This is a genomic window from Orbaceae bacterium lpD04 (assembly GCA_036251935.1).
GTDB lineage: Bacteria > Pseudomonadota > Gammaproteobacteria > Enterobacterales > Orbaceae > Orbus > Orbus wheelerorum.
This window is the reverse complement of sequence record CP133967.1, coordinates 748,482-1,209,854: the sequence shown is the minus strand read 5'-3', so window position 1 is coordinate 1,209,854 and position 461,373 is coordinate 748,482. Positions and strand designations below refer to the sequence as shown.

The 461,373-nt window shown below is 35.4% G+C and carries 434 protein-coding genes, 7 tRNA genes, 1 other RNA gene, 1 pseudogene, 1 riboswitch and 1 other annotated feature (1 of these 445 cut by a window edge); of the genes and pseudogenes, 150 read left to right on the top strand and 293 right to left on the bottom strand.

From position 1 onward, the window contains the following. The first annotated feature begins 52 nt into the window (after nt 1-52). From RHO14_05605 to RHO14_05595, 3 genes are read left to right on the top strand one after another with little or no spacing between them, the layout of a single operon-like run. Nucleotides 53-994 (top strand): VirK/YbjX family protein, encoded by a 942-nt coding sequence (locus RHO14_05605; protein ID WVD72277.1) that lies wholly within the window; start codon nt 53-55, stop codon nt 992-994. 27 nt (nt 995-1,021) lie between these two features. Further along, nucleotides 1,022-1,930, top strand: a complete 909-nt coding sequence (locus RHO14_05600; GenBank protein WVD72276.1) for a lysine exporter LysO family protein — start codon at nt 1,022-1,024, stop codon at nt 1,928-1,930. 25 nt (nt 1,931-1,955) lie between these two features. Continuing rightward, nucleotides 1,956-2,351, top strand: coding sequence for a YchJ family protein (locus RHO14_05595; protein WVD72275.1), 396 nt, complete (start codon nt 1,956-1,958; stop codon nt 2,349-2,351). Between the two features lie 17 nt (nt 2,352-2,368). Here the strand turns inward: RHO14_05595 and RHO14_05590 are convergent, their stop codons facing one another. From RHO14_05590 to RHO14_05555, 8 genes are all read right to left on the bottom strand, one after another. After that, nucleotides 2,369-3,088, bottom strand: a complete 720-nt coding sequence (locus tag RHO14_05590; GenBank protein WVD72274.1) for a UDP-2,3-diacylglucosamine diphosphatase — start codon at nt 3,086-3,088, stop codon at nt 2,369-2,371. Nucleotides 3,089-3,090: 2 nt separating this feature from the next. Next, a complete protein-coding gene (gene ppiB, locus RHO14_05585) occupies nt 3,091-3,585 on the bottom strand; it encodes a peptidylprolyl isomerase B (protein ID WVD72273.1) in 495 nt (164 codons plus the stop codon). Nucleotides 3,586-3,652: 67 nt separating this feature from the next. Continuing rightward, a complete protein-coding gene (folD, locus tag RHO14_05580; protein ID WVD72272.1) occupies nt 3,653-4,504 on the bottom strand; it encodes a bifunctional methylenetetrahydrofolate dehydrogenase/methenyltetrahydrofolate cyclohydrolase FolD in 852 nt (283 codons plus the stop codon). A 121-nt stretch (nt 4,505-4,625) separates the two neighbouring features. Beyond that, complete coding sequence (locus tag RHO14_05575) at nt 4,626-5,372, bottom strand: hypothetical protein (GenBank protein WVD72271.1); 747 nt, start codon at nt 5,370-5,372, stop codon at nt 4,626-4,628. An 85-nt stretch (nt 5,373-5,457) separates the two neighbouring features. Next, the gene (locus tag RHO14_05570) at nt 5,458-6,150 is read right to left on the bottom strand and encodes a hypothetical protein (protein WVD72270.1); all 693 of its coding nucleotides are present in this window, start codon (nt 6,148-6,150) and stop codon (nt 5,458-5,460) included. 17 nt (nt 6,151-6,167) lie between these two features. Beyond that, the gene (gene creC / locus RHO14_05565; GenBank protein WVD72269.1) at nt 6,168-7,634 is read right to left on the bottom strand and encodes a two-component system sensor histidine kinase CreC; all 1,467 of its coding nucleotides are present in this window, start codon (nt 7,632-7,634) and stop codon (nt 6,168-6,170) included. Nucleotides 7,635-7,647: 13 nt separating this feature from the next. After that, complete coding sequence (locus tag RHO14_05560; GenBank protein WVD72268.1) at nt 7,648-8,115, bottom strand: winged helix-turn-helix domain-containing protein; 468 nt, start codon at nt 8,113-8,115, stop codon at nt 7,648-7,650. 204 nt (nt 8,116-8,319) lie between these two features. Next, nucleotides 8,320-9,687 carry a cation:dicarboxylase symporter family transporter gene (locus tag RHO14_05555; GenBank protein WVD72267.1) on the bottom strand — a complete coding sequence of 456 codons (1,368 nt, stop codon included), beginning with the start codon at nt 9,685-9,687 and terminating at the stop codon, nt 8,320-8,322. 603 nt (nt 9,688-10,290) lie between these two features. Between RHO14_05555 and pssA the strand changes: the two genes are divergently transcribed. From pssA to RHO14_05535, 4 genes are all read left to right on the top strand, one after another. Continuing rightward, on the top strand, nt 10,291-11,646 hold the full coding sequence (pssA, locus tag RHO14_05550) for a CDP-diacylglycerol--serine O-phosphatidyltransferase (GenBank protein ID WVD72266.1): 1,356 nt from the start codon (nt 10,291-10,293) through the stop codon (nt 11,644-11,646). Between the two features lie 406 nt (nt 11,647-12,052). After that, the gene (locus RHO14_05545) at nt 12,053-13,312 is read left to right on the top strand and encodes a Zn-dependent hydrolase (GenBank protein ID WVD72265.1); all 1,260 of its coding nucleotides are present in this window, start codon (nt 12,053-12,055) and stop codon (nt 13,310-13,312) included. After that, nucleotides 13,313-14,113, top strand: coding sequence for a dihydroorotate dehydrogenase electron transfer subunit (locus tag RHO14_05540; GenBank protein WVD72264.1), 801 nt, complete (start codon nt 13,313-13,315; stop codon nt 14,111-14,113). After that, nucleotides 14,110-15,048 (top strand): dihydroorotate dehydrogenase, encoded by a 939-nt coding sequence (locus RHO14_05535; protein WVD72263.1) that lies wholly within the window; start codon nt 14,110-14,112, stop codon nt 15,046-15,048. Before RHO14_05540 ends, RHO14_05535 begins: the two co-directional genes overlap by 4 nt. Nucleotides 15,049-15,102: 54 nt before the next feature. Here the strand turns inward: RHO14_05535 and RHO14_05530 are convergent, their stop codons facing one another. Together RHO14_05530 and RHO14_05525 are read right to left on the bottom strand one after the other, a co-directional pair. Then, nucleotides 15,103-16,497, bottom strand: a complete 1,395-nt coding sequence (locus RHO14_05530) for an NAD-dependent succinate-semialdehyde dehydrogenase (protein WVD72262.1) — start codon at nt 16,495-16,497, stop codon at nt 15,103-15,105. Between the two features lie 259 nt (nt 16,498-16,756). Beyond that, nucleotides 16,757-18,688, bottom strand: coding sequence for a U32 family peptidase (locus RHO14_05525; protein WVD72261.1), 1,932 nt, complete (start codon nt 18,686-18,688; stop codon nt 16,757-16,759). Nucleotides 18,689-18,991: 303 nt separating this feature from the next. Between RHO14_05525 and arsC the strand changes: the two genes are divergently transcribed. Beyond that, nucleotides 18,992-19,345: an arsenate reductase (glutaredoxin) gene (gene arsC, locus RHO14_05520; GenBank protein ID WVD72260.1), complete on the top strand. Its 354-nt coding sequence runs from the start codon at nt 18,992-18,994 to the stop codon at nt 19,343-19,345. Between the two features lie 93 nt (nt 19,346-19,438). Here arsC and rlmKL read toward each other — a convergent pair whose 3' ends face one another. From rlmKL to RHO14_05420, 20 genes are all read right to left on the bottom strand, one after another. Further along, nucleotides 19,439-21,538, bottom strand: coding sequence for a bifunctional 23S rRNA (guanine(2069)-N(7))-methyltransferase RlmK/23S rRNA (guanine(2445)-N(2))-methyltransferase RlmL (gene rlmKL, locus RHO14_05515; protein ID WVD72259.1), 2,100 nt, complete (start codon nt 21,536-21,538; stop codon nt 19,439-19,441). Nucleotides 21,539-21,843: 305 nt separating this feature from the next. Continuing rightward, nucleotides 21,844-23,103: a DUF3396 domain-containing protein gene (locus RHO14_05510; protein WVD72258.1), complete on the bottom strand. Its 1,260-nt coding sequence runs from the start codon at nt 23,101-23,103 to the stop codon at nt 21,844-21,846. 157 nt (nt 23,104-23,260) lie between these two features. Beyond that, complete coding sequence (locus RHO14_05505) at nt 23,261-24,004, bottom strand: Imm52 family immunity protein (GenBank protein ID WVD72257.1); 744 nt, start codon at nt 24,002-24,004, stop codon at nt 23,261-23,263. 42 nt (nt 24,005-24,046) lie between these two features. Beyond that, entirely contained in the window at nt 24,047-24,460 is a 414-nt protein-coding gene (locus tag RHO14_05500; protein WVD72256.1) for a Tox-REase-5 domain-containing protein, read from the bottom strand. Between the two features lie 207 nt (nt 24,461-24,667). Beyond that, nucleotides 24,668-25,525, bottom strand: coding sequence for a putative type VI secretion system effector (locus RHO14_05495; protein ID WVD72255.1), 858 nt, complete (start codon nt 25,523-25,525; stop codon nt 24,668-24,670). Beyond that, nucleotides 25,503-26,375, bottom strand: a complete 873-nt coding sequence (locus RHO14_05490) for a putative type VI secretion system effector (GenBank protein ID WVD72254.1) — start codon at nt 26,373-26,375, stop codon at nt 25,503-25,505. Before RHO14_05490 ends, RHO14_05495 begins: the two co-directional genes overlap by 23 nt. Further along, nucleotides 26,353-27,225, bottom strand: coding sequence for a putative type VI secretion system effector (locus RHO14_05485; protein WVD72253.1), 873 nt, complete (start codon nt 27,223-27,225; stop codon nt 26,353-26,355). The genes RHO14_05490 and RHO14_05485 overlap by 23 nt, the downstream gene beginning before the upstream one ends. Beyond that, nucleotides 27,203-28,084 (bottom strand): putative type VI secretion system effector, encoded by an 882-nt coding sequence (locus RHO14_05480; protein ID WVD72252.1) that lies wholly within the window; start codon nt 28,082-28,084, stop codon nt 27,203-27,205. The genes RHO14_05485 and RHO14_05480 overlap by 23 nt, the downstream gene beginning before the upstream one ends. Continuing rightward, the gene (locus RHO14_05475; protein ID WVD72251.1) at nt 28,062-28,943 is read right to left on the bottom strand and encodes a putative type VI secretion system effector; all 882 of its coding nucleotides are present in this window, start codon (nt 28,941-28,943) and stop codon (nt 28,062-28,064) included. The genes RHO14_05480 and RHO14_05475 overlap by 23 nt, the downstream gene beginning before the upstream one ends. Further along, on the bottom strand, nt 28,921-29,802 hold the full coding sequence (locus RHO14_05470) for a putative type VI secretion system effector (GenBank protein WVD72250.1): 882 nt from the start codon (nt 29,800-29,802) through the stop codon (nt 28,921-28,923). The genes RHO14_05475 and RHO14_05470 overlap by 23 nt, the downstream gene beginning before the upstream one ends. Continuing rightward, on the bottom strand, nt 29,780-30,628 hold the full coding sequence (locus tag RHO14_05465) for a putative type VI secretion system effector (GenBank protein ID WVD72249.1): 849 nt from the start codon (nt 30,626-30,628) through the stop codon (nt 29,780-29,782). Before RHO14_05465 ends, RHO14_05470 begins: the two co-directional genes overlap by 23 nt. A 33-nt stretch (nt 30,629-30,661) precedes the next feature. Continuing rightward, nucleotides 30,662-34,345, bottom strand: coding sequence for a T6SS effector BTH_I2691 family protein (locus tag RHO14_05460; protein WVD72248.1), 3,684 nt, complete (start codon nt 34,343-34,345; stop codon nt 30,662-30,664). Then, complete coding sequence (locus RHO14_05455; protein ID WVD72247.1) at nt 34,342-35,313, bottom strand: DUF4123 domain-containing protein; 972 nt, start codon at nt 35,311-35,313, stop codon at nt 34,342-34,344. Before RHO14_05455 ends, RHO14_05460 begins: the two co-directional genes overlap by 4 nt. 15 nt (nt 35,314-35,328) lie before the next feature. Further along, nucleotides 35,329-37,719 (bottom strand): type VI secretion system tip protein VgrG, encoded by a 2,391-nt coding sequence (vgrG, locus tag RHO14_05450; GenBank protein WVD72246.1) that lies wholly within the window; start codon nt 37,717-37,719, stop codon nt 35,329-35,331. 175 nt (nt 37,720-37,894) lie between these two features. Then, nucleotides 37,895-40,558: a miniconductance mechanosensitive channel MscM gene (mscM, locus tag RHO14_05445; protein ID WVD72245.1), complete on the bottom strand. Its 2,664-nt coding sequence runs from the start codon at nt 40,556-40,558 to the stop codon at nt 37,895-37,897. A 5-nt stretch (nt 40,559-40,563) separates the two neighbouring features. Then, nucleotides 40,564-41,412, bottom strand: coding sequence for an archaetidylserine decarboxylase (asd, locus tag RHO14_05440; protein ID WVD72244.1), 849 nt, complete (start codon nt 41,410-41,412; stop codon nt 40,564-40,566). A 46-nt stretch (nt 41,413-41,458) separates the two neighbouring features. Further along, entirely contained in the window at nt 41,459-42,865 is a 1,407-nt protein-coding gene (gene dnaB / locus RHO14_05435; GenBank protein ID WVD72243.1) for a replicative DNA helicase, read from the bottom strand. A gap of 36 nt (nt 42,866-42,901) precedes the next feature. Beyond that, complete coding sequence (locus RHO14_05430; GenBank protein WVD72242.1) at nt 42,902-43,840, bottom strand: hypothetical protein; 939 nt, start codon at nt 43,838-43,840, stop codon at nt 42,902-42,904. Between the two features lie 15 nt (nt 43,841-43,855). Continuing rightward, nucleotides 43,856-45,391, bottom strand: coding sequence for a murein biosynthesis integral membrane protein MurJ (gene murJ, locus RHO14_05425; protein WVD72241.1), 1,536 nt, complete (start codon nt 45,389-45,391; stop codon nt 43,856-43,858). A 48-nt stretch (nt 45,392-45,439) separates the two neighbouring features. Next, entirely contained in the window at nt 45,440-46,015 is a 576-nt protein-coding gene (locus RHO14_05420; GenBank protein WVD72240.1) for a TIGR00730 family Rossman fold protein, read from the bottom strand. Nucleotides 46,016-46,178: 163 nt separating this feature from the next. On the opposite strand from RHO14_05420, the gene RHO14_05415 reads away from it, so the two are divergent. Both RHO14_05415 and RHO14_05410 read left to right on the top strand, forming a co-directional pair. After that, nucleotides 46,179-46,254, top strand: a tRNA-Asn gene (locus RHO14_05415). Nucleotides 46,255-46,550: 296 nt separating this feature from the next. Next, nucleotides 46,551-47,249, top strand: a complete 699-nt coding sequence (locus tag RHO14_05410; protein ID WVD72239.1) for a 6-phosphogluconolactonase — start codon at nt 46,551-46,553, stop codon at nt 47,247-47,249. 71 nt (nt 47,250-47,320) lie between these two features. On the opposite strand, the gene RHO14_05405 is transcribed toward RHO14_05410, so the two are convergent. The 19 genes from RHO14_05405 to RHO14_05315 form a co-directional block, all read right to left on the bottom strand. Further along, nucleotides 47,321-47,581 carry a zinc ribbon domain-containing protein gene (locus RHO14_05405; protein WVD72238.1) on the bottom strand — a complete coding sequence of 87 codons (261 nt, stop codon included), beginning with the start codon at nt 47,579-47,581 and terminating at the stop codon, nt 47,321-47,323. A 102-nt stretch (nt 47,582-47,683) separates the two neighbouring features. Further along, nucleotides 47,684-48,595, bottom strand: coding sequence for a YafY family protein (locus RHO14_05400; protein ID WVD72237.1), 912 nt, complete (start codon nt 48,593-48,595; stop codon nt 47,684-47,686). A gap of 205 nt (nt 48,596-48,800) precedes the next feature. Then, a complete protein-coding gene (yidD, locus tag RHO14_05395) occupies nt 48,801-49,322 on the bottom strand; it encodes a membrane protein insertion efficiency factor YidD (protein ID WVD72236.1) in 522 nt (173 codons plus the stop codon). 457 nt (nt 49,323-49,779) lie between these two features. Next, nucleotides 49,780-50,841 carry a nucleotidyltransferase domain-containing protein gene (locus RHO14_05390; protein WVD72235.1) on the bottom strand — a complete coding sequence of 354 codons (1,062 nt, stop codon included), beginning with the start codon at nt 50,839-50,841 and terminating at the stop codon, nt 49,780-49,782. Continuing rightward, nucleotides 50,838-51,599 carry a nucleotidyltransferase domain-containing protein gene (locus tag RHO14_05385; GenBank protein WVD72234.1) on the bottom strand — a complete coding sequence of 254 codons (762 nt, stop codon included), beginning with the start codon at nt 51,597-51,599 and terminating at the stop codon, nt 50,838-50,840. The genes RHO14_05390 and RHO14_05385 overlap by 4 nt, the downstream gene beginning before the upstream one ends. 942 nt (nt 51,600-52,541) lie before the next feature. Then, entirely contained in the window at nt 52,542-55,064 is a 2,523-nt protein-coding gene (locus RHO14_05380) for a fimbria/pilus outer membrane usher protein (GenBank protein ID WVD72233.1), read from the bottom strand. A 31-nt stretch (nt 55,065-55,095) separates the two neighbouring features. Further along, nucleotides 55,096-55,803 carry a molecular chaperone gene (locus RHO14_05375; GenBank protein ID WVD72232.1) on the bottom strand — a complete coding sequence of 236 codons (708 nt, stop codon included), beginning with the start codon at nt 55,801-55,803 and terminating at the stop codon, nt 55,096-55,098. A gap of 36 nt (nt 55,804-55,839) precedes the next feature. Beyond that, on the bottom strand, nt 55,840-56,355 hold the full coding sequence (locus RHO14_05370) for a fimbrial protein (protein WVD72231.1): 516 nt from the start codon (nt 56,353-56,355) through the stop codon (nt 55,840-55,842). A 316-nt stretch (nt 56,356-56,671) separates the two neighbouring features. After that, the gene (locus tag RHO14_05365) at nt 56,672-57,634 is read right to left on the bottom strand and encodes a fimbrial protein (protein WVD72230.1); all 963 of its coding nucleotides are present in this window, start codon (nt 57,632-57,634) and stop codon (nt 56,672-56,674) included. A 570-nt stretch (nt 57,635-58,204) separates the two neighbouring features. After that, complete coding sequence (locus tag RHO14_05360) at nt 58,205-59,167, bottom strand: fimbrial protein (protein WVD72229.1); 963 nt, start codon at nt 59,165-59,167, stop codon at nt 58,205-58,207. A gap of 407 nt (nt 59,168-59,574) precedes the next feature. After that, nucleotides 59,575-60,837, bottom strand: a complete 1,263-nt coding sequence (gene agp / locus RHO14_05355; GenBank protein ID WVD72228.1) for a bifunctional glucose-1-phosphatase/inositol phosphatase — start codon at nt 60,835-60,837, stop codon at nt 59,575-59,577. A gap of 123 nt (nt 60,838-60,960) precedes the next feature. Beyond that, complete coding sequence (gene nagA, locus RHO14_05350) at nt 60,961-62,124, bottom strand: N-acetylglucosamine-6-phosphate deacetylase (GenBank protein WVD72227.1); 1,164 nt, start codon at nt 62,122-62,124, stop codon at nt 60,961-60,963. Beyond that, on the bottom strand, nt 62,114-62,551 hold the full coding sequence (gene agaF / locus RHO14_05345) for a PTS galactosamine/N-acetylgalactosamine transporter subunit IIA (GenBank protein WVD72226.1): 438 nt from the start codon (nt 62,549-62,551) through the stop codon (nt 62,114-62,116). The genes nagA and agaF overlap by 11 nt, the downstream gene beginning before the upstream one ends. Before the next feature lie 109 nt (nt 62,552-62,660). Continuing rightward, nucleotides 62,661-63,554 (bottom strand): PTS system mannose/fructose/sorbose family transporter subunit IID, encoded by an 894-nt coding sequence (locus RHO14_05340; protein ID WVD72225.1) that lies wholly within the window; start codon nt 63,552-63,554, stop codon nt 62,661-62,663. Continuing rightward, the gene (agaW, locus tag RHO14_05335) at nt 63,544-64,329 is read right to left on the bottom strand and encodes a PTS N-acetylgalactosamine transporter subunit IIC (protein ID WVD72224.1); all 786 of its coding nucleotides are present in this window, start codon (nt 64,327-64,329) and stop codon (nt 63,544-63,546) included. The genes RHO14_05340 and agaW overlap by 11 nt, the downstream gene beginning before the upstream one ends. 16 nt (nt 64,330-64,345) lie before the next feature. Next, nucleotides 64,346-64,834 carry a PTS N-acetylgalactosamine transporter subunit IIB gene (gene agaV, locus RHO14_05330; GenBank protein WVD72223.1) on the bottom strand — a complete coding sequence of 163 codons (489 nt, stop codon included), beginning with the start codon at nt 64,832-64,834 and terminating at the stop codon, nt 64,346-64,348. Nucleotides 64,835-64,847: 13 nt separating this feature from the next. Then, a complete protein-coding gene (locus RHO14_05325) occupies nt 64,848-66,011 on the bottom strand; it encodes an SIS domain-containing protein (GenBank protein WVD72222.1) in 1,164 nt (387 codons plus the stop codon). Nucleotides 66,012-66,027: 16 nt separating this feature from the next. Further along, nucleotides 66,028-66,861 carry a transcriptional repressor AgaR gene (gene agaR, locus RHO14_05320; protein ID WVD72221.1) on the bottom strand — a complete coding sequence of 278 codons (834 nt, stop codon included), beginning with the start codon at nt 66,859-66,861 and terminating at the stop codon, nt 66,028-66,030. 317 nt (nt 66,862-67,178) lie between these two features. Continuing rightward, nucleotides 67,179-67,565: a hypothetical protein gene (locus RHO14_05315; GenBank protein WVD72220.1), complete on the bottom strand. Its 387-nt coding sequence runs from the start codon at nt 67,563-67,565 to the stop codon at nt 67,179-67,181. A 209-nt stretch (nt 67,566-67,774) separates the two neighbouring features. Here RHO14_05315 and RHO14_05310 point away from each other — a divergent pair, with 209 nt between their 5' ends. After that, complete coding sequence (locus RHO14_05310; GenBank protein WVD72219.1) at nt 67,775-69,706, top strand: Dam family site-specific DNA-(adenine-N6)-methyltransferase; 1,932 nt, start codon at nt 67,775-67,777, stop codon at nt 69,704-69,706. Here RHO14_05310 and RHO14_05305 read toward each other — a convergent pair. The 3 genes from RHO14_05305 to RHO14_05295 all read right to left on the bottom strand — a co-directional run bounded on the left by RHO14_05305 (nt 69,696) and on the right by RHO14_05295 (nt 72,601). Then, nucleotides 69,696-71,450, bottom strand: a complete 1,755-nt coding sequence (locus RHO14_05305) for a restriction endonuclease FokI C-terminal domain-containing protein (GenBank protein WVD72218.1) — start codon at nt 71,448-71,450, stop codon at nt 69,696-69,698. The genes RHO14_05310 and RHO14_05305 overlap by 11 nt on opposite strands. 319 nt (nt 71,451-71,769) lie before the next feature. Further along, complete coding sequence (locus RHO14_05300; GenBank protein WVD72217.1) at nt 71,770-71,928, bottom strand: hypothetical protein; 159 nt, start codon at nt 71,926-71,928, stop codon at nt 71,770-71,772. 28 nt (nt 71,929-71,956) lie between these two features. Next, on the bottom strand, nt 71,957-72,601 hold the full coding sequence (locus RHO14_05295) for a hypothetical protein (GenBank protein WVD72216.1): 645 nt from the start codon (nt 72,599-72,601) through the stop codon (nt 71,957-71,959). Nucleotides 72,602-72,858: 257 nt separating this feature from the next. Here RHO14_05295 and RHO14_05290 point away from each other — a divergent pair, with 257 nt between their 5' ends. Both RHO14_05290 and yidA read left to right on the top strand, forming a co-directional pair. Next, complete coding sequence (locus tag RHO14_05290) at nt 72,859-73,656, top strand: hypothetical protein (GenBank protein WVD72215.1); 798 nt, start codon at nt 72,859-72,861, stop codon at nt 73,654-73,656. 203 nt (nt 73,657-73,859) lie between these two features. After that, nucleotides 73,860-74,669: a sugar-phosphatase gene (gene yidA, locus RHO14_05285; protein WVD72214.1), complete on the top strand. Its 810-nt coding sequence runs from the start codon at nt 73,860-73,862 to the stop codon at nt 74,667-74,669. A gap of 156 nt (nt 74,670-74,825) precedes the next feature. On the opposite strand, the gene RHO14_05280 is transcribed toward yidA, so the two are convergent. Together RHO14_05280 and RHO14_05275 are read right to left on the bottom strand one after the other, a co-directional pair. Next, nucleotides 74,826-75,209 carry a hypothetical protein gene (locus RHO14_05280; protein ID WVD72213.1) on the bottom strand — a complete coding sequence of 128 codons (384 nt, stop codon included), beginning with the start codon at nt 75,207-75,209 and terminating at the stop codon, nt 74,826-74,828. Nucleotides 75,210-75,227: 18 nt separating this feature from the next. Next, nucleotides 75,228-76,778: a hypothetical protein gene (locus RHO14_05275; protein ID WVD72212.1), complete on the bottom strand. Its 1,551-nt coding sequence runs from the start codon at nt 76,776-76,778 to the stop codon at nt 75,228-75,230. A 198-nt stretch (nt 76,779-76,976) separates the two neighbouring features. Here RHO14_05275 and sat point away from each other — a divergent pair, with 198 nt between their 5' ends. The 5 genes from sat (at nt 76,977) to RHO14_05250 (ending at nt 83,818) form a co-directional block, all read left to right on the top strand. Beyond that, the gene (gene sat / locus RHO14_05270) at nt 76,977-78,137 is read left to right on the top strand and encodes a sulfate adenylyltransferase (GenBank protein ID WVD72211.1); all 1,161 of its coding nucleotides are present in this window, start codon (nt 76,977-76,979) and stop codon (nt 78,135-78,137) included. A 49-nt stretch (nt 78,138-78,186) separates the two neighbouring features. Next, entirely contained in the window at nt 78,187-78,822 is a 636-nt protein-coding gene (locus tag RHO14_05265; protein ID WVD72210.1) for a phosphoadenosine phosphosulfate reductase family protein, read from the top strand. A gap of 279 nt (nt 78,823-79,101) precedes the next feature. After that, nucleotides 79,102-80,910: an assimilatory sulfite reductase (NADPH) flavoprotein subunit gene (locus RHO14_05260; GenBank protein WVD72209.1), complete on the top strand. Its 1,809-nt coding sequence runs from the start codon at nt 79,102-79,104 to the stop codon at nt 80,908-80,910. A gap of 24 nt (nt 80,911-80,934) precedes the next feature. Beyond that, nucleotides 80,935-82,680, top strand: a complete 1,746-nt coding sequence (cysI, locus tag RHO14_05255) for an assimilatory sulfite reductase (NADPH) hemoprotein subunit (protein ID WVD72208.1) — start codon at nt 80,935-80,937, stop codon at nt 82,678-82,680. A gap of 184 nt (nt 82,681-82,864) precedes the next feature. Continuing rightward, nucleotides 82,865-83,818: a LysR substrate-binding domain-containing protein gene (locus RHO14_05250; protein ID WVD72207.1), complete on the top strand. Its 954-nt coding sequence runs from the start codon at nt 82,865-82,867 to the stop codon at nt 83,816-83,818. Nucleotides 83,819-83,853: 35 nt separating this feature from the next. Here the strand turns inward: RHO14_05250 and RHO14_05245 are convergent, their stop codons facing one another. From RHO14_05245 to trxA, 18 genes are all read right to left on the bottom strand, one after another. Further along, the gene (locus RHO14_05245) at nt 83,854-84,933 is read right to left on the bottom strand and encodes a sulfate ABC transporter ATP-binding protein (protein ID WVD72206.1); all 1,080 of its coding nucleotides are present in this window, start codon (nt 84,931-84,933) and stop codon (nt 83,854-83,856) included. A gap of 9 nt (nt 84,934-84,942) precedes the next feature. Continuing rightward, nucleotides 84,943-85,803, bottom strand: coding sequence for a sulfate ABC transporter permease subunit CysW (cysW, locus tag RHO14_05240; protein WVD72205.1), 861 nt, complete (start codon nt 85,801-85,803; stop codon nt 84,943-84,945). 11 nt (nt 85,804-85,814) lie between these two features. Continuing rightward, nucleotides 85,815-86,651, bottom strand: a complete 837-nt coding sequence (gene cysT, locus RHO14_05235; protein ID WVD72204.1) for a sulfate ABC transporter permease subunit CysT — start codon at nt 86,649-86,651, stop codon at nt 85,815-85,817. A 13-nt stretch (nt 86,652-86,664) separates the two neighbouring features. Then, on the bottom strand, nt 86,665-87,732 hold the full coding sequence (locus RHO14_05230; protein WVD72203.1) for a sulfate ABC transporter substrate-binding protein: 1,068 nt from the start codon (nt 87,730-87,732) through the stop codon (nt 86,665-86,667). A gap of 205 nt (nt 87,733-87,937) precedes the next feature. Next, complete coding sequence (fruA, locus tag RHO14_05225; GenBank protein ID WVD72202.1) at nt 87,938-89,623, bottom strand: PTS fructose transporter subunit IIBC; 1,686 nt, start codon at nt 89,621-89,623, stop codon at nt 87,938-87,940. An 8-nt stretch (nt 89,624-89,631) separates the two neighbouring features. Further along, complete coding sequence (gene fruK / locus RHO14_05220) at nt 89,632-90,567, bottom strand: 1-phosphofructokinase (protein WVD72201.1); 936 nt, start codon at nt 90,565-90,567, stop codon at nt 89,632-89,634. Continuing rightward, on the bottom strand, nt 90,567-91,769 hold the full coding sequence (gene fruB / locus RHO14_05215) for a fused PTS fructose transporter subunit IIA/HPr protein (protein WVD72200.1): 1,203 nt from the start codon (nt 91,767-91,769) through the stop codon (nt 90,567-90,569). The genes fruK and fruB overlap by 1 nt, the downstream gene beginning before the upstream one ends. 170 nt (nt 91,770-91,939) lie before the next feature. Beyond that, nucleotides 91,940-92,953, bottom strand: coding sequence for a catabolite repressor/activator (cra, locus tag RHO14_05210; GenBank protein WVD72199.1), 1,014 nt, complete (start codon nt 92,951-92,953; stop codon nt 91,940-91,942). A 129-nt stretch (nt 92,954-93,082) separates the two neighbouring features. After that, nucleotides 93,083-93,158 (bottom strand) — tRNA-Lys (locus tag RHO14_05205). 91 nt (nt 93,159-93,249) lie between these two features. Continuing rightward, nucleotides 93,250-93,951, bottom strand: coding sequence for a tol-pal system protein YbgF (gene ybgF / locus RHO14_05200; protein WVD72198.1), 702 nt, complete (start codon nt 93,949-93,951; stop codon nt 93,250-93,252). Nucleotides 93,952-94,070: 119 nt separating this feature from the next. Beyond that, nucleotides 94,071-94,559 carry a peptidoglycan-associated lipoprotein Pal gene (pal, locus tag RHO14_05195; protein ID WVD72197.1) on the bottom strand — a complete coding sequence of 163 codons (489 nt, stop codon included), beginning with the start codon at nt 94,557-94,559 and terminating at the stop codon, nt 94,071-94,073. A gap of 199 nt (nt 94,560-94,758) precedes the next feature. Next, nucleotides 94,759-96,057 (bottom strand): Tol-Pal system beta propeller repeat protein TolB, encoded by a 1,299-nt coding sequence (tolB, locus tag RHO14_05190; protein ID WVD72196.1) that lies wholly within the window; start codon nt 96,055-96,057, stop codon nt 94,759-94,761. Nucleotides 96,058-96,202: 145 nt separating this feature from the next. Continuing rightward, nucleotides 96,203-97,207 carry a cell envelope integrity protein TolA gene (gene tolA, locus RHO14_05185; GenBank protein WVD72195.1) on the bottom strand — a complete coding sequence of 335 codons (1,005 nt, stop codon included), beginning with the start codon at nt 97,205-97,207 and terminating at the stop codon, nt 96,203-96,205. A gap of 86 nt (nt 97,208-97,293) precedes the next feature. Continuing rightward, nucleotides 97,294-97,713 carry a colicin uptake protein TolR gene (gene tolR, locus RHO14_05180; protein ID WVD72194.1) on the bottom strand — a complete coding sequence of 140 codons (420 nt, stop codon included), beginning with the start codon at nt 97,711-97,713 and terminating at the stop codon, nt 97,294-97,296. Between the two features lie 5 nt (nt 97,714-97,718). Continuing rightward, the gene (tolQ, locus tag RHO14_05175) at nt 97,719-98,390 is read right to left on the bottom strand and encodes a protein TolQ (GenBank protein WVD72193.1); all 672 of its coding nucleotides are present in this window, start codon (nt 98,388-98,390) and stop codon (nt 97,719-97,721) included. Further along, complete coding sequence (gene ybgC, locus RHO14_05170) at nt 98,387-98,797, bottom strand: tol-pal system-associated acyl-CoA thioesterase (protein WVD72192.1); 411 nt, start codon at nt 98,795-98,797, stop codon at nt 98,387-98,389. Before ybgC ends, tolQ begins: the two co-directional genes overlap by 4 nt. A gap of 229 nt (nt 98,798-99,026) precedes the next feature. Continuing rightward, the gene (locus tag RHO14_05165; protein ID WVD72191.1) at nt 99,027-99,458 is read right to left on the bottom strand and encodes a universal stress protein; all 432 of its coding nucleotides are present in this window, start codon (nt 99,456-99,458) and stop codon (nt 99,027-99,029) included. A 141-nt stretch (nt 99,459-99,599) separates the two neighbouring features. Then, nucleotides 99,600-99,926, bottom strand: a complete 327-nt coding sequence (trxA, locus tag RHO14_05160) for a thioredoxin TrxA (protein ID WVD72190.1) — start codon at nt 99,924-99,926, stop codon at nt 99,600-99,602. 191 nt (nt 99,927-100,117) lie between these two features. Here trxA and rhlB point away from each other — a divergent pair, with 191 nt between their 5' ends. Further along, nucleotides 100,118-101,362 (top strand): ATP-dependent RNA helicase RhlB, encoded by a 1,245-nt coding sequence (rhlB, locus tag RHO14_05155; GenBank protein ID WVD72189.1) that lies wholly within the window; start codon nt 100,118-100,120, stop codon nt 101,360-101,362. Here rhlB and RHO14_05150 read toward each other — a convergent pair whose 3' ends face one another. Genes RHO14_05150 through RHO14_05135 form a run of 4 tightly spaced genes read right to left on the bottom strand, consistent with a single transcriptional unit; the run spans nt 101,363 to nt 103,160 of the window. Continuing rightward, entirely contained in the window at nt 101,363-101,704 is a 342-nt protein-coding gene (locus tag RHO14_05150; protein ID WVD72188.1) for a prepilin-type N-terminal cleavage/methylation domain-containing protein, read from the bottom strand. Next, nucleotides 101,697-102,143, bottom strand: coding sequence for a DUF2509 family protein (locus tag RHO14_05145; protein WVD72187.1), 447 nt, complete (start codon nt 102,141-102,143; stop codon nt 101,697-101,699). The genes RHO14_05150 and RHO14_05145 overlap by 8 nt, the downstream gene beginning before the upstream one ends. Next, the gene (locus RHO14_05140) at nt 102,121-102,684 is read right to left on the bottom strand and encodes a prepilin peptidase-dependent protein (GenBank protein ID WVD72186.1); all 564 of its coding nucleotides are present in this window, start codon (nt 102,682-102,684) and stop codon (nt 102,121-102,123) included. The genes RHO14_05145 and RHO14_05140 overlap by 23 nt, the downstream gene beginning before the upstream one ends. Then, nucleotides 102,678-103,160: a prepilin-type N-terminal cleavage/methylation domain-containing protein gene (locus RHO14_05135; protein WVD72185.1), complete on the bottom strand. Its 483-nt coding sequence runs from the start codon at nt 103,158-103,160 to the stop codon at nt 102,678-102,680. The genes RHO14_05140 and RHO14_05135 overlap by 7 nt, the downstream gene beginning before the upstream one ends. A gap of 261 nt (nt 103,161-103,421) precedes the next feature. Here RHO14_05135 and epmA point away from each other — a divergent pair, with 261 nt between their 5' ends. The 4 genes from epmA to RHO14_05115 all read left to right on the top strand — a co-directional run bounded on the left by epmA (nt 103,422) and on the right by RHO14_05115 (nt 106,893). Next, nucleotides 103,422-104,408 (top strand): elongation factor P--(R)-beta-lysine ligase, encoded by a 987-nt coding sequence (epmA, locus tag RHO14_05130; protein WVD72184.1) that lies wholly within the window; start codon nt 103,422-103,424, stop codon nt 104,406-104,408. A gap of 2 nt (nt 104,409-104,410) precedes the next feature. After that, nucleotides 104,411-105,754 carry a DNA recombination protein RmuC gene (rmuC, locus tag RHO14_05125; GenBank protein WVD72183.1) on the top strand — a complete coding sequence of 448 codons (1,344 nt, stop codon included), beginning with the start codon at nt 104,411-104,413 and terminating at the stop codon, nt 105,752-105,754. Nucleotides 105,755-105,908: 154 nt separating this feature from the next. Beyond that, nucleotides 105,909-106,373 (top strand): redoxin domain-containing protein, encoded by a 465-nt coding sequence (locus RHO14_05120; protein ID WVD72182.1) that lies wholly within the window; start codon nt 105,909-105,911, stop codon nt 106,371-106,373. A 4-nt stretch (nt 106,374-106,377) separates the two neighbouring features. Further along, nucleotides 106,378-106,893 carry a thioredoxin domain-containing protein gene (locus RHO14_05115; GenBank protein ID WVD72181.1) on the top strand — a complete coding sequence of 172 codons (516 nt, stop codon included), beginning with the start codon at nt 106,378-106,380 and terminating at the stop codon, nt 106,891-106,893. Between the two features lie 41 nt (nt 106,894-106,934). On the opposite strand, the gene era is transcribed toward RHO14_05115, so the two are convergent. The 8 genes from era to RHO14_05075 form a co-directional block, all read right to left on the bottom strand. After that, nucleotides 106,935-107,858: a GTPase Era gene (gene era, locus RHO14_05110; protein ID WVD72180.1), complete on the bottom strand. Its 924-nt coding sequence runs from the start codon at nt 107,856-107,858 to the stop codon at nt 106,935-106,937. Continuing rightward, entirely contained in the window at nt 107,855-108,556 is a 702-nt protein-coding gene (gene rnc, locus RHO14_05105; protein ID WVD72179.1) for a ribonuclease III, read from the bottom strand. The genes era and rnc overlap by 4 nt, the downstream gene beginning before the upstream one ends. A 122-nt stretch (nt 108,557-108,678) precedes the next feature. Further along, on the bottom strand, nt 108,679-109,674 hold the full coding sequence (gene lepB / locus RHO14_05100) for a signal peptidase I (GenBank protein ID WVD72178.1): 996 nt from the start codon (nt 109,672-109,674) through the stop codon (nt 108,679-108,681). Between the two features lie 22 nt (nt 109,675-109,696). After that, on the bottom strand, nt 109,697-111,493 hold the full coding sequence (gene lepA / locus RHO14_05095; GenBank protein ID WVD72177.1) for a translation elongation factor 4: 1,797 nt from the start codon (nt 111,491-111,493) through the stop codon (nt 109,697-109,699). A 114-nt stretch (nt 111,494-111,607) separates the two neighbouring features. Continuing rightward, complete coding sequence (locus RHO14_05090; protein WVD72176.1) at nt 111,608-112,648, bottom strand: MucB/RseB C-terminal domain-containing protein; 1,041 nt, start codon at nt 112,646-112,648, stop codon at nt 111,608-111,610. An 11-nt stretch (nt 112,649-112,659) separates the two neighbouring features. Then, nucleotides 112,660-113,223: an RseA family anti-sigma factor gene (locus RHO14_05085; protein ID WVD72175.1), complete on the bottom strand. Its 564-nt coding sequence runs from the start codon at nt 113,221-113,223 to the stop codon at nt 112,660-112,662. 35 nt (nt 113,224-113,258) lie between these two features. Beyond that, nucleotides 113,259-113,831: an RNA polymerase sigma factor RpoE gene (gene rpoE, locus RHO14_05080; protein ID WVD72174.1), complete on the bottom strand. Its 573-nt coding sequence runs from the start codon at nt 113,829-113,831 to the stop codon at nt 113,259-113,261. Nucleotides 113,832-113,981: 150 nt separating this feature from the next. Continuing rightward, nucleotides 113,982-116,477 (bottom strand): class I adenylate cyclase, encoded by a 2,496-nt coding sequence (locus RHO14_05075; protein WVD72173.1) that lies wholly within the window; start codon nt 116,475-116,477, stop codon nt 113,982-113,984. Between the two features lie 148 nt (nt 116,478-116,625). On the opposite strand from RHO14_05075, the gene RHO14_05070 reads away from it, so the two are divergent. From RHO14_05070 to RHO14_05060, 3 genes are all read left to right on the top strand, one after another. Continuing rightward, nucleotides 116,626-117,231, top strand: coding sequence for a CoA pyrophosphatase (locus RHO14_05070; protein ID WVD72172.1), 606 nt, complete (start codon nt 116,626-116,628; stop codon nt 117,229-117,231). Nucleotides 117,232-117,263: 32 nt separating this feature from the next. Further along, nucleotides 117,264-117,965 carry a bifunctional 2-polyprenyl-6-hydroxyphenol methylase/3-demethylubiquinol 3-O-methyltransferase UbiG gene (gene ubiG, locus RHO14_05065; GenBank protein ID WVD72171.1) on the top strand — a complete coding sequence of 234 codons (702 nt, stop codon included), beginning with the start codon at nt 117,264-117,266 and terminating at the stop codon, nt 117,963-117,965. Nucleotides 117,966-118,160: 195 nt separating this feature from the next. After that, a complete protein-coding gene (locus RHO14_05060; protein WVD72170.1) occupies nt 118,161-118,655 on the top strand; it encodes a single-stranded DNA-binding protein in 495 nt (164 codons plus the stop codon). 141 nt (nt 118,656-118,796) lie between these two features. Here the strand turns inward: RHO14_05060 and RHO14_05055 are convergent, their stop codons facing one another. The 10 genes from RHO14_05055 to RHO14_05010 form a co-directional block, all read right to left on the bottom strand. Further along, nucleotides 118,797-119,489, bottom strand: a complete 693-nt coding sequence (locus RHO14_05055; protein ID WVD72169.1) for a DUF2461 domain-containing protein — start codon at nt 119,487-119,489, stop codon at nt 118,797-118,799. 34 nt (nt 119,490-119,523) lie between these two features. Next, entirely contained in the window at nt 119,524-120,276 is a 753-nt protein-coding gene (kdsB, locus tag RHO14_05050; protein ID WVD72168.1) for a 3-deoxy-manno-octulosonate cytidylyltransferase, read from the bottom strand. Next, nucleotides 120,273-120,452, bottom strand: a complete 180-nt coding sequence (locus tag RHO14_05045; GenBank protein ID WVD72167.1) for a Trm112 family protein — start codon at nt 120,450-120,452, stop codon at nt 120,273-120,275. Before RHO14_05045 ends, kdsB begins: the two co-directional genes overlap by 4 nt. A 28-nt stretch (nt 120,453-120,480) precedes the next feature. After that, entirely contained in the window at nt 120,481-121,452 is a 972-nt protein-coding gene (gene lpxK, locus RHO14_05040) for a tetraacyldisaccharide 4'-kinase (protein ID WVD72166.1), read from the bottom strand. A gap of 302 nt (nt 121,453-121,754) precedes the next feature. Beyond that, nucleotides 121,755-124,061: a DNA internalization-related competence protein ComEC/Rec2 gene (locus RHO14_05035; protein ID WVD72165.1), complete on the bottom strand. Its 2,307-nt coding sequence runs from the start codon at nt 124,059-124,061 to the stop codon at nt 121,755-121,757. 243 nt (nt 124,062-124,304) lie between these two features. Then, on the bottom strand, nt 124,305-126,344 hold the full coding sequence (locus RHO14_05030; GenBank protein WVD72164.1) for an FAD-dependent oxidoreductase: 2,040 nt from the start codon (nt 126,342-126,344) through the stop codon (nt 124,305-124,307). 433 nt (nt 126,345-126,777) lie between these two features. Then, nucleotides 126,778-127,617 (bottom strand): SDR family oxidoreductase, encoded by an 840-nt coding sequence (locus RHO14_05025; protein WVD72163.1) that lies wholly within the window; start codon nt 127,615-127,617, stop codon nt 126,778-126,780. Nucleotides 127,618-127,672: 55 nt separating this feature from the next. Continuing rightward, nucleotides 127,673-128,437 (bottom strand): type I 3-dehydroquinate dehydratase, encoded by a 765-nt coding sequence (gene aroD, locus RHO14_05020; GenBank protein WVD72162.1) that lies wholly within the window; start codon nt 128,435-128,437, stop codon nt 127,673-127,675. A gap of 60 nt (nt 128,438-128,497) precedes the next feature. Then, a complete protein-coding gene (locus RHO14_05015) occupies nt 128,498-129,370 on the bottom strand; it encodes a shikimate dehydrogenase (protein WVD72161.1) in 873 nt (290 codons plus the stop codon). A gap of 21 nt (nt 129,371-129,391) precedes the next feature. Further along, nucleotides 129,392-130,213, bottom strand: a complete 822-nt coding sequence (locus RHO14_05010) for a sugar phosphate isomerase/epimerase (GenBank protein WVD72160.1) — start codon at nt 130,211-130,213, stop codon at nt 129,392-129,394. Between the two features lie 452 nt (nt 130,214-130,665). On the opposite strand from RHO14_05010, the gene RHO14_05005 reads away from it, so the two are divergent. Further along, nucleotides 130,666-131,892 (top strand): MFS transporter, encoded by a 1,227-nt coding sequence (locus tag RHO14_05005; protein ID WVD72159.1) that lies wholly within the window; start codon nt 130,666-130,668, stop codon nt 131,890-131,892. 217 nt (nt 131,893-132,109) lie between these two features. On the opposite strand, the gene RHO14_05000 is transcribed toward RHO14_05005, so the two are convergent. The 8 genes from RHO14_05000 to cmk form a co-directional block, all read right to left on the bottom strand. Further along, nucleotides 132,110-133,306 carry an MFS transporter gene (locus tag RHO14_05000; protein WVD72158.1) on the bottom strand — a complete coding sequence of 399 codons (1,197 nt, stop codon included), beginning with the start codon at nt 133,304-133,306 and terminating at the stop codon, nt 132,110-132,112. Nucleotides 133,307-133,511: 205 nt separating this feature from the next. Next, nucleotides 133,512-134,027: a shikimate kinase AroL gene (aroL, locus tag RHO14_04995; GenBank protein ID WVD72157.1), complete on the bottom strand. Its 516-nt coding sequence runs from the start codon at nt 134,025-134,027 to the stop codon at nt 133,512-133,514. 215 nt (nt 134,028-134,242) lie between these two features. Then, nucleotides 134,243-134,596: a DUF1870 family protein gene (locus RHO14_04990; GenBank protein WVD72156.1), complete on the bottom strand. Its 354-nt coding sequence runs from the start codon at nt 134,594-134,596 to the stop codon at nt 134,243-134,245. A gap of 101 nt (nt 134,597-134,697) precedes the next feature. Then, nucleotides 134,698-135,528 (bottom strand): shikimate dehydrogenase, encoded by an 831-nt coding sequence (locus RHO14_04985; GenBank protein WVD72155.1) that lies wholly within the window; start codon nt 135,526-135,528, stop codon nt 134,698-134,700. Between the two features lie 77 nt (nt 135,529-135,605). Beyond that, nucleotides 135,606-136,508 carry a LysR family transcriptional regulator gene (locus tag RHO14_04980; protein WVD72154.1) on the bottom strand — a complete coding sequence of 301 codons (903 nt, stop codon included), beginning with the start codon at nt 136,506-136,508 and terminating at the stop codon, nt 135,606-135,608. Nucleotides 136,509-136,754: 246 nt separating this feature from the next. Further along, nucleotides 136,755-137,039 (bottom strand): integration host factor subunit beta, encoded by a 285-nt coding sequence (locus RHO14_04975; protein WVD72153.1) that lies wholly within the window; start codon nt 137,037-137,039, stop codon nt 136,755-136,757. 145 nt (nt 137,040-137,184) lie between these two features. Beyond that, on the bottom strand, nt 137,185-138,870 hold the full coding sequence (gene rpsA / locus RHO14_04970; protein ID WVD72152.1) for a 30S ribosomal protein S1: 1,686 nt from the start codon (nt 138,868-138,870) through the stop codon (nt 137,185-137,187). A gap of 90 nt (nt 138,871-138,960) precedes the next feature. Next, on the bottom strand, nt 138,961-139,644 hold the full coding sequence (gene cmk / locus RHO14_04965) for a (d)CMP kinase (GenBank protein ID WVD72151.1): 684 nt from the start codon (nt 139,642-139,644) through the stop codon (nt 138,961-138,963). Between the two features lie 312 nt (nt 139,645-139,956). On the opposite strand from cmk, the gene dusB reads away from it, so the two are divergent. Next, complete coding sequence (dusB, locus tag RHO14_04960; GenBank protein ID WVD72150.1) at nt 139,957-140,946, top strand: tRNA dihydrouridine synthase DusB; 990 nt, start codon at nt 139,957-139,959, stop codon at nt 140,944-140,946. A 7-nt stretch (nt 140,947-140,953) separates the two neighbouring features. Then, nucleotides 140,954-141,250 (top strand): DNA-binding transcriptional regulator Fis, encoded by a 297-nt coding sequence (fis, locus tag RHO14_04955; GenBank protein WVD72149.1) that lies wholly within the window; start codon nt 140,954-140,956, stop codon nt 141,248-141,250. A 48-nt stretch (nt 141,251-141,298) separates the two neighbouring features. Here the strand turns inward: fis and RHO14_04950 are convergent, their stop codons facing one another. From RHO14_04950 to RHO14_04900, 11 genes are all read right to left on the bottom strand, one after another. Next, nucleotides 141,299-141,952, bottom strand: coding sequence for a 7-cyano-7-deazaguanine/7-aminomethyl-7-deazaguanine transporter (locus tag RHO14_04950; GenBank protein ID WVD72148.1), 654 nt, complete (start codon nt 141,950-141,952; stop codon nt 141,299-141,301). Nucleotides 141,953-142,007: 55 nt separating this feature from the next. Next, nucleotides 142,008-142,673, bottom strand: a complete 666-nt coding sequence (queC, locus tag RHO14_04945; GenBank protein ID WVD72147.1) for a 7-cyano-7-deazaguanine synthase QueC — start codon at nt 142,671-142,673, stop codon at nt 142,008-142,010. Between the two features lie 33 nt (nt 142,674-142,706). Further along, nucleotides 142,707-143,189: a preQ(1) synthase gene (queF, locus tag RHO14_04940; protein WVD72146.1), complete on the bottom strand. Its 483-nt coding sequence runs from the start codon at nt 143,187-143,189 to the stop codon at nt 142,707-142,709. 2 nt (nt 143,190-143,191) lie between these two features. Further along, nucleotides 143,192-143,236: riboswitch (PreQ1 riboswitch) on the bottom strand. A gap of 50 nt (nt 143,237-143,286) precedes the next feature. Next, nucleotides 143,287-143,583: an integration host factor subunit alpha gene (locus RHO14_04935; protein WVD72496.1), complete on the bottom strand. Its 297-nt coding sequence runs from the start codon at nt 143,581-143,583 to the stop codon at nt 143,287-143,289. A gap of 2 nt (nt 143,584-143,585) precedes the next feature. Next, nucleotides 143,586-145,973, bottom strand: coding sequence for a phenylalanine--tRNA ligase subunit beta (gene pheT / locus RHO14_04930; GenBank protein ID WVD72145.1), 2,388 nt, complete (start codon nt 145,971-145,973; stop codon nt 143,586-143,588). Between the two features lie 15 nt (nt 145,974-145,988). Then, complete coding sequence (gene pheS / locus RHO14_04925; GenBank protein ID WVD72144.1) at nt 145,989-146,972, bottom strand: phenylalanine--tRNA ligase subunit alpha; 984 nt, start codon at nt 146,970-146,972, stop codon at nt 145,989-145,991. A 68-nt stretch (nt 146,973-147,040) separates the two neighbouring features. After that, nucleotides 147,041-147,160 (bottom strand) — a sequence feature (Phe leader region). A gap of 62 nt (nt 147,161-147,222) precedes the next feature. Further along, on the bottom strand, nt 147,223-147,576 hold the full coding sequence (gene rplT, locus RHO14_04920; GenBank protein WVD72143.1) for a 50S ribosomal protein L20: 354 nt from the start codon (nt 147,574-147,576) through the stop codon (nt 147,223-147,225). Between the two features lie 22 nt (nt 147,577-147,598). Further along, nucleotides 147,599-147,796: a 50S ribosomal protein L35 gene (rpmI, locus tag RHO14_04915; protein WVD72142.1), complete on the bottom strand. Its 198-nt coding sequence runs from the start codon at nt 147,794-147,796 to the stop codon at nt 147,599-147,601. 87 nt (nt 147,797-147,883) lie between these two features. Continuing rightward, nucleotides 147,884-148,405, bottom strand: coding sequence for a translation initiation factor IF-3 (gene infC, locus RHO14_04910; GenBank protein ID WVD72495.1), 522 nt, complete (start codon nt 148,403-148,405; stop codon nt 147,884-147,886). Nucleotides 148,406-148,461: 56 nt separating this feature from the next. Continuing rightward, nucleotides 148,462-150,390 carry a threonine--tRNA ligase gene (gene thrS / locus RHO14_04905; protein ID WVD72141.1) on the bottom strand — a complete coding sequence of 643 codons (1,929 nt, stop codon included), beginning with the start codon at nt 150,388-150,390 and terminating at the stop codon, nt 148,462-148,464. A 158-nt stretch (nt 150,391-150,548) separates the two neighbouring features. Further along, nucleotides 150,549-152,720, bottom strand: coding sequence for an extracellular solute-binding protein (locus RHO14_04900; protein WVD72140.1), 2,172 nt, complete (start codon nt 152,718-152,720; stop codon nt 150,549-150,551). A 150-nt stretch (nt 152,721-152,870) separates the two neighbouring features. Between RHO14_04900 and cyaY the strand changes: the two genes are divergently transcribed. After that, nucleotides 152,871-153,206 carry an iron donor protein CyaY gene (cyaY, locus tag RHO14_04895; protein ID WVD72139.1) on the top strand — a complete coding sequence of 112 codons (336 nt, stop codon included), beginning with the start codon at nt 152,871-152,873 and terminating at the stop codon, nt 153,204-153,206. Nucleotides 153,207-153,237: 31 nt separating this feature from the next. Here the strand turns inward: cyaY and ilvN are convergent, their stop codons facing one another. Further along, the gene (gene ilvN / locus RHO14_04890; protein WVD72138.1) at nt 153,238-153,732 is read right to left on the bottom strand and encodes an acetolactate synthase small subunit; all 495 of its coding nucleotides are present in this window, start codon (nt 153,730-153,732) and stop codon (nt 153,238-153,240) included. Next, entirely contained in the window at nt 153,732-155,450 is a 1,719-nt protein-coding gene (gene ilvI / locus RHO14_04885; GenBank protein WVD72137.1) for an acetolactate synthase 3 large subunit, read from the bottom strand. The genes ilvN and ilvI overlap by 1 nt, the downstream gene beginning before the upstream one ends. 327 nt (nt 155,451-155,777) lie before the next feature. Between ilvI and RHO14_04880 the strand changes: the two genes are divergently transcribed. From RHO14_04880 to RHO14_04860, 5 genes are all read left to right on the top strand, one after another. After that, complete coding sequence (locus tag RHO14_04880; GenBank protein ID WVD72136.1) at nt 155,778-156,230, top strand: YaiI/YqxD family protein; 453 nt, start codon at nt 155,778-155,780, stop codon at nt 156,228-156,230. Between the two features lie 4 nt (nt 156,231-156,234). Then, nucleotides 156,235-156,585 carry an ArsC family reductase gene (locus RHO14_04875; protein ID WVD72135.1) on the top strand — a complete coding sequence of 117 codons (351 nt, stop codon included), beginning with the start codon at nt 156,235-156,237 and terminating at the stop codon, nt 156,583-156,585. Nucleotides 156,586-156,588: 3 nt separating this feature from the next. Then, nucleotides 156,589-157,719, top strand: a complete 1,131-nt coding sequence (gene dapE, locus RHO14_04870) for a succinyl-diaminopimelate desuccinylase (GenBank protein ID WVD72134.1) — start codon at nt 156,589-156,591, stop codon at nt 157,717-157,719. A gap of 95 nt (nt 157,720-157,814) precedes the next feature. Then, nucleotides 157,815-158,018, top strand: a complete 204-nt coding sequence (locus tag RHO14_04865) for a hypothetical protein (protein ID WVD72133.1) — start codon at nt 157,815-157,817, stop codon at nt 158,016-158,018. Between the two features lie 261 nt (nt 158,019-158,279). Next, entirely contained in the window at nt 158,280-160,523 is a 2,244-nt protein-coding gene (locus tag RHO14_04860) for a TonB-dependent siderophore receptor (protein WVD72132.1), read from the top strand. A 66-nt stretch (nt 160,524-160,589) separates the two neighbouring features. Here the strand turns inward: RHO14_04860 and RHO14_04855 are convergent, their stop codons facing one another. Further along, nucleotides 160,590-161,423: an alpha/beta hydrolase-fold protein gene (locus tag RHO14_04855; protein ID WVD72131.1), complete on the bottom strand. Its 834-nt coding sequence runs from the start codon at nt 161,421-161,423 to the stop codon at nt 160,590-160,592. Between the two features lie 190 nt (nt 161,424-161,613). Further along, on the bottom strand, nt 161,614-162,696 hold the full coding sequence (gene serC, locus RHO14_04850; GenBank protein ID WVD72130.1) for a 3-phosphoserine/phosphohydroxythreonine transaminase: 1,083 nt from the start codon (nt 162,694-162,696) through the stop codon (nt 161,614-161,616). Between the two features lie 175 nt (nt 162,697-162,871). Between serC and pcnB the strand changes: the two genes are divergently transcribed. From pcnB to sppA, 6 genes are all read left to right on the top strand, one after another. Continuing rightward, nucleotides 162,872-164,365, top strand: coding sequence for a polynucleotide adenylyltransferase PcnB (pcnB, locus tag RHO14_04845; GenBank protein WVD72129.1), 1,494 nt, complete (start codon nt 162,872-162,874; stop codon nt 164,363-164,365). Between the two features lie 99 nt (nt 164,366-164,464). Beyond that, nucleotides 164,465-166,831: an LPS assembly protein LptD gene (gene lptD, locus RHO14_04840; protein WVD72128.1), complete on the top strand. Its 2,367-nt coding sequence runs from the start codon at nt 164,465-164,467 to the stop codon at nt 166,829-166,831. Between the two features lie 37 nt (nt 166,832-166,868). Further along, nucleotides 166,869-168,182: a peptidylprolyl isomerase SurA gene (gene surA, locus RHO14_04835; GenBank protein WVD72127.1), complete on the top strand. Its 1,314-nt coding sequence runs from the start codon at nt 166,869-166,871 to the stop codon at nt 168,180-168,182. Continuing rightward, nucleotides 168,182-168,991, top strand: a complete 810-nt coding sequence (rsmA, locus tag RHO14_04830) for a 16S rRNA (adenine(1518)-N(6)/adenine(1519)-N(6))-dimethyltransferase RsmA (GenBank protein ID WVD72126.1) — start codon at nt 168,182-168,184, stop codon at nt 168,989-168,991. The genes surA and rsmA overlap by 1 nt, the downstream gene beginning before the upstream one ends. Nucleotides 168,992-168,993: 2 nt before the next feature. After that, nucleotides 168,994-169,812 (top strand): bis(5'-nucleosyl)-tetraphosphatase (symmetrical) ApaH, encoded by an 819-nt coding sequence (apaH, locus tag RHO14_04825; GenBank protein ID WVD72125.1) that lies wholly within the window; start codon nt 168,994-168,996, stop codon nt 169,810-169,812. A 48-nt stretch (nt 169,813-169,860) separates the two neighbouring features. Next, on the top strand, nt 169,861-171,714 hold the full coding sequence (gene sppA, locus RHO14_04820; protein ID WVD72124.1) for a signal peptide peptidase SppA: 1,854 nt from the start codon (nt 169,861-169,863) through the stop codon (nt 171,712-171,714). 56 nt (nt 171,715-171,770) lie between these two features. Here sppA and asnA read toward each other — a convergent pair whose 3' ends face one another. Beyond that, nucleotides 171,771-172,763, bottom strand: coding sequence for an aspartate--ammonia ligase (gene asnA / locus RHO14_04815; protein ID WVD72123.1), 993 nt, complete (start codon nt 172,761-172,763; stop codon nt 171,771-171,773). 393 nt (nt 172,764-173,156) lie between these two features. Here asnA and RHO14_04810 point away from each other — a divergent pair, with 393 nt between their 5' ends. The 3 genes from RHO14_04810 to RHO14_04800 are packed head-to-tail and all read left to right on the top strand — an operon-like array spanning nt 173,157 to nt 175,431. Then, nucleotides 173,157-173,930, top strand: a complete 774-nt coding sequence (locus RHO14_04810) for a basic amino acid ABC transporter substrate-binding protein (GenBank protein WVD72122.1) — start codon at nt 173,157-173,159, stop codon at nt 173,928-173,930. Nucleotides 173,931-173,960: 30 nt separating this feature from the next. Then, nucleotides 173,961-174,722, top strand: coding sequence for an amino acid ABC transporter permease (locus tag RHO14_04805; GenBank protein ID WVD72121.1), 762 nt, complete (start codon nt 173,961-173,963; stop codon nt 174,720-174,722). Further along, complete coding sequence (locus RHO14_04800; protein ID WVD72120.1) at nt 174,709-175,431, top strand: amino acid ABC transporter ATP-binding protein; 723 nt, start codon at nt 174,709-174,711, stop codon at nt 175,429-175,431. Before RHO14_04805 ends, RHO14_04800 begins: the two co-directional genes overlap by 14 nt. Nucleotides 175,432-175,493: 62 nt before the next feature. On the opposite strand, the gene fabB is transcribed toward RHO14_04800, so the two are convergent. Next, nucleotides 175,494-176,702, bottom strand: coding sequence for a beta-ketoacyl-ACP synthase I (gene fabB / locus RHO14_04795; protein ID WVD72119.1), 1,209 nt, complete (start codon nt 176,700-176,702; stop codon nt 175,494-175,496). Nucleotides 176,703-177,038: 336 nt separating this feature from the next. On the opposite strand from fabB, the gene rsfS reads away from it, so the two are divergent. The 9 genes from rsfS (at nt 177,039) to RHO14_04750 (ending at nt 184,221) form a co-directional block, all read left to right on the top strand. Continuing rightward, nucleotides 177,039-177,359 carry a ribosome silencing factor gene (gene rsfS, locus RHO14_04790; protein ID WVD72494.1) on the top strand — a complete coding sequence of 107 codons (321 nt, stop codon included), beginning with the start codon at nt 177,039-177,041 and terminating at the stop codon, nt 177,357-177,359. 3 nt (nt 177,360-177,362) lie between these two features. Further along, nucleotides 177,363-177,833, top strand: coding sequence for a 23S rRNA (pseudouridine(1915)-N(3))-methyltransferase RlmH (rlmH, locus tag RHO14_04785; GenBank protein ID WVD72118.1), 471 nt, complete (start codon nt 177,363-177,365; stop codon nt 177,831-177,833). 5 nt (nt 177,834-177,838) lie between these two features. After that, nucleotides 177,839-178,291 (top strand): rRNA maturation RNase YbeY, encoded by a 453-nt coding sequence (gene ybeY, locus RHO14_04780; GenBank protein ID WVD72117.1) that lies wholly within the window; start codon nt 177,839-177,841, stop codon nt 178,289-178,291. A gap of 166 nt (nt 178,292-178,457) precedes the next feature. Further along, entirely contained in the window at nt 178,458-179,324 is an 867-nt protein-coding gene (gene corC, locus RHO14_04775; GenBank protein WVD72116.1) for a CNNM family magnesium/cobalt transport protein CorC, read from the top strand. A 2-nt stretch (nt 179,325-179,326) separates the two neighbouring features. Beyond that, nucleotides 179,327-180,889, top strand: coding sequence for an apolipoprotein N-acyltransferase (lnt, locus tag RHO14_04770; GenBank protein ID WVD72115.1), 1,563 nt, complete (start codon nt 179,327-179,329; stop codon nt 180,887-180,889). Nucleotides 180,890-181,075: 186 nt separating this feature from the next. Further along, complete coding sequence (locus tag RHO14_04765; protein WVD72114.1) at nt 181,076-181,996, top strand: glutamate/aspartate ABC transporter substrate-binding protein; 921 nt, start codon at nt 181,076-181,078, stop codon at nt 181,994-181,996. 73 nt (nt 181,997-182,069) lie between these two features. After that, the gene (locus tag RHO14_04760; GenBank protein ID WVD72113.1) at nt 182,070-182,798 is read left to right on the top strand and encodes an amino acid ABC transporter permease; all 729 of its coding nucleotides are present in this window, start codon (nt 182,070-182,072) and stop codon (nt 182,796-182,798) included. Between the two features lie 2 nt (nt 182,799-182,800). Next, complete coding sequence (locus tag RHO14_04755; protein WVD72112.1) at nt 182,801-183,493, top strand: ABC transporter permease subunit; 693 nt, start codon at nt 182,801-182,803, stop codon at nt 183,491-183,493. Nucleotides 183,494-183,495: 2 nt separating this feature from the next. Next, nucleotides 183,496-184,221, top strand: a complete 726-nt coding sequence (locus RHO14_04750; protein WVD72111.1) for an amino acid ABC transporter ATP-binding protein — start codon at nt 183,496-183,498, stop codon at nt 184,219-184,221. Between the two features lie 53 nt (nt 184,222-184,274). Here the strand turns inward: RHO14_04750 and recD are convergent, their stop codons facing one another. From recD to RHO14_04705, 9 genes are all read right to left on the bottom strand, one after another. After that, complete coding sequence (recD, locus tag RHO14_04745; protein ID WVD72110.1) at nt 184,275-186,164, bottom strand: exodeoxyribonuclease V subunit alpha; 1,890 nt, start codon at nt 186,162-186,164, stop codon at nt 184,275-184,277. Between the two features lie 21 nt (nt 186,165-186,185). Further along, complete coding sequence (locus RHO14_04740) at nt 186,186-187,799, bottom strand: DUF4139 domain-containing protein (GenBank protein ID WVD72109.1); 1,614 nt, start codon at nt 187,797-187,799, stop codon at nt 186,186-186,188. Nucleotides 187,800-187,819: 20 nt separating this feature from the next. Beyond that, nucleotides 187,820-188,740, bottom strand: a complete 921-nt coding sequence (nagK, locus tag RHO14_04735; protein WVD72108.1) for an N-acetylglucosamine kinase — start codon at nt 188,738-188,740, stop codon at nt 187,820-187,822. A gap of 267 nt (nt 188,741-189,007) precedes the next feature. Next, nucleotides 189,008-189,634 carry a protein-L-isoaspartate(D-aspartate) O-methyltransferase gene (locus tag RHO14_04730; GenBank protein ID WVD72107.1) on the bottom strand — a complete coding sequence of 209 codons (627 nt, stop codon included), beginning with the start codon at nt 189,632-189,634 and terminating at the stop codon, nt 189,008-189,010. A gap of 23 nt (nt 189,635-189,657) precedes the next feature. After that, the gene (truD, locus tag RHO14_04725; protein WVD72106.1) at nt 189,658-190,674 is read right to left on the bottom strand and encodes a tRNA pseudouridine(13) synthase TruD; all 1,017 of its coding nucleotides are present in this window, start codon (nt 190,672-190,674) and stop codon (nt 189,658-189,660) included. An 11-nt stretch (nt 190,675-190,685) separates the two neighbouring features. Further along, nucleotides 190,686-191,171, bottom strand: coding sequence for a 2-C-methyl-D-erythritol 2,4-cyclodiphosphate synthase (ispF, locus tag RHO14_04720; GenBank protein WVD72105.1), 486 nt, complete (start codon nt 191,169-191,171; stop codon nt 190,686-190,688). 41 nt (nt 191,172-191,212) lie between these two features. Then, nucleotides 191,213-191,926: a 2-C-methyl-D-erythritol 4-phosphate cytidylyltransferase gene (ispD, locus tag RHO14_04715; GenBank protein ID WVD72104.1), complete on the bottom strand. Its 714-nt coding sequence runs from the start codon at nt 191,924-191,926 to the stop codon at nt 191,213-191,215. Between the two features lie 11 nt (nt 191,927-191,937). Then, nucleotides 191,938-192,237, bottom strand: coding sequence for a cell division protein FtsB (ftsB, locus tag RHO14_04710; GenBank protein WVD72493.1), 300 nt, complete (start codon nt 192,235-192,237; stop codon nt 191,938-191,940). Nucleotides 192,238-192,254: 17 nt separating this feature from the next. Further along, entirely contained in the window at nt 192,255-192,584 is a 330-nt protein-coding gene (locus tag RHO14_04705) for a TusE/DsrC/DsvC family sulfur relay protein (protein WVD72103.1), read from the bottom strand. A 192-nt stretch (nt 192,585-192,776) separates the two neighbouring features. Between RHO14_04705 and RHO14_04700 the strand changes: the two genes are divergently transcribed. The 4 genes from RHO14_04700 (at nt 192,777) to RHO14_04685 (ending at nt 195,182) form a co-directional block, all read left to right on the top strand. After that, nucleotides 192,777-192,864 (top strand) — tRNA-Ser (locus RHO14_04700). A gap of 84 nt (nt 192,865-192,948) precedes the next feature. Then, entirely contained in the window at nt 192,949-194,337 is a 1,389-nt protein-coding gene (locus tag RHO14_04695) for a site-specific integrase (GenBank protein WVD72102.1), read from the top strand. A gap of 112 nt (nt 194,338-194,449) precedes the next feature. After that, nucleotides 194,450-194,770, top strand: coding sequence for a hypothetical protein (locus RHO14_04690; protein ID WVD72101.1), 321 nt, complete (start codon nt 194,450-194,452; stop codon nt 194,768-194,770). 22 nt (nt 194,771-194,792) lie between these two features. Further along, nucleotides 194,793-195,182 (top strand): hypothetical protein, encoded by a 390-nt coding sequence (locus RHO14_04685; GenBank protein ID WVD72100.1) that lies wholly within the window; start codon nt 194,793-194,795, stop codon nt 195,180-195,182. An 806-nt stretch (nt 195,183-195,988) separates the two neighbouring features. On the opposite strand, the gene RHO14_04680 is transcribed toward RHO14_04685, so the two are convergent. Both RHO14_04680 and RHO14_04675 read right to left on the bottom strand, forming a co-directional pair. Next, a complete protein-coding gene (locus RHO14_04680) occupies nt 195,989-196,411 on the bottom strand; it encodes a hypothetical protein (protein WVD72099.1) in 423 nt (140 codons plus the stop codon). A 5-nt stretch (nt 196,412-196,416) separates the two neighbouring features. After that, on the bottom strand, nt 196,417-198,093 hold the full coding sequence (locus tag RHO14_04675; GenBank protein WVD72098.1) for a hypothetical protein: 1,677 nt from the start codon (nt 198,091-198,093) through the stop codon (nt 196,417-196,419). 506 nt (nt 198,094-198,599) lie between these two features. Between RHO14_04675 and RHO14_04670 the strand changes: the two genes are divergently transcribed. Continuing rightward, nucleotides 198,600-198,687 (top strand) — tRNA-Ser (locus tag RHO14_04670). Nucleotides 198,688-198,881: 194 nt separating this feature from the next. Continuing rightward, nucleotides 198,882-199,199 (top strand): antibiotic biosynthesis monooxygenase, encoded by a 318-nt coding sequence (locus tag RHO14_04665; protein ID WVD72097.1) that lies wholly within the window; start codon nt 198,882-198,884, stop codon nt 199,197-199,199. Between the two features lie 54 nt (nt 199,200-199,253). Here the strand turns inward: RHO14_04665 and RHO14_04660 are convergent, their stop codons facing one another. Together RHO14_04660 and RHO14_04655 are read right to left on the bottom strand one after the other, a co-directional pair. Next, nucleotides 199,254-200,756, bottom strand: coding sequence for a hypothetical protein (locus RHO14_04660; GenBank protein ID WVD72096.1), 1,503 nt, complete (start codon nt 200,754-200,756; stop codon nt 199,254-199,256). Nucleotides 200,757-201,582: 826 nt separating this feature from the next. After that, nucleotides 201,583-201,969: a hypothetical protein gene (locus RHO14_04655; protein WVD72095.1), complete on the bottom strand. Its 387-nt coding sequence runs from the start codon at nt 201,967-201,969 to the stop codon at nt 201,583-201,585. A 301-nt stretch (nt 201,970-202,270) separates the two neighbouring features. Here RHO14_04655 and RHO14_04650 point away from each other — a divergent pair, with 301 nt between their 5' ends. The 5 genes from RHO14_04650 to RHO14_04630 are packed head-to-tail and all read left to right on the top strand — an operon-like array spanning nt 202,271 to nt 205,855. Beyond that, nucleotides 202,271-203,002: an MtnX-like HAD-IB family phosphatase gene (locus RHO14_04650; GenBank protein ID WVD72094.1), complete on the top strand. Its 732-nt coding sequence runs from the start codon at nt 202,271-202,273 to the stop codon at nt 203,000-203,002. Nucleotides 203,003-203,018: 16 nt separating this feature from the next. After that, nucleotides 203,019-203,867, top strand: coding sequence for an alpha/beta fold hydrolase (locus RHO14_04645; protein WVD72093.1), 849 nt, complete (start codon nt 203,019-203,021; stop codon nt 203,865-203,867). Nucleotides 203,868-203,879: 12 nt separating this feature from the next. Beyond that, a complete protein-coding gene (locus RHO14_04640) occupies nt 203,880-204,236 on the top strand; it encodes an EamA family transporter (protein WVD72092.1) in 357 nt (118 codons plus the stop codon). Beyond that, nucleotides 204,236-204,631, top strand: a complete 396-nt coding sequence (locus RHO14_04635; protein WVD72091.1) for an EamA family transporter — start codon at nt 204,236-204,238, stop codon at nt 204,629-204,631. Before RHO14_04640 ends, RHO14_04635 begins: the two co-directional genes overlap by 1 nt. Before the next feature lie 24 nt (nt 204,632-204,655). Continuing rightward, nucleotides 204,656-205,855 carry an aminotransferase class I/II-fold pyridoxal phosphate-dependent enzyme gene (locus RHO14_04630; GenBank protein ID WVD72090.1) on the top strand — a complete coding sequence of 400 codons (1,200 nt, stop codon included), beginning with the start codon at nt 204,656-204,658 and terminating at the stop codon, nt 205,853-205,855. Here RHO14_04630 and RHO14_04625 read toward each other — a convergent pair. The 8 genes from RHO14_04625 to sucC all read right to left on the bottom strand — a co-directional run bounded on the left by RHO14_04625 (nt 205,852) and on the right by sucC (nt 216,451). Further along, on the bottom strand, nt 205,852-206,727 hold the full coding sequence (locus tag RHO14_04625; GenBank protein ID WVD72089.1) for an arginase family protein: 876 nt from the start codon (nt 206,725-206,727) through the stop codon (nt 205,852-205,854). The two genes, RHO14_04630 and RHO14_04625, sit on opposite strands and share 4 nt — an antisense overlap. A gap of 7 nt (nt 206,728-206,734) precedes the next feature. Then, nucleotides 206,735-207,805, bottom strand: a complete 1,071-nt coding sequence (locus tag RHO14_04620; protein ID WVD72088.1) for a GNAT family N-acetyltransferase — start codon at nt 207,803-207,805, stop codon at nt 206,735-206,737. 58 nt (nt 207,806-207,863) lie between these two features. Further along, nucleotides 207,864-209,276 (bottom strand): aminotransferase class III-fold pyridoxal phosphate-dependent enzyme, encoded by a 1,413-nt coding sequence (locus tag RHO14_04615; GenBank protein ID WVD72087.1) that lies wholly within the window; start codon nt 209,274-209,276, stop codon nt 207,864-207,866. A gap of 311 nt (nt 209,277-209,587) precedes the next feature. After that, the gene (locus RHO14_04610; protein WVD72086.1) at nt 209,588-211,090 is read right to left on the bottom strand and encodes a DUF945 family protein; all 1,503 of its coding nucleotides are present in this window, start codon (nt 211,088-211,090) and stop codon (nt 209,588-209,590) included. 462 nt (nt 211,091-211,552) lie between these two features. Next, nucleotides 211,553-212,689 carry a cytochrome d ubiquinol oxidase subunit II gene (gene cydB, locus RHO14_04605; protein WVD72085.1) on the bottom strand — a complete coding sequence of 379 codons (1,137 nt, stop codon included), beginning with the start codon at nt 212,687-212,689 and terminating at the stop codon, nt 211,553-211,555. A 19-nt stretch (nt 212,690-212,708) separates the two neighbouring features. Further along, entirely contained in the window at nt 212,709-214,286 is a 1,578-nt protein-coding gene (locus RHO14_04600; protein ID WVD72084.1) for a cytochrome ubiquinol oxidase subunit I, read from the bottom strand. 107 nt (nt 214,287-214,393) lie between these two features. Continuing rightward, the gene (gene sucD, locus RHO14_04595; protein WVD72083.1) at nt 214,394-215,263 is read right to left on the bottom strand and encodes a succinate--CoA ligase subunit alpha; all 870 of its coding nucleotides are present in this window, start codon (nt 215,261-215,263) and stop codon (nt 214,394-214,396) included. Nucleotides 215,264-215,278: 15 nt separating this feature from the next. Then, complete coding sequence (gene sucC, locus RHO14_04590) at nt 215,279-216,451, bottom strand: ADP-forming succinate--CoA ligase subunit beta (protein WVD72082.1); 1,173 nt, start codon at nt 216,449-216,451, stop codon at nt 215,279-215,281. A 211-nt stretch (nt 216,452-216,662) separates the two neighbouring features. On the opposite strand from sucC, the gene fldA reads away from it, so the two are divergent. From fldA to cls, 5 genes are all read left to right on the top strand, one after another. Further along, the gene (fldA, locus tag RHO14_04585; protein WVD72081.1) at nt 216,663-217,175 is read left to right on the top strand and encodes a flavodoxin FldA; all 513 of its coding nucleotides are present in this window, start codon (nt 216,663-216,665) and stop codon (nt 217,173-217,175) included. Between the two features lie 161 nt (nt 217,176-217,336). Then, nucleotides 217,337-217,789 (top strand): ferric iron uptake transcriptional regulator, encoded by a 453-nt coding sequence (gene fur / locus RHO14_04580; protein WVD72080.1) that lies wholly within the window; start codon nt 217,337-217,339, stop codon nt 217,787-217,789. A gap of 92 nt (nt 217,790-217,881) precedes the next feature. Continuing rightward, on the top strand, nt 217,882-218,433 hold the full coding sequence (locus RHO14_04575) for a septation protein A (GenBank protein WVD72079.1): 552 nt from the start codon (nt 217,882-217,884) through the stop codon (nt 218,431-218,433). A 5-nt stretch (nt 218,434-218,438) separates the two neighbouring features. After that, the gene (yciA, locus tag RHO14_04570) at nt 218,439-218,900 is read left to right on the top strand and encodes an acyl-CoA thioester hydrolase YciA (GenBank protein WVD72078.1); all 462 of its coding nucleotides are present in this window, start codon (nt 218,439-218,441) and stop codon (nt 218,898-218,900) included. Then, complete coding sequence (gene cls, locus RHO14_04565; GenBank protein ID WVD72077.1) at nt 218,900-220,369, top strand: cardiolipin synthase; 1,470 nt, start codon at nt 218,900-218,902, stop codon at nt 220,367-220,369. Before yciA ends, cls begins: the two co-directional genes overlap by 1 nt. 47 nt (nt 220,370-220,416) lie before the next feature. Here the strand turns inward: cls and cpdA are convergent, their stop codons facing one another. Further along, the gene (gene cpdA, locus RHO14_04560; GenBank protein ID WVD72076.1) at nt 220,417-221,247 is read right to left on the bottom strand and encodes a 3',5'-cyclic-AMP phosphodiesterase; all 831 of its coding nucleotides are present in this window, start codon (nt 221,245-221,247) and stop codon (nt 220,417-220,419) included. Between the two features lie 168 nt (nt 221,248-221,415). Further along, the gene (nudF, locus tag RHO14_04555) at nt 221,416-222,048 is read right to left on the bottom strand and encodes an ADP-ribose diphosphatase (protein ID WVD72075.1); all 633 of its coding nucleotides are present in this window, start codon (nt 222,046-222,048) and stop codon (nt 221,416-221,418) included. A 150-nt stretch (nt 222,049-222,198) separates the two neighbouring features. On the opposite strand from nudF, the gene tolC reads away from it, so the two are divergent. Both tolC and ydiK read left to right on the top strand, forming a co-directional pair. Next, nucleotides 222,199-223,530: an outer membrane channel protein TolC gene (gene tolC, locus RHO14_04550; protein WVD72074.1), complete on the top strand. Its 1,332-nt coding sequence runs from the start codon at nt 222,199-222,201 to the stop codon at nt 223,528-223,530. A 178-nt stretch (nt 223,531-223,708) separates the two neighbouring features. Continuing rightward, entirely contained in the window at nt 223,709-224,758 is a 1,050-nt protein-coding gene (gene ydiK / locus RHO14_04545) for an AI-2E family transporter YdiK (GenBank protein ID WVD72073.1), read from the top strand. A 51-nt stretch (nt 224,759-224,809) separates the two neighbouring features. Here the strand turns inward: ydiK and htpX are convergent, their stop codons facing one another. Together htpX and ffs are read right to left on the bottom strand one after the other, a co-directional pair. Further along, a complete protein-coding gene (htpX, locus tag RHO14_04540; protein WVD72072.1) occupies nt 224,810-225,706 on the bottom strand; it encodes a protease HtpX in 897 nt (298 codons plus the stop codon). A gap of 215 nt (nt 225,707-225,921) precedes the next feature. Continuing rightward, nucleotides 225,922-226,017, bottom strand: an RNA gene (gene ffs / locus RHO14_04535) — signal recognition particle sRNA small type. 199 nt (nt 226,018-226,216) lie between these two features. On the opposite strand from ffs, the gene galE reads away from it, so the two are divergent. Genes galE through RHO14_04520 form a run of 3 tightly spaced genes read left to right on the top strand, consistent with a single transcriptional unit; the run spans nt 226,217 to nt 228,223 of the window. Next, a complete protein-coding gene (gene galE / locus RHO14_04530) occupies nt 226,217-227,233 on the top strand; it encodes a UDP-glucose 4-epimerase GalE (protein WVD72071.1) in 1,017 nt (338 codons plus the stop codon). Further along, nucleotides 227,226-227,633, top strand: a complete 408-nt coding sequence (locus RHO14_04525) for a GNAT family N-acetyltransferase (GenBank protein WVD72070.1) — start codon at nt 227,226-227,228, stop codon at nt 227,631-227,633. The genes galE and RHO14_04525 overlap by 8 nt, the downstream gene beginning before the upstream one ends. Then, entirely contained in the window at nt 227,630-228,223 is a 594-nt protein-coding gene (locus RHO14_04520) for a nucleoside triphosphate pyrophosphatase (protein WVD72069.1), read from the top strand. The genes RHO14_04525 and RHO14_04520 overlap by 4 nt, the downstream gene beginning before the upstream one ends. Before the next feature lie 84 nt (nt 228,224-228,307). Here RHO14_04520 and RHO14_04515 read toward each other — a convergent pair whose 3' ends face one another. Then, complete coding sequence (locus RHO14_04515) at nt 228,308-229,312, bottom strand: 2-hydroxyacid dehydrogenase (GenBank protein ID WVD72068.1); 1,005 nt, start codon at nt 229,310-229,312, stop codon at nt 228,308-228,310. A gap of 206 nt (nt 229,313-229,518) precedes the next feature. Here RHO14_04515 and RHO14_04510 point away from each other — a divergent pair, with 206 nt between their 5' ends. Together RHO14_04510 and RHO14_04505 are read left to right on the top strand one after the other, a co-directional pair. After that, a complete protein-coding gene (locus RHO14_04510; GenBank protein WVD72067.1) occupies nt 229,519-230,766 on the top strand; it encodes an AmpG family muropeptide MFS transporter in 1,248 nt (415 codons plus the stop codon). 18 nt (nt 230,767-230,784) lie between these two features. Next, on the top strand, nt 230,785-231,435 hold the full coding sequence (locus RHO14_04505) for an NAD(P)H-dependent oxidoreductase (protein WVD72066.1): 651 nt from the start codon (nt 230,785-230,787) through the stop codon (nt 231,433-231,435). Between the two features lie 54 nt (nt 231,436-231,489). Here the strand turns inward: RHO14_04505 and RHO14_04500 are convergent, their stop codons facing one another. Continuing rightward, nucleotides 231,490-231,681: a hypothetical protein gene (locus RHO14_04500; GenBank protein ID WVD72065.1), complete on the bottom strand. Its 192-nt coding sequence runs from the start codon at nt 231,679-231,681 to the stop codon at nt 231,490-231,492. A gap of 247 nt (nt 231,682-231,928) precedes the next feature. Between RHO14_04500 and tmk the strand changes: the two genes are divergently transcribed. The 4 genes from tmk to yciH all read left to right on the top strand — a co-directional run bounded on the left by tmk (nt 231,929) and on the right by yciH (nt 234,717). Continuing rightward, on the top strand, nt 231,929-232,567 hold the full coding sequence (gene tmk / locus RHO14_04495; GenBank protein WVD72064.1) for a dTMP kinase: 639 nt from the start codon (nt 231,929-231,931) through the stop codon (nt 232,565-232,567). After that, the gene (gene holB, locus RHO14_04490) at nt 232,554-233,591 is read left to right on the top strand and encodes a DNA polymerase III subunit delta' (protein WVD72063.1); all 1,038 of its coding nucleotides are present in this window, start codon (nt 232,554-232,556) and stop codon (nt 233,589-233,591) included. Before tmk ends, holB begins: the two co-directional genes overlap by 14 nt. A gap of 96 nt (nt 233,592-233,687) precedes the next feature. After that, nucleotides 233,688-234,386: an orotidine-5'-phosphate decarboxylase gene (gene pyrF, locus RHO14_04485; protein WVD72062.1), complete on the top strand. Its 699-nt coding sequence runs from the start codon at nt 233,688-233,690 to the stop codon at nt 234,384-234,386. 10 nt (nt 234,387-234,396) lie between these two features. After that, nucleotides 234,397-234,717, top strand: coding sequence for a stress response translation initiation inhibitor YciH (gene yciH, locus RHO14_04480; GenBank protein WVD72061.1), 321 nt, complete (start codon nt 234,397-234,399; stop codon nt 234,715-234,717). Nucleotides 234,718-234,780: 63 nt separating this feature from the next. Here the strand turns inward: yciH and tmaR are convergent, their stop codons facing one another. Then, nucleotides 234,781-235,101 (bottom strand): PTS system regulator TmaR, encoded by a 321-nt coding sequence (tmaR, locus tag RHO14_04475; protein ID WVD72060.1) that lies wholly within the window; start codon nt 235,099-235,101, stop codon nt 234,781-234,783. Nucleotides 235,102-235,213: 112 nt separating this feature from the next. Further along, the gene (gene hxpB / locus RHO14_04470) at nt 235,214-235,885 is read right to left on the bottom strand and encodes a hexitol phosphatase HxpB (GenBank protein ID WVD72059.1); all 672 of its coding nucleotides are present in this window, start codon (nt 235,883-235,885) and stop codon (nt 235,214-235,216) included. Between the two features lie 507 nt (nt 235,886-236,392). Here hxpB and RHO14_04465 point away from each other — a divergent pair. Continuing rightward, nucleotides 236,393-237,919, top strand: a complete 1,527-nt coding sequence (locus RHO14_04465) for a hypothetical protein (protein ID WVD72058.1) — start codon at nt 236,393-236,395, stop codon at nt 237,917-237,919. A gap of 164 nt (nt 237,920-238,083) precedes the next feature. On the opposite strand, the gene leuD is transcribed toward RHO14_04465, so the two are convergent. The 4 genes from leuD to leuA all read right to left on the bottom strand — a co-directional run bounded on the left by leuD (nt 238,084) and on the right by leuA (nt 242,867). Further along, on the bottom strand, nt 238,084-238,686 hold the full coding sequence (leuD, locus tag RHO14_04460; protein WVD72057.1) for a 3-isopropylmalate dehydratase small subunit: 603 nt from the start codon (nt 238,684-238,686) through the stop codon (nt 238,084-238,086). An 11-nt stretch (nt 238,687-238,697) separates the two neighbouring features. Then, nucleotides 238,698-240,110 (bottom strand): 3-isopropylmalate dehydratase large subunit, encoded by a 1,413-nt coding sequence (gene leuC, locus RHO14_04455; GenBank protein ID WVD72056.1) that lies wholly within the window; start codon nt 240,108-240,110, stop codon nt 238,698-238,700. A 69-nt stretch (nt 240,111-240,179) separates the two neighbouring features. Beyond that, nucleotides 240,180-241,259: a 3-isopropylmalate dehydrogenase gene (leuB, locus tag RHO14_04450; GenBank protein ID WVD72055.1), complete on the bottom strand. Its 1,080-nt coding sequence runs from the start codon at nt 241,257-241,259 to the stop codon at nt 240,180-240,182. Nucleotides 241,260-241,322: 63 nt separating this feature from the next. Then, the gene (gene leuA / locus RHO14_04445) at nt 241,323-242,867 is read right to left on the bottom strand and encodes a 2-isopropylmalate synthase (GenBank protein ID WVD72054.1); all 1,545 of its coding nucleotides are present in this window, start codon (nt 242,865-242,867) and stop codon (nt 241,323-241,325) included. A 525-nt stretch (nt 242,868-243,392) separates the two neighbouring features. On the opposite strand from leuA, the gene hslV reads away from it, so the two are divergent. Both hslV and hslU read left to right on the top strand, forming a co-directional pair. Further along, nucleotides 243,393-243,920, top strand: coding sequence for an ATP-dependent protease subunit HslV (hslV, locus tag RHO14_04440; GenBank protein WVD72053.1), 528 nt, complete (start codon nt 243,393-243,395; stop codon nt 243,918-243,920). A 130-nt stretch (nt 243,921-244,050) separates the two neighbouring features. Further along, nucleotides 244,051-245,382: an HslU--HslV peptidase ATPase subunit gene (gene hslU, locus RHO14_04435; GenBank protein ID WVD72052.1), complete on the top strand. Its 1,332-nt coding sequence runs from the start codon at nt 244,051-244,053 to the stop codon at nt 245,380-245,382. 53 nt (nt 245,383-245,435) lie between these two features. On the opposite strand, the gene amtB is transcribed toward hslU, so the two are convergent. The 12 genes from amtB to RHO14_04375 form a co-directional block, all read right to left on the bottom strand. Next, nucleotides 245,436-246,734: an ammonium transporter AmtB gene (gene amtB, locus RHO14_04430; protein WVD72051.1), complete on the bottom strand. Its 1,299-nt coding sequence runs from the start codon at nt 246,732-246,734 to the stop codon at nt 245,436-245,438. A gap of 45 nt (nt 246,735-246,779) precedes the next feature. Continuing rightward, the gene (gene glnK / locus RHO14_04425; GenBank protein WVD72050.1) at nt 246,780-247,118 is read right to left on the bottom strand and encodes a P-II family nitrogen regulator; all 339 of its coding nucleotides are present in this window, start codon (nt 247,116-247,118) and stop codon (nt 246,780-246,782) included. Nucleotides 247,119-247,303: 185 nt separating this feature from the next. After that, nucleotides 247,304-248,791: a dGTPase gene (dgt, locus tag RHO14_04420; GenBank protein WVD72049.1), complete on the bottom strand. Its 1,488-nt coding sequence runs from the start codon at nt 248,789-248,791 to the stop codon at nt 247,304-247,306. Between the two features lie 18 nt (nt 248,792-248,809). Further along, entirely contained in the window at nt 248,810-249,880 is a 1,071-nt protein-coding gene (gene purK / locus RHO14_04415; protein ID WVD72048.1) for a 5-(carboxyamino)imidazole ribonucleotide synthase, read from the bottom strand. A gap of 24 nt (nt 249,881-249,904) precedes the next feature. Beyond that, nucleotides 249,905-250,438 carry a 5-(carboxyamino)imidazole ribonucleotide mutase gene (gene purE / locus RHO14_04410; GenBank protein ID WVD72047.1) on the bottom strand — a complete coding sequence of 178 codons (534 nt, stop codon included), beginning with the start codon at nt 250,436-250,438 and terminating at the stop codon, nt 249,905-249,907. 197 nt (nt 250,439-250,635) lie between these two features. Then, nucleotides 250,636-251,505 (bottom strand): hypothetical protein, encoded by an 870-nt coding sequence (locus tag RHO14_04405; protein ID WVD72046.1) that lies wholly within the window; start codon nt 251,503-251,505, stop codon nt 250,636-250,638. A gap of 177 nt (nt 251,506-251,682) precedes the next feature. Then, nucleotides 251,683-252,810 (bottom strand): hypothetical protein, encoded by a 1,128-nt coding sequence (locus RHO14_04400; GenBank protein ID WVD72045.1) that lies wholly within the window; start codon nt 252,808-252,810, stop codon nt 251,683-251,685. A 143-nt stretch (nt 252,811-252,953) separates the two neighbouring features. Further along, nucleotides 252,954-253,172 carry an Imm31 family immunity protein gene (gene imm31 / locus RHO14_04395; protein WVD72044.1) on the bottom strand — a complete coding sequence of 73 codons (219 nt, stop codon included), beginning with the start codon at nt 253,170-253,172 and terminating at the stop codon, nt 252,954-252,956. Nucleotides 253,173-253,188: 16 nt separating this feature from the next. Then, complete coding sequence (locus RHO14_04390) at nt 253,189-255,534, bottom strand: polymorphic toxin type 17 domain-containing protein (GenBank protein WVD72043.1); 2,346 nt, start codon at nt 255,532-255,534, stop codon at nt 253,189-253,191. Nucleotides 255,535-256,042: 508 nt separating this feature from the next. Beyond that, the gene (locus tag RHO14_04385; protein ID WVD72042.1) at nt 256,043-256,873 is read right to left on the bottom strand and encodes a MetQ/NlpA family ABC transporter substrate-binding protein; all 831 of its coding nucleotides are present in this window, start codon (nt 256,871-256,873) and stop codon (nt 256,043-256,045) included. A 77-nt stretch (nt 256,874-256,950) separates the two neighbouring features. Continuing rightward, nucleotides 256,951-257,628, bottom strand: coding sequence for a methionine ABC transporter permease (locus tag RHO14_04380; GenBank protein WVD72041.1), 678 nt, complete (start codon nt 257,626-257,628; stop codon nt 256,951-256,953). After that, the gene (locus tag RHO14_04375) at nt 257,615-258,661 is read right to left on the bottom strand and encodes an ATP-binding cassette domain-containing protein (protein WVD72040.1); all 1,047 of its coding nucleotides are present in this window, start codon (nt 258,659-258,661) and stop codon (nt 257,615-257,617) included. The genes RHO14_04380 and RHO14_04375 overlap by 14 nt, the downstream gene beginning before the upstream one ends. A 272-nt stretch (nt 258,662-258,933) precedes the next feature. On the opposite strand from RHO14_04375, the gene guaB reads away from it, so the two are divergent. The 4 genes from guaB to modC all read left to right on the top strand — a co-directional run bounded on the left by guaB (nt 258,934) and on the right by modC (nt 262,697). After that, nucleotides 258,934-260,400, top strand: a complete 1,467-nt coding sequence (gene guaB / locus RHO14_04370) for an IMP dehydrogenase (protein WVD72039.1) — start codon at nt 258,934-258,936, stop codon at nt 260,398-260,400. A gap of 169 nt (nt 260,401-260,569) precedes the next feature. After that, complete coding sequence (gene modA, locus RHO14_04365) at nt 260,570-261,328, top strand: molybdate ABC transporter substrate-binding protein (GenBank protein WVD72038.1); 759 nt, start codon at nt 260,570-260,572, stop codon at nt 261,326-261,328. Beyond that, on the top strand, nt 261,325-262,014 hold the full coding sequence (gene modB / locus RHO14_04360) for a molybdate ABC transporter permease subunit (protein WVD72037.1): 690 nt from the start codon (nt 261,325-261,327) through the stop codon (nt 262,012-262,014). Before modA ends, modB begins: the two co-directional genes overlap by 4 nt. Before the next feature lie 2 nt (nt 262,015-262,016). Next, a complete protein-coding gene (gene modC, locus RHO14_04355) occupies nt 262,017-262,697 on the top strand; it encodes a molybdenum ABC transporter ATP-binding protein (protein WVD72036.1) in 681 nt (226 codons plus the stop codon). 79 nt (nt 262,698-262,776) lie between these two features. On the opposite strand, the gene mukB is transcribed toward modC, so the two are convergent. The 5 genes from mukB to RHO14_04330 all read right to left on the bottom strand — a co-directional run bounded on the left by mukB (nt 262,777) and on the right by RHO14_04330 (nt 270,732). Next, nucleotides 262,777-267,183: a chromosome partition protein MukB gene (gene mukB, locus RHO14_04350; protein WVD72035.1), complete on the bottom strand. Its 4,407-nt coding sequence runs from the start codon at nt 267,181-267,183 to the stop codon at nt 262,777-262,779. A 2-nt stretch (nt 267,184-267,185) separates the two neighbouring features. Beyond that, nucleotides 267,186-267,971 carry a chromosome partition protein MukE gene (gene mukE / locus RHO14_04345; GenBank protein ID WVD72034.1) on the bottom strand — a complete coding sequence of 262 codons (786 nt, stop codon included), beginning with the start codon at nt 267,969-267,971 and terminating at the stop codon, nt 267,186-267,188. Further along, the gene (mukF, locus tag RHO14_04340; GenBank protein WVD72033.1) at nt 267,952-269,274 is read right to left on the bottom strand and encodes a chromosome partition protein MukF; all 1,323 of its coding nucleotides are present in this window, start codon (nt 269,272-269,274) and stop codon (nt 267,952-267,954) included. The genes mukE and mukF overlap by 20 nt, the downstream gene beginning before the upstream one ends. Before the next feature lie 296 nt (nt 269,275-269,570). After that, nucleotides 269,571-270,491 carry a ribonuclease Z gene (rnz, locus tag RHO14_04335; GenBank protein ID WVD72032.1) on the bottom strand — a complete coding sequence of 307 codons (921 nt, stop codon included), beginning with the start codon at nt 270,489-270,491 and terminating at the stop codon, nt 269,571-269,573. A gap of 13 nt (nt 270,492-270,504) precedes the next feature. After that, complete coding sequence (locus RHO14_04330; GenBank protein ID WVD72031.1) at nt 270,505-270,732, bottom strand: YccJ family protein; 228 nt, start codon at nt 270,730-270,732, stop codon at nt 270,505-270,507. 117 nt (nt 270,733-270,849) lie between these two features. Between RHO14_04330 and yaaA the strand changes: the two genes are divergently transcribed. Continuing rightward, nucleotides 270,850-271,647, top strand: coding sequence for a peroxide stress protein YaaA (gene yaaA / locus RHO14_04325; GenBank protein WVD72030.1), 798 nt, complete (start codon nt 270,850-270,852; stop codon nt 271,645-271,647). Between the two features lie 575 nt (nt 271,648-272,222). Here yaaA and RHO14_04320 read toward each other — a convergent pair. From RHO14_04320 to RHO14_04300, 5 genes are all read right to left on the bottom strand, one after another. Further along, nucleotides 272,223-274,046, bottom strand: a complete 1,824-nt coding sequence (locus tag RHO14_04320; GenBank protein ID WVD72029.1) for a DUF3732 domain-containing protein — start codon at nt 274,044-274,046, stop codon at nt 272,223-272,225. Continuing rightward, nucleotides 274,047-274,493 (bottom strand): DUF6521 family protein, encoded by a 447-nt coding sequence (locus RHO14_04315; GenBank protein WVD72028.1) that lies wholly within the window; start codon nt 274,491-274,493, stop codon nt 274,047-274,049. Next, the gene (locus RHO14_04310) at nt 274,490-275,656 is read right to left on the bottom strand and encodes a hypothetical protein (protein ID WVD72027.1); all 1,167 of its coding nucleotides are present in this window, start codon (nt 275,654-275,656) and stop codon (nt 274,490-274,492) included. Before RHO14_04310 ends, RHO14_04315 begins: the two co-directional genes overlap by 4 nt. Before the next feature lie 221 nt (nt 275,657-275,877). Next, nucleotides 275,878-276,069: a DUF4926 domain-containing protein gene (locus tag RHO14_04305; protein WVD72026.1), complete on the bottom strand. Its 192-nt coding sequence runs from the start codon at nt 276,067-276,069 to the stop codon at nt 275,878-275,880. A 22-nt stretch (nt 276,070-276,091) separates the two neighbouring features. Further along, nucleotides 276,092-278,524, bottom strand: coding sequence for a hypothetical protein (locus RHO14_04300; protein ID WVD72025.1), 2,433 nt, complete (start codon nt 278,522-278,524; stop codon nt 276,092-276,094). Between the two features lie 203 nt (nt 278,525-278,727). Between RHO14_04300 and RHO14_04295 the strand changes: the two genes are divergently transcribed. Continuing rightward, complete coding sequence (locus RHO14_04295; GenBank protein ID WVD72024.1) at nt 278,728-279,678, top strand: AEC family transporter; 951 nt, start codon at nt 278,728-278,730, stop codon at nt 279,676-279,678. 82 nt (nt 279,679-279,760) lie between these two features. Further along, complete coding sequence (gene map, locus RHO14_04290) at nt 279,761-280,552, top strand: type I methionyl aminopeptidase (GenBank protein WVD72023.1); 792 nt, start codon at nt 279,761-279,763, stop codon at nt 280,550-280,552. A gap of 85 nt (nt 280,553-280,637) precedes the next feature. On the opposite strand, the gene RHO14_04285 is transcribed toward map, so the two are convergent. Beyond that, nucleotides 280,638-281,507, bottom strand: a complete 870-nt coding sequence (locus RHO14_04285; protein WVD72022.1) for a co-chaperone YbbN — start codon at nt 281,505-281,507, stop codon at nt 280,638-280,640. A gap of 39 nt (nt 281,508-281,546) precedes the next feature. After that, nucleotides 281,547-282,317 (bottom strand): SDR family oxidoreductase, encoded by a 771-nt coding sequence (locus RHO14_04280; protein WVD72021.1) that lies wholly within the window; start codon nt 282,315-282,317, stop codon nt 281,547-281,549. A 364-nt stretch (nt 282,318-282,681) separates the two neighbouring features. Between RHO14_04280 and vgrG (RHO14_04275) the strand changes: the two genes are divergently transcribed. The 13 genes from vgrG (RHO14_04275) (at nt 282,682) to RHO14_04215 (ending at nt 298,099) form a co-directional block, all read left to right on the top strand. Beyond that, entirely contained in the window at nt 282,682-285,075 is a 2,394-nt protein-coding gene (vgrG, locus tag RHO14_04275) for a type VI secretion system tip protein VgrG (GenBank protein WVD72020.1), read from the top strand. A gap of 21 nt (nt 285,076-285,096) precedes the next feature. After that, nucleotides 285,097-289,344, top strand: coding sequence for a hypothetical protein (locus RHO14_04270; GenBank protein ID WVD72019.1), 4,248 nt, complete (start codon nt 285,097-285,099; stop codon nt 289,342-289,344). 38 nt (nt 289,345-289,382) lie between these two features. Then, nucleotides 289,383-290,819, top strand: a complete 1,437-nt coding sequence (locus RHO14_04265; protein ID WVD72018.1) for a hypothetical protein — start codon at nt 289,383-289,385, stop codon at nt 290,817-290,819. Between the two features lie 313 nt (nt 290,820-291,132). Next, nucleotides 291,133-291,459: a hypothetical protein gene (locus tag RHO14_04260; GenBank protein WVD72017.1), complete on the top strand. Its 327-nt coding sequence runs from the start codon at nt 291,133-291,135 to the stop codon at nt 291,457-291,459. Then, nucleotides 291,452-292,408: a hypothetical protein gene (locus RHO14_04255; GenBank protein WVD72016.1), complete on the top strand. Its 957-nt coding sequence runs from the start codon at nt 291,452-291,454 to the stop codon at nt 292,406-292,408. The genes RHO14_04260 and RHO14_04255 overlap by 8 nt, the downstream gene beginning before the upstream one ends. A gap of 107 nt (nt 292,409-292,515) precedes the next feature. After that, complete coding sequence (locus RHO14_04250) at nt 292,516-292,887, top strand: lysozyme inhibitor LprI family protein (protein ID WVD72015.1); 372 nt, start codon at nt 292,516-292,518, stop codon at nt 292,885-292,887. A gap of 233 nt (nt 292,888-293,120) precedes the next feature. Further along, nucleotides 293,121-293,546, top strand: a complete 426-nt coding sequence (locus RHO14_04245; protein ID WVD72014.1) for a hypothetical protein — start codon at nt 293,121-293,123, stop codon at nt 293,544-293,546. A 22-nt stretch (nt 293,547-293,568) separates the two neighbouring features. Next, nucleotides 293,569-294,570 (top strand): hypothetical protein, encoded by a 1,002-nt coding sequence (locus tag RHO14_04240; GenBank protein ID WVD72013.1) that lies wholly within the window; start codon nt 293,569-293,571, stop codon nt 294,568-294,570. A 409-nt stretch (nt 294,571-294,979) separates the two neighbouring features. Continuing rightward, nucleotides 294,980-295,111 carry a hypothetical protein gene (locus RHO14_04235; GenBank protein ID WVD72012.1) on the top strand — a complete coding sequence of 44 codons (132 nt, stop codon included), beginning with the start codon at nt 294,980-294,982 and terminating at the stop codon, nt 295,109-295,111. 33 nt (nt 295,112-295,144) lie between these two features. Further along, nucleotides 295,145-295,816 (top strand): hypothetical protein, encoded by a 672-nt coding sequence (locus tag RHO14_04230; protein WVD72011.1) that lies wholly within the window; start codon nt 295,145-295,147, stop codon nt 295,814-295,816. A 32-nt stretch (nt 295,817-295,848) separates the two neighbouring features. After that, nucleotides 295,849-296,520: a hypothetical protein gene (locus tag RHO14_04225; GenBank protein WVD72010.1), complete on the top strand. Its 672-nt coding sequence runs from the start codon at nt 295,849-295,851 to the stop codon at nt 296,518-296,520. Nucleotides 296,521-296,752: 232 nt separating this feature from the next. Then, the gene (gene mtnN / locus RHO14_04220) at nt 296,753-297,445 is read left to right on the top strand and encodes a 5'-methylthioadenosine/S-adenosylhomocysteine nucleosidase (GenBank protein ID WVD72009.1); all 693 of its coding nucleotides are present in this window, start codon (nt 296,753-296,755) and stop codon (nt 297,443-297,445) included. Between the two features lie 12 nt (nt 297,446-297,457). Continuing rightward, the gene (locus tag RHO14_04215; GenBank protein WVD72008.1) at nt 297,458-298,099 is read left to right on the top strand and encodes a TRIC cation channel family protein; all 642 of its coding nucleotides are present in this window, start codon (nt 297,458-297,460) and stop codon (nt 298,097-298,099) included. Here the strand turns inward: RHO14_04215 and plsY are convergent. The 3 genes from plsY to RHO14_04200 form a co-directional block, all read right to left on the bottom strand. Further along, on the bottom strand, nt 298,096-298,689 hold the full coding sequence (gene plsY / locus RHO14_04210; GenBank protein ID WVD72007.1) for a glycerol-3-phosphate 1-O-acyltransferase PlsY: 594 nt from the start codon (nt 298,687-298,689) through the stop codon (nt 298,096-298,098). The genes RHO14_04215 and plsY overlap by 4 nt on opposite strands. A gap of 22 nt (nt 298,690-298,711) precedes the next feature. Next, nucleotides 298,712-301,549 (bottom strand): excinuclease ABC subunit UvrA, encoded by a 2,838-nt coding sequence (uvrA, locus tag RHO14_04205; protein WVD72006.1) that lies wholly within the window; start codon nt 301,547-301,549, stop codon nt 298,712-298,714. A 230-nt stretch (nt 301,550-301,779) separates the two neighbouring features. Continuing rightward, on the bottom strand, nt 301,780-301,980 hold the full coding sequence (locus tag RHO14_04200; GenBank protein WVD72005.1) for a ribosome alternative rescue factor ArfA: 201 nt from the start codon (nt 301,978-301,980) through the stop codon (nt 301,780-301,782). 142 nt (nt 301,981-302,122) lie between these two features. Between RHO14_04200 and RHO14_04195 the strand changes: the two genes are divergently transcribed. The 4 genes from RHO14_04195 to infA all read left to right on the top strand — a co-directional run bounded on the left by RHO14_04195 (nt 302,123) and on the right by infA (nt 305,218). After that, complete coding sequence (locus RHO14_04195; GenBank protein ID WVD72004.1) at nt 302,123-302,380, top strand: YhdT family protein; 258 nt, start codon at nt 302,123-302,125, stop codon at nt 302,378-302,380. Nucleotides 302,381-302,394: 14 nt separating this feature from the next. After that, nucleotides 302,395-303,828 carry a sodium/pantothenate symporter gene (gene panF / locus RHO14_04190; protein ID WVD72003.1) on the top strand — a complete coding sequence of 478 codons (1,434 nt, stop codon included), beginning with the start codon at nt 302,395-302,397 and terminating at the stop codon, nt 303,826-303,828. A 1-nt stretch (nt 303,829) separates the two neighbouring features. Continuing rightward, nucleotides 303,830-304,711, top strand: a complete 882-nt coding sequence (gene prmA / locus RHO14_04185; GenBank protein WVD72002.1) for a 50S ribosomal protein L11 methyltransferase — start codon at nt 303,830-303,832, stop codon at nt 304,709-304,711. A 288-nt stretch (nt 304,712-304,999) separates the two neighbouring features. Beyond that, nucleotides 305,000-305,218: a translation initiation factor IF-1 gene (gene infA, locus RHO14_04180; protein WVD72001.1), complete on the top strand. Its 219-nt coding sequence runs from the start codon at nt 305,000-305,002 to the stop codon at nt 305,216-305,218. A gap of 302 nt (nt 305,219-305,520) precedes the next feature. On the opposite strand, the gene RHO14_04175 is transcribed toward infA, so the two are convergent. Continuing rightward, nucleotides 305,521-307,026 carry an amino acid permease gene (locus RHO14_04175; protein ID WVD72000.1) on the bottom strand — a complete coding sequence of 502 codons (1,506 nt, stop codon included), beginning with the start codon at nt 307,024-307,026 and terminating at the stop codon, nt 305,521-305,523. A 100-nt stretch (nt 307,027-307,126) separates the two neighbouring features. Beyond that, nucleotides 307,127-307,393: a YkgJ family cysteine cluster protein gene (locus RHO14_04170; GenBank protein WVD71999.1), complete on the bottom strand. Its 267-nt coding sequence runs from the start codon at nt 307,391-307,393 to the stop codon at nt 307,127-307,129. Between the two features lie 101 nt (nt 307,394-307,494). Here RHO14_04170 and yeiP point away from each other — a divergent pair, with 101 nt between their 5' ends. The 4 genes from yeiP to hemW are packed head-to-tail and all read left to right on the top strand — an operon-like array spanning nt 307,495 to nt 310,845. Further along, on the top strand, nt 307,495-308,067 hold the full coding sequence (gene yeiP / locus RHO14_04165; protein WVD71998.1) for an elongation factor P-like protein YeiP: 573 nt from the start codon (nt 307,495-307,497) through the stop codon (nt 308,065-308,067). 23 nt (nt 308,068-308,090) lie between these two features. After that, nucleotides 308,091-308,807, top strand: a complete 717-nt coding sequence (locus RHO14_04160; GenBank protein WVD71997.1) for a phosphatase PAP2 family protein — start codon at nt 308,091-308,093, stop codon at nt 308,805-308,807. Nucleotides 308,808-308,820: 13 nt separating this feature from the next. Further along, nucleotides 308,821-309,714 (top strand): tRNA 2-thiocytidine(32) synthetase TtcA, encoded by an 894-nt coding sequence (gene ttcA / locus RHO14_04155; GenBank protein WVD71996.1) that lies wholly within the window; start codon nt 308,821-308,823, stop codon nt 309,712-309,714. A 3-nt stretch (nt 309,715-309,717) separates the two neighbouring features. Then, a complete protein-coding gene (gene hemW, locus RHO14_04150; protein ID WVD71995.1) occupies nt 309,718-310,845 on the top strand; it encodes a radical SAM family heme chaperone HemW in 1,128 nt (375 codons plus the stop codon). A 40-nt stretch (nt 310,846-310,885) separates the two neighbouring features. On the opposite strand, the gene pgeF is transcribed toward hemW, so the two are convergent. Both pgeF and rluD read right to left on the bottom strand, forming a co-directional pair. Beyond that, entirely contained in the window at nt 310,886-311,608 is a 723-nt protein-coding gene (pgeF, locus tag RHO14_04145) for a peptidoglycan editing factor PgeF (protein WVD71994.1), read from the bottom strand. Nucleotides 311,609-311,626: 18 nt separating this feature from the next. After that, on the bottom strand, nt 311,627-312,616 hold the full coding sequence (rluD, locus tag RHO14_04140; GenBank protein WVD71993.1) for a 23S rRNA pseudouridine(1911/1915/1917) synthase RluD: 990 nt from the start codon (nt 312,614-312,616) through the stop codon (nt 311,627-311,629). A 146-nt stretch (nt 312,617-312,762) separates the two neighbouring features. Here rluD and bamD point away from each other — a divergent pair, with 146 nt between their 5' ends. Continuing rightward, nucleotides 312,763-313,542, top strand: a complete 780-nt coding sequence (bamD, locus tag RHO14_04135) for an outer membrane protein assembly factor BamD (GenBank protein WVD71992.1) — start codon at nt 312,763-312,765, stop codon at nt 313,540-313,542. Between the two features lie 84 nt (nt 313,543-313,626). On the opposite strand, the gene RHO14_04130 is transcribed toward bamD, so the two are convergent. From RHO14_04130 to RHO14_04085, 10 genes are all read right to left on the bottom strand, one after another. Continuing rightward, nucleotides 313,627-314,481: a metal ABC transporter permease gene (locus RHO14_04130; protein ID WVD71991.1), complete on the bottom strand. Its 855-nt coding sequence runs from the start codon at nt 314,479-314,481 to the stop codon at nt 313,627-313,629. Then, the gene (locus RHO14_04125; GenBank protein ID WVD71990.1) at nt 314,481-315,347 is read right to left on the bottom strand and encodes a metal ABC transporter permease; all 867 of its coding nucleotides are present in this window, start codon (nt 315,345-315,347) and stop codon (nt 314,481-314,483) included. Before RHO14_04125 ends, RHO14_04130 begins: the two co-directional genes overlap by 1 nt. A gap of 1 nt (nt 315,348) precedes the next feature. Continuing rightward, entirely contained in the window at nt 315,349-316,245 is an 897-nt protein-coding gene (locus RHO14_04120; protein ID WVD71989.1) for an ATP-binding cassette domain-containing protein, read from the bottom strand. Continuing rightward, nucleotides 316,242-317,156, bottom strand: coding sequence for a metal ABC transporter substrate-binding protein (locus tag RHO14_04115; protein WVD71988.1), 915 nt, complete (start codon nt 317,154-317,156; stop codon nt 316,242-316,244). Before RHO14_04115 ends, RHO14_04120 begins: the two co-directional genes overlap by 4 nt. Nucleotides 317,157-317,403: 247 nt before the next feature. Then, nucleotides 317,404-317,631: a sulfurtransferase TusA gene (gene tusA / locus RHO14_04110; protein ID WVD71987.1), complete on the bottom strand. Its 228-nt coding sequence runs from the start codon at nt 317,629-317,631 to the stop codon at nt 317,404-317,406. Nucleotide 317,632: 1 nt separating this feature from the next. Further along, the gene (locus RHO14_04105) at nt 317,633-318,451 is read right to left on the bottom strand and encodes a Cof-type HAD-IIB family hydrolase (protein WVD71986.1); all 819 of its coding nucleotides are present in this window, start codon (nt 318,449-318,451) and stop codon (nt 317,633-317,635) included. Nucleotides 318,452-318,518: 67 nt separating this feature from the next. After that, the gene (locus RHO14_04100) at nt 318,519-319,784 is read right to left on the bottom strand and encodes a secretin N-terminal domain-containing protein (protein ID WVD71985.1); all 1,266 of its coding nucleotides are present in this window, start codon (nt 319,782-319,784) and stop codon (nt 318,519-318,521) included. Next, on the bottom strand, nt 319,759-320,169 hold the full coding sequence (locus tag RHO14_04095; GenBank protein WVD71984.1) for a hypothetical protein: 411 nt from the start codon (nt 320,167-320,169) through the stop codon (nt 319,759-319,761). The genes RHO14_04100 and RHO14_04095 overlap by 26 nt, the downstream gene beginning before the upstream one ends. Then, nucleotides 320,166-320,708, bottom strand: a complete 543-nt coding sequence (locus tag RHO14_04090) for a hypothetical protein (GenBank protein ID WVD71983.1) — start codon at nt 320,706-320,708, stop codon at nt 320,166-320,168. The genes RHO14_04095 and RHO14_04090 overlap by 4 nt, the downstream gene beginning before the upstream one ends. Next, nucleotides 320,698-321,792 (bottom strand): PilN domain-containing protein, encoded by a 1,095-nt coding sequence (locus tag RHO14_04085; GenBank protein ID WVD71982.1) that lies wholly within the window; start codon nt 321,790-321,792, stop codon nt 320,698-320,700. Before RHO14_04085 ends, RHO14_04090 begins: the two co-directional genes overlap by 11 nt. A gap of 199 nt (nt 321,793-321,991) precedes the next feature. Here RHO14_04085 and RHO14_04080 point away from each other — a divergent pair. The 9 genes from RHO14_04080 (at nt 321,992) to RHO14_04040 (ending at nt 328,105) form a co-directional block, all read left to right on the top strand. Continuing rightward, nucleotides 321,992-322,067: transfer RNA gene (locus RHO14_04080), tRNA-Val, on the top strand. 48 nt (nt 322,068-322,115) lie between these two features. After that, nucleotides 322,116-322,191, top strand: a tRNA-Val gene (locus RHO14_04075). A gap of 42 nt (nt 322,192-322,233) precedes the next feature. Beyond that, nucleotides 322,234-322,309, top strand: a tRNA-Lys gene (locus RHO14_04070). 790 nt (nt 322,310-323,099) lie between these two features. Beyond that, on the top strand, nt 323,100-324,065 hold the full coding sequence (locus tag RHO14_04065; GenBank protein ID WVD71981.1) for a sugar-binding transcriptional regulator: 966 nt from the start codon (nt 323,100-323,102) through the stop codon (nt 324,063-324,065). Between the two features lie 142 nt (nt 324,066-324,207). After that, entirely contained in the window at nt 324,208-324,624 is a 417-nt protein-coding gene (locus RHO14_04060; protein ID WVD71980.1) for a mannose/fructose/sorbose PTS transporter subunit IIA, read from the top strand. Beyond that, nucleotides 324,621-325,112 carry a mannose/fructose/sorbose PTS transporter subunit IIB gene (locus RHO14_04055; protein ID WVD71979.1) on the top strand — a complete coding sequence of 164 codons (492 nt, stop codon included), beginning with the start codon at nt 324,621-324,623 and terminating at the stop codon, nt 325,110-325,112. The genes RHO14_04060 and RHO14_04055 overlap by 4 nt, the downstream gene beginning before the upstream one ends. A 24-nt stretch (nt 325,113-325,136) precedes the next feature. Then, a complete protein-coding gene (locus RHO14_04050; protein WVD71978.1) occupies nt 325,137-325,937 on the top strand; it encodes a PTS mannose/fructose/sorbose transporter subunit IIC in 801 nt (266 codons plus the stop codon). Between the two features lie 11 nt (nt 325,938-325,948). Then, nucleotides 325,949-326,779, top strand: coding sequence for a PTS system mannose/fructose/sorbose family transporter subunit IID (locus tag RHO14_04045; GenBank protein ID WVD71977.1), 831 nt, complete (start codon nt 325,949-325,951; stop codon nt 326,777-326,779). Nucleotides 326,780-326,845: 66 nt separating this feature from the next. Continuing rightward, nucleotides 326,846-328,105 (top strand): zinc-binding dehydrogenase, encoded by a 1,260-nt coding sequence (locus tag RHO14_04040; GenBank protein ID WVD71976.1) that lies wholly within the window; start codon nt 326,846-326,848, stop codon nt 328,103-328,105. A gap of 73 nt (nt 328,106-328,178) precedes the next feature. On the opposite strand, the gene RHO14_04035 is transcribed toward RHO14_04040, so the two are convergent. Beyond that, nucleotides 328,179-328,601 carry a DUF1090 domain-containing protein gene (locus tag RHO14_04035; GenBank protein ID WVD71975.1) on the bottom strand — a complete coding sequence of 141 codons (423 nt, stop codon included), beginning with the start codon at nt 328,599-328,601 and terminating at the stop codon, nt 328,179-328,181. A 32-nt stretch (nt 328,602-328,633) separates the two neighbouring features. Continuing rightward, nucleotides 328,634-329,569: a type I pantothenate kinase gene (gene coaA / locus RHO14_04030; protein WVD71974.1), complete on the bottom strand. Its 936-nt coding sequence runs from the start codon at nt 329,567-329,569 to the stop codon at nt 328,634-328,636. A 238-nt stretch (nt 329,570-329,807) separates the two neighbouring features. Between coaA and yihI the strand changes: the two genes are divergently transcribed. Both yihI and hemN read left to right on the top strand, forming a co-directional pair. Then, on the top strand, nt 329,808-330,296 hold the full coding sequence (yihI, locus tag RHO14_04025; protein ID WVD71973.1) for a Der GTPase-activating protein YihI: 489 nt from the start codon (nt 329,808-329,810) through the stop codon (nt 330,294-330,296). 125 nt (nt 330,297-330,421) lie between these two features. Continuing rightward, entirely contained in the window at nt 330,422-331,831 is a 1,410-nt protein-coding gene (gene hemN / locus RHO14_04020; protein WVD71972.1) for an oxygen-independent coproporphyrinogen III oxidase, read from the top strand. A 100-nt stretch (nt 331,832-331,931) separates the two neighbouring features. Here the strand turns inward: hemN and rpsI are convergent, their stop codons facing one another. From rpsI to ilvG, 8 genes are all read right to left on the bottom strand, one after another. Further along, nucleotides 331,932-332,324 carry a 30S ribosomal protein S9 gene (gene rpsI / locus RHO14_04015; GenBank protein ID WVD71971.1) on the bottom strand — a complete coding sequence of 131 codons (393 nt, stop codon included), beginning with the start codon at nt 332,322-332,324 and terminating at the stop codon, nt 331,932-331,934. An 11-nt stretch (nt 332,325-332,335) separates the two neighbouring features. Next, the gene (gene rplM, locus RHO14_04010; GenBank protein WVD71970.1) at nt 332,336-332,764 is read right to left on the bottom strand and encodes a 50S ribosomal protein L13; all 429 of its coding nucleotides are present in this window, start codon (nt 332,762-332,764) and stop codon (nt 332,336-332,338) included. Nucleotides 332,765-332,976: 212 nt separating this feature from the next. Next, nucleotides 332,977-333,969: a Gfo/Idh/MocA family oxidoreductase gene (locus RHO14_04005; GenBank protein ID WVD71969.1), complete on the bottom strand. Its 993-nt coding sequence runs from the start codon at nt 333,967-333,969 to the stop codon at nt 332,977-332,979. 53 nt (nt 333,970-334,022) lie between these two features. Beyond that, entirely contained in the window at nt 334,023-335,561 is a 1,539-nt protein-coding gene (gene ilvA, locus RHO14_04000; protein WVD71968.1) for a threonine ammonia-lyase, biosynthetic, read from the bottom strand. Nucleotide 335,562: 1 nt separating this feature from the next. Then, nucleotides 335,563-337,413 carry a dihydroxy-acid dehydratase gene (gene ilvD / locus RHO14_03995; protein ID WVD71967.1) on the bottom strand — a complete coding sequence of 617 codons (1,851 nt, stop codon included), beginning with the start codon at nt 337,411-337,413 and terminating at the stop codon, nt 335,563-335,565. 128 nt (nt 337,414-337,541) lie between these two features. Then, a complete protein-coding gene (locus tag RHO14_03990; GenBank protein ID WVD71966.1) occupies nt 337,542-338,471 on the bottom strand; it encodes a branched-chain amino acid transaminase in 930 nt (309 codons plus the stop codon). 55 nt (nt 338,472-338,526) lie between these two features. After that, nucleotides 338,527-338,751 (bottom strand): acetolactate synthase 2 small subunit, encoded by a 225-nt coding sequence (locus tag RHO14_03985; GenBank protein WVD71965.1) that lies wholly within the window; start codon nt 338,749-338,751, stop codon nt 338,527-338,529. 13 nt (nt 338,752-338,764) lie between these two features. After that, entirely contained in the window at nt 338,765-340,465 is a 1,701-nt protein-coding gene (ilvG, locus tag RHO14_03980; protein ID WVD71964.1) for an acetolactate synthase 2 catalytic subunit, read from the bottom strand. Nucleotides 340,466-340,946: 481 nt separating this feature from the next. Between ilvG and leuS the strand changes: the two genes are divergently transcribed. From leuS to nadD, 4 genes are read left to right on the top strand one after another with little or no spacing between them, the layout of a single operon-like run. Continuing rightward, nucleotides 340,947-343,541: a leucine--tRNA ligase gene (leuS, locus tag RHO14_03975; protein WVD71963.1), complete on the top strand. Its 2,595-nt coding sequence runs from the start codon at nt 340,947-340,949 to the stop codon at nt 343,539-343,541. A 56-nt stretch (nt 343,542-343,597) separates the two neighbouring features. Next, nucleotides 343,598-344,101, top strand: a complete 504-nt coding sequence (gene lptE / locus RHO14_03970) for an LPS assembly lipoprotein LptE (GenBank protein WVD71962.1) — start codon at nt 343,598-343,600, stop codon at nt 344,099-344,101. A 6-nt stretch (nt 344,102-344,107) separates the two neighbouring features. Further along, nucleotides 344,108-345,127, top strand: a complete 1,020-nt coding sequence (gene holA / locus RHO14_03965) for a DNA polymerase III subunit delta (GenBank protein WVD71961.1) — start codon at nt 344,108-344,110, stop codon at nt 345,125-345,127. Then, a complete protein-coding gene (gene nadD / locus RHO14_03960; protein WVD71960.1) occupies nt 345,117-345,773 on the top strand; it encodes a nicotinate-nucleotide adenylyltransferase in 657 nt (218 codons plus the stop codon). The genes holA and nadD overlap by 11 nt, the downstream gene beginning before the upstream one ends. Nucleotides 345,774-345,851: 78 nt before the next feature. Here nadD and RHO14_03955 read toward each other — a convergent pair whose 3' ends face one another. From RHO14_03955 to RHO14_03925, 7 genes are all read right to left on the bottom strand, one after another. Beyond that, a complete protein-coding gene (locus RHO14_03955) occupies nt 345,852-346,271 on the bottom strand; it encodes a YcgN family cysteine cluster protein (GenBank protein ID WVD71959.1) in 420 nt (139 codons plus the stop codon). A 5-nt stretch (nt 346,272-346,276) separates the two neighbouring features. Further along, complete coding sequence (locus RHO14_03950; GenBank protein WVD71958.1) at nt 346,277-347,329, bottom strand: lytic murein transglycosylase; 1,053 nt, start codon at nt 347,327-347,329, stop codon at nt 346,277-346,279. Nucleotides 347,330-347,413: 84 nt separating this feature from the next. Beyond that, a complete protein-coding gene (locus RHO14_03945; protein WVD71957.1) occupies nt 347,414-347,671 on the bottom strand; it encodes a YcgL domain-containing protein in 258 nt (85 codons plus the stop codon). A 15-nt stretch (nt 347,672-347,686) separates the two neighbouring features. Next, complete coding sequence (locus tag RHO14_03940) at nt 347,687-348,889, bottom strand: MFS transporter (GenBank protein ID WVD71956.1); 1,203 nt, start codon at nt 348,887-348,889, stop codon at nt 347,687-347,689. A 164-nt stretch (nt 348,890-349,053) separates the two neighbouring features. Continuing rightward, nucleotides 349,054-349,986: a sugar kinase gene (locus RHO14_03935; GenBank protein WVD71955.1), complete on the bottom strand. Its 933-nt coding sequence runs from the start codon at nt 349,984-349,986 to the stop codon at nt 349,054-349,056. A 39-nt stretch (nt 349,987-350,025) separates the two neighbouring features. After that, nucleotides 350,026-350,496 carry a YhcH/YjgK/YiaL family protein gene (locus RHO14_03930; protein WVD71954.1) on the bottom strand — a complete coding sequence of 157 codons (471 nt, stop codon included), beginning with the start codon at nt 350,494-350,496 and terminating at the stop codon, nt 350,026-350,028. Nucleotides 350,497-350,582: 86 nt separating this feature from the next. After that, nucleotides 350,583-352,325: a DUF3413 domain-containing protein gene (locus RHO14_03925; protein ID WVD71953.1), complete on the bottom strand. Its 1,743-nt coding sequence runs from the start codon at nt 352,323-352,325 to the stop codon at nt 350,583-350,585. A 297-nt stretch (nt 352,326-352,622) separates the two neighbouring features. Between RHO14_03925 and RHO14_03920 the strand changes: the two genes are divergently transcribed. Beyond that, nucleotides 352,623-354,356 carry a Lon protease family protein gene (locus tag RHO14_03920; GenBank protein ID WVD71952.1) on the top strand — a complete coding sequence of 578 codons (1,734 nt, stop codon included), beginning with the start codon at nt 352,623-352,625 and terminating at the stop codon, nt 354,354-354,356. A 73-nt stretch (nt 354,357-354,429) separates the two neighbouring features. After that, nucleotides 354,430-354,951, top strand: coding sequence for a bifunctional 3-hydroxydecanoyl-ACP dehydratase/trans-2-decenoyl-ACP isomerase (fabA, locus tag RHO14_03915; GenBank protein ID WVD71951.1), 522 nt, complete (start codon nt 354,430-354,432; stop codon nt 354,949-354,951). A gap of 46 nt (nt 354,952-354,997) precedes the next feature. Here fabA and RHO14_03910 read toward each other — a convergent pair whose 3' ends face one another. The 4 genes from RHO14_03910 to modF form a co-directional block, all read right to left on the bottom strand. Next, a complete protein-coding gene (locus tag RHO14_03910; GenBank protein ID WVD71950.1) occupies nt 354,998-355,348 on the bottom strand; it encodes a RidA family protein in 351 nt (116 codons plus the stop codon). Nucleotides 355,349-355,377: 29 nt separating this feature from the next. Beyond that, nucleotides 355,378-355,755: a DUF5362 family protein gene (locus RHO14_03905; protein WVD71949.1), complete on the bottom strand. Its 378-nt coding sequence runs from the start codon at nt 355,753-355,755 to the stop codon at nt 355,378-355,380. Nucleotides 355,756-355,832: 77 nt separating this feature from the next. Continuing rightward, nucleotides 355,833-357,836, bottom strand: a complete 2,004-nt coding sequence (gene uvrB, locus RHO14_03900) for an excinuclease ABC subunit UvrB (protein WVD71948.1) — start codon at nt 357,834-357,836, stop codon at nt 355,833-355,835. A 410-nt stretch (nt 357,837-358,246) separates the two neighbouring features. Beyond that, entirely contained in the window at nt 358,247-359,716 is a 1,470-nt protein-coding gene (gene modF, locus RHO14_03895; protein WVD71947.1) for a molybdate ABC transporter ATP-binding protein ModF, read from the bottom strand. 165 nt (nt 359,717-359,881) lie between these two features. Here modF and RHO14_03890 point away from each other — a divergent pair, with 165 nt between their 5' ends. Next, nucleotides 359,882-361,540: an LTA synthase family protein gene (locus RHO14_03890; GenBank protein ID WVD71946.1), complete on the top strand. Its 1,659-nt coding sequence runs from the start codon at nt 359,882-359,884 to the stop codon at nt 361,538-361,540. 17 nt (nt 361,541-361,557) lie between these two features. Here RHO14_03890 and birA read toward each other — a convergent pair whose 3' ends face one another. From birA to RHO14_03870, 4 genes are all read right to left on the bottom strand, one after another. Further along, the gene (birA, locus tag RHO14_03885; GenBank protein ID WVD71945.1) at nt 361,558-362,523 is read right to left on the bottom strand and encodes a bifunctional biotin--[acetyl-CoA-carboxylase] ligase/biotin operon repressor BirA; all 966 of its coding nucleotides are present in this window, start codon (nt 362,521-362,523) and stop codon (nt 361,558-361,560) included. After that, a complete protein-coding gene (locus RHO14_03880; GenBank protein ID WVD71944.1) occupies nt 362,507-363,658 on the bottom strand; it encodes an MFS transporter in 1,152 nt (383 codons plus the stop codon). Before RHO14_03880 ends, birA begins: the two co-directional genes overlap by 17 nt. 87 nt (nt 363,659-363,745) lie before the next feature. Next, nucleotides 363,746-364,762, bottom strand: a complete 1,017-nt coding sequence (gene murB, locus RHO14_03875) for a UDP-N-acetylmuramate dehydrogenase (GenBank protein ID WVD71943.1) — start codon at nt 364,760-364,762, stop codon at nt 363,746-363,748. 4 nt (nt 364,763-364,766) lie between these two features. Continuing rightward, nucleotides 364,767-367,064 carry a Tex family protein gene (locus tag RHO14_03870; protein WVD71942.1) on the bottom strand — a complete coding sequence of 766 codons (2,298 nt, stop codon included), beginning with the start codon at nt 367,062-367,064 and terminating at the stop codon, nt 364,767-364,769. A gap of 46 nt (nt 367,065-367,110) precedes the next feature. Between RHO14_03870 and greB the strand changes: the two genes are divergently transcribed. Continuing rightward, nucleotides 367,111-367,602, top strand: coding sequence for a transcription elongation factor GreB (greB, locus tag RHO14_03865; protein ID WVD71941.1), 492 nt, complete (start codon nt 367,111-367,113; stop codon nt 367,600-367,602). Between the two features lie 101 nt (nt 367,603-367,703). Here greB and yfbR read toward each other — a convergent pair whose 3' ends face one another. From yfbR to RHO14_03755, 22 genes and pseudogenes are all read right to left on the bottom strand, one after another. Next, nucleotides 367,704-368,297, bottom strand: a complete 594-nt coding sequence (gene yfbR / locus RHO14_03860) for a 5'-deoxynucleotidase (protein WVD71940.1) — start codon at nt 368,295-368,297, stop codon at nt 367,704-367,706. 90 nt (nt 368,298-368,387) lie between these two features. Continuing rightward, the gene (gene lpxC, locus RHO14_03855) at nt 368,388-369,302 is read right to left on the bottom strand and encodes a UDP-3-O-acyl-N-acetylglucosamine deacetylase (protein ID WVD71939.1); all 915 of its coding nucleotides are present in this window, start codon (nt 369,300-369,302) and stop codon (nt 368,388-368,390) included. Between the two features lie 76 nt (nt 369,303-369,378). Next, entirely contained in the window at nt 369,379-370,512 is a 1,134-nt protein-coding gene (ftsZ, locus tag RHO14_03850) for a cell division protein FtsZ (protein WVD71938.1), read from the bottom strand. 115 nt (nt 370,513-370,627) lie between these two features. Next, on the bottom strand, nt 370,628-371,881 hold the full coding sequence (ftsA, locus tag RHO14_03845) for a cell division protein FtsA (GenBank protein ID WVD71937.1): 1,254 nt from the start codon (nt 371,879-371,881) through the stop codon (nt 370,628-370,630). Nucleotides 371,882-371,896: 15 nt separating this feature from the next. Beyond that, complete coding sequence (locus RHO14_03840; protein WVD71936.1) at nt 371,897-372,727, bottom strand: FtsQ-type POTRA domain-containing protein; 831 nt, start codon at nt 372,725-372,727, stop codon at nt 371,897-371,899. A 31-nt stretch (nt 372,728-372,758) separates the two neighbouring features. Continuing rightward, the gene (locus RHO14_03835; GenBank protein ID WVD71935.1) at nt 372,759-373,667 is read right to left on the bottom strand and encodes a D-alanine--D-alanine ligase; all 909 of its coding nucleotides are present in this window, start codon (nt 373,665-373,667) and stop codon (nt 372,759-372,761) included. Next, nucleotides 373,667-375,130 carry a UDP-N-acetylmuramate--L-alanine ligase gene (gene murC / locus RHO14_03830; GenBank protein WVD71934.1) on the bottom strand — a complete coding sequence of 488 codons (1,464 nt, stop codon included), beginning with the start codon at nt 375,128-375,130 and terminating at the stop codon, nt 373,667-373,669. The genes RHO14_03835 and murC overlap by 1 nt, the downstream gene beginning before the upstream one ends. Before the next feature lie 20 nt (nt 375,131-375,150). After that, entirely contained in the window at nt 375,151-376,212 is a 1,062-nt protein-coding gene (gene murG / locus RHO14_03825; GenBank protein ID WVD71933.1) for an undecaprenyldiphospho-muramoylpentapeptide beta-N-acetylglucosaminyltransferase, read from the bottom strand. Beyond that, a pseudogene (gene ftsW, locus RHO14_03820) lies at nt 376,209-377,351 on the bottom strand (cell division protein FtsW). The gene murG and the pseudogene ftsW overlap by 4 nt, the downstream one beginning before the upstream one ends. Before the next feature lie 11 nt (nt 377,352-377,362). Next, a complete protein-coding gene (gene murD / locus RHO14_03815) occupies nt 377,363-378,691 on the bottom strand; it encodes a UDP-N-acetylmuramoyl-L-alanine--D-glutamate ligase (protein WVD71932.1) in 1,329 nt (442 codons plus the stop codon). A gap of 14 nt (nt 378,692-378,705) precedes the next feature. Beyond that, nucleotides 378,706-379,788, bottom strand: a complete 1,083-nt coding sequence (gene mraY / locus RHO14_03810; protein WVD71931.1) for a phospho-N-acetylmuramoyl-pentapeptide-transferase — start codon at nt 379,786-379,788, stop codon at nt 378,706-378,708. A gap of 3 nt (nt 379,789-379,791) precedes the next feature. Continuing rightward, a complete protein-coding gene (gene murF / locus RHO14_03805) occupies nt 379,792-381,150 on the bottom strand; it encodes a UDP-N-acetylmuramoyl-tripeptide--D-alanyl-D-alanine ligase (GenBank protein WVD71930.1) in 1,359 nt (452 codons plus the stop codon). Further along, nucleotides 381,147-382,712 (bottom strand): UDP-N-acetylmuramoyl-L-alanyl-D-glutamate--2,6-diaminopimelate ligase, encoded by a 1,566-nt coding sequence (murE, locus tag RHO14_03800; GenBank protein WVD71929.1) that lies wholly within the window; start codon nt 382,710-382,712, stop codon nt 381,147-381,149. Before murE ends, murF begins: the two co-directional genes overlap by 4 nt. Nucleotides 382,713-382,759: 47 nt before the next feature. Further along, nucleotides 382,760-384,484 carry a peptidoglycan glycosyltransferase FtsI gene (gene ftsI / locus RHO14_03795; protein WVD71928.1) on the bottom strand — a complete coding sequence of 575 codons (1,725 nt, stop codon included), beginning with the start codon at nt 384,482-384,484 and terminating at the stop codon, nt 382,760-382,762. Continuing rightward, on the bottom strand, nt 384,484-384,813 hold the full coding sequence (gene ftsL / locus RHO14_03790; protein WVD71927.1) for a cell division protein FtsL: 330 nt from the start codon (nt 384,811-384,813) through the stop codon (nt 384,484-384,486). Before ftsL ends, ftsI begins: the two co-directional genes overlap by 1 nt. Next, the gene (gene rsmH / locus RHO14_03785; protein WVD71926.1) at nt 384,806-385,744 is read right to left on the bottom strand and encodes a 16S rRNA (cytosine(1402)-N(4))-methyltransferase RsmH; all 939 of its coding nucleotides are present in this window, start codon (nt 385,742-385,744) and stop codon (nt 384,806-384,808) included. The genes ftsL and rsmH overlap by 8 nt, the downstream gene beginning before the upstream one ends. 8 nt (nt 385,745-385,752) lie before the next feature. Beyond that, entirely contained in the window at nt 385,753-386,199 is a 447-nt protein-coding gene (gene mraZ / locus RHO14_03780; GenBank protein WVD71925.1) for a division/cell wall cluster transcriptional repressor MraZ, read from the bottom strand. Between the two features lie 293 nt (nt 386,200-386,492). Next, nucleotides 386,493-387,017, bottom strand: a complete 525-nt coding sequence (locus tag RHO14_03775; protein ID WVD71924.1) for a gamma carbonic anhydrase family protein — start codon at nt 387,015-387,017, stop codon at nt 386,493-386,495. 5 nt (nt 387,018-387,022) lie between these two features. Continuing rightward, nucleotides 387,023-387,718 carry a 16S rRNA pseudouridine(516) synthase RsuA gene (rsuA, locus tag RHO14_03770; GenBank protein WVD71923.1) on the bottom strand — a complete coding sequence of 232 codons (696 nt, stop codon included), beginning with the start codon at nt 387,716-387,718 and terminating at the stop codon, nt 387,023-387,025. Between the two features lie 84 nt (nt 387,719-387,802). Next, nucleotides 387,803-388,723 (bottom strand): DMT family transporter, encoded by a 921-nt coding sequence (locus tag RHO14_03765; protein ID WVD71922.1) that lies wholly within the window; start codon nt 388,721-388,723, stop codon nt 387,803-387,805. An 87-nt stretch (nt 388,724-388,810) separates the two neighbouring features. Next, nucleotides 388,811-390,043, bottom strand: coding sequence for a nucleoside permease (locus RHO14_03760; GenBank protein ID WVD71921.1), 1,233 nt, complete (start codon nt 390,041-390,043; stop codon nt 388,811-388,813). A gap of 66 nt (nt 390,044-390,109) precedes the next feature. Next, a complete protein-coding gene (locus tag RHO14_03755; GenBank protein WVD71920.1) occupies nt 390,110-390,928 on the bottom strand; it encodes a purine-nucleoside phosphorylase in 819 nt (272 codons plus the stop codon). Between the two features lie 271 nt (nt 390,929-391,199). On the opposite strand from RHO14_03755, the gene RHO14_03750 reads away from it, so the two are divergent. Beyond that, on the top strand, nt 391,200-392,399 hold the full coding sequence (locus tag RHO14_03750) for an ROK family transcriptional regulator (GenBank protein WVD71919.1): 1,200 nt from the start codon (nt 391,200-391,202) through the stop codon (nt 392,397-392,399). A gap of 3 nt (nt 392,400-392,402) precedes the next feature. Here the strand turns inward: RHO14_03750 and RHO14_03745 are convergent, their stop codons facing one another. Together RHO14_03745 and prlC are read right to left on the bottom strand one after the other, a co-directional pair. Then, nucleotides 392,403-393,155 (bottom strand): class I SAM-dependent methyltransferase, encoded by a 753-nt coding sequence (locus RHO14_03745; protein WVD71918.1) that lies wholly within the window; start codon nt 393,153-393,155, stop codon nt 392,403-392,405. A 91-nt stretch (nt 393,156-393,246) separates the two neighbouring features. Further along, on the bottom strand, nt 393,247-395,283 hold the full coding sequence (gene prlC / locus RHO14_03740; protein ID WVD71917.1) for an oligopeptidase A: 2,037 nt from the start codon (nt 395,281-395,283) through the stop codon (nt 393,247-393,249). A gap of 149 nt (nt 395,284-395,432) precedes the next feature. Here prlC and RHO14_03735 point away from each other — a divergent pair, with 149 nt between their 5' ends. After that, nucleotides 395,433-396,491, top strand: a complete 1,059-nt coding sequence (locus tag RHO14_03735) for an FAD-binding protein (protein ID WVD71916.1) — start codon at nt 395,433-395,435, stop codon at nt 396,489-396,491. A gap of 40 nt (nt 396,492-396,531) precedes the next feature. Here the strand turns inward: RHO14_03735 and deoB are convergent, their stop codons facing one another. The 3 genes from deoB to deoC form a co-directional block, all read right to left on the bottom strand. Then, complete coding sequence (gene deoB / locus RHO14_03730; protein WVD71915.1) at nt 396,532-397,767, bottom strand: phosphopentomutase; 1,236 nt, start codon at nt 397,765-397,767, stop codon at nt 396,532-396,534. A gap of 68 nt (nt 397,768-397,835) precedes the next feature. Then, nucleotides 397,836-398,594: a DNA-binding transcriptional repressor DeoR gene (gene deoR, locus RHO14_03725; GenBank protein ID WVD71914.1), complete on the bottom strand. Its 759-nt coding sequence runs from the start codon at nt 398,592-398,594 to the stop codon at nt 397,836-397,838. A gap of 28 nt (nt 398,595-398,622) precedes the next feature. Then, nucleotides 398,623-399,309: a deoxyribose-phosphate aldolase gene (gene deoC / locus RHO14_03720; protein WVD71913.1), complete on the bottom strand. Its 687-nt coding sequence runs from the start codon at nt 399,307-399,309 to the stop codon at nt 398,623-398,625. A gap of 262 nt (nt 399,310-399,571) precedes the next feature. Between deoC and RHO14_03715 the strand changes: the two genes are divergently transcribed. Further along, nucleotides 399,572-400,444 carry a D-hexose-6-phosphate mutarotase gene (locus tag RHO14_03715; protein WVD71912.1) on the top strand — a complete coding sequence of 291 codons (873 nt, stop codon included), beginning with the start codon at nt 399,572-399,574 and terminating at the stop codon, nt 400,442-400,444. A 60-nt stretch (nt 400,445-400,504) separates the two neighbouring features. Here the strand turns inward: RHO14_03715 and RHO14_03710 are convergent, their stop codons facing one another. The 4 genes from RHO14_03710 to RHO14_03695 form a co-directional block, all read right to left on the bottom strand. Continuing rightward, complete coding sequence (locus RHO14_03710) at nt 400,505-401,068, bottom strand: ABC-type transport auxiliary lipoprotein family protein (protein ID WVD71911.1); 564 nt, start codon at nt 401,066-401,068, stop codon at nt 400,505-400,507. Between the two features lie 3 nt (nt 401,069-401,071). Further along, nucleotides 401,072-402,703, bottom strand: a complete 1,632-nt coding sequence (gene pqiB, locus RHO14_03705) for an intermembrane transport protein PqiB (GenBank protein ID WVD71910.1) — start codon at nt 402,701-402,703, stop codon at nt 401,072-401,074. A gap of 23 nt (nt 402,704-402,726) precedes the next feature. Next, on the bottom strand, nt 402,727-403,968 hold the full coding sequence (locus RHO14_03700; protein WVD71909.1) for a PqiA/YebS family transporter subunit: 1,242 nt from the start codon (nt 403,966-403,968) through the stop codon (nt 402,727-402,729). A 117-nt stretch (nt 403,969-404,085) separates the two neighbouring features. Continuing rightward, entirely contained in the window at nt 404,086-406,017 is a 1,932-nt protein-coding gene (locus RHO14_03695) for an ABC transporter ATP-binding protein (GenBank protein WVD71908.1), read from the bottom strand. A 252-nt stretch (nt 406,018-406,269) separates the two neighbouring features. On the opposite strand from RHO14_03695, the gene RHO14_03690 reads away from it, so the two are divergent. Continuing rightward, nucleotides 406,270-408,522: a hypothetical protein gene (locus tag RHO14_03690; GenBank protein ID WVD71907.1), complete on the top strand. Its 2,253-nt coding sequence runs from the start codon at nt 406,270-406,272 to the stop codon at nt 408,520-408,522. Between the two features lie 89 nt (nt 408,523-408,611). Here RHO14_03690 and RHO14_03685 read toward each other — a convergent pair whose 3' ends face one another. The 18 genes from RHO14_03685 to RHO14_03600 form a co-directional block, all read right to left on the bottom strand. Next, nucleotides 408,612-410,999: a glucose/quinate/shikimate family membrane-bound PQQ-dependent dehydrogenase gene (locus RHO14_03685; GenBank protein ID WVD71906.1), complete on the bottom strand. Its 2,388-nt coding sequence runs from the start codon at nt 410,997-410,999 to the stop codon at nt 408,612-408,614. Between the two features lie 240 nt (nt 411,000-411,239). Further along, nucleotides 411,240-411,671, bottom strand: a complete 432-nt coding sequence (locus tag RHO14_03680) for a hypothetical protein (protein WVD71905.1) — start codon at nt 411,669-411,671, stop codon at nt 411,240-411,242. 14 nt (nt 411,672-411,685) lie between these two features. After that, nucleotides 411,686-413,359, bottom strand: coding sequence for a prophage tail fiber N-terminal domain-containing protein (locus RHO14_03675; GenBank protein WVD71904.1), 1,674 nt, complete (start codon nt 413,357-413,359; stop codon nt 411,686-411,688). Between the two features lie 164 nt (nt 413,360-413,523). After that, a complete protein-coding gene (locus tag RHO14_03670; protein WVD71903.1) occupies nt 413,524-414,621 on the bottom strand; it encodes a hypothetical protein in 1,098 nt (365 codons plus the stop codon). Then, on the bottom strand, nt 414,618-417,452 hold the full coding sequence (locus RHO14_03665; GenBank protein WVD71902.1) for a phage tail protein: 2,835 nt from the start codon (nt 417,450-417,452) through the stop codon (nt 414,618-414,620). The genes RHO14_03670 and RHO14_03665 overlap by 4 nt, the downstream gene beginning before the upstream one ends. Beyond that, entirely contained in the window at nt 417,452-417,997 is a 546-nt protein-coding gene (locus tag RHO14_03660) for a tail assembly protein (protein ID WVD71901.1), read from the bottom strand. The genes RHO14_03665 and RHO14_03660 overlap by 1 nt, the downstream gene beginning before the upstream one ends. Beyond that, nucleotides 417,940-418,656 (bottom strand): C40 family peptidase, encoded by a 717-nt coding sequence (locus tag RHO14_03655; protein WVD71900.1) that lies wholly within the window; start codon nt 418,654-418,656, stop codon nt 417,940-417,942. Before RHO14_03655 ends, RHO14_03660 begins: the two co-directional genes overlap by 58 nt. Before the next feature lie 12 nt (nt 418,657-418,668). Continuing rightward, nucleotides 418,669-419,373 carry a phage minor tail protein L gene (locus RHO14_03650; GenBank protein ID WVD71899.1) on the bottom strand — a complete coding sequence of 235 codons (705 nt, stop codon included), beginning with the start codon at nt 419,371-419,373 and terminating at the stop codon, nt 418,669-418,671. Next, nucleotides 419,370-419,699: a phage tail protein gene (locus RHO14_03645; protein ID WVD71898.1), complete on the bottom strand. Its 330-nt coding sequence runs from the start codon at nt 419,697-419,699 to the stop codon at nt 419,370-419,372. The genes RHO14_03650 and RHO14_03645 overlap by 4 nt, the downstream gene beginning before the upstream one ends. A gap of 75 nt (nt 419,700-419,774) precedes the next feature. Beyond that, nucleotides 419,775-421,352 (bottom strand): hypothetical protein, encoded by a 1,578-nt coding sequence (locus RHO14_03640; GenBank protein WVD71897.1) that lies wholly within the window; start codon nt 421,350-421,352, stop codon nt 419,775-419,777. A 3-nt stretch (nt 421,353-421,355) separates the two neighbouring features. After that, complete coding sequence (locus RHO14_03635) at nt 421,356-421,628, bottom strand: DUF4035 domain-containing protein (GenBank protein ID WVD71896.1); 273 nt, start codon at nt 421,626-421,628, stop codon at nt 421,356-421,358. Nucleotides 421,629-421,654: 26 nt separating this feature from the next. After that, on the bottom strand, nt 421,655-422,026 hold the full coding sequence (locus RHO14_03630) for a phage tail assembly chaperone (protein ID WVD71895.1): 372 nt from the start codon (nt 422,024-422,026) through the stop codon (nt 421,655-421,657). Nucleotides 422,027-422,042: 16 nt separating this feature from the next. After that, nucleotides 422,043-422,477 carry a phage tail tube protein gene (locus tag RHO14_03625; protein ID WVD71894.1) on the bottom strand — a complete coding sequence of 145 codons (435 nt, stop codon included), beginning with the start codon at nt 422,475-422,477 and terminating at the stop codon, nt 422,043-422,045. Nucleotides 422,478-422,606: 129 nt separating this feature from the next. Then, complete coding sequence (locus tag RHO14_03620; GenBank protein ID WVD71893.1) at nt 422,607-423,845, bottom strand: glutamate carboxypeptidase; 1,239 nt, start codon at nt 423,843-423,845, stop codon at nt 422,607-422,609. Nucleotides 423,846-424,083: 238 nt separating this feature from the next. Continuing rightward, complete coding sequence (locus RHO14_03615; GenBank protein ID WVD71892.1) at nt 424,084-424,407, bottom strand: hypothetical protein; 324 nt, start codon at nt 424,405-424,407, stop codon at nt 424,084-424,086. 73 nt (nt 424,408-424,480) lie between these two features. Continuing rightward, a complete protein-coding gene (locus RHO14_03610; GenBank protein WVD71891.1) occupies nt 424,481-424,921 on the bottom strand; it encodes a lysis system i-spanin subunit Rz in 441 nt (146 codons plus the stop codon). Continuing rightward, entirely contained in the window at nt 424,900-425,424 is a 525-nt protein-coding gene (locus RHO14_03605; protein WVD71890.1) for a lysozyme, read from the bottom strand. The genes RHO14_03610 and RHO14_03605 overlap by 22 nt, the downstream gene beginning before the upstream one ends. Nucleotides 425,425-425,850: 426 nt before the next feature. After that, nucleotides 425,851-426,342: a hypothetical protein gene (locus RHO14_03600; GenBank protein ID WVD71889.1), complete on the bottom strand. Its 492-nt coding sequence runs from the start codon at nt 426,340-426,342 to the stop codon at nt 425,851-425,853. Nucleotides 426,343-426,499: 157 nt separating this feature from the next. Here RHO14_03600 and RHO14_03595 point away from each other — a divergent pair, with 157 nt between their 5' ends. Both RHO14_03595 and RHO14_03590 read left to right on the top strand, forming a co-directional pair. Then, nucleotides 426,500-427,183: a helix-turn-helix transcriptional regulator gene (locus tag RHO14_03595; protein ID WVD71888.1), complete on the top strand. Its 684-nt coding sequence runs from the start codon at nt 426,500-426,502 to the stop codon at nt 427,181-427,183. Between the two features lie 137 nt (nt 427,184-427,320). Further along, nucleotides 427,321-427,689 (top strand): DUF423 domain-containing protein, encoded by a 369-nt coding sequence (locus RHO14_03590; protein ID WVD71887.1) that lies wholly within the window; start codon nt 427,321-427,323, stop codon nt 427,687-427,689. A gap of 45 nt (nt 427,690-427,734) precedes the next feature. Here RHO14_03590 and RHO14_03585 read toward each other — a convergent pair whose 3' ends face one another. Next, on the bottom strand, nt 427,735-428,412 hold the full coding sequence (locus RHO14_03585; protein WVD71886.1) for an XRE family transcriptional regulator: 678 nt from the start codon (nt 428,410-428,412) through the stop codon (nt 427,735-427,737). A gap of 400 nt (nt 428,413-428,812) precedes the next feature. Here RHO14_03585 and RHO14_03580 point away from each other — a divergent pair, with 400 nt between their 5' ends. From RHO14_03580 to RHO14_03560, 5 genes are all read left to right on the top strand, one after another. Beyond that, complete coding sequence (locus RHO14_03580; protein WVD71885.1) at nt 428,813-429,433, top strand: fimbrial protein; 621 nt, start codon at nt 428,813-428,815, stop codon at nt 429,431-429,433. Nucleotides 429,434-429,499: 66 nt separating this feature from the next. Beyond that, nucleotides 429,500-430,207, top strand: coding sequence for a molecular chaperone (locus RHO14_03575; protein WVD71884.1), 708 nt, complete (start codon nt 429,500-429,502; stop codon nt 430,205-430,207). A 6-nt stretch (nt 430,208-430,213) separates the two neighbouring features. Further along, nucleotides 430,214-432,697, top strand: a complete 2,484-nt coding sequence (locus RHO14_03570) for a fimbria/pilus outer membrane usher protein (GenBank protein WVD71883.1) — start codon at nt 430,214-430,216, stop codon at nt 432,695-432,697. A 188-nt stretch (nt 432,698-432,885) separates the two neighbouring features. Next, on the top strand, nt 432,886-433,806 hold the full coding sequence (gene rbsK / locus RHO14_03565; GenBank protein WVD71882.1) for a ribokinase: 921 nt from the start codon (nt 432,886-432,888) through the stop codon (nt 433,804-433,806). A gap of 444 nt (nt 433,807-434,250) precedes the next feature. Further along, a complete protein-coding gene (locus RHO14_03560) occupies nt 434,251-434,529 on the top strand; it encodes a helix-turn-helix transcriptional regulator (protein ID WVD71881.1) in 279 nt (92 codons plus the stop codon). Between the two features lie 103 nt (nt 434,530-434,632). Here RHO14_03560 and RHO14_03555 read toward each other — a convergent pair whose 3' ends face one another. Beyond that, nucleotides 434,633-434,986, bottom strand: a complete 354-nt coding sequence (locus RHO14_03555; GenBank protein ID WVD71880.1) for a hypothetical protein — start codon at nt 434,984-434,986, stop codon at nt 434,633-434,635. Nucleotides 434,987-435,113: 127 nt separating this feature from the next. Here RHO14_03555 and RHO14_03550 point away from each other — a divergent pair, with 127 nt between their 5' ends. Next, on the top strand, nt 435,114-435,515 hold the full coding sequence (locus RHO14_03550; GenBank protein ID WVD72492.1) for a DUF1622 domain-containing protein: 402 nt from the start codon (nt 435,114-435,116) through the stop codon (nt 435,513-435,515). Nucleotides 435,516-435,553: 38 nt separating this feature from the next. Here RHO14_03550 and RHO14_03545 read toward each other — a convergent pair whose 3' ends face one another. Continuing rightward, nucleotides 435,554-436,336: a hypothetical protein gene (locus RHO14_03545; GenBank protein WVD71879.1), complete on the bottom strand. Its 783-nt coding sequence runs from the start codon at nt 436,334-436,336 to the stop codon at nt 435,554-435,556. Between the two features lie 296 nt (nt 436,337-436,632). Here RHO14_03545 and RHO14_03540 point away from each other — a divergent pair, with 296 nt between their 5' ends. Together RHO14_03540 and RHO14_03535 are read left to right on the top strand one after the other, a co-directional pair. Next, the gene (locus RHO14_03540) at nt 436,633-437,676 is read left to right on the top strand and encodes a type II asparaginase (protein ID WVD71878.1); all 1,044 of its coding nucleotides are present in this window, start codon (nt 436,633-436,635) and stop codon (nt 437,674-437,676) included. A gap of 245 nt (nt 437,677-437,921) precedes the next feature. Then, entirely contained in the window at nt 437,922-438,371 is a 450-nt protein-coding gene (locus RHO14_03535; protein WVD71877.1) for a hypothetical protein, read from the top strand. Between the two features lie 282 nt (nt 438,372-438,653). Here the strand turns inward: RHO14_03535 and RHO14_03530 are convergent, their stop codons facing one another. From RHO14_03530 to RHO14_03500, 7 genes are all read right to left on the bottom strand, one after another. After that, on the bottom strand, nt 438,654-439,631 hold the full coding sequence (locus RHO14_03530) for a retron St85 family RNA-directed DNA polymerase (protein WVD71876.1): 978 nt from the start codon (nt 439,629-439,631) through the stop codon (nt 438,654-438,656). A gap of 201 nt (nt 439,632-439,832) precedes the next feature. Beyond that, nucleotides 439,833-440,765 (bottom strand): retron St85 family effector protein, encoded by a 933-nt coding sequence (locus RHO14_03525; GenBank protein ID WVD71875.1) that lies wholly within the window; start codon nt 440,763-440,765, stop codon nt 439,833-439,835. A gap of 118 nt (nt 440,766-440,883) precedes the next feature. Further along, nucleotides 440,884-442,533 carry a DUF927 domain-containing protein gene (locus tag RHO14_03520; GenBank protein ID WVD71874.1) on the bottom strand — a complete coding sequence of 550 codons (1,650 nt, stop codon included), beginning with the start codon at nt 442,531-442,533 and terminating at the stop codon, nt 440,884-440,886. A 179-nt stretch (nt 442,534-442,712) separates the two neighbouring features. Then, nucleotides 442,713-443,480: a hypothetical protein gene (locus tag RHO14_03515; protein ID WVD71873.1), complete on the bottom strand. Its 768-nt coding sequence runs from the start codon at nt 443,478-443,480 to the stop codon at nt 442,713-442,715. A 306-nt stretch (nt 443,481-443,786) separates the two neighbouring features. Beyond that, on the bottom strand, nt 443,787-444,146 hold the full coding sequence (locus tag RHO14_03510; GenBank protein WVD71872.1) for a hypothetical protein: 360 nt from the start codon (nt 444,144-444,146) through the stop codon (nt 443,787-443,789). A gap of 81 nt (nt 444,147-444,227) precedes the next feature. Next, nucleotides 444,228-444,686, bottom strand: coding sequence for a DNA repair protein RadC (gene radC, locus RHO14_03505; GenBank protein ID WVD71871.1), 459 nt, complete (start codon nt 444,684-444,686; stop codon nt 444,228-444,230). Then, the gene (locus RHO14_03500; protein ID WVD71870.1) at nt 444,683-445,207 is read right to left on the bottom strand and encodes a hypothetical protein; all 525 of its coding nucleotides are present in this window, start codon (nt 445,205-445,207) and stop codon (nt 444,683-444,685) included. The genes radC and RHO14_03500 overlap by 4 nt, the downstream gene beginning before the upstream one ends. A 182-nt stretch (nt 445,208-445,389) precedes the next feature. Here RHO14_03500 and RHO14_03495 point away from each other — a divergent pair, with 182 nt between their 5' ends. Then, nucleotides 445,390-445,788: a hypothetical protein gene (locus tag RHO14_03495; protein ID WVD71869.1), complete on the top strand. Its 399-nt coding sequence runs from the start codon at nt 445,390-445,392 to the stop codon at nt 445,786-445,788. Here the strand turns inward: RHO14_03495 and RHO14_03490 are convergent. After that, on the bottom strand, nt 445,785-446,174 hold the full coding sequence (locus RHO14_03490) for a helix-turn-helix transcriptional regulator (GenBank protein WVD71868.1): 390 nt from the start codon (nt 446,172-446,174) through the stop codon (nt 445,785-445,787). The two genes, RHO14_03495 and RHO14_03490, sit on opposite strands and share 4 nt — an antisense overlap. A gap of 175 nt (nt 446,175-446,349) precedes the next feature. Here RHO14_03490 and RHO14_03485 point away from each other — a divergent pair, with 175 nt between their 5' ends. Further along, on the top strand, nt 446,350-446,757 hold the full coding sequence (locus RHO14_03485) for a hypothetical protein (protein WVD71867.1): 408 nt from the start codon (nt 446,350-446,352) through the stop codon (nt 446,755-446,757). 283 nt (nt 446,758-447,040) lie between these two features. Here RHO14_03485 and RHO14_03480 read toward each other — a convergent pair whose 3' ends face one another. Both RHO14_03480 and RHO14_03475 read right to left on the bottom strand, forming a co-directional pair. Continuing rightward, the gene (locus tag RHO14_03480; GenBank protein WVD71866.1) at nt 447,041-447,343 is read right to left on the bottom strand and encodes a hypothetical protein; all 303 of its coding nucleotides are present in this window, start codon (nt 447,341-447,343) and stop codon (nt 447,041-447,043) included. A 61-nt stretch (nt 447,344-447,404) separates the two neighbouring features. Next, nucleotides 447,405-448,637 carry an integrase domain-containing protein gene (locus tag RHO14_03475; protein WVD71865.1) on the bottom strand — a complete coding sequence of 411 codons (1,233 nt, stop codon included), beginning with the start codon at nt 448,635-448,637 and terminating at the stop codon, nt 447,405-447,407. A 460-nt stretch (nt 448,638-449,097) separates the two neighbouring features. On the opposite strand from RHO14_03475, the gene RHO14_03470 reads away from it, so the two are divergent. The 3 genes from RHO14_03470 to RHO14_03460 are packed head-to-tail and all read left to right on the top strand — an operon-like array spanning nt 449,098 to nt 450,823. Continuing rightward, nucleotides 449,098-449,706: a PAAR domain-containing protein gene (locus tag RHO14_03470; GenBank protein ID WVD71864.1), complete on the top strand. Its 609-nt coding sequence runs from the start codon at nt 449,098-449,100 to the stop codon at nt 449,704-449,706. Between the two features lie 5 nt (nt 449,707-449,711). Continuing rightward, on the top strand, nt 449,712-450,503 hold the full coding sequence (locus RHO14_03465) for a hypothetical protein (GenBank protein WVD71863.1): 792 nt from the start codon (nt 449,712-449,714) through the stop codon (nt 450,501-450,503). After that, on the top strand, nt 450,488-450,823 hold the full coding sequence (locus tag RHO14_03460) for a hypothetical protein (GenBank protein ID WVD71862.1): 336 nt from the start codon (nt 450,488-450,490) through the stop codon (nt 450,821-450,823). Before RHO14_03465 ends, RHO14_03460 begins: the two co-directional genes overlap by 16 nt. A gap of 54 nt (nt 450,824-450,877) precedes the next feature. Here the strand turns inward: RHO14_03460 and RHO14_03455 are convergent, their stop codons facing one another. From RHO14_03455 to RHO14_03395, 13 genes are all read right to left on the bottom strand, one after another. Further along, a complete protein-coding gene (locus RHO14_03455; GenBank protein WVD71861.1) occupies nt 450,878-451,228 on the bottom strand; it encodes a DUF1353 domain-containing protein in 351 nt (116 codons plus the stop codon). A gap of 10 nt (nt 451,229-451,238) precedes the next feature. Then, a complete protein-coding gene (locus RHO14_03450; GenBank protein WVD71860.1) occupies nt 451,239-451,649 on the bottom strand; it encodes a hypothetical protein in 411 nt (136 codons plus the stop codon). Between the two features lie 18 nt (nt 451,650-451,667). Continuing rightward, nucleotides 451,668-452,570 carry a tail fiber protein gene (locus RHO14_03445; protein WVD71859.1) on the bottom strand — a complete coding sequence of 301 codons (903 nt, stop codon included), beginning with the start codon at nt 452,568-452,570 and terminating at the stop codon, nt 451,668-451,670. Between the two features lie 28 nt (nt 452,571-452,598). Then, the gene (locus tag RHO14_03440) at nt 452,599-455,115 is read right to left on the bottom strand and encodes a host specificity factor TipJ family phage tail protein (protein WVD71858.1); all 2,517 of its coding nucleotides are present in this window, start codon (nt 455,113-455,115) and stop codon (nt 452,599-452,601) included. Then, nucleotides 455,090-455,515, bottom strand: a complete 426-nt coding sequence (locus RHO14_03435; GenBank protein WVD71857.1) for a hypothetical protein — start codon at nt 455,513-455,515, stop codon at nt 455,090-455,092. The genes RHO14_03440 and RHO14_03435 overlap by 26 nt, the downstream gene beginning before the upstream one ends. Beyond that, nucleotides 455,497-455,985 carry a hypothetical protein gene (locus RHO14_03430; protein WVD71856.1) on the bottom strand — a complete coding sequence of 163 codons (489 nt, stop codon included), beginning with the start codon at nt 455,983-455,985 and terminating at the stop codon, nt 455,497-455,499. The genes RHO14_03435 and RHO14_03430 overlap by 19 nt, the downstream gene beginning before the upstream one ends. Next, nucleotides 455,982-456,464: a hypothetical protein gene (locus tag RHO14_03425; protein ID WVD71855.1), complete on the bottom strand. Its 483-nt coding sequence runs from the start codon at nt 456,462-456,464 to the stop codon at nt 455,982-455,984. Before RHO14_03425 ends, RHO14_03430 begins: the two co-directional genes overlap by 4 nt. Before the next feature lie 94 nt (nt 456,465-456,558). Further along, nucleotides 456,559-456,930 carry a hypothetical protein gene (locus RHO14_03420; GenBank protein ID WVD71854.1) on the bottom strand — a complete coding sequence of 124 codons (372 nt, stop codon included), beginning with the start codon at nt 456,928-456,930 and terminating at the stop codon, nt 456,559-456,561. 54 nt (nt 456,931-456,984) lie between these two features. Then, a complete protein-coding gene (locus RHO14_03415; protein WVD71853.1) occupies nt 456,985-460,038 on the bottom strand; it encodes a tape measure protein in 3,054 nt (1,017 codons plus the stop codon). Beyond that, entirely contained in the window at nt 460,028-460,279 is a 252-nt protein-coding gene (locus RHO14_03410; protein ID WVD71852.1) for a DUF4035 domain-containing protein, read from the bottom strand. Before RHO14_03410 ends, RHO14_03415 begins: the two co-directional genes overlap by 11 nt. 56 nt (nt 460,280-460,335) lie before the next feature. Beyond that, nucleotides 460,336-460,731, bottom strand: coding sequence for a phage tail assembly chaperone (locus RHO14_03405; protein ID WVD71851.1), 396 nt, complete (start codon nt 460,729-460,731; stop codon nt 460,336-460,338). A 1-nt stretch (nt 460,732) separates the two neighbouring features. After that, nucleotides 460,733-461,176: a hypothetical protein gene (locus tag RHO14_03400; GenBank protein WVD71850.1), complete on the bottom strand. Its 444-nt coding sequence runs from the start codon at nt 461,174-461,176 to the stop codon at nt 460,733-460,735. A 58-nt stretch (nt 461,177-461,234) separates the two neighbouring features. After that, nucleotides 461,235-461,373: the end of a hypothetical protein gene (locus tag RHO14_03395; GenBank protein ID WVD71849.1), read on the bottom strand. 191 nt of this gene lie beyond the right edge of the window; the window shows 139 of its 330 coding nt (coding positions 192-330); its start codon lies off the right edge, out of view; it ends in the stop codon at nt 461,235-461,237.

The window sequence follows — 461,373 nt, the reverse complement described above, 5'->3', positions numbered from 1 at the left end:
ATTTTTATACGTGATTTATACTCAAATTAAAATAATTGCTCACAAAAAACATATGAATGATATTCAAAAAATAACTGCCCCAAAAGATAAAACCGTGCTATTTAAATGGCTTTATTCAGGAAAACTAATTCTAAACCCACTTTGGCAGAATTGGTTCTATCGCTGTAAATTTTTTTTACGATCCATTTTTCTTAGTCCTAAAACATTTACTTGGCTTGAACATTTAGCTAACTATTCTTTACTTGGTTACTATTTATCAAGGCAAACCAATCTTCCTTGTAAATTACAGCGCCCTTATTTGTCATCATGTATGAATAATCAATCATGTCTGCAAGCTTTAATTTATCATTATAATTTCTTAGCATCACGAAGCGATAAAATTACCCAAGCATTTTATAATGATGCCCCATATTTACTAGCAGGCTTAACGGTTAAAAATGATGAGTTAATTAACATTTTTATTCAAGCTGAAGACAAATATTCGCGTGAAGGCGAGCTCAGTATTTGCATTTATGACCAAAACAATGTCGATCTTGCAACATTAACCTTTTCAATTATCGAATATCAAGGCAAATCAACACTTTTTATTGCAGGCCTACAAGGGTCTAATAATAAAGATGCGAGAGCGGCAATTCAACAAGCGACAAAAGCCTGCTACGGCTTATTTCCTAAACGACTTGCGGTAGAATGCGCGATTCTTTTTGCGAACTTTTTCCAATTAGAACAAGTGGTTGCTGTCGGCAATAAAACCCATATTTATAATAACTGGCGCTATAAAAACCGCTTTAAACAGCTCCACTCAGATTATAACGATTTTTGGCAAACAATTGATGGTCAAGAAAATAGCCAAGGGTTGTATGTTCTACCCAATAACATCGTACGTAAATCTATTGAAGATATTGCGAGTAAAAAACGATCTGAATATCGTAATCGCTACACCTTGCTGGACAACTTAAAACAGCATATTGATGACAGTTTAACTCAATTACAATAAATTATTATTTTCATAAAGGTTAGCCCAATGTTGTTTGGTATCTTGATAGCGTTAATTCCCTTATTTGCTGGTTATTTAATAAAATTATCTAATAAAACATGGCTTAGCTGGATTAATCAATCCCTAAGTCTTATTATCTACTTGATTCTATTTTTAATGGGTAGTGAGCTTGCTCAACTCGACGATTTGCTTAGCCACTTAACCATGATTATTTCATCAACATTATTGCTATTTATTTGCACCTTTGGCTTTAATATGATTTTTTTATTAGTGCTTGATATTGTGTTACCATGGCGAAACAGTAATCCTAATAATCAATCATTAACATCTCGGTTTAAAATGATCTTAGAATCATTGCGAATTTGTCTGGCTTTAATTTTAGGTTTTATCTGTGGACTCATGCCACTTTCTATTTGGCAATATAACGATCTAGCCTCTAAAGTTACTCTTGTTATTTTATTAGTTTTAGTTGGCATTCAGTTACGTAGTAATCATATTACAATAAAACAGATTTTAATTAATAAAGTGGGCATGTTAACAACGTTAACCGTGGTATTCAGTGCATTACTAGGTGGCGTTGTGGTCTCTTATTTATTATCGTTACCAATCAATACAAGCATGGCAATGTCATCTGGATTTGGCTGGTATTCGTTGTCGGGCGTATTAATGACAGAAGCTCAAGGTCCTATTATTGGCGGCATTAGCTTTTTGAATGATATTATGCGCGAACTGTGCGCAATTATTTTAATTCCAAGCTTAATTAAACGTTACAAATTAACCTCATTAGGCCTTTGTGGTGCAACGTCGATGGATTTCACGCTGCCAATGCTACAAAAAGGTGGCGGGATTATGATGGTTCCTCCCGCTATAGTACAAGGCTTTTTGTTAACACTAATAATGCCAATACTAATGTCATTACTAAACTATTATTTTTAATCTATTTTGCAAGTGGCAATAAATCATGAATAAAAAAACAGCAAACTTGTGCCCTTGTTGCACAGGAAAATCTTATAAAGAGTGTTGTGAGCCGTATCATTTATGGCAACAAAATGCACCAACAGCCGAACTTTTAATGCGCTCACGCTACAGCGCTTATGCTCTGCATAAAGCGGATTACTTAATCAAAACGTGGCATCCTCAAACACTGCCTAAGAAATTAGATGAAGAGATTAGTGAAGCTAAATGGATTGAGTTAGTTATCAATAAAAGTTGGGATAGTGAAAAACCAAATGAGGCATTTGTTGATTTTACTGCTCGCTATCGTAATGTTAGTGGCAAAGCTGAAAAAATGCATGAAATTAGCCGATTTATCAAACATGGTGATCATTGGTTTTATGTCGATGGTAAATTTATCTAAATCAAGATGATAGCTAATTATTCTACTTTAATTAGCTTAATTTCACCATTTTCATCTTGATGAATATAATTAACGCCATCATGCCAAGCACCTAATACCAGCCGTGTTAAGATTTTTCCACCACAATTAAATTGGTGAGTTGCAAGCTTATGGGTATGTCCATGAATCATCACATTTGCATCATAGCGACTCATCATTCCCTCAACAGCCACCTGATTAACATCCATGATATGTTCATATTTTTGTTGATTATGCTGATGACTTTTATTACGAAGCTTACTGGCAATTTTCTGCCTAAAATAGCGAGGTAATAGTAAAAATAAACGCTGTAGCCATTTATTGTGCATTTTACCTCGAAATTTTTGATAAGATAAATCGTCAGTACAAAGTAAATCACCATGTAAAATAACGATCTTATTATTGTCGTTTTTTACTATGCATGTCTCAGGCAAGATTGTCATAGCACATAACTTTGCAAAACGATGACCCAGTAAAAAATCACGGTTACCATGAATAAAATAGGTTTGAATATTGCGTAATTTAAGTTGATTCAATTGTTGGCTAACTTCTTGATGTAACGAATCAACAATATCATCACCGATCCAATAATCAAATAAATCACCTAGAATATAAAGCTCACTATCATTGGGTAGGGTCTGTAAAAAATGCAAAAAGCCTGTTGTAATACCAGGCTCATTTTGATTTAAGTGAATATCTGCAATAAAAAAACGTTGCATCACTATTCTTCAACAGTAACACTTTCAATCACAACATCTTCAACAGGAACATCTGCGTGCATACCGCTACGACCGGTTTTTACTGCTTTAATTTGTTCAACAACATCTAAACCATCAACAACTTTAGCGAAAACGCAGTAACCAAAGCCATTTGCATCTGGTGAGCGAAAATCTAAATAATCATTATCAACGACATTAATAAAAAATTGTGCAGTTGCCGAATGAGGATCGTTTGTTCTAGCCATTGCAAGCGTGCCAACACTATTTTTAAGCCCATTAGCTGCTTCATTTTTAATTGGTGCTTTAGTTTTCTTTTGCTTCATGCCAGGTTCAAAACCGCCACCTTGAATCATGAAGTTATTAATGACACGGTGAAAAATCGTATTGTCATAAAAACCTTCTTGACAATATTCAATAAAATTTTTAACTGTTTCTGGTGCTTTATCAGCAAAGGTCTCAATTTTAATATCGCCTTTGTTAGTATGAAAAATAATCATAAGTCAGTCCTTCCAATTTTCTTATTGTGTTAAATGTTATAAATCAAATTATATTATTATATAAATATTACAAATTAAATCTTTCGCACGCAACGAGTGTATTTTGCATCAACATAGCGACCGTCATCGGGCCAACTCCGCCGGGTACAGGGGTGATAAAACCAGCTCGTTTAACCGCTTCGTCAAACTCAACGTCACCAGCCAATTTACCATCAGCTAAACGGTTAATCCCCACATCAATAACGATTGCCCCTTCTTTAATCCATTCACCCTTAACAAAATTAGCAATACCAACGCCTGCTACAATAATATCGGCACGTTTAACATGCTCAGCAAGGTCAGTAGTTTGGCTATGGGTAATTGTCGTTGTGCAACCTAGCAATAAAAGCTCTAATGCCATAGGACGCCCGACAATACTTGATGCGCCAACAACCACAGCATTAAGGCCTGAGAGTTTAACGCCAGTCGACTCAAGCATTTTAACCACACCATAAGGAGTACAAGGCCTTAAAATAGGCTCGCGCTGCAATAAACGACCAATATTAAAAGGGTGAAAGCCATCAACATCCTTTTTAGGATCGATGCGTTCTAATACTTTGGTTTTATCAATATTATTAGGTAAAGGTAGCTGAACTAAAATGCCATCAACATCAGGTTGCTGATTTAAAGTATCGATTAAATCAAGTAACTGCTCTGTTGTTGATGATGGGAAATCATAAGCAAAAGAAACAAAACCAACTTCATCACATGCTTTTTGTTTATTTTTAACATAAATTTTTGATGCAGGATCTGAGCCGACTTGAATAACCGCAAGTCCTGGCGCTCTAGCGCCATCTATTTTTCTTTGCCGTACTTGATCCGCAATATCATTCCTAATTTTTTGAGAAATTGATTTACCGTCAATAATCGTTGCCGTCATCTATTTTACCTCGTGTACTGACACAAAGCAGATATTCTCGCAGATGTTACAAATGATGTCTATTAATCCCGCTTATTAATATGTAATTAAGTGTTAAGGCTGTGCAAGATGAATTTGCCTTTTATTGCATTTGTCTTTTATGGTAAAAATAGGCAAATATAGTTTCGGCTAACGGAATAACTAACAAAATAGCCCAGATAATCATTAATTTAAGCAAGATACTCTTTACCGCTAGAGTAAGATGCAAAGCCATAATTTCAATAATCATATCGCCAGTTAATAATGAAGAAAGCTTAACGTCAAACACTTTATTAACCACTTGCCGCTTTATGCCACTTACCGTTGAAAGCTGCTCTTTTAATTTTGACTTAATATAGCTAATTCCCGACGGTGAATCTAAGGACTCTAGCATAAATCTTTGAATTTGTTGCTGATCATGCTGCGGCGTCAATTTTAACTTTGCCAATACATTTTTTTTGATATTGCTAAATGTATCATCAACCACATTATCTAAACTTTTATTGGTAAAGATTTTTTTGTTAATATTAATATCAATATTTAGATTTTGCTTAACAAATTGCTGAGCCGTTGTTTGATAAAGTGGAAGTTTACCGATAACTTGTTTTTGCGCAGACATAATAGCGCCATAACAGCCGCCCAATAATAAGCAAATTACCGGAATAAAGATAAAATAACTACGAGAAATATAGGTTAAAACCAAATTACGGCGCTGAATTAATACAGTTTTACGGAAAAAAATCAGAATGACTAGTGCGATAACAAAGCCTAATAAGCCAAATTTAATGCCACCACAAATAACTTCAGATATATTGAGATACTTAGAAAAAAGTGTGTAATATTCACTCATATCCTATCCTTATTATATTTTTATATGGAAAATGATTACCTGATAGAGTAATGATTAATCGTTAAATTACACGTTATATGTTAGTTTAAAAGCTAACACCAATCATTAAATGATTGTACTTATCATCAATATTAGTAATTAATACACATACATCATCATCAAATTCTTTTAAAATTGTTTTTTGTTCTTTCCACTCTTGTTTAGCAATTTTTTTAATTGCAGAATAATTCTTAAACACATTAAAACTAAAAATGCTATCACCGATAATTTTATAGAATACTTTTTTACCGATTACCTCACCATCCTTTTTCAAATTATTAAAAGGTTGGTAATAAAAATAAGTAACATTACCTTTAGTCGTGATCGCTTTACTTAACAAACCGACTAATTGTACATATAAGCTATTTAAATTGTTAAGCAACTCACTATCATTACCGAGTCTATCACGAATTGCTTTTTCAAAAACCGTACGAACACCAATAAGTTCACTATGAGCTTGCATTTCAAAGGTCGGTAACTGTTGGCGCAAATATGTTTGAAACTGCTTTGCTTCGATTAAAATAGCGGGTTTTGTGTCAATCTTATTATTATTTAGCATCATCGTGCCATTAGGTTGTATTATTAAGCTATTTAGAGAATTGGTAATTTGCACAAAATTATTATCAATAACAATATCGTACGAAGGCTTAACTAAACACTCTTTACTCTTGGCAGATACTGACCCAACAATAATTAGATTTAGCAATAAAACAGTAAATAATAATCCTTTTTTAATCATTACAATAACCTTGCTAGTTAGGAAGAAATTTTAATCATTAATGTGGCAACTGCGCCTTGACCATCGGTTCTATTTACAACGCTAATTTTACCATTATGAACAATTGCGACCTCTTTAACAAATGCTAATCCCAGCCCACTACTTTTACCTTTATCTGGCCGAGGTAATGAGTAAAACCGTTCATAAATTCGGTTGATTGCATACTCAGGAATACCACTACCGCTATCTTTAATTTCAACAATGTAATAACCCGTTTTAACTGTTGCCGTTAATTCAACTGTGCCACCTGATGGCGTAAAATCTAATGCATTACTTAATAAATTAGTGAGTGCTTGAATAAGTAAAAACTTATCGCCTGAAACCGTTATTTCATCATTTTTATGAATCACAAGCTCAATACCTAATGACTGTGCTTCAATGGTTTGACTTTCAATAACCTCATCAATAATATGGCGCATATTAAGTACTTGAAAATTAACACCCGCGCGACTTTCTAATCGAGCTAACTGTAACATTCGTTCAATCAAAATACTCATTCGTTCGGTTTGCTGATCGATATTTGTTAGAAAACGATTCTGTGTTTTTTGTAATTTAGTAAAGTCATTTGACATAGATAGAAACTTATCACTCGCATCTTGTAATATTTCAGTTGCTGCGCGAATGGAGGATAACGGGCTTTTCAATTCGTGAGCTAAAGTGTGAACATACTTTTCAATATAGTCTTTACCATCAAGTTTTGTGCGCATATCTTCTAATGCACTAGCGAGTGTTCTAAGTTCAGGCGAAGCTAATTTAGGTAGCGCTGCATTTTCACGATTTGATATTTGATTTGCATAGCCCACTAATTTCTTAATTGAATAGTTAACCCACAAAATCATGAAAATACCAATTAGTAGCGCAACAATAATTAAAATCATTCCACCTAATAAAATGCGTTGCTCACCTTTATCAATAATTTCAGACATTGCCTGATTTGGCTTAGATACGGTCAAAACACCGACAAGTTCACTATTAACATTAATTGGAGCAGCAACATACATCACCGAACTACTTGGTTCATCAGGATTCATTTTAGTTATACGAGCACCATACTGACCTTTTAAGGTAAGATAAACATCATTCCAGCGCGAATAATCTTTACCTTCATCCATCTTATCAGAATCAAAAACAACAATTCCTTTTTTATCAGTGATATAAACGCGATAAGCGAGCTTATTTTTGATCATACCATTGATATTAGCGTTAATAGGAGATTGATTAATGTTATTTAATGCTTGTATCACTGAGCTACGTTTAACATCACCTAACACTGCCAAATCTTGAGAAACAATGTTTGCTAAAAGTGATGCAGTATCAACTAACATCTCCTCAGTTGCATGGCGAACCGTTGGTTTTACTTCTTTTAAAAAGATAGTAAAAACCAAATAACACGCCAAAATAGCGATTAAAACATAACCTAATAATAATTGTAAACTAAGACGCATACGTAATACCTTCTTAAATACTTAATGAGTATCCTAATCCCCGATGAGTTAATATCGGTTGTTCACAAGCTAAATTGATTGCTGCTAATTTCTGTCTAAATATGTTAACACGAGTATCAATTGTTCGGCCCATTGACACTAAATTATCTTGCCATACATTCTCAATTAATTGTGCTTTTACAAAAAATTGGTTTGGCAGATTAATATAAGTTTTCAATAAAATATAGGCATAACGAGCTAGATTTAAAATTTTATTGCGATAATAAATAAACGAGACTTCTTCATTTTGAAGAAAATGACCAAGAAATAAAAAATTTGAGAGTGCTTGATTAGATAAATGACTGGGTAGCAATTTAACTTTTGCTATCATCTTTTTTATCGAAAAAGACTTAGCAACTTCGTCATTTGTAGTTATTTCAACCGGATTAATCAACGTATTAGTAACGAGAGATTCATCTTTAACTAGCCAAACATTAGCCACTGTATATCCAATCGTTTTAAGTTACCTATGGCGATATTATATACTAAAGTTAACTGAACATATACTTAATTACATTAATAACCAATAACTATTAAAGCTAACTTATTGATATATAACTATGTTAGTAACAATCATAACAAATAATGAAAATGGTATCGTTGTAACAAGCCAATATTGCTTAACAATATTGGCTAATAATTTCATTTATTCGTCTTCTATTTGTGATTTATCTGTCTGCTTTAAAAGGTGGCTGGTAACAATACCCGCTGTCATTGAGCCACTCACATTTAAAGCTGTTCGTCCCATATCAATAATTGGCTCAATTGAAATTAATAAGGCAACAATTTCAATGGGTAAACCAACCATAGGAAGAACAATTAAAGCCGCATACGTCGCGCCGCCGCCAACACCTGCAACGCCAATTGAGCTAATAGTTACAACAAAAACGAGCATAATCATAAAATGTAAGTTTAATTCAACGCCAACTGTCGGGGCTATCATCATCGCTAACATAGCCGGATAAATCCCCGCGCAGCCGTTTTGCCCTATCGTTGCACCAAACGACGCTGAAAAACTGGCAATACTATTTGCAACGCCAAAACGCTTTTCTTGAGTTTGAATATTCATAGGTATAGATGCTGCACTTGAACGACTGGTAAAAGCAAAAGCCATCATTGGCATAATCTTTTTAAAATAGCCCAAAAATGATTCGCCAGACAAACTAACTAAAATGCCGTGAACAACAAACATAATTGCTAACGCCACATACGAGGCAATAATAAATAAACCTAATGAGATAATACTTTTAGCATCAGATGTTGCAGACATCTTAATCATCAAAGCAAAAACACCATAAGGCGTTAATTGGATCACAAGTCTAACTAACTTCATAACCCACTGCTGCACGGTATCAATACCTGCTATTAGTTTGTTGCCTTGTTCTGGATTATCATTAACTAATTTAAGCGCTGCAATACCGAGGAAAACTGAAAAAATAACCACACCAATAATTGATGTTTGCCTTAAACCAGCTAAGTCTTGAAACGGATTGCTCGGTAAAAAAGCTAAAATCATATCTGGCGCACTTAAATTACCCAATGTATTATTTTGGATTTCCTGTAATTTTAAAGCTCTTGTTTGTTCTTGAACACCTGATGCAAGGCCCTCGGCTGAAAGGTTAAATACTAATGAAATAACAATAGCGACAATAGCTGAAATCAAAGTGGTTAGTAGTAAAATCGAGATCACAGATCCACTTGTTTTACCTAAAGACGACGCATTATGAAGCTTTGATACCGCACTTAAAATCGACATCAAAATTAATGGCATAACCACCATTTGTAATAGTTTCACATAACCATTACCCACAATATTAAACCAAGCAACGGAGTTATCAATAATCCCTTGCTCGCTGCCGCTATAAGCTAATTGTAATGTGACACCAAATAGCACCCCTACAACTAAAGCAATAAAAACTTTACGTGATAAGCTCCAACTTTTAAAGTGGACGTGAAAATAAATTAAGCCAAATAGGCACAACATAAACGCGATAAGATTTAAATAAATAAACATCATTATTCCTAAATAATAAACGACCAATAATGCTATTTTAGCAAAAAGCGACAGAGTTAATTATGGTGAAAAAGAATATCTTTATAAGAAAATAGAATAACTAAACTAAAAACAGCCATCATTTTAATTAACTAGATAGCATTATTAATCTAAATCATAGCATAAAAAAGTGAGAGAAAAGAATAGGTAAAAATTTTATCCTCTAGAGCTATATCGCAATGTAGATAATTTATTTAGCGATAAATAGCGCTTAAACATGAAAATAAACTCGTTAAATTTTTGTTGTAGGATTTGAATATGACATAAAAAATCAGTTTTGAGATCTAGATCTCAAAATCACATCAATTTAAATATAATAAAAAACTAGCTTCTACTCTGATACAAATTAGATAAACAACAAGGATTTGCTCATTATAAAATTGAAATGATTGATTATTGTTAATGCCAACAATTAAAATGATAACGTTAAATTTTACCTTAAAAAGGTTATTAGTTTCATGTAGTTAATACCAAGCGATATAAGATTTCTTGGCAATATACCCAATTGATAAAATGTGCTATGCTTAGCGTATTTTATCAATGCGTAAAACGTTGAAATCTATTATGCAAATTCCATTTATTAAATATAATCATCAAAAATATCTTGATGAATTAGCTAAAATAGAGCAAGCAACCGATGGCTATCAGGTGTTATACACGCCGAAAGAATATCGCTTAGCGCTATTACAATCGATTAAAAACGCATCTCAGCGTATTTATATTATTGCTCTTTACCTTGAACGAGACGAAGCCGGTCAAGAAATCTTACAAGCAATTTACGACGCTAAAATTAATAACCCTCATATTGAAGTCAAAATTTTTGTCGATTGGCACCGCGGGCAACGTGGTCGTATGGGCGAGGCTAAAACGCAGACAAATGCGGATTATTATCATCAGATGAAATTAAATCATCCTGATGTTGATATTGAGGTTTATGGCGTTCCTGTCAATCGGCGCGAAGTGCTTGGCGTGTTACACCTTAAAGGCAGCATTATTGATGATACGCTACTTTATAGTGGCGCAAGCATTAATAACGTTTATTTACATAAGCTTGATAAGTACCGTTATGATCGCTATCACATTATTACCAATAAAACCTTAACCAATAGTATGGTTGATTATATTAAGCATAATTTTTTAACTTTTGATGGCGTACAACGGCTTGACCAAGGCCAGCACAAAACACGTAAACAGCTTAAGACTGAAATTAAAGAATTACGCCAGCATCTAACCCAAACTAATTACCAGTTTGAAGGTAATGCTGATAATACTATTTTAAGTGTCACGCCAATTGTTGGCTTAGGTAAAGGTAATCCACTTAATCAAGTTATTCATCACCTTATCAGCCAAGCGAAAGAACAAGTCGTATTTTGTACGCCTTACTTTAATTTACCCCCCATCATTATTAAAGACATTATTCGGCAGCTTAGAAAAGGTAAAAAAATTGAGATTATTATTGGTGATAAAACCGCTAATGATTTTTATATTCCAGAAGATGAACCCTTTAACATTATTGGGGGCCTTCCTTACCTGTACGAAATTAACTTACGTAAATTTGTCGAGCGGTTACAAGAATTTGTCGATAAAGAACAATTAATCATTCGGTTATGGAAAGATGATGAACATAGCTATCACCTTAAAGGAATTTGGGTTGATGATAATTGGGTTTTAAATACGGGTAATAATATTAATCCAAGAGCTTGGCGACTCGATCTTGAAAATGGTATTTTAGTTCATGATCCTAATGGCGAATTACGCGATAAATTTGTCAAAGAGCTAAATACCATCCGGGAAAAAACCCAGCTGATTAATCACTTTCAACAAATTCAAGCCAGCCAGTTTTACCCTAAACAGGTACATAAATTAATTAATCGATTAAGTCGCATCAAAATCGATAAAATTATTAAACGATTGCTATAAATCAATAACAATAAAGCCTAACCGTATAGTTTATCGATTAATGGTTAGGCTTTTATCTATCAAATCCCTTTTGCGCCGCAGAGCCTATGCAAATATACTTTGCTAGCGCTTTATGCTATTAATTAGTTTTGGCCTTACTTTGCATTCTAACTAACATAATTCTCGTTCAAAACTTATCGTAACCCTACTTTTAATATAAAAATAGCCTTACATATAACTAATCAGCTTTCGTTAAATCCAAAAAATGAGATTATTATAAAATTAACGCTGATATTACTATTTCTTATTTCAATATAACTATCTGATATTATGCGATTTTTATTTTTATAAAAATTTGAAAATACAGGTCGTTTTGCTATAATCTTATTTTTGAGACATTCTTACTCGCTAATGCTCAGACAATAATATGAATATAATAAAAAAATTATCCTTTAGTGATCTGCTCGCCATCATCGAAAAATTAACCACCTATAGTGATTCAATTGCACATGATGGTATGACGCGCTTTGCCTATAGCCAAAATGATGAGCTTGCCCATCAATATATTATCAAGCTCGCTAAGCAATATGCCCTTACCTGCCAGCAAGATGATGTTGGTAATGTTTTTATTACATTATTAGGAAAAAATCAAACGTTGCCCGCAATCGCAACCGGATCACATCTTGATACGGTGCCAAATGGTGGCAAATATGACGGCATTTTAGGCGTTGTTGCTGGCTTGTATGCGTTAACCCAATTTAAGCCTCAACAATTAACGCGCTCATTAACATTAATTATATTTCGCTGTGAAGAGTCAAGCCGCTTCGGAATTTCGTGTATTGGCAGTAAAATATTAACGGGTAGCATTGACCAGATAAAATGGTTGAAAGCGAAAGATCATCAAGGTAAAACCATCTATCAAGCGATAGATGAAGCCGGTTATCAAAGTGCAAAACTCTCGCAAGCAGAACTTAGCGATGATGCCTATGGCACTTTTGTTGAACTGCATATTGAACAAGGTAAATGCCTTGAGGCAGCAAATAGACAAATTGGGATCGTAAGTGCTATTGCCGCACCAACACGTTTTCAAGTTGATGTTTATGGCCAAGCCGATCACTCAGGCGCAACGCCAATGGGTCAGCGGCAAGATGCGCTTGTTACAGCAGCTTTAATCATTACCGCCGTCAATACCGCTGCCAATAATGAGGCTTACTTAGGTACGGTTGCAACCATTGGTAAACTTAATGTGTACCCTAATGCAATGAATGTTATCCCAGGTCACGTTCGCTTTTATGTTGATATTCGCGGTATTGACTTAACCAGTATTAACCGTGTGGCACAAGGATTAACAACGATCATTGAAAGCATAAAAATAACCCAAAATATCGATATTAAAGTCGATAACTTATCACAAGAACACCCCGTTAAGTTAAATCAAACAATATGCCAAATAATTAGCGAAATATGCCAAAATGAACAGATAAAATATCTCGATATGTTGAGTGGGGCGGGTCATGATGCGATGTATATGGCTAAAAAATGCCCATCGGCCATGATTTTTATTCCGTCTAAAGCCGGAATTAGCCACCATAAAGATGAATATAGTTCACAAGAAGACATTACTCTAGGTGCAACGCTATTAACCAAAACGCTAGAAAAATTAGCCAATCAAGATGAGAATAATTAAATGACAGCAATTGATAGCCGATCAACCATCATAAGTAACCAATGGGTTAATGATGAATATAAACACATGATTATCCAAGTCGATGAAAAAGCGGCCAATGTTAAGCCTGGTCAATTTTTTAATTTACTTTGCCCGCAAACGCAGGCTGATAAGCCCTTTTTTCGTCGGCCAATGAGCACTTATTTTGCCAATAGCCAAACAGGCCAAGTTGAGTTTTTATATAAAGTAACGGGCAGTGGCACGCGTACACTGGCAGAACTAAAAACCAACGATAAGCTGCCGGTACTTGGGCCACTAGGTAAAGGATTTAATTTAAAAGATCATTATAAGCATATTTTAGTGGTAGGCCGAGGCGTTGGCCTTGCAACGCTTGCGCCGCTTGCTGAGGCTGCTGCTGAAAAAAACATCTTAGTTACTGCCCTACTTAGTGCCAGAAATAGTGATAGCTTAATGTCACAAGCACGTTTTTTAAATGTTAATGCCAATGTGATCGAAGTTATCGACACTGACAATTCAAGTCGCGTTGAAAATGTTGAAGCAATTATTCTTGCCGAGCATCAAAAGCGCCCTATTGATGCGATGTTCACTTGTGGATCAACTCGGCTTACCAAGCTATTACAAAAAATAGCTATTAATCATAATATTGACGGCGAAGTTGCGCTTGAACAACATATGGCTTGTGGCATTGGTATGTGCTATTGCTGCGTTAAACCATTCAATATTGAGGGCGAAAGTCAGCCGCGTAGTAAACGAGTTTGCATTGATGGGCCGGTTTTTGATATTAAGGAGTTTATGGCATGAGCGATCTATCGGTTGATATTAATGGCCTAATTTTAAATAACCCAATAATGCCGGCATCAGGCACCTTTGATAAAGAGTTATCTGATATTATCGATTTCAATCAGCTTGGCGCAATTGTCACAAAAACATTTACCGCCGATAAACGCGCGGGTAATCCGGTGCCAAGAGCCTGCGAGCTTCCTAATGCGATGCTTAATGCAATTGGGATCCCAAGTAAAGGACTAAACAATTATATCGAGCAAACAGTTCCTTATTATCAGCAATATACGTCACCATTAATAACAAGCATTTCTGCCAATACCGCAACTGATTTTGGCTTACTCGCAGCCAAACTTGATATGGTTGATGGGATCACAGCAATTGAAGCTAATATTTCTTGCCCAAATATTGAAGCGCACGGTAAAGCGTTTGCGATGGAAGCCGATTCTACAGCGAAAGTTGTCAAGGAATTACGTAAAGCAACCACGTTACCACTATGGGTAAAATTGACCCCCAATACTGGCGATATTATTAGTGTTGCGAAAGCCGCGCAAGAGTACGGCGCTGATGCAGTGATTGTTGGTAATACCGTACTTGGCATGGCAATTGATATTAATACTCGCCGGCCAAAACTTGGCAATATTATGGGCGGATTATCAGGGCCTGCTATCAAACCCATTATGATCCGAATGGTGTATCAATGTTATAAAAACATTAATATTCCAATTATAGGCTGTGGAGGGATCACAACGGTAGATGATGTGATTGAATATTTCTTAGCAGGTTCAAGCGCAGTTCAAGTTGGCACAGCAAACTTTATTGAACCATCAACCATGTCTAACATCATTGATGGTTTACAAGCCTATTGTCAGCAAAATAATATAACTCGTCTGCGCGATCTAACTGGGGCTATAATTGATGAAAAATTTGCAGCAATTGATGCTTTACCGTATTAAGATCTGTTAATCATAAAGTGTGATAGGGATTATTATCCCTATCAATATTATAAATTAATACGCTGCATCAGGCTTGGTAACCCGAATAAGCTTGGCATTAACAAATTCATGAATACCTGCATCAGCTTGCTCTCGCCCATAACCTGACGCTTTCGTGCCGCCGAATGGCAGTTCTGGGGCAATGCCGGTTGTATGATTAATATAAACCATACCTGTTACAATTTGGCGCGCAACGTTAATGGCTTCTTTTTCATCTTTGCCAAATACAGATCCGCCCAAGCCAAACTCAGTTGCATTAGCAAGTTTAATGGCCTCATCAATGTTTTGTACAACATAAATGCAAAGCACTGGGCCAAAAATTTCTTCAAAGTAGGCTTTCATATTTGGCGTTATACCCGTCAATATCGTTGGCTGCATAAATGCGCCTTCTCTATCTAAACGTTTACCGCCTAATACCAGCTTTGCGCCTTCACTTACTGCCAATTCAACTTGTTTAATTACGGTTTGTGCTGCTTTTTCACTACTTAATGGCGCTAATTGCGTTTTAGGGTCAAGTGGATCACCAACCACAATATTTTGATAAAGTGACTTAGCTTTCTCAATAAATTGATCTGCAACCGATTGCAAAACAATAATACGTTTTGGTGATACACACACTTGACCTGCATTATATAAGCGCCCTAACGCTGCTGTTTTAACTGCCAAATCAAGGTCAGCATCAGCAAGTACAATAAACGGATCACTACCGCCAAGTTCTAATGTTGATTTTTTAACGCAGCTTGCCGCAGCAGATGCAAAGCTTGCACCAGCAGGCTTACTGCCCGTTAACGATGCGCCTTTTACCCTAGGATCAGTAACGAGCTCAGACACTTTTGAGCCAGAAATAAATAAATTGGTATAAACGCCTTCTGGTGCACCGGCTTCACGCAGGATCTTCTCCATTATTTCAGCGCATTGTGGCACATTTGAGGCATGTTTTAAAACCACCGTATTACCCGCCATAATGTTAGCAGCTGCAGTGCGAGTAATTTGATAGAACGGAAAATTCCAAGGCTGAACCGTGAGTAAGACTCCAATTGAATCATAAGTTAAAAACGCTTTACCGTGCTTAACCGAAATCTCTTTATCGGCTAACAATTTAGCGCCTTCACTCGCGTAGTAATCAAAGATATCAGCGCAAAGTTCAACTTCACCTACCGCTTCACCTAATAACTTACCCATTTCAATGGTACATAACTTGGCTAGTGACTGTTTACGCTCGCGCAATATTGCTGCTGCTTTATGTAATACCTGCGCCCGCTGTGAGAATGATGTTTTTTTCCATGACTGATAAGCGCTATCTGCTTTAGCAAATAACACGTCAATTTGTGCCATGGTCATTTCATCGTAGATTTTTTCAACTTTATTGGTGGTAGGATTAACAGTTTTGATCGGTGATTCATTACTCATTTTCATACTCCATTGTGACGTTGTGTACGATGCAAATTATAAGCTGTGATGCTTGCTCATAAACGACAATACATTTCAAATAATGGTTTTAAAAATAGTTCAGAAAACGAATACCAAATAAAAATATTTAGTATTTATAATAGCATACATTAATTATCTCAAAATAAAAATAGGTTATCACTATCGCAGCAACGCTAATAATAACCTAATTTATTATTAGGCATATTTTGTATGTGAGGGAATAAGAAAGCGAAAATGATTAATTTTTATCTAAAAAAATAATCTCGCTACCCGCTAATGGCATTTTTAATACATGGGATTTAATTTTGCCCCATACCTGCATTTCACATGCTTTACAGTTAAATTTTAAGATCAGTTCTTCATTATTATGCACAAGCTTCATCGGCGTCACTTTGGTTTTTACACCTTGCACACCTTTAGCTTGTTTTGGGCAAAGATTAAAGGCAAATCGTAAACAATGTTTAGTTATCATAAGTGGCGCATCATCTTTGACATTATGACTTTCATAAGCATTTTCAATAAGCTCAACGCCATGACGTAAATAAAACTCGCGCGCTTTGTGATTATACACATTAGCTAAAAAACTTAATTGTGTTTCAGGGTAAATCGGTGCGGGTAACACTTCATCTTTACGCGTATTACGTAAGTAGCTAGCCATTCTAGCCTCGCTAAGTTTATCAATCACATCACGGCGAAGCTGATTTAGTTGACTGCTTGGAATAAAATAAACAGGATCTAACTCAATTTCGATAGCTGAAGCATAATAAATAGTTTGCCCTAACTTAGCTAAACTATCTTGCAAGTTTTTACGTGCTTTGTCAGCTTGCTCAGCTAAATCAAATTGGCTAAGTAAGCTTTGACTTACTTCAATGCCCTCTTCGCTTTTAGCGATAAGTTCAATACCGCCTTGGCAAGATTTAAGATTAAACGCGACGGCAATTCGCCTTTGGCTTGACTCTTTTAATAAACTTTGCTGCCAAACGTGATCTAAATTACGGTTTATAATGTAAGGTAGTTTTATTGATAATAATGATTTTGGCAGCTCATTAGGGAAAACACGATAAATATCGCTAGACAATTTTTCCACTTTATCAGCCCTAAAGCCAACAACGTCACGTTTAACTAATACATTAAGACCATCACCATTTACCAATGGATTTTTAGTTTTAATATCGATTGATTTATCTGTCACTTTTATAATTTCACCAACTTGTAATCCAACAAATTTTGGTGAATCAAACGCGCCAATATCCGCCTTACGCCCATGCACAAAATAGTCGGTACTGCCGCGGTGAAAAGTTCGCTCAGCATCAGGCGTAAAAAAGTACTCCGTTTTGCCACTTGAGGCCCGTGCTAAATCAGGACGTTGTAATAAAATATCATCCAATTTTTGTCGATAAAATGCGGTAATATTTTTAACATAACTAAGATCTTTATAGCGTCCTTCAATTTTAAATGAACGAACACCCGCACCAACTAATTCGATAAGATTGTTCGATTGATTGTTATCTTTCATCGATAATAAATGCTTTTCATACGCCACAACGCGCCCTTGATCATCTTTTAAGGTAAACGGTAAACGGCAAGCTTGCGAGCAATCACCACGATTAGCACTGCGGCCCGTTTGGGCATGTGAAATATAACATTGGCCAGAAAATGCCACACAAAGTGCACCATGAATAAAATACTCAATATTGGCATCTGTTTGCTGACCGATAGCCTTGATCTCGTGCAAATCAAGCTCACGCGCCAGCACGATTTGTGAAAAGCCAATATCCGCTAAAAATTTGGCTTTTTCAGGGGTTCGAATATCCATTTGGGTACTGGCGTGTAGCTCAATCGGCGGAATATCTAACGCTAAAATGCCCATATCTTGCACAATTAGTGCATCAACGCCTGCATCATAAAGCTGATGAATAAGCAGTCGAGCAGGTTCAAGCTCATTATCATGCAAAATGGTATTTAAGGTGACAAATATTTTAGCGCGATAAAGATGGGCAAACTGAACGAGTTTAGCAATATCATTGACCGAATTACCGGCATTATGACGAGCGCCAAAACTAGGACCACCAATATAAACGGCATCTGCACCGTGCAAAATGGCTTGTTTGGCAATTTCAATATCTTTAGCTGGGCTAAGTAATTCGAGTTGATTATGTAATAAAGTCATGGGCTATTCACAAATAAAAGAAACCGGCGAATTATACCTGCTTTTTCACTCAATTAGCATTAATTCTTGCGCTTTTTATATTAAACGCTACAGTATGGCAATAGCCAAGTGAAATCAAGAAACTTGATTTTTTAGTTTTAACTTTAGCGTTGTTATAAGCTGGGTGATGAGAGGCTTCGCCTCTCGCTTCCATTTTAAAAGGGCTCGGAACGAGGTCCTAAGATCTACCAGCTTCTGATTTTCCGCGCTATTTTAGAGCATCTTTATTGGTCACGAATATATATTTAATGGAGGAAAATAACCATGCAACCAATTACAATTTATCACAATCCAAAATGTTCAAAAAGCCGAGAAACCCTCGCTTTATTAACAGAAAAAGGCATTGAGCCACAAATCATTCTTTATTTAGATGCGCCGCCATCAATCAATACCTTAAAAACACTACTTAAACAGCTTGGCTTTGAATCAGCAAGGCAGCTAATGCGCACAAAAGATGATCTCTATAAAGAGCTTGAACTGGATAATGAAAAGCTTAATGAAGAACAGTTATTAACCGCTATGCATCAAAACCCAAAACTGATTGAAAGACCGATTGTTGTTGCAAATGGCAAAGCAAAAATTGGCAGGCCGCCAGAAAGCGTACTTTTGATACTGTAATATTTAAATAATACAGTTTAAGGCTAAGCTAATTATTGCAAGTAGAAATAGAAATAGCACATCAATATCATTGATGTGCTATTTTAATAGTTGTTACCGATTTGTAACTAAGAAACAACAGTGGATCTGTTTGTTTCGCTTAAAATCTAATGAAATTGTCTGCTCACTAATATCTTTAGCCTGCAAACCAAGCTGACTTAAACCATCATAATCTAACTTAAAGCCACGCTTATTATTTGAAAACATAATGATCCCATTAGGGCGCAATAAACGTTTTAAATCCTGCATCAGATCAAGGTGATCGCGCTGTACATCAAAGGTATCACTCATCCGTTTAGAGTTTGAAAACGTAGGTGGATCGATGAAAATTACATCGAATTGCTCATCACTTTCACGCAAATAAAATAAGCAATCAGCTTGAATTAAGCGGTGCTTTTTACCAATTAAACCATTTTCTTTAAGATTACGATCCGCCCACTCTAAATAAGTTCGTGACATATCAACGGTGGTTGTTGATTTAGCGCCGCCAAGCCCAGCATAAACACTTGCGCTACCGGTATAAGCAAACAGGTTTAAAAAGTCTTTACCCTGCGTCATTTCACCAATCATTTTACGAGCAATACGGTGATCTAAAAATAACCCAGTATCTAAGTAGTCAGTTAAGTTAACCCAAAACTGTGCGTTATACTCTTTAACTAAAAAGTAGTCCTGCTTTTGTGCAAGGCTTTGGTACTGTTTTTTACCTTTTTGTCTTTCACGAGTTTTTAAAATCAATTGATTTGCCGTTAAGCCAAGTACCGACATGGTAGCATTGATAATATCAAATAAGCGCTGTTTAGCTTTTTGTGGATCTATAGTCTTAGGCGGTGCATACTCTTGCACAACCACTTTATCTTTATAACGATCGATTGCTACGTTATATTCAGGCAAATCAGCATCATACAAACGATAACACTCAATACCTTCTTGCTTAGCCCATTTAACCAATTTTTGTTCATTTTTACGTAATCGATTAGCAAAGTCATCAGCTGGCAGCACGGCATTGGCAATATTACTTTGCTCACGCTTAGCAATTGAATAATTTTTTTGTACACAATCAAGTGGGCCATTTTTCGCCTTAAACAAGCGATCGGCGCGCATTTGTAGGCAATCTAATAACTGCGGGGCACCACTAAATAACGATAAATTCCAGCCGCCAAAAAATTGTTTAATCCGCTGACCAAGCGTTGCATGTAAGGCAATTAACGCCGGTTCACTTTCAAGGCGTTCGCCATAAGGAGGATTACTAATAATCGTGCCAGTAAGATCAGCGCAAGGATTGGTTAACTTTGTTACATCTTGCACAGCAAAAGTAATAAACTGACCAACGCCGGCTTGATTAGCATTTTGTATAGCTTTAGCAATTACGTTGGCATCATTATCATAACCAAAAAACGGAGTGGTAATCGTTTTGATCTGCTCTTTCGCTTCAAAAAGCACCGTGTTCCATAATGTTGGATTAAATCCTAACCATGATAAGAAGCCCCAATTTTTACGTTTTAAACCAGGTGCAATGTTAGCGGCCATCATTGCAGCTTCAATCAGTAATGTGCCAGAACCGCACATCGGATCAATTAAAGGCTGCTCATATTGCCAACTCGAACGCTGCACAATTGCTGCTGCAAGATTTTCTTTAAGGGGTGCCTCACCCGTCTTATCGCGATAACCACGCTGGTGCAAGCTTTCGCCACTTAAATCTAAGGATAAAATTACGCGGTTTTTATTTAAAAAAGCGTGAATACGAATATCGGGATTTTCTTTAGTAACATTTGGACGCTGATCAACTTTACGAGTGAAACAATCAACAATTGCATCTTTAACCTTTAGCGCACCATACTGACTATTACGAATAAAATCATTCGTGCCTGAAAAATGGATCATAAATGTGGCATCAACATTAAAAATCGTTGGCCAGTTAATATTTAATGCACAGCTATAAAGATCTAAATCACTGTAAATATCAAACTCGGCAATGGGCAATAAAATGCGCGAGGCAAGTCTTGTCCATAACAGTGAGCGGTATAATGTCGCTTCATCTACCTCAAAATACACACCACCTTGCGCAACTTGACAATCAGCAGCGCCAATATCGGTTAACTCTTTTTTTAATAGTTCTTCCAGCCCTCTAGGGCTGCTAGCAAATAGTTTATTCATGCTTATCTACAACTTGACAAAATTGCCGTCAATTATATAGAGGATTAACGATATTAGCTAATAAGTTTTGTTATTTACCTTTACACGAATAAATTCAAAATGAAGTGTAATTAAAATAAAATATTATCCAGACAAAATAACTCGATTATTTGTATTAAATACTAACAATTAAGCCTAGTCGCCTGACTTGATGCAACAGCTAGTAAGGTAGTTAATATTATAATTTGTTTAATCATAAGTGATATTCCACATTTTAAGTAATTAACCTTGCATGGTAACCCATCGCATTGTTTTATTTTTAAAGCTTACTTGGTAAAAACTTCTCCGCCATCATCACGGCGCAGCAGTTGCCATGTTATCTCTCGATAAATTTTCCCCGTTTCACTATCCCGAAACGGCGCCACAATATAGCCACTTGCAAGCTCACGATCCTCAAGTTTACCGTTGATGGTTGCCGAATATAGTCCGCTATGGCGACATAGTTCGCCAGTGTTAACACTATGGCGTATAGTTTTTGTTTTATCATCTTGCTTGCCGACACCATCATCAGCAGACTCATCAATAATAGCAATATCGGTGGCTATCACATCATCAAAGCGGCTTTGCCACTCTTTTGAGCTGCGATTATTAAAACGAACTTCACCATTAATCGAGCCAAAGCCTAATGAGCCAATCTCGGGCGAGCGGGCGGCTTTTAGTAGCGCATTAACATTTACATAGTGCTGTGGGTAAGGATTACGACTAACGTCACCCAACTGCGGCACTTCACCGGCACGAACAACCACGCCACCAGTATAAGGATAAAATGTGATTGCCTCATCATGATTTTGCCGTTTTAGTTCGGCTAAGCTGCCAAGCTTATCGCGAATAAGCTCATCGCTCAGCACCGTTAGCCAGTTAATGCATTTAAAACCATCCCGAAAACGTAAATCACTTTCAACATTCGAAATATCTAGTCCTAAAAATTGATGCGCTAGTTCATACTCTAAATATTGGTAATCATAATATTCATGGGCATGCAAAATGCCTAAGCCAAAAAAGCCATGCATCGGTTGTAAAATTTCGCTAATTTGCGAAATAAACTCAACCAGCTTATCAAGTCCAAAACTCGCCAGTTCGCTAATCGGTAGATAGAACTGTACATAACTAATTTCCCGATGTAACTCTTCATACCAAGCTGCTCTTGAATACGCGGTTATAAGATAATCTGGTACAAACTCCATATTATCAATACTACCCCAATAAAAGCAGAGATCACTCTGCCCTGTTTCAACTATACGACTGGTTTTCTCATTAATAATAGTTTCGACATAAGGATATAAGTTATCTGGGTCACCATCGAAATAACCATAGCGCAGCTTAGTACTCCAATGTTTATCATATAATACAAGCACTTGCGCTATTGCTTGCCGTTTTTCAGGGCGATAGGCTTGATTGAGGTAAAAACAACCAACCAACCCCGTTTTTAAGGCATCTTGATTATCAGGATCTAAATAGTTAGCATAAGTAAACTTATTATAGTTTTCATGGTATTCATCGAGTAACTGTTGTAATTTATCTATCATTCTTTATCCTACTGTTTTGGGTCAAAAGCATTCGTCGATATATTTTAAGTACGTCGTCAAACCTCTTGCCAAAAATATCAAAAGTAATGAAAAATGTTTTAGCTAAATAAATAACAATATTAAACTGATTAATTGGCGCTTCTGACATAAAATTCTCTTATAAATCACTTCTTATTGGCAATAAATCAGCTTCATGTAATCTCAAATCAATACGATTCATTGTTTTAACATCTTCGGTATTTTCAATACTTGGAAAATGATCTAATGATACAATCACTGTTCCCACCTGTTTATCGTCTTTGTAAATAGGGATCACTTGATGGGCTTCGGGATAGTCACTTGCTTGTAAGGGGCTTGGAATATAAGCAATTAATGACACCCCAATTCGTTTTACAAATAATGCATTAACTTTGGAAAAAGTTTGCATCAAATCAATTTCAATATAGCTGTCGGTAAAAACTTTTGCCAGCTCGGTAACAAAAGACGTGATTTGTTTTAAAATTTGTGAATCGTTGGGTTTAGTGAAAAAAAATTTTATTTTAGATTGAACAAAAGAATCTTTAAAAGATTTATCTGCATCATAAGTAATAACTTGCCCTGAACTTTTGTGCTCACCATCAATAAACGAAATTTGTGTATCGCCATCTTTATCGATTTTTTTGTGAGCTAAAGAGAGTTTTTTTAAGCCAAACTCGGTCAAACCATCAGAATTGTAGACGAGCTCTTCCGGTTTCACTTTCACCGTGTTTTTAAAAAAGTACCAAGCCATTTTGGGGTCAAAACACTGCTGATAAACCTTTAAGGCATTTTCCAAACGTTGACAAAAATCAGCATAGGTAATTAATGTAACTTTAGGTAAATAGATATGTATTCGAAACTGAACATTTAGTATCTCTTGCATAAAAAATCCTCTATAACTATGGTAAAGGAACCCAAATTGCACTTAATGCTGGTATGAATTAACTTTCAAAATATCCAAAAAAGCGTTATACGCAAAGGGTGTCATAAAAATCCAACAACAATGAACGTAAGGATGCCGCAAACAAATTTTGTTATGCCTTCCCGCTTGTTTCGTAAAACTATCTATTTTATCTCTGCCTAACGCTTTTAACTTTGGTGTCATTTTAGCTATATCAACAAATTCAGTCCGACTGAACATCAATGAATCATAATTAGCCTTCATCTCAAGTAGTAAACAAAACCTTTCTAACCAACCATCAAAATCTGCTCTTCCGGCAGGGCCTACGTATAACCACTCTTTCATCTCAAGGGATATTTTACCGGACTTCGGGTTCATTGTCCGTTGCCAAGACTCACCAGAAAGTGCGCCTTGATAATCGGCAGATAGAGCGCTCATATTCCGCCGAAATATCTTTTTTGTTATGAAAGGATTACCATCTAACTCTGATTGGTATGAGCCATAAGCAATGGTCATAATTAAAAGATGTCAAAACTTTATAAGAAAAAAAATATAGCACTCGCTAACACTTTGTTAACTTTCACGCTGTTAACCATCCCTTTCAATCAAAATTGGCAAACTGAGGATCCGTTATTATGTTGTATTTTATATATCATTTACTGACTCGGTATGAATAACGGTAATATAATCAGGAATTGCCGGTGCCTCGCGGTAAAAAGCGACCCATTTTACCCCTTCAGCATCTTGTTTATATTGCTTGGTAGTGATATCAACATAAAAATCAGGATCTGTTTCTGATTTATTATTAAAATAAAATTCCATGAATTCCTGCTCCATATCCACCTCTTTCGGTTTAGGATAACCTAAGGTCGCAAAAATTTTATCCGCTATTTTAGCGCTGGCTGTCGTACCTGATTTAGCAAAAAAATAAAGAAATAAACCAAATATAATTGATAGTAAAAAATAAATGCTTGACATTTGAATAAACATACCTACTTCATTAACTTGAAATATTGTAAATATTAATGCCATAATAAATGTTGGTAAGGCTATCATGGTGGAAAGCTTTAAAGCCTCTTTATTCCCGACCTTCGAGCCTTTCATTGAAAAAGGGTGTAACCATAAACGGTGGTCAATTGGGCGACGTAGCGCATAGGCAAAATAACTGCCATCATCCCTTGGCTCTACCACCACTTCAACCTGATCACCATTGGTAAAAAATGCACGACAAAATACCCCCTCCACAACTAGATCACCCACCTTACAGCGAAAATACTGCACACTATTTAAATAGGCACTGACCTCTTCATTGCTGTCGGCAAGACTTAGTTGGCTAGCGGCTGCCGCGGCATCACCCAGTACAAGTAAGCCCGCTGCGGGTAGGCCAGCTAATTTGCGCGATTTAAAGAATTGCGCCTGGGTATCAAATACTTCAAGCTCAGTTAACGTACCAGTGATAATTTGGTAATAATCTGTGCACTTAAGCGTCAGTTTTTGCTTCATTACGGCGTGGCTCGGTATGAATAACGGTAATATAATCAGGAATAGCCGGTGCCTCGCGGTAAAAGGTGACCCATTTTGCCCCTTCTGGTGGTTGTTGCTGGTATTGTTCGGTGGTGATGTCTACCCAAAAATCGGGAGCACTTTCGTCCATGTAAGAATAAAACTCATAAAATTCTTTTTCCATATCCACATATTTAGGATTCGGGTAACCTAAGGTCGAGAAAATTTTATCCGCCACCTCTGAACCTTGGCTAAATATACTTTTATGCAAAAAATAGACCAAAACCCCAAGTAATAGATAAAATACAATAGCAATAGATGACAAAAATAATAAAAAAAGGATATCTCTTGTATTAAATAATACAATTATTGCTACTAAAATAAAACAAAACATCATAAAAGCGGTTGAAAATTTTAAGGCACTCTTATTACCCGCTTTGGTTCCTTTTGTTGCCCAGGGGGATAGCCATAAACGGTGGTCAATTGGGCGACGTAGCGCATAGGCAAAATAGCTGCCATCAGCCCTTGGCGCTACCACCACTTCAACCTGATCGCCATCGGTAAAAAACACGCGACAAAATACCCCTTCTACAACTAAATCACCCACCTTACAGCGAAAATATTCTACACTATTTAAGTAAGCCATACCCTCTTCATTGTTATCTGTAGAACTTAATTGGCTTGCAGCTGCCGCTGCATCACCCAGCGCAAGTAAACCGATGACTGGTAACCCCGCTAACTTACGAGATTTAAAAAACTGTGCTTCAGTTTCAAATACTTCAAGCTCAGTTAACGTACCAGTGATAATTTGGTAATAATCAGGGCAATTAAGCATCAGTTTTTGCTTCATTACGGCGTGGCTCGGTATGAATAACGGTAATATAATCAGGAATAGCCGGTGCCTCGCGGTAAAAGGTAACCCATTTTACCCCTTCAGCGTCTTGTTTATATTGCTTGGTAGTGATATCAACATAAAAGTCGGGGTCTTTTTCCGATTTATTATTCAAATAAAATTCCATAATTTCTTGCTCCATATCCACCTCTTTCGGTTTAGGATAACCTAAGGTCGCAAAAATTTTATCCGCTATTTTAGCGCTGGTTGTCGTGCCTGATTTAGCAAAAAAATAAATAAAGAAACCAAATATAATTGAAAATACAACAGAAATACTAAACATTTTAATAAAAATAGCTTTATTATAATTTGTAAATATCATAAATATGATAAATATCATAAATGTTGGTAAGGCTATCATGATGGAAAGCTTTAAAGCCTCTTTATTACCGACCTTCGAGCCTTTCATTGCAAAGGGGTGTAACCATAAACGGTGGTCAATTGGGCGACGTAGCGCATAGGCAAAATAGCTACCGTCATCCTTTGGCTCTATCACCACTTCAACCTGATCGCCATTGCTGAAAAAGGCGCGACAAAATACCCCCTCCACAACTAGATCACCTACCTTACAGCGAAAATACTGCACACTATTTAAATAGGCGGAGGCCTCGTCATTGCTGTCGGCAAGGCTTAGTTGGCTAGCGGCTGCCGCAGCATCACCCAGCGCAAGTAAGCCCGCTGCGGGTAGGCCAGCTAATTTGCGCGATTTAAAGAATTGCGCCTGAGTATCAAATACTTCAAGCTCAGATAATGTACCGGTGATAATTTGGTAATAATCTGTGCGCTTAAGCGTCTGTTTTTGCTTCATTACGGCGTGGCTCGGTATGAATAACGGTAATATAATCAGGAATAGCCGGTGCCTCGCGGTAAAAGGTAACCCATTTTACCCCTTCAGCGTCTTGTTTATATTGCTTGGTAGTGATATCAACATAAAAATCGGGGTCTTTTTCCGATTTATTATTGAAATAAAATTCCATAATTTCCTGCTCCATATCCACCTCTTTCGGTTTAGGATAACCTAAGGTCGCAAAAATTTTATCGGCGATTTTAGAGCCTTTGCTTAAACCTGATTTCATGAAAAAATAAATAAAAGTACTAAAAATAAAACTTCCAGCTATTAATACAGGCATCGCAATACCCAAAAATGACAAATCACCGTCTTTCCAACCAATATATAAACTCATTGCATTCAAAATTATTACTAAAAATAGAAAAAAATATTTAGCATAGCGAAATGCTTCTTTTTTCCCTACCGCACTACCCTTCATAGCAAAAGGGTGTAACCATAAACGGTGGTCAATTGAGCGACGTAGCGCATAGGCAAAATAACTGCCATCATCCCTTGGCTCTACCACTACTTCAACCTGATCATCGTTGGTAAAAAACGCGCGACAAAATACCCCTTCTACAACTAAATCACCCACCTTACAGCGAAAATACTGCACACTATTTAAATAGGCGGAGGCCTCGTCATTGCTGTCGGCAAGGCTTAGCTGGCTAGCGGCTGCCGCAGCATCGCCCAGCACAAGTAAGCCCGCTGCTGGTAGGCCGGCTAATTTGCGCGATTTAAAGAATTGCGCCTGGGTATCAAACACTTCAAGCTCTGAGAGTGTGCCAGTGATAATTTGGTAATAATCGGTGTGCTTAAGCGTCTGTTTTTGCTTCATTACGGTGTGGCTCGGTATGAATGACGGTAATGTAATCAGGAATTGCCGGCGCCTCGCGGTAAAAAGTGACCCATTTTACCCCTTCAGCATCTTGTTTATATTGCTTGGTGGTAATATCAACATAAAAATCAGGGTCTTTTTCCAACTTATTATTAAAATAAAATTCCATGAATTCCTGCTCCATATCCACCTCTTTCGGTTTAGGGTAACCTAAGGTCGCAAAAATTTTATCCGCGATTTTAGATCCTTTGCTTAAACCTGATTTCATGAAAAAAAAGAAAATAATAGATAAAGTAAATATTGTGCATATACTTGTGATAGCCCAAAAAAATAATGTCGATAGTCTGTAACCTTTTACCGCCGCAATAATTGTAAAAATAATACCGCAGAAAGATAAAAATAAAAAAGAAAAAAAAGCGTACCTAAAAGCCTCTTTATTACCAACCTTCGAGCCTTTCATTGCAAAAGGGTGTAACCATAAGCGGTGGTCAATGGGGCGACGTAGCGCATAGGCAAAATAGCTGCCATCAGCCTTTGGCTCTACCACCACTTCAACCTGATCGCCATCGGTAAAAAAAGCGCGACAAAATATTCCTTCAATAAGGTACTCCCCAATTTTACAACGAAAATACTGTACACTATTTAAATAGGCGGAGGCCTCGTCATTGCTGTCGGCAAGGCTTAGTTGGCTAGCGGCTGCCGCAGCATCACCCAGCGCAAGTAAGCCCACTGCAGGCAAACCAGCTAATTTGCGCGATTTAAAGAATTGCGCCTCGGTATCAAACACTTCAAGCCTTGATAATGTGCCAGTGATAATTTGATAATCATCGGTTCGCTTAAGCGTCTGTTTTTGCTTCATTACGGCGTGGCTCGGTATGAATAACGGTAATATAATCAGGAATAGCCGGTGCCTCGCGGTAAAAGGTAACCCATTTTACTCCTTCAGCATCTTGTTTATATTGCTTGGTAGTGATATCAACATAAAAATCAGGATCTGTTTCCGACTTATTATTCAAATAAAATTCCATAATTTCCTGCTCCATATCCACCTCTTTCGGTTTAGGATAGCCTAAGGTCGCAAAAATTTTATCCGCTATTTTAGATCCTTTGCTTAAACCTGATTTCATGAAAAAAAAGAAAATAATAGATAAAGTAAATATTGTGCATATACTTGTTATAGCCCAAAAAAATAATGTCGATAGTCTGTACCCTTTTACCGCCGCAATAATTGTAAAAATAATACCGCAGAAAGATAAAAATAAAAAAGAAAAAAAAGCGTACCTAAAAGCCTCTTTATCGCCAACCTTCGAGCCTTTCATTGAAAAAGGGTGTAACCATAAGCGGTGGTCAATTGGGCGACGTAGCGCATAGGCAAAATAACTGCCATCATCCCTTGGTTCTACCACCACTTCAACCTGATCACCATTGGTAAAAAATGCACGACAAAATACCCCTTCTACAACTAAATCACCCACCTTACAGCGAAAATACTGCACACTATTTAAATAGGCGGTGGCCTCTTCATTGCTGTCGGCAAGGCTTAGCTGGCTAGCGGCTGCCGCGGCATCACCCAGCGCAAGTAAACCGATGGCTGGTAACCCTGCTAACTTACGCGATTTAAAGAATTGCGCCTGAGTATCAAATACTTCAAGCTCAGTTAACGTACCAGTGATAATTTGGTAATAGTCAGGGCAATTAAGCGTCTGTTTTTGCTTCATTACGGCGTGGCTCGGTATGAATAACGGTAATATAATCAGGAATAGCCGGTGCCTCGCGGTAAAAAGCGACCCATTTTACTCCTTCAGCATCTTGTTTATACTGCTTGGTAGTGATGTCAACATAAAAATCAGGATCTGTTTCTGACTTATTATTAAAATAAAATTCCATGAATTCCTGCTCCATATCCACTTCTTTCGGTTTAAGATAACCTAAGCTCGCAAAAATTTTATCGGCGATTTTTGCGCTGGCTGTCGTGCCTGATTTAGCAAAAAAATAAAGAAATAAACCAATTGCACTTGAAATAACAAAATAAGCACTCGACATTTTAATAAATAGATTAATATCATCATTTGTGAATATCATAACTATTATTCCAATAATAAATGTTGGTAAGGCTATCATGGCGGAAAACTTTAAAGCCTCTTTATCGCCAACCTTCGAGCCTTTCATTGCAAAAGGGTGCAACCATAAACGGTGGTCAATTGGGCGACGTAGCGCATAGGCAAAATAACTGCCATCAGCCCTTGGCTCTACCACCACTTCAACCTGATCACCATTAGTAAAAAATGCACGACAAAATACCCCTTCTACAACTAAATCACCCACCTTACAGCGAAAATACTGCACACTATTTAAATAGGCACTGGCCTCGTCATTGCTGTCGGCAAGGCTTAGCTGGCTAGCGGCTGCCGCGGCATCACCCAGTACAAGTAAGCCCGCTGCGGGTAGGCCAGCTAATTTGCGCGATTTAAAGAATTGCGCCTGAGTATCAAACACTTCAAGCTCTGAGAGTGTGCCAGTGATAATTTGGTAAAAATCTGCCATAATATATCCTTATAATATTAATGAACAATTAATTTAGCTAAAAATATTTGGTATAGAGTAGCCAGTGACCTTAAGCGATTTCGCCTCTTCATTGTGTTTAATACCGATTTGTTGTTTATCCTGCTCGCTAGCCAATATGCTGGCTCTCGCTCGTTTTTGCCGTTCAAAATCTTGGCTAATCAGTAATAGCGCGTCGTACTCATTAAACTCACTATCATTAATATCATCACTTTCAATGTCGGCATCGTTTTTAACGGTGATCTGGTTTTGCTCATCAATATGTAGCACTTGCTCATTAATGCCAAACATCGATTCAAGCACGCTTTTAAATGCTTGTTTTTGTTCAAACAGTTTTTGATACCCTTTTTCAGTGTTATTTTCAGAACCTAACGCACTTTTTTGTAACCATTTTTCAAACTCATCATCGGTGATATACCAAATCAATACATCAATAGATAAAGCTAACACGCCAATCCAAAAACCTGCACCTAATAATAGGGTGCGCTTTGCCATATATTTAGCGGTATTGATGGCTAATACACGGCTTAATACCGCATGACTAATACCTTTCTCTAAAGCCTTGCGCCTTATTTTACGTTCTAACCAGGGAATATGGTAGGTCAATGAAGCAAAACCAGTTGTCATACCACTCGCAAAATATAATCCTGCATTTGTTAAATATAATAATCCAAGTTTTACATTGCCTTGTGATAATTGACTTTTAGCTGTTATATATCTTTCCCATGCAGACCAAATACCGACAGCTCCCCCTAAAAAACCAGATGCAATTTTTGTCCGTCCTGCCGCTAGGCTCTCACTGCCTCGTGCTACTTTGGTGTATTGGGCTACGATTTCAGCGGTAATTGCCGAAAGGGCTATGGTTGATTTAGTCATTTCGAGATCCCAAAACTCATCGCTGGCTAAATCTTCTCGTTTCTGTTTTAATTTCCACCAGTTGTAAGCTTCAATAATGCCAATTATAAGGGCTAAGCGTGTATCTTTGATGCCATTACTTGCTTTAGGCTCTGAAGTCATCCCTTTAAAGATCCCTTTAGTATCTTCTTTCCACATGCCAATGGTTGATAATTTTTTATTATCGGTATTGTATGATTTAGTCAAAATTTCTTGAATATTATTACGGTAGGTATTGTTTAAAATTTGCTTAGTATTACTGTAATAGACTTTTTGTATTCGAATAAATTTACCATTACGCGCTAGAATTCGTTGGCGCTCAGCTCCAGTCAGCTCACCAACAACGCCACCGGGTAAATTAACCTGAATTTGTCGTGGCGATTTTAATACATAATTATTCATCGCGTCTTGTGATCGTAAAAATGCAATAGATCCAGCTTTAGGTACGCCACAAAGCGAAAAATGAAATAGATAAGATATTGCTGTATTTGGAATTTGCGCCGTCGCACTGATGGGAGAAAAGATAATATTTGATAAACGCAAAATTGTATTATTTATCGATAACGCTGGCCGGCTAATAAATAATTTAAGTAAACGACCTTCTTTGGGGGGATGTATACCTAATTGCTTGGCGACAGATAAGATCCCGGGCATCGATTCCGTGGCTTCTTGAGCATTTTTAAGTGCTTTTTTATAATTTTCAACTGTATTTAAAAAACCTTGGGTTTTTTTATAATAACTGGCTATTTTCCCAATTTTAGTTGATGAATAGACTTCGTCAATAGTCACTTTTTCATCAACTGTTTTTGCGTTTGCTAATAGTTGCTGAATTTCAATGAGTATTGTATCACTATTGTTGGCAATCGCTCGCCACATTAAGCCATCACTATTATCTTGGCTGGCTTTATCGTTTGAAAACCACTCATCAATTTGCGCTTTACCCGCTTCTGTAAGTTCAAGCCCGGCAGTACTTCGTTCAACGATTGATGAATAGATAATACCGTAAAGATTCACCTTTTTGAGTTCTTGCGCGTCTACCTCGGTAATTTCATTATCCGCTAATGCTAACTCTATCTCTAATTGATTATCAAGCTCTTCTTTAGCTTGCTCATCGAGTCCAATAACCTCTAGCCACTTATTACCATTTAAATCTTGTATATGTTGATAAAAATTACTTTTCTTAATCCAGCCAATAACTTGTTTTACTCTAACTTCGGCTAGTTCACTTATTTTAGTGATTAATCGCTCATATTGGGTGTCAAAAGCTTCGGTTTTAAGGTGCTTTGCGTATTTTTTTTGCAGCTTATCAATATCGCTTTCACGGGCGCTTTGATACGCCGCTTCATCATGTTTATACCTTGCCACCATGTCTGTAGCGTATTTTTCTATATGACCAACCGTATGAGGGAAAAGAATGGCTTTTTTTTCTGCATTAAAATCACGATAGCCCGGGACATGATAATCGGCAGCCCTTGCATCTCGCCGAGATGGGCTAGTATCGCGACCATATAAAAATTGTTCTCGCTCAATAATAAAAAAATCTTGCCCAGTAAACTTCGGAAGGCTCGCATTAAATTTATCCGTATTGACTGCGATATTGGCAACGTCAAAGTAAGATTTGGGGCGACCATATAACTGTTCATAAACTAAGACCGATAACTGATTGTAACTTGAAAATACAGGTAGCTCAGCAGAGCGCTCTATTTTTTTATTTTTCATGACCCGTTTAAAATAAGGGTGCTCAGTAAAAGGCAGTTTAAAATCATCCATCCACTCTTTTTGAATTAAAATTTGCATCGCATATTCATACGACTCTTTGGCATTAAACTCTAACTCGCGCTCTTGGCGATATTGTTCATTTTTTGCAAAAATTTCATTGTAATAGCCATTTAATTCATGCGCGATACCTAGTGAGTCATCTATCGCAAGCAAGATAGGCGAATACCCTGGACTATACTGCGCCATGGTGCTAGCTAAATGTTGCGATTGACCTTGCTGCTGGGTCCACGGGTGACAGGTGGTGTTTTTATTAAGCACTTTTTCATTAAAACCATACGGTTTACCTTTATCACCATTATTACCGTTTTCGCCTTTTCTATCGTAACTCAGTGCCTCGGTATAATTAAACTTTGGCGCTTTTGCGGCTTCGACATCATTTAATGCGGCATTAACTTCAACTAAATGCTGTTCATCATAAGGTAATAAACCTGGGTCAAACTTGGGATCATAATCTAAAACCTGCTCAATATGACTTTGAGTGGCAATTGTCGCGCTTTGGTTACTACTTTGGCCATTTTTCCACTGACTAGGATCAACTGCCTGCATTCTTTTTTCTGGCGCTTGCTCGTGCCGTTTAAGCGTCTCATCACTCCAAATAAATTCACTATAAGCAATATAAATTTGTTGTTGATACTGGGGATTTTCAATCGTAATAAACGAATTATGGTTGCTGTTTTTCTTTAATTGAGGACATTGGTAGCTGCCGCTCTCTTTGATTTCACTGGCCGATTTAGCGGTGGCATTTGACGATTGTTTAAATAAATGCCCCTCTTCATCGATACTATAAACTTGCCATTTATTATTACCCATTTCTGCGGGTAAATATAGATATAGATAGCCCTCGCGCAAACTGCGAACATGGTATTGATATCCGGTTGAAAGGGGAACTTTAGTGATAGAAGATGAATTTACCCACTGTGGTTTTTGCCGTTCAAGGTATGTTGGTACAACCGTGTATCTTACTGGCAAAATAGCGAGTCCATTGGTTTGACAACCACATGTTTTTTCTGTTTGAGCGTTTGTCATTTTATTCCTCTATATTCTTTATTTTTTATTTGCATAATCTCTTGCCCGTTTTTCGTTGATATTGATTCCAACCAGCGGTAATAGTCATAATGAATTGTAAAGTTTTGTGTTTGTTCAATCATGCTTGGCTGTAAATCAAAATCCATACCAAACCTGATGGCAAGCTTTGCCCATTCAACTAATAGCGTTTCATCATTGATCTTTTTTGCCAACATGCGCGCAACGCTTGGCATAATTTGCTTTAATGAGGTAACCGTATCAATATTTGATATTAAATTATTTAACCGTTGCTGCTGGAGCATTTGATTATTAATACCAATGCAATATAACTGAGTTAACTGCTCTTCACTCAGCCCTAACTGGCCCGATAATACGGGTTTTAACGGGCTCGAATTTGAATGAATAACTAACTCGCGGTTATGATTTAATATCGCCCAATGTTCAATCTTGCCATAGAGCTTTTTCTGCTGTGAGGCAGTTAACAGGCTAATTAATTGTGCAAAAATAGCAGGATCATAAAACCGTAAAAACAGCGTTTTATTATGCCTTTTCTGTAAGGCTAATTTAGCCAGATCATCAGCAACTTGATTGACGGCTGCATTTGTAAATAACCATCCGCAGTATTGCTGACCACGGTGCGATAAATGATTGGCAGATAACTGGCTAAGCGCATTGTCGATGATATAGCTTAATGCTTGCTGCTCAAACAGATCGGCTAAATTAAGCTCTAGCAGTAATGGGCGCTTATCTGCCAAAATGGAGGGATGCATAATTCGCACCTGATGAAGCTGATTTAAACTGGCAAAATAATCAATTATGGGGTCATCAATCGGCGATAAAAACGGATCAAGTAAGACCAAGCAGCGCTGCTGATAATTAGCCGCATAATCTATCAACTGCTGACTGATATTATTTGCGTCAGTAGAGAGCTTAGTTAAATCGATTAGCGGTTGGTTAGTTTGCAACATTGTTGTCGTTTCCCGTTAATTTAATTCAAGTACGGCATGCTGTTTTTGCACTTGTTCATTCATTGTTTGCTGGCAGTTAACTTCGCCCGGTAAATTACTTGATGCCTCGATATTCGCCGGCCCCATTTTTTGCATGGCAGCCGCTTTAATCGTTACATTAGAACTAGTACCAAGCTCGATACCCGCGGCGCTAATTTTTACAAATGAGCCACCACAAATCAGGATAATTTCTTTAGCGGCTGAAAAATCGACTTTATTCTCAACACTATCAATTTTAATATCTTGCTTAGCCGCAATATCCATCGCGTCGTTTTGCGCTTGCACTTCAACTTTACCTTGATTGGCAAATAGCTTTATGCCCGCTTTATGGGCGAAGATGCCAACCGCTTCCGATGACGCTAAGGTAATGTTTTTTAGTGCGCTAATATCAGTTTGCTGCTCACTGGTTAAGCTAAGGCTATTACTGCTTGATAACTGAATATTTTCATCACTGGTTAAGGCAATGCCGGCTGGCGCATAGGCAATAATGCCCGCCTGCGTTAACTGTTTGAGTGCGCTTTGTAGCTGTTCTTGGCTGCTCGTATCAGCTTGGTGCGCCTGTGCGGTGCTTGCCGCGTTTTGTAGCGCTTTGGCGATAGATAAGGCATTTTCAAGCTGGGTAATGGCGCCTTGCATATCAAGCTGCAGGCCTTGGGCTTTAGGCTCGCTTTGCGCGGTTAGGTATAAGCCTTTGTTGGCGCTAATTGCGCCCCATTCATCAGTGCGTAGCTCAAAGCCTTCACCGCGCTGCTCTTTGTTTTGGTTAACTAAGTGACCAATATTGAGCTGAGTTTTGCCGTATTCGGTAGCAAGTTTTATATGCTCTTGACCGCGCTTATCATCCATACGCAGTTTATTATTGGCCGGCGTTCTAAGCACATTGCGGTGTTTGTTGGCGGTGGTGACGTGGTCAGGGTGGTTACTGTCATGTAAGCTGTGGGCAATATACGGCCTATCGGGATTGCCGCCCGTGAACGCAATAGCAACCCCAGTACCATCGATTAACGGAAAGTGAAAACCGTAAGTATCCCCCGCATAGGGCTTAGCAAGTCGTACCCATAAACTTTCTTCACCGCTGCGCCAGGTTTTTAAGTCAAAATCAAATTTAACCCGGTAACGGCCTTGAGTGTCAATATAACCATAGGTGTCATTATCAGGGCTCGTTACCCGTGCAGGTAGTGTGCCACTGACTTGTGGCCAAGGCAGGGGCTGTGGGCGATACGGCTTTAATACGTTGTAGGGAATGGCGGTAAACTGTATTTCATACGACTCACTGCGGTCACCGTAGGACGTAGTTGATAAAATCACTATCCCTTCACTCATGCCGTTCATCGGGCTACCGATGACAATGATACGTTGCCCAGCGGTTAAGTAGTAGTCATTACATTTACCACTGATAATAATTTGGTCACTAATGTGCTGCTGATGGCGGATAGCGGCATACCAACTGCCGCTTTCAATAATACTGATATCACCTTTGCTTTTAAAGTGCTCACCATAACGGTAGTTGGTGCCTGAGGTGGTGGTCACTTTCGGCTGGCTGTTAACCAGCGAGTACATATCAGTTTGTGCCTGACGGTAGTTATCGTCTTGCACCATCACTTGACGTGGCACACTGTGACTTTGAAACTGTAAATCCCACACACTATCACGGGCTTTATCAACCATGCTACTTGGTAAGGTGTAAGCAATGCTCCCGGCATCGTCAAAGCCTTGCTCGTAATCACTGAGTACCAGCACATCGCAGTGATGCTCGCTATGGCTTTCAAAGCGAAACCATATGCCAACATCGGCAAGTAACCGCTGGATAAAGGCAAGGTCGCTCTCTTGCCACTGGGTAATAAACTCGCGCGCTGGGTAGCTATCTTTAAGCTCTAAGCGGTAATCAACGCCGGTAAAACCATGCCGGCGCAGCACCTCTTCAACCACACTCACCACGCTTTGGTTTTGGTAAATCGCGCTGTAATGGTCGCTTGCAAACAGTGCTAGCCGTGGCTGCAAGACTACCCGATAATGGGCTTCGTCTTTATTAACCGATAACTGACTAAACTCGGTAACAACGCCATATAAGGTGCGACTCGTTGCCGGTTTATCAAGGGAGCTGATTTGCGTAACTTGTTCAATTAAATTGGGGGCTAAAAAGGTGAAACTGGCGGCCTGACTAAGGACAATATCGATTGGAATCTGATGATCACGACTGGTAAAAAAAATCTCATAGCGCCAAGGCTGATTAAGATATTCGTGACCAGCAACAGATAATACTGATATCGGTGATAGCATATCGCTAATGCTTAAGCTGTAACGATTATTACCTACGCCGATTAACTCAGTTAACGAGTTGATTATCTGGGCAAACTCTTTTGCCATGATCCCCCCCTTTCATCCAATTATATTTTTATTGTTTTATATTATTTACTCATTAACTTAACTCATTTTTTTTGTTTTATTTAGCTAGATAAATTTTTGCCCTAATAAATCATTTTCGATAATAAAATATTATAAAAAAGAAAAATACTTACGCTAATTGCATAATCAGTAATATTTACATCGTGCCGACACTATAAGTTCGTCGACCTGTTTTACGCCCTAAAGCTTCTAAATTAGTTTGCAACGGTGGAAATGGTAATTTGAGTCCATGCTGGCGGTATTCTTCAATGATCATTTGCTGAATTTCGCTACGTAGCGGCATACGGTAACTCATTTCAGAAGCAAACAGACGAATTTCATATAACTGAATTCCTTCTTGAATATCAACCAAGTATACTTGCGGCTCTGGATCATCTAACACATATTGACAATTTTTAGCAACGCGCTTAAGAATATCCATCACTAATTCACTATCAGCATCAATCGTTGCCGGGATCGTTAATACAATTCGAGTGATTGCATCTGATAATGACCAGTTAACTAGCTGCTCGGTCACAAACGCTTTGTTCGGCATAACAATTTCTTTACGATCCCAATCGACAATTGTCGTCGCTCGAGTATTGATTTTGGTTATCGTACCCGTTAATTCACGAATCGTTACTGTATCGCCAATACGTACTGGTTTTTCAAATAACATGATGATGCCTGAAATAAAGTTAGCAAAAATTTCTTGTAGCCCAAATCCAAGCCCAACCCCTAATGCCGCAATCAACCATTGAATTTTCGACCAATCAATCCCAATTAATGAGAAGGCAATCATACAACCAATAATCAAAATAATGTATTTACTGATAGTTGAGATGGCATAGCCAGTGCCAGGCCTTAAATCTAGGTGTTGCAAAATGCCAAGTTCTAATAGTGCGGGTAAATTTTTAACTAATTGAATGGTAATAGTCATGACTAAAATGGCAATAAATACTGAGCTGAGTGTAATATATTGTTCGATTTCAACGCCACTAATCACAGTTTTAGTGCCCCATAGCTTAATATTATCCATAAAAGCAAAGGCGGAATGTAGTTCAGACCAAAGCAAAATCATGCTAATTAAAGCAACCATTGCAATAATTGAACGAACTAAATGTAACGATTGTGCACTAATGACATCAAGGTCAATGACGGGCTCTTCTATATTATCAGCGACATTATTTGATGATGCATTTTGACTTGCCTCATCTTCAGCTTTGCTGCGCTGAGCTAAGCGCTCTAATCTGCGCTGCTTTGCACGTTCAAATTCTATTCGTCTTTTTTGGATCCACATCCACCTGCGGATCATAAAATAGATCACAAGAAGCCCAAGCCAAATAATGACTGATGCCTCTAGCCTGCCAAGTAACACTTGCGCTGTTGATAAATAGCCTAAACACGCAGCTGCAATTGCAACCCAAGGAGCACTAAGTAAAATTACCCATAAAATTCGGCTTAATAAATTATCACCAGAAGACCTTTTATCGATATATAAAGGCACCCTAGCCCGATGAATAGAGTTAGTCATAAATACTAAAGCGAAACAGAGCAATATAAAACAAAATCGCCCAATCGTTGCCGCAAACTGACGATTGTTATACTGATCAAAGCTCATAAGTAGCATAACTAAAGGGATCACAACCCACACCGATAATTGATAATATTTCATCGCAGAGCGAACGCGATTTTCAGGCCAACCAAAATGGGTAATAAATAAACCATTGGGCGCGGCAAACTGGGCACTTATCATAAATACCCATAAAATCGGAGCAGCGGCATTAATACCATAGCCCAGCGCCACAGCAACTGGATAATCCCAATCGCCTTGTAACGCATAACCAATAATGCCCCACAAAATAGGGATCGGTAATGCCATAATTAAGGAGTAAACGACAACGCGTACGGTTATTGAAAAACTATCTTGCGTTACTTTACCAATTCGCGAGGTGGTGTTTTCTAAATATCGATGGTACTTCGTTTTGCTTTTAAAGTGAGTAATAACGAGTACCAAAGAAAAAATCAAAAGCAGTAGCGTTAATGGCGTTTCAACCATCTCGGTCATCGCGCTATATAGCTGTGATAAGCTGTCGATAGAGAAAAACACAACAGCCATATCTTTGGCAAGTTCAACTGGATAAGCTAAATTGACCGGATTGACATCAGCAACCCAAAAGAAATAACGATGCGCCGCATCATCAACATCGTCAATGGCGCTAATTAGTTGCCTATTGGCAATTTTTAATTTTGTTAACTCCAAAATGATAGTATCACAGCCCGATATCAAAGTTTTAAGGAGTTCATTTTGCTCACGAATCAGCTGTTTATAATGCATTAACTGGCTATGATCTAGTGATAGGTCAGTTAAATTAGGATAATCTTTTAAATTATCGAGTTGATTGTTATAGCTTAACTGGAGTACTTTCGATTCAGCAATACTTGCATCTAGAGGTTGAAATTTTGGCTTTTCAGGTAACCTTAATAACTGCTGGCGTAAGGTTTCGCCAAGTGCAGTTGAAAAACTTAACCATTCACCTTGTTCATCTAAGGTTGTTAAGGTATTTTGCACATGCGACACTTGCGACAAGATGGTTGTTTGTTGATCATTGATCAGTGAAACTTGTGCTTTTTGGCTGGTAATGCTGTCACGTAATTCACTATTTTGTGCCGATAATTGACTGATAATTTGGCTTAAATCATGATTATTTTCAATCGTAATTGGCAATTCATCAGCATTAGCCTTAACTAACAATAGCGATATTAAAAATACTGATCCTAAAAACAATAATACGACACGAAGAAAGTTACGCAACTGCATTAATTTTAGATCCTTTTTGCCATTTTTTGACCTACACGAGCAATAGTCCCTTCTTTTAATTCAGGGATGAATTCAACACTATTTGAGCCAAATAACGTGATAACCGTTGAGCCAAGTTTGAAACAGCCCATATCTTCACCTTTTTCTAACTGGACGTTATTTTGATAAGTCCAGCGCTTCATCACGCCATCACGCGGTGGAGTAACGATACCATGCCATTTCGTTTCAATACTGCCAACAATCGTTGCCCCAACTAAAATTTGTGCAACTGGGCCAAATTCAGTTTCAAATAGGCAAATAACCCGTTCATTACGAGCAAAAATATTGGGAATATTTTCAGTTGTTGCTTTATTGACAGAAAAAAGCGCACCAGGAACATAAATCATCTCTTTCAATGTGGCCTTGCATGGCAGATGAAAACGGTGATAATTACTCGGCGCTAAATAGGTAGTAACATAGCTACCATTTTTAAAAAATTTGATCATTTCAGGGTGACAAGCAACCAATGAGTCTAAGGTATAAATATGCCCTTTGGCTTGTAGCATGACATTTTCTTGGATAGTACCAAATTGACTTATCACGCCATCAGCGGGCATGACAATACTATTTTCAGACTCATCAACAGGCCTTGCATCATCTTCAAGCTCTCTTGCAAAAAAGTCATTAAAGGTTTTATATTGCTCCGCTTTTTGATATTTTGCTTCGTTCATATTGATACTGTACAATTTAATAAAGCCTTTAATCATCCAAGTCGTTACAATTCCAAGCTGTTTGCTCGCAAGCCAGCCAAACATAGCTGTTAATAACTGCTTAGGAAGTAGGTACTGAATCATCGCTTTAATATGGTTTAACATGAGTTAGACTCTCTTTTACTTTTCGTTAATTAATATTTTAAAATCGCTATTCATCGTCGAAATAATCGCCGGAATTAGCATAATTATCAAATCGAGACCATTGTCCTTGGAATTTTAGGCGTACTTTACCAATTGGCCCGTTACGCTGCTTACCAAGAATAATTTCCGCGATCCCTTTTTGTTCTGATGCTTCATTATAAACTTCATCACGGTAAATAAACATAATCACGTCGGCATCTTGCTCAATCGATCCTGATTCACGTAAGTCGGAGTTAACCGGGCGCTTATCTGCCCGCTGCTCAAGGCTTCGATTTAGCTGTGATAACGCAACCACTGGCACTTGTAACTCTTTTGCCAGCGCTTTTAATGAACGCGATATTTCAGCGATTTCAAGTGTTCGATTCTCGCTAATATTCGGTACTCGCATCAATTGTAGGTAATCGATCATTATCATACTTAGCCCACCATGCTCACGATAAATTCGCCTCGCTCTTGAGCGTAGCTCCATCGGCGTTAGCCCTGATGAGTCATCAATATACATATTTTTCTTTTCAAGTAAGATCCCCATTGTACTTGAGATCCTAGCCCAATCATTATCATCAAGTTGTCCGGTTCTAATCTTTGTCTGATCAACTCTTGATAATGAAGCAAGCATACGCATCATAATTTGTTCAGCTGGCATCTCTAAACTAAAAATCAAGACTGGTTTGTCTTGCATCATTGCAGCGTTTTCACAAAGGTTCATGGCAAACGTTGTTTTACCCATTGAAGGCCTTGCTGCGACAATAATTAAATCTGAACGCTGTAAACCCGCGGTTTTTTTATCTAGATCAAGAAAACCAGTTGAAACGCCTGTTACCCCATCATGCGGTTTTTGGAACAGCTCTTCAATTTTAGCAACGGTGTCTTCAAGTACCGACGTCACGCTTTTTGGCCCAACGCCCTGCTTTGCTCGATGCTCAGCAATTTGAAATATTTTTGTTTCAGCCAGATCTAAAACATCCTCACTGCTACGGCCTTCGGTTGCATAGCAGTTATCGGCAATTTCATTAGCAGAGCTAATTAGTTCACGTAGTATTGCTTGCTGACGAATGATATCCGTATAGGCAACGACATTGATCGCACTTGGCGTATTTTTAGATAATTCAGCTAAATAAGCAAATCCGCCGACATCACTTAAAATATCTCGACTATCTAAGCTCTCAGATAAGGTGATTAAATCGATTGGCACCCCTTTGGTAACTAAATTTTGCATTTCAGCAAAGATCATTTGATGATGCCGAGAATAAAAATCACGATCAGTTATCGTTTCAGCAACGCGATCCCAGCGCTGATTATCGATCATTAAGCTACCAAGTACTGCTTGCTCTGCCTCAATTGAATGAGGCGGAACTTTTAAGCTTTGTACCATTTTATCTTGCTTGTTTAGTTTATTGCTGGGTTTATTGGCCATTTTTCAAATCACATACATTTTTTTGATATTCTATCATTATTTAACTGAAGTTTCATTACTCGCACGCGCAAAGTAACGTTTAGTCACAGCGCGAAGAATTAAGCTTGTTAATACAATTTGTAGCCCAAAACCTAAAAAGACAATCATTATCAAGTCTGACTGATTACTTTGATACTCGCCATACGCCACCATAATAATCAAAAATGCCATAGCAAGTGAAATAACGATATTGGCTATTGCCGAGAATAGGAAAGATAATAATGTACTTTTAATAATGCGAGCAGTTTCGAGCGTATCAGTTTCTATAGTAAAACAGTTTCTAATAGAAAAATAGACAATTAAGGCGATAATTATCACCACAATCAGATACCCTGAGATATAAGACGCCGAATAGAAAGGTAATATTGGTGTTAAAAAGAGTAAAGACAGCGAGATAAATAGTAGAGCAAATAAAATCACATGCGTTTTAACACGATTATCAGCGTCAATTACCTTAAAATCGACAGCACGATCAAACCTATTTTGTAAATTTAAGATGCCATAATAAATAACCAAGCCAACAACTATATAATTAAGTAAACTCGGTATAAAACTATGAATGAGTAAAACTGCTTCGTAGCCTAAATAATTGAGATAAGGGTAAAGGTAAGACATGATGAAAGAGAGAATATAATTGTCAAATAAAATAACAATCACATTCATCATTAAACTGATCGTAATTAGCGACAATATGTTTTTAACTGTGATTTGATAAATATGACAGCGATAAAAAGCCAATGATGCGATAAACATAATTAGTAAATGTTTAGGCAAGCCATAAAATAATTTATTAAAGGCAACATTAATCACATAGTTGCCTAAATTAACGTATTCTGGCGCGTTAATCATCATCATGGTGATAGATGTTACAATTGCCATCAACCAGCAAATGATAACGAGTATTAAAGGCAATTTAAAAAAAGAGAGATTATTCATTTTAAACCTATCGTATTATTCAATTCGTTTAATAAACTGTTTTAATTTAAATCGTAATGCAATTAGCGCCCCAAAATAGGCAATTACCGCAGCGATAATTAATAACAATAACCGACCGATACGCGATAACATACTTCCTGTTGACCAGTCAGGTAATAAATCACTACCAATCACTAGCACCGCCGACATAATAACAACGGCGATAACAATTTTGATAATAAAAGCAAGCCATCCTGGCTTTGGAATAAATAACTTTTGCTTACGCAGTTGCCAAAATAGTAATCCGGCATTAAAACAAGCAGCAATACTAATTGATAGAGCAAGTCCTGCATGTTTTAGTGTACCAATAAATGCAAGGTTCATCGCTTGGGTTAAAATTAATGTAACAATGGCAATTTTTACTGGCGTTTTAATATCTTGCCGTGAATAAAAACCGGGTGCGAGAACTTTGATCAAAATAATACCGAGTAAACCGATAGAATAGGCAACTAATGCCTGACGCGTCATTTCGCTATCAAGGGCAGTAAACTTACCATATTCAAATAGAGTTGCAATTAACGGCTTTGCAATCACCCCCAATGCAACGGCGCTTGGTAAGGCTAATAACACGCAAAGTCTTAACCCCCAGTCAAGTAAATCGGAATACTGTTTGATGTCGCCTTTGGAAAAACTTTTCGATAACGAGGGCAATAAAATCGTGCCAAGGGCAACGCCTAATACGCCAGAGGGGAATTCCATCAATCTATCAGCATAATACATCCATGACACTGAGCCTGATACCAAAAATGAGGCAAAAATAGTATTAATAATTAATGAAATTTGACTCACCGATACGCCTAAAATTGCAGGCCCCATCAGTTTTAATACCCGCCACACACCGCTATCACGTAGATTGATGCGCGGTAGTACTAACATGCCAATTTTTTTAAGATACGGCAATTGATAAAGCAATTGTAATACCCCTCCAACAACTACTGCAACTGCTAGCGCAAGGATCGGTGGATTAAAATAAGGCGTTGCAAAGAGGGTAAAACCAATCATGCTTAAATTTAAAAATGTTGGCACAAAAGCTGGCACTGAGAATCGATTCCAAGTATTTAAAATCGCACCAGCTAATGAGGCTAATGAAATAAGTAAAATGTAGGGAAACGTAATTTTTAGCATCAATGAAGCTAATTCAAATTTTTCAACAGGCTCAGTAAAGCCTGGCGCAGTAATTAAAATAATAATCGGTGAGGCAACAATACCAATTGCAGTAACAATTGCCAGTACTAACGTTAATAAACCTGCAACATAAGCAACGAAGGTTCGAGCCGCTTCCTCGCCCTGCTGACTTTTATATTCAGCTAAAATCGGCACAAAAGCTTGTGAAAATGCGCCTTCGGCAAAAATACGGCGCAGTAAGTTAGGCAATTTGAAAGCAACAAAAAAAGCATCAGTTGCCATCCCTGCGCCAAAATAGCGTGCAACAATGGCATCACGAATAAACCCTAAAACACGTGAAATCATTGTCATTGAACTGACAGCAGCCAGCGACTTAAGCAAATTCATTATCGTAGTAGCCTTTACTTTTAATATAGAGATAGATAACGAAAGCGACTATTTTTTTATCCAACGATCGAGATCTTTAGGAATATAGTTATCAATTTGTTGTAATAATGTCGTAGGATCATCAGACACTATCAGTGTGTTATAAAAACTTTCACGAATAAAGCCTTCTGTTACGGCATGTTTTAAAAATACCTGCATTGGCGCCCAAAAATCAAATGCATTGTATAACGCAACTGGTTTTTCATGATAACCAATTTGCGCACCTGTCCAGATTTCAAATACTTCTTCTAACGTTCCAGTGCCGCCAGGCATCGCAATAAACGCATCGGCAAGTTCAGCCATACGTGCTTTACGAATATGCATATCAGCAACGATTTCAAGGCTAGTAATACCATGATGCGCGGTTTCTGCTTTAACTAACCTTTCAGGAATAACGCCAATCACCTCACCACCATTAGCAAGCACTGCATTGGCAATGGTGCCCATCAGGCCTTTATTACCACCACCATAAACCAGCGTTCGACCTTGCTTTGCTATCTGTTCGCCAAGCTGCTCTGCATAGAACTGGTATTGTGGATTGTTACCGTAACTTGCACCACAAAAGACACAAATATTCTTTTTCATAATTCGTAAATTAGTCTCGTTACTTCAAGGTGGCTAATTTTATCATAAAACCGTCATCACGCGATGATTTATTAAAATGATTATTAGCTAACCAATTAAACGCTTTTTTTATTTTTAGTGTTGACAGTTTTAATCTTGGACGTTAATATCTTCGCCCATGTGTTCCTCCATAGTTCAGTCGGTAGAACGGCGGACTGTTAATCCGTATGTCACAGGTTCAAGTCCTGTTGGGGGAGCCAACTTTTTATTAAAAGCCTGCTATTATTTAGCAGGCTTTTTTCATTTATACGAACTATGATTAAATAACTGCCAAGCCCAAATTTGCGCACCATTGCATCTTCTATATTTAAACGACAAAAACTCAATTTTATTAATATTATTTCAAATTTGTGATCGCTGCACTTTATTAATCAATTATTTTCTGACACACTCGCTATTACATTCGCTCGCCTTATAGCAACTTGCAAGCCAACTATCATTAGTCGATACGCCGCCTTGCGCATAATCGTTTTTATCTTTTAATCAGGAGCAAACAATGAAAATCATCACGGTTAAAAATAAGGAAGAATTAACCAAAAGACTGGCAATTGAGTTTTTAACGAGTCTTAGTCAGCCTAATGCAACCATCGGTTTACCCGGCGGCTCAACGCCAATTGATATGTATGCACTTATTTCGCCGTTGGTCAAAAATAACCCAGCCTTTAAAACGGTAACTTATTGTAACCTCGATGAGGCGATTTCAGTTGATGGTAAAATTAAAAGTATTAATACCTTACTTAACCATCACTTTTATCATCGCAATAATATTCGCGACGAACAACGTTTTGATTTAAATCTTGATAATGCAGCAGAATTTGAACAGTTTTTAGCGTCGCGCGGAGGCTTAGATGCGATTTTTCTTGGCGTTGGTACTGATGGGCATATTGCGGGAATAACACCAGGTACCCCGTTTGGCAATCGCACTTTTATCGATAAGATGACACCGATGTTTAAAGAAATTGCGCAACAAGAGTTTGGCGGCCTAAGCAATACTCCTGACGAACTTGTGACCGCGGGACCTAAAACGTTAATGCAGGCTAAAAAAATAGTCGTCATGCTATTAGGCGAAGCTAAAGCCGATATTGCCAAACAAGCCTTTTTTGGCCCGGTGACAGAGGCGATCCCCGCCTCGATTTTACAGTTACATCCCAATATCACCTTATTAATCGATGAAGCCGCGGCAGCTAAACTTTAGATTTACTACACAATAAAATCCAGATCATCTGATCTGGATTTTTTATAAGCACTATCGATTTAATCTAATGGTTATTGCCAGCGTTTTAAGGTCGGCAAAAACTGCTTCATCATCTGCTCAGCTTGTGCTTTGCTCATTTTTGGATGTGCTTCTAACATTGGCGCAATGCAGACTGTAATCATTTCGCTCATGCTACAATTATATTTAAATTGACCATTATCATAACAATACGAACAATAATCCTGATTTTTACTGCCATCTTTGTTTGTGCCATACATTTGATTGGTATCCCCCATTGGCATGCCACAACTTTGGCAAAATTTTTGCTGCATAATTAACTCCTTATTGAATAGTTTAGGTGGATTAACTACGCACAATCATAACAAGGGTAAGGTGACAACTATCTGTCACCTTATAAAAAGGATTGGATAAAATTAATGATACAGATCTACGATCATCATCGCTTGTTGTTTTAAAGCATCTTTCAACGATTGTGGCGCAATGACTTTGGCATTACCGCCGTAAGAGAGTAAATATTGCAATAACCAATCGCCATCTGGGGTTGCTATCGAGACAATAAGGCTACCATCTTGCTGAGTGACAATGTTTTTTAACGGAAATTCATCATAAACACGGTAAGCAATCTGGGCACAAAAGTGGATGGTCATATCAATCATTGGCAGGGATTTATCGGCATTATTATCAATTGTTAGATCAGGTAATAAATTGGTATCAAATATTTGATCTAATAAAACTAATTGATCAATTCGCTTTAATTTAAAAAAACGGTATGCGAGCTTGATTTGACAATAAGCGTGCAAATACCAATCTTGTGATTTAAATAACAACTTTAACGGACAGGCTTTACGCTTCGCTTGCTCGCCTCGACTGTTAACATACTTAAATTCGACTATTTGGTGATTAATAATGGCATTTTTTAATATATCGACTTTAACTTGCCGATGGTCATAATCAGCCCAATTAGAAAAATCGATTTCAATCCAATTCGTTTGCTTTTTACCAAACAAATGACTAAGTTTAGATAGCAAGTGATCTGGCTGATGATCTAGATTATTTAATGAGTTAAAGCCTTGTAATGAGCTTAATATACTACTCTGCTCCTTATCCGAAATTGCCATCTTATTTAGGGTATAGCTATCTAAAATTGCAATACCACCGCCCTTGCCTTTACTGGTATAAATCGGGACACCTGCGCCAGATAAGATATCAAGATCACGCAAAATTGTACGTTTAGACACCTCAAAATGCACGGCGAGTTGAAGCGAGGTTAGCTGCTTTTTATTTAATAAAAGATGCACAATGCCAAAAAGCCGATTGATATGCATGTGTTAATTCATCATCAAGAATTGCTAATTTATTAAGTATAGCTTTATCGAAATCAGCTAAGCAATCACCTTTGATATAAGATGTGACAAAGGTGGGGTTTATTCGTATGTTAGCCTGTTTTATTATCTAAAAAAATTTGATTGAAAAGGTATGTTAACAGGGCGAAAGTTAACAAAATCATCTACCATATTACTATTAATAAAGTTAACGCAGTTTACTGCGTCTTCTTGCGCTCATCTTATGCAGCCAAAATAATAAAAAAAACGGCGAGAAAGAAAATCGGTACCCCGCAAGCTGCTTGCGAACACCTAAATCACAACCACAGTCACATCCATCGCTACACGGAAGACTATCTGGCATAGAGCAACCATTACCACACGAAGAACTATCAAAAACGTCGCAATCTTTAAAACATGAGCACACCTTTAGTGTTTCACAATATTCACAAGGGTGTGTGCTATCTTCTTTATCCTCATTTTCATCTTTTGGCTTATTTAAATGAGTAGCTGCCATTTTACAATCATTTAATCGTTTAGGAAATGAGTGCCATAGCGCTGAGACGCCAAAACGCCGAACCGCTACCAAGGCAAAGCTAGAACATGAGCGACCACCCGAATGTTTGCGATAAGCACAGCAAAATCCTTTACGTGGTGAGATAAATTTTTGATAAAATCGAATTAATCCTATTGATAAATATTTTGGTAAAATCGAAAAGAAACGCTGCATTTTTAACCTATTGTTATTGTTTATTATTGTCAGTTTCATTCATATTCAATATTTTGTTATTAAGTAAGGGAAAATACTCACTACGATAATCAGCTCAGCATAATAACAAATCAGTATTTTTTTTCAAATCATATCCATCTTGATAAAATAAAAGCTATTTAACATAATAAATAATAGCCAACGAGCAAAAATAAAAAATCACTTGATAAACTAGTAGTTATATGAAATTGGCGTATTCAACTTGGTTAATAGTAAGAATTATTTTTCAATAAAACGATCACCATAAAATATTAAATTGGCAATTTGCTGATGAAATTGATGTAAAGTGGCGTTATGCTCTTGTGTAATGCTGTGGTTTAACTCTGCAAGTTTATTCGCATGTTGGCTACGCTCTGATTGTACTTTAACTGAAATTCTAGTTGCTAGATGAGTTGCGTTTTAATTATAAAAAATATGATTAACGTTCATATAAACGAGTCCGCATCGCAACTAAGGTCGCCATAGCATTTTCTCGATTCGGTGCATCAGGCAGTAAAGATGTGGCTTGGGCACTTTCAATTTCACTCACTAATTTTTCGGCTATTAGCATAATTTCAGCGTAAGATAATTCGCCATGCTTAATTGCAAGTAAGGCTTCTCGATTAGGCCTTTTATTGGTTAGCGTACCTTTCGTCATAATTTCATGCGCAACTTGTAATAAACGAATTGTGTGCATCATATTTTTAGCATCGTAATCATTACCGTTATCAACGTTACTTGCATAGCGCTGTTCGTTACGCAAATCAACCCATTGCCAATACGCTTTATAATCACGGCAATGAGATGAGTAACCATCACGATTAAAACTTAAATATGCATTTAAAGGGGTATTTATCGCTACCGATGATAAACATAATTCGGTTGAGTCAAGATGTTTGATAATGCCATGATAACCATTTATGCCAGCCCTATCATAAACTAGCGCATAAAGATCTCGAGCATGCGGCACATTAGCAAGTCCACATTGCTGCTGATGCAGTTGATGCGTTGCTAACCAGGTATTTAATGGTAACGTTTGCGTTCCTTCAATAATATAGCAAAAATCAAGCACCGTTTTACGCTTTACTTCGACGGGATTATTAATTTTTTTATTGAGTCCTTTTGCTTTTTTAATTTGCGATACGGCATAATGGGCGAAGGTTTGTTTAGTTTGCTTAGAGAGAAACAAATCTAACGTTAGCTGTTTCATTATTGGATGCTGATATAAGATGCACTCTGGCGCAGAGGCTAATACTTCTAATATATTAGGATTGCTTTTAATAAGTAATTCAACAAAACGTCCCAATTCATAATAGACAATATCATTGGTTTCATTACTTATTTGCGGTAGATAGTCGAGGCCATAAAACTGCGCTTTAGGCAGATAAAAAACGCCTTTAATATCTGTGTCTGAAGTTGCTGTATCAAGGCCAAATGAACGACTACCGCTAATAACTTCAAGTAAAATCAAGTTTTGCGCTTTTAAGTCATCAATGGTCATTTTGTAGTTTCACTCGTTAATACATTAAGAAAAAAATCATCTAACAGTTTGCTATCAAAGCGAACCTCATCAATTAGTTGAACTTTAGTATTAAGTTCGCTCGCGGTTTGATCAATAAAATCTAAAATCAGCGGTTCGATATCTATCGAATAAGACTCTTCAACGGTTGATTTATATTTAATTAAGGTATTGATATTGTCTTGTAATTGTTTAGGTAATAACGCCATTAATGGTGCAATAGCCATCGGCGCAATTTGCTGTTTTTCAAGGCACCACTTGGCAGATAATAGTGGCCTTAATACATAAAATAATTTTTTGATGCCAATTTGTAAGCCATCTCCAGTTTGTAGTGCGCTTTTAGCAATACCTAAATAGTGGTAAATATTGCCCCTAGCATTAAAGTAGTGCTGACATAATGCCCAGAGTGATGCCGATATTGCTGGATGTTGCTGATAAATAATTGGCGATTGTAACCACTCAAATGGCGTTGTATTTGATTTACGAATGAGCTGTAAAGTCTTTTTAAGATCCCAACCATGAAAATCAAGCTCATCATTAATGGGGAACGTAAGCTGACCTGCTGGATCATCAATTGATAAGTATTTATTTCGCGGATGAACATAGATAAAACGCACATCATAATCACTATTAGGTGACGGAAATCCCCAAGCCCGGCTTCCTGACTCACACGCATATAGGATCGTAATTTGATGTTGTAACTCAATATCACGCAACTGTTGTTTAATTCTATTTTGCATATCATTTTTACTCATTATCTGATTAACTTAAGATCCGCGCTTAACACTCGAATTTAGGCCATTTATCAATCCTTTTAACATTATTCTATCACTATTTTTGATTAAGTGAGCGTTTAATCATCTCGTCGATTTGATCAATAAAAAATGGATAAAACGGAATTATTTCAATTTTTCTAATGCTTTTTCCCTGAATTTAATTTTAAATTTTATATTACAGACAATAAGAATGATCACCATTTTAATCTTGATAGTTATCTAAACTTAAAAATTCCAGTTGAAGGTGATAGATCTCACCGCCATTAACAACAAACTAATAAATAGCTATTGTTCAAACTTTTGGTATATGGACCATATTTATTAGGACCGATGCTCGAAGTCAAAAATATAGAAACAATTGACAAAAGGTACAATTATTGCGGCGATATTTAAATTTAATATAGTTTGGCATTAGCAATAATATTTCACTTAATTCTTAATTATTTTATAAGATTAACTTAATGATCAAATGAAAAATAAACTCATTTTGCATCAACTTGATACCACTAGTATTTTTAATCCCCAATTGTTCCCTATTCATTTGATAATATTTATCTGTAAAATGTGACAAGTAATACCGAAGATTTTTCATACCCTATTAATCATTTTTGATTAATAACTATTTATATTAGCGCAACAAAATCAACTGGAGAAACATAATGAGCAATACAAAAAAAAATTTAACCATAATGCTGATATCAAAATAGTAGGAATACTTGAATTCAAGTATTAAGTGCGAGTCTTAACTAAAAATGGGGATAATAAAAAGGTAAGTTGTTTATAATGATTTTTAATTAAATCTGAAAAGTTGTTATATTCGTTGCTCTTTTTTTAAAATTCAATTTTATTGCATTCTTGCCAAGCAAAAAAATGGGATATTCTACTCATTAAGTGAATTTTCATAAATTAATTACATTGGACTGAGAAAGAAATAATCTCTTCTTGAGATTCTTTAAATTCATAAGGTGCGTTACATTGATTATCTCCCCAGCTTATGTGAATAATTCCTTTCGTCGGAGCACCACTTAGGTATACTTTTTGATTATCATCGACAATACCTGTAGACGCTACACCATTATTATTAATCTTTGCCTCAGCTCCGAAAGGAATGTTTTCTCCAACCAATGTTACAAACATTTTATAGCCAATAATCGTATGATACTCAGCCATCACAATTGCGCCTCTTGTCGGTACAACAGTTTTAATATTGCTGGCTAAATCAATGCGCGAACTTAAATTCGTTGTATCTAGTGATATATTATTCCTTTGATAAGGACTAACATAAGGAACAATTGCATTACCCCAATAGTCAGTTGAAATACCCGGATTATTCTTAACGTCTATATTGCTTGCATCTTTAGCCCTAACTAATGCAAAAGTTTCACCAAGTGGTTGTGAAAATGTCACGCCATTAGGATGGATAACCACTCCTCCCATTGCTGAATAATTAACTTGTTGCGTATTATGCGTATAGTTATACCCTAATTGGTATTCACCAAAACTAGCCTTGTAACCAACAGAAACATTACCAGTGGAATCGCTATCTCTTTTATTATATCCTTCTTGTATAGAATAGTTAAAATTGTTGTTTTCCAAGGCGGTACCAGAAAATCCCACTAAACTTGTGTTGTTACCTTTTTTATCAGAACTGTTCGATAAATTAAGCCATGTATTGCTACGAATAAAGTCTAAAGGTATTTGTACCGTAAATGAAAAGATTTGATTTTTATTACCATAGTACATGTCTTTAGAGTAGCTGTAATTGAATGAATAGTTAACTCCGTTATAGTTTTTGTTATAACCAAAATTTAAGTTTCTCTCTTTTCCACTATTATTCCAGTATTTTTGTTGATAACCAGTTAAATACATGCTACCAAAATCACCGAGATCCTGATTAATGCTTAATTGCAGTTTGTCTCTTTTATTTAGACTATTATACTGGGATTGATAACTTGCAATAGCGTCTTCTTTATTAAGACTACTGCCCATTGAATTGAGTTGGCTATTATCATAATAACCATTGGTTTGCGAAAAGTCTCTGTATTTAGATGTCGAATAACGGTAACCTGCTAATGAAAAACTGGTTCCTGTAGAAAGAACTTCTTTTGAATATTGGAATCTGAACGATTCACCCGTGTAATTTTTACCCATGATTTGAGAGTTTGCAATAGTTGCATCAAATGAGATTGAACCAATATCATTTAGGCTTTTACCTAAACCTAATAATAAAGCATTATATTTTTCAGATGTAATTAATCCACCATATGCTGTTGCGTTATAAGGAAGGCCATAAATTCCTGTCGATTGTAAAAAAAAAGGTTTTTTATCAGATGCATTACGTGACCGATATTCACCGGCTGTTAACGAATACTTAAAACGTCCCTCACGTAACATAATTGGCACTGATGAGAATGGTTGAATAAAAGTTGTTGTTGATCCATCAGTTTCTTTAATTGTTACTTCAAGATCGCCACTGGAAGACGTCGGGTATAAATCATTAATTATAAAAGGACCTGGTGAGACATAAGTTTGTAAAATAGTATTACCATTTTGACGAATTGTAACTTGTGCATTAGTTTTGGCAACCCCCCTGACGATTGGTGCAAATCCACGCATGCTAGAAGGCTGCATTGCATCATCGGAGGCTAATTGTACACCAAGGAATGAAAAGCTATCAAACATATCCGATGGCGTGTAACTATCACCAATAACCAATTGACTTTTCAGTGATTTTACATTGCTCTCAATATAGGTTTTTATGCTATTCCACTTAGCTATATTATTGCTTTTACTATAAGTACTATAATTTCTCAAACGCCAAGATCCAATATTTAAACCACTGCGTAAATTTAGATAAGAACTATTATGAAATTCAGAGATCCCATCTGTTTTAGTTGAGGAACCCGAATATGTATAATTTGCGAATAAAGCACTTATACCATCATTCCATTGACTTTCTGGAACAGTGCCTTGAGCAACTTTTTTGATATATTTTTGAGGAATAGAAATTTCTAATCGACGTTTTTCAAAATTGTATTTAGTAAATGCATCAGGAATAAATTTGTTAATTTCTTTAATAACATCATTATCATTAATGCTCATAAAATTAGGAGTTGCATTAGGCAATACTCCATATTCTATGTATTCCAATTTTGTTAACAAAGGTAATAATTGATTACTTCCCTCTGAGTAGTCATACTGTATTTTTTTCTCTGTTACATAATTATTATTTAAATAAATAGCAGAGTCATAAGCCCCTGCTACTTGCCCTCCTGCATTAAAAACAGATAAATCAACATGTTGATTTTGACCTGATACTCCTTCAATAAAACTTGGATCAAAATAATCATCGGAAAATGCCATTTGGACATGTAACGGTGAAAAAAGAATTATTCCACGAAGAATATTTTGGATGAAAGACTTTTGCATTCAAATACTAATTTATCATTTATAAAAAAATTTAATTTGCTGCATTATTATTTGATCTAACGGTTGCATGCTCTTCTAGTGTAATTCCGCCAAAGTCATTAATAGATTGCCAACTAACATTATCATTTACGCTAACATTTTTATTCACATATTGAGTTTCAAAAGGCAATACCATTGGAGGATTAGCAATATCTTTTCCATTTATTTTGATACTTTTAAAAGAAACACTATAAGGCGTTGGATTATTAATAGCTAGTCGTCCACTTTTATTTATAAATTGAATTTTTTTGTAAGCTTCTGCTGATTTACCGGGCAAATTAGCCGGACGATAGAATAGTTTTATTTGCGTTTTAACTGCAATAAGTAACATATTCTGACCGTCGGGCTTATTTGTTGATGGAATTGATTTAATGTTTAACCAGAAAACACTTTCTCTATCACTCGGTAGTTTTTTACCAGTTTGCACTACACGAACCGAATTATTTGTATTAGCTTCTAATCGAAATAAAGGTGGTGTAGTTATAAATATATCATCAGAAGCTTTTTTACTATAGGGGTTTTGGGTAACCCACGATTGAATTAAATAAACTTGATCATCATTATTACTAATATTAATTGAAGCGTTATTTTTACTTCCATCGTAGATTAGCCTCGTGCCACTAATTTGTACGCCGTTTGCATAAACTTCGGTTAAAGTAATTGCTATCAATATGAATGTATAAATTATTTTTTTTAACATAAAAGTTCTTAATAATAAAAGTTTATAAAGACGCTATTATTGGTAAATTAGAGTATATGTTGTCGTCGCATTTGCCGCCCCAGGAGTAACGCTTGCTGCTACTGCATAGTATTTTGCAATATAAGCTAACTCATTGTCACCTTCCTTTAAGGTTTGCATTTTTGAATGATTTTGCAGTCCAATAAGCGTTGAGCTATCGTTTTCATAAATACCAATACCAACATTAGTTGCGACACCATCACCTGTGTTAAGTGCTAAAATACGATTATCTGTAGTTGCAGCTCCATCAAAACTAACCGAAGCGTTAGTAGCACTTTTTGGGCATCCTGACAATTTAATGGTAAATTTAGTTGCTGAAGCTGTATCTCCTGCGGCCGAAAAAGCTTTAACTGATACAGTACCTAGTGAAACTGATTGAATTTGGTTTGCGACACTGACAGAACAAGCTGTATCAGTTATTTGACCAGTAAAATTGATTGTGCCATCAGAAGCGAAAACCTCTGAAGAAAAAGATAAAAAACTAATAATAACAATAAGTAACTTGTTTTTCATTTTAATAAATTCTCGTATAAAAATTAACCTAAATAGGAAATGCGATTCTATCGGCTTCTATTTTTATATCAAGATATTTTACATTTAATTTCACTTAACTTTATAAAAAATATACATTTTTAAGGCCATTATTGATAATAATGGAAAAATTAATGATTAAATTTAAGTCATTATTAGTTTACTATACTTACATAAAGTCTATTTTTACTATCTTAAATTGTGAATAATCTAGTTATCGTTAAATAAACACTTGATAAATTGATTTGGTTACAATTTAGTAAATCAGATTAGATAAAGGCGAATACCATATAATATTTTATTGGTATTGCACGGTAAAAGTTACGGTGCTATTTGCCGTTCCTGCCTCTATATCGCTTATTTGATAGTAGCGAGCTTGTAATGGTATTGTAAATATTCCTTTTTGGGCATTACCTACAGAAATATTTGAATTTAGTGGTAAAGCTTTATTATTATATAAAAGCTGAATAGCTACTCCTTTTGCGCTACTATTTATGAGATTTAATAAACCCTCTGATGCTTTGTAGATATTTCCATTAATACTAAGTGATATACTAGATGATTCCGCACAATTTAAGACTATATTAAAGCTTTGCGTATTATTAGCGGCTGTTCCTATACCATTAAATTGATTTTTTGGAATTGATCCCATGTTAACGCCAATTGTAGAAGAAGTGATAGAACATGCTTCCACAACAACATTGGCACTAGATATCGTGTTCATTGGTGAAACAAATCTATTTGAGTCGTTTACTATTCTCATCGCGTAACCAATATTTGATGTGATAGTCATAGAGGTGGAGGATATATTGCCTATTTTATATAACCGAATAAGAGGTATTATAGTATAGCTAGGTGCAATCATACCTGTCCTTGAAGAACATAATACATTGGACTTACTCTCCGTTAATGATACCCAGCCAGTTGTTGAGCATTCAACCGCTGTCCCGCCAAGAGCATACCCAATTCCATCTACCGACGTTTTAAAAATGCTTTCACCATCAATATTTGATATAGCCGTCTGATCTTTCGTTGCGACTATACTAAATGAATCACTCGTTATTCCTGAAGTATCTGTACATGTTGAAACAGTATATGCTGTTCCTTGATACTCCCCTATTAAATCGCCTATCATTAAATTACTGGGAATAATTAAAGGATTTGGCACATTGATAACAGAATTAATTGTTGTATAAGTGCATTGATAACTATATACAGGAAAAATGGTAAGGATAAAAAATAGATAAAAAAATAGCCTCATATATCCCCTATAAAAAAATCAATAAAAATTAAGTAGTAATAGTATATTTACATAAAATATATAATTGTTCAATTTAAAAGTAAACCGGTAATAAGTTAAATTCTAAGAAAATGATATGATATTGATCTCTTTATTTCATGGGGTGTAATGGTATACTTTTATTAGATAGTTTTAGTGATGAAGAGATTGAAGCAGTAAAAAATCGACGTAATTATCGCCAAGAAAACGGCTTAAAGATAAAACACCTTATGACACTTTTTTAAACTGGATTCGTACTTAGATGCTGAATTTAGAATATTAACTTGATAGAAAAGGTGGGTTAATGCCTGAAAGTTAAAAAATGATTAATGCGCGTTATTTAAGGAGCTTGCTCATAGCCGTTTTAAAGGTGGTTAGTTGGAAAAAACCCTTTTGATTTACTTAGCAATCAGCCATTTCTACTACCACATTTTGTGGTAGATTTTACTGATTAAGTTGCTCAAGGTTACGGATTTGATTGATATTAAATTTCACTTAACTTTATTAAAAATATACATTTTTAACGATTTTAAATAGGTGAATGTTATATTTTTATTTGTATTGCACGGTAAAAGTTACGGTGCTATTTGCCGTTCCTGCCTCTATATTACTTATTTGATAGTAGCGAGCCTGTAATGGTATTGTAAATATTCCTTTTTGGGCATTACCTACAGAAATATTTGAATTTAGTAATAAAGCTTTACTATTATATAAAAGCTGAATAGCTACTCCTTTTGCGCTACTATTTACGAGATTTAATAAACCCTCTGATGCTTTGTAGATATTTCCATTAATACTAAGTGATATGCTAGATGAATCTGCACAATTTAAGCTTATATTAAAGCTTTGCGTATTATCAGCGGCTGTTCCTATACCATTAAATTGATTTTTTTGAATTGATCCCATGTTAACGCTAATTGCAGAAGAAGTGATAGAACATGCTTCCACTACAACATTGGTACTAGATATCGTGTTCATTGGTGAAACAAATCTATTTGAGTCGTTTACTATTCTCATCGCGTAACCAATATTTGATGTGATAGTCATAGAGGAGGAGGATATATTGCCTATTTTATATAACCGAATAAGAGGTATTATTGTATAGCTAGGTGCAATCATACCGCTCCTTGAAGAGCAAAATACACTGGACTTACTATCCGTTAATGATACCCAGCCAGTTGTTGAGCATTCAACCGCTGTCCCGCCAAGAGCATACCCAATTCCATCTACCGATGTTTTAAAAATGCTTTCACCATCAATATTTGATACAGCAGTCTGATCTTTCGTTGCGACTATACTAAATGAATCACTCGTTATTCCGGATGTATCTGTACATGTTGAAACAGTAAATGCTGTACCTTTATATTCCCCTATTAAATCGCCTATCATTAAATTACTTGGAATTATTAAAGGATTTGGCACATTGATAACAGAATTTATTGTTGTATAAGTGCATTGATAACTATAGACAGGAAAAATGGTAAGGGTAAAAAATAGATAAAAAAACAGCCTCATATATCCTCTAGAAATAAATCAACGAAATTAAGTAGTACATAGTATATTTACATAATAATGTATAATGGTTCAATTTGAAAGAAAATCGGCAATAAGTTACATTTCAATAAAATTGATATGATGTTGATCTCTTTATTTCATAAGGTGTGATGGTATACTTTTATTGAATAGTTTTCGTGATGAAGAGATTGAAGCAGTAAAAAACCTCACCCGTGAAAATGGCTTACAGATAAAACACCTTATGACGCTTGTTTAAACTGGATTCGTACTTAGACGCTGAATTTAGAATATTAACTTGATTGAAAAGGCGAGTTAACAGCCTGAAAGTTAAAAAATGACTAATACGCGTTATAATCAATGAAACGCCTAAAATGCGTCTCATTGATTTGCTAGTATAAATTAAACGGTTATTTAAGGAGCTTGCTCATAGCTGTTTTAAAGGTGGTAAGTGGGCAAAAACCCTGCTTATTTATTGGGCAATCGGCCATTTCTAATACCACATTTTGCGGTGGATTTTGTTGATTAAGTTGCTCAAGGTTACGGATTTGGTCGGTTGATTGATATTTATATTCAATTTTCATAAACTGCTTACCGCTTGTATTATCTTTCCAACGCTCAAAAAAGACTTTTCCACCTATTGGCGTTGTTTCAAATTGATTAGGTAAAACATAAGGCTTAATTTTTAGTGCCGCAAACATCGAAGCAACGTTAGAATCATGACCCACTAAAAAGGTCACTTTAGCCTTACCTTGATTATGGATTAAGGTGTTATCAATATAGCTAAGTAATCTTGCCGAAACTTCTTTAGCAACAACTGGCGAGCCAAATAATACCGTGTTATAACTCTCTTTAATCGAGACTAAACGTTCAAACTGTTCATTATCTTTAATGCCGCCCCACGCAATATCGCTCAGTTTAGCGCCTTCATAATATTGCAAAATAAAAGCATCACTAATCGATGTACCAGTGCGAATAGGCCCCGAAACACCGGGCTCCTGCCCTGCTATAATTTTAAATGCGGTTGGCTGCTTTGCAAAATCACATTGCTGTTCCTGCTTGCAATTAGCCGAATTGGTATAGTTGATTATCTTTGCCATATCTTGATAAGCCGGCTGTAATTTTGTATTTAGGCCGTCGATACCAGTATTAAGATCGGCAGTTGCATTGATTGAGGCAACTGCGCGCTGCTTAAATGCCTCACTATCATCACGAATAATCGGGAAAAATAACGGATCCATGGTACCCATTTTTTCTTTATGCACTATTGGCACAAGGCAGCCTGGAAAAGCACCAACAGAAAAAAACTGCGCGGTTGCAATAGTGCGCTGTAAGCTATTGGCATAAATATAAACATCATCTTCGGTTGGGCATTTATCGTCAGTTAATAATTTATTTTTAACGAGCCACATATTTATATAGTGCCCGAAGTAGGTTTCTAAAACGCCGCCACGAGTAGTAAGGTAACTTGGCTTAGTATCCCACTGCGGCCATAAATTGGGCGTCATTTTACCGAGCGAACTGCTTGGCGTTGACAATGGCGCTCGTAAACCATGACGACTAAAAATCACCACTTGTTCTAAAGAATAATCGTTAATATCATCAGCAGCTTGCGCTGCCATTGAAAATAACAACGCCAAACAAACTAATGGGCTATAGTTAACTTTTTTCATATAAATGCTCTTGATTATTGATACCACGCTATTTTAAGGTGAATATGGCAATTAAACCTTGATACGGATCGTATTCTCGTTAAATAAGTGTTGTTTTTAACAGTTTATTACCTGATTTTGCACTTAACGTAGTTGATAGTTATCGTGATCTTGCCCTTTGTATACTGTATTACCGTTTACTAAGGTTGCAATAATTTGTTTTTGTGGCGTTAGTAATACAAGATTAGCTTGTTTACCAACGCGAATACTGCCCAAAACATTACCGATACCAAGCGCATTTGCCACGTAAATGCTAGCATGTAGCCAAGCTTGCTCAAAAGCAATATTTGCTGCATTAGCAAGATGGTTAACGGCAACATCAAGCGAAAGTGTGCTACCCGCAAGTCCACCATCATCGGTTCGAACAACATTATTTTGCATATGTACGTTCATTTCGCCCAATTTGTAATCGCCATTTTGCATACCAGCCGCGCGCATCGCATCACTAATTAGCAGTAACTGATCGTTGCAGCAGCGATGGGCGATGTTAATAGCCGCGTGATGCACATGATAGCCATCGGCAATGATTTCAGTTTGGCAATTTGGTGAGGTAAATGCAGCGCCAACTGCGCCAGGCTCACGATGGTGTAATCCTTGCATGCCGTTATAACAATGAACTACCCCACTTGCGCCGGCAGTTAACGCTGATTTGATAGTTTGGTAGTTAGCATTAGTATGCCCTAGCATAACCCGTATATTTTGCAGCCTAAGCCAGCGAATTATCGATAAGGAATTAAGATATTCCGGCGCTAAAGCAATACATTTAAGCGTGCCATCCGCCAATTTCAGCCATCTTTTAAGTAGCATACGCGTAGGGGCTTGTAATAAATTTTGCGGGTGAGCGCCTTTATGCTTAGCAGTAAAAAATGGTCCTTCTAAATAGGCGCCTAATAGCTGGGCGCCATCTACCCCTTGCTGATAACTCTGTTTTATTTGCACTAATGCCGCTTCGATTTTTTCAGTAGACTCGGTTACGGTTGTAGCTAAAAAAGCCCCCACGCCATGCTCGGCTAAATATAGGCTAATGGTATTTAATGCTTGGTGACTTGCATCCATCACATCCATACCTTTAGCGCCATGTATATGGCTATCAATTAACGCTGGCATGATAGTTAGGTTATTTGGGCTCGGCGACTTAGCTTGCTCGATAGCGATAATAATACCCTGCTTATCAATCGTGAGTAGCCCATTTTCAAGCCAGCCTATTTCGGTCAAAATACGCTGGGTATGGATTTTTTTATATTCCATCCTCACACTCCTTGATATGGTGCGTTACATTTGACGTTTGATGCCATAAACTTGTTACCGCTTGCTTTGCTTTATCAATGGCCATATCGCGAAATGTACTAGCATCAAGCCCGTCCCGCATTAGTAACATCTCAATAACGAGCGGTAGATTGCTGCCGGTTATCACTTCAATATTTGCATAACCAAAGCTAATTAGTGCCGCAGTGCGAAAAGGTGATCCGCCTAAAATATCGGTTAAAAATATTACGCCCTCACCTTGATCACACTGCTGGCGTGCTGAGTTTAATTGTTTTTCTAACTCATCAACGCTTAAACCATCAGGAAAATTGACAGCCATAAACTGCGCTTGTTGCCCTATAATTTGCACCGTCGCGTCATATAGGCCCGTTGCAAAGCTGCCATGACCAGTTAATATAATACCTAACATAAAATCACCTCGCTAATAGTTAGGATCGTTATCAAAATAACTATCTCTTGCTTGCTATGTATTATTTTCTATAATTTTCGTGCTATAGATTATTTACTAAACTCATTTACTATAAAAGGCCAATAAGTTTACCAATAACACCAAATACTACCGTTAAACCAATTAATTTGACTGGCGAAAAATTGCGTTTCATTAACGCATAAACAAGTAAGGTAAAACCGAGTGGTAATAGATTTGGCATTAGCTTATCAAGCACCTGCGTTTGTAAAGCAATATGCGCTTGGCCAGCAGTAATTTCAAGTGGCGTCGATAACCGCACATAAGAGGCAACTAGTGCGCCAATAACAGTCATGCCAACAATTGAGGCTGCATGCGAAATACGTTTAGTGTTAGCCTTTAATAACGGTAAAGCACTAGTACCAGCATTATAGCCATAATGAGCAAGACCAAAGCGGATCACAAAATGCACACTATTAAACATAAGTAAAAAAATAATTGGACCAAATAAACTGCCCTCTAAAGCCAGTGAAGCCCCAATACCTGCGCAAATAGGTAATAATGTTAGCCAAAATAAGGCATCACCAATACCACCTAATGGCCCCATTAGGGCAACTTTAACGGCTCGAATAGTTGAAATATTCTCTTTACCACGCTCCATCGCAAGCACTAATCCTGATAAGAAGGTTACATCAAAAGGATGGACATTAATAAACTCCATATGCATATGCATTGAATTTTTAAGGTCACTTTTATTGTTATGAATTTTACGTAATGCTGGCATCAGCGTATAAAGCCAGCCGCCGGCCTGCATTCGCTCATAGTTAAATGAGGCTTGTAATAATAAAGATCGCACTGCCATTTTATTAATATCACCTTTAGTTAATGCCATCGCCTCATCTTTAGAAGCATAAGAATCAGCACTCACTTGGCTAGTTGCTAATGCTTGTGTCATGAGCGTGTCAGCCTTTGCCGCCATTTTTTTATCATCATCATTAAATGCCATCTTCAACCTCGATTGTTTGGTGATTATGAGTTGCTAAGTTTTCGCTTTGACTATTACGACTGGAGTTAAAAAAATCAATCATCGCAATGGCAAGTGCCCCTAACGCTATGGCGATAATTGGTAGATTTAAAAATGTCACACCGAGAAATCCCAAAATAAAATAAGCAACATAGTTTTTTTTCATCATAATTTTCATTAGCATTGCAAAGCCTATTGCAGGCATCATTCCACCTGCGACACTTAAACCATCAAGTAGCCACTGCGGTGATTTTTGTACTAATGCAGTTGCTGCATCGGCACCAAAATAAATAGGCAAGAAAGCAACAATAAAATAGAAACAAAATAAAATAATCATGCCTAAATAATTAACCCAAGCGATACCTTTAAAATTAAGCTGTTCAACTAGCTTATCGCAGCGGTGCATCATCGGAGAGTAAATTGTAAATAAAATCGTGATACAGCCCTGAACTGCTATCGCAAAAGGCACCGCAATGCCAATTGCCACTTTAGGATCAGCATTAGTTAAAATAGCAAACGCTGTACCAATCACGCCGCCAATTACCACGTTGGGCGGCTGCGCGCCAGCAAGCGGCACCATGCCCATCCAAACAAGCTCTAACGAGCCACCCACTAATAATCCCGTTTGTATATCACCTAAAATAAGCCCGACTAATGGGCCAATGACAACTGGGCGATGAATATGGGTTAATCCATCAAATAGGTCAACACCTGCAATACCTGCAAGTAGCCCGATTAAAAGTGCATCAATTAACATATTAAATACCCCCTTGTTAACATCGTTTTAGTAGATCGCAAATCATCTCGCCGGTTTCATCGGGCACACGGCGCACTTCGCATGTAACGCCTAACTGAATTAGCTCATTAAATGCAGCAATATCAGCATCATCAACCGAAACTGTTTTATGGATCTGTTTTTTACCAGTTGTAAAATGCATATTACCGATATTAACAAAGGTAATAGGCACACCGCCTTTAACTAAGCAAAGAACATCTTGCGGGGTTTTACAGATAATAAATATTTTTTGATGACTCGCTGCTTTAGCAATAATATCGATGGTTTTTTGTAGGGTGAAATAGCGCGTTTGCACCCCATCAGCAATCACCATATCCATCAAACTTTGTTGCACTAGATCTGTTGCTGCAACATCGTTAGCAATCAACAATAAATTAGCGCCTAGCGCGCTAGTCCAAGTAACGCCCACTTGACCGTGAACAAGGCGGTTATCAATACGTGTCATTAAAATGTTAGGAGTTGCCATCGTTTTTCCTTTTTTATTGTTTATGGGCAATGAATGGGTAAATATTGACGCCTTTAACCACGCGATTAACTTCACCACTTGGGCAAGGATTATCAGGGCCTAGCCCTACCGCTAATGATTTTTCAAAGGCTAACATTTGCGCAAAAAGTAAATAAGGGAAGATAAGCCAAATATCATCAAGGCTAAGATCAACGCAGTAAGTATCACTATCATCCGTATTAATGCCGCTTAAACCGATCACTTGGCTCGCAATATGATCGCGTTTTAGCTCATTAAATAAGTCTAAATCATACTGACGGGTATAAGGATCATTCGATTGCATGCAAATAATTAAGGTGTTTTTATCTACCATAAATTTAGGGCCATGGCGTAAACCAAGGGTTGAATCAAAGCGTGTCGCAATTTTACCGGCGGTTAGCTCTAACACTTTTAATGATGCCTCTTGCGATAAGCCCATAAAGCAGCCACTACCCACATAAACAATGCGATCAAATGGCTGCTTTGCCAGCTGTTTGATAATAGTTTGCCACTCGCTTAGTTTATCGCTGCAAACTTGCGCAATATACTCAGCTAATTGCGCCGCATCTTGCCAATTTTTGTAACCCAGAACTAAAATCGTTGTCATCATCATACTACTAATGCTTGATGTCATGGCAAAGCCGACATCATGGCTACCTTCAGGCATCACTAATTCAAAAATTTTTTGTGATTTTTTGGCGTAGCAAGTTAAAGCACTATTTGGATTACAGGTAATAAAAAGGTGATAACAATCAGAGATTAATTGATCGGCAAGTTCGATAGTTGCTAAACTTTCAGGGCTATTGCCGGAGCGTGCGTAAGAGATAATTAACGTTTTTTTATTGGCTGATAATGACTGCAAGGGGTTTGATACGATTTCTGTTGTGCCATAAGCATGGACATTAAGGCCCGTTTTTTGGCGCAACCAAGGCGCTAAAGTACTACCCGCAAAAGCCGAAGAACCTGCTCCCGTTAAAATAATATTTAAGTTAGGATCGGCAAGTAACGGCCTTAAAAAAGCTTGCCACTGTGATTGATTATTTTTTAGCGCTAAGCAAAGATTTTGCCATATCCGCGGTTGCTGATTAATCTCTTTTGCGGTGTGCTTAGCATGATGTCGTTGTAAAAAATTAGCATCATAATCAAAATATTTCTTCATTATTATCTCCATTTGGTTAGTTGCAACGGGTATTTTTACGATTGAAACGGCCACCATGGTCGGTTTTATCAGCCAAAATAATCGTGATGTTTTTTTCTTGCAGGGCACTAAGGTAATTATCTGGAATATGTGAATCGGTAATAAGGCTGTCGATGTTTTCAATGCTTTCAATTAAACAAAAACTTTTCCTACCAAATTTAGTTGAATCGGTAATAGCGATAATTTGCTGTGACGCATGGCACATCGCTTTGTTAACCGTTGCTTCTGAAAAATTTGCGGTTGTAATTCCGGCATCAAGATCGATGCCATCAATGCCAAGAAAAAGTTTATTAAAGTGATACATACTGAGTAGTTGTTCGGTAGTTGGCCCTGTAATTGAGTAGGTATTTTTCCTCACATTTCCACCGGCAATTAACACATCGATATCGGTATTGGTTGCAAGGTCATACGCAATATTTAACGCATTGGTCATAACAATAAGATCACGTTTATTTTTTAAATAAGGCACCATTAAGGCTGTTGTCGAGCCGGAGTCGAGGATAATTCGGTCACCATCTTGTACCAGCTCTGCGGCGCACTGGGCAATAATATTTTTATTACTCGAATTTATGCCGCTTTTAAATTGCAGAGATTTATCAAACGCGAATTGTTTATTAAGTACCGCGCCGCCATAGTAGCGAAATACACATCCTTTATTTTCTAAGTGACTTAGATCATTACGGATCGTAACTGTCGAAACTGAAAAAAGCTGACTAAGCTTATTGACTGAAACAGATCCGTTATCACATACCAGTTCGATGATCTTTTCTCGGCGCGTTACAGTAGTGATCAATTGACTCTCATTATCCATATTGATACTCCTTTTAATTTTTTGTCTTAACTTTATTTAAACAAATTAAGTACTGTAAAATTGATATATCGATCACATAACCTAGGCCAACCGTAAACGGCGAAAAAACCTTTCGAATAGTAAGGAAACGAAACCTATAGCAAAATGAAGTGATATAATTAAGAGGAAGTTTGCATAGTATTAAGAAACAATGTATAAAAATTTGTTTCAGTTAAAACGCAATGAGCAAAAAATATATCTAACTAACTACGTTTCATTATTGAACTTGATCGATGTCACAAAATAGAAAATTTGTTGGGGAGAATAACGAGAATTTTTTAAAAAAATGAGTAGGAAACGCAATTATTACCGTGGTATTTAAATTGAATGACCTTATCATTTTCAATAGTAAAGGTAGTTGAACAGCTAAACTCAACCTTCTTTATTTTTTTAGTATAAATATTTTCACCATCAATGTTGGTAACGTAAGAAGGTTGACTCTCTTCAAGGTAAACATCATTCTTCTTAGAATATGAAGCTAGCGCCATTTTTTTAGCGCCAAGTTCAAAGTGCCGAATAGCAATAGGCTCACCAAATTCTTTTATAAGCTGCTGTTCTGACATACCTATCGAAGACGCCAATTTTCGCTGATAGTTAGCTTCTGTTGCGCAGCCAGCAAGCAAAATAATGGTGCAAAATAGTAAAGCGATTTTTAATTTTATCATGGTTGATTGCTCTATTGATTGATTATGGTCGAATAAACTAATAAGTATTAAAGCAAAAACATTGAGGCAAGCTACACAAATTTTGAATAGATATTTCATATATTAAAAAAAAACTGCTACTCCATGTAGTATTTCTTTTCTCTTGCCAATTGCGGCTATATTTTTTACCTGATAAAATATTTCTATCAAGGATGTTTCTGGATGTAAAAATGCGTTATATTGGCTCCAAAAAGTTACTTTTACCTGAAATAAAAAAAATGCTGGATAAACATGTGATTGGTGACGAAAAAATTTTTTTAGATCTTTTCGGCGGAACAAATAGTGTGGGCTTATATTTTAAAAAACACTATACCATTTATAGTAATGATTTATTATATTTCAGTTATGTTAATGCAAAAGCATTAATAGAAAATAACTCACAACCAACTTTTAATCAATTAGTAAAAAATGGTATATCAAATCCACTTGAATTTTTGATGAAAGCTCCAATAAATAATAGCAAAATTGGGTATTATGAGCAAAGCTATTCACCGACAGGTGATGCAATGTATATATCTACTGTAAATGCGAAAAAAATTGATGTAGTTAGAGATACGTTATCTGACTGGCAATCTCAAGGATTAATTACTCAACTTGAATTTTTTTATTTGCTTAACTGCTTGATAGAATCGATACCTTTTGTTAGTAACATCACCGGTACTTATGGAGCTTTTTTAAAGTATTGGGATAAAAGAGCATTAAATAATTTGCAATTCGAACCATCAATGATACTAGATAATGAAAGACATAATAAAGCTTTTAATGAAAATGCGAATGAATTAGTTAAGAAAATCAGTGCGGATATCGTGTACATCGATACTCCATATAATTCTCGTCAATATGCTTCAAACTACCATTTATTAGAAAATGTTGCTCGAAATAGCAAACCCGAACTGAAGGGTATAACTAAAATTTTTGATTGGAAAAATTTGAAAAGCAATTATTCCAACACAAAAGCAGCATTAATTGATATGGAAGAATTATTACATAATATCGACTCGACTCATATTATTTTAAGTTATAACAATGAAGGCATAATTTCAGAAGATGATTTACATGGTTTAATGAAAAAAGCTTCAAGTAATAACTTAGTTGATGTATGTCGTATTCCATATAGGAAATATCAATCTAAAAAAAAATCTACTACCAGCGATGTTTATGAATTGCTATTCTATATTCAGAAAAAAAATAGAACTAAACGTATATCAAATAGCAAAGCTGCATCACCTAACATTCAAATACTAGAAAATGGAAAGTTAATAAAAAGCCCATTAAATTATATTGGAGGTAAATATAGATTATTGAAGCAGATTTTACCCTTATTTCCGGCAAACATTGAAACATTTGTAGACCTATTTAGCGGCGGAGCTAACGTTGGAATAAATGTCAATGCTAAAAAACACATATTTAATGACATGAATTATCGAATAAATGAAATGTTTAGATATTTTCAACTAGAAAATCCAATTATCCTGATCGAAAAAATAGAGAAACGCATAAGAGATTTCGGACTAAGTAAAACAGATCAGGAAACATTTTTAGCATTTAGAAATCAATATAATTTACAACAAAATCCTTTAGATTTATACATACTATCTTCGTATAGCTATAATTTTCAATTCAGATTTAATAATAATATGAAATTTAATAATCCTTTTGGTAGAAATAGGAGTAGTTTTAACGAAAATATGAAAATAAACCTATTAAACTTTATAACACGATTAGGTAAAATGAATGCAATATTTACGGATTATTTGTTTCATGAATTTAATCTTTCTACACTAATACAAGATGATTTTGTATATTTAGATCCTCCATACTTGATTACAACTGGAAGTTATAATGATGGTAATAGGGGCTTTATTGATTGGGGAGTGGAACAAGAACTAAAAATGTATGATGTTATAAAAAAGCTAAATGAAAAGAAGATTCGCTTCGCACTTAGTAATGTTTTTGAACATAAAGGTAAAAGCCATGATTTGTTAAAAACATTTGTCAATGATAATGGATTTAATATCCATTATCTTGATTTCAATTATAAAAACTCTTCTTATAATACTATCAAGAAAGAAAGCATTGAAGTATTAATAACTAACTACTAATTGGGGAATCAGCAAATAGAATTTCTTTATTATCAAAATAATTAATTAAATTCGAAATAGCTATGTTCCCTTTCATTATGGCAGCCGCACCTAAAAGAAGTTGTTCCACATTAAGCGCTGCACCTTTTGTTTCTGTTTGATTTGCAGTATATATGAGTTGTTCATTAAAATTGTTAATGAATTTACTAGATATCCATAAAAAATAATAATTATTTTTAGGTATATCCGCTGGGAAATTCTCCCACCAGCAATTAGGATTACGGGTTTTACATTTTCGTCGATTATCTTCAATATAACGAATCATCTCATCTGCTTGTGCAATATTTTTAGTATATCCATTAGAATAGGCTTTTGTATCAATAATTACACCAAAATTTTGGTCAAATATCAATCCATCCGGTTTTCTACTTCCACCTAATAATTTTGCATTAATTTTATAAATTTCTTTGAAAAGTTCTATTGTTACTATTTCAAAATCTCTATTTCTTTTTCCATCATAAGCAATTTCTAATAATTCAATATACTTCATCGGAAGTGAAGTAATTTTTAAAAATTTTTCCTTACGTTTCTCAATCTGGTCATTTTTTAATTCTCGTGTAAAATTAAGATCAGGGATGTGAAAATTATTAATTTTATCTAGCAAGAATAATTTATCATTTTTCTGCTCAATACGAAGTCCAAAATACTTTAGCCCTTGAATATCAGACTCTATAATTTCTTGGCTATCATGAAATCCTTTTTCACCTAATTTTTTTATTAACTGTTTCAGAATAATTGGTTTTGTAAGAAATTTAACAATAAAGGCTCTACGTGCACGAACATAATCTCGATTTTGACCATCAGTAGCGAAAAACTCCCACATTACAAATTTTTCAATCTGTTTGTTTTTTGAGCTACCTTGTGAGCGACGTAAAGCAGACAAGCCCTTTCCTGTAATTTTATATCCTTGGAATTTCTCCTCTTTACCATCAGAAAATATCTTTTTCGCGGCACCCGTTTTAACGAATCCAACGTTTTTTAACCAATTACATATACCTCTTGCATACTTATCACTAGTCCCTTCAACATCTGATTTAATTTTTTTCTTTTCTTTATTGTCTGCTGAGTTTAACCAATCAAACATAATATCTTCATTATATGAAGTGAAACCCTTTTCCCCTCTAAAACCTAAGTTCGCACCTAAATAATATTTAGTACAATATTGATTTGCACTATCTAAGAGAGATAAAATTTGTGTAGCAGGAGGATAAGCAAGTAGCGCTATTTGTAAAATACCAGTCTCCTCACTTGAACCTGATGTTGACTGGGAAAATGATAACCCATTTTCCGTAATAGAAAATATGTCTTTTTTTATATCTACCTTTATAAAATTTAAACTGACAGCCCAGCGTAAAAACCCATCAGAAGTCCAATTATCAGTCCACGTTTTTCCAGTTTTTTTTGCTTGCTGTGGAGTGATACTCACCTGGATAATTGAATTAGCAACAGCATCTTGTCGGTTTTTAGGGCTTTTGCCCAATTTATTCTTTGAAGTCCCTACAAGTTCAACATATGAAAATACTTTTACATTTTTATCAAATTTTTTTTGGAGCTCTGCTTTAATATTAGTAAAGTAAATATTTTTTAATAAATTTAATTTCAAATCTTGATAGTGAGGCGAATTAATATCAAAGATTTGCACTATTTTTTTTAAGTTAGAAAATGAAGATGGGTTTTGTACCCAGCCATAAGTCCTAGTTTTCATATGTGATTCCTTTTTTATTTATTTTTCGGTACATACCATCTATTAATATTTAACTCTTACCTATTTATTATTCTCTTTTTAAAATAATATTTAGTATTTTCACACAACACCTACTAATTATATTAAGTAATCAATTTAACTTTTTAAATACATAGAATAATGCTAGTCATATGATAAAAAGTTAAGATATCTTATTATTAAAAACTCACTGCAAGTAAGCAAATCAATTAAAATTGTACATATTTACAGCCATATCAGTAAGTATAATAGACATAGTCATTATTTTCATAAATAACATAATCCTAAGTTTATTCTTATCTTACCTAATACCTTTACCTATTGGCAATAACTCAACAACCGGTAAATCTGCCTCAAGCCAATCAAACGCTGGTAATTCTTTCGTCACTAACCACCTAATTTCATTAGGTTCTAAGCATTTAGGTTGTTCAACTGCAAACTGGCAGAGAAATGCCTCCATTTTGACAGTTCCAAAGACATAATGGTGATCAGTAGTTAATAACTTGATGGCAAAGATCACACAAACCCTTAGCTTTTCGTTTAACAAATTCTGCAAGTTCAGCGCTTCTTATATATTGAGGAGTTGCAACATTGCGTCTGCTCGGTTTTTTATTATTTAACACACTGCCAAGAATGAGGTCATCAATTTTAGTTATAGGGGAAAAATCCAACTTATTTATTAATTCGCTTTGAATATTTTTAGGGAAATACTGACAGAGAATCTGCCATACCAACTGATCAATAACATTACTATCTGCTTTTAAGTATTGGTTACTTTGCTCGTCAAACCCGCCATAGACTTGACAATTTATAAGCTGATTACTACTTGGATCTTTATTTGAATTAGCTGAGTTAATGCAATTTTCAATATTAGTTAATTGCCAAAATGCTTCTTTTTGTAGGCGCCAAAAAGGCATATTAGGATAATAATCAGCTCGCTGCGGACCAAAGTCTTTCAATAATTGACTAAGTGGCTCTTTAATTTCACTGCCGTAATTAAATAGACGATCGTGACCTTTTTTGTATTGCGATAATACGTATAGCAACAATAACGGTTTATGAGGAGCCGATTGATCCTCTTTTTTCCAGATTTTGATATCGCTAATTTGCTGTTTTAGTTGTTTGATATCCATTTTAGCTAAATATACTTAATGAACTAAGTTGTAAATATTACATGATTTTTGCGAGATCGCTCGCAAAATTTATAGTGATTTAACTAAGTCATTTAATTAATCTAATTAAATTATCTGTTTATGTTATTTTTTAACCTAAATCTTATTTTAACTTTTTAATCAAATTAATTTTTTAGCCATACAAATTATTATAATTCCCCTACCCATTCCATTAAAAATCGTTTACTCTTTAATCAATAAATCATTAAGGATCGACTATGCAAAACGATTTAGTTCCGCAGGCATTGCGAGCGTCATTTAATCAGTTTTTACGCTATCTTGAGCAGCTTGATACTGAGCAGCCGGCAAAGTGTCCTTATTGCAAACATAAAGTATTTAGTCAAACAAGGGCGATGCCGCTGACGTTTCGTTGTAGAAAATGTGCTAAGTATTTTAATCCATTAACCAAAACGCCATTTAATCGTTTACAACCGGTTCGTTGGCTGGCGGTTATTTTTATTGGTCGTGTTAACCTTTTCACTTATCAAAGGTTAGCTGATGAGTTAGATTGTAGCGTTAAAATGGTAACTCACCGTGATAGAGCCGTAATGCATCAAATGCAAACGCGCTTTCCTCAATTATATCAATGGTACTTTACCCATAATGATATGGTAAAAAATGCTCCAGTTAGCGATTTACCTAAAGCAGTAAATACCCAACATTTAGCCTTTAAGCAAAAAATCACCAAGTTACTGATGACAAGCAAGGCAAAGTGTTTATATTGTAATTCGAAAAACACAACAAAAATTAGCGAACGTACGGCGTTTTACTGTCGGGATTGTCGACGTAGTTTTAATTTACTGGCTGGAACACCCATTAGTCGCTTGCGTAGTGCCGATAAATGGCTTGAATTTATCGATCTATTAGTCACTAAACATGATCAAAATACGATTGCCAATAAGTTAGGATTTGATACAGGCACCGTTGGTAATTGGCGCAGAGTATGGTGCGCAATGATGCGACAATGGGATTTTGATCATCTCGCGACTTGGTGCCAACGCAGAGGTAGCTTTTAACGGTACCATCAAGAGATTTGTTAACTTTCACGCTGTTGACTATCCTTTTCAATCAAAATATGGATTGAAATGGCTAATTAATCTATCTAATCTAGGTTATTTTGATTAAACTACTGACAACCCATCTCATAATTTGAATTTATCATTGGTGTATTTCGCTACATAATTGATATTTTCGTATAATAAAGAATAGGAATCTAAATATGTCGATTAAACTTATCGCAATTGATCTAGATGGCACGTTATTAAATAGTCATCATCAGGTGAGTAATAGAATAAAAACAGCCATTGCTAATGCGACCCACAAAGGGGTTCACATAGTATTAGCATCGGGTCGCCCTTATACCGGAATCAAACAATATTTAGCTGAGCTTGGTCTAAATAGCCGTGAACATTTTTGCATTAGTAATAATGGTAGCCTTATTCATCAAGCCGATACCGGCGAGCACTTAAATGAATTTTTATTAGATTTTGAAAGCTATCAAGAGTTAGAGCAGCTATCACACCAAATTGATGTTTCAATCCACGCCCTTGGTGATGATAAAATGTTTACCTCGAATCGGCATATCGGCCAGTATACCGTGCATGATGCCTATTTAACGCAAACCCCATTATTTTACTGTCCTGCTGATGAAATGGATCCATCGTCATCTTTTAGTAAGGTTATGTTTTCAGCTCAGCCTGAGTTATTAACTCTTGCTGAAAGCAAAATCCCGAGCCATTTTTACCAAAAATATACCTTAGTTAGAAGTACGCCATTCTTCCTTGAATGTCTAAATTTAGGTGCGAACAAAGGGATTGCAATGCAAGTTGTTGCTGATAAGTTAAAAATTAATCACGATGAAATGATGTGTATTGGCGATCAAAATAATGACTTACCGATGTTTGATTATGCTAAATATAAAATTGCCATGGGCAATGCCAGTGATGCGATAAAAGATAAAGCTACCTTTGTTACTACCAGTAATGATGAAGATGGTGTGGCTGTCGCGATTGAAAAATTTGTTAGTTAATCTTTTCTTTTAATAATTCCTTCCCTTTTGATATCATTATTGAAAGGGAATAAAATTACTCTTCAATAAATGGCTCGTATTTAAATTCGATATTAATTTTAGCGTTTTCAATATCGACGGTCACAATACAACCAACCCATAGAATTGTTGAGGACTTTATTCCCAAAAAAACGTTGTATCTTTTAATTCTACTTCTTCTACTAAAATATTTTTGCAGGTGATTTTTATAGTCATAATCGATAAATCAAGTGAGGTTTCTATAAAATTAGTGTCTGTTTCATATTTTTTTAAAGAAATATCTTGTCCATAATAACCCGATTTAGGTCCCGTATCTTTTACTCTAAAGTTTCCTCGCCAATTAGCATCAGTCTCATAATTCACTTTATAGCAGGAGAGAAAGCTAATTTTCCAACAGACATTATCGTTCTTTTCAATAAATAGATATATTTCATCACCGAAATATTTGACTTGTAGGTCTAAAATTAATAAGTCCCAATATTTTGTTTCATCAATCTTATTTTGAAGTTCATCAATAATCATTATATTATTCACCTTAATTTACTCATTTTCCCAAGGAATATGACCTGCTGAATTATTTCTTTCTACAATAATCCCTAGATTATTCAGCGAATTCCCTTTTTCATCATAAATATGCATATGTTGATAATTTGTTATTTTATCTGCTGGATCTATACGAATTCTCATCTGACCGGCTGTATCTTTTATATGAACTCTACCCTTATTTTCAAAAAATTGCCAACCTTCGGGTAAGTTATTTTTTAATTCTATCGAAGAAAGATTTATAATCTCTTTAGGGGGCAATTTGTCTAATTTATTTTGTACAACTATGTGCTCATTTAAACTGTTTTTACCTCTTGATTCGGTTTCTATGGTGATAGCCTCAAGCTTATAATGAACTTTAGTTTTAACCTCTGGCACCATCCGTTTGATTCTAGCATATTTTAACGCACGTAATGAATGGACGAAAGGCTCAACTAATGCGCCAAGCAGTAATCCTTCTAATGCGTTTTTTAATCGCCCTTCTGCTGCGCTATCATCAGGGCTAGCCTTTAAATATTCAGTGATCGGGTTTTGTAGTTCAGGGAATGATTGGATAAGGTTGGATAATCGTTCTTCATGGGGCACAAAGACGGCAAAATCGGCAACGCCACCTGCAATCATACCTTTGGTGAGTGTACCCATTTTTTTTATCGGTTTGATAAATTTAAGTGCTTTCGAAGTAGGAAGAAAACCAACCAAAAACTGACTGATACCATGCGCAAGCGCACCGGATACGGTTTGTGCTTCAGGCACTTTTTCAAATTGAAAGGGATTGGTTATTTCGACGTCAAAGTCGCGTTTAATTACCTGTTTAATGGGCGAAAGATCCCAAAGTAAATCGGATACCGATTGCGCGGCATCACGCACACCGCCGAGTATCTGTAGTGGTACATCATAATACCAAGAACGATATTCTTGCTGTTTATCAAAGACAATATCAACATACTGCGCGTTAACCGGTAAATTGATATACGCATAGCCGTTACTATCTAAATTGCCTTGCTTTACGATTGCTCGGCTGCCATGATTAAACAAGGTAAACGGTTGATTAGATAAATCTTTTACAGTTATTTCAATCCAATTATCTTCATTACCATACCTTGCAAGTTCACAGGCTTTTACTTCTTCAGGGGTTAACCTACGAGCGATTTTATGGTTAGGAAGTTTTAGAAAGTTATTTTCTGGTGCCATCATGCCTGAACAGGGGGCAACCGGTATATCAATTAGGATAGCGCGCTGCGAGCTTAACGCCTCTTTTAATGCCTTACTAAATTTTACATCATCTTTATTATAGGTATTTGTGCCGTAATATAAGCCGAGTTTTTCAAGGGTTGGGTAAAGGTTTTTACACTGGTCTTGATTATTAATACAGTGCTTAACAACGTCATCCAGCTCACTGCTATAGCGATAACGGACAGGTTTTAATTGAGTGTAATCAACAATACTTCGAGGTACTACTGAACGGCGAGGGAAAAGTGAATTATCATCAATCGGTTTTTGTAATGCTTGCCACTCACGCAGGGTCATTAGAAGGTAATATTTTATCATTTTTATTATTGTTATTTTAAATGAACGATAACGATAATCTATTTATAGTTATATGACAAGGTTTGATTAGTTTTAGTCAAAATATCTCTACAATATCCATAAAACGCATAACAGTATGCGAAATTGATATTTTGTTATTTATCGATAATCGTTTTTAATTACTACCATAAAAAAAATGATGATAAGTAAGGGAGTCTTATGAGTTTAATTTTACCGCACGCAAGTCAAACCTTAAAGCCACTGCTCGTACCACCGAATAACTTAGATGCTAGGCAACAATATGCTAAAACCTTACCTGAAATTACGCTATCAACGCGTGAAGTGGGTGATTTAGTTATGCTTGGGATCGGTGGTTTTACACCGTTATATGGTTTTATGCGCGAGCAAGATTGGCGCAGCGTGTGTGACAATATGCACCTTGCTGATGGGGTATTTTGGCCGATCCCAATTACAGTCTCCGTCAGTGATGAGCAAGCAGATCATATCAACCTTGGTGATGATATTGCGTTAAAAACGCCTGAAGGTAATCTGATTGGTTTACTAACAGTTGATAGTATTTATGAGCCTGATAAGCAGTTTGAAGCGCAGCAGGTTTTTGGTACAACAGATACCGCTCATCATGGTGTTGCGGTGCTAATGGCGCAGCCACCGATTAATTTAGGTGGTAAAGTTGAAGTCTTTAATGACGATGGCTTTAAAGCGCGGTTTGGCCAATATGCTCTAACCCCACAAGAAACTCGCGATCGCTTTGCCCTGCTAGGTTGGCAAAAGATTGCTGCTTTCCAAACACGCAACCCAATGCACCGTTCACACGAATATTTAGTTAAAACCGTACTCGAACTCTTTGATGGCGTGTTAATCCACTCGCTTTTTGGTAATTTAAAGGCTGGCGACGTCCCTGCCGAAATTCGCCTAAAAGCGATTAATACCTTAATTGATAATTACTTTGTTAAAGATAGCGTTATTCATTCTGGTTATCCGTTAGATATGCGTTATGCCGGCCCAAAAGAAGCCTTATTACACGCACTATTTAGACAAAATTATGGCTGTAGTCACTTGATTGTTGGTCGAGATCACGCTGGTGTCGGTGATTTTTATACCGCTTTTGCTGCGCAAGAGATATTTTCAGCCCTAAAAGCAGATGATTTACTCATCGAACCAATAAAAATTGACTGGACTTTTTATTGCCAAAAATGTGCAGGTATGGCATCAAATAAAACCTGCCCACACGATAGCAATTATCGGGTATTAATTTCAGGTACAGAGGTAAGGCGGCGATTACAAGCAAAAGAGTCATTACCAGTTACATTTAGTCGCCCTGAAGTAGTTGAAGAGTTATACCTATGGGCAAATAGCTAATTTAATGCAAGCAACGTGATTAACCATATAACATCAATAGGGATCAATAATGCCAAATTTAACTGAAATAAATCAAAAATTACGTAATCAATCGCCGTTAGATATCATTGAATGGGCAATTAATAAAAGTCATCAAGAGCATGGTAAAAGTATTATCAGTACTCACTTTGGGCCTTATGAGGCTGTATTATTACACCTTGTTAGCCAAGTAAAACCCGATATTGATGTAGTTTGGGTTGATAATGGTTATGCAACCAATGATACTTACCGCGCCGCCAATAAAATTATTGATCAGCTTAACCTTAATGTTCACATTTTTGTGCCTCAGCGCACACAAGCTTATTTGAATGTGCGCTACAGTGGCTTACCTGAGCTTGATACCCCTGAGCATGACGAATTTACCCAAATTTTAAAGTTAGAGCCGTTTAACCGCGCTCTTGCAACACTTAATCCGCAAGTCTGGTTTACTGCGTTACGTAGAGAGCAATCGGCGCTGCGTCAAGGATTAGATATTATCAGCCCTGCTGGGGATAATTTAATAAAAGTCTCGCCAATTTTAGATTGGACAACACAAGATATGGAAAATTATATTAAGCAGCATAATCTCCCTAATGAACTTAACTATTTTGACCCAACAAAAGGGCCACAAGGCAGAGAATGCGGACTGCATAAAGTGACGTTTTAGTCGAAATTTTACACTAAATACTAGTAGTACATTTTAGTACATATACTTTTAATTTTTCAAAATGTATTTTGTATCATTATGCCAACAGTTATCGGCGGGATAGAAAAACAGAGCTCTCCAGAGCCCAGCCCTAAAACCCGCTTCTAAACCCCGTTTTTAATTTTAATATCTACATTGGTAACGGGTATATTTAATACCATATTTGCTAAAGAAATTAGCGTAAGAGTTAACGCTTATCGGTAATGATTAAATTAGTGAACAATAGAATAAGGTTATATTATGAGCAAATATCAGCCGCCATTTAATAGTGACGAACTCGATAAAATTATCAATAATGCATCAGCAGAGCAGCTTGCTTGGATGTCAGGTTATTTGTGGGGAATCGTTGCGAAAGGCGCATTGCAAGTTGAGTCATCAACTTTACCGCAAAATCAAGTTGATAACGACTTATCAGCGGCAAATAGCCAAAAAGTTATTACCTTAGTGTCTGCATCACAAACAGGTAATGCAAGGCGAGTTGCTAGCGAGCTTAGTCGTGATTTTGAGCGTTTAGGGCTCGTATTCAACCACGTGCATGCGGCTGATTATAAATTTAAAAAAATTGATCAAGATGATATAGTAATTATTATCACCTCAACACAAGGTGAAGGCGAAGTACCAGAAGAAGCCTTACCTTTTTATAAGTTTCTTTTTTCAAAAAAAGCCCCTCAGTTACCCAATCTAAACTACGCTGTTTTAGGTTTAGGCGATTCATCTTATGTTCATTTTTGTAAGGCCGGTAAAGATTTCGACCAGCGCTTAATGCAGTTAGGCGCTAAACGTTTAGCTGATCGCGTTGATCTTGATACCGACTACCAACAAATAAGTGCAAATTGGCGACAAACAATTGTTGATAGATTAGCGCAGTCAATCAAGCAAAGTGGTGATCCTAGCAAAGCTTTGACTAACAACCGCAATATTATTGTTGAAAATAGCCAATATAATCGCGAAAACCCATTTATGGCGATGGTAAATGTTAATCAAAAAATTACAGCTAGCCATTCTGATCGTGATATTCGTCATATTGAGCTGGATCTAAGTGATTCGGGCATTTTGTATCAAGCTGGCGATACTCTTGGCGTATGGTATGAAAATAGCCCTGCATTAGTTGAAGAGTTACTAAGCTTAATGCCATTTGATAGTGAGGTTGATGTTGAACTGCACGGTGAACGCTATCGTTTAAAGCAGGTATTAATTGAAAAAATTGAACTTACTCAAAATACCCCGGTTATTATTAGCAAATATGCACAGCTGATAGCAAATAGTCAGCTATTAGCCCTTATTAGCGATAAAACTGCGCTCCGTGATTTTGCCCAAACTACCCCGATCATCGATATGATTAGTCGCTATCAAGGTGAATTTAGTGCACAAGCATTGATTGATATATTGCGTCCGTTAACTCCCCGTTTGTACTCAATTGCATCAGCACAAGATGAAGTCGGCGATGAAGCACATTTAACCGTTAATGTGGTGCAATATTTAATTGATGATAAAAAAAGAACAGGCGGTGCCTCTTATTTTTTAGCTGAGCAAATCCCCGAACAGAGCCAAATTAAAGTGTTTATCGAACCAAATGATAACTTTAGGCTACCAAGTGATAACAGTTTACCTATTATTATGATTGCAGCTGGCAGTGGGATCGCACCGTTTAGGGCTTTTATGCAGCAGCGTGCAAGTGAAGCGGCTAGTGGCGAAAATTGGCTACTATTTGGTAATCCACATTTTACTGCTGATTTTTTATATCAAATTGAGTGGCAAAGCTACCTTAAAGATGGTGTGTTATCACGTATTGATTTGGCATGGTCACGCGATCAAGCGCAAAAAGTTTACGTACAAGATAAGTTACTTACCCAAGGCGTAGATATTTGGCAATGGTTACAACGTGGTGCTTATCTCTATGTCTGTGGTGATGCCAATAATATGGCAAAAGCCGTTAATACAGTCTTATTACAAATTATTATGCAGCAAGGACAATATAACGAAGAACAAGCCAATAACTATCTTGATGAGTTAAGAAGCAATAAACGTTATCAACGAGATATCTATTAAAAGATGATTAAATGAGTGAACCTTATGAGCAATAATAAACTAAATACTCACCCTATCCATACAACGCCACCACAAAATGATGTGTCGAATTTACCGCCATCAGATGCTGAGCGTTTTAAGCGTGAAAGTAATTTTTTACGTGGTACTATCGCAAAAGATTTAGAAAATGGCATAACTGGTGGCTTTAATAGTGATAATTCACAACTTATTCGGCTACATGGCATGTACCAGCAAGATGATCGGGATATTCGCGCGCAACGCGCCGAGCAAAAACTTGAACCGCTTATCAATATGATGTTACGCTGCCGATTGCCTGGCGGCATTATTACGCCAAAACAGTGGCTTGCTATTGATAAATTTGCAACACAAGAGACTTGGTATGGCAGTATTAGGTTAACTACACGGCAAACATTCCAATTTCATGGTATTTTTAAGCGTGACCTTAAATCTGCGCATCAGCTATTACATAAGATTGGGCTTGATTCTATTGCAACTGCGGGGGATGTTAATCGTAATGTACTTTGTACATCTAATCCGATTGAGTCAGGAGTGCATCAACAAGCTTATGCATGGGCAAGTAAAATATCGGAGCACCTATTACCTAAAACCCGCGCCTATATTGAAATTTGGCTCGATGGTAAAAAGCTTGATACGCCAGATGAAGAGCCAATTTTAAGTAGTAATTATTTACCGCGTAAGTTTAAAACGACGGTTGTTATTCCGCCGCTTAATGATGTCGATGTGCATGCTAATGATCTTAATTTTGTCGCAATTGCCGAGCATGGTCAATTAATTGGCTTTAATGTGTTAGTTGGCGGCGGACTTGCAATGACTCACGGCGATAAAACGACTTACCCAAGAAAGGCTGATGATTTTGGTTTTATTGCTGTCTCTGACGCCTTAAAATTTGCCGAAGCGATTGTCACAACCCAGCGTGATTGGGGAAATCGTAGTAATCGTAAAAATGCTAAAACAAAATATACGTTAGAGCGCGTTGGCACAGAGAATTTTAAGAAAGAAGTTGAACTTCGTGCAGGCATGGCATTCTTGCCAAGTAAGCCTTATCAATTTACCGCACGAGGCGATCGAATTGGTTGGGTTAAAGGGATTGATGACAATTGGCATTTAACGCTATTTATTGAAAATGGACGATTATTAGATTATATCGATAAGCCGCTAAAAACTGGCGTTGCTAAAATTGCTCAAATACATCAAGGTGATTTTCGTTTAACGGCTAACCAAAATTTAATTGTTGCAGGAGTGCCTGCTTCACAAAAAGCTGAGATTGAGGCTATTGCAAGGCAACATGGTTTAATCGATGAGAGTTTTAGTGTACAGCGACAAAACTCAATGGCTTGTGTATCATTCCCTACTTGCCCACTTGCGATGGCGGAGGCGGAGCGATTTTTACCTGATTTTATTACCATTATTGACGGTATTATGGATAAAAATAACTTAAGTGATGATTATATTATTTTACGTGTTACGGGCTGCCCTAATGGCTGTGGCAGAGCAATGCTTGCCGAGATTGGACTCGTTGGTAAGGCGCCAGGTCGTTATAATCTTTATTTAGGAGGCAATCGTGAAGGTACGCGGATCCCAAGGTTATATAAAGAAAATATCACAGTTGATGAAATTCTAACTTGCATTGAGCAACTTATTGCTAAATGGTCAATGCAGCGTAATAAAAATGAAGGATTTGGCGATTTTGTGATTCGTACTCAGGTCATTGCCCCGGTTGTTAATTCCGCTATCGACTTTTACCTTTAGTTAGACTAACCAAATATTAATGCCTTGGGCTTTTTATACCAAGGCAAGCATTTTAACTCGCTGTTACTGTTTTTATTTACTTATACCATTACCTTATATCATTATGCCTTTATGGTATTTGTCTTTTAAACTGATGATTTTATAATCACAACATTGACCTTTCATTTAGTAGGGCTAAATCGTTATGAATTTACAGCAGTTAAGAATTATTCGTGAAGCCGCTCGTTGTAATTATAATCTAACCGAAGTAGCAAATACATTATATACCTCACAATCAGGGGTAAGCCGGCATATAAAAGAACTGGAGGATGAGCTTAATATTGAGCTTTTTATTCGTCAAGGCAAACGTCTAATTAATATGACTGAACCCGGATTAGAGCTGGTGGTGATAGCCGAACGTATTTTAAATGAAATTAATAATATTCGTCGATTATCAACGTCATTTTCCAATAAAGATGAAGGCTCATTAGTTATCGCTACAACCCATTCGCAGGCCCGCTATATTTTACCTAACATTATTAAGCGTTTTAGAACGCAGTTTCCGCTAGTTAATCTTATTATCAATCAAGCGTCATCTGAAGATATTGCCAAAATGTTACTTTCTGGCGAAGCCGATATTGCGATTGATAAACAAAAAATGGAGAGTCATTCGATTGTTACTTATCCGTTTTATCGCTGGCATTATGCTGTCATTGCACCTAAAAATCATCTACTTGCGAATGAAAAGCAAGTGAGCTTAGATATGTTAAATGCATTACCACTCATTACTTACCGAAAAGGCGTATACCCTCGAAATAGTATTGATAGCACGTTTTTTTCGGCAGGATTATCACCGAATGTTATTTTAAATGTGCAAGATTCTGATGTGATTAAGACTTATGTTGAAGCGGGAATGGGGATCGGTATTTTGGTCGATAAAATGTTTGATCCGCAGCAAAACCCTGATCTTGTTAAAATTGATAGCGCACATTTATTTCCCTCGCATGTGACATGGATTGGCCTTAAACGTTATCAGTTGCAGCGTAATTATGTTTGGCACTTTATCCAATTATGTAATGACGCGCTTTCAATTGATAAGATAAAAGCACAAGCACTCTCTAGTGAAAATAAAGTCGATATGATTGAGTATCAAATTTGATCAACTAACAATAGAGAGCACTATTTTGTTCTGGTTTAAATCATAAATTCAAACAATTGGTCTTGCACAAAGATGTTAATTAGCAAAGGTTGTAGGTAGATCTGATCACCAATTAGAAAATCATTTTGTTGATAATCCTGATAACTAATCGATACATCGATATTTTTGGGCTGATTATTAAGAGAAACCTCCATAAATACCGTTGGCCCAGCAGTGTGTAAGCGAATAATTTTACCCCCCATGCTATTGTCACCAGCCAGTTTAGATACACTTATTTCATGAGGACGGACATAAGCGACAACCGCTTGATCTTGCCAGTTACCCTGAGACTGCATGTCTTTACAAAAATCACCAAGATACAAACGATTGCTATCAATATTGCCATGAATTAAATTAACATCCCCTAAAAAGTGAGCAACAAACGCCGTTTTAGGCTGTTTATAAACTTGTTCTGGCGTATCAATTTGTTCAATTTTCCCTTCATTCATTAAAATAATTTTATCAGCAACTTCTAGCGCCTCTTCTTGATCATGGGTCACAAAAATACTCGTCACGTTAATCTCGTGATGGAAATCTCGTAGCCAGCGGCGTAGCTCTTTACGCACTTTTGCATCGAGCGCACTAAATGGTTCATCAAGCAGTAAGACTTTTGGCTTAGTTGCTAATGCACGTGCTAGTGCAATGCGCTGGCGCTGGCCACCAGATAGCTGATCGGGATAACGATCAGCTAATGTATCAAGTTTAACCAGCTCAAGGAGCTCTTTAACGCGCGCTTTTATGGTGTTTGTATCATCTCTTTGTGCTTTTGGTTTCATTTTTAAGCCAAATGCCACATTATCGGCAACTGACATATGACGAAATAGTGCATAATTTTGAAATACAAAACCAATATCTCGCTGCTTAGCATTTAACATAGTGACATCATTACTATCAAAATAGATTTGCCCATTTGATACCGATTCAAGGCCTGCTATAATCCGTAATAAGGTGGTTTTCCCACAACCTGACGGTCCTAATAATGCAGCTAATTCCCCTTGTTTAATGGTGAAGTTAATATTTTGTAATGCCTTAAACTGGCCGAATTGTTTATCGATATTTTTTACAACAATGCCCATCTTTGTCACCTATTTATGTGTTGAGATATCTTGGCATAAACGATTCTCAGTCCATTGCCTTAGTAAAAGTAAAACAAAAGACATAATTAATAATAAAATTGCGACACTAAATGCCGCTACGATATTGTATTCGTTGTATAAAATTTCAATTTGTAAGGGCAAGGTATTAGTATAACCACGAATATGCCCTGAAACGACAGATACAGCGCCAAATTCGCCTAGCGATCTTGCTGTGCACAAAACGACACCATGCATTAATGCCCAGCGAATATTTGGTAAAGTTACGTGATAAAATATTTGCCAGCCATTAGCACCAAGTACACTAGCCGCCTCTTCATCTTTGCAACCTTGTTGTTCCATAATCGGAATAAGCTCCCTTGCAACAAAAGGGACCGAGACAAAAATAGTCGCCAATATAATTCCTGGAATAGCATAAATAATTTGTATATTAAAGTATTGTAAATAAGGGGATAACCAACTTTGTGCGCCAAACAAAAGCACATAAATTAAACCCGCAACAATGGGGGAGATTGAAAAAGGTAGATCGATGATGGTTATCAATAATTGTTTACCTTTGAATTGGTACTTAGTTATCGCCCAAGCGGCACTAATGCCAAATAAAATATTTAACGGCACGGCAATACTTGTCGCAATTAAGGTTAATTTGAAAGCTGAAAATGTGTCTGCCTCGGTTATCACTTGCCAAAAAGCACCAAAACCATTAGCGAGTCCTTGAGTGATAACAATACATAGTGGTAATGCAAGTAGCAGTAAAAACAATATGATCGTCAATAAGATTAGTAATATCGGCAATAATGCTAGCGATTTTTGCCTAATAAATAATGATGTTAACTTGTCAATTATTGCCATTTTAGCCTCGATTATCTAACCTTAACTATCGCACGATTAAGTCTGCGCTGAATCAAATTCATAATAAAAAGTAAAATAAAAGCGATAATTAACATGCAAATACCAATCGCCGATGCTGCCTCGTAAGCGTATTGATCGAGTTTAGATACAATGAGTAATGGCAGTATTTCGGTTTTAAAGGGAATATTGCCAGCAATAAATACCACCGAACCATATTCACCAATCCCCCTTGCAAATGCTAAGGTAAAACCAGTGAGCCAAGCGGGCAAAATAGCAGGTAAAATAACGTAAATAAAGGTTTGCCTTGGCGTTGCACCTAATATTTTTGCTGCCTCTTCAAGTTCATGCGGTAAATCCTCAATCACGGGCTGTAACGTGCGGACAACAAAAGGCAACGTAACAAATAGTAATGCTAAGGTAATGCCAATTGGTGTATAGGCAATTTTGATACTAAAGAGTTGACCTATTGGGCCGTTTTTAGCATAAATCGCAGTCAGGGCAATACCTGCAACCGCTGTTGGTAAAGCAAATGGCATATCAATGCACGTATCTATTATTTTTCTGCCCAAAAAACGGTAACGGACAATTACCCATGCAAATAATAAGCCGATAAAAGCATTTAATAGTGCACTGGTTAATGCGGTAGTTAATGATAATGATAAGGCGATTAAAAACTGTTTGCCGGTAATTAATTTGATCCAATTTGCTAATGACAACTCTGTAGAATAAATAAACAAGCAAAATAGTGGAATTAATACAATGATACTTATATAGGTCAACGTAAAACCTAACGTTATGCTAAAACCCGGTATTATTCGAACTGTTTTTTTTGATAATGTGCGTTGCATAATAAACCTTTATTTACTCATTGATTTGCTCAAATATGGCATCAAATATTGCACCATCATCGAAATATTTTTTTTGTACATCTTGCCAACCGCCAAAATATTCATCGATGGTAACTAATCGTAATTTAGGAAATTGCTCAGCATACTGGGCTAAAATGACTGGATTAGTTGGCCGATAATAATTTTTAGCAATAATTTGCTGCGCTTCATCACTATATAGGTAATCAAGGTAAGCTTGTGCTTGTTTGCGTGTTCCTTTCGCATCAACAACTTTATCAACAATTGCAACCGGTGGCTGCGCTAAAATAGATACCGATGGTGTTATAATCGTTAATTCATCGCCACCTTGTTCGTTAAGTGCTAGATATGCTTCATTTTCCCATGCAAGTAAAACATCACCTAGTTCACGCTGCACAAAACTTATCGTTGCGCCCCTTGCGCCAGTGTCTAAAATAGGCGCATGACGATAAATTTCAGTTACAAATTGTAATGCTTTTTCATCACTTACGTAATGCGACTTAGCATAAGCAAAAGCAGCTAAGAAATTCCATCGAGCGCCACCTGATGTTTTGGGATTTGGCGTGATAACTTCAATGCCTGGTTTGACTAAATCATCCCAATCTTTAATCTGTTTAGGGTTACCCTTACGAACTAAAAAAACAATCGTTGAGGTGTAGGGCGTACTATTATTCGGTAATTTTGATTGCCAATTTTGATCAATCAGCGGTTGGTACCGGTTTAAAGCATCAATATCACCCGCTAACGCCAACGTTACCACATCTGCTTGTAAACCATCAATTACTGAGCGCGCTTGTTTACCCGAGCCACCATGCGAATTTTTAATGGTTAATGCTTCACCAGTTTGATTTTGCCAGTGTTTTATAAATGCTTGATTATAGGATTTATATAGTTCACGTGTTGGATCGTAAGAGACATTAAGTAATTCAATAGACCAAGCGTTATTAATATAAATAATTGCTGAAAATATAATCCCTATTTTAAGTAATAAGGCTTTATCTAACCAGCTGCCTGATAATGAGATCAAGCGACGAGGCCATTTTTTTATTAAAATTTGTGCCATATTGCACCTCAAACAAGGAGTTAATTACACTGTTTCGCAGTGAGATGCAATGATTACAACAAATAACAGATAGATACGGAAACAATTATTTTGCATTTAGATAGAACAAAAATAGATATGAATAGTAACGCTAGAAAATTTTTTGACAATAAAAAAGCAAAATTTTTCAATTTTGCTTTTTTTGATAATAAATTGTTTTACGTTATTAAGCGATAGCTTCTTGCTCAACTTTAGCGTCAGGTTTCTTAATCACCGCATAGATAACCGCAGCCACAACAGAGCCGACTACAATTGATAGTAGATAACCTAAAACAGGTGTTATCGCACCCGGTATAGCAAGTACAAATAAGCCACCATGAGGTGCCATTAATTGTGAACCAAATGCTAATGACATACCACCAGTGATAGCACCACCAATAACACAGCTAGGTAATACACGTAATGGATCTCTTGCTGCAAATGGAATTGCCCCTTCAGAAATAAAGCATAAACCTAGGACAAATGCTGCTTTACCACTTTCTTGTTCTGCTTTACTAAATTTATTGCGCGCAATAAAAGTTGCTAAGCTCATTGCTAGTGGCGGCACCATTCCGCCGGCCATTACTGCGGCCATTGGCGCATATTGCTGAGCACTAAGTAAGCCAACCCCAAAAGCATAAGCCACTTTATTAATCGGCCCCCCCATATCAATACACATCATACCACCGAGTATTGCTCCAAGGATAACAGCATTCGCAGTTTGCATTCCACTTAACCATGCTTCTAACGCTTTCATAATATAAGCAATTGGCTCACCTAATATGAATATCATCGCCAAACCAACAATGAGGCTTGATAATAATGGTAGAATTAAAATTGGTTTTAATGCTTCAAGGCTTTGAGGTAGCTTAATTGCTCTGGTTAATAATAACGTTAGGTAACCAGCTAAGTAACCGGCAACAATCCCGCCTAAGAAACCTGCCCCTATAGATGTAGCAAGCATACCACCAATTAACCCTGGAACTAAACCAGGACGATCTGCGATAGAAAATGAAATATAACCAGCAAGAACAGGAACCATTAAAGCAAGTGCGGTGCCGCCACCTATTTTACCAAGTGCTTGCGCCAGTGCACCTTCTTGAAGGATCCCGCCCACAGCAAATGATAGTGCAACGATAAGCCCACCCGCAACCACCATAGGTAACATATAAGAAACACCCGTTAACAAATGTTTATAGGCATTTTTCTTTTCTTGAGAGGCCGCTGGTGATTTTGAAGATGACGTTGGCTGATAAAGAGCAGCTTCTTTAAACGCTTTATCAAATTCTTGTGCTGTCTTTTTAAGTGCTGGTCCAGTTTTTGTGCGATACATGAGTTTGCCAGCAAACTTGCTTAAATCAACGTCGATATCACACGCAACAATCACAATATCAGCAGAGGCGATTTCTTCGGCTGTTAGCTCATTACCAACGCCAACTGATCCGCGAGTTTCAACTTTACACCACCAACCACGTTTTTTCGCTTCGGCTTCAATCGCCTCGGCAGCCATAAAGGTATGTGCAACGCCCGTTGGACATGCAGTTACGGCAACAATACGCTTTGTTCCACTATTTGATGGACTAGGCGCAACTTGGCTTGATTGCTGATAAGTTACCGCTTGAGCTTTTGCATCTAGTAACACTTTATTCGGATCCGCAAAAAGTTCATCCAAATTAGTCACTGTGTAAACTTTTTTTCCAACAATACTGTTATCTGATGAGCTTCCTTGACCGATTAAAATGGTTACATCAGCTAAATCTGATTTATCAACAATGGTAATATTAGACTCTTTAGCCGCTAATATTAATTCTGCTTTTGCCAGTCGCCCATTTACCGGGCCTACTTGGCTTGCATTAACAATATATAAGTTCATATTTTCTCCTATCCTGCCATCACATCTATTTTTTCAAGAATACTATTTAGTTTTGCTTTATCAGGCACACCGACGCCAGGCTGGCTAACAGACAGCGCTGCAATAGCTGAAGCAAAAACTAAGGTATCTTTAATCGAATAGTTTGATAGTAAACCATGAACAAGGCCCGCAACCATTGAGTCCCCTGCTCCAACCGTACTAATAACTTCACATTTAGGTGGTTTTGCTAGCCATGATTCATGTTTAGTAACCCATAATGCGCCTTTACTACCAAGTGATATAATTACGTTATCAATACCCTGCTCAACAAGGCTCATAGCGGCATCTTTGATATCTTTAATTGTCGGTAAAGCGTGACCCACTAGCATTTCGAGTTCTTTATCATTAGGTTTAATTAACCAAGGCTTTGCTTTTAAGCCCGCAGTGAGCGCTGCCCGGCTACTATCAAAGACAATTTTTGGGCAGATACTTTTTACTTTTTCAAGCCAATCACTAAAGTCATCTAAAGAAATTCCTTCCGGCAAGCTACCACTTATCACGACCATATCAAAATCAGATAACCATTTAATTGATTGTTCGACAAATTGTTGCCAATCATTAGTATTAACTGAAAAACCTGAAAAATTAAGATCCGTAACGTCACTATTTTTTTCAGTTACCTTAACATTGATACGTGTTCGCCCTTCAACTAGTCGAAATTTGTTATCAAGTTTTAACTCGGTAAAAAGTGATTCAAATCCATCGTAATTGGCTTTACCTAAAAAGCCGCCAACCGTTAATTTATCACCCAAATCACAAAGCACTTTGGCAACATTAATTCCCTTACCAGCAGGTAATAAACCAGTTGTTTTAACTAAATTAACATCACCTAACTCAATTTTAGGGCAAAATCCAACCAGATCATAAGCAGGATTTAAGGTAAATGTAGCAATTTTATTCGCCATTATTCATGCCCCTCACCAAGTCCATCATTTATTGCCTGCCCAATTGCATCAATTGCTTGCTGGGCATCATCACCATTTGCAACAAATTGTAATCTACTACCTTTCTTAGCACCTATTGCAACGATTTTCATTAAGCTCGTTGCACTTACTGCGTTACCCGTGCCATCAAGATTTGCAACTGTCACACTGCTGTTAAATTGTTTCACTAACTTAACTAATACTGATGAAGGCCTAGTATGTAAACCATGTGGGTTAATTACCGTAAACTCAGCAGTAACGCTTGTCGCATTAGTTTCAGTTGCTACAGGTGTTTTAGCCTCGTTTTCAGCAGAATTATTTTGGCTTACCGTAGTTGATTGCTCACTGGTTAAAAGCTGCTGGATTTGCATTTTAGTTGCAGTATGTAACTGAACTAACTGCTGATGATAAGTCATTTCAGCAAGTCTATTAATAATTACATCAAGCGCAGCTGTTTTGGCTGATATAGTCAGTAATAATTTTACGGGTTTATCGGCATCATTTAGACTGCTCGTTGTTCGACTAATTGCGATAGCATCTTTAAGATTACCGTCAATACTATCATTTACCCAAACACCTTGACCTAAATATGTAGGTTTTTGATCCAGCGACTGAGCAACAAATTGGGTATTAACTGCATTAATGCGTTTTAACCTTGAAACATTAAGCGCTTGTAGCATTTCTAGGTTATCAGCTGGTATATCTAATAACATTAAATCATCTGAAATGATATTTTCATTTGTTTCGCTAGTACTTTGCCCTGTTAATAAAGCCACAACATCATCAACAGTTTTAATTTGTTTGATACGATCTTCAACGTCATCATCACCAAGGACATGAGTTAGCTGACGTAAAATAGTCAAATGCTCATCTGAACTTGCTGCAATACCAATTGCAATATAGGCTTTTTCACCCTCATCGCCCCAAATAACGCCATCAGGAAAATAAAAAACTTGTACACCTGTTTTTTTAACTAAGTGACGAGTTGTCGTTGTACCATGGGGAATTGCAATACCACTACCTAAATAAGTGGCAGCTTGGGCTTCTCGTGCTAGCATGCCCTCTACATAGCCCTCCTCGACAAATTGCTGTTGAGTAAGTGCACTGGCTATTTTTTTAATCGCTTCTTGTTTATTATCAGCTTGTTGATCAAGATAAATATCATCTTTGGTGAGCTGTAGCATAAATACCTCTTTTTTGACTTTAAAACTTTATTCAATATATCATATATTAACGATAATACATCGCTTGTTGAATCGTTTCAGCTATAATGCTAATAATTTTTTTAATTAGCAAATATATTTTTCCGATTAATAATTAGAATGAGATAAGCATCACATTTTGTGATCAATATCTAAGACAATAATTTTTGGTTAAAACGACCACGATAATTAAGATTACGTTTAATCTCAGTATATCCTGGTTGATAAGTATTTTGATTATTAAGATTAATTAGCAATGTATTAACCGTAATTTCAGCAATTTGTTTATGATTTTGAGCAAGGCTGATTACTTTACAAGGTAAAAAATCAAGTAATTCATTATCACCAAATGTTGCAATAACCATATTTTTGGGTAATGAGCCGTGCCGGCTTAAAATAGCATCAATAATACCTTGCAACAATGAAAATGACGTTAAAAATAGTGCCTGTGGTATAGGGTTATGTTCTAACCATTGATAAAATAATTCAGCAGCTGAATCTCGAGTATAATCTTTTGCATAAAGATAAGTGATCGTTTTATCTTTCCCTTTTACCCCTTGCTTAAAACCCGTTTCCCGATAGTGGCTAATCGTCATATCAGGTAATGCCCCAATATAGATAATATCTTGATTAGTATGTTTAATAAACTCTTCGGTTAATGCTTTAGCATCAAGTTGATCTGCGCCCAAAATACTCCTGAATTTCGTTGTTGAGAGTGGCCTATCTAAAGCAAGTATCGGAATATGGTTATTATCCCAATTTTCGTAGAAAGAGTGATCTGATATAAATGAAGATGAGACAATGATCGCATCAGCATGTCGCTGCTTGAGATGTAATATACACTGTTTTTCAATTTCACTGTTATCTTCAGAACAAGAAATAAGTAATTGGTAACCCGCTTGTCGAACTTTATGTTCTAGATGATTGGCGATTTTAGTATAGCTGATGTTTTCAAGATCAGGAATGATTAGCCCTATTGAATACGTTTTTCCTGCTCGTAGCCCTGCTGCAACAGCATTGGGTTGAAAATTGTATTGTTTTACAACTTCCATCACTTTAGCGATGGTTTTATCACTCACTCGGTACTGTTTCGCTTTACCATTGATAACATAACTGGCTGTTGTCCTTGAAACACCTGCAAGTTGTGCAATTTCTTCTAATTTCATTATAGTGTTCCATCGAAGAACAAGGAAAATTGGAATGTACCATAAAACAAAGTCTAAAATAAAGCGTTTAATAGCGAACTTGTAAATTACAGGCATAAAAAAATCACCATAAGGTGACTGTAGGAAATCTGGTGGGTCGTGAAGGATTCGAACCTTCGACCAACGGATTAAAAGTCCGCTGCTCTACCGACTGAGCTAACGACCCATGCGATTTCGGGTTGCATAATACTGTTGATTAGTCATTGATGCAACCCTTTTTTATCACAATAGTGTTTAACAGGTGGTTATTTAGCCATTTAGCCTAAGGTCGCCAGTTTGCCATTAGCCAAAGCTATCGTGTTTTTATCATTAGGGTATAGCTTTATCACTTGTTGGAATACTGCTTTAGCCTTAACTTTATCACCTTTTTCAAGTAAGATAAGTCCCACCTTATATAAGCTATCTGCTGCTTTCGGTGATTTAGGATAACTTTTTACAACGGTTGCATAATAAAATGAAGCATCATCTTTTTTACCTTGTTGATAGCAAAGCTGACCTAACCAATAATTCACATTAGCAAGGTATGATGACTTAGGATAATCTTTTAAAAATTGTTGTAACGCAGCTATCGCCTCTTTTTGCTCCGTACCATTCATCACAAACTTAATGATAAAGTTATAATCATTTTTATCATTACCCGATGAAGACCAGCCCGATAATGTTGAACTAGTGTTGGCGGTAGTATTGGTTTGGCCCTGTTTATTTGCACTTTGAGCCGGAGCTTGATTATTAAGTTGCAATAAAATCGTTTTTTGACGTTCTATGGTTTGATTTAGCTGATATGTCGTCTCTTCTAATTGGCCTCGTAATTGGTCGACCTCATCTTGTAAGTTACTAATTTTTTGTTGAGAATCCGTTAATAGTTGCCCTTGTGCCTCAACCATGCGTTCCAGTTCAGAGTCAGCATAGCTGTAAAACGACACAGATAACATTACTAGCCATATGATTTTTTTGTACATAAATTGAAACCTTTCTAAAATTTATCTATTCTTAAGTATATCATTTTTTTTATGATTAGAAAAAATAACGGCCGCAGAAAGCGACCGTTATAACCGATATCGATTAAATAATCATGTAATTAATAAACAATAACTGCACGACGATTTTTTTCATAAGCTTTAGCGTCATGACCTAATACGGCTGGCTTTTCTTTACCATAAGATACGATAGACATTTGATTTGCAGATACCCCACGACCTTGTAAATATGCTTTAACCGCCGCCGCACGGCGCTCACCTAAAGCAATATTGTATTCAGGAGTACCACGCTCATCAGCATGACCTTCAATAACCACGCTAAATGAAGGACGTGAACGTAAAAATTCTGCATGAGAATCTAATACTTTAGAAAACTCTGGGTTAATGTTGTATTTATCAAAATCAAAATAGACAGTATTGGTCATCTGTAATTGTTGAAGTTGTTGTGTTTCCGTCAAATTACCAGAATTAAATGAACTCGATGAATTAGACGATGAGCCCTGTTTATTGGTTGAATTTGATGTACATGCAGTAACGGCAATTAACGGAAGGATAATCACAGCGCCTTTAAGTAATTTTGAAAAATGCATTTACTACTCCTTTTAATTTTGTCAGTTATTAATGCCATATAAACTTATCTTAGATAATATTTTACTAAACATTTAATTATTTTCGCGATGTCTAGAGATATGAGATCAAAATTCAAATCAACAAGGCCAAAGTAAATAAACTAAAGGTTAACTATCTTACTACCACCTTAGTTTAAAATCATATATATACGAAATTAAACTATAAATAGGGTGACCATGCAGGGAACTTAACTTGCCCATCGGTTCCCGGCAATTTTGCTTTAAAATTACCATCAGTCGAAACAAGGTTTAAAGTTGTACCTAATCCTTGAGTTGAACTATAAATAATCATGGTTCCATTTGGTGAAACGCTTGGCGTTTCATCCAAAAAGGTATCTGTTAATGTTTGATACGTATTGGATAAAGGCTCAAATTTAGTCACTTTTTGATCGCCATTATTAGTTGAAATCATAGCAATAAAACTACCATTAGGGGCAACATCAGCATTTTGATTTTGCGAACCATCCCAAGTTAATCGTTGCGGTATTCCACCATCAATTGTTATAGAATAAAGTTGTGGACGACCAGTTTGGTCAGAAGTATAAACTAACGTTTTGTTATCAGGCATCCAAGCTGGCTCAGTGCTATTGCTACGACCCGTTGTAATGCGTTTTATCTGTTTTGTCGCAAGCTCCATCACATAAAGATTTAAATTACCCTCTTTTGACAATGCAAACGCAAGTTTAGTTCCATCTGGTGAAAATGCCGGAGCCCCGTTGTGCTGAGGAAATGCGGCAATTGTTTCAATATTTCCGGTTTCAAGTGTTTTCATAACTAACGCCGAGCGGCCACTTTCAAAAGTAACGTAAGCTAATTTTTTACCATCAGGTGACCAAGCTGGTGACATAAGGGGTTGGTTTGAACGGTGGATTGTGATCTCGTCATAACCATCATAATCGGCTACGCGAAGCTCGTGGGTATAAGGTCCACTATTCATTCGAACGATATAGGCGATGCGCGTTCTAAAAGCACCTTTAATACCTGTTAAAGCTTCAAATATCTCATCACTTGCAGTGTGAGCCGCGTAACGAACCCACTTTGCTGCAATAGAGTATTGGTTTTGTGCTAAAATGGCGCCTGGGTTATTTACTGTATCGACTAATTGATAGCTAACTAAGTAATTACCCGAAGCATCTGGCTGTATACTGCCAACGACAACGGCATCAATGCCAAGATCACGCCACTCTTTAGAAATGACCGCTGATGCTGTTTCTGGGAGTTGTGGCATTTTTCGCGTTTCTATTGGGTTGAATTTACCGCTATTACGTAGATCTGATGCAATAATTTCTTCAATTTTTTGTGGTGGAGCGCCGTTGCCGTTCCATTTAAACGGAATAACCGCGATCGGTTTTGCGGTGTTAACACCTTCGGTTATAATAATTCGAACATCCGCAATGGAAATTGCTGTATAAAAAAGAATGAAACAGCTTATCAAAAAGCGATATGAAAATCGTATCATTATAAAATCCTTATTACAAATTTATTGTCATATTCCAAATTAAATACTAACTAATGTCAATTGCCTTGTAGTACTTAAATATCATTGCTTATAGTATAAGCTTTTTTTGTTAACGACTGTAAAAAAAGTGGGTAATTAATGTAAATTATTGTTTTGGCCTAAAGTCAATCGTTAAGTTTTTCATTTTTTGATATAGCTGATCGTTTTTAGGTTTTGGTAATTTTGCTAGCTTTGTCGCCGAAATAGCTTCTCGACATAATACTGGATCACCGGACTCAGCTGTTACTCTTAATAACGAACCGTCAGAAAATATTTCAATGTTTAATACACAGTTTTTACCACTATAAAGCTTTGGGTTGATAAATTTATTACTAATTGCATTGTTAACTTGTGACTTGAACTGGTCAGAATCTGCCGATGAAACGCTCTGTTGCGATTTCGGTACATTTGAAGTCAGACCGCCTAAAATATCGTCGACTGCTTGCTGTTTTTGCTGTTCTTCAGCTACTTTTTTCTTAGCGTCTTGAGCTGCTTTTATTTTCTCTTGCTTCTCTTTTTCAGCATTTAAGCGTTGTTGTTCTAATATTTGCTTTTGCTTTTCAGCTTCTTGCTTCGCTTGTTCCGCTTCAGCTAACGCCTTTTGCGTAGCTAATTCTGCTTGCTTACGTTGAATATCTAATCGCTGTTGTTCTTTAAACTCCGCTTGAGCTCTAAGTTGAGCTTCTTGTTCTGATTTTTGCTGAGCAATTAACGCTTGTTTTTGTTGTTCTTCAAGGGCTATTTTTGCCTGCTCTGCCTGCTGTTTTTGCTTTTCAACAGCGAGTAACCGCTCTTTTTCTAGTGTTTTTAAGCGTTGCTGCTCGGCAAGTTGTTTTTGTTGTAGCTCTTGTGCTTGTTTTTCAATTTGCTCTTGCTGCTGCTGTTTGACCTGCTGACTAGTCAGTTTGTGCTGTAATTGCCGCTGATACTGTTCAGACATAATGTTACTATCAACCATAATTGCATCAATTGATTTGCTTTGTACATTATTTCCCGAATCAGTAGATGCGTAATGCCATGCACTATAACCAAGTACAGCAATTACGCCTACATGTAAGATGATGGAGGTTATTAGTGCAAGACTAAACCTAGAGTTTATTTTCTTTGGCATAAAATATTTTAACTAAACTTAGTTAGACATTCTCTCATTAATATTTTTATTATTAAAAAATTTATTTATCGTTAAAGCAAATGAATTTACATTGGTTGTGTCATTAATCCAACTGATTTAACGCCAGATGCTTGCAATAAATTAAGTGCATTTATGATCTCTTCATAAGGAACATTTTTTGCACCACCAACTAAAAATACTGCTTTTGCGTTAGCTGCCAATTGTTGTTTTACCTCAGAAATAATTTGCTCTTTCGGTAGGTTCTCTTGCCTATCTTGATCGATAACTAATGTGTAAATCCCCATACCTGCAACTTCAATAATAATTGGTTTGCTTTCTGATGAGGCTACTGTAGTCGATTCAGATGCTTGTGGTAGATCGACCTCAACACTTTGGCTAATTATTGGTGCTGTTGCCATAAAAATAAGCACGAGCACCAAAAGAACATCTAATAACGGAACAATATTTATTTCAGATTTAGTGGAATAACGTGATCTGCGACTCATATCAATTAATTCCTAACAGCGACGGCTTGACGTTGTAATATTGCTGAAAATTCATCAATAAAATTTAAGAAATTTTGTTCAATACGGCTAACTTTTAACGTTAATCGATTAAATGCCATTACAGCTGGTATTGCAGCAAAAAGACCAATTGCTGTTGCGATCAAGGCTTCAGCTATACCTGGAGCAACCATCTGCAAGGTTGCTTGTTTAACAGCACCTAAAGCAATAAAAGCATGCATAATTCCCCATACTGTACCAAATAATCCAATATATGGACTAATTGAACCAACTGTACCTAATAATGGAATATTTTGCTCAAGGCTATCTAACTCACGATTCATCGATAAACGCATTGCACGCGATGCGCCATCAAGCGCAGCATTTGGCATATTTGGATTAATTTGATTTAGCCGAGAAAACTCTTTAAAACCAGAGTAAAAAATATGAGCAGTACCGGCGATATTTTCTTTATCTTTTTGTATTTCGCTATACAGCGATTTAAGATCATCAGCAGACCAAAACTTTTCATCAAAATTATCGATTTGTTTTTTTGCTTTACTCAAAATACGGCTACGCTGAAATATTACCGCCCAAGATGCGACAGAAAAGGCAAGTAAAATTAACATTATAAACTGGACTAATAGACTTGCTCCAAGGAACAAATCAACAATATTCATATCTTCCACTTATCAAACTCCGAAATAAATAACTCAGGAAATACACACGGTTTCTTTTTATTAAGATCAACGCAAGCAATTAACACTTCAGCACTACTATATAAAAGGCCCTGCTCGTCAATGATTCTTTGTTTAAATACTAAAGAAGCTCGCTTAACATTTTCAATAGCACTGCGTACAATTAATAAATTATCTAAACGAGCTGGATAAACATAATCAATATTCATTTTTTTTACAACAAAAGCGGTAGCTTGAGTCTCAAGTAAAAATTGCTGATTGATATTAAACTGCCTAAGCATCTCTGTTCTTGCATGCTCATAAAAAGCTAAGTAACGAGCATGATAAACAACGCCACCAGCATCGGTGTCATCATAATAGACCCTAATAGGCCAATCAAACTCTTTCATAGTCATAACTCTTATAATTTATTGTATATTATATTAATTATAATACCTTTGTTAGTTGAGATAGTGCTAAACAACTAATATATTATAATTGCTGCATTATGCAAAAGTAACTAGGTATAAAATCAATTGATAATAGTATACCATACACAGGCTATTATTTAGCGCCTATAATATATAACGCCATTCAAATAAAAACAATTATCATTATCAATAAAAATAGTGAATATTATTACCGAATAACGAGTACTGGTGTTTTAGCATATCTTACAACTGCAGCCGCGTTAGAACCTAATAAATGGGTTGAAATATTTGGCCTTCTTGAGCCAAGTATAATTAAATCTGGCTTTAACTCATTGGCGATTGATAATATTTCATCACGAGGATTACCAAAAGCAACAGCGTAAGATAAATTTTCTTTCGGTAAATCGATATGATCAATTAATTCGATTAGCCATTGTTCCGCTTGGAGTGTTGCTTTATCTTTAAACTCATCAAAACCAAAAGAATAAGCATTAACAATTGCCGATGCAACAGGCAAAACATGAAAAAATTTTACATTAGCATTAGATAATTGGGCTAAATAAGTAACATGAGGAAGCACTTTTTTGGTTAATTCTTTTTCTACAATATCGATAGGTACTAGAATAGATTGATACATCATCTGCTCCTTTGTTATTGTTCAATAATAGATATGAATTAGTGATTAGTTTACCTCGGTAAGATAGACAAGTTCAATAAGTATGGAAAGAATAAAATTAAAGTTATATTCCCTTTACCTTATGGCAAAGGGAATATTTGATAATTAAAGATGATTATCAAGGAATGTTTTGAGTTGTAATTTAGATAATGCACCAACTTGAGTCGCAATTACACTCCCATTTTTAAATAGTAATAATGTTGGGATCCCTCTAATACCAAATTTTGGTGAAATAGATGGGTTTTGGTCAACATTTAACTTGGCAACAACTACTTGTTCGCTATATTCTTGAGCAATTTCCTCAAGAATTGGAGCGATCATTTTACATGGCCCACACCAATCAGCCCAAAAATCAACTAGAACAGGCTTAGTACTATCGGCAACAACTTTATCAAAATCAGTTTCGGTTAACGAAACGATAAAATTACTCATTTTACTCTCCACACAGTCAATTGTTATATTATTTAATAGCTTCAGTTAATTATACTTAGTGAATTTTATGCTAGATTTTTATTATTCACCAGTAATTAAAATGATAGGAAAGAATAATTAGTGCGGAATTTTGATTTAATGTGTTACAATTGCAACAATTTTTGAATAAATCACATTATATAAAATAACCTATGGCGCAATCCTATCTTACAAGAACTCTTTTTGAGCAATTTAACTTACATCCATTAGTGCTTAATGCATTGCAAAAAAATGGTTTCTCATATTGTACACCAATTCAAGAACAATCTTTGGCTCTTACAGTTAAAGGACTTGACATTGCAGGACAAGGACAAACAGGTACAGGTAAAACAATTGCGTTTTTAACTGCTACGTTTAATTATTTATTAAATAATTCACCAGCTGAAGATCGTAAAAAAAATCAGCCTAGAGCGGTAATTATTGCGCCAACAAGAGAGCTTGCAGTTCAAATTCATAATGACGCACAAATTTTTGCTGATGTCACGAATTTACGTTTAGGCTTAGCGTTTGGTGGTGATGGGTATGATAAGCAATTAAAAGTTTTAGCAGATGGTGTTGATATATTGATTGCAACAACAGGACGCTTAATTGATTATGCTAAGCAAGATTATATCAATTTAGAAGCCTTACAAGTTGTGGTACTTGATGAGGCTGATCGAATGTTTGATTTAGGCTTTATCAAAGATATCCGTTGGTTATTCCGACATATGACACCCCCAAAAAAACGGTTAACGATGTTATTTTCAGCCACGCTGTCTCATAATGTGAGAGAACTTGCATTTGAGCACATGAATGAACCGAAATATATTGAAGTAGAACCAGAGCAGAAAATTGGCCATCGAATCAAAGAAGAGCTATTTTTCCCTTCAAATGAAGATAAGCTTGCACTATTACAAACTTTAATTGAGGAAGAATGGCCTGATCGCGCGATTATTTTTGCTAATACCAAAATTGCTTGTGAAAAAATTTGGCGACATTTAGCCGCTGATGGTCTTCGAGTTGGTTTGCTTAATGGCGATATTGCACAGAAAAAACGCCTTGCAGTGCTTGAGAAATTTACTCAAGGAGATTTAGATATTTTAGTTGCGACAGATGTTGCGGCTAGAGGATTACATATCCCACATGTTACGCATGTGTTTAATTATGATCTGCCTGATGATAGCGATGATTACCGTCACCGCATTGGAAGAACAGGCCGAGCTGGTGATGATGGTCATTCAATTTCCTTTGCCTGTGAGAAATATGCACATAATCTCCCTGCTATTGAAATAGCCATCGGACATGCGATCCCAGTTAGTCATTATGATCCAACTGCACTATTGACTGATTTACCTAGACCAAAAGCTCCACGTCAATTCAACCAACGTCGTAATAAACGACCTGTCAGCAAAACCTAATTACCTATTAGGCTGACAAAACCACCTCTCTTGATTAATATTGTTAGCCAAGAGAGGAAAAATTGTCACTTTGACTATATCGCAGCGATGACTATAGCGTGTTTTTGTAACTTGGTACTGCCATCCATTAGGTAAATCTACCGATATTGAATTTGGATAAACGTCTAACAATTGAAAAGCGGTTCGCTCAGCATGCTGTGTCTTTTTTGCTAAATCAACATTAGCAGATAAAATTGATTGTAAATTTATTAAGAATAATACGATAGTGCAAGTCATAATTATTGCAATTAAGACTTCAAATAGAGATGAGCCGCTATTTTGCTTGTCTGAATTATCAATCACAGTTAGATTGCCTGTATTCAGGGCAATAATCAAGCCAATGCCCTTTATTAATGTATAATATTTCGTCATTACTATATGTTGCTAAATGATAACGTGTTAGTTGTGCGAATTGTCCTCGAATAAGAATATAGTTATCGGTCGCTAAGCTCGATTTTTTAATACATGCATTAAGTTCTTGTGATGGTAAATATTGGCACTGCCAATACTGAGTTATTGGTAACCACTGGAGTGTAATTGCCCATTGAATCGAAGATAACGCTTTGTTTTCTGCTTTATAGTATTGTTTTTGATAAATTGTTTTTTTTTGTATTAATAATGATGTTCGACTGAATTCGGCCATTAATAGGGTACCAAGAATTAATAAAATTATGGTCATGCCAAGTGCACTAAATCCGCGGTAACATATTAAATAGGGACTATCGATTCGAATTTTTGACATAATTTGTTGTTTGATAACGAATAGCGGGGAAATGTTTTAATTGAACAGTAATGTTTAGTTCTGTATAGTTAGAATGCTGCCTTGCTTGAAAGTTTATTATTTTAACCTCATTTGGATCAAATAGTTTTTCCCAACGAGTAGAAGTATTGCGACAGTGATTTATACCTGATTGCGCATCTAAACTATTTTTATGATAACGATAAGCAAAGACATCAGAACTCGCGGGATCATATAAATAATAACGCCATTTACCACTGTTTGTTGTGTCATAACGCAAAATAATACAATTTCCATCTGAATTAATTTCGATTGCAGGCTTAGTAATAACATCTTGCGAATTAGCAATAAACCCTGCTCGTCGAATATCCTTAATTAATCCAGATAATGCTTGATGAGTCACCACTTCTAGGCGATGTTGCTGGTATATTTGTATAATTGTTAAATGAAATTTTGGATAAAAAGAAATAATACTGATAATAATCAAAGAAGTTAATGCTAAATTAAGTAGCATTTCAAATAGTGAAAATCCACGATTTAACATGGATGAAAGCCAACTAAGTAAGTGTAATAGCTACAATACCGAATTCGCCCCGGTACCGAAATAATAATACGGCTCTCACCTATCCTATTTTTTAGTCGAATCGTGGCGGCTTTCGCCGCACTTCTTCGCCCATAAAAAACCAAAGCTGAATCGACTGTTAAGCCTGCTAACTCAATTAATTTACTTTTAGCAGTAAAACTAAATTTCATTTGACAGTTAATCGGTTTAGCGTTATTGCTAGCAACTAGGCACCAATCATGATCAGTCTTTCTTAATACATAGATATTTTGATTATAATTATAAAAATCGGCATCAGCTTTTACTTCAATTAAAAATTGTATCAATTCACGCGTTATTGATGAAAGTTCACTTCGTGCTTGAAAATCACGCCAACTAGAGGCACCAATCAAAGCCAATACCGCTGTAATAATCATAACTATAAGTAATTCAAATAATGAAAAACCCGATGAATGCATAATTTAAAAACCAGAAATGAATGTAATATTCTAAGAATAGGAAGAAAATTGAATAAGCTTTTGAATAACGATTATATTTGAGATCATATTCGCAAATATAATCATCAATTAACACTGATATTGATTAAATTAAAATATAAGTGCTCAATTTGTATCAAATCAGCAATTATTGCCTTTTATTATTGGGCTTATTTATTTAAACTGGTCATTAATTTAATGATATATTCTTATTTATAATTACTGTCCAAGAGTTACGAAATTATGACAATGACTGAAAACTGGCAACCCACTGCATCTATCGATTTTTTATTAAAACGTGCAAAAATCCTAAAAAAAATTAGAGAATTTTTTTTAGACCGTTGCGTCCTTGAGGTAGAAACGCCCATCTTAAGTCATGCAGCCGTAACTGACTTACATCTGAGCTCATTTGAAACCATATTTAATAAACCTGGAACAATTGATTTACATGCAGGTCAACGGTTATCACTAATTACCAGTCCTGAGTACCATATGAAGCGGCTTATTGCAGCTGGTAGTGGCCCTATTTATCAAATCTGTAAATGTTTTCGTAATCATGAAGAAATCAGCCGGTACCATAACCCTGAGTTTACCATGTTAGAATGGTATAGAATCCAATTTGATATGATGCAAATGATCAATGAAGTAGACGACCTATTTCAACTCATTTTAGATAGTGAACCGGCTGAGCATATTAGCTATCAATGTGCCTTTATTAAGTATCTTAATATCGACCCATTAACGGCAATTAGAGAAGAGTTAGTTAGTGCTGTCCAAAAATTAGAGTTGAATTTTGATACTGATGGTTGCGATATTAGTACATTACAACAGTTTTTATTTACATTTGGCGTTGAACCTAATATTGGCAAAGATAAACCAACAGTTGTCTATCATTTTCCAGCCTCTCAAGCAGCACTTGCTGAGATCTGTAGTGAAGATCAACGCACAGCAAAACGTTTTGAGTTCTATTATCAAGGTGTAGAGCTCGCAAATGGCTTTAAAGAACTCGTTAATGCCAAAGAACAAAAAGCACGCTTTGAACAAGATAATCAAGAACGTATATCGAAAGGTTTACCAACGCAAGTTATTGATCAATATCTATTATCTGCAATGGAAAGCGGACTACCTGAGTGCTCAGGCGTTGCTGTTGGCCTTGATAGGTTAGTTATGTTAGCACTAAAACAAGCGACAATTAGCCAAGTGATGAGTTTTAATTTGGAGAACGCTTAAATATGATAGATTTAAATATCTATATGCTACTAATTCCAATTAGCATTGTAACCATTATTATTATGATATTAGCTATTTGGATTATTCGCTTGCGCTTAAATCAATATAATCAACAACAATTATTTGAATTACAATTTGAACAAAAAAAGCAAGATAATCAAATTCTATTACAGCAACTTACACTATTGCAAAATGAGCTTAGTAGTAGTCGACAAAAAAACCTAGAATTGAGCGTTGATGCTCGTGAATTAAAAACTCGTCTTGAAGAAAATAAAATACTTGCGGATGAAAAACAAAAAATATTAATTCAAAGTGAACAACGGCTTACTGAACAATTTGAAAATTTAGCTAACCGTATTTTTGATAATAGCGGTAAAAAGATCGAGCAACAAAATCAACAAAGTTTGAATCATTTATTAACGCCACTAAAAGAACAATTAGCTGGATTTAAAAAGCAAGTTCAAGATAGTTTTGGTGAAGAAGCTAAAGAGCGACATACCTTGACATTTGAAATTCGCAACTTACAAAAACTTAATGACCAAATGGCAAAAGAGGCGATCAATCTAACTAATGCACTAAAAGGGAATAATAAAACTCAAGGCAATTGGGGGGAAGTTATTCTTAATCGTATTTTAGAAAACTCAGGCCTTCGGGAAGGTAATGAGTATGAATTACAAGTTAGCTTAACTAATGATAGCAAGCAGCGTATGCAACCTGATGTGATTGTGCATCTACCTCAAGGCAATGATGTTATTATCGATTCAAAAATGACACTAGTTGCTTATGAACGTTATTTTAATAGCGATGATGAACATGAAAAGACAAAAGCGATGTCTGAGCATCTTACTGCGGTTCGTAATCATATAAAACAACTTAGCCAAAAGGATTATCATAAGCTTAATGGTATTAAATCACTTGATTATATTTTGATGTTTATTCCTGTAGAGCCTGCTTTTTTAGCTGCAATAGATCAAGACCCATCGCTTATCAATGATGCCCTGAAGCAAAATATTATGATCGTCAGCCCAACGACTTTATTAGTTGCACTTCGTACTATTAGTAATTTATGGCGTTATGAGTACCAAAATCGTAATGCAGAGATTATTGCCGATCGTGCAAGTAAACTATATGACAAAGTTCGTGGCTTTATTGAAGATATGGAAATTCTTGGTGTTAGTTTAGATAAAGCTCAACAAACCTATCATAGCTCCATGAATAAGTTATCTAAAGGACGAGGTAATCTCATTGGTCAGATTGAACAATTTCGTAATATGGGAATTGAAGTTAAAAAACCAATAAAGACAGAAATTAGCGAATCTGCATTAGAAGAGCTCGGTGATGTTTAGTATTTAATAATTTATAATATTTTTAAATAATTTTTCTTATTTACTATTCTTATAGTAAAAAATAGCGATATACTAAACAAGTTATCTATTTGTTAAAAATATATATTTGCTGTTCTATTTTTTATTATTAGCTTTAGTAAATAAGGATCACATCATGTTAAAAAATAGTATCAAAGCCCCAGATTTTAAATTGAGCGCTACTCCTGACAAACAAATCTCACTATCAGAATTTATAGGGAAAAAAATTATTTTAGTTTTTTATCCTGCAGATTGGAGCCCTGTCTGTGGCGATGAATTGGCTATTTTTAGTTCTTCATTAAAATTATTTGAGAAATATAATGTACAAATATTAGGGATTTCAGTTGATAGCAAATGGTCCCATGCGGCATTTTCTGAAAATCGAAAATTAAAATTTCCGTTATTAGCTGATTTTGAACCCAAAGGCGCGATATCAATAAAATATGAAGCTTATAGCACGGCAACAGGCACCAGTAAACGTGCAATTTATTTAATTGATGGAATGGGAATAATTAGATGGAGTTATTTGTCGCCAGATAATATTAATCCCGGTGTCGATGGTGTGCTTGATGCATTGGAAAACTTGATTGGGGAGAAATAATATTATGGCTTTAAAACCCCCTGTTACTAATTTAGATCATATTCAAGGTAATAGTAACGCATCAATTGAGTTAGTTGAATATGGTGATTATCAATGTCCTTATTGTGCTGAGTTCTATTATGTTATCAAAGAATTACAAAACCAGTTAGGGACTAATCTAAAATTTATCTTTAGAAATTTTCCATTAGAGATGCATCCAAATGCGTTACATGCGGCGATTGCAACAGAGGTGTTGGCAAAATATAATAAATTCTGGCCGATGCATGATATGCTTTATGAAAACCAAGCATATTTGCATGATAAAAATCTAATTAATTACGCCGAGAAACTCGGTGTTAATGAACAACAATTTGAGCAAGATTTTAAAGATAAATCATTTGCAGATAAAGTCGAAAAGGATTTTGAAAGTGGCTTAAGAAGCGGTGTTAATGGAACGCCCTCACTTTATATCAATAATAAAAAATATGAAGGAGAGTATTCATTAGATGCAATACTTACCTACATAAAACCGCTTTTATAAGCGGTTTTTGGATTTGTTCAAACTAATAAAAGAGTAGGTACTTAGTCGTCACCATATCCAAGGCTACGTAATGCTCTTTCATCATCAGCCCAGCCTGCTTTAACTTTAACCCAAAGTTCAAGGTGCACTTTAGTTTGGAAAAATTCTTGCATATCTTTACGGGCTTCAGTACCAATTTTTTTGATTTTTTCACCTTGATTGCCTATAACCATTTTCTTTTGGCCATCTCGTTCAACTAAAATCAGTCCATTAATACGGTACATACCCGTTTTTTCATCAACTTTAAACTGCTCTATTTCAACGGTAACTGAATAAGGTAACTCGTCACCTAAAAAACGCATTAGTTTTTCACGAATAATTTCAGATGCCATGAATCGCTGTGAACGATCAGTAATATAATCATCAGGAAAATGGTGCTCACCGGTTGGTAGATGTGTTTTAACAATCGATTTGATAATATCAACACCTTCGCCATTTTCAGCACTAATCGGTATTACATCCATAAAATTAAGTCTTTGACTAATATCTTGGATATGAGGTAATAATTTAGTTTTGTCTTGTACGTTATCTATTTTATTAATAACTAATAAAACAGGACATTTAACATCTTGTAATTTCTTGACAACCATATCATCATCATCTGTCCAACGCGTCCCTTCAACCACAAATAAAATTAACTCGACATGACCAATTGAGCTACTTGCCGCTCGGTTCATTAAACGATTAATCGCTCGTTTTTCTTCGATATGCAGTCCAGGTGTATCAATATAGATAACTTGATCATTTCCCTCGGTATCAATACCTAAAATACGATGGCGTGTTGTTTGAGCCTTACGTGAGGTGATTGAAATTTTTTGTCCAAGTAGTTGATTTAATAATGTCGATTTACCAACATTGGGTCTCCCTACAATAGAGACAAAACCACAATGTGATATATTTTGATCCTTTATTTTTTGATCTGTCATTTAATACCCAAATTATCTATTGCTGCTTGTGCAGCTATTTGTTCAGCTTTGCGTCGATTTACACCTCGACCCATATATTGATTATTATCATTTTCAAGTTTACATTGGATAACAAACTCTTGTTCGTGATCATTACCAATAACTTCCACAATCAAATAAACTGGTCTTGCTTGATGAATACCTTGTAAATACTCCTGCAAGCGTGTTTTGGCATCTTTTTGTTTAATACCAGGTTGAATATTTTCTAAACGGCTTTGATACCATTGTAAAATTAAATTCTTAATAACTTCAATATTACTATCTAAATATATTGCACCAATTATTGCTTCAACAGCATCGGATATAATTGATTCTCTTCGATGGCCACCACTTTTTAATTCGCCTTGACCTAATATTAAACAATCGCCAAGATTAAAGTCCTGACCAATTATTGCTAGCATTTCACCACAAACAAGAGTCGAACGCATTTGACTCAAATCGCCCTCATCAACATGAGGGAATTGATTAAATAGTGCTTCAGCTATCACGAAACTTAAAATCGAATCCCCTAGGTACTCTAAGCGTTCATTGTGAGATTTATCAGCGCTTCGATGGGTCAAAGCTTTTATTAATAATGCAATATTATTAAACTCATAACCAATTAATTTTTGTAATTTGATTAGATGTTGTTCATTTTGTTTCATCACTTGTTTACTCATGATATTAAGCGGTAAATAATCTATTTTTACCAGAACTCATTTTATCCCTTTTTAAATAAAATAGCGCCCATCAAAGGACGCCTCAAAGCTTAGCACATTGCCTACTTTTATAACAATAGGTATTAGTGAACGCTTCCAATACGATCAAATCGAATACCCGTAGGCCATTCATTTGGTTGTTTATCAAAACTAATCCAAATTGCCGAAACTTTACCTACAAAGTTTTTCTCAGGTACGAACCCCCAAAAACGGCTATCATCACTATTATCACGGTTATCACCCATCATGAAATAGTTACCTTGCGGTACAACCCATTCACCTGGTTTTTGACCTGGTTGTTTGTACATTTCATTAAGACCATGAGCTTGTACTGGCAATAACAAAATATCATGTTTTTGACCGCCCATTGTTTCTTGTCTTTTATTTAATGTAAATGATACTATTGAGCCATTTGTTGGTAAATTTAACTCAGCATATTGTTTATCTGTATAGAAGTTAGCACCTGAATTACTAAAAACTTCGTTCCAATCACTCTTTTGAATATCTGTATAATCAAGGTTTAAAGGTGTGCTTTGTTGTCCTTGACAATTTGTTTGATCATTTTCACAGGCTGGATAGATAGTAAGCTCTTTATTTTCTGGATTATAAATAATTTTATCGCCAGGGACGCCAATTACTCGTTTAACAAAATCAATAGTTGGATTTCTTGGATCTTTAAATACAGCAATATCACCACGCTGTGGACGACCTGTTGGAATAATCGTGGTATTCGTAATTGGATCTTTTATTCCATACGAGTATTTTTGCACAGCGATAAAATCACCAATTAAAAGGGTTTGCATCATTGAACCAGATGGGATCTGGAACGGTTCAAAAATAAAAGAACGAATGACAAATACCACAAATAATACAGGGAAAAAAGAAGATAAAGAATCAACCCATCCTTTCGGGCTGCCGACTTGAGCCAGAATTTTACCATCGATTTTGCCATCAGTCTGTTTTCTGACCTCTTCAACTTTACGCTGTCTTGCAGGTCGCCATTTAAACTTTTCTAGAAACCATAAGATTCCTGTAAAAAAAGTTGCTAATGTCAATATGATAGCAAACATTCCAGCCATTGTACTTCCTCACTTAAATTAATTACTCTTTACCTACATGTAAGATAGCCAAAAATGCCTCTTGTGGTAATTCAACATTACCAACTTGTTTCATGCGTTTTTTACCATCTTTTTGCTTTTGTAGGAGTTTTTTCTTACGGCTGACATCACCGCCATAGCATTTTGCTAATACATTTTTCCTAAGCTGCTTAACTGTTGAACGAGCAATAACATGATTTCCAATTGCAGCTTGAATTGCAATGTCAAATTGCTGACGAGGAATCAGTTCTTTCATTTTTTCAACCAGTTCTCGCCCACGATAAGGTGCATTGTCTTTGTGAGTAATCAAGGCTAATGCATCAACCCGCTCACTATTAATTAATACATCTAATCTTACCATGTCAGCATTTTGAAATCTTATAAAATTATAATCTAATGATGCATAACCTCGAGAAGTTGACTTTAATTTATCAAAAAAGTCCAATACGACTTCCGCCATGGGAATTTCGTAAGTCAATGCAACTTGGTTACCATGGTATACCATATTAGTTTGAATACCCCTTTTTTCAATACAAAGGGTTATAACATTACCTAAATATGACTGAGGGACAAGAATATTACACTCTGCGATCGGTTCTCGTAATTCTAGTATATTATTAACTGCAGGTAATTTTGATGGGCTATCAACATAAATTGTTTCATTTGATGTTGTTACTACCTCATAAACTACCGTTGGCGCAGTAGTTATTAGATCAAGATCATATTCTCGCTCTAAACGTTCTTGGATAATCTCCATATGAAGTAATCCAAGAAATCCACATCGAAAGCCAAAACCAAGTGCTGTTGAGGTCTCTGGTTCATAAAACAAAGATGCATCATTTAGGCTCAATTTGCCTAATGCATCTCTAAATGACTCGTAGTCATCAGAACTCGTTGGAAATAATCCAGCATAAACCTGCGGCTTGACACGCTTAAAACCAGGTAAAGGGGTTTGTGCAGGATTACGAGCAAGCGTTAGCGTATCTCCGACTGGTGCACCAAGTATATCTTTAATTGCACAGACCACCCAGCCAACCTCACCACAAGTTAATGCGTTTTTATCAATCTGCTTAGGTGTGAAAATACCCAGTCGATCAACATTATACGTAATACCTGTGCTCATAACTTTTATTTTATCGCCTTTGCGTAATTCGCCATTTTTTACACGAATCAGTGAAACTACACCAAGATAGTTGTCAAACCATGAGTCAATAATCAATGCTTGTAATGGTGCATTTTTATCACCAACTGGCGCAGGGATCTCTTCAACTAACCGCTCAAGCACATCAATAACACCGATACCCGTTTTTGCTGAACAACGCACAGCATCAGAAGCATCAATACCAACAATATCTTCGATTTCTTGTGCAACCCGCTCAGGCTCAGCAGCAGGTAGATCTATTTTATTTAGAACTGGCACAACCTCTAAATTCATATCAATTGCAGTATAGCAGTTTGCTAAAGTTTGGGCTTCAACGCCTTGTCCAGCATCAACAACTAATAAAGCACCTTCGCATGCAGCAAGAGACCGTGATACTTCATAAGAGAAGTCGACATGCCCAGGAGTATCAATAAAATTAAGCTGATAAGTTTGTCCATCTTTTGCGTGATAATCAAGAGTAACACTCTGTGCTTTAATGGTAATACCACGTTCTCGTTCTAAATCCATAGAATCGAGCACTTGGGCTTCCATTTCACGATCAGATAATCCCCCACAAATTTGGATGATACGATCAGATAAAGTCGATTTGCCATGGTCAATATGGGCAATAATCGAGAAATTTCGGATATTTTTATTCATATCAATATTTTCAGTTAATTTTTCGCTAGTTAGATAGATACTTTAAATTAAGCACAGCATTCTACACATTAATCAGCTTTAAGCAAAGTCCTACATGAATCGATTTTTTCATGATTATTTAATATTTATACTATCGGCTATACGTTCAATTGTTTCGGGAGGAAGATCACCAATAATAACAATATTCATATTGTCCATATTAACTGAATAAATTGTCCGTTCACCTTGAGTTGCCACATGAGCTGATTTATCGTTTGAAGAGCTCTTTGATACATTGACAGTGAAAGAAAAAATACCATCAGAAAATATCCTAGTATCAATATTAGATTTTTCAAAATCAAGATTATAAGTAGAGATTTCTTTAAATCCTCTTGGCAACCAATTAACCTGCCAAGAATTTATTTGCTGTTTGTCTTTATCTATCGGAACAATAATTGGATAATCGCGATCTTCAATGTAATTTTTAAAACTATTCTTATCAAAATCTAAATTAGTTGCTAATACCTTCATTTGTTTAATGATTTTAGAATTAAGGTCGAGCAAATCAATACGTAATGGCAAATTATTTTTATCATCAATCCATAATACATAATTATAACGATCTTTATCTTTAGGAATAACTCTCACTAATTGGCTACTGCGATTAGCGGTTCTTGCTTTACCTAATAATACAAAATCATAATATTGGTTTAATTTATTAAAGTCATTATAAACAATGTCAGGGAAAGCTTCGATTATATGATTAATCGCCAGAGAAAATGATTCACTCTCAGGCTGAAAATAACTAACAGTATCCTTGTTTAAAATAATTTCTTTGGGCGCACCCTCTAAATATAATAAATTGGCATAGTTTTGATTATTTACACCTAAGTGACGATACTGGAAAGTACTTGAATAACCATTAGCCTCTTGTTGCACGAAATAGATTTGATAATCACTATTTAATACTGCATTTTTCATATTACTTAGAATAGTAATAACAGAATCAGCTGATGGTTTTTTGGTGGATGTTGAAGTTGGCTCTTTCCCTACCTCCTTATTTATTGAGGCAGGGAACGCATAAAATGATAGAGCACATAGAATTACAATAAAAACAGTTTTTATATGCTTTAAACATAAAACAATACGATCAATTTTAAAGAAATTAATTATCATTTTAAAATAAACTATTGTTGTACATTTAGGCGTTTTTGTAACTCATAATTCTGAATTAGAAAACGTATTTTATTATATTCCTGAGCATCAACAGTATCTGGTTGTGTCTGATACTGATTTTGTCCAGTTGCTATGCCACCAACAGGTGACACACTAACACCAATAGGAACAGTATTTAAAACTGGCGACACATTTTCACTTGAAGAACTTTGTTGATACTGGACACCAGCAATAATGCCAAGCGTGATACAAGCAGCAAGCCCAACTTGACTTAATTTACTAACCACATCTTTGACTTTGATCCAAAAGATACTTTCTAATTTTGGTGCTGAAGTTTGATTAATACTTGATTGTTCAAATAATTCATCTAACGCAATTGCACTAGCAACTTTATCTGCAATATCCCATGTTAAAGCTCTATCAAATAGCTTACCTTGCATCACATCTCGAGCAACATGATAGCGGTACCAACTTTGTCTTAATTCTTCATCACTTGCAACAGTATCAATAAATTGAACATCAGATTGATTACCATCCATTAATGATGAAAGTTGTTCTTTCTGCTCTTTTAACATAGTTTGCCTTTTTAATTTTATTGACTTACTTCTTATTAACTTAATAGTGGTTTTAACTTTTCGTCTATCGCTTCACGCGCTCTAAAAATACGAGAACGAACCGTTCCAACAGGTGTACTCATTATTTCTGCAATTTCTTCATAGCTTAAACCTTCTATTTCTCTTAGTGTAATTGCAGTTTTTAAATCTTCAGGTAGTGATTCAATTGTTTGAAACACGACTCTTTTTATTTCATCTGATAACACTATACTTTCCGGGTTATCAATATCTCTTAGTAAATCGGCGCCTTCATATGTTTCAGCTTCTGACGCATCAATGTCAGAAGAAGGCGGCCGTCGTCCTTGTGCTATCAAATAATTTTTAGCTGTATTAACTGCTATTCTATATAACCAAGTATAAAATACGCTTTCACCTTTAAAAGAGCTTAAAGAACGATATGCTCTAATAAATGTCTCTTGTACCACGTCCGGAATTTCTGACGCCAATACATAACGAGATACCAAATGAGCTAATCGACTTTGATAACGAGTTACCAAAAGATTAAAAGCATTTTTATTGCCAGCAAGCACTCGGTCAACCAATACTTGATCGGTTACTTGTTCTCCCATTTAAGGCTATTCCTCATTATTATTCCTTTATCGCCATATGGTTAAAAATGCGCATACGGTGTATTAGAGTTCGAAAAATTAAAAAAGTTCCCACTATTTTAATAACATTGTAATAAATAGGCTATGAAATAGTGATTTAATAGCAAAAATTTATCTTGCTTCATTAAATAATGCAATTTCCCTATTACCTTGGGAATTATAAAAAATTTGGTAAAACTGAGGGAGATTAAAGTTAACAGATAAACTTGTTGCAAACGTAAAACGGTCATCAGATAAAGTATAAAAACTATTCACATCTCTAATCATACTTTGTATATCGCCATTGCAATCATAATAAACTTCAGCTTGATTATTTTCATTTAAGATGTAGAGATCAAATCCTGATTCTTTTTTTTCAAAGAAAAACTGAATAATTCCCTCACAAGCGATGCTATCAATTTCTTTAGGCAATTCGTTAGCAGTATTCCATAGATTATTTAGTGCACTACCATGAATTTTATTATTTGAAATAGCGCCATAAAAATCAATCGTATTATTAAATTGATGGGTAGATACACCAAACCGTTCAAAAAATAGATACCATGATGAACCATTTATACGCAATGGCATAAATTGTTTAAAGTTATTTTTTGTAGTACTTAAACGCAAATCAATACAGCGATCCATGAGATCTTGTAGTTGTTCTCTAATGGTACTATTAAGATATTTACTGTAACAAAATATTTTGATCGAATTTGGTAAATCAGCATCTTTATGCATACGGTTAAGTAATGTTTTGATTGCATCGAGTACACATAATGGCCCATCAAATTGTAATACTCTTATCTCATTCCAAGAATTGCGATAAAGTAAATTAATGGATTGAACCAGACTAACCTCTTGTTTACCATGATTTAATACATTGATATTAAATGAATTATTATCTAAGCAAATAATATCCTCTTCATTCGCTAAGTCATCTTTAAGATTAATCATTATTGCCAGATGCCTTATTTCACAAGGTCCATATAATGCTTCTTCGGTAGCCGTTGGAATTGTCACAGGAAAATATGATTGTAAATCATAAACTAATTGCTTCAATTTACTTGGGTTATGGTCGTTGCCATTTCGATAAAATAGTTGTGTATTATCAGCGATTAATTGATTAAAATAACACCAAGATACTAATTTCACTAATGAACTACTATATTCTAGATATTGGTGCCCGATAATCGAATCTAACGTCGGTTTTTGATTATACACATACCAGCCAATTCGATTAACTCTATCATTTTTGACATAAATAAACGTCAAATTATTTTCAGATAAGTTTTTTGAAATATTCGAGTTAATTACCGTAACTTTACCGGGTAAAACCTCATAAGCGGCATAGAGTTTACGTGTTAATATGGCTAAATCTTTTGGGCTAATTAGTGAATCTAGACTATTTCGACGACCAAATGTAAGTAAATTGCGATAACCTGTCATCATTGTTTGTAACAATAATTCGTTAACATCCCTCACTTTTTCAATTTTCCATAATTCATTAGAATCTAGAGCTTTGATATATTCTTTACTCCATCCCCAACTATTAACTAACTCCCCCAATAATGCCCGGCGCCATGATATATAGTTTGTCGCTTGAGATAACCGTTCATTAACTTTTAAATAAAAACACCCTCTAACTAAATTAAGCCGAGTTGTATCACCAATAGAAGTTAAATAATGAGTCACTTTTTCAAGCATCATGTAATAGGAATCTAAACAATAATAACGTATATCATTTTGTTGAATTAATGATTTTACATGATAAGCAACCACTTTATTATCTGGATATTCCCATGAATAAGCCTCAAGTAATAACGTTTTTAATACTGCTTTAAATGGTGAGTCGACGCTTTTGTAAAGTTGCCATAAGCTTGCCCCAAAATATTCTTCGGCAGACAAATCAATCAAGGAACCAAAATCAATCCATTCAGCACGATTGATGACATTCGCAGCAGCTAAAGCAGAAATACATTCGTCATAAGAAGCATATTCTATACCATCAATTTTTAAATTTGATGGAATTAGATACCAAAGTAGTAACTTACCAGCTAGGTGATTAGCACTACGATAAAACTCTTCAAGCAGTAACATGTGCTGAGCTGATCCACAATTTTCCCCCATTAAGCATTCATGGTGTTTATCTTTAAAGCGATCTACATCAACAATAAATAATGTTAATTGTATATTATAACTTCCAGCCCATTTTTCAATTAAATGGCACTTACGTTCTAAAAGAAATCGCTCTTTTTGAGATAGACTATCCTCAATACAAACCCAAACATCTAAATCGGAGTCAATCGATTGCCCTAAAGTACAGGTACTACCCATAGAATAAAGTGCTGAAATTTTGTGTTGAGATAGTGTTATATCGGTTGGGGAAAATCCCAATTTTTGTTCTATCTTGTCGATAATTTCAGATGGAGGGGTATAGCCGGAGATCCCATGCGGAACCTGACCATCAAAATAGCCGGGTAAATTAGGATGATGATAATGCAATAACATTGGCAATAACAAAAAGACATCCTGAAATGATTCAGGCATTGCATCAAGCGCTCGCATTTGTTTTACTAAAGCAAGCTCATTCAGTGTATTTTTTATTCTGTTGAGATAATCTTGCATAACGTCTCTAAAATTAAAAACGTGACTAGAAGCACATTTTTATAATATTATCGCAATCTAACATGTTATTTTATTAACGTAAAGAACTTTACAAAAGCAAATATAAAACAACTTTTATGCTTTTAAAATCAAATAGACTCGAAGCAAAATGATTACGATAAGTAATATTATTAATAAAATAGAAAGTAATAGCATAACAGCTGATCTCAAAGATAATGCCGCGGTACTTATTCCTATTATTTATGTAAATAACCAACTCCACTTATTATTTGAAGTTAGATCTTCAACGCTTAAATGGCAGCCTGGCGATATTTGTTTTCCTGGTGGCAAAATGGAATGGATTGATAACTCGCCCATTGATACCGCTATTCGTGAAACCAGTGAGGAATTAGGCATTGCTGAAAATACCATTAAAATATATGGTCAATTGCCCTCTTTCTTATCGAATATTGGTTTAAAAATTTATCCTGTAGTTGGCGAGTTAGCATCATTAGAACTAAATATAAATAAAAACGAAGTTTCTAATACTTTTAGTGTACCAATTGAATGGTTTATTAAAAATAAGCCAATTGAAACAATAATCGAAGTAGCACACAAACCCACCGATAATTTTCCATTTCACTTAATACCAAATTACACTAAAATATGGCAAAAGCGTTCGCAACATAATATTTATGTCTATCATTATGAAAATTATGTTATTTGGGGATTAACTGCACAAATAATACGATTATTTTTAAAAACTATAAGCTAAACTTAGTGTAGAAATTTATTAAAGGAAATAATATGTCACACAATATTGATACAAAAGAAATTGATAAATTTTCACAATTAGCCGATGAGTGGTGGGATCCAAATGGCAAATGTAAACCTTTACACATCATAAATCCATTGCGTGTTGAATATATCAAACAACATTGTGGTGAAGATCTAATAGGTAAAAATTTGCTTGACGTTGGCTGTGGTGGGGGTATTTTATCAGAAAGCCTAGCACAGCTTGGTGCTAACGTTACTGGTCTTGATTTAGCTGAAGCGTCACTAAATGTAGCCGATAACCATGCCAAACAAAATCATCTTGTAATCAATTATATTAAATCTTCAATTGAAGAACATGCGCAGCAAGCACAAAAACAATACGATATTATTACCTGTATGGAATTATTAGAACATGTGCCTGACCCAAAATCCATTATTAATGCTTGTGCGAAACTACTTAAACCACAGGGAAAACTCTTTTTATCAACAATAAATCGTAATTATAAAGCTAAATTATTACTCATTTATGGTGCTGAATATATTAGTCGATTGGTACCGAAAGGAACTCACGATTTTGAACGTTTCATTCGGCCTTCCGAACTTATGGAGATGGTTTCACTTGCAAGGTTACAAACGACCGATATTATCGGTATGGAATATCACCTTCTTAAAAATCAGTTTTTGCTTGGAAAGAATATTGACGTGAATTATATTTTAATGGCTGAAAAATAATCTCAATTACAAATTATGATTAACTAAAAGATATAAGTAATGGTTACAGAAAAAAATTTAATAAAATATTGGTAAGCCTGTCGTAAAAAAAGTAACTAACAAAGAAAAACTATTACGTTAACTCTCGCTCATGCTACAATATACAAATAGTTTATAAATTACAAAATAGTTAAATAATGTTTAGGAGTGATATCAATGGCAAATCGGGGAATAAATAAAGTTATTTTAGTTGGTAATTTAGGACAAGATCCTGAAGTCCGTTATTTACCTAATGGTGGTGCTGTTGCGAATATAAGTATTGCCACTTCTGAAACGTGGAAAGACAAACAAACAGGTGAACAAAAAGATAAAACCGAATGGCACCGAGTTGTCATCTTTGGTAAACTTGCTGAAATTGCTGGTGAATATCTAAAAAAAGGTTCACAAGTATATATTGAAGGTCAGCTACAAACACGTAAGTGGCAAGATCAATCTGGTCAAGATAAATATACAACTGAGGTTGTGGTTAATATTGGTGGTACTCTACAAATTCTTGGTGGACGTGGTACTAATTCTACCGATGATGCCCCACAACAAAATTGGGGACAGAGCTCAAACAATAGCTCATCAGCTCCTTCACGACAAGCTCCGGCTCAAAAAGCGCCAGCTAACGAACCACCAATGGATTTTGATGACGATATACCGTTTTAGGATCTACCTTAGGGTATAAATGTAAAAATTTTATCAACAACCCCTTATAACAAAGGGGTTGCTTGTTTTTATCTTACATGAATTGATGTAAAAATAATTGATTAATGTTTAGATATCAAACATTCAATTGAAATTTAGATATCACAATGTAGGGATCGTTTTAATTATTTCAACACGCATGAGATAACTATAAAGTGGAGTTAGTTGCTTAAAGCCCTTTAGTAGTTTTTTCGCTAAATCAGGCTTAAAGAGATCCTCTATTTGATTACTTGTAGCAATAACTGCAAAATCCTTACGGTTATACCACGTTGCAATTTGTTCAAGCTGATCTTTAATCAAAGGCCTTTTGTACTTTTCGCCGACAAGTTCAAACGGTTTTTTTACACAGCGGACAACATCTAGAAATTTATTAGGATCTTGGTTAATTTCACTTCTAAAAATATCCATAGTTTGTTTGGGAGCACAATAATAGCCAAGCCCGTAACGATACATATCAGGAGCTATTTCAAAGAAATAGACAGGCGATTCTTTCCAATCCTTGCTTGGTCTTTTGAATGTTAACCAAAGATGGCTTCGGTATAGTGATTTATCATGAGAAAAACGTGTATCTCTATTAATCCTTGAAATTGTTTTACCAATAGCAGGCTTGGTTTCGAACCACTCATCAATCGCTAGCATCCCTGATGTTAATTGTTCAACTAATAAACGAAAAGGTTTGACTAACTCATTATCATAAATAGCTCGATTATCAGCAAACCACTCTCGGCTATTTTGTTTTTTAACCTCTTGTAAAAAATTTAATCCAGCCTGAGAAAATCCCATAAATTGAGTCATGATAACCACCTTTTATTCGTTTATTTAATCACGATTAACGATTAGTATAAATTTGTCTTACATTGTCTAAATCTTCCTGAGTATCTACACCTATTGCTGGAACTTCTTGCGCAACTGCTACGTGGATTTTTTCCCCATACCAAAGAACTCTTAATTGCTCTAGCATTTCTATTTGCTCAAGCATGCTTGGCTGCCAGTTAATATATTTCCGAATAAAACCCGCTCTATACGCATAGATCCCAATATGACGTAAATAAAAATCAGCAATTGAATCTTTATTTACAGCAAAGCGATCTCGTTCCCAAGGAATAGTAGCACGCGAAAAGTAGAGAGCATAGCCGTCTTTATCTGTGACAACTTTAACTGCACCGGGATTAAATGCCTCTTGAGCAGTACTAATTGGAACTGCAAGTGTTGCCATACCTGTTTTATATTTAATTAAATTTTTAGCAACTTGATCTATGATCACAGGCGGAATTAGTGGCTCATCACCTTGAACATTAACAATGATATCATCATCATTAAACTTACATAAATTGATAACTTCGGCTAAGCGCTCGGTACCAGAATTATGTTTTTCACTAGTCAAAACGACTTCACCACCAAATGATGATACAACATCAAAAACTAGCTGGTTATCCGTTGCAACAATAACTCTATCGGCACAGCTCTGTTTAGCTTGTTCCATAACACGAACAACCATCGGTTTACCCGCAATATCAGCAAGCGGTTTGCCAGGCAAACGAGTTGATGCATAGCGAGCAGGAATAACAACTGTATAGCTCATTCCGGCTCCTTAAGATCTGACGTCTGAGCTTCATTTTCTAGCAAAACGGGGATCCCATCACTAATAGCATAAATTAACCCATCTTTAGGACAAGTAAGACTTTGAGATTGTTCATTGTATTCAAGCTTCCCAAAACATTTAGGGCATGCGATAGAGCTAAGTAATTTTTCTTTCATAACTTGTACACCTTAATTAATAATATTATTAATTGATTTTATCCAATAAGTTTTCAATAAATTGAGCGGGTAACACGGCATTAATAGGTAAATACCACCAATTGCTTTGAGCGAATTCTTCACATTTAACAGCATCTTTTTCTGTCATTAACAGTATCTGACTTGGATTAGCTAATTTTAATAGTTGCTCCTTCGAGTAACTTTGATGATCCATATAAGATACAGTGTTTACTAAATCAACATGTTGTTTTTTAAGCATGGTAAAAAATCGATTTGGATCACCAATACCAGCCATTGCACAAATATTAGCTAATTGACTAATGGGTTTTCGCTCTTTTGTTAAAAGATTAATTGCCTCATTAGGTACTAATTCCATAGAATATGCGTTGGTATAAGCTTTATTACTTTCACCATTAATAATCAAATAATCGATATGATTTAAACGAGATATTGATTCTCGCATTGGTCCTGCAGGCAAATACCACCCATTACCAAAATCACGTTTACCATCAACGACAACAATCTCTATATCTCGCTTTAACGAATAATGTTGTAAGCCATCGTCAGTTATAATGATATCAATAGGATAACGGGTCAATAAAGCTTTTACTGCATCACTACGTTTAGGTGCAACAGCAAAAGGTACGCCAGTGCGTTGGTATACCAAAACTGGTTCATCACCAACTATATGTGCAGGAGTATCGTTAGTAACAACAACCGGGTAACTTGAGCTTTTACCACCATAGCCACGAGATACTACACCGACACGATAACCTCTTGCTAATAATTGCTCAACTAAATAAACAACAACAGGCGTTTTACCATTCCCCCCAACAGATAAGTTACCGACAATAATAACTGGAACAGGGGCTTTCCATGATTTGAATATCCTTAATTTGTACATCGCTTTACGAATAAATACAACTATTCCATATATTATGGAAAAAGGAATTAGCAGCCAATATAGCTTATTTTCTCCTGACCAGATTTTGGTGATCATGTAATAGTATTCTCGCTTTAATTAGTTATTAAACTGAATCTGATGAAGCTGGGTATTGATTAATAAACTCTGTATGCTGACTCGTTCAATCATTTCACCTTCACTGATGGGGTATTTCATCCATATTTTCGATAATTTAGATTCGGCGTGAATTGGTATCCTATCTTTTTTAACTTGATTAATGCCGGTTGGATTGCACGTTCTGATTCAGTATCTAATGCTGAAGTCGCCTCATCTAGGATTAAAAATTGCATACCCAATAGTTAATTTTAACATCTCATAGTATTTAGTTTATTTTACCTCTAATTAGGTAAAGCACCAAACCAATCATGATACCAACGAGATTTTATTTCACGTCGCATCGTATTAACAACTAATTTATCAGGATAAAATAATATTGACACTTGCCCAAAATAGCTAGTTAAATAATAATCTAGTTTAAGTTCATTATAGCGATTTAGTACTTTCTTAGCAGGTAACTTCCAAGGATTGTAGCGAGATATTGAACCAATAGAAATTTTAGGATTTACTTTAGCTAAAAAAGCATAATGAGATGAAGTATTACTACCATGATGTGGAATTTGTAATATTGTTGAAAATAGTAATTCTTTGTGATGTAGAATTAATTGCTGTTCTTGTTTTTTTTCTAAATCACCGGTTAATAAAATAGTGTTTTTTCCATCAGAAATCTTTACAACACATGATTGTGCATTTAAAGTTGATTCACTTAATTCATTTGGCCATAATATTAATAGCATTAGATCGCGCCAATAAAACGTATTGCCACTTTTACAAAGATAGTCATTATTTAACTTAGTTGATGAACTCATTACCCAAGCATCAGGATAGTGCATCTTAATAGTTGTTAAGCCGCCAATATGATCATTATGTTCATGACTAATTATAATCCCCTCAATAGAAAGATTATGCCATCTTATAAATGGTAAGATAATTTGCTCTGCGGCAGAACCATTTTGCCATTTAGCGCCAGTATCATACAAAATAGCCGAACTACCTTTTCGTATCACTATAGCTAATCCATGGCCAACGTCTAACATATCGATCTGCCACTGCTCTGCTCTTTGCTTTATTACAGGGGAAAGCATAAATACAATTACCAATAAAAACAATATCTTATTTCTCCGCCATATACCGACACGGTAAAAAATAAATATCAACCATCCAATATAGCTAAACAAATAATACTGAGATGAAATATATAACCAATAACCAGATAGTTTTTCTAAAAGATAAAATATTCCATTTAAAGAAAGATCAGCCATGATAGCAAACCAAATAGCTAGGTAAGAGCAATCAAAAAAGCTCATAATCATCATAATTAATATGAAAGGAAATGTAATTAAAGAAATAATTGGGATCGCAATAAGATTAGCAATAATTGCAACGCTACTAATCCCATTAAAAATAAAGAATTGTATCGGTAATAATAAAAATGTTAATAAGCATTGCAATTTTAGTAGTTGCCATAAATAACTTTGTTTAACACAAGTCTTTTTTAAAGTTGGAAGCCATTGAGCGATAAATATTAGGCAGATGACAGCATAACAAGAAAGCCAAAAGCTTTCAGATAGTATCATTAAGGGATCAAAAAATAGTAATATCGCGATAATACGATTAATAACCTGCCAAGAATTCAATGACTTTTTATAAAAGCGTAATACTAACCATATAAATAAAGCAAGTATTGCTCGCATTACTGGGGGATTAAGCCCGACAAGCCAAGCATAGAATGCAGCAATAGTAAATGCGCTAAGTAACGGGAACCAATAAAATATTAATTTAATAGGTAATAAAAACTGCACGCTTTTTATTAGTCTGTTAACTAAAAAAACAACTAATATAATATGCATACCTGAGATAGCCATTAAATGAGCTATACCTGTTTGATACATGACATTTTTATGTTCAAAAGTTAGCCTTGAACGTTCACCAAATGCTAAAGCAAGCATTAGGTCACCATAATCAAATAAATTAACATACAATAATGTTTTATCAACGAGCTGTTGCCTAACATTTTTAGTGCTTTCTATTTGAGTTGCATCATCTATTGTACCAACTAATAAGCTACGATTAGCTATATTAAATCGTTGGCTGTCAAAGCCGCCTTGATTAAGATTACTGTGTGTAACTTTTGTTTTTACTTTTAGTTGCCACCTCTCGCCTGCTGCAGGAATAATATTATTATTCCATAACAATGATATAGTTAATCGTTGATCTATTAACTTTTGATTTATTTCCTTGATTTCAAAATTAACATAATAATGATCGCGGCTATCTGGACTATTATCTTGAGTGATTTTTATACTTTTGACTATAGCTAGAATCGTGATTTTTTTATCAATATATGGCTCGACTGTTGCTAAGTAATCTAACCCATTTTGGGTAGACCATAAAAAACCACATAATAAAATTCCACCCACTATAATAATTTTATTATTAAAAAATAGATTAAAAATAACGATGAAAATAAGAATGCCTAATAAAATGGAACTTATTTGAGTTGTAGGTAATTTTGCTAAAAATAATAATGCTAAACAACTAATTGAAAAGCAAAAATAGTATAAATCATAAAATATTTTACCATTCAAAAGATATCCTTAATGCTAAATAGTAATCAATTTAAAGTTAAAAATGAAAATTGATAAAATGTCATTACGAAATAAAGATAAAAATTAGCAAATAAAAAAATCTATTGAATAAATTTAATTATAGATGAGGCAAGGGTCACAAAATTTAATGTGAACTACCTTTTTGGTATCAATATTGGCGATAAAAAAATGGCACCTTATATAAAAATAAGGTGCCAGTAAAAATATAAGTTTAACTATTTATTACAATGGTTTATTGATATCAACGCCTCGAATTTCGTGCGCTTTAGTGCGTTCAATTGATTGAATAAGTGCAACAATATCACGTGCCTCCCGCATCCCATCGATTAATTTTCTCGCTTGTTTACTATCCCCTATTTGTTGGAATAGATAATTATTTTTGTCCGCATGGGCTCTAAATTCATCAATAAACTGTGTGATTGGCGTTAACCCTAAACAAACAAAACCATAATCAAATTCAAGCACTTCTTGCTGGCCATTTTTACTTACGACAAAGTGATCCGGTTTAACTTCTTGCAAAATAGTTTCGAGCTTAACATTGACTTTATTATCATCAATCATTTTCATCATTGATAAACGACCAATAACATCAAGATCTTTAGCAAGAGCAGTTTGCATTTCTACAATAGTTGAACTTTTTGCTTTATTTTCTGAAAAATACTCAATGACATCAAGGCCAACAGCCCCACCACCAATAACAACAATTTTTTTATCAGGAATATTAGTAAAATATTCGAAATTATCCATTAAATCAAAGATAGAAAAAACTTTGCGATTTTTCTTACCTAACTCTTCATGTAAACCTTTAATTGGTGGAAGTAAAGCCTTTGCTCCGGTTGCTGCAATGACTAAATCAGGATTGTGATTAGCTATCATATCAGGGGTTGCTTTAGTATTAAGATGCACTTTAACGTTAGGTAATTTATTAATGCGATTAATCAAAAATTTGGGTAAATCAGCGATTCTGCGTTTATAAGGGAAACGTGAAATAATAATAGATAATCCACCTAAGAATGATTTTTCTTCATATAATGTCACATTACAACCAACTTCTGCCGCAGTAGCTGCGGCTTCAAGCCCTGCTGAACCACCACCAATTACTACGATATTTAACGGTTTATTAACTTGATAACGTTTATAGTCTTCATAACTAATAATATCAGGATTAACGGTACAACGAATTGGTTTAGACTTTGCAATACGGTGATCGGCACAACCAATATTACATGAAATACAACGCCTTAACGTATCAATTTCATTATTCTTAACTTTTTCAACCCAATACGGCTCGGCAATAAGCCCACGCCCCATAACAACAAAATCGGCATGGCCATCAGCTAATGTTTTAGCAATAATGCTCGGATCTCGAAAATTACCAGAGGTTATTGTTGGTTTATTAAATTTATCTTTTACTGCTTTAGCCATATATGAGCGCCAACCATCAGGTAAATTCATCTGATCAATTTGTAAAAATAAAGTATCGTTTTGAGCTGCTGATACATCAAAGATATCGACTTGATCATTTAAATATTCAAGTACTTCTAGCGTATCGGCTAAACTATTACCACCTTCAATAAAATCATCTGCGCTTACTCGCAGCATGATTAAAAAATTTGGACCAACATTTTTACGAATTTCGTCAATCACCATTCTGACAATTCTTGAGCGATTTTCTACACTACCACCAAATTCATCGGTTCGTTTATTGAATAATGGTGATAAAAATTGACTAAGTAAATATGAATGACCTGCGTGAATTTCGACTGCATCAAATCCTGCTCGTTGTACCCTTGATGCAGCCAAACCATACTGCTTTACAACATAAAGAATTTCATCTACAGACATAGGCCTTGGCGCATTACCACCAGTTTTAGACGGTACATTTGACGATGAAATTGGCTGTAAACCATTCAAGCGCCCAAAATAAGCTGATGCGCCAGCATGGTTAATTTGTACTGCGACTGTTGCACCATGTTTATGCATACGTTCGGTAAAACGATAAAACCCAGGAATGTATTGATCGTTATCAATTCTTAATTGTGTTGTGCCATTCGTTCCATACGGATAATCGATACAGACATTTTCTAAGATAATAAGGCCTGTGCCTCCTTTTGCTCGTTGTTCATAATATTGCAAATGGTCATCAACAAATTCACCACTTAAAGTAGCAAAATTAGTCCCGATTGGAGGCATTACAATTCGATTTCGAATTGTCGTACGTTTAATAGTTATTGGTTGAAATATTGCAGAAAAATCGCTCATGTTACTCCCTCATATCCTGCTACAAGACTTCACTTGTATCTAGTTTTAATTTGAAATTGATATTCGATTAAAAATATTATATACCAATTATCAATAAAAATATTCTTTATTTTAAAAGAAATTAATTCATATTAACTATGAATAACGAAGGGAAACATGCAAGATATAAAATTATTTACTTATGTATCAATAAGTTACTTCAAATAAAAAACAAAATAAAAAAATAAGAGAAATAATAGATTAAAATATTTTAAATTAAAATTCATGGAAATTAATCATTAAAAATCGTCACAATAAAAATTAACTTCATGATTTTAAAAAAATTGCTAAAATTAAAAATCATTATTAGATGATAAATAATTAACTTTTTTTATAGAAAATTTGAATAAAAAAATGCCACTAAAATAGTGGCATTAATAAAATTTATACTTGATTATTTGCTAGAAGAAGCTCGGTGATTAATGGCAAATTGTCTACGTCCACCAGGTCTTGGCGCTAAATCACCAAGCATGACTTCGTAACCACCATCAACAACTAATTCTGTACCATTAGAATAATCAGAACGTTTACTTGCAAGGTATAATACGGCATTAGCAATATCAATTGTCTCACCAATACGGCGGCTAGCAATCATGCGTGTACGCCCTTCTTCAACTTCCTTATCTTCATAGAATTTTTTAGATAATGGTGTTTTTACAAAACACGGACATATCGCATTACTACGTACACCAAATTGGCCCCACTCTGCTGCTATTTGTTTTGATAACATAGAAATAGCGGCTTTAGTTGAACTATAAGCGCCACTGTATGTCTCAGGTGTATGTGAAGCCACTGTTGAAATGTGAACCATACGGCCTGATTTTTGTTCAATCATTAATCGACCAAAACGTTGCGACATTAAGAAATATCCAGTCATATTAACATTAATCGTCAAATTCCATTCATCGAGAGGCAAATCTTCTAATGGGCAAAAACGAAGAATAGCGGCAGTATTAATTAATACATCACATCGACCAAATTCATTTTTAACAGTAGCAACAGCAGCATCTACACTTTTTTCATCTGTCGTATTGCATGCAAGTCCTATTGCTTTAATACCATATTCATTAGCTAATTTATCCGCATATTCCTGACACTTTACCGCATCTAGATCAATTAAAACTAGGTTAGCTTTTTGTTTCGCAAACTCCTTACAGATCTCAGCACCCATACCACCTACTGCACCAGTAATAACACAAACATCACCCTCTAAGCCTAACCAATTATTATTCATTTACAAAACTCCTAAATTATACATAGCAAAATAAAACCGCACTTTAATAAAACAATTAAGATATACTTCGATGTAATACGTTTAATATATACCTTAGCTCTTTAACATCTAACTGTCCGGGCGCAGAGGCATTTTTTGCAGCTCCAAATGTTAAATCAGAACCAAACGTCTCACCAGCAACTCGGCTAATAGCTCCTTTTCCAGCCATCGACATGGTAATTAAAGGTTTTTTCGCGTATTTTTCTTTCATTTCAGCGGTGGCAGACAATAATGTAAGTACATCATCTATAGAACGGGGCATGACCGCAATTTTTGGAATATCTGCACCTAAATCTTGCATTTTACGTAAACGATAAATAATGTCACTTTTACTTGGCGTCTTATCAAAATCGTGATTTGATGTAATAACTAGCACGTTATTTTGATGAGCCAAAGCGATAATATCTTTAACATAATTATCTCCTGTAAATACTTCAATATCCACAAAATCAATAAATCCACTAGTGATCATCTTTTTATTTAGATCCAGATAAAACTCGACTGATGCTGGAAAAACACCGCCTTCATTTGCCGTTCGGAAAGTAAATAAGATTGGTTTATGACCAATAATACGATTAATTTTACTTGCCGCTTGTTTTACTTTTTCAATATCATCGACATAATTAAAATGGTCAACTCGCCATTCTAATATATCAAAATCAATGTCTTTTAATAACTCAACTTCATCAATTAAGTCTTGTTCTGTTTTACTCACAATTGGTACAATAATTTTGGGTGCACCAATACCAATATTCAAACCTTTTACTGTAATCGTCGTCATTTAATCACCAAATTTTTAATTTTATTCTTACATAGGATATAGACTTTTGATCTAATGAAATTAATCATTAAAACCCATTTTTTCTTTCACATAATCAATTGGAGCATCTTGACCTGTCCATATCTTGATTTGTGCATGCCCCTGCCATAACATCATACCAATACCGTTTAATATTTTACAGCCTTGGCCTTCAGCTATTTCTAGTAGTTTGGTTTTTCTTGGGCTATATATACAGTCAGTAACAACAAGATCTTTTCTTAGCATCGTCGGATCAGTGATTATACTTTGTCCTTCTAGTGGCTTCATACCCACACCAGTTGCATTACAAAGCACAGCGCTTTCTGCGATTTCATTGCGTAATAATTCTGTATCGTTTAAATCCTGAACTGTTGCTTTACAATCTGTTTTTTCGTTAATGCGATTAGCTATTTCATTAATTTTTTCATAGCAATCATCTTTCTGATTAAAAATTGAAATTTCCTTAACACCATCTAATGCAGCTTGAACCGCAATAGCACTTGCTGCACCACCACCACCAAGTAGCGTCATTTTTTTTCCAATAACATTCACACCAGCTTCTTTCAAAGAACGCATATATCCCATACCATCAGTGTTATAGCCGGTTAATACACCATCATCATTTGAAATAGTGTTACATGCACCAATTAATTCAACAGCTGGAGTAAGTTTATCAATATATTTGCATACTAATTGTTTATTTGGCATAGAAACAGCGCTACCACGTAAACCTAATGCACGTAAACCTTTAACTGCGTCAGCTAACTTATCTTGTGTTACTTCAAACGCTAAATAAACATAAGGCACATCTAGCTTTGAATAAATAATATTTTGCATTTTAGGTGACAAGCTGTGCCGGATAGGATAAGCCATTAATCCAATCAATAAAAAATGGCCATCAATATTTTCTCTCATATACTTTCCTCTATTAAATAATTAAGATTCTGTAATTTTTCTAAGTAATTCTTTAGCGTCATCTATGTACATTTTAGCCCGCTCAATCGGTGATTTTCGTAAAGCAAACTCATCATTACAACATTCAATAGAAATTGGCATTTCTGGTAATGCTTTTAATAATGAGACTAAATCTATACCACCTCGTCCCGGAGATAATCGGTAGTTACGTGCTTGATATAATAAACCTTCAGTATCTTTAGGTTTTTCCTTTGTACCATCACATAACTGCATATATCGCCAACAATCTTTGGGTACTTTATTTAAATCTTCTAATGTATTGGCGCCACGATCAAAATGTAAAGGGTCTATAATCATTCCCTGATTACTTTGATTTGCAGACTTAAGTAATTCTACGCCAGAATTAACTGTTGGTATATCAGTCCAAGGCATAGGCTCGATATTAATTGCAATACCTAACGGTGCTGCTATTTCACATAATTTTGCAAAATTATCTGCTAGGCGATTAGGATCTGGATCATTACCTGCAAGTAGAACTTGACTGGCTCCTAAGCGTGCACCTGTTTCTAAAACAGGTAAAAAATTAATTACTCTTGTTTCTGGTTTTAAGCGAAAAATTTCAATATCTAAAACCTTAATACCTGTTTCTTTTAATCGACGTTCTACCTCTCGAATTAACGGAGTATCTCCAACTGTAGCATAAACGGGTTCAGTAGGTGTGGCAGGAATTAAACGTAAGCCGACATGAGTATAACCAGCTTCTGCAGCGACAATAACTTGATTTGCTGGAGATACATCTAATACAGTCAAAGCAGCAAGACCAATTGGACGTTCAGTTGACATAATTTGTGCTCCTAAAAATTAAAAATGAAATATTTATAATCTTAAAAAATACTCGCTATAATTTAAAGCATAAAAACAAATTTATCTATAAATTATGTTATTTTAATTTAATTTTTTTATAAATAAATATGAAAAGGTATATTAAATGATAAAGAAAAATACTTAAACACTTATTAATCAATAAAATAGGTTTTTATTGTAAATAATTATCACTTAGAAAAAAATAAATAATTACTTAAACAAAGTGTATTGAAGTTATTTATTTGTCAAATCTAGTATCGACTATCTATAAATCACTATCTAATAATATAAATACATTTAATAAAAAAACCTAAATAACAAATAAATTCATTACGTTATATATTTAATTAAAATATAAATAGAAAATAATAATTAATTAGCTAAAATATAAAGAAATATTCTATGAATTAACATTATCAAAAGGGTACACAATGAAAAACAAATATATTTGGACTTCGATTTGCCTATATATGAATTACTTTGTTCATGGTATGGGAGCAATTATTCTTGCACAAAATATGAGTTACCTAACAAAACAGCTAAATACTGATACGGCAGGAATAGCTTTTGTTATTTCTGGTTTAGGAATTGGCCGATTATTAGTATTATTTGTAATGGGTACATTATCAGATAAATTTGGACGTAAACCGTTTGTATTTTTAGGTGGATTATTTTATATTGGCTTTTTACTTGGGATCTTAATTAGCCCAAGTCTACAAGTTGCATTTATCTTTGCCATTCTTGGTGGTATTGCTAACTCAACATTAGATGCCGGAACATATCCCGCATTAATGGAGTCATTTCCCAAAGCTACAGGCACTGCATCAATTTTAACCAAAGCAGCAATTGCTGGCGGTCAATTTGTATTACCAATTGTCATGACAATTATTATTGCAACAAATGCTTATTACGGTTGGTCATTCTTTTTTTGTATCTTAATTTTAGCGATAAATGCACTCGTCGTATTAAAAATGAAATTTCCAAATCATAAACAGCCTATTGCCGATGAAGTCAATGATGCTGTACTCGCTGAAGATTCATTACCTTTACCCAAATTAAAACAAAAAGCAAATTTTTGGATCGAAGGAGTATGCTTTATTATTATTGGTTACACCTCGACAGCTACTTTTTATCTTGTCTCCATTTGGTTGCCTAAATTTTCATCATCGGTAGCCCATATGACTGAATCCGCAGCAGCACAAACCATTAGTTATTATGCAATAGGTACACTAGCTAGCGTAATTTTAACTTCCATTTTAGTAAAAAGTTGGATTAGGCCCGTCTATGTTGTATTTGTTTATCCAATGTTATCGGCAATTATGTTATTTGTTCTTTATTTTTTCCCATCACCAATATTATGTATGATTGGCGGGTTTATTTTAGGTTTTACCGCAGCTGGAGGGGTGTTACAACTAGCACTTACAACCATGGCAGAGTTTTACCCTGAAGGAAAAGGACGAGTGCTAGGCATTTTCTTTACATCATCAAGCCTAGCAACATTCTCGATCCCTGTATTTACTGGAATTATATCTAAAACAAGTATTGCTAATATTATTCTATTTGATGGCTTTATTGCCGTTATTGGTGCGGTACTTGCACTAGTCATTATTGCACGTTATCACAAAATTTTTGAACTACCGAAAAATAAAGCTTATTAAAATGATTTTTGATCTTTAAGGCGCTATTTAGCGCCATTTTTATTTAATGTCGAATTTCAAGGTTATTATAAAATTGAGCTTTTCAGCAATATAAAGAGAGATTCAATATAAGTTAAGTTTGTGAAGAAAATATCTTATTTCATATATGAAAAATCAGGGCAAAATGCCCTGATATCATTAAAAAATAGAAATAATATACTACTCAATTAAACTATTTTTAAATCTTATTAATATCAACTACTTTTCTGAAACGAGAATAGACAATCAAACCTAATACAACACTTGATAATGCCATAGCTAAGTCTACCAATATTGCGTAACTTATATTTGTAATTGCAAGTTTAGGGACCACTAGAGGGATGATAACAAATGATAAACCACTTAATGTGTATACCGTACCAACAGCAAACCCCTTTTTATCAGGAAATAATTGTTGCATAACAACTAAAGTTAACTGTAAGACACCACCAGCAGCAGTAAGTCCCATACCAATAGCGACAATTAAACTCATTGTAGGTGTAAGATGAAATAAAAATAATAATAATATAGCTGCAGAAAAAATAGGTAAGATGATAATACAATAAATTGGCTTTAAGATTTTCTTAACCACGTAGGCAGTAATAAACACAGATACAATAGATGCTGTACTGTAATAACTAATTAACTGTTTTGACTTAATAGGATCCATTCCAATACCTTTTTCAGCAATAGATGGAAGCCATTGAAGAATAATAATGAAAGTTGCTGTAGTCGTAAATCCCATAAGAATCAAGCATACTCCTTCGAACCAAATATTAGGTTTACCTATAAAGTAGTTGCTAGTACCGACATTGCCACAAATAACGGTGTTCTTGGACGGAAATTTTCTAGGTGCAAGTAATAATGAATTAATAAATAAATAGATAGTGAAACCAATAAATGCGAAGCCATACCAAATATTAGCATCATGAAAAAACGTTACAATAAAAGGCAGAATTAATGTTCCAATTGATATAAAAGATTTAATTAAAACACTTGCAGTTCCTGCAGAACAAGGAAAACATTCTGTTAATGCGGGCATTGAGCCTGTATCTAAAAACGAGTTACCAGCACCAATAAAAATTGCTAATAAAAAAGCGATATGGATATTATGGCAAAATAACATACCGATAAAAAAGATCCCATAACAGGACATTCCGATATATATAAATGGTTTACGTCCAAACCTATCAGAAAGCATACCACTAATAAACATTAAAAATATTTTACCAAATCCAATTCCTGAAGCGACATAGCCAACACCAATTAAATCAGTGTTAAGCTGAGTTGATAGCTCTATTGAAAATTGCATAATTACTATCAAAGCAATACTTTGAATTATATAATTTGCATAAATAGAGCCTGCAATAGTATAAGAACTACTGTTACTAGCCATTACAAATACCCCATAATAAATTAAAGTTCAAAATTTCATTGGAATAATATTAACTTGTATCAGCTGATTCTCAAAGAGAAAGACATTCATAAAGAGTATTTTTGCTCAAAAAAAAAGCCAATAATTGGCTTTTTAATAAAAAAACAAGATAATTCGACATTATTCTATAAATAAATTCGATTAATTTAATAACAATACATAAAAATTAATCGATATTTAATGCATCAAGCATTTGGCTTAAAATATTCATTTCTTCGCAATCAACATTGATCACATGGCTTGCTGAATCGATATATAAATGGTGACGATCTGATAATACTTTCTCCATTTCATCAACAATTGATAAACCAGTTAATGAAGGGCGTTGTGCTACATTTGGATCTGCCATTAATCGAGAGGCTAATACTTTGGCTGGTGCTGAAAGAAAAAATACAATTCCCCTTTTTTGCATAAACTCACGATTATGATCAGCCAATATCATACCACCTCCGGTGGCAATCACACGGCACGGGGTTGTCACATCCTTAAGTACCTGACTTTCTTTTGCTCTAAAACCATCCCAGCCTTCTTTTTCTACAATCTCAGCAACAGTGCGTTTAGTTGATTCAAGTAAATAGACATCAGTGTCAACAAAAGAGTAATTTAATTTTTCCGCAAGTAGTCTACCCATTGTTGTTTTACCAGCCGCTCTCGCGCCGACTAAATAAATAGTTTTATTCATGGCTTATATCTCAGAAAATTAACAAATAGTATGATCATATTATTCATAATAAAGAGAATTGCAACTAATATTTACACTCAATTTAGAATGCATAAAATAGTGTTATTTATCATGATGATAAATAATCATGTTGTAAATATAAATTTACACTAAACTATAAAAATAAGGTACTCAAAGAGTACCCTTCATCTAAAATTAATGAAACAGACAACTAATTAGCACAATTTTTCTAACCCTTTAAAGTAGAGTTCAGTTGCAATCGATTGATGTATACGCCAATCAATTATAGAAAGAGTCGGATTTATTTTTTGAAAATCGGCAAAAGTTAAAAAATAACGGATATTATTGCTACCAATTCGATTATTAATATCAGCAATAATTGCTGCAATTTTATTTTGTCTCAAGGCCTTAAGATTTTCCATTTCCTTTATCACTTTAGCTGGAATAGCAATCTTACCTTGTTCCCAATCATGCCAAATTTCTACAGTAGTATTACCTATATATTGACTTGCTTCCGAGACTTTAAGCATAAAATAACGACGATATGCTTGTAATTCAATATGAGTCATAACATATTCTCCAACTTACTTAGAGTGACTAATAATAGCCACAGTAGATCCTTTAATTAATACTTATTGTAAATTTATACATAGATAAATTGTAAACAAATTTATTTACCCGCTAAAGCATCAATAACTGCTTGTTTTGCTTTATCTGATAGATCATTACCCGTCCAAATTTTATACTGCTCATTTGCTTGACCAATAAACATTTCGCGACCAGAAATTGATTTCCATCCGGCTTGTTCTGCATCTAAACGGAAGCGAGTATAATAAGGTGTGTAAACAATGTCATAAGCGATACCTTTACCTTTAAACCATTCCGCATCGTATGGGGTTTCATTTTCGTATTTACCTAGCATTCCTAATGGCGTCGAGTTAATAATTATTTGAGCATCTACATTACCTCGCTCACTCCAGGGAACAGTTTTTAAATTGAACTCGTCGGCCAAAGATTTAGGTAAATTATCGACAATATCAGTAATAGTTATATCGGTATAACCTAGAAGCTGTAAGCCAACCACCGCTGCTCTTGCTGCGCCACCAGCGCCTAGTAACAATACTTTTTGGTACTCTTTAGGTAATGGATCTTTTTCTATGGGATCCATAAAACCTTTTACATCAGTGTTATCTCCACATAATTTATCTCCATCCCAATAAATTAAGTTTGCTGCCCCTACTTTTTTTACTCGATCTGTTACTTTATCGAGAAAAGGAATAACTGTTTGTTTGTGTGGTATCGTTACACAGCAACCTCTAATATTGAGTAATCTTACTGATTTAACAAAATTTTCAACTTGTTCTGGAGGCGTTGGCCACGCAACTAATACAGCTGGAATATTTTGTTCATTAAAAGAAGTGGTATGAATAAGAGGGCTAAGTGTTTGACCTAATGGATAACCAATGATCCCATAAATACTATACGGCTTAAATTGACTCATACAAAATCTCCTTTTTATATATGACGTATTAAATATACGCTTAAAAATAAATAAATTTTTCTAAATAATATAGCTTGTTATATATTAAAAAAACTATCACCACAATATTGTGTTAAAAATCGATAAAATTTTTGTGCAACAGGCATTAATGGCCGGTTCTTAACTGTTGCAACATAAATATCACGCTTTTGTCGGTTCTTATTCATTGGAATTAATGATACATTAGCTTCTTTAGGAACGGGCACTCTAACCATCATACCGATACCAAAATTAATTGAAACGAGTCCTATCATTGCGTTTTCGCTTTCTACTCGGCTAACAACATTTGTCAATATTATACCAGATTCATCTATCATGTTATCTAAATAACCACGCATACCACTGCGCTCTGTATATAAAATGACAGGCTCATCAACAATATCTTTTAAGTCAATTTTCTTACGTTTAGATAAAGGATTATCATTAGAAATAATAAATACAATCTCTTGCTTCGCCAAACGAGTGAATTCGATTTCTGGATCATTGTGTAGATAAGAGCAAAGACCAATATCATAACGTTTACTTTTTAGCTCTTGAACAATATTACGACTTAAATCTTCATAAAATGAGAAAGAGATATTTTGATATTGAGGTAATGCAGTAAATGATTGAATTATCTTAGGTACGTAATTCATACTTAATGAATAAACAAAAGCAAGCCGGATATGACCACGAGAAATGCTGGTTAATTCTTTAACGAATTGCTCTCCTTCATTTAAAGATAATAATGCCTGATTAACATAGATTAAGTACTGCTCACCTTCTTTAGTTAATTCAACATTTCGACCTTTCTTTTGAAAAAGTTTAATCCCAACTTCTTTTTCTAACTCAGCAATTGCATGACTTAAACTTGGCTGACTAATAGAAAAATATTCAGAGGTATAGGTATAATGTTGATTTTTGGCAAGTATTTGAAAATATTTGAGTTGCTTTAAGTTCATCGAATATATAACTCTAGTAATTAATCTAATAAACACAATGTTTTAACACTAATTGAGTAATTTGACAATATCTCATTATAAAAATGAATGATTAATTAGATATGATTTGATAAACACAATGTGTTTTAATTGAAAGATTTATATTGAGGAAGTTTAATAATATTTTTAATAATTAGGAATGAACATCTAATAAATAAGTACTTTTATTTAAAAGTACTTATTATAAATTATTAATAGAAAATGTTGTTACTTATCGCTATTAACACGTTCTCTTAACTCTTTTCCTGGTTTAAAATGAGGAATATATTTTTGTTTGACCTCAACTTGTCCACCAGTCCGCGGATTTCTCGCTTTACGTGGAGCCCGATAATTTAATGCAAAACTACCAAACCCTCTAATCTCAACACGATCATTTTGTTCCATTGCGGATGTTATTTGTTCAATGATATCTCGTACTACTTCATCAACTAGTTGAACTGGAAGATGTGTTCTCCAATTCGCTATTTTTTCAGTCAGATCAGATCTATTCATGAGCGCTCCTTTTTTTTCTTTTTATATAATTTAGTAAAGCTAATCATTATGATAATAATATTCTACCTATTTTATTCCAAAAGTAAAAGAGGGCTAGCCCTCTTTTACTTTTTAGTACAATAAGTAGTGTTATCTCACTAAAAGATTACTCTGACTTAGATGCAGCTTTGAATGCTTCAGCCATTGCATTAGAGAATGATGAATCATCTTGTGCTGGTGTGTTATTATTTACTGCTGCTAAAGCTTCTTTTTCATCAGCTTCATCTTTGGCTTTAACAGATAAAGTAATAGCACGAGTTTTACGATCAATATTAACAATTTTAGCTTCAACTTCATCGCCAACATTTAATACTGTTGTCGCATCTTCAATTCGCTCACGAGCAAGATCTTGAGCTTTCAAATAGCCATCAACACCATCAGCGATTTCAATTGTTGCACCTTTAGCATCAACTGTCGTTACTTTACCTTTAATAATCATGCCTTTTTTATAGTTACCAGCAAAACTATTAAATGGATCTTCTTCAAGTTGTTTAACACCTAAAGAAATACGCTCACGCTCTGCATCAACTTGTAACACAACAGCTTCGATATCATCGCCTTTCTTATATGCTTTTACAGCTTCTTCACCTGGAACATTCCAAGAGATATCAGAAAGATGAACTAAACCGTCGATTCCGCCGTCTAAACCGATAAAGATACCGAAATCAGTAATAGACTTGATTTTACCACTAACTTTATCATTTTTATTGTGTGATTCAGCAAATTGTAACCATGGATTAGCTTTACATTGTTTAAGGCCTAATGAAATACGACGACGTTCTTCATCGATTTCAAGCACAACAACTTCAACAACATCACCAAGACTAACAACTTTTGATGGATGAATATTCTTATTAGTCCAATCCATTTCAGAAACGTGAACTAATCCTTCAACACCAGTTTCAATTTCAACAAAACAACCATAATCAGTAAGATTAGTCACTTTACCAGAAACTTTTGTACCTTCAGGGTAACGTTTAGCGATTGAAACCCAAGGATCTTCACCTAATTGTTTTAAACCAAGAGACACACGTGAACGATCTCGATCAAATTTTAATACTTTAACTAGAATCTCTTGTCCAACATCAACAACTTCGCTTGGATGTTTAACACGTTTCCAAGCCATATCAGTGATATGAAGTAAACCGTCAACACCACCAAGATCAACAAAAGCGCCGTAGTCAGTAAGATTTTTAATAACACCTTTAACTTCCGAACCTTCTTGTAGAGTTTCAAGAAGTTGTTCACGTTCTGCACTATTTTCTGATTCAATGACAGCACGACGAGAAACGACAACATTATTGCGTTTTTGATCTAATTTAATAACTTTAAGTTCGATTTCACGATTCTCAATGTGTGATGTATCACGTAATGGACGTACATCAACAAGTGAACCAGGAAGGAAAGCACGAACACCATTAAGATCAACTGTGAAGCCGCCTTTTACTTTACCATTGATGATACCTAGTACAGTTGCTGCATCTTCAACAGCTTTTTCTAGTGTAAGCCACGCTTCATGACGTTTCGCTTTTTCACGAGATAAAATTGTTTCACCAAAACCATCTTCAATAGAATCAAGGACAACATCAACTTCGTCGCCAACTTTAACTTCTAATTCGCCTTGTGCATTTTTAAACTGCTCTACCGGAATTGCTGATTCAGATTTTAAACCAGCATCAACTAGTACAACGTCTTTATCGATAGAAACGACCGTACCACGGATCATATTACCAGAACGAGTATCAAGTTGATTTAAAGACTCTTCAAAGAGTTGAGCAAAAGATTCAGTCATATTTATTTACTTTAATTAAGATTAACGTCCATTTAGCATCATGCCTAACGGGGGTTGTTTAAAATACTTCACTACATCCTATAGTAAAGCTTAAAAATTGATTTTACTTCTTACAAAAGTTAATGCTTGATCAAACACCTCTTCTATTTTTAAAGAGGTAGAGTCAATAATAAAAGCATCCGCGGCAGGCCTAAGTGGCGCAACGGTTCTATTACGATCCCGATTATCACGTTCAATAATCTCTTGTAAAATTTCGCCGAATTTAACACAAATTCCCTTTTCTTGCAACTGTTTCATTCTTCTTTCCGCCCTAGCTTGCGCACTAGCATCAAGGAAAATTTTAACCGGTGCATCTGTAAAGACAACGGTTCCCATATCTCGACCGTCAGCAACTAACCCTGGTGCAATCCTAAAATCACGTTGCCTTTTTAATAGTGCTTCTCTAACATTTTGTAATGATGCAATTTTTGATGCAGCTTCGGCAATTTGTTGGGTACGTATAGCTATTGAAACATCAATATTTTCGAGTAAAACATTTACCTCTGTTTCTATCGTATTAAATTCAAGGGGTAAACTTAAAGCATGTTTTACCAATTCTGCTTCATCATCTAATAAGATATGATTGTTTAGTGCTGACAATGCTAAAACACGGTAAATCGCACCTGAATCCAACAGGTGCCATTTTAAATATTTAGCAAGTGACACACACAATGTCCCTTTTCCTACACCACTTGGTCCGTCAACTGCAATAACTGGGATCTGTTCAAATTTCATTATTATTACCATTATTTTATAACAAATAACATTAAACAATTTAGTCTAACTTTTCCATTAATTATAGAATAAAAACAAAAGATAGCATAATCATATCCATAATTAGATAAATTATTAATTGTTTCCATCTTATAATAGCTAACAAAAGATGATAAATAAACGCTTTGAATACATTGCCAATTTTTGATATAAGAACGCAATACAAGTATGAATTACTATTTAATTTTATAACTAACATAATAATTTTTATTTTTCTCTTTTCAGCAGGGGAAAAAATGCGTAATATACACGCCCTTGTAGAAGGATGGACATGTGTTATCTAAGTCATTTAATATCGGTCATTTAAATATTAAAAATCGTTTGATTGCAGCGCCAATGGCTGGAATCTCTGATTTACCGTTTCGTTCATTATGCTATCAATTTGGTGCAGGTCTTGCATTTTCTGAAATGTTTTTAGCTAATGAACAAATATGGCATACAGAGCAATCATTACAAAAAATGGCAAGTAAACATGAGCTTGGTATTAAAGCTGTACAAATTGTGGGTAGCGACCCTGATGAAATGGCTAAAACAGCTGAACTTAATGTAATACATGGTGCAGAACTGATTGATATAAATATGGGCTGCCCAGCAAAGAAAGTAAATAAAAAATTAGCAGGATCTGCATTATTACAATACCCTAATTTAGTGGAACAAATTTTACTTAATGTAGTACAAGCCGTTAATGTTCCTGTAACATTGAAAATACGGACTGGATGGGATAAAGCACATAAAAATTGTATAGAAATCGCACAAATCGCCCAAAGATGTGGTATAAAAGCGATTACTATTCATGGTCGAACTCGAGAATGTCTATTTAAGGGTTTAGCTGAATATGATTCAATAAAAGAAGTAAAAAAAAATATTACTATACCAGTTATTGCAAATGGTGATATAACTTGCCCTGAAAAGGCTAATGAAGTTTTAAAATATACTAACGCCGATGCAATAATGATCGGAAGAGCCGCTCAAGGAAAACCGTGGATTTTTGAAGATATTGGGTTTTATTTAGAAAATAAATCGTTAAAACCCGAGAAAAATATCGATGAAGTAAAACAGATTGTTTTACAGCACATAAAATCTATTCATCAATTCTATGGTGAAAAAAAAGGATTGCTGATCGCTAGAAAACATGTATTTTGGTATACCCAAAATTATATTAATAGTGATCATTTTAGGCGCTTATTTAGTGCGATTAATCATGCTACTCAGCAGATTGATGCACTAGAGGCATTTTTTTGTACAATTACAGTTAAGAGTTAAAAATACTATGTCAGAGATTCGTGTTACAGCTGAAGCTTTAAAATTTACAACGGTAAATTCTCAAGAACAGATCACTCAAAAACCGTTGAGAGATTCAGTCAAGCAAGCATTAAGAAATTATTTATCACAGTTAAATGGTCAAGATCCTACCGATCTTTATGAACTTGTTTTAGCTGAAGTTGAGCAACCATTTCTTGATATGGTAATGCAGTATACACGAGGAAATCAAACTCGAGCATCAAATATGCTTGGTATCAATCGTGGAACATTACGTAAAAAATTAAAACAATATGGCATGAGTTAATTAATTTTCTTAAATTTTTTAATTAAACTTGGCGCATTTAGCGCCATTTTATTTTATAAAATTCTTTTTCTTCAATAAATTATTTAGCAAAATATTCAGTAATACTCCGTATAATGGTAGAAAAAACAATCCACATATCAATAATTTAAAACCATAATCGATCGTTGCTATTTCAACCCAATTTGTCGACATAAAAACATCATCACTTCGATAAAAAGCGATACTAAAAAAAATAAAAGTATCAATCATATTACCTACAATAGCAGCCGCAGTTGGTGCAACCCACCATTTACTATTTTGTCTTAAATAATTAAAAACGGTAATATCAATTAATTGCCCAACTAAATAAGCTGAAAAACTCGCTAAGGCAATTCTAAAAATGAATAAATTGAGATGGCTAAGCGAACTTAATCCCATCCAATGCCCATCAAAGAAGAGTACAGATATTACATAAGAGAGTAATAATGCAGGCAACATGACTACAAATATAATTTTCCTAGCTAAATTAGCTCCAAATATTCTAATGGTTAAATCCGTCGTCAAGAATATGAATGGAAAAGTAAATGCTCCCCAAGTGGAATGAAATCCCATAATAGATAAAGGAATTTGTACTAAATAATTGCTCGAAGCAATTATCAAGATATGGAAAAAAGCTAATTGATATAACGAATTTCGCTGTTGTTTTAGCGTAAATAAAAACATAACTGTTCCTTTTTAATAATAAACGGGGTTAGGGAACCCTTAAATAAAAATATTATTAGCTATTTTTCTGCTGCAAATATTCCTCTAGCCCTTTTTCGCGTAAAATACAACTTTGACACTCACCGCAGCCATCAATACAACCATTATAGCAAGTATGAGTATTTTCTCTAATGTAATCCAAATAACCAAGCTCATCAGCTAATGCCCAAGTTTGTGATTTAGTCAAATACATCAAAGGTGTGATAATATTAAATGAATAATCCATCGCTAAATTCATCGTAACATTGATTGATTTTATAAAAATATCGCGGCAATCTGGATAACCACTATAATCGGTTTCACAAACACCAATAATAATATCCTTAATTTCTTGTTGTTTAGCGTAGCATCCAGCTAATAACAAAAATAGAGCATTACGTCCATCGACAAACGTATTTGGATATTTTTTATCATTTTTGACAACGTCAACAGCAATCGATGGATTAATTAAAGCATTAGTTGTTATTTGCTGAATAACTGAAGTATTAATAACAATTTGCTCAATCCCCAAATCTTGAGCAATAAATTCAGCTTTATTCAACTCAATCTTATGGCGTTGTCCATAATCAAAGCTAATCGCCTTTATATTTGCAACGCCATATTGTTTGATTGCTTGAACTAAACATGTTGTTGAATCTTGTCCACCGGAAAAAATAACGAGTGCTTTTCTTTGTTTTTCCATTGTATCATCACTTATTATTAGAATTTTAAAATCTCAACGATTATCTATTTTCTCAGGATAAAGATCATGATTTGCAAGGCGATTAAACGCAATATTTTGCCATTTTGTATCCGGCTTGCCATAATTAACATAAGGATCGATTGAAATCCCGCCTCTAGGCATAAACTTACCCCAAACTTCAATGTATTTAGGATCCATTAGATGGATTAAGTCTTTCATAATTATATTAATACAATCTTCATGAAAATCGCCATGGTTACGAAAGCTAAATAGATAAAGCTTTAATGACTTACTTTCAACCATTTTGATATCTGGAATATAACTAATATAAATAATTGCGAAATCAGGTTGACCTGTAATAGGACAAAGACTAGTAAATTCGGGACAATTAAACTTTACAAAATAATCATTATTGGCATGTTTGTTATTAAATGTTTCTAAGATGCTAGGGTTATAATTTTGTGGATAACAGACAGAATTATCACCTAATAAGGTAGGGTTGAATTGATTGTTCATGGTGTTCCTTAGTTTTTTTATGTGGGAGGATTTCGAACCACAAATAATAAAGCACCGGAAAATTCCAGTGCTTAAAAAGTAAGATTAAAAACGTTAATTAGGCTCTTAAATTTTGCTCAATACGTTCTCTAAACTTAATACCCGGTCGAAATGTTACTACTCGGCGAGCCGTAATATCAACATTTTCACCTGTTTTCGGGTTTCTTCCTGGACGAGAGCTCTTATCTCGAATAGTAAAATTGCCAAAACCTGATAATTTTACTGTTTCACCTTTTTCTAAGGCAACTCTAATCTCTTCGAAGAAAAGTTCAACAAGAATTTTTGACTCTTGTCTATCTATATTCAGTTTGTCGGTTAGACGCTCTGCAATATCAGCTTTAGTTAATGTCATAATTATTATTCTCTTAATAATGCTTTAAAACGACTTTGTAAAGCAGTGATGCACTGATTTACAATATGATTTATGTCTTCGTCTGCTAGTGTACGTGTTTTATCTTGTAATATCAAACTGATAGCTAAACTTTTTTGACCTTCTTTAATGTTATCACCTTGATATATGTCAAATAAATTAACATCTACTAACTGTTCACCACCTGTATTTTTACAAGTGTTAAGAATATCCGCTGCATCAATATTACTATCAACAATAATCGCTATATCACGACGATTCGCCGGATACTTTGAAATATCTTGAGCTAAAGGAATTTTCTTAGTGCTAATTTTATCTAAAATAAGTTCAAAAACAAGCGCTTTGCTATTTAAACCTAGTTTCTTTTCAATCTCTGGATGTAAAATGCCCAAATAACCCACTAACTCATTTTTAATATAGATAGAAGCACTTTGACCTGGATGTAACGCAGGATTATCTGATTTCTTAAACTGAACATTGTCATTAATACCCGATATTGCTAAAATTGACTCAACATCACCTTTTAAATCAAAAAAATCAACATATTGTTTTTTTATTGCCCAATGTTCATCACAAACACTACCAGTTATGATCCCAGAAAGCATTAACTCCTGTTTAACACCATATTCACTTTTATTATCTGGCACAAATCTTAGCCCTGTTTCAAATAAACGAATACGTTGTTGTTGTCGGTTTTGATTATAGATAACAGCATCTAATAAACCTGACCATAGTGACAAACGCATCGTTGACATTTCGCTTGAAATAGGGTTAGGCAAAATAATCGCGTCTTGTTTTGGATGCAATAATGCTTGAATTTTAGGATCAACAAAGCTATATGTAACTGCTTCTTGATAACCTCTATCAACTAACAAATCTTTAAATCTGTTACCTGAAATATTAGTTTCAGAATTAGGTTTCATTACTAATTCAACATTAATATTTTGGTTTGGAATGTTATTATATCCATAAATACGAGCAATTTCTTCGATAAGATCTTCTTCAATTTGAATATCGAACCGCCAGCTAGGTGCTTTAACTTGCCAGACATTACCTTTTGCGATAACTTCACAGCCAAGTCTTACTAATATGTCCATAATACGCTGAGAATCAATATGATATCCAATTAAGCTATCAACTTTTTTACGACGTAATGATATTGAGGCTTGTTTTGGCATCTCATTAGGATCGGTAACATCAATAATCGGCCCTGCAAGTCCACCACAAATACTTAATAATAATTCAGTCGCACGCTGCATCGCTTTATGTTGTAATGTAGGATCAACACCTCTTTCATATCGATGAGAAGCATCAGTATGTAGACCATATTCTCTTGCTTTACCAGCAATAGCAAGTGGTGAGAAAAATGCAGCCTCTAATAAAATATCTTTAGTTTCAGCTGAAACGCCTGAATCTTTCCCTCCCAAAATACCGGCTAGGGCTAATGCTTTCGTATCGTCGGCAATAACTAATGTTTTAGCTTTTATCTCAATTTCATTACCATCTAATAACACTAATTTTTCTTGAGGATGACCGTAACGGACGGTAATGCCACCATTGATTTTTTGTAAATCAAAAGCATGCATTGGATGACCAAGCTCAATTAAAACATAATTAGTAATATCAACAACAGCATCAATTGAACGAATACCACTACGTCGTAATTTTTCTTTCATCCATAACGGCGTTGCCGCTTTAATATTAATACCTTTTACTACTCGGCCCAAATATCTTGGTACAGCATTAGGTTCTAATACTTTAATACTAACTTTATCTGTAATTGAAACAGCTGAAATCTTAAACTTAGGCTCAACTAATGTAATATTATTTACGGCTGAAATATCACGTGCAATACCAATAATACCAAAGCAATCAGCTCGATTTGGTGTCACACTAACCTCAATGGCATTATCATCAAGTTTTAAGTATTGACGAATATCTTGTCCCAATGGTGCATCATCAGGTAACTCTATAATACCATTATGATCATCAGCAATACCTAATTCAGAATATGAACATAACATACCTTCCGACGGCTCACCGCGTAGTTTAGCTGCCTTTATTTCAAAATCACCGGGTAAGATGGCTCCAATTGTAGCGCATGCAACAGTCAAACCTTTTCGACAATTAGGTGCACCACATACAATATTCAATAATTCTGCTTGGCCAATATCGACTTTAGTCACTTGTAACTTATCAGCATTCGGATGTTGAATACATTCAACTACTTTACCAACAATAACACCGGTAAAAGAGCTTGCGACTTTCTCAACATCATCAACTTCAAGTCCTGCCATTGTAAGCTGATCAGACAATTGCTCACTACTAATATCTGGGTTTACCCATTCACGTAGCCAACTTTCACTAAATTTCATGCGTAGTTCCTCAGATTAATTAAATTGTTTTAAAAAGCGTAAATCATTTTCAAAAAATGAACGTAAGTCTGTTACGCCATAACGCAACATTGTTAACCGCTCCATTCCCATACCAAAAGCAAAACCACTGTATACTTCAGGATCGATACCTACGTTACGTAAAACATTCGGATGAACCATGCCACAGCCTAGTACCTCTAACCATTTACCATTTTTAGCTTTAATATCAACTTCTGCCGATGGCTCAGTAAATGGAAAATATCCCGGCCTAAAACGGATTTCCATATCATCTTCAAAAAAGCAGTGAAGAAAATCATGTAATAACCCTTTTAAATGAGTAAAACTAATATTTTTATCGACCAATAACCCTTCCATTTGGTGGAACATCGGTGTATGAGTTTGGTCATAATCATTACGGTATGTTCTACCTGGTGCAATGATACGAATCGGTGGTTTTTGAGTTTCCATCGTACGTATTTGAACAGTCGAGGTTTGAGTTCGTAATAAACGATTAGCATCAAACCAAAATGTATCATGATCAGCTCTAGCTGGATGATGAGCAGGAATATTTAATGCATCAAAATTATGATAATCATCTTCAATTTCCGGGCCTGTTTCAACCACGAAGCCTAATTTTCCAAAAAAATCAACCAAACGATTAATCGTTAACGTTACAGGATGCAGCCCTCCTATTGGTAACCTTTTACCCGGTAAGGTAACATCAATTGTTTCGTTAGCCAATTTAGCATTTAACGCGGCTTGTTCAATAATTTCTTTTTTATTATTTAGAGCTGAAACAACAATTTGTTTAGCATCATTGATTTTTTGCCCAACGGCAGGTCTTTCCTCAGCAGGAACATCGCGTAGCGAAGCCATCTGTAAAGTAAAATGCCCCTTTTTACCTAAATATTCAACGCGAATCTGCTCTATTGCATTAATATCTTGCGCATTTTCAATTGCCAATTTGGCTTTGTCTACCAATTCAATTAACTGAGACATAGCATCCTCTTTATATTAGTTTGGTTACGTTTTATGGTAACAATGTCTATTTTTTATAAACGTTTAATACAAAAAAAGCCTCTAAATGAGGCTTTTTCTACAATTCGTTTTCGTTTTCATTCTGCCTCAAAATGAACTCATTTCATTAAGCTAAAAAAGAAACGAAAAAAAACTGCGCACATAATATTTTCTCTTCACTATTTAATATCAAACTAAAATTGAGGTCGAATTTCTTCGACCTCAATCAAAACTATAATGCTGCTTTTGCTTTTTCAACAAGAGCGGCAAAGGCATTCTTATCAAACACCGCAATATCAGCTAGAATTTTACGATCAATTTCAATAGAAGCTTTCTTTAAACCATTAATAAAACGGCTATAAGATAAACCACATTGACGCGCTGCCGCATTGATACGCACAATCCATAATTGACGGAATTGACGTTTACGTTGACGACGGTCACGATATGCGTATTGACCAGCTTTAATTACTGCTTGGAATGCAACACGATATACACGAGAGCGTGCACCATAATAACCTTTTGCTTGCTTTAGAATCTTCTTGTGACGAGCACGAGCAATAACACCACGTTTAACACGAGCCATAACTATCTCCTTAAAAAATTAATTACGCGTATGGAACACACGCTTTTACTAAACCTAAATCACCTTTTGAAACCATGGTTAAACCACGAAGGTGACGTTTACGCTTAGTCGATTTCTTGGTTAAGATATGACTTTTGTTCGCTTGCTTGTGTTTAAATCCACCAGAAGCTGTTTTTTTGAAGCGTTTTGCTGCGCCTCGTACAGTTTTAATTTTTGGCATAATAATACTTCCACATCCGCATTGTTAATAACATAAAATAAAAGGTGTTATTCAATATATTAATACAAAATAAACTTGTTAAACCTTTTACTTCTTCTTAGGTGCGAGCACCATAATCATTTGGCGTCCTTCAATCTTAGTTGGATAAGATTCAACAACAGCCAATTCAGCTAAATCCTCTTTAATACGTTCAAGTATCTCAGCGCCTAGCTGTTGGTGAGCCATTTCACGACCACGGAATCGTAACGTTACTTTAGCTTTATCACCATCTTCAAGAAAGCGAATCAGGCTGCGGAGTTTTACCTGATAGTCACCTTCATCTGTACCAGGTCGGAATTTTATTTCCTTAACCTGAACAACCTTTTGTTTCTTCTTCTGTTCTTTTGTAGCCTTGCTCTTCTCATAGATAAATTTGCCGTAATCCATGATGCGACAAACTGGTGGCTCAGCGTTAGGGCTAATCTCGACTAAATCTAAAGAAGCTTCCTCCGCTTGCCTTATCGCTTCATTCAAGCTCACAACACCAAGTTGTTCACCTTCGATACCTGTTAATCGGATTTCCTGTGCTGTAATTTCATCATTAATTTTATGAGCACGAGTAGGTTGAATACGTTTTCCGGCTTTAATACTTAAATCCTCCAGTCAAATAACAATAACAAATCAGCTTATTCGCTGATTTGATTCAAAGAACGAGTACGAATTTCATTCTGTAACAATTCTACAACATGTTCGACTTCAAAGCTACCAAGATCTTTACCTTGACGTGTTCGAACTGAAACTTTTCCAGTTTCAACTTCCTTATCACCACAAACAAACATATAAGGAACACGCTTTAAAGTATGCTCTCTGATTTTAAAGCCAATTTTTTCATTTCGTAAATCGGCTTTAGCTCGAATACCTGCATTTTGTAATTTTTCAGTCAAACTCTTAACATAATCAGCTTGATTATCAGTAATATTTATCACTTCTACTTGTGTTGGCGCAAGCCAAGTTGGAAAAAAGCCCGCACAGTTTTCGGTCAGTATACCAATGAAGCGTTCCATCGAACCCAAAATAGCTCGGTGGATCATTACTGGAATATGCCGGTCATTATCCTCACCAACATAAGTCGCATCAAGGCGATCTGGTAACATGAAATCTAACTGAACAGTACCACATTGCCATGCCCTACCTAGGCAGTCATGCAATGTAAATTCAATTTTAGGACCATAGAATGCACCTTCACCTGGTAAATATTCAAATTCGATCCCGTTTTCGGTTAAACATTCAGCTAAATCCCTTTCCGCAATATCCCAAGCTTCTTCTCGTCCAATACGTTTTTCAGGACGAGTTGATAGTTTAACTGTGATATCTTTAAAACCAAATGTGCTGTACATGTCATAAACCATCTTAATACAACTATTAACTTCTTGGCGTATTTGGTTTTCAGTACAAAAAATATGCGCATCATCTTGCGTAAAGCCACGTACACGCATCAGCCCATGTAGAGATCCTGAAGGCTCATTACGATGGCAACTACCAAATTCAGCCATCCTAAGTGGTAAATCCCGATATGATTTTAAGCCTTGATTAAAAATTTGCACATGACCTGGGCAGTTCATTGGCTTAATACAGTACTCACGATTCTCAGATGATGTAGTAAACATTAAATCTTTATAGTTAGCCCAGTGACCTGTTTTTTCCCATAGCACACGATCCATCATAAATGGACCTTTCACTTCTTGATATTGGTACTCTTTCAATTTTACGCGAACAAATACTTCAAGTTCTCTAAAAATAGTCCAACCATCATTATGCCAAAAAACCATGCCCGGCGCTTCTTCTTGCATGTGATATAAATCAAGCTGTTTACCAATGCGGCGATGATCTCGTTTTGCAGCTTCTTCTAAAAACTGTAAATAGGCATCAAGTTGTTTTTTATCAGCCCAAGCGGTACCATAAATACGTTGTAGCATCTTATTGTTACTATCACCGCGCCAATAAGCACCAGCTATTTTTTGTAATTTAAAATGATGACAAAAACGCATATTTGGCACATGTGGCCCTCGGCACATATCGATATATTCTTCATGGTGATATAGTGCTGGTGTTGCATCTTTGGCAATATTTTCATCAAGAATAGTAAGTTTATAAGGCTCAGCACGTTCGCTAAAAGTATCATAAGCTTTCTGCCAATTTACGACACTTTTTATCACATCATAATTTTTCTTTGCTAGTTCCAACATGCGTTTTTCTAACGCATCTAAATCTTCTTGAGTAAGTGTGTGATCCAAATCAACATCATAGTAAAAGCCATTATCGATCGTCGGACCTATTGCCATTTTAGTATTTGGCCAAAGTTGTTTAATAGCATGACCAAGTAAATGCGCACATGAGTGACGAATAATTTCGATTCCATCGTCATCTTTAGCTGTAATAATTGCAACATTGGCGTTGTGTTCAATTAAATCGCAAGCATCTTTTCGTTCACCATTAACACGGCCAGCAATACAAGCTTTTGCAAGGCCAGAACCAATACTTTGAGCTACTTCAAGTATTGTTACTGGTTTGTCAAATTGACGTTCACTTCCATCGGGAAGGGTAATAATCGGCATGATAATTCCTTAATCACAGTGGTGCGCCACACGACAGCGCACATGCAGTATTGAGTTTTAAATTTTGTTAGTAAATTTTATGATCGCATATATTAACATGAATTATCAGCTTTTAAAACACTCACTATCACGATAATAGAGATAACATTGGATGTCGATTAAGGTAATATAGTGTGTTTTAATGCTCGATTAATTTTATTAATTGTTGACTTACTACTACCACCGTCATTTAACCATAACCCAATATATTCACCAATAATACTTTCCACTTTACGCAAATTAATCGATTGGCCACTTTCCAATTGATTTTCTCGAATACCTCGAGAATAGTTTTCTTCAATGCGTTTAATCCACGGATAGCTATTAATAATTTTCTGATTTTGTAAAATATCATCTCGAGTTATCGATCCGCCTAATAACGCAATTTGTTCACTAATCTCTTTACTAAAAATCCAATTAAAAAATTGAGAAACCTCATCAGTTTTTTTACTGTAGCGAGACATTCCTAAAGATCCTCCACCAAATAATGGATGATTTCCTGGTACTGATGCACAATTAATAAGAGGTAAGATATTTTTATTTGATATATAAGAAAATAGATTCATATAAACAATAAGCATAGCTAAATCACCTTGTTCAAACTGTTCAACTGATGTTTGCCACCAAGCTGCATCAAGATTATTGGCTATTGTAATAAAGGATTTAAATTCATTTAATGTCGATTGTGCGATCTCTTTATCTAAGCCTACGCAAGTCTTATCAATCAATCGGCCACCGTTTGCGTAATATCGTAATAAAAATTCAGATGCGATAATTTCACTATTACCTAATGTAACTGAGCTACCAAACCGTACTGGTGAATCGCGATTAAAACGTTGATTAAAAAATTTACTTATTTGACTAAACTGAGCAAAATCAGTCGGCACAACTAAATTTTCACGATATTTTTCAAAGTATTGGCGTTTAATCAAGGGATCACTAAACAGATCTTGACGATAAAACAGTACCTGAATACTTGGGTCAAACGGCATAGCATAAGCAATATCATTAATATAGCTAAAACGTTCTATAATCTGCGTCGAATAATGACTTAATAGCTCATCCAAGTTGAGATTTAGCTCAGTTAAGGGCATTAACAATGACTTTGCAAACCAAGGTAAACTTGCCATATCGATACGAACTACATCAATTTCAGGATATTGTTCAAGCTCATTAAACTGACGATAAATATCATCAAATGGTTTTACGATAAGATTAACATCAATTCCCGTTTCTTTTTTAAAATGAGGAAGTAATTTTCTTACGGCCTCCGTCGTTGGGCTTGGTAAAATTAAAAAATTAATCATCTTATTACAAACGGCTTGTTGTCGTTTACTTCGTTCATTGGTAAAGAATAAAAATCCTTTATTATCAATATAATTGACTTCTTTGCCAGTAATTATATTGATAATCTGCTGGCTTAACATACCGTAATTCATGTGATATTTATAACAATTATCGCTATAAAAAAACACATCATTAGTAAGTGTATAAATTGTTGGACATTTAACATTACTACCTAAAAAGTTAGCATTTTTAATATAGTTAGCCCTTTCTATATCACTAGTTATAATAGCGTCATATTTAGTACTAAGATCGCTAAAAAAAGAGAATGCTAAAGTATAATTACTCTCAGAGGGCATTGATTCAACATGATTAAGTACAACGTTATATTGTGATTGATTAAAAGCGGCCTGTAATCCATTTTTAAGTCCGCATGACGGCGCATTACTTGTTGAATTTGTGAATAAACCGATATTACGGTAATTTTTAGCCATAATCCCGACAGCAATATCTTGTCCTGCGCGTTCAAAATCAAGTGAAATAAATTGCTCAGCTAAAAAAGGCTTACGGTAAACAAAAATAATGCTATCTTTTGGCGTTTTAATCGTTTGATAGTAAGGCTTGGCATCAACTAAACAAGAAACTGTAACAATGGCACAGTCACGTTTAGCAGCGATTTTTTGTATTAATTGTAATTCTCGTTCTTTTGAATCATGAGTGATATACAACGACAACTCATAACCGTGAGAACTTAAATCATTAAATAATCCATCATAAAGGCAATTATATTGTTCGGATGTAATATTTGGTAATACTACTGAAATAGTTTTGGTATAACCTTCTTTTAACACTTTAGCTGATAAATTAAATTGATATCCTAACTTTTGGGCAGCAAGCTCAACGAGTTTAATTTTTTTAACGCTAACATTACCTCTCCCATTAAGCACATTAGAAACTGTGCCATGTGAAACGCCAGCTATTTTAGCTATATCTTTTATCGTCGGCATAAAATATTAGTCCAATTAAACCAAATTAAATATCTAATAACTATTATCGTCATGTTAAATACACTTTAATTCGTATTTCTTACTTTAGCATAAAATTATTATGATAAGATATGATAAAATAATCGATGTAACCTAATTAATGATAAGAAGATGAAAACTCATATGGATGTTAATCAATTTTATGAACTAGCTAATCAACTTTTTAACAAAATCGAACAGACAATCGATGATTATGCTGAACAATATGATACCGATATTGATTATGAAACTCATGGTAACGTTATTACGATCACTTTTGAAAACCGAAGTAAAATTATAATTAATACTCAAGAACCCTTATTACAAATTTGGATGGCAACACGCAAACAAGGTTATCATTTTAATTATAAAGAGGATGAATGGATTTGTAGTCGCAGTGGCATCAAATTTAGCCAATTATTTAACGAGGCATTACAAGATCAGATTGATGATAAAAAAGGCGCCTAAAAGCGCCCTCTCAAATTTATACAATCATTTATTATTTGCTCGTTTTATCACTTCTTGATAATCCAACGATGCCAGAACGAACCATTTCAATAATTTCGCAATTTTCACGGATTGCAGATAAAAAAGATTCCAATTTTTCACTGGTTCCGGCTAATTGAACGATAAATTGTGTTGCTTTTACATCAACAATTGAACCTCGAAAAATATCAACACAGCGTTTTACTTCATCTCTAGCTTCAGAGCCTTTCGCAGCAATTTTGACTAACATGATTTCACGCTCAACGTGCGGTCCTTCCGTTAAATCGTAAACTCGATAAACGTCGATCAATTTATGTAGTTGCTTTTGGATCTGCTCAAGCACATGTGCATCGCCACTAGTTTGAATTGTCATCCGAGACATAGTCGGATCTTCAGTAGGCGCAACAGTTACACTTTCAATATTAAATCCGCGCTGAGAGAAAAGACCAATAATTCTAGACAATGCGCCAGGTTCATTTTCAATTAAAATCGATAATATATAACGCATTATGTTCTCTCCGTTTTACTTAACCACATTTCATTCATTGCTCCGCCACGAATTTGCATTGGATAAACATGCTCGGTTGCATCAGTCATGACATCAATAAATACCAACTTGTCTTTAATTGCTAAAGCTTTTTTTAACATTGGCTCTAAATCACAACGTTGTTTAATAGAAATACCAACGTGACCATAAGCTTCAGCAATTTTTGCAAAATCAGGTAATGACTCCATGTATGAGCTAGAATGACGGCCTGCATAAATCATATCTTGCCACTGTTTCACCATCCCCAAAAAGCGGTTATTAAGATTTAAAATGACAATAGGCAAATCATATTGTAGTGCGGTTGAAAGTTCTTGAATATTCATTTGAATACTACCATCACCGGTAATACAAACAACCCGCTTATCAGGAAAAGCAAGTTTAACACCTAAAGCTGCTGGGAAACCAAATCCCATCGTACCAAGTCCGCCAGAGGTAATAAAATGACGCGGTTTATCAAATGGATAATAAAGTGAAGCAAACATTTGGTGCTGACCGACATCAGTCGCCACATAGGCATCACCTTTTGTTAATTTATATAACATTTGTACGGCTTCTTGTGGCTTAATTAAGTCACCCTCATGGCTGTAATTCAAACAATGCTTAGCTCGCCAATGCTCTATATGATTCCACCAATCAACAATCGCATCTAAATCGCGATTTTTTGATTCCTCTGCTAGCAGTTCTAGCATGTTTTCAACTACAAATTTTGCATCACCGACAACTGGCACCGTTGCCATTACAGTTTTTGAAATAGAAGTAGGATCAATATCAACATGTACAATTTGTGCTTCAGGGCAATATTTAGCTAAATTATTTGTCGTTCTATCATCAAAGCGAACACCTACCGCTAAAATAACATCTGAATTATGCATTGCCATATTCGCTTCATAAACGCCATGCATCCCTAACATACCTAAATTTTGTTTATGAGTACCGGGGAAAGCACTGATCCCCATCAATGTAGTCGTAACAGGTAGGTTTAATTTTTCAGCTAACTGTTTAACTGATTCAGTTGCATTTGCTGTTATAACGCCGCCACCAATATAAAATACTGGCTTTTTGGCACTTAGTAACACTTTTAATGCTTTTTTAATTTGTCCTTTATGACCTTGTACGGTTGGATTATAAGAACGCATTGAAATTGACTTAGGATAACTATAAGGATACTTTAGCGTCGGATTCATAACATCTTTTGGTAAATCAATAACAACGGGCCCAGGGCGACCAGTTGATGCGATATAAAATGCTTTTTTTATTGTTTCAGGAATATCTTCAGTTTTTTTAATCAAAAAGCTATGTTTAACAACCGGTCGTGAAATCCCCACCATATCGCACTCTTGAAATGCATCATAGCCGATAAGATTACTCGCAACTTGCCCCGAAATAATCACCATAGGCACTGAGTCCATATAAGCAGTTGCAATGCCGGTAATGGTATTAGTTGCACCAGGACCTGATGTAACTAAAACAACACCAACATCACCCGTCGCCCTTGCGTAGCCGTCAGCCATATGGACGGCAGCTTGTTCATGTCGAACAAGCACATGCTCAATGCCGCCAAGAGTATGTAGTGCATCATAAATATCCAATACGCTACCGCCAGGATAACCGAAAATCTGCTTTACACCTTGGTCAACCAAAGATTGAATCACCATCTCTGCACCGGACAGTTTTACCATGCTTGCCTCCATCATAAATCTTTATCAAATAAGATTATATTTATCGATTTTTAATAGGTAGAATTATAATGATTTAATTAAGATTGTTAAGTATATGTATCAGTTTATTTAAATTTTCGCTTTTATAGCATCATACATTGTTTATCAATTTAGCTATAAGTAATTTAAAATCAAACAAATATGAAATTTAATGTCACTTATTTAGTTTTAAATACAAATTGTATTAAACCTTAAATCAAAAGATAAATACGCTAATTTTATGTATAAAATAATGTACAATAATCATCAAATGCTATAATTAACTATACTCAACATTTAAGGATTGTTATGCAAATTTGGATCGATGCTGACGCATGCCCTAATCCGATCAAAGAAATTATCTATCGCGTTGCTAACCGTAAACAAATTTTTGTGACACTCGTTGCTAACCAATGGTTGAAAATTCCAAGTTCACCTTATATTAAAATGCAACAAGTTGAAAAAGGCTACGATATTGCCGACAATATGATAGTTAAACAAGCTAAGGCTAATGACTTAGTAATCACCTCTGACATTCCTCTAGCGGCAGATGCACTTAGCAAGCAAGCAAATGTATTAACCCCAAGAGGTGAGCGTTATACCATTGACACAATTAAAGAGCGCTTAGTAATGCGCGACTTTATGGAGACGATGCGAGCAAGTGGCATACAATCAGGAGGCCCTGCACCATTTTCCGCTAAAGATAGGGAACAATTTGCTAATCAATTAGATAAATTAATTACACAGATAAATAAAGGATAATGACGTGGTTAAAATTTACGGTATTAAAAATTGTGACACAATGAAAAAAGCATTTAAATGGCTTGATGGTAAGCACATTAGTTATCAATTTCATAACTATAAGACCGATGGTTTATCACCGCAGCTACTTCAATCATTATTGGATTTAATTGACTGGCAACAACTACTTAATACTAAGGGTACCACATGGCGCAAGCTTGATGAAGCGACACGTTATACAGTTAATGATCAAACGTCAGCTAAACACATTATGTTACAAAATCCTTCGATAATTAAACGCCCTATTCTAGTGACAGACGATAAAGCACTTGCTGGCTTTTCTGATGAAAATTATCAACAATTTTTTGCGAGCTAAACCATGACTGAACACGTAATTGAACTAACAAAACAGCTTATTGAACAAAAATCGATAAGTCCTGATGATAAAGATTGTCAAACTATTATTATCAATAGATTAAAAGCATTAAATTTTACCATTGAAACATTAAACTATAACCAAACTAAAAATTTGTGGGCATATCACGGTGAGGGTGAAACAATAATGTTTGCTGGCCACACTGACGTGGTACCCGCTGGCGATGAAAATAAATGGCTTTATCCACCTTACCAAGCGACAATTGATAACGAAGGTAATTTATATGGTCGCGGCGCTGCTGATATGAAAAGTGGTGTTGCAGCAATGATTTGTGCAGCAGAAGACTTTATTAAACAAAACCCTAATCATAAAGGGCGCATAGCTTTTTTATTAACTTCAGATGAAGAAGCTGATGCAACTGATGGTACGATTAAAGTCGTTGAAGAGCTAATTAAACGGCAAGAAAAAATTGACTATTGCATAGTTGGCGAGCCATCAAGTGATAAAACTGTCGGTGACCAAATTAAAAATGGTCGCCGCGGATCTATTACTGCAAACTTAGTTGTGCACGGTATACAAGGTCATGTCGCCTACCCCCATTTAGCAGACAATCCGGTGCACCGATTTGCTCCCGCGCTTAATGAACTAATTAGTACAGTTTGGGATAATGGTAATCAGTACTTCCCACCGACATCAATGCAAATTGCTAATATCAATGGCGGTACTGGCGCTGAAAATGTTATTCCTGGTGATTTGTCGGTACAATTTAATTTTCGTTATAGCAGCGAACTAACCGATGAAATCATTAAACAGCGAGTTGAACAAATTTTACAAAAATATAATTTAAGTTATAGTCTACGCTGGCGTTTATCAGGTCAACCATTTTTGACCAAGCAAGGAATACTAACCAACACCGCACAAAAAGTGATTAAAAATAGGCTTGATATCGATAGCAAATTATCGACATCGGGAGGAACCTCTGATGGCCGATTTATTGCAAAAATGGGCTGTCAAGTGATTGAGCTTGGCGTGATTAATGCCACAATTCACAAAGTCAACGAACATGTAAATTGTGGTCAGATCATTATACTTAAAGATATTTATCAACAGATCATTAGTGAACTATTGGCGTAATATAAGCAAGAAGATTGCTTATTAAAATACTGATATCGATCTTTAGCCGAGTTTTGCTCGGCTTTGCAATAATTTAGCTTAAACAGGTAATAAATATGGAATGGTTAAAAGCGTATTGGTGGTTAATCTTGATTGTATTATTAGGCATTTTTATTAACACTATTAAAGACCTTAATAAAACCAGTTTTAAAAGTTATTTAAATAAAAAAAATGGTATAAAACCCATTCCTTATGATGATGACGAAGATGATTGGCCTAAAGAAAAAAAGAAAAATAAAACGGCTAATAGTAAAAAATAAATACAAAATTATCAAAATACCCTACCTCAGTTTTGTGGTATAAATCTGCTGAGGTATTTTCACTATAATATAGCGTTACAACAAAAAATTAACGAATATAATCATATACTATCCTTGATTAACTATTAACTTAGTTAGCATAGCTGATTTACTATCAACCATTTTATTATTAAACCATGCCAGCAATTAAATTGTTATTTACATTTTTAATTTTTTTATGATAATGAGAATGATTTTTATTCATTAAAGAATTTTATATTTATGTTAAAACTTAAATCTACCTATTTCTTATCTTTATTTATTAGCCTTAATTGCGGATCCGTACTTGCAGAAGAAAAAACGGTAGCCGAGCCAGAAGATGTGATCGTTATAACCGCAGCAGAACAAACAAGACAAGCATTAGGCTCTTCGACCATTACCGCTAATGATATCGAAAAATCACCAGCCAAAAATGACCTTTCCGATATAATACGTACCATGCCTGGCGTTAATTTAACGGGTAATTCAACTAGCGGACAACGCGGTAATAATCGCCAAATTGATATTCGCGGTATGGGCCCAGAAAATACACTAATATTAATTGATGGCAAACCTGTAAAAAGCCGTATGTCCGTTCGTTATGGTTGGCGCGGTGAACGCGATACTCGGGGAGATACCAACTGGGTACCAGCTAATTTAGTTGAACGCATTGATGTAATTAGAGGCCCTGCTGCTGCGCGTTATGGTGATGGCGCCGCCGGCGGTGTAGTGAATATTATTACTAAATCGCCAACGGGCGAATTCCATGGTTCACTCAATAGTTATATCAACGCCCCTATCCATAGTAAAGAAGGCTCGACTAAACGTACTGATTTTACTTTGACTGGCGGCTTAACTGATACGCTTAGTTATAGGCTATATGGCAATATAAATAAAACTGGCGCTGATGAGTGGGACATCAACCAAGGACATGAGTCTTATCGAACAGGCGCCAACACTGGGACTTTTCCAGCTGGCCGTGAGGGCGTTAGGAATAAAGATGTTAATGGTTTGCTGCGCTGGGATATTAACTCACAACAATCATTAGATTTTGAAGTAGGTTTTAGCCGCCAAGGAAATATTTATGCTGGCGATACCCAAAATACCAATACGAATGCGATTGTTAAAAGTCTATATGGTCAAGAAACCAATAAAATGTATCGAGAAAATTATGCAATTACCCATCATGGCTATTGGGATAATGGTATTAGCTCTTTATCATATATTCAGTACGAAAACACACGTAACAATCGCATTAATGAAGGACTTGCAGGTGGTACTGAGGGCATATTTTCTAATAATAATTTTAATACCATTAAATTTAATAATTTAACCATTCATAACGAAACTAACATACCGTTTGAGACATTTGTACCACATATGTTAACTATTGGTGCTGAATATAATTACCAAAAGTTAAACGACCCAAGCTCAAATACTCAATCAACCAACGAAGGCGGTATAGTCAGTTGGATTGATAACACCAATCGCTCAACTACCTCTTCATCAAATGCATATGCAATTTTTGTTGAAGATAATATAGAACTAACGTCAAGTACAACATTAACGCCAGCATTACGATTTGATCACCATAGCCAATCTGGCAGCAACTGGAGCCCAGCGTTAAATTTATCACAAGAATTAGGTGATTACTTTACCTTAAAACTGGGTATTGCAAGAGCTTATAAATCACCTAACTTATATCAATCGAATCCTAATTATTTACTCTATAGCCGCGGTCAAGGCTGTTATGGTGGTAGCGGACAGAGTTGTTATTTAATCGGTAATAATAATTTAAAACCAGAAACGAGTATTAATAAAGAAATCGGTTTAGAGTTTCATGACAATGACGGTCTAATAGCCGGTATTACTTATTTCCGTAATGATTATCATAATAAAATTGAATCCGAACCGACACCAATTGGCCAAGCTGTAGGTGGTGATGGTAAATATGCAAAAGCTAATATTTTCCGCTGGGGTAACATACATAAAGCATTAGTTGAAGGTTTAGAAGGGAGTTTAACCGTTCCAATTACAACTAAAATTAACTGGCGAAATAATCTAACTTGGATGATTGCATCTGAAAATAAACAAACAGGTGATTATCTATCGATTATTCCTAAATATACTCTTAATTCTTCACTAGACTGGCAAGTAACAGATAAATTATCACTATTAACGTCAATAACTTGGTATGGCAGGCAAAAACCTAAAAAATATGATTTCAACGGGAATAATGTTACGGGTAATTCATCTAATCAATTAAAACCGTATTCAATAATCAATTTTAGTGGTCAATATCAGTTTAATAAAAACTTTACGTTAACCGCAGGTGTCGAAAACTTATTCGATAAACGCTTATTTAGATCTGGCAATGCGGCGGCCGTCAAAGATAGCTCAGGTGCTACAACTATTGATGGTGCTGGCGCCGCAACTTACAATGAACCGGGCCGCACATTTTATGTTAGTACGAATATCTCATTTTAAATTAGTGATTAACGAATGATTAATTAATTTAAGGAGGCGCTGCCTCCTTTATTATTTTGGACACGTCTAGTCAACAGAACGTAAAAAATAAGTGATACTATCATTCAACACTTCATTAGCCACTGTTTGATGAGTTTGTTTTGGGTAAATTTGAAAATTCAAATTAAGCTTCTCAATATCAGCTTTAGATAATAACATCTCAAGATCTTTTGTGTTATCAACCATTCGTCTATTTTTTAAATGCTGTAAACGTAACTGCCTTTCATGATCCGACGAAAATGACTCTTTACCCGTTAATGATTGCTCGAACTCACCTACCGAAATAGATAAACCAATAGGATTTGTTAATGCATCTTGTTGACTTTTATTGATAAAAAGTTCCGCCTCTTGTAGGATATATCGGCCACTAAACCAAATCGATGGACTCGATGCAAGGTAGTAATTAAAAGCTGTAGGCTTTGTAAAAAGTGTATGCAATACCCAAATTCCACCTAATGAGTGACCAAATACCATTTGCTTATTATGATTAATATGAAAACGCTGAGCTAGATCAGGTTTTAGCTCATTTTGTACAAAAGCTAAAAAATTATCAGCGCCTCCATAAGCTTGTGGCATGTTGATTTTACCATTGGATAAAACTTCTAGGGTTAATTCTGGCGGATTCGGTAAGTAGTCAAGCTCTCGCCTTGACTTTGTTGGATAATCAATAGATACAATGATAGCTTGATGGGTTTGACGTTTAACCGTTGAAACTGCCTGAGTAAAAACACTATCACCATCGAGTAGATAAATAATTGGCCAACCATTTACTGGCATCTTTTGCGCCGGCTTATAAATTGTTATTTTATAATCACCAAGATGATTAGAATGGTAGATTTCAACTGTACTATTTTTAGTCATCGGTAGTAATAAATCCCGTTGAGATGAATTATTTTGGCTACATCCAATAAGGCAAAATAAACTATACACAATTAATAAATGGAGCATATTTAGACGTTTTATCGATAGATAACTTAGTTTTATCCACTTGCAAATAAAACAACCCGCGCAACGGGTTAATTTTATTTGAATTTTCATGAATATAAGACTATCAACCATATTGCTTTTCAAATTGTTGCATAAAATTAATTAAATAATTAACCCCTTCAATATCCATTGCATTATAGATTGAAGCACGCATTCCACCAACAATACGATGGCCTTTAATTCCAATAATTCCCGCTTTAGTCGCTTCACTAACAAATAATTTATCGATATCTTCGTTTGGTGAAACAAACGGTACATTCATAATTGAACGGTTGGCATTGGCAATATTATTTTGGTAAAAATCGGAGCTATCAATATATTGGTAAAGGGCCTGTGCTTTTAGTTGATTACGCTTTTCCATCATTGATAAACCACCAAGTTGCTTAATCCATTTAAAGACTAAGCCTGACATATACCATGCAAAGGTCGGCGGTGTATTAAACATTGAGTCATATTTGCTTTCAATTGTATAATCAAGCACTGATGGTAATACTTTTTGAGCTTTACCCAATAAGTCTTCACGTACAATAACAATTGTTATTCCTGATGGACCAATATTTTTTTGAGCCCCCGCATAAATAATGCCATAACGAGAGACATCAATCGGTTTTGACAAAATACAAGATGAATAATCTGCCACGACAATTTTATCGGTAAAATGAGGGTCTGTTGTAATTGCTAAGCCATCAATCGTTTCATTAGGGCAATAGTGCACATAAGCACAATCGTCACTAAGTTGCCAATCTTGCATAGTTTTTAGCGCTATTTTTCCATCTTGGGTTGTTTTGATATCAATACGATTAGCCTTACAATATTTATCGGCCTCATCAGCAGCACATTTACTCCAATAACCACTATCTATGTAATCAGCACCTTTCTTATCCCCAAGGATATTTAAAGGTACAGCTGCAAACTGAGCCCTTGCCCCGCCTTGTAAAAATAGAACTTTATAATTTTCAGGAATATGCAAAATATCTCTTAAATCGGCAGTTGCCTCTAATGCATAAGCATCAAATTCTTTACCTCGATGGCTAAGTTCCATCACCGATGCACCGGTATGATTCCAATCTAAAAGTTCCGCTTGTGCTTGTTTTAATACCTCATGGGGTAAAGTTGCAGGTCCTGCACTAAAATTATATATTTTCATACTATGCCACTCGTTATTAAGATTATCATTATAAGTAAGGTGTTTAGTATTCTAGTACAGAATTTTACAAAGGCAATCCACCTTATACACAATTATTAACTTTGAAAGATATTTTGATAATTAATTATGTTGAGCTATAATTACCGACAATATATTATTGACTTATAAATTGTTTTTGGAGTTCATTATTTTTAAACGAGTATCACAAGTTTATCGTAAGCTTTTTCGTTCCCAAGTTACCGAACAAACGCACCTCAAATTAGGACAATCAACTGAACATAATAAATTAGTTGAAAAGTATCCTATGGTTAAAATTATTCCTCGTTCTGAGCATAATATCTCTCGACAGTTAATTAGCGAAAATGCGTTAAAAGTATTGCATCGCTTAAATAAACAAGGCTATGAAGCTTATTTAGTTGGTGGCTGTGTCCGCGACTTATTATTGGGTCTTGCTCCGAAAGACTTTGATATTACAACGAATGCAACGCCTGAGCAGGTACAAAAATCATTTCGTAATTGTCGTTTAGTTGGACGCCGTTTTCGTTTAGCTCATATAATATTTGGTAAAGAAATTATCGAAGTCGCGACGTTTCGAGGCGGCCATGAAGAGCATAACAAGCCATCTTCACAACCTAATGCTGATAATAATATGTCTAAACGTTCACAAGATGGCATGTTATTACGTGATAACGTTTATGGGACAATTGAACAAGATGCAATGCGTCGTGATTTTACCATTAATAGCCTTTATTATAATATTAAAGATTTTTCTATTCGAGATTACTGTAATGGCGTTGAAGATTTGAAGAGTGGGATTATTCGCCTAATTGGCGACCCAACAACGCGTTATCAAGAAGATCCGGTTAGAATGTTACGCGCAATTCGTTTTGCAGCCAAACTTGATATGACAATTGAGAGTAAAACAGCAGAGCCGATTAAACGTTTAGCACCGCTGCTTAGCAATATCCCTTCCCCGCGCTTATTTGATGAGTCACTTAAACTTCTACAGGCAGGTTACGGCTACCAGACTTATTTATTATTAAGAAAATACGACTTATTTTCTCGTCTTTTCCCAGCTATAAGTCGCTTTATGCCAAATAACCACGAATTAGCTAAAACAGGACTAAGTCACGTAGAACAAATGATTGAGCAGACGCTTAAAAATACAGATTATCGTATTGCTAATAATCAGCGAATTAATCCAGCTTTCCTCTTTGCTGCAATGCTATGGTATCCACTAACAGAGCAGGCGCAATCGCTAATTTTTGAAAGTGGTTTAACCTACCATGATGCCTTTGATTTAGCGATGCACGATATATTAGGTGAACAGTGTGCAACTATTTCTATTCCTAAACGATTAACATCTATTATGTGTGATATTTGGCGCTTACAACTGCGTTTAAATAAACGTACTGTCAAACGTGTAATTGCCGTTTATGAGCACCCTAAATTTCGTGCAGCATACGACCTACTCGAAATGCGTTCATCAATAGAAAAAGGCCAATTACTGGAATTAGCTATATGGTGGGATGAATATCAGCATAGCGATGTAAGTAAGCGTGATCAGATGGTTACGCAAGTTATTAATGCTGAAAAAAAACAGTATAGTAAAGCTCGAAAATCTAGAAATACGCATTTACGATCTGCACCTAAAAATAACACCGAGTAATAAAAATAGTACGATGATAAAGTTATTAGTTAGCACTTTTATAATTTAACGCTATAATGTTGCGATTGAATTTTACTATGTGGTAATCGTTAATTACTAATGAAAAAATTAACTCCATCTTTTATCGCTGCAACTGTTTGTTTGTCTATTTATGGTCAAAGTGCGTTTGCTAGTACTGAAATTGGTACAACATCAAATAAGCAATGCCTTATTGGTGTTCCTACTTTTAATCGTCCACTAGTAAAAGAGGATGAAAATGCCTTACCTGTTGAGGTTTCATCTGATTCTTTTGAAGTCGACTTGCCTAATAAAGCAATTTATAAAGGTAATGTTTCGGCCGTGCAAGGTAATCGAACCGTTTATTCACAAAAAATGACGCTCAATCAGACTGCAAATAAGAATAGAGATCTGATACTTAATGGCAACGTTTTATATCAAGATAATTTAATCGAGATGCGAGGCGATGACGCTAAAATGAATTTAGACAATAATGATGTCCAAATTCAAAATAGCCGCTATCACTTAGTTGGCCGCCTTGGTCGAGGTGACGCTGATACGATGGAGTTTAATAAAAACCGTTATATTGTTTTAAATAATGGTAGTTTTACCTCCTGCCCTGTTAATAATAGTAGCTGGAATATTGAAGGTTCTGAAATTATTTATGATAATCAAGAACAGCTGCTCGAAGTATGGAACGCAGTATTTAAAATAGGAAAAGTTCCTGTTTTATATTCACCATATTTACAATTACCAACAGGTGATAAACGCCGCTCTGGGCTTTTAATGCCTGAATTTTCATATGATAGTATTGATGGAATTGATTTTTCACTCCCTATTTATTGGAATATAGCACCAAACTACGATGCAACAATTACACCAAGAGTGATGCAGCGAAGAGGGGTTCAATTACAAACCGAAACCCGTTACTTAAATGAGATAGGCTTAGGTACGATTGCATTTGATTGGTTACAACACGATTCGCTTTATAATAAAGACAAAAATAATCAAAATACAAGCGGCTACAATGATAGTAGCCACCGCTGGTTATTCCACTGGGAAAATTCTCAACTAATCAACTATAACTGGCGATTCTTTGTCGATACAACTCGAGTAAGTGATAATCAATATATTAGTGACTTAGGTTCAAAATTTGCATCAGAAACCGATGGTTATCTTACTCAGTTATACCAAGCTGGTTATACCGATGAATATTGGGATATCGGATTAAACTATAAATATTTTCAAGCACTACGTGATGATATAAAAGATAACCTTTATCATACCGAACCACAGTTAAATATTAACTATTATAATAATGACTTTGAAAATTTTGAATTTAGTAACTTCAGCCAAGTATCCCACTTTGTCAGCAGTGGGGATAATAATGCCAAAACTTGGCGTTTTCATATGGCACCTACTTTAAAATACACATTGATGTCATCTTGGGCAACTGTCACAACTGAAGCTGGTTTTATGGCGACACACTACGATCAAGATATTCCCGATGTACCACAAAATGCCTATCTTGCAAAAAATGTTAATCGCTTTTTACCAAAATTAGGTATTGATGGAAAAGTTATCTTTGAGCGCGATATCAGCTGGCTGGAAGGTTATAGCCAAACGGTTGAACCAAGAATCAAATACCTATATATACCCTATCGTAATCAATCTCAAATTGGGAATTATGACTCAGCATTACTACAATCTGACTATGTCGGACTGTTTAGAGATCAGTCATACAGTGGTTTAGATAGGATTGCCTCTGCGAATAAAATTACAACCGGGATTACAACTCGATTTTATGACGAAAACGAAGTAGAACAATTCAATTTATCACTAGGCCAAATTTATTATTTTAATCAGTCAAGAACAGGAGATAGTAATTCATCTCTTGAGCAAAATGACAATACTGGTAGTGTAACTTGGGCTGCTGATACATACTGGAAAGTTAGTGATGATATGATATTTCGCGCAGGTGCTCAATATGATAAACGCCTAAATGAAGTCACGCTTGCTAATGCGATTTTTGAATATCGCAGATCCGAAAATAAGATGGTGCAATTTTCTTATCGTTATGCCAATAAAAACTATATTGACAGTATTGGATTATCAAATGTAACAACGCCTTATCAACAAGATATTTCTCAACTAGGTATTATGTCGTCTTGGCCACTAACTGAAAATGTAAATGTTGTTGGTGCAGTTTTTTATGACACAAACAATAAACAAACCTCTGATAGTTTTATTGGACTAAATTACTCGGATTGTTGTTGGGGGGTAAATCTTCAATATGGACGCAAAATAACCGACTGGGATAATGTTACTCAGGAAAGTAAATTTGAAAATAAATTTTCTATAAACTTTGAGCTACGAGGACTGACAAAAAATACCAACGTTGTTGCTAAAATGTTAAATTTTGGTCTATTACCATATAAAACTGCTTTCGCAGAAAACTATGGGAACTAATTCACTAATGTATTGTCAAATGACTAACGATATTAATATGATTAAGTTACTTAAAATGATTAAAAAGATTGCTTCTACCCTGTTGATTACTTTATTTGTATGTTCAACTACTCATGCTGCACCACGCCAAGTTGAGAGCGTTGTTGCTGTTGTGAATAATAATGTTATTTTGAGCAGTGACGTTAATGAAATGCTCAAAAACATTAAATCAACAGCAAATCCTAAAAATTTACCTGATGATGCAACATTACGCCATCAAATTATCGACCAACTTATAAATGAGAATCTTATTTTACAACAATCAAATAGAGCTCAGGTCAACGTCAGCGATGATGAAGTCACTGCTACTATTAAAAATATTGCTAAACAAAATGGTATGACTCTCGATGAGCTGCGCGGATATTTAACTAAAATGGGAGTAAGTTACTCAAGCTACCGAGATAAAATGCGTAAAGATATGCTAATTGATCGTACACGAATGAGCCAAGTAGGACAGCGTATCAATATCAGTGACAAGGAAGTGGAAGCGCTTGCAAGTACTATCGCAAAACAACCCATGAATAATCGTGAAATTAATGTTAGCCATATTCTTATTTCTATTCCTGAAAATCCGACTAAACAACAACTTGAAAATGTGACATCGAAAGCTAAAGACGTCATAAATCGCTTACAAAATGGTGAAAGTTTTGCCAAGCTTGCTGCAACCTATTCTAATGATCAAAATGCTTTAAAAGGCGGCAGCATGGGATGGCACAAACTTAATGAGTTGCCGACTATTTTTGAAGAAAGACTTATTCGAGCACAAAAAGGCGATATCATTGGCCCACTACGCTCAGGTGTTGGTTATCATATATTAAAAGTTGATGGAATAAGGGCTGAAGCAGCTAAAACCATCACGGTTAAAGAAGTCAACGCTAAGCATATTTTAATAAAAACTAATTTATTAGTAACAGATGATATGGCTAAACAAAAATTACTTGATATTAGTCAATCGATTAAAGAAGGTAATACAACTTTTGAAGCTGCGGCTAAAAGCTATTCAGAAGATCCTGGTTCAGCAGAAAAAGGCGGAGAACTCGGCTGGAATAACCCAGATAGATATGATAGCGGATTTAAAAATGCGCTATTAAAACTTAAAAAAGGTGAAATAAGCCAGCCTATTAAGTCAGCTTTCGGTTGGCATTTAATCGAGCTTATTGATACTCGAAATGTAGACAGAACAGATATGGCACAAAAAGATCAGGCTTATCGTTTAATCTTTAATCGTAAATTTAGTGAAGAATTGCAAGTTTGGGTTCAAGAACTAAAAGGCGATGCCTATATAAAAATTATTGGTGAAGAGAACCCATAATGAATAATCGCGTCCATCAAGGCCACTTCGCTCGTAAGCGATTTGGTCAAAATTTTTTACAAGATGATTCAGTCATACAAAATATTGTTGCAGCAATCCAACCAAAAAAAAGCCAAGCATTAGTTGAAATTGGACCTGGGCTTGCTGCTTTAACTTTGCCTGTTTGTGATTATCTAGATCATTTAACCGTTATTGAAATTGATAGAGACTTAGCGGCAAGATTAATTGCTAACCCATTTTTAAAAGATAAATTAACCGTTATTGAACAAGATGCAATGACCGTTAATTTTACTGAGTTATCTAAAAAAATGAATCAACCGCTAAGGGTATTTGGTAACCTACCTTACAATATTTCAACTCCTTTAATGTTTCATCTTTTTGAGTATACCCATGCAATTAGCGATATGCACTTTATGTTACAAAAAGAAGTCGTCAATCGCCTCGTTGCTGCGCCAAACTCAAAAACTTACGGCAGACTTAGCGTAATGGCACAATATTATTGTCAAATTATTCCCGTATTAGAAGTGCCACCATCAGCATTCAAGCCTTCGCCTAAAGTAGATTCTGCGGTAGTGAAGCTAATTCCACATCAAACAATTCCTTATCCTGTTAATGATATCAATTCTTTATCTCGAATTACTGCAGCAGCATTTAATCAGCGAAGGAAAACGATTCGTAATAGCTTAGGTCAATTATTTACGGCAGAACAATTAGCGAATCTTAATATTAATTTAGATTTAAGGGCAGAAAATTTAACACTCCAGCAATATTGTGAATTAGCTAATGCTTACAGCCAAATGAGTATGTGATCATGTCAAATTTACTCATTGGTGATATTCATGGTTGTTATGATGAGTTTATGCGAGTGCTTGAAAAGGCAGATTTTAATAGCAATGATATAGTTTGGTTGACAGGTGATCTTGTTGCTCGGGGACCAAATTCACTTGGAGTTCTTAGGTTTGTTAAACAACATAGCCAACAAATCAGATTAACGCTTGGTAATCACGATCTTCACTTACTTGCTGTATACGCTGGCATTACTAAAAATCACAAGAAAGATCATATCAATGATATTTTTTCCGCCTCAGATTGTGACGAATTAATTAATTGGCTTAGAAAACAACCCTTAGTTCAAATAGACAACTCATTAAATCTTATTATGAGCCATGCGGGCATTTCACCACAATGGGATCTTGAGACATTATTAAAATGTGCTAAAGATTTAAATAATGTATTATCTAGCGATACCTATCCCCTATTTCTTGATGCGATGTATGGCGATTTCCCTGATTTTTGGAGTGAAGACTTACAAGGCCTTGACCGTTTACGTTACATTGCTAATGCTTTTACTCGGATGCGTTATTGCTATGAAGATGGCCGCCTTGACTTATATTGTAAAGACGCTGTTGATGAAGCGCCTAGTAAATTGAAACCTTGGTTTTTATTACCACGAAAAATCCCACAAAAATATAGTATCGCATTTGGACATTGGGCCTCACTAAAAGGCAAAGGTACACCTGAAAATATCTATGCCCTAGATACTGGTTGTTGCTGGGGGGGAAAATTAACTTGCTTAAGATGGGAAGATAAGCAATATTTTAAAAAACGAAAGAAAGATAGTCCATCTTAAAAATCGCTTAATACACGACATTAAATACTATTTGATAAAGGATTTACTATGCATTTTTGGCGCTCAATCGGTACTGGTATTAAATATATCTGGAAAACAATTAATGTAATAAGAGAGATTATTTTAAATCTTATATTCTTTTTTACTATTTTATTTTTCATCGGTTTAATAGGATTAATAAATAATCCGAATGGTTTAAGTGATACGCCAAATTCTGGTGTATTAATACTTGACCTTGAAGGTGTTATTGTTGATTCAACGTCATACGATCAAAGCCTCTATGCATTAAGTAAAAAACTTAACAATAATAGTCCAGATCCTACTCGTCAAAACAGCCTATTTGAATTAACACAAAAAATCGCTCAGGCAACCAATGACCCAGGAATCGAGGGAATAATTTTAAAATTAGATAATTTTGCAGGAGCAGACCTACCTAGCTTACAGTATTTAGGTAAATATCTAACGGCTTTTAAAGCAAAAGGTAAACCGATATATGCTGTTGGTGGCTATTTTGATCAAAAGCAATATTATTTGGCAAGTCTTGCAGATAAAATTTATCTAGTTAATCAAGGCAGTGTGTCTCTTTATGGTTTCTCAACAAATAATTTTTATTTCAAATCATTATTAGATAACTTAAAAATTAATACGCATGTATTTAGAGTCGGGACTTATAAATCAGCGGTTGAACCTTTCTTAAGAGATGATATGTCAGTTGCTGCCAAAGAAAATACTACTAGATGGCTGACAACGATGTGGAATAATTATCTTAATAGTATTGCTAATAACCGAAAAGTAGAGCCGACTAATCTAGTTCCTTCACCAGAAATTATGTTATCAAGGCTTAAGGCTGTATCGGGTAGTATGAGTGAATACGCATTAGAAAATGGTATTGTAGATGAAGTATTATCCTCTTATGGCGCAGATGAAGCACTAAATAATTATTTTCATTCAGCACCACAAGTAAGCATTTACGACTATCAGCTCAATCCTAATAGAATGCAATCATTTAATAAACAAGTTAAATCATCATCTAAACCACTTATTGCTGTGGTCTTTGTCGATGGCACAATTAGCACTGGTGAAAGTGCGAATAATGTTGCAGGCAGTGATAGTATCACTAAACAACTTCGAGATATTGGTAAAAATGACAATATACGTGCTGTTGTATTACGTATCAACAGCCCAGGAGGTGGAGTATATGCATCAGAAGCAATCAGAAGTGAAATTAAAGTATTAAGAGAAAAAGATATTCCTGTTGTTGTTTCCATGGGCGGAATGACAGCATCGGGTGGATATTGGATTGCTACGCAATCTGATTATATTATTGCCAGCCCAAATACAATTACAGGTTCAATTGGTATTTTTGGCATAATCCCTACCTTTGAAAATTCGTTAGCACATATTGGTATTCATACCGATGGTGTATCGACATCGCCTCTTGCCGATATTAGTGTATCAAAAGATTTATCTGATGATGCAAATCAGCTTATTCAAATGAATATTGAAAATGGCTATGATAACTTTGTTTCACTCGTTGCCGAGTCTCGTAATATGAGCACTGAAGACGTTGATCATATTGCACAAGGTCAAGTATGGCTTGGCGAAGAAGCAAAACAAATTGGTTTAGTTGATAAATTAGGTGATTTTGATGATGCAGTAAAAAAAGCAGCATCTTTAGCCGGAATATCAGATTATGTGATTGATTGGCAAAAATCAGAAACAAGTTTCTTTGCCTCATTGTTTGCTGATTATTCAGCAATATTACCGAAGTCTGCGCTAGAAATAATCTATAACCAGCTTTCTCAATCAGCTCAGCTACAACAACATATCGCACTTTGGGATAACCTTAACGATCCACAAAGCCGATATGTATATTGCTTAAACTGCTCTGATATTAACTAGTATGATAAAAAATGAGCGCATAAAGCGCTCATTTTTTTAAATTAGATTATCAAAACTTATAATAAATTATCATATTGCTCTTTGGTATTATTATCCCAAACACTTGATTGTACCTGCCCAATATGCCTTAATTGTAATAATAACATTGCTAATCTCGATTGACCGATGCCACCACCAATTGTTTGTAATAAATTACCATTCATAAGTAGTTTATGCCAATCAAATTGTAGTCTAGCTTCATCATTAGTCAGTTCAAGCTGTTTTTTTAATGCAGTTGGATCGACTCGAATTCCCATTGAAGAAATCTCAAATGCACTTTTTAACACAGGATTCCATACAATAATATCACCATTTAAGCCTAAATGGCCGTCTTCATTTTGTGTACTCCAATCATCATAATCTGGCGCTCTGACATCATGCTTTTCATTATTTGATAACTTGCCACCAATACCGATAATAAATACTGCACCAAATTCTTCCGCTATTTTATTTTCACGCTCTTTTGCAGAAAGATCTGGGTAACGCTGTAATAAACTTTCACTGTCAATAAATGTTATCGTTTGCGGTAAAAAACCTTTTATACCATATTGTTTAACGATTTCAGTTTCTGTTGATTTTAATGCTTGATAAATTTTTTCTACTGTCGATTTTAGGAATTTTAACGTACGATCTTGAGGTGAGATCACTTTTTCCCAATCCCATTGATCAACATACACCGAATGAATTGGTGATAACATGTCTTCATCTGGGCGTAATGCTTTCATATTCGTATACAGACCTTCACCAACAGCAAAATGATTTAGGCTTAAAGTTTTACGTTTCCATTTTGCAAGTGAGTGTACAACTTCAAAATTTGCATCAGGAATACACTTAACTTTTACCTGAACTGCTTTCTCACTGCCAGACAAATTATCTTGAACACCATCGCCAATCTGACTTAAAATCGGTGCTTGAACTTCAATTAATGATAATTTTTGTGCAAGTTGTTCTGCAAAATAAGATTTAACAAAAGAGATCTGTTGTTGCCTTTGTTTAAATGACGGCTGCATATCGTTCCTTAGAATATCGTTTTAATACCAATAAATTTAATCCAATGCAATAAAATAAACCAGAATGTCGAATTATTCAAATTAATCTCACTTATATTTACGCTCGAATTCAAGACAAGTTTAATCAAAAATTAGAAAGTAGAGGCAAAATTGATAGCGATAATACTGTTACCTTCATACACAGTTAATCCTTTATTTCTTGATTAAAATCACAATGATTTAAAAAATTAATATTATATAAAGGTGAGCGATATTAAAGCGATATTATTTTATATCTATCTAATAATCATTGGATTAATATAAAGGTTTAAAATAAGCGTAATAATAATCTTGCAAAACAGTTAAATAATCTTTATATTCATTTAAATATTTATGCACAAAAAGAGAATAAATATGTATTTTAGAATATTATCAACTTTACTCATTATTAGTAGCTTACTGATTACTAATATCACTAATGCAACTGAACCAACCTATATTGTTGGTGCTGGTGGCACCTATAGACCTTTTGAATATGAAAATAGTAAAAAACAATTAGAAGGATTTGATATTGATATTATTAAGGCAATAGCTGAAGCTGAAAATTTTAATATCCAATTGATTAATACGCCTTGGGAAAGTATTTTCGCGAGCTTGAAAAATGGCGAACGAGATATTGTTATTTCTGGGATCACAATTACGGATAAAAGAAAAACAAGTGTTGATTTTTCATTACCTTACTTTCCCGCAGAGCAGGTTATTGTGACACAAAAACCTTCAAAAATATCATCAATAACTGACTTAGCTAAATATACTATCGGAGTGGTAAATGGCAGTACAGCTGATATCGTCGTATCAAAAATATTAGGTAAAAATAGTACTGCTATTAAACGTTTTGATAATACCCCACTCTTGTTACAAGAATTATATGAAGAAGGACTTGACGCTGCGGTAGGTGATGTTGGCGTGGTTAAGTTTTATATTAAAATGAATCCAGATAAGGATTTTGATTTAATTTATGACAATCATTTTGAACAACAATATTTCGGTATTGCGGTTGCTAAAGGTAATCTAGAATTACAAAATAAGCTCAATACAGGACTAAAAATGATTGTTAGTAACGGAACCTATGCGAAAATTTATCAAAAATGGTTCGATAACAATGTCCCAACATTACCTATTCAATAAGTATTAATATAAAGGAAGTTAAAATTAGCTATGGGATTTAACTGGGAAATTATCACTGAATATCGCCCTCTTTTTGTAGATGGGGCAATGATGACAATTACATGTACAATTATCTGCGTTATATTGGGGACCTTTTGGGGACTTCTTTTAGGGATCGGCCGAATGGCTGAAGCTAAGCATGGTTTTTGGAAATACGCATTATACTTTTTTATACAGTGGCCAACTCGAATTTATGTCAGTGCATTTAGGGGAACACCACTTTTTGTACAGATAATGGTAGCATATTATATAATTATGCCTTTTTTATTAAACCCTCGTGATGGCATACTCGTTTCTGACTACCTTATTTCAGTTGATACCGCCCGTTTTCTTCGCACCCAATATGGTGCATTTATCTCATGTATTCTAGCGATCACATTAAATGCAGGCGCCTATATCTCTGAGATATTTCGAGCCGGCATTCAATCTATTGATAAAGGTCAACTAGAAGCTGCTCGTTCATTAGGTATGTCTTACGCAAGTACAATGCGTAAAGTTATTTTGCCACAAGCTTTTCGGCGCATGTTACCACCACTAGGCAATAATGCGATTGCGATATTAAAAGACTCGTCGTTAGGGGCTGCTATTGGCCTTGCTGACTTAGCATTTGCCGCAAGAACTGCTGGCGCTGCCTATGCTTCTTATGATGAGCCTTATTTAGTTATTTCTTTAGTCTATTGGTCAATGACATTCTTACTTTCATTACTCGTTAGGTATATGGAAAAAAGGTTAGGTAAAAGTGATTCACATTAATAATTTACAAAAAAAATTCGGTAATGTTCATGTGTTACGAGGGATCTCTTGTGATATTCAAGAGCAAGAAGTAATATCAATTATCGGGCCATCAGGCTCAGGTAAAAGCACCTTTTTACGTTGCATTAATGCGCTAGAAGATATTACCTCTGGTGAAATTATTATTAATAATTTTAAAGTTCATGACTATAAAACTAATCTAAATAAGCTAAGAGAAACCGTTGGCATGGTATTTCAGCGCTTTAATTTATTTCCTCATATGTCGGTATTAGATAATTTAATTTTAGCGCCCATGGATGTTAAAAATATATCTAAAACAGATGCCATTGCAAAAGCTGAAAAATTACTTATTAAAGTAGGATTAATCGATAAAATTGATGCTTACCCATCGCAACTATCTGGCGGACAACAACAACGAGTTGCGATTGCAAGAGCATTAATGATGGATCCTAAAGTTATGCTATTTGATGAACCAACTTCAGCGCTCGATCCTGAACTCGTTGGTGAAGTGCTTGAGGTGATGAAATCGCTTGCCATTGAAGGGATGACAATGATCGTCGTAACTCACGAGATGGGATTTGCCAGAGAGATGTCAAACAGAGTTATTTTCATTGATCAGGGCATTATTCAAGAACAGGGTTCACCAGAACAAATATTTAAAAATCCACAAGTTGAAAGAACAAAACTATTTCTAAGTAAAGTTCTATAATAGAATTTCCACAATAAAAAAAGCGCTATAATTAAGCGCTTTTTTACAAACTAAAATAAGAATTACGATAATTTTCTTAATACAATTGTCGCATTCGTACCACCAAAACCAAAGCTATTTGACATTACTGTCGTCAACTCTCTTTCGGTTGGCTTAGTTATTACATTCATACCTTTAGCTGCATCATCAAGCTCATCAATATTGATACTTGGGGTAATAAAATTATTTTCTAACATCAACAATGAATATATCACTTCTTGTGCTCCAGTCGCACTTAAAGAGTGACCCGTCATTGATTTAGTTGATGAAAGTGCCGGAATATTATCACCAAACGCTTCTTTAATTGCCCACAGTTCTTTTACGTCACCAACAGGAGTCGAAGTGCCATGAGTATTAATGTAATCAATAGGTGTATTAACATCAGCTGTCGCAAGCTGCATACAACGTAATGCACCTTCACCTGACGGAGCAACCATATCATATCCATCAGAGGTTGCAGCATAGCCAACAATTTCACCATAGATATGTGCACCACGAGCAAGTGCATGCTCTAGCTCTTCAACAACAACCATTCCTGCGCCACCAGCAATAACAAACCCATCACGCCCCGCATCATAAGCGCGTGATGCTTTTTCAGGATTATCGTTATATTTAGTTGATAAGGCGCCCATCGCATCAAATTCACAAGACATTTCCCAGCATAGTTCTTCACCACCGCCGGCAAAAACAACATCTTGTTTGCCTAATTGAATAAGCTCTGCTGCGTGACCAATACAGTGAACTGACGTTGCACAAGCTGATGTCATTGAATAGCTTACGCCTTTGATTTGAAATGGCGTTGCAAGACAAGCTGAAATGGCAGATGACATTGATTTAGTCACTGCGTAGGGACCCACACCTCGTAAACCTTTTTCTTTCATACCAGCAACAACCGCATATTGAGTTTTTGTCGAACCACCATATCCGGCAATCAAACCAGTTCTTGGATTTGAGACTTGTTCAGGGGTTAATTTAGAATCTTCAATTGCTTGCTGCATTGCCAAATAGCCATAGATAGATGCATCATTCATAAAACGAACAATTTTGCGGTCAATTAAGCCAGCTGTATCTAATTTTACATTGCCCCAAACATGGCTACGCATTCCACTGTCTTTCATTTCTTGTGAAAAAGTGATGCCACTTTTGCCTACTTTTAGTGAATCTAACACTTCTTGTTTATTATTACCAATGCTTGATAAAATACCTAAACCCGTTATCACAACTCGTTTCATTAACCTAAAACTCCGCTTATTAAATATAATGCACATGTGCATAGAAGACGAGATAGATTATAGCGTACACTTGTAAGCTGAACAACAATAATTATTAATTATTTTATGCATAACCGCATAGTATTCCTGTTTAAACACTATTTGCTAAAAGGTTTTTAAAATAAAATCAAGTAATAAAAAAAATGTACATGTGTTAGCTGATTAGCTAATACATTAAAATTTAGTAATCATCGATGATAAGTATTTTACTCACATAATTTATGATATAAGGCGCCTACTCTCTAATATAAAAATATGCTATCATAAGGATCAAATTAAATACGACAAAAGAGGATTATTTTGCAACAATCACTTCAAGATTTTATCATTGACAAGATTGATGATTTAAAAGGTAAAGACATAGTTACTGTTGATGTAAGAGGCAAATCAAGCATTACCGACTATATGATAATATGTACAGGCACATCTACTCGCCACGTTAGTTCTATTGCATCTAACTTATTAGATGAAGCGAAAAAAAATGGATATTTAGTATTAGGCGCAGAAGGTCAAGCGAGTGCTGATTGGGTTGTTGTCGATATGGATTTTGTTATGGTTCATGTAATGCAAGAAGAAAGTCGACAGCTTTATGAACTTGAAAAGCTTTGGGCACAGTAAGTTATGAAAATCCAGCTTATTGCTGTTGGTACGAAAATGCCCAAATGGGTAACCACCGCATTTGAGGATTATTCATCGCGCTTCCCTAAAGATATGCCTTTTGAGTTAGTTGAAATTCCTGCCGGAAAGCGAACAAAAAATGCTGATATTGCGAGAATTCTTGATAAAGAAGGCGAGCAAATGCTAGCCAGTTGTGGTAAGAATAACCTAATTGTTACCTTAGATATTCCAGGTAAACCATTAACAACTGGTGAACTTGCGCAGCAATTGGAAAAATGGAAATCAGACGGTCGTGATATTAGTTTATTAATCGGCGGCCCTGAGGGTTTAGCACCTGCATGTAAATTAGCAGCGCAGCAAAGTTGGTCACTATCTCCCCTTACCCTTCCTCATCCATTAGTAAGAGTTATTGTTGTTGAAAGCCTCTATCGTGCATGGAGTATTACTACAAATCATCCTTATCATCGAGAATAGACGAAATGGATAGTATTATTTTAGATTTACAAATTGCGACAAAAGATCAGCAAAACCTGCCATCTGAAGAGCAAATAAACCTTTGGTTGAACCTCATTTTACGCCCATTTATGAGTAATGCTGAGTTAACCATTCGTATTGTTGATGAAATGGAAAGCCAACAACTAAACAGCACCTATAGACACAAAGATAAACCGACGAATGTATTGTCCTTTCCCTTTGAATCACCAGTTGAAATTGAAACACCATTACTTGGTGATTTAATTATTTGCAAACAAGTTGTTGAACAAGAAGCAAAAGAGCAAAATAAGTCATTATCTTCTCATTGGGCACATATGATAACCCATGGCTGTTTACATTTATTAGGTTATGACCATATTGAAGACGAAGAAGCCGAAGAAATGGAAAGCTTAGAAATAGAAATTATGGCTGAATTAGGATTTGATAATCCTTACTAATTTTATGATATAATAGACTATTACAACAATTTTTTAACGAAATGATGTAAACAAGATCATAGATAAATCAACCGACTTGTATCTTGCAGTATATGCACGATATTGATATTATCTCAAAGCAAATATAGAAATTTACTAATTACATATAAAAAAGGAAAAAAGTATAATGAACGACGACAATCACCGGAAACCTAAAAAAGGATTTACGTTATGGTTAAGTCAATTATTCAGCTCCGAGCCACAAAATCGGAATGAACTAATCGAGCTGATTCGTGAAGCACAGGGAAATAAACTAATCGATCCTGATACACTCGATATGATAGAAGGTGTTATGGACATAGCCGAACAACGTGTTCGCGATATAATGATCCCTCGTAATCAAATCGTACCGATTAAAGTCAATTATACACTTAACGAATGTTTAGATATTATTTTTGAATATGGACATTCGCGTTACCCCGTTATTAGTGAAGATCGCGATCATATAGAAGGGATCTTACTTGCTAAAGATTTACTCGTTTTTATGGGACAGGGCCATGAATCTTTTGATATGCAAAAAATTCTTCGCCCGGCTGTAGTTGTGCCTGAGGGAAAACGTGTTGATCACATGTTAAAAGAATTCCGTATGCAGCGCTACCACATGGCAATTGCAATTGATGAATTTGGTGGTGTCTCGGGCTTAGTTACAATTGAAGATGTACTCGAACTAATTGTCGGTGATATCGAAGATGAATATGATGAAATAGAAGATCGTGATATTCGTAAGCTTTCACCTTTAATATATACCGTACGCGCATTAACTAATATTGAAGATTTTAATGAAATATTTGATACCAACTTTAGTGATGAAGATGTGGATACTGTTGGAGGGTTAGTTATGCAACAGTTTGGTCGCTTACCAGTTAAAGGGGAAACAACAACAATTTCCGGCTATCAATTTAAAGTAGTTTTAGCTGATAAGCGACGTATTATTCAGTTGCATGTGACTCTTCCAGAAGGTACACCTGAACCCGATTTAGATAAATCGCTGTAAGCATGACTAAATCACCGCTAGTTCGAGTAATATTAAGTTTTCTATTGGGTGCAATAGCTGTTTTAAGCTATTCACCCTTTGATATTTGGCCACTTGCTTATGTTTCATTTATTGGCCTATTATTGCTAATCCAACAAAAATCCATCAAAAAAACTGCGCTAATTGCTTTTGCGTGGGGATTTGGCTACTTTTTATCTGGCGTTCATTGGGTTTATGTTAGTATCAATCAATATGGTGATTTACCTACCTTAGTTGCAGTGATTATTTTAAGCCTATTGGTTGCTTATTTAGCATTATATCCAATGATATTTGCCATTATGCTACGCCTGCTTAATAATGTATGCCCAGCTTATTCACTCAAACAGTTTGTTATTTTGGCACCTTTAGTTTGGCAAATCACCGAATATCTTCGTAGCACATTATTAAATGGTTTTGCTTGGTTACAATTTGGCTATAGCCAATTAGATTCACCTCTTGCAGGATTATTCCCTATTGTTGGCATTAGCGGTGTAAATTTAATTTTTGCTATCTGTTGTGGCTTTTTCGCTTATTTATTACATCAATTCACGCTACACGGTTGGCAAAGTTCAAAAAACAAATTGCCTATTTACAGTGCCATTTGCACTATATTGGTGATATTTGCCGCGTCATTCTGGTTCAAATTTATAAATTGGACGCAGACCGATCTTTCACGTCAAACCAATGTAACACTTGTTCAAGGTAATATTGCACAATCACTGCGTTGGAGTAGTGAACAGCTTAATAAGACTCTTGATACTTATTCGCAATTAACACAACAAAACATTAAAGATAGCGATATTATCATTTGGCCTGAAGCAACAATTACTGATTTTGAACGTAATCAGCAGCCTTATCTTATGGCGCTTGATCAATATGCACGGCAAAATGATACATCCGTTGCAGTTGGAATTATCGATTTAAAAAAACAAATTGATGATTATCAAATATATAATACGTTAATTGTATTAGGTGATTTGGTGCCGTATCAGTACCCAACTCAAAACCGTTATAGCAAACATCATTTAGTTCCTTTTGGTGAATATATCCCTTTACAATCACTTTTATCACCTATTGCTAAGATGCTTAATATTCCTATGTCATCAATGTCAGCAGGACCTGCTATTCAAAAGCCTCTGATAATGAAAGGATTTAAATTTTCAACGGTCATTTGTTATGAAGTTATTTTATCAGATCTACTATGGCATAATTTCACACCAGATACTGATTTTTTACTTACAGTTTCAAACGATGCCTGGTTTGGTAATAGCATCGGGCCTTGGCAACATCTGCAAATGGCAAGAACCCGAGCGTTAGAATTTGGTCGTACACTACTGCGTAGCACCAACAATGGTATCACTGCTATTATTACACCTAAAGGCACAATAGCCAAACAGCTGCCACAATTTCAGACAACAACTCTATCAATTACTCTTAACCCTAATATAGGATTAACACCTTACGCTAGATGGGGAAATTACCCATACTATGCGCTATTAGTTATTTTCGTTATTATTATTTTTGTACGCCGAAAAAATATAAAATAAATATGGCATATTTCTTGCTTATATTCTTATAGAGTACTTTGCCATAAAATACACTGATGCTAGGCAAAAGCATAAGTATGCAAAAATAATACATTTGTAAGCAAAAATCGGTTATAATAAACGGCTGCTAGAGATAAGTAAGTCATATTTTCATAGCACCGTAATTTTAGAAAAAAGGAGATGATTATGATTAATCAAAAAAAATCCAAAGGTAAATTAACACAATTAATTTTGTCTTTTGCACTACTTGGATTAGTTCACTCTGCAGCTCACGCAGAAGAACTAACAGGAACATTAGCTAAAATAAAAGACTCTGGCGTAATTGTCGTTGGTCACCGAGAATCCTCAGTACCTTTTTCTTATTATGATAACGACCAAAATATAATTGGTTATTCACAAGATTATTCTAATTTGATTGTTGATGCTGTCAAAAAAGAATTAAATATGCCAAATTTACAGGTGAAATATCTACCTGTTACCTCAAAAACACGAATCCAATTATTAAATAATTATACTTATGATTTTGAATGTGGTTCGACAACTAATAATCTTGAACGACAAAAAGTGGTTGATTTTTCTGACACTATTTTTATTGTTGGTACGCGTTTTTTAGTTAAAAAAGATAGCGGAATCAATAGTATTGATGACCTTAAAGGTAAAAATGTGGTTACAACAGCAGGGACAACCTCTGAAATCCGTTTAAATCAGATCAATAATAAAAATAATTTAAAAATGCGAATCGTTACACCAAAAGACCATGGCGATGCATTTAAAGCCTTAGAAACCGGACGTGCCGCTGCATTTCTAATGGATGATGCCCTACTTGCTGGTGAACGTTCAAGAGCGATTAATCCATCTGACTGGACAATTGTTGCAGAGCCTTTATCTTACGAAGCTTATGGTTGTATGATTAGAAAAGGTGATGAGCAATTTAAGCAATTAATGGATAAAACAATTGCGCAAGCTCAAACTTCTGGAAAAGCATTAGAATCTTATAACCGTTGGTTTACTAAGCCTGTACCACCAAGAGGTGCCAATATGGATCTAGAAATTTCACCTAAAATGGTGGAATTATTTGCAGCACCGAATGATAACGCATTAGATTAATTTTCGTTATTCTTATTAATCCCTGCATTAAATATTAACTAAATATTTAATGCACACCTGATAAATTGATATTATGAATTTTAATTGGAATCTATTTTTTGAATCCACACCTTATGGTGATGGTATATATTTATACTGGCTTTTAGATGGTTTAATGATCACTGTATCATTAGCCGTATGTGCCTGGATAATTGCTTTTATATTTGGCTCTATGATAGGTATTATGCGAACATTAGATAGTAAAATAATGAGGAAACTCGCTGTTTGCTATATTAATATGTTCCGTAATATTCCGTTACTAGTACAAATATTTCTATGGTATACACTCGTACCTCAAATGCTTAGTGGTTCTTTTAAAACTTGGTTTATGCAAGACCTTGATCCTCGGATCCAAATATTCATGCTAGCAACCATTGCACTAGGCTTATTTACCTCAGCGCGTATTGCCGAGCAAGTTAGAACTGGGCTACAAACTTTACCGCAAGGGCAAAAATATGCGGCATTAGCATTAGGATTAACCAAGAGCCAAACTTATTTCTATATTTTGCTACCTAATGCTTACCGCAAAATAATACCAACACTCACATCGGAAATGACGAACATTATTAAAAACTCATCAGTTGCATCAACAATTGGTTTACTTGATTTAACCGGTCAAATCGACCGTATTAATGAATCAACAAACAGTATTGTTGAAATACTATGTGGCGTAACAATTGCCTTTGCATTAGTCAACTATGCAATTATTACAATTATGCGTATTGTTGAAAAGAAAATGCGCTTAACTAAGAGTGGAGGTTAACAATGCAGCTTTTAACATGGATTGCTGATATCCCCTCTCTTGTTATCGATAATTCCGCAGTTTTATTAGACGGTTTAGGTTTGACACTAAAAATCACCGTAACAGCAATTGTTTTTGGAATTATTTGGGGTACAGTACTTGCTTTAATGCGTTTATCTAATAATAAAATTCTAAAAGCGTTTGCTAAAACATATGTTACGTTATTTCGGTCTATCCCGTTATTACTAGTATTATTGTGGTTCTATTTTGTATTCCCACAAATGATAAAGTATATATTTAACTTGCCACCTTATGCCGATGTGAGGGTTGCTTGTGCGATGATTGCATTTGCACTATTTGAAGCAGCCTACTATTCTGAGATTATTCGGGCAGGGATTAATGCTGTAAGCAAAGGACAGTACCATGCAGCATTTGCGTTAGGTATGACTAAAAGTCAAACTATGCGCTTAATTATATTACCACAAGCGTTTAAAGCGATGCTGCCGTTATTATTGACACAAGGCATTATCTTATTTCAAGATACCTCATTAGTTTATGTTATGAGCCTTATTGACCTATTTGGTGCAAGTGTCACTCTAGTTGGTAAAGTGCAAGGCGGCACAGCAGAATACTCAATGATTATTTTTGCAGCGCTTAGTTATTTTATTATCAGCTTTAGTGCATCGCGTTTAGTTAGTTATTTGAAAAAGGACTAAAAATGATTTCCTTAAAAAATATTTCAAAATGGTATGGCAAATTCCAAGTTTTAAAAAATTGCTCAACAGAAGTCAATAAAGGTGAAGTTGTTGTAGTTTGTGGCCCTTCTGGCTCAGGAAAATCAACACTAATTAAAACCATCAATGGCCTTGAGCCTGTTCAATCAGGTCAGATTTTTATTGACGAGACAGAAGTCACTAGCAAATCGACTAATTTGGCGACGCTTCGTTCAAAAGCGGGGATGGTATTCCAACACTTCGAGCTATTCCCTCACCTAACCATTTTAAAAAACTTAACGTTGGCTCAAGTAAAAGTATTAGGTCGCTCAGAGGCTGAAGCAAAAGAAAAAGCACTCTCGTTATTAGAGCGAGTAGGTTTATCTGGCCATGCCAATAAATTGCCAAGTCAGCTTTCTGGTGGCCAGCAGCAACGCGTTGCAATTGCAAGAGCATTATGTATGGATCCGGTGGTAATGTTATTTGATGAACCAACGTCAGCGCTTGATCCTGAAATGGTTAATGAAGTATTAGATGTTATGGTTGAGCTTGCTTATGAAGGCATGACCATGATGGTTGTTACTCATGAAATGGGATTTGCGCGTAAAGTTGCAAATCGCGTTATTTTCATGGATGCAGGTGAAATTATTGAAGATACGTCTAAAGAGCAGTTTTTCAATAATCCACAATCAGACCGCGCGAAAGATTTTCTTGCCAAGATTATCCACTAGTTTATAAAAAGGGCCATAAGGCCCTTTTATTCAATTTATATACCCGATAATTGCTAAACTAATAGATCAGCTAAGCCACTTTGACGATTAATTTTGCTACTGATGGTTTTTTCTAATATTGTTTTAGATGAATACAGAGAAATAGTCTGTTTCGCCCGAGTTACCGCGGTGTAAAGTAACGAACGTGTTAGCAATGGCGAGTGCTGGTTTGGTAAAATAACTGCGACATGCTCAAACTCCGACCCTTGAGATTTATGAATAGTCATTGCATAAGCCGTTTCATGTTCAGGTAACCGAAATGGAGATACCGCTTTTATTTCACCATTAGGTAGTAAAAAATAGACTTTCAATTTATTACTATCATCTGCGGCGGGCAGTGTTATACCTATGTCGCCATTAAATAAACCTAATGAAAAACTATTTTTCAAAATCATCACTGGCCTGCCAATATACCAAGCATCTTGCTTTCTTCGTGAAATACTGCCTTTTTCCAATAATAAATTCTCAATTAGTTTATTTAATCCTTGCACACCAAATGGCCCATCTCTCAATGCACAAAGTAAACGAAACTTGGCAAAAGAAGACAAAATAATTTCGACATCAAGAAGACTTGGCGTTATCGTGTGTAAATAAGATTGATAATGACTAACACAGCTTTCGATAGCTTGCTCATATTGCTCACTTGTTGTCATATTATAAAAATAAATATCTTGATATTGATGATGAGTAAGTAACCTAATGACTTCTTGGCTATCACCGATTTTAATCAAGTTTGCTAAGATACCAATCCCTGATTGACTGGCAAAACGATAACTTTTTTGAAGCAAACAGATACTATCTGCAATAGATGGATGATTATTTGTAGCATCTAATTGATATCCAGTTAATTGCTTAATTATCAAAGTATGCTGATGGCTATAACCATGTGCAAGGAGTTCACATAAATCACCAAAAACGGCGCCAGCCTCTACCGATGACAATTGCTCTTTATCACCTAATAGAATTAATCGAGCGTGTTTTGGTAGCGCTGCAATAATACTTGACATCATCGGCAAATCAACCATCGAAGCTTCATCTATTAATAAAATATCAACACTCAACGGGTTGTCTTTATGATAAAGAAATTTATTGCTATCAATCCTTGCACCAAGTAAACGATGTAACGTGACGGCCTCAATTGGAATACGTTCTTTTATTGAGTCATCGATAGGTAATGTTGCAACAGCTGCGGACAATGACTCAGTTAACCTAGCCGCAGCTTTACCTGTTGGCGCCGCAGCAACTATGCGGAGATCGGATTGAAATTGTTGGCGATGAACAGCAACTAATGTCGCCAAAATTTTACTGATGGTTGTCGTTTTGCCAGTTCCCGGGCCACCAGAAATAATTGCAACTTGCTGAGTAATTGCCGACGCGGTTGCAACTTTTTGCCAATCAATTTCAGCACTAGCATAGTTTGCTGGAAAAAGTATATCTAACTCTTTGATCGCAAGTGAAGTTGGCTTATTTAAGCAAATAGTATGATTAAAATAGTTAGCAACTTGCTTTTCATATTGCCACATACGCTGAAAATAGAATCGATGTTTATTTAATACAAAAGGTGAAAGCATTTCGCCATCACTTACCATATTTTGTCCGACCAAGTGACATGTTGACAGCCAATCAGTCAGTTTAGGATTGCCTAAATCAGCATAAAGGTTATTTATTCGTTCAAAGCCAAAACGATATTCTAAATTAACTTGGGTTATATCATCTAAGTTAATACAAACATGACCAGCCCTAACCTCTACACTTAACCAAACCACTAAAAATGCAAATCTAGCCTGTGCCAACGGGTCAGTTAGGTTAGCGCGGCGGCTAAAAAAAAGCGCGAGATGAAAATCAAGTGGTACAATTAATCCACTTGATTTAAGTTTATCTAATAATGCAATGTTACTAACCATAAAATATGATATCGCTCGAGATTATAAGCCAATAATACTATCAGCCTTATCTTTTGGGTAATTAATTTTAAAACTAAATGGGAGTTGTTTAACTTCTTTCCCTTTCAAATTAAAATTCCACGTTAATAATCCGGTATCTTTTTGATAATCTGCACCTACGTATTTTGCGTCATCTAAGCTGATAATTTTATTTTGAATTACCGGCAGTTGATCATAAATAGTTATATCGACCGGCACATTTTTAGTATTTCGAACATCAATTGTATAAGCAAATTTTTGAGAGACGTCATTACCGAAAAATGATGGTTTTGATGTTTCATTTAAATCTTGATTTCGTGTAATAAGAATCTCTTTATCACGTCCTAGCGAAATATTAAGTGTATCTTTAACCCCTTGGGTGGTAATAAAGCTTTCACCAATATAATTACCGGCATAAAAAACCGTAGCCTTACCGGGTAATAGCTCAAGCTGATCCCAATCGCTAATTTGTGCTTGTAAAAAGGCATTGCTGTCGAGTTTTGGTACAGAAATATAACGATACTCGGCAGAAATATTACGTTCTTTTAGCGTTAAAATATTATCGTTGCTATATCCACTAATGGTATAAGGTAATTTAATCGTATATTGCAGGTTTAAGCCATTATTATCCGTTGTTACATAATGAGTGAGACTGCTACTTATCGAACGTTGGTCTTTAACGGCTAACATTTCATATTGAGCCATAGCTGGTTTGGCAGATGGGCTATAAAATGCTTTATTACTTTCATTTAAATAGATATTCCAAGGTTTTTGCAAAGGTGCAGTTATACCTTCACTTGGATTTGCAGTTGAAAGTGTAAAATCAATATTATTCCAGTTCAGGCCGCTAGATTGATAAACATTTGCTTTATAAGTTAAATCTAAAGGCGAACTGATATTAGATACTCTAACATCATAAACCGGCGTCCAACCCGCCTCTGGGGTAACATAAGAGAGTGAGATTGGAAGCGATGTACTTTCTTGAGTGTAAATTTTTACTTTAATTGCTTTTTGTGGCTTATTATCACCACCATCTTGTTGGTTAATTTGTGACTGATATTGCGCAATTTGGCTATTTAGAGTATTTAGTTTTGATTTTACGGCTAACTGATCAGTTAGCGCATTAACTAAATTATCTTTAACAAAATTAATCGCTTTTTTTGCATCAACTAATGATCCGTTAGGCTTAATGATGGTATCAATACGATTACCTTGTAACAGTGCAATTTCTTCATTAATTGCCGTGAGCTTAATATTTAATATTCCTCGTTCATCTTCGAGCTGTTTTAAAGAGCTGCGTAATTGTTTAAGCGCATCTGATTCCCCTTTTTTGGCAATATAGTCATTTACTAATGATGTACTTAAAATCATTGCTTTATTATCTAAACTGACATTAATTGAATTATTATCAATCGTATTTGCTAAGTGCGTTAGCCATATTTCACTTTCGCCTTTTGGTACTTTTACAACAGTCGAACCTTGTAATTCAGCGCCTTTTAAAAACAAAGTAACTTTCGTTAAATCAACTTGACCAACAACTTCACTTGCAAAGACTTGCGGCGAAATAAACGGTATTGAGCATAATAGGAGCAATGGTACGATCGTTCTAAGTTTCATAATAGTTCCTTTTTATTTAATTATTCAATATTTGATGGCCTTAAACATAATAATGCAGCGCCTCTCGTTCCACCTGAATCACCGAATCGGGCTTTTTCAAGCCGCGGCAGAGTCATTTTAGGTAAGATATATTTACCGATACGTGATGGAACATCTTGATAAATAGCATCAAAATTAGACAGCCCACCACCAATAACTATGACCTCAGCATCAATAATCATCATTAAATGGCCTAAATAAGCCGCTAATAGTTCGAAGTAACGATCTACATGCAGTTTAGCGACTTGATCACCGTGATAATATCGCTCTATGATTTGTTTAGCACTAAAAGGCTCTTGATAAAAATATTGGTATAGCCACTCAAATCCATTACCCGACAGATACTTCTCTGCGCAGCCAGATAATCCGCAACCACAAGCAAGTATCTGCATATCTCGCCCTAAAATATTTAGTGCATCAATAGGTAACCGAATATGACCAATTTCACCTGCGCAGCCATTTAACCCAGATATAACCTGATGATTAACCACAATACCACCACCAAGCCCCGTACCAAGAATAACCGCTAAGATTGTTTGATAAGGTTTTAACTCATCGTTAAAAGCTTCAGATAAAGCAAAACAATTGGCATCATTATTAATAAATATTGGCCGCTTTATCGCTTTTTCGAGATCTGAGGCGAAAGGTTGATGACTTACAACGGGGATATTGGTTGTATAAATACTTCGTTTATTATTAATAAATCCAGGTATACCAATACCAACTTGGCTCGACTGTGAAAACAGGTGATCAGCTTCATTAGTCAAAGAAATAATACTTTGTAAAAAAGAGTAATAGCTATCTAATGGGGTTTTTATTCTTTTAGTCCATAAAGGATTTAATGCATCGTCAAATACACCGATCTCAATTTTTGTGCCACCAATATCAAAACCGTATAACATATTGACTTAATCCTTTTACATGACGAATACTATTTTGCGGTTAGTATATAATAAAAGCGGTTGTGGTTATATGGAGTAAGTTATATTTGCAGTCAAAATTGGTTAATTACTATTATCAATAAAAATAGCATTAATTTAAACTTTAATTTTCACTATAATGATACCTTACAACAAAAATTTAACGAAAAGTAACTATATTAATAATTATCATATAAAACATTGAGATATTAAATTAACGTTAAACAAGGTCATTATATGATTAATCGCTTAACGTAATTCACCTTTAACTAATGGGACAAACTTCACAGGTTCAATTTTGGCTAAACTAAATTTATCACTATCACGTTCAATCACTTGCAAGGATTGTTCATTATCGCCAACGGGGATAATTAATCGCCCTTTGTCAGCCAATTGATAAACCAAATCTTTGGGGATCTCTGTTGCTGCAGCCGTAACGATAATACCATCAAACGGGGCTCTTTCTGGCCAGCCCAGCCAACCATCACCATGTCGAGTAGAAACGTTATGAATATCGAGTTGTTTTAATCGCCGTTTGGCGTTCCATTGTAAGCTTTTAATGCGCTCAACCGAACAAACATGTTCAACTAAATAAGCTAATATTGCGGTTTGGTATCCTGAGCCAGTGCCAATTTCAAGTACTTTAGAATTAGGCTTAAGCTGTAGTAATTCAGTCATTTTAGCAACAATATAAGGCTGGGAAATAGTTTGCCCGGCCCCAATTGGTAAAGAGCGATTGTCGTAAGCTTGGTGTGATAATGCCTCATCAATAAAACGCTCCCTTGGGATCGCAGATATCGCTTTGAGTACTTTGGGATCATTTATCCCAAGATCTTTTAACTGAGAAATGAGTAATTTCATTTTAAGATTTGGCATCGATATTAATCCTTAAAACCTAATTATGATATTAGTTCTCGTAATACAGCTGTTGCATAACTTCCTGCTGGTAACCAAAATTCGACTTGTAATGTTTTGCTATCTTGCCATGTCCAATTGATATTTTTTGGCCTTAATAAACTCGATCTACGCGAAGTTTCCATCCGTTCTTGCTTAAATAAAGTTAAAAATTCAGACCAATTATTATCGATATATTGTTGCTCAAAAGATAATGCTTCATCTTTTGTTTGTGGCCCGTTATCACCTAGCATTGGCGCGGTAATATTCAGCTCGTTATTCATTACTCTTTGCTGTAATGTTTCGAGCTCAAGTTGCTCTGCAACAAACCAGCTACCACGGTCAACTAATTGTAAAATATCACCACAAAGGACTGTCGTATTTAATTTTTGTTTTATGCGCTTGCTCACAATGCCATTAAAAATCGCACTACGCGCGGCAGATAAATAAAAACTTCGTTTTTTGCGATCCTTAACGCTTATTTCGCCCTTAGCCCATAACATTGCTTGTGTAATATTGTTATTATTTTTACCAAAGCGCTGCTCACCAAAATAGTTAGGTACGCCGCTCGCTTGAATAAAATTTAAACGCTGCTCAGCTTCAGCTTGATTATCAACATCCCTTAATACAAGAGAGAAAAAATTACCTTTTAAATTGCCTATCCGTAATTTTTTAGTATGTCTTTTAACTTGTAAAATTTTACAACCATCAAGCGTAAATAGGCTAAAATCCGGCGTTAATTTACCTGGAATATGTAAACCAAACCACTGCTCAGTGATCGCATTGCGATCTTTTAAACCGGCATAACCAACTAATTTAGGTGAAATTCCGGCAAACTTAGCAAGCTGCTCCGCGACAAAGAGAGTATTACAATTTTGTTTTTGAATATTAATAAAGACATGCTCCCCTTCACCGTCAAGCTCATAGCCAAGATCTTCTTTAACAAAAAAATCAGCATCAGATTGCTTATATAATCCTTTGACGGCAGGTTCGCCATATAAATACTCTAATTTATCTAACACGTTATACCCTTTTATTTATCGGTTATTTTTTGTAGCAGCAAAACTGCTTCGCAGGCGATCCCTTCTTTACGACCAGTAAATCCTAATTGTTCAGTCGTTGTTGCCTTAACACTAACTAAGTCGAAATGCGCTTCTAAATCTTCAGCAATGTTCACACGCATTTGTGGTATATACTCTTGCATCTTTGGCGCTTGCGCTATGATGGTAATATCAAGGTTAGATAAAGCATATCCCTTTGATTTAATTAAATTAAATACTTTTTTTAATAATATACGACTATCAATACCTTGATATTGATTATCCGTATCAGGGAAATGTTTGCCGATATCACCAAGCGCTAAAGCACCAAGCAGTGCATCAGTCACCGCATGCAAAACAACATCGCCATCAGAATGAGCAATAAAACCTTGTTCATAAGGAACTTTGACCCCAGCTAAAGTGAGCGGCCCCTTATCACCAAAACGATGTACATCAAAACCATGTCCAATTCTTATCATATAACCCTTACTATCTGCTTGAGGCTAAATTGAGTTATCTATTATATTTCAATATAGCCTTGTTCATGTAAATAAAGTTTTGCTAATGGAATATCTTCTTTACGAGTTACTTTGATATTATCTCGTTGGCATTCAATAAGCAGTGGATGCCCACCACCATACTCAATTGCAGAAGCCTCATCAGTTAATTCAATTTGTTGCGATTTAGCGCTTTGCATACACTCTTTTAATATTTTAACCTTAAACATTTGCGGCGTTGCAGCAGCCCATAACTGTCGTCTATCACATGTTTGCGCTATTTGAGGTAATACTTGCGTACGTTGATCAAATGATTTTTTTATTGTGTCGGTCACTTTGGTTGCTAAAATGCCGCCTTGATTATTAGCCAGTACCGTTTTTATCAATTGCTCAATATCATGATGGCTAACACAAGGTCTTGCCGCATCATGAACTAACACCCAACTATCCTCATCAGCCAATAATAGCCCTGCATATACCGAATCAGCTCGCGTATCACCGCCATAAGTCAATTTAATTTTAGGGTGAGTTGCAACTTTAAGTGATGAAAAATAGTTATCATCACGGCTAATAACCACAATAATTTGACTAATGAGAGGCAATGATAATAACTTTTGCAAAGTATGCTCTAAAATTGTCGATTGACCAATTTTAATATATTGCTTAGGTATTGCAGCTTGCATTCTTTGCCCACTTCCGGCAGCGGGTACTATGGCGACTATATTGGAATTATTCATGATATAACTTATTAATTTATTGGCGGAGATGAGGAATCAATGACGATCCGATAAAAATGTTCATCAGGTTTAATCATACCTAAATGACTTCTTGCCCTTTCCTCTATCGCGTCAGAACCATCATACAGATCAGATATTTCGGCAAACATTTGTTCATTGCGCAGTCTCAATTTTTCATTCTCAACTTGCATAATAGCTGTAGTATTAAGGTTTTGCTGATAATCAAAGATATTATTTTTACCATACCAAAAAGCATATTGTAAATATGCCAATATAATTAGTAGTAAAATCGGTAATTTTCTATTTAATATCACGTTATAACCATGTTTTATATACATTTAACCGGTTTAGGTAAACCAGCAAGTTTTGTTGCCTGCTTCGCTGGGCCTTCAGGAAAAAGCCGATACAAATAGCGACTGTTACCTTTTTCTGGTCCAAATTTTTTTTCCATCGATTTAACTAATGCTCTAATCGCTGGTGACGTTTTATACTCTAAATAAAAATCACGCACAAAATAGATCACCTCAAAATGATTATCTGTTAACTCAATTGATTCTTGCTTAGCAATTTGCGTAATTAATGCTGGCGACCAATCTTGCCAGTTCATTAAGTAGCCACTTTCATCTGTAGCTATTATTTTGTCATTTAACACTAACATAATAAATCAACCAAACCAAAATTAGTGGCTATTATACAATAATAAAGTCAATACAGCATCTTTGTGCATAAAATATATCAGCTAGAAACACAATAAAGGTCATTTATTGATGAAATTTAAAGCAAACAAACAAAAATCGTAATTTAGCTATTTACAAACTGCACGCTCTACTTTAATATTCACCTCCATTGCGGAAGTGTGGCCGAGCGGTTGAAGGCACCGGTCTTGAAAACCGGCGAGGGGTAACCCTCCCAGAGTTCGAATCTCTGCGCTTCCGCCATCTTCAACAAAGTTTTTGATTCTATTCGTAAATTTCATAACAACATACTTTACTGTCACCTAACTGTAAACCAAAAGTATGATTATGATGAATAAAAATGAACCTGCTTTATCTTCTATTTACTACCAACCAACCATTAAATATTATGTTTTTCTCTACCTAAGAAATTCTGTTTACTATATTCGTCTTAAGCAAGACAATAAAAATTCATCCTTATCACTTAAAACAACTAAAAGGCACATTGCTACTCGTTTTTTTACTATCATTAAACATGAGTTAACACTTATTGTTAATGAATCACCTGATGTCAGCTATGAACAACTAGTCACATATTTTAAAGCAACTGTTAGTAATGAGTTTTATCATCTAGATAATAACCAATTAAACGACAGTGCATTACTCAAAATAATTTCATCTAAGAGCATAAACACAACTAATGATAAATCTCTTTCGGTTATAACGCTCTGCAATGATTATATTCAAGAGAAAGGTACTAATTGGAAATATGCTACTCAATTAAGCTCACAAGCTAACAAAGCTTTACTGATTGAGATATTTGATTATTTAAAATTAGATGATGTGAACAAAATAACTAGAAAGGATATGTTAAAAGTTAGGGGCGTAATTAAGCTGTTACCAGTAAACCGAAAGCAACGCTTTAAAAATTTTTCCTTAAAAGATGTGTTACGACATGAATATAGTCAAACAATAGCAACTAGAACAATCAACGGACATCTCATTTTCTTATCTTCGGTATTTAATTGGGCTGAAAAGAACGACATTATCAAAAAGAATTTAGCCACAGATTTATTATTAAAAGATGAACAGAAAGAATCAGACAAGCGTAATGCATTTAGCATTAAACAAATAGAACAATTACTATCATCATGCAAAGCTCATTACGTTAAAAATGGCTTAGCTTGGCAGTATTATATTCCGTTATTATCCGCCATTACTGGCGCGAGGCTTAATGAGATTAGCCAATTACAAGTGAAAGACATTATTAGATTAGAAAATGGACTGATTTACATTGATATAAATGAAGATGGGATTGAAGGGAAGAGTTTAAAAAATCAATACAGTGCTCGTTATGTTCCCCTTGTTAATAATGCTTTTGGGTTTAACTATCATGAGTTTATGAATTACGTTGAATCAAGAGGAGATAAAAATAATTTGTTATTTGAGGTAACTTGGACAGATAAAGGGCGGTATAGCGATAAAGTCAGTAAATGGTTTAATCGTACCTTACTTAAGCAAACATTAAACAGCCCTAAAGGCTTATCATTCCACTCATTTAGGCATAGCCTTGCTACCCTACTAAAAAGCACTGGAACGCCACTATCAACAGCACAACAGATATTAGGACATAGTTCACAAAGCATCACTTATGACACTTACGGCAAATCCGCTCATGTCAAAATACTCAGTCATGCACTCAGGCAAGCGTTACAACCCTATTGTGAATATGGTTGATCGTTTTTAACGATCAATTCCCCGATAAAAGATCGTTTTAAACGATTTGAATTGGTTTGGTTTAATGAAAATAATAACAGGTTAACTAGAAAATAATGAATAGGGGTTAGGAATGGAATTAGTATTAAGAATAATGATGTTTACACTTAGTACTGCAATGTTTATTGCAGCATGGCTAGGAATTGACTACGCTTTTCATTTGAACATCATAATCACATCTATATTGGCACTTATACTACTTCTTGGCTTTCCTGTTGTATTAGCCTTTGTTGCTGCTTACGGGGCTGTTAACGTGTGGGGAATACCTATTTGGGCAGCTCTTTTACTTATCGCATGGCCATTGGTGCTTAGTATCATCATGAATGGTATTTACTCCATTTTTTCATTTCGTATATTAAAGAAGTTAAAGAAAACAAACGAGTATGATTCTTAAAATTTGATAGGAAATAAGAAAGATGAACCCAGCAGATATTTTACATATTGCAGCTTTACTTTTAGCATTCGTTTTTATAATAAGTATTACTATTCATATTATTATCATTGTTTATTCAAAGAGTAAATTGAGGCCTTACATCTTATTTGTAGGCCTCCCTATTTACACAATGCTATGGGGAATAGCTTTTTGGTATATGACAGTTTTATCGTTAACTATTGTTATGCTTAGCTTACTATTAATAAAAAGAGACGGAGTTAATATTGGTAAAGAATTGTTCAGTAAAATATTTGGTCTATTATTGGGAATTGTTTTTCTTTCTTTATTTATTATCCTAGGAGCCTTTTTGAAAGGTTTAAGTGCTTGGATTGACAATCTCTATGCTGACATCTTTTCAAATTTATTTTTTTGAATGAAGAAGATTACCTATTAAGGTCTTTTTCAACCAACTATCATCCTTAAATTCAAGTACTAAGTGCAAATCTCAATAGAAAATGATTTGACCTTACAGTATAAAAATAAATATTAGATACTAAGTTAGTGCATTACATTTTATTCATTTACCTTTATTATTATAGATAAATTATTTGGGTTAACTTGATGATGAAAATGTATAATTTAAGAATAGAAAATCAGATAACATTCTCTCTATTACCTAAGTTAAAAGTTATTATATCTACTATTTTATCATTGTTACTTTATTACTCATACAGATTATAAGCTGAATACTGGTTAATATCTTATTTTAAAATCTAAGCTATTGAGCTTCATTTTATTACGTTACATTTTATATCTTATAAAGTATGTTAAATATATAAACATCTATATACATATATATATACATTTTTTCAGGTGAAATGTCGGTCTATTTTAAAATATATTTTTGATTTTATTAAACTTATACTAAAAAACAGTGTTAACCCAAACTGTCCAATTCCTTTGGAGTTTTAATTATCTGTCTCTATCATAAAGCTCGATAAGAGATCCATAGAGCCTCTATTCAAACTCAACTAGTACGAACGTATTGCTTAGCCATTTAAATTGAAATTAGGATCTCTTAGGCGCTTCTATGAAAAAATCTAACTCACTCTATTGCCTTCGCTAACTTAATAAAGTCAAGAGCACTCCGAAACTCGATTATACAGATTAAGCTAGTCAAACTATTTTTTTCGTTAATTGTGTAATTAATAGGCTTATTTAGTTTAAATAAGCAGGAACTCATTTAACCTCAAATACCGATTCAATGTCACCTGACAACTGGCAAACCAATTTCTGTATATGTTCAGGTATATCAGCAAATAACAATGGGCTATGGGGTTTAGCAACCAAAAAATAACGATTATCAGTTAAATTAATGTCGTAACTAAACAATCCTTTTGAAGCAATATCTATATAACTTCTTAAGTATTGTTCTTTCTTATCTTGATTCAAAAAATGAGGTAAGTTTTCCTCCATAATTTCAATATGGCTTTTTTGTTTCAAATTCAAAAAATAATCATATAGCATTTCGTAATTCTCTATTGATTCTTTTATTTTTTCAGGTACTGCAATTGAACCACCAGAAGTAAAGTGAGATAACTCACTCTTATTAAATGTAGCAAACCAATCAAGGTCATTATCTTCTAGAAAATTATTATCCATTCTCACTATTTCGCTACTCCAAAAATATTAGTACAATTTTCACAACGGGGAACTATTTCCCCAGTTCTCGGACGAAGAGCTGGTGTAAACCATATATCATCAATCTTAAGATTAGGATTGCTTAATAGCAACTCATTTGCAGCTCTAAATTCAGCACAACGCCCCAAAGTATTACCGCTTGAAGTTTTGACACCAATTCCGCCTAGCTTATCTGCATAAATTTGTAATTCTGGTGCTATTTTTACTGGAACATCGCCATTAGAAGCCATAACTATTTTTCCTGTTTGTGAGTCAATAGCCCCAATTGCTGTTGCAGGCTTATATTTACCGCTACGTAAAGATTCTATATATAATTCTAATTGTTTATTTGCACCATCTTTTAAACTATTGTCTAACAGATATTCGTATCTATTCTTCCCATTCGCTTCTACGGGTTTTGCATCAACCTTAACACCCTCAGCCTTAAGCCTAAAAATTCGACGAGTTGAAAGCCGATTGATTAACGTTCTTGTTAATGTACTTTTAATAATTCTAAAGACAATAAATACTGGTTCAAGCAATGCTCCTAATGCTAACCCTTCTAAGAAGTTTTTAAATCGCGCTTCCACATTACTATCATCAGGGTGAACCGATAAATAATCAAGTACCGCATGTTTTAAGCCGACATCTTTTGATAAGTAATCCGCTATTCGTGTTTCCATTACGGGAGTAACTGTTGCATTAACCACACCAAATGCTGCGACTCCCTTAGTAAACTGGCCAAACTGTGAAACCGGTTTAATATAACTAAATCCAGCTAAGTCTAACAGATAAAATTCGGTTATAAACGCACTCGTCGCACGAATCAGTTCGCCATTCTCCGTCAGTGCGGGCATGATTTTACTGCCCTCTGATGAATTAGGCGAAAAGAACTTTGACAAATTAAGTACTTGATACAACTTCGCAATAGGAACCACTTCAGCCAGATGAATATCATTAAGTATATCTAAACTTGATGCAATAGCATCTACGCTACCTGCCAGCATTTGTCCATGGTAATCTAATGGCGTGTAATACCATGAACGATATTCCTTGGTTTTACTAAATACCACATCAACATAAAAAATAGCTTGGTCAGGAATTTCGACATAAGCATGCCCTGCCGCATCTAATTGCCCTTGTGCTATAACGTCACGCGTTTTAGAGTTAAAGAGGGTGAAAGACTCGTTACCGGCTCCTTCTATTTGAAATTCAATCCAGTTAGTTGGATCTGGCATCTGGCTTGCAATAAACTCTTCTGTGGAAATTCTTTCACTTGGAAGCTTAACTTGAGTCGGTAGTAAAGGTGTATAATCGCTATAACTTACTGACTCTTCAAGTAGCATAATCTGCTGATTACGTAACCCTGTTATTAAAGCCTGACTTTTCTGCTCAAGTGATTTGAGATAATGCCCTGCGCCATATTGATTGGCAAGTAAATCGAATGTTTGAGTTAACCCATGACAATTAGCTTGATTTGCTAAACAATGCTTAATAAGTGGCAAGTAACCATCAGCATGAAAATGACTCACAGGTTTTAGCTGTTTGGCTTTACGAATCGATATTGAAAATGTTTGATAGTGAAACGGGTTAGGATTATTGATTTCCCTTTGTAAGCGTTCCCATTCCTTTACACCAATAAACCAGAAGTGATTTCCATTCATGCGCTATTAACTATTATCATTATTTATGGGTAATAACCATATAAAATCCGACTAATAAAAACAAGCTATTTTTACATGAATTAGCTTAGCTTTTGGATGTTACATTAATTAATGCGGTAAAACGCTCTAAGAGATCCGTAGAGCTACGATTTAAATCTCACCAATACAAACGTATTGCTTAGTCATTAAAATTGAGCTAAGGATCTCTTAGGTGTTTCTAGATATTTTTGTGAGAAAATTTTAAGGAGTATTGCATATAGTAGTGAACACTACCCTATTCCCCCTATCCCCCTGTTTAAATTTGATTATTTTATACAGAGAGATAAGAAAAAATAATTACTGCCTCGCGTGAAATAAACCTTGATATCATACTATAAAATATGTAACCTAAGTGTCAACCAAGAATGTTTTATGATGATTTATCGAACTTTCAAAAACAAGAATAAATTAACGTTGAAATAGGCAAGTCGAGTCGCTAGAAACCCTTTAATATTCACCTCCATTGCGGAAGTGTGGCCGAGCGGTTGAAGGCACCGGTCTTGAAAACCGGCGAGGGGTAACCCTCCCAGAGTTCGAATCTCTGCGCTTCCGCCATCTTTCTTAAGCGCATCTAACTATTCTACTTTTCATTTTTAAACTCATCGTGACCATAATTTATAATTTTATAAAAAAACAATTGGCTTTATTTTTCAGCATAACCCCCAAATTATTTTAATATTGTCAGTTCAAAAATAATTATCTATATTGCAGAGCAATAACTAATAAAACTCATTAAATCGATTTAACTTATGAAAAAAATATTTGGAGTACCATATTACGCTGTTATTTTCAAATCTAAGAAAAGTTTAAATGATTGTGGTTACTCTGAAATGGCCCAAAAATTACTAATTGAAGTAGAAAAAAGAGACGGCTTTTTAGGCGCCGATAGCGTTAGGGATTCAGAAGGATTAGGAATTACAGTTTCATACTGGAGTACAATTGAAGCCATCGAAAAATGGAAAAATGATACTTTACACTGCCAAGGAAAAGATAGGGGCAAAAAACAATGGTATGAAGAATATACAATTCGTATTTGCACAGTTGAATATGAACATTCTTTTCCTTAGCTAGTTTTATAGCATAATCCGTATTAGTCCCGATTTTATTGAAACTAATACAGATTATTCATTACTTAGAAAACTCTCACGTAAATCATCAATAATATTAATAATTGCCATTCGATTTGGAAATAGTTCTTTAATATTACTTTTCTGATGATTAACTAAGCTATTTAAATTATCGGACATATAGTCTAATATTAAATTCTGAACACCATCTACACTAGACGTAACATGATACCCTGATGATAAGATATTACCAATGTTGTTAAAAGGAACGTGCCCATCTCTTTCCATGAAAATAATCTCTTTATTCAACAACTGGCATTCCATCAACATACTAATTCCATCTGTTATAATTAAATCTGAAGCTGCTGCAATTTCTGCATAGTCAGCACCGTAGTATTGATGACAATTTTTCATATTATTCCAAGTAAACAAAAATTCTTCATAATCTTCTTTAGCCATTGGGGAATGATTTCCTTTCAACAGAGTAACAAGTGCTGGATGAGGACAAAAAACAAAGTCAATGTAATCCATTTCATGAGCAAGAATAATCATATCTTTCCATATGCCATGAAACATACCAAAATCACTCCAGCCTCTGCCTATACTATGATGCGGTGACCAAAGAATTTTACATTTACCTTTATATTCAAAAGGCCAGTGAGGTACAACATTTAATAAGTAATCAATCTTTGGATGACCTACTACTTTAAATTGTTTTCCGCCTAATGACCCATTATTAACTGCATTTTCTTTCACATAATCGGTCGCACAATAGACTCTCCAGCATCGTCGATGAAATAAGCTATCAGTAGCTGAGTCTTTAATACCATCGATATATTTGGTGTTTTTAACTATATTACATATTTCATATGAAATAATTGCTAGTTTAGTAAAATGAAGATTTTCTGAAGATAATGCAGGGGGATAATCAGGATCCCATTGAGATTGTCTGAAAATAACATCCGGCGAAATAGACATAATTATATCCAAAGCCTGATATGAATCCTGCATACCTAGCCGAATATGTTTTATATTCTTTTCTTCCAAAAATAAGTGAACATCCTCTTCCCCAGTATAATCATCTTGACCTGGAAATCGCTTATTTAATGAAGCTACAATCACTTCAAATTCATACTGTAAAGTTAATGTTCTAACTAATTCATCGATAGCATACCAAGCATTAAGATTATTTACTAAAAATAAAACGCATATTTTTTCATTTTTTTTCTTTATGTATCTGAATGTAGAGTTAGAAACTCTATGATTATTGATTGATAATTGTATTAATTTTTCTATATTAATATTTTGATTTTTAATTTCAGATTTGACATCTAGCAATTCAGATTTGATATCTAGCAATTCAAATTTCATATCTAGTAATTCAGGTTTCACACCTCGTAACTCAGATTTCATACCTAGTAATTTAGATTTCATACCTAGTAATTTAGATTTCATCTCATCAATTTGGATCATACTAGTCAATAATGAACTTTTATCATATTCATAAGTTGTAAATAATTTTTTCCGTATAACTCGTAAATGTTTTTTTATATTCATATTGATTCTCGCTAAAATATATAGAAGAATATTTAATCACCTAAAATGATCCTCACCGAAACGGTAACCTACCATAATTATTGAAAATTGAAAGTAGAAACTAGATAGCTATTAAAACCGATTTTACTTTATTAGCTTAGTGAGATATTTTATGATTATAATACCAAATCCATTTGATTGAATAATCTTTGAGTGTATCAAATAAACTTTGAATGAGCCAGTACATAAGTAATTATTGAAGTGTCATATATCGGGTAGGTTCAATTAAGTTATCATAAAATAGTCCTTTTTTCATTAGGCTTAATTAAGACTATTTATTTTTTTACATTCAATCGGTATTTGATAATTAAGTGTGGGAAATAATATTTAATGATAGAAACTATAATTCCATAAGCTTAAAATACCATTTCAATAAATCTATTTTCATAAAGAGACTTTTTAATTATATTGACCAGTGTGATGGTTAAACGACTTACCTTATTAGAAATAATACTATACCGATTTCATTTAAATTCATGGTGATGTAGCTCATTACTTAAATAATAATCACCGTTATATTGTGTATATCTATACCATAACCAATAATTTTAAATAAATTTACCTCATAACATTTTTATGACACTTTACCTATTATCGAAAACAACCAAAAACAAAAAAACTAGTGATAAAGAGATCATATCCTAGATTTTCTTGTATTAGTATGTAAAGGCGATAGTTAATTCTACCGCCAAATTTTATGATAATCCAACTAAATAGTCTATTTTAAAAACTAGTCGAAATAATGTAATTGATCATCACATATCAATCATAACAATCAGATAAAATATTATTTAATATCTTCTTTATGATTACGATCTTGTTTATGCTCTACATTACTTTCTTTACTTGATTTATCTTTTTTTTGCTCTTGTTTATTTTCTGATTTTTCGTGTTTATGGTTTTGTTTACCTTGTTTATTTACTTTACTGTTGTCTGACTTGTCATGTTTATGACTTTTTTTATCTTGTTTATTATCAGACTTATCATGCTTATGGGCTTTTTTATTGTCTGATTTATCTTGTTTATGTCTATCACCATGAGTATTATCATTTTTCATAGTTGTAGAAATATTTGAATCTTTCGCACTATCTTGTTGATTATGATCTGTATTAGCAAATGCGGTACTTGTCACACCAAGTAAGGCGATTAATGCGATTGAAGCTAACTTTTTCATTTGGAACTCCTTTAATACTATTAAAATTTATATAGCAATCATATCAATTGCTGCACCACGTAGAAGATTCTAATCGCTAAATATTAAGAGAATATTAAATTGTTAATTATTCAAATATTAAGGCAACAATATTTATTCATTTTAGTTATCGCGTATTCAATCCCTCTGCAATACCAATAATCTATTATAGATATTGCCTTTTATTACAATTAGGCATGGAATTTAACGGCTGAGTACTATAAAATAGCGACCATTATTATTTAGTCACTGACTTTTTACTTTATATTGCTGACAAAAACTCATGAATCGTTTTGTACCTATTATTGAAAATATGCTCCCTCAAAACCATACTCGTTACGGCGATGAATTTAATCGACCAATTATTCTTTGCGATTTTGATGGCACAATTAGCTTAAAAGATGTAACAGATTTATTACTCAGCCATTTTGGCAACGAAGGCTGCGATGAACTTGAAGAACAATGGGAAGCTGGTCTAATTGGTTCACAAGAGTGTATGAGTAAACAAATTGCATTAATGGATGCGACTAAAGAACAGTTAGATGAAGTTTTAGCTCAAGTTGAAATAGATGCTAGCTTTAACGATTTTGTGAAAGATGCACAAGCTAAAAATTTTGTTGTTCACATCGTCAGTGATGGACTTGATTATGCGATACATTCTATTTTGAAACATAATCAATTAGACTCTTTACCCATTTTTGCAAATCACTTATTACATGATAATGAGCGTAGCTGGAAACTTAAGTTTCCTTATGCTAATGATGGATGCATTAAAGCAAGTGGTAATTGCAAATGCCAACATTTAAAAATACAGCGCCAATATTTTGACACTGTTTATTATGTCGGTGATGGAGCATCTGACTACTGTGTATCTAACCGAGTGGATTTAGTTTTTGCTAAAGATAAACTCATTAATTTTTGCCAACAAAATAGTATACGTCATTATCCTATTAAGCATTTTGCCGATATAATACCTTTTTTAGAGCATATTCAACCCACGATATCGACCAACTAATAGAGCCTACATAGTTATGATCCAAGATTCATCTTATTTATTACCCGGTAATCGCAATGGTATTTTACTTATTCATGGTTTAACTGGCACGCCTAATGAAATGCGCATTCTGGCTAAAGGCCTAAATAAAGCAGGCTTTACTGTTTATAGTATGCAGCTCGCGGGTCACTGCAGTAATGAAGAGGATTTATGTAAAACAACTTGGCAAGATTGGTATAAAACGGTTGAAGATGCTGCTGATTTTCTCGCTCAAAAAGTAGATAACCTATTTGTGGCAGGACTTTCAATGGGCAGCTTACTATCATTAAAGCTAGCAGCTGATAGACCAGAGCAAATAAAAGGCGTTGGCGTTTTAGCGGCTACATTTAAATATGATGGTTGGAGTATCCCTTTTTGGGTAAAAAGACTCTACTTCTTACTAGTTATTTGTAAAAGATTAAATCTGTTTCAAAAAAAATCATTTACCGAAAAGCCGCCTTATGGACTAAAAGATGAACGTATTCGTGCAACTGTATCGGAAAGTATGTTAAGTGGTGATAGTGCTGCAGCTGGGCTTGCGGGTAATCCCTTACCTGCTTTAGCTGAAATGCAATTACTTGCAAAGCAAGTTAAAAAACAGCTGCCACAAGTTATTTGCCCATGCTTAATCATGCACTCAGGCCATGATGATATTGCAGATATCAAAACGAATGCACGTTTAGTTGAAAAAAATGTTAGCGGACCAACTACGTTTACGACGTTAAATGAAAGCTATCATTTAATTACTATTGATAGAGAGCGCCGCGAAGTAATTAACGAATGTATCTCGTTTTTTGAGCGTATTGCTGCAGATAATAGCTTATCGTCAACACCACAAGAACCATAGGATTATCATATAATGTCTTCCTTAGTAATCACGCTTTGGATTTTAAATGTCTTTTTTGACACGATAGGGCAAGTTGCATTTAAATATGCTGCGATAAATCCCAGTAATAGAGATGGCTGGCATTATTGGTCAGATCTATTTCGTAATCATTGGCTTTGGCTTGGTATCGTTTCATATATCGCTGAATTTTTACTTTGGCTTGCTTTCCTAACTTTAGTTCCTCTTTCACAAGGTGTTTTAATCGGTTCAATTAATATTATTACTATTATGATTGTTGGGCGATTATTATTTAAAGAACTATTAACTCGTTATCGAATAATCGGTATGATTCTGATAACCGCGGGTGTTATTTGTGTGGGGATTTCTTAATGCGAAAATTTTACCTTATTGGCTTTGCTTTACTGCTATTTTTTGACACCATTGGGCAAACAAGTTTCAAGTTAACCGCTAATCATTCAGAGCCATTAGAAGCTAATATTGATTGGCTCATACGAATATTCACCAATCCGTTCGTCTACATTGCAATTTTTGCTTATATTAGTACGTTTTTTACTTGGATGGTTTTATTAAAAAAGGCACCAGTAGGCCCTGCATTTGCCGCTTCTCATCTTGAAATTGTAACGGTTATGTTCGTTTCTATTTGGGTATTTAACGAAGAAATCACCTTAATGCGATCTATAGGGGCTGCATTAATCGTCCTTGGTATTATTTTTTTAGCACTTGCTGAAAAAGAAATTAATCAACGGCAAGAGATATCAAAGTAATAATTAATCAAGGTGGATGATTTTATGAAAATAAAACATTATCATGAAAATCCACCTACGGCAGGATTGCCAATACGTTGGCATGACTGGTTAGCTAGAAATAAAGACCTCTCTAAATGCATAGAAGCACTTTTTAATCTTCCGCCACTTAGTATTACTTGTTCTGGCACTATCGCGCTTGTCGTCGCGCTAAAAACATTAGCAAAGGATAATCCAAACCGAAAATGCGTCATTATTCCTGCTTATACTTGCCCTCTTGTTGCTTTAGCTATCAATCATTGTGGACTTAAAATAATTTTATGTGATGTGGCAAAAAATTCATTTGATTTTGATTTTGAAAAGCTCGCTTTATTATTAAATGATCAAGTATTAGCCGTTATACCAACGCATCTTGGTGGTCGCATTGCTAATGTTGCGGCAGTGAAAAAACTGACGATATCATATAATATTACGATCATTGAAGATGCGGCTCAAGCTCTTGGCGCAGAGGTTGGTAAAGAAGGTGATATAATAATTTTTAGCCTTGCTACAGGCAAAGGATTAACCATGTATGAAGGCGGCTTATTAACCGCTAACACACCAGAGTTAAGGCAAAAAATCGCTGAAACAATTAGGCAAATCCCTCGAAATATTTACTGGGAAACAAAAAGAATTATTGAATTAGCCGGTTATACCGCATTGTATAATCCATTAGGGCTCTATTTTGCTTACGGAATTGCTAAACGCAAAGCACTAAAAAAAGAAAATTTAATTGATGCAGTCGGTGATTATTTTGACTTTAACCTTCCCTACCATAAAGTCAGTAAATTAAGACAAAATATTGCCTCAAGTAGTGCTTGCCGATTACCTGATTTTATAAAGGCTACAACCATACAAGCCAAACGCCGTATTGAACATTTAAAAAAAATAACCAATATAACAGTGATAACTGATGGAGCTAATGATAAAGGTACCTGGCCTTTTATTATGATTTTATTGCCATCTAAAACGATTAGAGACACTGTTTTGCAACAATTATGGCCAAGTAATTTAGGTGTGAGTAGATTATTTATACACGCATTGCCAAATTACACTTATCTTAGCCAAATTGTGCCACAAATATCTATGCCTAATGCTGAGGACTTTGCTGAAAGAATGCTAACCATCACAAATAGTTTATGGTTGCAAGATGCAGAATTCAATTCAATATGCCAAACACTTCAAGCCAATATGATTAAATGCTAATTAGCCTGTAGTGCAGATAATAACTGTAAATTTACTTGATGTTGTTGTGCTTGCCACAGCTCAAGTGTATTAGTTGGAATTGATGGTTGTTTATCTAAAATACTAAGTAATCGCTTAAAACGGCTCGGATGTTGCCAATTAGAAACGTCACCAGTAATATCACTGGCAATAATTCGTTCGCCTAATGAGGAAATTGTTTTTAAAATATGATCTGTTTTTAATCTACCCTGATCCCAATTAGTTTGAATCGTTTCTTCATCAAGTGCATCTTTATCAATCGATAAATAGACTGGCTGTGAACGACTTATTTGATAAGTTAAAAAGCCATTAATTAAATCATCTGGCGTCGTAAAATTTTTAAAAGCTCGCCCCAAACCGATTGTATTAGCCCAACGAGTATTTACATCCATACTCCAATAGGTAAGCTTATTTTTAATTAATGGAGATAAACGGTTTTCCCAAGCGTGTGAAAATCCGATATCATTAGACGTAATGCCAAGTACATGAACATGGCTTACAAAGGGTAAACGAGCGACATAACTCACCCAAGATCCACAGTGAATACCAAATAGATAACGCATATTATCAGGATGATTATCAAATATAACAACTTCAAGTGGATGTTGAGCGTTATAAATATTTTGCAAACGTTGAATTAGTAATAAGGAAATATGATGATAATCACCACTACCAAGCATAACCGTACCATAACTTGTTGGTAAATCTTGCTGCAATTTAATAGCTAATTGACGAAAATTTTTCTTAGAACAACCAAAACGGATCGCCGCTTGCCAACTTGCTAAATCAACCCTAAGCGCGTTTTCTATGCTATCAACGCTATTATCAAAATCTAGTATAATCGTACGGTTCATCTATTACCTATGACTGTTTATCATTAATTGAATCTTGCCACTGGCGATCACTTTCAAATTTCCGACTTAATTTATTTAAAATAACCCTTAAAATCGGATTGCGAACATATACCATATGTTTAGTAAAAGTAAATTTAGCGCCTAGTGACGCTTTAACTTCAGGATCAGTCCAACCAGCAATATAGGCTTTTAAACCTTGTTGTTTAGCATAGACCAAATTATAAAACCAGCTAATATAATACAAGTTTAACTCTCTTGCTTTTGGATAGACAAAGCCAATATATTTATCGACTAAGGTATCTTGATATTCAAAACAAATATTATAACCAATGAGCTGATTTTGATGGTAATAAGTGAAAATTTTACCGTTAGAATCTTGATTTTGCAGTAACTGTGTGAAAAATTCTTTACTTAATAAATCAAAGTGAATTTCGCTTTGTTCAAAAACATTTAAATAGAGCTGATAATAATTATCGAGTATTGCTGGTTCAAGAAACTGACTATCACCGAGTGAGATCACCTCGATATCTAATTCATTTTGTTGTTTTAATTTTCGCCTAAAATTTTTACGTCGACTATAAGATAAACGCGATAAATAATCATCGATATTATCAAAATCAATGGGTACCCATGCAAGAGCCTGCCCCTCAACTTCAATAAACCCTAAAGATTTTAATTGTTCGATAAAATCTTGCGCATAACCATTGGCTGCTTCATCAAGTAATGGTGATTGCTGGGGAATATCTTTTACAATCGTTAAAGTAAATTTTTTACTGTATTGCTGCAAAATATGCTTAGCTAATTTCTCTGGTGATAAACGACTATTTAATAAAACATACTCAGATACTGTTGTACCAACAAAGCAAGTCTTAGGTTGCAGTATGTTACGCCAACGAGAATAAAAAGGTAATTTAGCTACTTTCTTTTTTAAGTCGTCATCTGCCGTTGTAAGTAAGTCAAATTTTGCTGAAAATATTGGCACACCGCTATCATCTTGCCAAGCATCAAAATTATTGGGAGGGCAACTTAAAAAATTAGTGATTAAGTCGTTAGGTTCTAATTGATTTAGATATTTCATAATATGATTAACACACTATAAGTAGATAATTGTACCTACTTATAGTGTTATAACGAACTTAAGCTAATTCTTTTTTAGCACGAGTAATTAACTGATCAAGTAATTCGATCCCTTGGTCAATTTCTGCTTTAGATATATGTAGAGATGGAGCAAACGTGATTACGTTTTTATAATAGCCACCAATATCAAGGACTAATCCCATTTTTTGGCCTTTCCAATCAAGATCGCCTGACATACCGATATCGACCATTTTATCAACTAATGCTTTATTGGCAGTAAAACCATCTTCAGTACAAATTTCAGCGCGTAGTGCTAAACCTAAGCCGTCAACTTCACCAATTTCTTTATGGCGTTTTTCAAGTGATTTTAAGCCTTCAAGGAAGTAAGCACCGCTATCCATAACCATCGATTCATAGTCTTTTTCTGACGTCATTTTTAATACTTCTAAACCAACCGCAGTACCAAGTGGGTTAGATGCAAAAGTTGAATGCGTTGACCCAACAGGGAAAACGGTTGGATTAATTAACTCTTCACGAGCCCATAAACCACCTAATGGGTTTAAACCATTAGTTAATGCTTTAGCAAATACAACAACATCTGGTTTGACATCAAAATGCTCAATTGACCATAATTTACCAGTACGATAAAAGCCCATTTGAATCTCATCAACAACAAGTAAAATACCATATTGATCAAGTACTTTTTTCAAGCCTTTAAAGTAGTTTCTCGGCGGAACAATATAACCACCTGTTGCTTGTAGGGGCTCTGCGTAAAATGCAGCATATTCAGCTTGACCAACTTTAGGATCCCAAACACCATGATATTCAGTTTCAAATAAACGCGCAAAATCGGCAACTAAGTATTCACCATACTCTTCAGCTGTCATCCCTTTAGGGCGGCGGAAAGGATATGGGAATGGCACAAACATCGCACGATCGCCAAAATGACCATAACGACGACGATAACGGTAGCTAGACGTAATTGATGATGCCCCTAAGGTGCGTCCATGATATCCGCCTTGGAAAGCAAACATTAATGATTTACCGTTAGTTGCATTACGCACAACTTTTAATGAATCTTCAATACACTGCGATCCACCGACATTAAAGTGAACGCGACCATCAGTACCAAAACGTGATTTCATTCCTTGAGCAATGGTTTTCGCTAATTCAATTTTGGTTGGATGAAGATACTGACTTGCACATTGTGGTAAAGTATCAATTTGTTGCTTAAGCACATTATTTAAACGTTCATTAGCATAACCAAAGTTACATGCTGAATACCACATTTGTAAATCAAGGTAAGCTTTACCTTCTTTATCATACATGTAGCTACCTTCGCAACCATCAAAAATTTTTGGTGGTTCGACATAATGAACTGTATCTCCAAAAGAACAATACTTAGCTTCATCAGCTAATAATATTGCATCATCTGGTCGACCTTTTAACGCATCGAAGGTTGGTTTACTCATGATTTACTCCATAATCAATATTTAAATAGTATACATATTAGTAAGTAATATGCTCTAGCTCGTAGTCATAGTTTATCGCTTTTATAGCAATATTAAATAGTAATTTTAATTAAATTATCATACCGAATAAAAAATGATCATTTAAATAAACTATCAATATATAAAAGCATGATCTTAACGTTTTTTATTTTAGGCAAAAACCCTATTACCTAAAACAATAAAGACTGTATTAAACTAACAGTCTTTATCAATTTTAAAGCAAACAAAAGAATAGACTAAATAGCAAAATCAGTTGTATTAGTCTAGTCCTACTACATAAAAGCAGCAAGTGTATTTATTAAAGAACCTTTTAATTCACCATTGACAAATACATTGCCTTTTTTAATATCAAAATGAGCAGTAAGTTTTTCACCGTCATATGTTAATGCGCCGTCGTAACCCATTGCATCAATTTGTTGAACCATTTGTTTTATCGTTTTATCTAAATTATCTTGACTCATGCCAGTACCTAATACGTTGAACCATTTAGTTGGAACTACACTATTAACTTGAATAGTTAAATTATTAAAAATCTGCATCATTACGGCATTTGCTTTTGCTGTACTTGAAATATTCATTGGTGCAACTTCAAACGAAAAATCAAAATTACCTTTCGCACCATCTATCTCGATATTCGTATCTGTGATAGCAAAAGAAAAACCATCGCTAAATACATCACGCAAAATTTCTAGTTTTTCCGTATCGCTACTGCCATATGCAAAAGCTGGACTACCAAAATATTGATTCCATTTTTTTGATGCTTCTAAATTTAAATTTTCAACTTTTACATTACCACTAGCTGAAAAATTAATTTGTTGCCCTGCCGCATTAGGAAAATTACCAGAAAGAGAAGATGTCACATATTGATTACCAAATCCTCTATCATTGATATTTGATGTTGTATTAATGATGATATCTTTTAATGCAATATTTTTATCATCATCATTAATATTTATCGAATCTATTTTATAAAAATTTTGCCCAGTATAAGCAAAGTTCTTATCAAATGAATGATCTAATTGCTGAGTATTAATATTATTAATAAATACTTTTGTGTCATCAAATTCAAAACTAAGTGACGGCAAACTATAATGAACATCAATAAGCTTCATGCTATCTTTAGTTTGGAAATGATAATTCGATGGCGCAAGATTAAATGCACTTAAATCATCATAAGCATTATCATTAACATAATCAAAACCATTCTTTGATACAATATCCGATAGAATATCGCCAGAGGCCATAACATAACCGTTTTCGGCTAATCCAGCATCATTAATAAATTGTTTCACAAATGCAGGAAATGAATCAGGATCAAGTGTTGATGAATCACTCACTAGTGATATTTTTTGTGCAACAAATTTCGCAACGGCATAAGCATTATTTTGCAATGATTGCTCTGGTGTAATTAAATAAGTTAGGTCAATTATAATCGGTTGTTCATCATCATCGTCGTCTAAATTAACTAACTCAGTTCTTAATACGATTGTTATTTGCTTATTATCAGCACTCGGTGTAAAGCTTTGCAAAGAAATAACTGCAAAGCTCTGAACTTGATTATATTTAGTAATAAAGTTAGTTACGCTATTTTTGATAAAGTCAGATAGCTGCTGTTGTGACATCTCTGCCGGTTTTTCTGCTGCTTTTTCTGCTGCTTTTTCTACTGAAACAGGGGCTTTACTATTATCACATCCCACAACAACAAAACTAGAACCGAGGATTAAAGCGGTATAAAGTGCAATTTTTTTAGGTCTTAATATCTCAAAAAGTTTCATGTATTTTCCTTTAACATATTGATTATAAACGACTTAGAATTTATTCCACGTAAAAAAATTATAACATAAAACACATAATTTAGATAATCATTATCATGATATTTTGAAGAATTAATACATGTTATGAGTTAGTTATCGATATATCAAGGTCATCATTAAAAGCAGCCCATAATATTGATTCTGTTAATTTTTTTAGAAAATTTAATAAACTTGAAGGCTTGAATAGCGAGGATTAATCGTTATTTTTTTGTTGTAACAGCTAATTATAATGTAAAAAAATACCCTAAAAGATCAATAATAATCTTTTAGGGTAAGATATAATCAATTAGTCTTGATTTTTTTCATCAATTTTGCGATCGATCCACACACCAGTCACAACAGCAAGTAAACAAGCTATGGCTAAAACGGTCGCCCAAAGAACATAATACATATCTGTTTCTCCTTATTCTATTCGGGTTTTAACTAGTAAAGTACATGATCATTTTTTTCAATGTAATTTTTATTTAATCGCCCAAACATCTTCATATAAGACCATATTGTATATAGTAAAACAATTGGTAAGAATATCACAACAACCCAGAACATAATGGTTAATGTTAAGTGGCTTGAGGTTGCATCCCAAATCGTTAAGCTAACATTCGGAGCTAAACTTGATGGCATAATGAATGGGAATGTTGCAATACCAAAAGTAAACAATACACAAGCGATAGTTAGTGATGAAGTGATAAACACAAGTGCATTTTTATTTAAAGCAGAGAACAGTACACTTAGAAGCGGCAATACAACACCAAGAACTGGCACAAGCCATAATATAGGCAAGTTATTAAAGTTAGTTAACCATGTTGTATCAGTTGATACTGTTTTTAATAACGGGTTAGAATCTGCATTATGATTAATAACACTCGTAATTTCATAGCCGTGCATGCCAAAAGTTACCCATATACCGGCTAAAATAAAAGCAACCATCATAATTAATGTTGAAATTTGAGTCGCTTTACGTGCTCGTAAGTAAAGCTCGCCCGATGTTTTAAGCTGTAACCAAGCGCCACCTTGAGTAACAATCATTGTCAAACTGACAATACCTGCTAATAGTGCAAATGGATTTAATAAACCAAAGAAACTACCATGATAGAAAGAACGTTGGAATGTATTAATATCAAAAGGTACACCTTGTAATAAGTTACCAAATGCGACACCAAAAACCAAAGCAGGCACAAAACTACCGATAAAAATACCCGTATCCCATAGATTACGCCATTTTGAAGTTTCTAACTTGCCTCGATAATCAAAACCAAGAGGTCTAAAGAATAATGCGCATAGAACTAAAATCATTGCAATATAAAAGCCAGAGAACGATGCAGCATAAACCATTGGCCATGCAGCAAATAATCCAGCACCAGCAGTAATTAACCAAACTTGATTGCCGTCCCAATGAGGGGCAATCGAGTTAATCATAATTCTACGTTCATTATTAGTCTTGCCTATGATAGGAAGTAAAATACCTACCCCCATATCAAAACCATCAGTAACAACAAATCCAATTAGTACGACGCCGATGATCACCCACCAAATGACGCGTAACACTTCATAATCAAACATTATAAATACTCCTCATGCCTTATTCTGTTGTCACTTCTGGTTGCATTTTTTCATAATGATATTTACCTGTCCCTAATGAACTTGGCCCTAAACGAGCAAATTTAAACATAAGGAACATCTCAGCTACCAAGAATAACGTATATAACCCACAGATTAATATCAATGTAAACAGAACTTCACCGGCAGTTAATGAGGAGTTTGCAACTCCCGTCGGTAAAATCCCTTCAATAGCCCATGGTTGACGACCATATTCAGCTACAAACCAGCCACACTCACTTGCAATCCAAGGAAATGGAAGAATAAGTAAGAAGAAACGATGTAACCAACGTTTTTCGCCAATTTTATTTTTAAATGTTATCCATACTGCAATAGCAATACCTAATAACATTAAAAATCCAAGACCAACCATTATTCTAAATGCCCAAAATAATGGCCAAACTGCAGGGATTGAATCTTTAACTGCTGCTTGGATATTCGCCTCTGTCGCTTGTGAAATAGAAATATTATCTCTATCAGTAAAGCGTTTTACTAAATAGCCATAACCAAGGTCATCTTTATTTTGTTCGAAAATTTGATGAATACGTGGATCGTTATTACCTTGATTAATTTTTTCTAGATTTTCATAGGCTAAAATACCATTACGGATTTTGACTTCATTATCAGCCATAATCTCTTTCAAGCCAGTCACTTTTGTATCCAAAGAACGTGTTGTCATAATCCCCATTACATAAGGGATCTCAATGGCAAATAAGTTTTCTTCTTTTGATTGAGATGGGAAAGCAATAAGATTAAATGCAGCTGGTGCTGGATGTGTTTCCCATTCAGCTTCAATAGCTGCAAGCTTAGCTGGTTGAATAGTTGTCATTTCATGACCCGCTTCATCACCCATCATAATTAAGTTAAGAGACATGACAAAACCAAACACTGCTGCAACAGCAAACGAGCGTTTAGCAAAAGCAATATCACGTTTTCTTAATAAGTAGTATGAACTAATACTTAAAACAAAAATAGCGCCAGTCACATAACCTGCAGAAACGGTATGAGCAAATTTAAATTGCGCAACAGGGCTTGAGATAAGTTCAAAGAAATTACTCATTTCCATACGTGAGTTTAATGGATTGAATTCAGAACCAATTGGGAATTGCATCCAACCATTAGCGACTAAAATCCATAGCGCAGATAAGTTTGAACCAACAGCTACAAGCCAAGTCACCATTAAATGTTTGCCTTTGCTCATTCGGTCCCAACCGAAGAAGAAAAGTCCAACCATAGTTGACTCTAAAAAGAATGCCATTAGGCCTTCAATTGCAAGTGGTGCACCAAAAACATCACCAACATAATGCGCATAATAAGACCAGTTCGTCCCAAACTGGAATTCCATTGTTAAACCAGTAGCTACGCCTAGAGCGAAGTTAATTCCAAATAACTTCCCCCAGAATTTGGTCATGTCTTTCCAAATTTGCTTACCACTTACAACATATACCGTCTCCATAATAGCAAGTAAAAATGCCATTCCTAATGTTAAAGGAACAAAAATGAAGTGATACATTGCAGTTAGCGCAAATTGGAGTCTTGATATTTCAACGATGTCTAACATATTAGCTCCCTAAAATTACACCTAAAGCCCACAATAATTATATGATTAAAATTTTCGCTATTGTACACGAAAATTTCGCAATAAAAATTGACTATTATCAAAAAAATCTAATTAAATTGTTTCCTTACTGCACTACCGATATCAATTAAACTTGAAACGACAATGACTCCAGCCTCTTCTAGCGCTTTAGTTTTTTCTGCAGCAGTCCCTTTTCCCCCTGAAATAATTGCCCCAGCATGCCCCATTCGTTTACCTGTCGGAGCGGTTACACCTGCAATATAGCTAATTACTGGCTTAGAAACATGGTGTTTAATATATTGAGCCGCAAGTTCTTCAGCTGTGCCGCCGATTTCACCAATCATAACAATAACTTCAGTATCAGGATCTTTTTCTAACAAAGCAAGCATAGAAATAAAATCACTCCCAGGAATAGGATCACCGCCAATACCAATACAAACTGACTGCCCAACGCCAATATCTGTCGTTTGTTTTACTGCTTCATAAGTGAGTGTTCCTGATCGCGAAATAATGCCAACTTTACCTGCAAGGTGAATATGGCCTGGCATTATGCCAATCTTACACTGGTCTGGAACAATAATCCCTGGGCAATTAGGCCCAATCATAATCGCATCGCTTTGCTTTAATTTTTCTTTAATAAATAGCATATCAAGAGTTGGGATCCCTTCAGTAATACAAACAATCAATTTAATACCGGCATCAATTGCCTCTAATATCGAATCCTTACCAAAAGCAGCAGGAACATAAATTACGCTAGCTGTTGCCCCCGTCGCGTCAACAGCCTCTTTAACAGTATTAAAAACGGGTAAGCCTAAGTGCTCACTACCGCCTTTACCCGGCGTTACCCCACCAACGAGTTTAGTGCCATAAGCAAGTGCTTGCTGCGAATGAAAAGTGCCCTGACTTCCGGTAAACCCTTGGCAAATAACTTTGGTATCTTTATTAATTAAAATCGACATATTTATTTTCTTTCCTTATTTAGCAACGGCAGATATTTTTTGCGCAGCATCAACTAAACTTTCTGCGCTGATAATATTAAGCTGGCTATCAGCAAGAATCTTTCTTGCAAGTTCTGCATTATTACCTTCAAGTCGAACAACAACCGGGATAGTTAGCTCAATTTGCTTTATCGCGCCGATAATCCCATCAGCAATAAGATCGCAGCGCACAATGCCGCCAAAAATATTAACTAAAATGGCTTTTACATGATTATCAGATAAGATTAATTTAAATGCCTCTGCCACTCGTTCTTTCGTTGCCCCGCCGCCAACATCAAGAAAGTTTGCTGGCTCTCCGCCATATTGTTTAATAATATCCATCGTTGCCATAGCAAGGCCTGCACCATTTACCATACAACCAATATTACCATTTAAAGACACATAACTAATGCCTTGTTTAGTTGCAATCGATTCTCTTTCATCTTCTTGAGTAATATCGCGTAAAATACTCAGTTCGGGATGGCGGTAAAGCGCGTTATCATCTAGTACTACTTTTGCATCAACACAAATTAATTCTTCATCTTTTGTTATCACTAATGGATTTATCTCAGCTAAAGAGACATCATTTTCAATAAAAAGCTTTGTTAGATTCATAAAAATTTTAGTAAATTGATTAATTAACTTACCGCTTAAACCAAGTTTAAATGCGAGTTCTCGTCCCTGATAGGCACTTGCGCCAATTAATGGATCAATTTCAACTTTAAAAATAAGTTCAGGGGTATTTGTTGCAACCGATTCAATTTCCATCCCACCTTCGGTTGATACCATAATAACAATGCGTTTTTGGCTTCTATCAACAATAATACCTAAATATATTTCATTATTAATATTAGACGCTTGTTCAATTAAAATTTTATTTACTGGTTGGCCATGCTCATCAGTTTGATAAGTTACCAAACGGCGACCTAACCAATGCTCACTAAATTGTTTAATCTCTTGAAAGTTATCAGTACAAATAACGCCACCGGCTTTCCCTCGCCCACCAGCATGAACTTGGCATTTTGCAACCCATTTACCTTGCGAATTTTGTGCGGTAAGTTCGGCTAATGTTTCCGAAACTTCATCGACTGATTGACAGACATACCCCATTGGCACTGGTAGTCCATACTTTTTAAATAAAAATTTTGCTTGGTATTCATGCAGATTCATAGATATATTCCAAAATAAATTGATAATAAACTTATACTAATCAATATGAGTTAAATTTCTGTCAGTTTAATCCAATATTTGGTAATTGTGTAGTTTTCTAATGGCTTAATAAAAAAAATCTATAACAAATGCTGCATTATTGCTGTTTTTTTATTGCATGATGTTATAATTGACAACAATATGTAATAAATAATGACGATAAGGTAATAATATGACCAAAGTTGGTATTTTTTTCGGCAGTGACACAGGTAATACTGAAAAAGTTGCTGAACAGATTCAGCAATTGTTAGGAAGTGATAAAGCAGATCTATATGATATAGCAAAAAGCACTAAAGAACAGATTGAGAAATATGAGTTTCTATTTTTTGGGATCCCCACTTGGTATTATGGTGAATCACAATGTGACTGGGATGATTTTTTCCCAAATTTAGAACAAGTTGATTTTTCAAACAAAACTGTAGCGATCTTTGGTTGCGGTGATCAAGAAGATTATGCTGAATATTTCTGTGATGCTATGGGAACGATAAAAGATATTATTGAACCTAAAGGCGCTAAAATTGTTGGTCACTGGTCAACTGAAGGATACTATTTCGAATCTTCAAAAAGCCTCGTTGATGATAAACATTTTATTGGTCTTGCAATCGATGAAGATCGCCAAGCGGATATGACTGAAGCGCGTATTAGTCAATGGGTTGAGCAAGTTACAAAAGAGATGGCAATCTAGCTTATCTTTACCGTTGAAAGGATAATTTTCACCTACAATTATTAATAACTTGATCATTGATACTGGTAGATTGAAATATCCTTTCAAAATGATTGCTTTATTTTATGTAAATATTTTCTATAATAGCTTAAAGCAAAATAGTATATTATTTGGGGTTCTATATGACCGTTCAAGAAAATAATGCTGCGTTAAAAAATGCAGGATTAAAAATCACACTTCCTCGTTTGAAAATTCTACAATTATTACAAGATCCTAATTATCAACATGTTACAGCAGAAGATCTGTATAAAAAATTATTAGATTTGGGTGAAGAGATTGGACTTGCAACTGTTTATCGAGTCCTCAATCAATTTGACGATGCAGGTATCGTTACAAGGCATAATTTTGAAGGTGGTAAAGCTGTTTTTGAGCTTGCGACGCAAGATCATCATGATCATTTAATTTGTTTAGATTGTGGCGATGTGTTTGAATTTACGGATGAAATAATTAATAAAAGACAGAAAGAAATTGCAGAGCAATATGGCGTTAAATTAACTTATCACAGTTTATATTTGTATGGTCATTGTGCTGGTGGAAATTGTAAACAAGATCCCTCTCTTCACCATAAAAAATAATCCGATTACTCTCTTGAGTTTATACTAGCCGGATTATTATCTGGCTTTTGTGATTAAAGATAGCGTCACCCTTTTATAGGCTTACCATCAATATGAAACAATTACTTAATTTTATTCCACTAATATTCTTTTTTGTTTTCTTAACTATGTACGACATTTTTGCTGGTGTGAAAGCATTAATGATCAGCGCAACACTCGTTTTTTTAGTTATTTGGCTCATTAATAAAAAAATTGAAAAAATGGAACTATTTTCTTATCTAATGATAATGGTTTTTGGTGGTTTAACACTCTATCTGCACAATGAAGATTTTATTAAATGGAAAGTTACCTTAATTAATTTTCTTTTTGCTGTTGTTCTATTAGTAAGCCAAATTATCTTTAAAAAGAATCTAATTCAAAAATTATTAGGTAAAGAATTACAATTAAGTGCTAATGTATGGAATAAGCTTAACTTTTTATGGGCATTTTTCTTTATTTTTTGCGGATTAATTAGTTTATACGTGACTTATAATATGTCGACTGAATTTTTTGGTATTTTTAAGGCATTTATTTTACCCGGTGCCTCTTTACTATTAACCTTAATATCAGGTATATATATTTATAAACAAATGGATAAAACTGCGAATAAGCAATCAAAGGAATAAAGAATATGAAAAAAGAGTCACTATCACCCGAAGGCCAACTTGTATTACGAACTCTTGCTATGCCATGTGATACAAACCCTCATGGGCACATCTTTGGTGGCTGGATAATGTCTCAAATGGATCTTGGTGGTGGCATTCTTGCAAAAGAAATCGCGAGAGGACGAATTGTGACAGTCAATGCCAGTAGTATTACATTTCATCAACCCGCTATGGTTGGTGATGTTATTTGCTGCTATGCGCGCTGTCTAAAAACAGGTACCTCATCAATTACGGTAGCTATCGAAATTTGGGTTAAAAAAATTTCAGATCAAAATAGTCCTATGGGACAACGTTACTGTATTACGGATGCTGTATATACTTATGTTTCTGTCGATAAACATAATAAACCACGGCCTTTACCTGAACAATTCCAAAACTATAACGCTGAAACTGATGACATCAGCAAACTAGGGTTAAGTAATACGTAATGGATATATCATTAACATCCTTTTATACATGGCTAAATTCTTTTATCCTTTTTGGTTATTGGATTTTAGTTGTCGCAACCACATTAAGAATTGTGACCAAAAGAAGACCAACAACATTTGTCGTTGCTTGGATGTTAATTATTTATATATTGCCGGTAATAGGGATTATTCTCTATTTTCTATTAGGTGAAACTCATCTAGGGCAACGTAGAGTAAAAAGAGCGCAGGAAATGCGCCCTATTATTCAAACATTTATCCAGCAATTACACGATTTCCCCTCTATTTTTACACAACAATTTAGCAATGTTGCAAAGCCGTTATTTCAATTATGTAAACACCAAACAGGATTAGATGGTATTAGTGGTAATCATATTGATTTAATCCATACCCCTGACCAAATTTTTGACCACCTTATTAATGACATTAATCAAGCTAACTCAAATATCGAAATGGTTTTTTATATTTGGTTTAAAGGTGGCCGCGCCAATGAAGTAGAAGATGCGCTAATTAGAGCTGCAAAACGTGGGGTAACTTGTCGCTTAATGCTGGATTCAGCGGGTAGCAGACAATTTTTAAAAACTGATGAAAATCATAAAATGAAAGAAGCCGGAATTCAAATTATCGAATGCCTACAAGTAAACTTATTGCGCTTTATGTTTCGCCGCCTAGATTTAAGACAGCATCGAAAAGTCGCAATAATTGATAATCATATAGCCTATACAGGAAGTATGAACATTGTCGATCCGCGCTTTTTCAAACAAAATAAAAATGTCGGTGAATGGGTTGATATTATGATCCGTATGAATGGCCCAATTACGACTTTGATGGGTGCTATTTATGCGAGCGACTGGGAGCTCGAAACCGGGAAAAACTTATCTTTACCAAAGGTTACTGATTTTGCAGAGCCACCCGTTGAACAACAACATATTATGCAAATTATTCCATCTGGCCCTGGCTATACAGAAAACATGATCCATCAAGCACTGCTTACGGCAATCTATTCTGCGCAAGATGAAATTATATTTACCACACCTTATTTAGTTCCCAGCGATGACTTACTGCATGCTATTTGCACCGCTGCGCAGCGAGGCGTTAAAGTAAAAATAATTATTCCCGAAAAGAATGATTCGATGATGGTAAAATGGGCAAGTCGCGCTTTTTTCAGTGATTTATTAGAAAGTGGTGTCGAGCTATATCAATTTAAAAATAATTTGCTGCATACTAAAAGTGTCCTAATTGATAAGCAATTAAGCTTAGTTGGTACAGTCAATCTTGATATGCGCAGCTTATGGCTAAATTTTGAACTTACGGCGGTTATTGATGATACTGAGTTTGCTAATGCGCTTAATGACTTATTGCAAAGTTACCTTAAAAACTCAGATTTAATTGATTTCTCTGTTTGGCAAAAAAGACCATTTTGGCAACATATTATTGAACGCTTATTTTACTTTTTTGCACCTTTATTATAATTTAGCGGCGCTATTAAAAACAGCTTTATTAAAGCACTGGCTTACGTCTAATAACCATTTTGTGATGTATCAGGCATAAATATGTTTTCATTTAAGCTATACACTTTGGTATCCATTTCACCATCAGTATTTAATTCAATAATACGCCAACCTGGCGCATCGTACGATAAACTAAAATTATCAGATAATGGTTTAAATTGAATACAGGTTGATGGCGTTGAAAAAACGCGACAATGATGCCAAATTTTTTCAAAACTTTGGTGTATATGACCCCAAGCAATCGATTTAATACTTTCATGTTGCTTAACTAACGAGCCAAACTCTTCACTATTTTTTAAACAATGCTGATCTAACCAGCGGCAATTAGACATAACGGGATGATGATGTAAAAAAATCATAGCAAACCTATCTGGGTACTCTTCAAGCGTTAGGCTTAAAAATGAGAGTTCCGTTTGTGATAACGTACCAAATGCTTTACCTTCAACTTGGCTATTTAATAAAATAATTAACCATTTATCACCTAGTAAAACAACTTTTTTCTCGGGCAATTTTTGTTGCTCAAAAACAGTTTTCATATTGGCATAAACATCATGATTACCGAGCAGCCAAACACAAGGAGTTAAAAATTGATTAATTGAATTAGCAAAGCGATGATAACCGTTTTTACTCCCATCTTGCACAAGATCGCCCGTTGCCACAATCAAATCAAAATCGCAGGGATACTGCTTAATTTCATCAATAACAGCATTGAAGCTAGCATTGGTTCGAATACCTAAAAGTGAATTACTATCATCTGCAAAAAGATGAGTATCTGTAATATGTAATATTTTTGCTTTATTATTATTTTTTGTTGGTAGGGATAAATATGTTTTCAACATCCGACCTCAAAAATTGCCAATAATTTCACTTAAGTTTATGATAGTTCTAATAGAATTTATGTCGAGTAGTGCACATTTTTATAACTAATTAATATTATTAGTCATAAATGTGAATAAAATCACATTTTTATTAGCGATTTAAGTAATTTAACAATATGATTTTAATTACTATTGCCATTCAATTTGTAACTTTTTATAGTTAAGTTGTAACCACTGCAAAGCTATCACCGAAGCTGCGTTATTAATTAAACCATCTTCAACCCATGAATAAGCTTGCTCACGGCTAACCACATGAACTTTAATATCTTCATTTTCCTCGTCCAAACCATGTATACCCGTCGCGGTTGATGAATCAACTTCGCCAACTAAAATATGTAATTTTTCAGTCAAGCCTCCGGGGCTTGCTAAATAACTTATTATGGGCTTGCAGCGTATAACCTCAATTCCCGCCTCTTCTTTTGCTTCTCTTCTTGCTACATCTTCAACCGACTCACCGTGATGATCTATCATGCCAGCAATTAGCTCTAGTAACCAAGGCGTATCTTGTGTTTCAATAGCCGCAATTCGAATTTGTTCTATTAGCACGACATCATCACGTTTAGCATCATAAGCAAGTAGCACGACTGCATGCCCTCTTTCTAATATTTCGCGAGTAACAACCTCACTAATTGAACCATCGAATTTGCGATATTGAAAACGGTATTCTAATAATGAGAAAAATCCCTTATATAAAACGCGCTTAGTAAAATTAAATACGTCATTTTTAGTAAAAAAAATGGGACTTTTGCTAATATTTTTCATATAAACTCACTATGTTAAGAAAATTTTTAATAAAAAGTGCGAAGCTAAAAAATCGGCTCTTATGTATATGTTAATTATCTGTTAGAATCAGGCAATCATTATTAGTAAAAATAATATATTACATTTATTTCGAATTTTTAGGAAACTCTCATGAAAAAAGTATTGCCTTTGCTTATCAGTTTAATAATAGCACCTTCAGCGTTTGCTGAAAACTTAATACAAGTTTATGAGCAAACAAGACAGACCAATCCTGAACTCAAAAGTTCACTTGCAAATAAACAAAAAGCTTATGCTGCAGTAAGTGGCGAACGCGCAAGTTTATTACCACAGTTAGGCTTATCTGCCTCATATAATTTAAGTCATGGCTACCGTGAAAATGATGATGTTAATGGTAAAACGGGTAACTTAGGCTTATCTCTAACTCAAAGCTTATTTAACTACTCGTATTGGAAAAACTTAGATATCAGTAAGCAACAAGCAAGTATTTATGATATTGCTTATCAGGCGCAAGAACAATCGTTAATCTTAACGGCCTCAACTTACTATTTTAATGTATTAAAAGCACTTGATACATTAAGTTACACTCAGGCTCAAAAAAAATCGATCTATCGCCAACTTGAACAAGTAAGACAACAACATAAAGTAGGTTTAGTTGCCATAACTGATGTACAAAATGCACAAGCAAACTATGATTTAACGATTGCTCAAGAAGTTAGTGCTGTGAATAACTTAAATAATGCCCTTGAAGATTTACGCCAAGTAAGTGGTCGTTTTTATAGTAGTTTAGCAAGTATTGACACTAAAATATTTAAAACAGAAAAACCAATTGCAGTTAATCAATTACTACAAAAATCAGAAAACTCAAATCTCGATTTACTAACCGCTCGCCTCAGTCGTGATGTTGCTAAAGAACAAATTAGGTTAGCTGAGTCAGGACATTTACCAACTTTAACGTTAAATGCATCAACAGGGCTAAATAAAAACCAAAGTTATGGTCAAAACTCGACTAATAGTAATAAAATTACCGGTGCTAATACAATCGGAATTAGCTTTGAAATGCCTATTTTTTCAGGTGGCGCAACGATGTCTAAAGTTGAACAAGCGCAATATAATTATGTTAGCTTCAGTGAACAATTAGAGACAACAAACCGTAAAGTGATTAATTCAGTCCGTTCATCATATAATGATATTTCTGCGGCAATTAGTTCAATCAAAGCTTATGAACAATCGGTAGTATCAGCACAAAGTTCATTAGATGCAACAGAATCTGGTTATGAAGTGGGAACAAGAACCATTGTTGACGTACTTAATGCAACAACCCAGCTTTACAATGCCAAAAAGCAGCTATCTGATGCAAAATATGACTATTTAATTAGCCTATTAACATTAAAAAATGCGATTGGTACATTAAATGGTGATGACCTAATACAGCTTAATAATATGTTAGGTAACGAAGCAAGTACCTTAGCGACCAACGAGTAGTATTGTTATCCTCTGCCTACTAATAAAAACTTGCTTAATACTATAAGCAAGTTTTTATTAATACCTCATACGGTTTAGCCTCTTTTCCTTATTTCTACCAGCTATTAATAAATTAATAGCGACAAATAACTTTATCGACTATTATATAACAGTTTTTTATTTATAAAATGACTCATCTATGCCTATAGAAAAAAGTAATGATCTCGTAAAATTAATTCTCAATTTACTTATTATTGGTCTCTTTATTATCATCACCTATCGTGTGGTCCAGCCGTTTTTATTCGGTTTTTTTTGGGCGGTGATGGTTGTTATCACAACTTGGCCAATGATGATAAAACTTCAACATAAATTATTTGATAATCGAATACTTGCCGTACTCGTTATGACAATTATCTTATCATTATTTTTTATCATTCCATTTATGCTCGTTATCATGAGTATCGCTAAAAATAGTGGCTTTATTATTGATCTTGCTAAAAACGTTTCGCAGCAAAAACTGCCCTCTTTACCTTGGTTAGAAAATATTCCCTTAATCGGTAACGAACTCTTTTTGAAATGGGAAGATCTCATTGACAATGGCGGTAGCGAGCTAGTAAAAGAAATTCAGCCTTATCTTGGAACAGTTGCGTCATGGACAATTGACCAATTGACCAATATCAGCGTCTTTGTTTTCCATTGCGGAGTAATGATTGTCTTTAGTGCTTTACTCTTCCTTAAAGGTGAAGAGGTTAAAAAGCATGTTTACCATCTAGCCCATAAATTATCTAAGCAACATGGTGAAAATACGGTTACCTTAGCCGGTAAATCAATCAGAGCTGTTGCATTGGGCGTCGTTCTTACGGCAGTAACATTAACGATTATTGGTGGCTTAAGTTTAGTTGTTACAAATATCCCTTTCCCTGGTTTAATCACATTATTACTCTTTATTTGCTGTGTAGCTCAAATTGGCCCCGTACTTGTGATGGCTTGTTGTACTATTTGGCAATTCTGGGATGGTAATATTATTTCAGGAATTATTTTGACCGTTGTTACATTAGTCCTAACTACGCTAGATAGCTTAATGCGAACTTTGCTAATTAAAAAAGGGGTTGATCTTCCTTTCTTATTGATTCTTTTCGGAGTTATCGGCGGACTACTCGGCTTTGGCGCGATGGGATTATTTATTGGCCCAGTAATTTTAGCACTATCTTATAATTTCATTAACGCTTGGGTTGGTGAACAAGATTAAAAAATAGCACCATTAGGTGCTATTTTTTTATGATTAATTGCCGCTAAGTTACTATTTAACTAGCTGCCCATTTTCCGTTTTAGACAAATACGTACCATGTCGTAATGCTTCTATTCGTTTATCTAATGGTGGATGGGACATAAATAATTCCGATACTTTTACTTTTTTAGCGCCATTAATACAAAATGCCATTATCGAAGCATCTTCTTTGGGTTCATAGCTTACTTTTAAGCGCTCCAATGCCGCAATCATTTTATGTGCGCCAACAATTTTAGCAGCTCCCGCATCGGCATAAAACTCTCTACGACGAGAAAACCACATAGCGATTAGACTTGCTAAAATACCAAATACAAACTCAAATACCATGACAATAATATAATAGACCATTGTTGACATACCACGATTACGTTCTGACATTGCCTGCGCAACAAAAGTGGCGAGAATTCGAGAAATAAAAATAACAAAGGTATTTAACACCCCCTGTAATAGCGTCATCGTTACCATATCACCGTTTGCTATATGGCTAATTTCATGAGCAATAACTGCTTCAGCTTCGTCACGGTTCATCGTTTCAAGCAAGGCTGTACTAACTGCAACTAACGAATGATTGCGCCGTGCACCCGTTGCAAAGGCATTCATATCGGGAGCCTTATAGATGGCAACATCTGGCATTTGTAGGTTAACAAGTTCAGATTGACGACGAACAATATCAATCACCCATTGTTCTTGTGCATTTTGTGGTTGTTTAATAACTTGCCCACCAACTGCACGTAATGCCATCGTCTTAGAAAGCAGTAACGAAATTATTGCACCGCCAAAACCAAAAATAGCGGCCATAATGAGTAATCCACTGGTGCTACTTGCATCAACACCTAAAATACTCAGAACAATACCAAAGATAAACATAACCGCTAAGTTAGTTAATATAAAAAGACCTATTCGCATCATGTGATTATTTCCTATTAATGACTAATGAATCAAATTAATAATATATAGATAAATTGCGATATTTAAAGTTATTTATCTTCAAAATATCTAAAATTAAGACCGTGAAAAATAATTGATAATTAGACAAGATAATATGGTATTAAATGATTTAGCATTATAATTTTATTGCTATAAAAAATAGAATCTAGATAAGATGGAAAAAAATTTGGAGGAGACTCTATCAGCCACATCCCACACACATATAACTTACTTAGGCTGCTTCCTTCCGGACCTGACCTAGTGAGCAAGCAAACGTTGCAAGAGGACCCATAGAGCCTCCATTGAAGAGCGAGTATTATCCTTTAAACTAATGCAAAAAACAACCTAATAGTTTAAATAAAGTAAAATTCACTTAGCGTTAGTCTATCACCGCATATTTTCAATACTAAATTTGACAATTTTTAACCTATATTTCCACTAAGACTAAAGATATACTATATACAATTTCAGTTATGTTAGGTGAATTTTAAAATGAATATTCTCGTTACAGGTGGTCTTGGTTATATCGGTAGCCATACTTGTGTGAAGTTAATCGAAGCAGGTTATACCCCCATTATAATCGATAATTTATATAATAGTAAAAAGAGCGTATTAAAACGCATTGAAAAAATTACAGGCCAATTACCACTATTTTATTATGGTGATATTCAAGATAAACCTTTTTTAGATACTATTTTTAAAAAACATTCAATCTCATCAGTGATTCACTTTGCAGGTTTAAAAGCAGTTGGAGAATCAGTTACTAAACCCCTCGAATATTATGAAAATAATGTCTATGGTTCAATTTGCCTCGCACAAGTTATGCGTGATAATCAGGTTAATAATATTATTTTCAGTTCATCTGCAACAGTATATGGTGAAAAAAATGCAACTCCTTATATTGAAACCATGCAAACAGGTAATGTCACAAATCCGTATGGTTGGAGTAAATATATGGTTGAACAAATCTATGTTGACTTGCACACATCGCAGCCAACATGGAGTATCAGTTTATTACGTTATTTTAATCCCGTTGGCGCTCATCCTTCAGGGCTAATGGGCGAAGATCCTCAAGGTATTCCTAATAATTTAATGCCCTATATTGCTCAAGTTGCGATTGGAAAACGTGAGAAACTATCTGTATATGGTAATGATTATCCGACTAAAGATGGCACTGGTGTTAGAGATTATATCCATGTTGAGGACCTTGCAAAAGGTCATGTCGCAGCGCTAAATAACATTAATCAATCTGGTGTACACATCTATAACTTAGGTGCAGGTATTGGTAATAGCGTACTCGAAGTATTAGCTGCATATGAAAAAGCATGTCATAAAAAATTACCTTATCAAATTGTTAATCGCCGCGCTGGTGATATTGCTGCTTTTTGGGCCGATGCGTCAAAAGCACAGAGAGAGTTGAATTGGCAAACTGAATGTTCACTCGATGATATGGCAAAAGATAGTTGGAATTGGCAGATTACAAATCCAAATGGTTACCCAGATGAATAACATCACTTACCGCCTAGATATAAAACCGACTTTAGATGAAGCGATAAACTTATATTCTCATTGTTCTTTAGGCGCGAGGCGGCCAATAACTGATCGCCCACGTTTTCAAGCTATGCTAGAAAATGCCAATATTATTACAGCTTGGGATAAGCACAAATTAGTGGCAATTGCTCGCTATTTGACTGATTTTGTTTTTACCACTTATTTAGCCGATTTAGCGGTTGATGATGATTATCAAAAACAAGGGATCGGCAAACAACTGATCAAAGAGCTACAAAAAAATACTGATCCAAATTGCCGTATTGTATTACTAGCGGCCCCACAAGCGGTTGATTACTACCCACACATTGGCTTTCAAGCTCACCTTTCTGCTTGGACAATATTAGAGCCCTTAAAATGAAAATTATTCTTGCATCGACCTCTGAGTCACGAAAAAAAATTCTTAAAAAATTTGCAATCCCTTTTGAATGCGTTGCACCAATTTGTGATGAAACGCCTCTAACCAACGAAAGTGCAACCGATTTAGTACTCCGTTTATCACACGTTAAAGCACAATCAATAGCCAAAAATTACGCAGGGACTGATACCCTTATCATTGGTTCTGATCAAGTCGGTGTGTTAGATGGAGAAATTGTAGGAAAACCGCATACTATCGATAATGCCAAGCAGCAATTACTTAATAGTCGAAGGAAAGCATTTTACTTTTATACTGGTCTTTGCGTGATTAATGCCAAAACACAAAATATGTCGTTAAGTTATGAATCATTCAAAGTAACTTTTCGTCACCTCGATGAAGCTGAAATAAATGCCTATATTAACAAAGAGATGCCGCTACACTGCGCTGGAAGTTTTAAATGTGATGAACTTGGAATTACCTTATTTGATAAATTAGAGGGCGATGATATTAACTCACTCGTTGGCCTACCACTAATTAGATTGAATAAAATCATGATTGAGATGGGGTATAATCCACTGCTATTACAGCCCTAATTTTCGTTAAAATATTGTTGTAAGATATCATTATAATGAAAAACCCAACTACACATTAAATCAATAGTTGGGTAAATAAAAACGTTATGACTTAACGATATTTACACAATCCTTGCCTCGAAAGACCGCCTCAATATTCGATAACGTCGTGTCAGAAATATTTAATAATGCTTCTTGAGTTAAAAAAGCTTGATGACCAGTAAAAATAACATTATGGCAAGCAGATAAACGACGAAAAACATCATCTTGAATCACATCATTTGATTTATCTTCAAAAAATAGATCGCGCTCATTCTCATACACGTCCATACCAAGTGCGCCAATCTTCGATTGTTTCAACGCATCAATTGCGGCAGCAGAATCGAGTAATCCACCGCGACTCGTATTAATTATCATGACGCCATCTTTCATTTTATTAAATGATTTAGCATTTAATAAATGATAATTCTCAGGTGTCATTGGGCAATGTAGAGTGATCACGTCCGAATTTGCATACAGCTCATCTAAACTTACATAAGTAGCACCAAGTTCGGTTGCAACATCAGATGGAAAGGGATCATGAGCTAAAATCTTCATACCAAATCCATTAAGTATACGAATAACAGCTTGACCAATCTTACCCGTACCAACCACACCAGCCGTGCGATTATGCATATTAAATCCAGTTAAACCATCAAGGGAAAAATTGGCATCACGAGTACGTTGATAAGCCTTATGAGTACGGCGATTAAGAGTCATCATTAATGCAACTGCGTGCTCAGCAACCGCCTGCGGAGAATAAGCGGGAACTCTAACAACATTAATACCCAGTCTTTTAGCTTCTGCCAAATCAACATTATCAAAGCCAGCACAGCGTAACGCTAAAATCTTAATACCCAGTGAGGATAACTCTTTTAGGGCCTTTGTATCTGCTTCATCATTAACGAAAATACAAACAGCATCAAATCCTTTGGCAGTTATAGCTGTTTTGCAACTTAGCTTATGTTCATAATATTCAATTTCAAAACCAAAATTCTTGTTAGCGATTTCTAAATGTTCTCGGTCATAATGTTTACTGCTAAAAACAGCGACTTTAATATCATTTTTCATATTGAAACTCCTGATAAGCATAACTAATTAACTTTTAATAATTAATAACATAATCTAATCTAAAGGTAAATCACTAACAGTATTTGAAAGGTACAGGAATCAAATAAATGAATAGCTATATGATAAATAACTTTCCACTATTTTATTAAATATTATGATATTATTTAAAAATTGTAACTTCCGTTAATTGCTACTTGTTAAAAGACATGAATAAACCATTATCTTCTTACTTCAATAAAAAACTGCTACTTTGTGTTTATACTGGATTTTGTTCCGGTTTACCATTTTTTATAATTATTCAATTATTACCCGCATGGTTACGAGTTAGTGGTGTTGATCTAAAAACAATAGGCTTTTTTACGCTAACCCAATTACCTTATTTACTTAAATTTTTATGGTCTCCTTGGCTAGATAAAATTTCACCCTTTTCATTAGGATATCGTAAAGGTTGGATACTAGTTACTCAATTAGCATTACTAATTATTATACCAACATTTGGTCTTATTTCACCTCAAGCAAATATTAACATCATCATACTGTTAAGCCTCTTTACTTCACTCATTTCAGCAACACAAGATATTGCAATAGATGCTTATAGAAGAGAAATATTGACAGACGAAGAGCTTGGTACCGGCAATAGTATACATATTAATGCCTATCGAATAGCTGGTTTTATTCCAGGCGGTCTATCTTTAATTATTGCCCATTATGTTGATTGGTTTGAGGTATATCTTTTTACTGCCGCATTTATTATCCCACTCCTTATTATTACGATAAAACTACAAGAGCCTTCTCACCCTAAATATAACAAAAATGGAAGACCTTCATTTAAAGATGCGATAAGAGAATTTTTTTATCGTTCATCAATATCTAATGCAATTTGTATTTTAATATTCATCGCTCTTTATAAACTTGGTGATAGTCTTGCGACGTCTTTAGCAACAACATTTTATCTTGATATGAACTTTGATACTCAACATATAGGTACTGTAGCAAAAAATGCCGTTGTCTGGCCAAGTATTATTGGAGCATTTTTGGGAGCAACATTAATCACTAAATTTGGATTAAATCGTGCCTTATGGATTTCAGGCTTTGTACAGGCTTTTTCGATTTTAGGTTTTGTATGGATAGCAAGTAAAGGACCTTTTACATCTATAGGGACGAATCAATTATTGATGCTTGCCACAGTTATTAGTGTAGAGTCCATTGGCGTAGGAATGGGGAGTGCAGCCTTAGTTACTTATATTGCTAAAAATACCAACCCATTATTTACAGCTACCCAATTCGCATTATTTACTGGGGTATCAGCATTACCTCGCTCATTGTTAAATGCTATATCAGGAATATTATCGTCAAGCTTAGGTTGGACTAACTTTTTTTGGTTATGTACAATACTTGCCATACCAGGAATGCTACTATTGTTTAAAGTCGCGCCTTGGCACGTAAAAGAATAAATTATTATTGGAGAACACATGGATAAGCTAACACAAGCCTTTAATTTTCGTCATGCTTGCAAAGTTTTTGATGACACAAAACAAATATCTCGAGAAGAAATTGATTATATCTTAGATGCCGGCAGGCAGTCGCCTTCTTCTTTTGGGATGGAGCCTTGGCATTTTGTAATTATCAGTGATATTGCTATTAAACAGCGGCTAAAACCGCTTTGTTATGGACAAGAACAAATTACTAGCTGTTCTGATTTAATTATCGTGCTTTATCGTAAAGATACACAATTTACGATGCAAAGTGAATATTTAAGACAAACGGTACAAAGAACATTACCGGTTGAAGGTGCGTCGTTTGATCTCGATGCAGCATGTCAATATTTTATAAATTACTGTACAAAAGGTTTGCCAGAAGGTATCAGCATTAATAACTGGTCTGAAATGCAGTGCTATATTGCCAGTGCAAATATGATGACAGCAGCGGCTTATCATGGAATAGATTCATGTGCTATCGGCGGATTTCAAGGCGAAAAAGTGATAGCGGAGCTAGAAAAGCAGTTGCCACAACTTAGTATAAACAATTTTGGCGTCGCATTATGCTTAGCATTTGGCTACCGCAAAAATACTCAAACCGAACAAGTAAGATGGAAAAAATCAGACGTATCAAGTTTTTTATAAAAAAAAGCCCGCAAAAAAGCGGGTTAAAAAGGACTCGATAGGAAAAAAATCTAATTACTTTGTCAATACTTTATATAGCATTTCTGCATCATGTGATGCAGAGTTTATGATAAATTGCACTCCAGATAAAATATCAGAAGTTCCTCTATCATCAGTACTATCTTGAGCTGAACTTAAAATTTCATGCGCCCAATTAAGTTTACGTAGTACTGATTCAACTTGGTCTATTTTTATATCTTCAATCATTTTAGTTATCTCCGCTTATTTAACTATGTCATTAATACCGATTAATGGTTTAGTGTTATTATGATGGCTAAAAATAATTTTTCAACACAAAAATAACAATTAACGATTTTTTTACAATGCGGTTACATTTTAAAAAACAAGCTTTAAAGATAAAAAAACTTAATTACAAAAATTGTTAATGTTAAATCAATGGGCATTTTGTTAGATAAATAGTATAATTCTGACCAATATCGCTAAGGATCAAATTATGCTCGGTAAATTCATCGTTATTGAAGGTCTTGAAGGTGCTGGAAAAACAACAGCTATTCAAACAATCACTCGTGTTTTAAATCAAAAGAAAATCAATCAATTGGTTTACACAAGAGAACCAGGTGGAACCCCTATTGCTGAAATATTACGAGATATTATTAAAAATGGCGTAGCTGGCGATCCGTTAACTAATAAAGCTGAATTACTGATGTTTTACGCGGCTCGAATACAATTAATTGATAACGTAATAAAACCTGCTTTATCCGCCAATAAATGGGTGATTGGTGATAGGCATGACTTATCGACACAAGCTTATCAGGGTGGTGGCAGAAAAATTGATCCTCATTTTATGGCAATGTTAAGAGAAAATGTTCTTGACGGTTTTAAACCCGACTTAACACTCTACATGGATATTACTCCGGAATTAGGCTTAAAACGTGCAAAAGCAAGAGGACAGCTTGATAGAATAGAACAAGAATCATTAGATTTCTTTAACCGGATCCGTTGTCAATATTTAGATTTAGCGCGTCAAGATAGCTCAATAATCACCATTGATGCATCCAAATCATTAGAAAAAGTGACTAAGGCAATTGAAGATGCTCTTAATACATGGTTAAACAGTAATGGCATTAATTAACGACTCATTAATAAATTACCCTTGGCTAATAAAAGCGTATCAACAGCTCACTTTACCCCTAGCTAATGGCCATGGTCATGGTCATGGTCATGGTCATCATGCACTATTGATAAAATATGTTATTGGTTGTGGCGAAAATAAAGTACTGACAAAACTTGCGATGCGTTTATTATGCCTCAGCCCCGAAAAAAATGAACCTTGTGGTCAGTGCCATAACTGCCAATTATTTTTAGCAAATAATCACCCTGATTATTATGTTATTGAACCTGAAAAAAATAAGTTATCGATAGGCATAGATCAAATTAGGCAAATTTCGACAAAAATATATGAGCGAGCACAGCAAGGCGGTAATAAAGTTATTTGGATAACTAACGCATCGTTAATGACTGAAGCAGCAGCAAACGCACTATTAAAAACCCTAGAAGAACCGCCTGAAAATACTTATTTTTTACTTTCAGATATCGATAATGGTCAATTATTACCGACTATTCGTAGCCGTTGTCAGTTTTATTTTTTAGCTGTTCCAGATCTTGAATCATCAATTTCTTGGTTAAAATCACAAGTCACGTCTAATAAATACAATGATAACCAATTAGCAACGGCATTATTATTAAATAATAATGCCCCTTTTGCGGCGTTAAAGCTACTTGAAGCAGAACAATGGCAGCAACGAGAACAACTAAATAATAAGTTACAAACTTGTTTAGCTGAGCATAATTTATGGGACTTACGTGATAGTTTTATTAATCAAGAAAATGTATTAATACCCTTAAATTGGTTTTGTATGCTATTAAATGATGGGCTAAAAGCAAGACAGAAATCGGGCCGATTTATTACTAACCGAGATCAAGTTACGTTAGTAAGGCTTATTGCGAGCTTTGGTACAGAAAAAATCATAAAGCTGTATGCGCTCTTTCGAGAGGCAAGAGAGCAGCTTGTAACAATTACGAGCTTAAATCAAGAGTTAATTATTAGTAACCTATTAGCCCAATCAGAAATAATCATTAATTCTTCGATTAATTAACTTCAAAATAGAGAGATAGTCTTGCTATAATGTCGGCCTATCTATCTCAATTAATTATTATGACATTATACTAATTTATACAAAGGAATTATTAACATGCCATCCCCAATTATTGTCGCTGTAGATTTTGCCGATACAAAATCAGCTTGGAACTTTATCGACCGCGTTGAACCGCAAGATTGTCGGTTAAAAATAGGCAAAGAGTTATTTACAATAGCTGGACCGGATTTTATTAGACAAATTCAAAACAAAGGCTTTGATGTCTTTTTAGATTTAAAATTTCATGATATTCCAAATACCGTTGCAAGTGCAGTTACCGCTGCAGCAGATTTAGGCGTTTGGATGACAAATGTCCATGCTAGCGGTGGATCACGTATGATGCAAGCGGCGAAAGATGCCCTTTATTCTTATGGTAAAGATGCACCAATATTAATAGCCGTAACAGTACTAACAAGTATGGAAATGGCCGATTTACAAGAAATTGGTATTAATATTTCGCCCCTTGAACAAGCAACTAAACTTGCTGTGCTTGCTAAAAACTGTGGTTTAGATGGTGTTGTTTGTTCGGCGAAAGAAGTACAAAGCTTTAGAACACGTTTAGGCAGTGATTTTAAATTAGTTACTCCAGGCATAAGACCTGTTGGTAGTGACCCTGATGATCAGCGCCGAATTATGACGCCACAGCGCGCTCAAGCAGCAGGCTCTGATTATTTAGTGATAGGTAGACCAATAACACAGTCTGAACAACCAGAACAAACCTTAAAAAATATCTTATCAACACTCGATTTAAGTTAAGGCAGTTAATATGTCAGATAACCGACTCGTCTATTCAAGTGAAATAGGTCGAATTAAACCGGAGCAAGAAACAGTCACGCGCCCCAAAGGTGATGGTATTGTTCGAATTCAAAAACAAACTGCGGGTCGTAAAGGCAAAGGCGTGTCTGTTATTATTGGGCTTGATTTAGATGATACGGAACTCACCAAACTTGCTGCAGAATTAAAAAAACGCTGTGGCTGCGGTGGAAGCACTAAAGATGGCTTGATTGAAATTCAAGGTGATAAACGAGATTTACTAAAAGAACTACTTGAGCAAAAAGGCTTTAAAGTCAAATTATCGGGTGGCTGATCTTATTCTCATGGCATAAAAAAAGCAAAACATCTGTTTTGCTTTTTTATTTGAGCAATAAAATTAACTACCGCTCATTGTTCTCATTTTCGTCGAAATTTCACGACGTTCTTTTGATATTTCAGCATTTTTGATAATAAAATCATCAACACGATCTTCATAGTCAAGCTTCATGTTTGCAATAATTGCTTGGATTTCATCATAAGTCATGTTTGGCTTAATATAATCACTCAAATTTTCAAGTAATAATACTCGTTTTTGATTATCACGAATTTTCTTTTCATTATCAGTGATTTCACGTTTGAGTTTATTTAAACGACGAGATAAGCGAACATATTCTAATACATTCTGGAATGAAGGTTTTACAACTTTATCCTTTTCCATTTATAACTCCTTATATCAAATTGTTAATATATAAATTGTCATGCTGTTTGTAAGTATATACTAGTTATACTTGAAAGTGGACTAAATTAAAAACTTAATCAACACTTTTTGATTATTTTAAGTGTACTTTATTAAGCTCAAGCAATGATGATAAATGGTGATCGGCTAAGCACCACTGAGGAAAATGACTATCACAACTAGCCGGAACGACAATAGACGTCATTCTTGCCGCTTTAGTCGCAACCATCCCAGCTAAAGAGTCCTCAATAGTTAAACAATTTAATGGGTCAACTGCAATTTGCGCTGCCGCTTGCAAGTAAACAGCAGGATGAGGCTTACCATAATTTAATTTTTCGGCAGAAACACGAATATCAAACTGTGATGTTATCCCTAAACAATCGGTTACAACTTCAATCACTCTCATGGGTGAAGATGAAGCAAGGCCTACTTTTAATCCAAGTTCATGACAGAGTGCTAATGCTTCATTAACACCGGGTAATATCGGCTTAGTTGCCAAAATTTTATCAATAACTAAGTCAATAATTTTATCAACCATTTGCTTTGGTGGAATGTTCTTTTGCGGCACTATTTTACAATATAAATCAACAACCTGATCAATTCTAATACCTGTTGTTGATAATTGATAATTTTGGTGTAATTCATCATAATCCACACCATAAAGTGCTAGCGACTCTTTTACTGCATCTTCCCATAGAGGCTCTGAATCAAGCAATATACCATCCATATCAAACAAAACCGCTTTTGTATTAAATAATTTTATCATAACCAGTCGCCCTAATTAATGTTATATCGCTTTGTCAGTAAGCCGATTTCTTGAGTTTAATCAAAAAATTTATTATACAGCAAAGACATATTTTACTTACCATTATACAACAAATGGCAATGATGTTCATTCGTATAAAGCGCTATCAAGCAGTATGTTTTTTTCTTGTTACTCATTCAGTAAAAAAAGGCAGCGGTAAGCATAACGAAAAAATCACCTTATAAAAAGGTAAGTTTTCACGAATAAATAGCCATATCAATCCCCAATATCAAACTACAATCATCAACAAAAGTACAACTATAACAACAAGTAACAAACATAAGAAATTTTTTATCAATAATTATTTTATTTAAAGTACAAAACTAATTATTTACGATAAATTATGCTTCTGTTTAACACTATACCGCGTTAAAATCTAACCTGATCAATTTTGCAGTTATTTTAAATGGATAATAATTAGCCTATATCAATAACATTAACGTTATTAGTAATAGGTAGGAGAAACAAATGCTTTATTTTACGAATAGAAAAATCATTGGTATTAATTTATTTTTTATAACAACATTGAGCGCTAATGCAAGTCTAGTAACAACAACAGACCAAATAATTGAAGGAACAAGGCCTTATATCCTATTCAATGGCCATAAACTTGACAAAACAGATAGTTTATTAGGCTTTGAGCTTCCTGATGGTAGCTGGATTGATGCGAGTATGAATGCCAATCAAATTACCATTCCTAGCGGCACAAAATTTAGTGATTTAAAACTACTAATAACAGCCGATGGAAACGATTATCCACTTATTGCAAATGAAACGACTGGGATCCATGTTAGTGATAGCGATGAAGATACTAGCCAACTAAACCCCGCAACGATTAGTGGCTCAATGAAAGCGAAATTTACCAATGAAAGAGGCCAAGTAACAAATTTAACGAACGAATTTAATTCATGCCAAGGCCCCTACTATTTAGATATCGAAACGCAAAATAACATAACGGCACAAACTCGATATGGCGTGCCATCAGATAGAATTTATAGTAACCAAACAGTCAGATACCAACTTGAGCCATCACCAAGCGATGCAAGATGTATCGAATATTTGAAAACTAAAGATATTGATCCAACTTGGGGGAAAACATCATACACACCGCTAAAAGAAAATGATAATTATAGTTCAGGGGGAGTAGTAGGTTTGGGAACTATGTTAAATTCACAAGGTTATAACAGTACCTATTTTGATCTAAATAAAGGTTTTAAAGTTTCTGCCTTAAGAGGAAAAACAGCAGGTAGTACTCCTATTGATTTTCCTAAAACAGGATTTGCAAATGCCGCCTTCTCGGTATTAGGTACTTTAAAACCAGGTGAATCACAAAATGTTTATCGCTGCAAAACTTCATCATCAAATATAATCCAAACCCCAAGTGTTGGAACCAATAATGTTGGTATGGGATGCCAAATCACTTATACCACTAATAAATTTACTAGCCCGATCACAATTGATTTAGAATATAGTGCCGATAACGGTGTCAGCTGGAATGTAGTCGATAGTTTTACCTTACCAGTGCCAACACTTTGGGCAAAGGCGGCAACAATTACAAATGATAATTATAAATTTGCCTACAACTCTACATCGTCAGCAAGTACAAATTTAAATGATGCCGATACTTTTTCTGGTTTAATTGCATGTGGACTAAATACAGTCACTCGTCCCTCTGATATTAGTTTTGGTTTACGTCACAATTATCTTTTCAAACGCGCTGAAATAACCAACGCTATCCCAGCTAACATACCTGAAAAAACGAATAGTTCCCAAAAAGAAGGCGGAGCTTATACCCGTACCGCTGATGGCACATTTGCTGGAGAGTGGGGTTATTTGAGAAGCTATGATGCAAGCCCATGGGCAAATAAATCAGGATATTGGACATCTGAAATTGCCAATAAAACCGGTAACATCGTCTATGCGGTACGAGCACAAGGCGATATTATTGCAAGATCAGGCACTTACACAACAATTCTATCTGTGTGCCGTGGTTAGCTTATTAATAAAAATTAATGTTAAAACTCAACGTTATTACTTGCTGTAGTACAAGCTAAATAATCATTAAATAAAACAGATAGTTAATAATTTTTCCAACCATAAAAAAACAAAACAGAATTAAAATCTGTTTTGTTTTTTTAACGTCTAACCTTTGATTTTACTTATACTAAAAACGAGGGAATGTTTTTTTCATAAGTACTTATTTCAACTTCATGTTGCAATGTTAAACCGATATTATCAAGTCCATTTAATAAACAGTGACGTTTAAATGGATCGATTTTAAATGAGTAAGACTTACCGCCAGCATTAACAACTTCATTTTCAAGATCAACGGTAAACTCAATACCTTCATTGGCTTCAACAATTTTAAATAATTCATCAACATCATCTTCTGAAAGATTGACTAACAACAATTGATTGTTAAATGAGTTATTATAAAAAATATCGGCAAAACTTGAGCCAATAATGGTTTTAAAGCCATAATCAGCTAACGCCCACGGCGCATGCTCACGCGATGAACCACAACCAAAATTCTCGCGCGTTAGTAAAATACTAGCGCCTTGGTAACGAGGTTTATTTAGCACAAACTCAGGATTGGCTTTTTGACCTGCATCATCTAAAAAACGCCATTCATGAAATGCGTGTTTACCAAAACCTGTACGGGTCACTTTTTGTAAAAACTGCTTAGGAATGATTGCATCAGTATCGACATTTGCTGCATCTAAAGGAGCAACTAAGCCTGTATGTTTTGTAAATTTAGCCATGATTGCTCTCCTTAAAATGGTTTACGAATATCAGTAAAGTGACCTGTAATTGCAGCGGCTGCTGCCATCGCAGGGCTCACTAAATGCGTTCTTGCATCACGGCCTTGTCGACCTTCAAAATTACGATTACTCGTTGATGCGCAGCGATCGCCTGGCGCTAATTTATCATCATTCATCGCAAGGCACATTGAACAACCCGGTAAGCGCCACTCAAATCCAGCAGCGATAAAAATTTTATCAAGTCCTTCTGCTTCAGCTTGCGCTTTGACTGGCCCAGAACCTGGCACAACTAACGCCTGAACACTTGAAGCAACTTTACGCCCTTTTGCAATTTCCGCCGCCGCGCGTAAATCTTCAATACGTGAATTAGTACATGAACCAATAAAGACTTTATTAATTTTAATATCGGACATCTTTGTGCCCGCAGTTAAGCCCATATAAGTTAATGCACGCTCTGCTGAATTTTTTTCAATTGGATCAATAAAATTATCAGGATTAGGGACTTGTGCATCAATTGCCGTAACTTGACCCGGATTTGTTCCCCAAGTCACCTGTGGAGCAATATCTTTACCCGCTAAAGTAACAACCTTATCAAACTGCGCACCGTCATCCGTTTTTAGTGTTTGCCAGTAGCTAACAGCCTTAACAAAATCATCACCTTTAGGCGAATATTGACGACCTTTTAAATACTCAAAAGTGATTTCATCAGGAGCCACAATTCCGGCTTTAGCCCCCATCTCAATAGCCATATTACATAACGTCATACGGCCTTCCATCGATAGTGACTTAATAACGTCACCACAAAATTCAACAACGTAGCCAGTGCCGCCAGCGCTGGTTGTTTTACCGATAATGGCTAAAATAATATCTTTTGCAGTGATCCCAGCTGAAACTTGCCCTGTTACTTCAATTTTCATGGTTTTAGCACGGCTTTGCTTTAAGGTTTGAGTTGCAAGCACATGCTCAACTTCCGATGTACCAATACCAAATGCTAAAGCGCCAAAGGCACCATGAGTTGCAGTATGAGAATCACCACAAACAATTGTCATACCCGGTAATGTCATACCTTGCTCAGGCCCGACAACGTGCACAATGCCACGCAATGGGCTACTTAGATCGTAAAGAGAAATATCGAATTCTTTGGCATTTTTGGCAAGTTCAGTTAACTGAATACGCGCCATTTCAGTACATGCACTTAATTCATTACTTTTCGTTGAAGTATTATGATCCATTGTTGCAAATGTTTTATGTGGCTGACGCACTTTACGGTTCATCGCACGTAATCCATCAAATGCTTGAGGAGACGTTACTTCGTGAACTAAATGACGATCAATATATAAAATTGGCGTTTCATTCTCAGCTTCATAAACAACATGTGCATCATATAATTTTTGATACAACGTTTTTGGTTTTACTTCTGACATTGCTGTGTTCCTTTATCGTTTTATTAGGACTATCGATTTTACCGATAATCCTATTGAAAATTTAAACCACTAAATCAATCGACAAATAATATCGCCCATCTCATCAGTTGAAACGTGTTTACCACCGCGAGCTAAATCAATTGTACGTGCGCCTTGTTCTAACGCTTTATTAACGGCTTGCTCTATTGCTTTTGCAATATCATCACGTTTTAAGCTGTATCGAACTAATAATGCTAATGATAAAATTTGCGCCGCAGGATTAGCAATATTTTTCCCTGCAATATCAGGAGCACTACCACCAGCGGGTTCATACAAACCAAAGCCATCTTCATTTAGACTTGCAGAAGGAAGCATACCCATTGAGCCTGTTATCATGGCGCATTCATCAGATAAAATATCACCAAATAAATTTGAACATAACACCACATCAAATTGCGAAGGATCTTTAATTAACTGCATTGTCGCATTATCAATATACATGTGCTCAAGAGCTACATCTGGGTAATTCTTAGCAACTTCGCTCACCACTTCACGCCATAAAATAGATGTTTGTAACACATTGGCTTTATCAATAGATGTCACTTTTTTACGGCGTAGACGTGCGGCTTCAAATCCCATTTTAGCAATACGCTCTATTTCAAAGCGGTGATACACTTCAGTATCAAATGCACGCTCTTGTGGCCCACTACCTTCACGGCCTTTTGGTAAACCAAAGTAGATCCCACCGGTTAGTTCGCGCATACATAAAATATCAAAACCACGCTTAGCAATATCATCACGTAATGGGCACAGCTCTTCTAATCCTTGGTAAAGACTTGCTGGGCGCATGTTTGCAAATAATTTAAAATGTTTACGCAGTGGCAATAACGCGCCGCGCTCAGGCTGCGCATCTGGCGGTAAATTAGTCCATTTAGGCCCGCCAACCGAACCAAATAATATGGCATCTGCTTTTTCACAGCCAGCTAAAGTCTCTTTTGGTAATGGGCAGCCATGAATATCAATCGCTGCGCCACCAACATCATATTCGCTAGTGGTAATAGATAATTGATATTTATGCCTGATAACTTCAAGCACTTTATAAGCTTGTTTCATCACTTCAGGGCCGATCCCGTCTCCGGGTAATACTGCTAAATGGTATGACTGTGACATAATGATCCTCAACTATTTTAACTTTATATTTAATTTATTATTTAATTCGATAATCTTGGTCGATTAACCATGTAAACGTTGCTTTTCTTTAGCAACAATCGTTGCTCGGTAAATATTATTTAATGCATTAATTAACGCTTTTGCTGATGACTCAACAATATCGGTTGCAAGCCCAATACCATGAAAACGTCGACCATTGTGCTCAACAACGATATCAACTTGGCCTAACGCATTTTCGCCTTGGCCCTTGCCAGCTAATTGATATTTTACAATTGAAACGGGAATATTAGTAATACGATGGATTGCTTGATAAACCGCATCAACAGGGCCATTACCCGTTGCCGCATCTGACTTTTTATCTTGACCAACCATCAAGCTAACAGAGGCGGTTGAAACGACGGTAGTACCTGACTGAACATTAAAATAATCTAAAGAGTAATGCTCTTCGTCATCGTTTAATTTGTTCATAAAAATTAACGCTTCTAAATCGTAGTCAAAAACCTGCCCTTTTTTATCGGCTAACGCTAAAAATGCCGTATAAATTTGGTCTAAATCATAATCGCCATCTCGGTATCCTAACTCATCTAAACGATGTTTAACCGCAGCGCGACCTGAGCGGGAAGTTAAATTCAATTGAACTTGGTTTAAGCCAATTGATTCTGGCGTCATTATTTCATAAGTTTCACGATTTTTTAATACACCATCTTGATGAATGCCCGATGAATGGGCGAAAGCATTACTACCAATAACCGCTTTATTGGCAGGAATTGGCGTGCTTGCTAACTGGCTAACAATTTGACTCGTGCGATAAATTTCTTGATGATTAATGTTCGTATGTACATTTAAGATATTTTGACGAACTTTAATTGCCATAATAACTTCTTCTAAAGCCGTATTACCCGCTCTTTCACCTAAGCCATTCATTGCGCCTTCAATTTGCCTTGCACCTTCTTGAACCGCACTAATTGAGTTAGCAACTGACATTCCTAAATCATCATGACAGTGAACCGAAATGATCGCTTTATTGATATTAGGTACTCGTTCAAATAAATTACGAATAATGCCGCCAAATTGATAAGGCACTGTATAACCAACCGTATCAGGAATATTAATTGTTGTTGCGCCAGCTTTAATTGCCGCTTCAACTATTCGGCATAAATCATCAATTGGCGTACGCCCTGCATCCTCGCAAGAAAATTCAACATCATCGGTATAATTACGAGCTCGCTTAACACTATGAACCGCTCTTTCAATGACATCATCAAACGTCATTCTTAACTTATCTTTAACATGTAACGTTGACGTTGCCATAAAGGTGTGAATACGAAATTGTTCGGCAACTTTTAACGCCTCAGCCGCAACATCAATATCTTTATCAACGCAGCGCGCTAGTGCGCAAACACGACTATTTTTAATCGTTTTAGCAATCGTTTGTACTGATTCAAAATCACCAGGTGACGATACGGGAAAACCGACTTCCATAATATCAACACGCATTCTTTCTAGCGCTAACGCTATTTGTAGCTTCTCTTTAACGCTTAAACTCGCTTGTAACGCTTGCTCACCATCACGCAATGTTGTATCAAAAATAATTACTTGGTCGCTCATTTTGATTTTCCTTTTTATTAAGCACTAAATTGCCAGTTTATCTTGCGAGTTTGCTATGTGCCAAAAACAAAAAACCCGCAACTTAGCGCGGGTTTCTGTTATTTATAAAGTAGATGATTAGATCAATTTTACTTCACACACAGACAATCCGCGCAACGAAATGCGAGGAGGAGGCTGAGTAGGAGGTTTATTGAACTAAACATTAAATTCTCTTAATTACCATAAAAATATTGGTGTTATTTCTACCAAATATTAGTTTATGTGTCAAGTAACAATTTTATATATGATGATTTAATCGTTATTTTTTTGTTGTAAGGCCACATTATAGTGAAAATAAACTTATTTCAAACCATAAATAACAGACTTACGCTAAAGTTGTTCACACCAATAAAAATAAAAAAGCATTTAATCATAATGCACTCAAAATTTTAATAGTTGAAAATAATTTTATCATCCCAATATAGCTTTTATACCGCCAAATTTGGCAAGAAAATACGCCAACTGATTAAATTTAAGGAGTAGAATGTGACTACAATTGTTAGCGTCCGTCGTAATGGGCAAGTTGTCATTGGTGGCGATGGCCAAGTTACACTAGGTGAACGGATCATCATGAAAGGTAATGCCAAAAAAGTGCGTCGCCTTTATAACAATAAAGTAATTGCTGGATTTGCTGGTGGCACTGCTGATGCCTTTACTTTATTTGAGTTATTTGAACGTAAATTAGAGATGCATCAAGGGCACCTAACAAAAGCAGCCGTTGAATTAGCTAAAGACTGGCGAACAGATAGAATGCTACGTAAACTTGAAGCGCTGCTCGCCGTTGCTGATGAAACGGCATCATTAATTATTACTGGTACGGGCGATGTAATACAGCCAGAAGATGATCTTATTGCAATTGGTTCAGGTGGGCCTTACGCACAAGCCGCTGCTAGAGCATTATTAGATAGCAGTGAGCTATCGGCTAAAGATATTGTTCAAAAATCACTAACTATTGCCGGTGACATCTGTGTGTATACCAATGGTTTCCAAACTATTGAAGAGTTAAATTACTAATTATTCTATTTGTAATACAAATTTTTGTTAGATTTAAGGTGATAACAATTCGCCAACTGGCGTTAATCTTTTTGATAAAAAAGATGTATTACAAATAATCCTTTATAACTAAATTTAAAGAGAAAGAATTATGTCCGAAATGACACCTAGAGAAATCGTTAGCGAACTTAATCAACATATTATTGGTCAAGATAAAGCAAAGCGCGCTGTCGCAATTGCCCTACGTAACCGCTGGCGTCGTATGCAACTTGATGAAGAGTTGCGTCATGAAGTAACACCGAAAAATATTCTTATGATTGGGCCAACAGGTGTTGGTAAAACAGAAATTGCTCGCCGCCTTGCTAAATTAGCTAATGCGCCGTTTATTAAAGTTGAAGCAACTAAATTTACCGAAGTCGGTTATGTTGGCAAAGAAGTCGATTCAATCATTCGTGATCTAACCGACTCAGCGGTAAAAATGATCCGTAGCCAAGCAATAGATAAAAACCATAATCGCGCAGAAGAATTAGCTGAAGATCGCATTTTAGACGTGTTAGTGCCGCCAGCTAAAGATGGCTGGGGACAAACTGAAAACACCACCGACTCAACAGCAAGGCAAGCATTTCGTAAAAAATTACGTGAAGGTTCACTTGATGATAAAGAGATAGAAATTGAAGTTTCTGGTGTAAATATTGGCGTTGAGATAATGGCACCTCCTGGTATGGAAGATATGACCAACCAACTTCAATCAATGTTTCAAAATTTAGGTGGTCAAAAAACAAAACCACGTAAAATGAAAATCAAAGATGCTTTCAAACAGCTTATTGAAGAGGAAGCGGCTAAACTCGTTAATATTGATGATTTAAAACATGAAGCGATAGAAGCAGTCGAACAAAATGGGATCGTCTTTATCGATGAAATAGATAAAGTCTGCAAACGAGGTGGCAACGCATCGGGGCCTGATGTTTCTCGCGAAGGAGTACAGCGCGACCTATTACCATTAGTTGAAGGCTGCACAGTATCAACTAAGCATGGCTCAGTAAAAACTGATCATATTTTATTTATTGCATCGGGCGCTTTCCAAACGGCAAGTCCATCGGATCTGATCCCTGAGTTACAAGGCCGTTTACCAATCCGAGTTGAGTTACAAGCCTTAACAACCGAAGATTTTGAGCGGATCTTAACTGAGCCAAATGCCTCATTAACGGTTCAATATAAAGCATTAATGGCTACTGAAGGCGTAAATATTGAATTTACTCAAGATGGGATCCGTAAAATTGCCGAGTCAGCATGGCAAGTAAATGAACAAAATGAAAATATTGGTGCCCGTCGGTTACACACAGTCCTTGAAAGGCTCATGGAAGAAGTCTCATTTGAAGCAAGCGATCTTAGTGGTAAAAGCATCACTATTGATGCTGATTATGTAAGCAGTCACCTAGACAAACTTGTTGCTGATGAAGATCTAAGCAAATTTATACTTTAATTAAAAAAGGGCTAGTCAATCTAGCCCTTTTGCTATTTATTGCCACAAATTAATCAATGATTAAATGCACTTTCACCATGGCTATTAATATCAAGCCCTTCTCGTTCTTGCTCTTCCGCAACTCGTAAACCAACAACTTTATCGGCAAGTTTAAAAGCAGCAAATGCGACGACCGCAGTCCAAACCACACAAGTGACAATACTCATCGCTTGAATGCCAATTTGCGATATCATTGTTATACCCTCATTATAACCAACGCCGCCAAGAGATTCAGAGGTAAATACGCCCGTTAATAGACAGCCGACAATACCACAAACACCATGCACACCAAATACATCACAAGTATCATCAACGCGTAATAATCGTTTTAGTGCCGATACGCCAAAAACACCAGCACCACCGCAAATTAGTCCAATAATTAACGCCCCACCAACGCCAACAAAGCCCGCTGCAGGGGTAATACCAACTAGCCCTGCAATAACGCCAGAACAGGCACCAAGGCAAGATGGTTTACCCCGATGGAACCACTCAATTGCAGACCAAGAAAGCACCGCCGCCGCAGTTGCCGCAACAGTATTAATAAATGCAAGCCCAGCAATTTCATCAGCATGTGTCGATGAACCCGCATTAAAGCCAAACCAACCGATATATAAAATAGCGGCGCCAAGATAAACATAAGGTAAGTTGAAAGGTTTTAATGCCTCTTTATTAAACCCTAAGCGGTGCCTAATTAAATAAGCCCCAACTAAACCTGCTACAGCGGCATTAATGTGCACAACGGTGCCACCAGCAAAATCGAGCGCGCCTTCATCGCCAAGTATTCCGCCCCCCCAAACCATATGCGCCATTGGTATATAAGAAAAGGTAAACCAAATTACCATAAAAATAATAACCGCTGAAAACTTAATTCGCTCAGCAAAAGCACCGGGGATCAAACAGCAGGTAATACAAGCAAAAGAGCCTTGAAACGCAACCCAAATCAATTGGTAGATCGAGCCTTGTAAATCGGTAATTTTGATCCCTGCTAATAAAATAGCGTCAAAATTACCAAAAAACCAGTTACCCTCACCAAAGGCTAATGAGTAACCATATAAGATCCAAAGCACACTAATAAGTGAAAAAGTAAATAACACTTGAGTTAGCATCGAAAGAATATTTTTTGAGCGCAGTAAGCCGCCGTAAAACAGCGCAATACCAGGCACTGACATAAATAAAACTAACGCAGTACAAATCATCATAAATGCATTATCAGCTTTATCAGTAACACTTACAACCTGCTCAATAATAACTTCATCAGCAAATGCCGCACTTGAGGTAAAAATCGTTAAGAGTACTATTATTTTTTTTAACATAATTAACGTCCTATCTAGATCATTTATGCCTAATTAGCAGTATCATTAAAGTGCAGCTTCATCTGTTTCGCCGGTGCGAATACGGATCACATTTTCAAGCGAGGTAATAAAAATCTTTCCATCACCTATTTTCCCGGTGTAGGCAGCTTTAGTTATGGTTGCGACAACCTCATCAAGTAACTCGTCAACTATCGCGATATCCACTTTTACTTTTGGCAAAAAATTGACGGTATATTCGGCGCCACGATAAAGCTCTGCATGTCCTTTTTGCCGACCAAACCCTTTTACTTCGCTAACTGTTAAACCATTGACGCCAATATTAGACAGCGCTTCACGCACTTCCTCTAGCTTGAAAGGTTTAATAATGACGGTAACTAATTTCATTGCACTATCCTCATAATTGAAAGTATCAATTAAGATAATGCAAATGTTATGCCAAATTTTGAATATAGCGTTTGATAGGCAGATTTAACAGGAAAAGAGGTAAATGAGTGATATTTAAAGGCAGTGATCGATAAATTAAAAATAGATTTGAAACTATCACCACTTAAATTCGCACCAATACTGTGCTAATCACTCACCATTAACTTGCGATACTCATCATACGCAAAATGATCGGTCATGCCACTGATGTAATCTTGAATCAAACGAGCACGATAATAAAATTCCCAAATAAGGAAAGTAGGATCATTTTTATCAAGTAATTTAACTGCTTGCTGATAAGCAATACAATGTTTAGCTGATAGTTTATGATAAAGGCGGGTTTCAATCATATAGCCTTTATGTCGATTTTCTTCAACCAATTGGCTAAAATCATGTTCAGGCATCGCCAGTAACGGACTATAAATATCAAGCAGCCCACTAATAATACGATAGCCCTGTAGCTCAATATTTTCGACCGACTCATGATTAAATACATGCTTAAAACCGACGTTTTTAAAAATACTGAGTAATTTAAACTGTGCATCACGATCTTCAAGTAGAGCGTGATTAAATGAACCCGCATAAATTTCGTCAATATTTTCAATAAACCGCTCGGCGGCATGTGGCACAAGTTCCCCAATGGTATTGACGCGTAGATACATAAAAAATTGGTCAATACTAATTGGATCATACCCCTTTTTAGTTAAATTATCATAAGGCCGCTTTACCACTGAATCAAATAAATCACCTTTTTTAGTCGGTCCCCACTCTTCTTTTAAATATTGATAAAGCTGATCAACGGTAAAAATACGTTTTTCAACTGCATCTTCTAAATCAGCGATACAGTAAGAAATATCATCAGCTGCTTCCATAATGTATGTGAGTGGATAGCGATGATATTCTTGCAGCTCAACACTTGCCATCAATTCTTTAACAAAAGGCTCCTCGGCTAAATAAAAACCGGGCTTTTTCATTAAATAATTAAATTGTTCAGGAATAGACTCTGTCCAATAAGCAGGCTTAGTATATTTTAAAATACTGGCGATTTGCGAATAGGTTAAATTAAGTTGTAAGATGGTATGAACTAATCTGATGGCCTGGGCATTACCCTCAAAATTACACAGATCTTGGCGTACCTTTTTACGTAAATTATTAAGATCAATTTCATCAACTTGATAAGCTAATAACTCGTAGCGCACTTTTTCTTTATCAATGCCCAAGCGCCGAGTGAACCAATCATTAATCGCAGCTTCACCAAAATGGCCAAATGGCGGGTTGCCAATATCATGCATTAAACACGCCATTTCAACCAAACTTTCAATTACAACATTAAGTTTATCAAGCCCATATTGTTCGAGCTGCTTATTACGCGCTAAGCGCTGATAAATATCTTTTACAATATGGCGGCCCACTTGCTGTACTTCAAGTGAATGCGTTAAGCGAGTGCGCACCACCGCATTACGCTCTAGCGGAAAAACCTGCGTTTTTTGTTGTAAACGACGAATAGCTGCGGAGTTAATAATTCGACCACGATCGCTTTCAAAGCAGCGAATAAGGGAATATTCATCAGATAAATGCTCCTTATGCTGCCCTAATTTGCGCTGATAACTAATTTTATTGCTGAAATTGACCATGATCCGCTCTTTAATTATTCACTGTGCTAATTTAGCCTGTGCCCACGTTATCGCCGTTAAATAATTAGCGGGAAGTAGCGGGATTAACTGTTGTAATGCATTATATAACACTTGATGATTTTGATGTGTTAAATTTAAATGACCGACTTTGCGCCCAGCTCTAACCTCTTTTTGATACCAATGCAGGTGAACCAGTGCGATAGACAACCAATTTATATCGTATTTTGTGCCAATCAAATTAACCATCACCGAGGGCGCAAACACATTTGGCATAGGTAAAGGTAAACCTAAAATAGCCCGTAAATGCAGTTCAAATTGACTAATCGATGCGCCATTTTGAGTCCAATGGCCACTATTATGAACCCGTGGCGCTAATTCATTAATTAATAACTTATCGCCAACAACAAAGCATTCCATCGCCATAACGCCAATATAATTAAGTTTATTCATTATCGTGCTAAGCATTGTTTGTGCTTGTTGTTGCAATTTGTTATCAACATCAGGAAAAACAACGCTCATATTTAAAATGCCATCTTGGTGTAAGTTATGCGTTAGCGGATAAAATACCGTGTCACCCGCATAATTACGGGCACCAATTAATGACATTTCACCATCAAATGCAATGGACTCCTCAACGATAGATGTTTGGTAAGCGTCAATTGGCACTTGCGAAATAGAGTCTTGCTTAACGCGCCACTGACCTCGCCCATCGTAGCCACCTACTCGCCGCTTAACAATTAATCGCTCACCTAATTGATTAAACCGTGCTGACCAATCATCTTGGCTATTTAATACAAACCATTTTGCAGTCGGTAAATGTAGACTATCAAACAACTGCTTTTGAGTTAGCCTATCGGCAATAATAGGAAAAATATCTCGATTAATAAAAGCCTGATGACTAGCTAAAATTTGAGTAAAAGGGGTATCAGGCCAGCGCTCTATTTCAGCGGTAATAATACAATCTTGATAAGGGATCGAGGCGGGTAAAATATCTAACCCAACGGGATAAACATGAATGCCAAGTGGCTCGCCGGCTTGTTTTAGCATTCGTCCTAGTTGACCATTCCCTAATACACATACCGATTTCATACGTCATTTCCTAGTTATTATAAATTAATTAATCCTTGGATCTGGACTTGCTAGCACATCATTCGTTTGTGTTTGTCTAAATTTTACTAAGCGATTGAAAAGTGTTTTATCGTGAATGGCAAGTATTTGCGCCGCTAATAATGCGGCATTCGCCGCACCGGATTTGCCTATTGCAAGCGTGCCAACGGGGATCCCTTTTGGCATCTGCACAATAGAATATAAACTATCAATGCCGCTTAACGCGGCGCTTTGAACAGGCACGCCTAAAACGGGCACTAACGTTTTAGCCGCTAACATGCCGGGTAAATGAGCCGCACCGCCCGCACCAGCAATAATGACCTCAATGCCACTCGCTTTCGCTTGCTCAGCAAAGGTAAATAACTTATCGGGAGTGCGATGGGCTGACACAATTTCAACAGAAAAAGCAATAGATAGGTTAGTTAAAATATCGGCAGCATGCTGCATGGTTTCCCAATCACTTTTTGAGCCCATAACAATTGCAATTTTATTACTTTGAGTGGTTTTGACTGACGAACTGGCTAATGGGTTTTTAGACATAATAGATACTCATCAAAATCAAGAGAGCTCTATTATAGAGAATTTAACCGATGAGTTATAGATTATTTTTTATTAATTATGGTTAATGTAGTCTTGTTAAAGGTTAGGTTAAATATTACTAAAATATTTCTTTGTCCAATTAAGCTAATTACTATAATTATAATACAACTAGCAAATATCCGCCTGACAACAAGGCATTAATTATTCTCACCCTTTGGCAACGATTTTACCCATATTTTTCGATGCTTATAGTCAATTTTAACTATGTTATTATAAAAAAAATCATAGCCCAAAAGACCATCAAATGGCATTTGTTCAGTAAATCCATCAATAGCTATAAAATATTCATTCTTATTTGGAATATCAATATATGAAAGCTCTATTATCGGATAAGGAATATCTTCTTGTCTTAATAATTTAATATTTTTAGAAAGCCGTTGTGACATTATTAAATTTGCAGATGCACCAGAATCTAAGCCGAATATGTAATTTTTCATATTATCCGTTAAGCTTAATAATAAGTGTCCTTTTTCTGTAGTAGAAAATGGGATTTGTATCCAATCATCTTTTAATTGCGTAGAGAAATCATCGGATATAATAAGCTTTTGATCTCTAATGTCGATTGTTAGAAGATGCTTTGAAAATAAGTTAAAACCAACAACACAGGTAAATTCTACACCATAGTTTTCACTACTCAATCCATCAGGTCCTAACGTAAATCCCCATAGTTTATATTCATCGATATCTAATTCTTTATAGAATAAATCATTAACCATAAAATCATATAAAACAAATTGTTGAGTATAACGCACATTGCCAATAGCATCTGTCGATTTTAGTTTATCCTTTTTTTTAATTTTATTTGGGATTTTATTAATAATCTCCAAAGGTAAACTTAGCGCAGACCTTGATCCCGTATCTAATAGGCATTCAGTATCTTCTTTGTTTATTTTGAGGATTATGGTTAGCTGATTAAACTCATTTTCATTAATTTTCCATTCTGTTTCTTTTGCTTGAATTAGAGTTGTAAATAGTACTGAGATAACTACAATTAATATTTTTTTCATTTCAAATATCTCTAAGCTATAATTGATGGAGTTGTTGATCATCGCCGTAATTTTCAGAGCAACAATCATATTAAAAAATTGTACAATCAAAAGCCGTTGTGGTAATAACCGAACAGAACAGAATAACCGACATAAACAAGCAAGTAATTCCTTACTCCTATATATTAAGTATCAAATTTAAGACTTATGTTTCTCTATTTTAAAGTGAACTTGGTCATTATTAATTAACATGCACATTTCAGTTGCTTGATAAAGTTCTGCGTTGCTAACTAATCGTTTAAGACTAAAACCATCGACTTCAATAATTGAATTCTTATTTAACCGAGTATGAGTTCCTTTCGGGCAAATTAACGTTTTGTCAGATAAATTCAACAATCTTTCAACATTCATCGTGAATAATCCTTCTTGCGGATCAATCATATTCACTTCCCAAATATTTTGATCAAATAAATACAAAGGGTAGTCTTTTTTATTCATCAAAACTAAATAACTTTTCTTTTCGATTAAATGAGAAGTCTCAAATATTTTTATGAAAATATTAGAAAATAATAACAATCCCATTATTATTGCACTAAAAAAAAATAATATGAGTATTTTATACTTTGAGTTACTTTTCATTTTGAGATAAATATAAATAGGTAAATAAGTAACTATAATAAAAAACATAGAAACTATAAGTATAATTATAAAAGAAAGATCAAAATACGTTGATGTTGAATAAAATGAATGTAAAACCAAGTTAGTAGGAAAGACAGTTGAAGTTGAAGATATAAATATTATAATAAAAATATATAGTTTATTCTTCCAGCTTATTTTGATTTTCTTTTGCCACATTTTTTTTATATCTAAAAAATTAACTTTTTCGCCTAACTTTAAAGTAAATAATAAAGAAACAATAGCGGTTAATAACAACAAATAAAAAGAACCTATATCAAAGGAATCAAAACAAGAAAGAATAAAAATTATAAAAATTATAATAAATGCATTGTATAAACTTTTTTTAAAGATAGATAAGGCCAAAATATCAGCTGGAAGTTGAGGATAAAATACCTTAATTAATAAATGGAAATAAAGACTTGGCAAAAAAACGATAAATGCTAATAAAGTAGCAAGCCAGATAAAACTAACTGATAGTAATATTAATATATTGTTGCTTGATATCGCTGAAATAAAAAGATCTGTTCTATCTATTTTATTGAAAAAAAACCACATTAATGTAAATCCCCACAAAACCCCTGCTGGAGCGAGCACTACTGGAATTAATAATATTTCTTTTAAGTTTTTATATATTATTCTTATTTTCATCTTATCCTCGAAGGTATGTGATCCTCTACTATATTTGACGTATTAAAACTAAAAATCTATAACATTGAATTGTCCCCAATTAATTATATAGGCATGCCAAAAACTTAGTTGAAATATTAGAAAAAAAACCTATCAAATGAATATTAATAAAAATCTTCTCGCTTGAATTGCTTTCCTGTTGGCTTTAAGCAATCAGCCTTAAAATAGTAGCCGTATTCTTCATCATATAAGTCAACTGCATAGCCAAAAATAACCCCATTTTCTTCGCTAACGCCTGTTATAATACCTTTTTTACCAATACATTCTTTTTGAATGGAGTTTGGCAGAATCTCAACCTCTTGATAAAATTCAAATTTATTCATTTCATTCTCTATTATTCTATTTGTGTGTTATTTTTCCATCTAAAGAAACATTTAGATGTTTACCATCTCGAGAAGCCCAGCCCAATTGTTTTGTCCCTAGCTTAAATAATTGAACATCCCATTCAAATTCTTGACCAACGGTTCTTGAAGGGCCTTTAATCCATTCATTTTTAAATCTATCTACATAACCATTATTAATTCCCTTTGGAAGGGGATCGCTTGGAGTATATCCTATTCTTGGAACAAACCTTATCTTACCAGTTGTTGGTAATTTAGCATATTTAAGTCGTTGTGCAACAGTCCATATTTTAGCCGCACCAAAAGAGCCATTAGGATTAAAAATAGGCTCTTTAAACTCAATTTTATTAAGCTGGTTTTTGGTGATATTTTCAACCGAAATCGCAACTTCGTCGGCTTTTATTATTTGTTGTGGTTTTGCACTCGCAATCGGTTTTACTTTAACCACATTATAGACTTGATTAGTGGCTTTTAATGCATAACCCGCTTTGGTGATAACGCTGATATCAAATAGGCCATAAACAAGTTCACCATAACCTTTTGGCACACCAGCCCACTCTAAAAACTGGGCGCCGTAAGTGGTTGTTGTATCTTGTGATAATAAGCTTCGAGTGCCTGCTTGTAAGTTATCAAGCCCAATAAATCCGATAGTGCCGGCCAGTGGCGCGCCAATGCCGGTTGCGCCAATTGCCGCAGCTAAGTATAAACTGACCGCGCCGCCAGCCACTTGCGCTGAAGCAGTTAGATTACTTAATGATTTATCGCCGCCTATCATGGTATTTGCGTACATAATCCCGACATCACTTTCACCAAGGGTAAAGCCCGGCATTGATAGCATGCTTTGGTATTGGTTTTTTAAGGTCGGGAAGAATTCATCAACAAAGTCATTTTCAACGGGCGTAGCGGTTAAGCTCCACTCGGTGATATGGGCATATTTAGTGGGGATTTTAATCTTGAGTTTATCATCAAGGCTAAAACGGCCAATAAACTGAGCCGAGTTATCGGCAGCGCTAATTTGATAGCGGTAATTATGGTGGAGGGTTAAAGCAATAAAATCGAGGGCTTTTAACTCGATAGGCTTATAATTTAACTTAGTGGTTTTTAATTGATATTCTCGCCGCGTTTCTACATGCTTAATGATACCCGGCTCACGTAATAGTTTTAGCAGCTTGATGGCAGTAAAATAGAGGTTTTCAATATCGGTTAGGCCATCAACTTGCGTATCGTGTTTTATTTGCGCTTGAAGTTTACTTTGATAATCTTTATCACTATTGGTGCCATCATGGATTAAAGGCTGATTAAGGTACTCTTTGGCGATTTTAGCCAAGTCGCTATTATGATACGCATAGTCATCTTTATCATCCCCCTCACTGTGGCGTAAGTTCGCGAGTGATTTAACCGCTTGCTTGAGCTTATCGAAATCGGTAATTGCCGCTTCGCTATCATCATAAGCAAGGTCACCCATGCGCTGCTTAGCGGTAATAAAATGCGTTTGATTGAGAGCTAACAGCAGCTGATAAAATAGTGCACCAATTAGCTCGTCAGGCCGAAAGCATTTCGATTCATCAAGGACTTTGACATTGGGATTATGTTGCGCTGAAAAGCCATGGTTAATCACGCTGGCCATGGCCTCATCTTGCTCAATGCTAAACGGTGAATTACCGGTGCGAAGTTGTTCGCTTAGTTCATCAAGCCAAGCTTGAGCGAGTTTTTTAACCCGAAGGGGCGGTTCGCCGCGTAGGCTTAAATCATAATGACCTTGTTTGCCGCCCAGTAGAATATGCACTTTGGGCAGAACTGGCGTTACTGAAAAAATATCACCGTGTTTTAAAAAAATCTCATCGCTGCTGGTTTTAGCAAAAGTGATATGCTCATAACTATTGCCGGCATTACGAACCTCAATTTGCTGCGGTTTATAGTTAACTAAATCAACGATAATCCAACTATCATCAGGCTCATACATCGGCTCTTTTATTACAGGTAAAGCCGCTATAGTGTCATTTATTGAGGCGGACGGATTAAAATAGCCATCACGCGGCGGCAATTCAATTAATACCAGTTGCTCACTAAAGAGCGCCATTTTTAAGACCTTTGCCACTTTTTCGGCGCACTTTTGATAATAGCTTTGGTAAGGTAAACCAACTTGTTGCAGTAAAGGATAGAAATTTTTACAGCTATCGGGGCTTGCAACTAAGTGCTTAACGATATCATCGTAGCCGCAGTCATAATAATGTTTAATCCGTTTGGGCTTGGTAATGTACCTGTTAGTATTTTGCCGAGTTTGATAGTAATCTTCTTGAAGTGCTTGCCACTCTTTATTTAACACCAATTGGTAAAAGTACATTGCGATGCGGTTCCTATTATTATTGTTATTTTACATACGCTAAACCGCATCAAGTTTAACATGGTTTTTTTATCATAAAAAGGCCAGAAAATGTAAGTTAAAAAGCTAACTCATCATGGTGAGTTTATCACGGTGTTAACTTTCGCCCTGTTAATATGCCTTTTCAATCAAAGTTTAAGTGTTGGTTTGGGAAAGGGTGATATAGGTTTTGATGTATTTTTAACAATAGGTTCATATCGCTATTTTAAAAGCAGTGAATGATTTCGCCTTTTGGGCTATAACAAAATAGGTTAATTAGCCTGCTAGGCAAACCGAATAACATGATAATCTTATGGAGCTATGCAAACATTAAACTTACCAATAGTCACCGAGTGAAATCTCGTTCAAAAGTTATCGTGATAGGTGTTTTTAATGTAAAACTGGCACCTAAATTCAACATCTAAGTGCAAATCCAGATTAAAAAAATAAGGTATAAAACTTCTTGTAGATTTTATACCTTAGTTAAAATTTATCCTTGTGGCCAAATAAAACGGCCTTTGGCGTCTGGATCTTCAGTTATAAATTGTTTCATTTCATCTGATTGATACAATTTTTTAATATCTTCAGCCCATGGTGCCGTTAAATTCTGTTTTTTGATGGCAACTAAGATCTCTAAATTAGGCGATAGTTGTTCATAATAAATAGCATGTTTAGCATCAACTTTACTCATCCATGCGATCCCACCTGGCATAATCGCAAAATCAACTTCATCTAACATGCGAGGAATTAATTCCGATAACACGACTCTAAATTGTAAATTATACTTATTTTCGGCAATATCATGAATACTTGCCGCACCTAAATTGATATCGTTTTTAAGGGTGATCCAATTTAATTTTTGTAGCATGATAAGCGCTCTTGCAGCATTTGACGGATCATTTGGAATAGCAATAGTTTGTCCTTTTTTAATATCATTAACTGAGCTATATTTCATTGAAAAAAGCGCCGCCGAAATTGATGGGATATGCACCAGTGATACTAAATCATCATTACCCGTTTCACGCATATAAGTATCAAGGTAGGCTTGATGCTGCGCTGCATTTAAATCAATACTGCCTTCTGCGAGTGCCGTATCAGAATCGCGTAATGAGCTAAAATTAACTAAATTCACTTTGTAGCCGATCGCTTCTAATTTCGGTTTAACAATTTTTTCCATCAAAATATTATGCATACTTGGCGTCATGCCAATGTTAATTTCTTGCTTTGTTACTTGCGTCTTATCACTATCTGATTTTTGATCACATGCAGTCAAAAATAGACTCAATAGTAACAATAACGGGAGGTAAATATATTTATTCATATTATTTTCCTTTGCTTTTACTTAATGACATTAAGCTTAATAAAAATGTGTTTATCGATATTAAAATTTATCTTCGGTTAGTTGCGTCGATAACTATTACGCATCGTCTTCGATATTTTATTACCTAGGCTCTGTATTACTTGTACTATCACAATCAATGTTACCACTGTCGATATCATTGCAACGTTATCAAACCGTTGATAACCATAATTTAGGGCTAAATCACCAATGCCGCCAGCGCCAATTGCCCCTGCAATAGTGGTTGCACCGATTAATCCAATCGTTGCTGTTGTGTAACTAAGTACTAATGATGCCTTTGCTTCAGGTAATAAAAAGTGCCAAATAACTTGCCATGTCGTTGCACCCATTGAATCTGCCGCTTCAATAATGCCATCATTAACTTCTAATAATGAGTTTTCAACTAACCTTGCAATGTATGGGCAAACAAAAAATATTAACGGCACAATCGCAGCCGTTGTACCAAACGAAGTGCCCACAATAAATTTTGACAAGGGTAATACGGTCACTAATAAAATTAATGAGGGGATCGAACGAATGATGTTAATCATGGTATTTAACGCATTATAAATAACAGCGTGCGGTTTAATGCCACCTGGCCTGTAAACAACAAGAGCAATAGCGATTATTGTACCAATTATCATACCAAATAATAAAGAGACGCCAACCATATAAAAAGTTTGATACAGTGAAACTAAAAATAGATCTAATGTAATTGTGGTACTAAATCCAAACATAGTTACCTTCCTCATTCAATTTAGCGATGCGTACGTCTTGTTGCTTTAAATACTCGATAGTATCATTGATGTAATCGTGTTCTCCATCTATGCTAACAAACATATAACCAATAACATCTTCTTTGATATTGATCATATTTGAAAACAAGATATTAATTTGCATTTTGCCATTTGCTTTTAAAATCGCCTGACTTATCACCGAGCCTTGCGCCGACGCACCTAAAAACTCGAATCGATAGACATTTGAGATATGATTAGCCAGTAAATTATTACGAACGGGTGTTGGCAGTTTATCGGGAATAACCGAACCAATAAATTTTTGTGTTACGGGTGATTTAGGTTGCTTAAAGAGATCAATTACCGCACCTTGTTCAACAATTTTGCCCTGCTCCATCACAATCATATTATTGCAAACATGCTTAACAACGCTCATTTCATGAGTCACAAGTACAATCGTGACATTTTGTTCTTTATTTACTTTTTTTAATAAATCTAATATTGCACATGTAGTTTGCGGATCGAGCGCTGACGTTGCTTCATCACAAAGTAAAATATCAGGTTTATTTGCTAATGCCCTAGCAATGCTTACCCTTTGTTTTTGTCCGCCCGATAATTCATTTGGATAGACGAATTTTTTATCACTCAATTCAACAAATTCAAGTAGTTCATCAACTACTTTGTTACGCGCTTGCTTACTTACACCACTTAGTTGTAGTGGTAAAGCAATATTCTCAGCAACTGTTTTTGTCTCTAATAGATTAAAACCCTGAAAAATCATGCCAATTTTTTTCTTAACTTGCCTAATTTGTTTATCACTGTAATTCGCTAAGTTATTACCATTGATCAATACGTCACCGGCGGTCGGTTTCTCAAGCATATTAATTAATCGAACTAACGTGCTTTTACCGGCACCGCTGTAACCAATAATGCCAAATATGTCGCCGTCAGCAATCGTTAAATTAATATTATTTAGGACTTTATTACTTTGATTATTTTTACCAAAAACTTTATCTACCTTAATAAATTCAATCATATACCCTCATCAGAATTCTACATGGCCAACTTAGTTAGTTTAAATGTAAACTTATTTAACAAGCGATTACACACTAAACTCGTGCCACTCAAACGATAATAGTTTTGATTGTAACATATCGTTATACGCAAATATAAAATTAAATTTTGCCAACGATAATCAAATAATAATCGTTAGTTAATGTAAATAAAAACTAGCTTTATAAAACAATAAGATGTAGAATGCTTCGGCAATATTTTATCAACATTTATTAAGCCACGGTGAATATTGCTATGTCTCGTATAATTAAAGAAGCACTTACTTTCGACGATGTTTTACTCGTTCCAGCTCATTCAACTGTTTTGCCTAATACGGCAGATATTAGTACGCAGTTAACTCAAACAATTAAACTTAATTTACCTATGCTATCAGCAGCAATGGACACCGTTACCGAAGCTAATTTAGCGATTGCTTTAGCGCAAGAAGGTGGAATTGGTTTCATCCATAAAAATATGCCAATTGACGTACAAGCTGATCATGTTAGGCGTGTAAAAAAATATGAAAGCGGTATTGTGCAAGATCCCATTAGCGTTTTACCAACCGCAACAATTCGTGATGTGGTTAAACTAACTAAAGATTATGGCTTTGCTGGCTTTCCAGTTGTCACCGAAGATAATAACCTTATCGGCATAATTACGGCGCGAGATGTCCGTTTTGCAACAGATTTAACTCAGCTTGTAACAACGGTTATGACGCCAAAAGAGCGATTAGTCACGGTGCTTGAAAGAGAACCTCGTGAATTAGCTTTACAAAAAATGCATGAAAGCCGGGTTGAAAAAGTCTTAGTCGTTGATGATAGTTTTCGATTAAAAGGTATGATAACGGTTCGTGATTTTCAAAAAGCAGAAGAAAAACCTAACGCTTGTAAAGACGAAAAAGGTCGCCTGCGCGTCGGTGCGGCAGTTGGCGCTGCGCCAGGTAACGAAGAGCGAATTGCCGCTTTAGTTGAAGCGGGCGTTGATGTATTACTTATCGATTCGTCTCATGGCCATTCTGAAGGTGTACTCCAGCGCATTAAAGCAGCAAGGCAAGCTTACCCTGATCTGCCCATTATTGGTGGCAACGTTGCAACGGCTGAAGGTGCATTAGCATTAATTAAAGCAGGTGTTAGCGCCGTTAAAGTCGGTATTGGCCCTGGCTCAATTTGTACCACGCGCATTGTAACTGGCGTAGGCGTTCCACAAATTACCGCGATTATGGATGCGGTTGAAGCAGCCAAAGCTTACAATATTCCTGTTATTGCCGATGGCGGCATACGTTATTCAGGTGATATTGCCAAAGCATTAGCCGCTGGCGCAAGTTGTGTGATGGTTGGTTCAATGTTTGCAGGCACGGAAGAAGCACCTGGCGAAATTGAGCTTTATCAAGGCCGAGCCTATAAATCTTACCGAGGTATGGGTTCACTTGGCGCAATGTCAAAAGGATCATCAGATCGCTATTTCCAATCAGATAATGCCGCCGATAAATTGGTACCTGAAGGCATTGAGGGCCGAATCGCTTATAAAGGTGCGTTAAAAGAGATTATCCATCAACAAATGGGCGGATTACGCTCGTGTATGGGATTAACTGGCTGCGCGACGATTGATGAGCTTAGAACAAAATCACAATTTACTCGCATTACCGGCGCGGGTATTAAAGAGAGCCATGTTCATGATGTTTCTATCACCAAAGAGCCGCCTAATTATCGTTTAGGTCAGTAATTCAACTCTAAAGGTGACATAATCGTCACCTTTATTTTTACCTCGATAAAAAACATTACAACGAGCGTTAAAACGACATTTAATTGCTATTTTATAAAATTTGTTACATCATTTTAGCGTGATAATTTTATCATTATGATGATCAAAGATAAGCAACATAGGAAATAACATGAAAAAGTTTGCTGGAATTATTTTTGCCGTTAGTGCCTTACTAATGAGCCTTAATGCTAGCTCCGCTGAAAAAGTGCTTGTATTTGCAGCAGCATCATTAACCAATGCAATGCAAGATATTAATACGCTTTTTAAAACCAATCATCAAGATAGCGATATTACATTTTCATTTGCCTCATCATCGGTACTTGCTAGGCAAATAGAGCAAGGTGCACCTGCTGATATTTTTATGTCAGCTGATCAAACGTGGATGAACTACTTAATTGAGCGTCATTTAGCTAAAGATAAAGAGACATTACTTAAAAATTCACTGGTACTTATTGCACCTAATACTTCAAAATTGGATCATGTCACAATTAACGGCCAAACTAATTGGAAAGCGATTTTACCCGATGGTGAAAGAATGGCAGTTGGCGATCCTAATCACGTACCTGCCGGCCTTTATGCTAAAGAGTCTTTGACTAATCTTGGTATATTTAAGCAATTAGAGCCACAACTTGCCCCGGCAAGTAATGTCCGCGACGCGCTAATGCTTGTTGAGCGCGGTGAAGCAGCGCTAGGGATCGTTTATAGTACTGATGCAAAAATCAGTAAGAAAGTAAAAATCATTGGTGAGTTTCCCGCTGACAGTTTTACGGCAATAGAATATCCAATTGCACGACTAACGAATAACACGGCGACTGATGATTTTTATCAATTTTTAACAACGCCACCTGCATTAGCAATATTTGAAAAATATGGTTTTGTTACGCAATGATATTAACCGAGTATGAATTACAAGTCCTACTGCTAAGTTTAAAAATAGCCAGTGTTGCCATTATTTTTAGCTTACCTGTTGCAGTTTTAGTTGCATGGCTGCTCGCACGTTGCCAATTTTGGGGTAAGTCATTATTTGATAGTATTATTCATTTGCCTTTAGTTCTGCCGCCAGTAGCACTTGGTTATTTACTACTTGTAACAATGGGCCGACGCGGGATTATTGGTGAGTGGCTATATGACACAATAGGAATTAATTTTAGCTTTAATTGGAAAGGTGCTGCGCTCGCGTCAGCGATTGTGGCATTTCCATTGGTGGTTCGTTCGATTCGTTTAGCGATTGAGTCAATCGATACCCGTCTAGAAAATGTCGCGCGGACACTGGGGGCTAATCGGTGGCGCGTATTTATCAGCATTACTTTGCCACTTGCCTTTCCGGGTATTTTGATGGGGATTGTACTTGGTTTTGCAAGGTGCTTAGGTGAATTTGGTGCAACCATCACGTTCGTATCCAATATTCAAGGCGAAACGAGGACCATCCCATTAGCCATGTATACACTACTGCAAGTGCCTAATGGTGAAAATGCGGCAATGCGTCTTTGCATTATTTCAATTGTTATCTCACTCATTGCCCTTATTACCTCGGAATGGCTAAACCGCTGGCATAAAAAGAAATTGGCAGGATAAATATGCTTGAAATTAATGTTGAAAAAAAACTTGCATCATTTACCTTTACCTTTAATCAAACGCTTTCTTGTCAAGGCATTACGGCAATTTTAGGTGTGTCTGGTTCTGGTAAATCAACACTCATAAATTTAATTAATGGCTTACTTAAACCCGATAATGGCTTTATAAAACTAAATAATCGTTTACTTGTTGATACGGCAAGAAATCAGTTTATCTGTGCGCAGCAACGCGGTATTGGTACTGTTTTTCAAGATCCGCTGTTGTTTCCGCATTATAAAGTAATAAAAAATTTGAATTACGGTATGCATCAATCCATGCAGCAGCGCTTTGATGAAATTGTAAAAGTACTCAATATCCGCCATTTACTACATCGCTATCCAGCCATGCTTTCGGGCGGTGAAAAACAGCGTGTTGCGATCGGCCGAGCACTCTTAACCAATCCTCAATTGTTATTGATGGATGAACCGCTATCAGCCCTTGATATGCCACGAAAAAAAGAACTTATCACTTATATTCAGCATTTGGTTAATGAAATTAATATTCCCATTATTTACGTGACACACAATATTAATGAAGTTAAAAAATTGGCAAGTCAAGTTGCGATTATGGATCAAGGTTCACTTTATAATTATGGTGATACCGCATCAATTTTGCAGTGTGATTATTTAAAAGATTGGTTATAACATTAAATAGAAGTAAGGTGTTAATGAAAAAAAACGGGATAATAATCCCGTTTTTTACTTACGATAACAATAATGAAAGTTAAGCGAAGCCTTTTAAACCAACAACATGAACAAACTCATTATTATCGACAACTTTTCGAACCAGTTTATAGGTTGTTCCTTTTTCTGGGCTAATGTTTTCTGGCGCGGCAATAATTAATTGCATCTCTAGCTTATCGCACAGTTCAAATAGTGTGGCAATTGATTTAGCATCTAAACGCGCGGCCTCATCTAAGAATAATAAACGGCAAGGCACAATATCTTTACTGCGTAATCGTTTAGATTCCTCTTCCCAACTTTGAATAACCATAAGTAAGATTGACATCCCCGTACCAATTGCCTCACCCGTTGATAATGCGCCACTTTCAGCACGTAACCAACCATCAGCGCCACGGTGCACTTCAACATCAAGCTCGAGGTAATTACGGTAATCAAGTAACTCTTCACCTATTGTTTGCGCCGTTCGCTGTCCCATATCTATTTGAGGGTTTAAGCGTTGATAAAGTTTAGCTAATGCTTCTGAGAACGTGATCCGATTATTACTAAATAAATCTTGATGATCATCATGTTGATCAGCTAATGCACTTAGTAATGTCGCATGCGCCTCGCGAATATTAACATTTAAACGAACCCCATGAACTTGTCCAAAGGCAACAGCTTGTAAGCCTTGGTTAAGCATACGAATGCGATTTTGTTCACGCTGTATCGTTTTGCGAATAATATTAGCGACACTTTTTGAGCTGATCGCAAGCTGCTGTTCACGCGATGTGAGTTCCTCGGTTAATCGTGATAACTCAATTTCCATCTGCTCAATCGCTTCAATTGGATCATTGGTTTTAACAATGTCTTGTCTAATTCGCTCACGTAAGTGCGCATAGACCGCGATGTAGAACTGAATTTTACGTTCCGGCCTTTTTGGATCTTCCGACATACGCAGTACATCACGTAAATGTTCGTTATCAGCAACAGCAAGTCTTAATGAACCTAGCGCTTTATCCGACATTGAGCGTAATTCATCAGCACTTAAATAAGCAAGTTCACGGCGATGTAGGCGGCGCTCAACACCATTATCTTTAACTAGGCGCAATACAATACACCAACCAGCTTTAGCTTGTACAACTTGCTCACGAAGCGCTTGATAATCTTTTTCAACTTGGCGCAATTTTTTAGTCAATTGCGTCATTTCGTTTTCGCACATCACAAGTTGTTTTTCAAGTGACGAGCATAATTGCCGATTTTGATTGACCTTTTGATGAATTTCATCACGACGTAAACGAGCCCTTTCTTCGGTTAACGCATCAGCTTTAACGCCGATTTGCTCAATCTCTTTTTTCAAATCATTAAGCATATCTCGCTTGGTATCAAATGCACTTTTAAGCGATGCAAGCGTTTGGTTATATTGGTTGTACTGCTCTTGATATTGACGCATTTTATTGCGTGCATCAACGCGATCTTTTTCAACGGTTTCAAGGCGTTTACGTAACTTATCATTAAGATCAGAATTTTCACCAAGCATACCAACTGAATCAGCATAGCTAAAATGCGCACGGCGCTGTATTACTTCGGTTAATGCAAATACTTGCTGTTTAATTTCGCGCTGTTTAAGCTTAATTTCATTATAGTTTTGCTGTAAGCTTTCGTTCTGCTCTGGATCGCTTTGCAATACGGCAACTAGAGGTTCAAGCTCAGCAATTATTTTTTGATTTTTGCTAACATAATTTACCGCAGTTTGTGAATCAATTAATTGCTCACGGAGTTCATCAACCCGATCAGCTAAATCATCATCAGCCAATAAATGTAGATGATTAGTTAACTTATTAAGGAGATTTAACTGCTCTTTTAAATCAATAACCTGCTGCTGGTTTTGTTTATCAACTGTTTGTTGATTATTTAAATCACGTTCAATTTCATTGCGCCGTGCAGATAATTTTTGACTTTCTGCCTCGGGATCAACCTCAAAAGCGGTACCTAAATATTGGCCAATAAATTGACTAAAGTTTTGTTCAATGCGTTGTACTTTTTGTAAATCAAATGATAAGTTTGCATAACGTTCATGCAGCTCATCACGTTCATCTGTCAATTTATCTAAATGTTTTTCACGCGCTGCGCGGCCAAATAAAGGCACTTGCGGGAAACGTGAATAACGCCATTGCCTATCACCCGATTTAACGAGTACCGCCTTGGTTAGCTCTTCACTTTCAAATACGCTATCATCAAACGAGGCTGGATCTCCCTCAATAAAATAAAGATCATCAGGGCAATCATCTAAATTATCTAGCTGACTTTTAACTAATGTTAAATCAGGTACAACTATCGCCTGACGTGACGGCCCATAAAGTGCCGAGAAGAAAGGTGCATCATCGATAGTAACATCTTCATAAATTTCAGACAGCAAAACGCCATTAAATCGCTCAGCAAGTATACTTAAACGGCTATCATCAGCGCCATTAGGCTGATTAAGCTTGGTTATTTGTTCATCAAGCTGATCTCGGCGAGCAATAACGCGATCACGATCAACGGTAAGGCTGCGCTCTTGCTCTAGCAGCTTTTGCATATATTCGGTCACTTGACCGCTCGAGCTTAATGGTGCATCAGCTTGTTCACGTAGCGCAATTAAGGCATCTTGTGCTTTTAACCAATTCGGTGCTTTTTGACGATAATCAGCAATTTTAACTTGAATTTGTTCTAACTCTTGACGAATAGCAATACGCTTTTCACTCGACTCACCTGCGATCAGTGCATTTTCATCAAGTGTCGCTTCTAATGTTTGCCTTAGTTCATCAAGTTCTTCATAATCGACTTTACGGCCTATGCGTTTACAGAACTGGCTTAGTAACTCTTGCGCCGCTTTTTGTTCAAAAAAGCGCTGCTCAAGTTCATTAAGTTGTAATTGTAAACTCTCTGCTTTTTGTGCTTGATAACTTTGTGATGGCCAAGCTTTTAACTCATCACGAGCAGCTTGCCATGCTTGGCTACGCGTAACGTCACCAACTAATTTAATCACTAATTGATAAGCACGGTCAAATTGGTTAACTGCGGCATCAGCAACACTGAGTTTTTGTTCTAACTGTAAAACCGTTTCAGTAATTTCCGCTTCTTTCTCAGTGAAAATGGCTAATTGTTGATCTGCATCGCTGGCGGCCAATTTAGGTAAATGACACAATTTTTTAGCGTTTTCTAATGCTTGTAGGGCCTGCTGATATTGAATCGCCCTTGTTTGCTGAACATCAAGTGCTTGTTGATAATCGGCTAATTGGGTTTTAATTTCATCAACCTCTTGTTCGGTTGATTCTGCTTGCTCTTGATAGGTTAGATGCTGCTCTCTAGCTTGTTCAACAATTTCAGTTTGTTCAATTAACTTCTCATTGAGTTCATCAATATCAATTTGGTAATGGTCAATTTTTTCTTGCTGACGAAATGCCGTTTGTACCAAATTAAGATGATCATTAGCTGATTGATAATCCATATCAAGGCCAGATTGAGCTTCGGTATTTTCTTGTAACTCTTTTGCCATTTCAATGTGGCGATACTGATTGTCGGTCAATTGCTGCTTTGTATTAAATAAATCACGGCGTAAACCAAGTACTGACTCAATATGAACGCGCCTTTCATTAGCATGGCGCATATAATCAGCAGCAACATAATTGGTTGACTCTGAAATTAAGTGTTTAAATAAATCACGATCTGATTGAGTTACCCTAATCGCTTCAAGCGTCATTCTGTTTTCGCGTAGCGCCGCCTCCATATCTTGGAAAGCTTTACGCACACCGCCGTTTTCTGGCAATAAATAATCGCGCAGTGAACGAGTTATCGCACTTGAGATCCCACCATATAATGATGCTTCGATTAAACGATAATATTTACTACGATCAGATGAAGAGCGAAGGCGTTTTGGCAGTACACCAAAATCAAACATTAATGAATGGTAATCGCTAATCGAATTAAACTGTTTAAAAATAACGCCATCGGTATTTTCTAGCTTATCTTTTAATTCGGCTAATGACAAAATACGCGCTTGCCTATCATTTAGGCGCTCGGTGACTAAATCAGTTGGCGCAATACTATTTTCAACGCCTTGAATAATAAATGGTTTGATATCAACTTTTTTATCACGCCCTGCGATTTGCTGTAATCTTACGCCGCAAATAATTCGCTGATTACGTGAGTTGATAACATCAAGTAATGAATAACAAACACCAGGCTTTAACTTACCATGTAAACCTTTATCGCGTGATCCACCCGTTGCACCCGCTTCAGTTGTGTTCCTAAAATGCAATAATGTTAAATCAGGGATTAATGCCGTAACAAATGCTGCCATCGTCGTCGATTTACCAGCACCATTACCACCTGATAATGTTGTAACAAGTTCATTAAGTTCAAAAGTACGAGCGAAAAACCCATTCCAGTTAACTAATGTTAATGAGTGAAATTTACCGTGACCTATCATAACTATTCCTCTATCTCCTCATTAGCATCATTCTCATCACTATCCGCTAAAGATAACGATGATTCAATGGTCATTGCTTCACCATCACGAATTAGGCGTAATTGCGCTTCTTGCATATCATCGCTACTACGTACATCAGCACCAAAGCGGAAAATAGCTTCGTTAATGCGAAATTTACTACTGTCGTTACCAACAATGAAAAATACCATCCCCAAACGACGTAAACGGTTTAATGATGTTTTCACTTTATCGTATAATTTTTGCTTATCTAAATCTGACCCAGTCGATCGCTGATTGACCAATTTAAGGAGTTTGCTTTCATCAGCTAAAGACATCAGCTCTTCATGCAGATCTTGCAGAGTAAAAATCCCCTCATGAGCCAGCCTTTCAGGGCTAAGATAAAGGTAGCAAAGTACCTTTCCAACGAGCATATCGAGTTCAGATAATACTGAGCGCGGAATAAATGTCGTTGAGCGCGGTCTTAAATAGAAAAACCCTTCTGGCGCACGAACTAATTCAACATTATAACGCCCATAAAACTGTTCAAGTTCTGGCTGGTAATCCATTAAAAATGCGTGATTATCGAGTTCATCGATACCGATATGACGCCCACTACGTAATGAACTATCGAGCTCAGGAAATAGCGAATTGGCTATTGCTTGGGCTAATTTAACTGGCATATATTTATCCAGCTTAGCTTGAGATGTGCCTGCGATGCGATCAATCACATCGTTAAGTGAGGCATCCGTTTCAAGATCAAAATCTTTTTCAGTATGAATTGATGACATGTGCTTGTACCTTAGCTCCATTATCGTTAATCGGCTTCCATTGTGCTGGAATACCGGCTAAATCAGCATTTGCGACCCCTAATCGAATCGCCTGATCAATAAATAAACGTGCCACATCAAAATGCTGTTCACGAGGGAATTGTGCTAAATAGCTGTGAATTGAGACTGCAATATCGAGTGGGCGTTGTTGTTCTTTAAACGCCCTTAAATTTTGTTCAATATGTGCAATAATATGTTCTTGAATCTGCTCAATATCTTCAAATTCAAGTTCGGCAGGTAACTCGCCTGTTACGTCAGTATCTTGTAGCGCGAGTTCTTCATCGCGCATATCAAGTAATCGCTCGGCATTCGCAAACGTTAGTGCCCATGGTATGTCAAAATAGCTTTGGATTGATCGTCTTAAGCGCTGTGAAAAAACACGATTTTTATCTAAATCAATGGCGGTACGGATAAACTTATGTACGTGACGATCGTAACCAATCCATAAATCAATCGTTTGTTGTCCCCATCCCATAATGCGGTCAAGTTTAGTTTGTAAATCAATCACCACTTGGCTAATTTTGTCTAACGAAGGATTATTAAGTGTTGCATCTTGAATTAAAAGTAGGCTGGCTTGTAATTTATCACCCGCCGCTTCAAGGGTGTCTTGTAGCTCTCTAAGGGCACCAGATGTTTCAGATAATAGTCCCTCACAGCTAGTAATTGCCGATTGCCAATCTTGACTAAGTAAATCAGCAATACTTTGTTTTACCTCTGTTTGCTGCTCATCCATGATCCGCTGGGTCATATCAATACTATCAAAAATTTCAGCAACCGAATATTTTAGCGGCGCAAATACATTACGATGCCAATGTAACTCATCACCGCCTTCAAGCGCTGCATCAGCCGCTCGTTTTAGCTCTTGAGCCACAATCGATAATTGAATTGATAACCGTAAAGACGAGAATTCGCGCTGACGAATATAATAGTCAGTAATGCCAATACCAAGTGGCGTTAAACGGTAAATAGCAAGGCCATCAGTCATTTCGCTAGTAAAGCGATTTATAAGGCGCTGACGGACTAAATCGTTAATGGCATTATTTGCTCTTAGTGTGATCGTATCTTGGCTTTGAGCAAAAACTTTGCTCACATGGCGAAAAGCATCAATTAATTCTGCTTCGCTCATTTCTCCATCAAATCGTTCACCGTTTAAAGCAGCAACGGCAAGTAAAAACGCAAGGCGCTCTGGCGGCAACGTGATAGAAAAATCATTCTTTTTTGCCCAAGCGACCAATTCCGGCACTGATTGGGAAAAATCAGTCATAGTTATCCTTTCCAATACAAATCAATATGCTCAAGATACACCTATCATTTTATAAGTGAATAAAATGAGTGCAATCTAGATAGTGCAAAACACTACATCTAGTATTAGAGCCCAAAATATTGTCGATTATATAACAAATTGTAGTAAATTGTAATGTTATTATTTAAGTAGGGGAATATAGCCAATAGCTTGATTTCGTTAAATTTAAACTAAATTAACAATAACTCGTTATTATTTTATTGTAAGGCCTTATTTTAGTATAAATTAGTGCTTATTTTTTAGTGTAAAATAGGCTGTTATTCAATTGGAATTTGAAAAAAGTCGGTTGCAATTTCAGTATTAACAAAAACCTGTCGGCATTCATCAATAATCGATTGATTATCCGCAAGCTGGTAACGAGGGCTAATATGCGTCACAATAAGTTTTTTAGCCTGGCTTTTTCGTGCAATTTCGGCAGCTTGACGAGTAGTTGAGTGGCCACGATCATTGGCTTTATATTGAAGGTCATGTTTTTGGGTGGCTTCATGAACTAATATATCAACCTCAAGCGCCAGTTTAACCGCTGCATCACAAGGCGTTGTATCACCTAAAATTGCTAGTTTACGGCCTTTTTTAACCTCACCCCAATAATCTTTGCCATCTATCTCTCGGCCATCATCAAGCGTCACTTTTTTACCTAATTTAAACGCGGCATAATGTGGACCTATTGGTACTCGGTGTGCTTTTAATTTTTCGACATCAAGTGTTGGTGAACGATCTTTTTCAACAATGCGATAACCAAAGCAAGGAACCCGATGGTGAAGTTCATCACAATTAACGATAAACTGATCATCATTAACAAGTTCCATTGGCTTATCTATTTCAATAATATCTAATTGATAAGTGAGCCAAGAATGGCTAATACTAATTACTGTTTCAACAAACTGTTTAATACCTTTTGGGCCATATAGCGTGAGCGGTGACATATTTTGCATCAATGAACGGGTTGTTAAAACGCCAGGTAAACCAAATAAGTGATCGCCATGCAAATGAGTAATAAAGATTTTCTCAAGCCTTGCAAGGCTGAGTTTTGATTTTAACATTTGATGTTGCGTTGCTTCACCACAATCAAATAACCACAGTGAATTTCGCTCTTTAATTAAATCGAGCACTAACGCTGAAACATTACGTTCAGACGTGATTGTTCCAGCGCTAGTACCTAAAAAAAATAATTTCATAACAGGGGGTTAGTTAGACGTTTTTACGTTCAATTGTCTGCTCACCCCAAAATAGCTTATCGGCATCTGTTTTAGCAAAAGCCAGTGGTAAAACCTCATCACTGCCCTCTTCCCAGATTTTATCAGCTAATACATTATCATAATTGGCTAATTCAAAAATCGCCTCGGCAATTTCAAGTGATGTTTGACGCGTATTAGCCCATGCTTTAATTTCATGCAACTCTTTTTTAGTCGAATTCATCTTGTTTCTCCTTATTTGATAAATAGTTAGTTAAATAATACTCTGAAAATAAAAATTTACGAGGTAAAATAGCGCTAATTTTTATCTTATTTTCATTTAATACCCTAGGAATAAGCTATGATCACCGTTATTTCCCCTGCTAAAACATTGGATTATGACTCGCCAGTCAACGTGACTGAATATACGTTACCTGCGCTACTAAATCATTCTCAAACACTGATTAAATCATGTAAAGAGTTAACTCCGCAATCCATTGCTGATTTAATGAAAATCAGCTCAAAGCTTGCGGATCTAAATTATCAACGCTTTCAAAACTGGCAAGCTGATTTTAATCTCGAAAATGCGCGCCAAGCGATTTTTGCGTTTAAAGGTGATGTTTATGAAGGTTTGCAGGCTTATGACTTTAATCAAAATAATATCAATTTTGCTCAGCACCATTTACGAATGTTATCCGGCTTGTATGGTTTACTAAGACCACTTGATCTGATACAACCTTACCGTTTAGAAATGGGGATTAAACTTAAAAATGGCAATAACGACAATCTTTATCAATTTTGGGGCGATACAGTAACTGAGCAACTAAATCAGCAGCTAGCACAGCAAAATAGTCATACCTTAATCAACCTTGCGTCTAATGAATATTTTAAAGCCGTTAATCAAAAAAAACTTAATGCCGATATTATCAGCCCAGTATTTTTAGATGAAAGCAAAGGTAAGTATAAAATCATTAGTTTTTATGCCAAAAGAGCAAGAGGATTAATGAGCCGTTACATTATCAAAAATCAACTAAACGAAGCTGTCGATCTGCAATCATTTGATCTAGCTGGTTATCAGTTTGATAAACGCCAATCAAGTAGCAATGAGTGGGTGTTTTCACGCAGTGAAAAACAAGCTAGTTTGCATAAGCATAATTAAAATCAATTAATGCCACATAAATAAGCTTAAGTAAATTTTGTGTGGCTGATGATTAACAATATATCGGCAATTTATTTATCGTTTTTTACTAAAATGGCATGTTACAACAAAAAAATAACGATAAAATGCTAGATTAATCTCATTTTTATCACCACCAACAAACATACTTATTCGAATTCAAGCATTAAAATACCAAAAAATAGGCTAAAAATAGGCTAAAAATAGGTATATTAATTGATTTTTTATGATGTATATCAAATTCATAACAAAAACATATTAAAAACACACTTACAATTAATCCTATCACATTCATACTTAAAAACGATTATCATTAATATGTAAGTTATCGTATTGTTGTAACTGAAATATGTCTGATTCCTTTTTTTTCATCATGTTGCCCAATCATAAATTGGGCTTTTTTTTGCTTTAAAAAAGAGCTTTTTCCTTTTTTTCGCATTATTTAAAATATATTCATTCTGAATAATATTATTTAATTCTTTTTATCCGATTTATAAAACCTTAGAACCAGATGGTTCAAACTAATTTAATATGAAGTTTAATAGTATAAATTAAATCTAATTACTATTCTTAGGAAAATGAATCAATCCGTAATCACCACGTAATTCTTTATCAACTAACGTAAAATTATTTAAACCACTTTCAATCCAATCACTTATATGTTCTAATATTAATATCTGAAAACCGCCATATTCCTGCATTTTATCTATAAAATTATTCAATTCTAATAAAACACAATCAAGACTTGCTATATCGGAGCTTTTCTCACCATTTTTGCTAAAATATGGAGTGCTTGGTTGATCAAGAACTAAAAATCGAGGCATCCATGCAATTTTTCTTTCTCTTGCTATAGCATGTAAAGATAGAAAGTAGGCTATATGAAGATACATATAGTTAGAAGCGCTACCAATATTAGCCATTTTCTCTGGTTTTTCATTGTTTATTAAAGAGATTGTTTTATCTGACTTTTTAAAATCAGGGAAAGCCGTTTCAAAACCTTTTAACGGCATTCGAGAGAAGATATCTTTTAGTTTGAGATTTAATAAACTTAAAGTAAATTCTTTTAGTTCTTTATTATCAGTAAGTTGATTCTTTAAATCAGTAAGTGAATTATTTATCTCTTCAATATTTTTACTATAATCTGTTTTTGATTCTGCTACGATTTTATCTAGGTGTGTTTCTACTTTGCCTAGAAATCGATAAATATCATTAGGTGAAATTTTCTCTGTTGTAGCTAATTTACCTAATTGCTTTGTCAAGGTTGCAATTTGAGATTCTATTTCATCTTTTCTTTGTAACGTTATTGCTATTAAAGTACTGCCGCTTTTTTCTTTAATTACATCGTTAATTTTCTGATGTTGAATAATTATATTATTTATAATTTCATAAATATGAGGTGTATAAACAATATTTTTTTGATTTTTATCTATATATTTAGCTATTTTCAATGAATCTTGTTTTGTAGTTAAGAATTTTTTATAAGTCTGATGATGATTAATAAAATCATCAAACTCTTTTTGTTGTTTCCGTAAATCAAAAAACTTTTCCTCTAATTGAAGCTTTTCGTTATAAATGGGAATATCTTCTATTTTCTTGATGCTAGATATTTCTTTTAACTTCTCATGTTTTTCCTGTGTGCTAATTAATTCACCGGCAAGCAACAATTTATATTTACACCCTAAATCATAAAGATTATTTATTTCTTCTTCATAGTTTGAATAGGAGTCTTTACTACTAATCTGCTTTTTCTCTAATTGATTTAACTTTTTTTCTAACTCTATAATTTTAGTCCTTATGATCATAGAGGCAACATCCTCACACCCCAATGCCATATCAAAAGTCCGATCAATTCTCTCTTGCGTTTTTATTTTAGACCATTTTGAATATAAATGATCTTTGGCAATTAACGTTGATTGATCAACAAAACAGTTTGGTAAAAAATATCGATAAGAGACCTTGGAACCTTGTTTAATAGTTGAACCACCATAAGGAATTTCTAAAGAGCTATTAATACCAAAATCATAATTAAGCTGATTTTTTAATTTATCTATTTTTATATTATTTTCAGGGCATTCAGGAATGATGCCTTTTTGATCAAAAAATACGAAATTCTCATCTTTGTTGTGTAATGCTTGTCTACAAATAACATAATAATTGTTATTGATTTTAAATCTTATTCCATACCATTCGACATTATTATCGACATTAGTTAGAGAAATCCCTTCGGCATCACTAGAAAGCAAACAATAATCAATGATAGCTAAAATAGACGATTTTCCTTTTCCTGAATCGCCGGTGATGACATTTACTTTATTTTCTTTTAATTCAAAATTACGCAAAGTTTTATCTGTTTGCCAAATTAATATATTCGTTATTTGCATTTAAAGTTCTACTCCGCATAATTCATAAAGTTGACTGGAATCACTCGATAATAAACTGACTAAATTCATTATAGAAGCTTGAATTTTTAAAGCTCTATTTCCTAAGTTAGGTAGATCATTTTCATTAAACATTCTTTTTAGAAAAAAAACTTTGCCATCCTTGAGTTCAAAAAAACCATTATCCAAACATAATGATAAACAATTTATTGAATTGGGCAGGAAATTATAATATCTCTTATTTAATGAAACTAATATTTCAGGCTTAGTTAATATTAAGTTTTGAATAGATATGACTTTTGTCTTTTTATTAGATAGATAAGAGAGGCTTTTTTGATGAAAAACTATTGGAAGTAATAGCATTAAGCTATATAATTCAGTTTCTTTTTTGATATACATAAATTCTTGAAAGACTAAAATTCCTAATAATTCATTGTTATATAAACTCATTTATATTTATCCTCCCAATTTTGCAACCAGCCAATTCGGGGAATATCGGATAGTTTTATCAAAGTCCCTGTAATCATCGGTTTTGGCAATGGAGTATTATCGATATTAATATTGCATTCTATTATCAGTTGTTTATATAATTTTAGGGCAAGTTCTAGGTGTTCGTTATCAACAGTCGAAAAATCATTTCCTAAGTAGGTTACTGAATGATGAGTACTCCATTCCCCCACTCCAATATCCTGTATACGTTGATATTCATCACCAGTTAATTCCCCTTCATCCATCATTTGTTGTAAAAAAGCTTCAGTCTTCGCCATTTGATTACAATATCCAGTAATATCTCTGATACCAAATTTCAAATCCTTTAATTGGTTATATGAAATATTATTTTCTATATCATTAGGGTAGGCTAAATCAAATTGGTGAAATTTGTCGAAATTAATACCACAGTTTCTAGATAGTTGAATAGTGCGATTAAAACCTAACTTATTTCTAAAAAGCTCATAGGAAATTTCTACTTTGTTTGTTTGTTTTATTTCGTTGTATTTATAATTAGTAAAAGAACCTAAAATAGAATGAAATGCATCATCTATTTTATTGTTAGGAACAGCCATATTCTTTAAGGAGTTTTTTATTTCTTGAATTAGTTTCTCATTATCATGAATAAATTCAATGTTATCGATAATCTTTTTTAGTTTTTTGGTATCTAGTGAGTTGATATGATGAATATATTTATATAATTCACTATCTTTATTTTCATGCTGAGCTTCAATTAAACCAATTTCTTTTTTTATCGCTTCAATATTTTTACTTTTAGCCGTAATTAGTTCTAAAACACCTTTTTCTTTAGTTAATGGTTTATTTGTATAAAAATGGAAACTTAAATCCTTATCGTCTATTGAATCGGACATATTTGACCAATTAAATAACGTTTTCCAAAGATCGACATCCTTATTGGTTAAATTAGTAGCTTCATTAATTGAATGCTTTACTTGAATTAATGTTTTATTACCTTCAATACCTTCATGATGAATATCATCATAAACTTCAATACCTAATGTTTCGCCTTCATTCAAAGACATTAAGTATTTTAATGCCACATAATCCTGATAGAAAAAACCTATGGATTTTCTTTCATCATCAGTTTTTATTGTTTTCAACATATAGTTTCCTTGTCATGAGATAAGGCTAACCATTTTTTATTATTTATAATAAGTTATCAAAATTGTGCATATTTAAAAAATATAAGATATCAATAAGTTACCGCAAAAAGCACTAATATTAAAATAACTTTAAAAAATAGCTCATAATAATTAGAACATGAAATTTTTATAACATGTTAATATTAAAAAAATATCACAGTAAATATAAAAAATATTATCTATTATAATATTTTTTCAATATCATCAGGCAAGGTGGTCATAACGTCTAATGTCTCACCACAATCATCAATAAATTCAATTTCATAGCCTAATCTAGGTTTTTGGTATACCATTACAACAGCACCTTTACATCCTTTTGGGACAAGGTTTGATAAATCTCTTTTAGCAACAACAACATCATTTTCTTGAATCATAAGTATCATACCTCAAATTAAATCATTTTTTAGTTGGAATAGCTGTAACTAGTCTTACCACTTCGTCATTATTTTTTATCCAGCCAAAATTAACATCAATCTGTTTTCCATTAGCTCCATTGAGCTTAATTACTTGATTATATTTAGTACCAAATTCTGTCGTTCCTGTTTGAACAGAGCGATCGATATCAAATACGATCTGTTTAGATAACTGGTCTGAGTTAGACTTATTAAAGCCTAGAGCTTTATCAAACCAATCAGCTTTACTACCTCCAACAGGGTGTGTTTTTTCAAGTAAATACGTAGTTAATTTCCGGTCAACACTTGCTTGTGTTTCTATTGAATTAATTATTTTACTTACAATCATTCCTTCTTTAAACAAGATGGCTGAGTCTGTTGATTTAGTATCAATATTATCTAATTTCAACTCTTTCAACTCCACCACATGTTGCTGGTTTTTGGTGATATTTTCAACTGAAATCGAGACGTCTTCGGCTTTTATTATCTGTTGTGGTTTTGCGTTAGCGATAGGTTTAACTTTTACCACATTATAGACTTGATTAGTGGTTTTTAGCGCATAGCCAGCTTTGGTGATAACGCTAATATCAAATAGGCCATATACAATTTCACCATACCCTTTCGGTACGCCTGACCATTCTAAAAACTGTGCGCCATATGTCGTTGTGGTATCTTGTGATAATAAGCTTCGGCTGCCTGCTTGCAAATTATCAAGCCCAATAAAACCGATGGTGCCTGCCAGTGGGGCGCCAACGCCAGTTGCACCAATTGCCGCCGCAAAGTATAAACTTACCGCGCCGCCAGCCACTTGCATTGATGCGGTAAGGTTATTTAACGTTTTATCGCCGCCAATCATCGTATTACCGTACATAATCCCGACATCACTTTCACCCAAGGTAAAACCTGGCATTGATAGCAGGCTTTGATATTGTTTTTTTAAGGTCGGGAAAAACTCATCAACAAAGTCATTTTCAACGGGCGTTGCCGTTAAGTTCCACTCTTTAATATGGGAATGCTTAGTTGGTATTTTAATCTTGAGGTTATCGTCAGGACTAAAACGACCAATAAACTGAGCCGAGTTATCGGCAGAGCTGATTTGATAACGGTAATTGCGGTGTAGGGTTAAGGCAATAAAATCGAGTGTTTTTAACACTATTGGTTGGTAATTGAGCTTGGTGGTTTTAAGTTGATACTCTCGCCTCGTTTCTACATGCTTAATAATGCCAGGCTCACGCAGCCGTTTTAGCAGTTTGATGGCAGTAAAATAGAGGTTTTCAATATCAGTTAGCTTATCAACTTGCGTATTATTTTTTATTTGTGCTTTGAGTTTGCTTTGGTAATCTTTATCGCTATTTGTACCATCATGGATTAAGGGCTGATTAAGGTACTTGGTGGCAACGTTTGCCAAGTCGTTATTATGATACGTATAGTCAGCTTTATCATAACCCTCGCTATGGTGTAAGTTTGCTAATGATTTTATCGCTTGTCTTAGTTGTTTTGCATCGGTAATCGCCCCTTCGCTCTCATCATAAGCAAGGTCACCGATGCGCTGCTTAGCGGTAATAAACATTGTTTGGTTGAGTGTTAATAATAACTGATAAAATAGTGCGCCAATTAGCTCGTTAGGGCGAAAATTGGCTTTTTCATCAAGTGCTTTGATAGTTGGATTATGTTGCGATGAAAAACCATGATTAATGACACTTGCCAAGGCTTCGTCTTGCTCAATACTAAACGGTGAATTACCTGAGCTAAGTAAGGTGCTTAGTTCATCAAGCCAAGCTTGAGCAAGCTTTTTAACCCGAAGTGGCTTTTCACCACGCCGGGTTAAATCATAATAACCTTGTGCGCCGCCTAGCAAAATATGCACTTTGGGCAAAACCTGTGAGGCTGAAAAGACATCACCATGTTTTAAAAAAATCTCATCAGGGCTAGTTTGAACGTTAGTAATCTGTTCACTGCTGTTGTTTGCATTACGAATATCAATTTGCTGCGGTTTATGGTTAACCAAATCAACGATAATCCAACTATCATCGGGTTCATACATCGGCTCTTTAATCACCGGTAAAGCCGCTATAGTGTCATTTATTGAGGTGGATGAATCAAGATAACCATTGCGTGGCGGCAATTCGATTAAGATGACTTGCTCAGTAAATAGCGCCGTTTTTAAGACACTCGCCACTTTATCGGCGGATTTGTCATAATAGCTTTGGTAAGGCAAACCAACTTGTTGTAGTGAGGGATAGAAGTTTTTGCAGTCACTGGGATTATTAACTAAACGCTTAACAATATCATCGTAACCGCAGTCATAAAAATGCTTAATGCGTTTAGGTTTAAGCTGAAATATAGGAATAGATTGGTGAGCATTTTCCCGAGATAGCAGATAATCGTCTTCTAGCTTTTGCCACGCTTTACTTAACATCAATTGATACAAGTACATTGTGATGCGATCTCTATTATTATTGTTATTCGAAACAATACAAATATTAACATAACCTTTTGTCGAGAAAAAGATAATTTAAATATCAAAATAGTAGAGGTAGTACTACGTATATTTTATATACATTAATAAAAAATCGGCATAAAATTTTAAAATTATAATTAAAATTAGTAAGCGCCGAATAATAGGAGATCAGCATTAAAATGGATTTTTTAACAACATTATGGTTACAGTTTTTAGCTACGTTACCGCTTTTTATTTTGATATTACTCGGTTTTTTATTAGTTAAAATCTTTAAATGGCCAAAAACAATCACTGACGGGTTAACTAAATTTACCTTTGCCCTTGCCATTCCAATCATGTTGTTTCATATTATGAGTCACTTTTCCGAGCAGCCAAAAGCTGACTATAGAGTATTATTGGCATTTTTTGGTGGCACATTATTGGTTTTCATCATTGGTCGAATCATCGCGGCTAAAATTTTTAAACTTGATGGCGCAACAGCAACAATGTTTTCGATGGGTGGAATTTATAGTAATAATGTTTTTGTCGGTTTACCTATAATCAAAGCTTTACTTGGTGATAAGGCAGTGCCAAGTGTTGCTTTAGTCGTCGTATTTAGTGCTTTAATTCTTTGGACTCTTGCAACAATATCTATCGAATTTGCTCAAGTAGGTAAATTATCAACCATACAAATAAAAAAAGCAGTTAAAAATATATTTAAAAATCCAGTCATTTTAGGTATTTTTGCTGGCTTAATTGTTAATTATATCGCTATTCCATTACCTAATTTTATTAGCCAATCGACTAAAATGGTGGGTGATATGGCTGCGCCATTATCATTAATTGTATTAGGAATGGGAATTGCCGAATATAAGATTAGCGAAGGTTGGCGATTAAGTTCAACGATTTGTTTACTAAAATTGGCGATATTACCCTTTGTGATCTACTGGCTTGCGGTATTATTAAACTTACCGACGCTTGAAACATATGTTGTTGTGTTATTAGGCTCGATGTCTATTGCGATTAATTGCTATATTATGTCTAGGCAGTTTAATCTACTACAAGCAACAATTGCCTCGAGTTTATTAATTTCAACGGTTTTATCATCTATCGTAACACCATTAATTTTAGCTATTTTGACGCATATATAAAATAGCGATAGATGCAATAAATTTATCCACAATTAACTTTGTGTTAGAATGATAATCGTTTACCGATTTAGGACTAGATTAAATGACTATTAGAATCAAAACGAAAGATGAAATTGAAAAAATGCGTATTGCTGGCAAGCTCGCAGCTGACGTGCTGGAAATGATTGCCCCATATGTTAAGCCTGGCATATCAACGGGCGAATTAGATAAAATTTGCTATGATTATATTATCAATATACAAAAAGCGATCCCGGCAAATATCGGATATCACGGTTATCAACACACTAGCTGTATATCAATCAACGATGTGGTATGTCATGGTATTCCAAGCTTTGATAAAAAACTCAAAGAAGGTGATATTCTTAACATTGATGTTACTGTGATTAAAGATGGTTATCATGGCGATACTTCCCAAATGTACATTGCAGGTAAACCAACAGTTACCGGGCAACGCCTGTGTGACGTTACGCAGCAATGCCTTTATGAAGCGATTAAAATCATCAAACCCGGATTACGTTTACGTGAAATTGGGAAAACCATTCAAAAACATGCGGATTCATTTGGTTTTTCAAGTGTACGAGAATATTGCGGGCATGGCATTGGCGAAGTTTATCACGATGAGCCACAAGTACTTCATTACGATGCCGACGATGATGGCGTAATTTTAAAAGCGGGCATGATATTTACCATAGAGCCGATGATAAATACTGGTGATTGGCGAACACGCACGATGAAAGATGGTTGGACAGTCAAAACCAAAGATCATGGCTTATCAGCGCAATATGAACATACTTTATTAGTTACTGATAATGGCGTTGAAATTTTAACGCTACGTTCAAACGAAGATATTGCAAGAGTTATTGAGCATAAATAGTCTTACCGATGGTCCCATATATTTTATAGGGGACCATTTTTTTCAAACTTGCTAATTCATTACGATATTCATCGTAACTCTTCAATTAATAAAGCAAAGTATAAAGTTTACGACGATAAGTTGTTGCAATTGGATTTGACGTACCAAGCGCTGCTAACATATCAAGTAATGCCTTTTTAGCCTGTCCATCACCAGCATTTAAATCTTTAGCTAATGGTTTAAAGAGCAGTTCAAGTGCTTCTTCATGACGACCAACCTGCATTAATTGCGACGCTAATTGAATCATTAACTCAATATTATTGGGATCATCACTAAGTGCTGCTTGCAATTGCTGTATTTCAGGTGAATTAGCTGCTTGTTCTAATAATTCAATCTCAGCATTTAAGCCATGATAAGTACTATCTTGATCTTGTAGTGGGATCGTCGCTAGGGTTGTTTTTGCATCATCAAGCTGTTTTAATTCAATTTGGGCTTTAATTAGTAAGAATGCAATATCACCACGCGGCTTACCTAAATGATCTTTTAGTCCTTGCCACGCTTTTTTTAATAGTGGTAATGCTTGTGCATATTCCTGTTCATTAACTAACTGCTGGGCATCAATAAAGGCTAATTCGTCTTCATTTGGCAACACTTTATTTAATAATTCTTTAATCGCATCTTCGCCCTGTGGCCCTTGAAAACCATCGACAGGCTGACCGTTTTGAAAAATATACACCGTTGGAATCGCTCTTAAGCCAAATTGACCTGCTAACATTTGCTGCTCATCACAGTTAAGCTTCGCTAAAATAAATTTGCCTTGATATTCATTAGCAATTTTATCAAGTGTTATTGTCAATTCCTGACATTGTGGGCTTCTTTCTGACCAAAAATAAAACAATACAGGTAGGCTTGAAGATTGTTGTAGTACCTGTTGAATATTTTGTTCATTTATATCGACAATAAATGTATTTTGCATAGCAAAGATATCCTATTTTTACATGTTAAATTAAACCATTTACTTACTCGCAAGAATTTTATCCATTAGTTTATCGGGTAGCAAGCGTTTCCCGATTGCAGCAAGGATAGTGACAAACGTAACACGATAACGAACTTTCGGTGATTTAGCTTCTAACGCATGATATAACTTAGGTAAAACGGCTTCTGGCGGTAAGGTAAATCGTTTGGCAATCGGCGGATTTTTTACCTCATGGTTTTGCTCAGTTTGTTCAACGTTTGAGGAAAAGTTAGTTTTTAGTGGCCCAGGCTCAATTAGGCAGACTTTAATATTGGTATTTGCAAGCTCAAGCCTCATCGTGTCAGACCAAGCCTCAAGTGCATACTTACTGGCGCTATAAGCGCCTCGGCCAGGCGTTGCAATAATACCCACAATTGAGCTAGTTTGGATAATTCTGCCCTCACCTTGACTAAGCATAGCGGGTAACAATAATTGAGTTAACTGATGAATGGCAAAAAAATTAGTAGAAAACTGCGCTTCTAACTGCTTTCGACTAATGCTACTTAACTTGCCATATACGCCAAAACCCGCGTTATTAAATAGCGCGTAAAGTTTATTATCCGTTAAGGTAAGCACGTGTTTAGCCGCTTCAACGACTGAATTAGCATCATCTAAATCAAGTAATACCGTTTCAAACCCCTGCGTAACTAGCTCTTCATAATCAGCTTGCTTACGGCATGAAGCAATAACACGATAACCCCGCTCTTTTAGCGCCTTTGCAGCGAGTAAGCCAATACCACTTGAACAGCCCGTAATAAAAATTGATTTCATGCAGATTCCCTCATATTAATATGATAGTTATACTAAAAACTGGCCAATATGCAAGTAATACGCGATCAATTCTTTATTAAGTAAAAATAGAATATATCAATAAGGGATATTTACCATGATGCCCTAGCATCAAACATTTTACTCACTTAAACTAAATATTGATTGAAAAGGTATACTATCAGGACAATAGTTAACAGCTTCTCTATATTATTTATATCGTTATAAATAATATAATAATGAATATGGGTCACTTAGTTAACTAGGTAATAGTCAAAAAAAATTATCGTGTTAAAATACGCCAAATAAAAATAAATAATCATAAAATAAATAACATAAGATGTTATCTGGATGAAGGGAGTATTCCATGGCCACAGAGCTGAGTCATGCCTTAAATACATTCGCCAGTGAGTTAATCGGCGGACGTAATAATCGTTATAGCTTAAGTATTACCGATATGCTATCACCGATATCCGTGTTATCAATCCAAGGTCATGAGCAGCTTAATCAGCCATGGCATTATGCCATCACCTTCACCAGCCGTGATAAACAAATTCGTATTAGCTCGGCGCTCAGCCAATCTGCGTCACTGGCTTTTTTAGCCCCCAATTTTACCCCGCAAGTTACGCAAATCAGCTCCCTTGATAAACCGGCAACAAACCGCACCTTATATGGCGTTGTTACCGAGTTTAGTCAGTTATCGGTTAATAAAGACGAAGCCCATTATCGGGTAGTCTTGCAGCCACGGCTGGCACTGTTTGCAAACGACCATTACAGCGCGATTTACCAAAACCAAAGCGTGGTTAGCGTGGTTGAAGAGGTGCTGCGCCGGCATGGTTTTACCGGCGTTGATTACCGCCTAGAGCTTAAAGACAGCTACCCAGCGCGCGAGTTTATTACCCAGTGGCAAGAAAGCGACCTTGCGTTTATTCAGCGGTTACTTGCCGATGTTGGCATATGGTTTCGCTTTGAAAGCCATAGCGAACACAACTGCGATGTGCTGGTACTCAGTGATTACGAGCAAGGTTTTGACGATGCAGGGAGCATTGCTTACACCTTGCCAAGTGGCATGGTTGATAAAGCCCGTGATAGTGTGTGGGATTTACAGTTTCAAAGTCACAGTGTGCCACGTCAAGTGATGGTGCAAGACGATAACTACCGTCAGGCACAAACTGATATGTACTCGCTGGTTAACAGCCAGCCGAAAGTGACCACCACCTCAGGCACTAACTACCGTTATGGTGAGCACTTTAAAAGCAAAGGTGATATCAGTATTATTGAAAGTGGCAGTTGGTATGCGACTATCCGCCATCAGCAGCACATTAGTGACCAAATTATTATCAGCGGTAAATGTAATGACTACCACTTAACTCCTGGGCAACGCATTATTGTCACCGGTAGCCCGATGAATGGCATTAGTGAAGGGATTGTTATCTTATCGACCGAGTCCTACGGTGACCGCAGTGAGTCGTATCAAATACAATTTACCGCCATTCCCTACAACGTATTAAAGCCGTATCGCCCACAGCCCCTACCTTGGCCACAAGTCAGTGGCACACTACCTGCACGGGTAACGAGCCCTGATAATGACACCTATGGTTATATTGACACCCAAGGCCGTTACCGGGTTAAATTTGATTTCGATTTAAAAACCTGGCGCAGTGGTGAAGAGAGCTTATGGGTACGACTTGCTAAGCCCTATGCCGGTGATACTTACGGTTTCCACTTTCCGTTAATCGATGGTACTGGGGTTGCTATTGCGTTCACGGGTGGCAATCCCGATAGGCCGTATATTGCCCACAGCTTACATGACAGTAACCACCCTGACCACGTCACCACCGCCAACAAACACCGCAATGTGCTTAGAACGCCGGCCAATAATAAACTGCGTATGGATGATAAGCGCGGTCAAGAGCATATAAAACTTGCAACCGAATACGGCAAAACTCAGCTCAATATCGGTCACTTAGTTAACCAAAACAAAGAGCAACGCGGTGAAGGCTTTGAGCTACGCACTGATGAATGGGGCGCAATTAGCGCCAACAAAGGCTTATACCTAACCGCGCAAAGCGAACCGAAAGCCCAAGGCCAGCAGCTTGATATGCAAGGCGCTATCACCCAGCTTGAAAATGCGTTATCGATTGCTAAAGCGCTACAAAATGCGGCAAGCACCGCACAGGCGCACCAAGCTGACACGAGCAGCCAAGCCGAGCTACAAAACGCACTAAAACAGCTAACGCAGGCAGGCATTATTGCCTATGCGCCAGCAGGCATTGCCTTAACCAGTGATGAAAATATTCAGTTATCAAGCAGTAACAGCCTTAGCTTAACCAGTGAGCAGCAAACTGATATTAGCGCACTAAAAAACATCACCTTAGCGTCATCAGAGGCAGTTGGCATCTTCGCCCATAAAGCGGGCATAAAGCTATTTGCCAATCAAGGTAAAGTTGAAGTGCAAGCGCAAAACGACGCGATGGATATTGCGGCTAAGCAAGATATTAAAATTGATAGTGTTGATGGCAAAGTCACTATCACAGCACTTAACGGCATAAGCTTACTTGCTGGTGGCTCATATATTAAAATCAATGGTCAAGGTATTGATCTTGGTTCATCATCAAATGTCACCATTAAAGCGGCTGCGATGCAAAAAATGGGGCCAGCAACCCAAAATAGCCAAGCAACAATGAATATCGATAATAAGGAACTGGATATACTATTACAGAAATTAGTCTCATTTGACTCAATAAACTTTTCTCAGTAGTGACGAAGGGATATCGCAACCATGACAATCAAAAAAATAACGAATTTTGTGTTTCCTGTTGGTAATAAAGAATTAAGTCAAGACGCCTATTATCGAGCCCTATCCGAGGCGAAGAGTGGTTTTTATCCAATAGGTAAAAATAGGCTTTGGCATGGAGGGATCCATATTGATAAAAACACCATATCAGAACTTAAGGCTAATTGTACAGACCACATGCCTGAAGTTAAATGTATTTCTGATGGTGAAGTTATCGCCTATCGTATCAATGATTCATACCCCTCGATTGACTATGACGATAAGGTCGCATTTTACTCAAGTGGATTTGTTTTAGTTCGTCATTTACTTCAAATGGATTATGTAGAGTTACCTTTATCTATTGCTAATAATTTTAACGTTATATCTGGTAGCGATAGTATGGCGAAAGGGATTAATGTTAGATGCTTTCCTGGTGATAAAAAAATTGGTTTTCTTTCTAATGGTGCTGAAATAACGGTTATGCTTGATAAAGAGCTTATACTTTCGGGTTATTATTGGTATCCATTGGCATCGATTACGAATAGTTATTCTTCAGTGCCAAAATTGTCGACATCAGAAATAAAAATGCCAGAAACATCCACCGAAAAAACGAGGCAATGTTTAGGGTGGATCTCATTAGGTAAAACCAAACTAACTAGCGCAACCCAAACGGTGGCGGATCAAACTGATGATCCGACTAAAAATGATGCGCTAGAAAAAGGATTAGCAATTAAAGCCTCACAAAGTGTTACGAGTGATACATTATCCTTATTACCAATTGGTAGTAAAATAAAACTAAGTGAATTTGATACAAACCAAAAATGGGCCAAAGTGGCAACTCTTTCAGAAGGGACATATTCATCGACACCTACGATTCAAGGTTGGGTTGAAGTGAGTAATTTGCAACAATTACCTGTTGTTCCTGAAAAAGACAAGAAAGCACACCAACTATATTTCTACAGTCTATATGTGCATTTAGCCGATATGGTTCATTATGAGCACTATCCGAAAGCAATAGTCCCATCATATTTTACAAAAAATACTTATAAAGTGACTAAAGATGCTCTAGATAAAGTTGAAGGATTAAATATTCGAAGTAAACCTTTAGCAGGAAAGGGAAATGATGCCAATATATTAGGCGTATTGCAGCAAGGAACTAAGGTCAAATTACATCTTAATTTTCAGGAAAAGGATAAAACTAATTGGTACGCGGTCGCTTCACTTAATGATGGTTATCGCACGCTTCCTCAATTATCAGCACAAAACTATACATTAAGTGATGGTAAAACCAGTCAAACAATTTTAGGGTGGATATGCCTTAATAGCGCGCCAGATAAATCGGGTGAGTATACCATTGGTAATAAAGCAAAAGACCAAAGTAGCAAATCAATGGGTTTACGAATTAGAAAAGCACCCAAAAATGGGGCTATTGTATCTATGTTACCCGAAGGCTGCACCGTTAGCATTAAGGGTAAAATTGATCCTAAAAAACATAGTTATATCAAAATAAGTTCTGATGATATTGAAGCAAATAAAGCGACATTACCCTTAGCTAAAGGTGATTATTTTATTTGGTCAGCATCGCTAGAACTAGAAAAAGAACAGCAACTTTATAACCAAGTTATTGTATTAGATGAACCACTACCAGTAAAAGCGGGCGAAGTAATTGGGCATGTCGGTCATTACCATTTCGCCAATCAAGCCGTTAAAAAATCCGCCATTACGCCTAATATTTACTTACCAATTAGTACCATTAAACCTTATCAGGTAGAGCCATTGCTGCATGTCGAGTTATTTACTTGTGATGAGTTACCTAGCTTTATTAAAAAGACTCAAGAAGAAGCAAAAAAGATAGCAGAAAAAGATAAACCGCTCTTATTGGTCGATAAAGAGGCAAAACTTTATCGGGTGTCTGATAAAGCTGAAAAATTATCGATTCCGACTAATGTCGATGTCGAGGTTATTGATGGTAAAGGGCAAAAATGGCTTAAAGTAAAAGAGCGTTATTCATTAACGATTAATGCTAGCAACTATGGCTATACGTTAAATGATTTAGATACAAAAAAAGCGTTGAATGTTGACAGCAAAAAGCATAGCCAATTTATTACCGCGCTAAATTTGCAAACAACAGATGTCCTTACAACTAAAGATATTCCTGCGACTATTACTTTTACTGGTAATTACATTAATCCGACGACCAAAGAGAGCACAACGGATAAAGCCGTCGCAACAAAAGCGAAAAGTGGTTATACCGATATTAATGTGATTTTGGTACGAAACGAAAAAACGATTTGGATTGAACGAAGCCAGTTAAATAGTGATGGGCGAAGACGAGCCTTATCGGGTAGCCTTTCAGGTTGGAAAAAGCACCCGCTAACCGACCCACAAACCAATGATAATTTAGTAGTAGGTTACCCAAAAACCATCAAATTAAGTGACTCAAGTCAGTTTAGTGAAGATGAGAAAGCAACCGATGAATCAAAAAATGAATGGCGATATATTACAGTCGGTTCAAATAAAGATGTTGAAATTAAAGGCTGGGTAAAAACCACACAAGAACATGTGAAATTAGTCAGCCCATGGGAATGGTCTGGATTTGAACAAATCGAGGCAAACCACTCGGCACTTGCTGAGTTAAGGCTATCGAATATCAAAGCAGAAAATGAGGCTAAATTACAAAGTGAGGTAAATGCCACTCAAGTTGGGCCTGTAGAGAATACCGTGCCGAAAAAACGGGTAAAAACTGGTTCGGACTTACTCACACATTTAATGTCAATTTTAAAAAACCTCAATCATGATGATAGTGACAACCCATTAACCACGGAAAACTTAAAGTCAGCCTTACGTAAGCCTTGGCTTGCTCAGCAATTTGGTCATATCTTAGTTAAGTATGAAAGTGAGTGGTATGCTGAGATTGATGGTGAAGGTAAAATGCCAAAATGGGAAGCATTAAACGACCAGCTAACGGGAACAATGCAAACTTATTTAGATTTCACACTTCAAAAGTATGAAAAGCAAGCCGCCGTAGAGAAATTAAAAACCCATGCAGCTCGGCTATCATTAGCAAACAGTGAAGTTGATGCTTATTTAAAAAAAGCCAATGAGTATTTAGATAGCATATCAAGTTTAATACGTAAATCAGAAGAGAACATTGCTGCAAAAGCGCGCTTAAATGAACAGCAAGATTACCTAGCCAATAATATTGAGTTATGGGAAAAAGAGAAACAACGAATTAAAACGTTACTTTGGTGGGATGAAGTAGCTAAAAAACTAGCTGAAAAGCAAGCTGCACAACCTAAAGAGACTGAGGCAACAAAAGCCAGTGAATCAAGCACCACCGATACCGCAGAAACTGAAGCCGAGCCAACAAAAATAGAAAAGCAACCACTACCCTCTTTATCTACTGACGGTAAAGCATGGTATTTTCATCCGGTGGGAATGATTAATAGATTTTCATTGCCAATGTTTAAACTAGGTGATCAAAATGAATTAATTCGTGAGGTAAATATCCGTTTAGCAGGCTTTGGCGGTAATGTACCAACAGATTATTTTGATGAAAGAACAGAAAAAATGATTAAACAGTTTCAACGTGATTACATGAAAGTTAACGAAACTGGTGTAATTGATCTAAATTTATTAAAATCAATTGATTCTTTTCAAGAAAAATATCCTATTGATGAATTTTTCCAACAAGCAAAGTGTCGATGCAGAAAATGTGATGGATTTGGTAGTCAATCACACATAAGCGAAAGACAAGATAATAAAATTAATGAGAGATTACGAAAGTATGAATATCCAGGTATTCATCGAACTTTATTTTGGGTGTTAAGAGCATGGCAATTTTATTTGTCAGAATATGATTCAAGTGAATTGATAGTAACAGCCATTTCATCAGGCTATCGTTGTTGGTTTGATAATAACAATCATAGTCGTAGTTCTACTAATCATATGGGGAAAGCATTGGATTTACATGTAACTAGAAATGGAGTTGGGGGTGAAAATGTAACTGATGATTCTAGAGATGTGCTGATTAGTTATTCTGCTGCTCAATATCGGTGGGGTGCTACTAACCGAATTTCGCTAGAGCCTGGAGCTAGAGCTAAATTAAAGGGTGATAGAGCGCTAGCTCCAACTTGGGTACATTATGACGTTAGATCTTTTTCACTTATTTATTTAGATGACCGATATTTTGCTAAATCTGTAAATAATATTAACGGACCGTCGCTAGAGAATTTATTTTTTAAATTAGTATAATTTATACAACGAACATTAAAAATTAACGAGGAAGTTTTATGTACAAGTATAAAAAAATTATTCTTTTTATATTGCTTGTTTTTTCCTGTAGTGCTTATGCTTTATTGCCTGCTAATCAATCTCAATCGCTCAATGAATGGGAAAATGTAGATTCTCCCGATTTGAGCGAGCAAAATAGTATGCTTACTGAGAATATATTAACACAATTGCAAAATTTAAAATTCAAAATAGACGATAACTATTTCTATGTTGATAAGAAGCGTTTCCCCATTTCAATAAAAGAGGAAAGTTTTGATAAATTTGTATCGGATAACAATTTACCAGAGGTATTTAGTGGTTCTTTTCGGGCATACCAAGAAGTGAGAAATGAAACGGGTAAAGTAAAAAATATAAAATATATACAATTTACTGATGATATATCAAACAATAACTTTTCACATTACTTAACAAAAAACAATCAATTACTATATATTGATAACATCATAGTTATCATCGTAGGTGATGATTTTTTTGTTTATGCTGAAAATTATCAAGCAGAAAAATTTAAAGCGTTGGCTGATAAATTTATGTCTATTCCGTTACCTTTAAATTCTAGACAGCTGAATGAATATATTTCATCAGATAAGGTTATGTATCATTTTGGATCTAGCTCTAAAAATTTTAGACAATTTTTAGCAATTCCTTTTATAACAGATGATTTTACCTATCTTGGTGTAAAGTTAAAAAATAATGTTGATACTATCATTCCTGTTTTAATCATCTATTATCCGGATTCAGGACAAGAAGTTAATTTATATTTATTTTCTAATCAATATCAAGTGTTAGATCAATTACTCTTGTCTAGTTATGAAAGAGAAGCATTCACAGACTTACCGGCCCAGAATAGTCATGAAGATGCTGATTTTGTGATAAATGAAAATAATCAAATTGACATCCACTATAAATATTATGATGGAAAGATGTTATTTAAACGTTATCAAGTGACGAATTTGGAAAAAATAGAGGAACTTCCGGTCTCATCATCTTGTTATGCTGGCTCTCTTAAAGAAGGATATACAGATTCTTCTAAAAGTTTATTACTAACAAAAGAACAAGTTAATAATTATTTAAGATTTGATAATAATTTCTCATCAATAGAAAATATGCCTAATACATTATTATCATTAAATATTCAGAATCAGCAATTATGTGTAGATTATTTAAACTCATATTCATTTAAAGTTAATTCAATGAATACTCGTGATTTTTTTAATAATGATGAGCTTTATCAACAACAACTTACTAATTTTAAAAAAATAGGAATTGATATCACTGATAATATCCAATATTTGGAATTTTCTGATGCAAATATCAAGAAATTATTACCATGGTTAATACAAGGAAATAAAGCTATTTATATCAATAATAAGTTATTTTTAGTAGGTGAAAAATTCTTTATTATTTTAAACCAACCAACAAAAAATGACCTAAGCTAGTTTATCATGATCGGAACTTTATGATTTAACTGCCCTCGCAAAAAAGAGGGTAGTAATTTTGGGAAATAGATTATTTTTTAGGTTAATTACAATACTATTCACCTAGCAACAAGGAAAATACGAATGATAAAGAATACTATTTTAGTTTTGTTGCTAGTTTCATCTTTTACTCTTTCAGTTAAAGATATTAATTTCATTTCTGAACCAAACGAAATAGAGGTTACTAATAGTGAAAAAAATTAGTCTTATTATATTATTATGTCTATCTTTCTTATTCATATCCTCTAAAGCATACACTGAGGATATTAGTTGTGTGAGTATTTTTGAAAACATGATTCAAAATAGCTCTTTTGCAAAGGAACATTTGCCAAAAGGACCATTAAAAATTGATTTATATGATATTTCAATAGAAAATGATGCAATTCTTTTCAAACTCTACGATGAAGCTTACTCATCTGAAAGAAATCTATTTATATCAGGCTGGATTAAATATGATTATAAGCAAAGACAAATTTATGACATTTCATATGATGAATTAAACCCTATCCTATTGACTTATGACCATAGATTAGAGGAAAAATTTCGAAATTGCTTAAATGAAAAAAATATTAAGCTTAGCGAGCTAGCTACAATTGAATAATTTAAAATTATATTATAGATTCAATTTTTTCAAGATTTTTTTTAATCTGATAATCACTATTCTTATCTTTTCTAATTTACCGATTAGTTATGCAGAGAATAAAAACAATCCTGTTAACAATGTAAAAGCAACTGAGTGGGAATTAGTTGATTTTGATCATTCTTTAAATGACAGCTACGATGATAATAAAAGGGAGGAAAAGTTACAAAAAATTAATATCAAATTTATCGATGAGGTGCTTTTTATTGATAATACTTTGATAAAAATCAAAAAAGTAACTGAACCCGATATAGATAATAAAATTTTTGATTCAGTAAGAAAAATATTAAATCAAACTACATTAAATGATGCCATTTATTATAATGTTGACTTACCAAACAATTGTTATCAAATTACGAATCCCATAATATTCCTCCCTAAAAAAAATTATCTTTTTTTACATACTAATGATGAATTTGTTTTATCTTTTAAACCTCAATTAATTTTACAAGATGAGTTTTCGAGTATTTTTTTACATTTATTAGTGGCGAAACCACCTGTTGCAAGTGATTTTTTTGATAGAAATGAAAAAAGTTTTACTCCAATATCTGAAAAATTTAAATTCTATTTAGGGGGAAAGCAAGACGATGATATGTTGGCAATTCTAAAATTGGAAAATGATAATAAAAATTATAAACTCATTTTATTGGCATCATACGATATGAGTGGCTCCCCCTCTTTAGCGCTTATTAGCCTATCGAATCAATTCAAAATAATAGATAAAATTGTATTAAGTGAACAATATGAAAAAGAAGATGGCCATTTAGATATCGATTCTTTTATTGATGGAAATTATTTAATCAAGAAGCAAAAAATCGAGTATACAGATACAATTCCGCCAAAAATATTAAATGTAACTAATTATTCAATTGATAATAATGGTTTTTTTATTAAGACGAAGATAAATTAACGTGTGATACGATAATCCCCCCTAAAAATAATAGAAGTCAAAAGTAGAATGTTCTCTTACTATAATGTTCGGAGAAAAAGAAGCGACATATTTTGAAGGAGGCTTAAATGAAAATTAGAGTTTTTACTTTAGTATTACTATTTACTGTAATACCGACTGCGTCTTATTGCGAGGAAAAATGTTCTAGTATTGTTAAGGATGATATTCTTCAATGCATTAACGAAAATTATATAAAATCGGATGAACAACTAAATCAAGTATATCAGAATATTAAAACTAATATGTCTCATAATAATTATATAAAATTAAGAAATATCCAGAGAGTCTGGCTAAAAACTATTTTACCATCGTGTGATTTATATAAGCAGCAAGCTTATGGAGAAGAAAGTGAAATATATGAAGCAATGTGTAGAAAACAACAATTAGATGAGAGATTAAGAGAATTAAAGCTTACACAAAATTACAAAAAAATTCGATAATTAAGAGTGAAAATAATTTAGATGAAATCAGCACATTATTTCATGAATATCCTTTAGAATGGAGAAAATACATTAAAATGCATTGTGATTATATGAAAGAAATGTTGAATGATAATGATTGTTTTTCCCGTAATGTGTTAAATCATAGAATAGATTTTGGATAATCTAATTTTCATACTTACTTCAGGTATAATAAATGAAAAATGTAAAGCAATATAAAAATTAAAGGTAATATGAAAGCATGCAGATTCGTTATTTTCTACTTTTTTTTGTCACTTTTTTCGATAAGTTGCACTCATGCTAATTATCATGAAAATAATTTTAATTTCAATAATTATCCCGTTGAAGATAAATCAAAGCTGGCGCATGCCAACTTCGCCGGTCACTATTTAGTTTCTACTTACGGATGTGGAGGTGGCACTATTTGTGGTGATATAAAAAATTTATTAACGAATAATACTACAGGACTACCCAATTCTTACTTGATTGAAGATGATTCAGGTGAAAATGGATTTTTATTAAATTATCAATTAGATAGTAGCTTAATTATTGTTTCAGGTATATTAGCCGACCCCGACGAAGGACAAGAAAATCAAGGATTTAAAAAAAGATATTATCACTTCATCAATGATAAACTTATATTACTTAATTCTCAATAAATAGAATAAGTTGCAATAAAAAATGAAAAATTCATTAGGTTTACTTTTTTTATTTATTATTACATTTAATAGTATAGCTAACGCTAATCAATGTATCGAAGTCGTAAATAAAGAAATAAAAAGTATTTTATTTCAGAAAGCTGATGCTGATTTTCAGTATAAGTATTGTGAATATCCTAGAAATGATCTGATGACCTTCGAAGGCAGACAGTCTGTTAATATTAAAATTGATGGGAAAATTTATAGTTATTCTGATGATGTAGGCGGAGTTGGTAATTTTGGCGGGAGTATGTTTTTTTCAACCTTGGGAGTATTTGGCTTAGTTAGCACTACAACAGGAAATTCCCCAATCTCAATTTTATATTTAACAATTATTGAAAATAAATTAGTTTTATTAGGTCAACTTACATTTGAACAAAATATGGGAAATATTGTTGGTGAACCGTATATTGAAGGTAAGAGCGATATAACTAATTTTTGGATAAAAAAGCTACTGCAATCAAATCAAGAATATATTTATGGATCTCCTGCATTGAGTTTTTACGAGGGGTTGTTATTTATTTTATCTGATGATCTGGATAAGGATATGACAATTGGTGAATTCGCTAAGTTGTCGTCAAAGTTATCAGAATATCCTGACTTAATTAATTTTTATAGACAAAAAATATTTTTTAAAAACAATTCATTATGTTCATATAACGAAAATATAACTGAAATGGATGCTTTTGGCTGCAAGGTAAATAATAAACAATTATCAATTTGTTATAATTATTTTGATAGCGGTAGCTTAATCTATCGTTATGGTGATAAGAGTAACTTAGAATTGGAACTAAGTAGAGAGATTCAAGATGATGATATATCCGCTAATTCTTTTATTTTTCAGAAAAACAAGTGGCAATATCAAGTGAATACAGATCCACTCGATGCGGGTATATTAATAAAAAATAATGGAAAGACTGTTTCTTTTCTTAAATGTGACAAAAATACGATTGAGCCACTAATTTTTGCACCTATTTGGGGATAGATATTGAATTTAAGCGCTAATTTTGATTGAAAGGGGTAGTTAACAGCATTATTGTTTTTTTAGAGTATTTACATCGCTATGGGGAAAGGGATTGCTTAATAGTACCTTAGCATTTGCTAGCAACAAGGAAAATACGAATGATAAAGAATACTATTTTAGTTTTGTTGCTAGTTTCATCTTTTACTCTTTCAGCTAAAGATATTAATTTCATTTCTGAACCAAACGAAGTAGAGGCATCTAATAGTGAAAAAAATTAGTCTTATTATATTATTATGTCTATCTTTCTTATTCATATCCTCTAAAGCATGGTAATCCTCCCTAAAAATAATAGAAGTCAAAAGTAGAATTTTCTCTTACTATAATGTTCGGAGAAAAACAACAACGCATTAAACCATCGCTATGGTGAAGTATGCTCGCTAATGCTCAAGCGATGCAAATAGTAGCAAATAGTAAAGCAGACACAGTATCAACTAATCAACCCGTACTCTCTAATCTCGCTGAAAATGCTAAAATATGGCATTTGCATCCGGTTAGGATGTAACGGTAATCTCCATAAATTATAGGAAAATTTTTGATGAAAAAAGTCATAATGATTTTTATGGTAATTGTAACTTTTTGGGTTGGCATAAATATTTTTATAAAAATATATAATACGGATAAATTTATCGAGCAAGCAATCGAATTAAGAATAAAAAATAATCCGAATATAATAGAATTTCACAATGGCAAAGATTCTGAATATGTAGAGATAACATCAGGTGTTCATTCTCCTTATTGTATTCTGATTTTATCTAGTAGAAATAACCCGTTATCAAAGGGACAGATATATTTCAACCAATCAAAAGATAAATTAATAGATGCCTTAAAGACTGCCTATTTAAATCCGGATAAACTTTGGTGGTCTATTGATTTATATCATAAGGATAATTTGAATCAACCATATGATAATTTGGCAATTATACCAGATCCCAGTTGTTATAATGGTGGATTAACTTTAGATATTATAGAGTCAAAACCTCCTAATTATTTTGTGGCAGTAAGGAACATGGATAGTAGTATCCATTCAATAGGTTTTATTCATTCCGAAAAAAAATTTGATAAAAAAAACTTTGATTTTGTAAACTTAGGTTTCATTTATATGAAAAACGGTGATAAATTTGAATTATTATCATGTGAACTTACTAAGTTTAATTGTAATGAAAAAAAGTATTTCAGCCCTTATATATATAAAATGATGTCAAGCTAGTTGTAGAATCAAAATAAATTAGGTAGATAATTGTGAAAAAATATATTGTATTATTAATCTTATGCTTTTCTCATAACGCATTTGCAACAGGCCCCTCTCGAGCAACACTAAATATCGTGCCTCTATCAATAAATGAAAATGGATCATTGTTTTATAAATATATGTATATCAGTAACCCAATGGGTTCTCACGATATTGAACCTATTTTCTACGGCGTTGGTTTTTTCAAAGATCGAAAATTTACCAATCTACAAGAACAGGTCCTTATTTATAATAATTATAGTGAGGAAAAATATAATAATGAATTAGCGAAGCTAACAATTTGGTTAAATTCATCTTGTAAAATCAATGACCTAAAAGAAGGATTCACATCATGTAATCTTAAAGAATATGTCGTGAACCGCTTGATGAATGCAGCCGAAATAAAACAACAATATGGAATTGATATCACAAAAGCAACTAGCTATTTTTTAAATCCCGGAGAGCTGGATGTAAGTGAAGATGAATCTATTTATATTAGTTATGCATTCAAAGGGGCGATCATAGCAGAGTTTAATCAGTTGCGTGAATGTATAGAGGGTGAAGATTATGTTAATGTTTTGATAACACCACTTTCCTATGATGAATTTAATGATGCTGGTGGGAAGTTTAGTGGTTATTTTTATGAATGTGTTAATGCTACAGGCATTATAATGAATAACTGATCCCTAGCAAAAAAATGGACAAATGTCACCGCTATGATATAAATAAAATCTACCTAACATTTTACCGCTATTTATCAATATGCTCTTATAGCGAGAGGATGCTTGATAACAAAAATTGCGATATCGTATTGTAATCGTTAATGATAAAACTTATTATACTCGCCATCACGGTGAGGCTTTTTATCTATCTTGCTAATACAACTATTTCTTGTTTTAATTGAGTTAAATCATTATGAAAATTGCGATTATTGCCGCTATGGAAGAAGAAGTATCAATTCTTCGAAGTAAAATAACTGATTGCCAGATCGAGACTATTTTCGGATTCGATTTTTACATTGGCCAAATTGATGGCTGCGATGTGGTGTTACTTAAATCGGGCATAGGTAAAGTTGCTGCGGCAACGGGTACCTCATTATTATTAAGTCGCTTTGATATTGATGCGGTCATTAATACGGGTTCAGCTGGTGGATTAGATAGTCGCCTGAAAATTGGTGACGTTGTTATCTCAAATCGCGCTATTTATCATGATGTGAATGTGACCGCTTTTGGCTATGAACTAGGTCAAATGGCGGGTTGCCCCGTTGCGTTTACTAACGATAGCCCACTAAAAGATATCGCCATTAATGCAACTAACTCACAAGGCGTTAAAGCCGTTGACGGTGTTATTGTCAGTGGTGATTCATTTATCAATAGCGATAATGAATTAACTAGAATTAAATGCCAGTTCCCAGATGCCATTGCAGTCGAAATGGAAGCAACCGCGATTGCCCATGTTTGCTGGCTTTGTGCTATGCCATTTATTGTCGTTAGAGCAATATCAGATAATGGTGATAAAGCCTCTGCAATAAGTTTTGAAGAGTTTTTACCTTTAGCTGCAAAGCAATCATCGCTTATCGTTCAGTCGATGCTTAAAGAACTTAAATAATACTGAGCTGCGATGAACTATATATTTTGGTGTGATATTTTAGGTACGATAGTTTTTGCTATCTCAGGCGTATTATTGGCGTCAAAAAAAGAGATGGATCCTATTGGCGCGTTAGTTTTAGGCGTTATAACGGCCATAGGTGGCGGAACAATTCGCGATATTATATTAAATCATGGTCCTATTTTTTGGGTCACTGATTCAACCGATTTGTGGGTCGCTATCATTACCTCTTTATTATCGATGTTACTCATTCGCTATTCATCTGCTACAAAGTACCCGAAATGGTTAATGCCAGTACTTGATGCAATTGGCCTTGCTGTATTTGTTGGAATTGGGGTGAATAAAGCCATTGCTTCAGAGGTGAATGGTTTAGTTATGATTTGTATGGGAGTATTAACTGGCGTGGGTGGCGGCATTTTACGTGACGTTCTTGCTAGGGATATTCCGATGGTCTTTCGAACAGACATCTACGCAACCGCTTGCTTAATTGGCGGTGCTATGCATGTTATGTCGTACCTTTGTTTAAGTTTACCAATTGATATTGCAACATTACTTGGCATTATAACCACACTAACAATTCGTTTATTAGCAATTTATTGGCATTTAAAATTGCCCGTTGTAGTCGCAAAAAAACATAATACCAACCATAATTAGTGGCGTTTTCTAACTAAAATTTTAGATTCTTCGCCTTTGATTAGGCGCTGAATATTACTCGCATGACGAATAATGATAAGGCAGGCTAACATCGCAGCAGGCATGGTAAGCTCTGGACGAATAAACCATACAAATAAGGGGGCAAATAAAAAGCTTACGATCGCAGCCACTGACGCATAACCCGTAATTAAAATCGTAACAAACCACGTCGCAATAAATAATCCTGAAAAATCAAAACCTATCATGACCATTGAACCTAATGCTGTTGCAACGCCTTTTCCACCGTGGAAATGGAAGAAACATGGAAAGATATGACCTAAACATGCAGAGATAGCGATGATCCCTAAAAAAAAGGGCGATATATCTAACCGGTAAGATAGGTAGACCGGTAACAGTCCTTTTAACATATCAAAAATTAAAACACACAGTGCTGGAAATTTACCATTGACTCTAAGCATATTCGTCGCGCCAGGATTATGTGAACCATAATCGCTAGGGTTACGTAAATGCATCAGTTCGCTCACAATACGCGCACCAGATAATGAGCCACTAATATAAGCGACTATCATCATAATAGAAATCAGCAGCAAATAATGTTCCTCACATTGATGGCTATTTTTTTGCTAGTATAGGTTTTAAATAAATTCCTGTATAGGACTGTTTACATTTTGCCACATCTTCAGGTGTACCTTCAGCAATAATTTCGCCACCACCATTACCGCCCTCAGGGCCAAGATCGACAATCCAGTCAGCTGTTTTAACAACATCTAAGTTATGTTCAATGACCACAACGGTATTACCGCGATCTCGAAGCAGATGCAATTGATTTAATAATTGCTTAACATCAGCAAAATGTAGACCTGTCGTTGGTTCATCTAGAATATATAATGTTTTACCCGTATCACGTTTCGATAGTTCTTTAGCCAGCTTAACTCGCTGAGCTTCACCACCAGATAACGTCGTTGCTGATTGACCAATAGTAATATAAGATAGCCCAACATCGACGAGGGTTTGTAATTTTCGAGCAATCATGGGAACAGCTTCAAAAAACTCGCGCCCTTCTTCAACCGTCATCGCTAGCACTTCATTAATGGCTTTACCTTTATATTTAATTTCTAACGTCTCGCGATTATAACGCTTACCATGACACTGGTCGCAAGGCACATAAACATCAGGTAAAAAGTGCATTTCGACTTTGATCAGTCCATCACCTTGGCAAGCTTCACAGCGACCACCTTTAACGTTAAAACTAAAACGGCCTGGATTATAACCACGCGCCCTTGCTTCAGGAACGCCAGCATATAACTCACGAATTGAGGTGAAAAAGCCAGTGTAAGTTGCTGGATTAGAACGCGGAGTCCGGCCAATAGGGCTTTGGTCAATGGCAATGACTTTATCAAAATGATCTAATCCTTTAATTTCTTTATACGGCGCGATATCGCTTTTCTCTGCTCGATTAAGTTCGTTTTGCGCTAATGGATAAAGTGTATCATTGATAAGGGTTGATTTTCCTGAGCCAGAAACACCGGTTATGCAAGTAAATAGGCCAACAGGGATATTTAAAGTGACATTTTTTAAATTATTACCCGTCGCGCCAATTAATGATAATAGTTTCTTTTTATCGATTTTAGTTCGTTTAGCTGGAATTTCAATTTTCTCTTTACCTGATAAGTACTTACCAGTTAATGAGTTTTTATTTTTCATTACCTGTGCAGGCGTTCCCTCAGCAATAATTTCGCCACCATGCACACCTGCGCCGGGGCCGATATCGATTAAATAATCAGCCGCTAAGATCGCATCTTCATCATGCTCAACAACAATAACGCTATTACCTAAGTCACGTAAATGCGTTAATGTATCAATTAATTTTGAGTTATCACGTTGGTGTAATCCAATTGACGGTTCGTCAAGTACATACATAACGCCAACAAGGCCTGCACCGATTTGGCTTGCTAGCCTTATTCGCTGAGCCTCACCGCCAGATAATGTCTCCGCAGAGCGAGATAAGTTTAAGTAATTAAGCCCAACATTAATTAAAAACTGTAAACGTTCATTGATCTCTTTTAATATTTTTTCTGCAATTTTGGCGCGTTGTCCCGTTAAACTAAGTGTACCAAAAAACGCTTTCGCATTATGAATACTTAACTCACTAATCGCAGGTAAATTCGTGTCATCAATAAACACATTGCGCGCCTCGACGCGTAATCTTGAGCCATGGCAGCTTGGGCATGCACGGTTACTAATATATTTAGCAAGCTCTTCACGAATGGTTTGTGAATCAGTCTCTTTATAGCGGCGGCTAAGATTATTTAAAATTCCCTCAAATGGATGGGTTCGTTTAACAGAATCACCGCGATCATTGGTATAAACAAATTGAATATCTTCATCGCCAGAGCCATTTAATATAATATTTTTGATTTTGCTAGGCAGCTTTTCAAAAGGTGAATCAATATCAAATTTATAATGTTCTGCTAATGATTTTAGCATTTGAAAGTAATAAAAATTGCGACGATCCCAGCCTTTAATTGCTCCAGCTGCAAGTGAAACATCAGGCATTTGCACAATGCGTTTTTCATCAAAATATTGTTGTACTCCTAAACCATCACAATCAGGGCAAGCGCCAGCTGGATTATTAAACGAAAAGAGTCTTGGTTCAAGTTCTGACAGACTATAGCCACAAATAGGGCAAGCAAAATTGGCTGAAAAAAGGATCTCATCACTATTTGGCTCATCTAAATTAGCCACTTTAATGATGCCATGAGTAATTGAGAGCGCAGTTTCAATTGACTCAGCAAGTCGAATTTTTAAATCATCTCGAATACGAAAGCGATCGACAACCACTTCGATAGTATGTTTTTTTTGTAGTTCTAATACTGGCGGATCTGATAAGTCATAAATATCACCATCAACGCGAACGCGAATATAACCGCTAGCTGATAACTGTTCGAATAATTTAACAAACTCACCTTTACGCTCAGTCACAACAGGAGCAAGCAGCATATAACGATGATCAGCTGGCAATGACATAATCGAGTCAACCATTTGTGATACTGTTTGCGCCGCTAATGGTAAATGGTGTGTTGGGCAGCGAGGTTCACCGATACGCGCATAGAGCAAACGCAGATAATCATAGATTTCGGTAATTGTGCCAACCGTTGAACGTGGATTATGAGAAGTTGATTTTTGTTCAATCGAAATAGCGGGAGATAATCCTTCAATGTGATCAACATCAGGTTTTTCCATCAATGATAAAAATTGACGTGCATAAGCAGATAATGATTCGACATAGCGCCTTTGCCCTTCAGCATATAGGGTATCAAATGCTAAAGAGGATTTACCTGAACCTGAAATACCCGTAATAACCACTAATTTATCACGAGGAATAGTTACATTAATATTTTTGAGATTATGAGTACGAGCACCACGGATTTCAATATTTTTAATTGACATTTATCTCTTCTTAATCGACGTTAAAATAACAATTTTGGGCAAATAGCCAAATAATGAACTGTATATTATACCAGCATTTTTTAGTAAATACATTAAATATACAAATAACAGTTATAGGGTGAAACATCACTTTATCTATTGCCATAGCCAATGAGGTGATATTAGTGAAGCTTAATGATAAGAATAGTCGTTAATAAGCTAGTAGATAAGCGTACAATAGCGATAATTAATCAAAAAGCAGATAAAAATAGACTAAATAGACTGCTTTTATCTGCTCCTTGATAATCTCTTTTACAATGTTTTGCTTTTCTTTTAAAACTGCCTTTACCTTTTATATTAGTTTCAATTCTCTGTTTAAATAATGGATCACTCATTAATGCAGCTAAAGCATTATTACGAATAGTTCCTTTTTTGTGCTGATAGTTACTCATAAATCACTCCTTATATAACGTTTGGGCATTATACTCTCACTCACTTAAAGCGCAAATATTACTAAGTAATATCTGGCTTGCTTATTTAGGTGGTTTATTTTACTCTAATGCCCTTTTAGTGCTATAGCTATAGGTACTTTCAATGGATAAACGTTATTTACAAGCAAATAAAGAAGCAAGGCTATCTCTATACATTACTCTTTTTTACTTAGTTTGTTGGGTCTTATCTGCTTACTGCTTAGGTGATAAGCTTGGTATACTCGGGTTTCCAGCTTGGTTTGAAATATCTTGTGTACTAACACCTATAGCCTTTATTTTGATTTGCTACTTGGTCGTAAAATGTCGCTTTAAAGATATTTCGCTCGAGAGCTGTCAGCCAACAAAACCAATTAATAAATAAAGACGCTATCTATTATGCATGTTGATATTATTGTTCCTCTTGTCCTTTATCTAACGTTAGTCTTCGCGATTTCTGCCTATGCGTATATTAAACGTAAAAAAACTGACCAATTTACCGATTATTTTATTGGTAATCGAACCATGGGCGGATTCTTACTTGCGATGACTCTTGCGGCGACTTATATTAGTGCCAGCTCTTTTATTGGTGGACCTGGCGCTGCTTATAAATTTGGTCTAGGTTGGGTTTTACTTGCTATGATCCAAGTGCCAACTGTGTTGTTATCACTGGGTATTTTAGGCAAAAAATTTGCGATTCTCGCGCGCAAATATAATGCCCTTACCTTAAGTGATATGTTATATGCCCGTTATCAAAGCCGATTGATTGTTTGGTTTGCAAGTATTGCAATTATTGTCGCATTTATTGGCGCAATGACCGTACAATTTATCGGTGGTGCTCGCTTATTAGAATCCTCGGTCGGTATTCCTTATGGTTACGGTTTACTTATTTTTGGTATTGGCACTGTTATCTATACAGCTTTTGGTGGTTTTCGTGCCGGCATTTTAAATGACGCTTTTCAAGGCATGGTAATGCTTGTTGGCGCAATTATTTTGCTTATTGCAGTTATCTATGCAGGAGGCGGCATACCACAAATTATTGATACCTTAAAACAGACAGATCCCGCATTATTAACACCGCAAGGACCTGATGATTTCATGGATTTTCCATTTATGGTGTCATTTTGGATTTTAGTCTGCTTTGGCGTGGTTGGTTTACCTCATACCGCCGTGCGCTGTATGGCTTATAAAGATAGTAAAGCGGTTCATCGCGCAATTATTTTAGGTACAATTATTGTTACTGTGATCATGTTTACCATGCATTTATCGGGGGCATTAGGTCGCGCAATTTTACCTAATTTGGCTATCCCCGATCAAGTTGTGCCTAATTTGATTGTTAGTGTATTGCCACCCATTGCCGCCGGCATTTTTTTAGCCGCGCCACTTGCAGCCATTATGTCAACTATCAATGCTCAGCTATTACAAGTCTCATCCGTTATCATTAAAGATCTCTTTTTATCAATCAAACCAGAGATGAAAAAATACGATAAAACACTTACCCGTCTATCAATTGTCATTACATTTATTTTTGGTGTACTATTAATTTTAGCCGCATGGAATCCACCAGATATGGTGATATGGTTAAACTTACTTGCATTTGGTGGACTTGAAGCGGTTTTTTTATGGCCTTTAGTGTTAGGGCTATATTGGCAACATGCTAATGCTTATGGTGCATTAACATCGATGATTTTAGGTGCGACTTGTTATGCTATCTTAGCGAGTGAAAATCTAAAAATCTTTAGTTTTCATCCAATTGTACCGGCATTAATTGTAGGATTAGTTGCCTTTTTAATCGCCAATTACTTTGGCAAACATTTACAAAATAGGGACTAATATGCCTTGGATCCAATTAAAAATTAATACCACTAATGATAATGCCGAACATTTTAGTGATTTATTAGAAGAAAGCGGCGCGGTATCAGTCACCTTTCAAGATACCTATGACACGCCAGTATTTGAACCATTACCCGGCGAAACTCGTTTATGGGGAAATACTGATGTAATTGGCTTATATGAAGCTGATATTGATACTAAGCAATTAATTAATTTACTTAAGTCATCAAAACTGTTTACCAATGAACTGCATTATAAAATTGAACAATTAGAAGATAAAGATTGGGAACGCGAATGGATGGATAATTTTCATCCGATGCAATTTGGTAATAGGCTTTGGATCTGCCCTAGCTGGCGAGAGATCCCTGACCCAAACGCAGTAAATGTAATGCTTGACCCAGGCCTTGCTTTTGGAACAGGAACACACCCAACAACTGCGCTTTGTCTACAATGGCTTGATGGACTTGATTTGCAAGACAAAGTCATTATCGATTATGGCTGTGGATCAGGTATTTTAGCTATTGCAGCATTAAAATTAGGTGCCAAAGCAGCGATTGGGATAGATATTGATCCACAAGCGCTGCAAGCTAGCCGAGATAATGCACAGCGTAATAATGTCAGTGATAGGTTATCACTTTACCTTGCAAAAGATATTCCTGATAACTTACTTGCTGACGTTGTGGTTGCAAATATCTTAGCCGGGCCACTTAGAGAGCTTGAACCACATATTAGCGTACTAGTTAAATCGGAAGGGTTACTCGGGTTATCTGGTATATTAGAAAATCAATCAGCGAGTGTCTGTGATGCTTACCAGCCACACTTCGAGCTTGATCCGGTAATGATTAAAGAAGAGTGGTGCCGTATCACAGGTAAAAAATATTAATTTAGGCTAGCGTTTTTATTCATAGCGCTAGCTATTGTTTTATTTAATGTTAAATTTCGTTATTTTTTTGTTGTAAGGCTATATTTTAGTGAAAAAATAATCGCTATATCTTAAACGAATAAAACTTTATTTAGCTAAAAAAGTAGAAACAGCTTTACATCTGGTAATTTTTTCGGCATCATTTTGCCGCTATTTGTCGTTTTAAATGGTGGCTAAAGATAATTAGTAAAATCCAACGCAACGATAATATTAGCAATATTGAGTAAAAATAAACATCAAGAGGATCCAATGGCAAAAGAAGATAACATTGAAATGCAAGGTACAATACTTGACACATTACCAAATACAATGTTTCGTGTAGAACTCGAAAACGGTCATGTTGTTACCGCACACATTTCCGGCAAAATGCGTAAAAACTATATCCGTATTTTAACAGGCGATAAAGTGACTGTTGAAATGACCCCATATGACTTATCTAAAGCTCGCATTATCTTTCGTAGTCGCTAATTCTATTTTCTATTTCTGCCATATTGTATCGCGCAAGGCTGCGCGGTACTACTTTGGTATGTCTAAAATTAATCATTACTGCGACTAAAATCTATATCCTAGTATTTTATCCACTGAGTTTTTGATTAATTTAATGACTAAAACGACACCCATATTTTAACCGGCGATAAAGTCGCTGTTGAAATAGCATCATATTACTTATCTAAAACGCACATTATTTTTGGTAGTGGCTAATTCTATTTGCTATTTCTGTCATATTGTATCGCGCAAGGCTGCGCGATACTGATTCGATATGTCTAAAATTAGTCTTTAATGCGGCTAAAATCCATATCTTGATATTTTATCCATTTCGTTCTTTTAAGTAATTTATAGCTAAACATAATCACTAAAAATAGTGGAATACCAATATAAGTTGCAATGACAGCATTCCAATCAATTTGATCTTGTAAAAAGGCTTCATAATTTTGCCCAAGCGTGATAACAAGGCATAGTACAAAAGCAAATATCGGACCAAACGGAAATAGGCTTGACTTATAAGGTAGTTTGTTAATATCTAGTCCTTGAGCGATATAGCCTTTTCTAAAGCGATAGTGACTAATTGCAATCCCTAGCCAAGCAATAAAGCCGGTCATGCCTGATAAGTTTAGTAACCATAAATAAACTTGTCTGTCTTCAAACATTGACGTTAAAAAACAGAGCATTGCGATGAAGGTGGTCGCTAGCAGTGCCATTCTAGGTACGCCAGAGTGAGATAAGCGTGCAAATAATCTTGGCGCTTTGCCTTCTTTAGCTAAAGCATAAAGCATACGCGTTGACGCATATAGCCCTGAATTCCCTGCTGATAGCACTGAGGTTAAAATAACCGCATTCATCAATGCTGCCGCAAAAAGTAATCCTGCATTTTCAAAAACTAAGGTAAATGGACTAACACTAATATCTGTTTCATCATTACGTAATAGACTTGGATCGGTATAAGGAATAATTAAACTCACCACAAAAATAGCGAGTACATAAAATAGTAAGATACGCCAAAAGACTTGCTTCATTGATTTTGGAATATTTTTTTCTGGATTTTCAGACTCACCAGCAGCAATACCAATTAATTCTGTTCCTTGAAACGAAAATCCAACAATCATCGCAACACCAATCATCGATGAAAAACCACCAACAAAAGGCGCATCACCAATTGTCCAGTTATACCAAGGGCTTTGCGAGGTCGATACGACTTTTGAAACACCATTCACAGTAACAACACTTGCATGCTGGTACCAATCCAAAAAGATATTAATAATCATCCCCATACCTAATATTATGAAGATAATAACTGTCACAACTTTTATTAATGAGAACCAAAACTCGGCCTCACCAAAGCCTTTTACCGAAATATAATTAAGTAAAAAGATAATACTTAAAAAAAGCACGCTCCATAGCCAACTATAGCTGCCTGAGTCAAACCAATAAGAGATAACAAGCTGCGCTGCAACTAAATCAACAGCAACAGTAATTGCCCAGTTATACCAATAGTTCCAACCTATTGCAAAACCAAATGATTCATCCACATATCTAGCACCATAAGTTGCAAATGTTCCCGATACTGGCAAATAAGCGGCAAGCTCGCCTAAACTGGTCATTAAAAAGTAGACCATCAAGCCGATAATTGCATAAGAAAGTAACGCACCAGCAGGACCTGCCTGTGCAATAGTGGCACCTGATGCGACAAATAGCCCGGTACCAATTGACCCACCAATGGCTATCATTGTGAGGTGGCGAGCTTTAAGATCGCGTTTAAGTTTATTTTGTGTTTGCATAACCATACTGTTGTTTAGAAAAAAATTTTACGAAGTGTACCAAAAAAATAGGAATAGGAGATAAATAATTCTAATAAAACTGATTTTTTATTAGAATTATTTAAGGGCACGTTAGTGCTTCTAAATTTTGTAAGTAGCTAAATGCTTCTTGCCTGTTATTACCACACATTTCATGACATGGCTGTAAATTTTGGCAGACTAATGGCCTTGATGGTAAACCAAATAACACGCAGCGTGCATTATTATCTAAATGGGCACATATTACATTAGCTGGTTTGCCATTTGGCATATTAGGAAGCGGACTTGAAATAGACGGTGCTATGCAACAAGCGCCGCAGTTTTCTCGGCAGTGAAAATGATTATCCATAACTTGTCCCCCTATTCGATATAATTTACTGGTGACAATAGCAAGATAGCGCTAAAATAGCGAGCTTATTTATTCTAACACTATTAACCGGAAACAAGATTATGCCAAAAGCTAATGAAGTTAAGCGCGGAGATGCAATCTCTTATAATGGTAAATTATTACTCGTAAAAGATATTGAAGTGCAAAGTCCTAGCGCTCGTGGAGCAAGTACGCTCTATAAAATGCGCTTTGCTGATGTAAAAACAGGATTAAAAGTTGAAGAGCGCTTTAAAGGTGATGATATATTAGACACTATTGAGCTTAGCCGCAGACCGGTTACCTTTTCTTATATTGATGGTGACGAATACGTTTTTATGGATAATGAAGATTATACCCCTTACTCATTTAAACAAGACCAAATTGAAGAGGAATTGCTCTTTATTCCAGAAGGTGGGATCTCAGGTATTCAAGTTTTAACCGTTGATGGTCAAATCATTGCACTTGAATTACCGCAAACAGTTGAACTCGAAATTATTGAAACCAATCCTGGAATTAAAGGCGCCTCAGCAAGTGCTAGAACGAAACCGGCAAAATTAACAACAGGTTTAACTGTGCAAGTTCCTGAATATATTAATAATGGTGAAAAAATAAAGATCCACGTCGCTGAGCGCCGTTTTATGAGCCGAGCAGACTAATTTAAAAAGAGTAGTATTAACGTATGTCAAAGAAAGTAATTCAGATTCTATGTTGGAATCTTTTTGGTATTTTATTATTAATCAGCTTATATTGTACCTATCGTCATGGTTTTTGGTTTAATCTTGATTCAACCATTTTCCATTTTTTTAATCAATTTTTAGATGGCAGTAATAAAACATTTTTATACCTGATCGCAATTACCAATCATCGAAGTTTTGATGTGATCTCATTTTTAGCAATGGCATTGCTCTATTACCTCTATTTTCGTAAGGTCGATAATATAGATAAACGAAAAATGATTGTTATTGGCTTAATGATGCTAGTGATGGCTATTTTAATTAAACAATGGGGACGATTTATTCCTATTTCTCACGAAAGTCCGACACTCTATTTTGATCCACTTGAATCAATTAATCGAATTTCAAAGTTGACTCATTTTGGTACAAAAGATGCATCAAGTGATAGCTTTCCAGGTGATCATGGTATGATGTTGATGATTTTTACTGCTTTTATGTGGCGATATTTTGGCTTAAAAGCATTTATCCAATCAGCAATAATCGTTATTATTTTTTCTGCGCCACGTATTATTGCAGGAGCACACTGGTTTACCGACGTTTATGTTGGTTCACTTGCCATAACGAGCATCGTTCTTAGTTGGTTTTTAATAACACCAGCTAGCGACTATTTAGCTCGAGGGTTATTGCATTTAATGCCTAAGCGCTTTTTTAAAACCTCATAACCAGTTAAATTATATGAATATTTATAATCAAAATAAATTACATAAACGTCTAAGACGGCAAGTCGGCGAAGCCATTGCCGATTTTAACATGATTGAAGAAGGTGACCGAATTATGGTTTGCTTATCAGGCGGTAAAGATAGCTATACCATGCTTGATATTTTGATCAATTTAAAAATCAGTGCGCCGATTAATTTTGAGCTAATCGCCGTCAATCTTGACCAAAAACAACCCGGTTTTCCTGAGCATATTTTGCCTGAGTACCTAAAATCTTTAGGTATTGAATATAAAATCGTTGAAGAAAATACTTATGGGATCGTTAAAGAAAAAATTCCAGAGGGTAAAACGACCTGTTCACTTTGTTCGCGTTTAAGGCGCGGTATTTTATACCGCACCGCAAGCGAAATTGGTGCAACTAAAATCGCCCTAGGCCATCATCGCGATGATATTTTGGAAACCCTATTTCTAAACATGTTTTACGGTGGAAAATTAAAAGCGATGCCGCCAAAATTGATGAACGATACAGGCGAACATATTGTAATAAGGCCTCTTGCTTACTGCAAAGAAAAAGACATTATTCAATATGCTAATCTTAAAGACTTTCCGATCATTCCATGTAATCTTTGTGGATCTCAGCCTAATTTACAAAGACAAGTCATTAAAGACATGTTAAATGAATGGGATAAAAAATTTCCTGGACGCATTGAGACAATGTTTCGCGCAACTCAAAATGTTACCCTTTCCCACCTATGCGATCCTAAATTATTTGATTTTAAAGGTATTAAAAAAGGTGATGATATTGTTAACGGTGGTGATATTGCATTTGACCGTGAAGAGATCCCCGTTAATAGTTTTGATGCCAGCGAAATTGCAGAGCAAGATCTGATTTTATGGAAAGAAGTTAACTAATTGATGACACATATTCCACTCAGCTTGTATATTCATATGCCTTGGTGCGTACAAAAATGCCCGTATTGTGATTTTAACTCACATAATATTAAGCAGGCACCGGCATATGATGAATATATCAATCATCTACTTGCTGATTTACGTCATGATCTTGCTTTAACAAATAATAGAGCCGTTCACTCAATATTTATTGGTGGTGGCACGCCAAGTCTGTTTTCCGCAGAATTAATCAACCAGTTGTTAACCCAGATCCAAACCTATATTCCCTTTGAAGCTGGGGCCGAGATAACGATAGAAGCAAACCCAAACTCAGCTGATGCAAATCATTTTAAAGGTTATATTGATGCGGGAATAAACCGCATATCGATTGGTGTACAAAGTTTTCAACATGATAAATTAGTCAAACTTGGTCGAATTCATGACCCAGATGACGCAATTAACGCAGCTCAGCTAGCAAGTAAGTTAAATTTGCGCAGTTTTAATCTTGATCTAATGCACGGCTTACCTGATCAGTCATTAACTGATGCCTTATCAGATCTAAAACAAGCAATTTTGCTTTCGCCACCCCATTTGTCATGGTATCAATTAACGATTGAGCCCAATACATTATTTGGATCTAAGCCGCCTAAATTACCCGATGAAAAACTATTGTGGGATATTTATCAACAAGGCGACAAATTATTGACTGAAAGTGGTTATGTACAATATGAAACCTCGGCTTATGCTAAACCAGGATTCATGTGCCAACATAACCTGAATTATTGGCGTTTTGGCGATTATATTGGGATTGGCTGCGGTGCACATGGTAAATTAACCCAAGCCGATGGTAAAATTATTAGAACGGTAAAAACAAAGCACCCCAAAGGATATTTAGCTGGCCGTTATTTAGAAAAATCTTATCAAGTTCCAGATGATGAACTCTCTTTTGAATTTTTTATGAATCAGTTCAGACTATTTGAAGCAGCACCAAAAATGCGCTTTGTAGAGCGAACAGGTTTAACGTTAAATAATATTGAGCAACCGATTAATCAAGCAATAAAAAAGGGTTATCTTAGCGAGGATAAAGATAATTGGCAGTTAACAACGCAAGGTAAGTTATTTCTTAACTCATTACTTGAGCTATTTTTATAATCATCAAATGTTTTAATTACAACGGTAATCAACGGCTAAGTTATTCAAACCAAATCAAAGACGCCATTCTACCCGTTTGCGGCTCTCGGCGATATGAGTAAAATAACTCACTTTCACTATAGGTACAGTTTTCACCACCATAAATTTGATAAATGCCAAGCTTATTCAACCGCTGCCTTGCTAGTAAATAGAGATTAGCAAGATACTTTTGTTCATGGGGATTTACTAATTGAAATGCATTTGACGCATCTAAGTCATGACGCTCAAATTGAGCTTTAACTTCAGCCCCAACTTCGAACTTTTGTGGGCCAATCGCAGGGCCAAGCCAAGCCATAATTTGTGCCGGCTGGCATGTAAAGTAACTTACCGTGTTTTCTAAAATGCCATGACATAATCCGCGCCAACCAGCGTGAGCGGCTGCAACTTCATCACCTTGCTGTGAACAAAATAAAACTGGCAAGCAATCTGCCGTTAATATCGCACTTACGGCATTTCTTTGCTTACTGTAGCTAGCATCAGCATCAATAGATTGGTAACTGGCTATATCAATGACATTAGTGCTATGAGTTTGTTTTAACCAAATGGGTTCGTTTGATAATCCTAATGATTGAGTAACTATCGATCGGTTTTCAAGTACATGATTTAAATCATCACCAACATGACTCCCTAAATTGAGGGAGTGATAAGGCGCATTGCTACATCCACCTTGACGCAGTGTCGTCAAGGCGTGGACATTATTTGGTGCAGGCCAATTAGCGTACATCGCCTTAATCATAATGATTTACCAGTCAATCTCATCTTGATGCAATTTAGTATCTTCTTGCAATACTTTAATCAATTGCTGCATATCTTCTGGAAGTGGGGCATGCCATTCCATCTGTTCACCTGTAATTGGATGAAATAACCTTAACATTGTTGCATGTAAAGCTTGGCGGTCAAAATTACGCAACGTTTCGAAAAATTCATCGGTTGCTCCTTTTGGTGGTCTTGGTCTGCCGCCATATAGCTGATCGCCAATTAATGGGTGAGCCATGTGTGCCATATGGACACGAATTTGATGAGTACGGCCAGTTTCAAGGCGTAAACGTAAACGGGTATGGGCACGGTATTTTTCCATTACTCGGTAATGAGTTACGGCAGGCTTACCTGTTGGAAATACGGCCATATGAGTACGCTTAGTTGGATGACGCGTGATTGGCTTATCAATTGTGCCGCCAGCGGTCATTATGCCCATCGCAACGGCTTCATATTCACGTGTAATTTCGCGTAGTTGTAAAGATTCGACTAAGCGAGTTTGTGCCTCAATAGTCTTAGCAACTACCATTAATCCCGTCGTATCTTTATCTAATCGATGAACAATTCCGGCTCTTGGTACACTTGCAATATCAGGATAATGATAAAGCAGTGCATTTAAAACCGTACCATTTGGATTGCCCGCACCAGGGTGAACAACTAAGTCACGCGGTTTATTAATCACCAAAATATCGTCATCTTCGTAAACGATATTGAGAGATATTTTTTCGCCTTGATGATAGGTTTCTTCTTCAATTAAAGCATTAAGAATAATTTGTTCGCCACCAAGTACGCGCTCTTTCGGCTTATCAACGACAATATTATTTACTTTTACATGACCATTTACAATCCAATCTTTAATTCGTGAACGCGAATACTGTGAAAACAGTTCAGCCAAGGCCTGATCTAGCCTCAAGCCTAATTGATGTTCTTCAACTTCAGCGGTTAATTCTAACTTTTTTAGTGTGCTATCTGACATAATTATCTATATTAAGTGGAGTTTTCACTCTTGAGTGTTTTAAGCTATGATAAATTAGAGTATCATATACGTTCAAATGGGTTAATGTTTATTTTACATTTCTTACATAAAAGTTTTAAAATAAATAACAATGGATTAATGATTGAATGAAATTATATCTTAAATATTCTTTTATCGCTGCAATGACGGGTCTATTAATGGCTTGTTCATCATCAAAACCTGATGTTGATAATGTACCAGAAAAAGATTTATATACCAAAGCAGAGCAAGAATTACAAAATGGCAATATTCGATCGAGCATCACAATTTTAGAGGCGCTTGATAAAGCCTATCCGTTTGGTCCTTATTCTCAGCAAGTTCAACTGGATTTGATTTATGCATACTATAAATCAGGTGATTTGCCAGTAGCAATTGCTTCAATTGACCGTTTTTTAAAACTTAATCCGACACATCCAAATGTTGATTGGGTTATTTATATTCGTGGTCTTGCAAACATGGCACAAGATAACAACCAAATTCAAGGTTGGTTTAATGTCGATCGCGCTGATCGTGAAACCTCTTATGCACAAGCTGCATTTAAAGACTTCACCTATTTAGTGGCTAATTATCCTGATAGCCCATACAGCTATGATGCAGAAAAACGACTTATTGCGTTAAAAGATCGTTTAGCAAAATACCAACTGAAAGTTGCGCAGTACTATACTGACCGTGGAGCTTATGTTGCCGTTGTTAATCGAGTTAAAGATATGCTAGTAACATTTTCGGATACTGATTCAGCGAAGCATGGATTACTCCTCATGCGTAATGCTTATACTCAATTAGGTTTAACAGACGAAGCCGAAAATACCAATAAACTAATAGAAGCAAATCTAGGTAATACATCATCAAAGATCAATGATGACAAACCATTTTTGTGGATTTTCTAACCCAAAGATGAAAGCGGTGAAAATATTCACCGCTTTGCTATAGATAAAGGCGTCATTAAGTATCGAAATACCATTCACTATAATTTAATTAGTCAATTTTCGATTTAAAATACTGAGTCGATAATTAACGATTAGTCGATAACCTTGTGCAAAAATAAAAAGTAATGCCTGTATCAAAACGATACAAGCGCTGGTACTTGCACTAAAATGATAGCTAATAAGCGTCCCTGAAATACAAGAAATAATTGATACGATAATGGCAATAATTAGCATCCGCTCAAATCGTTTAGACAGCAAAAAAGCAATAATCCCCGGCGCAATTAGCATTGCAATCACCAAAATAACGCCTACTGCCTGCAATGATGCAACAATAGTTAAAGCAAGAAACGTGAGTAAGCCATAGTGTAACAATTTTACCGGTAAACCTACGACTTTCGCTTGAACAGGATCAAAACAAAAAAGCATTAGGTCCCGACGTTTTATCAGGGTAACTAATGATACTATTAGCGCAATAATAATAATTTGAATAAGCTCACTATGCGTAGTGCCAAGCACACTACCAAATAAAATATGGTTAAGGTGCTGCTCTGTGTCGACTTTTGAAAATAAAACCAGACCAAAAGCAAACATACCCGAATAGACAATGCCCATTACCGTATCTTCTTTTACCCGGCAATTTTGTTTTATATAACCGGTTGCCAAAGAACAAAAAAAACCAGAAGCAAAGGCACCGATAATAATTGGAATACCACCTAAATAAGCTAAAACAATACCGGGTAAAACCGCGTGGGAAATGGCATCCCCCATTAATGACCAACCTTTTAAAACTAAGAAACAAGATAAGATTGCACAAACAAACCCCGTAGTAATTGAAACAATAATTGCCCTTTGCATAAAAGGGTAGCTTAATGGTTCGATAATAAAATTTAACCACTCCATTAAGTGTACTCCTTATTACGTAACTGCTTACGAATACGTAAACGATTAGGAATTAAGCCATGTTGCGGGGAAAACAAGAATGCGAATAAAAAAATAAGTGTTTGTAATGTAATAATCACGCCACCTGTCGCACCATCAAGATAATAGCTGATCCATGCGCCAATACCACTCGTGAAAAAACCAATTGATACGGCAATAATCAGTAATCTTGAAAATCGATTAGTTAATAAATAAGCCGTCGCGCCAGGCGTTATAACCATAGCGATAACTAAAATAGCGCCAACAGTTTGTAAGGCTGCAACCGTACACGCACTTAAAATGGTGAAAAAAATGATTTTTAATCTTAGAGGAGATAAACCAATTGAGCGGGCATGGGTTTCATCAAAAAAAGCGACCAGTAAATCTTTCCATAGCAAAATTAAGGCCAGCAGTGATGCGCTAATTATAATTTCAACTTGCCATAAATCTTCATCAGCAATGGTTAGAATATTACCCATAATTATGGCATTGATATTAACTGAAGTTGGATTAAGAGAAATAATTAATAGACCAAAAGCAAAAAAAGTTGAAAAAATAAAACCAATAATGGCATCTTCTTTTAATCGGCTAAAATAGCGAATTATCGTAATTGAGATTGCGGCTAAAAAACCAGTAAAAAATGCGCCGATAGAATAAGGTAAGCCTAAAGCATAAGCGCCAGCAACGCCGGGAACAACAGAATGAGATAATGCATCCCCCATTAACGACCACCCTTTTAACATCAAATAAGCAGATAAAAATGCACATGCAGCGCCAACTAAGCAGCTAGCCCAAATGGCTTTTAGCATATATTGATACTGGAAAGGTTCTAATAATAGTTCCCACATATTATTTTTTCCTAAGCGCTTTATGTAATAGATCATGGTGCGGCGCGTCATCTTGCCCTTCCCCATAGAAAACCGCTGCTCGTTCATCGTCAGTTAATACTGAAACGACTCTTGGATCTTCATCATCATGTAATTTATCACCCGATAAACTTAAATAACGTAATGCGCCGCCAAATGTTGTCATTAAATTTTGTGGTGTAAAGGTCGTTTTAGTTGGGCCTGTTGCAAGTACGGTTCGATTAAAGAGAACAACTTGATCACAAAACTCAGGCACACTACCTAAATTATGGGTAGAAACTAAAATAAGATGCCCTTCTGTTCGTAATGCTTTTAAGAGGTCAATAATCGCATTTTCAGTCTTAACATCAACCCCGGTAAAAGGCTCATCTAATAGTAAGACTTGGCCTTGCTGAGCAAGTGCTCTAGCTAAAAATACCCGTTTTTTTTGCCCCCCTGAAAGCTCGCCAATTTGCCGATTCTTTAGTGCCGACATACTAACTCGCTCTAACGCCATATCAACTTGTTTTTTATCTTCTTTTGATGGGATCCTTAAAAAAGACATCCGACCATAGCGCCCCATCATGACAACATCAGAGACCAGAACAGGAAAATCCCAATCAACTTCTTCAGTTTGTGGCACGTAAGCAATAATATTTTGCTTTAACGCTTTAGTAACCGATAAATTATTTAGCGTGACAGTACCACTAATAGGTTTAACCATTCCCATAATACTTTTAAATAGCGTTGATTTGCCGCTACCATTAACGCCGACTAATGCACAGATAGTGCCGCCATTTAGTTTAAAACTCGTATTGTAAATTGCCGTGTGACCATTATTGTAAGTCACCGTAATATCATCAATATTGAGTACTATCGAATTATTGGGTGTATTCATCATTCAAAACCTTTAGCAATAGTTGCAACCGTAACAGCTAATAAATCAAGATAAGTAGGAACAGGCCCATCTTGTTTTGATAGCGAGTCAACATAAAGAACGCCACCATATTTAATACCGGTTTCACGGCTGACTTGGATAGCCGGTTTATTAGAAATAGTACTTTCACTAAAAATCACTGGAATATTATGTTTTCTAACCAGATCAATTACCGCTTTTACTTGTTTGGGTGTACCTTGCTGCTCAGCATTAATTGGCCATAAATAAGCTTCTTTAAAACCATAATCCCTTGCTAAGTAGCTAAATGCACCTTCACTGGTCAGTAACCAACGCTTGTCTTTTGGTATTACCGATAATTTATCACGTAGTGGCAAGTCCATCGCTTTTATTTTAGCCACATAATTTGCCGCATTTTGATTATAGATATCAGCATGGGTTGGATCATATTTAACGAATGCCTTGCGAATATTTTCGACATAGATAAGTCCTTCACTTGGTGACATCCATGCGTGAGGATTAGGATTGCCTCTATAACTACCTTCTTGAATTGGCATAGCTGAAATGCCATCTGTCACGATAACAGAGGGGACATTTTTAATATCTTGGAAAAATCGTTCAAACCAACGCTCTAAGTTTAAACCATTCCACAGCACCAAATCAGCAGACTGGGCTTTGACGAGGTCTTTGGGAGTCGGTTCATATTCATGAATTTCAGCACCAGGAATAGTTATTGATTCAACAATAGCTGCATCGCCTGCGATATTTTGTGCGATATCTTGAATAATTGTGAAAGTGGTGATGACTTTAAATTTTGTTTGTTGAGCATGAACCTGATAGCTAGACGTAACAAGCAATAAGGAAACTAAGAGAGGAAAAACGTTAAATTTTGTGATGCTACTATTGAATAATTTCATATAATAACCTTACGGCCAAATGTTAATGATAATTATTATCATTTAATAAATAAAAGTCAAATCTTTTATCTATCATACAAAAACCATTATTATGCATATAATAATGATTATACTTAATTTTACACTATAATGATATGTTACAACAAAAATTTAACGAAAACGATTTATGATTTGAATATTATTTGCCAATAATCCTGTTGTCGAACAACATAACATTGGCAATATAGTTGAAATGATGACCACTATACTACTGCTTTTTAAGCCAATAATGGTAGGGGCTTTGTTCTATTTGACTATCAATGAGTTGATGATCCATATGACGGCAAAACCCAGGAATATCCCTAACTGTTGCAGGATCGTCGGCAATAATATGCAAAACTTGCCCTGTTAACATTTCTCGAATTGTTTTTCTTACCAACATAATAGGCTCAGGGCAACGTAATCCTAATGTATCGAGTTCTCTATCTACTTTCATATTAAATTATTGAGTTAAAAAATAATTTACTTAAATAATGAGGAACGGCTTCATCTGCATTTGAACCAATAATTTCTAGATCAGGTAAACTATTTTTAAGTTCATCGCTGGCATTTTGCATAATGCATCCTTTACCAACCATTGATAGCATTTCAAAATCATTCATACCATCACCAAAGGCAATACTATCTTGCAGGGTGAAACCTAACTTATTTACCACAGCATTTAATGCATAGCCTTTTGAAACCTCACTTCCCATAACCTCTAAACAGTTTAACGTTGAAAAGGTGATACTGATTTTTGAACCATATTTCGCTTTTAACTGATTTTTAAGTTCAACTAAATGTAAATGTTGGCTCATATCACTTATTGTGAAATAAATTTTAGCGATATCAGAAGTGGCAAAATCAATCGGATCAAATAATCGATACTTGAAATTAGTTTCATTAAAAAAGCTAAGAGAATATTCATCTTCTTTATTAATTAACCAATCATCTCCACGATAAATATGGGTATAAACCAATGGATTATCCATTGCAACTTGAGCAACTTCATAAGCGATACTCGGTTCAAGGCTTTTACTATAAATTAAATTACCATTGCTATCATGAACCCTTGCGCCATTTGATGTGATCATAAATGCATCTATTTCCATATTTTCACGCATTTGTGCCACATCAATATGGTGCCTGCCAGTTGCAAAAACAAAATTAATTTTTTCTCGTCTCAAAGCTTGTAGAATTTTTTTGGTATAGTCGGATAAACAGTGTTGCGGGTTTAATAACGTACCATCAAGATCAGAGGCAACAACGCGAAACATAAACAGCCCTTATCAAATAAAATATTTGCGCAGATTATACTCCATCATGCAAAACCATTAAAGTAAATTAAAAACTGATTAATTGTGGGGTTATAAAAATAATCAACTCTCGTTTTTGTTGCTTTTTACTTTGATACTTAAATAAACCGCCAATAATTGGAAGTCGACTAACGCCAGGTACAGCCCGAGTTTCTTGATGTCGACTTTGTTGAAAAATTCCACCTAATACCAGTGTTTCACCATTATTAACTAACACTTGAGTTCTAATCTCTTGTGTATCAATTGCTAGCGCTTCACCGCCATCACTGCGTTTAATTGAGCGACCCGCAGTATTTTGAGTAATATATAACGTTAATTCTATTTGATCACCACTTAATACCCTTGGCGTGACTTCTAAACCTAATACTGCTTGTTTAAATTCAATCGATGTTACGCCATTGCTGCCACTTGACACTTCATAAGGGATCTCGGTGCCTTGCTTAATTGATGCCATTTGTTTATTTGCAGTAAGTAGCGTAGGACTTGCAATAATTTCTAATTGATTTTCAGCTTCAAGTGCTGATAACTCAAGATTTAGTAAATGATTTGACCGTTTAGCTAAATTAAATCCCAATGTTGCAGCTTTGCTTGCTAAACCTAAATTTATATCAAATTGATCAATTAATTGTGATGATGAGCCAGTATATCCCCATTTGATACCGAGTTCAGATAAACTTTCATTACTCATTGTTACAATTTGGGCTGAAATATGAACTTGAGCGATGGGTTTATCAAGCTGTTTAATTAACGTTATCACATTATCAATATTTTTTTTAATATCATAAATAACTAGGGTATTGGTTCTATCATCAATAAATACTTTTCCCCTTTCCGATAAGAGTTTTTGTTCTAAAATAACCGTTTGTAATGCCTTAAGATCAGTGTGATCCACTTTTAATGTAAAATAAACTAACGGTAATGATAATTCTTGCTCTATTTGCGCTTTACGCTGCTGATCTAATAATAATTTAGGATCAGCTTTAGCGGTAATAATGAGTATATTATTATCGATTATATATTGTAGCTTTGCATTATCCGTAATAATTGTTAATGCTTTATACCAATCAATATTGGTTAATTTAACCGTTTGTAAGAGATCAAGTTCACCGTCTAAAATAAGATTGAACTGCCGATAGTCAGCCAACGTTTGCAAAATAATACTTGTCGGGGCTTGATGAAAGTTAAGTGAGATCAAATTATCAACATCATTACTACCCATTGCATAACGATTAACTGTAAAATTAGCCAATATAAAATATATCATTAACTTAACGACGATGGTTAATCGCATCATTATTTCCTCCTACAAATATCATGTTATACGTAATTCTTTTTTTGCAATAATGGGGCAAATCAGCTTGCCATGTGATGTACTTTGGCGATATATCAATAATCAGCCACGGCATCAATGATATTGGCGCCACGACTTCGTTAATAATTAGCCATTCACCTTGATTTGATAACCCAATAATTGGGTCAATATGCTGTTTAGTTGAAAATAAGCCAATATAGCCTTGATATTGCCACAAACTAAGTTTTGACATTAGTTGGTCTTTTAATTCATCACACGATAATGCTGGAGGCAATAAGAATGGATTTTTGACTATCGCAAAAGGCGTTTTTAGTTGTAAAAATAAGATTAAGAGCGAGCTAAATAGAATATTAATATATTTTTTCATGGTGCTTTTGCCTGTTTACCTTGATAAAAAATAGACAGCAAAAAAACTAAACTATCTGCCTTGCGAATAACGGATATTCGATTAATTGAAATATTAAGATTAAGTTTTGATAGCTGATAAATAAATTGGATTAAAGCGTGATAATTTCCTTGTAGCGTAAAATTAACATTGCAATTATTGTTGTCATCTTGACGATCTAAATCAATAAGGGTTAATTGATTATTAAGTAATTGCTGTGAAATAATTTGAATAACTTTATTGATAGAATAATTACTATAATTTTGACGCTGCACCTCAAGCATTTCGATATCGGTAATTAATTGTTGGTACTTCGGATAACTATCGAGTTTATTATTAAGTATTAGCGCTTCATCTTGCAAATGTTTACCTTCTCGCTTTTCACTTTGGTACTGCTCTTGAAAAGGAATAACCCATAAGTAGTAAGTGATTAAGCCTAAAAAAATAAAACTGATCGTTATCATGCTATAACGCAGCATGGCTGAACGATAAAGAAGCTTATCGAGTTTTTCAATCAGCATTTTGTTGCACCAAATATGCTAATTGAATATCAAAGGTGAATTCTAATAAATATTGCTGCTTTTTGATCGATACAATCTTATGCACCCCTGTTATATCGTGCTGATATAATAAATTTGAGAATGTTAAAATATCAGCATAAAAGAAACTCTCACCTTTGAGCTCAAGAATATTGCCTTGATATGATAATGAGCCTAACCATATTCCATCAGGAACAGTTTTCGCAATGAGTGTTAAATAATTAACCAGCAAAGTTAATTGCTGTTTTAGGCTATCTTGTTTGGCAAGATCTGATTTTAGTTGTAACCAAGTATTATTTAACTTAATTAATTGGACTAACTGCTGATTTTTTTGCGTTAACTCAGTATGGTATTGTTGATTTTTTAATAACTGTTCATTTAAATGCGGATATGCGTGTTGATCCCATAACCAAACCATCACACTATAAATTAAAAAATACCCCGCGATGACCGCCAAAAAATGGGTCCTCTTATATTTTTGTTGTTTTTCACGCCAAGGTAAAAAATTAATGCCGGTTAGTGTTGGTAATAGAGCAAGCAGTTCAACATCAGCTATAGGCAACGGAGTATTTGCACCGTTTTCAATCATAGTTGTTGTGATACCAACAAAACTTAAGTTATCTTGGGCAAATAACGCAATATAGCGTTCGATAAATTCATAATGATAGGCATAAATAGTTAACGACTTGCTGTTCGTACCACCTGATTCAGGCAGATAATCATAACAAAGGCGCTGCTTAGTATGAAAGATTTTAGCCAGTGAATTTTTAATATAATGTTTAATTTCATATGCATTTAAATCAGTGTTAGGTAAAGGTAACTCAGCTTGCATAACTGCCTTGTCAGCAAAAATAATACGATAAGCCACCTTATTTTTTGGCCTATTTTTTATAAGTCCATAAAATTGCTGTTTAAGCTTTGTTAAGGGAAAATCAAAAATATTGATATTGTCATTCGTTGTAATTGCGATATGTTGCCTAGCGATAATCGTTGCTTGCTTTGCCTCAATATTAATCATAAAACCCGTTACATCTGCACTTTGAATAAAAAAGGTAATATAGTACAAATTAATAATATCCAACTTAGTTAAAATCTGATGCTATTTTCCAAAAAATAATAGCTAAAGCCGTAAGAAAATATCAGTTATGTTAAAAATATCGCAAAAAATGTTTAAATTTAAGACGAATTAACAATAATTTGCAGAAAAATGAAAAAAACAGTTGACTGAAAAACAAGGATCCTTATAATGCTTTTCCACACGGTAAGGGTGATTAGCTCAGTTGGGAGAGCACCTCCCTTACAAGGAGGGGGTCACTGGTTCGAACCCGGTATCACCCACCAATTCTTACTGTGTAACTTTATCTTTGAAATATTTATTTCTTAGATTTGGGGTGATTAGCTCAGTTGGGAGAGCACCTCCCTTACAAGGAGGGGGTCACTGGTTCGAACCCGGTATCACCCACCATCTTTTAGATGGTATTAGTAAAAAGTTTTTTATTACCTATTTGGGTCGTTAGCTCAGTCGGTAGAGCAGCGGACTTTTAATCCGTTGGTCGAAGGTTCGAATCCTTCACGACCCACCAAATTTTAGAGATCACCTGATGGTGGTTTTTTTATGCCTACGATTTGATAACACAAAACTTGGATGAGAACCTAAGGTTCGACTAATCTGTCAGGAACAGATTAGCAGTTGCTTTAGCAACTCGCTCGTAGAGCCGAGTCACATGATGTGACGAGACAATCCTTCAAGGCCTACCATTTTTAGAGATCACCTGATGGTGGTTTTTTTATGCCTACGATTTGATAACACAAAACTTGGATGAGAACCTAAGGTTCGACTAATCTGTCAGGAACAGATTAGCAGTTGCTTTAGCAACTCGCTCGTAGAGCCGAGTCACATGATGTGACGAGACAATCCTTCAAGGCCTACCATTTTTAGAGATCACCTGATGGTGATTTTTTTATGCCTGCGATTTGATAACACAAAACTTGGATAAGAACCTAAGGTTCGACTAATCTGTCAGGAACAGATTAGCAGTTGCTTTAGCAACTCGCTCGTAGAGCCGAGTCACACGATGTGACGAGACAATCCTTCAAGGCCTACCATTTTTAGAGATCACCTGATGGTGATTTTTTTATGTCTGCGATTTATTTTATCCAACAAAAATTATAGCGTTTCCACATCGAAATGTTGCACATTTGTGATATCTATCTATTTATTGCCGCATTTTTGTGATTAACAATTAGTTTTAGCACATTAAATTAAATATTGTTTGACCGATATCATTTGCGCATCGTTTAATGTAATTGCATTAACAATACAAATTTAATTTATGCACATTTGTGCTTAAATTCAACATGTTAGGAGCGATTATGCCAAACGATGAGTTAAAACTATTAATTAATATTGCGCAGCTTTATTATGAGGATAACTTAACTCAAGCTGAAATATCAGCAAAACTAGGCATTTATCGCACAACGATTAGCCGTTTATTAAAAAAAGCGCAACAACAGCAAGTCATCACCTTCAAGATTAATTACACTCTCTGTCAAACCTCTTTACTCGAAAAGCAATTAAAAGAACATTTTAAATTACATGAGGTGATTATTGTTGATACACAAAAAGATGAGGATCTTGATATTAAATTACAAAAAATGGGATATGCTGGCGCGACGTACTTACAAAAAATAATTACCAACCAAGACATTATTGGTTTTTCATGGGGAAGTTCTTTAGCTGCAGTTGCCAATCAACTTGATAGCTCAATCCATAAAGATGCACTTTGTGTGCCAATGGTTGGCGGCCCGGCAGGAAAACTGAACAGTCAATTTCATGTCAATACTATCGTCTATAATATCGCCACTAAACTTCATAGTCGCTCACTATTAATGGACTTCCCTGCTATTTTAGAAGAAAAATCACTACGTGATGCTATCGTTAAATCTCAACATTATAATCAAATCGCTGCTTATTGGCCTAAATTGACGATTGCAATGTTTGGTATTGGCTCATGTAATATTTCAAACAGTTCAATATGGCATGGTTTTTATGGTGATGATGACCAAATTGAAACTCTTGAAAATAAACCGATTGCAGGTGACATTTGTTCACGTTTTTTTGACCATCAAGGTGATAGTGTACAAACCAATATTTCAGATAAAATCATTAACATTACATTAGACCAATTAAAAATGGCTAAATATCGTATTGGTATTGCGCAGTCTAGTGAAAAAGTCGATGCAATTATTGCCGCTATTTCAGCTGGCTATATCAATGTACTAATTACAACTAAAGGCACTGCCCAGTCAATTCTAACCCAGCTTATTCCGCCAGATTAACTTATCGCGCCTTAGCTTTATAACCAAGTTATTTTTTACCAACTAGCTATTTTAATTACATTTAAAACCGGCAAGAGGATTCTTTTATGCGAAATTGGCAATACCTCAACCTAAATAACGTCATAGTAAAGGAGCATTATTAATGATCAATATCATCATGTGTGGTCATGGGCAACTCGCTATCGCCATGAAAGAATCAATAGCGATGATTTATGGTGATGTTGAAAACATCATTGCAATTGATTTTAACAAAGGTGAAAACCGTGAAACGTTAGTACAAAAAATGTCTGAAGTTATCAATTTTGATGCAGAGACATTAATTGTTGTCGATTTATTTGGTGGTAGCCCCTATAACGCTGCGGCAGAAATCGCCTTTAACGCACCAAATATTGAGATGATTTGTGGTATGTCATTACCTTTGTGCCTTGAAATGATTGATAACATAGCGAACATGTCGCTGAGTGAAATGACAAATTATTTGGTTCAAGTAGGTAAGCATTGTGTACAAAAATTTAATAAAACTGTCATACAAAATGAAGAAGAAGAGGACTTTATATGATTATTAACTTTGCACGGATTGATGACCGCCTTATTCATGGACAAGTTACCACCGTTTGGGTAAAAGAGGCAAAAGCTGAGCGCATTATTATCTGTAATGATGCGATTTATGAAGATGATTTACGCAAAACATTATTAAAACAAGCTGCGCCGCCGGGAATTAAAGTTAATGTTGTTAATATTGATAAAGCAGTTTCAGTTTATAACAACCCTAAATATGAGCAAGAGACGGTATTTTATTTATTCACCAATCCTAAAGATGTATTAGCCGTTGTGGAAAAAGGCGTGCCAATTAAATCGATCAATATTGGTGGAATGGCATATAAAGAAGGAAAAACACAAATAACCAAATCCGTATCATTAGATAAAAATGATGTTGATGCGTTTAATCAGCTAAACGAATTGAATATTAAGCTAGATTTAAGAGTAGTTTACAGTGATCCATCAATTGATTTTATCAAAAAAATTAATGAAGTTGATATTGCTTAGTAGCATTATATTGAGGATATGATTATGGAGATGAGTGTATTACAAATAATTTTACTATTTATTTATGCTTGTATTGCCGGTATTGGCAGTGTACTCGATGAGTTTCAAACACATCGACCATTAATTGCTTGTACGATGGTAGGTTTAATTTTAGGTGATGTTGAAAAAGGCGTTATTTTAGGCGGGTTCCTAGAGTTTATTGCCTTAGGGTGGATGAACATTGGCGCTGCGCAATCACCTGATTCAGCACTAGCAAGCATTATCTCAACAATCTTAGTTATTGTAGGTAAACAAGACATACCAACAGGTATTGCCATTGCGCTACCCGTTGCGGCGGCTGGACAAATTTTAACGGTATTTTCACGCACTATTACGGTATTTTTCCAGCATGCGGCAGATAGAGCAGCGCTACAAGCTAAATTTCATACATTAGATTTATTGCATGTTTCAGCACTATTTGTACAAGCGTTACGCGTTGCTATTCCCTCGCTAATTATTGCTATTTATGTTGATGCGACAACATTAAATTCGCTACTTAACGATATTCCAGATGTCATTACCCGAGGCTTACAAGTTGCGGGAGGATTCATTGTGGTAGTTGGCTATGCCATGGTACTTAATATGATGTGGGTTAAATACCTTGTGCCGTTCTTTTTTGCCGGTTTTTTAGTCGGCGGATATCTTGATTTTAGTTTACTCGCGTTTGGTGCATTAGGGGCAATTATTGCAATTATCTATATTCAACTTAATCCTAACTATAGAAAATTGCCGGCAGTTGCTACGTCAACAACTGATAATGTTGCTTTTGATGAATTGGATGATTAAGGAGCTTTATAATGAGTGAATATAAAAATAAACTAACAAAGTCAGATTTAATTAACATATTCTTACGATCTAATTTACAGCAAGCCTCGTTTAATTATGAACGGATCCATGCACTTGGCTTTTGCTTTGATATGATACCTGCGATCAAGCGTTTATATAAAAATAAAGATGACCAAATTGCCGCATTAAAACGTCATTTAGTTTTTTTTAATACTACACCTGCGATATCAGGCCCAGTTATCGGAGTGACGGCCGCTATGGAAGAAGCGAAAGCAAATGGCGCTGATATTGATGAAGTTACCATTAATAGTATCAAAGTCGGCCTGATGGGACCTTTAGCGGGTGTTGGCGATCCGTTAATATGGGGTACTTTGCGCCCTATCACCGCGGCACTTGGTGCGTCACTTGCTATAACAGGCAATATTATAGGGCCTATTTTATTTTTCGTTCTCTTTAATGCTGTTCGCTTAGCATTAAAGTGGTTCGGCTTACAATACGGTTTCAATAAAGGGATCAATATTGTTAAGGATATGGCTAATAATATCTTACAAAAACTGACTGAAGGCGCATCCATTTTAGGGCTATTTATTATGGGAGTTTTAGTCACTAAATGGACAACGATCAACACGCCACTGATTATTTCAACTACCTTATCACCCGATGGCACAAAGTCAGTGACTACACTACAAAATATCCTTAATGACCTATGCCCAGGTTTATTAGCGCTTGGTTTAACATTATTGATGATGAAATTATTACGGAAAAAAATAAGCCCCATTACACTCATTTTTGTACTTTTTGCTATGGGAATTTTAGGCTATTGGCTAGGTATCTTAGTTTAATTGGGCTTTGGCTAAATATCACAATATAAGACAACTTATCGATAAAATAAATGGATAGAGGTTATTATGTTTACAACAGCATTACGCTTATATGGCAAAAACGATCTACGTTTAGAAAAATTTATGTTACCTAAGCTACAAGATGATGAAATATTAGCTAAAGTGATTTGTGATAGTATCTGCTTCTCAACTTGGAAAGAAGTGAATCAAGGCGAAAACCACAAAAAAGTGCCAAATGATGTCGCAAATAATCCAATTATTGTTGGCCATGAATTTTGTGGCGAAATAGTGAGTGTCGGTAAAAAATGGCAAACACAATTTAAGGTTGGTGAAAAATATGTGGTACAAGCTAATCTGCAATTACCCTCTCTTGCTTGCCCTGGTTACTCATTTCCATATATTGGCGGTGAAGCAACTTATATTATTATTCCAAAAGAAGTCTTAAATCAAAATTGTTTACTTGCTTATAAGGGTAAAACTTTTTTTGAAGGCGCATTAATTGAGCCTTTATCATGCGTGATCGGTGCTTTTAATGCTAATTACCATCTAGTTGAAGGAAGTTATAATCATAAAATGGGGATTAAACCCAATGGTAATTTGATTATTATGGGGGGAATGGGGCCAATGGGTATGCTCGCAATTGATTATGCTTTACACGGGCCAATTAATCCTAAACGAGTTATTGTAACAGGAAGAACGCAAAGTAAGATTGATTATTGCCAAAAGCATTATCCCTCTGAAACTCACTGCGAGGTGATTTATGTTAATGTAGCACAGTTTACTGATCTTAATGAGCAAAAACGTCATTTGATGCAGCTAGTGGATAATGAAGGCTATGATGATGTGTTTATCTTTGTCCCAGAAAAAGAGTTAATTACTATTGGCTCTGCTATTTTAGCAACCGATGGCTGCTTTAACTTTTTTGCTGGGCCACAAGATAGTCAGTTTGAAGCTACAATCAATTTTTATGATATCCACTATGCATTTACACACTATGTCGGTACTTCTGGTGGTAATACTGACGATATGCGTGAAGGAATTAAATTAATTGAGCAGAAAAAAATTAACGTCAATAAAATTGTTACTCATATTTTAGGATTAGATACAGCGGCATATGTGACAATGAACCAACCCACCATTTCTGGTGGAAAAAAAGTTATTTACACTCAAAAATCATTACCATTAATTGATTTACCTAAATTAATTAGCCAAGAACAAAGTGAGCCATTTTATATCGAGTTGAAAAAAATCTTAGTTAAAACTGAGGGAATTTGGTCAAAAGAAGCGGAAGACTATATATTAAAATATGCTGATAATATTGAATAATGATAAAAAGGCGCAATTTAAATCACCAAATTGCGCCTTATTCTCGTATCAACAATTACAGTAACAAAATTTTTTATTGCCCTGCTTTTACTGCTTTATAAAACCCGTCTAATGTATCTTTAGCATTTTGCAACTCTTGTTGTTTTTCTGCTAATTTAGCTTGTTGTTTAGCAATTTTTTTAGTATTACCTTCTAACTGAGCTTGTTTTAGATCAGCTTGTTTTTCTTGTACATCGTTTAATTTATCTTGTACTTTTTCTTTATATTTTTTTTCTAGATCACTATTTGTACAATAAGAATTAACATCGCTTAATGCTTTTTCTAAGCCTTTTACTTGATAGGTATTATTGGCTTTTTTAGCATAATCAATTTGAGTTTGTATCGCGCTTTTTTTACCAGCGCACGTTGAACCATCATAATCTTGATGATTAGCTAAAGCATTAAAAGAGATAGCTGCCGCTAATGTAATAAAACTCACTTTAATTATTTTGTTCATAAATATGGATCCTTATATTGTTACTAATTAACTTATTTTCTAAGTTGAACGCTATCGATACGATGATCGAAACCTTTTGTTAATATCAAGCTCGCTCTTTCTCGTGTTGGTAAAATATTTTCAATCAGATTTAATTCATTAATACTTTTCCAAATTTTTTCAGCTCTTGCAAGCGCATCACTTTCTGAAATCTGTGAATAGTGATGAAAATAAGAGTTAGGATCGCTAAATGCTCCCGCCCTAAAATTTAAAAAACGATTAATATACCAATCATGTAGTAATGTTATTTCAGCATCTACATAAATCGAAAAATCAACATAATCAGAGACGAATACTCGATTATTTGCCACACTACTATTTAGTGGGCTTTGCAATACATTTAGTCCTTCAAGAATTAAAATATCAGGACTTTCTATTTCAACTGTTTCACCTTCAACAATATCATAAACAAGATGTGAATAAACCGGCGCTGACACATGTTTAACACCCGATTTAATATCTGACACAAATTGAAGTAGCTTTTTTACGTCATATGATTGAGGAAAACCTTTCTTATTCATTATATTGCGTTCTTCAAGCACCTTATTAGGATGCAAAAAACCATCTGTCGTCACTAAAGCCACTTTAGGGTGTTCTGGCCAACTTGCGAGTAGAGCTTTTAATACTCGGGCTGTTGTGCTTTTGCCAACAGCAACGCTACCTGCAATTCCTATAATATACGGCACTTTATGATGAGTACCTAAAAATTTTGACAATACTGCTTGCTGCGTAAAATTATGACTAATGTAATAATTTAACAATCGAGATAAAGGTAAATAAATTGTACTGACTTCCTCTATCGATAAATCTTCATTAATACCTTGTAATGAAACAAGTTCTTCAGCGCTTAACGTCATAGGTACTGCATTACGTAAAGCAGCCCACTCTTTACGGTTAAATTGCATATAAGGGCTTAAATGATTATTCATAGTAAAATTATCGTAATTTGATGTTGATAGCGTTTATATTTGAATTGATTTTTACTTATCAAAATCAATAAAGCAATAAATAAAAGTAAATATTAGCGATTAATATAACTATTATTATAATTAAAATCCAAGATATACTGCTATTTCATCTAACTTAAGTGTATAATTCGTTTCATTCCTAGTAATTAATCATGATGATAATCATCAATTATTAATAAAATATTAAGTAACCCATTTTATGATAAAAAAGAAACCTAAACAAAGTCGCGAAGAAATAAATGAAAAATCTAAGCAACTAAAACGTAAACGAAAACACAAAGGTTTACCTAGCGGCTCTCGTTTTAAGAATGGCGAAAGCGATTCAAGCAAGTCGCAAAAAGAGGTCCATGACTCACGAATTGGTAGTAAAAAAGCAATTCCGTTAATCGCAACTAAACCGACGAATAAACCTGCGGTAAAAAAAGCGTCAGATACGGCTATAAAGCAAACGCCAGAACAAGAATTAAAGCAATTAGAAAATGACCCTTATTTAGAAAAGCTGCTTGATCTTATCGATGAAGGAGAAGCCCTTACTAGTAAACAACAGCAAGATCTTGACCGAATCCTAGATCGCATTGATGCATTAATGAAACTACTCGGTTATACCGATGAAGATGATGATCTTGATGATGAAGATGATGATTTTGCAACTAAAGAAGATATTGTTGGTTTACTAAAAAAACGTTAATAGTATGCTAATGTTAATTATGCTTAGTTTATATATTGGTTTGTTCGTTTGTACAATCCTTTATTTGAAAAAACTAGGCAAAAAAAGAAACACTTTAAAAACCAAAAGAAAGCAAATAGCGATTAATGAGCGACGCAAAAATAATAGCAATGGCAATACAAGAAAATAAGTCTGATATAATTTGGGATCAAGAGCTAATTCAGAAATATAATTACTCAGGGCCTAGGTATACATCTTATCCTACCGCATTAGAGTTTAATGAGCAGTTTTCTGAACATGATTTTCTTAAGGCTGCGCAGCGGTATCCAAATAAACCCTTGTCGCTTTATGTACATATACCGTTTTGTCATAAGCTTTGTTATTTTTGTGGTTGCAATAAAATTGTTACTAGACATCGGCATAAAGTCGATGTTTATTTGCATGTGTTAAAGCAAGAGATAATCAACCGCTCGGCACTCTTTAAGCATCGCACGGTTACACAAATGCATTGGGGTGGCGGGACGCCTACATTTTTAACTGATGATGAAATTTCATGGTTAATGTCTAGTTTAAGGCAATCGTTCCATTTTGCAGATAATGCGGAGTTATCAATAGAAATCGATCCAAGGGAAATTACTACGGGTACGATTCAACACCTTGCGAAAGAAGGATTCAACCGTCTTAGTATGGGAATTCAAGATTTTAATCCTGAAATTCAAAACCTAATTAATCGTCAGCAAGATGAGGATCTTATTGAGTCGTTAATCGGGCAAGCAAAAATTAGTCGCTTTTCATCTATCAGCTTAGATTTAATTTACGGCTTACCAAAACAGACTGTAGATAATTTTATGCAAACACTTGAAAAAGTGGTGAAGCTTTCACCCGATCGCTTAAGTGTATTTAACTATGCTCATTTACCTGCTCGCTTTGCCGCGCAGCGTAAAATCAAAGATGATGATCTGCCATCCGCTCAAGAAAAAGTTAAAATTTTACAAAGCTGTATCGAATATCTAACCCATCATGGCTATAACTATATTGGTATGGATCATTTTGCAAAACCAACCGATGAACTTGCTATTGCCCAGCAAAAAGGAATTTTGCATCGTAACTTTCAAGGGTATACAACTCAAGGTGAAGCTGATTTATTAGGCCTTGGAGTATCTGCAATTAGCATGATTGGTGATAGTTATGCACAAAACCAAAAAGAGCTTAATCTTTATCAAGAGCAAGTAGAAAAATCAGGTCATGCCCTATGGAAAGGCTATACGATGACGGAAGATGATAAAATTCGCCGCGATGTGATTAAACAGCTAATTTGCCATTTCTATTTAGATAAATCAGTTATTGAAGAACGTTATAATATTCAATTTGATCAGTATTTTAAAGAAGATCTTTCCCTATTATCAACTTTACAACAAGATGGCTTAGTTGATAATAACCATGATTCAATTGTCGTTTCAGCAAAAGGACGATTATTGATTCGCAATATCTGCATGTGTTTTGATATCTATATGCGCAAAATAGCTAGGCAACAGCAATTCTCACGTGTGATTTAATATCATTATTAGCTGTGATTATTAATAGTCTGATATTTCAATTGTAATAAAATAAAAAAACCCAGCATATGCTGGGTTTTGATTCTGCTTGTAATATAAATTAACGTTTTGAGAACTGTGGACGACGACGCGCTTTGCGTAGACCCACTTTCTTACGTTCAACTTTACGTGCATCACGAGTAACAAAGCCCGCTTGACGTAATGAAGGACGTAATGTTTCATCATATTCCATTAACGCACGAGTAATACCATGACGAATTGCGCCAGCTTGACCTGAAATACCACCACCTTTAACAGTGATATAAAGATCAAATTTACCGACCATTTCAAGCAACTCTAGTGGTTGCATAACAACCATACGAGCAGTATCACGACCAAAGTATTGCTCTAAAGAGCGTTGATTAATTACAATGTTACCACTACCTGGTTTAATAAAAACACGAGCAGCAGAACTTTTTCGGCGACCTGTACCGTAATATTGATTATCAGCCATCTTTTATCCCCTTAAATATCTAATACTTGCGGTTGTTGTGCCGCATGATTGTGCTCACTACCCACATAAACTTTCATTTTACGGTACATTGCACGACCAAGAGGACCTTTCGGTAACATGCCTTTTACAGCAATTTCGATAACTTGTTCAGGATGACGTTCAATCATTTCTTTAAAAGTCGCTTCCTTAAGTCCACCAATATAGCCAGTATGACGATAGTACATTTTATCAGTGCGTTTTTTGCCTGTTACAGCAACTTTTTCTGCATTGATAACAATAATGTAATCACCTGTATCTACATGTGGTGTATATTCTGCTTTGTGCTTACCGCGTAAGCGGCTAGCGATTTCAGTTGCAAGACGACCAAGTGTTTTACCTGCTGCATCTACAACATACCAGTCGCGTTTTACTGTTTCTGGCTTGGCTGAAAAAGTACCCATTTATCATTTACCCAAAATTTTAAATTAATCTCACGTTAATAAATCAATCTGATTTATTCACACTGTCGTTTCATTCAATGACTAACTGGCCCCTTCGAGCAATCGTTCAAAGAACTTCAACTAAAGCAGCATTGGGAAAAACACTGCTGTAACGTGGGTGCGATTATTATACAGAAATAAAATAAGATCGCTAGCAACAACAATAAAAATTATCAACTAATTGACTGAAATTTATCTACCGGAAATATAATACCGGTTTGCTGCCTAATTTCAGTTAATAGCTGCGATGAAATTAGCGAATTGTTCAAACCCATATGATTGATTTGCCTTTGTTTAATGAGCTCTGCAAATTTTAATGCTTCATAGTACATTTGATTATCATTTTGTGCCAAGGTAATATTTTGCAATTCCCCATCTCGTGGTTGATAACAGACTTTTTCAGCAACCGATAAATGGTCAATAATTAAAGCGCCTTCTTCACCTTGAATTTCACTTGGTAAATAAGAATTACTCACTTTAGAGTGTAAAATAACCACATCAAAATCATTATATCTCATTAAAATTGTACCATGACCATCAACGCCCGATGGTAATCGTAGTGCATCAGCACTTACACCGTTTGGTGCACCCCACAAGGCAATCGCAAAATTAAGCGGGTATATACCAATGTCCATAACTGAACCATTAGAAAAAGCAGGGTTGAAAGTATTTGGGTTTTCACCAGCAAGGTAAAGCGGGTAGCGAGAAGAATACTGGCAATAATTCAAGCAAACTTTACGGATTTTACCAAGCTTGGGTAAATATTGTTTAACCCGTTCAAAATTAGGTAAATAATAACTTTTTAACGCTTCGAAAATAATTTGTTGCTGCTGTTTAGCTATTTTAATCAATATTTTAGTCTGCTCAATATTTGAGGTCAGCGGTTTTTCACAAATTACGTCTTTACCATTTTCTAGCATCAATTTAGCTTGTTCAAAATGTAAAGAATTTGGACTTGCGATATAAACGGCATCAATATCTGGACTTTTGGCTAACTGTTCAAGGCTAGTAAATATGGTTGTAAGCATGTATTTTTGTGCAAAAATTTTTGCACTATCCTCATGACGAGAATAGACCGCGGATAGCTCAAATTGACCTGTTTGTAATGCCGCCTCAATAAATTTATCTGTGATCCAGTTGGTACCAATTACGGCTAACCTAATCATGCTTTCTCCTTAAAAAGCAAAAGGCCAATCTGGCCTTTTATTTTATTTTATTTTTAATCAGTCAAAAAGAATTTTAATGATGGATTATCCGTTTCATTATGATAATCATAGTTTAATTCTGCAAGATGTGATTTAAATGCCTGATTGTTTGGTGCAATTTCAAATGCAGCCAACACTCGTCCATAGTCAGTACCGTGACTACGGTAATGGAATAGAGAAATATTCCAATTAGTACCAAGCGTTTGTAAAAACTTCAATAATGCACCTTGTGATTCAGGAAATTCAAAACTATATACTTGCTCTTTTATTGCTTTACAAGGTTTACCACCAATCATATAGCGAATATGCAATTTAGCCATTTCATCATCTGATAAATCAGAAACTTGATAACCACCAGCGGTTAATTCACGAATAATTTCTTCTTTTTCTATTTCACCATTGGTGATACGAACACCAACAAAAATACACGCGCTCTTATCATTATGATAACGATAATTGAATTCTGTTACCGCCTTGCCACCAAGTAATTGACAAAATTTTAAGAAACTGCCTTTATGTTCGGGGATCGTGACTGCAAAGAGAGCTTCTTTTTTCTCGCCAATTTCGCAGCGCTCTGAAACATAACGAAGTGTATGAAAATTAAGATTAGCGCCAGATAATATATGTGCTAAGTTTTCACCGCGGATATTATGTTGTTCAACATATTTTTTCAGCCCGGCCAACGCCAACGCACCTGACGGCTCTGCAACAGCTCTAACATCATCAAATAGGTCTTTAACCGCTGCGCAAATTTCATCACTATCAACAATAACAATATCATCAATATATTGCTGGCAAAGGCGGAATGTTTCATCACCAATGCGTTTCACCGCAACGCCTTCAGCAAATAAACCAACTCGATTTAAATCAACAGGATACCCAGCATCTAACGCGGCTTTTAAACACGCAGAATCAGCAGCCTCAACGGCAATAATTTTAATCGATGGCATAATTTGTTTAATTAATACCGCGATCCCAGCAGCAAGTCCGCCACCACCAACAGGAACAAAGATACGATCAAGTCTAGCATTTTGTTGCAATAGTTCCATTGCAACACTACCTTGACCTGCAATCACTAATGGATGATCAAATGGCGGAATAAAAGTGCGGTGCTGCGCAGTAGCAAGTTCAATAGCCTTATTTTTTGCTTCATCAAAATTAGCGCCATAAAGTAGCACTTCGCCACCAAATCCTTTTACGCCCTCAACTTTAATATCAGGTGTTGTAAGCGGCATGACAATTAATGAATTAATTCCTAGTTTCGTTGCAGATAAAGCAACGCCTTGAGCATGATTACCGGCTGACGCGGCGATCACACCGCGTTTTTTTTGTTCATCATTAAGGCTTGCAATCATCGCTTGTGCACCGCGGATCTTAAAGCTATGCACAATTTGTCGATCTTCTCGTTTAACAAAAACATTATTACCAAGCCTTTGCGAGATTTTTTCCATCTCTTCAAGCGGAGTAACCTTAGCAACATCATAAACTGCAGAACATAATGATGCTTTTAAGTACTCAGCTCCTGTCAGTTTTTTTTCTGTGCTCGTATTCACTTTAGCCACCTAATTTAGTTTTATCACGTACAGCGCCTTTATCTGCACTCGTTGCTAAACTTGCATAAGCTTTTAATGCATACGATACTTGGCGTTGACGATTTTGTGGAGTCCAAGCTTTATCGCCTCTCGTTGCTTGTGCTACTCGGCGCATTTCAAGTTCAGCTTCTGACACATCTAATGCTAATTTACGATTTGGAATATCAATATCGATAATATCACCATTTTTGACTAAGCCTATGATCCCGCCACTTGCTGCCTCAGGTGAAATATGACCAATAGATAACCCAGATGATCCCCCTGAAAAACGCCCATCTGTAATCAATGCACATTTTTTACCAAGCCCCATTGATTTTAAATAACTCGTTGGGTAAAGCATTTCTTGCATGCCAGGCCCACCCTTTGGTCCTTCATAGATAATAACAACGACATCACCGGCAACGATTTTACCGCCTAAAATAGCATCAACTGCATCTTCTTGGCTCTCAAAGACTTTAGCTGGGCCTTTGAAGACTAAATTTTCAGCCGCAACACCGGCAGTTTTAACAATTGCGCCGTCAATAGCGATATTGCCATAAAGAGTTGCAAGTCCACCATCTTGACTATAAGCATGGGCTTTATCACGAATACAACCATTTTGGCGATCATCATCTAATGTATCCCAATAACAATCTTGCGAAAATGCTTTGGTTGTTCGAATACCAGCAGGCCCACTGCGATACATTTTTTTAACTTTTTCATCTTGTGTTTGCTTGATGTCATACTGTGCAAATGTTTGATCTAAATTTAAACCGAGTACATTTTTAACATCACGATTTAATAATCCAGCGCGATCAAGCTCCGCCATTATCCCAATTACACCACCAGCTCGGTGCACATCTTCCATGTGATAAAGCTGTGTACTTGGCGCAACTTTACATAAATGAGGAACTTTACGAGATAAGCGGTCAATATCTGACATGGTAAAATCGATTTCACCTTCTTGAGCGGTTGCTAATAAATGGAGAACAGTATTGGTTGAACCGCCCATCGCAATATCAAGTGACATTGCATTTTCATAAGCAGCTTTACTAGCAATTGCTCTCGGTAATACTGACTTATCATCTTGTTCGTAATAACGTTTAGTTATCGAAACAATATGTTTTGCAGCATCAAGAAATAGTTGTTCACGCTGTTTATGAGTTGCAACTAATGAACCATTACCAGGTAATGCTAGACCTAAGGCTTCAGCTAAACAGTTCATTGAGTTAGCTGTAAACATACCTGAGCATGATCCGCATGTCGGGCAAGCCGATTCTTCAATTTTTTGGCTATCTTCATCAGAGACATCCGGATTAGCACTTTGAATCATCGCATCAATTAAATCTAACTTAATAATTTGATCTGATAACTTAGTTTTGCCTGCCTCCATTGGGCCACCTGAAACAAAGATAACGGGAATATTAAGGCGTAGTGCCGCCATTAACATACCCGGTGTGATTTTGTCACAGTTAGAAATACAAATCATAGCATCAGCACAGTGAGCATTGACCATATATTCAACTGAATCTGCAATTAATTCACGAGAAGGTAATGAATATAACATGCCGCCATGACCCATTGCGATCCCATCATCAACCGCTATCGTATTAAATTCTTTTGCGATTCCGCCAGCAGCTTCGATCTCTTTAGCAACTAACTGACCGATATCTTTTAAATGTACATGCCCAGGTACGAACTGGGTAAATGAATTAACTACAGCAATAATCGGCTTACCAAAATCTTCATTTTTTACTCCTGTTGCACGCCATAATGCACGTGCACCAGCCATATTACGACCTTCTACTGATGTTGCTGAACGATACTTCGGCATAAAATGCTCCCAATTCTTTTTTAATAATTTAAATAAATATATAATTTTTTTACTGTTGCTATTTTTAATGCAACATTAGCGCTTTATTTATTAAAGTGCATGGCTGATAATCGTAATCAGCCGTGATTTTATTTTACAAAATCTAACCAGCCATATTTGTCAGCGGTTTCGCCATTAAATAAGCCAAAAAATGCGCGCTGGAGTTTTTTAGTTACAGGTCCGCAGCGACCAATACCAACTTTTATACCATCAATGCTACGTACTGGCGTAATTTCAGCAGCGGTTCCGGTCATAAAGACTTCATCGGCTAAATAAAGAGATTCTCGTGATAAGGTTTGTTCACGAATTTCAATATTTAAATCTTTAGCAAGCGTTAAAATCGCATCACGGGTAATGCCAGGCAATGCCGCCGATGTTAATGTTGGAGTGAATAATATGCCATTTTTGACGATAAATATATTCTCACCCGCACCTTCTGAAACATAACCATGCACGTCTAAAGCAATACCTTCTTGATAACCATGACGACGAGCCTCATTACCAACTAATAAGGAAGATAAATAGTTGCCCCCAGCTTTAGCAGCTGTTGGGATCGTGTTTGGTGCCGAGCGATTCCATGATGAAACCATCGCATCAATGCCTTGATCTAATGCCTCTTCACCAAGGTAAGCTCCCCAAGGAAAGGCCGCGATAATGACATCAGTATTATAACCATCTGGAGGATTAACGCCCATGCCGACATCACCAATAAAAATTAGCGGTCTAATATAGGCACTTTTTAAATTGTTATTAATTAGCGTTTGCCTCGTTGCTGTCATTAATTCTTCAACACTATAGCTAACTGGCATACGGTAAATTTTTGCTGAATCATGTAAACGCTGCATATGCTCACGATGACGAAAAACTGCCGGGCCATTATGCGTATCATAGCATCGCACCCCCTCAAATACCGAAGAACCATAGTGTAATGCATGAGACATAACATGAACTTTAGCCTCTGCCCATTTAACCATTTCACCATTAAACCAAATATAATCAGATTTTGCCGTTGTTGCCATATTAATATTCCTCTAAAGATTTTATCTATTATGTCTAAAATTGTAGCATTTATAATTAATCACTGATTGTGACAATATCGGCTAGTTTAGCTAACTGATTAACCATCTGTGTTTTTAATTTGCTATTAGTAAGACTAAAGGTAAGTGAAAATTTTTCTGCCGAGATTACTTGCATATTCATCGTTAATATTTTGCCACCACGGTGACGAATAACACGTAAAATTCGTTCTAAAGAACCGAGCCTATCATAAGCAGTAAGGCTTAATTGATAATTATCCATTTTAATCTCCTTATTATTTTATCGAATCAAGCATGTGATGGTTTGCAGCTCCCGGCGGAACTAGAGGCCAAACATTATCCATCGCATCGATTTTAACATGCAATAAAAATGGACCATCACTTGACAATAGCTGCTCAAGAGCAGGAATTACCTCACTTTTTTGTGTAATCATTACACCTGGAATATCAAATGCACTCGCTAAAATTAAAAAATCGGGATTATCAGATAAATCCGTTTCACTATAACGCTCATTAAAAAATAGTTGCTGCCATTGACGCACCATACCTAGGCGAGCATTATCAATTAGGATTATTTTAACAGGTAACTTTTTACGTTTAATTGTCGTTAATTCTTGAACATTCATCATAAAAGAACCGTCGCCAGAAATACAAATAACACAATCATCAGGCCTTGCAATCTGAGCACCAACCGCTGCAGGTAAACCAAACCCCATAGTACCAAGTCCACTTGAACTAATAAACATATTAGGCTTGGCAAATAACATGTGTTGCGCTGTCCACATTTGGTGCTGACCAACATCAGTTGTAACAACCGCTTCAATATTTTCATCGGCTAAAATTTTGTCTGACAGTTGTTTCAATAATAATGGTGCATAAATGCCTTCGCCAGGATGATCATAACGAGCAGGATATTGTGCTTTTAGCGTTAATACAAACTGCTGCCAATCACTAATATCAATAACATTATTTAACATTGGGATCACCATTTTTGCATCAGCTTGTATGCCAAGATGTGCATGCTTTAGTTTGCCAAGTTCTGCTAAGTCAATATCAATATGAATAACATTAGCGTGACGAGCAAACTCATTAAGATTACCAGTTACCCTATCATCAAAACGAACACCTATCGCGATTAATAGATCACAATCTTGTACAGCTAAATTCGCTGATTTAAAACCATGCATACCAACCATTCCTAAATAGAAGGGATCGCGAATGTCTAATGCTCCTAATCCTTTTAACGTCGCAACAGATGGAATGCCAGTATTGCAAACAAAGTCACGCAACTCATTAACTGCATCAGCCATAATAACACCGCCACCAATATAAAGCATTGGCTTACAGGCACTTTGGATCATAGTTTTGGCAGTTTGAATAGCGTCGAGATTGGCAGGGGAAAGAGTAAGGTGATTATTTTTGTGATGTTGTGATGTTGAATGATAAATCGAATTAGATAAACATTGTTGGTAATCTTCTTGTGCTAATTGAATATCTTTTGGCACATCAATTAACACGGGGCCGGGTCTTCCTGAATTCGCGATACTAAACGCTTGTTCAAGGATATCAGGTAATGATTTTGGGTCATCAACTAAAAAACTATATTTGGTGCAGGCAAATGACATGCCTAATATATCAACTTCTTGAAACGCATCTGTACCAATTAAAGGCCTTGGAACTTGTCCAGTAATTGCAACCATTGGCACTGAATCAACAAATGCATCAGCAAGCCCAGTTAATAAATTAGTTGCTCCAGGGCCTGACGTTGCGATGCAAACACCTGTTTTACCCGTCGAACGAGCATAACCAATGGCGGCCATTGCAGCGCCTTGCTCATGACGACATAGTACATGCTCAAGGCCGCCATCATAAAGTGCATCATAGAGAGGCATAATTTGCCCACCGGGGTATCCAAAAACAGTTTTTACACCATGTTGTTTTAATGACTGAACTATCCACTGTGCGCCTGTCGTCATTACTTACCTCTTTTTATTTATTATATGATGAATAAAAAAAAACCCCTGCATCTTGCGGGGGTTTTAAATCGTCAATAAAGACTTTTTAAATCAATAACGCCCCCGCGTTGGCATAATAATGACCACGCTAATAATGTTAATGAGGACGATAATGATATTAAATAAGTTCATAGTTTATTTTGTTTACTAAATTTGCTTAACTTTAAAAATGATTATTCAATAAAAATACTCGCTTTTTACAAAAGTGCAACTATTATTTTGTAAATTGTATTTTATCGTTAAAATGTTGTTGTAACAGCTAATTATAGCGTAAAAGAATATTATTTAAATCCAGTTTAACTAAATCAATCACATAAAAATCCGATAAATTCTTAATCAGATATTTCATTTTTCAGCAATAACCAATACAATTACAAGATCACGCTTTCATTCGTTTTATGAAAATAAAAGTATAAAATAGTTAATAGGACGCAGACCAACTATGTCAACACATATGCAAGAAAATTATCGCCCCGATGAGATCGAAGCGCAAGTTCAACAATACTGGCAAGATAATAAAACCTTTCATGTCACAGAAGATACAAGTAAACCAAAATACTACTGTTTATCAATGCTCCCATATCCTTCTGGTCGACTCCATCTTGGTCATGTGCGTAACTATACTATAGGCGATACTATTTCTCGTTTTCAACGTATGCAAGGTAAAAATGTACTTCAACCTATCGGTTGGGATGCGTTTGGTTTACCTGCGGAAGGAGCAGCAGTTAAAAATAATACTGCACCAGCTAAATGGACTTATGAAAATATTGCTTATATGAAGAAGCAGTTAAAATTGTTAGGTTTTGGTTACGACTGGGATCGTGAAGTTACGACGTGTAAACCTGAATATTATAAGTGGGAACAGTGGTTTTTTACTAAATTATATGAAAAAGGCTTAGTCTACAAAAAAACATCTGCGGTTAACTGGTGCCCTACTGACCAAACGGTTCTTGCAAATGAGCAAGTTGTTGAGGGCTGTTGTTGGCGTTGTAATACGCCGGTTGAGCGTAAAGAAATTCCGCAGTGGTTTATTAAAATCACCGAATATGCCCAAGAATTATTGGATGATTTAGATACTCTAGAAAGCTGGCCTGAGCAAGTGAAAACGATGCAAAAAAACTGGATCGGTCGCTCTGAAGGGGTAGAAATAGATTTTGGTGTAACAAATTATAGTGAAAAACTACGCGTCTATACCACTCGCCCTGATACATTAATGGGAGTTAGTTTTGTTTCCGTTGCAGCAGAGCATCCACTTGCTCAACTAGCATCGAAAAATAGTGCCGATATTGCTAATTTTATTGCTGAGTGCAAAAACACCAAAACAGCAGAAGCTGATATGGCAACTATGGAAAAGAAAGGTATTGCTACTGGTTTCTATGCGATTCATCCGTTAACTAATGAACAAATTCCGGTCTGGATAGCTAATTTCGTCTTAATGGAATATGGAACAGGTGCAGTAATGGCGGTTCCTGGGCATGACCAACGTGACTTTGAATTTGCAACGAAATATGATTTAGCAATAAAACCGGTAATTTTAGATCAAAATAATCAAGCACCTGATTTAAGCGAGCAAGCCTATACAGAGCACGGTAAACTATTTAATTCCGGTGAATTTGATGGATTAGATTTTACTGAGGCATTTGCTGCGGTTGCAAATAAATTAATCGCTAAAGGTGCTGGCGAACGTAAAGTTAATTTCCGATTACGTGATTGGGGTGTATCACGCCAACGCTACTGGGGAGCACCAATCCCAATGGTAACCCTTGCTGATGGTACTACTATACCAACGCCAGAAGATCAAATTCCAGTTATTTTACCTGAAAATGTCGAGATGAATGGGATCACAAGTCCAATTAAAGCTGATCCTAACTGGGCTAAAATAACGATAAATGGTGAGCCAGCTTTACGAGAAACTGATACCTTTGATACCTTTATGGAGTCATCTTGGTATTATGCGCGTTATACGTGTCCACATTATGAAAAAGGAATGCTTGACGAGAACGCGGCTAATTATTGGCTGCCCGTTGATCAATATGTCGGTGGCATTGAACATGCGATTATGCACCTTCTTTATTTCCGTTTCTTCCACAAATTAATGCGTGACTTTGGTATGGTCAGCTCTGATGAACCAGCAAAACGTCTTCTTTGCCAAGGCATGGTATTAGCTGATGCATTTTATTATACGGCGCCAACAGGCGAACGTATTTGGATTGCACCAACAGAGGTAACCGTTGAACGTGACGATAAAGGCCGCATTGCAAAAGCATATGATAATTCAGGTAGAGAACTTATCCATGCGGGTATGACTAAGATGTCGAAATCTAAAAATAACGGCATCGATCCTCAGGAAATGGTTGAAAAGTATGGCGCTGATACCGTTCGCTTATTTATGATGTTTGCCTCTCCAGCAGATATGACGCTTGAGTGGCAAGAATCAGGAGTTGAAGGCGCAAATCGCTTTATTAAGCGCGTGTGGCGTTTGGTTTATGAGCATGCAGAAAAAGGGGCGATATCTGCACTTAACGGTAATGAACTAGACAGTGAACAAAAATTATTACGCCGTGAACTTCATAAGACAATTGCAAAAGTCAGTGATGATATTGGTCGTCGTCAGACGTTTAATACTGCAATTGCAGCTGTTATGGAGTTTATGAATCGTTTACAAAAAGCGCCTCAAGAATCAGCGCAAGATAGAGCGCTAATGGATGAAGCCTTAAACGCGATTGTTCGTTTATTATATCCAATGATACCACATGCCTGCTTTATCATGTGGCAAGCACTTGGTCACAAAGATAATATCGATAATGCAACGTGGCCTATCGCCGATGAATCAGCTATGGTTGAAGATGAAAAACTGATTGTTGTTCAAATTAATGGTAAAGTTCGTGCTAAATTAACCGTGCCTGCTGATACAACCGAGCAATTTGTAACTGATACCGCTAAATCAGAAGTCAATATTCAAAAATATTTAGAAGGTACAACTATTCGTAAAGTCATTTACGTACCAGGTAAACTATTAAATATCGTCGTCAGCTAGTTTTATATAAACAAGGGGTAATAATGTATTACCCCCACTAATTTTAGGTAAGATATATGAAAAAATTGCTCTGCTTGTTCACTTTTGTCGCTATGTTGCTAAGTGGTTGCGGTTTCCATCTCCAAGATAATGAAGAGATCCCTAAGCAATTTAAAACGATGACATTTTATAGTGGCGATCCTTATGGCTCATTATCACGTGAAGTTAAAAAAGTTTTTATTAACAATAAAGTAAAATTTGTTATCTCTGACGATAAACACAATTACCCGTCATTACATATGATGGATAGTAGTATGACTCGAAGTACTATTTCACTTTATCAAGATGGTAAATCAGCTGAATATCAATTGATTTTAACATTAAATGCCCAAGTTATTATTGCTGGTGATGATATTTACCCAATCACAATCAAGATCTTTAGAACATTTTTTGATAATCCAGAGACAGCACTTGCTAAAAGCACTGAGCAGAACTTAATTGAACAAGAAATGTATGGTCAAGCAGCAAGGCAATTAATTAGAAAGTTAAGATCAATTAATGTCATTGAGCATAAAAACTAATACATTATGATAAGAGTTAGTGATAATCAACTCCATACCGCATTGGATAAAAATAGCGAATTACGCTTTTTTTTTGCTATTGGAAATGACCCCTATTTACAATATACAGTTCAAAATCAGATTAAAGCAAAGCTCAATAATTTAGGTATTGAAGAGCATATTGTATATAGCATCGACAATCAAACCGACTGGGCTCAAATCTACCAAAGTAGCCAAGCTATTAGCCTTTTTTCAAATCAAATACTTATAATTCTACAATTTGGAGAAACATCATTAACTGCGGCAATAAGTAAAAAACTCGATGAGTTAACTGTTAACTTATCGCCTGATATTAGTTTATTGATTTCTTTGACCAAAATAACTAAAACACAAGAGAATTCCAATTGGTTTAAAACATTGGCTGAAAAGGCAATAATAATTAATTGTAATACACCTGATCTCCAGCAATTGCCACAATGGATAAACCAGCAATTACAACCGTTGTCATTGATTATTGAAAAGCAAGGCATTGATTTACTATGTTATTACTATGAGGGTAATTTGCTGGCATTAGCTCAAATCCTTGAGCAACTAAAGCTACTTTACCCAAGCGGTAAAATTAACTATGACCAATTAGAGCATAATATTAACGACTCAGCTGTATTTACTCCCTATCATTGGATTGATGCATTAATTATGGGTAAAACAAAACGCTCAATGCACATATTGCAGCAGCTAAAAATGAATGATGTTGAACCACTTATTTTGCTTAGAGTGATGCAGCGAGAATTAATACAATTAATTAATCTAAAAAAATATGCATCCAACCATAATTTAAAAGCGGCTTATGATACCTATAAAGTATGGCAAAACCGTCGTAATATGATGACGCCTTATTTAAACCGTATTAGCCTAGAGCAGCAATATCAAACCTTACAAAAACTTACTGAAATTGAAATTATTTTAAAGCATGATTATCAATCACCAGTTTGGGAACAGCTTGATGCACTTAATCTATTATTTATAGGTCAATTGCATGACGAATAGATTAACGGCCTTATTTGGTGGTACTTTTGATCCAATCCATTATGGCCATTTATTGCCAGTTATTGCTTTAGCAAAGGAGATAAGATTAACTCATATTAGTTTGCTACCAAATCATATCCCCCCCCATAAAGCACAACCCGAAGCAACGACAAATCAACGTGTTGAAATGCTAAAACTGGCAGTTGAAAACTATCCTTTTTTATCAATTGATATGCGTGAAATAACTGAAGCGAGATTGGATAGACCATCTTATACTATTGATACTCTAAAAGCTTGGCGACATGAAAATGGTAATACTCAAGGGTTAGCCTTTATATTAGGGCAAGACTCATTACTTAATCTAACAAGCTGGAATAATTGGCAAGCGTTATTAGATTATTGCCATTTACTGATTTGTCGTCGACCAGGATATACTGACAGTCCTGATGATAAGGATTTTAAACAGTGGATTGCACTACACCAAACTAACGATATTAATCAATTGCATCAATATGCTAATGGATTTATTTATTTTGCTAATACACCATTAGAAAATATTTCTGCAACGGAAATAAGACAACAAATCACAAATAAAAAGAGCTGTGAAGCTTTGTTGCCTTCAAATGTTTGGCACTATATCCAAACTAACCATTTATATGGTGCCTAGTCGATATAATTAACGTCATTAAGTCGATTAGCAAATCATCGTTAAAAAATTGTTGTAATACTATATTATAGTGAAAAATCAACGAATAATATGATCCTGCCATTGAATAACATCTTTTTCATAGACGATACGATTTCTTACTGAAATGCGTTTTTTATGCATCATCTCTTTATTACCGGTAATTAAAGGATGCCAATCTGGAAGAGTCTGATGCTCCTGAAAATATAGATAAGTGCAGGTTTTAGGTAGCCATTCAATAGTGAATAAGTTTTCCCTCGTCAATTTAATACAATCTGGTTCATATTTAAAACGATCCAAGTAATGCCGACATTGACAGGTTTTACTATCAAGTTGATTACAAGCAACATTAGTATATAAAATCTCATCGGTATCTTCATCGATTAATTTATTTAAGCAACACTGGCCGCAACCATCGCATAACTGTTCCCATTCTGAATCAGTGAGCTGATCCAGTGTTTTATTTTGCCAAAATGACATCGATATTAATTACCTTCTTCTGTGTTAAGTGAGCCATCTGTTAGGCTATCAGCAAGCATACCTACGCTTACGGCAAAGTAGTATGATCGATTCCAGTGCATCAGTGTCCTAAAATTATTGGAAACTAAATAACCTTCACCACTATTAGTATCGGGAATAATTACCCATGCTTTTGCTGTTTTTTTAGGTTGTGATTTATTGCCAATAAATGTAATTCCCATCTTTAACCAATCAGCAACGTCTTTGGCTTTTTCATTTTCAAGGCCGGCTAGTTGTGAATTAAAGTTAATCGGTAATTTAATCTTATTCCCCCAACTTTGCGTACTGTCCCAACCAACGGTAGAAAGGTAGTTTGCTGTTGAGGCAAAGATATCATCCATGTTATTCCAAATATCAATAATTCCATCACCATCACCGTCTAGGCCATACGTCAAGTAGGAGGATGGCATAAATTGATTTTGCCCCATCGCACCAGCCCATGAACCTTTAAATTGAGATTTTTGGATATGACCATTTTGTAAAATAGTTAATGCAGAGATTAATTCTTTGACGAAAAATTGTTCACGTCGACCTTCAAAAGCTAAAGTCGATAATGCCGAAATAATATCTTCTTTACCTTGATATTTACCATAGCCACTTTCAACCCCCCATAGTGCTAGAATATAGGTTTGTGGGACATTGGTTAATATCGTTGCGTTACGTATCTGTGGATGAAATTGTAAATATTTCTGTTTAGCAAGCTCAATTCGAGCGGGTGATACAGCTCGGGCTAAATATTCATCTAGGGTCGCTTTCTTTTCAGGTTGGCTTTTATCTGCTTTAATAACATGTTCAATGTAGTAAACATCATTAAATGCCGTTTCAATTGTATTATCATTAATACCCTGCTCTTTAGCATATTGTTTTAATACATCAATATAATCAGCAAAGTATTGTTGCTCTCTTGGCTTATCAAATCCAATATAGCTAGGTTTAATCTCACTAGTCGATACTTGATTCGAGCATCCTAATATCACAAAAATAGTCGTAACTAGCACGAGTGCTTTAATCAATTTCATCAATCCCCCTTATTCATTATTTATACTTCATTCATGCAAATGATTTAGAACAGTGATACTGCACTGATAGCACCATTCATTACACTAATGAGAATTGATATAAAAATCATCTTCTTTTAACATTTGTAGAAAAAAGCCATCACGATTAATCTTATTTTCAATCTCTTGCGATGTACCAACAGCAAACTGGCGTTTACCATCGAGCAGAACTTTCATTGCAAAGATCGGTTTACCAAAAGCGGTCATTAAAACTTCAGGGATCTTAGAGAAATCATTTTCCTTAGCAAGGTATAAATAACTATTCTCTTTCTTTGAACTTCGGTAAATATAACACAACATCATCGTATTGATTCCTTATTACTGTCTTTTAGTGCCTTTTATTTCTTGATAAAAAGCGATCACGGCGGTTAAAGCCATAAAAATCGCAGTACACCAAAATATTCCTCTAGGATAATTTTGATCTAGTATCCAGCCAAATAAGAGTGGCCCAATCGTACCACCAAAATTAAATCCTGTTGAGACAATACCAAATACACGCCCTTCAGCCCCTTTCGGCGACACATTTCGAACTAGCATATCACGCGATGGCGCGATAATACCCGATAAAAACCCCATTAAACCAATGATTAAAGTAATAATAATCGTTGATGAAATAGGCGATATCGCAATAAATAAGGCGAGTAAAGCAGTTATCACTAATGCACCGGCCGCAATTAATCCATGACGATTTGAATAATCGGCAAGTTGGCCACCGGCTAATACACCAATTGAGCCCATCAATAAAAATGCGGTTAAGGCAATATTTGCATCAGCTAACGAAATAGAATAGCCTTTTACTAAAGCTGAAACAGAAAAGTTTTGGATCGAGCTTCCACTTAAGCTGAGTAATAAAAATAGTACTAACATTAGAAAGATAGCAGGGGTAATTAGAGGTAATTTATTCGCTACAGCTGCTGACGTTGATTTATCAATAGGTGGTTTACTATGATCTTTTTTAATTGGCTCATTACCCGCTTTTGGATAAAGAATTGCGGCGGCAATAAGCCCAATTATGCCACTAACCATAAATGCCATCTGAACATTATAAAGTGAACTAACAGTTAGCATTAGTGTTGGTGTAACAGCAAAGCCGATATAACCACTAAAAGTGTGTAATGAAAATGCTCTGCCCATTCGCTTTTCTGCCACATTTTGTGATAATAGTGCATAATCTGCTGGATGGTAAACAGCATTCGCAACACCTGCTATCGCCATAGCAATAACGAGCCAGTAGTAATGACTGATAAACCCTAATGATAAGAAACTTAAACTACCAACGATTAGCCCTGTAATTAATACTCGCTTGGGCCCTATCCGATCCACAAAAAAACCAACAGGCGCTTGGACAACTGCAGAAACAATATTAAATACACTAATAGCAAAACCAATTTGGATAAAGTCAATATCACTATTTCCTAGTAACATTACAGGCATTAAAACCGGTAATACCAACATATGAATATGACTAATTAAATGTGTAATACAAATTTGAGATAATAGAGATAGTCTAGGTAATTTCATGATAGATTACAATTAAATAGGTGGATATACAAAATAAGAACCGATAAGAGTACCATAATCTGAATGATTTGATAAATAATAGTGAAAAATATAATTGATTTATAACTAAGATGGATAGTTACCATCTTAGTATTTTAAGCTGATTAAAGTGTGATTAAAATGAACTACAATAGTTTTGGTGTAGCATCAAGTGGAATAACCGCGCCACGATACTGAATTACCGTTCCCGCAACTAAATGGCCCTGTTTAGCTGATTTGTCAGGACTTGCCCCTGTTAACCTTGCGGCAAGATAACCTGCGCTAAACGAATCACCGGCTGCTGTTGTATCAATCACTTTATCTTTGGCAATTTTATTAGCTGGAATATCAAAACGTCCTTCTTTAGCATCGACAATACAACTTTCACTACCACGTTTAATGATAATTTCGCTAACACCATATTGTTTTGTTCTAGCAATAACGTCTTCATAAGGCGCTTTCCCCCACAAGAGATCTTCGTCATCAAGCGTTAAAAAAGCAATATCAGTACAAGCTAAAATATCTGCGTATACACTGCGAGCGAGTTCAATACTCGACCATAAACGCGGGCGATAGTTATTATCAAAAATAACTTTACCCCCATTTTGTTTAACTTTTCTTAATAGCTCAAGTAATTTTAAAATACTGTCGGAATCTAAAATTGCAATACTAATGCCACTAAGGTAAACATAATCACATTGACTAATTTTTTGGCAAACGTGAACTGTCTGTTCAGTTTGCAACCAGAACTTTGCTGCAGCATCATTACGCCAATAATAGAATGATCGCTCGCCAGTATTATCTGTAACAATAGAATAAAGACCCGGCATTTTATCGCTCAAACGTTGGACTAAATCCGTATTTATATCTTCTTTTTGCCATATATCAATCATCTCTTGGCTAAAAGGATCGGTTCCAAGTCCTGTCACATAATTAATAGTAAACGGTTCTTGTGCTAATAGCCGCGCAAGATAAACAGAAGTATTTAACGTATCACCACCAAAACTTCTCGATGTGGAATCTTGTTTAATTGACAGTTCAATCATACACTCGCCAATTATTGCAATATTTGTTGTCATTATTTAACCTACCATATTATAAGAGTATGTTTATCGGAATTATAAATAATTTACATCTACTTTAACTACAACCTTACGAACTTTGGCCAATTTGCCATCGACAACACAAAGTGGTTTATGTACTTCACCTGGATAGAAGATAACAAAATCATTTTGATGAGCAACAAAAATTGTTTCCTCATCTGGCGTTTTAACGAAAGCAATATCACCACTTGCGATATTATCTTCAGTAATTTCTGTATGTGGAGCTAATGTTGAGATAGCCATTCCCTCTTCACCCTCTAATACAATTTGAATATCGATATATTTTTTATGATATTCTGGGTTTGCATCTTGCCTTTGTCTTGGAATATTTTCAGACACCATAAAAAAGACTTTTTCACCTTCAATTTCATATTTACCAGTTGGGGTATTACTATTTACATTATCTCTAATATATTCAATAGCATGTTGTAACTTTGCCGGTAAATATGGAACTAAATTCAAATGCTCTATATTGCCAATAATCATTTTATACTCCAAAAACTATTTATTTTTATGTCTAAAATTAGTATTAAATCTAGGTAAACATCTTTTTATAATTGAAAGAATAAATATTAATTTGTTACCATAAATCGTCGATTTTCCGTTACAAGCTGTAAGAAGCTAGAAAGACCTAGTTTTTCATTTTTTTTCAATCGATTATCTAAATCATAAATTCTATAGTGACCTGAATTATCAATTAAAACTGTTTTATCTTCACACAGGGCCATGATATCAATTTCAGTGCCACCAATTAGACATTTTCGTCCATTAGGTACGAATAAGTTTTCACCTTGGCTATATTGTCTTGGCGTGGTAGTAACATTTAAAGCATCTTGCATAAGCGTTTGTATAATATCAACGTGTGATGTCGGGGCGGTAATAATTTTTGAGCTTTTATTTGGCCATGCAACAATTAAAGGAACATTTAGCTGTTGGCGATTAAATTCATCATTATTGGTTGATGGCTGATTATTGCTTGCCGTAATAATCACAATAGTCCTCTCCATTTCTTTACTTGCTTTTATTGCACCAATAACGTTAGCTATCGCATCATCAAGATCTTTTTGCTGCTTACGGGAATTAGTTTTTGGCAGATTTTTATACTGAATAATAGAAAACCAAGCAGAGCCATTTGCGACATTTTGCTGATCTTGGTACCAAGATAGCCATAAGTCACTGGTTGCCAAATAAGACTGTTTTTTAGTCTCAGTTGGCATAGAAAAATTAGATAATAATGCATAGCGATATAGTGGCTCCTCAAATCCATCTGATGAAAATAAACCTAAACTATATCGCTGCTTAGTGAGTGTTTCAATAAATGCAGAGGGTTTATGACTGGCTAAAATACTATTATAATAGTTCGGATCTAAGCCATAAAACAAAGAAAACTCGCCAAGAGATGATGTATTACTTGCACTAAAATGATTAGTAAATTGGATATTTTGCTTAGCAAACTCACTAAGTAACGGCATATTTTTGAGCTGATTATTTTGATCCCAATCATCTGTCACAATAATTAAAATATTATAAGGTAGCTCTTGACGCTGATAGTTAATTTTACTTAATGGATATTCAATCGCGATTGCAAAAGGATTACCCTCTTGTTTAATACGTGATTCGTAATTTCCTTGGTTAATAAACCCATAACGCTCTAACAAATGCCTTGCGGTAAGAGGATAAGAAATCGGTAAACTAGAACGCTGCATGGTGATTGGACGATAAAAATTGGCATCAGCCCAAATATGGATCAGATGAGAAAATAAAAAACAGAGAATAAAAGTTGCAATAACAGGTTTACAATATTTGCGCCGTTTCGTTAAGCTACGTAGTTTACGCCAGCTCCAAATTGCAAAAATAGTTTCTAGTAATAAAATAAAAGGAACAAAAATAAATAACTTCTGCCACTGTGCGCTTAAGACATTGCTATCATCTGGTGATGTTAGAATCTGCCATATCGCAAAATTTAAGTGCATTCTAAAAATAGAAAAAATTTCAATATCAATAAGTAATATTGTAATCGCTATTGTTGCAACAATGACAGCAATGATTCGTTGCCATTTAGACGAATGAATAAAGAAGCTTAATGGAAAGAGTAAAATTAAATATGCAATAAATGTTAAAAAACTGAAATGACCAATACAGCTGATTATTGCATAAAATCGACCAAGTAAAGTTTGAGGCCAATCAGCAATAAAAAGATAGCGACTACCTAAAATAATCACTAAAAAAATATTAAATAGTGCAAACCAGTGCCCCCAGCTTACGATTTGTGAGGTGCGATCGTCATGCCATGAATTATGTTTAAGTTTGACCATAAAATAGTAATGATGTGAATTTAGTCGCTGTGATTAATAGCAAGTAGTTTAACTGATTTTCAACAATTTTGCCGTAAATTTTTAATTATTAAAATAGACCAGTAAGCCCCGACTAAAATAAATCATGTAACAACATGATTTATTTAAATATAAGATAAACATCAAAGAAGAGAACCTCTTATTAAATATGCTCTTATCTGTTATATAAATTATCTTAGCAAAGATATTAAAACGATTAAAAATCAGATATAATTGTTCAATTAGTTAATCTTTTAAATTTACATAAAGAATACGACTTTGACAATTAAACAACTATCCTGGCAAGAAACTCAGCCTAATTTAGAACATATTTCATCATTACTACAAGATTTAACACTTGAAACGGATCTACTGACACTTCAGCCACGAGTGCAGTCAACCTTGTCTTTGCTATGCCCAGAGATTAGGAAACCTTATCATCCTAAGTTTATGCTACTAAAAGCGCCAGAAAGCCAGTTAGTATTCTCATTATTACACAATTCAATAAAATCAATGCTACCAGCTAATGATTATGGTTTTGCTTATCATATTTATGAGCGTAAAGTTACTTTAGCGCCCGCTAAAAGTAAGCAGGATAATTTTTCAGCAATCGATAATTGCTTATTTTCATCGTTAGTTGATAATGAAAATTTATTCGGCTGCTTAAGACAGCCAGAAGATGATACCTTTAAGCTACAACCAGGCTTAGTCCATAATGCTAATGGTGGCGTTTTGATATTAGGATTACGCACCTTACTTTCACAGCCAGCTATTTGGTTACGCTTAAAAAATATGGTATTAAGTAGTGAATATCAATGGTTTTCTACTGATGATTCCAACCCTCTGCCAATAACAATTCCGCCAATGCCTCTCGATCTACGTATTATTTTAGTTGGCGATAGGCTTAGTATGGCTGATCTTCAAGACTTTGATCCTGAATTTTACGATAGTGCTCTATACGCAGAGCTCGAAAATGATTTATTAGTTAAATCAGATGAAGATATTAAAAAATGGTCATCTTACCTACGATTTTTAGCTAATTACCAGCAGCTTCCGCCAATTGATAACACTGCCTTTAGTGAGTTAATTAAAGAAGGTGTTAAGTATACGGAAGATCAAAGCTATCTACCATTATCTCCTGACTGGCTAAATACACAATTAACTAACGCAGCACAAATAGCAGAAAATGCTATTGATTTAGTTGCAGTAAAAAATGCGATAGCACAAAAAAATTGGCGGGAAAGTTACTTAGTTGATCGATTTAGAGATGCTATATTCACCAATCAAATTATTATTAATACTCAAGAACAGATCATCGGCCAGATAAATGGTTTATCAGTCATTGAATATCCTGGTTATCCAAAGGCTATTGGTGAACCAACACGATTAAGCTGTTTGATCCATTTTGGCGATGGTGAATTTATTGATATTGAGCGTAAAAATGAATTAGCAGGTAATATTCACTCAAAAGGTATGATGATAATGCAATCATTTATTACTGCTGAATTTGCGATCACTCATCAATTGCCCTTTTCTGCCTCTTTAGTTTTTGAGCAATCTTATAATGAAGTTGATGGAGATAGTGCATCACTTGCAGGCTTATGTGTTTTAATTAGTGCCTTAGCTGGCCAACCTATCGATCAACAGCTTGCTGTAACAGGCTCAGTGGATCAATTTGGCAGAGTTCAAGCGATAGGTGGCGTAAATGATAAAATAGCCGGTTTTTTTGCAGTTTGTCAGCATCAAGGGTTAACTGGTCAACAGGGCGTGATTATTCCATCAAGTAATCAACGTCATCTATGTTTGAGTGATGAAATTGTCGAAGCGATTAAGAATGGTAAGTTTTCTATTTGGACGGTTGATAATGTTACGCAGGCGCTTTATTTACTTACCGGAATACCTTATCGCGATGATACAACAATAAGCTTATATAAATTGATTCAAACGCGAATTCAATTAATGATGAATCAAGAAAGAAGACCAACTGGTTGGTTCAACAAATGGCGCAAATAACATTGCAAAAGCCAATAATTAAGCTTACACTTGTACGCTAATTTTTTAATGATATAACTAATAAAGGTTACTTATGACTTTTGAACGCAAATCATCTTATACAAAAGAAGATCTAATTAAATCAGGTAATAACGAACTATTTGGTATTGATGGGCCACCATTGCCTGCGGCGCCAATGTTAATGATGGATCGCGTTGTTGAAATGAACGAGCAAGGTGGTAAATATGAAAAAGGCTACGTTGAAGCAGAACTTGATATTGATGCTGATTTATGGTTTTTTAAATGCCACTTCAAAAATGATCCTGTAATGCCTGGTTGTTTAGGTCTTGATGCAATGTGGCAATTAGTTGGTTTTTACCTTGGCTGGCTTGGTGGTAAAGGTAAAGGTCGTGCATTAGGTGTTGGTGAAGTTAAACTTGCTGGACAAGTATTACCAACAGCAAAAAAAGTTACCTATAAAATTCACTTTAAACGAGTTATTAACCGTAAACTGATTATGGGAATTGGTGACGGTGAAGTTTTTGTTGATGGTAAATTGATTTATCAAGCAACCGATCTTAAAGTCGGCCTGTTCCAAGATACCGCTTCATTCTAAAATTATCAGCTCTGCTAATAAATAGCAGAGCCTATTTTTGTTTTCACTACACGTTTACAGCCGCAACAATTTTAATTTCGACTTTGTACTTATCGTTCATTAAACCGCTTTGAACTGTGCAACGCACTGGCGCTTTATCTTTTACAACCCATTCATCCCATGCTCTGTTCATCGCAGGGAAATCAGCTTTATCCGCTATAAAAATAGTTGCATCTAAAATTTGTGTTTTATCACTATTCGCTCGAGCTAATATTTTATCAATTTCACTCAACGTACTTCTTGTTTGCTCATAAGCATCATTAACTAGATTAGCTGGGACACTAGTATAGTATATGACACCATTAAAAATAGTTGCTTCTGACCAACGCTCATCAGGATCAATTCGTGTAATTTTCACTCTATTATGACCTTATCTTAAATGCTAATTTAGTAATAATAGCTGCTACTATTGGCACTCACTGCTATCATTAGTATAATGATAAAAAATATATAAAAAACAATTGTTGCTGCCATTGCAATTAAATTAAATAACCAAAAAGACGCTAAATTAATTATCGCCTCTCTTAAAAACTTGCCATCATTAGAATATGCTGCATAAGAAAATGAGCTACCTGATTTAAATAATTTTATACCCGCGATGATATAAGGTACGCCGAATATGGCGGTAATTATACCAAAGCAAGTAAGGCCACCCGCAATAATCGCTAATACACCAAAAATTTTGTGAATTGTACCAATAAATGACATTTTTTTAATTATAACCGGATCAACGTCAATTTGTATAATATCCTTAGTCATGTCCATCTTATTTCCTCTATTCGTTAATTATCGGCGACATACTAGCAAAATTGTACTTAATAGACAATTTGAATTAAACAATATCAAGATAGCGTAACAAAATCACTTCTCAACTTATTAATTTCATCTCTAAGCACGCCCGCCCTTTCAAATTCGAGATTTTTAGCAGCCTCATACATCATAACCTCTAGCTCTTTGATTCTTGCTTGAACCTCTTTTATTGAAACATATTCATAATTCTTACCTGGTTCAAATATCTTAATCTTACTCGTCGATTTTTTGGTGCTAAGTCCTGCCTCTAGAATATCTTGAATCTGTTTTTTGACCGAGGTTGGTGTAATATTATGCTCTTGGTTAAATTCTTGTTGTTTAGCCCTTCGTCTAGCGGTTTCATCAATCGTATTTTTCATCGCAGGTGTTATCTTATCGGCATATAAAATTGCCTTACCATTGACATTACGAGCAGCTCTCCCGACCGTTTGAATCAGTGAACTAGTGGAACGCAAAAAACCCTCCCTATCAGCATCTAAAATCGCGACTAAAGAGACCTCGGGTATATCTAGCCCTTCTCTTAATAAGTTGATCCCAACTAATACATCGACTTCACCTAAACGTAAATCGCGAATAATCTCCATGCGCTCAACGGTATTAATATCTGAATGTAAATATTTGACTTTAACGCCATGTTCAGAAAAATAATCAGTCAAATTCTCAGCCATTTTTTTTGTGAGAGTCGTGACTAAAACGCGCTCACTCAGTTGTATACGTTGTTTTATTTCTGAAAGTAGATCATCAACTTGTGTCATAACTGGCCTCACCTCAATAACAGGATCAAGCAATCCTGTCGGCCTTACTACTTGCTCAATAATTTCATTACCTGATTTTTCAATTTCATATTTCGCAGGAGTTGCTGAAACATAAATTGTTTGAGGCATAATTTTCTCAAATTCAGTGAATTTTAATGGTCGATTATCTAAAGCAGATGGTAGACGAAAGCCATATTCAACTAAATTTAGCTTACGAGAACGATCGCCATTATACATCGCACCGATTTGCGGTACGCCGACATGCGACTCATCAATAAATAGCAATCCATCTGCAGGTAAATAATCAAATAATGTTGCTGGAGGCTCACCAGGCTGACGCTGTGCTAAGTAACGTGAATAGTTTTCAATACCAGAGCAATAACCTAATTCTGACATCATTTCTATATCAAATAGCGTTCGCTGGGTTAAACGTTGCTCTTCCAATAAACGGTTTTCAGTTAGCAATATTTTTTGTCTTTCCGAAAGCTCTTGTTTAATTTGTGCAACTGCATTATCCAATATATTACGAGGGGTAACATAGTGAGTTTTTGGATAAACTGTAATTCGGGAAACTTCATTAACAGCGCTTCCAGTTAAAGGATCAAACAGCACTATTTTCTCAACTTCATCATCAAATAATTCTACTCTAACAGCTAAAGTATCTGAATCTGCAGGGAAAATATCAATAACATCCCCCCGAACTCGAAAAGTACCACGATTAAAACCGATATCATTACGCTTATATTGCATTTCTGCTAATCGCGTTAAAATAGAGCGTTGATCGGTAATAGTTCCTTTCGTTAAATGAAGGATCATTGCCATATAGGTTTCTGGTGCGCCTAGGCCATAAATAGCTGAAACTGATGCAACAATCACGACATCTCTTCGTTCCAAAAGTGATTTAGTTGCGGATAACCTCATTTGTTCAATATGTTCATTAATAGAGGCATCTTTCTCAATAAAAGTATCGGTAGATGGCACGTATGATTCAGGCTGGTAATAGTCGTAATATGAGACAAAATACTCCACCGCATTATCAGGAAAAAATGCTTTCATTTCCCCATACAGCTGTGCAGCTAACGTTTTATTTGGTGCAAGGATAACAGTTGGACGATTGTGGGTAGCTATAACATTTGCCATAGTAAAGGTTTTGCCCGATCCGGTAACACCGAGTAAAGTTTGATGAGCAATACCATCTTCTAAATTCTGATTAATTTTTTTTATGGCTTCAGGCTGATCCCCTGCGGGTTTGAACTCAGAACACAATTTAAAATTTCTCATATTTTTATACCCATCTCTGTTATATCATTATTACCAATTAATAAAATTTATCCCCAAAAGGACTTGACCTTTCAGATTTATTCATTTTTTGCTTAGTTACGTAAAAAATAGATTAATCATATTATAGAATGCATGCTTGCTTTATTATAACACATTGATTAATAACAATTTGATTTTTTATGTTTACTATCTAAGCAAACTAGAGTAAAGCTAGCTATTCCCGACGATCACCACCCTTTTAAAGAAACTATTCACAAAGTTATCCACAGGCGACGGGGATAACTTTATTAATTGTGCCAGCCCCTCGTTTATCAATACCTTAGGATTAAAAATGTATTTATAAATCTATTTTAAATGGGACTGAAATAAATTTTTTCCCTATTTTTATTGATAAATTTGATAGTAATTCCCTAACTAGTCACTGATAATTTTTCGAAATCATATTTATAACTATTGTCCGGTGAGCGAACAAATGTTAGTCGGTGCGTAATACAAGACGGAGCATCTTCTACATGATGAGATACAAATAATAGTTGGCTATATCCATTTTCAATTAACAAATCAATCCAACGTTTTACTAGCTCTCGATTTAATTGATCAAGACCTTGTAAAGGCTCATCTAATATTAATAACGTAGGATGTTTAACTAATGCTCGGGTTATTAAAACTAAACGTTGCTGCCCCCAAGATAGTGATTGGAATGGCTGGTTTGCCTTATGACTTAGGTTAAGTAGAGCAAGCCATTCATCAGCCAATTTACTTTGCCGATCACTTGTCGCACAATAAATACCAATAGAATCAAAATAGCCAGACAATAAAACATTTTTGACACTGATACTTACCCGATAATCAAGGTGAAGGCTACTACTCACATAACCTATATGCTTTTTAATATCCCAAATTGTTTCACCTGAGCCACGCTTACGCCCGAATAATGTTAAATCATTACTATACCCTTGTGGATGATCACCGGTAATTAAGCTAAGTAGGGTTGACTTCCCTGCACCATTGGGACCAACTATTTGCCAATTCTCTTGCGCATTTACCCGCCAATTCAAATCGCTAAGAACGGGAGTTTCATTATATTGTACATAGCCATGATTCAAAATAACTCTTGGTAGTTCATCAGTTAATTGAATGGGTAATTCATCAGGCCCCGGCAAATGTATGCTATTTAGTGTTTCTATATTAGCAAACGCTTTTATAACTTCATCTTGCAAGATAGCACTTTGGTTCCCAACTTTGATTAACTGACACTCAGCGATAACGCCTATAAACTGAACAAACTCAGGAATATCATTAAATCGATTAAGCACCAATACCAATGTTAGCCCCTGTTGAGACAAATCCGCTAATAATAACGTAAGTTGGTGACGAGATTTAGTATCAAGGCCATCAAAAGGTTCATCAAGAATCAACAGTTCAGGCTTTGACATCAAGACTCGACATAATAACGTTTTTCTCGTTTCACCAGTCGATAAGTACTTAAAACGGCGATTAAGCAAGTGTTCAATCCCAAACTGATTGGCTAATTTTTTACATAAATCGTCATTTGATATATTTTCTTGAATAACCTGAGCCGTTGTTAGCCCTGTATCATCTTCATCCTCGCTAAGCAGATCAGTATTGTTTTTTTTCCATTCATCATCAACCAATTTTTGTAATAATTCAAATGAGATATGCGCAACGCGAGAAAATTGATTACAAGCATCACCGGATAATAATTGTTGCTCATTAGCTAGCGACTTTGCGAGCGTTGATTTACCACTACCGTTATTGCCGACAAAAGCAAAGCTCTCACCTTTCTTTATCACTAAATTAGGTATAAAAAACGTCATATAATCACTAATTTTATATCTAGCATTTTCTATTTCTATCATGTCCATATCCATTTTTAATTAATCAATAACTTGCTATCTCATTTTAAAACACGGGTCTAATGATTAAATCGAAAATATAACGTAAGAGGAGACAAACACTACTTATAAACATTTTATAATATGTGCTATGATGCAACCATTATAGTCTAATTAGAACCATATATTGTGAACAAAATATTTCATCTTTTAAAAAAAATTTATGCAGGCTTAATTATTCTTGCTGCGGTGATTATTTGTTCGAACGCTGTTGGTTTTTCAATTTTTGCCATTATCTCTTTTAGTTTCTATATTTCGTTAACATTATTTTTTGTATTTATTACACGTAGAACAACCTTATCATTAGTTATCGCCAGCTCATTAATCATCTGTCTACAACTACTTAACCAGATAAAAGTTCATTTTTATAAAGAAAGATTATTCTTCCCTGATTTTTATGTTGCAAGCGATCCAGAAAATTTTTCAACGCTTATACACTATCCAAGTGCATTGTTTTATCTAGTGACACTGTTTATCTTTTTAGTTATTAATTTTTATCTTTTTTGGTCAAAGACACGAATTAGCCATAAGTTACGATGGGTATGTCTTATTTTATCAGCCGTTTTACTGATAACCACAATTTATATTAGTAAGCAAGAACAGACTAATTCACTATGGCAACAATTCTTACCTAAAGGGCGAGGAACGATTGCAAATCTATTTATTTCATCTAATCAAATGTCTTATGAGCCACCTTATTATAATAGCACATCAAACTATTTCTTAGAAAAGTCATCAGCTATTGATAATAAAACTAACAATACGGCTCTTATACCAAATAAAAAACCAGATATTGTTGTTTTCTTACAAGAATCAACCGTAAACCCACAATTATTTAATATCCAATCAAGTAATGTGCCCAGGTATGACATGTTCTCTCAGCCAAATAGTAACTTAATGCGTGTACAAACATTTGGAGGTGGTACTTGGTTGACTGAATTTGCGATACTGACAGGGCTAAATAGCAACGATTTTTCTTTTCGTAAGAACTCTGTTTACTATACAGTTGCCCCTCATGTCCAAACAAGTTTATTTAAAGAATTAAATGATAATGGCTATTATACGGTGGTTCTCTCACCAATGGGTTACGGCAATTATAATGCTGGGCCATCTTATACTTCATTTGGTATGCAACAATTTTTTATGCCGCAAGACTTAGGGTATCAGGCATCTAAAGATGAAAATTTATGGAAAATCCCGACTCAAGAATTGCTTGATAATGTTAAAACTATTTTAGAAACTCATACAGATAAGCCCCTTTTTATTTTTGTCTTATCGATGAATGAACATGGCCCTTATGACCCAAACTACGCCGATAACGCTCAACTAAGTAAAGATATCGCAGATCAACAATTTGTTGGTAGATTTAATGATTATTTAAATAAATTAAAACAGCTAAACTTAGCAACAAAAGACTTTAATAATTATATAAAACAAAGAAATAACCCGACACTGTTTGTATATTTCGGTGATCACCAACCTAATTTAGGTTGGGCTGGAGACTATAAAACCCAACTTAAACAAGCTGATTACTTAACTCAGTACACTTTATCAAGCAATTATCCTATTGAGCTTGAGCATAATGAGCTGACTGATGCGTCTTTGATCAGTGGACTAATTTTAGAAAAATCAGGTGTAAGATATTCCGATTTTTATAAAGCAAATGTTGCTATGCGCTATTTATGCGATGGAAAATTAGATGATTGTGCAGACCAAAAATTAGTAGAAAGTTATAAACACTACATTTACCAAGATTTAAAAAGTGCTGGAAGTGCAACAAAGCATTAATATTTTTAATGCTTTAATTATTTATCAGCGCGCAATGATATTTCACCGCCGATATAGGGAATTATTTTACCATCTCGTTCAAGTAATAAAGCACCTTGTTCATTAATCCCTCGACAAATTCCTTTAATAATTGTCTCGCCAATAATGAGTTTTACTGCTCGATTAATGAAGTTATCAATAGCGCTCCACTCGCCTAAAAATGCCGAAAAACCATTTTTTTCAAAACAAACTAACGCATCACGTAAGTGAAATAATAAGTTTGCAACGAGCAAATTTCTATCAATATTTCCTAAATTAGACCACGCTTGATTAACAATTTGTTGATCGGGGTTTTGCATACTTAAGTTTATTCCAACCCCCATAACAATATGAGCTACATCACCTGTCTTACCCGTAATTTCGACTAAAATACCTGCTAATTTTTTATCATCAAGATACAGATCATTAGGCCACTTTACTTTAATATTTTGACCTGATAGATTTCGTAAAACTTTCGCAACGACAATTCCGATAACTAAGCTTAGTCCCATCGCAGCTGCAGGTCCTTGCTCTAATCGCCAATACATTGATAGATATAAGTTACTACCAAATGGTGAAAACCACTGTCGACCTCTTCGCCCTCTACCTGCTTGTTGATACTCAGCAACGCATGCCTCGCCAGATAATAAGCTAGTTATCTTATTTAATAAATATTGGTTAGTTGAATCAATAACGGGAACGACTTCCAGTCCAACTTGCTGCTGTGTATATTGCCGATAATGATTGGCAATATTGTCATATTTTAATAAATCTAAGGGATACACCAATTGATAACCTTTACCCTGAATAGATGTAACTGCGATCCCCCAATCTCGAATTAGTTTAATATACTTATTTATACCAGCACGAGTGATACCAAAAATAGTGGCAAGCTCTTCACCTGAATGAAACTGTCCATCAGATAATAAATCAATAACTTTAAGGGGATTAGAAAGATCCCGCATAACGATGCTCCCTATTTTTTATTAAACCTTTCAATAATAACCAAACAAAATAAACCGAAATAATGATAAAGCTAATAAACAGATAACTATTACCTAATTTATCCATTACCAATGCAATAATTGCGGGAGCAATCAAGCTCCCTAATGTGTTAACCAATAACATGGTTTGATTCATTACCACAATATCTTGTTTTCTAACACATTCACATGCCCAAGCCATCGAAATAGGATAAACGGTATAAATCGTAGCCCCGAGAATAATCGTTGCCAAGATCGGTAAAAAATCGATGATTAGCATAAAACAAGCAATAACCGCGATGACCATTTCCAGTAAAAGTAGAATATGTTTACCATATTTATCGGCAAACCATCCGACAGGAAATTGAGCAATAACACCCGATGCAATAAGTAAAATCATCCAATTAGCAACTTGACTATCATCATAACCTAAATGGGAGTAATAAGCTGGTAGCAATGAATAGATTGAACCAATTATCATTCCTGCAATAACGCATCCAACTAGGCCTAATCTTGCTTGCTTGTTTATTAGCATTGGCATTAGATTGAATGAATTCTTTTTCTTTTTTGGCAGTTTATAATGAGTCAATAAAATAAATAATGCAGCTAATGCCATCAATATTGAGATAACTAAACCAAAATACAGTACATTCGCCGGAAAATAACGTAATAAAGCCTGACCAAGTACCGTCCCTAGATAATACGTTGTCATATAGACAGCTAACATTTTACTTCTCGTTTTAACCGTTCCGGTCACAAGAATACAACTTTCAACAATAACCCATGTTATAGCGCAAGCAATACCAATAATAAATCGCCAAAATGACCAACTATAAAAATCAATTGCCAAACTTAGCCCTAATGTTGCTAATGCAAATAAAATACAGACATAACTATAGGTCCTTTTAGCGTTAAACTTGCCAATAACCCAGTTTGCCATAATAGTACCAACTAAGTTACCGATAAAATAACTAGAACCAACAACACCAATTTGCCACACCGGAAACTCATTATGCACAAGCCAAAGGGGTACTTGGGTATTGAGTGTTGAAAGAGAAATTGTTACAAATAATAAACTTGTTAACAAAATCGGGAAAGAATACGAACGAGCGCCCATCTGACTATCTCTAAATATAAAAAAATTAACACCCCAAAAGTAACTTGATTCATATTAAATTACTTTGGGTATAGTTGAACAATGTTATTAAGGCAGTAATAAATTAGGATTTATTTCTCCTTGCTTATTCATAAATCGAATTTCAGGAGATAAATGAATATTAAATTTTTGCTGCACAGTATTTATTACTACACGAGATAAATCAACCACATCTTGTGCTATTGCATTACCTTTATTCACAAGAACTAAAGCCTGTTTATCATGCACAGCAGCGCCACCGATTTGATATCCTTTTAAACCACACTGATCAATTAACCAACCTGCCGCAAGTTTTACTTGTCCATTCGCTTGAGGATATGCCGGCATATTAGGATAATATTCAATTAATGCGTCATATTGAACTTTATCAATAACCGGATTTTTAAAAAAACTACCCGCATTACCAAGTATATTGGGATCAGGAAGTTTACTACGGCGAACTTCACATACTTTATCGAAAATAACTCTCGCTGTAACTGTATTTGGATCAAAGTTCTTTAATTCGCCATATTCAAGAATGGGTTGCCACTGTTTTATAAGTTTTAAACCGACACCAACAACAACATATCCCTCAAGATATTGCGATTTAAAAATACTTTCACGATAACCATACTTACCATCTTTTACCCGAATCACATTACCTGTCGCCAATTCGACAAGTTCAACGAAATGGGCAAATTTTTCGAATTCAACGCCATAAGCACCAATATTTTGAATTGGCGCAGAGCCAACACAGCCAGGAATCAATGCTAAGTTTTCAAGCCCTGGAATATTGCTATCGATTAAGTAGGAAACTAATTGATGCCAGATTTCACCCGCGCCAACATGAATAAACCAATAATCGCTATCCTCCGTAACCGTTATTGCTTTAATTCTGTTAATAATAACAATTCCGTCAAAATCTTCAGTAAAAAGCGTATTACTCCCCTCACCTAAAATTAAAATGGGTAAATTTTTAATTTTAGCTTGTCTATAACAATCAAGAAGTTGCTCTATAGAGCAAACTGATATTACATCATATGCATATACAGGTAACTTAAATGTGTTTGGGATCGCTTTTTTCATCTTGTTATTTCTTCTTAAACGCAGCAGCAAAGGCATTGCCCATTGCACTATTTGTCGACATCGGGGAAGGTTTAGGGCTAATTACCTTAGCTTCCTTGCGGGGTTGCTCACTATTTTTATTACTAACAGCAGAATCATCAAGTCGCATTGATAATGCAATACGTTTACGGGCAATATCGACTTCAATAACCTTAACTTTAATAATATCACCTGTTTTAACTACGGTTCTTGGATCTTCTACAAATTTATCAGATAATGCTGAAATATGAACCAAACCATCTTGATGTACACCAATATCAACAAAAGCACCAAAGTTTGTTACATTCGTTACAGCGCCTTCCATGATCATGCCAATTTTAAGATCATTCATCGTTTCAACATTTTCAGTAAACTGAGCTGTTTTAAATTCAGGCCGTGGATCTCGCCCTGGCTTATCTAACTCTTTAATAATATCAGTGACCGTTGGGATCCCAAAATCTGAATCAGTATAGTCTACCGCCTTTAATGATTTAAGTATGGTTGAATCACCCATTATCTCTTTTAACGGTTTATTTATTGTAGTAAGAATTCTTTCTACAACAGGATAAGCTTCGGGATGAACGGCTGAAGCATCAAGTGGATTTTTTCCATTCATGATACGTAAAAAACCAGCACACTGTTCAAATGCTTTTGGCCCTAAACGAGATACTTTTAATAACTGTTTTCGATCAATAAATTGACCATTTTCATTACGGTAATCAACAATATTTTGTGCAATGATTTTATTCAAACCAGCAATACGAGATAGTAGCATAACTGAAGCTGTATTAAGATTAACACCAACAGCATTAACGCAGTCCTCAACCACTGCATCAAGCTTCTTGGCAAGCTGTGTTTGGCTTACATCATGTTGATATTGACCAACCCCTATTGATTTAGGATCAATTTTAACTAGTTCAGCTAACGGATCTTGTAGGCGGCGTGCAATTGAGACGGCTCCACGGATAGATACGTCAAGATCAGGAAACTCCTGCGCGGCAAGTTCTGATGCAGAATAGACAGATGCTCCAGCCTCACTAACAATAACTTTTTGTGCTTTTACGTCAAGATACTTTTTCTGTAAATCAATAAAGAAACGCTCTGTTTCGCGTGATGCAGTGCCATTACCAATTGCAACAAGTTCAACTTGATATTTAATACATAACGCAGCAACAATCATCGCGGCTTTGTCTGCCTGACCGGTATGTGGATAAATTGTTTCTGTAGCAACGAGTTTTCCTGTCGTATCAACAATTGCAAGCTTAACTCCAGTACGCAAGCCGGGATCCATACCCATTGTTACTTTCATACCAGCTGGAGCCGCCATTAGCATATCGTGTAAGTTTGCAGCAAAAACATTAATAGCTTCTTCCTCAGCTCGCTCTCGCAAAGTTGTCATGAGTTCTGTTTCCATGTGCATTAAAATTTTAATGCGCCATGTCCAACTAATGACGGCTTTACGCCATTTGTCAGCAAGTTCATCATTGAAATAGACACCAAGATGCTCGGTTATAATATGTTCACAGTAACTCTCTTTAGGCGGCTCTTCTGATAACGGGTCAGCATTAAGTGCTAACTGTAAGAAACCTTCATTACGACCACGAAACATCGCTAATGCTCGGTGAGATGGTGTTTTAGCAATTAGCTCATGGTGGTCAAAGTAGTCAAGGAATTTAACACCGTCATCTTCTTTACCTTGATTAACGCGCGCAACAATATGAGCATTATTCCATAAATAGTGACGAACTTTAGCCAGCAATGAAGCATCTTCAGCGAAACGTTCCATTAAAATATAACGAGCGCCATCTAATGCCGACTTAGTATCTTCAATGCCTTTATCGCTATTAAGATATTTATTTGCTTCAGTTTCAGGATCAAGCTGAGCATTTTGCCACAAATTATCAGCTAAAGGTTCAAGCCCCGCTTCGATAGCGATTTGACCACGAGTACGGCGTTTGGGTTTGTAAGGTAAATAGAGATCTTCTAACTCAGTTTTATTTAATGTTGTTGTAATACTTTTTTCGAGTTCAGGTGTTAGTTTACCTTGTTCAGTAATTGATTTTAAAATAGTTTGTTTACGGTCGTCGAGCTCCCGCAGATAGCTTAATCGGCTATCCAAAGTCCGCAACTGGGTATCATCTAGTCCGCCAGTAACTTCTTTACGGTAACGTGCAATAAATGGTACAGTGCTACCTTCATCAAGTAATGTGATGGCGGCTAGAACTTGTTCGGACCTTACGCTAAGCTCAGCTGCTATAATATGGTTAATTTGAGGATTTATCATAAACACTTATCTTATATTAATGGAATCAAAATAAACAATTTCAATTATGGCAAAAAGTAATTATATAACAAGAGACGGCTATTTGGCACTCGATCGTGAATTAAAATATCTTTGGAAAGAAGAAAGACCAAAAGTAACTCAAGCTGTATCTGAAGCAGCAGCAATGGGTGATCGCAGTGAAAATGCGGAATATATTTATGGTAAAAGGCGCTTACGTGAAATTGATCGACGTGTACGATTTTTAACCAAACGCTTAGAAGCATTAACTATCGTTGAGCTAAGTCCTGCTCAAGAAGGTAAAATTTTTTTCGGGGCTTGGGTAAAACTTGAGGATGAGCGCGGTGATGAAAAAATTTATCGCCTTGTGGGTCCTGATGAATTCGATCCTAAAAAAAACTGGATATCAATTGATAGCCCTGTCGCTAGAAGTCTGATTGGTCACAAAGTAGATGAAGAAATAACAGTTAATACGCCAAATGGTAAAGCTTATTATTATATTTTAGCAATCTATTATCATGACATTAACCTTAATATATAAAAAAAGGATTTATACTCTTTTCGTTATTTTTTTGTTGTAAACCTCTATTATAGTATGAAAATAGGGTATATTTAGATGCAAAAAGAAATAAGTTTTTAGTCTTATTCATCGAGCGTAATTTCGTCCAGCGATAAACTAAAGCTTGGCACAAATACATCGATAAAATAGTCCATTTCAGGGCTATCTCTTTCTGACAAAGTTTTATTCAGTCGTTGCTCTGCAAGTTTAAACTCATTATTACCCGCACTGAGCTCTTCTATCGTTTTAAGGTAAGCACACAAAGCATCCGCTTGTTTAACAATCGATTTTTCTTCCTCACTATAAAAATCATCATCAATTAAAGGTCTAAAATCTTCTCTAAGATCAGCTGGCAGCATATCAATAAGCTTGTTTTGAGCAATTTTTTCTATTTTTTTATACTCAATAGTGATCTGTGGATTATAATACTTCGTTGGTGTTGGCATATCACCTGTTAATACTTCAGATACATCATGATACATTGCCATTAATGCAATACGCTCTGGATTAACCTGCCCATTAAATTTACGATTTTTTATAATAGCAAGGGCATGGGCAACAAAAGCAACTTGTAAACTATGTTCAGATACATTTTCAGTTCTAACATTGCGCATTAAAGGCCAACGACTAATTAATTTTAGTCGAGAAAGATGGGCAAAAAAATGACTTGGTTTCATAATCAATAAAATTTTCAATATTATAGTTTAACAAAAATAAAAAACGCCTCCATTTATTCAATGAAAGCGTTTCTTGAAAGATTAACTCAACTAAGCAAGAACGAGTGATTGTTCTAATAACGCTAGTGGAACCTGCTCTGATTCATCAAAGGTTACAAATTCCCAAGCATCTTGTTTAGCAAGCAAAGCTTGTAATAATTGGTTATTTAACGCGTGACCAGATTTATAACAAACAACTTCTGCCAACATATTGTAACCACTCATATAAAGATCACCTATGGTATCAAGCATCTTATGTCTTACAAACTCATCTTCAAAACGTAAACCATCTTCATTTAGTACGCGATAATCGTCAACAACAATCGCGCAATCAAGGCTACCACCTAAACATAAACCTTTTGATTGTAACATCTCAATATCACGCATAAAACCAAATGTTCGAGCACGACTAATTTGACGCACAAAAGATTCTGAAGAAAAATCCATTTGGTAACGCTGAGAGCTACCATTAATAGCTGGATGGTTAAAATCAATAGTAAAATCTAGCTTAAAGCCATTATAAGGCCTAATTTCAGCCCACTTATCACCATTTTCAACCCGTACGGTTTCTTTTACACGTAGGAATTTTTTTGCAGCTGTCTGTTCCGCAATACCTGCATCTAACAATAGGTAGATAAACGGACTTGCGCTTCCATCCATAATTGGGATCTCAGGAGCATCAACTTCAATAATAAGATTGTCAATACCTAAGCCAGCTAACGCGGCATTTATATGCTCAACGGTTGAAATTCTAACGTTATTTTCATTAACTAAACAAGTACATAGCATCGTATCTCGCACAGATTTAGCATCTACAGGAAAGTCAACAGCAGGGTTTAAATCCGTTCGTCGATAAATAATTCCTGTGTTATCAGGTGCTGGGCGTAATGTAAGCGTAACTTTCTTACCGGTATGTAAACCGACACCTGTTGCCTGAATTTGATTTTTTAATGTTCTTTGTTTCATTTCACACCTATCATTATTTAGTATAACGATTTTACCACATACTCATTTTGACAAAAATATGGTTAATAAGTTCAGATTAATCTGCTTGTTTACGTAAAAAAGCAGGAATATCTAAATAATCTTCTTTGCTAACTGTTGTAACTGACTGGTCGTTAACAACTTGAGCTGGTTTAATTTCTTGTTGCACCGGCGCACTTGGTTGTTGGTACGTTTGACGAGGCGCTACAGGTTGGACCATTTTCATATCTGGTCGCTTATCCATACCAATACCCGTTGCAACAACTGTTACCCTAATTTCATCGCTCATTTCAGGATCTATTGTCGAACCGACTACGACTGTTGCATTATCTGATGCAAATGCCTGAACCGTGCGGCCAACAGTATCAAATTCTTCTAGACTTAAATCAAATCCAGCGGTTACATTGACTAATACACCTCTAGCACCTGATAAATCAATATCTTCAAGTAATGGACTAGAAATTGCCATTTCTGCAGCTTCTTCGGCTCGATTATCACCAGATGCTTTACCTGATCCCATCATCGCATAACCCATTTCTGACATTACGGTACGCACATCGGCAAAGTCAACGTTAATAATGCCTGGTTTAGTAATCAGCTCTGCAATACCTTGCACTGCGCCCATTAACACACCATTAGCAGCAGAAAACGCATTAAGCAATGTCACACCACGACCTAATACTTTAAGTAATTTGTCATTTGGGATTGTAATTAATGAATCGACATGTTTTGCTAATTCAGAAATACCTTGTTCTGCAAACGCCATGCGTTTTTTGCCTTCAAAGCCAAATGGTTTTGTCACAACGGCAACCGTTAAGATACCAAGCTCTTTTGCAATTTCAGCAACAACAGGTGCAGCGCCAGTACCCGTTCCACCGCCCATACCTGCAGCAATGAAAACCATATCAGCACCTTCAAGAGCAGTACGAATAATATCACGATCTTCTTGTGCAGAGGTTTTGCCTACTTCAGGATTAGCGCCTGCGCCCAATCCTTTCGTAATATTTCCACCGATTTGGATCGTTTGACCTACTTTAATTCGTCTCAAAGCCTGCGCATCGGTATTTGCAGCAAAAAACTCTACACCTTCAATGTGCTCAGCAACCATGTGCTCAACAGCATTACCGCCGCCGCCGCCAACACCGATAACTTTAATAACTGGTTCATTTGATGCAACCATAGGTTCAAACATAATTACTCTCCAAATTTACATTCCTTGCGCCTACTTACACAACGCCTAGCGAATATTGTACAGATAACCGCTAGTAAAGTCACGAAGTTAATGCATTATTATTATATAAAAATAGCTAAAACTCTTTTCTAAACCAACCAGTTACACGTTTAGCTAATCCCTTGATTGATGATTTATCTTTCGTGTTACCATCATCGTTTAATATACTTTGTTTACCATAATGCAAAAGTCCTACCGCCGTTGAACAATAAGGCTTTTGTACATAATCCGTTAGTCCAGAAATATTAAGTGGGTATCCGATCCTCACTTGATTTTGAAATACTTTTTCAGCGCACTCGACTAACCCTTTAATTTGTGCGGCTCCGCCTGTAAGTATAATCCCTGCAGCAAGTTGATGTTTAACATTTTGTTGCTTTAAATTATCTTGCAATACAACAAGCTCTTTTTGTACTAAAGATAATAATTCGGTGTAACGTGGCTCAATAACATCTGCAAGTGTCTGCCGTTGTAAGGTTCTTGAAGGTCTGCCACCAACACTTGGAACATCGATAACTTCATCTTTACTAACTAATGTTCCCGTTGCGCAGCCATACTTAATTTTTATACTTTCAGCGTCCATAGGCGGAGTACCAAATGCATAAGCTATATCGCTAGTTACAACCGTTCCAGCATAAGGAATAACAACAGAATGTCGCAATGCTCCGCCGGTATAAACAGAGATATCCATTGTACCTCCGCCCATATCTATCACACATGCACCAAGTTCTTTTTCATCATCAGTAAGCACTGCATAACTTGAAGCCAACCCAGAAAAAATAAGTTGATCAACTTTTAGCCCGCATCGTTCGACGGCTTTAACAATATTTTTAGCCATATCATTATGACAAGTAATTAAATGTACTTTCGATTTCATCCGCACGCCAGATAAACCAATCGGATTTTTGATCCCTTCTTGTAAATCAATGGAATATTCTTGAGCAATAACGTGTAAAATTCGATGTTCATCTAAAATTCTTACTGATTTAGCCGTATGCACAACATTATCAACATCATCAGCAGTAACTTCTTCTTCAGCAATCGGCACCATACCAATTTCATTTTGGCAGCGAATATGTTTTCCTGATAGTGCTAAATATACTGACGATATTTGGCAATCCGCCATTAATTCGGCTTGATCTACCGCCCTTTGTAGCGACTTTACGACAGACTCAAGATCATTAACACCACCTTTGTCTACACCTTTAGATGGGCAATGACCTACACCAATAATATTAATAATGCCGTCAGGAAGTATTTCACCAACAAGTGCAAGTACCTTGGATGTACCAACTTCGAGTCCAACGACTAACTTTTTCTCGTTTGCTTTCATACTTCGTTATCCTAATTATTTCTCAATTTTTTGCTTTTTAACTGAAATACCATTTTCATAGCGTAAATCAACTTCAGCCAATCTTTCATTTTCGAGTAAACCAGTTTGAATGTCAGAGAAAAAACGAATAAGACGCGTATATCGCTCAATTATTTTTTCTCGCCCTAGCTTTAATGTAATATTTTGATTATCGACACAAAAACCTTTTATACACTGCTTAACAACCAATTGCCATGCATTTCGTTCATCGGCAATGGCTTCACTAATCAATAACGTTGAATCTTTGTTTGCTGATTTAGTCGAAACGTCATCTAATTGATGATAAGTCTCTAAAATCAGTTTTTCTTTACCTATTGGCCCAAATAGTTTGGGTAATAAAACATCTTTAATCCGTTCTTTTGGTACACTAAAAATTACAGCATCTTTATCTAATAAAAAGATATCATTCCAAATATAGCTTGGTTGATACTCAACAATGTTTACAATTAGGCGATCTGGCCATTGTTTGCGGACACTTACTTGTTTAATCCACGGTAGGCGCATAATTTCTTGTTGTATATCATCAACATTTTGGGCTACATAAGTATTAGGTAACCCTAATTCTAATATTGCTTTACGAATATCATCTTCATTCGTAAAGTCATGATCACCAGTTAATATCAATTGTGATAAAACAACACGCTCAGGATTATCAACCCAATTTTTTACTGCAATAACAACCCAAACACTTAAAAATAAAACAAGAATAAAAAACGAAAAGCCAACAAACTGTTCAATATTTACAGGTATGAAAAAAGATTTTTTTTTCGTCTCTTTTCTTTGTGCGGCTTGCCGTGCTTTTTTCATATTTATCAATCTTTCGGCTATTATTTATAATCTAAACTTTTGCTAAACTTAAAATTTTGAGAACTAAATCAGCAAAAGACCATCCTCTTTGCTTAGCTGCCATCGGCACTAAACTGTGATCTGTCATACCTGGCGCTGTATTAACTTCTAACAAATAAGGGTTACCATCAGCACTAAACATGACATCAACTCGTCCCCAACCACGACATCCAGCAGCATGATATGCTTTAAATGCGAGATCTCGTAATGCCATTTCTTGTTTTTCATCTAACCCACTAGGGCAAAAATATTGAGTTTTATCTGATAAATACTTAGCATCATAATCATAAAAGTTGGTTGCTGGTTGAATTTTTATGGTTGGTAAAACTTCATCACCAACAATTGCAACCGTATATTCAGAGCCAGATAAAAACGCTTCAACCATAACTGAATCGTCAAATTTAAATGCATGTTCAATCGCAGTGTTTAGTTCACTCGCTTGATTAACACGGCTCATACCAACACTTGATCCTTCATGACTTGGTTTAATAAATAACGGTAAACCTAATTGTTGTATAATGCTATCAATACAAATAGATTGCCCTTTTTCAAGCGTCACATGCTCAGCAACCGGTAAATTAGATGATTTCCAAATAAGTTTAGTTTTTAATTTATCCATGGTTAAAGCTGAAGACAAAACATCGCTACCGGTATAAGGAATATTTTGGTAACTCAATATAGCTTGAGTGATCCCATCTTCACCGCCTCGCCCATGTAGAGCAATAAATGCTTTGGTAAATCCATCATTTTTTAATTGTGTGATAGGATATGTTTTTGTATCAATCCCATAGGCATCAACACCTTTTTCGAGTAATGCTTTTAATACCGCATTACCTGATTTTAAAGAAACTTCACGCTCAGCTGATGTTCCACCGAATAAAACTGCAACTTTATCTGCCATTATTTATTACCTTCTAGAAACGATTCTTTTAAAAATAGTCCATTATTTGATAACTGTCGGGCAATTCTACCTACACTACCAGCGCCTTGTGTTAACAATAGATCGCCACCTTTTAACACTTCAGTTAAAATCTGAGGTAACGACTCGGGATCAGCAACATAAATAGGATCAACCTTACCACGATTACGAATTGTTCGACATAGAGCTCGACTATCAGCTCCCGTAATCGGTTGCTCACCTGCCGAATAAACATCTAGCATAATTAACACATCAACTTGAGATAAAACATTAGCAAAATCATCAAACAAATCTCGTGTTCGTGTATAGCGATGAGGCTGAAAAATCATCACTAAACGTTTTTCTGGCCAACCGTTTTTTGCAGCTTGAATAGTTACGTTCACTTCACTTGGATGATGACCATAGTCATCAACCATCATTATTTCGCCATTATTAGGATGAGAATAATTACCTAAAAAATCGAAGCGGCGGCCTGTCCCAGCAAATTTTTCTAATGCAGCTAAAATAGCGTCATCATTAATGCCATCTTCAGTTGCAGCAATTATCGCAGCCGTTGCATTTAACGCATTATGTTGACCAGGTGCATTAAGTTCAATACTTAATTTCGGCAATCCCGGCCTAATTACAGTAAAATAGCTACGATTTAATACCTGCCTATAATCTTTTATAACGACATCAGCTTCATCATTAAATCCATAACTAATAATTTTACGGCCAACGATCGGTAAAAGTTCACGATTAATAGGATCGTCATAACACATAATAGCTAAACCATAAAATGGCAAATTACGTAAAAAAGTAATAAATGTCTGCTTTAAATTATCAATATTACCTTGATAGGTATCCATGTGATCAGCTTCAATATTGGTGACAATTGAAACCATCGGTTGTAAGTGCAAAAATGAAGCATCACTTTCATCTGCTTCAGCAATAAAATAACGGCTACTACCTAATCGAGCATGCGTTCCGGCGGCTTTAACTAAGCCACCATTTACAAAAGTGGGATCGAGCTTAGCTTCAGCATAAATGGCCGTAACCATCGCAGTTGTCGTCGTTTTACCATGAGTTCCAGCAACAGCAATGCCATAACGAAAGCGCATTAACTCTGCAAGCATTTGAGCGCGCTGAATAACGGGAATTCTTGCATCTATAGCAGTAGTAACTTCAATATTCTCATCTGAGATAGCCGATGAAATTACAACAACACTTGCACCAATTACATTCTCAGCTTTGTGCCCAATCGTAATCGTTGCACCTAATGTTGATAAGTGCTGAGTCACTGCATTTTCAGCAATATCTGAACCACTAATTTGATAACCTTCGTTGGCAAGAACTTCAGCAATTCCACCCATACCAGCGCCACCAATACCAACAAAATGAATATGTTTTACGCGCTTCATTTCTGGAATAATTGTTCTTAATGCTGCTAATTTTTTTATATTCATATTCTATCTTACTAATATTTTTAATGTTTAGTGATACATTGGTTAATAGCTTGTGCAACGACTAAGGCAGAATCTTTCACTGCTAAGCTATTTGCTTTATTAGCCATATCGAGCAATGTATTGCGATCAAGTGACGTTAATATTCCAACTAATTTATCTACAGTAAAGTCAGCTTGTTCAATAATCGTCGCGGCACCAATATCTTGTAAAGATTTAGCGTTCCAATACTGCTGACGATCTTTATGCATAAAAGGAATAAAAATTGCACCCAATCCAACAACTTGTATTTCACTGACGGTTAGCGCCCCACTACGACAAATAACTAAATCAGCCCAGCTATATGCATCAGCAACATCATCAATAAATTCAGTAACAACATTATCGCTCATATCAATTTCATTATAAGCAGCTAATACCGTATCTTTAGATCCTTTACCTGTTTGATGCCAAATATTAAATTTATCTGAGAGTTGTTTAAAAGCAATCGGAATAATATCATTTAGTACCTTAGCGCCTTGACTCCCCCCCATTACCAGTATCCGTATCTTACCATTTCGAGAGGCAAATCGTTCTTGTGGTGATGGTAAGGATAAGAGATCTTCTCGCACAGGATTACCCACAACTTTGGCATTTTTAAATGCTGTGGGAAAGGCTTGTAATACTGTTGTTGCAATCTTTGATAACCATTTATTTGTTAACCCTGCGATACCATTTTGTTCATGTAAAACAACAGGTATCCCACATAGCTTAGCTGCAATTCCGCCAGGACCTGATACATAGCCTCCCATACCAAGCACGACATCAGGCTGGTAAGCTTTTATTATTTTCCTTGCTTGCATTACGGCTTTTAAAATTCTTAATGGTGACAATAATTTAGCCAAAATACCTTTACCTCGAATACCTGATATTTTGATAAAATCGATCTCAATACCCTGTTTAGGTACTAATTGAGCTTCCATTCGATCGGCGGTACCAAGCCAACGAACTTGCCAACCTTGCTTTATTAATTCATGAGCAACAGCTAATCCAGGAAACACATGTCCCCCCGTTCCACCCGCCATTACTAGTAATTTTTTAGTCATTTTTTTATCCTTACCCGCGCCTGAATTTGTTCTTGACGAAATTCGAAGTCGATTCTAAGTAACAAGGCAACAGCAACACTCATAATAATAAGGCTTGAACCACCATAACTAACAAATGGCAACGTAAGTCCTTTCGTGGGTAACATGCCTGATGTAACACCTACATTCACAAAGGTTTGGAAACCAAACCAAATACCAATTTGACACGCTAAATAACCTGAAAATAGTGAACCGATGCTCAATGAGCGGTAGCCAATTGATAATGCTTTAAACGTTAAAAAAAACAATAACGCTAAAATCGCCACCACACCGATATAACCAAGTTCTTCGGCAATAATAGAAAAAATAAAGTCTGTATGAGCCTCCGGTAAATAGCCTAATTTTCGCACAGAATTACCCAAGCCTTGCCCCCAAAATCCACCATTACCAATTGCCATCAAAGAACTTGTCAACTGATATCCAGAACCTGTTGGATCTTTCCAAGGATCAAGGAAAGTTGTAAAACGCACTAATCGATAAGGTTCAAATAAAATAAGTAATATTACCGAGAAAATTCCCGTTCCCAATATAGCAAGGAATTGCCATAATCTGGCTCCAGCAATAAATAAAATACCTAAAGTTACTGAGAATAAAACGATCACGGTACCTAGGTCCGGCTGTTTCAAAAGCAGCAATGATAAAACTAACATAACTGTCATGGGTTTAAAAAAGCCCCAAAATTTATTCTGTACTTCGTCTGATTTACGCGCTAAATAACTCGCTAAATAGCAAAATAAAGCTAATTTTGATAATTCTGCTGGTTGAAAATTAAATATACCTAACGGGATCCAACGTGAAGCACCTTTAATTGAAGAACCGACAAATAACACAACGATTAACATCACGATCGTAAGCAGTAACAAAATAATACTCGTTTGCTTCCATCGCATAATTGGAATATAAAGCACAATAAACATCATAAAGATAGCAAGCCCTAATTGTGCAAGTTCTCGTTTAGTATAAAAAAAAGGGTTAATTTCACTAATTGTCATTGATGCCGAAGTAACCATTAAAACGCCAAATACAACAAGCCCTATAATTGCCCATAATAATGAGCGATCATATAGCATGCTTTGCGCATCAACGTGATGATTAATATGAAGCCAACGCATTAGCCAAGCTCCTTGGCTAGGGAAATAAATACATCACCACGTTCAATATAATTTTTAAATTGATCTAAACTTGCACAAGCTGGCGATAACAATACAACATCATGTTTTTTTAAACGTTGGGTAATCTCAACTATCGCCTCTTTCATTGTTGTTAGCTTAGTTGTTACATCGGGCCTTAACATCGATAGCTGATCTCTATCGTGACCAAAGCAATAAATCTGGATGTTTTTTTGTTTTGCTAAGTAAGGGATCAAAGGTGAAAAATCAGCAGATTTGCCATCTCCACCTAATAAAAGATGAAGTGTACCATCACAAGTTATACTCTTTAAGGCAGCTTCAGTACTACCTATATTTGTTGCTTTAGAATCATTGATCCATTTAACGCCATTACGATCTAAAATGAGTTCAAAGCGATGAGGTAATCCTTTAAAATTTTTGATAGCTTCTAAACTAATTGCTCTATCAATAGCTAAGGCATCACTTATCGCTAATGCGGCCAACGCATTTAAGTAATTATGAATGCCAAATAAATGCATTTTTTTTACGTCTAAAACAGCATTATCATTGGCGATTAAATGCTGATAATCTTTATCTAGATGATATTGTCCTTGCAATAAACCAAATTCAATACACTTGGTATTAGCGTCTACCTTAGATGGATAAGTTAACTTATCATCATGATTAATAATACAATTTTTTGAATTGGCGTAAATTTTTTGTTTAGCTGCAGTATATTGCATGATACCATCAGGATAACGATCCATATGATCTTCTGAAATATTTAAGATAGTTGCAGCACTCGCCTGTAAGCTATAAGTAGTTTCTAGTTGAAAGCTAGATAACTCTAAAACAAAAATGTCATAATTTTCATTTAAAAGCGTTAATGCAGGCTTACCAATATTCCCTCCTACACCAACTTTAATTCCTGAAGATAGAATAATATTACCAACTAAACTTGTTACGGTAGTTTTACCATTAGCACCGGTGATAGCGGCTACTTTCTTATTATTTAATTGATTGATTTCTCGACAAAATAACTCAATATCTCCGACAATTTCAATGCCACACTGTTGTGCTTTTACTAGTTCTGGCGCTGATAAAGCAATACCAGGACTAACAACAATTAGATCAGCAGCTAGAATCCATTTTAGATTCAAACTACCTGTATGACATAAAACGCGGTTATCAAGTTGCTCAATTCCACTTGGTTTAAGCCTAGTATCAATTACTTTAGGAATAACATTTTTAGCAAGGAAATAATCGACACATGACAAACCGGTGATGCCAAGTCCGATAATAACGATATTTTTTCCTTGATAATTAGTCATTGTCAATCCTTTATTTACCGTAGCTTCAATGTAAGTAGTCCAATTAAGACTAACATTAATGAGATAATCCAAAATCTGACTATAACTCTTGGTTCAGGCCAACCTTTTAATTCATAATGATGATGAATTGGTGCCATACGAAATATTCGTTTACCCCGTAATTTAAATGATCCAACTTGTAAAATAACCGATAATGTTTCAATAACAAAAATTCCACCCATTATCAGTAATAAGAATTCTTGCCTTAATAAAACGGAGATAACGCCAAGTACACCACCTAAAGCTAATGAACCAACATCCCCCATAAAAACCATTGCAGGATATGTGTTAAACCATAAAAAGCCAAGCCCAGCACCAACAATTGCCATGCAAACAATCATTAATTCACCGCTATATTGGATATAAGGAATATCTAATTCTTTAGCAAAAGAGACATTACCAGTTGCCCAAGCAACTAAAGCAAATCCACCAGCAACAAATATTGTTGGCATAATAGCAAGCCCATCTAAGCCATCAGTTAAATTAACCGCATTACCGGCACCAACAACAACAAAATAAGCTAATAGAACAAAAAATAATCCTAGCTGAGGAACAACGTCTTTAAAAAAAGGGACAACTAAAGCAGTAACTTCAGTGTCTTTACCATAAATATATAATCCAAAAGCAACAATTAAAGCGATAACTGATTGCCAAAAATATTTCCATCTAGCGACTAAACCTGCCGTATTTTTACGAACAACTTTTAAATAATCATCAACAAAACCAACAATGCCATAACCTATTAATACAAATAATGCAGTCCAGACATAAGGGTTTGTCAGATTTGCCCATAGCAATACTGAAATAGTAATCGATGACAATATTAAAGTTCCCCCCATCGTAGGAGTTCCTTTTTTGCTTAAGTGGCTCTCAGGTCCATCATTACGTACAACTTGGCCTATCTGCAATTTTTGTAGCCAATCAATAACTTTTTGCCCCATCGCAAGCGAAATGATTAAGGCTGTAAACAAAGCCAAAATAGCCCTTACAGTAAGCGACGTAAAGACATTAAAAAATGTCTCATACTTTACTAATAAACTAAACGCCCAAAATAACATAATTTAATCCTGATGATCACTAAGACTATTAATAATTTCTTCCATTTTTGCACTACGCGAACCTTTAACTAAAAGTGTCGCATCGCCTTTTTCTTTTAATAAATTTTTTAAAAATATTGTTGCCGTATCTTTATCATTGAAATGATAACCAACAGAGCTAAACTGGCTAATTAAAGCGCTGTTTTTGCCAACACTGACAACACAATCTAAGCTGGCTATTTTAGCTGTTTCGCCAACTTGTTGATGAAGTTTTTCAGAATTTTTACCTAATTCAGCCATATCCCCTACAACAAGGACTTTATAGCCTTTTTGTTTAGCTAAAACATTGATTGCAGCAGTCATCGATCCAACATTTGCATTATACGAGTCATCTAAAATTAGCTGCTTATCATTAAGCCAAATTGGATAAAGTCGCCCTTTAACTGGTAAAACAGATTCGAGGCCAGCTTTAACTTGTTTTAAACCCGCACCTACAGATATTGCTAAAACAGAAGCTGCTATCGCATTTGATATATTATGCAATCCGAGTAAGGGCAAATTAATATTTACCTCGCCAATTGGCGTATGTAACGTAAATTTAGTTATAATACCTTCAAAGATTGCACTGGCATAAAAATCAGCATTTATCTGTTGTAACGAAAAAGTATACATTTTTTGGTCTTTCAAATTGTCTAACCATTCTTGTCGATAGTTATCCAAATTGATAATAGCAACCCCTTCTTTAGATAACCCTAAAAATATTTCACTTTTAGCTTTAGCAACGCCATCTAATGAGCCAAATCCCTCAAGATGAGCTTGTGATATATTATTAATCAACGCACTTTGTGGCTTAACGATTTTAGTCGTATACGCTATTTCACCTATATGATTTGCACCAAGCTCAATAACAGCAAACTCATCTTGAGATGTCAGTCTAAATAAAGTTAAAGGGACACCAATATCATTATTAAAATTCCCATTGGTAAAAAGGGTTTTACCACATAGAGATAAAATTGCCGCAGCCATCTCTTTTACTGATGTTTTGCCAGAAGAGCCTGTTAGTGCGACAACTTTTGCTTTTGATTGACTTCTAACCCAAGCGGCAATTTGACCTAATGCTTGATGAGTATCTTTAACAATAATTTGAGGCGTCTTATCATCAATCTTATGATTAACCAACACCACAATCGCACCTAACACTATGGCTTGTTTAGCAAAACTATGTCCATCAAATATATTCCCCACTAAAGCGATAAATAATGAATCGCTAATAATGTTTCTCGAGTCTGTAGATATGTCATTAATTAAAGTATTTTCATCTTTAATCGCTATCAACTTGCCATCAACAATTTGTTGTAACTGTCTAATTGAAAGTGCAATCATATGGTTGTCCCTAAAAAGTGACTGACGGTTTCTCGATCTGAATAATAATGTTTAGTATTACCTATAATTTGATAATCCTCATGCCCTTTACCTGCAACAAGAATAATATCCGTTTCATAATTAGCATGCTCGATTGCCCACTGTATTGCGCTCGTTCTATCTTTGATAATTTTGATATTATCAAACTCAATAAATCCATTAACTATGTCGTTAATAATTAAATCTTCGTTTTCCGTCCTCGGGTTATCATTAGTGATAATAATATTATTAGTATGGGACTGAGCGACTTGTGCCATTAAAGGGCGTTTACCTCTATCACGATCACCACCACAACCAAAAATAACCCATAATTTACCGTTACAATGCGTACTTGCCGCGATTAAAGCTTTATCGAGGGCATCAGGCGTATGAGCATAATCAACAATTACGGTTGGTTTTCCCTTAACGGTAAATATCTCCATTCGACCATTAATCGGTAATAAAGCCCCAGCGCTATTAACTAAAGCTGAAAAAGAGTAATTTAATGACAGTAAAGCTGCAAATGCTAATAACAAATTGGAAACATTAAACGCCCCAAATAATCGACTTTGCAAAATACCAGTACCAAAACTGCTTTCAAAAATAATTGATGCACCTTGGTCATGGTAGCTTACTGAAGATACGGCAATATAGCGTTTTCCTAAAGCCTGAACTTTAGTTAAATTATCTGGAATACAAGTTACAACAACAACATCATCTAATTGATTAATCCATGATAAGCCAACATTATCGTCAAAATTAATAACGCGTTTACCCGAACTTTTGACTGCAAGCTCATCATTTAATGGTGAAAATAATGACCATTTTGCCTTATTATAATTATCCATTGTATAGTGAAAATCTAAATGATCACGGCTCAAATTAGTGAATAAACTAGCAGAAAATGTGACATCACTTACTCGCCCCAAAGCCAGTCCATGAGATGAAACTTCCATCGCAACGATTGTTACACTTTGCGTTAGAAAATCAGCAAGATGTGATTGAATATCTACCGATGATGGAGTTGTATTTACCGACGGCCTAAGGTGACCATAAATCCCGTTGCCAATAGTGCCAATAATCGCGCTTTTTTCACCAATCAATGTCGCCCACTGCGCAATAATTTGACTTACCGTCGTTTTACCATTTGTACCAGTTATACCAACAACATTCATTTTTTCTGAAGGGTTATCATAAAATGTATTAGCAAATGCAGATATTTTATTAGCCAACTGGTAAATATTAATTTGAAGTATTTTTTTACCATCGACTAAATGATAGGTTAATGTCTTATCATGCTCGGCAAGCTCTGCGTCAGCTAAAACAGCAATAGCCCCAGCTTTGATAGATTTCTCAATAAAATCACGTCCATCGGAGCTCTGTCCTTTCAAGGCAATAAATAGATCACCTGCCATAATTTGACGACTATCTAATTGAAGACGGGTAATATTTTGATCGATGAATGGATAGGATGTTAATGTATCGATGTATTGTGGCAATACACCAAAATAATTAACTAGCTTTTTTAAATTATAATTAGCCATTTCATCCTATCCTCAATAATTTGAGCTTTAATCTATATCAATTTTATTTAGTAGATAATCATTTGATTATCCAATTCTTTATCTGGTTCAATATTCATGATTCTAAGTACGCCACCCATAATACGACTAAATACAGGAGCAGAAACGGTGCCGCCATAATATTGTCCAGATTTAGGGTTATCGATAATAACAACTAATGAATATCTTGGTTTAGTTGCTGGTGCAATACCTGCTGTGTACGCAATATATTGGTTAATGTATTTTCCACTAGGGCCTAATTTTTTAGCTGTCCCAGTTTTTACACCGACACTATAACCAGGCACAGAGGCTTTTGTACCACCACCACTAATAGCAACCGCTTCCATTAATTTCAGCACTGTTTTAGCTATTTTTTCATCTACAACACGTTGACCTTTTACCGGTTCATTAACCTTTAATATTGAAACTGGTCTATAAATACCGTAACTCCCAATTGTTGCATAAGCTCTCGCTAATTGCAGAGGAGTCACCATTAAACCATAACCAAATGAAAATGTAGCCCTTTCTATGTCAGACCAACGAGTCCTGTTAGCAGCTATTTTACCGCTAGATTCACCACCAATACCTAATCCAGTTGACTGCCCTAATCCAAAACGCGCATAAAACTGAACGAGCTCTGAAGGCTTCATTTGCAGCGCTAATTTACTCACGCCAACATTACTCGATTTTTCTAAAATCCCGGCCAAGTTAAGTGATTTTTGATATGAAACATCTTTTACCTCATATCGATTAACATAAAATGGTCTAGTATCAATAATAGTATTTAAATCAACAATTTTTTGTTCTAGTGCTGCCATTACAACTAATGGTTTTACGGTTGAACCAGGTTCAAAAGCATCAGTAATCGCCCGATTTCTCAATAAACTTGCATCAATTTGCGAACGGTTATTTGGGTTATATGATGGATTGGTTGCCATCGCCAAAATTTCGCCCGTCCTAATATCAACTAAAACCGCAGTCCCACTATCAGCTTTATTGAATTCAACCGCTTGAGCTAATTCTTTATAAACTAATGATTGCAAGCGTTCATCAATACTTAATACTAAATCAGCAGCAACTTCACCATCCACTCTTTCTAATTCTTCTATCACACGGCCAAATCGATCTCGCCGAACCACTCGCTGTCCCGACTCGCCAATTAACCAGTCATTAGAACTTTTCTCAATACCTTCAGTGCCGCTCTCAATATTTTTATCAACATTAGTTAAGCCTATTAATTGGGCTGTACTTTCACCAACTGGATAATAGCGCTTTGATGTTTTTTCAAAATATACACCGGGTAACTTTAATTTTTTTAAATATTCCGCATTAGTCGGTGTAATTTGCTTAGCTAGATAGACAAAACGTAATGATTTTTGTGTCAATTTCTGCTCTAATGTCGCTATTGGTATCGATAAACTCTTCGCTAATTCTTGCCACTTTAAGTCATTTACATCTACTGAGCCTGATTGCAAAATAACTTTAGGATCACTCCAAACATCATACATTGGTACACTAACTGCTAAAGCTCTACCATTACGGTCAACAATCATCGCTCGAGGTACACCAACATTTTGATAACGAATAGAGCGTTTATCACCTTCTGTAATTAACCGCTCAGGATCGACTAATTGTAATAATGCTAGTTTTAAAACTAAACCTAAAACAGCCGCAAAAATAAAGCCATAAACGACATAGAATCGCCATTTAGCAAAAAATTTATTTTCTATTATTTTTTTCTTCGCTACTTTCATTATCGATTCTTTATAACAATTACTGTCTCATTTTTAGGTAATACATGTTCCATACCTAGTTTATTTACACTTTGTTCTATCCGCTTAGGATCGGCTAATACATTTTCTTCTATAATCAAATTCCGCCATTCACTTTCAAATACATCTCGCTCTAAAATCAACTGTTCTTGAATAAAAAGCTGTTTTCTTGTTTGCTGTGTAGTCCATAATATAGAAATAGCTGAAACAACAATTAAACCAACTAATAATAACGATAACTTTTGACTTTTAAATAAATCACTAATAATCAATTTAACTAAACTAAAACGATTTTTAGCACAGCTACTCATCTTTTATCCGCTCAGCAATACGTAACATGGCACTGCGAGACCGGGGATTGATATCAATTTCATCCTTAGATGGCTTTGTTTTACCTAATAACTTTAATGAACAAACTCCGTATTTTTTTATCTGTTCTTCTGTTAAAGGCAATCCTTTAGGAATATCCGGCCCTTTACTTTGTTTTGTCATAAACTGCTTAACAATGCGATCTTCTAAAGAGTGAAAACTGATAACTGCTAATCGCCCCTTATTTACTAATATCTCAAGGCTAGCTTTTAAAGCGTGTTCTACTTCCTCAAGCTCGCTATTGATGTAGATTCGAATAGCTTGAAAACTTCGAGTAGCAGGATGTTTATGTCGTTCTTTAACAGGACTTGCATTACTAATTAACGTTGCAAGTTCTAATGTGCGGGTCAAAGGAGACTGCTGATTTTGAGTGACAATTGCTCGAGCGATTCTTTTAGAAAATCGTTCCTCACCAAATGTTTTTAGAACCCAAGCAATATCCTCTTCATTACTTTCCATTAACCATTCACTTGCAGAGATGCCCTTAGTTAAATCCATTCTCATATCTAATGGACCATCACGCATAAATGAAAAACCACGTTCAGGATCATCTAATTGTGGAGAAGACACACCTAAATCTAATAAAAATCCATCAATTTTTCCTAATAGGTCTAATTCTTCAATATAGTGTTTTACATTAGAAAACTCACCGTGAATAAAGGCAAAACGGGGATCATCAATTGAGCTAGCTTCTTGTATTGCTTTAGGATCACGATCAATTGCGATTAACCGACCATTTGGTCCTAGTTTTTCCAGTATTAATCGAGAATGACCGCCTCGGCCAAAAGTACCATCAACATAAATACCGTCGCTTTTTATCGCAAGTGCATCTATCGCTTCATGTAATAATACTGTTTTATGTTGATAATTCATTTTTACCACTAAATTGTTAAATTTTTTAGATTGTCAGACAATTCACCAATATCCGCGGGAATTGCAGCAATATCTTCAGCAATCTGTTCGTGCCAGATTGTTTCATCCCAAATCTCAAATTTATTTGACTGTCCGACAAACATAATACTTTTATCTAATTTGGCATATTGTCTTAAAGTCATCGGAAGCAAGATTCGACCAGCATTATCCATTAAACATTCCGTTGCATGGCCAAGCAATAATCTTGCAATACGTCTTTCGACCTCAATCATTGACGATAATTTAGCAAGTTTTTGTTCAATTTGATGCCACTGCGCAATCGGATAAAGCATTAAACAAGAATGGTGTAAGCCTATAGTACAAACTAATCCTTCAGACAATAATTCACGATAACGAGTTGGGATCGCTAAACGTCCTTTGCTGTCTAAGTTGATTGAAATTGCACCACTAAACACGATTAAACCCTATTTACCATAAATTTAAAATCAAATAAAATCAAATGGTTATAAATAATTTTGTTTTTATTCCACTTTTTACCACTTTTTACCACAAAAACGTCGATAATGATAGACCTTTCACTATTTTTTTACACTGGTTATTTATCTAGTATATTTGATAGAATAAGGAATTGAGGGGATCTTATTGAATTGGTGATTAGTTTAGTAACTGCCGAAAAAAAAGAAAGGATATGCCAATTTAATTTATCCAAATAAACGAAATATCATTTTATCTGGATAAATACAGACTATTAAGTATCAATACTTTGTAAAGTATTTTTATACCTTAAGCCATTTTCACAGTAGTGCTCAGCATTAATCTGAATACTATTTAACTCGTTATCCGTCAATTTACGAATAACTTTTGCTGGGGAACCTAATATCAAGCAGCCTTCTTCGTAAGATAGTTTTTGTGTGACTAAAGAGCCTGCACCAACAATACAGTTTTTAGCAATTCGACTATTATTAAGTATAATACTTCCCATACCAATAATAACATTATCATCAATAAAACAACTGTGCAAAACGGCATTGTGCCCTATTGAAACATTGCGACCAATTTTACATGGTAACTCAAAATCGGTGTGAATCGTCGCATTATCTTGTATATTACTATTTTCACCCATAATAATTTGACAGATATCCCCGCGTAATACAGCCGAAGGCCAAACTGTTACATTTTTTTCTAAGGAGACATCACCAATAACTGTCGCAGAGGGTGCAATATATAATGCGGCTTGAATATCGGGGATCAAATCCCCTAAACGATAAATCATGATCACTACCTCAAATTAATAGAATTAATTTCGGCCTCTGTTAATGGTCGATACTCGCCCTCTGCAATGTCTAAATCAATAGCGCCTATTTGCTGTCGATGTAGTGCAACGACATGATTACCTGCGGCAGCAAACATTCTTTTTACTTGATGATAACGCCCTTCACTAATAGTTAAACTGGCATTTAGTGGATCAATAATATTAAGTTTAGCAGGTCTCGTTAGCTCTTTTTCGCCTTTAAGTAAAATACCCTTGGCAAAAGTATCAATTAAATCTGAGGATAAAGGTTCTGCAACAGTGACTAAATATGTTTTTTCGCAATGGTGTTTTGGTGATGTGATTCGATGTGACCATTGACCATCATCAGTTAACAAAACAAGACCGGTTGTATCTAGATCTAAGCGCCCTGCTGCATGTAGTTTTTCAGCCATAGGCTCATCAATAAAATAAGCAATAGTTGGATAATCAGGGTCATCTGTTGAACAAACATAACCTTGTGGCTTGTGAAGCATAAAGTAACGTTTACTATCAACACGCTCAATAATAGTATCTTGATATTTGATAACCTGATCAGCTCCAATTTGGTAAGAGCCTGATTTAATAACTTGATCATCAACAGTTACGTAGGAAGCCTTTAACTCTTTATTAACAAGGCTACGGCTAATACCTAAATGGTGGGAAAGAAATTTATCTAATCGCATAAAAACTAACTTCAAAAGTAATACATAATGATTATTCTAAAGGAAAAATTATTTAATCAATACTTTTTTATTAATTAAAATTGCCTATTTAGTTTTTAAATCACCTCTTAGATGTTTAAGATTGGGGATAATTATTGCAACCAAAATTAAGGCAACGCCGATCCATTGATTATAATGAATTAATTCTTTTAAATAAAAGTAAGATGCAATAACTGCAACGGGTAGCTCGGCCGCTGATAAAATTGCACTAAATGAAATACCAACTTTAGGGATCCCTATTGAAAATAGTAATGGTGGTAATACGGTTCCTAATAGTGCTAGCATCAATCCCCATTGATACAATTTATCATCAAGAGTTAATTCAAATAAAAAAGTAGGTGGAAAAATAATAAATGTGATAAAGCATGCACCAGTTATCATTAATGCACTTTTCTTCAATTTAGGTAAGTGATTACCGACTCGACTGCTCATTGTAATAAATAAAGAATACGTTATGGCGGCCAAAATGCCAAAAAAGCACCCTTTTAAATTTAATGAAATATGTTGATTAAAAATACCTGCGGCCAAGCAACTGCCGATTATAATAATAAAAACAACTAGAATTTGAAATAAAGTTGGCCTATTCCTAAACACAAAACAATCAATGATAACGCTAATCCAAAGATACTGCATCAATAAAACAATCGCTATTGAGGCGGGAATAAGTTGTACACATTGATAATAAAAAATACCGACTAAGCCTGGGCAAAATCCAGCTAAACAAACACGCCATAATTGATAATTACCATTAAATGAACGAGTGTTTACTATTACTTTTTTCTTACTAAAAAATTTATAAACCAAATAAAGGCCCCATAGAATTATCATACCAAAAAAGCTTTGTACTCCAGTAACTTCTCCTAACGAATAACCTGCTTTATAAGCAGTTTTTACAATAGACGACAACACACCAAAACTACATGCACCTAGCAAAACGAGAAGACCACCAATAAACCGCTCTTTCATATAATATCTCTATATTATTTGGGTATATTAAAACCAACATATTGTATAGATTGGTGAAAGGTTTTAATATCTCTCACCAATCTAGGGTTATAATGCTTTTTCTGTGCTTTTATAATTAAATGTAAAATAGAAAATAATCGCTAATAGCATTGAATATGCAGCGAAAATTAACCATATAGAGTGCCAGTCTCTAATATCTGCTGTAGTATAAATATCGACGATTTTACCACTAGCAATTGCGCCAATATATGCACCAAAACCATTAACTGCTGTCATAAATAGCCCCTGGGCACTCGCTCTAATATTTGGGCTAACTTCTTTTTCAATAAAAATAGAACCAGAGATATTGAAAAAATCGAAGGCACAGCCATAAACAATCATTGAGAGTAGTAGTAAAGTAAAACCAATCGGAGAGGGATCACCAAAAGCAAATAGCCCAAAGCGTAATGTCCAGGCAACCATGCTCATGAGCATAACTGCTTTTATACCAAATTTTCTTAAAAAGAATGGAATAGCTAAAATAAAGCCAATTTCAGCAAGCTGTGATACCGAGAGCAAAATAGACGGATATTGTACAACTAAGCTATGTTCAAATTGCTTTATTTTTACAAAATCATGTATAAATGGGCTGCCAAAGATATTGGTAACTTGTAGCACAGCACCAAGTAACATAGCAAAAAGGAAAAAAACTAACATTGAGGGCTTTTTAAATAAAACAAAAGCATCTAAACCAAAACGAGCTTGCCAAGTTATATCTGTTTTTTTAACAACAGGCATATAAGGTAACGTTGATGAATATACAACTAATAATAAGGATGCTGCCGATGCAATATACAGCTGCATGTTGCTCAGTTCATATTTTAATAGACTAATTCCCCACATTGCGACAACAAAACCAATAGTCCCAAAAATCCTAATCTTAGGAAAATTATCGACTGAGTCTAAATTATTCTTTTCCAAACAAGAATAGCTAATTGAATTAGATAAAGAAAGTGTGGGCATAAAAGCAAACATATTAATAAACATGACCCAAAACATAATAGTAGGATCATTAATTGATGCAGCATAAAAAAAGGAGATACAACCAATAGAATGGCATAACATATAAAGATATTTTGCAGGTACAAACTTATCGGCAATAATACCAATAATACTTGGCATAATAAGAGCTGCAAATCCTTTAGAGCTAAAAACTAGGCCAACATCAGTGCCTGAAAAATTTAGCGTTTGCATCATATAGGCGCCAAATGTAATTAGCCAACTTCCCCAAATAAAATACTGCAAGAATAACATCGTTTTCAAACGAAACTTGATATTCATTATGGCTTCTCCTTGAAAAGGATATCTCCTCTTTTAGGAAGAGATATCAAAATCTGAAAATTATAATTAGAATTTAGCGATGGTTTCAGTAATTAATTTCAAGAAAGTTGACTTCACTCTTTCAGCGGTTTCGATGACTTCATCATGACTTAATGGTTGATCTAAAATGCCGCATGCCATATTAGTTAAGCATGAAATTCCAATGGTCTCAATCCCCGAATGACGAGCAATTAATGCTTCAGGTACCGTTGACATACCAACTGCATCTGCGCCTAATGTACGAATCATTCTAATCTCAGCAGGCGTTTCATAAGTAGGCCCTGTCCACCATGCATAAACGCCTTGCTGTAAAGTAATACCTAAGCCTTTAGCGACATCTGATACAATGCCTCTTAATTTTTTACTATATACTTCACTAACATCAAGGAAACGAACACCTAATTCAGAATTATTCGGCCCCATAAGTGGGTTATTAGCTGTTAAATTAATATGATCCGTAATAAGCATTAAATCACCTGGTGCAAAATTGGTATTTACTGCACCACAAGCATTAGTAATAATCAGTTTTTCTACACCAAGCATTTTCATTACACGTACAGGGAATGTGACTTGGTCAAGAGAAAACCCCTCATAATAATGAAAACGCCCTTTCATTGCGACAATCGTTTTGCCCGCAATATCACCAATGACTAATTCATTTGCATGACCAACTGCAGCTGATTTTGCAAAATATGGAATATCATCATAAGGGATATGCACTGCATTTTGTAACGTATCAGCAAAAGCCCCTAAACCTGAGCCTAAAATAATACCAATGGTTGGCTTCTTACTAGTAAGGTTTTCGATATAACTAACAGCAGATTGAATATCAATTGTTTTATGCATGATGAATTTCCCTATTTAAAAAATATTAAATTTATACTAATGAGTATGACAAAAATAGTTTTACAAATCTGTGATCTTTTTATCAACTTGAGAAAAAGCTCTCAAAAATAGCCTTATAATAACAACTAGATGACAAAATGAGAACTCAATGATACTCTTTTTATGAAACGCCATGGTACATTAAACTAAATAAGATAAAGGCTTGGGATGTGATATAAATTATAAAATGATAATTAATAATATTATTTTATATTCAAACAGGGAGAGCACATTGAATAATCTGATATTAAAAGAATTCTTCTTAGCAGAAAATCACAAAGCAAAAAATTTAAAAAAGATCTATAAAGAGATCTTGCGAGAAGGTTTAATATCGGTAGATAAAATAATTGATAAAACACATATTAAGCCGGCTACTTGCGCAAGATTATTAGATGAATTAGTACAAAATAATCTAATCCTAGCAAACCAACTTGGTAAATCAACAGGAGGAAGACGGCCTATTTTATATCGTGTTAATCTAACTATTGGTTATTTAATTGGTATAGAAATTACCGGAATATTTTCAACTATTTTATTAATGAACATTGAATTATCAATCATAGATAAAATAAAACTAAAAACGAATGATAATAAAATCAATCTCAATCTTTTAGATCTCATCATCGATAACATCCATAAAATTTTAGCCAATAACCAGCTATCCGCCGATAACATTTTAGGGATTGGCATATCCAGTGATGACTTGCTTAACCAACCTGATTTAAATAAAAAAAATGATACCCATGACATTACTAATATAAAAAATTATCTCAATAATCACCTGCCGATCTATCTCAAGCTTGGCAGTGGAACAAATTTCGCTGCAATTGCCGAACATAAATTACATTATACAAATTGCAGTAAACGTTTTGTATTTACAAGCTGTGATATAGAAATTCGTAGTAGTGCAATTATTGATAGTGCGCTCCCATTAACGCAAGCTAATATGACAGGGAGTTTTGGGCATATGATAATTGAGAAAAAAGGTCGCCTTTGTTCATGTGGTTCTCGAGGCTGCTTACAACAATATTGTGCATTACCCGCATTAAAAAAACAGATTATAAAAAAAATAAAAAATGGGGAAAACTCAATTATAAATCAGTGGGTAAGCTCAATTAAAGAGATAGATTACCACATAATATTTAAAGCATTCGAGCAAAATGACCTACTCGCCATTTCTGTGCTAGAACAAGCCGCACATGATTACAGTATAGGATTATTCAATTTAATTTTAACATTCCAGCCCGATACGGTTATTTGTGGTGGTACACTTGTGCCTAAAAGTTCATTTTTTAAAATAATTAAAAAAAATATCGAAGAAAAACTCAATAATTACCCACAACTTAATACAAAAATTTATCCAGCATCCGCGTCTTACGATATTGTATCACAAGGTGCTGGAGCAATGATTTTAGAGCAATGGTTAAAATAAAGTCTATGTAACAAGTGGCCCATAAATATCAAAACGATGATTTTTAGTTTTTATAGATGAAACTGGTTTTTGTTCTGCCATAAACTGAGCATAACTTGGACGCTTAACCACCACACGTTTGCGAGCAATACTTCGAGATAGATCTAATAATAAATCAGCATCATCATCACCGCCAACGAGCAGCTGAAAAACACGCATTTCTTTCTTGACCAAAGCGCTTTTTTGCCGATGAGGAAACATTGGGTCAAGATAAACCACATCAGGTTTATCGGTGACTTTTGACAATTTTTCTAAACTATTATTATGCATTAAAGATAAGCGTTGCGGTAACCAATCAGCCATTTCTGGATCTTGGTAAGCACGATTTAAACCATCATAAAGTAAGGCTGCAACTACAGGATGGCGTTCAAACATTGTAACGCGGCAACCAATTGCAGCTAAGACAAAAGCATCACGTCCAAGGCCTGCAGTAGCATCAATCACATTGGGTAAATAATCCCCTTTAATACCGATAGCTTTTGCAACAGCCTCGCCACGTCCACCACCAAATTGACGACGATGAGCCATTGTACCTGAAACAAAATCAACATAAATGCCGCCTAACTTTGGTTCATCTAGCTTAATCAACTGTAAATTGCCATTAATAATAGACAACCGAAATACAGTATTAAGGTTTTGTTCATTAATCCAATGATTTGCTTGTTCGACTAAATCCATTTTACTTCCATAACCAACAATGAGAGGGTAACTTTCCAATTACGATATCGTTATATCTTTGATTGTAATACAAACAAAAAAAAGCACCAATACTATATTGGTGCGTATTTAATATTGACAATAAGTATGATTACTTAATACCGTAATGACGTAACATTGCTTCTAACTGAGGCTCTCGTCCTCGGAAATTTTTAAATAGTGTCATGGGTTCATCACTACCGCCTTGAGATAAAATATGGTCTAAAAAGTCATTACCCGTTTTAATATTAAAAATGCCCTCTTCTTCAAAACGAGAAAACGCATCAGCAGATAAAACTTCCGCCCATAAGTAACTGTAATAACCCGCTGCATAGCCGCCAGCAAAAATGTGGCTAAAAGCATGTGGGAATCGTCCCCATTGTGCGGTTGGTGTCACGGCTACTTTTTCTCTTACTTGCTGTAATGTCTCAAGAATTAAAGCACCTTTAACTGAAGAATACTCATAATGTAAACGAAAATCAAATAAACCGAATTCTAGTTGACGTAAAATAAAAAGAGCAGCTTGGTAATTTTTGGCATCAAGCATTTTATCTAACATATCTTTAGGTAACGTTTCACCTGTTTGATAATGACCCGAAATAAAGGCTAATGCCTCAGGCTCCCAACACCAGTTTTCTAAAAATTGACTAGGTAGCTCAACAGCGTCCCATGCAACACCATTAATACCAGAAACTGATGCAGTCTCAATTTTCGTTAACATATGGTGTAGCCCATGACCGAACTCATGAAACAGTGTTGTAACTTCATCATGTGTAAATAAAGCAGGTTTATCGCCTATAGGGCGATTAAAGTTACAAGTTAAGTACGCAACAGGTTTTTGTAAATGACCATCAGCAAATCGCATCTGCCCGATGCAATCATCCATCCAGGCACCACCACGCTTATGCTCTCTTGCGTACAAATCAAGATAGAAACTCGCTTTATAATCACCTTTTTGATCATAAAGATCAAAAAATCGGATCTCTGGCGACCAAACCTCTACACCTTGGCGTTCTTTAACTGTAACACCAAATACTCCATTTACAACTGCAAATAATCCACTTATAACACGATTTTCGGGAAAATAAGGACGAAGTTCTTCATCATTAATCGTATATAAAAACTGTTTCTGTTTTTCGCTATAATAGCTAACATCCCATGGTTTTAAATCACTGGCACCAAAATGCTCATACGCAAAGCGTTTTAATTGGGCAAGTTCTTCCTCACCTTGTGGTTTTGCTTTATCAGCCAAATCAGTTAAAAAACGAATAACTTGTTCTGGTTTTTCAGCCATTTTAGTTGCTAAAGACTTATGAGCATAAGAATCAAAGCCAAGAATATGAGCAAGTTCATGACGTAACGCTAATATTTGTTTAATATTGTCAGTATTATCCCATTTACCTGCATTTGGTCCTTGATCTGATGCCCTTGTCGAATAGGCATAATACATTTCATAGCGTAACTCACGATTATCGCAATACATCATAACTGGAATATAACTTGGCATATCTAACGTTAATAACCAACCATCTTGACTTTTAGCTTGCGCTTGAGCTTTTGCAGCTGCAAGTGCACTTTCTGGTAAGCCCGCTAATGCTTGAACATCTGTAACTAATTTAGTCCACCCCATTGTGGCATCTAAAACATTATTACTATAGCTAGAAGATAACTCAGATAATTTAGCAACGATTTCACCATAACGTTTTTGCTTACCCTCATCAAGTCCAATACCTGATAACTCAAAATCACGTAAAGCATTGGTTATCGATTTTTGCTGCGCTTTAGTTAAAAGCCCAAACTCACAACTCTCTTTTAGGGACTTATAAGCTAAATAAAGTCCTTTATGTTGCCCAACCCAAGTACTATATTCTGATAATAAAGGTAAACAAGCTTCATAGGCATCTCTAAGTTCACTACTATTTTTAACCGAATTTAAATGACTCACTGGTGACCAAACACGACTAAATTTTTCATCAGCTTCATCAATTGGCTGAATCAAATTCTCCCAAGTAAAACTATCTTGTTTGACCACCCGCTCAATCACATCACGGCAACTCGCAATAGATTGTTTAACAGCGGGCAGGATATGCTCAGGTTTAATTTGTGCAAAGAGAGGAAGCTCTGATTTAACTAGTAATGGGTTTGTCATTATAATACCTTTATTAAATGCTTATTTAGTGAGTCGTGACATTTGTATTATATTGGCGTGAATTTTCTAAATTCAAGGGAAGATCTACTATAATTTATTCATAGCTTAAGCTAGAATAGTGCATAAACTTGCCAGAGTAAGTCATTAAAATGGATTATGATATTGCGATTATCGGTCTTGGCCCTGCGGGCGCAACGTTAGCTCGCTTGCTAAAGTCTGAATTTAAAGTAGTAGCTTTAGACAAAAAACAAGATTGTGGTTCTGATGGTTTTAATAAGCCATGTGGTGGTTTACTCGCTACCGATTCACAGCGTTCCTTTATTCGTTTTAATCTTAATTTGCCAACGGATATCCTCACGGATCCTCAAATATTTAGTGTCAAAACATTAGATTTACAAACGAACCTTATTCGTAATTATCAACGAACCTATATTAATTTTAACCGACATAAGTTCGATTTATGGCTAAAATCACTTATTCCAAATCATGTTGATGTAAAGCACAACACCCTTTGTAAAAACATTGAAAGAATCATTGATGGCTATCAAATTACTTTTATTGAAAATAACCAACAAAAAGTGATTACCGCTAAATACGTTGTTGGCGCCGATGGTGCAGATTCAATGGTACGTAGAATGCGTTATCCTACTCATACTATACGGCAATATATCGCCATTCAACAATGGTTTACAGAAAAACACCCCGTTCCTTTTTATTCTTGTATTTTCGATAATAACATAACCAATTGCTATGCTTGGAGTATTTCTAAAGATAATCACTTTATCTTTGGTGGCGCCTTTCCTAAAAAGGGAGCTAATAAGAAGTTTGAGCTGCTAAAACAAAAACTAGAACAAAATGGTTTTGTTTTTGGTTCACCTATCAAAACTGAAAAATGTCACGTTATTTATCCTCAGCGTTGGCGAGATTTTCATGTTGGTAACGAGCAAATTTTTCTAATTGGTGAAGCAGCAGGATTTATCAGTGCTAGCTCATTAGAGGGAATTAGCTATGCTTTTGATAGTGCAGAAATTTTAAGCCAAATTTTAAATGATGAAGCTAAAAATCCAAATAAAGCATACTACCAAAAAACAATCAAATTACGCCTCAAATTATTGAGTAAAATAATTAAAGCAAAAATATTAACGACGCCCTTGTTACGAAAAATAATTATGAAAAGTAAAGTGGCTCATATTGAAAATATCAAATAGTAATACCCATAATAATATGGGTATTACTTTACCATTAAATTTATTTAAATTTAAATAAAGGCTTACCATAATCCATTGGCGAAGTAGCAAAATAGTGAGCTATCGTCTGACCAATATCGGCAAATGTTGAACAAAGCCCTAAATTTTTAGCCGGTAAATTAGGGCTATAGATTAATACGGGAATATGTTCACGAGTATGATCAGTTCCGCTCCATGAAGGATCACAGCCATGATCAGCGGTAATAACTAGCATGTCGTCCTCTTTTACCAACGCTAGCATCTCAGGTAAACGGCGATCAAATAATTCAAGAGCCTGAGCATAACCTTCAATATTCCGACGATGGCCAAAATCTGAATCAAAATTAACAAAATTAGTAAAAACAATTGTATTATCTTTTGATTGTTCTATTTCAACTAAGCTTTCATCAAATAGTTCATCAATTCCCGTTGCTTTAATTTTTTTAGTAATACCAATATGAGCATAAATATCGGCAATTTTACCAATTGAAACAACCTCACCTTGTTTTTCTTCAACTAATTTTTGTAAAACCGTTGTAGAGGGCGGAGCAACGGCATAATCGTGACGATTACCCGTACGCTCAAACTCGCCAGCTTTATTACCAATGAATGGGCGTGCAATGACTCGACCTATATTATATCCACCATCAGTGAGCTCTTTACGGGCAAGCTCACATAATTCATACAACTTTTCTAAACCAAAAGTATCTTCATGACAGGCTATTTGGAAAACAGAATCTGCTGAGGTATAAAAAATAGGTTTACCCGTTTTCATATGTTCTTCACCAAGTTCATCTAAAACAACGGTGCCCGATGAATGGCAATTACCTAAATAACCGGGTAAATTGGCTTTTTTAACTAATATATCTAATAATTCCAATGGAAAACTATTAGTCTTATCAGCAAAATAGCCCCAATCAAATAATACCGGTACACCTGCAATTTCCCAGTGACCCGATGGGGTATCTTTACCCGATGATAATTCAGCAGCATAACCATAAGAACCAATAATCTGAGCATTCTCATCTAAACCAATAGGAAAAATACCACTAGATTCTTGAGCGGCTTTACCTAGACCTAATTTACTTAAATTAGGTAAATGTAGGGTATTTGGGCTACCATCACTATTTTTACGATGTTTTTCACACCACTGGGCAATATGTCCTAAAGTATTAGCACCAACATCACCAAATTTGTCAGCATCTTGTGTTGCTCCGATCCCAAAGGAATCGAGTACCATAATAAAAACACGTTTCATTCTCGTCACTCTCTATGATCTTTTATTAAAATTAATTATTGTTTATATAATATAACTAATTTTGAAATTTATTGATAAATTGTAATATTATTTTTTTTACAGTAGCTTAAATACTTGTCGTTAACATGTTCACTAATAATAATATCAAAATCAGCTAATTGGGCAAAACATGCTGATTTTACGCCATCAAACTTGCTACTATCAGCAACTAAAACATTAGTATTCGATCGGCTGATTGCCTTAATTTTCCAACTAACCTCAGGCAAATTAAAGCACGTCACACCTTTGAGTGAAATTCCGGCAGCCGAAATGAATGATTTTGATGGGCAAATAACATCTAAAGGAGATAGCTCATTAATTAAGGTAAATATGCTATTATCACTCTCAAAAATACCACCACAGAGAATTATTTTACAATTACCGCGTTTTTGTAATGCTTGAAACACATTAAGTGAATAACATAAACCTGTAAAATAAATTTGTGCGGGAATGTGCTCAATAACATAAGGAATTGTCGTTCCACAATCAAAAAAAATCATCTCATTGTTTTGTATAAGGTTTGCGGCTATACGGCCGATATGCCTCTTTTCACTAATATTTCGCAGCTGCTGTGCTGACATGAAATACTGAGAAATAGTATTGTATTCTTTGTTATAAACAATATACCCACCGAGCAAGTAGATAGGATAGGAAACAGCATGACTAAGATCTCGCCTGATTGTCATTTCCGACACATTAAGTAATTTTGCGGCGTCTTTTATATGCAAATTATCATGTTTATTTGATAATTCAATTAGCTGCGCTATCCGATCTTCACGTTTACTCATTTTTATCTATCTCAGCACTAATCATTAGCTAATAGCCGTTGTGGCTATTTTTTTCACCTGAAACGATAGAAACGCCAGAGCTGCTACCTAAACGCGTTGCGCCAGCACTAATCATAGCAAAAGCTGTTGCTTTATCTCGTACGCCACCCGATGCTTTAACGCCTAATTTATCACCAACAATTTCACGCATCAAAGTAACATCTTCAACCGTTGCGCCGCCAGAGCTAAAACCTGTTGAGGTCTTAACAAATTCCACCTCCAAATCACGACAAATTTCACTCACTGTTTTGATCTCATCTTTGCTTAATAAGCATGTTTCAAAAATGACTTTTAATAATGCGCCCGCATTTACTGTTACAGCTTTTACCTGACGGATATCATCGATAAACTTATCCATATAATTGCTTTTCAAAAAACCAACATTGATAACCATATCAATTTCATGGGCGCCAGCTTCAATTGCGGCTTTAGCTTCAAAAGCTTTTACACTCGTTAGGCATGCCCCCAAAGGAAAACCTATCACTGAACATGTTTTAACTTTAGATCCAGCTAACTCTTTTGATACTAAAGGCACATAGCAAGAATTAACACATACAGAGAAAAAATCATACTCAATAGCTTGCTTACATACCGCTTTAATTTCTGTATCGGTTGCATCCATTTTTAATAAAGTATGATCAATATATTTTGCATAATTTATTGATTCAATATTCATAATAATATCTCCTAAGACCGGTCGTTATACTAATATTGTCATAATAATAACAATTAAATGTTTCAATAGTAACATTTTAACTATAAACGTGATAAAAGTCTCAAAATGAATTTTTTTTAATTAAACATAATTTTAACAATGTCATAAAATAGCCGTTATTAGCTAGTTTTAGAGCGATAAATCATTTATCGCTGGAAGCTTTACGGATAGCTTCAAAAGCGTACAATGAAGCCAATTTAAACATTATTATGGAGAAGATCAGATGTCGATTATTCAAACAATAAAAAATACCCACGATGATCAAAAAATAGTGAGTAAAAGTGTTTATCAAACAACTTGCCAAGAGCATACAATACTAGTAATCACTCATCCACAATGTAGTGCGGCAATATCATTGCAAGGTGCTCATTTACTTTATTGGCAACCAAAAGCGTCATCATTGCCAATAATTTGGTTGAGTGAAAAAACGCTATTCAAAAAGGGAGTAGCTGTTCGAGGCGGCGTGCCAATTTGTTGGCCGTGGTTTGGAAAAGTAGCAGAGCCTGCACATGGGTTTGCACGCATTGTTGATTGGCAGCTAACATCATGCAGCGAAAATGAAGACGGCGTTGATATTACTTTATCATTGAAAGATAATGAAAAAACAAGGCAATATTGGCCCCATCATTTTGAACTCGAACTAAAGCTCCATTTAGGTAAAACCTGCCAACTAGAGCTCTCATGTCAAGGCGATTTCAATGCAACGGGTGCTTTACATAGCTATTTTGGTGTTAGTGATATATCAGCAATATCAGTTAGTGGGCTTGGTGATACTTATGAAGAACGGCTAACAACAATTAACAAGCCTAAAACAGCGGGAGAAATGACCTTTAACCAAGCTGTTGATCGGATCTATACTCACCCAGAGCCAATTTCATTAATTAAAGATAACGATCACACAATTAAAATCACCCATATTAATCATAGTGATGTTGTGACTTGGACACCATGGGATAACGCTAAAAATGTTGTCGATTTAGGTGAGCAAAGTTATCATAACTTTGTCTGCGTGGAAACATGTCGAATTAGTAAGCCAATAGAATCAAGTAATAAAGCAAAAACAAGCTATGGCGTAAAAATAGAAGTGATAAAATAATAATAATGGCAACCTAATCATCTATTGGTGCTAGGTTGCCAATTATAAATAAAAGCAAAGCTAAAACTTAGTGCTTCTTACAAAATCAATTTCCTCATTTTGCCAGCCGCTAGATAATGCCTTAACTAAAGTAGGATAACCATCTTTCGCTAAGCGAACTTTGAAATCAAAAGGTTTCAATGTAACTTGATCATTAAGATCTGTTATCATCCAATATCCTTTGATAACGGCGTCGCCTGTGTAACTTCCCTGAAAAGCATCAATAAATAACTTAACTTTAACAGCGGGTTGGCTTGTTAGTTTTGTTGTAACTAAATATCCCGGTAATAATGCTGACAAATCCTGAACAACGCGTTGTTGAATTTGATCAGATAATGGTGTTAACCATAAATTATTACTCGCCGTACTAAATTCAATCAGATCCGTTTGATACACAATCCCAGTAGTATCAAGATAACTTGCCAAGTTTATCGGCTCAATTACGATGATTTTATTAACGACTTGTGATTGCACTTTTTCGCTAGTATTAAAGTCGCTAATAAGTTGGTAATAAGCTTTATTGGGAATATTAGATGAACATCCCATAAGCATTAGCAATAACGAAGCAATAATCAACTTTTTCATTGTTTAATTTCCTTTTGCTTTTGGTTGTGGATCGGCTTTGGTTGGTGCTGCAAAAATTAACGCATTGCTTTTGTCATTTAAAGTATTAAGTAATGGTGTTAGCTGATCCATCAATGATTCAAATTTTTTCAAATCGGTATTAAGCTGATTATTAAATGGTGAACCAGGTTGTAATCCTTCTAAAGTCGCATTAATTGAAGCTAGTGTTTTCTTCATATCTTGCGGTAAGTTTTGCATTTCTTTGCTACTAGTTATTTTATTTAATGAATTGACTAATTGTTTAACTTCAGCCAATGATTGATTAAATTCAGTCACTGTTTTATTCAGTGGTAACTGATTAAAATTATCTAACGTTTGAATTAGTTTTAATTGAATTTGAGATAAGCCTGTTGAAATCGTCGCAATAGTATCATAACCAAACTCTGTTTTGGTTGAGTCAATTTTATCGTCTTTTACTTCAGGATAAAAATCGAGATCAACATATAATGAGCCAGTTAAAAAATTAATTGATTTTAGCGATGCCCTTAATCCAACTTGCTGCTCTTTAATAATTAAAGATGTCAAATCAATCGGTTCTTTACTCACTTCTGTTAACCGGCCGGGCTCTATACGAATAAGTACCGGAATATTATAACTTAATACAGATAATGACTTAAGCATCTCTGGGGTATAAAAAGGCACTTTACTAACTGTTCCCAATCGAATACCGCGATACTCAACAGGTGCACCAACACTTAAACCCGATATTGAATCCGTAAAAAATAACAAAAATTCATGATAATGAGTATATTGTGAGTCTTGTATCGCATTTTTATCTTCGTATAACTGATAAGTTGCTAATGATTGTGCCGGTATACCAAATTTACTACCTGTAGGTACATCAAAACTAATGCCGCCTGATAATAAAACTTCAAGTGATGGTATTTCTAAATTTGCGCCACGAGGCGATAAAGAAAAATTAATGCCGCCTTCTTTCCAAAAACGAACGTTATCGGTGACTAATACATCGTAAGGTTTAGGAATAAATAACTGATATTTCATCTGACGGGCATTGATATCAAAATCAGATGTTTCAACGTAACCAACAGTAAAACCACGAAACATAACAGGAGCACCGCGAGGAATAACATCGCTTTGAGTACTATTTAAATTAATTCGAATACCTTGTACATTAGGGCCTGCTAAAGGAGGATTGTCAGATAAATTGAACGGCTTATCATCAAAATGATTTTTTTCACTACCCGGAATTAACTCAATATAAACACCTGAAAGTAAAGTCCCTAAGCCAGAAATACCCTCTCGCCCAATTTGCGGCTTAACCACCCAAAATACCGAATCATTTTTTAATAACGGCTCCATATTTTTATAAATCTGGCCCTTAAGTATCACCTGCTGATAATCTTCACTTAATGTCACGCTTTCAATGATACCAACATCAACATTACGGCTCTTAATTACTGTTTTTCCAGCAATAATGCCATTAGCATCATTAGCAAGTAAAGTAATGCGAACACCTTGGTCAGCAAAATGGGCAAATACCATCCAAACACCTATTATTAAAGTAATAATAGGAATAATCCACACCGCTGAAATGCGATTGATTTTCAAATTTTTTGCTAATCGATTTGACGTCATACAACACCTTTTATTAAATAAAATCAGTTTTTATCCCAAATAAGCCTAGGATCATATTTTTGAGATGCAATCATCGTGATAACAACTACCGAAGCAAAGAAAATAGCACCTATGTCGGGATATACCGACATCATTTCTTTATTGCGAATTAGTGCTGAAATCACAGATACAACAAAAATATCTATCATTGACCATCGACCAATGAATTCGACTATGTTATATAATCGATTCATTTGTAGACAATCATCTTTATTTTTCTTTTTTACAACTAATACAAAATAGCAGAGCCAACTTAGCGCAAGAATTTTTAAGATCGGGATCGTAACGCTCGCTGAAAAAATCACTAAAGCAACCGGGTAATCGCCCTCTTGCCACATATAAATTACACCATCAAGAATTGTTGAGCTTGATGCTGAACCCAAAAATACCGTATTCATAATGCCATATATATTAGCGGGTATATAAAACATTAAAGAGGTCAGTAGTAAAGCAATCGTCCACTGAATACTATTTTTTTGTCTTAGTTTACCCTTACATTTACAACGTGGACAATGTATTAACCCAGCCGGTAACATAGCGTGGCAATGTAGGCATAGCCGAATATTTTGGCTAATACCTGTTTTACCCGGTTGCAGCTCTGACTGAATAAAATTATTACTTGCGACGTCATTCCAAAACTTACGAGGTGAAAAATCAATTGATGATTTTAGATAAAAAAAGACAAATAATGCAAATGACCAAAAAGCTTTATCAACACCTATTTCACCATAACTTGTCAACTTAACAAAACTAACTAATACCCCGGCCATAAAAATTTCGGGCATACACCAATGAGATAATTTCCCATATGCAATAAGGAGATTACGTTTATGATATTTTGATAATTCGATAGGACTGCAAAGAATGAGTTGGATCACAAGTGCACAAATCGGAAAAATAAGTATAAATAATAAAAAAAGTAACATTAATGAAGAATACTGATATTCATATAAAATGTTAGGGATCGACAATAAACTTAGATTATCAACAATCCCGATGACCTTAATATGAATAAAGATAAAGCAAGTAGAGATAAATAGCATAACTAATGCGCAGCTCGAATAAAGTATTGTATTAAGCTGCATATTAGTCTGGCTGCGAGCAAGTTTAGTATGGCATCTTGGGCATACGGCTTGATGCTCTTGCCCAATAGATGGCAATTCACACATTATGTCACAGTGGTGACAAAGTGCGTAATGTTGACTTGCCTGATAATGTTGCTGCATATAAAGCGATTACCATCTTAGTTTATTAACAAATATTATGGCCACCATTTTGATGGGTTTTGCTAATAAGGCAAGTCAATTGCACCTATTAAGCATCAATTATCAAAAGAAGGCACCTTAACTATTCCGAATCGTTTCTAATTGTTCCCATAATTCAAACGATTGTTCAAGATCTTTCTCTTTCGACGCAAGATCTTGTAATGTTTGATTCGTCACATCATGTGCTTGATTAAAAAAATCACTATCAGCTATTTTTGCTTGTAAACTAGCAATATCTTGCTCTAACTGCTCTAATTTAGCTGGTAATGATTCAAGCATTTTTGTTTGCTGATAGGTCAATTTTTTCGATTTATTTTGGCCTACAACTCCAGCATTATTTACTGGTATAGACGCTTCATTTTTCGGCGTCGTAGACTGTGGTACATGCGATTGACGATTATTTAATAATGTCGCATTTTGCTGCTGTTGGTAGGCATCAAAATACCCACCAGCATAAGCATTGATTTGCCCATTACCTTCAAAGAACCAACACTGATTAACCACATTATCGACAAATTGGCGATCATGGCTAACTAATAATACCGTACCGGTATATTCGCTAACTAGCTCTTCTAATAGTTCAAGTGTTTCGATATCAAGATCATTAGTAGGTTCATCGAGAATCAATAAATTACTTGGTTTTAAAAATAATTTTGCAAGTAATAAACGATTTCTTTCACCGCCAGATAAAGCACTAACTGGTGTACGCGCTCTTTTTGGGTGGAATAAAAAATCTTGTAAATACCCTAATACATGACGATTACGCCCGTTAACTGTGACTTCTTGCTTACCATAGGCTAAATTATCCATCACAGTTCTATCTGGATCTAAATCAGCGCGATATTGATCAAAGTAAGCTATTTCAAGCTTAGTTCCGCAGTGAATACTACCTGATGTTGGCTTTATCTGCTCCAACATCAGCTTTATTAAGGTTGTTTTACCTGCCCCATTAGGTCCAATTAATGCAACTTTATCACCACGCAATACTTGTGAGGTAAAATCATTAATCAATGTTTTATTGGCAATTTGGTAACTTAAATCTTCAATATCAAAAATAATTTTACCGGAGCGAAGTGCTTCTTCAATTTGAATCTTAGCCGTTCCCATAACTTGCCGACGATTAGAGTGGTCTTGTCGTAAACTTTTTAGTGCGCGAACGCGCCCTTCATTACGGGTTCGGCGGGCTTTGATGCCTTGCCTTATCCAGACTTCTTCTTGTGCTAATTTCTTATCAAACAGTGCATTTTGTAACTCTTCAACTCGCAGCGCTTCTTCTTTACCTAATAAGTATTGATCGTAATCACCCGGCCAAACAGTCACATTACCACGATCTAAATCTAAAATTCGGCTTGCCATTTGGCGAATAAATGAACGGTCATGGGAGATAAAGACTATACTTCCTGAAAAGTTTTTTAAAAAACCCTCTAACCACTTAATAGTATCAATATCTAAATGGTTTGTTGGTTCATCTAATAATAAGATATCGGGATCGCAAACTAAGGCCTTCGCAAAAGCTGCTTTACGTAACCAGCCACCAGATAATGAAGAGAGTTCGGTATCGGCAGCAAGGCCTAATTCAGATAACACATTGTTAATTCGATTAGTAATTAACCAACCATTTCTAGCATCGAGTTGTTCTTGAAGTTTACCAAGCTTAGTTAAATTTTCATCACTAGGATCATGTTCAATGTTACGCAACATCGCATGATAAGCTTTAAGGAGTTCAGCCTCTTCTTGCAAACCTTCTGCAACAAAATCAAATATTGTACCTTGAACATTACGAGGGGGATCTTGTTGTAATCGCGAAACGACAATATCATTTTCAAAAATGATCTGTCCGTCATCTAATGGAATTTCGCGATTTAAAATTTTTAATAGTGTTGATTTCCCTGCGCCATTACGCCCTACTAAACAGACGCGTTCACCCTGTTCAATTGATAAACTTGCATGGTCAAGTAATGGGGCATCACTAAAAGAGAGATAAGCATCATGTAATGTAATTAGAGCCATATAATATAAGTCATTTTATCTAAATAATTTATTGAGAATGAAATTATGCCATGTTATTGCTAATAATACATAATAAATCAGTAAAAATTGTTTTGAATAATACTATTATAAAATTACACAGATTAACATCAATTTCGTTATTTTTTTGTTGTAAGGTATTATTATAGAATAAAAACGTATGCCGATATGGTATAAAAAAAACAGATATAGCATAATAAGATAGATAAAATCTGGCATGATAAGGTAAAAGACATGACAAATAAAATAGTAGGGTATCCTTGGCAATTTCAACGAATTGGCGGGCTAGATCAAGTTGTATTAGCCAGTGCGCAAGATATTGCTAATTTAGCACAGCTTGATCCTAAATTATGGGTAGCATTAAGTTGCCCTTCTGCTGGGTTGGAATTTAACGATAAAACATTATCACTATTAGATAAAGACAAAGATGGCCGGATTCGTATTCCAGAAGTGCTTGATGCGGTAAAATGGTTAACAATTAGATTAAATCAACTTGATAGTATCATCGATGGAAACGATGATTTACCTTTATCCGCCATCAATATCGATTCGCCTGAAGGTCAGCGTTTATTAATTACCGCCAAAGCAATCCTTGCCAATATTGAACAGCCAGATAAAAACACAATTTGTATTAATGACTTAAACCAATCAACCATTATTAATGGCAAAAATTTATTTAATGGTGATGGGATCATTCCGCCAACAGACAAAATTGATAGTGATTTACAGGTTTTTATTAAAGATGCACTAAATGTGATGGGCGGCATTAAAGATGCAAGTGGTTTAGATGGGATTAATAATAAAATTGCGCAGGCATTCAAGCAATCGCTACAAGATTGGTTAAAATGGAATGATAGTGTTAGTAATACAACAACGCCACTCGGCGACGATACCGCAGAGGCTTGGCAGTTAGTACAAGAGCTAAAAGACAAAATTAATGACTATTTTTTACGAACTGAACTTGCAAGCTACGCTCCCCAAGCTCAAGGTGCTTTAAATGTCGATGAAAAATATATTGTCCCAACCGATAATGGATTATTAGAAGATAGCGCATTAGCTGAATTACCGTTATCTAAAGTGACTGCCAATCAAAGCCTTAATCTTAATGCTGGTTTAAATCCAATTTGGCGCGTAAGAGTGTTACGCTTAGTCAGCTTAACCAAGCCTTTTATGACAAATACACAAGCGCTATCACACTCCGACTGGCAAAACATTCAATCAATGTTGTCTCCTTATGCAACAACCATCGCATCAAAACCCTCACTAACAAAAGTAGATATTACACTTGCCCCGACAATGACTATTGAAAAATTAGGGGAAAAAAGAATGCATGAGATACTAAGTGGTGATATTTTCGAAAAATTTGCTGCGTTAGCCGAAAAAGATAGCACTACACCAGCTGCCACCGCTGATATTGCAGATGTCGAAAAGCTAGTGATTTATCATAAACATCTTTACCGACTCTTGATGAATTTTGTCTCATTTTATGACTTTTTCGATTTAGAAAATCGCACTGCTGCGTTCCAAGCTGGTCAATTATTTATTGATGGTCGCTGCTGTACACTGTGTATATCAGTAACAGATATTGCAAAGCACACCGCGCTTGCTAACTATTCTGAATTATTTTTAATCTACTGTGAATGTACTCGAAAAAATCCACCAGAAAATGGCGTGAATGATAAAAAAACTATCGTTGCAGCAATGACCGCGGGTGACTCTGATTTTTTACTCGAAGGACGTAATGGCGTATTTATTGATAATCAAGGAAATGACTGGGATGCTAAAGTCGTTAAAATAATAACTAAGCCAATTAGTATCAGCCAAGCTGTTTGGGATCCTTATAAACGTATCGGCCGCTTTATTACCGAACAAATCAATAAGTGGGCAAGTTCGAAAGACTCTGCAATCGTTGCCTCTGCAAATAAGGCGACGGTGCCGGCTGAACCTGCCAAATTTGATATTGGTAAAAGCATGGGGATTTTCGCAGCGATTGGCCTCGCGCTTGGTGCATTAGGCACGGCGATTGCAACAATTGCCAGTTCACTATTTCAACTACATTGGTGGCAGCTGCCTTTCGTCTTTTTAGGCTTGTTCCTAATTATTTCAGGCCCATCGGTTATTTTAGCTTGGATAAAATTACGCCAACGAACGATTGGGCCATTACTTGAAGCATCAGGTTGGGCGATTAATGGTAAGTTAAAGATTAACTTCTTTTTAGGTAGCCAGCTAACTTCTAAAGCTCGATTACCTAAAAATGCGTCCCGTAACTTAGTTGATCCTATGCGTAAAAAGCAACACAACTATTGGTTACCATTCCTAATTGCCCTAATCATTGGTATTGGCGTGACCGGCGGTTGGTTATGGTACACCGGTTATTTTGATGATACCAACGAAAAACAGGTGAAAACAGAATTATCGACAGCGCCGACCACCGTTGATGCACCAAAGCCAAGCCAACCAACAACAACGTTGCAGGCCACACCTTAAACACATCATTTAAATGCTTAAAAGGCGGTTAGATTTACAGCTAACCGCCTTTTAATATAGCTAAAATAGATTAATATTAAGCGTATTACTTAATTATCAACTAGTGCATAAGCAATAATATAGTCACCCATTTTAGTACCAAATGAACCATGCCCACCGACAACTAAAACAATATACTGACGACCATCTTTTCCCATAAAAGTCATTGGCGTTGCTTGCCCACCAGCGGGTAACCTTGCCGACCAAATCTCTTTACCATTAGTCACATCATAACCACGAAGATATTGATCAAGCGTACCACTTAAAAATGCAATGCCACTTGCCGTAGTCATTGGCCCGCCCATAGCTGGTACACCGACAGGGAACGGTAAAGGAACAATTGGCGTACTATCACGCGAAGTCCCATTTGGATGTTTCCAAGTTACCTTGTCGTTGCTTAAATTAATACCGGCAACATCCCCCCAAGACGGTGCCTGACATGGGAAACCAACCAACGATAAAAATGGTTTTATAATAACCGCATAAGGTGCACCTTTATTAGGTTGCAATCCCGCACCTTCAGATGCTTTCGCCGCATTAGATGAGACTTCATTTTGTGGAATTAACTTTGATACAAATGCCATATAATTAGGACTTGCAAAAATCAGTTGCCTTGCAGGATCAACAGCAACCCCACCCCAATTCATCACACCAACATTACCTGGATAAATTAAGCTTCCTTGCAAAGAAGGCGGCGTATATTGGCCATCATAACGTAATGATTTAAATTGAATACGGCAACTAAGCTGATCAAAGAGTGTTGCCCCCCACATATCTTTTTCTTGCAAAGGTGGCGGTAACAAATTTAATTGAGAGCGCGCCTGTGTTTTAGACGTCCAATCTCCAGCTACAGCGCCTTGAGGCACAGGAATTTCATCAATAGGAACAATCGGCTCACCCGTTTTACGATTCAAAACATATAAACTGCCCTGCTTAGTTGGCTGAATTACTGCCGGCAAAATTCCCTTATCTGTTTTTAAATCAACAAGGATCGGCTGTGCGGGCACATCCATATCCCATAGATCATGATGAGTAAATTGATAATTCCAAGCAACTTTACCGGTTGCAATATTTAATGCAACTAAACCTGCGGCATACTTTTCAGCGGCGGCAGTGCGGCCAGCACCATACTGATCAGGGGTTTGATTACCTAATGGTAAATATGCTAAACCTAATTGCTCATCAGCGCTCGTAATTGACCATACATTAGGCGAATTACGACTATAAACTTGCCCTTTAGGCAGAGGCTTTGTTGCATCAGGATCACCACTATCCCAGTTCCATATTAAATGACCATCATAAATATCAAATGCCCGCACGACACCTGATGGCTCATTCGTTGATTCATCATCGGTAACATGTCCACCGACAATAACAAGATTTTTTGTTACCAGTCCCGGCGACGTTGAATAATAACCTCCTGGCGTGAATGGCCCGATCCCTTGCCTCAAATCAACTTGGCCATGCTCACCAAAACTATTACAAAGCTCACCATTATCAGCATTTAAAGCAATTAGCCTTGCATCGGCAGTTGGTAAATAGATACGACGTGGGCACTCACTCATGCTGACTTTTTTGGCAATGTTAGAATCAGGGAATTGCTGCAAATAATGCTCTGCATCATAATAAGACAACCCTCGACAGGTCATATGTGCCCAGCCTTTAAATGTTCCAGCGCCCTCATTACTGATCGCTGGATTATATTTCCATAGCGTTTTACCTGTTTCTGGTTCAAGCGCGAGAACCCAGCCATGCGCGGTACAAGTATAAAGCCTATCATTGACTTTTAGTGGTGTATTTTCATTAGTTAATTCAACTGGATCATTATCGGTTGGTAGATCGCCGGTTTGAATCCGCCACACCTCTTGCAAATTATCAATATTATCGATAGATATCTGATTTAATTCGGAATAATGTAAACCGGCATTCGTTCCGCCATAAGCAGTCCAATTATCGCCGGCAGCTTGTTGTGGGTTAACTGTGACTAATTCTTTCGGTACGATTTGACCCGTTATGACACCTGGTGAGGTAAATAATGAAGCAAAACCAGCAATAAAAGTGATGATAACACTGGTTGATAAGAGTTTTGGTGCCAAGCTTACAGATCCATTAATTAACGGTTTTCGCCACCAAGGCAATAAAAGTAAAATACCAATGATAAACCATATCCATAATCTTGGTACTAATTGCCACCAGTTAAAACCAACTTCCCATAAAGCCCAAATCACTGAAATAGCTAAAACAAAAGCAAAGAGCGTTAATGCTGACGCACTACGCTTAAATAACAATACAGCAGTAAATAAAATCGCGACCCCACATAATAAATAATACCAAGAGCCACCAAGGCCAATAAGCCAACTTCCTGCAACAATCAATACGATTGACATCAATATTAAAATAATCGCAGTTAATATTAATAATAGCTTGTTTTTACGCATAAACCCCACCAATATATTGTTTAGATTATCTATTGGTGAGTTTACACGCATTACATAATAAAAAAAGCATAAAATAACGTTTTTCCTTATACTTGAAATAAAGTAATAATAGAAAAAAATTAAAGTAATCGTTTGTTTTATAAATATTATTTAAATATGGGGAGCACGTGAAGTAAGGGTAATATTTTATATATAAGCTAAAACAACAACCCGATTTATTGACTTAACACACTATTTTTCTTAGGCAGTAATTCCTAAGCCTTGTCTAAATAAGTCATCAAGCTCAGCATCAGTTAATTTAAATTCCGTTTGAATTAAACCAATAAGTGCTGAATCACGACTAAATTCCTGCGCAGTTTCCCATGCCGTTTTAACCGTAACACGTTCAATCGTATCATCAGCAAGCGCATTGAGATAATTATCAGCAGATTGATAAAGTGATGAACCATCATCTAATTTTGTCAACCTTAAAACGGTTAGCATTTGGAAGCGGTTTAAAAATTGCGGCACAATTTTTTGCTGCTCTTCAATTAATTTATTTTGGTTTTTTTTAATTAAATCATTAGCTTCAACATCAGTTATAGCGACTAAATCATCGGTAATATGACTATCTTGAGAACCATCTAGCTCAAATGCAAAAACTTGATTATTATTATTTTTATAATATTTCATTTATTTTTTCCTTATCAACGAAGTTCTAGCCATTTAGCAGGTCCAGTATTTGTCCAAGTAGAACAATAATCAGCACCAACAGGTATTATCGTTGTCATTGTTTTAACTTGAGGCGAGCTAGATTGTTGAGACTGCCCAGCTACCCAGCTACCTTGTACCCACAAGTCCATATAAGTTTCACTTGTCCAATCAATAATCAAAGATACTACTATCGGAGAGCCAGTCGTATTGACATATATTACTCCATTAAATCTATTCTCGGTAACATTTTGCCACCTTTGGTTAATACCAATACCATGTCGATAATTGGGGATGTTACCACTTGTAATAATTTCTCGCCAACCTGACCATACCCACTCTCCAGTAACAACATTGAGGCCACCTATATTTCTATATTCAGCATTCAAATATTTATCGCTAGAATTATAAATAGTTAAAACAATCGCTGAACCAGCATCATATAGGCATCTATCTACTTTTAATATACCAGCCCATATTATGTTATCAAATGGTGTATTTTTATAGTAACCAGCAAGTGTAAATGATTGTCCACCTATTGAGGTAACAATATCATCGGTTGTTAAACTTGTTCCAGCTTTAAGTAGTGGAGCTTTAGAATATAACCCCCCTACTCCTTGAGTTAATATATCATTACCATTTTGCTGTAGTTTTCCAGTAAAATTTGTATCACCCGTTACCGTTCCACCGTTAAATTGATTAACATCACCGTCAACAAGGATTTTTTTATCATTGATAAATAGAGTATCTCGATTATTGATAATTGTTGCTTCACCAATATTAACTGACTGACTTACATCAATCTTTGAAGCTTGTAATTTTGCCGTAAAGTTTGTATCACCCGTTACAATTCCGCCGTTAAATTGATTAACATCACCGTCAACAAGTACCTTTTTATCATTAATAAATAGATCACCTGTTAACCTTCCACCAGTTAGTTTTAAAGTATTTGATAAATCGACATTACTCGCACTCAGCTCAGCTTGTTGGGCAAATTTTGCGGCTTCCTGTTCACTATTTTTAGCATTCAAGGCACTAAGACTAGCTTTATCTTCAGCTTCACTAACTGTTTGGGCTGTAGTTTCAACTTCACTTACCAATTGTTTAACTACCGAAATTTGGTCCGTTATTTCTTGCTTAGCTTGGTTAGCAGTTTTAGCGCTATCGCTTGCTAGAAGACTACTAGTTTCCGCACTCTCTTTTGCTTGCTGCGCTAGGGTTGCAGCATCATTAGCTTGTTGGGCAGCTTGTTTTACATCTACCTGAGCATCATTAATACTAGTTTTAATATCTTGAATACTTTTTGCTGCATTCTCAGCATTTAGTGCAAATTTTTTACTATCATCGCGAAGCGCGCTAACCTGTGCCAGAATTTCAGGCGTTATCTCATTTTCATTAGGATTAAGCAGGTAATCATTTAATGAACCATCTAATGAATCAGCATAAATATCAATAATACCGACACTAACAGGAGAAAAACCAGACCTTACAATCGCCACCTCATACTTACCAATTTGAGCATCAATTGAATAAAAACCCTCTTCGGTTGTGGTAGCAGAAATAACTTTATTTAATACTGTATTGGTATTTTTTAATGATCTTAGTTCAATTACTGCATCTGCAATAATTTGACTTGCACCATCAATAAGCTTACCCGATAGTTTTGCCATTTTATTTTTCCTCTTTTTAGGCATAAAAAAACCGCTTTTAATTGCGGTTAAGTGAATAAGTGTCCTAGCTCTAATTATCCTTTGTATTAAATAAAAATGAGTTGATATCTAAAAAATAGTAATAAATAATTAAACTAAAAATAAAAGATCAATTACTTTGTATACTAATTTTCAAAGTTAAAATAATTAGAAGCATCGAGAACAGGATAAGGAATATTAGAAAAAAATGTACCTGCATAATGCCTAGATCTAGCAATAGGATCTCTCACACCGCGTCTAACAAAAAGGGAAGTACCTGTGTTTGAAAAAGATATATCATATAGATCATTATTACCTCGCCCAACACTATAATCATACATAATCCCACCAATAGAGCGAGGATTAATCATTGGGCGCTTAATTTCTGATATAAAAATTTCTTGATTGATCGAGAGAGCATTTGTTTCAATCATACTAGGATGATGGAATGTACCAGCTGTACCATTAAAAACAAGTTGTTCCTTTTCATTATAAATCTCAAATCCAAAATCTTGACGCTTTAGTGATTTTTCGCCAAATATAACCATTTTAGCTTTTAAATTAGTTGGATTTCCTGCAGAATTACTCGCGTAATATCGTCCATAGCTCAAAAAAGTAGAATCCCAGTCATCATCATCTGTTAGTATTTGAGTCATTGTAATATTTGAATCTTCCCAATAAAAAAAACACAACATTTTTTTATCAAAACTCGAATTTATGTCTGTCGGAGAAATACCTTTAGGAGTAATGTTAACATCCCCAGACCAAACTACAGAAGTAAAATCATCAATATCTGTAATACCAGAAAACCCCTCACCCACACCATTAAAACCAATACCATAAAGTCCTTGAGGCTTTATTTCAGGATAAATTAGTATCCAAATCATTTGATCAATATAATTATAATCATATGAACCGCCGCAGAAGTAACTAGCCCAGATCTCTCTTTTCTCGTTCATTTGATATCTAAACCCAGAATGGGTTACCAAATTGTATGATCTATCATTGTTCCACTTATCAATATAAGTAACATAACAATCCCCTCTTGATAACATCACTAAATAATTATAACCATCAGGAATAACTGCTCCTGTATTAACCCAAACATTTCTCTCAATCAATTGGTTTTTATTAGGATAAAACAAACTACTCGTATTTATAGATTTTAATAGCTTATAAGCAGTAAATTTTGAGTCAAAATTAATATCAACGCCATTAATATTTAGTAACATTCCGTAACTCATATTAGTTTTCCTAATTTAACTCGAACTCTACCGGATTCATCATAAACAATAATTGTTTCATTATTTATTACAAGTCTTCCGCCTGACAGAGCACTTTGAATTGTTGTCTCACCATTCTCATTAACGATAAATTTATTATTTATATTAATTTGTCCTCCGCGAATAACGGGCGCATTAATTTCAGAACCTGCGGTAATTCGATCACCGCGAATCGTGCCTTCAGCAATCAGATCACCATCAAGGAATAGTTTAGGTTCAACCCATTTACCGCCATCATACATTTTGGCTTCTTTATGACTAATTTGACCTTTTAGATCTAAGGCATAAACCATCAATACCGCATCTCGAGCTGGGTAAAAACCAAAATTAGCTAAAAAGAGTTTATTAGCCTCGTCATTAGCTGGGAATATTCCATCGTCAGTTTGCAGGCGAAACATACCGCCAGCACCGTTTTCAGCAATTAGGGTTTTCGTATTGGCAATCAGCATCTCAGAGCGGCCAACCACATTAATCGCATTAACGCCATACCAATACTCACTATCTGGTAAGCAGTCTTGATCGATCATTGTCATTCCACGACCGAGGTAATAACTGCGAGCGATTACTTCCTCTTGAGTTCGCCCTTTATAAAATTCATACTGGGTACCTAAGCTACTTATTGCCGTTGTGAGCGGACGAATGGCGACACTCGACAGACTTGGCGTCAATAAAATTTGTGCAGGTTTTGCTGGTGGCGCAATTGAAAAAGCAATCATCGTTTCATCACCCAGCTTGCCTTGGTCACTTACCCCGCGCACACTGGCATTAAAATGACCTTGCTGTAAGTCAGTAATGAAATATTCAGTGGTATTAATCGCCTCACGACTAATTAACAAATCATCACGTAATATTTTCACTTCAAATTGTAAGTTATTAATCGTACGTGGTGTTGACCATGTTAGGCGGCCTTGATAGCGATCTGATTCGGGCATCACTTCAATTTGTAGCTGTTCAACCGGCGGAATAGCAAGGCTAAATGCACTATTTGTATCATTTTCAAAGATTGCGCCAGCATCAACAATCGCCTCTTTATTGGGCTGATGTTCGAGTGCAGTAACTGAATACGAGCCATCATCATTTTCACCAATTTTGAGTGCTTTAAATAAGCGAGGTTTTAATGCTGGATCAATTAACATCCAAACCGACCATGTATCAGCAAGAACTTCATCGACTAAAACTAACTGATTTGGACTTGGCTGCGCTTGAATGGCGACTCTTACTAATTCGGCTTTCGAATTAGTATAGGTTAAATAGGCACTACTGATATTACTAAGCTTAACCTCGCGATCAAGTGTTACACTATTACCATTAACCTCAACAATGCGTCCGCCAATCTTAGCGCCTGCGTAGTCATTATCGGCGATGCCAATAATATCACCCGGTAGATGCCGAAGCCCTTCACGGCCGATAGCAAATGTAACGGTTTGTTTTTCAAGCTTTTCAGTTTGAATCAACCACTTACCAATGCGATGTGCCTGCCCACGCGAAGTACAACCAAAAGCCTCTATTTTGGCAACATTTAAACCAAAGCGGCGAATAAGATCGTCATCGGCAACGTATTCTGTCGCTGTTTTCCAGCCATTATCGGGATCAACATAGCGGACATGCACTGCCGAATGGCGCTGCTTTTGCGCGGAAGATGAATAATTGAATTGGCCTTTTACCACATTGGCATTGGTATAAACCGCCACCATATCGCTGGGCCGATCCATAATGGCAGTTAGTTGAGTACCATTCCATACAGGCATTGCTCTAAATACTGAGCAAAGGTCATTAATCACATCATAGGCTTGACGCTGGCTAGTAATAAAGCAGTTACAGGTAAAACGCGGCTCTTGATTGCCAAATCCATCATCAACTAACTGATCACAGTACTGACCAATTGAATAGAGCATAAATTTATCAACACCAAAACTACCTAACCGTTCGCCGAGTCCATAGCGCCCATTGGTCAACAGATCATAAAAAATCCAAGCGGGATTATCTGTCCATGCCAGTTTAAAATTGCCTAGCCATAAACCATCATAGCCTCGCGAATCGGAATTATAATTATCAGGAACTTTAACAATCATCCCTTTAATTAAGTAGTTTCGTTTTGGAATACCATTAAACTGCTCAGAGTCAAACTTAAGCCCGGTTATTGCAGTATTCGGATAAGCAAGTTTAATATCATAAATTTCGGTATATGATGACCATAATGTACCATTGATTATTTTAGACGAGGTGCTATCTGCTGTTTCACGCACAATTCGAATATTAAATGGGGTTTCGGGTAAATGGTCTAAAATAACCGATTGCAAATATTTACTGCGAGTTTTTTTATCTTTTAATTCAACCGTTTCAACAGTGCGCCAAGAGTTACCTGAACCAACTTGTACCAACATTCTAACGGTTGTTGGATTAATATTGCCATCGTTATCTTGTGCATACATTGCCGACACACCAACGGTAACGCGTACTCGGTCAACATTCGGATCGGTAACGGTTCTAACAATGGGTGTTATCTGTTTAACTTCTAGATTAACGGGGACTTCATTTTCAGTATATTCAAAACCCGATAATGGCTCTTGTGCTTGCGTTCCTGCTGTCCATTCAACTTCTAAACCTTTAAAATTATATTCGCCATCGCTACTTTGAACTGGCGTATCATTAAGGAAAACACTTTGTAAACCATTTACCGGCCCTTCAATTTGCCCTTCACAAAGAAGATCAATAATATTAAGCTGCTGCTTAGATTTTAAGTTATCAACTGCCTCTTTAGGCGTTTTTTGCTTGCCGCCACCTTTACCCATTATATTGTCTCCAAACCTTGTGAAAGTACTTTAGACCCAATTTTCATCGTGCCATAACAAAGCGGCACTGGCGCACCTTGTGCAATGGTATTATCCAAACTGGAAAAAGAGGTATTTTTGCTGGTACTTTCGTCGGTGCTATTCGTTGTAGGTAATTTAGTTAACATCATTGTCATACCATTCACCATAAGCCCAATGCCTGCTGCCATTAGCACTCCCCCGCCAACCCATGACGTCATGGCACCAACAACAACTAATACTGCACCAACAATGACACTAAATATTCCACTTTTCGCCCCAGCAACTTGAGGAACTAAATGGATCACCGCATCCTCGGTTAACTTAGTATGCATACCAAATTTCAAGCTATCCTCTGTCATATCATGGCCATTAATGCGGACGCGAAAATAGCCATTCATAATATTTTGCCGTAAGCCTTTTATTTGCAGATATAAGCCATTAAGTGCTTCGGCTGCTGTGTCGGCATTTAGTTTAAATTTAGTGCCATATTGTTTAAGATCGCCATAAAAACGGATGGTTGCCATGCTTTATGCCTCCAAATTGAGTGTGTGTATTTAAGCCAATAACCGTTATATAAGTCACGTGTTGATAAGCGTGTTGGACAGTGATGTAACATCATCTGGTTACCGATATAAATTGCCGCATGGTTAGGTACTTTAGTGCCTAAACAGACCAAAATAATATCGCCCTCTTGAATATCATCAACTTGATAAAAGCCATTGATGGGTAATAAGTCGAGATAAAGGTTTTGGCCTTTATTCCACCAGTTATCTTGCCGCTCATAATTAGGGATAGTGATGCCAGTTAGCATATAAGCATCAATCACCATGGTTAAACAGTCATCTACACCGTGCTTAAAATCACGACCAAGTAGTGGCTTAATGGCGTTAAATTGGTAAATTTTGTTATGACAAACTAGCCACCAGTCGAGTTTAGTTTGTTTTTGAAATAGTTGATCCGTCTGACTTAAAATAGGCAAACCATTGGGGTGAGAATGAACTATTGCCGTTATTTCGCCTTGATTTTCAGCGCCCACCCAATCATCGGGTGAAATTTCAAAATTATTTTGAGGATCAAGGGCAATATTGTTACACGCAATATACCGTTTATTTTCAATAATAAGCCCGCAGCATTCATTATCACCACACGCTTTTGCATGCTTTAAAATTTGTTTTTTCATCATCCATTACACTCGTTAAGAGAGTTTTGCTGCGGAAGGAAAACCACCAAAAGGTAAAATGCCGTGCTCACCAAAACGGAACTTGCACCCTTTTAAGCAGCGGCTACATTTATCTTTGCTCAGATCATCAGTTGGTTTATCAAACTCATCGGCAATAGCTTTACCCGTATAGCCACACTCTGATGAACGATATTGCCAAGTACAGGTGTTAGCAATTATTACTCTAGCTGGAATTAATGCACCATCGGATTCGCACGGCAGTGCCAGTTCAAAGCTTGCTGTTTCAGAATTTAAATTGGTTAATCGCTCAATCACATAATTTGATATGACTTCTTGAGTAGGGTCAGCTGCTGGGTTGCCCCCATTGAAGTTACCACTATCTAAAAATTTAACGATTACTTGATGCCGCGTTACAACAGCGCCAAGTAAATCGTCATAATCCTGACTTAATCCGGTAATTAGTCCTGAAATATTAGCTACCGTTAAGGTTGGCCGATTACTGGTGCCTTGTCCGCTTTTTTCAAAGCCCTGCGCTTTAATTGGGTAAGGTTCATAAATATTACCTTGCCAAATGATTGCTTGACGCATTTCATTCATGCCGTTATGGAAGCGGAATATCGTTTTATCACCAACAATTTTGCTTAAATCAACTTCAAATAGCTCAATTATTGCATCTTGTTCGATTTTATTTAGCTCTAATAAGCTATTTTGTAAGATCATGCGACGACCTCTTCAAAACTTGCGGTTATCGTTGTAACGGTATTTTCAACAGAAGTTGACCAAGTTGGACATTTAACCGTGATAATACGGTGGCGATTAGGTTCACGCCATAAAAAAGCTTTAACACCTTTATGCTCACTTAAAAAGCGATCAATATACTGTGATTCTTGCCTTAGTACTTTTAATGTCACTTCATAGGTTCTTAAATCACTATTGATGCCATCTTGTTGCCGCTGCTCATAGCCATCACCAAATTTAATGGTTTTGACCCTAGGCTGCGTGCGCTCTGTCATATTTGGCATAACATGCCAATGAAATTGTTCCATAATTTTCCCCAAATATGGTTACCTTAAATTTTATGCAATAAAAAACCCGCAGTTGCGGGGTTTTAGAAAATAAAATTAATATCGGTTAAGTACGCCACCTGGCCGTTGTTGTTCTTGAATAATACTCATTACCGATTGTTTAATCATGCTACCAAGTTGCTTGCCATCTTCTTCAGATACATCACCACCACTAATCGATACTGGCACGTTAACACTAAAGCCTGATTGGCTTTGATTTGAGGACTGTAAAAAATTTTTTAAATCGGCATTAGTACGCGCATCAACCACGCGTTCACCTTTATCTAATAACCATGTCCCTTCGCTTGGAATAGAGTCAATGCCTGAGTGAGCCATACCGGATAAATTTGTACTTTTTATCGACGAGACAATTGACACTCCTTGTGCCATAGCTTGCGCAATAAGAGGTAAATTGGCAGGAAAGCCCATTTCGGTTGCTTTTCCTATATTAGTAAACATACTCAGGGTTGCACTGGCAATTGAGAATCCTTTGCTTATTGCAAACATTGCCTTATAAGCATTGCTTGATTCTCCACCAAATGCGCCAATCAAATCGCCCATAGAACCAAATAATTGGCTTGATGAGTTGAGTAATACAATATTCTCCGCATTCGAAATATCTTGGCGCTTCTTAGATGCCTCTTCTTCTATTGCTGTCTTAGCATCATGATATAATTGTGTTTGCTCTAGTAGAATTTCATTATTATTGCGGTCTAATTCCTGGCTAAGAGAATACCATTCATTTAATTTTTTAATTTTATTCTCTTCATCTTTATCGACTTTTTCAGTTTCAGATAATGGAGGTATGCTATATTGATCAACTAATTTCTGCCCTTCCTCAAGGCGCTGTTTTTTTTCATCTTCTAATGCTTTCTGCTTTTGAAATTCATTTTGAATATTGGTATTTTCAACAATCTTTTGGTTTTCTTTATTAAGGCAATTAAGACGTTCTTGAGCTAAATCCACGCTTATACCTTGATAATTAAGTATATTTTGATAAAGACTAGCTTGTTCTAGCAAGGACTGAGTTTGCTGTTGGTATTGTTGTAAATCACTAACTTGGCTTATAGATTTTTGTAATTCTGGTTCTTTATAATCTTTAGGTAGAGGAGGACCAATTTGAGCATTTTGATGCTTTCTGATTTCTAAATAAAAATCACGCAGTTTCTTATCATTACCCTTAGCATCGTCCAGTTCAGCTAATTTATAAATTAGCTCTTCACTTAATTCATATTCAACCTTATCTCTTCCACCATTTAAGTGCGTATCTAAAAAATCATTTATATTACCCGATTTTATATAATCAATTTTAGCATTAAGCTGATTAATTTCGTCCTGAATCGTTTTTATATATTGACCACTATTAATAAAGTCTTTATATGTATCCAAACCAATAGCATTTAATTGATTATACGTTGCGCTATCCAATTTTGCTGCATTTACTGCAATATTTTTAGTAGCGGCTAATGCATCTTGCTTTATTTGTTGCTCTTTTTCTTGAATTATTTTCGATGTCTCAATCAATGTATCGCCAACTAATCCTATGAAATGAGGTATAGAATCTGCCTGGCCTATTTTCTGAAGAGTCGAACCAAGGATAGTAAGCCCATCATTTACATCACTTTTTGATCCCATATTTTACCTACTTATTAACTGCCCAAACAATGATTCCAATGTTTGTATATTTTCATTTTTCTGTTTACCACTAAAATCGAGCAAACATTCAGATAACGCGACTTTCGCCCCTTTAGATTGATAAATGGCAGCAGCCACTTGGGCGGCTTGAATATCGCTACGCTCATCGCCAATGGGGCTTAACTTGTCAAAGCCAATCCATAAATAAAATTCACGTGCTGTCATTGATTCTTCGAGCTTTGAAAGTGTAATACCAAGCCTTAAAGCGAGTTTCATTTTAAAAAAGAGATCGGCGTTGTCGGCTACTTTTTTTTAGCATCCTCGATCGGCGTTTTACCCATTCCAGATAGTTCTAATGCTTGATTAAGTAAACGGGAATGAACAGGGCCATAATTAGCAATAAGATCATCGTATTCACCATCAAAAATAATATTACCTTTTTCATCGCATAAGGTTGAGGCAAATAAGATGGCTTCTGCTTCAATGCGTTTACTATGTTTATCATCAGCATCATTGTTATCTTCAATTTGGCGTAGTGTTTCGGCCCAAATTGACCATGCACCAACCGATGGTTCCCTTAGTACCACAGTAATACCGCCCCATTCAGGGACGGTCAGTGTGGTCGTTCGGAAGCCGGCATTTTTAGCAGAAATTAATTTTTTTAAATTTGTCATGTCGCTTCCTTATTAATTAGATTTCAACTAATTTACCTTTCATGCGTAATGTATAAGACGCTGTTACCACTGCACCTTTAGCCACTGAGAAGCTGTTTTGACGCACTTCAGCCATAAACGCGTAGCCTTTACCTGATGGAAACGTGATTTTAAATGCATGAGTTGCGTCGTTGTCATAAGCGGCACGTAATGCTTTTTGTGCTTCATCATCAATAACCCAGTTACCTGAAAATGTAATTTCGCCAGGCGCAGGTAAGCCGTTAGTCATCTCTTGTTCTGTCGATGCTAGCGTTGTCACTTCAATATCTGATTTTTGACCGCCGTTATAACTAAATTCAGTGACGGTGCCGCCAAGATCAAGCCATACTGCAGTTGCAGCATTTGCTTCCGTTGCGGCAGCTTTAGATACACTTAATTTAGTTCCTTGGGTTAATTCATATTTACTCGCCATTAATTTTCTCCATAAATAAAAAAAGCCACCTTAGAAGTGGCTGTGATTGATTGCTCGATAAGAACTCAGTTATAACTCAAATAAATATTTGAGTTAGATTGGCATATTAATATGCCCGGTAGATTGATATTATTTGCCTTGTGCAAGTAACATAATTAATTTAGAGGTTAAATAAAGCCTGCGTGGTATTGCCTCTAAATTGACGTACTCTTCATTATTAGAGTGATATCCGGTGCCAGGCAAACCTAAAGCCTCAATAACGGGTTTACCTGATAGTGCAGCAAAAGCAGCATCTGTTCCTCCGCCCGTTTTAGGAATAACTACCAAATTATGGCCAATTGACTTATAGATCTCAACGGCTTTATCAATGAGTAATTTGCTATCGGCAGTGACATCAAAGGCTGGCCGAGTTATATCGACAAGTAGCTCAATTTTAGTATCAGCAAGTTTTTGATTAGCAACTCTCGCTTCCAATACTGGCTTGAAAGCGTCAAAGAGTTCATTAGTTGGAAAACGAATATCAGCTAATAAACTTGCATGAGCGGGTAGGGCGTTTCTTGCTTCGCCGCCTTCAGCCATTGTCCAGTTGAAACGTAATCCATTAGGCCCTTGATCTAAATCTGCCGTGCGTAGTATCAAATCAGCTGCTTCAATAAGCGCATTAACGCCTTTTTCTGGCTCAGCCCCAGCATGAGCTGCCTTACCGGTAATTTTAACCCTTGCCGTGCCAACGCCTGACGTACCTAAAATTAAACCTTCTGGATTGATCGTTGTCGGCTCAAAAGATAAAATATAATCATTTAACTCCGCCGTTGAAGTAATTAAGTCTTTTGAACCAACAGAGCTTTGCTCTTCATCGGTATTAAATAATACGGTAATTGAGCCAAAGTCTTTAAAATTCCTATCTTTCAGTAATTTAAGGCTATGTAGTATTACTGCAATCCCACCTTTATCATCAGCAATTCCCGGACCATAGGCAAAGTCTCCATTAATATAAAAAGGTGATTTTTTTATCGTATCTCGAGGGTAGACAGTATCTAGGTGGGCTTGTAGCATAATATTTTTACCACCATTTCCTTTTAATACACCGACAAGATTATCACCAATACCAACAAGCCCACCGTTGGAGCCGTTATTTGGATGACGAGTAACACTAAAACCTAAGTCTTTTAATTCTTGCTCTAATTGATAGCTAATTTCCTCGATACCGATTTTATCTGTTGAGCCGCTTTCCATATAAACTAAGCATAATAATGTTCTTATTAGTGCTTCCTTTTCTGCTTTAGCTGCCGTTAGTAATGCTTGGTCAACAGCGATTGAGCTAGCGTCAATTTTAGAAGCACTCGATACGTGATTTGTCATTTTCATATTTGCGTTTCCCTTTTTAAGTTATTTTATGGTATATATTTAAATACTATATATAAGGCGATAGTCATACTTCATGGATCTACAAAAGACTGAAAGCTATCCATAGCATAGAGTAAAAAACCAAGCATTAATTAAATAAAGGTTGGCTTTAAATTTTAAAAAGAGTGGTTCTAATGTTGCTTTATCATCTTAATTTTTACACTATAATGACACCTTACAACAAAAAAATAACGAGAAATTAAAGCGAAAACTCTAACGTTGCGCAAAATAGTGCTTTATCTTTATCATAACGCTGCATCCCTTTAATATTATAAGGCTGCAGAGATTTCAAATTTTCATACGCTTGATTTTTAATCGTTTCAGCTTGTTTCATATCATCGGCAAAAACATTTACTTGAAAACAATATGTCGCACCAATTGGTCCATCAAAGACATCAATTGATGATTCAGATTTTTTTCGATAGCAAATATACGGCGTTTCAGTGCCAGGTTTTGCAACTAATGGGCTAATGCGTCCATCACAAAGCGATATAAGGGCAAGCTCAATGTCAGTTTCGATCATAATTAGGATCCTTTCATAGTTTTAGGCAATAAAAAAAGCCGACATAAGTCGGCCTAAGTAAGTGGAATAATCGTTAATTAGCTAAGCAAATATTGGTGATATATTTTTGCAAGGCGACAATCATGTTGTCTTTGGTGATGATGTCGTCTCGGAGTAAATAATAATTTTGTCGAGTTTCTCCAGTGAGTTCGCAGGTTTTTGCATCATCCAAGTTGGCGGTGGCGGCTTTATTGATGTTGAGCTGCAACCGGCCAATACCATTGATAACATTATTGTACAGCTTATTATTTTCAGCTTTTGCATGAGTGAGCTCCTGAGTAAATTTATCATCAATGTCTCGTACTTTTTGTGCTAATACTTGATATCGCTTAAATTCAGCTTTGATCTGTGAAAGCTCGGTTTTAATGCCCCCTAGCTCAATATAAGTATTGCGGATATCAATCCAAATAAACCCTAAAAAGAGTAAAATTAATATTGCAACGCTTGCAAGAATTAACTTAAATCGATTAGACATAATGTACGTTCCTTTTCTCTTCGAATGACTAAACCATTCAATACTTTACCGTTTGATTTATTCCAACGAGGCAATTCATTACACGCTTTTTTATATTCGCTAACATTAAGATATCGATACATCGTCGAACTTTTCATTTTTGTGCAGCCAACATTAAAGGTAATTGATACGGCGGCATCAAAAATAGATTGTGGCAGCTTTGCACCGTTAGCAAATTGATTTACACATTGTTCAGCCGCTTTAATGTCGCTAACCCAACGATTAGCAATTTCATTATTATCATATTTACGTTGTTCGATGATGCCTGTTGTTGAGCCAATACCAATAGTTAAAATTCCCGCAGGGCAATGATATGGCTCACGACGACATGATTCGGCATTGCCAATAATTTCAAGCCCCGCTTTACTTGTTCGAATATCATCTGCGTAGTCGCTCAAAACAATGCCAATGATTACCGATACACTACAGATCACGCCTGTTGTTATCTTGGTTATATTTGGCATAGTATTCTTCCCTTAGCTTTTTTTTATGCAAAAAATCCCGTCTTCGGTATATCCAGTTAATTATAAATGTCGCAATCGACAGTAATATGCCAATAATCATGGCAATATCATTAAGACTTAATGCCCCTAAAAGCGTACATAAAGCCCCCCAAAAATAAGAAATTGGAGATGAGTATTTATCCATACCAAAACCATAGGTAAATGTTAATAGAAAGGAGTTAACGCGGCTCTTATGTATATAAGTACACATAGCTATTATTTTTCCGCGAACTCCTGTATTTGGTCATAAAAAAAAGCCCTAATAAGCTATTAGGGCTAATAAAATTTTTTATTATTTTTTCATATAAAAAAACCACCTTTAAGGTGGTTATATACAATTTTTCACTGTGGAATAATAATATCACTCCCCGTCCCAAAAGTCAACTTTTATTTAACAAAAATAGACTCAAAGTTAACTTTATCGATAATTTGACTCGCAATATACTGCTCAGCTTGCTTTTTACGATTCAACACGGTTGATTTAGGTAAGCTTAGTAACGCTGCAATCTCACGAATAGTCAACTTTTGGCTCCAATCATAACCATCTACCGCTAAATCAACACCTTTATAATAAGCGTCAATAATGCGATATTGTTGTTGCTGTTTAGTTGATAATGAGTTTTTTAGCTTTAACAAAATAGCATCAATAATATCAACATCTTGAGAAATAATAACGGGGCTTTGATGAACATTTAAAGTGGTGAAAAATGCGCTACGACGCGAAAAACCACAGCGAGTAATATAGCGATGGTAAGCCCCCCACATCACTAATAGCTCAACGATATAAGCAGCAGGTATTACGGGTTTTATCTGCGTATTTAAAAGTGTGGTTGAATGATTTACAGTGGCCGTAGTTAACTCATAATATTGTTCATTCATGGTTGATAAATTCCTTATCTTATTGATTATTCGGATTTAAAAGATTAATATAGTATACTTTAGTTAATATTATAGTAATTAAAATTAACGCTTAAATCAACTTTTATTTACCAAAAATAAGTTAACATAAGTTAACAACAAGATAGGATAATAACTCATGTTAGGTGACAGAATTAAACAAGCCCGGCTTACTGCTGGGTTAACTCAACCCGATATAGCTCAAAAGCTTTCTGTATCTAAAGCGGCGGTGTCTAAATGGGAAAAAGGCGAAAATACGCCGAAAGAGCTCGACCTCTTGGCGAAATTGTTAAATGTTAGTCTAAACTGGCTAAGAACCGGTAAAGGTCAGATGTTAATACAAGAAGTCGCGATGAACGAGACAAGGGCAATGCAAGTTGATGAATGGGATGATACGACCCCTTTACAAAGCGATGAAGTGGAAGTCCCTTATTATAAGTCAATTGAATTAGCCGCAGGTGCTGGCGCTATCGCTGAGCAAGATTACAATGGCTATAAACTCAGATTTGGCAAACGTTTTTTCCGCCGTAAAGGGGTACAAAAAGAGAATGTGATCTGTTTTCCTGCTAGAGGAAATTCGATGGAGCCCGTGATCCCAAATGGCGCAACAGTCGCTGTTGATACAGCTAAAAGAGACGTTATTGACGGTGATATTTATGCGATCTGCCAAGATGGTTTATGCCGTTTAAAAAGGCTTTATCTGATCCCAAATCGTCAAATTCGTATCAATTCATTTAATTTTGATGAACATCCAGATGAAATTGCTGATTTAAGTCATGTTGAAATTATTGGACGAGTCTTTCATTGTTCATTTGAGTTATAAGTAATCTTAACGAATTACTGAAAACATCGAGGTTGAAATTAATCTTTCAACCTACCCTTTAGCTTTATATACATATTTATGGTATGTCATTAATATGTTATTATGCAGCATTATTTTTTTATTGAATTTGATTAATTATGAATCGCATTTTTTTAGCATTAGCAGGTTTTTTTGGTGCAACAGCTATCATCTTTGGCTCATTATCATCACACGCACTTAGTCATATCTTAACGACTCATGAGCTTGATATATTTAAACTTGGTGTGCAATATCAAATGTATCATACACTGGCTTTATTAGGGGTTGGCATTTGGCTTAATCATCATAAAAATCGCTTTTTAGTTATTGCAGGTTGGTTATTTACACTTGGGATCGTCTTTTTTAGTGGTTCGATGTATGGTATGACTTATTTAGGCTTGTCAAATATCGGCACTGCCCCTATTGGTGGCCTTGCATTTATTGTAGGCTGGTTACTCTTAATTGTCGCAGCATTGAAATACAAATAAAAAAAGCACGAATTTATCGTGCTTTTTAATAACTATACATAATCATTAGATATCTTTAATAATTTGTACCACAATACCAATAATTTTGTATTGTGCGAAGTCACTTTTGTGAACCTCAATAGGTTGAACGTCATTATTCGTTTTTAACAGCCAACCGTTGATTGTCAAATTGATGCGTCTTAATAATGTCATATCTTCATATTCAATTAAGTAAATTCCGCCATCAACGATATCTCGAGTACTCGTATCGATAATTAAACCATTATTATTTTTAATCTCGGGCTCCATCAAGTTACCTTTCGCCCAGTAAATAATCACCTTTTCAGGTTTTAATCCTCGATAAGATAACCAACCATCCAAAATAGGAAAATTCATTACAGGTGGTGAATCCCTAACAAATTTTTGAGTTTTAGCCTCTTCTATGCTGGGCATTTGTTTTTTATAAACGGGTATACGGTATATTTTTTCATTATATACTTTTTCATCTGAATTAGATTCAATTTCCTCAAGAGAGTAGCCTGTCGCAAGCCAGTTATAAGAAGTATCGCAACTTTTTGCAATCATCCATAAACGACTTAAAGAGGGATACGTTTTTCCTGATAAATAATCTCTAATAACTGTCTCTGACATTCCACACTTTTTTGCGAAAGAAGGGATCGATTCACCTTGTATCGATTCTAACAATCTATCTTTAAAAGTTTGTATTTTATCGTTCTCTAACATAATTATTCCAGTAACTAATAAGCCTCGAAGTATAACATAATATTGTTTATTTTTGCATAGTATAACTTCTTTTTAAAAAAAGAGAACCGCGCAAAAAAGTACAAAAAAAATAATTAAATCAATTTTATAAATTGAAATTAATAATACCATGGCCTCAAATAAATATTGAAATTAAAAGATTTCTATTTCTTTCTTGTTTTTTTTCAAAATTTATACAATAAAAAGTTTGATAAATTATTACCTTTAAATATACTTTGAGCGTGCTTTTTTACAGTCTATTTTGAAGTTAAAAAGATGAAAAAGGCATTTATGTTGTATTTTGCGCTTAATTGCGCATATTAAACGGAGGATGCGCTGAGAAATTGGTTATTCCCCCTTATTATATTATTAAAGGCATTTTATGAAAAAAATTTTAATTGCAACGGCACTTACTTCTCTATTTTGTGCACCACTTTCTTTCGCTAGTACTGAAAATGCGACCGGCGGACAAGTTAGCTTTTACGGTACTGTATCTGATGTTTCTTGTACTGTTTCTGTTGATGGTCAAGGTAGTGATGCAAGCGTATATCTTCCACCAGTATCTTTAAAAGAAATTAAAGCAGCAACGGCAGATACATTTTTACGACCTAAATCATTCATTATTGATGTAAGCAATTGTCAAGCTGCAGCGGGTAACGGCGAAGGTGAAGGCGAAGCGCCAGCAAAAACAATCAGTGTTACATGGATTGGTGGTAATGTTCTATTTGGCGCAACAGGAACTTCAGCTGGCTATTTAGCAAATACTGAAGCATCAACTGGTGCCCAAAATGTTCAATTTGCATTAGCAACAGATAGTGATGCGACATTAAAAAGTAAAATCGTGCCGGGTAGTGAAGCACAACCTAAAGCGGTTGCAGATACAAAAACAATTGCTGGTGGTTCACGATTTACGTATTACGTAGGTTATGTATCTTCAACACCTCAAACTGCTACAACAGGTGAAGTGAAAAGTTATGCAACTTATGAAATTACTTATCAGTAATTTTAATTAAAGATATAAACATTTAAATATGAAGCGGTGGAATTGCTACCGCTTTGTATGAGGTTAATGATGAAAGCGTTTACGCTAATCTTTGCTCTATTTTTTAGTCTTTGCTCATTTGCCAATAATATTATTATTAATGGTACTCGTTTTATTTTTTCTTCAGATGATAAAGAAATAACAATAAATATGACAAATGCAGCTAATAGACCTGCTATTGCACAAGCTTGGTTAGATAATGGTGATCCTAAAGAGACACCAGGTACAATAATAGTACCTTTTCAAATCTCACCGCCTGTTGCAAGAGTTGAGGCTAAAGCCGGGCAAGCATTACGTATTAAATTAATCGATAAATATAGTCTACCAACCGATAGGGAAAGTCTCTGGTGGCTTAATATTTTAGATATTCCACCAATGAATAAAGTGGAAGATGAAAAAGATAAAAACACACTACAATTAGCAATTAGATCCCGATTTAAATTTATTTATCGTCCAATTAATTTAGGAAAACCAGAATTGGCAGTAGGACAACTCATATTCAAAACTAATGGTAAAAAATTGATAATCAGTAATCCTACCCCTTTTTTTATTACGATCACTAAAATTGCAGAAAATCATAACTATCTGTATTTAAATAGTTCCGCCATTATGCTTGCACCAAAATCAACGAAAACAATACAACTCGATAAAATATTAAAACATGGCGAAACATTAGTAATCAACAATATCAATGATTATGGCTCCATTAAAGTTAACAAGATTATTGTTAAGTAATTCTTTATGAGGCATAAAGTGACGATAGAAAAAATAAAAAAATTACAATTAGCTATGAGCATGTCGGTGCTCTTTACCACTCCTGTATTTGGTGTAATTACTGAAAGTATCCCTACATACGAATTTAATACTGGTTTTATTGTCGGCTCTAAAGAAAATATCAATCTAATGCGCTTTAATAAATCAAGTATTGATGAAGGAAAATACTCGGTTGATGTTTATATGAATAATAGCTGGAAAGGACGCTTTGAGTTAAATATAACAAAACAAAATAATGGACAATTAGGTATTTGTTATACCGCAAATATGCTGACTGAATTTGGCGTTGCCACTGAAAAATTAAATAAAACGTTGAGTAAAGACGCCTCTTTTTGTGGCACGTTAGCACAGTGGAATAAAGATGAAAATGTCAAAGATGATTTTAATTCATCAACATTAAGTTTAATGATTTCAATGCCACAGATTTATGAACTGGCAAATGCTAAAGGCTTAGTATCATCAAAATTTTGGGATACTGGAGTTCCTGCCATCAATTTAAGTTATATGAGTAATTATTATGATAATCATTTTTCAGAAAATGGAGAGCAAAATAATCAAAACGCCTATTTAGGTTTAAACGCAAGTGTATCGGTTGCGGGATGGCAATTAAAACACTTAGGAAATTTAACATGGGATTCTATTGAAAAAACCAAATGGAATAGCAATCAAACCTATTTGAAACGGGCAATTCCTGATATAAAATCCAATATTATGATAGGCCAGTTTTATACTGAGGGAAATCTATTTGATAGCATCAAACTCAAAGGGGTGAAGTTAGCAACCAGTGATAATATGTACCCTGACGGAAGTACGTCATATTCACCAGAAATTAGAGGTATCGCTTTAAGTAATGCGCTCGTTACCGTTAGGCAAGATGGTAATATTATCTATCAAACCTCAGTCGCGCCAGGCCCCTTTAATTTTAATGATGTGTATCCTTCTGGTTATGGCAGTGACTTAGATGTTACGGTAAAAGAAGCCGATGGCAGTGAAACTCATTTTAGTGTCCCTTATGCCTCAATTGCTCAATTATTAAGGCCCGGTTTTACGCACTACCAAATAGCAGCAGGTAAAGCGGATATAGACAGTATTAAAAATAAACCAAACCTTTTACAAGCGACAATACAACATGGCTTAAATAACACGTTTACCCTATATTCAGGCGCTACCATTTTTGATGATTACCAAGCTTACTTTATCGGTTCAGGAATTAATACTGGCTTTGGCGCATTAGCCTTAGATATAATAGAGGCTCGAACCTCTTTTAAAAATTCGACCGAAAATGGTAGAAATTATCGCCTATCATTCAATAAACAGTTTGATCAAACACAGACAGGCTTATTAATTAGCACATCTCATTCACCAAATAGGCATTATTATAATGCCAACGAAGCACTACACTTTATTGATTATGAAAAACAAAATCGATCATATCATCGTTCACCACAAAAAAATGATTTAAGTATCACCATTAATCAAAATTTTGGTGAGGGTTATGGCAGCTTTTATTTAACCGGTAGAACCACAAGCTATTGGGGAAATTCAAATAATACTAAGCAGTTTCAGCAAACTTATAATAATTATATCGGCCGTTTATCGTATTCATTATCATATATGAGAGTTTATTCTCAATATAATAATAAGGAAAAAACAGATAACCAATTTAGTCTGAACTTTTCATTACCGTTTGATTTTTTTGGTACTCAATCAACATTATCATCAAATACTACATTTAATAATTCAAACTTTGGTTCAACAAGGCTAGGCCTAAATGGCACATTTGATAAGGAAAATAGAGCGACTTATGGCATAAATACTGCTATTACTCGTGGTGGTAACCAAAATATTGCCCTTAATACTAATTATCGCAGCAGTATTTCAGCGATTAATGCCAACTATAGTCAAGGTGAAAATTACAGACAATTTGGCCTAGGTGCATCGGGCTCAGTCGTTTTACATCAAGATGGCGTAACGTTTACACCAAATACATCAGATACACTGGTACTAATTGAAGCAAAAGGGGCTAAAGGTGCTGCAATACCAGGTTCTTCCGGTGTTAGAGTTGATGATAATGGTTATGCAATTGCTTCTTACGTAAGGCCATTTCGCGCCAATACTATAGATATTGATCCAAAAGGAAGTCCTGAAGATATTATTTTTTCCAGTACATCAGCACAAATTGCGCCTTATGAGGGAAGTGTAACTAAAGTTAAATTTGATACTAAAATTGAAAAAAATAATGTCTTTAATGTCACCCGCTCCGATGCAAAGCCATTACCATTTGGCGCGAATGTAATAACCTCGGATAATCATTCTATTGGGATTGTAGGTCAAGGTGGGCAAGTTTTTATTACCAATGACATAAGTGATGAAGCCATTGTTACTTGGGAAAGTGGGCAATGCCGCTTTTCACTAAAAGATAGCGACATAAAAGATAAAGTTTGTATCTAAAATAATAAATAAAATTAACTTATTGGATAATTATATGCCATCAGTTAATCCTGATGGTAGGTAAAAAGGTAAGATAAAAACGATATTAAGCAATAAGATGGCTAAAATAGTAGCTATAGCCATTTATTACGATCACGAGTAATATTAGTGCGCCTAAAAAATATTACCAACTTATTGAGATCAATATTATGAGCAAAAAGTTAATTGTATTAGGTAGTATAAATGCCGATCATATATTAAATATGAAGGCTTTTCCAAAGCCTGGCGAAACAATAAGCGGGAGTCATTATCAAATTACTTTTGGTGGTAAAGGCGCCAATCAAGCTGTCGCGGCGAGTCGCAGTGGTGCTAATGTTCAATTTATCGCGGCGGTAGGTGATGATGATATTGGTAAACAAATTTGTGAGCAACTAAAAAAAGATAAAATCGATATTCGCTCAGTACAAATGATCGCGCAAGAAAAAACCGGCGTGGCGCTTATTTTTGTAAATGAACAAGGTGAAAATCAAATTGGGATCTATTCTGGTGCTAATGCCGCGGTCACGCCCAATTATCTAGATGCCTACCAACAAGATATTATCAATGCTGATGCTATTTTAATGCAGCTTGAAATCCCTATTGAAACGATAGAGTCAGCAATAAAACTGGCGAAAGCACACCGCACACAAGTTATCGTTAACCCGGCTCCAGCTCAGCTATTGGCTGATGAAATATTAAAAAATATTGACATTATCACGCCAAATGAAACCGAAGCCAAATCATTAACAGGTATAACCGTTAGTTCTGAACAAGATGCCGACCTTGCGGCGCAGTTTTTGCATAAAAAAGGAATTATGACGGTAATTATTACGCTCGGATCTAAAGGTGCATGGGTTAGCGTAAATGGTTTTGGTAAATTAATTCCGGCTTATAAAGTTGATGTAATTGATACGATTGCGGCCGGTGATACATTTGTTGGAATGCTAATGAGTGCTTTATTAAACAACAAAACATTATGCCAAGCCGTAAATTATGCACAAGCGGCAGCGGCAATTGCGGTAACAAGAGTGGGAGCACAATCATCTATCCCTTGGTATGATGAGGTTGACCAATTTATTGCCAAGCATTAATAGCCATTTTTTCACTGGCCATAAAACATATTAAACCAGCCATCAAATACTGGCTGATCAATATGTTTTATTGGCACCGTTAAAGATTACTATCAAAAAACGATCTTCATTTCAAAAATAACATTATAAATTCATTCAACTTACTAAAATCAGTAAGCAAATAAAGTAACTGCTATATTAACAATCGTTGTTTTACACTATAATAGCATATTACAACAATATTTTAACGAAATGAAAAATGCCATCTCAATATTACTGCGATGGCGTACAACGATACCGTCTAACATTTATGATTATGATTAAAGCGGCATGTGTTAGTCATGCTTTTTGGGGTCAATCATTGACCTTGGTTTTTCTCTTCCCCTATACTACGATAAACGTAGTATCTATGGCAAGTAAAATCTACGATTATCGTAATATCTGAAAGATATTGCTGAGAAATCAATGATGTTAACACCGCATAAATACCGAAAGACTTTTTGTATTAGGCTCAAGCACATAAGGCTTGAACGAGGTTTTTCACAAAAAGAACTGGGTAAACTTGCCGGAATTGATGAATTTGTAGCAAGTACAAGAATTAACCGTTATGAACAAGGTATTCATGAAGCGGATCTTGAAACCGCTGGAAAACTGGCTCAAGCATTAAATGTACCACTCGCTTATTTTTATGCTGATGATGACAAATTAGCTGACATGATTTTACAATTTAATGCAAATAAGTAGTTTTTAACGCATAGAGCTGCATTACTTAATAGCCCGCGTCACTAAAAAGCTATTGTTCGTCTTTTTCTATAAATACTTTATTTAGCAGATATCTAAAATAGATCTATAATCTATCATTCATATTTTGCTCTGATTGCTGCCTTTTTTCGATTAAATAGCTTTTTTGTGTATCATTTTTTTTAGCAAATTGAGTACATTCAATATAATCAATGATTAAAGCTGGACTCTTATTCAAACTCATGTATTTTAGGTTAGCAATATTTATACTATCACCACATCTTTCACAATACACATTTCGCTTAATTAAAAAAGGAACTGTTTTGATGGCAAAGAAAGATACCCACTCAACCTCAGTATGTAATACCCAACGCTTTACCTCAGAACAGTTATAACAATAACACTGCGTAAAGTTAATTTTATCGTACTCTTCCTTTTCCCATCCAAAAATAATGAACATTAATATATTCCTAGTCTATTTTAATTTCAGTCATGATTTTGCAATGACGAGTGATTACTCATAGCTTAATGACGATTTAATCTTTAAAAAAAATTTAGCGCATTGTAAATGAAAATTAGCAACTTTCATAATAAAAGATGATAAAATCCATTTACTTGAAAGCCTGATTGAGAATGAATATGTTAGATATTTTCCGAATATACTTAACGGATTTTGTTGGTTATTTACAATTTTTTTAGAGGCGATTTCAGTAGTATGTGTATTAATTGCAACAATTAAAACATTATTACTAATGTTAAATAATTGGTATAAAAAAATTGTACAAAGTGGCGCAAAAATTAGGCTGGTTTTTGGTAATTGGTTAGCGACAGCACTTGAGTTCCAACTCGCGGCAGATATATTAATTACCACTGTCGAACCTGATATGGAAAGCTTAATTCGCTTAGCCATTATTGCTGTTATTAGGACTTTTTTAAATTATTTTCTCGCGAAAGAACTCGCAGTAGAAAAGAACAATAAAGTAATATAATTAATATCGAATATTTTGCTATTAGTTACTTAATATTCTTATTCTAACTGCTGCTTTATTGAAACTAAATTGCTCGGTGTAAAATTAATAATGCCCTCGCCGGGCGTATCGATATCGGCGATAATAAATAGTGCCAACGTAGTTAAGATCGGTAAAATTAACATCAACCAATTATGGCCTTTCATACCACGAATATTATAACCAATTAGCATATTAGTAAAAAAAGCAAAAGTGATGAGTAACAGCCATGCCGCATTAGGGATCTTTACTTTCCAGCTAGCATAGGTTTTTTGTTGTGATGAATAAAGCTCATTATAAGCGCTCATAACCAGTGATAAATCCGTTTTGCTAGACGCATTATTTAACTTAACAATAATATCCCATACTTCTGATTGTAATGCTAATGAGTGATTTTTAAGGTCGTTAATTGAGTCATTAGGATCGGCCATAAAAAAATCAATTCGCACAGCTAGGTATTGATCTAATAACTGCTTTACCTGTATTTGGCTTTTAGGATCTAATAATTTGCTGTATTGATAAGCAGATCCAATCGCAATCGCCTCATTTTGCTCCGTTTTTTGCCGTTCATCAAAACCTTGAATCGAAATTGATAATACAAAACCAATCATCAACGCCAGTAACGATAAAATCGCACCAAGTACAATACTGGTTTCGGTATCATCAAGATTATCTTTTCCTTGCCGGCGCTGAAATAGATATTTACCACCATAACAGGCTAATAATAAGAGCATTAGCGTAATAATAAACAGTACAAAGGAGCTAATCGTTGTGTTATTTAAATGCTTTAACAAAGTAGACATATTGCGTTCCTAATACCAATTTGTATAGCTAATCATTAAATAAATTGTCGATGATTTTACTAATTTATACAACTAGTTAGATGGATAATCAGTTGGCATAAGCAAAAAACATTAACAAACCCCTCTTTTATTCTATTTTTTTGTAATATTATCGAAGTCATTTTTAATATAAAAAATAGCAACACACTAAGCTTAACAACGAAAATAAATCCAAAGTTGGCCTATATTTTGCTTATTTTTACTATACCAAACAACATAAAAAATATCGATATAACAATTCTTAAAGGAGATAAGTAATGAAATTCAAAGCCCTATTAGCTAGCGCTTTATTAATAGTATGTTCAATTTGTTATAGTGAAGTTAAACTTCCTCATATTAGGGTACTTGCAACTGGTGGCACGATTGCTGGCGCTGCACCAACAAATACGCAAACGATCGACTATAAGGCAGGTGAATTAAGCGTGCAAACATTGATTGATGCCGTACCTGAACTTAAAAATATTGCTCAAATAGAGGGTGAACAAATCGTTAATATCGATAGTAAAAATATGACTAGCGATATTATTTTGACCTTATCTCAGCGCGTCAATGAATTACTGGCAAAAGACGATGTTGATGGCATTGTAATTACACACGGCACAGATACACTTGATGAAACATCCTATTTTTTAAACCTCACAGTCAAAAGTGATAAACCGGTTGTTTTTACCGCAGCAATGCGCCCATCAACGGCAATTAGTGCTGATGGGCCAATGAACCTACTTGAAGCAGTAACTGTTGCAGCCGATCCTAAATCTAAAAATAGAGGCGTTATGATAGTAACGAACGATCGTATCGGCTCTGCACGGTTTACAACTAAAACCAATACCACAACAACCGATTCATTCCATGCAATAGAGCAAGGTGCTTTAGGGGTGATCGTTGGTGGCAAACCCCATTTTGAAACAAGAGTAGATAAGATTCATACCAAAGATTCTACTTTTGATGTGAGCAACCTAAAAGCATTACCGACAGTTGTCATCATTTATGGTTATCAAGATGATCCTGAGTATTTATATGATGCGGTGATCGCAAATAAAGCTGATGGTATTGTCTATGTTGGCACGGGTGATGGATCAGTATCAGATAGAAGCCGAAATGGCATTAATAAAGCGCTTGATGCAGGTATTGTGGTAGTAAGAGCATCTAGAACAGGTAATGGCGTCGTATCAGAAAGTAATATTGAGCCAGGGATTGCCTCTGATTCACTTAATCCAGCTAAAGCCAGAATCCTACTTATGACCGCCTTAACACAAACTCGCGATCCGAAGCTAATTCAGCAGTATTTCCATAATTATTAAATCATTCCCCCTGATAAGGTTTAAAGCTTTATTAGGGGGGTTATTTAAATAATACACTATCTGAAAATTAATCCTTCGCTAAATATCGCGACGCGTAATATCGGTGATATGAAAAAGCACGAGAAACGATCTGCATCAAAGCAAGTTTAGGTCGAGCTTGAAACGTTTAATGTAACTCTAGTGTATTTTTATGCAAAATGATAAATTGGCTGAGATGAATTTAAGATATAGGAAGAATATACAATATGGCTCGTCGTCGGGAATTTTTTGATATAGCTCACGGAATTTCAAGCTCCTTTAATAGCCGAAATAATGATCTTCAGGGCTATTGGGCAATAGGTATTTTATATAAATATCTAAGTACAAATAATATAACATCTATAGTTTTTGATATATTAAACAACACTAGCACACTAAATACCGAAAAGTTTCCTCAAATTATCTCTAGATATAGTGCCCTTCTTTATTATTTATTAGGAGTTAAAAATATTAATTATAATTGGGTTAAATCTGCAACTATAAAAATAGATTTTAATCAATATAATAAAACTTATCATGACCAAATATTTTATCCTATCGGTGATCCTTATACGATCACAATGACATTAATTGACGACCGAGGAAAAATATTTGAGGCAAATAGTTATGGGAAATGTCGATATCACGATCCTAATAAAGAATTTAAAAGAGGTTGATATGCAACAAGAATAAAAGTTTTAGCGCATTACATCCATATAATCATAAATTAATTTTTTATTTTATAATGAATTAAAAACTTTATTGAATAGTATGTGGGCACGCTGGGGGCAGTTGAATTTGAAATATAACAACATGACTAATAATCATATTTTAAAACAAAACAACCTCAATATAACTAAACATATAACTATAAGTTAATCTAAATGCCCATTTAAAATTATTTCATAAAAAAATACTAACAAGTCATTTGTATAGATTATCTTTATAGATAAATACAATTATGGTTGTTTACTTATTTTTTTTAGTCCATATATATTTGGATCTACAATACCAAATTTAGAACATAATTTATTTATATATTCAAATAGCATTTTATATGTTTTTGGATCGACTCCATATATATAAGAAAGCGTTCCATTAATATAGTTAATGTCGCTTGTCTGACCTTCACTTTTTAAAAATAAATAAAGTGTTCTTCTCAGAATTTTAAATTTCTCTCGTCCTAATCTAACCTCATTGTTGCCAGAAACAATCAATCCTGTTATTTTTTTTCTATTCCTTAGACCTAAAAACCTAGTCTTCTTTTCATTAAGAGTAAATCCTTCATTTTTAATAATACCTTCAACTACTTTTTTCGCAATAGTTAATTTTTTAATAGTTAAAGAGGATAATGTTATATCATCTGCGTATCTAGTAAATATAATATTCTTCTTTGATGAGTATCCTTGAATACGAGAATCCATTCTGGAACAAACTAAATTAGCTAATTTTGGAGAAGTTGGAGCTCCTTGGGGTAAGGATTTATGAAATGTACAAATTGAAGCCAAAAAAAATGAAACCTCTTTGTTATAACCTATGGATAAAAATATCTGTATAATTTTATTTATTTTTATACTTGGAAAAAAATTTTCTAAGTCAAGCGATAGAATATAATTAGATGTTGCATGAGGAAGAACATTGTCTAAAGTAGAGGATTGTTTTTCAAATCCTTTAGAGTTTTCAGAAACATAAAGAAAATCCAAAATGTTTCTTAAAATCCATGCCTGAACAGCTTTTAATTCTTTACTCGGGTGAGAAATAGTTCTTAATTCGGCACTATTTCTTTTAGGTATATGAAAAACCCTATAAAATGAATCGGAACGTTCATATAATGCAGAAACAAAATTGTAAGAAAGGCCAAGCTTATCAGCAAATTTTTCAACTGATGTTATAACTGGCAATCCGATATTTTTTAATTTATAAACACCATAAGACATAAAGTGTAGAGCCTCTAACTTTTACTAAACTAAAGAATTAGTGTATAAAGAAATGGTGAAGGATAACTGGGGGAAGTTATCCTTTGCCATTTCTTTATAATGTGTTAAAAATGCTTTCATGTAGAGTGGCGCATACACCACCCATTACTTCAATTTTTCTATAAAAAATCAAAGCCAAATCAGGGAAAACCCCGCTAAAAATCAAAAAAGCTCTACACTTTTGATTATCCTATCACAATTTAGTTTTGATTTCTTGCGATTTTTCCAATTTAATATTTCTATTCTTATCCTATCAAGATGTGGTTCTGAATAATAACTTTTCAAAAAATTTTTCCCTGCATCAGTTAACTCATAAGTATTAGAGCAATTTTTTATATGATTTTTTTCACATAACCGTTTAATTGAAGATGTTACAGCAATCTCACATAATTTTTTGTTTTGCATCAATATATTTTGAAGTAATTCAATGAGAGCTTTTTTCTTAAGGTTATCGAATAAGTAAATGCAAGGAAGAACAAAATATTCAGTCTCAAGAATATTACTGAGATCCTTTTCTACAGGATTAAATTTTCTTATTTTTCCTATTGCATCATTTATTTTTTTATATAAATTATTTGCCATTTCTTTACTTTGAAAATCACTATCATCAAAATAAATAACCTTTCCTGTTTTTTTGGTTGAGGATTTAACTAAGCGCAATGGACCATAATTAATAAAACTCTTATTTTTTTTATATTTATTGTGAGATAAAACAACCATTTTATTCGACAAGAGTGGATTATTCGAAAAAGCACCTAATTCAGCAAAAGAGCCAGGGCTCTCAGGTATAATGACTATCGCATCAACAGATGCAGCTAAAATATTTTCCATTTCAAGTAAGCTAAATCTAGTTTGACCGGATAATAAATCATCAAAAATAGTCTCCGGATACATAAGTTCATAACGCAAATAAGATGAAAATAATTGTTTTAATTTATATCGAAAACAACTTTCATTCTTGATATCACCTCCGCATAAAAATACCGAATTTCTTACACCTCGCCCTCTTTGAATATAGCCTCTATTCTTAAAAACATAATTATAAATAATATTGGCAATACCTGTTTTTTCATCTTCTGATAACTCTTTTTGCATAAACAATTTGCCTTTATAAAAATACTAATAGCCACATTGAAGCTGCTCATATTTAAACAGTATAAATAAAAATCCCTTTTTATTACAGTTAAAAAGAGACTTAATAAAACTAATTGAATTATTTTACCTCTAACAACATAAAATACCTTCTCTCAATCGCTTTGCTAACTTTAGCGCCTTTAACCTTATAGCGAATTTGCCTTGTATATTTTAAAGTACCACTTGAGTCCCGTTGCGTTAATAAAACCGTCTGGTTAGCTAAATATTTTAAGAAGCCTTTAATATCAGAATCACCACAAACTTGTTGTAGGCATTTTTTACTCACAGCCAAGACCAATTGATTATTAACTTTACATCGAACTACATCAAACGATTTGACATCTTTTTCAGTATACTTGCCACTATTTTTCAGTAAATCAACATAATCCTGTTGCTTAAGGTTATTTAGAATATCCTTATAACGTCGTTCATGCTCAGGGATACCTTGTGAATAGCGATAACATTTAATTACACCATTCAATATATCCTTCCTTCCAAACGGCAACACGTCATACTCAATAGCAAGACACCCAGCCGCATATACAAGAGCAAATTTATCAGCTATCCTCACTTCAATACCATTGTTTAAATCAACGTTGATCTTCTTCTTGAAATAAGCAATTCGTTTAGCAATAAAATCAACAACATTAGCTTTACCGTTATTAAGATCTTCTATTAGACTATCTAAAAAATGATACTTAGGAATACCGAAGTAACGCTTACAATTCGACTCTAAATGCTGTACAAACTCAGATGTAGATTGAAACTTATCAGGTAAGCTTTCTAATATTCCGTATTGTTTACTAATTTCTGCAGGTATATCAATCACGCGAACTTTTTCGCCATTAAGCTTCTCAGATCCGCCTTCAAGAGCATATTGTTGTAAACTTTTTTCACCATTACTTAACATAAAAGCTCGCCACTCAGCTGTTCTTTCTTGATAACGTTTTGCTTTAACTTTGCCTTTACCATTAGCAAAAACATAAATAGCTTTTTGAAGTCGGCTTGCTCTCTGTTTCGCAGTGTCAGCAATAGTTTGAGCATCGTCTAAAATCAATAAAGAATCATTATTTCTTTCGGATAACTCTTCCATTCCTGTTTCTGTAACATTCCACTTTTCATTATTTGAATAGTGACCAAGCACCGATGCCGCTACGTATGTCATAATGCTTTTACCTAAAGAACTACGACCATAAATATGGAATCCTCCATTTTCAATAGAAGTTAACGAACAAATTATTCCAGTGAACGGCAAACATATAGAAAGCATCAACAAAGGGCTATTATGGGCATAATCCGCAACATGTTTTTGCCATTCTTTCAGCGAGCCTTGTTGATCATTACTAACAGATAAAAAAGAAACACTTGGATGTAACAAAGGTCCATATTGCCCTTTTTCTTGACCAATTACTTTACCTCCAAGATCAAGATAATTACGATCGACAAAACCAGGACGATAACTTAATAAAATATTACTATCAGTTGCAGAGTTCAGTTTCAAACTCGCTTTTTTCCAGTAATCAGGTGTATTATCAGATGAATTATTAAAAATATAACCATGAGAAATACAATCATTTTTTAGCTTTCTTGGATCACAAGCTAATTCTGCTTCAATCAATCTTTTGCTAGGGTATAATGGATCAGCTGTTGAATGTTCTATATATAAATACGCCTTACTTGATAGATCAGAAACAATAGTCCGACCTAAACATTGAATATAATGATTCATAGTCTTTCCTTGTGTTTAGTAATTGAAGCATTAGAACAATCACCCAATCACCAAAATATATGTTAAAAATATTTTCATTCCTGTAGTTATGCAAATTAAGTAGTGTTGTAAGCTAAGAATGCTCAAACTACTACTTTGAATCTGCTAACTATACGAAATAATGAGATAACTAAGATTTATTAGCTTTTTCTATTTAAATTTTTAGTAAAATCAGGTAGACGAATACCATATTTAAATATCAAGCTATTAAAACCAAAACGATCAAATTTCACTAAAGCAATCACCTTTTGTTCACCTTTTAATGATATTTTTCTTGTGTATCTTTTGCCTTGATACTTGTAAGAAATAACCATTTGAGGCATAAACTTAAACAAATAACTAATCTGTTTAATGGGATCATTTAGTTTTTGAACTAAGATTGGGCGTTTTCTAACACCTTTTCTTATTGAATGTTTGTTGATATTACGAGCAACAGTTCGTAAGCATCCAATTGTTTCAGTGTCGTCTGGTATTATTAGATGGAAGTGGGGTAGCCAAGCATTGATATCCTGATGATAATCAAGCTCAAAACAGCCAATAATTTGAGAGTTAATACCTGCATTTCTAATACGATGGTAAAAATTATTTTGATACTTTTTCAGATCAAAAAATTTAAAATCCTCATCAATTAAGTAATTATAATCAATGATTGTAACTATTCTATAATTACAATCATTAAGATGCTTAATTAAATAAGTGAGTAATGTTACCCTCAGCTTGCGCCTGCATTCGTGACATACAGGACTAAAGCACGGTTCCATTGGATAACAAGCTGCTAGTTTATGAAGTAATTTACATCTTCCTGCCAAGTAAGGTAAAGATTCTTTACGGAGAAATTTTAGCGTATTCGCTTTATTCTCTTTAGCAATCCGAATAGACTCGAAATTAAAGTATTGATTTTTGCTCATGGTTAATATAACCTGTATAATATGTAAATAGGCTTTATTCCCATTTACATAGTTGATATTAGTAGTTGTATATTTAGTTGTTGGCGCAGCTAAACATACGAATAAAGCTACTGAGATTAATGTGTTAAATTCGAAGTTGGCTTAACTCTACATCGGGTGAGCCAATCTTCAATTTCCTCTAATTTAAATGCAATCCTCCTCTCACCTAGTTTATAGACATGAAATTCCCCTTTATTTGCTAAAGATATTAAGGTATTCCGACAAAGTTGTGTCATTTTCTGTAACTCATATATAGTAATAAATCGATTAATCATCTTGCTTGACGTCCTCTTCTGTTAATGAAGCTAATACTGCATCAATTTGTTCTGAAGAAAGCTCCATAACTCTTTTACTGCTAAGTTTGACCCAACTATCAAGTTGTTCTGAATTAATTAAACCAATCATATTCTTTGAATCACGACATAATATAAAACCAAATTCTAAACATTCCTCCTGTAATTCACTAAAAAATTTGTCCGAAATTACTTTTCGGCCTGATATAACTCTAAGTGTATTTAAACCTAGCTTACATTTATTAACGACCCTCTTCCCCTCGCTATATAATAGCAAATTAGCGATAAGCATTTTGGCTACGCCAGCTACTCCAATTATAGATCTCCTCTCCATATCTTTCTCCCTTTAATTGTTAACACTTAAATTAAGTGTTAACAATTAAATCACTTTAAAAATAATTAGTCAATAATTATTTTAAATTAAGCCAAGTTTTTTCATTGAAACAATTTCGTGTTTGGCTACAATAAAGTGATCAAGCACCTGGACATCAATTAATGATAAAGCCTGCTCAATTTTTTGGGTAAGATTAATATCTGCAGGGCTAGGTGATGACTCTCCACTGGGGTGATTATGTACAAGTATCACTGAAACCGCATTATAACAAAGCACTTGTTTAGCGATTTCGCGTGGATAGACGCTAGTTTCATTGATTGTTCCTCTAAACAGTTCTTCAAACGCTATCACTTGATTTTGGTTATTTAAATACAACACACAAAACTCTTCATAATCAAGCAGTCCTAGATTTAATATAAGATAGTCCTTAACATCGTTTGGTGAACAAAGTTTTTTACCTGTATGAATAGATTTGGCAATAATAGCTTTAGCTTGATTAATAATATTGAGGTCATGCTCATTAGTGACTGTAATGGTCATATTGCACGCTCGAAAAAATAAATATCATCGAAATAAATTTTGTAGGTTTTATGCTGGTTAACCAATGAAAATTTACGTCGAGACACCTTATTAAAATTACTACTATCTGAAAAATAGACAAACTCACCATCAATAGCTCGTACTACTGACCAGTGGTACTGAGTACCAATAATGACCGAAGTTCGATTATCTGGGTATTTATTAAGAAATTGATTAATTTGTGAGAACAGCTGAGGGGTTGTTAACTTTGATATACGTCGATATGGCATTGTGATGGTTATCGGATAATGTTGATAATAATAGCCCTGCTGAAGCACTTCCGTTATTAGATTATCCATTTCGACATTAGTCATACCATAATTGGCTAAATCAATAATATTGTATTTTTGGTGATATTGATTAATTAACTTGAGATATAAATTTTTACGTTTTAGCCTGTTTCTATACAGGTGTGATACTGCATTTACCAAACTGTAAATGCCACAAAAGTTATCTAAATCACCTTGCTTTGCTGGCATCATCAATATAAAAACACCTAATGGAACACTTTATTACATTTAATATAATAACTAATAATATTATATCAAAAAATAATACAAAAATAAACAAAAATTTATTTTATATCAATATCTTAATCAAAATAAAAGTTATGTAATTTAGCTCAGCATAAATAATTTTATTATACATGAAAAAGGAGTTAATAATGAACACGTTCAAAATACCGTATAATCCCACATGGTTTTATACTTTGCCAACTTATCAGGTTAATTCACTAAAAAGATTAATAAGACACAATCCTCAAGCATGTAAAAAAAATAAAATCCCACAAGGTTATGGTCAATTCGGTTTCGAAAAAACAAACCCAATTCCTGTTTATGGAATGCCTGAAATTGAGACTTATTTGTCAAAGCTAAGATTAAATAATGGTAGTAAGATCCGTTGGCAATCAGATGGGAAAACTAGTGCAAATAACATCAAAGAATCAATAGAACAATATAAAATTTATAAACAAAATGGCAATTTGCTAACAATATTGTATTTTTCGCCCTATCATCTGCTAACCAGCGATAAAGCACCAAAGGGTTTCAAGTTTAAAACTTAATTCAGTGTATCTAATAAGATAATGAGTGCTCGTTTCTGCTCTATTGTTAAATTTTGCCAACGTTGTAATAACCGAATCTCCAGATCTTTGGGATTTGAGCCAAAGTAAGCTTGTTTTTTATCAGCGACTTTATTGAGTGGTTTTACAGCATAGCTTTGTTCTTCATCAATTAAAAACCAGCTAATAGGCGTTTGTAATCCAATAGCAATCAACGTCAAATGTTCCAAATTGATTTTATTCTCACCCCTTTCATAACGTGAAATGGTTTGAGCCGCTAATTCTAGTTTTTCTGATAACTGAACAACAGTTAAACCTTTCTCTTTTCTACACAGCTGTATTCGTTTACCTACTTTTTTATCAATATCTGAAACTGGCGTTTTTGCCATCTTTGAATAACTCTACATTAAGTGACTAATAATTAATTATTTTCCTGTTATTACCTTGATATTCAAATATCAGCTATAGATATAAATTACAATAAATATATCTATTATTGATATATTTATTAATTTATACTACAATTAATGAGTTTTATAACATGACATAACATAAGGGAAATAAATGAAAAAATTATTTGTACTTTCATTATTAAGTAATTTTTTATTAACTGGTTGTGGTGACAATATGCCGCCAGATTGCTCCAACAAGGAAACTGTTAATTTAGTTAAAGATATAAGTAAAACGGAGCTAATCAGACAGTTCGAGTATTTAAGTAATACCAATATTACTCAATTTGAAACTGTTAGAATTGGTCTTGAAAAATTACGTTTAGGTAAATTTGAACTTCTTGTCAACAATATTAGAACTGTAAAAAAAGATGAACAATCAAAAAAATATGTTTGTGCCGCTGAGCTAATTATACCAAAAATACAAGAAGATGGCTCCGATGCAAAGCATCCTATTACCTATACTAGCTCTTTAACAGATGATAAAAGCAAGATTTATGTCGAAGTGCATGGATTAAGATAATATTCATATGGAGATATTTTACGCGCAATTAATATTAACTAAGTTTGCAAATAGGGCTTATTAATAGCCCTATTCATCTATTTTATAATCTAAACCAACAAGACGACTTTTCTTTTGTACCTATCAAATAGTACTGTGGTTTCAGGAAGTTTATACATATTTTTTCTACAAAATGCTACTGTCATTATCTATATCTATGGCTTCAATAATCCACGTTAAAAAAGTGATCGAGGACCATTAGATTTTGATGATGTATTTATGATGTGAGAAATAGGCAATAGAGTTACTCCTTCCTTTTAGCCCGAATAGCTGAACTCGAAATCATAATGGAACAAAATTGAATGACATCACTAACTGAACGTAATGAATACACCGCTCTTCCATATTGACCATGACTTTTTATACCAGGAATAGGTTCCCATTGATGAACCTCCAAATATCCAGAACCATTTTCTCTTATTAAAAAAGAAACTGCATTCCAACGTTCAATACATACATCAAACTCTTTATCGCTGCCAGTGATTTCATAATTTTGTGCAGTTGCAACATCTTTGATGATTTTTATTAACTCTGTATTACTAGCCATTACTATATCCTCGTTATCTTACGAGTAGATAATATAGCCTATTGAAGATAATAAAGAAATGCTATAAGTTGACAACTTTAATTGAGTTGTAATAATGCTTTGATTGCTCAATAAAATCTCCCCACCACTGCATCATTTTAATTCTTTGTTCAAGATAAATAGCCCGATTATAAGCTCGTCGTACTTCATTACTATCAATATGAGCTAGAGCTGCTTCAATAGCATCAGGATCAAATCCTTTTTCATTCAATGCTGTTGAGGCAATAGATCTAAATCCGTGGGCAACTAAACGCCCAGCAAAACCTAAGCGCTTAATCACAGCATTAACCGTCTGACTATTCATTGGTTTATTATAAGGAGATTTCATACTTGGAAAAATATGTTCGCGATGCCCACTAATTGGTTTCATTGTTTCTAGTATCTCAATTGCTTGTTGGCATAATGGAATCATATGGACACGATTCATTTTCATTCGAACAGCAGGAATAGTCCAAAGTTTATTATCTAAATCAATTTCAGACCACCTAGCCTCTGCTGCTTCTGTTGATCTAGTAATAGTTAATAGTTGCCAGAATAATAAACAACGAGTTTGACGTTCAATATTTACTGTCTCTAATGCCTTTAAGAGTTCAGGCAATTCTTCGGGTTTCAGTGCTGGCATATTTTTAACAACTGGATTAGCAAAGGCATTACTTATCTTAGCAGCAGGATTTGCCTCAATTAGGCCAACATTCATCGCATAATACATTACTTCATTAATACGCTGACAAAGACGTTTAACTGACTCTAACTTACCTTGTGCTTTCACTGGTTCTAATGCAGAAATAAAATCCCGAGCTTTCACTTCTGTAATCATCTTGTTACCTACTGTGGGAAATACATGTAATTCTAATGAGCGCCAAATATCTTTAAGTGTTGCTTCTTTTAATCTTGATTTGGACTTAAGCGTAAACCATTCACGAGCTACCTTCTCAAAAGTATTCTCTTGTTCTTCTTGTAAACGACGTTGTTCAGATTGTTTATAGTCTTGAGGATCAGTACCTTTAGCTAATAACTCCCTTGCGCTATCGCGTTTTATACGAGCATCAGCTAAACTTACTTCGGGGTATGAACCAAAACTAATTAATGCTCGTTTTTTAGAAACAGGTCGGTAATAGTTAAACCGCCATATCTTTGTGCCAATAGGTTTGATGAGCAGATATAATCCTCTACCATCTTGTAAGGTATATTCTTTCTCTTGCGGCTTGGCTGTTTTGATTTTGGTATCCGAAAGAGGGGTAGTTATACGTGCCATTGTCATACCCTTTTAGTTATACGCCATTTAGTTATACATTTTCATATAACTAATTATATAACTAAAATTCTTGATTGTCACTGAATCACAATGAATATTACAGATATAAAAAAAGCTTGAAAACATTGTATTTCCAAGCTTTAATGTAATTAATTGAACATCAATAAACGATAATTTGGTGGAGCTGGGGGGAGTTGAACCCCCGTCAAAAAAATAATAACTATATATTTTTTATAAATAAAAATAGATAAATTAAATCTGTGTACACTATACGTGTACTTTAAAAAAACGAGGAAAAAGGAGTTGAATTCGCGTCCGAAATAGTTACATTTAAATAGCTAATTGATGCAGTTTGATATATTAAGCTTCTGTGTTACATTAATGTTTAAAATTCACTTTTCTAATATTTTAGATGCACTATTACTACCCCAATAATAATAAAGTATAGGGAGTTCAATAAATGCCAAAAAGAATAGCTGTAATTAATGATACAACCACGACTGGTGGCAAAGTGATTAGTGCGTCAGGTACTGCATTTGATGGCACAAGTGGCGTTGCCTTATTAGGTGATTTAGCATATTGCCCTAAATGTAAAAGTACAGGTAAAATTATCCAAGGTGCACGCGATTTTATTATCGATGGGAAACCGGCTGCCTATAATGGCTGTATTATTGCATGTAAATGTACCCCCGTTGGAAGTCATAAGATTATTGCAACCCAAAGTAGCATGTTTGTTAGTGAACAAGCTAGTCCCAGCATGGCGAATGCAACAAAACAACCAAACTCATCACTAGTAAAAAATAGCAAAACACTTAACGACGTAATATTAGATAAATGGATTGGATTCAAACTACCGTTAAATAGGGATTATTCTGGCTTAAACTTTGTTGTCACTCTTAGTAATGGTGAATTATTGAAAGGAATTTTTAATAAAAATAATGAAGCTAGGTTACCTATAAATTCTGAATGTGATAGCGCAACAATAAAAATCGAAAACTTTAAAAGCTTAGAAAATGACAACGTCAAAACAAGTATAACTGAAACATTACTAAATAAAATAATAGGTTAGAAGTCATGTTATTATTATATATAGATGTACCAGGGCAATTCTCTATAGAAAATGAGCATTTGATTAATGAGGACAATCAGATATTAGACACAGCAGTGGATGCGCTAAATGGCACAGCCATGAAGTTCTCTATAGACGCCATTAGTGATGCAAATGTAAGACAAAGTTATCAAAGTAATATAAAAAGAATGATTGCTGAAATAAAAGGATTAGTTAATACAAGAAAAATATCAGTAAAAGAAGCTGCCGAATTTTGTTATGAAATGAGAAACCAAATAATGGCAGAACATCGAAAGTTTACATCAGCCTATGGATTAGCTAGAGCAGAACAACATAAGCTAAAACCTAAATCCTTAGATAATTTATTAGATAAATATTCTCAAAAAAAATTTAATTTAAATTTTAAAGACCTTTCGCCAGAGCAAAGAAGTGTGGCACATTACGAGATAATCGAATCTGCTGGACGTGATCACCCTAAATTTACTACACAAAATAAAAGATTAAAAATTTTAGGCAAAGTGGGGGTTTTGGTGACTGCATCTCTTGCCACTTATGAGATACTAAATGCTGAAAACAAGCCTAAAGAAGCAGTAAAACAAGGTATACAAATTGGGGGCGCAGTCGCTGGTGGTTGGCTTGCTGGATTTGCTGTAGTTCCACTATGTGGACCTGGCGCACCTTTCTGTGCTCTTGCTGTTGTTTTAGTTGGTAGTATAGGTGGCGGAATAGTTGGCTCCGCTGTAGCTGACAGTCTTGATGATGAAATAGAGGAATTTACTAAATGGGAAATATTTTAAGCAAAGAAGAACTTTATGTTGCTCTTTCTGACCTTTTCGCTGCTGATCAAATCGACTACGATTATATTGCTTCAGTAGCAAAATTATTCCCTATCGAATCTGTCGAGTATGCTTTATTTAATTATGTAGCTCCAGTCTGTTACTATAATACCGTCACTTCATTTTGTATATCTTTCGATAAAGATGATTTAATTAGTAACATTAATCGAGTAAAACAAAATGAAAATTCTTTTTTTGGTAGAATGAAAATGTATTTTTTCTCTAAATATCTTCAATTAAAATTCAATCATGAATGGAAAACACTTAAAAACCTATTGTAGCGGTTGCTGGCAAACTTATTGAAGAGTAAAAATGGCGACTTATGTCGCCGTTAATTAATACGTTCCCTTACCAAAAAAATGAATAAAAAAAAGCGCAATATACATCATGCGCTTATTTACTCCGCACTCCCTACATACTTTTTTATACGCATCATCCGCAATGGCTTTTGTCATTATTGCATTATCATACATATAATCATGCAAGATGGCGGCTCTAAGTGCTTTATTTAGAGGTGGATATATTGACCAAAGAAAGCGTGGCAATGTATTGCCATCTGTAATAAATCCACTCGGTACGGTGATAACTTCATTGTTAACATTATAGTTTAGCGGCTCAAGTAGAATATAATTATATTCACCAAAAATCGGTTCAAGCCTAATAGCTTCATTTTGATTACAAATCATTATAAATCACCTATGCTGTTATTTTTGCACCTTGAATAAACATTTCATCAACTTGTTCATTAGATAGACTAAATATCTTTTCTGCTAATTGAATTAAGTTAGAATCACGCCTAAATTCCTGCGCAGTCTCCCAAGCGGTTTTTGCTGTGATATTTTCTACAGTGTCATCAGATAATGAGTTAATGTATTCATCAGTTGCTTGATAAAGCGTGTTGCCATTTTCTAACTTTGTAAGTTTTAATACCGTTAACGCTTGAAAACGGCTTAAAGCTTGCGGAACAGCAATTTGTTCATCAGATACAGATAGCATTGCGTTTATCTCTACATCTGACATTTCTATTAAATCTGGGCGCAAAATAGCTACATCAACATCATCGTCAAAAGCCCATATATTGCCTAATTTATCTTTAAAATATTGCATAATATCTACCTTTTAAATTTACCTTATCTCTACCCATAAGCAGTTCGCGCTGCCTGCCCATTTTGGATTATCAGATGTCGCATAATATGTGCCGCCAGTTGGCACAATAAAAGTTGATAAAACCCCTTCTTTCGGTAAAGTAAAACGACAATTTCCAATAGTTAAAAATATATTTAGCACTCTGGTTTGTATTAGTAATGCTATAGGCTTTCCTGTCGTGTTGGTATAGGTAACTTTACAAAACCTGCTGCTTGACACATCTTGATAAGACTGCCCCACACCTATACCCGATGATGGCGGCGTACCAAATGACATATAACCGTTCGCATCAAAAGCATAAAGCCATATCCCTCGCGCATTATCCCAAACGCCACTGTAACCATCCGCTTTAACTTGAAATGAATAACGACCTCCGCTATTTGGGGCATATAAATATAGCGCACCTCCTGCGTTATTTGAGTCAACACTTATATTTGAGTACAACGGAGAAACCTTATCATTTAATGTTTTTACTGCTGTTGATGATGTGTTTGCTAAATCATAAGTAGTCTTAACGGCTTTTGATGTTGCCGCGGTTGTTTCTGAATTGCTTGATACCGACGAGCTAAGAAGAACTTCGTTTCCATCTTTTCCATCCTTACCATCTTTGCCATCTTTGCCATCTTTACCAGGTGGCCCTTGTGTAATGCTGAGTATATGCTCAGCAGCTTTTTCAGTTTCATTTTTTGCAGCGGTCGCCTCTGCGATAACTTGCGTTAGCTCACTCGTTAGCTTAGCGCGTGTAGGAATTGGATTACCAAATCTATCGGCCGTATTGTCTTGTTGACTATTTGTCCATTCATCAACAATTATCGTATTGTCGTTAAAATCTCTTACCGCATTTGACGGTATTGCATTACCTGTGTTTTGTCGCTCTGCCATTTTTCACCTTTTAGATATAAAAAAACCGCTAATTAGCGGCGTCATATTCATAGATTCGTTCGTCATATTGTGAGAGTGTTATTTTAAAACTTTCATCGTTGTATTGTTTTTCAGTTAAGATAAAATCGTTTATTTCCCCTGTTTTCTGCTCAGTAATTAAAAATGTTGAGCCGCATTGAATATCGACACCATCAGCAATAAAAGCCTCATTAAAATTAGCGGTAAATGATGAAGAATCAAAGCTTGTGACATCAAGCCACTCACTTGGATAACCTTGTTTATTAGTGATAGTTACTCGGTAAACTTTCGACTTATCAAGTTCTAGCGTTTGATTCACTGTAAACTGGTGCTCGTTAATACCGACAATTTCACCACTCACCACCGCTTCATCGTAAGTATCTGACCATCTCACGCGGTCACCTTTATTAATTAATGCAACGTCACTATAAAGCGCTTCATCTTCAATGGTTAATCGTTGATAGAGTATTCGCCTTGCTTCCATTTGCGCCCTGTTCATTGCTTGGGTTTTATTGCGACACCCGGCTAGTTGGATTTTGTAAGGGTTGTTCGCATCTTGTTCAACAACGTGACCGTTCACAATTCTAAGTCTGATATAGGCTTTTTTATCCGTTCCATTTGCCCTATCATCTTTACTTGCATGAATATATTCAACTTCAACGCCGTCATAGCTTTCTGATTGTGAGGGATTATATTGAATTGTACCGCCATCGCTGCTACTAATCAGATTCGCACTTGAGAACATGGCTGATACAATCGATTTTTTCTCATCACGCACAAAGCGCCATTTAATGCCATCGTTGTACGTCATCACTCTAGCCGCATTGCAAATAGTCTGTATTCGTTCACCCAGTGAGATATCAGCATCATCAAAACTAAAGTCAAAGTAACGTAACTCAGGTTTTTCTATCGCAAGTTTAGCGTCGATTACATATAAATCATCTAAATCAAGTTCGCTTGCATCACGATTAAATATTTCGACATACGAATGTAATACTGCATCAGCAAATGAACGCGTCGCTGTTAGGCTTTTATTAATCACATTATTTCTATATGTCGTCGTTTTACGCGTCGCCTCAACATTAAATTTAAGCTCTTTTAACGATGTGGCCTGCGTTGTTGCTTTTGTTGTAATAAAAACCGAGGTAACATTAGGCATCTGAAAGTTATAGTTATACCCGACGATATAAATATTTTCGATTTTAATCTGGTCTGTTAAGTCACTTTTACCATTGTTTATTCGACCGCATTTAATCGCGTAATGCCCATAGCCTCGCTTTGGTTTTAGTTTAATTGTCCTAAACTGTGGCTCATAAGTATCTGCGCGTAAATCCCAGTCGTAATGTTCTCTCGTACCGGCAATCTCATTACCGAGCTCATCAACCGCCCAATAAATAAATCGGGTTTGTGCATAGCCTTTCAAGCCACGCGAAAAACTAACGTCAATCCATATTTCCGTTCCTTGCTCTGGCAAAATAAAGGTTTCGGTATACACATCGCCCGTTTGCTCAACACTAAGCGCATTTTTAGTAATAGTCGTATTGGTTACTGACCCGCTGAATGAAGTCATGTATTTAACGAATACAACGTTATTAATCGTTAATACGGGCTGTCCTAGCTCATTTTTTATAACTGAAACTAAATTACCTCGATACATAATGTTAGTATTGGTATTAATGGTATTGCCTTTGTTATAACTGGTCACATTAGCATTAACATAATAGTTTAACTGTATCGGGAGTGCTTGAACCGATAAGTAGCCAACATCTGTACCAACTTGCAGCGTCAATGTAGTAACGCCATTTTGAGCTGAGTAATCAACAATATCGGCATAATCATCGCTAAAGATAATACCGTCGGATAAATTGGGTGGCACTAGCTCTTGCCCGTCGACTTCATCACTCGCATAAGCATATCGAATCTCAGGGATAATCGCGTAAGGTTCATAGACTTTATACTTAGTCCCTGCGATTTTATTTAGCAGCGTTTCATCATATTTAAACTGGTCTAATGAGTATTGCCCAATTCCAATGCACATAAAATGCTCAAGATATTTAACGTTATCAATATACTCTGAATTGGCAGGCTTTAATAAATCCGGATAAACACGAACGCAGCCGTAAATATCGGGAATTGCTTGATAAACTCGTGCTCGATTCGTTTGCCCTTGTAATTTATTGTTTGAACTGTCTTTTTGGTCATCAATACTATTAGGAATGGACGCTTTAGGCATTAAAACGACAGCAAGAACAGCAGCAACAACGGCGACAACCGCGGCAATAACAATCTCCCACCCTTGTTGCTGTCTAACCACTTTAATTAAATCAAACTCACAAAGTGCAATATTTAAATCAAACTCAATCGGGTTAATTTCTTGGTTGTTGAGATAAATTTTGTGGTTGTTTGCAGATATGCCGTCTGGAAAAATAGTGATTAAATTTTGCTGAATAGTTAATGACGTGTCGAGAATATATTTTTGATAACCTAGTATGTTTTTTGGGTCATGATAATAGATTAATGTACTCATAATACTCCATCTTTTGATAAGTTCGCTCTAAGGCATCAAGTCGGTTATATTGTACTTGACCGCCAATTTGCTCATTGCCTTTTGCATGTAGCGCATAATTACCGACAACAACGCCAACGTGGCAAGGCGCACCATAAGAATAGGCAATAAATACGGCGTTATCCAATTTGTTACAGGGTCTCCAGTTGCGCTTTGATTCGGGTATAGCCTCGGTTTCAATAGTGCATTGCTTATCTCTGTAACCGTGAATATCAGCAAGCTTAACGCCGAGCACATACTCGTAATACAGAATAACCAAGCCCCAACAATCGACGCTGTCAAAAGAACAAGCACGATTAACCCAAGGTAGGCCCACTGTTTTATTGATAAACTCTTCAGTTGTCATAGTCTTTGTAACCACGGAAACACCTCGATTCGGTAGCATTCAACGCCGCCTTTCGTCATTGGATTGTCATAGCCACATGATATCGTCACGTTATTGCGATTCATACGAATACCATTTTTAAGAATATTAAGATTACGGTAAGCAATTGCGGCCACATTCATATCTAATTCACTATATTGCTCAAAGGATACGGAAAACGGCTCTTGCCAGTTCTTAACCGCTTTGATGTATTCATTTAGCTTGTCACCGACGTGTATGCGTGAGAATTGAAGCGTAATATTTGGATTTGGCTCATTACCCTGATCGGGCTTTGTAATTTTGCCTGAGACGGGAATATACTCATTACCGCCGAACATATAGGGAACAAACTGATTAAAAACAAGTCTCACTGGCTGAGTAAAATCAACATGCTCAATGATAATCGTTTCAAACTCTCTCGCTGGGTTTTTAGTTGCGAAAAACTCTCGTTGCTCTTTCGTAATCATAATGATGACACCTTATTTAATTGGGTGTTGACGATGATATCGAGTAAACGTCTATTTGATTCTAGAATATATTCAGGGAAGTCACTAATATCATCAGGAACATAAGCAGGAGGACCGTAATTTTTAATCAGTATTTTAGCGGAATAAACCCAAATAACCTGGTCGCGACTGACGGGCAATAATGAATCTGGTAAAAATTGACATTCATACTCAACTTTCCCCCACTCTGTACATAGATTTAAATTAAATGGTAAAAATCCCATTTTAATTTTATTTCTAAACCAACTTTGAAAGATCATCGCCTCGTCACTAGTGAACTTAAAAGAAGCAGACATAATCGTTGGTTGATGCTCAGCGACTTTCTTTTTATATAATGCACCCGATCTCACTTCGGTAGTCGAAAAACTAGCAGATTGATTTCGACTATAACCAGATAGTAATACTGTTCGGATGGATAATGGATAATTTATCTCTGCCATATTTTCTCCGATTTTAGGCAATAAAAAACCCCAATTAAGGGGTTTGTTTAAATTGGGTTTAGACTAGTTTATTCTGGTACAGATAGTTTCTATTTTACCAACTAGATCTCACGTTCATTGTTGGACTTGATGTTGAATTTGTATTACTAAAATTGACAACCACTCCATTTCTGAACAATATATCTAATATGTCATTACTTAATGCTTGAGATGTTTTACCTGTATACATTTGAGATGATGCTGTGCTAACTATATGTTGATATATCCATTTTGTATCAGTGTCATTGATTACTATCTTTGTCATAGGTTCACCAAACATCGCTTTAATCTGTTGTTCAGTTGTTTTGCCTTTTTGTATCAATAATACTTTATCTTGGTCGATAGACGATCCAGTTTCACTTGTTGCGGTATATGTACAACCAGATAAAAAAATAATAATAAATAAAAAACCTAGTAATTTTTTCATGTCATTACCTTAATACATTTAAAGTAGCAGTATTCTACCACTTTCATGTAAATGTTAAAGTTTAGCTTTAGTATTCGTATTTTGCGTTAACGCACTCCATGTTCCACCTGTATGGCTTGATATGCTTTCATTAACCTTTTGATACCCCATTTCGGCACCTTTTTTAGCCGCTATATCAATTATGGTTCGATCATCCATCTTCCTTACATCAATATCATCGTTACCGTAATTGTTAATAATAACTTGAGCTGAGCTTGAGCCACCATTAGATAATAAGTTACTAAAATCCTTGTTTTGATTTGGACTTAATACTCGCTCACCTTTTTGAAGTAACCAGGTCCCCTCTTGAGGAATATTGTCTATCCCATCGTGAGCCATACCAACTAATGATGTAGCTTTCATTACACCCATTGCTGTAGTATAGCTCGCAGCACCTACTGTGGCAGCTGCTCCATATGATGCGATAGATGCTTGCATTGCTGCCGGTGCATATGCAGCAGCCAATGTGCTAGCCTCTGCAATCTGGGCAGCAGTAACCGTTGCTGATGTAGTTTGCGCCGATATCATGTTTTGTAACTGCTGTAATCCCATTTGCACAAGTGAACCGATTGCTTGATTAAGAATAACGTTAGCAAAGTTCTGCATTGCTTCTGTTGCATTCATTGTGCCAGACATCAAACCAGATATTGTACTTGTAGCGCTACTTGCTAGTCCCTCCAATGATGCGGCTAAGAACTCATTAGCTTCACTTTGATTTCGCCATATCTCCCATTGAGCGGCGATCCTATTTTGCTCAAACTCTTGATTTGCAGCTTCTTTTAATGCTAAAGCTTGTTGCTCCGCCAGCCACCCCTGTTGCTGAAATTCTTGAATAAGTGCTAATTTTTTAGCATTCTCATTTTCTAGCGCTTGAACGGGATCAACTAAAGCGACAGCGTTATCAATATCAGAAACAGCTTGATTAGATTTAATCTGAGCCATTTTTATTTGATGATCAGCTTCAAGCTGTTCAAGTTTTTCATTAGCTTTTTGATGATCAATAACCCCAGTAGTTAAAGACTCTTTAATCAACTTGCGACTTGCATCATATTGGGCGTTTTCTTTTTCAAGAGGTGTACCTAAAGACTTAATTGATTTTTTTAACTCCTCACGCTTTTTAGTTAAATCGATTTCTTTAGCTAAGTTTTCAAGTGTTTTCTTTTGAGCTGGATCAAGCTCTTTTAAACTACCGTTAACAATCTCATGATGAATTTTGTCATATTCAGTTAATAGCTTAGTGCTTAGGATTAAGCCATCTAATTTTTTCTTTTGATCATCATATAAATTAGTATCTGCTGGTGTAGATCTATCACTACTTTTTTCTTGTTTTGGTAATATTTTACCAGACCTTCTGTCATCGATCTCTTGAATCGCTTTCTTAGTTTTTTCTTGATTTTTAAGTAATTTGTTTAGTACTTCGGTAGCCTTTAATTGATCCTTTCGCTTTCCATTGATAGAGTCTTCTGATGTAGTCCATTTTGAGTACCAAGAACTATAACGATCAATTAAGTTATCATATTCTTTGGATAATTTATCTACCCACTGGGTCTGAAATCCTATTTGTTCTTGAAGATTTTTTGATTCATCTAATAACTCAAGCCTTTTTAGCTCAAGCTGAGAATCAGTTAATCCATCAAAACTTCCTGCTAGTTTATCGACTTCCTCACCAAGCCCTAAAGCTCTACTTTTAGCATCTTCGGCTTTTTGCATAAAGTAATACAAAGCACCACCAGCAAGCATAGCTGCGCCCATAGGTCCACCGATTAAACCCAATCCAGACTTTAATAATCCTTGAGCTTTATTTAGTGCCGCTGATGCAAGACTGGCTTGTGTTGTTGCTGAGGCCAAGCTTAATTTTGATGTTGTTTCAGCTTTATCTAATGCGATAATTTGGGCTGAGTTAGCCTTCATTTGCAATCTAATAGTATTTCTAGCTTGTTCTGTTTGAGCAAGTTTGAGTTGTGCAGCTAACGATGCCTGAGTGGTAATAACAAATTGCTTTTCCGCTTGAATATTAGCCAGATTAACTGTTAACGCTTCTTTTTGCGCTATCGCTACATTTCTTGTTTCAATAGCTTGTTTAGCACTTGCGGCAGTGGATGTAATAATACCGGTTGTTAAGTTACCAAAATATCGAGCTAACGATAATGCGATTAATGCAGTGCCTGAATTAACAACTAAGTCAAAATTTTTAGCTAAATAGGTCATGCCTGACGTAATAGTTGCGGTTACTCTATTTGTTTGGTTTGCCTCACCTATCCAACTTTGAAACACATTTGATAATTGAACAAATCCGTCTTTAATTGTATTGTCCATGCTATCAGCAAGCGCATTAAAAGCATCTTTTGACTTTATTGTTCCGTTTGTTAATTGAGTTATTGATAACTTTCCAGCATTACCAAGCTTAACAATTTCGTCTCGCTCCTTACCTAACGAATTGGCAATTTGCCCAGCTAAATTAGGCATCGCTGCTGATAATGTTTGCCACTCTTGTGCACTCACTTTACCACTTACAAACGCTTTGTTAATCGCATCAATACTTGATTTAACCTTATCTGATGCCGTCGCATTTGACGTAAATGCACTTGATAATGACTCAACAAAATCGAGCGTCTGCTCAGTGTTATAGCCTAGAGTTTTCATCGATTCAGCACTACGAATATATAACTCTTGCGAATCAGCTAAATCTTTAGCATTCCTAATACTTGTTTCAAGTAAACGACTTTGTACTGTCTGATAGTTAGATATATCGCCCTCAACAGACTGTAGCGAGTTGCGAATACGCTGTGCCATTTGCCCATAACTATCAGCCATATCAACAACGCCATTAATAGCAAAACCACCAATAAATGCACCAGCAAAGCCTTTTAATGCATTTGTCGCAACTTGGATGTTTTTGTTTAAGCCAGCAAAGGCAGTAGTATTTTGATTAAGGTATGCAGTTAAGCGCTGTGAGCTATTTTGTGCTGATTTATAGTAATCATTACCAAGCCTGGATGCTCGCTCCATTTCTGAGCGGTAACTTGACGTATCAGCAAGCAACTTAATCCTAACCGATCTATCTGCCATTTTTTTGCACCTTTTGAATTGATTTGAAGAAGTCATGAGCTTCTTGGTTTTCGTCTTTTTCGGTTTGCTTCCACTGCAATAACATATCGTTTAATGTGATTTTTGCGCCTTGGCTTTGCAGTACTGCTGACGCGACTTGTGCGGAATGAATGTCACCACGTTCATCACCAATGGGACTAATCTGATCATAAGCAAGCCATAAATAAAGCTCACTAGCTGGCATTAAGTCTAACTCATACAATGATTTTCCTAGTCTTAGCGCCAGCTTTAACCTAAACTTTAAAAAATAATCGCTTGCTACTTTTTTTCTGCAACCTCTAACGGGTTTTGTTTTAACGTTAAAAGCTCAAGTCCTTTCTCTAAAATTCTTGAATGGTTATTGCCAAAAACATTAATAAGCTCACTTAATTCTGATTCACCAAAAATAGGATCGCCATTTTCATCGCGAACACATCTGATAAATAGCTTTGCTTCTGCCTCAATTAATTTTTTAGCCTTGATATCTTCAGTTGTTTCATTATCCTCACTGCATAACTTAACAACTGATACATAAGCCATCCAGTCCTTAAGTGGTGGTTCAAATACCATAAATTTAGCATTATCAAAGTCGGGAGCTTCAACTAAGACATGACGAAAGCCGCTATTTTTTGCGGCTAATTTATCTTTAAGTTTCGATTTTTTGAACAATTGCATATTATTTTTCCTGATAATTTTCTAATCGACCTTTCATTCGAATGGTAAATTCGCCAGTTAACACTGCATCGGTTGATACGGTAAAGCTCTCTTGTCTAACCTCACCAACAAATGCGTAACCTCTTTTATCCTGCAAGACTAATCGAAACGCATGAGCGGTATCATTTGTATATGCATCACGTAAAACATTTAATGCATCATCGTTAGGCACCCAGTTACCAGATAATGTGATTTCACCAGGATCAGGTAAGCCATTCGTTTGTTCTTTTTCTGTCGAGCAAAGCGTTGTAACTTCGATATCGCTTTTTGCTCCACCCGTGTAGCTAACTTCTGTTAATAAGCAACCAAGCTCTAACCATGTTGCTCCCTCTGGTACAGTAGTATTAGAAGCATCTTTAGTCACCTCTAACCGAGATCCTTTTGTTAATGTGTATTTACTCGTCATTTATTCTTCTCCGAAAATAAAAAAGCCGACATAAGCGGCTGGTTTTAAGGTAATTGAATTAATTTATAATGCTAATTTCTATCATTACGCGGTATAACTTTGTATCTACTTCGTAAGATTGTGCCCAATTAATATTAAATATGGGTAATTGTTCTAATTTAGTGATGATGTTATCTTTTAAAATTAATAATTCATCA

Excerpts from the sequence above, each read along its gene's own strand:
- dgt (WVD72049.1), bottom strand. The coding sequence starts at position 248,791 with ATGGTCAATTTCAGCAATAAAATTAGTTATCAGCGCAAATTAGGGCAG.
- rnc (WVD72179.1), bottom strand. The coding sequence starts at position 108,556 with ATGAGTAAACAAGTGATGAAACAAAATGAACAACATCTAATCAAATTA.
- imm31 (WVD72044.1), bottom strand. The coding sequence starts at position 253,172 with ATGAATAAATTTGAATTTTATCAAGAGGTTGAGATTCTGCCAAACTCC.
- RHO14_05380 (WVD72233.1), bottom strand. The coding sequence starts at position 55,064 with ATGCAAAAGTCTTTCATCCAAAATATTCTTCGTGGAATAATTCTTTTT.
- RHO14_04090 (WVD71983.1), bottom strand. The coding sequence starts at position 320,708 with ATGCTGATTGAAAAACTCGATAAGCTTCTTTATCGTTCAGCCATGCTG.
- RHO14_03570 (WVD71883.1), top strand. The coding sequence starts at position 430,214 with ATGAGGCATAAAGTGACGATAGAAAAAATAAAAAAATTACAATTAGCT.
- RHO14_04305 (WVD72026.1), bottom strand. The coding sequence starts at position 276,069 with ATGATTCAAGAAAATGATGTTGTTGTTGCTAAAAGAGATTTATCAAAC.
- radC (WVD71871.1), bottom strand. The coding sequence starts at position 444,686 with ATGACCATTACAGTCACTAATGAGCATGACCTCAATATTATTAATCAA.
- pyrF (WVD72062.1), top strand. The coding sequence starts at position 233,688 with ATGCCATCCCCAATTATTGTCGCTGTAGATTTTGCCGATACAAAATCA.
- RHO14_03540 (WVD71878.1), top strand. The coding sequence starts at position 436,633 with ATGAAATTCAAAGCCCTATTAGCTAGCGCTTTATTAATAGTATGTTCA.
- dapE (WVD72134.1), top strand. The coding sequence starts at position 156,589 with ATGACTGAACACGTAATTGAACTAACAAAACAGCTTATTGAACAAAAA.
- RHO14_05540 (WVD72264.1), top strand. The coding sequence starts at position 13,313 with ATGACAGCAATTGATAGCCGATCAACCATCATAAGTAACCAATGGGTT.
- rsuA (WVD71923.1), bottom strand. The coding sequence starts at position 387,718 with ATGCGATTAGATAAATTTCTTTCCCACCATTTAGGTATTAGCCGTAGC.
- lepA (WVD72177.1), bottom strand. The coding sequence starts at position 111,493 with ATGAATAAAAATATCCGAAATTTCTCGATTATTGCCCATATTGACCAT.
- leuB (WVD72055.1), bottom strand. The coding sequence starts at position 241,259 with ATGTCACAGTCATACCATTTAGCAGTATTACCCGGAGACGGGATCGGC.
- RHO14_03465 (WVD71863.1), top strand. The coding sequence starts at position 449,712 with ATGTTATTATTATATATAGATGTACCAGGGCAATTCTCTATAGAAAAT.
- RHO14_04330 (WVD72031.1), bottom strand. The coding sequence starts at position 270,732 with ATGAATTCGACTAAAAAAGAGTTGCATGAAATTAAAGCATGGGCTAAT.
- agaV (WVD72223.1), bottom strand. The coding sequence starts at position 64,834 with ATGGCAACTCCTAACATTTTAATGACACGTATTGATAACCGCCTTGTT.
- rplM (WVD71970.1), bottom strand. The coding sequence starts at position 332,764 with ATGGGTACTTTTTCAGCCAAGCCAGAAACAGTAAAACGCGACTGGTAT.
- trxA (WVD72190.1), bottom strand. The coding sequence starts at position 99,926 with ATGAGTAATTTTATCGTTTCGTTAACCGAAACTGATTTTGATAAAGTT.
- RHO14_05410 (WVD72239.1), top strand. The coding sequence starts at position 46,551 with ATGAAAATCATCACGGTTAAAAATAAGGAAGAATTAACCAAAAGACTG.
- hslU (WVD72052.1), top strand. The coding sequence starts at position 244,051 with ATGTCCGAAATGACACCTAGAGAAATCGTTAGCGAACTTAATCAACAT.
- RHO14_05005 (WVD72159.1), top strand. The coding sequence starts at position 130,666 with ATGAAAAACAAATATATTTGGACTTCGATTTGCCTATATATGAATTAC.
- RHO14_04865 (WVD72133.1), top strand. The coding sequence starts at position 157,815 with ATGGAATGGTTAAAAGCGTATTGGTGGTTAATCTTGATTGTATTATTA.
- glnK (WVD72050.1), bottom strand. The coding sequence starts at position 247,118 with ATGAAATTAGTTACCGTCATTATTAAACCTTTCAAGCTAGAGGAAGTG.
- RHO14_04065 (WVD71981.1), top strand. The coding sequence starts at position 323,100 with ATGCCAAACGATGAGTTAAAACTATTAATTAATATTGCGCAGCTTTAT.
- RHO14_03545 (WVD71879.1), bottom strand. The coding sequence starts at position 436,336 with ATGTCTACTTTGTTAAAGCATTTAAATAACACAACGATTAGCTCCTTT.
- RHO14_04950 (WVD72148.1), bottom strand. The coding sequence starts at position 141,952 with ATGTTTTTATTTACGCTAAAACAACAGCGAAATTCGTTATATCAATTA.
- cysW (WVD72205.1), bottom strand. The coding sequence starts at position 85,803 with ATGGCAATAATTGACAAGTTAACATCATTATTTATTAGGCAAAAATCG.
- cpdA (WVD72076.1), bottom strand. The coding sequence starts at position 221,247 with ATGTTGAAAACATATTTATCCCTACCAACAAAAAATAATAATAAAGCA.
- fur (WVD72080.1), top strand. The coding sequence starts at position 217,337 with ATGACCGTTCAAGAAAATAATGCTGCGTTAAAAAATGCAGGATTAAAA.
- RHO14_05480 (WVD72252.1), bottom strand. The coding sequence starts at position 28,084 with ATGAAGCAAAAACAGACGCTTAAGCACACCGATTATTACCAAATTATC.
- RHO14_05530 (WVD72262.1), bottom strand. The coding sequence starts at position 16,497 with ATGAGTAATGAATCACCGATCAAAACTGTTAATCCTACCACCAATAAA.
- RHO14_04645 (WVD72093.1), top strand. The coding sequence starts at position 203,019 with ATGATCCAAGATTCATCTTATTTATTACCCGGTAATCGCAATGGTATT.
- sat (WVD72211.1), top strand. The coding sequence starts at position 76,977 with ATGAGTTTAATTTTACCGCACGCAAGTCAAACCTTAAAGCCACTGCTC.
- infA (WVD72001.1), top strand. The coding sequence starts at position 305,000 with ATGGCAAAAGAAGATAACATTGAAATGCAAGGTACAATACTTGACACA.
- rplT (WVD72143.1), bottom strand. The coding sequence starts at position 147,576 with ATGGCTCGTGTTAAACGTGGTGTTATTGCTCGTGCTCGTCACAAGAAG.
- RHO14_03400 (WVD71850.1), bottom strand. The coding sequence starts at position 461,176 with ATGACGAGTAAATACACATTAACAAAAGGATCTCGGTTAGAGGTGACT.
- RHO14_04505 (WVD72066.1), top strand. The coding sequence starts at position 230,785 with ATGGATAAGCTAACACAAGCCTTTAATTTTCGTCATGCTTGCAAAGTT.
- sucC (WVD72082.1), bottom strand. The coding sequence starts at position 216,451 with ATGAATCTGCATGAATACCAAGCAAAATTTTTATTTAAAAAGTATGGA.
- rpoE (WVD72174.1), bottom strand. The coding sequence starts at position 113,831 with ATGGGAGAACAAGTAACCGATCAAGTATTGGTTGACCGAGTGCTTGCT.
- RHO14_05485 (WVD72253.1), bottom strand. The coding sequence starts at position 27,225 with ATGAAGCAAAAACAGACGCTTAAGCGCACAGATTATTACCAAATTATC.
- RHO14_03655 (WVD71900.1), bottom strand. The coding sequence starts at position 418,656 with ATGATGAAAAAACAAATTTTAAAGCATGCAAAAGCGTGTGGTGATAAT.
- RHO14_03880 (WVD71944.1), bottom strand. The coding sequence starts at position 363,658 with ATGGGCGCTCGTTCGTATTCTTTCCCGATTTTGTTAACAAGTTTATTA.
- RHO14_04045 (WVD71977.1), top strand. The coding sequence starts at position 325,949 with ATGAGTGAATATAAAAATAAACTAACAAAGTCAGATTTAATTAACATA.
- holA (WVD71961.1), top strand. The coding sequence starts at position 344,108 with ATGATAAGAGTTAGTGATAATCAACTCCATACCGCATTGGATAAAAAT.
- RHO14_04170 (WVD71999.1), bottom strand. The coding sequence starts at position 307,393 with ATGGATAATCATTTTCACTGCCGAGAAAACTGCGGCGCTTGTTGCATA.
- RHO14_03580 (WVD71885.1), top strand. The coding sequence starts at position 428,813 with ATGAAAAAAATTTTAATTGCAACGGCACTTACTTCTCTATTTTGTGCA.
- RHO14_03680 (WVD71905.1), bottom strand. The coding sequence starts at position 411,671 with ATGAAATATTATAAAAATAATAATAATCAAGTTTTTGCATTTGAGCTA.
- RHO14_04635 (WVD72091.1), top strand. The coding sequence starts at position 204,236 with ATGCGAAAATTTTACCTTATTGGCTTTGCTTTACTGCTATTTTTTGAC.
- RHO14_05595 (WVD72275.1), top strand. The coding sequence starts at position 1,956 with ATGAATAAAAAAACAGCAAACTTGTGCCCTTGTTGCACAGGAAAATCT.
- RHO14_04600 (WVD72084.1), bottom strand. The coding sequence starts at position 214,286 with ATGTTAGACATCGTTGAAATATCAAGACTCCAATTTGCGCTAACTGCA.
- RHO14_04985 (WVD72155.1), bottom strand. The coding sequence starts at position 135,528 with ATGAGTCAATTTAAGCCGTATAGTATTTATGGGATCATTGGTTATCCA.
- fis (WVD72149.1), top strand. The coding sequence starts at position 140,954 with ATGTCAGAGATTCGTGTTACAGCTGAAGCTTTAAAATTTACAACGGTA.
- fruA (WVD72202.1), bottom strand. The coding sequence starts at position 89,623 with ATGAACTTATATATTGTTAATGCAAGCCAAGTAGGCCCGGTAAATGGG.
- RHO14_03625 (WVD71894.1), bottom strand. The coding sequence starts at position 422,477 with ATGGCGAGTAAATATGAATTAACCCAAGGAACTAAATTAAGTGTATCT.
- vgrG (WVD72020.1), top strand. The coding sequence starts at position 282,682 with ATGGCCACAGAGCTGAGTCATGCCTTAAATACATTCGCCAGTGAGTTA.
- RHO14_05075 (WVD72173.1), bottom strand. The coding sequence starts at position 116,477 with ATGCAAGATTATCTCAACAGAATAAAAAATACACTGAATGAGCTTGCT.
- surA (WVD72127.1), top strand. The coding sequence starts at position 166,869 with ATGATTAAGTTACTTAAAATGATTAAAAAGATTGCTTCTACCCTGTTG.
- pgeF (WVD71994.1), bottom strand. The coding sequence starts at position 311,608 with ATGTACGCTAATTGGCCTGCACCAAATAATGTCCACGCCTTGACGACA.
- RHO14_05490 (WVD72254.1), bottom strand. The coding sequence starts at position 26,375 with ATGAAGCAAAAACTGATGCTTAATTGCCCTGATTATTACCAAATTATC.
- RHO14_04615 (WVD72087.1), bottom strand. The coding sequence starts at position 209,276 with ATGAGTAAACCAACCTTCGATGCGTTAAAAGGTCGACCAGATGATGCA.
- asnA (WVD72123.1), bottom strand. The coding sequence starts at position 172,763 with ATGCAGCCGTCATTTAAACAAAGGCAACAACAGATCTCTTTTGTTAAA.
- rluD (WVD71993.1), bottom strand. The coding sequence starts at position 312,616 with ATGTCAGATAGCACACTAAAAAAGTTAGAATTAACCGCTGAAGTTGAA.
- mscM (WVD72245.1), bottom strand. The coding sequence starts at position 40,558 with ATGCAGTTGCGTAACTTTCTTCGTGTCGTATTATTGTTTTTAGGATCA.
- RHO14_04630 (WVD72090.1), top strand. The coding sequence starts at position 204,656 with ATGAAAATAAAACATTATCATGAAAATCCACCTACGGCAGGATTGCCA.
- RHO14_04520 (WVD72069.1), top strand. The coding sequence starts at position 227,630 with ATGAAAATTATTCTTGCATCGACCTCTGAGTCACGAAAAAAAATTCTT.
- folD (WVD72272.1), bottom strand. The coding sequence starts at position 4,504 with ATGACGGCAACGATTATTGACGGTAAATCAATTTCTCAAAAAATTAGG.
- RHO14_05460 (WVD72248.1), bottom strand. The coding sequence starts at position 34,345 with ATGACAAACGCTCAAACAGAAAAAACATGTGGTTGTCAAACCAATGGA.
- rsmH (WVD71926.1), bottom strand. The coding sequence starts at position 385,744 with ATGAATTATCAACATAAAACAGTATTATTACATGAAGCGATAGATGCA.
- RHO14_03775 (WVD71924.1), bottom strand. The coding sequence starts at position 387,017 with ATGATTTATCGTTTAGGGGATTTGATCCCCGATATTCAAGCCGCATTA.
- tmk (WVD72064.1), top strand. The coding sequence starts at position 231,929 with ATGCTCGGTAAATTCATCGTTATTGAAGGTCTTGAAGGTGCTGGAAAA.
- rpsA (WVD72152.1), bottom strand. The coding sequence starts at position 138,870 with ATGACTGAATCTTTTGCTCAACTCTTTGAAGAGTCTTTAAATCAACTT.
- prlC (WVD71917.1), bottom strand. The coding sequence starts at position 395,283 with ATGACAAACCCATTACTAGTTAAATCAGAGCTTCCTCTCTTTGCACAA.
- ppiB (WVD72273.1), bottom strand. The coding sequence starts at position 3,585 with ATGATTATTTTTCATACTAACAAAGGCGATATTAAAATTGAGACCTTT.
- pheT (WVD72145.1), bottom strand. The coding sequence starts at position 145,973 with ATGAAATTTAGTGAAAGTTGGCTACGTGAATGGGTAAACCCAGATATT.
- RHO14_04685 (WVD72100.1), top strand. The coding sequence starts at position 194,793 with ATGAACCCAGCAGATATTTTACATATTGCAGCTTTACTTTTAGCATTC.
- ispD (WVD72104.1), bottom strand. The coding sequence starts at position 191,926 with ATGAATAATTCCAATATAGTCGCCATAGTACCCGCTGCCGGAAGTGGG.
- nagA (WVD72227.1), bottom strand. The coding sequence starts at position 62,124 with ATGGAATATAAAAAAATCCATACCCAGCGTATTTTGACCGAAATAGGC.
- RHO14_04765 (WVD72114.1), top strand. The coding sequence starts at position 181,076 with ATGATTAATCAAAAAAAATCCAAAGGTAAATTAACACAATTAATTTTG.
- cyaY (WVD72139.1), top strand. The coding sequence starts at position 152,871 with ATGAAAACTCATATGGATGTTAATCAATTTTATGAACTAGCTAATCAA.
- RHO14_03695 (WVD71908.1), bottom strand. The coding sequence starts at position 406,017 with ATGGCTCTAATTACATTACATGATGCTTATCTCTCTTTTAGTGATGCC.
- rmuC (WVD72183.1), top strand. The coding sequence starts at position 104,411 with ATGATAGATTTAAATATCTATATGCTACTAATTCCAATTAGCATTGTA.
- murF (WVD71930.1), bottom strand. The coding sequence starts at position 381,150 with ATGATTGCACTTTCAATTAGACAGTTACAACAAATTGTTGATGGCAAG.
- RHO14_03440 (WVD71858.1), bottom strand. The coding sequence starts at position 455,115 with ATGAGTACATTAATCTATTATCATGACCCAAAAAACATACTAGGTTAT.
- RHO14_04705 (WVD72103.1), bottom strand. The coding sequence starts at position 192,584 with ATGTTAGTGTTAAATGACAAAATAATAGCTACAGATGAAAGTGGCTAC.
- tolA (WVD72195.1), bottom strand. The coding sequence starts at position 97,207 with ATGCCAAAGAAAATAAACTCTAGGTTTAGTCTTGCACTAATAACCTCC.
- RHO14_04625 (WVD72089.1), bottom strand. The coding sequence starts at position 206,727 with ATGAACCGTACGATTATACTAGATTTTGATAATAGCGTTGATAGCATA.
- RHO14_05400 (WVD72237.1), bottom strand. The coding sequence starts at position 48,595 with ATGCATATCAATCGGCTTTTTGGCATTGTGCATCTTTTATTAAATAAA.
- RHO14_04175 (WVD72000.1), bottom strand. The coding sequence starts at position 307,026 with ATGCAAACACAAAATAAACTTAAACGCGATCTTAAAGCTCGCCACCTC.
- corC (WVD72116.1), top strand. The coding sequence starts at position 178,458 with ATGAACGACGACAATCACCGGAAACCTAAAAAAGGATTTACGTTATGG.
- rnz (WVD72032.1), bottom strand. The coding sequence starts at position 270,491 with ATGAAATTATTTTTTTTAGGTACTAGCGCTGGAACAATCACGTCTGAA.
- RHO14_04750 (WVD72111.1), top strand. The coding sequence starts at position 183,496 with ATGATTTCCTTAAAAAATATTTCAAAATGGTATGGCAAATTCCAAGTT.
- purE (WVD72047.1), bottom strand. The coding sequence starts at position 250,438 with ATGTCTAAAAACCCATTAGCCAGTTCGTCAGTCAAAACCACTCAAAGT.
- thrS (WVD72141.1), bottom strand. The coding sequence starts at position 150,390 with ATGCCGATTATTACCCTTCCCGATGGAAGTGAACGTCAATTTGACAAA.
- leuD (WVD72057.1), bottom strand. The coding sequence starts at position 238,686 with ATGGCTAAATTTACAAAACATACAGGCTTAGTTGCTCCTTTAGATGCA.
- serC (WVD72130.1), bottom strand. The coding sequence starts at position 162,696 with ATGAAAATATATAATTTTAGTGCAGGACCTGCAACTTTACCCCATGAG.
- RHO14_03450 (WVD71860.1), bottom strand. The coding sequence starts at position 451,649 with ATGCAATATTTTAAAGATAAATTAGGCAATATATGGGCTTTTGACGAT.
- RHO14_03525 (WVD71875.1), bottom strand. The coding sequence starts at position 440,765 with ATGCAAAAAGAGTTATCAGAAGATGAAAAAACAGGTATTGCCAATATT.
- mtnN (WVD72009.1), top strand. The coding sequence starts at position 296,753 with ATGAAAATTGCGATTATTGCCGCTATGGAAGAAGAAGTATCAATTCTT.
- yciH (WVD72061.1), top strand. The coding sequence starts at position 234,397 with ATGTCAGATAACCGACTCGTCTATTCAAGTGAAATAGGTCGAATTAAA.
- RHO14_04265 (WVD72018.1), top strand. The coding sequence starts at position 289,383 with ATGTACAAGTATAAAAAAATTATTCTTTTTATATTGCTTGTTTTTTCC.
- RHO14_03495 (WVD71869.1), top strand. The coding sequence starts at position 445,390 with ATGAACACGTTCAAAATACCGTATAATCCCACATGGTTTTATACTTTG.
- RHO14_05085 (WVD72175.1), bottom strand. The coding sequence starts at position 113,223 with ATGTTAAAAGAGCAGAAAGAACAACTTTCATCATTAATGGATGGTAAT.
- vgrG (WVD72246.1), bottom strand. The coding sequence starts at position 37,719 with ATGGCAAAAGAGTTTGCCCAGATAATCAACTCGTTAACTGAGTTAATC.
- RHO14_03600 (WVD71889.1), bottom strand. The coding sequence starts at position 426,342 with ATGAATGAACAATATTATGAGTTAACTACGGCCACTGTAAATCATTCA.
- RHO14_05275 (WVD72212.1), bottom strand. The coding sequence starts at position 76,778 with ATGATAAAATATTACCTTCTAATGACCCTGCGTGAGTGGCAAGCATTA.
- RHO14_04005 (WVD71969.1), bottom strand. The coding sequence starts at position 333,969 with ATGATTAGGTTAGCCGTAATTGGTACCAACTGGATCACAGATAAATTT.
- RHO14_04320 (WVD72029.1), bottom strand. The coding sequence starts at position 274,046 with ATGCAAATAACGAATATATTAATTTGGCAAACAGATAAAACTTTGCGT.
- ubiG (WVD72171.1), top strand. The coding sequence starts at position 117,264 with ATGTCACACAATATTGATACAAAAGAAATTGATAAATTTTCACAATTA.
- RHO14_04105 (WVD71986.1), bottom strand. The coding sequence starts at position 318,451 with ATGTTTCGCGTTGTTGCCTCTGATCTTGATGGTACGTTATTAAACCCG.
- RHO14_05230 (WVD72203.1), bottom strand. The coding sequence starts at position 87,732 with ATGGCACAAATTTTAATAAAAAAATGGCCTCGTCGCTTGATCTCATTA.
- RHO14_05315 (WVD72220.1), bottom strand. The coding sequence starts at position 67,565 with ATGATAAAATTAAAAATCGCTTTACTATTTTGCACCATTATTTTGCTT.
- pqiB (WVD71910.1), bottom strand. The coding sequence starts at position 402,703 with ATGACGTCAAATCGATTAGCAAAAAATTTGAAAATCAATCGCATTTCA.
- deoC (WVD71913.1), bottom strand. The coding sequence starts at position 399,309 with ATGAATATTGAATCAATAAATTATGCAAAATATATTGATCATACTTTA.
- RHO14_04130 (WVD71991.1), bottom strand. The coding sequence starts at position 314,481 with ATGGAGTGGTTAAATTTTATTATCGAACCATTAAGCTACCCTTTTATG.
- rlmH (WVD72118.1), top strand. The coding sequence starts at position 177,363 with ATGAAAATCCAGCTTATTGCTGTTGGTACGAAAATGCCCAAATGGGTA.
- RHO14_03640 (WVD71897.1), bottom strand. The coding sequence starts at position 421,352 with ATGGGATCAAAAAGTGATGTAAATGATGGGCTTACTATCCTTGGTTCG.
- nagK (WVD72108.1), bottom strand. The coding sequence starts at position 188,740 with ATGTTATACGGTTTTGATATTGGTGGCACAAAAATTGAGATCGGTGTA.
- RHO14_04695 (WVD72102.1), top strand. The coding sequence starts at position 192,949 with ATGATGAATAAAAATGAACCTGCTTTATCTTCTATTTACTACCAACCA.
- RHO14_04295 (WVD72024.1), top strand. The coding sequence starts at position 278,728 with ATGGATTTTTTAACAACATTATGGTTACAGTTTTTAGCTACGTTACCG.
- pheS (WVD72144.1), bottom strand. The coding sequence starts at position 146,972 with ATGTCTCAGTTAATTGAATTGGTAGACAAAGCCAAATTGGCAATTGAA.
- mukB (WVD72035.1), bottom strand. The coding sequence starts at position 267,183 with ATGATAGGTCACGGTAAATTTCACTCATTAACATTAGTTAACTGGAAT.
- deoB (WVD71915.1), bottom strand. The coding sequence starts at position 397,767 with ATGAAACGTGTTTTTATTATGGTACTCGATTCCTTTGGGATCGGAGCA.
- RHO14_04990 (WVD72156.1), bottom strand. The coding sequence starts at position 134,596 with ATGACTCATATTGAATTACAAGCATATCGTCGTTATTTTATGCTTAAA.
- RHO14_05360 (WVD72229.1), bottom strand. The coding sequence starts at position 59,167 with ATGAGGCTGTTTTTTTATCTATTTTTTACCCTTACCATTTTTCCTGTC.
- RHO14_05280 (WVD72213.1), bottom strand. The coding sequence starts at position 75,209 with ATGATTATTGATGAACTTCAAAATAAGATTGATGAAACAAAATATTGG.
- RHO14_03500 (WVD71870.1), bottom strand. The coding sequence starts at position 445,207 with ATGATGCCAGCAAAGCAAGGTGATTTAGATAACTTTTGTGGCATTTAC.
- cydB (WVD72085.1), bottom strand. The coding sequence starts at position 212,689 with ATGTTTGATTATGAAGTGTTACGCGTCATTTGGTGGGTGATCATCGGC.
- kdsB (WVD72168.1), bottom strand. The coding sequence starts at position 120,276 with ATGAGCTATACAGTTGTTATTCCTGCTCGCTATGCATCAACTCGTTTG.
- RHO14_05010 (WVD72160.1), bottom strand. The coding sequence starts at position 130,213 with ATGTCAACTGAACGTCCAATTGGTCTTGCTGCTTTGACTGTATTAGAT.
- RHO14_03935 (WVD71955.1), bottom strand. The coding sequence starts at position 349,986 with ATGACAACAAATATTGCAATAATTGGCGAGTGTATGATTGAACTGTCA.
- RHO14_05295 (WVD72216.1), bottom strand. The coding sequence starts at position 72,601 with ATGGATATCAAACAACTAAAACAGCAAATTAGCGATATCAAAATCTGG.
- ftsA (WVD71937.1), bottom strand. The coding sequence starts at position 371,881 with ATGAAAGCAAACGAGAAAAAGTTAGTCGTTGGACTCGAAGTTGGTACA.
- dnaB (WVD72243.1), bottom strand. The coding sequence starts at position 42,865 with ATGGCCAATAAACCCAGCAATAAACTAAACAAGCAAGATAAAATGGTA.
- RHO14_04675 (WVD72098.1), bottom strand. The coding sequence starts at position 198,093 with ATGAATGGAAATCACTTCTGGTTTATTGGTGTAAAGGAATGGGAACGC.
- RHO14_04855 (WVD72131.1), bottom strand. The coding sequence starts at position 161,423 with ATGACTAAAAATAGTACAGTTGAAATCTACCATTCTAATCATCTTGGT.
- RHO14_05600 (WVD72276.1), top strand. The coding sequence starts at position 1,022 with ATGTTGTTTGGTATCTTGATAGCGTTAATTCCCTTATTTGCTGGTTAT.
- RHO14_04315 (WVD72028.1), bottom strand. The coding sequence starts at position 274,493 with ATGAGTTTATATAACAATGAATTATTAGGAATTTTAGTCTTTCAAGAA.
- RHO14_05590 (WVD72274.1), bottom strand. The coding sequence starts at position 3,088 with ATGCAACGTTTTTTTATTGCAGATATTCACTTAAATCAAAATGAGCCT.
- murD (WVD71932.1), bottom strand. The coding sequence starts at position 378,691 with ATGACTAATTATCAAGGAAAAAATATCGTTATTATCGGACTTGGCATC.
- yfbR (WVD71940.1), bottom strand. The coding sequence starts at position 368,297 with ATGAAACCAAGTCATTTTTTTGCCCATCTTTCTCGACTAAAATTAATT.
- RHO14_04245 (WVD72014.1), top strand. The coding sequence starts at position 293,121 with ATGAAAGCATGCAGATTCGTTATTTTCTACTTTTTTTTGTCACTTTTT.
- RHO14_04640 (WVD72092.1), top strand. The coding sequence starts at position 203,880 with ATGTCTTCCTTAGTAATCACGCTTTGGATTTTAAATGTCTTTTTTGAC.
- RHO14_04665 (WVD72097.1), top strand. The coding sequence starts at position 198,882 with ATGAAAAAAATATTTGGAGTACCATATTACGCTGTTATTTTCAAATCT.
- coaA (WVD71974.1), bottom strand. The coding sequence starts at position 329,569 with ATGAATAATCATTTAAGCCCTTATATGCAATTTAACCGTAAAGAGTGG.
- RHO14_05605 (WVD72277.1), top strand. The coding sequence starts at position 53 with ATGAATGATATTCAAAAAATAACTGCCCCAAAAGATAAAACCGTGCTA.
- hemN (WVD71972.1), top strand. The coding sequence starts at position 330,422 with ATGAGCGACGCAAAAATAATAGCAATGGCAATACAAGAAAATAAGTCT.
- cysI (WVD72208.1), top strand. The coding sequence starts at position 80,935 with ATGAGCAATAATAAACTAAATACTCACCCTATCCATACAACGCCACCA.
- RHO14_03425 (WVD71855.1), bottom strand. The coding sequence starts at position 456,464 with ATGGCAGAGATAAATTATCCATTATCCATCCGAACAGTATTACTATCT.
- RHO14_04125 (WVD71990.1), bottom strand. The coding sequence starts at position 315,347 with ATGTGGGAACTATTATTAGAACCTTTCCAGTATCAATATATGCTAAAA.
- RHO14_03590 (WVD71887.1), top strand. The coding sequence starts at position 427,321 with ATGAATCGCATTTTTTTAGCATTAGCAGGTTTTTTTGGTGCAACAGCT.
- RHO14_03615 (WVD71892.1), bottom strand. The coding sequence starts at position 424,407 with ATGATCGAAACTGACATTGAGCTTGCCCTTATATCGCTTTGTGATGGA.
- RHO14_04050 (WVD71978.1), top strand. The coding sequence starts at position 325,137 with ATGGAGATGAGTGTATTACAAATAATTTTACTATTTATTTATGCTTGT.
- ftsL (WVD71927.1), bottom strand. The coding sequence starts at position 384,813 with ATGAGTAGCTGTGCTAAAAATCGTTTTAGTTTAGTTAAATTGATTATT.
- RHO14_04740 (WVD72109.1), bottom strand. The coding sequence starts at position 187,799 with ATGAAACTTAGAACGATCGTACCATTGCTCCTATTATGCTCAATACCG.
- RHO14_04060 (WVD71980.1), top strand. The coding sequence starts at position 324,208 with ATGATCAATATCATCATGTGTGGTCATGGGCAACTCGCTATCGCCATG.
- leuC (WVD72056.1), bottom strand. The coding sequence starts at position 240,110 with ATGTCAGAAGTAAAACCAAAAACGTTGTATCAAAAATTATATGATGCA.
- RHO14_03430 (WVD71856.1), bottom strand. The coding sequence starts at position 455,985 with ATGATTACGAAAGAGCAACGAGAGTTTTTCGCAACTAAAAACCCAGCG.
- amtB (WVD72051.1), bottom strand. The coding sequence starts at position 246,734 with ATGTTAAAAAAAATAATAGTACTCTTAACGATTTTTACCTCAAGTGCG.
- RHO14_04040 (WVD71976.1), top strand. The coding sequence starts at position 326,846 with ATGTTTACAACAGCATTACGCTTATATGGCAAAAACGATCTACGTTTA.
- RHO14_05455 (WVD72247.1), bottom strand. The coding sequence starts at position 35,313 with ATGTTGCAAACTAACCAACCGCTAATCGATTTAACTAAGCTCTCTACT.
- rpmI (WVD72142.1), bottom strand. The coding sequence starts at position 147,796 with ATGCCAAAAATTAAAACTGTACGAGGCGCAGCAAAACGCTTCAAAAAA.
- lpxK (WVD72166.1), bottom strand. The coding sequence starts at position 121,452 with ATGATCACCAAAATCTGGTCAGGAGAAAATAAGCTATATTGGCTGCTA.
- RHO14_04300 (WVD72025.1), bottom strand. The coding sequence starts at position 278,524 with ATGTACTTGTATCAATTGATGTTAAGTAAAGCGTGGCAAAAGCTAGAA.
- RHO14_05260 (WVD72209.1), top strand. The coding sequence starts at position 79,102 with ATGAGCAAATATCAGCCGCCATTTAATAGTGACGAACTCGATAAAATT.
- RHO14_03460 (WVD71862.1), top strand. The coding sequence starts at position 450,488 with ATGGGAAATATTTTAAGCAAAGAAGAACTTTATGTTGCTCTTTCTGAC.
- rsmA (WVD72126.1), top strand. The coding sequence starts at position 168,182 with ATGAATAATCGCGTCCATCAAGGCCACTTCGCTCGTAAGCGATTTGGT.
- RHO14_04250 (WVD72015.1), top strand. The coding sequence starts at position 292,516 with ATGAAAATTAGAGTTTTTACTTTAGTATTACTATTTACTGTAATACCG.
- RHO14_04100 (WVD71985.1), bottom strand. The coding sequence starts at position 319,784 with ATGATGCGATTAACCATCGTCGTTAAGTTAATGATATATTTTATATTG.
- galE (WVD72071.1), top strand. The coding sequence starts at position 226,217 with ATGAATATTCTCGTTACAGGTGGTCTTGGTTATATCGGTAGCCATACT.
- fruB (WVD72200.1), bottom strand. The coding sequence starts at position 91,769 with ATGCTACAGCTCACCAAAGATGATATTTATCTTGATCAACAAGCTGAT.
- RHO14_05535 (WVD72263.1), top strand. The coding sequence starts at position 14,110 with ATGAGCGATCTATCGGTTGATATTAATGGCCTAATTTTAAATAACCCA.
- RHO14_05060 (WVD72170.1), top strand. The coding sequence starts at position 118,161 with ATGGCAAATCGGGGAATAAATAAAGTTATTTTAGTTGGTAATTTAGGA.
- agaW (WVD72224.1), bottom strand. The coding sequence starts at position 64,329 with ATGTTAATTGATGCACTTTTAATCGGGCTACTTGCAGGTATTGCAGGT.
- ftsI (WVD71928.1), bottom strand. The coding sequence starts at position 384,484 with ATGAAAGTAGCGAAGAAAAAAATAATAGAAAATAAATTTTTTGCTAAA.
- htpX (WVD72072.1), bottom strand. The coding sequence starts at position 225,706 with ATGATGCGAATAGGTCTTTTTATATTAACTAACTTAGCGGTTATGTTT.
- nadD (WVD71960.1), top strand. The coding sequence starts at position 345,117 with ATGACGAATAGATTAACGGCCTTATTTGGTGGTACTTTTGATCCAATC.
- RHO14_04385 (WVD72042.1), bottom strand. The coding sequence starts at position 256,873 with ATGAATAAATATATTTACCTCCCGTTATTGTTACTATTGAGTCTATTT.
- RHO14_04880 (WVD72136.1), top strand. The coding sequence starts at position 155,778 with ATGCAAATTTGGATCGATGCTGACGCATGCCCTAATCCGATCAAAGAA.
- yaaA (WVD72030.1), top strand. The coding sequence starts at position 270,850 with ATGATCACCGTTATTTCCCCTGCTAAAACATTGGATTATGACTCGCCA.
- RHO14_05325 (WVD72222.1), bottom strand. The coding sequence starts at position 66,011 with ATGAAGAAATATTTTGATTATGATGCTAATTTTTTACAACGACATCAT.
- sucD (WVD72083.1), bottom strand. The coding sequence starts at position 215,263 with ATGTCGATTTTAATTAATAAAGATACCAAAGTTATTTGCCAAGGGTTT.
- RHO14_04620 (WVD72088.1), bottom strand. The coding sequence starts at position 207,805 with ATGAAATATCTAAATCAATTAGAACCTAACGACTTAATCACTAATTTT.
- RHO14_03985 (WVD71965.1), bottom strand. The coding sequence starts at position 338,751 with ATGGATAATTATCAATTAAGCCTTACTGCTTATGATAGGCTCGGTTCT.
- RHO14_03585 (WVD71886.1), bottom strand. The coding sequence starts at position 428,412 with ATGTTAGAGAACGATAAAATACAAACTTTTAAAGATAGATTGTTAGAA.
- asd (WVD72244.1), bottom strand. The coding sequence starts at position 41,412 with ATGTTAAACCATATTAAAGCGATGATTCAGTACCTACTTCCTAAGCAG.
- RHO14_03665 (WVD71902.1), bottom strand. The coding sequence starts at position 417,452 with ATGGGTAAAGGTGGCGGCAAGCAAAAAACGCCTAAAGAGGCAGTTGAT.
- ybeY (WVD72117.1), top strand. The coding sequence starts at position 177,839 with ATGGATAGTATTATTTTAGATTTACAAATTGCGACAAAAGATCAGCAA.
- yeiP (WVD71998.1), top strand. The coding sequence starts at position 307,495 with ATGCCAAAAGCTAATGAAGTTAAGCGCGGAGATGCAATCTCTTATAAT.
- tolR (WVD72194.1), bottom strand. The coding sequence starts at position 97,713 with ATGAGTCGCAGATCACGTTATTCCACTAAATCTGAAATAAATATTGTT.
- RHO14_03755 (WVD71920.1), bottom strand. The coding sequence starts at position 390,928 with ATGCATAAAACAATTGATATTCAATCTGCTGTTAGTTATATCGAAAAC.
- queF (WVD72146.1), bottom strand. The coding sequence starts at position 143,189 with ATGAACAATCAATTCAACCCTACCTTATTAGGTGATAATTCTGTCTGT.
- RHO14_03415 (WVD71853.1), bottom strand. The coding sequence starts at position 460,038 with ATGGCAGATAGATCGGTTAGGATTAAGTTGCTTGCTGATACGTCAAGT.
- murE (WVD71929.1), bottom strand. The coding sequence starts at position 382,712 with ATGGCTAATTATAATTTAAAAAAGCTAGTTAATTATTTTGGTGTATTG.
- RHO14_03950 (WVD71958.1), bottom strand. The coding sequence starts at position 347,329 with ATGAAATTGATTAAAGCACTCGTGCTAGTTACGACTATTTTTGTGATA.
- RHO14_03445 (WVD71859.1), bottom strand. The coding sequence starts at position 452,570 with ATGGCAGAGCGACAAAACACAGGTAATGCAATACCGTCAAATGCGGTA.
- RHO14_04525 (WVD72070.1), top strand. The coding sequence starts at position 227,226 with ATGAATAACATCACTTACCGCCTAGATATAAAACCGACTTTAGATGAA.
- RHO14_04465 (WVD72058.1), top strand. The coding sequence starts at position 236,393 with ATGCTTTATTTTACGAATAGAAAAATCATTGGTATTAATTTATTTTTT.
- RHO14_03710 (WVD71911.1), bottom strand. The coding sequence starts at position 401,068 with ATGAAAAAGTTGATTATTGCTTCGTTATTGCTAATGCTTATGGGATGT.
- modC (WVD72036.1), top strand. The coding sequence starts at position 262,017 with ATGCTTGAAATTAATGTTGAAAAAAAACTTGCATCATTTACCTTTACC.
- RHO14_05475 (WVD72251.1), bottom strand. The coding sequence starts at position 28,943 with ATGAAGCAAAAACAGACGCTTAAGCGAACCGATGATTATCAAATTATC.
- prmA (WVD72002.1), top strand. The coding sequence starts at position 303,830 with ATGCCTTGGATCCAATTAAAAATTAATACCACTAATGATAATGCCGAA.
- tolQ (WVD72193.1), bottom strand. The coding sequence starts at position 98,390 with ATGAATATTGTTGATTTGTTCCTTGGAGCAAGTCTATTAGTCCAGTTT.
- uvrB (WVD71948.1), bottom strand. The coding sequence starts at position 357,836 with ATGAGAAATTTTAAATTGTGTTCTGAGTTCAAACCCGCAGGGGATCAG.
- cysT (WVD72204.1), bottom strand. The coding sequence starts at position 86,651 with ATGCAACGCACATTATCAAAAAAAACAGTTCGAATAATACCGGGTTTT.
- RHO14_05575 (WVD72271.1), bottom strand. The coding sequence starts at position 5,372 with ATGAGTGAATATTACACACTTTTTTCTAAGTATCTCAATATATCTGAA.
- tolB (WVD72196.1), bottom strand. The coding sequence starts at position 96,057 with ATGATACGATTTTCATATCGCTTTTTGATAAGCTGTTTCATTCTTTTT.
- RHO14_03530 (WVD71876.1), bottom strand. The coding sequence starts at position 439,631 with ATGTCTTATGGTGTTTATAAATTAAAAAATATCGGATTGCCAGTTATA.
- sppA (WVD72124.1), top strand. The coding sequence starts at position 169,861 with ATGCATTTTTGGCGCTCAATCGGTACTGGTATTAAATATATCTGGAAA.
- RHO14_03930 (WVD71954.1), bottom strand. The coding sequence starts at position 350,496 with ATGATTATTGGCAATATAGAGCATTTGAATTTAGTTCCATATTTACCG.
- RHO14_04310 (WVD72027.1), bottom strand. The coding sequence starts at position 275,656 with ATGTTGAAAACAATAAAAACTGATGATGAAAGAAAATCCATAGGTTTT.
- RHO14_03470 (WVD71864.1), top strand. The coding sequence starts at position 449,098 with ATGCCAAAAAGAATAGCTGTAATTAATGATACAACCACGACTGGTGGC.
- RHO14_05305 (WVD72218.1), bottom strand. The coding sequence starts at position 71,450 with ATGAAAACTAGGACTTATGGCTGGGTACAAAACCCATCTTCATTTTCT.
- RHO14_05405 (WVD72238.1), bottom strand. The coding sequence starts at position 47,581 with ATGCAGCAAAAATTTTGCCAAAGTTGTGGCATGCCAATGGGGGATACC.
- yidD (WVD72236.1), bottom strand. The coding sequence starts at position 49,322 with ATGCAGCGTTTCTTTTCGATTTTACCAAAATATTTATCAATAGGATTA.
- RHO14_03870 (WVD71942.1), bottom strand. The coding sequence starts at position 367,064 with ATGATAAATCCTCAAATTAACCATATTATAGCAGCTGAGCTTAGCGTA.
- murG (WVD71933.1), bottom strand. The coding sequence starts at position 376,212 with ATGACTAAAAAATTACTAGTAATGGCGGGTGGAACGGGGGGACATGTG.
- RHO14_04690 (WVD72101.1), top strand. The coding sequence starts at position 194,450 with ATGGAATTAGTATTAAGAATAATGATGTTTACACTTAGTACTGCAATG.
- RHO14_04755 (WVD72112.1), top strand. The coding sequence starts at position 182,801 with ATGCAGCTTTTAACATGGATTGCTGATATCCCCTCTCTTGTTATCGAT.
- RHO14_03760 (WVD71921.1), bottom strand. The coding sequence starts at position 390,043 with ATGAATATCAAGTTTCGTTTGAAAACGATGTTATTCTTGCAGTATTTT.
- RHO14_05570 (WVD72270.1), bottom strand. The coding sequence starts at position 6,150 with ATGATTAAAAAAGGATTATTATTTACTGTTTTATTGCTAAATCTAATT.
- RHO14_03605 (WVD71890.1), bottom strand. The coding sequence starts at position 425,424 with ATGCCAAATATAACCAAGATAACAACAGGCGTGATCTGTAGTGTATCG.
- RHO14_03735 (WVD71916.1), top strand. The coding sequence starts at position 395,433 with ATGGATTATGATATTGCGATTATCGGTCTTGGCCCTGCGGGCGCAACG.
- RHO14_03620 (WVD71893.1), bottom strand. The coding sequence starts at position 423,845 with ATGAAAATGACAAATCACGTATCGAGTGCTTCTAAAATTGACGCTAGC.
- RHO14_05545 (WVD72265.1), top strand. The coding sequence starts at position 12,053 with ATGAATATAATAAAAAAATTATCCTTTAGTGATCTGCTCGCCATCATC.
- RHO14_04510 (WVD72067.1), top strand. The coding sequence starts at position 229,519 with ATGAATAAACCATTATCTTCTTACTTCAATAAAAAACTGCTACTTTGT.
- RHO14_03690 (WVD71907.1), top strand. The coding sequence starts at position 406,270 with ATGACAAATAAAATAGTAGGGTATCCTTGGCAATTTCAACGAATTGGC.
- cra (WVD72199.1), bottom strand. The coding sequence starts at position 92,953 with ATGAAATTAGAAGAAATTGCACAACTTGCAGGTGTTTCAAGGACAACA.
- RHO14_03595 (WVD71888.1), top strand. The coding sequence starts at position 426,500 with ATGTTAGGTGACAGAATTAAACAAGCCCGGCTTACTGCTGGGTTAACT.
- RHO14_04115 (WVD71988.1), bottom strand. The coding sequence starts at position 317,156 with ATGAAATTATTCAATAGTAGCATCACAAAATTTAACGTTTTTCCTCTC.
- agaF (WVD72226.1), bottom strand. The coding sequence starts at position 62,551 with ATGTTAGGTATTATATTAACTGGTCATGGCAGCTTTGCAACGGGCCTA.
- RHO14_03630 (WVD71895.1), bottom strand. The coding sequence starts at position 422,026 with ATGACAAATTTAAAAAAATTAATTTCTGCTAAAAATGCCGGCTTCCGA.
- fabB (WVD72119.1), bottom strand. The coding sequence starts at position 176,702 with ATGAAACGAGTTGTGATAACGGGTTTAGGTATTTTATCAAGCATTGGT.
- RHO14_03660 (WVD71901.1), bottom strand. The coding sequence starts at position 417,997 with ATGGCAACCATCCGTTTTTATGGCGATCTTAAACAATATGGCACTAAA.
- RHO14_03650 (WVD71899.1), bottom strand. The coding sequence starts at position 419,373 with ATGATCTTACAAAATAGCTTATTAGAGCTAAATAAAATCGAACAAGAT.
- RHO14_05045 (WVD72167.1), bottom strand. The coding sequence starts at position 120,452 with ATGAAAGAAAAATTACTTAGCTCTATCGCATGCCCTAAATGTTTTGGG.
- pssA (WVD72266.1), top strand. The coding sequence starts at position 10,291 with ATGCAAATTCCATTTATTAAATATAATCATCAAAAATATCTTGATGAA.
- RHO14_05120 (WVD72182.1), top strand. The coding sequence starts at position 105,909 with ATGTTAAAAAATAGTATCAAAGCCCCAGATTTTAAATTGAGCGCTACT.
- RHO14_03715 (WVD71912.1), top strand. The coding sequence starts at position 399,572 with ATGTCGATTATTCAAACAATAAAAAATACCCACGATGATCAAAAAATA.
- RHO14_03670 (WVD71903.1), bottom strand. The coding sequence starts at position 414,621 with ATGAGTTACGGAATGTTACTAAATATTAATGGCGTTGATATTAATTTT.
- modB (WVD72037.1), top strand. The coding sequence starts at position 261,325 with ATGATATTAACCGAGTATGAATTACAAGTCCTACTGCTAAGTTTAAAA.
- RHO14_05265 (WVD72210.1), top strand. The coding sequence starts at position 78,187 with ATGCCAAATTTAACTGAAATAAATCAAAAATTACGTAATCAATCGCCG.
- hxpB (WVD72059.1), bottom strand. The coding sequence starts at position 235,885 with ATGATAAAATTATTTAATACAAAAGCGGTTTTGTTTGATATGGATGGT.
- ydiK (WVD72073.1), top strand. The coding sequence starts at position 223,709 with ATGCCTATAGAAAAAAGTAATGATCTCGTAAAATTAATTCTCAATTTA.
- ftsZ (WVD71938.1), bottom strand. The coding sequence starts at position 370,512 with ATGTTTGAACCTATGGTTGCATCAAATGAACCAGTTATTAAAGTTATC.
- RHO14_04375 (WVD72040.1), bottom strand. The coding sequence starts at position 258,661 with ATGATTGAATTTATTAAGGTAGATAAAGTTTTTGGTAAAAATAATCAA.
- RHO14_03645 (WVD71898.1), bottom strand. The coding sequence starts at position 419,699 with ATGGAACAATTTCATTGGCATGTTATGCCAAATATGACAGAGCGCACG.
- RHO14_04730 (WVD72107.1), bottom strand. The coding sequence starts at position 189,634 with ATGCCAAATCTTAAAATGAAATTACTCATTTCTCAGTTAAAAGATCTT.
- guaB (WVD72039.1), top strand. The coding sequence starts at position 258,934 with ATGTCTCGTATAATTAAAGAAGCACTTACTTTCGACGATGTTTTACTC.
- RHO14_03535 (WVD71877.1), top strand. The coding sequence starts at position 437,922 with ATGGCTCGTCGTCGGGAATTTTTTGATATAGCTCACGGAATTTCAAGC.
- pal (WVD72197.1), bottom strand. The coding sequence starts at position 94,559 with ATGCATTTTTCAAAATTACTTAAAGGCGCTGTGATTATCCTTCCGTTA.
- RHO14_05165 (WVD72191.1), bottom strand. The coding sequence starts at position 99,458 with ATGATGTATCAATCTATTCTAGTACCTATCGATATTGTAGAAAAAGAA.
- RHO14_04200 (WVD72005.1), bottom strand. The coding sequence starts at position 301,980 with ATGAGTAACTATCAGCACAAAAAAGGAACTATTCGTAATAATGCTTTA.
- RHO14_04240 (WVD72013.1), top strand. The coding sequence starts at position 293,569 with ATGAAAAATTCATTAGGTTTACTTTTTTTATTTATTATTACATTTAAT.
- RHO14_03575 (WVD71884.1), top strand. The coding sequence starts at position 429,500 with ATGATGAAAGCGTTTACGCTAATCTTTGCTCTATTTTTTAGTCTTTGC.
- lptD (WVD72128.1), top strand. The coding sequence starts at position 164,465 with ATGAAAAAATTAACTCCATCTTTTATCGCTGCAACTGTTTGTTTGTCT.
- RHO14_04400 (WVD72045.1), bottom strand. The coding sequence starts at position 252,810 with ATGAAAATAAGAATAATATATAAAAACTTAAAAGAAATATTATTAATT.
- RHO14_04805 (WVD72121.1), top strand. The coding sequence starts at position 173,961 with ATGGGATTTAACTGGGAAATTATCACTGAATATCGCCCTCTTTTTGTA.
- RHO14_05375 (WVD72232.1), bottom strand. The coding sequence starts at position 55,803 with ATGTTAAAAAAAATAATTTATACATTCATATTGATAGCAATTACTTTA.
- RHO14_04575 (WVD72079.1), top strand. The coding sequence starts at position 217,882 with ATGAAACAATTACTTAATTTTATTCCACTAATATTCTTTTTTGTTTTC.
- RHO14_03485 (WVD71867.1), top strand. The coding sequence starts at position 446,350 with ATGAAAAAATTATTTGTACTTTCATTATTAAGTAATTTTTTATTAACT.
- RHO14_05245 (WVD72206.1), bottom strand. The coding sequence starts at position 84,933 with ATGGGCATTGTTGTAAAAAATATCGATAAACAATTCGGCCAGTTTAAG.
- RHO14_05340 (WVD72225.1), bottom strand. The coding sequence starts at position 63,554 with ATGGCATTTAATGATGATGATAAAAAAATGGCGGCAAAGGCTGACACG.
- RHO14_04285 (WVD72022.1), bottom strand. The coding sequence starts at position 281,507 with ATGCAAAATACATTTATTGTCGATATAAATGAACAAAATATTCAACAG.
- RHO14_05000 (WVD72158.1), bottom strand. The coding sequence starts at position 133,306 with ATGGCTAGTAACAGTAGTTCTTATACTATTGCAGGCTCTATTTATGCA.
- RHO14_05250 (WVD72207.1), top strand. The coding sequence starts at position 82,865 with ATGAATTTACAGCAGTTAAGAATTATTCGTGAAGCCGCTCGTTGTAAT.
- RHO14_05365 (WVD72230.1), bottom strand. The coding sequence starts at position 57,634 with ATGAGGCTATTTTTTTATCTATTTTTTATCCTTACCATTTTTCCTGTA.
- cls (WVD72077.1), top strand. The coding sequence starts at position 218,900 with ATGGATATATCATTAACATCCTTTTATACATGGCTAAATTCTTTTATC.
- murJ (WVD72241.1), bottom strand. The coding sequence starts at position 45,391 with ATGAATTTGCTTAAGTCGCTGGCTGCTGTCAGTTCAATGACAATGATT.
- RHO14_05310 (WVD72219.1), top strand. The coding sequence starts at position 67,775 with ATGCGTTATATTGGCTCCAAAAAGTTACTTTTACCTGAAATAAAAAAA.
- RHO14_03480 (WVD71866.1), bottom strand. The coding sequence starts at position 447,343 with ATGGCTAGTAATACAGAGTTAATAAAAATCATCAAAGATGTTGCAACT.
- leuS (WVD71963.1), top strand. The coding sequence starts at position 340,947 with ATGTCAACACATATGCAAGAAAATTATCGCCCCGATGAGATCGAAGCG.
- RHO14_05420 (WVD72240.1), bottom strand. The coding sequence starts at position 46,015 with ATGAAAAAGAATATTTGTGTCTTTTGTGGTGCAAGTTACGGTAACAAT.
- RHO14_05385 (WVD72234.1), bottom strand. The coding sequence starts at position 51,599 with ATGCAAAATAGAATTAAACAACAGTTGCGTGATATTGAGTTACAACAT.
- RHO14_05015 (WVD72161.1), bottom strand. The coding sequence starts at position 129,370 with ATGAGAGAAAATATTGATGGCCATTTTTTATTGATTGGATTAATGGCT.
- rhlB (WVD72189.1), top strand. The coding sequence starts at position 100,118 with ATGGCGCAATCCTATCTTACAAGAACTCTTTTTGAGCAATTTAACTTA.
- ilvI (WVD72137.1), bottom strand. The coding sequence starts at position 155,450 with ATGGTAAAACTGTCCGGTGCAGAGATGGTGATTCAATCTTTGGTTGAC.
- RHO14_03635 (WVD71896.1), bottom strand. The coding sequence starts at position 421,628 with ATGAAACTCGCTTTAAGGCTTGGTATTACACTTTCAAAGCTCGAAGAA.
- leuA (WVD72054.1), bottom strand. The coding sequence starts at position 242,867 with ATGAGCGACCAAGTAATTATTTTTGATACAACATTGCGTGATGGTGAG.
- RHO14_03765 (WVD71922.1), bottom strand. The coding sequence starts at position 388,723 with ATGAAAGAGCGGTTTATTGGTGGTCTTCTCGTTTTGCTAGGTGCATGT.
- RHO14_04280 (WVD72021.1), bottom strand. The coding sequence starts at position 282,317 with ATGAAATCAATTTTTATTACGGGCTGTTCAAGTGGTATTGGCTTACTC.
- RHO14_04900 (WVD72140.1), bottom strand. The coding sequence starts at position 152,720 with ATGCCGACGATAAAAGATATAGCTAAAATAGCTGGCGTTTCACATGGC.
- queC (WVD72147.1), bottom strand. The coding sequence starts at position 142,673 with ATGGAAAAACAAAGAAAAGCACTCGTTATTTTTTCCGGTGGACAAGAT.
- yihI (WVD71973.1), top strand. The coding sequence starts at position 329,808 with ATGATAAAAAAGAAACCTAAACAAAGTCGCGAAGAAATAAATGAAAAA.
- RHO14_04160 (WVD71997.1), top strand. The coding sequence starts at position 308,091 with ATGTCAAAGAAAGTAATTCAGATTCTATGTTGGAATCTTTTTGGTATT.
- RHO14_04610 (WVD72086.1), bottom strand. The coding sequence starts at position 211,090 with ATGAAACTTTTTGAGATATTAAGACCTAAAAAAATTGCACTTTATACC.
- RHO14_04760 (WVD72113.1), top strand. The coding sequence starts at position 182,070 with ATGAATTTTAATTGGAATCTATTTTTTGAATCCACACCTTATGGTGAT.
- nudF (WVD72075.1), bottom strand. The coding sequence starts at position 222,048 with ATGAAAAATATTAGCAAAAGTCCCATTTTTTTTACTAAAAATGACGTA.
- RHO14_05300 (WVD72217.1), bottom strand. The coding sequence starts at position 71,928 with ATGGAGGCATTTCTCTGCCAGTTTGCAGTTGAACAACCTAAATGCTTA.
- mukF (WVD72033.1), bottom strand. The coding sequence starts at position 269,274 with ATGACTGATTTTTCCCAATCAGTGCCGGAATTGGTCGCTTGGGCAAAA.
- mukE (WVD72034.1), bottom strand. The coding sequence starts at position 267,971 with ATGTCATCAATTCATACTGAAAAAGATTTTGATCTTGAAACGGATGCC.
- era (WVD72180.1), bottom strand. The coding sequence starts at position 107,858 with ATGACAGATCAAAAAATAAAGGATCAAAATATATCACATTGTGGTTTT.
- RHO14_05055 (WVD72169.1), bottom strand. The coding sequence starts at position 119,489 with ATGACTCAATTTATGGGATTTTCTCAGGCTGGATTAAATTTTTTACAA.
- RHO14_03700 (WVD71909.1), bottom strand. The coding sequence starts at position 403,968 with ATGCAGCAACATTATCAGGCAAGTCAACATTACGCACTTTGTCACCAC.
- RHO14_04195 (WVD72004.1), top strand. The coding sequence starts at position 302,123 with ATGGATAAACGTTATTTACAAGCAAATAAAGAAGCAAGGCTATCTCTA.
- RHO14_04230 (WVD72011.1), top strand. The coding sequence starts at position 295,145 with ATGAAAAAAGTCATAATGATTTTTATGGTAATTGTAACTTTTTGGGTT.
- creC (WVD72269.1), bottom strand. The coding sequence starts at position 7,634 with ATGCGTCTTAGTTTACAATTATTATTAGGTTATGTTTTAATCGCTATT.
- tusA (WVD71987.1), bottom strand. The coding sequence starts at position 317,631 with ATGAAAGTAGATAGAGAACTCGATACATTAGGATTACGTTGCCCTGAG.
- RHO14_04035 (WVD71975.1), bottom strand. The coding sequence starts at position 328,601 with ATGAACAAAATAATTAAAGTGAGTTTTATTACATTAGCGGCAGCTATC.
- yciA (WVD72078.1), top strand. The coding sequence starts at position 218,439 with ATGAAAAAAGAGTCACTATCACCCGAAGGCCAACTTGTATTACGAACT.
- RHO14_05115 (WVD72181.1), top strand. The coding sequence starts at position 106,378 with ATGGCTTTAAAACCCCCTGTTACTAATTTAGATCATATTCAAGGTAAT.
- hemW (WVD71995.1), top strand. The coding sequence starts at position 309,718 with ATGACACATATTCCACTCAGCTTGTATATTCATATGCCTTGGTGCGTA.
- purK (WVD72048.1), bottom strand. The coding sequence starts at position 249,880 with ATGAAATCGGTATGTGTATTAGGGAATGGTCAACTAGGACGAATGCTA.
- tolC (WVD72074.1), top strand. The coding sequence starts at position 222,199 with ATGAAAAAAGTATTGCCTTTGCTTATCAGTTTAATAATAGCACCTTCA.
- mraY (WVD71931.1), bottom strand. The coding sequence starts at position 379,788 with ATGTTATTTTGGGCGTTTAGTTTATTAGTAAAGTATGAGACATTTTTT.
- RHO14_04215 (WVD72008.1), top strand. The coding sequence starts at position 297,458 with ATGAACTATATATTTTGGTGTGATATTTTAGGTACGATAGTTTTTGCT.
- RHO14_03515 (WVD71873.1), bottom strand. The coding sequence starts at position 443,480 with ATGAGCAAAAATCAATACTTTAATTTCGAGTCTATTCGGATTGCTAAA.
- RHO14_03405 (WVD71851.1), bottom strand. The coding sequence starts at position 460,731 with ATGCAATTGTTCAAAAAATCGAAACTTAAAGATAAATTAGCCGCAAAA.
- RHO14_04650 (WVD72094.1), top strand. The coding sequence starts at position 202,271 with ATGAATCGTTTTGTACCTATTATTGAAAATATGCTCCCTCAAAACCAT.
- fruK (WVD72201.1), bottom strand. The coding sequence starts at position 90,567 with ATGGCGAATAAAATTGCTACATTTACCTTAAATCCTGCTTATGATCTG.
- modF (WVD71947.1), bottom strand. The coding sequence starts at position 359,716 with ATGATAGAAATAGAAAATGCTAGATATAAAATTAGTGATTATATGACG.
- greB (WVD71941.1), top strand. The coding sequence starts at position 367,111 with ATGGCAAAAAGTAATTATATAACAAGAGACGGCTATTTGGCACTCGAT.
- RHO14_03610 (WVD71891.1), bottom strand. The coding sequence starts at position 424,921 with ATGTCTAATCGATTTAAGTTAATTCTTGCAAGCGTTGCAATATTAATT.
- RHO14_03510 (WVD71872.1), bottom strand. The coding sequence starts at position 444,146 with ATGGAGAGGAGATCTATAATTGGAGTAGCTGGCGTAGCCAAAATGCTT.
- RHO14_05290 (WVD72215.1), top strand. The coding sequence starts at position 72,859 with ATGCAAAACGATTTAGTTCCGCAGGCATTGCGAGCGTCATTTAATCAG.
- aroL (WVD72157.1), bottom strand. The coding sequence starts at position 134,027 with ATGAATAAAACTATTTATTTAGTCGGCGCGAGAGCGGCTGGTAAAACA.
- RHO14_05430 (WVD72242.1), bottom strand. The coding sequence starts at position 43,840 with ATGAATAATCTCTCTTTTTTTAAATTGCCTTTAATACTCGTTATCATT.
- RHO14_05070 (WVD72172.1), top strand. The coding sequence starts at position 116,626 with ATGATTACGATAAGTAATATTATTAATAAAATAGAAAGTAATAGCATA.
- epmA (WVD72184.1), top strand. The coding sequence starts at position 103,422 with ATGACAATGACTGAAAACTGGCAACCCACTGCATCTATCGATTTTTTA.
- RHO14_04390 (WVD72043.1), bottom strand. The coding sequence starts at position 255,534 with ATGTACTTTTACCAATTGGTGTTAAATAAAGAGTGGCAAGCACTTCAA.
- lpxC (WVD71939.1), bottom strand. The coding sequence starts at position 369,302 with ATGAAACAAAGAACATTAAAAAATCAAATTCAGGCAACAGGTGTCGGT.
- RHO14_03685 (WVD71906.1), bottom strand. The coding sequence starts at position 410,999 with ATGCGTAAAAACAAGCTATTATTAATATTAACTGCGATTATTTTAATA.
- lepB (WVD72178.1), bottom strand. The coding sequence starts at position 109,674 with ATGGCTGGAATGTTTGCTATCATATTGACATTAGCAACTTTTTTTACA.
- murB (WVD71943.1), bottom strand. The coding sequence starts at position 364,762 with ATGAAAAAAGCGATCCCAAACACATTTAAGTTACCTGTATATGCATAT.
- RHO14_03945 (WVD71957.1), bottom strand. The coding sequence starts at position 347,671 with ATGATGTTGTGTTATATTTACCGAAGTTCAAAGAAAGAGAATAGTTAT.
- RHO14_04515 (WVD72068.1), bottom strand. The coding sequence starts at position 229,312 with ATGAAAAATGATATTAAAGTCGCTGTTTTTAGCAGTAAACATTATGAC.
- RHO14_04095 (WVD71984.1), bottom strand. The coding sequence starts at position 320,169 with ATGAAAAAATATATTAATATTCTATTTAGCTCGCTCTTAATCTTATTT.
- RHO14_04235 (WVD72012.1), top strand. The coding sequence starts at position 294,980 with ATGCTCGCTAATGCTCAAGCGATGCAAATAGTAGCAAATAGTAAAGCA.
- deoR (WVD71914.1), bottom strand. The coding sequence starts at position 398,594 with ATGAGTAAACGTGAAGATCGGATAGCGCAGCTAATTGAATTATCAAAT.
- panF (WVD72003.1), top strand. The coding sequence starts at position 302,395 with ATGCATGTTGATATTATTGTTCCTCTTGTCCTTTATCTAACGTTAGTC.
- RHO14_05525 (WVD72261.1), bottom strand. The coding sequence starts at position 18,688 with ATGACTTTATTACATAATCAACTCGAATTACTTAGCCCAGCTAAAGAT.
- ttcA (WVD71996.1), top strand. The coding sequence starts at position 308,821 with ATGAATATTTATAATCAAAATAAATTACATAAACGTCTAAGACGGCAA.
- RHO14_05505 (WVD72257.1), bottom strand. The coding sequence starts at position 24,004 with ATGCAAGAGATACTAAATGTTCAGTTTCGAATACATATCTATTTACCT.
- ybgF (WVD72198.1), bottom strand. The coding sequence starts at position 93,951 with ATGTACAAAAAAATCATATGGCTAGTAATGTTATCTGTGTCGTTTTAC.
- RHO14_05500 (WVD72256.1), bottom strand. The coding sequence starts at position 24,460 with ATGAGCGCTCTATCTGCCGATTATCAAGGCGCACTTTCTGGTGAGTCT.
- RHO14_04055 (WVD71979.1), top strand. The coding sequence starts at position 324,621 with ATGATTATTAACTTTGCACGGATTGATGACCGCCTTATTCATGGACAA.
- ilvN (WVD72138.1), bottom strand. The coding sequence starts at position 153,732 with ATGCGTTATATATTATCGATTTTAATTGAAAATGAACCTGGCGCATTG.
- ispF (WVD72105.1), bottom strand. The coding sequence starts at position 191,171 with ATGATAAGAATTGGACATGGTTTTGATGTACATCGTTTTGGTGATAAG.
- aroD (WVD72162.1), bottom strand. The coding sequence starts at position 128,437 with ATGACGACGATTACAGTAAAAGGTTTGAATATTGGTATTGGTGCACCC.
- RHO14_04380 (WVD72041.1), bottom strand. The coding sequence starts at position 257,628 with ATGTTTGGATTTAGTACCACAATTACATTAGATCTATTTTTAGTTTCA.
- RHO14_03835 (WVD71935.1), bottom strand. The coding sequence starts at position 373,667 with ATGGCAGATAAAGTTGCAGTTTTATTCGGTGGAACATCAGCTGAGCGT.
- arsC (WVD72260.1), top strand. The coding sequence starts at position 18,992 with ATGCAACCAATTACAATTTATCACAATCCAAAATGTTCAAAAAGCCGA.
- RHO14_04810 (WVD72122.1), top strand. The coding sequence starts at position 173,157 with ATGTATTTTAGAATATTATCAACTTTACTCATTATTAGTAGCTTACTG.
- lnt (WVD72115.1), top strand. The coding sequence starts at position 179,327 with ATGACTAAATCACCGCTAGTTCGAGTAATATTAAGTTTTCTATTGGGT.
- RHO14_03990 (WVD71966.1), bottom strand. The coding sequence starts at position 338,471 with ATGGCAACAACGGCAAAATCTGATTATATTTGGTTTAATGGTGAAATG.
- RHO14_03490 (WVD71868.1), bottom strand. The coding sequence starts at position 446,174 with ATGGCAAAAACGCCAGTTTCAGATATTGATAAAAAAGTAGGTAAACGA.
- RHO14_04655 (WVD72095.1), bottom strand. The coding sequence starts at position 201,969 with ATGAAAAAGTTAGCTTCAATCGCATTAATCGCCTTACTTGGTGTGACA.
- RHO14_05030 (WVD72164.1), bottom strand. The coding sequence starts at position 126,344 with ATGAGCGATTTTTCTGCAATATTTCAACCAATAACTATTAAACGTACG.
- RHO14_05135 (WVD72185.1), bottom strand. The coding sequence starts at position 103,160 with ATGCATTCATCGGGTTTTTCATTATTTGAATTACTTATAGTTATGATT.
- RHO14_05495 (WVD72255.1), bottom strand. The coding sequence starts at position 25,525 with ATGAAGCAAAAACTGACGCTTAAGTGCACAGATTATTACCAAATTATC.
- map (WVD72023.1), top strand. The coding sequence starts at position 279,761 with ATGACTATTAGAATCAAAACGAAAGATGAAATTGAAAAAATGCGTATT.
- RHO14_05090 (WVD72176.1), bottom strand. The coding sequence starts at position 112,648 with ATGATAATTAATTTCTTTAAAATTGATCGTATTGTTTTATGTTTAAAG.
- RHO14_03520 (WVD71874.1), bottom strand. The coding sequence starts at position 442,533 with ATGAATCATTATATTCAATGTTTAGGTCGGACTATTGTTTCTGATCTA.
- RHO14_04120 (WVD71989.1), bottom strand. The coding sequence starts at position 316,245 with ATGATGAATACACCCAATAATTCGATAGTACTCAATATTGATGATATT.
- RHO14_05025 (WVD72163.1), bottom strand. The coding sequence starts at position 127,617 with ATGAATAATAATTGGTTAGGCTTAGAGGGTGATGTTTGTGTTATTACT.
- rlmKL (WVD72259.1), bottom strand. The coding sequence starts at position 21,538 with ATGAATAAACTATTTGCTAGCAGCCCTAGAGGGCTGGAAGAACTATTA.
- rpsI (WVD71971.1), bottom strand. The coding sequence starts at position 332,324 with ATGGCTGATAATCAATATTACGGTACAGGTCGCCGAAAAAGTTCTGCT.
- RHO14_04500 (WVD72065.1), bottom strand. The coding sequence starts at position 231,681 with ATGATTGAAGATATAAAAATAGACCAAGTTGAATCAGTACTACGTAAA.
- lptE (WVD71962.1), top strand. The coding sequence starts at position 343,598 with ATGAAAAAATTGCTCTGCTTGTTCACTTTTGTCGCTATGTTGCTAAGT.
- RHO14_03420 (WVD71854.1), bottom strand. The coding sequence starts at position 456,930 with ATGAAAAAATTACTAGGTTTTTTATTTATTATTATTTTTTTATCTGGT.
- ilvD (WVD71967.1), bottom strand. The coding sequence starts at position 337,413 with ATGCCGAAGTATCGTTCAGCAACATCAGTAGAAGGTCGTAATATGGCT.
- agaR (WVD72221.1), bottom strand. The coding sequence starts at position 66,861 with ATGGATAATGAGAGTCAATTGATCACTACTGTAACGCGCCGAGAAAAG.
- RHO14_03955 (WVD71959.1), bottom strand. The coding sequence starts at position 346,271 with ATGTCATTTTGGCAAAATAAAACACTGGATCAGCTCACTGATTCAGAA.
- birA (WVD71945.1), bottom strand. The coding sequence starts at position 362,523 with ATGCGGGATCTTTCTAATCCCCTTAAAGTTATTGATTTATTATCTGAT.
- RHO14_04270 (WVD72019.1), top strand. The coding sequence starts at position 285,097 with ATGACAATCAAAAAAATAACGAATTTTGTGTTTCCTGTTGGTAATAAA.
- RHO14_04860 (WVD72132.1), top strand. The coding sequence starts at position 158,280 with ATGTTAAAACTTAAATCTACCTATTTCTTATCTTTATTTATTAGCCTT.
- rbsK (WVD71882.1), top strand. The coding sequence starts at position 432,886 with ATGAGCAAAAAGTTAATTGTATTAGGTAGTATAAATGCCGATCATATA.
- RHO14_05140 (WVD72186.1), bottom strand. The coding sequence starts at position 102,684 with ATGTTAAATCGTGGATTTTCACTATTTGAAATGCTACTTAATTTAGCA.
- uvrA (WVD72006.1), bottom strand. The coding sequence starts at position 301,549 with ATGTCAATTAAAAATATTGAAATCCGTGGTGCTCGTACTCATAATCTC.
- RHO14_03455 (WVD71861.1), bottom strand. The coding sequence starts at position 451,228 with ATGATTTGTAATCAAAATGAAGCTATTAGGCTTGAACCGATTTTTGGT.
- ybgC (WVD72192.1), bottom strand. The coding sequence starts at position 98,797 with ATGAAAGAGTTTGATTGGCCTATTAGGGTCTATTATGATGACACCGAT.
- RHO14_05555 (WVD72267.1), bottom strand. The coding sequence starts at position 9,687 with ATGTTTATTTATTTAAATCTTATCGCGTTTATGTTGTGCCTATTTGGC.
- fldA (WVD72081.1), top strand. The coding sequence starts at position 216,663 with ATGACCAAAGTTGGTATTTTTTTCGGCAGTGACACAGGTAATACTGAA.
- apaH (WVD72125.1), top strand. The coding sequence starts at position 168,994 with ATGTCAAATTTACTCATTGGTGATATTCATGGTTGTTATGATGAGTTT.
- bamD (WVD71992.1), top strand. The coding sequence starts at position 312,763 with ATGAAATTATATCTTAAATATTCTTTTATCGCTGCAATGACGGGTCTA.
- RHO14_05145 (WVD72187.1), bottom strand. The coding sequence starts at position 102,143 with ATGTCAAAAATTCGAATCGATAGTCCCTATTTAATATGTTACCGCGGA.
- fabA (WVD71951.1), top strand. The coding sequence starts at position 354,430 with ATGACTTTTGAACGCAAATCATCTTATACAAAAGAAGATCTAATTAAA.
- RHO14_05465 (WVD72249.1), bottom strand. The coding sequence starts at position 30,628 with ATGGCAGATTTTTACCAAATTATCACTGGCACACTCTCAGAGCTTGAA.
- RHO14_04680 (WVD72099.1), bottom strand. The coding sequence starts at position 196,411 with ATGGATAATAATTTTCTAGAAGATAATGACCTTGATTGGTTTGCTACA.
- RHO14_03555 (WVD71880.1), bottom strand. The coding sequence starts at position 434,986 with ATGTTCATTATTTTTGGATGGGAAAAGGAAGAGTACGATAAAATTAAC.
- RHO14_03675 (WVD71904.1), bottom strand. The coding sequence starts at position 413,359 with ATGGCAAAACTATCGGGTAAGCTTATTGATGGTGCAAGTCAAATTATT.
- agp (WVD72228.1), bottom strand. The coding sequence starts at position 60,837 with ATGAAAAAAGTTAACTATAGCCCATTAGTTTGTTTGGCGTTGTTATTT.
- RHO14_03560 (WVD71881.1), top strand. The coding sequence starts at position 434,251 with ATGATGTTAACACCGCATAAATACCGAAAGACTTTTTGTATTAGGCTC.
- cmk (WVD72151.1), bottom strand. The coding sequence starts at position 139,644 with ATGAAATTTGAACAGATCCCAGTTATTGCAGTTGACGGACCAAGTGGT.
- RHO14_04405 (WVD72046.1), bottom strand. The coding sequence starts at position 251,505 with ATGAAAAAAATATTAATTGTAGTTATCTCAGTACTATTTACAACTCTA.
- RHO14_05390 (WVD72235.1), bottom strand. The coding sequence starts at position 50,841 with ATGACCATTGATGACTTAAAAGCGCAAAACTTGATTTTACTTGAAGTT.
- RHO14_03475 (WVD71865.1), bottom strand. The coding sequence starts at position 448,637 with ATGGCACGTATAACTACCCCTCTTTCGGATACCAAAATCAAAACAGCC.
- ilvG (WVD71964.1), bottom strand. The coding sequence starts at position 340,465 with ATGACGACAGGCGCACAGTGGATAGTTCAGTCATTAAAACAACATGGT.
- RHO14_04975 (WVD72153.1), bottom strand. The coding sequence starts at position 137,039 with ATGAATAGATCTGATCTGACTGAAAAAATAGCGAATTGGAGAACACAT.
- murC (WVD71934.1), bottom strand. The coding sequence starts at position 375,130 with ATGAATATAAAAAAATTAGCAGCATTAAGAACAATTATTCCAGAAATG.
- recD (WVD72110.1), bottom strand. The coding sequence starts at position 186,164 with ATGGTTAGTAACATTGCATTATTAGATAAACTTAAATCAAGTGGATTA.
- RHO14_04660 (WVD72096.1), bottom strand. The coding sequence starts at position 200,756 with ATGAATATAAAAAAACATTTACGAGTTATACGGAAAAAATTATTTACA.
- yidA (WVD72214.1), top strand. The coding sequence starts at position 73,860 with ATGTCGATTAAACTTATCGCAATTGATCTAGATGGCACGTTATTAAAT.
- RHO14_05510 (WVD72258.1), bottom strand. The coding sequence starts at position 23,103 with ATGATAGATAAATTACAACAGTTACTCGATGAATACCATGAAAACTAT.
- RHO14_03925 (WVD71953.1), bottom strand. The coding sequence starts at position 352,325 with ATGGTCAAACTTAAACATAATTCATGGCATGACGATCGCACCTCACAA.
- RHO14_05470 (WVD72250.1), bottom strand. The coding sequence starts at position 29,802 with ATGAAGCAAAAACAGACGCTTAATTGCCCTGACTATTACCAAATTATC.
- RHO14_03905 (WVD71949.1), bottom strand. The coding sequence starts at position 355,755 with ATGGACATGACTAAGGATATTATACAAATTGACGTTGATCCGGTTATA.
- RHO14_03840 (WVD71936.1), bottom strand. The coding sequence starts at position 372,727 with ATGAAAAAAGCACGGCAAGCCGCACAAAGAAAAGAGACGAAAAAAAAA.
- tmaR (WVD72060.1), bottom strand. The coding sequence starts at position 235,101 with ATGGAAAAGGATAAAGTTGTAAAACCTTCATTCCAGAATGTATTAGAA.
- RHO14_05370 (WVD72231.1), bottom strand. The coding sequence starts at position 56,355 with ATGAAAAACAAGTTACTTATTGTTATTATTAGTTTTTTATCTTTTTCT.
- holB (WVD72063.1), top strand. The coding sequence starts at position 232,554 with ATGGCATTAATTAACGACTCATTAATAAATTACCCTTGGCTAATAAAA.
- RHO14_04980 (WVD72154.1), bottom strand. The coding sequence starts at position 136,508 with ATGAACTTAAAGCAACTCAAATATTTTCAAATACTTGCCAAAAATCAA.
- modA (WVD72038.1), top strand. The coding sequence starts at position 260,570 with ATGAAAAAGTTTGCTGGAATTATTTTTGCCGTTAGTGCCTTACTAATG.
- RHO14_03940 (WVD71956.1), bottom strand. The coding sequence starts at position 348,889 with ATGAAATTACCTAGACTATCTCTATTATCTCAAATTTGTATTACACAT.